Source organism: Glycomyces terrestris (assembly GCF_003933745.1).
In the GTDB taxonomy this organism is placed as follows: Bacteria; Actinomycetota; Actinomycetes; order Mycobacteriales; family Micromonosporaceae; genus Glycomyces; species Glycomyces terrestris.
The window spans coordinates 1-457,584 of sequence record NZ_RSEB01000002.1 but is presented as its reverse complement, the minus strand read 5'-3'; the positions used below and the strand labels follow the sequence as shown (position 1 = coordinate 457,584).

The following is a 457,584-nucleotide window of genomic DNA, read 5'->3' as shown; positions in this document are numbered from 1 at the left end:
GGACCCGGAACGTCGCGCCGCCACCGGGCGTGGCGGACAGGCGCACGCAGCCGCCGTGGCTGGTGACGATGGCGGCCACGATCGACAGGCCCAGGCCCGAACCGCCCTCGTCGGCGGCCGCGGTGCGGGCCCGGCCGGGATCGAGGCGGACGAGGCGCTCGAAGACCGCCTCGGCGTGCTCGGCCCCGATGCCCGGGCCGGTGTCGGCGACCTCGACCACCGCGCACGGCAGCGTCGGCACCGCCCCGACCTGCGCCAGGCACGGCGGCCCGGTGCTGGAGCCGCGGCCGAGGCGCACCGCGATCCGGGCGTCGGCAGGGGTGTGGCGCAGCGCGTTGGTCACCAGGTTGGTGACCACCTGGCGCAGGCGCGGCTCGTCGCCGACGATGGCGACCGCTTCGAGGAGGTCCTCTGAACCGCCGTGCAGCGGCTCCAAGGAGATGAACCGGTCGCGTTCGCGCAGGTGGGCGTCGCCGATGACGTCGGCGCAGATGCCCAGGAGGTCGACCGGGCCCCGCTTTGAGGGGCGCTGCTCGTCGATGGCGGCCAGGAGCATCAGGTCCTCCAGCAGCATCCGCATCCGCTGCGACTCGGCTTCGATCCGTCCGATGGCCTCGTCCAGGACCGGTCCCGGCGGGGCGCCGCCGCGCTGGTAGAGCTGGGCGAAGCCGGTGATCGAAGTCAGCGGCGTGCGCAGCTCGTGGGAGGCGTCGGCGAGGAACTGGCGCAGCCGCTCCTCTGAGGCGGCGCGGTCGTCGAGCGCGGCCTGGATGCGCGCGAGCATCGTGTTCAGCGCCAAGCCGAGCCGGCCGGTCTCGGTGTGGGGATCGGCGTCGGCGACCCGCTCCTCGAGCCGGCCGCCGGCGATCTGGGTGGCGGTGGCCTCCATGCGGTCGAGCGGGCGCAGGCCGATTCCGACCACCCACAGCGCGCACACCGCGAGCAGCGCGAGCACGCCCAGGCTGACGCCGCCGCCGATGAGCAGCAGGTTCTCGGTGGCCGCCTCGACGTGCTCGGCCGACAGGGCGAGAGCGACGAATCCGCCGTCGTCACTGCGCCGCACCAGGATGCGCCAGTTGTTGCCGTCGGTGTCCTCGACCGTGTAAGGCACCGCTTCGGCCGCGTGAACGCTCAGGTCGCCCAAGCCGGTCAGGGCGGCGAAGTCGGCCTCCTCCCCGTCGCCGGCGGCGTGCACGAACTCGCCGTCGGCGTCGTAGACGTAGACACGGGGCACGTCGGGCATGCCGGGGGCCGAACTGTACGGCCCGCGGTCGCGGCTCTCGTCGGGCGGGACATCGGCGATCCCGTGCCCGTCGGCGATCTCGGCGGCACCGTGGAGCTGGTCGTCGATCCGGTCGGTCAGGACGCCTTCGAGCAGCGCGGTCGCGGCGAGGACGGCGACCGTGAGCGCCATGGCGCACAAGGTGACGGTGGTGACGGCCATGCGGGTGCGGACCGTCCAGTGCCGCCAGCGCCGCACCGCGGGTCTCACAAGTCGCCTCGGGGGAGCCGGAGCGCGTACCCGAAGCCGCGGACGGTGTGGATCAGGGGCGGGTCGAACAGGTCGATCTTCTTGCGCAGGTAGTAGATGTAGGACTCGACGATGCGGCCGTTGCCGCCGAAGTCGTAGGACCACACGCGGTCGAGGATCTGGTCCTTGCTGACGACCTTGCCGGCGTTGACCATCAGATAGCGCAGGAGTTTGAACTCCGTCGGCGACAGGTCGACCGCCTTGCCCGCGCGGCGGACCTCGTGCACGGTCTCGTCCAGTTCGAGGTCGGCGAAGCGCAGCACCTCGGGCTCGGCCAGTGCCACGGCCGTGATCCGGCGCAGGATCGCCTGCACGCGCAGCACCACCTCTTCGAGGTCGAACGGCTTGGTCACGTAGTCGTCGCCGCCGACGGTCAGCCCGGTGATGCGGTCGCGCACCGAGTGGCGGGCCGTCAGGAACAGCACCGGCGTCTGGCGTCCCGCCGCCCGCAGCCGCTCCGCGACCGCGAAGCCGTCCATGTCCGGCAGCATCACGTCGAGGATCACCAGATCGGGTTCGAACTCGTCGGCGGCGTGCAGGCACGCGGCGCCGTCGCGCGCGACGTCGACCTCGAAGCCGGTCAGGCGCAGCGTGGCCGAAAGCAGCGCGCGGATGTTCTCCTCGTCGTCGACGACCAGGATCCGGTCCTTGCGCTCAGGTGAGACGCCCACCGAAGCCCTCCCTCACATCCGTTCGTGGGCGCCCGGCGCCGGCGAGGACGCTCACGATCTTCGAGCGCGCGGGCCGAGCTGAGGACGACCCCATGCCGCGCATCGTGCCCGCCGTCCCTGGGCGCGCGGTCAAACGAACCTCAAAGCGGGCTCGGAATCCGACTCCGAGTCGGCCTCGAGCGGGCTTCGAGCGGTCCGGGCGGCTTCGGCCGCGGGTTCGAGGCGCCCGAGGGCGTCAGTTGTCCGCGTTGGTCTACTGCCAAGGCCTCGCGCAGGGCGGTGCCGGCCAGCAGGGGCGCCGCCGGTAGACGTTCCGCCACAAGCACTTCCGCCCAGGTAGTTGTGATCTTGGTTGCGGCCGCGTAGCATCGACCCCAAGTGCCGTTGGATGACTCGGCTTGTCAGTCATCACCGAACTTCTTGGAGCTGACGATTCAATCTGCTAGGGCCTGATTCAGGTGACATGGTGCTCCCGCCAAGGGAGCAGTATGCCCTGGGGCATGTTCAGCAGAGGAGAATTCAATGGTCAGCGCAATCATCACCCTCGTCGCCACGATCGTCGGCGCGACCGCGGTCATCATCGGCCTCCAGTACGGACGCAAGATGAAGAAGCGCTAGGACGTTTCACACCGGGTGGCCTCCGGGCCACCTGGTAACAGTTCTCGGGTCGAGCGAGGTCGACCAGGAAGTTCCCTCGAGCGCTCCGCGCGTTCTGCGCGGGGCGAATCTGCATGTTGCACAGCGCTTCACGTGCCAAGGGCGCGGCTCCTTCCAACGAAGTCGAGCTCGCTCATGCGGCTGCTACATTGATGACGGTGACCTCCTCAAATGAAGGCGAAGCCGCCTCCGGCACCTCATCGGTGCGAGCACGCGCGAAGCGGCAGCGGGTGATCGTCATCGGCGGAGCGATCGCCGTCGCTGCGGTCCTGGCCGCGATCCTGGTGGCGGCTTGGGGGACGGCGACTCCGAACCAGCGCGTCGAGGACGCGGCCGCCGGGCTCGCGTACGAGCTCCCTCCGGACTGGGAGGAGCTCCCCGACTATGACCGCGCGGCACCGTACACGGCTGCCGCCGACAAGGGACTGCTCGGACCGTTCGTCGGCAGCTTCAGCCGCGAACTCGAGCCCGATCAGGAACTGAAGACGCTGGCCGAGTCGCTGGCTGTCGAGTTGCCCGGCCACATCCTCTCCCCCACAACGGAATTCACGATGCTGCGCTCGGAGAAGGCGGACCTGAACGGGCACGAGGCGTATGAAGTGGAGCTGGCAGCTGACGATCCAGCGCACGGTGAGGCCCACATCCGCCTGCTCGTCGTTGCGATCGAAGACGACCGCGCCGGCGTCCTGTACGGGTTCGAATACCTGGACGACCGTGACGATCGCAGTGACCTCGACGACATCTTCTCGAGCGTCGAGCGTCTCTGAGAACAGGCCTATTGGTCGGCGGACCATCAGTCCGCCGGCCGGATCGTGACCGGATTGGGAGACCGTCTGTGTCGCAACGCCAGAACGGCCTATATGTCGGCTTGCCTCACTAAGCAGCGATCGGGCCCGGTACCTCGGCGTGCCCGGCCCACCTCGTGGGAGCAGTCGACTGTGCGGCCTGGAACCGGGCCGGTGAGGCCGGGCACGATCGGCGCGGATCGCGAAACATTCGCGGCCGCGGGGGCGTTGCGCGGCATATGAGGACTCCGCACCCCCTCCGGCTCTCACTGCTCGACCGCGCCGTGATCGCCGAGGGCGAGACGCCCGCCGAGACCCTGCGCGACGTCGTCGCCAATGCCAAGCAGGCCGAGGAACTGGGCTTCCACCGCTACTGGGTGGCCGAGCACCATAGCGTGCCCGGCATCGCCGGTTCGGCGCCCACCGTCCTGGCGGCGGCCGTCGCCGCCGCGACCTCGCGGATCCGGGTCGGCACCGGCGGCGTCATGCTGCCCAACCACCGCCCGCTGGTGGTCGCCGAGCAGTTCGGCGTCCTCGAGTCGCTCTTCGAAGGCCGCATCGACATGGGCCTCGGACGCACCCTCGGCTTCGTCCCGGCTGTCCGAGCCGCGCTCGGCCACGACCTGGACGAGGCCGACCAGTTCGACGAGCTCCTCACCGAACTCCTCGGCTACTTCACCGGCGAGCAGAACGCTCACCCCGGCGTGCACGCCCGGCCCGGTGAAGGGCTGCGCCCCGACCCCTTCGTGCTCGCCGTGGGCTCTGGAGGCGAATACGCCGCCAGGCACGGAGTGGGCCTGGTCATCGCCCCGTCCAAGGGGCGCAAGGCGACTCGCGCCAAGATCGACGCCTACCGGCGCGACTTCCGGCCTTCCGCATGGCGGTCCGAGCCGTACGTCGTCGTGGCCCAGAGCATCGCCGTCGCCGAGACCCGCGAAGCGGCCGAGGACCTGCTCCTGCCCGAATTCTGGTCGACCGCGCTGTCCCGCACCAAGGGCGAGTTCCGGCCGCTGCGACCCGCTGCCGAGATCAGGGCGATCGAGAAGACCAGCCGCGAGTCCAAGCACCTCGAACAGGCGCTGGCGGGCGCGATGTACGGCACCGCCGACCAGGTGGCCCCGCGCCTGGCCGACCTGGTCGAGGCCACCGGCGCGGACGAACTCCTCATCGGCACTTCGTCCTACGACCGCAAGGCCCTCTTCGACTCCCACCGCCGCCTCGCCGAACTCGCCGGCCTCCCGCGCCCCTAGCGGTCGAGCGGGACGCGGCCGGCGGGGCGGTCGGGTTCGCGGTGGGGGCACGAGACGGGGACCTGAATCGCCCTGCCACTGCTGCACACTGAGGGCATGATCGAGAGGTTCAACAAGAAGCGGTCGCGTTGGTGGCGATGGGTGGCCGTCGGCGTTTTGCTGGTCATCGCCGCGGCCGTGGCCGGCACGTGGCGGCTGATCGATCCGTTGTCGCTCGACAACGACGCTGACCGGATCAGCGGAATCCAGGCGGTCTTCACCATCGGGTTCGGCCTCGGCGGCTTGGCCACACTCGCGCTGTTCGCCCGCAGGCAGTGGTTGCAGGAACTCGAGCATGAGCACGCGGTGCAGGTCGCCGCCGACGCCCGGCATGATGCCGAGCAGCGGCGGATCACCGAGCAGTACATCCAGGCGGTCGAGCAGCTCGGTCACGACAAGGCCCCGGTCCGGCTGGGCGGGCTGTACGGGCTCGACCGCTTGGGACGCGATCATCCCGGGCAGCGGGAGAAGATCGCCGAGGTCTGGTGCGCGTACCTCCGGCGCCGCTACTCCCCGCCCACCGACATCCTCACATGGTCCGATCCGCCGGCAGCAGACGAATCGGACCTGCCTGAGCCCCAGACACCGGCCGACATCGAGGCCGCCGAAGAACTCGAGGTGCGCTTGACGGCGCAGCGGTTGCTGACCGAACACCTCAAGGACCCGCGCCCGATCGACATGCGCAATGCTGCGCCCCCGGACGAGTCACCGGACTACTGGCATCTCAAAGAGGTCAACCTCGCCGGCGCCACACTCATCGACCTCGATTTCAGCCATTGCCGACTGCCCGCCCTGAAAATCTCGCGTGCTCGCATCTACCGCCATTGCTCGTTCAATGAGGCGCATTTCGACGGCACGGCTGAATTCATTCAGACACGCTTCCACGGCCGTACCCGTTTCGAACAGGTAGATTTCAACGGAAGCACCCTGTTCACTGACGCGCGATTCGACGACCGAGCCGAATTCAGCGAAGCCCACTTTAATGATTTCGCCTGGTTCTCCGGAGCGCGATTCAACTCCGAAACCTTTTTCGATCAGGCAAGTTTCAACCACAACGCCATGTTCAACGGAGCCGAGTTCGGCGACTTCGCAACCTTTTCCAACGCGCACTTCCATCTCGAAGCCATGTTTGGCCGAACAACGTTTGGAACCTCCACCAACTTTGCCGACACACTCTTCGAAGGAAGCGCCTGGTTCGAGCAGACTCGCTTTCCGGGTGACGCGCAGTGGACCGAGGCACGCTTCTACCACTTGGCCCGGTTCGTCCAAGCTCACTTCGACGAGCCCGCCACATTCAGCAAAGCAGCATTCCACGACCTTGCCGATTTCAGCGCCACCTGTTTTGGAATGGGCGCCGAGTTTGACGAAGTCCAGTTCCACGGGCCTGCTGACTTCAGCGATCTCCGATTCCACGACGACGCGACCTCACCGCAGATACAACTCGCGGGCGCAACAGTACTCCGCCAGATTTTCAGGGAAACCGCCCATATATGGCCCGAGGGCTGGGAAATCGTGCCCGATGGAGCCACATGGCGACTGACGTGGACCCGCTTACGTCGCGTCAGGGAACCCGCTCGCCATGATCGTCGCAAGCGCTTCGACGCCTTCCAACCCTTCTGTACTCGAGCTTCCAATCCCGCCATCACCTACATGGACGACACCTTCGTCGCTGATGTTTGGGTCTGCCCGGCCCACGGGTCGGCCGTCTACAAGCACGTACACGTACTCCGCCTCGGCCTGCCAGGACTCGGCGCCTTCGCTATTGAGGACGACATACACGACAGGCATGCCCTGCTGATAGCCGTAGTCGATGTATTCAACCCGCTCGGCAGTGACAAACGCGGCAGAAAGACTGGTGATGAAATAGAATCCGTCCTGCTCAACGCAAACGGTGGTCGCCTGATCTGGCCCCGCTTGCGTCGCAAGGCCGACACCACCATGGGTACCATCGCGACCGGTGCATTCGTCGTTCGAGCTGCCCTCCTCCTGGACGCCCACCCGAAACTCCAGTCGTACACCGTCTTCCACCCGCATCGCGGTGGTGCTGTCTTCGAATGACCCGTCCGAGCCACTGCACGCCGTGAGCAGGGTCGCGCACACAGCCCAGTCGCGGCCAAAGCTGAGCTCTTCATGTTGGTGTGTTCGCCTTCCGCGAGAGGGGAACACCTAGGATACGGCCGGGTTCCACGCACTCTCAGTCCACACAGGCAGAACAAACGACACACGGGCCTCGCCGTCGACGCCTACGCCTACGAGATCGACCCCTCGGAGGCGCACACCAAGGAGGCGATCGAGGTCGCCCCCGACGACGCAACTCATGACCAACGTTCCAGGGGGATCCTGGTCGATCTGGACCAACGAATGAGCAACGGAGACCAGTTGCGCCACCCAGCTTGATTGAGGGGCACCGCCATTGACCTGCGGTTTGTTAGCGGGGCGACAGGATTCGAACCTGCGACCCCTAACTTGCGAGAGCCCTATGTGAACAGGGAAAACTCACGGTCAGTTAGCCTCCGACCTGCGGAAATACGACTCGGAACCATACCGGCTCGTACCTGCGGGTACTTGAATCCCGGTCGCGCCTGACCAGCGCGAGACCAGCAAGGAGAGCCCGACCCGTGGGTTATTGCGAGAGGAGATTCACCAAGGATGGCCGTCGTCGGTGCCTCGCCATGTACCGCGATGCGGATGGAAATTGCCGGTCCGACGGCACCTACAGAACCCAGAAGGAAGCGGTCACCTAGTGGCGCGCCACCAAGGCGGGGATTCGCGAGGGCCGCGGGCACCCACCTCGTTCGAGGCCGCATCAGCTTCCGCGACTACGTCAAGCAACACTGGCTGCCGAACCTCACCGTCAAGTAAGCGGAGTCCTGAACCGGAACACCTCCACGTCCGTGGAGAGCAGGTCGTCTTGTTGTACTCGGCGTCCGGGTCGTCCGGAACACCTCCATGTCCGTGGAGAGCAGGGTATCTCCCTCAACCAGACCGGCACCGTCGACGGAACACCTCCACGTCCGTGGAGAGCAGATCAAGGCCCGAAGCGCATCCAGCTCGACGACCGGAACACCTCCACGTCCGTGGAGAGCAGCGGGTGCCGGTGCGCCCGCACTTCGCGCAGGTCGGAACACCTCCACGTCCGTGGAGGTGTTCCGGACACCGAGGAACTCCTCGCCGAGGCCGAGGCCTGATCTCCACGGACGTGGAGGTGTTCCGAGGGGCCGACCCGGCCCGGCCGCACCACCCCCCTGATCTCCACGGATGTGGAGGTGTTCCGTCGTGCTCCCGGTCCTCCCCGCATGGGCGGTGCTGATCTCCACGGACATGGAGGTGTTCCGTGGCACTTGCCGGGTATCTCGCGGTAGATGGGCTGATCTCCACGGACATGGAGGTGTTCCGGAGAAGGAGTTCGCGCCCGCCGATGGCGGCGTCTGATCTCCTCGGACGTGGAGGTGTTCCGTGTGGCTTAGGTCCGCGTCGATGGCGTCGTTCCGCTCTCCACACACAGGATTTCCGTCCGTGTTGGAGCCGCCATCATGTTGGCAGCCATGCCGAAGCGTCGCCGAGGCATCAACTCCATCTTGGACTATCGGAGCTAGCTCGCGGTCAAGAAATACTTCGATGAGACGGTGCACCTTGCACCTCCCCCTATGCGGCTTCGGGCGTAGTTTCCGCAGAATTAGGGCGAGCGCCTCGGTCGCCCGTTTCTGGGTGGCTTCGTAGAGGGCGATGGCGCTGGGGTCGGTGGCGCGGACCCAGGCGTTGGTGCCGTCGAGGTTCCACCAATGGCCGCGTACTTGACGGTCATGTCGAGGATCGGGGAGAGCGGGGTGACCTCGCGGTCGAGCCAGTGGCGGGACATCTCGGTGGCGGTCATGACCTTCGGGAGCGGGTGGGCCGGGAGCTCTGTCGGGGAAGGACGGCGGGTCATCGCGCGCCTCCCGCAGGTCCCTGGGTTGGCCCTTGGCCCCCGACTTGAAGGAGGTGCCCTGTCAAGAGGGCTGGCCGAGTTCGCCGCCGCGTTCATGGATCATCTGGGTCTCGCCGGGGTCTTCGAGCGCATGGACATCGCCGAGGACGAAAACGCCGCTGCCAGAATGCGCTACCCAGACGCGAGCGATCGGCTCTACCGTTCCTTCATGCTTCTCGTGCCCTCGCGCGAGCGGATGGAGTACGAGCCGGTCTACTGATCAACCGCGTCGCCGCCGGAGGCGACACCCGCCCTGGGACGTCCGCCGAAGTCTGCTGCGCCCTCCACGACGTCAGCCTCATCGCGCCCCTCCGGTCGGCCGCTTCAGGGCTGTACTTCCGGCTAGGTTGAGAAGAGTTCCTTGTGCGTTCGTGGGGCAGGGGGCAAGGGGAGCGCCAGGGTAAGGCAGCGGATAGGCCCGAGCGCGTGAGCGCTCGGGCCTATTCGGGTTGCTGTGGTCGGTCAGACGGTGACAGGCCTACTCCCAGTTGCTGAGGCAGCTGTAGACGGAGTAGCCCCAGCTGCCGTTCCAGTAGACGCGGAGCCAGTAGAAGGTGGTCTGGCCGCAGGCCGTGTAGTCGTCGCCGGTGTCGACGGTGCACGAGGCCGGCACCCAGGTGTTGGCCGGGATGACGCCGAGGCTCGTGGAACCCGAGCTCGCGCTGGCCCGGTGGCTGACGTTGTCCGCGAACCGGGCCCGGCAGCTCTGCTGGGCGTCGACATCGGCCGATGCGGCCGAGACGCCGGCCGGCGCGGGTGCCGCTTGCAGTGTCTCGGCCGAGGCAGCGGCGGTCGAGGAGAGGGAGAAGACGACGGCGGCCGCGATGGTCGCCATTGCGAAGAAGATCTTCTTCATGTCATTGTCACCTTTGTTTCGGGATTGGTCATAGCTTGAACCGTTTGGAGTATAGAACGGCTGTGCCCGGCAAGCCTGTGCTCAGCAACCCTGTGCGCGGTCACCCACTGCTCAATAGTTGTTCCGCTCGGATTCGACCCGGTCGAGGATCAGCGGGCGCATGAGGGTGGAGGGCTCCATGGCCATGTGGGCCCGGTCGGGCGGGAAGACCGGGGCTCCTTCCACGAGTTCGCGTGTGAGAACTGGAACGGGCCGACTGAGATGTCGGGGCCAAGGTCGGGGACCCCGGTAAGAAAACCAAGCGCGACAAGGCCCTCGCGCAACGCAGGCAACGCCTCACCAGCACGCAAGCTAAAGAATCAAGCCAGCCCCGCGAGACCGGCCGCTTCGACGCTCGGTGGTCATCCCTCGGGCAGCGAGCCGATCTGATTCCTCAGCTCCTCTTACAAGTCGAGCGTGCGACGCCGGTCCGACATGATCATCGAGGCGAGCTTCTCCGGATCGAGGTAGAGGCGCCCGGCCACCTCGGCGAGGGTGGCGCCTGCTGCCGCCTGCTCGGTCCACAGCGCGCGGGCGACATGGTCGCCCAAGGCGCTGGCGAGGGCGAGAGCGGACTCCAGTTCGGCCTTGAGGGTTTCGATCGTCGCGAGCAAGCCCTTCACGGAGTCGGTCTTCCACACCGGCGGCAACCCGGCCCTGACGATGACGGTCAGCTCGGTGAGCACGGCGCGAATGCGATCGGGCTCGGCTTCCTCCAGCAGCACGCTCAGTTGATCGACCAGGTCGTAATCGCGGATGAACTCGCCGGCCGGGGTGGTGACGATGTTGACCACGGGTGCTTCCTTGTCGTCGCTCCAGTCGTAGACGCGGGCGACGATCTCCTGGTCGCGGTCGAGCAGGACCAGGTGGCTCAGGGCGTCGGTCAGCACTTCCATGGTCTCGGCGCCGGGGTGGTGTTCGGCCACGTACTGGTCGGCCTCGGCGCGCGTGTCGAAGGAGTACTCCATGCGGGCACGCTAGGGCCGCAGAATGCCGGTGTCAACCGCCAGTTCGAGCCGTGCCCGGCCGAAGGGCTCGGCGTCGGTCAGGTCGACATCCAGTTCCCGAGCTCACCGGGGCGTCCGCGGAGCGGACTAGACGCTCCGGTTTCCTTTCAACCGGGCCCGCCCTCGCGGGCGGGCCCGGTCGCCTCCTAGGCGATCGCGTAGGAGCGGATCGTCTCGTGGGAGACGGTGTTCCCGTCCTCGTCGGCGGCGGTGAACCGGACCGACGCGAAGGCGGCGTCGTCAGGGAGCGCCAGCGAGGCGGTCGCGGTGTTGCCGTCGCGGTCGAGGGGGACGGGGGTCCAGGTCGCGCCGTCGTCGAAGGAGACCTCGAAGGTCATTGCGGCGCACTCCTGCTCGTCGGCGCCGGGCTGCTGGGCGAACTCGAGGACGACGTCCTGGACGGTGCCGCCCTCGGCGGCGCCGTTCACGATGCCCGAGGCCGCGAATTCGACCACCGACACCGGCAGGACCGGGTTGCCCGCCGGGTCGTAGTCGAACGTCCAGGCGGCCTCGGAGTGCGTGCCCAGCGGCGTCCACGGCGCGTTCCGGTCGGCCGACGCGGTGATGGTCAGCTCCCCCGCCTCGACCCGGCCCGGGTCGAGGCCGAGCCCGATCTCGGAGTTCTGCGCGATCACCTGGCCGTCTTGCACCAGGGAGATCTTCCCGGGCAGGTACTCGCTGTGGATGCCCTCGCCGCCTGCGGAGGAGGAGAACATCCACGGCCCGAAGTACAAGACGCCCAACTCGTCCCAGCGCACGAACGTCGCCGGGGGCCAGTCCTGGCCGATGTTGTCGATCCCCACCGACAGCGGCGCGTTGTTCCACGCCATGTCCTGCACCGAGCCGGCGTCGAGGACGCCTGAGCGGTGGTGCACCAGGTCCCAGGCCGAGCCCGGACCGCCGTCGTACGGGAAGTACGCGCGGTGCTCCCACTCCACCTCCGGGTCGGCCGTGAAGAACTCGGTGCGCGAGGACGGCAGCGCCACCTCGCCGGTGGTGATGTACATGCCCGCGGGATAGTCCGGGTGCTCGGACAGCTCCTGCCGGTTGAAGACGCCCTCGGCGCCGAGCGCCTGGTAGTCCATGTCGATCCGGGCCAGGTTGCGGTCGCGCACCGGCGGGGTCAGGTCGCCGCGGAAGCCGCCTGTCCCGTGCCGGAACAGGTTGTAGCTGTAGGGGTCCGTGGTGCCTTCGGGGCTCGACAGGCCCTCGCGCAGCACATAGCCGACGTCGTCGGCGCTGGAGAGGCGGCCGGTCGGGACGGCGTACATGTCGCCGCCGGGCTGGGCCCACAGGCCGAGCCAGGCGCCGCCGCCCTCCTCGTGGTCGGGCCCGTAGCTGAAGACGTCGATCATGACGCTCTCGGTCTGCGCCTCGCGGTCGAGGTCGAAGCCGAGCGGCTTCGCCTTTGAGCCGTCGACCAGGATCTCGACCGGGTTCTCGCCCACCCGGATCTCCTGGACCGCCGAGACCACATCGGACTCAGCGTCCTCGGCGTCCTGGTACATCATCGTGACCAGGTGGTACCGGCCCGGCTCCAGCGACAGCTCGGCCGTCCCGTCCGCCGTGTACTCGGGTCCGCCGCCCAGGTCGGTGCCGACCCGCCTCCACGACACCTCGAACGCGGCGGGCGTGGACCCGTCGAGCCACTCGCCGGTCACGGTCACGTTCGGCTCGGCGTCGGTCTCGGTCTCGGACTCGAAGCCGTCGCCGGGCGCGTCCACGTTGAAGTCGGCGGCCTCGAGTTCGCCGGAGGCCACCTCGTCGATCGCGTCGACGGGGACCACGATTCGTTCGCCCGAGGCGTTCCTCCCGACGCTGAACGCCTCGCCCGCAGGGAGGTCCAGGGTCCCGTCGGCCGCAATCCCGACGGATTCGCCGGTCGGCAGTGCTACTTCGGCCGCCGGTTCCACGATCGCCTCGGGTTCCTCGGCCCCGGCCGCGGTCGCGGCCGGGACGGACACCAGTGCCGCCCCGGCGAGGACCGCCGCGGCGCCTATCAGTCGTACTCGCATGAACACTCCAAATTCGCATCGATCTGCCTGTCCACGTTCATAGGTGCGTGAAGCGGAACCGGGTTGCCCCCGACGCGGAGCCGGCACGGCCGCCCCATCCCGGCGATCACCTCCGCCCGCCTCATCCGCTGGGGCGCACCGTGAACAGGGGCCGGCCCGGGGCCGCGGCCCCGGGCCGGCCGGCGTCAGTCCTGTGCGTATGCGGCCGGGTCGTAGACCGGCGCGGGCAGCGAGAGCACCGTCTCGACGAGGTCGTCGAAGGTCGCCCCTTCGACGTGCCCCGCGTAGGCGGAGGTCAGTTCCACCGCCCAGCCCGCCGGGTCGTACAGCAAGACCCCGTACGAGTGCGAGTCGCCCACGCCGAAGGTCCGGGTCACGACCGTGCGCCCGGCGACCTCCATCTCCTCGCAGGTGTCGTCCTTGTCGGAGTGCCCGCAGGCCACCAGGTACGGCGCCCCGCCGGACCCTTCCGGCGCCAGCCCCGGCAGCCACCCGCCCGGCAGGAAGTACGTGACCGCCGCCGTCACCGGGATGTCCTCCTCGTCCTCGTACGGCAGCCGGTAGGTCCCGCTGAACGCGTGCACGACCTGGCCGCCTTCGTCGCCGCGCTGCGAGGGCCCGGACGAGAGCAGCTCGATCCCCGGGTGGTGTTCGCCGAGCGCGTTCGTGGCCGCGTCAAACGTCGCCGCCGCATCGCCGGCCGCCTCCGCCTCCCAGCCCTCGTCCCACGGCCAGCCGTCCGGCACGTCGAGCACGTCGCCGACCGGGGCGAGCGCGCTCGTGTCGTACTCGATCTGCGGCATCGCGAGCATCGCCTCGGTCAGGTCCGCGACGCTCAGCTCCCGTGCGGCGCCGTCGGGGCAGCCGAGGTCCCATGAGGACCGCAGGGCCGAGCCGTTCGGGTAGACGACCGCCGCGTCCAGGGCGCAGCCGTGGTCGGCGACCATGAGCGTGCGGCCGTCGTCGAGCTCCTCGGTCGAGAACTCGGGCGCCTCGCCGGTCCAGGACGGCTCGTCGGAGATCAGGTGCCGCGGGAACGCCTCCGTGCCGGTCGGGCCGGGCTCGGCGGTCCAGCCGCCGGGGGCGAGCGCGTTGATCTCGAAGACCGCCGGCGCGCCGTCCCCGGCGCCGGCGACGTAGCCGAGGAGGTGGACTTGCGCCTCAGTGGCCTCGGAGCTCCACGGGCCGAACTGGAGCGGCAGGTCCCGGTAGCCGAGTTCGGCCAGGGCCGCGTAGTAGCCCATGCCCTCGTCCATGCGGTCCTGGACCTCCTCGTCGGCGGGCCGCTCGTAGTCGAGCGCGTCCGCGTCGAGGAAGCCCCCGTCGACCGCGAGGTCGCCGAAGGCGGACCTGAGCGCCTCGTCGAGGGCGGGCTGGCGCTCGTCCCACACGTCCGGCGCCGGCCCCGGGTAGCCGGCCTGCGCCGGGTCGAAGCCGAGCGGGTCGCCCGGCGGGAACTCCTGGCGCCGCTCGGGCGCGTCGCCCAGGCCGAACACGCCGACCGAGAACGCCAGGACGGCGGCGACGGCCGCCACGCCCGCGGTCGCGGCTCCGCCGATGAGGGCGCGGTGGCGGCGGCGGGCGCGGTAGCCGCCGCGCAGGATCGAGTCGAGGTCGAGCGGCGCCTCGCGCGGCGTCGCGTCCGGGCGGGCCTGCCGCAGCAGCGCCCCGGTGTCGTCTTGCGGTTCCATGTCCTTCTTCCTTCAGCTATGCCCGGACCGGTGCGGCGGCGTCGGCGAGGATCTCGCGCATCTTGCCCAATCCCTTGGCGCACTGGCTCTTCACGGTTCCGGCGGAGCAGCCCATGATCTCGGCGGTGTCCTCCACGGACAGGTCCTCCCAGTAGCGCAGGACCAGCGTGGCGCGCTGGCGCGGCGGCAGCCGGTCGAGCGCCGCCACGACCTCGAGCCGCAGATCGACGCCTTCCTGCGGGTGCTCGGACCGCGACGGCGACACGTCGTCGCTGGCGCGCTCGCGCCGGACCCACGCCAGGCGCCGGTGCGAGAGGTACATGTTCACGACGATCCGGCGCACGTACGCGGGCGCGCCGACCGGATCGATGCGCCGCCACACCGCGAACGCCTTCGTGAGCGCCTTCTGCACGATGTCGTCGGCCTCGAACCAGTCCCCGGACAGCAGGTACGCCTGCCGCCGCAGGGCGTCGCGCTGGGCCAGCGCGAACGACCGGAACTCGGCCTCTTGCTGCTCCTTGCTCTTCACAGGGCCTCTTTCACATGACGGGTCTGGGGGCCGCGCCCCGCCCGCGGTGGTGGATGCGGCGAGGGCACGGCACCGTACATAGGCGGGCGGGCCCGCGCCGGGTTGCCCGGACCCGGTCCTGTCTTGCGGGTCACCTGTGGGCCCGCGGCCTGGGCGGGCGGTTCATGGCGCTGATCGCCGAATCCATCCGACGGACGACCGGTGTCAGCGTGGACGACGACGGTGATGCCGGTCCGCCGTCCGCCTTCCCGGACAACGGATCGCACCAGGATCGATCAGCCGCTGCCTTGCGAGAACCGATGCAGCTCAGGCGATCATGGAAACGGCATGCGAAATGTGATCGAGGTTTCTCGCGGAGGGGCTTTCGACGGCCAGCGTGCCAGCGGATCCCGGTTCATCAGACCAGCGCGTGACCAGCATGCGTCGGTCAGTTGGGCTTCCTGCGTTTTGGAAAGCCCTCCTGACCACTGGTTCTGTGTCGGCCTAACTCTCGCTTATTCGAACCTGAACCCGCAGCTGGACGGCCTTCCGGAACGCCTGTCCGGCCCGTTGCCCACCCGCGGCCCCCAAACCGGCCCTTCGACCCCTGACTCCCCCGAGGACCAGCCCCCGGTCGCCTACCCACCAGCACCCCCACGCGCACTCGGTGCCCGCCTCTCCCCCGCCGATCAAGCCGACCTGATCGCCGCCTTCAACGCCGGCGCCACCCAGAAAACACTCGCCGCGAAATACCGCATCAGCGTCCGCAGTGTGAAACGCCTCGTCCACGGATCGTCAAACCGATCCCAAGCCACAGCCAACCGCCTTACGCCCGACCAACGCGACGCCATCGCCCACATATACGCCACCACAGGCGCCACCCAGGCCAAACTCGCCCGCACCTACGGCGTCGACACCAGCACCATCAAACGCCTCCTCCGGGAGGCCCGCAGCACCGAACCGGGTGCTCCGTTCGACTGAACCCAGGCCAGCACGGCCCCAGCCTCCTTCGCGCGAGAGGCCCGGAATGGAAGGCTCACTCGATGACCTCCAACGAACAACGCATCCTCGTCATCGGGGAACGGCGAGCGCAACTCAACACCCGCGCACTCGCCGACCTCCTCGTCACCGCAGCACAAACCGAACTACCCCCAGAAGACGACCACGGCCCACGACCACCCACCCGCATCAAGCGCCCAAACAAATAACACGCGACAGACCAGCACCCGCTTAGCAGGCGAGCCGCAGGTCAGCCGCAGTGAGCCACTGACCAGGGATTTCAGCACAATCCCAACGCGGGCAACTCAACAGGGGGGCAGAACTTAGGCAGGAAGCACCGAACAGGTTCGCGGAGATTTACAGCTGCGCCCAGGCCCGGGGAGACAAAGGCTATGACGTACTCGACCACGACCTGGTGATCACGGCATTTAAAGGGAAAGGCAAGCCCGAGTGACAGAAGGACTTCAACCGCGTTCACGCCCGACTCCGCGGACCCGGAGAGCGCATGTTCGCCCAGCTCGAAGCCTGGTCGATCCTCAACCAAGTCAGCAGCGACCCGAACCGGGCCACACAGATCGCAAAGCTCGTCCAAGTCCTCAACGACTGCGAACACCGGTCAAACTGAAACAGGCTCACTGCAATGCTCGATCTCTCGGAGTTCGTCTTCATCCAGGCGAACATCCTCACTTATCACGGACCGGTCCCGACCCGGTTTCAGCTCCACGACGGCGACCGCTGCCGCGATTCGAGCATAGAACCGGCCTTGAGCTGGAGCAACTGCTGGTGCTGGAGCGTGAGGTCGAGACTCGGATCGGGTCATGGCAGCCCGACACCGGACGCCGCAAGTCTCTGGAACTGTTAGCCGCCGTCGTGGCCTGCCTGATTTACCTGCGGCACAACTCCATCCAAACCGCGGTCGGTGCGCAGTCGCGGATCTCGCAGGCGACGGTCTCACGCTAAATCGAATCGCTCGAGCCGGTGGTCTCGACCTGCTTGGATTGCCTCGCCCTTGGCCTCCGTGAGCAGGCAATCCGCTCCGAACTGGTGGTTGACGGGTTCCTCATCCCCACCCGCGACCTCGGCTCACCGGCAGGCTTTGTTTCCGGCAAGCACCTGCACCCGGACTTGAACGTGCAGGTCGTCACCGATCTACGCGGGCGCGTGGACGACGGCGGGGATCGTGGTCGGATCGGTCCACGATGCGAAGGCCTTCAAAGAATCCGGGCTCGCGAAGGCCTACGAGATTCACCTTTACGGGGAAGGCCCGAGCCTGATCGGCGATCTCGGTGTGGTGCCGCTGACGCCGTACCGGAAGCCGGAGTGCCGCGAGCTCACCGTCGCCGAACGGCTGTTCAATCGGCAGGTGAACCGACGCTGCTGGGTGGTTGAGCAGGGCATTGCACATCCGCCCTCGTGGAAGGTACTCGCCATCGGATACTTCCCAAGGCCGACCGGACACTACAGACCGTAATCAAACTCCAGATGTACCGCCATCACTCAGAAGGAGCTCTTGCATGAGCTTCATGGCTACAACCAACCGAAAGCCCTATCGAAACCGCTCGACCCATTCAAGGCCACCAAGATTCATTTGATCTTGTCGGTAGCTTTCTTCAAAGTACTCACGCCAGCGGACCGGAGTCGTGAATTGAAGCCGATTAGACTCAGTTCCTATACATTCCTGATACGCTGGAATCCAGGGCCATTGGCGACTGAGACCTTCTGGGAATGGCAGTTCATGAAGAATGAATTTCACCAGAAACTTCATGAATCCCATGTCAAATTCTTGCCAGTATTCCTCATTATCAGTAACCACCACATTCCATTTATCTGGATTTGAATTAGATGTATCCCAAAAATACGAGCATGAACTATTTTCAGCCCACAACAACAATCCACCAGGATTAGGATAAAGCGGCAAAGGCTCTTTCGACCCGGTATTGATTCCTCCCGCGTCGTATACCTGATCTCGTTGGAACGTAAATCCATCTCTAGAACCTTCATACCTAGAAGTTATTTGGAGGAGATCCGCGGCAAGCCTACTCACCTCATCGAAATAATTGAATACGGTCAGCTCATGGCAAATCACGATAGTGTTGTAATTTGACGACCATTCCTTATAATCTCTGGGAAATTCAATCTCGAGTTGATCCTCGACCGCCATCCAATTCCGTACGGCATGCGACAGATCTGATCTACCGACCAGATTTTCGAATCGGTCCAGATAAGCTATCGACATTCCAAGGACTCCTCAATTCTAAACGCCGCACCAAGATCCAGGTACTCCCGCTTCCATATCTATGTCGTTGTCGAAGCAGATATCGCTGAAGTAACCCTGGTTTCCAATTGCAATTACCCTGATGCCGCCCAGACTTCCATCAGAATTATTGTAGTACGGCACCGAAATATATATAACATGTTCTCCTGCATTAACTCGGTTTTTTGCCGTCCGTTCAGCCTCGTTGTACATCGCGGGACTATTCATGCGCCATTGGTTGCAGGTGACTAGGTTAGCCACATCGTCACCTGTACCACTTTCAGTTATGAGGGAACCGCGCTGGGTGGGGTAACGCGGCGAACGTGAACATTAGACGAACCCGAGTCCACTGTCAACCGTGACAGAACCACCAACTGCCGCCTATCCGACAGATCTCCCGGATTCCCCTTGAAGCGCGGTGGCCGGAGCGCGACAGACGGTCCAACCCAGCGAGCCGCTCTCGCACGTTCTCTCTCTGGGGACTGCCCCGGGGGAGGGCCAGGGAATTTCAGATCATGATGGTGACGGGTGGGTGTGCGGGGTCGGTGGTGCAGTGGAAGATCTGGAGGTCGTAGCCGCAGCCGATGGTGAGATCGGGATCGGCGAGGGCCTGGACCGCCGCGCCAACGAGATGACGCTCCTCGACGGGCATCCAATGTGTCACCGTCTCGCGATCCCATTCGGTCATGGCGATGTCCAGCAGCGGCTGGGCGGGCGCGCCGCACCCGCACCGGACATCGAATGCTTCGAACAGGCCCCAGGGCGCGCTCCAGCCGCCGCTCTTCCGGCCGGGGACGACCGCGTTGTCGCGGTAGGCACCGGAGTTCTCGTCGCGTTCCCATTCCTTGTGCACGGAGGTCGGTGGGGAGCAGGTCGTAGTCGGGGTAGTCGGTGACCTGCTCGGGGGTGACGGTGCACGGCCGGGAACGTAGTCCTTGCATCCGGCCACTGTGGTTTCCGGCGGCTGGGTGGCGGTGCCGGTGAAGGCGCCGCTGTTGCGCCAGAACAACCTGACATCCAGCCAGGACTGACCGGGTTCATGGTCGAAGGGCACCACAGGACCTGGAGCAGGTCGGCTTCGTCGCCGAAAGGAACGGGTTGCGGCCCGGAGCGTGCAGTCCGTCCAAGAACGCGCGCTCCTCGGGCGTGAACCGGTCGTTCCTGGTCACGTTCGTCCTCGCCCAGGCCGTCTTCATAGTCTGCCGGTACCGGGCGGCCTCGTCGACGGTCGCAACGTCGTACCAGGAGTGCGCACGGTCGCAGACCGGCCAAGGCTCCTCGACCGGCCACCACAGCGGGCCGCCGATCGAAGACCGGTCGGCAGCCGGGTCACCGATGCGCGGATGCAGGCGCACCGCCGTGCGCGCCAGAGGTACGAGCTCGGGCCAGAGCGCGGCAACGTCCTACGGTCGCGCGGGAGTGGTGAGAGGCATGGATGGAACTTCCAACCGAGTCGAGCAGAGTGATGGGCTTGCGAACTGTAGTCCCAGCCTCCGACAGCGCTGACGGCCGCCGAAGGGCCTCGTCCGTTCGGGTGGGCGATCGCGCACGGCATGTGTCAGGACCGAGGACTCCAGCCACACCACCTCGGACTCGAGGGGCCGGCGCAGCCCACCACCCGTCGAGCGCACCCATGCCAGGTCTACGAGGCTCCGCGAACCAGGCCACGGTGCATGGCTACAAGGTAAGAACATCGGGTAGTCGGCTACTGCACGACGCCTGACGCCGAAGGCCGGTTACCGACCCGATTACCAGCCCCTGAACAGCAAGTTTGGGCAGCCGATTACCGACTGCCCAAACATGAAACATATTCACAGTTATCAATACGTTGTCGGGACGACAGGATTCGAACCTGCGACCCCTCACTCCCAAAGCGAGTGCGCTACCAAGCTGCGCCACGTCCCGAACCGGCCGCAACGCGGCCTCAGCAAGGGTACAGCACCACCGCCCCATACCGCTGCCCGGTATTCGGGGCGGCGGGGGTCGGGATGCGGGGGTTGACCTGGGGTGGGAGGCGGTCAGAGCTGGGGTGCGGCGCGGCCGTGGAGGAGGAGCTTCACCAGCTTCGTCACGATCATGGCGACGAGGAGGACGAGCGGGAGGGTGAGGAGGCCGAAGAGGATCACCAGGGGGAGGTACTGGGCCCAGTCGGCTGAGCCGGCGGCCCAGGCGCGCGGGATGTCGTAGCCGATGAAGATCGAGGGGCGGCCGGGCATGAGGTGGGCCTCGACCTCCTGGCCGACCTCGCAGCGGCCGGCGGCCTCGATGCGGGTCTCGACGGCGGGGCCGCCGTCGTCAGGGGTGAAGACGCCGGTGCAGACCTGCTCGCCGCGGCCGTCGTACTCGCTGAGGACCGTGGCGGTGCCGGGCGTCCCGGCCTGGCCGTGGGCGGCGCGGTAGCCGTCGACCATGGCCATGACGTTGGCGTACAAGGCGATCGGGAACGCCAGGAATATGAGCACGACGATGGCGAGAAGGACCGCGGCGAGGAGGGGATGCTGCTGCTTGGCCTTCTCGGCGCCCATGTCGACTCCGTTGCTCGGTGCGGATCGGTCGGGTGCATCATGCCCCGCCGCCGCAACCGGCGCTACTCCCGCCCGCCGCAGCGGCGGGCGCACAGGATCGGGTGCATCAGGTGCGCGAGGTCGTGCTGCCCGGTGACGGCGCGCGCGAACTCGAGGCGGACCCAGCGGCTGCGGCCGTGCGCGGCGGAGTGCTCGCCGAGGTCGACGACGAGGCCGTAGCGGTCGAGGCGCATCGCCTGCGGCGGCCCGTCGGCGAAGGCGGCGGCCTCGCCGAGGAGGCGGGAGAGGTAGTCGGCCAGCTGCGGCAGGTGGTGGTGGGCGAGGTCGGCGAGGAGGTCCTCCTCGCACTCCTGGAGCGGGTCGGGTTCGGCCGCGGCGTACGCGTCGAGGTCGATCGAGTCGATCACGCCGCCGCGGTTCAGGGTGACACGGGCGGGGACGAGGCGGTGCAGGGCGATCCCGTCGCCGACGTCGAACAGGTCGGGATCGGCCACCGACTCGGCGTATTCGAGGACGGCGTCGCTGATCTCGGCCTCGGGCACCGGGTGGAGGTCGCCGACGACCCGGACGCGGCCGAGGCTCGGCGCGCCGAAGCGAGGCGGCACGTCGTCGACCGCGAGGGCGACGCGCGGGGTCTCGCGGCCCCGGAGACGGGTCGCGAGCTCCTCGCCGGCCGGGACCAGGAGCAGCGGGCGTCCGAGGCGGTCCGCGGCGTGCTGGACGCCGGTGACGGCGAGCCCGTCCTCGAAGCGCAGCGCGCCAGGCAGCCGGCCCCGCACCAGCGTGCGGGCCACTTCGGCCGGGGTCGGACGCATGGCGGCTCCTTTGATCGAGGATGAAGTTAGCTGAGCCTACAGGAAATTAGGTATGCCTAACAAGAGCATCCTCGGCGTGGGGCGGCCCGGTCGCCCAGCTCCTGCGATCGGGGAGAACCGGCCGCTCAAGGTCACGCCCTTCACACCGCCGGGAAGCGCCCCGGCACCCGCATCGGCCGGCTTCGAGCTCGTCTCGGCCTGCAAGCGCTGCTCTACACAGGCGTGGAGGTGTTTCGGTCGCGTCGACGTCGCCGAGGATGTCGAACCACTGCTCTCCACGGACGTGGAGGTGTTACGCCTCCGCAAGACCGGGCACACGCTGCTCTCCACGGAGTGGAGGTATTCCGGATGTGCCGCCCGGGAACCGGCCACAAGGTGGCACCCGCGTCGACCGGCTCGCGCCGCCCGGGAAGCGCCCCGGCACTCGGCTCACGCCGCCCCGGAACCGGCCACATGGCTGAAGCGGCGACGGGGCCGCCGCGCCGAGGATTGCGGTATGGACGCTCCTCAGACCCGTCGCCGTCGTGAATGGACGATCGCGGCCGGGCTCTTCCTCCTCGCCCTCGTCCCGTCGATCGCCGGGGCCTTCCGCGTCGGCGAGATCGCCTCCGGCGCAGCCGAGACGGCCGCGAACGCGCGGTTCATGCGGATGCCGCTGCCGGTGGTCCTGCACATCGCCGGCGCGCTCGTGTACGCGACCGTCGGCGCCTTCCAGTTCCTGCCGGGCCTGCGCCGCAGGCACAACGCGTGGCACCGGTTCGCCGGGCGCTACCTCCTGGTGCCCGCCGGGTTCGCCGTGGGCGCCACCGGGATCTGGATGACCGCCGTGTACGACGTGCCCGCCACCGACGACGGCGCGGTCGCGGTCTCGCGCTTCATCGTCGGCGGCCTCATGATCGCGTTCCTGGCCCTCGGGGTCGCCGCGGTCGCGCGCCGCGACCACCTCGCCCACGGCGCGTGGATGATCCGGGCCTACGCACTCGCGATGGGCGCCGGGACGCAGGTGCTCACCTCGGGGCCCGCGCTCCTCCTCTTCGGCGAGCCGGACGCGATGTTCCGCCTCATCCAGATGGACGCCGGGTGGATCATCAACGCCCTGTTCGCCGAGTGGATCATCGCCCGGCGGCGCGCGGCGGCGCGGCGGCCTGCGACGATCACGGCGTGAACGTCATGAGGACCGCCGAGCGCCGGATCGCCGCCGCGTGGGCGCGACCGCCCGCGGCCGGGGCGGACGGTCCGCGGCCGCGGGACGCCGTCCCGGTGGGCCTCGCGGCCGCGGTGGGCGTGCTCGAGGCCGCGCTGCGGCCCGACCTCCCCTGGCCCGCGGCAACGGCCGCGGTGACCCTCGCGGTCCTGCCGGTCCTGCTGTGGCGGCGCACGCGCCCGCTCGTCGCGGTCGCGGGCATGGCCGCCGCGACGACCGGGCTCGCGCTCGCGCACCGGATCGCCGTCGTCGAACCGAACGCGCTCTTCGCGACGTTCGTGCTCCTGAGCATCCCGTACGCGCTGTTCCGCTGGGGCTCAGGGAGCGACCGCATCATCGGCGCCGCGGCGCTCGCGGTCGACCTGCTGTTCACGAGCTCCCTGAGTTCCGACCCGCTCGCCGAGACCGCGGCCGGGGTCGCGTTCCTCGGCGGCGCGTGCCTGCTGGGGGCGCTGCGGCGCGAGCGGGTCGAGTCGCGGGAGCGGCGCCTCGACCAGGTGCGGGCCCGCGAGCGCGAGGCCCTCGCGCGGGACCTGCACGACACCGTCGCGCACCACGTGTCGGCGATCGTGATCCGCGCGCAGGTCGCCGGGGCCGACCCGGGCGACAAGGCGCGGGTCGCGGAGTCGCTGCGCGTCATCGAGACCGAGGCGCAGGCGGTGCTGGCCGACATGCGGTCGCTGGTGCGGACGCTCCGCGCGCCCGCCGACTACCGGCCGACCGCGGGCCTGGAGGAGCTGGCCCGCCTGGCCGAGCCCGGGCCGCCGCCGGTGGCCGTGTCCGTCGCGGCGCCGGCGGACCTGCCGGGCATCGTCGCCTCGACGCTGTTCCGGATCGCGCAGGAGGGCGTCACGAACGCGCGCCGGCACGCGCGCGGCGCCACCAGGATCGACGTGGAGGTCACTGTGGACGAACGGGAGGCGCGGGTGCGCGTACGGGACGACGGGGCGCCGCCGCGCCCGGCATCGGGCGACGGCCACGGCCTCCAGGGCATGGCCGAGCGCGCGGCGCTCCTCGGCGGCGAGGTGGACGCCGGGCCGGACCCGGTCGGCGGCTGGACGCTGCGCGCGTCGATCCCGTTGGGGGGCAAGGCGTGATCCGGGTGATCGTGGCGGACGACCAGGAGCCGGTGCGCACAGGGCTGCGGCTACTGCTCGAGTCGCTCCCCGACGTCGAGGTCGTCGGCGAGGCCGCCGACGGGGTCGCGGCGGTGCGGCTGGCGCGGCGGGAGCGGCCGGACGTGGCGCTCCTCGACATCCGCATGCCGGGCCTGAACGGCATCGAGGCGACCTCGATGCTCGCGGGCCCCACCGTGGCCGACCCGGTCGCGGTCGTCGTCATCACCACGTTCGACCTGGACGAGTACGTGCACGGCGCGCTCCGCGCGGGCGCGAAGGGCTTCCTGCTGAAGGAGGCCGGCCCGCAGCTCATCGGCGAGGCCGTGCGGGCCGCCGCGAACGGCGACGCGCTCATCTCGCCGCAGGTCACGGCCCGGCTCCTCGGCGAGTTCTCGCGGCCGGTCAAGCGGGTGCGGGAGCCCGCGACGCCGCTGACCGGCCGCGAGGAGGACGTGCTCGCCCTCCTCGCGATCGGCCTGACGAACATCGAGATCGGCGAGCGGCTGTTCCTGTCGCTCGGCACCGTCAAGACCCACATCGCGGGCATCCTCGCGAAACTGGGGCTGCGCAACCGGGTCGAGGCCGCGATGTGGGCGTACGAGTCCGGCCGGGTGCGCAGCGAGGACTAGGGCCGGCCGGGCCGGTGCGGTCCGGCCGGCGGGGGCGGGCTAGAACGCGGCGTCGAACACGGGGGCGCTGAACGCCGTGAGCGCGAAGGCCGCGGCCAGCAGGCCGAGACCGAGGCCGCGGGTGCGGCGCGTGCCGAGCGGGAGTGCGGCGATGACGAGCAGCACGATCGCGATGAGGTAGAAGAGGGCTTGGAAGACAGCCATGTCGGCCTCCCAGCGGCGGGCGGAGGGCCGGGGCACCGCCCGTCGCCGCACTGGCGGCAAGATCCCGGCCTGCAAGTGCTGTACCCAAAGTGGAGGCCGAATCAACGCGATGCGAATGTGCGATTCGGAGGGTGGATTCGCCCGGTGCGTTGTGATTCGCCCGGAAACGACGAAGGGAAGGGGCCTCTCGCTCCCTCCCACTTCAGTTTATACCGCACCGGTCGCGAAACCGGCCGCATCGGGGTGCCGACGACCCCTCTGACCTGCGGCACAATGACGGGTCTGAGCATGAGATCCGCTGAGACGGGAGCTGGACATGCGAGTGTTGATGACGACCTTCGGATCGCGCGGAGACGTCGAGCCGATCGCGGGGCTCGCCGCGGAACTGCGCGCGCAGGGCGACGAGGCGGTGGTGTGCGCGCCGCCGGACGAGGAGTTCGCGCGCCGCCTCGGCGGCCTCGGCGTCGAACTCGTGCCGCTCGGGGAACCCGTGCGGCCCAAGATCAGCGGCGACCGGCCGCCGTCGCTCGCGGACGCGCCCCGGATCGCCTCCGGGCTCGTCGACGTCCAGTACGAGACGGTGCTCCGCGCGGGCGCGGGCTGCGACGCCGTCGTCGGGGCGGGCCTGCCGCCGGCCGGGGCCGCGCTCGCGGCCGAGCGGCTCGGCGTGCCGTACCGCTTCGCCGCGTACGTGCCGGGCGCGCTGCCCTCGCCGCTGCACCGCCCGCTCCCGCGGCCGGGGAAGCCGTTCCCGGAGGGCGAGAGCGACAACCGGGCCCTGTGGGAGGTCGACGCCGAGAACCTGCGGTTCCTGTACGGCCCGGCCCTGAACGCGCACCGCGCCGAGGTGGGGCTCGGCGAGGTCGAGGACGTGCGCGGCTACCTCCTCGGGGACGGGCCGCTGCTCGCCACCGACCCGCTGCTCGGGCCCTGGCCCGAGGACGCCGCGTCACCGGTCGTCCAGACCGGCGCGTGGTTCGTGCCGGACGAGCGGCCGCTCCCGGACGACCTGGAGGCGTTCCTCGACGCCGGCGAGCCGCCGGTGTACATCGGCTTCGGCTCCATGCCGTTCCAGTCCGGGAAGGACGCCGCCGCCGCGGCGGCCGCGGCCGTGCGCGCGCACGGGCGCCGGATCGTCGTCTCCCGCGGCTGGGCCGAGCTCGGCGTCAGCGGCCCCGACTGCTTCGCGGTGGGCGAGAGCAACCACCGGAAGCTGTTCCCGCGCATGGCGGCCGTCGTGCACCACGGCGGCGCGGGCACCACCCACAAGGCCGCGGCCGCGGGGGTGCCGCAGGTCGTGGTCCCCCAGATCGCCGACCAGCCGTACTGGGCCGGGCGGGTCGCCGCGCTCGGCATCGGCGCCGGGCACGACGGCCCGGTCCCGACGTTCGACGCGATGGCCGCGGCCCTGGAGACCGCGCTCGCACCCGCGACGCAGGCGTGCGCGGCCGAGGTCGGCGCGGGCATCGTCACCGACGGCGCGGCCCGGGCCGCGCGGCTCCTCAGCGAGGGGGACCGCCGGTGAGCGCACCCCGCGCGAGCGCGTTCGACCTGCCGGAACGCCTGTCCGCCAAGGCGGACCCGGCGCTCATCGCCGCCGACGAGCGGCACTTCGCTGACATCGCCGCGACCCTGGAGCGGTCGGTCGCCGACCTGTCCGCGCAACTGGCGGCCCTGCGGCGGGCTCCCGGCGGCACCGGCCGGTTCGAGGGCCAGGACGCCGCCGACCGGGACCGCGACATCCACCGGCTCACCGGCCGCATCGCGACCCTGCGCCGGTACGGGCTCGACCTGTGCCTGGGGAAGGCCGTCGGCCGGGACGGCACCACCGTCTACATCGGTCGGATCGGGCTCACCGACGGCGCGGGCCGGCGGCTGCTGGTCGACTGGCGGTCCCCGGCGGCCGAGCCGTTCTTCGGTGCGACGCACGGGGAGCCGATGGGCCTGGAGAGCCGCCGCCGCTACCGGTGGACGGGCGGGCGGATCACCGACTACTGGGACGAGGTGTTCGACGCGGACGGCTTCGCCGGCCACGCCGCGGCGCTGGACGACCAGTCGGCGTTCATCGCGAGCCTGGGCACCGAGCGGTCGGAGCGGATGCGGGACGTCCTCGGCACCATCCAGGCCGACCAGGACGCGGTCATCCGGGCGCCTGCGAGCGGCGCGCTCGTGGTCGACGGCGGGCCGGGCACCGGCAAGACCGTCGTCGCGCTCCACCGCGCCGCGTACCTGCTGTACTCCGATCCGCGCCTGGGCCACCACCGCGGCGACATCCTCGTGGTCGGCCCGAGCGAGCCGTACCTCGCGTACGTCTCCGACGTGCTGCCGAGCCTCGGCGAGGAGGGCGTGCAGACCTGCACGCTCCGCGACCTCGTCCCCGGCGGCGCCGACCTGCCCGCCGAGGCCGACCCGGAGGTCGCCCGGCTCAAGGCGTCCGCCGAGCTGGTGCGGGCGGTCGAGGCGGCCGCGCGCCGCTACGAGCTGCCGCCCCAGCGCGGCATGCGCCTCGACACCCCTTGGGGCGAGGCGTATCTGAGCGCCGCGGACTGGGCCGACGCGTTCGGCGCGGCCGGACCCGCCGTCGCGCACAACGAGGCCCGCGACCTGGTGTGGCGGGAACTGGTGGCGATCGTCCTCGCGAAGCTCCCCGAGGACGCCGCCGAGGAGCCGCTGCGCCGCGACCTCGCCCGCGACCGCGAGTTCCGGACCGCGTTCGACAAGGCGTGGCCGCTCATCGAGCCGGCCGACCTCGTCGCCGCGTTCTGGGCCTCCCCCGAGTTCCTCGCCTGGTGCGCCCCGCACCTCGGGAACGCCGAGGTCGCGCGGCTCCAGCGGCCGGACCCGTTCGCGTGGACCGCGTCCGACCTGCCGCTGCTCGACGCGGCCCGCCGGCGCCTCGGCGACGCGGAGGCGTCGCGGCGGGCCCGGCGCCGGGAGGCCGAGATCGCCGCCGAGCGGGAGGTCATCGACAAGGTCGTGGAGGACATCCTCGAAGCCGGCGACGGGAACGTCGAGGAGATGGTCATCCTCCACGGCGCCGACCTCCAGGACGCGCTCGTGCACTACGAGGACCTGGAGGAGGCCGACCCGGACCCCCTCGCGGGGCCGTTCGCGCACATCGTGGTCGACGAGGCCCAGGAGCTCACCGACGCCGAGTGGCAGATGCTGCTCCAGCGGTGCCCCTCGCGCAGCTTCACGATCGTCGGCGACCGGGCCCAGGCCCGGCGCGGCTTCACCGAGTCGTGGACCGAGCGGCTGGAGCGGGTCGGCATGGGGCGCGTCGACATCCGCTCGCTGACCATCAACTACCGGACGCCCGAGGAGGTCATGGCCGAGGCCGAGCGGGTCGTCAGGGCGGCGCTGCCGGACGCGAACGTGCCGACGTCGGTGCGCCGCGGCGGCGTCCCGGTGGGGCGCGGGTCCAGGGCCGATCTCGAAGGGCTGCTGGAGGACTGGCTGGCGTCGCACCCCGAGGGGACGGCGTGCGTCATCGGGGACCCGGGGTTCGCGGCCCGCCCGCGCGTCCGCTCGCTCACGCCCGAGCTGTCGAAGGGCCTCGAGTTCGACCTCGTGGTCCTCGTCGACCCCGAGGACTTCGGGGACGGGATCGAGGGGGCCGTGGACCGGTACGTGGCGATGACGCGCGCCACGCAGCGGCTGGTCGTGCTCACGAGCTGAGTCCGCTTGCGGGGCAGACGGAACGGGTCGCCGCGGCCGACCGGGGCCGAGCCGCGGCGACCCGCGCGGCCCGGACGGCTACTGCGAGAGGGTGTCGTAGAGGTCGTCCGGGTCGATCTGGGCCCGGTACTTGAACATGAGCGACACGTCGGCGCCGAAGGAGCCGAGCCGGTCGTTCGGGTCGGTGATGAACTTCGGCTCGGCCCACTGCTGCGCGATCACCGCGACCGGGCTGCCGTTCACCTCCAGCACCCAGGTCGCGCGCCCGCCCGCGATCTGCGCCAGGAACCGGCGCTGCCGCAGGTACGCGACCGCCTCGGCGATCGTGCTCGACTCCGGCAGGTCGACGGTCTCGGCGTGCGGGTACACGTCGTCGCCCATGGCGACGCTGGATCGGTCCACGTTGATGTTCATCGTTCGCCTCCTGCCCCCGATTCTGCCCCGCGGCCCGGGGCCCGCCGCCGCGGTTCGGCGATATCGGCGCGCCGATGAATCGGATGCCCCAGGCTCGTCCTATCCCCAGGAACCCGTTGGAGTGAGGAGACATCATGACCGAACCCGAGACGCACACGCTGGACGCGCCGGGCGCCGAACTGCACTACGACGTCCGCGAGGGCGACGGGCCGACACTGCTGCTGATCGGCTCGCCGATGGCCGCCGCCGGCTTCGTCACGCTCGCGTCGCACTTCCCCGACCGGCGCGTGGTCACCTACGACCCGCGCGGGTCCGAGCGCAGCCGCCGCACCGACGGCGCCGAGGAGTCGACGCCGGAGGAGCACGCCGACGACCTGCGCCGCGTCATCGAGGCGGCCGGCGGCGCGCCCGTGGACGTGTTCGCGAGCAGCGGCGGGGCCGTGAACGCGCTAGCGCTCGTCGCCGCTCACCCGGAGCTCGTCGGGACCCTCGTCGCGCACGAGCCGCCGGCCGCGAGCGCGCTGCCGGACAGCGAGTTCGCGCTGGCGGCGAGCCGCGACATCCGGGACACGTACCTGAAGTCCGGGTTCGGCGCGGGGATGGCGAGGTTCCTCGCGCTCGTCACGCACGAGGGGCCGTTCACCGCCGAGTACCTGGAGCGGCCCGCGCCCGACCCGGCCGCGTTCGGCCTGCCGGCCGAGGACGACGGCACGCGGGACGACCCGCTGCTGGGCCAGAACATGCGCACCTGCGGGGCGTACGAGCACGACTACCAGGCGCTGCGGGCCGCGTCGACGCGGATCGTGGTCGCGGTGGGCGCCGAGTCCGGCGACACGTTCGCCGCCCGGGGCGGGCGCGCGGTGGCCGAGCGGATCGGCGTCGAGCCGCTCGTGATGCCCGGGGACCACGGCGCGTTCCTCGGCGGCGAGTACGGGCAGACGGGCAAGCCGGACGAGTTCGCGGCGGCCCTGCGGGACGTCCTCGCGAAGTAGTGCGTTCGAGCGCGGTCCGGGTGCCCGGACCGCGCTCGCGCGTTTAGGAGTGGGCCTCGTTGTAGCGGGCGACCACGCCGTCGGGGAGCTTGCCGCGGGCCTTCACGGGGAGGTTGTTCTCCTCGGCCCAACGGCGGATGTCGCGGTTGCGGTCGCGGTCGTCGCGGGAGGTGGTGCCGCGGGCCTTCACGGGGAGGACCTTGCTCGCGTGGTAGCGGCCCAGTTCGGTGCCGAACTCGCGGTAGGCCGTGAGGCGGTCGCGCAGCTCCTCGGCGTGCGCGTCGGAGAGGTCGATGCTGTACAGGTAGCCGTCGATGCCGAACTCGACCGTCGAGGCCCCCTCGCTCCCGTCGATGTCGTCGAACAACGTGACCACGGTCTTCTTCGCCACTGCGTCGCCTTCCTAACAGGATCATGACCTTCGCGCACCGCGCGTGCGGCGGGCCGGTGAACGGCGACGCGGCAACGGGTGCGGGAGCAGTACCGTCCCTCTTTGGAGAGCGGCGGTTCCGCACATACTAGCGAAACCGTCTCCCGCCGGAACTGACGCGGGCCCCGATCCGGCCGGGATCAGACCGGTGCCCCGATCCGGTGCTCGGCGCGGGCCTGCGCGTGCACGGCGCGGGCGAGCCAGACGAGCGCCGCGCCGCCGGCGATGTGCACGGCGCTGACGAACAGGTCGTCGGGCAGGGGCGCGAGCAGCGCGATGAGCGGGAACGCGAAGGCGTACAAGGCGACCGGGACGCGCGGATAGACGCCGGCGCGGAGCATCGCGACGCCGAAGAGGACGGTCCCGGCGCTGAAGACGAGGGCGCTGCCGAGGAGCGCGGCCGTGGCCGCCGCCGGGAGGCCCGCGGTGACGGCGGGGTCGAGGTGGATGAGGACCAGGTTCAGGGCGAAGCCCGCGCCGCCGAACAGGCCGAGTCCGACCAGGTTGAGCGCGTAGGCGATCGAGCCGAGGCCGCGGGCGGCGCCGCGGTGGCCGAGGTGGAGGGCGACGACGAGGGGCAGGCCGAGCGCGGGGGCGATCCCGAGGGCGAGGCCCGTCGCCGGGACCTCCCCCGTGACGATCTCGACGGCGGAGGCGGCGGCGATGAGGACGCCGGAGGCGGCGCCGGTGGCGGCGCCGATGCGAAGCGGTGCGTTCATGCCTCCGACGCTAGGGACGGCGCGGCCGCGGCGGCAGTGCCGCGGGGCCGGAGTCGGCCGCCGCGCGGCGCCGGGACCCGTGCCGGCCGGCACATGACCTCCGGCAGGTTGACCGGACCCGTTGGGCTGCATATCCTGCGGTCATGCCCCTCCCCTCCCGGCCGCGGCGCCCCGACGGGCTCCCGGCGGCCCCGGTCCCGTGGGTCTCGCCGGCCCTGTACGCGGCGGTCGCCGTCGCGGGCGCCTACGCGGGCCTCCGGGGCCTGGGCGACACGCGCGCCCTGCCGTTCGCGGCGGGCCTCGCCGCGCTGGCCGCGCTCGACTGGGGCGAGCGCCGCCGCTGGCCGGCCGGGACGCCGCCGCTGCCGGGGACGCTGCTGCTGGCGGTGCGCCTGGGCCTGTTCCTGGTGGTGGCCGCCGCGGACGGGTCGGGGCTGTCGCGGGTGCTGTTCCTGCTGCTGCCGTTCGGCGCGTACTTCGTACTCGGGCCGGCTGCGAGCGTCGCGGCCGGGGCGTTGTGCTTGGGCGGCATCGTGATCGGGTTCCAGCTCGCCGACCCGGCCTGGCACGGGCGGACCGAGGCGGTGGCCGACGTGCTCATGTTCGCGATCGGCCTGGTCCTCGCGGTCGCGATGGCGTCGGTCGCGGTCGAGGAGCAGCGCCAGCGCGCCCGGGTGGAGTCCTCGCACGCGCGGCTGCGGGCCTACGCCGACCAGGTCGCGGACCTGTCGGCGGCCGCCGAGCGCGGGCGGCTGGCCCGCGACATCCACGACGGGCTCGGGCACCACCTGACGGCGATCAGCGTGCTGCTGGAGAAGGCGGCGGCGTACCGGGACCGCGATGCGGCCGTGGCGGACGCGGCGGTCGCGGACGCGCGGCACTCGGCGCAGCGGGCGCTGGAGGAGGTCCGGGCGTCGGTGCGGACGCTGCGCGCCGACGCCGAGCCGTTCCGGCTGGCGGCCTCGCTGGAGGAGCTGGCGCTGCGCTCGGGCCGGTCGCCGCTCGTGGTGGTCGAGGCCGGGGGCGACGAGGGGCCGTTCACGCGGGACGCGCTGGTGGCGCTGTTCCGGGCCGCGCAGGAGGGGGTCACGAACGCGCGCAGGCACGCCGGGGCCGAGCGGGTCGAGGTGCGGTTGCGGCTGGAGGCGGACCGGGGGCGGCTCGTGGTCGCCGACGACGGGCGCGGCTTCGCGGCGGGCCGGGAGGGCGCGGGCCTGGCGGGGATGCGGGAGCGGCTGGAGCTGGCGGGCGGGACGCTCGCGGTCGAGAGCGCCCCGGGGGCGGGGACGCGGCTGACGGCGGTCGTGCCGAGCGCGGCGGGATGAGGGCGGCGGTGGAAGACGAAGGGGCGCAGTCGATCCGGGTGGTCGTGGCGGACGACCAGCGGCTGGTGCGCGAGTCGATCGCGGCGCTGCTGGACCTCCAGGAGGGCATCGCGGTGGTGGGGACCGCGGCCGACGGCCGCGAGGCGGTCGAGGCGGCGGTGGAGACGGGCGCGGACCTGGTGCTCATGGACGTGCGGATGCCCGGCGGGGACGGGATCGCGGCGACGCGGGCGCTGCGGGAGCGGCGGCCGGAGTGCCTGGTCGTCATGCTCACCACGTTCGACGACCAGGACAGCATCGTGGAGGCGATGCGGGCGGGAGCCCGCGGGTACCTGCTCAAGGACCGGCCGTCGCAGGACCTCGCCGACGCGATCCGCACCGCGTGCACCGGCGTGGTCCAGTTCGACCCGGCCGCCGCGGCGAGCCTCACGGCGGCGCTCGCCCCCGCGCGGGCCGAGCCGCAGCTGCCGGACCGCCTGTCGGACAGGGAGGTCGACGTGCTTCGCCTCCTCGGCGCCGGGGCCACGAACCGCGAGATCGCCGCGCGCCTGTACCTCAGCGAGGGCACGGTGAAGAACCACGTCTCGCGCATCCTCGCCCGCCTGGGACTGCGCGACCGCACCCAGGCGGCGATCTACGCCCGCGATCGCGGCCTGCGCTGAACCGTCTGCGCCGCATCACGTCTCCTCGTTCGCGGCCGCCCGCCTGCCCTGCCGCCACGTCTCCATGAGCTGCCTGCCGAGCAGGTCGACGGCCGTGCCGACGCCGTGGATCAGCGCGGCCGCCGCCACCGCGACGACGACCAGCGCGATCCCGCCGCCCAGCAGGCCGACCAGCACGCCGCCGACCAGCGTCACGAAGGCGAACACGCTCATCCAGGACGCGGTGCTCCCGGCGCGCTTGACCGCGAGCCGGACCTCGTTCTCGTAGTCCTTCATGGATTCACGATAGGGCGCGCGGCCGCCCGCCGGGGTCCCCGCGCGCGCCGCCTCAGACGGGCAGGGTGAGGACCGTCCGCCAGCCGCCGTCCGGGGTGGGGTCCCAGGTGAGGGTGCCGCCGAGGAGGGCGGCGCGCTGGTGGAGGCCGAGGAGGCCGTGGCGGGAGCTGGGGAGGGGGACCGCGGCGCGGGTCGGGGCGGTGTTGGTGACGGCGACGGTGATGCCGTCGCCGGTGCGGGCCAGGACGACGTCGGCGCGGGCGCCCGGGGCGTGCTTGCGGACGTTCGTCAGCGACTCCTGGACGGTGCGGTAGATCGCCCGCTCCTTCGGCGGGTCGAGGTCCGGGAGGTCGGCGACGTGGAGCTCGGCCTCGATGCCGCTGGCGCCGACGAGGTCGCCGAGCTGCGCGAGGGTCGGCTGCGGCGCGAGGTCGGTGGGGCCTCCGCCGCCCGCGCGGAGCACGTTCACCATGTGGCGCAGCTCGTCCAGGGTGCGGACGGAAAGCCTGCGGATGGTGCCGGCGGCCTCCTTCGCCTCCGGGTCGGCGGTGCTCACCTGGAGCGCGCCGGCGCGGACCGCGATGAGGCTGACCTGGTGCGAGACGACGTCGTGCATCTCGCGCGCGAGCTGGGCGCGCTCCTCGGCGAGGACCTTCTGGGTCGCCATGAGCTGCTCGTGCTCGCGCGCCTCGGTGATCTCGGCGAGCCGCGCCGACAGCTCGCGGCGCACCTGCACGAACTGGCCGAGGAACGCCGCGGCCGCGCTCGGCGCGAGCGCGTACGCGATGCTCGCGAGCCACCACGAGTCCGCGAACAGCGCCTCGGGCCCCGAGCCGATCGGCCAGATCGTGCACGCGGCCAGGACCAGCGAGCACACCGCGAGGAGCCAGCGGCGGTGCGAGGCGACCGCGAGCGTGTACAGGGCGATGAGCGGGGCCGCGGACTCGCCGATGAAGTACGCGGTCGGCAGCGTCAGCGCGAACACCGCGAGCGGGAAGCGGCGGCGGGCCGCCAGCGCGAGCACGCCGAGCGCGGTCAGCGCGGTCTCCCACGTCAGCTCGGGATACCAGAACGTGAACCAGAGGTCGGCGGCCGCGACGACGACGAGCGCCGCGTCCGTCATCCACGGCCGCCAGCGGCCGGTCACCGCTCGCCCCGCAGGAGCCCGGCCCGCTCTGCGACGAGCGCGGCCTGGACCCGGCCGGTGACCCTGAGCTTGGTGAGGATGGCGCTCACGTGGTCCTTGACGGTGCCGACGCCGAGGTAGAGGCGGGCCGCGATGTCGCCGTTGGAGAGGCCGTCGGCGAGGAGCACCAGGATCTCCCGTTCGCGGGCGCTCAGCCGGTCGACGGCCTCGGTCGAGCGGGTGCGCCCGGCCAGGTAGCCGTCGACGACCGTGGAGGTGACCTTCGGGGAGAGCACGACGCCGTCGGCGGCGAGGGTGCGCACCTGGAGCGCGAGGTGCTCGGGGTCGGTGTCCTTGAGGAGGAACCCGGCCGCGCCCATGCGCAGGGCCGCGGCCACGTACTCGTCGGTGTCGAACGTGGTGAGCATGGCGACCACGGGCGGGCTCGGCAGGGCCCGGATGCGCTCCAGGATGGTGAGCCCGTCGACGTCGGGCATGCGGATGTCGAGGAGGACGACGTCGGGGTGGAGCCGCCCGACCTCGGCGAGGGCCTGGCGGCCCGAGACCGCGGCGACCACCTCGATGTCCCCGGCCGCGTTCAGGATGTGCTGGAACCCGGTGCGGATGAGGGCTTCGTCGTCGACGACCAGGACCCGGATCATGCGGCCTCCTCTCAATGGCGCTGGTCGATTCGTAGCACGCCGCCGCCACCCTCCGCCGCCCGGCACGCGCCCGGGTGTGGGCGTTCTCGCAGGTCGAACCGGTCCGGGGCGGTGAAGACCCGCCGATCGGCGGGGGCGGAAAGGCCGGGCGGCGGGACGGTTGCACCTCGGCGGCGGGAGGCGACCCGCGCATCGCCGGATGGGAACCGGCTCGGTCCCGCCGCACCTTGGATCCATGACTGACACCGTCGCCTTGCAGCCGAGGGACCCGGCGCTCGCCGAGCCGCCGCCCTCGAAGCCCGACTCGATCGGCCGCATCGTCGGCCTCGACGCCGCCCGCGCCGTCGCCGTGTTCGGCATGTACTACTCGCACGTCGGCCCGTGGGCCGACGAGACCGGCACCTGGAAGTCCTTCCTCATGGACCTCCCGCACGGCCGGTCCTCCGCGCTGTTCGCGACCCTCGCCGGGCTCTCGCTCGTGCTCATCGCAGGCGGCTCGCGGCCCAAGTCCGGCCGGCCGCTGCGGCAGGCCGTCGTCAAGATCGCGATCCGCGCGGTCCTGCTGCTGGCCCTGGGCACGTGGCTGACCGCGACGGGCACCTCGATCGTGGTGATCCTCGCGTACTACGGCCTGTACTTCCTGCTCGCGCTCCCGTTCGTGAAGCTGCGGGCCCGCACCCTCGCGATCCTCGCGGCCGTCGTCGGCCTCGGCGGGCCGGTCCTCGTCCAGTGGCTGTGGACGGTGGACACCGCCTGGATGGAGCGGTTCGACGCGGGCGACCCGCTGGTCGGGTGGGGCGGGGACGGCCTGCTCTCGCTGCTGTTCAACGGGACGTACCCGGCCGTGTCGTGGATGGCGTACCTCTTCGCGGGCATGGCCCTGGGGCGCCTCGACTTCGCGCGCAAGGCCGTCCGGGTCCGCCTCGCGGTCGTCGGCCCCTCGCTAGCCCTGCTCGGCTACGGCGGCGCCTGGCTCGCCGGGAAGTTCCTCCCCGCGCCCGCCGAGCCCGACTACACCGCGTTCGACCAGGCGTGGACGAAGGCCCTCGAAGGCACCGACTCCGCGAACTGGACGGCCGAGCAGTGGAAGGAGTGGGACGCCGAGCACGCCTGGATCTACGACAAGCTGCCCGACGACCCGTCCGCCACCGGGTTCGACTGGACGGCCCTGGTCGGCGCGTCCCCGCACTCGGGCACCCCGTTCGAGCTCGCCGGGAACATCGGCGTCGCGATCTCGGTCATCGTCGGCCTCGTGGCGCTCCTCGGGTACTGCGGCCGCGCGAGCGTGTGGTCGCGGCGCGTCCTCGCCCCGCTCGTCGCGGTCGGCTCGATGTCGCTCACGGTCTACGTCGCGCACATCGCGGGCGTCTGGTACCTCGTCGACCACCCGGCGAACGGCGTCGGCTACGAGACGGGCTGGCGCATGTGGGCGGTGTTCGTGGTCGTCGCGATGGTGTTCGCGCTCCTCTGGCGGCGGTTCCTCAAGCGGGGCCCGCTGGAGTGGATCATGACGCTCGCGACCAAGCCCGCGAAGTACGTGAAGTAGCCCGGACCCCGGCCCGCGAGCGGCGGGCCGGGGTTCAGTCGGCCAGCGCCGCCGCGGCGGCGATGAGGTCCGACAGCGGCCCGGACGGCGGCACCGCCTTGGGCCACACCAGGGCGACCGTGCTCGGGGCGACGCCCTCGACCTCGCGGTAGGCGATGTCGGGGCGGGCGTAGTAGCGGGCGGCGCTCGCGGGGGCGAGGGCGATGCCGTCGCCGTTGGCGATGGCGGTGAGCCAGTCGTCGGGGTGCTCGGCGACCGCGCCGACCTTCACGGGGCGGCCGCCGCGGGCGTCGGCCGCGACCCAGTGGTCGCGGAAGGCGCCCGCGGCGCCGGGCGCGGCGATGAACGGCTCGTCCAGAAGCTCCTCGAACCGCAGCGACTCCCGGCGCGCCAGGGGATGGCCCGCGGCCATCGCGACGCAGCGCGGCTCGGTGAGCAGGGCCAGGGACGCGAACTCGTCCTGGCGCGGGAACGGCAGCCGCATGAAGGCGGCGTCGACCTCGCCGGAGACGAGACCGGCGGCCGGGTCGCCCCAGCTCGCCTGGCGCAGTTCGATCCGCCAGTCGGGGCGGCACTCGCGGAACCGGGCGATGATCGGCTGGGTCTTCTCGTTGGCGGCGCTGGCGAGGAAGCCGACGCGGAGCACCCGGGAGGCCTCGGCCTCGGCGCCGCGGACGGCGCGGCGGGCCGCGTCCCAGGCGTCGAGGACGGACGGGAGGGCGGCGGCGAGGGCCTCGCCGGCGGCGGTGGGGGCCATGCCGTGCTTGGAGCGCTGGAAGAGGCGGGCGCCGAGCCGTTCCTCCAGCTGCCGGATCTGCTTGGTGAGCGCCGGCTGCGAGAGGTAGAGCCGCTGGGCGGCGCGGGTGAGGCTGCCTTCCTCGGCGACGGCCCGGAAGGAGCGGAGCAGCCGCGTGTCGACATCCATAACGTCAGGTTATCGATACTGGTATTGGACGCGCGCGGGGATCGGCAAGAGACTTGGGGAGGTCCGGCGGAGGGTCCGCCGGGCGAGGAGGTTCGCCGGATGTTCGTCGCCTTTGCCGTGGTCAACGTGCTCGCCATCGCCGCCAACGCGGTCGAGTCGGTCGCGAACTTCATGGGCGCCGCGTGGGTGAAGCGGAACTCGCGGGCGGTCGGGGTGCCCGACTCGTGGCTGCCGTTCCTGGGTTTCGTGAAGGGCGCGGCGGCCGTCGGGCTCGCGGTCGGGTTCTTCTGGCGGCCGCTGGGGATCGCGGCCGCGGCCGGGCTCGTGCTGTTCTTCGTGCTCGCCACGGCGTTGCACGTCAAGGAGCGCGTGTTCCACAACTTCGCCGGCCCGGTGATGTTCCTGGGGCTGAGCGTCGCGGCGCTGTGGCTGATGCTCGTCGTCTGAACGCGAGCGGTCGGCGGGGGACCGGGGTCCCCCGCCGACCTGGCGGACGGGTTCGGGTGCGGGGCTAGAGCCCGGCGGCGATGGCGTTCATGAGCTCGCCGTTCGCGGTGTCGCCCGAGAGCTCCCACGAGAAGGCGCCGCCGAGGCCCTGGCTGTCGAGCCAGGCCATCTTCGTCGCGATCGTCGCGGGGGTGTCGTAGCTCCACCATTCGCTGCCGCACTTGGCGTACGCGGTGCCGCCGACGGTGCCGGTGGCCGGGCACTCGGTCTTGAGGACCTTGTAGTCGTCGATGCCGGCCTCGTACGTGCCCGGCGCCGCGCCGGTGGCGGAGCCGCCCGGCGCCGACTGGGTCACGCCCGTCCAGCCCCTGCCGTAGAAGCCGAAGCCCAGGAGCAGCTTGGAGGACGGGATGCCGAGCGACTTGAGCTTGGCGATGGCGGTGGCGCCGTCGAAGCCGGCGATGGGCTGGCCGCTGAAGGAGTTGAGCGGCGAGTGCGGGGCGGTGGGCCCGTCGGCGTCCCAGGCGCCGAAGTAGTCGTAGGTCATGACCATGTAGAAGTCGACGTACTGGGCCGCGGCGGCGTAGCCGCCCTTCTCGATCTTGCCGCCGGAGGTGCCGTCGGCGGTGATCGCGGAGGTCACGAGGGCGTTGGCGCCGAAGCGGTCGCGGAGCGCCTTCATGAGGTTCGGGTAGGCCGAGGTGCCGCTGGTGTCGCAGGTGAGGCCGCAGGCGTTCGGGTACTCCCAGTCGATGTCGATGCCGTCGAACAGGCCGGCCCAGCGGGCGTCGTTGACGAGGTTGTAGCAGGAGTTCGCGAAGGCGACCGGGTTCTGGGCGGCCTGGGTGAAGCCGCCGGACCAGGTCCAGCCGCCGAAGGACCACACGATCTTCAGGTCCGGGTACATCTCCTTGAGCTTGAGCAGCTGGTTGAAGTTGCCGCGCAGGGCGCCGGTGTCCCAGGTGTCGGCGACGCCGTCCACCGAGGACGCGGCGTCGTAGAACTTGTCGATGGCCGCGTAGGAGTCGCCCATGGTGCACTGGCCGTTCTGGACGTTGCCGAACGCGTACACGATGTGGGTGAGGTCCTCGGCCGAGCCGGAGGTGACGAGGTTCTTCACGTGGTAGTTGCGGCCGTAGACGCCCCACTCGGTGAAGTACGCGGCGTTGATCGCGCCGCCGGTGCCGGGATTGCCGGTGGGTTCCTCGGTGGGCTCCTCGCTGGTGGGCGGGGTCGTCGGGTCGGTGCCGCCGCCGCAGGCCTCGAGCGTCTGCCAGACGCCCCACTGGCCGGTGGTGCCGGGCTCCTCGTTGGTGGTCCACCACTTGGCCTTGTAGTTGTAGCCCTCGTGGCTGACCAGGTCGCCGCCGACGTACACCTCGGAGGCGGCCCAGGGCTCGTTGCAGGTGACGGCCGCGTTCGCGGAGAAGGGGTTCGCGACGGTGTAGATCAAGCCGGTCGTGAACAGGGCCAGGGCCGCGGTCACGACGGCGATGAACCGCCGGGTCCTCAGTCGTCTCAATGTTCCTCCCAAAAGTAAAGAGACTTAACTGATAGGTATCTTTATTTTTATGGGAGGGCCACGCGAAAGTCAAGCATTCGGATTGAAAAATTTCAATGGCGGCTTTGCTACCGAAATGGGAGCGCGGCCGCCGCGGACACGGACCGTCACCATCGGCTCGACGCTTTCGCTTTGCGGCGGTTCGCTATGGTGTTCGACGAAGGCAGGCAGGGCCTGAGGGGCGGATCCGCCGCGCAAGCGCACCGGGACCGGTGCGGCGCACGGTGGAACCGCCCCTCTCCACGTTCAATTGCGATTCAAGGACATCGATCTGTAACAGCCAGCCGTTGCGTTTGAAACCCCGATGCAGTAGCAGGCACACCACCGCCATGAGAAGCAGCGCCAGCGGATACCCGACCGCCCAGTGCAGTTCCGGCATGTCGTCGAAGTTCATGCCGTAGATCCCCGCGATGATCGTCGGCGCGATCGCGATCGCCGCCCACGCCGAGATCTTCTTCGTGTCCTCGTTCTGCCACGTCCCGATCTGGCCCTGGTGCGCGGTGAGCACGGTCGTCAGCAGGCTCATGCACGTCTCGATCGACGCGTCCACCCGGATCAGGTGGCCCGCGACGTCCCCGAAGCCCTTATGCGAGAACAGGTCCGAGCCCGCGCGGCGCTGCCGCAGCGAGTGCGCGAACGGCGCCAGCGGCCGCACCGCGTTCTGGAACTCGAGCGTCTCCCGGATGAGGAAGTAGATCTCCTGGTTGCGGTCCACCCGCTGCCCCGAGAAGACCAGCCGCTCCAGGTCGCTCACGTCGTCGGTCAGGTCCTCCACCGCGCCGTCGTACTGCTCCACCACCGAGTCGAACAGCGCGTGCACGACCGCCGCGGCCCCGCCGGCCCGGAACGACTCGTCCCGGAGCCGTTCGCGCACCTGGGGAACCGGGTCCACCACGCCGCGGCGCACCGTCACCAGGGACCGCCCGTCGGAGCACATCGTCAGCTCCCCGGTCTCCACCTGCCGCGTCGCCTCGATGTACCAGACCGTCTTCACCAGCAGCAGCACCGCGCCCCCGGCCGCCTCCACTTTGGGCCGGTGGTGGACCGCGCCGACCGGGAACGCCCCGAAGCCGTCCAGGCCCAGCGCCTCCAGCGCCTCCTGGACCGGCCCGGCGTCCGGCGACCCGAACTCGACCCACACGAACGCGCCCTCGGCCGCGGCGTCCGCCCGCAGCTCCGCGGCGCTCCCCCGGCGCTCCTCGCTCCCCCGGGCCGTGACCACCGTGTAGTCGATCATCCGCTCCCCCGATCCGCGCTGGGACCGAGTCTAGGCGCTCCCGCTAGGCCCCGTAGACGATCCGTTGCGCGGCTTCGTGGGCGCGCCGGGTCAGGCGCAGGTAGTCGTTCAGGAACCGCTCGGTGTCGTCCCCGTACCCGAGGGTCTGCGCCAGCGCGGCCAGCTCCGGCCCCGAGCGCGGCAGGTCGTCGCGCGGGACGCCGCGCGCGAGCGTCATGTCGTTGCGCACCCGCGAGACGAACAGCCACGCCTCCCGCAGCGACAGGAGGTCGGCGGCGTTCAGGTGCCCGGCCGCCGCCGCGGCCTCCAGGGCCGGGACGGTGCGCGTGGTGCGGATGCCCGGGGCGTCGCCGTGCTCGAGCTGGAGCAGCTGCGCGGTCCACTCGATGTCGACCAGGCCGCCGCGCCCGAGCTTGGTGTGGCCGTTGGGGTCCGCGCCGCGCGGCAGCCGCTCGGAGTCCACCCTCGCCTTGACGCGCCGGAACTCCACGCGCTCGGCCTCGGTGAGCCCGCCGGGCCGGTACCGCACGCCGTCGGCGAACTCGGTCCAGGCCGCGGCGAGGCCCGGGTCCCCCGCGACGGGCCGGGCGCGCAGGAGCGCCTGGCGCTCCCACAGGCGGGCCCGGTCGGCGTAGTAGCGGCGGTACGCGGCGAAGCTCGGCGCGATCGCGCCGCCCTTGCCCTCGGGCCGCAGGTCGAGGTCGATCTGGAGCGGCGGGTCCGCGGTGGGCGCGGCCAGCAGCGTGCGCACCGACTCCACGGTCTTCGCGGCCGTCCGGCGCTCCGCGTCCGTCTCTCCGCTGTGGACGAACACGACGTCGGCGTCGGAGCCGTAGCCGGTCTCGCGCCCGCCCAGGCGGCCCATGCCGATGACGGCCATCGGCGGCGCGTCGGCGAGGCCGCGCGAGGCGATCTCCAGGGCCGCTTCGAGGACGGCGTCGGTCAGGTCCGAGAGCGCCAGGCCCACGGCCTGGTCGTCGAGGAGCCCGAGGAGGTCGGCGGCGGCGATGCGGATGAGCTCGCGGCGGCGGATCGCCCGCACCGCCCCGATCGCGGCGGTCGCGTCCTGGTGCCGGGCCGCGGCCTGGCGCATCCCGGTCGCCAGCTCCTCGCGCGGGCGCGGCGTCAGGTCCGCGTTGTCCGAGAGGTACCGCAGGGACTGCGGCACGTGCAGGAGCAGCGAGGTGAAGTAGCGGGAGGTGCCGAGCAGGCGCGCGAGGCGCACCGCCGCGGGGCCGCCGTCGCGCAGCAGCCGCAGGTACCAGGGGGTGGAGCCGAGCTTGTCGGAGACCTGCCGGTAGGCGAGCAGGCCGCGGTCGGGCTCGGGCGAGTCGGCGAGCTCGTGGAGGACGACCGGCAGCAGCGCGCGCTGCACGGTGGCGGTGCGGGAGACGCCGGCGGTGAGCTTCTTGATGTGGGTGAGCGCGCTCGCGGGGTCGTCGAAGCCGAGGACGGCGAGGCGGCCGGCGGCCTGCGACTCGCTCATGCGCAGCTCGTGGGTGGGGACGAGGGTGACGGCGTCGAGGAGCGGCTTGTAGAGCAGCTTCTCGTGGAGGCGGCGCGCGGTGGTGGCGTGCGCGCGCCAGGCGGCGAGGAAGCCCTCGTCGGTGGTGTAGCCGAGGGTGCGGGCAAGGTGGTGGAGGGGCTCGCCGCCGTCGGGGACGCGGTGGGTGCGCAGGAGCCGCTGGAGCTGGAGGCGGTGCTCGACGGTGCGCAGGAAGACGTACGTGTCGGCGAGGTCCTCGCCGTCGCGGCGCGCGAGGTAGCCGCCCGCGACGAGGACGTCGAGGGCCTCCAGCGTGGAGCGGACGCGCAGGGCCGGGTCGCCGCGGCCGTGCACGAGCTGGAGCAGCTGCACGGCGAACTCGATGTCGCGCAGGCCGCCGGGGCCGAGTTTGATCTCGTACTTCCGCTCGGCGGCGGGCACGGAGTCGGCGACCTTGCGGCGCATGTCGCGGATGTCGGCCACGACGCCGGGCCGGTCGGCCGCGCCCCAGATGAACGGCTGCACGGCGGCGAGCCATTCGAGGCCGAGTTCGAGGTCCCCGGCGGCGGGCCGGGCCTTGAGGAGCGCCTGGAACTCCCAGGTGCGGGCCCAGTCCTTGAGGTAGGCGGTGTACGACTCGACGGTGCGCACGAGCGCGCCCGAGCGGCCCTCGGGCCGCAGGCCGGCGTCGACGGGCCAGGTGGCGGGGCCGACGATCTGGATCATGCGGGCGGCCTGGCGGGTGGCGAGGGCGAGGTCCCCTTCGGCCACGAACACGACGTCCACGTCGGAGACGTAGTTGAGCTCCTCGGCGCCGGTCTTGCCCATGGCGATCACCGCGAGCCGGGCCGGGCCGGGGTGCTCCTCGCGGGCGAGGTCGAGCCCGCGCGCGAGGACGGCGTCGGCGAGGCGCGAGAGCGCGTCGGAGGTGGCCCGCAGGTCGGCGGCGCCGGTGAGGTCGGCGGCGGCGATGCGGAGCAGGTTCTCCTTCCAGGCGGTGTTCAGCTGGAAGGGGCCGGCCGCGCGCACGCGCGCGAACCCGGCGTCCTCGTCCTCGGTGAGCGCGGGCTCGGACTCGGGGTGGGCGCGCAGGAAGTCGGCGAGCGCGTTGCTGGCGGCGACCACCGCGAGGCGCGCCTCGTCCGCGTTCAGGGCGTGCCCGGGCATCAGTGCTCGTGCGCGTCGAGGAGCGGCAGGGACTTCTTCTCGCCGGAGGCGACCTTCGCGAACCGCTGGAGGATCGGCTTCCAGGTGTTGACGATGTGCTCGTCGACCTCGGCGGCCTTCGCCAGCGCGGGCTCGTCGAAGGCGCCGAACCCGGCGAGCTGCTCGGGGGTGAACTCGAAGTGGGACTGGACGCCCCAGGCGCTCTCGCGGATGCGGAAGATCTCCAGGGCCCCTTGGGGAGAGGCCGCGAGGAGGGTGGCGTCCTCGGGGAGCTCCACGAGTTCCTGGCGGCGCCAGCGGATGACGTCGATGGTCATGGGGGCGGGCCCGAAGACGAGGTCGCGGCCGGCGGCGTCGCGCTTGGCGAGCATGCGCGGCCCGAAGGGCTCGTCGCGGTCCTCGACGCGGCCGCCGAACGCGGCCGCGAGGATGCGGGCGGAGGAGCAGATCGCGAGGGTCGGCGTCTGGTCGGCGACGGCCGTGGTCAGGAGCCCGGCGAGGTCGTCGCTCCAGTCCTTGCCGCGGCCGCCCCCGAGGGCGATGAGGGCCTCGTGGCCGCCGGGCGAGTTCGGCACGGCCTCACCGAGGTGGGGCCGCACCGTGTCGAACTCCATACCGGCCTCGGCGAGCCAGTCGGCGGCCCGGCCGAGGCCCTGCTGCGGATCGTTCTCGATGACGAGTGCAGTACAGGCGAGTGTGGTCACTCCCCCATGCTAAACGGTCACAGGTTGATGTAGCGCTTCCGTTCGAAGGCCGTCACCTGGGTGCGGTAGTCCTCCCACTCCTGGCGCTTGTTCTTCAGGAAGTAGTCGAAGACGTGCTCGCCGAGGACTTCGGCGACGAGCTCGGAGGACTCCATCTTGTCGAGGGCCTCGGCGAGGTTGCCCGGGAGGGGCTGGTAGCCGGCGGCGGTGCGCTCGGCGCTGGTGAGCGCGGAGACGTCGTCCTCGGTGCCCGGGGGCAGTTCGTAGCCCTCCTCGATGCCCTTGAGGCCGGCGCCGAGGAGCACGGCGTAGGCGAGGTACGGGTTGGTGGCCGAGTCGAGGGAGCGGATCTCGACGCGGGCCGAGTTCGGCTTGCCGTAGACGGGCACGCGCACGAGCGCGGACCGGTTCGCCTTGCCCCAGGAGACGTACGAGGGCGCCTCGGAGATCTGGCCGGGCTGGGCGCTGGAGTAGAGGCGCTTGTAGGAGTTGACCCACTGGTTCGTGATCGCGGTGAACTCGGGCGCGTGGCGCAGGAGGCCGGCGATGAACGCCTTGGCGGTCTTGGAGAGGCGCTGCTCGTCGCCCGGGTCGTGGAAGGCGTTGTCCTCGCCTTCGAAGAGCGACAGGTGCGAGTGCATGCCCGAGCCGGGCTGGGTGTTGTACGGCTTCGGCATGAAGGACGCCGTGACGCCGGAGGTGATCGCGATCTCCTTGACGACGTGCCGGAACGTCATGATGTTGTCGGCGGTCGTCAGGGCGTCGGCGTAGCGGAGGTCGATCTCTTGCTGGCCGGGGGCGACCTCGTGGTGCGAGAACTCGACGGAGATGCCGACGCGCTCCAGGGCGAGGATGGCCTGGCGGCGGAAGTCGCGGGCGACCGAGTGGGTGGTGTGGTCGAAGTAGCCGCCGTCGTCGACCGGCTCGGGCTTGGCGCCCGTCTCCGGGAAGACGTCCTTGAACAGGAAGAACTCGATCTCGGGGTGCACGTAGAAGGTGAACCCGCGGTCGGCGGCCTTGGAGAGGGCCCGGCGCAGCACGTGGCGCGGGTCGGCCCAGGACGGGGCGCCCTCGGGGGTGAGGATGTCGCAGAACATGCGCGCGGACTCGCCGATGCCGCGGCCTTCGAAGGGGAAGACCTGGAACGTGGTCGGATCGGGCATGGCGACCATGTCGGACTCGTAGACGCGCGCGAAGCCCTCGATGGCGGAGCCGTCGAAGCCGATGCCCTCCTCGAAGGCGGACTCGAGTTCGGCGGGGGCGACGCTCACGGACTTGAGCGTGCCGAGGACGTCGGTGAACCACAGCCGCACGAAGCGGATGTCGCGTTCTTCGAGCGTGCGAAGCACGAACTCCTTCTGCCGTTCCATGGCTGGTCTCCTCTGTCCTGGGGCGGCAATTGTCTCACTCGATTATGTCGCCGAAGTTAACCCGGCCAGGCCGACTCCAAAACGTGAGAGGAGGTACATTCGGGAGCGTGTTCGCAGGTGAGATCAGGCAGTTGTGGCGTTATCCGGTCAAGGGGCTCCGGGGCGAGTCACTGCGCTCGGCGGTGGTCGAGTCGGACGGGCTCGCCGGCGACCGGCGCTTCGGGCTGTTCGAGCCCGGCACCGACAAGGCCGTCTGGGGCGGCAGCCACCCGAAGATGATGGCCTGGGAGGCCGCGCACCCCGCGCAGTGCTCCAACGCCGACTCCGCGGCCGGGGACCCGGTCTTCTACGAGCCCGGCGGCGCGGCCTGGGGCCTGGACGAGCCGGGCCTCCCGGCGCGCCTGGCCGAGACGATCGGCGCCGACAAGGGCGTCGAGATCCGCAAGACGGACGGCCGCGGCGGGCGGATGCTCGTGGTCTTCGAGGCGAGCCTGCGCCGGCTCGCCGAGCAGCTGGGCCGCGAGATCGAGACGGCCCGGTTCCGCCCGAACGTGGTCGTCGCGGCCGACCTCGAGCCGTTCGCCGAGTACCGCATCGCGCCCGGCACCACGATCCGCTTGGGCGACAACGACTTCACGCTCCACAAGCCGTGCGAGCGGTGCGTCCTGCCGAGCTGGTCCCCGGACGGCTCGAACGAGCGCGACATGGAGCTGCACCGCCACATCATCAAGGAGCTCGACAACCACTTCGGGATCTACGTGACGACCGCCGGGCGGGCCGTCGTCAAGGTCGGCGACCCCGTCTCGGGGTGAGCGCGGCGTCCCGCCGAGCGCGCGCCGCGCCCGGTCCCGCGGCGGTCCCCGGGCACGGGGACGCCCTGAGCCGGGGATCGGTCGGCTCAGGGCGCAATCCCAGCATAAACGCCGCGTGCGACATGCTGGGTTCACGAGCCCGTGACGCGCGCGACGCTCACATGCACGCGGCTTCAGCCCTCGTGCGCCCAGCGGTGGAGGAACGGGTACAGCTCCTCCAGCGTGCGGCCCGAGGCGGTCGCGCGCGGCCAGGGGCGGCCGTAGTGGTCGATGTACGCGGTCTGGCAGCCGCGGTCGGCGGCGGGGACGAGGTCGTTCACGGGGATGTCGCCGACGCTGAGGATGCGGTCGGGCTTGCGGTCCTCCAGCAGCTCGTCGAGCATCCGCTCCAGCCCGACGGGCTTGGCGGCGTCGCCGACGACGCGGTCGAAGAGGCCGTCGAGGCCGAGCCGGTCGAGCACGGGCTCCAGGGTGGCCTCGGGGGCGTTCGTCACGAGGTGGACCTCGACCGATCGCGGCAGGCCCCACAGGAACTCGGCGAAGCCGGGCGGCGCGCTGACCGCGAAGTCGCCCGCGGCCATGCGCTCGCGCGTGGCCTCGTAGTGGGCGGCGCGGACCGCGTCGGCCACGCCGTACTCGCCGGCGAGGCGGCGCACCGCGTTGTCGGCGTCGTAGGCGTCGAAGGTGGAGGCGGTGGTGGGCTTGCCGGCGACGAACGCGGCGTGGGCGGCGAGGAAGGCGCGTTCGTCCTCAGGGGAGAGTTCGGCGGCGACGAGGCGGGCGTAGTGCGTCGCGTGCTCGGAGCCGAGCCGCACGGTGCCGTCGTAGTCGAAGAGCAGGATGGCGTCGTTCACGTACTGAGACGCTACGCGAGCGGTCGCCCTCCGCACAGCGGAAGGCGACCAGACTCACGGGCGTTCGCAATGTTCACCGAGGACGCGAGTCCTACTCGAAACCGTGCTCCTTCGCGGGGAACTGGCCCGCGCGCACCTCGTCGGCGAACGCCTTGACGGCGCCCTGGAGGACCGAGGCGAGGTCCGCGTAGCGCTTGACGAAGCGCGGCGGCTTCCCGCCGCGGAGCCCGGCCATGTCCTGCCAGACGAGGACCTGCGCGTCGGTCTCCGGCCCGGCGCCGATGCCGACCGTGGGGATCGGCAGGCGCTTGGTGATCTCGGCGGCGACCGAGGAGGTCACCATCTCCAGGACGACGGCGAACGCCCCGGCGTCGGCGACGGCGTGCGCGTCGGCCTCGACCTCCGCGGCCTGGGCGTCGCGGCCCTGGACGCGGTAGCCGCCGATGGCGTGCTCGCTCTGCGGCGTGAACCCGATGTGGCCCATGACGGGGATGCCCGCGTCGGTGAGCGCCCGGATCTGGGCGGCCATGCGGCGCCCGCCCTCGAGCTTGACGGCGTGCGCGCCGGCCTTCATGAACTTCACGGCGGTCTCCAGGGCCTGCGCGGGCCCGGACTCGTACGAGCCGAACGGCAGGTCGGCGATGACCAGGGTCCGCTTGGTCGAGCGGACCACGGCCGCGACCAGCGGCAGCAGCTCCTCGACCGAGACCTGGAGGGTCGTCTCGTAGCCGTAGACGTTGTTCGCGGCGGAGTCGCCGACGAGCAGCGCCGGGATGCCGGCCTCGTCGAAGAGGGCGGCGGTGTACTGGTCGTAGGAGGTCAGCATGGCCCACTTCTCACCGCGCTCCTTGGCTTCGATGAGGTGTCGGGTGCGGACCCGCTTGACGGTCTTGCCCGGCCCGTACAGGCTCGGGATCTCGTCGGGGGAATGCGATGCGTCGTTCGCGGCGAGCGTCATCTCGTGCTCCAGGATCTCCTCGTGGCCGGCTCCGCCGGTCCCCGGGTGGTTACCGAACCAAAGTAACGCTCATCGATATCCCTGTCACGCGTCCGCGGCGCCGTTGTGACAAATCACCTCCGGGACCACCCCCGCGCGGCGGCCCTACCTGCCCCGGAAGCGGTTGGTGATCGGCAGGCGCCGGTCCTTGCCGAAGGACTTGACGGTGATCTTGGTGCCGGGAGCCGACTGGCGGCGCTTGTACTCGGCGAGGTCGACCAGGCGGGTGATCCGGGCGACCACGTCCGCGGGGTAGCCCTGCTCGACCAGGTCGTCGCGGCCGGCGTCGCCGTCGACGTACCCGGCGAGGATGCCGTCGAGGACCTCGTAGTCCGGCAGCGAGTCGGTGTCCTTCTGGTCGGGCCGCAGCTCCGCGCTCGGCGGCTTCAGGATCGTGTTCTCCGGGATCGGCTCGGTCTCGCCGAGGCTGCGGGCCTTCGCGTTGCGCCAGGTCGCGAGCTCATAGACGAGGGTCTTGTAGACGTCCTTGATGGGCGCGAACCCGCCGACGGCGTCGCCGTAGATCGTGGAGTAGCCCACGGCGTACTCGCTCTTGTTGCCCGGCGCGAGCACCAGGTGCCCGTGCTGGTTCGACAGGGCCATGAGCAGGGTCCCGCGCACGCGGGCCTGGAGGTTCTCCACCGCGAGGCCCGAGATCGCGACCTCGGAGACGAACGCGTCGACGATCGGCTGGATCGGCTCGACCGAGTACTGGAGGCCGCAGCGGCGCGCGAGCTCGGCCGCGTCGTCGAGCGAGTGCGCCGACGAGTACTGGCTCGGCAGCGACACGACGTGGACCTTGTCGGCGCCGATCGCGTCGCGCGCGAGGACGGCGGTCAGGGCCGAGTCGATGCCGCCCGAGAGCCCGAAGACCACCGACGAGAAGCCGTTCTTGCGGACGTAGTCGCCCAGGCCCAGGCGCAGGGCCTCCCAGACCTCCTCGAGCCGGTCGAGCTCGGGCGCGAACGGCGGCTCGATCCGGGTCGGGAGCGGCGCCGGCGCGGTCGAGAGGACGTGCAGCGAGGTGCTCATCGCGGTCGCCGAGTGGTTCGCGAGGTCGCCGTCGGCCGCGGCGGCCAGCTCCAGGTCGGTGACGAGCAGCTCCGAGCCGAAGCGGCGGCCGGTCGCGAGGAGCCGGCCGCTCGGCTCGACGACGAACGAGCCGCCGTCGAAGACGAGGTCGTCCTGGCCGCCGACGATGTTGAGGTAGGCGATGGGCGCGCCGGCCTCGGCGGCGCGCTCGCGGGCCACGGCGAGGCGGCGCTCGTGCTTGCCCTGCTCGTACGGCGAGGCGTTGATGTTGACGACCAGGCCGGCCGAGGCCTGCGCCGAGGCGGTGATCGGGACCCCGCCCCACAGGTCCTCGCAGATCGTGAAGGCCACGTCGACGCCGCCGATGCGCGCGAGGTGCAGTTCGTGCCCGGGGACGAAGTAGCGCTCCTCGTCGAAGACGCCGTAGTTCGGGAAGTGGCGCTTGTAGTAGCGGAAGAGGACCTTGCCGTCCTGGATCAGCGCCAGCGCGTTCCGGATGCCGCGTCCGCCGACCGCGCCGATGTTCGCGGGCACGGGCCCGTCGGCGTCCAGGTAGCCGACGGCGACGGGCAGCGCGCCGTTCCCGTCGGCGGCGAGCTCCTCCGCGAGCTGGAGGAGGCGCTCGCGGCTGGCCTCGACGAAGGAGTGGCGCAGGGCCAGGTCCTCGACCGGGTAGCCGGTGAGGGACTGCTCGCCGGTGGCAAGCAGGTGCGCACCCGCGGCGGTCGCCGCGGTCGCGGCGCCGCGGATGAGGTCGGCATTGCGGTCGAGGTCGCCTACGACCGGGTTGTCCTGGGCGAGTGCGATACGGAGCGTCGGCATGCGCCTATTCTTCCCCGCTTCGGCACGCGACGTCATGTGACTTGCGCGAAGTCCGGTCTCACTGGAGCGAGCGCACGAGCAGGACGCCCGAGAGGACGAGCCCGTAGAGGACGACGGCCCAGCGCAGTGGCCGTTCGGGGAGGCGCTGGAAGATCCGGGCGCCGATGTAGCCGCCGAGGAACGTGGCGGGCACGAGCACGCCGATGGCCCACCAGGCGACGTCGGCCCAGACGCCGTACACGACGCTGGTGACGACGCCGACGATCATGGTGCAGAAGTTCTTGAGCGCGCCGATCTTCGCCAGCTTCTCGGAGACGCCCATGGCGATGACGGCCATGAGGATGAGGCCGAGCGCGGCGTTGAAGTAGGAGCCGTACAGGCAGCCGGCGAACACGCCGGCGTGGAGCGCGGCGGGGTGGAGGTCGCGGCCGCCGTTCAGGGCGGTGACCCTGCGGTTGATCCAGGGCCCGACGGCCATGAGGAGCGTCGCGGCCAGGACCAGGAACGGGACGATGGCCTCGAACACCGAGTGCGGGGTGTTCAGCAGCAGGAGCGCGCCGCAGACGGAGGCGGCGAGCGCGGTCGGGATGAGCAGCAGGGCGCGGCGCTTCTGGGGCAGCAGGTTCTCCCGCGAGCCGACCGCGGCGGCCGCGTACGCGGGCGCGACGGCGATGCCGTTCGTGGCGTTGGCCTGGAGCGCGGGGACGCCGACGGCCATCAGGGTGGGGTAGGTGATGAGCGAGCCGCCGCCCGCGACGGCGTTGAGGCCGCCGCCGAGCAGGCCCGCGAGCACCAGCAGGGAGACCTCGAGCAGATTCATGGCTCCCGCAGCGTACGCTTGAGCGCTGGAACGAGACGGCCAGGCGGTCGCGGCAGTGACGGGAGACCACTACTGTCGAGGAACGTCCGGGCTCCAGAGGGCAGGGTGGTTGCTAACGGCAACCCGGGGCGACCCGCGGGACAGTGCCACAGAAAGCAGACCGCCAGCGTTCGCGCTGGTAAGGGTGAAACGGTGGTGTAAGAGACCACCAGCGCCGCCGGTGACGGCGGCGGCTCGGTAAACCCCACCCGGAGCAAGGTCAAGAGGAGCCACGAGGCTCTGCGCGAAGGCCACACAGGGCGGCCCGTCCGAGCCCGCAAGGGCGCCTTCGCGGGTAGACCGCTTGAGCGCGCCGGCGACGGCGCGCCTAGATGGATGACCGTCCTAGACAGAACCCGGCGTATCGGCCGTCTCGTTCCACTCCTCGAAAGGACAAGAGGGCAGTCGCCTGCGACGACACAGGCGACTTCACTCCGTGTCGGATCGATCTTCGCGTTCGGGGGTGCACTGGGGGCGCGGAGCCTCCCGTGCTTCGTGCAAGGGCGTCCGCCTGCGGGCGTCCTCGTGCGCGTTCGCTGTCAGGCCGCGGCCGGGGGTTCGGTCGCGGGGTCGCCGGCGGCGAGGGGGCCGAGGCCGTAGTGGGCGAGGAGCTTCGCGGTGGCGCGGGTCATCTCGGGGAGGTCGTCGACGGGGTGCCAGGCGGCGTCCCAGACCTCGTGGCCGTCGACGGTGATCTCGGTGGTGGCGGGGTCGCGGACGAGGCGGAAGACGTTGTCGACCCAGCGGCCGCTGGTGTGGACGACGGCGCAGGGGTCGGCGGGGACGAGTTCGGCGAGGTCGGCTTCGATGCCGGTCTCCTCGGCGAGTTCGCGGCGGCCGCCTTCGACGGGCTGCTCGCGGCGGTTGAGGAGGCCGGCGGGGAGGGACCAGCGCCGGCCGGGGGGCTGGCGGAGCATGAGGAGCCGCGTGCGGTCCTCGTCCATGACGAGGACGACGGAGCCGAGGGTGTAGGTCGGCGTGGCGATGCGGACGATGCGGCGGCGCATCGGGTGGGGGAGGCTGTAGAACACCGTGCCGGCGATCCGCCGCAGCAGAGGCGCTTTCCGGCGCCGCACAGAGGGAGTCACGCCCACACCCTACAGACGCGCGGAAGGCCCGGAGCGCGGCGCTCCGGGCCTTCCTGCGTGCTTCGCTACTGGGGTCCGAGCTTGCGGGTGCCCGTGTAGTACTCGAAGGTGAGGCCGCCGACGGCGAACAGCACCGCGACGACGCCCGCGGTCATGAGCCAGGGGAGCCAGAACACGACGCCGACGCCGGTGAGGACGGCGGTGAGCGCCAGGCCCAGGGGCCAGTACGAGCCGGGGCTGAAGAAGCCGACCTCGCCGGCGACGTCGGCGATCTCGCCGTCGGGGCGGTCCTCCGGGCGCGGGTCGATGCGGCGGGAGATCACCCAGAACACGAGCCAGACCATGCCGGTCAGGAGGCCGGAGAAGATGAGGGCGATGGTGCCGACCCACTCGACCTCGCCGGGGCGGCCGTAGGCCGGGTTGTCGTTGTACCAGGTCCAGTACCCGTAGATCCCCGCGAAGATGAACATCGACACGGCGACGATCGCGAACAGCTTGTTCTCGGTCTTCATGACTGGTCCCCTAGCTCGCTTCGCCCGAGGCCGGGTCGGTGTTGAACGGGTTGGTCGTGGTCGCGTACGGGTCCTGCCCGATGAGTTCGAGCGCCTCGGGGGTGCTCATGCCCTCGACGCGGGCGTTCACGAAGGTCTCGTAGTCCTCGGGGGAGACGACGCGCATCTCGAAGTTCATGAAGGCGTGGTAGGCGCCGCAGAGCTCGGCGCAGCGGCCCACGAAGGTGCCCTCGGAGTTGAAGTCGACCTCCCACTGGGTGTGGTTGTTGTCCGACCCGGGGAACACGTCGCGCTTGAACAGCAGGTCGGGGACCCAGAAGGAGTGGATGACGTCCTCGGCGTGGGCGGTGAACCGCACGTCGTCCTGGTTGGGGACCACGATGATCGGGATGTAGTCCGAGTCGCCGGTCTCGGTGACGGGCTGGCCGTCGGCGCCGGTCAGGGGCTCGCAGTTCTCGTCGGTGTAGGTGAACTGCCAGTTCCACTTGAAGGCGGTGACCTCGGTGCAGGCGCTCGGCTGGTCGCTCATCTCGGTCACGTTGTCCTGGACGATGACCGTGTAGTAGAAGAGGACGCCGATGAGCACGAACGGCAGGGCCGTGAAGGTCAGCTCGGCGGGGAGGTTGTACTTGGTCTGGCGGGGCAGCTCGGTGTCGCTGTCCTTCTTCTTGTAGGCGGCGATGCACCAGAAGGTCAGGCCCCAGACGATGACGCCGACCGCGAGGGCCGCGATCGTGGAGCCGATCCAGAGGTCGAACATCTGCTCGGACTGCGTGGTGGGGCGAGTCCGCGGCCAGCCCAGGTAGAAGGCGTCGTCAAGGCTGCACCCCGCGAGGACGATGGGGAGCAGCGCGGCGATCCCGGTGAGACCTATCGCGCGGCGGGCTCGGCCGCGACGTTCTCGGGACGGTGTTCCGACCACCTGTCTCATGCCTTTCTCAGCGCTCGGCTCCGCGTCCGCCGCCGGGCAGGCGACAGGGCACGGACTTGACGGCACGAGCCTACTGCTTGGCTCGTGAAGCGGGGCGCAAGGGGTTGGGTTCGGCGTCCGGTGTCTTCTAGATTGGAAGCGTGACCGAGACCTACTTCGACGGCGCGACCGCGCAACCGGTGCATCCCGCGGCCCGCGACGCCTATGCTGCGGCTTTGTCGGAGGGCTGGGCCGGGCCCGGACGTCTGTACACATTGGGCCGGCGCTCCCGGATGCTGCTGGAGGCCGCCCGCCAGTCGGCGGCCGCCTCGCTCGGCGTGAGTGCTGATGAGGTCACTTTCACATCGAGCGGGACACAGGCCGTGCACGCCGGGGTACTCGGCGTCATCGCGGCCCGCAGCGAGCCCGGCCCGCTCGTGCACAGCGCGGTCGAGCACTCCTCGGTGCTGCACGCGGCCCAGTGGCACGCGGCCCGGGGCGGCGCGGTCGAAGTGGTGCCGGTGGACCGGCTCGGCCGCGTGGACGCCGATCCGCTGGCGGCCGTGAGCGGCGGCGACGACGCGTCGGTGCTGGTGGTGCAGTCGGCGAACCACGAGGTCGGCACCAGGCAGCCGGTCGCGGCCGTGGCGGCGAACGCCGGGGGCGTGCCGCTGGTGGTGGACGCGGCGGCGAGCCTGCCGTGGGAGCCGGTGCCCGAGGGCTGGTCGGTGCTGGCGGCCAGCGCGCGGAAGTGGGGCGGCCTGGCGGGGGCGGGGATCCTGGTGGTGCGGAGCGGGGTGCGCTGGCGCAATCCGTTCCCCGGGGAGGACTCGTCGATCCGGGAGGCGATCGGGGAGGTCGACGTGCCGGCGGCGGTGGCCGCGGCGGCGTCGCTGCGCGCGGTGGTGGCCGAGCGGGAGGCGCTGTCGGCGCGGATGCGGGGGTTGACGGCGATGATCCGCGAGCACATCGCGGCGGTGATCCCGGAGGTGGAGCTGCCGGGCGACCCGGAGGACCGGCTGCCGCACATCGTGACGTTCTCGTGCCTGGGGGTGGACGGCGAGGTGCTGCTGACGGAGTTGAACCGGGCGGGCTTCGCGGTGTCGTCGGGGTCGGCGTGCGCGTCGACGCGGCTGCGGCCCTCGCACGTGCTCCAGGCGATGGGGGTGCTCAGCCACGGGAACGTGCGGGTGTCGCTGCACCGGGAGTCCACGGAGGCGGAGGTGGAGCGGTTCCTGGAGGTGCTGCCGGGGATCGTGGAGTCGATCCGGCGCCTGGCGCGGTGAGGCGGGGCCGGGCCGCGGGCGCGGTTCGGCGGGCTTGCGCCGCTTCGGGTTCGCGAGGGCGGCTCCGACTCTGGTCCTAAGACGACCGGGATCACGGGCGACCCGTGCCGCCTTCTATTGCAAAGGACTTGCAGTTGTGAAACTGTGGCGACAGTGTTCGAACTGCCGCGACAGAGAGAGGCGACGATGACCGTCTACACGCTTCCGGACCTGCCCTACGACTACGGCTCGCTGGAGCCGCACATCAACGGCCACATCCTCGAGCTGCACCACGACAAGCACCACGCGGCGTACGTCAAGGGCGCCAACGACACCCTGGAGCGGATCGCCGAGGCCCGCGACAAGGGCGACTTCACCTCGATCGTGGGACTCGAGAAGACCCTCGCGTTCAACGTCTCGGGGCACGTGCTCCATTCCCTCTACTGGGAGAACATGAGCCCGGACGGCGGCGACCGCCCCGAGGGCGAGCTCGCCGAGGCGATCGACGAGCACTTCGGGTCGTTCGAGGGCTTCCACGGGCAGCTCTCGGCCGCGACGACGCTCGTGCAGGGCTCGGGCTGGGGCGTGCTGTCGTACGAGCCGACCTCGAAGCGGCTCATCGTGGAGCAGGTCTACGACCACCACGGGAACGTGGCCCAGACGTCGGTGCCGCTGCTGGCGTTCGACGCGTGGGAGCACGCGTACTACCTCCAGTACAAGAACGTGCGGCCCGACTTCGTCAAGGCGATGTGGGAGGTCGTGAACTGGCAGGACGTCGCCGCGCGCTACGCGGCGGCGACGGCCGCGTAAGGAGCGCCGCCGGTCTCCGGGCCGCGGCCGCACGCCCCCGTCGTGCGGCCGCGGCCCGGTCGTCGTCCGGGCCGGAGGCGGCTCCGGGTGCGGCGGCCTGGTGCAGCGCCGGGCTCGAAGCCGTTGCGCGGCAGCCGGTTCAGCGGGGTCCGGTCACCATTTGAGGTCGGCGCCGTCGCGCTCGGCGCTGCGGGCCCTGGCGTGGCCGGCGGCGAGGAGGACGGCGATGAGCGGGAGGCCCGCGGCCGAGGCGATGAGCGGGAGGTGGTCGGCCGGGGCGTACCAGGCGGGGGCGGCCTCGTGGAGCAGGGCGGTGAGCTCGTAGGCGGCCCAGTCGCCGAGGGGCAGGCCGTCGGCGAGCTTGGTGACGCCGAACCAGGCGGTGATGGCCGTGCCGGCGGCGCTGAGGAGGCCGGTGGCCGCGACCGACCACTGGGGACCGAAGCGGATGGCGACGGCGAGCGCCGCGAACAGGACCGCGACGGCGAGGTAGGCGACCGCGGAGTCGGTGAAGCGGAAGCGCACGATCTCGTCGAGGTGGAGCAGGTAGAGCTCGAGGAAGTCGTCGCCGCGCTCGCGGAGGCGCTCGGCGGCGCCGGCGCGGGCCTCGGCGGCGGCGATCCACACCGCGGCCGCGCAGACCAGGGAGACCGCGCTGATCGCGGCGGTCATCAGGAACGCCGTCCGCGAACGGCGCGGGGCGGGGTCCGGGAGTCCGGTCAGCGGTCGGAACATGCGAGTCTCCGATCAATGGCGAACTTCCATCCTACGAGGCCGCGCCGCGCGGGGCCAGCGCCTCGGGGGCGGCGCCGCTCACGCCAGGCCGAAGGCGTCCAGCATGGTGTCGAGCATCGCCTCTTGCGTTGCGGTGCTGTATGACTCGGGGTCCATGCTGGCGAGCTGGGCGGCGCCCTCGGTGGCGCCGGTGAGGGCGAGGACGGCGGTGTCGACGCGGGCGGGGGCCCAGTCGGGCGCGGCGGCGCGCACGAGGCGGGCGACGCGCTCGCGCCAGGCGCGGTTGTGGCGGCGGTGGAGGTCGGCGAGGTCGGGGTCGCCGACGGCGGCCGCGAGGAAGCCGGCCCAGACCAGGGCCTCCTGGGAGGACTCCGCGGTCAGGGCCATGCCCTGGGCGAGGACGGCGCGGAGCGCGGCCCGCGGGGTCGGGGCCGCGGCCTCGATGCGTTCGACGCGGGCGCGGGTGCGGGCGTGGAGGAGGTCGCGGGCGTGCACGAGGAGGGCGCGGCGGCCGGGGAAGCGGTGCATGACCAGGCCGGTGGTGCAGCCCGCCGCGGCGGCGACGGCGCGGATCGTCAAGTGCTCGATCCCCTTGAGCGCCAGGATGCTCCAGACGGCTTCGGAGATCCGCTCCTGCTGGGACTCCGCGTCGGCTCGGCGTGCGATGGCCCTCACTCCCCTTCCCAAGGTTCGTAACATCTGTTACGGTAACACTTGTTCCGAACCTTGAGCCGACGGGATGCGCCATGACGACCACCACCTCCCGCACCAGCACCGCCTGGACGATCGAGCACTGCCCCTGGGACCACGCCGAAGGCAGGGAGCTGCGCGAGCGCCAGCGCGAGGAGATCTCGGCCCGGTTCGGCGACGACGACCTCGAACCGGGCCCGCAGCCGAGCGCCGAGGACGTCTCGGTGTTCCTGGTGCTGCGCGGGCCCGGCGGCGAGCCGGTGGGCTGCGGGGCGCTGCGGGAGATCGACGCGGCGTCGGTGGAGGTCAAGCGGATGTACGTGGTCCCCGAGTCGCGCGGCTCCGGCGCGGCCGCGGCGCTCCTGGCCGGACTGGAGGCCGCCGCCCGCGAGCGCGGCTGGGCCGTGATGCGGCTCGAGACCGGCGACGAGGCGCGGATGCCGGAGGCGAACCGCTTCTACGCGCGCGAAGGCTACCGGCGCATCCCGCCGTTCGGCCACTACGTCGGCTCCGAGGTCTCGATCTGCTACGAGAAGCGGCTCGCCTGACCCGAACCGGCGCGGCCGCGCGATCGCCGCAGGACCCGGGCGCGCCGCGCCTACGCTGAGGCGATGGCAAACGCGACACCGAGACCAGAGGACTGCCCGAACGCCGTCGACGCGCAGGGCCGCAAGACCGGGATGTGGGTCGACCGGGACCAGCACGGCGGCTACATGATCGGCGAGTACGAGGAGGACCTGCGCCAGGGCATGTGGCGCCACTACGCCGCGGACGGCCGGCTCCGCTCCGAGGGCCCGTTCCGCGACGGCCTCGTCGCGGGCCGGTGGACCTGGTGGCGCGCCAACGGCGAACTGCTCCAGCGGGGCGGCTTCGACGACCTCGAGGCGAAGCACGGCCTCTGGGAGCGCTGGACCGCCGCCGGCGCGCCGCTCGACCGCGGTGAGTACGCGCACGGCAGGAAGACCGGCGAGTGGACCGTGTTCAACCCGGACGGCTCGGTCAAGAAGACGACGCACCACCGCGGTTGACCCCTCCCGATACCCTCGCCCGATGAGGGTTCTCCAGCTGTCCGACACGCACCTGACGGGCGACGGCGCCCTGCACCGCACCGGCGTCGACGCCGCCGCGGCCCTGCGCGGCCTCCTCGCGCACCTCGCGCCGCTGCGCCGCGTCGACCTCGTCGTCGTCACCGGCGACATCGCCGACGACGGCTCCCCCGCGGCCTACCGGCTCGCCCGCGACCTCATCGGGGCCTACGCGGCCGAGCGCGGCGCGCCGCTCGTCCTCACCACCGGCAACGCCGACGACCGCACCGCCTTCACCGACGTCCTCGGCAGCGGGCACCTCGGCCCGGACCTGCGCGAAGCCGCGCTCGACGCCGTTCACTCCCCCGAGCGCGCCGCCGCCACCGTCCTCGACGGCGTCCGCGTCGTCACCCTGGACACGCTCGTCCCCGGCAAGGTGCACGGCCGCATCGGCGCCGCGCAGCTCACGTGGCTCCGCGGCCTCCTCGCCGTCCCGGCCCCGCGCGGCACGGTCCTCGCCTTCCACCACCCGCCGATCCGCTTCCCGAACGCCGTCCAGGAACCGCCGACGCTCGCGAACCCGCGCGACCTCGCGGACGCGATCGACGGCACCGACGTGCGGGTGGTCCTCACCGGCCACTACCACCTCCAGCTCGCCGGCCGCCTCGGACCGGCCGCGGTCTGGACCGGCCCGGCCGTCGTCAACCGCCGCGACCTCTCCTGCGGCGACGAGGCCGTCCGCTACGTCAGCGGCTCCGCCGCCACCCTCATCGACCTCGCCGACCTCGACGCCCCCGTCTTCCACACCCTCCAAGCCGGCGACACGATCGCCGAGACCGGCGGCGAGCGGCTCCGAGAGGCATTGCGGCACACCAGCCCCGAGGACTAGCGGGGAGGCCGGGCGCGCCGGCCTCCCCTGTGCGGGCTACTTCACCGCGTGCGTGACGTCGCGCTCCTCGGCGTAGAAGCAGGCCGTCGGATGCGTGCCCCCGTCCCCCGCGGCGAGCGTGGGGACCTCCTCGGCGCAGTGCTCGGTGGCCTTCCAGCAGCGGGTGCGGAAGCGGCAGCCCGAGGGCGGGTTGATCGGGGACGGCACGTCGCCCTGGAGCACGATCTCGTCGCGCTGGCCCCGCAGGTCCGGGTCCGGGACGGGGACCGCCGACAGCAGCGCCTGCGTGTACGGGTGGCGCGGGTGGTCGTAGATCTCCGGCCCCGTGCCGCGCTCGACGACCTTGCCGAGGTACATGACCGCGACCTCGTCGGCGATGTGGCGCACCACCGACAGGTCGTGCGCGATGAACACGTACGCCAGGCCCAGCTCGTTCTGGAGCCGCTCCAGGAGGTTGATGACCTGGCCCTGGATCGACACGTCGAGGGCCGACACCGGCTCGTCGCACACCAGCACCTGCGGGCGCAGCGCGAGCGCGCGGGCGATGCCGATGCGCTGGCGCTGGCCGCCCGAGAACTGGTGCGGGTAGCGGTTCACGTGGTCGGGGTCGAGCCCGACCATGTCGAGCAGCTCCTTGACCTCGTTCGCGCGCTTGGCCTTCGGCACGACGTCCGGGTGGATCGCGAACGGCTCGCCGACGATGTCGCCGACCGTCAGCCGCGGGTTGAGAGAGGTGTACGGGTCCTGGAACACCAGCTGGATGTCGCGCCGGAACGGCCGGATGCGGCGGGCCGAGAGGTTCCCGATCTCCTTGCCCATCAGCTTGATCGAACCCGACGTCGGCGACTCCAGGCCCACCAGGAGCTTCGCGAGCGTCGACTTGCCGCAGCCGGACTCGCCGACGACGCCGAGGGTCCGCCCCGGGTACAGCTTCAGGTCCACGCCGTCGACGGCCTGCACGTGCCCGACGGTGCGCTTGACGACGACGCCGCGCTGGATCGGGAAGTGCTTGACGAGGTCGGTGGCCTCCAGGACCGGCTCGGTCCCGTTGTCGGCCTGGCCCAGTTCAGCGTTCATCGGTGTAGACCTCCTCGGCGAAGTGGCAGCGGGAGCCGTGGGACGCGGCGGGCTCGACCCACGGCGGCACCTCCGTGCGGCACTTGTCCTCCGCCGCGAAGCAGCGCGGATGGAACGGGCACCCGCCCGGCAGGCGCGCCGGGTTCGGCGGCAGGCCACCGATGACCTCGAGCTCCCGGCCGACGGTGTCGACGCGCGGGATCGCCCGCAGCAGCGCCTTCGTGTACGGGTGCGCCGGGCGCTTGAACGCGTCCCGGATGCCCGCGCGCTCGACGACCTCGCCGGCGTACATGACGGCGACCTCGTCGGCGACGTCGGCGACCACGCCGAGGTCGTGCGTGATGAGGAGCAGGCCCATGCGCCGCTCGGCCTGGATCCGCTTGAGCAGCCGCATGATCTGGGCCTGCACCGTGACGTCGAGCGCGGTCGTCGGCTCGTCGGCGATGAGGACCTCCGGGTCGAGCGCGAGCGCCATCGCGATCATGACGCGCTGGCGCATGCCGCCGGAGAACTGGTGCGGGTAGTGGCCGACGCGGTTCTTCGCGTCGGGGATGCCGACCTGGTCGAGCAGCTCGATCGCCTTGAGCTTCGCGTCCTTGCGGCTGGTGCCGCGGTGGACGCGGAACAGCTCGCCGATCTGGAAGCCGACCGACCACAGGGGGTTGAGCGCCGACAGCGCGTCCTGGAAGACGATCGCGATGTGGTTGCCGCGCACCTCCCTGCGGACCTCCTCGGACTGCGCCAGCAGGTCGACGCCGTGCAGGCGCACGGCCCCGCCGGTGATCGTCGCGGGCGGCGTGTCGAGGATGCCCATGATCGCCTGGGAGGTCACCGACTTGCCGGAGCCGGACTCGCCGACGACGGCGAGGGTGCGGCCCTGCTCGAGGGTGAAGCTGGCGCCGCGGACGGCCGGGATGCGGCGGCCGCGCACCCGGAACTCCACGTGCAGGTCGTCCACTTCGAGCAGCGGGGAGTTGAAGTCGGCGCCCGGGAGGGTGTCGCCGATGACGCGGACGGTCTCTGCCACCGCTTTCACCTCAGTTTCGGGTCGAGGGCGTCGCGCAGGGCGTCCCCGAAGGTCGCGAACGCGAACACGGTCAGCACGAGCAGGCCCAGCGGCCAGGCGAAGAGGTAGACGTAGCCGCCGCCCGCCCACTCGGTGCCCTTGGACAGCAGCACGCCCCAGCTGGTGGCGGGCGGCTGGACGCCGATGCCGAGGACCGCCAGGGCCGCCTCGGTGACGATGATGCCGCCGATGGTGGTGGGCACGACGGCGGTGACCGGGACGATCGCGTTCGGCAGGATGTGCTTGAACATGATGCGGCGGTCGGAGGCGCCGAGGCACTTGGCGGCCACCACGTAGTCGAGGTGCTTCGTCTCCAGGGTGGCCGCGCGCGTGTACCGGCAGAACTCCATCCAGCCGAACAGCGCCAGGGAGATCGCGGCGGGCGCGATGGTCTCGAACAGGTTGTCGGCGGCGACGCGGCCGCGGAACAGGCTCAGGATCAGGACCGCGCCCATGAGCATCGGGATGACGATGAACACGTCGAGGCCGCGGGAGATGAGCGTGTCGAGCCAGCCGCCGTAGTAGCCGGCGAGGATGCCCAGGACCAGGCCGACCAGGACCGAGGCGACGATGACGGTGAGCGCCAGGGTAATCGTGGGCCGGGTGCCGTGGACGAGGGTGGCGGCGAAGTCGCAGCCGAAGGCGTCCGTGCCGAGCGGGTGGTCCCCGGTGAACCAGGTGTCGGGCCGCAGCTTGGCCTCGCGGCCGATGCACACGGTCGGGTCCTTGTCGGTGAACAGGCCCGGCAGCGCGGCCATCGCGAACACGAGCAGCAGCACCAGGCTCGCGATGATGACGTCGGGGCGCTTGCGCATGGTGCGGAACGCGTCCGACCAGAGGGACGCCTGCCGCTCGGCGGTCGGCGTCGGGGCGGTCAGCTCACTCATAGCGGATCCTCGGGTCGAGTGCGGCGTAGAGGAGGTCGACGATCAGGCTCACGAACACCACGACCACCGCTGAGACCGTGAGGCCGACGATGACGAGGTTGCCCTCCTGGCGCTGCACCGCCTGGAAGATCATGCGGCCCATCCCGGGGATGCCCATGACGCCCTCGGTGAGGACGGCGCCGGAGAGCATGAACGCGAACAGGAAGCCGATGCCGGTGATGATCGGGATCATCGAGTTGCGGATGACGTGCACGATCGTGATGCGCATCGGCTTGAGGCCCTTCGCCTTCGCGGTGCGCACGAAGTCCGAGCCGAGGTTCTCCAGCTGGCTGGCGCGGATGAGCCGGGTCATGGTGGCGAGGCCGACGGTGCCGACGATGATCCCGGGGACGATGATCGTGACCCAGGGCCAGTCGGGGTTGTAGTTCGGCCGGAACACCTGGCCCATGAACGACTCGGTGCCCCAGATGTCCCTGGCCCAGCGGGTGAGCGGGACCGCCACGATGTACACGTAGGACAGCAGGATGAGGAACACCGGGATCGAGTCGGCGAGGATCGTGGTGCCGCGGACGGTGTGGTCGATGAACTTGCCGCGGTGCCGGGCGGCCCAGGTGCCGAGCACCATCGCCACGGTGACGAGCGTGAGCGTGGCGAAGATGAACAGCCGCAGCGTGTTCGGGATGTAGATCGCCAGGAGCTGGCCGACGTCGCGGTTGCCGTTGAGCGTGGTGCCGAAGTCTCCCTGGACGAAGTTCTGGAGGCGGTCCACGAACGGCGCCAGGCAGGGGTCGCCGACGCGCTCGTAGCACTTGTTGTCGAGCCCGTAGAGCCGCTCGACCTGGGCGAGCATGCCCGGGTCGGGGGTGCGGTCGCCGCCGAAGAACAGCAGCGCCGGGTTCCCGCGGATCTGCACGGACAGCGCGGTGAGGTAGTGGAGCAGGAAGAGCACGATCCCGAGGGTCAAGAGCGCCTGGAGGAGGCGGCGGATCACGTAGCGTCCCATGGTTGTTCCGTTTCCAGAGCCCCCGGGCGGGGCCGCCGCGGCATGCTCGCGCAGCCGCGGCGGTCCCGCCCGGGCGGTCTTCAGTTGTAGGCGCTACTCGACGACCGTGACTTCGCGCAGCTCGCAGTCGCCGCCCGGACCGGAGTAGATCGGGTGGATGTACACGTTCTCGAGCCGCTCGGTGTAGAAGTAGTTGAACCGCTCGCCGAACACCGGGACGCTCGGCATGTCCTCGGCGAGGATCTTCTCGGCCTCGGCGTACAGGGCGACGGCCTCGTCGAGGGTCGCGGCCGCGCCGGCCTCGGCGATCTTGGCGCTGTACTCGGCGTTCTCGTAGCCCTGGTCGTTCACGGAGGCGCCGCCGCCGTAGATGGGCTCGAGGTAGTTCTCGTTCAGGTTGTAGTCGGGGCCCCAGCCGGAGCGGAACGGGCCGTCGACGCCGTGCTCCTCGCGGGTGGCGAGGAACTCGGGGAAGTCGAGGGTGACCAGTTCGTACTCGATGCCCAGGGACTGGGAGATCGAGTCGCCGATGGCGCGGAAGATGTCGACGTTGTCGGCCGCGTCGTTGACCCAGATCTGCATCTTCTCGCCCTCGGGCCAGCCGCCGGCCTCGGCCAGGAGCGCTTGGGCCGCTTCGGGGTCGTAGGTGCAGTACTCGCCGCAGGCGCCCTGGCCGCCGCCGAGGATCGAGGAGGGGACCCACGAGTCGAGCGGGTAGAAGCGCTCGGGGCCGACGACGTTCGCGACGCCTTCGCGGTCGATCGCCATCGAGATGGCGCGGCGCAGGTTGACGTCCTGGTACATCGGGTCGTAGAGCGGGAAGGCGAGCATCAGGATGCTCGGGTCGTCCTGCTGGATGTGCCGCGACTCGAGGTCGGGGTCGTTCATCGCGTTCTCGTAGTCGGCCGCGGTCGGGCGGCAGACGTCGATGTCGCCGGTGAGGAAGTCGGCCCAGCAGTCGTCGCCCTCGAGGTAGACCTTCCAGCTGACGGCGTCGATCTGCGCCGGCATGTCGCCCGCGTAGTCCTCCCAGCGGACCGCGGTGCCGCCGCTCTCGATGTCGTAGGGCTCCTCGAACATGAAGGGCCCGTTGCCGATCGGCTTGGCCTCACAGGCTTCGAGGTCGGCCAGGCACTCCTCGGCGACCGGGTAGAACGCCTCGTAGCCGAGCATGGTCGGGAAGCCGATGAACGGCGCCGAGAGCTTGACCTCGAGCGTCAGGTCGTCGATCGCGGTGACGCCGGAGAGGTGGGTGGTGGCGATCGGGGCCCACTCGGGGACCTCGGGGTCGGCCCACTGGTCCTCCGGCAGCGGGTCGGGGTTCATCTCGGCGTAGCCCTCGAAGGTGCCGAAGAAGTAGTTCAGCGGGAGCGAGTTGGACGCGAGCGCGGTCCGGTCCCAGGAGCGGATGAACGCGTCGGCGTTCACCGGCTCGCCGTTGTGGAAGGTCAGGCCGTCCTTGATCTTGATGGTCCAGACCTGGTTGTCGGGGGAGGTGATCTCCTCGGCGACGAGGTTCTGCGGCTCGCCGGTCTCCCGGTCGTAGTAGACCAGGCCGTCGTAGACGTTCTTGATGATCCGGTAGCCCTCGGACTCGCCGGAGCCGCCGGGGACGAGGCTGCGGATCTCGCCGATCTGCATGTTGACCGTGCCGCCGCCGCCTCCGCCCTCACCGTCGACGTCGCCTTCATCGCCGGCACAGGCCGCGGTGGATACCGCGAGCCCGGCGACCGCCATGGCGGCCACCGTCATTCGCATTCGTCGCACTGGGAACGCTCCAGGGTGTGAGTGGGTCGTGGGATAACTCACACCATGTCGCACAACACAAACAAAGAAAAGAGTACGTTGTGAAATCGTTACCTGGCGGACGGTAAGCAGAGACCTTGCACGTGCAGTGTTGCGGCGGTATTGCCGCCTAAATCCCGCTTTGTGAGACGAGTGTTTCCGTTGCGGGTCAATACGACGCGCGAGTTCACTCGGGCAACAGGTATGCGGACGCCTCGGCCGCGGCGGCCGGTCCGTAGGACTGCTCGAGGCGGTTGACGAACTCGACCGGGTTGACCGAGTAGCCCTGCTGGCCCACGGATTCGAGCGCGAGCGCGGTGAGCTGGCTGCCGACCTCGGAGGCGCGGCGCAGGCTCATGCCCCAGCCGAGTCCGGCGAGGAGCCCGGCGGTGAACGCCTCGACGCCGCCGGCGGGGTCGATGATCTCGCGGGCGCGGGCGAAGGGGACCCGGACGCGGTCCATGTCGTGGCCGGCGATCTCGACGCCGTCCTGGTCCAGTGTGGTCACGCGGACGCGCACGCGCTCCAGGATCTCGTCGTCGCCGAGGCCGGTGGTGGCCTGGAGCAGGTGGTAGCGGTCCTCGCTGGTGACGAGGAACTTCGCGCCGGTGAGGAAGTCGACGGCCTCCTCGCCTTCGAGCTCGCCGGGGTCGGCGCTGAACTCGAGGCCGAGGTCGCGGGCCTGGTCGGCGTAGGCGTGCATGGCCTTGGCCTCGGCGGGGCCGATGTGGATGAGCCCGAGCGAGCCGCCGCGCTCCATGACCTCGATGAGGTCGAGCTCCTCGCGGTCGAGGACGACCGGGGCCTGCCCGAGGCGGGCCATGCCGTGGCCCACGGCCTCGGCGGTCGTTCCGGTGACGGCGGTCTTCATGCCTTGCACGACAGGTGCCACTGAGAAGGTCCTCGTTCAGTCGGGGACTGGATGATCGGATTCGGAAGGCGCGGGGCGAAACGGATCGTCCGGCGCGGGGCCGCTCAGCCTAGCGCACGCCGAAGCCCGGTCGGCGAAAGCGTCCGACCGGGCTTCGCGAGTCTGGCCGGGGCCTAGTGGAACGAGTCGCCGCAGGCGCAGGATCCCTGGGCGTTCGGGTTGTCGATGGTGAAGCCCTGGGCGTCGATGCGGTCGGCGAAGTCGATGCTGGCGCCGATGAGGTACGGGATGCTCATCTTGTCGACGATGACGCCGAAGCCCTCGTAGTCCTGGACGGTGTCGCCGTCGCGCACGTCGGTGTCGAAGTACAGGCCGTAGCGCAGGCCGGAGCAGCCGCCGGGGCTGACCTCGACGCGCAGGCGGAGGCCCTCTTCGCCTTCCTGCTCGATCAGGGCCTTGACCTTCGCGGCCGCGGCTTCGGTGAGCACGACGCCGACCTTGGTCTCGTCCTTGGCGTCGTTCGACTGCGTGGTGTCAGCCTGCTGAGTGGCGCTCACTTGCTACTCCTCTGATGTGTGCGGAACCCGGGTCGACCGGGTCCAATCGACCCGTCAACAGTACCCAACCGGATTGCACGCGTCCTTATTCCCGACGTCACACGGGAGCGGTCGTGGCGCGGCGTCTCGGCTGATGTCCGACGGTACCTATTCCTGCCATTCCTTCGCCACCCGCTCGGCGAGCGCGGTCAGGCCCTCGACCGGCCTGGCCATGGCCTCCTCGGCGGAGCCGAGCAGTTCGGTGACGGAGTACACGCCCGCGAGGTCGGGGTGGGCGGCGACGTCGGAGCGGCCGGCGAGGACGAGGCAGGGCTTGCCGTGGGCGGCGGCGCCGCGGGCGACCTCGGCGGCGAGCTTGCCGCGCAGGCTCTGGGAGTCGAAGGAGCCCTCGCCGGTGATGACGAGGTCGGCGGCGGCGATCTGCGCGTCGAGGCCGACGGCGTCGCAGGTGAGGCGGGCGCCGGACTCGCGGGAGCCGCCGAGGAGGAACAGGGCGAAGCCCATGCCGCCGGCGGCCCCGGCGCCGGGGTTCTCGGCCGCGCCGTGCAGGCCGAGGGTGTCCTCCAGGGTGCGGGCGAAGTGGGCCACGGCGCGTTCGAGGTTCTCGACGGTGCGGGCGTCGGCGCCCTTCTGGGGGCCGAAGACGGCGGTGGCGCCGTTCGGGCCGAGCAGGGGCGAGTCGACGTCGGTGGCGGCGGTGAAGATGACGCCGCGGGTGCGGGGCTGGCCTTCGACGGTGTGGACCGAGGTCAGGCCCCCGCCGCCGTAGGGGACGGGCTCGCCGGCGAGGTCGCGGAAGACGCAGCCGAGGGCGGTGAGCATGCCGGCGCCGGCGTCGTTGGTGGAGGAGCCGCCGAGGCCGACGACGACGCGGCGGGCGCCGCTCTCGATCGCGTGGGCGATGAGGAGGCCGACGCCGTAGGTGGTGGTGCGGACGGGGTCGCGCTCCTCGGGGGCGAGGAGGTGGAGGCCGCAGGCGGCGGCGGACTCGACGTAGGCGGTGTCGCCGTCGAGGAGGTAGTCGGCCTTGATCGGGCGCCCGAGCGGGTCGTAGACGTCGACGGTGCGCAGCTGCGCCTGCGGCTTGGCGCGGGCGAGGACCTCGGTGAAGCCGGGGCCGCCGTCGGCGAGGGGCAGGGTCGCGGCGGTGTCGCCGGGGCGGGCGGCCAGCCACCCGGCGGCGACGGCGTCGGCGGCTTCGCCGGCGCTCATGGTTCCGGCGAACTTGTCGGGAGCTATGAGGATGCGCACACCTTGAGGGTAGTGGATGGCCCCGGCGGCCCCCGACCATGGTGTAACCGCTTGCCTCACGGCGGCCGGGCGTGCCCGGTCCCACACTGCGCGACGGGCGGTCCGCATCGCGGATTCGAGCGGGCCGAGGAGACCTCGCGAGCGACTAGGATTGCGGCCATGACGGGCTTCACTGAACCTGCGAACACCCAGACCGCGCTCCTGCTGCTCGGCCGCGGCTCCGACGCCGGCTCCGAGCGCGGCGTGGACTGCCCCGGCGAGCTGCCCGCCCCCTCCGACCCGGACCTGGTCGAGCGGGCGCGGGCCGCGAAGGAGGCGCTGGGCGGCAACGTGTTCGTCCTCGGCCACCACTACCAGCGCGACGAGGTGATCCAGTTCGCCGACGTCACCGGCGACTCGTTCAAGCTCGCGCAGCAGGCCGCGGCGCGCCCCGACGCGGAGTACATCGTGTTCTGCGGCGTGCACTTCATGGCCGAGAGCGCCGACATCCTCACCGGCGACCACCAGCGGGTCGTCCTGCCCGACATGGCCGCCGGCTGCTCCATGGCCGACATGGCCACGGCCTCGCAGGTCGAGCAGTGCTGGGAGGACCTCAAGCGGGTCGGGATCGCGGACGTGACCGTGCCGGTCACGTACATGAACTCGACCGCGGCGATCAAGGGCTTCGTGGGCCGCGAGGGCGGCCTGGTGTGCACCTCCTCGAACGCCGAGCGGGCGCTGCGGTGGGCGTACGAGCAGGGCGAGAAGGTCCTGTTCCTGCCCGACCAGCACCTGGGCCGCAACACGATGGTCCGCGACATGGGCTACTCGCTGGACGACTGCGTGCTCTACAACCCGCACCGGCCGAACGGCGGGCTCACCGACGACGAGCTGCGGAACGCGAAGATCATCCTGTGGAAGGGCCACTGCTCGGTCCACGGGCGCTTCACGCTCGAGTGCGTCGAGGAGATGCGCCGGGTCGACCCCGAGGTGAACATCCTGGTCCACCCCGAGTGCAAGCACGAGGTCGTCGAGGCCGCGGACTACGTCGGCTCGACCGAGTACATCATCAAGACGCTCGAAGCGGCCGCGCCCGGCTCGTCGTGGGCCATCGGCACCGAGCTGAACCTGGTGCGCCGCTTGGCGAACCGTTTCCCGGACAAGAAGATCTCGTTCCTGGACAAGACCGTCTGCTACTGCTCGACGATGAACCGGATCGACCTGCCGCACCTGGTGTGGGCCCTCGAGGAGCTCGTGGCCGGGCGGGTGCCGAACGTCATCACCGTCGACGAGCGGACCGCCGCGTACGCGCGCGAGGCCCTCGACCGGATGCTCGCCCTCCCGTAGGAGTCCGCCCGGAGTCGTGCGCCACAGGGTGAACGGTTCCGGGCCCCTCGCGCGTGTAGTAGATGTGCCGCGGGTGCGCATGATCACCGAGGGTTATCCCGCTACCTGGGGGTTTTCCCTGTGGCTATTCCGTTATCGTTGGTCCGCCGAGTTGATTCGAGGCGAACGGGCGATTGCCCGGAACCGGCCATCGCCCCCTCGGCGGCGCTTCCCGGTCGTACATTTCTTGCAGAGACGCATCCCGGCTTCCATACCAGCACTCCACTCCATCCGAGGAGACCTGTTGAGCAGCACCGACGCCACCCCCGAAGACATGCTGATCGTCCACGGCGGCACCCCGCTCGAAGGCGAGGTCACCGTCCGCGGGGCGAAGAACCTCGTCTCCAAGGCGATGGTGGCGGCCCTCCTGGGCACCTCGCCGTCGGTGCTGCGCTCGGTGCCCGCGATCCGCGACGTCGAGGTCGTCACCGGCCTCCTGCGCGTCCACGGCGTCGACGTCGAGCTCGACGGCGACACGCTGTACATGGACCCCACCTCGGTCGAGTCCGCCGGCGTCGAGGAGATCAACGTCCACGCCGGGACCAGCCGCATCCCGATCCTGCTGTGCGGGCCGCTCCTGCACCGCCTCGGCCGCGCGTTCATCCCCGACCTCGGCGGCTGCAACATCGGCGGCCGGCCCATCGACTTCCACCTCGACGCGCTCCGCCAGTTCGGCGCGGTCGTCGAGAAGGACGCCGCCGGCACGCACCTGTCGGCCCCCAACGGCCTCCACGGCATCCGCTACGAGCTCGAGTACCCGTCCGTCGGCGCCACCGAGCAGGTCCTGCTCACCGCCGTCATGGCCAAGGGCACCACCGAGCTGCGCAACGCCGCGATCGAGCCGGAGATCATCGACCTCATCTGCGTCCTCCAGAAGATGGGCGCGATCATCAAGGTCCACACCAACCGCGTGATCGAGATCGTGGGCGTCGAGGAGCTCAAGGGCTACCGACACCGCGCGCTCCCCGACCGCATCGAGGCCGCCTCGTGGGCCTCGGCGGCGCTCGCCACCGAGGGCAGCGTGTTCGTGCGCGGCGCCCAGCAGGCCGACATGATGACGTTCCTCAACGTGTTCCGCTCCATCGGCGGCGCGTACGAGGTCGACGACGACCCGGTCGACGGCGGCATCCGCTTCTGGCACCCCGGGACCCCGCTCAAGCCCGTCGCGCTCGAGACCGACGTCCACCCCGGGCTCATGACCGACTGGCAGCAGCCGATCGTGGTGGCGCTCACCCAGGCCGACGGCCTGTCGATCATGCACGAGACCGTGTACGAGAACCGCTTCGGCTACACCTCCGAGCTGCGCCGCATGGGCGCGAACATCGAGCTGTACTCCGACTGCCTCGGCGGGACCCCGTGCCGCTGGGGGCGCCGCAACTTCCTGCACTCGGCCGTCATCGCCGGGCCCTCGAAGCTGCACGCCGCCGACCTCCAGATCCCCGACCTGCGGGCCGGCTTCAGCCACCTCATCGCGGCCATGGCCGCCGAGGGCACCTCCCGCGTGTACGGCGTCGACCGCTACATCACCCGCGGCTACGAGAACTTCGAGGCGAAGCTCCTGGGCCTCGGCGCGAAGATCGAGCGACCTGTCACGAAATGAGCGTGATCCGGGCGTAGGTATGCTTGGATGACCAGCGCCCGCAGCGAACCGAGGAAGGCCGAGTCCGTGGCCAAGAAGTCCGTCCAGGAAGCCCCTGCAACCGAGGAACCGCAGCCGGTCTCGGCCACGGACAAGAAGGGGAAGGCCACGCCCAAGCGGCCCAACCAGTCGAAGGCCCGGCCGCCGGTCAACCCGCCGCTCACCAACAAGGAGAAGCGCGAGGCCGCCAAGAAGGCCGGGCCCCTCACCAAGGAGCAGAAGAAGCAGGCGCGCGAGGACCTCCGGGCCGAGCGCGCCCGCATCGCCGAGGGCCAGTGGAAGGGCGACCCGCTCTTCGACAAGTACCACCTCCCCCGCGACCGCGGGGCCGAGCGCCTGCTCGTGCGCGACATCGTCGACTCCCGCTGGTCCGTCGGCCAGTACTACATGTTCGGCGCGTTCGCGATCCTCATCTTCTCCACCGCCGGCTCGGTGCAGCTCCAGAGCTACCTGTTCATCGGGCTCCTGGCCCTCACCGGCGCGATCGCGATCGAGTCGGTGTTCCTCAGCCGCCGGGTCAAGCGGATCGTCACCAAGCGCTTCCCGAAGACCACGCAGCGGATGGGCGGCCTCTACTGGTACGCGATCCAGCGGAGCATCATGCCGCGCTCCATGCGCAACCCCCGCCCGCGCATGAGCTACAAGGCGACCGAGGACGACCTCGGCAAGATCGTCAAATGAGCAGGCGGGGCCGCCCGGCCCCGCCTTCGATGCGGCGATCGTGCCCGGGGTCGCTCGACTGCCCCTCCCCGGTCGCGATGGCTTACCCTCGAAACTGACGTAGCCCTCTCTGACCCCGGAAAGTAGTCAACGTGGTTGATGTCGCGGCGGACTTGCGGGCGGGGCTGTTCCGCGCCCTGGGCCCACTCGATCGCGCCACCATGCGCCACGCCATCGCCGACACCGTGGCCCTCCAGCAGATACGCGAGGAGGCCACGCTCCGGTTGTCCCGGTACGCGGGGGAAGCCGACCAGTCGCGGCTGCTGGGGGTGCGGGCCGTCATCCTCCGCGTCCTCGGGGACTTCGACGGCGCCGAGGTCGACGCCGCCGCCGCCGTCAAGTACGCCGAGGCCGTCGGCGCCGACCTGCTCCTGGCCCCCGCCCGCGCCCGCCTCGCGCAGGTCCTGCGCGTGCGCGGCCGCTACGAGGAGGCCGACCAGCTGTTCGCGCTCGCCGAGGCCGGCGAGCTGCCGCGCACCCTCACCGGCGCCGTCCGCGCCTACGCCGGGCTCTCGTGCATCGCCCAGGGCCGCATCACCGAGTCGCTCATCCACGTGCAGCGCGCCTCCGAGCAGAACCCGCACGCGTTCGTCATGCAGATCGTGGAGACCGCGCTCTCCCTCATCGAGGAGCACGCCGCGAAGTACGGCTTCGGCGCCTCCCCGCGCGGCTGGGCCGAGCGCGCCGGGCACCCCGCGCCCGAGCGGTTCCAGGACCCGCAGACCGGCCGCTTCGGCTACCTCGGCCCCGACGGGCGCCCGGTCGTGCAGGCCGCGTTCAGCCAGGCCGGGGACTTCCGCGGCGGCGTCGCCGCGGTCTGCCAGGCCGACTGGGGCGCCATCGACAAGACCGGCACGGTCGTGGTCCCGATGCTCTACGGCGCCATGGAGACCCCGACCGCCGACGGGCGCACCGTCACCGGGTTCGTCAACGGCGTCGCCGTGGCCGCCCAGCGCGGGCGCGTCCTCGCCGTCCACAAGACCGGCCGCGTGGTCGTGCCCCCGCGCTACCAGCGCATCGAGGTCCACCCGGCGGGGTTCCTCGTCACCGACGGCTACTCGTGGGGCGCGCTCGGCTTCGACGGCAACGAGCTCGTGCCCGCCCGCGTCGACCGGGCCGAGGCCCTGAACCGGCTCGACGGGGTCGTGTCCATCGACGACGGGCCGCTCTAGCGCGCTCGAACGCGCGTTGCGATCATGGCGGCGTTTGCCCCTAGCCGCGCGGCAGGTAAGCTGTGTACCCATGGAGTTTCGTCATCTCGGCCGCTCTGGCCTCGTCATTTCCGAACTGGTCTACGGCAACTGGATCACCCACGGCGGGCAGGTGGAGGAGGACGCCGCCGTCGCGTGCGTGAACGCCGCCCTCGACGCCGGGATCACCACCTTCGACACCGCCGACGTGTACGCGCAGGGCGCCGCCGAGGAGGTCCTGGGCCGCGCGCTCAAGGACCAGCGCCGCGACGGCCTGGAGATCTTCACCAAGGTGTACTGGCCGATGGGCCCGGGCAAGAACGACCGGGGCCTGTCCGCGAAGCACATCAAGGAGTCCATCGACAACTCGCTGCGCCGCCTCCAGACCGACCGCGTCGAGCTGTACCAGGCGCACCGCTGGGACGTGGAGACCCCGCTCGAGGAGACCATGCAGGCGTTCGCCGACGTGGTCCACGCCGGCAAGGCCCACTACATCGGCGTCTCCGAGTGGACCGCCGACCAGATCCGCGCCGGCGCCGAGCTCGCCAAGGACCTGAAGATCCAGCTCGTCTCCAGCCAGCCCCAGTACTCGGCCCTGTGGCGGGTCATCGAGGCCGAGGTCGTCCCGGCCTCCGAGGAGCTGGGCATCGGCCAGATCGTGTGGTCCCCGCTCGCCGGCGGCGTGCTCTCCGGCAAGTACAAGCCGGGTCAGGCCGCCCCCGCGGGCTCGCGCGGCGCCGACCCGAAGTTCGGGCGCTTCGTCGAGGGCTGGCTCAAGGACGACGTGCTCGAGCGCGTCCAGCAGCTCGGCCCGATCGCCGAGGAGGTCGGCCTGACCATCGCGCAGCTGAGCCTGGCCTGGGTCCTCCAGAACTCGAACGTCTCCGCCGCCATCATCGGCGCGACCCGCCCCGAGCAGGTCGAGGAGAACGTCAAGGCCGTCGGCGTCAAGCTGCCCGAGGAGGTCTACGCGAAGATCAACGACCTGCTCGCCCCGGTGGCCGTCACCGACCCGAAGGAGACGACGGCGCCGAACCCGCGCGCGTAAGCGCCTTCGCGAACAGGTCCGGATCGGCCGCATCGAACCATTCGATGCGGCCGTCGCGTTTGAACCAGGAGCGCTGGCGGCGCACGAAGCGCCGCGTGCCCTGCACGGTCAGCCGGAACGCCTCGGCCTCGTCGTACTCCCCCGCGAAGTGGGCCAGGACCTGCTGGTAGCCGAGGGCGCGGGAGGCGGTGCGGCCCTCGCGCAGGCCGCGGGCCTCCAGGGCGCGGACCTCGTCGAGGAGCCCGGCGTCCCACATGGCCTGGACGCGGCGCTCGATGCGCTCGTCGAGGAGCGCGGTGTCGAGGTCGACGCCGATGCGCACGGCCGCGTAGTGGGCCTGCGGCTCGGGCAGCGAGGCGGTGAAGGAGCCGGTGAGCTCGACGACCTCGAGGGCGCGCACGACGCGGCGCCCGTTCGAGGGCAGGATCGCCTTCGCGGCCTCGGGGTCGCGGGCCCGGAGGCGCTCCCAGAGGGCGGCCGGGCCCTCGCGTTCGAGGTCGGCCTCGAGGCGGGCGCGGATCTCGGGGTCGGTGCCGGGGAAGTCCATCTCGTCGAGGGCGGCCTGCACGTACAGGCCGGAGCCGCCCACCAGGATGGGGCGGTTGCCGCGGGCGCGGATCGCCTCGATCGCGCCGCGGGCGAGGCGCTGGTAGCTGGCGACGTCAGCGGGCTCGGTGACGTCGAGGACGTCGAAGACGTGGTGGGGGACGCCGCGGCGCTCCGCTTCGGTGATCTTCGCGGTGCCGATGTCCATGCCTCGGTACAGCTGCATCGAGTCGGCGTTGACCACCTCGCCGCCGAGGGCTTCGGCGAGGGCGACCGAGAGCGCGGTCTTGCCCGCCGCGGTGGGGCCTACGACGGCGAGCACCGGCGGTTGTAGGGTGGGTGTGCCGTCCACTTCCCCTCGGCGAGGCATGCGAGCCGAGAAATCGGCACTGTTCAATTGAATGACCCCCTCGGTACGTGTGCAGGCCCGACCCGGCTGGCGGCGACCCGCCGACCACCGTAAGGTACGGGAAATACGTCCCTAAGTTCGTGTGAAGGATTTGAGATTACCGCGATGAGTGACCTCGGAGACTGGACCAGCTACGGCCGCATCGACGCCGACGGCACGGTCTATGTGAAGACCTCCTCCGGCGAGCGCGCGGTCGGCTCCTGGCAGGCCGGCTCGACCGAGGAGGGGCTCGCGCACTTCGCGCGCAAGTACGCCGACCTCGTCGTGGAAGTCGATCTCATCGCCGCGCGCCTGAACTCGGAGTCGGCCGACGTGGAGCAGGCGGCCTCGCAGCTGCGCAAGCTCCGCGAGGGCCTGGACACCGCCGCGGTCGTGGGGGACGTCGAGGGCCTGGCGGCCCGCTTGGACGGGCTGTCGAAGCACGCCGAGGACAAGCTCGGCGAGTTCAAGGCCGCCAAGGAGTCCGAGCGCGCCGAGGCCGTCGCCGCCAAGGAGGCCCTGGTAGCCGAGGCGGAGGAGCTGGCGGCCCGCGACAGCCACTGGAAGGCGTCGGGGCAGCGCTTCAGCGAGATGATCGAGGAGTGGAAGGCGATCCACGGGGTCGACCGGAAGACCGATCAGAAGCTGTGGCGGCGCTTCTCGGCCGCGCGCGACACGTTCACGCGCCACCGCGGGGCCTACTTCTCGCAGCTCGACGCCGAGCGCAAGGTGATCGCGCAGAAGAAGGAAGAGCTCATCGCCAAGGCGGAGGAGCTGTCGACCTCGCAGGACTGGGGGCCGACGGCCGACGCGCTCAAGGGGCTCATGGCCGAGTGGAAGGACGCCGGGCGGCTCGCGCCCGACGCCGAGCAGAAGGCCTGGAAGCGGTTCCGGGCGGCGCAGGACGTCTTCTTCAACGCGCGCTCCGAGGTGTTCTCGGCCCGCGACGCGGAGCTGGAGGCGAACCAGGCCGCCAAGGAGGAGCTGCTCAAGCAGGCCGAGGCGCTCGACATCGAGGCCGACCCGAAGGCCGCGCAGCAGGCGTTCCGCGAGCTCCAGGCCGGGTGGCACGACATCGGCGCGGTCCCGCGCAAGAACCAGGCGAAGCTCCAGCGCCGCCTGCGCAACGTCGAGGACAAGCTCCGCGACGCGCTCGACACGGCGTGGCGCAAGGTCCCGGTCGAGGAGAACCCACTGCTGCTCCAGATGCGCCAGCAGGTCGCCGAGGCCGAGGAGAAGCTCGCGCGCGCCAAGGCGGACGGGAACGCCGGCCGGATCAAGAAGGCCGAGGCGGACCTGGCGAGCAAGAAGCAGTTCCTGGAGCTTGCGGAAGGAACCAAGTAGCGCAGCCTGGAGCTTGCGGAGGGAACCAAGTAGCGCAGCCTGGAGCTTGCGGAAGGAACCAAGTAGCGCAGCTTGCAGCTTGCGGAAGGAACCAAGTAGCGCAGCTTGCAGCTTGCGGAAGGAACCAAGTAGCGCAGCCTGGCTTTGGCCGGGGCCTCGAAGTAGGCGCAACCCGCCGTTCTCCCGGGGTTGGTTCGGACGCATGAGGACGTTCGCGGACCGATCGGGATAATGGAACAGGGCTACGACGGCGTGGACCGCTTCGGTCCGCGCCGTTCGCTTTGCCCGATCCGACCATGTCCCCCCGACAGGAAGGCACCCGCATGACCCTCGAGAGCACGACCCTCGACTCGCTCCCCCGCCAGTTCATCGACGCCGAGAAGGTCTTCAACCTGCGGGACGTCGGCGGCTGGGACGCCGCGGACGGCAAGCGGGTCAGGACCGGCCGGGTGTTCCGCTCCGACAACCTCGGCATGGTGACCGAGGCCGACCTCGACCTGCTCGTGAACCGGCTCGGGATCCGCCACGTGATCGACCTGCGCCGGGCCGAGGAGTGGGAGATCGCCGGCCGCTTCCCCGAGGTCGACGGCGTCGAGTTCCACCACTTCGAGCTCCTGCACGTCAAGTGGGAGAACATCGGCCGCCACTACCCGGCGGGCTCGGACGTGGTGCCGTTCCTGCGCCAGCGGTACTCGGGCATGTACGAGGCCGGGTACCAGGCGGTCCGCGACTCGCTCGACGTGATCGCGACCGGCGAGCCGGTGCTGTTCCACTGCATGGCCGGGAAGGACCGCACGGGCCTGGTGGCCGCGGCGCTCCTGTCGGTGCTCGGCGTCGACGAGGCCGACATCGCCCGCGAGTACGAGCTGTCGAACTTCGGGATCGCGCGCTGGCGCGCGTGGCGCGACGCGAACATCGGCAAGCCCGCCACCGAGAGCGGCCTGACCACGCCGGCGGAGGCGATGTTGGAGACGATCGCGGAGATGAAGTCCCGCTTCGGGTCGATGCGCGACTACGTGGCGGCGACCGGTTTCGACCAGGCCGACGCGCTCCGCGAGCAGCTGCTGGCCTAGCGGCCGCGGTGTGATCGCCCCGACACTTCCGGTGTCGGGGCGGCGTTTCCGTCGGACCCCCGCGGCAGGATCGCACCTACCTTTCCCCTGGGCGGGCGGGGGTTCGGGATGGCAGTGCGTCGAGCCCGCCCACCCGCCCCGCGGGCGGCGCGCCGCGGCCGCTTACCGGTCGGCAAGTGGAAATCCGATTGCGGATGTCACACCCCGCTCGTAGCTTGGAACGGTGGGCTCAGAGCGGTTGAAAACTCCAGAAGATTCCGAAACTGACACTCCCCCGGTACGTCGGACGGCGCTGACGAACCTGTGGCGGATGAAGAAGTACCTGTACCCGTACCGGTACCGCCTCGCGGTGCTGTGGTCGATGGTGCTGCTGAACATCGTCTCCGGCCTCGCGATCCCCCCGCTCGTCGGGCGCGCGATCGACGGGCCGATCCACGACGGCGACATGGCCGGGCTCGTCGCGATCGTCGGCGTCATCGCCGTCCTCGGCGCGGCCGACGCGCTGCTCCAGCTGGCGCGGCGCTACTTCCAGACCACCACCGCGATGGCCATCGAGAAGGACATCCGCGGCGCCCTGTACGAGCACCTCCAGGTGCTCCACACCGGGTTCCACGACCGGTGGCAGACCGGGCAGCTCCTCGCCCGCGTCACCTCCGACCTCGGCATGATCCGGCGGTTCTTCGCCGGCGGTCTCGTCTTCGCGATCACCTCGATCGGGATGATCCTCATCATCATGGGCCAGCTGCTGTTCATCGAATGGCGCCTGGCGCTCATCGTCGCCGCCTCCGCGGTGCCCCTGTTCCTCATCGGCCGCAAGTTCTTCCGCGAGTACCTGCCCGCGGCCCGGTCCGAGCAGGACCAGTCCGGCGAGGTCTCCAGCGCGGCCGAGGAGGCCGCGCTCGGCATCCGCGCGATCAAGGCGCTCGGCCGCGGCCCGCTCATGGCGGCCCGCTTCGAGAAGGAGGCCGCCGAGCTGCGCTCGCGCAGCATCTTCAAGAGCCTCATCGCGTCCCGGTCGTGGTCGGGCTACGACGCGATCGCCACCTCGGCCGTGGGCGCCGTCCTCGTGTTCGGCTCGACCATGGTCGCCGGGGGCACGCTGTCGGTCGGCGACCTCACGGCGTTCATCATGCTCCAGCTCGCGCTCCTGTGGCCGATCGAGGCCACCGGCTGGGTCATGGCGCACGGCAACGAGGCCATGACCGCCGCCGACCGCGTCTACGAGGTCTTCGACACCGAGCCGGCCATCAAGGACCGGCCGAACGCGAGGGCGGTCGAGCGCAGCGAGGTGCGCGGCGAACTCGTCTTCGAGGGCGTGCGCTTCGCGTTCGAGGACGACTCCCGCGAGATCCTCCGCGGCGTCGACCTGCGCGTCGAACCGGGCGAGACCGTCGCGATCGCGGGCAAGACCGGGTCGGGCAAGACCACGCTCGTCTCGCTGCCATCGCGGCTGCACGACCCGACCGGCGGCCGGATCCTCTTGGACGGCACCGACATCCGCGACCTCCGGCTCGAGAACCTGCGCTCGGTCGTCACCACCGCGTTCGAGGAGGCCACGCTGTTCTCGATGAGCGTGCGCGAGAACCTCGCCCTCGGCCGGCCCGACGCCGACGAGCGCGACCTCGAGGAGGCCGTGCGCGTCGCCCAGGCCGAGTTCGTGTACGACCTGCCGTACGGGCTCGACACCCGCATCGGCGAGCAGGGCCTGTCGCTGTCCGGCGGCCAGCGCCAGCGGCTCGCGCTCGCCCGCGCCGTCGTGGTGCGCCCGGCCGTGCTCGTCCTCGACGACCCGCTGTCGGCGCTCGACGTGCACACCGAGGAGCTGGTGGAGCGGGCGCTGGCGCAGGTCCTGCGGGGGACGACGGCGCTCGTCGTGGTCCACCGGCCGTCCACGGTCGCCTTGGCGGACAAGGTGGCGCTGCTGCACGAGGGCCGGATCGCGGCCTTCGGGGCGCACTCCGAGCTGATGGCGTCCAGTCCCGAGTACGTCGACGTGCTCTCCGCAGAGCCTGAGGAGGTGGCGGCGTGACCGCGGCCGTGAACGAGACCGAGACCAAGACCGAGAAGCACGACAAGCACGCGTCGTGGCGGGGGCGCGCCGAGTCCGCGGAGGCGGACCGGACCAGCGCCGAGGTCGACGACGCGGCGTCGATCAAGGAGCTGCGGCTCCAGAGCCGGCGGCTGCTGGGCTGGATGATGCGCCCGCACAAGAAGGGGATCGCGTTCCTGTGCGCGATCCTGGTGGTGCAGAACTTCACGAGCATGGCGACGCCGCTGCTGGTCATGTTCGGGATCGACAATGCGATCCCGGCGATCGCCGACCGCGGCGACTACTCGCTGCTCGTCGGGATCGCGGCGGTGTTCGCGCTGGTGTCGGTCCTGAAGTACGTGTGCGTGCGGCTGTACATCGCGCAGTCGGCGAAGGTCGGCAACGCGATGCTGTTCGCGCTGCGCAACCGGGTGTTCCGCAAGTTCCAGGACCTGTCGGTGTCGTTCCACGAGCGGTTCACGTCGGGGCGCGTCACGGCCCGGCAGAGCTCCGACATGGAGTCGATCCGGGAGATGACGGAGAACGGCGTGGACGACCTGGTCCTGGCCGGGCTCAACGTCGTCACGATCACGATCGTGATGCTGGTGATCGACCCGCTCCTGGCGGCGGTGTCGCTGCTGACGTTCCCGCTCATGCTGCTGCTGGGCCGCTGGTTCAGCCGGGTGTCGGCGGTCGCGTACCGGAAGGCGCGCGAGACGGTGGCGCTCCTGATCGTCTACTTCGTGGAGTCGATGGGCGGGGTGCGCGCGGTGCAGGCGTACCGGCGCGAGCCGCGGGACCGGGAGCTGTTCGCGGACTTGAACACCGACAACCAGTACGCGCAGGCGAAGGGCCACCAGCAGAACGCGTTCATGTCGGGCGGGATGCGCGGCATCGGGCACCTGGCGACGGTGGTGGTGCTGCTGTTCGGCGGCTGGCAGGTCATGCGGGGCAACACCGAGCTGGGCGTGCTGGCGGCGTTCCTGCTGTACATGAAGCGGTTCTTCGATCCGCTGAACGAGCTGGTGCAGTTCTACAACGTGCTCCAGTCGGCGACGTCGGCGCTGGAGAAGCTCTCGGGCGTGCTCGACGAGCGGATCGAGGTGGCCGAGCCGGAGGAGCCGAAGTCGATCGCGTCGCCGCGCGGGGAGCTGCGCTTCGACGACGTGCACTTCCGGTACCGGGAGGACCAGGTGGTGCTGCCGGGGCTGGACCTGCGGGTCCCGGGCGGGCAGACGCTGGCGCTCGTGGGGGCGACGGGCGCGGGGAAGACGACGATCGCGAAGCTCGTGAGCCGCTTCTACGACCCGGTGTCGGGGGTGGTGTCGCTCGACGGCGTGGACCTGCGGGACCTGTCGGAGGCGGAGCTGCGGCGCCACATCGTCATGATCACGCAGGAGAACTTCCTGTTCAACGGCACGATCGCGGAGAACATCGAGCTGGGGCTGCCGGGGGCGCCGCGGGAGCGGATCGTGGAGGCGGCGAAGGTCGTCGGCGCGCACGAGTTCATCGAGGCGCTGCCGGACGGGTACGACACGCACGTGCGCAAGCGGGGCGGGCGGCTGTCGGCGGGCCAGCGGCAGCTGGTGGTGTTCGCGCGGGCGTTCCTGGCGGACCCGCGGGTGCTGATCCTGGACGAGGCCACGAGTTCGCTCGACATCCCCTCGGAGCGGCTGGTGCAGCGGGCGCTGCGCACGATCCTGGCCGACCGGACCGCGATCATCATCGCGCACCGGCTGTCCACGGTGGAGATCGCGGACCGGGTGCTGGTGCTGGAGCACGGGCGGATCGTCGAGGACGGCCGCCCGGACGAGCTCATCGACCGGGGCGGCGAGTACGCGGCGCTGCACCGGCAGTGGGAGGACTCGCTCGTGTGAGCGGCGGGCCGGGCGCATCGCCCGGCCCCGTTCCGCGTCCGGGGTCAGCGGCGGGCTGAGACGAGGTGGTAGTCGATCCAGCCGTTCTCGTAGCAGCGCAGCCAGTTGCGGCCCCAGGAGTCGCGGTACTCGGTCTGGGCGATCCAGCGGTCGAACTGGCGCCAGACGTGCTCCCCGATGGCCTCGACGGTCACCCGGGTGAAGCCGGCGGCCTCGAGGTCGGCGGCGAAGTCGGCGACGGGGCGGATCACGTCGACACCGGAGGCGACGGTCTCGATGAGGTCGTCGAGCGGGTGCGCCGCGGCGCCGGGGGCGAAGAACGTGGCGGCCGCGAAGGCGCCGCCGGGCCGGAGGACCCGGTGGGCCTCGCGGGCGACCGCGGCGAGGTCGTCGACGTGCTGGAGCGCTTCGACGGAGTAGACGCCGTCGAAGGAGGCGTCCGGGAAGGGGATCGCGGTGACCGACCCCTCGCGGAAGGCGAGGCGGCCCGAGAGCGCCTCCAGGTCGTCGGCGTTGACCGCGGCGGCGCGGTCGAGCTGGGCCTTCGAGCGGTCGAGGCCGGTGACGTAGGCGGCGAACTCGCGGGCGACGAGGGCCGCGCCGACGCCGATCCCGGAGCCGAGTTCGAGCAGTTCGACGCCCGGGGGCGTGGGCAGGCGCGAGACGGTCTGGCGGTACAGCTCGGCCTGGCTGGCGGTGCGCTCGGCGAGGGTGATCTCGCGGTCGGGGGCGAGCTCGCCCCAGTAGCCGTAGTTGATGAACGAGCCGGAGAAGATCGTCAGGGAGCCGAGGTCGAGCTCGCCGTACATGAGGTCGCGCTTGGCCTGGACGTCGTTTTCCTGTTCCATCGCCCGATTCTGGCACGCGCCGGCGGTGGTCCGGCACCCCGCGCCGAGCGGGCCGCTCGGCCGCGAGCGGCCGCGCTCACGTCGTCGGACTCGCACGGGGGTTCGTCAGCAGGCGCAGGCGGGCCCCTCGGCCTTGGGCTGCGGCTTCCGGCCGATGGAGGGCATGCCGAGTGAGACGCCGGGGAGCTTGGTGGCCTTGCCGGAGGCCCACGCGTCGCCGGCCCTCGTCCGGCGGTGGGTGAGGACCGCGCCGTCGGCGACGAGGTGGTGCGGGGCGCCGTAGGTGATCTTCGTGGTGATCACGTCGCCGGGGCGGACGCCTTCGGCGTTGCCGGAGGGGTCGGTCGCGGCGGGGGTGACGTTGAAGTGGACGAGGCGGCCGTCGCGGGCGCGGCCGGAGAGGCGGCCGGTGGCCTCGTCCTTGCGGCCGTCGCCGACGGTGACGAGGACTTCGACCTCGGTGCCTTCGAGGGCGCGGTTCTCCTCCCAGGAGACGCGCTCCTGGAGGGCGATGAGGCGCTCGTACCGCTCCTGGACGACGGCCTTGGGGATCTGGTCGGCCATCGTCGCGGCCGGGGTGCCGGGGCGGATCGAGTACTGGAACGTGAACGCGCTGGAGAAGCGGGCCTGCGCGACGACGTCGAGGGTGGCCTGGAAGTCCTCCTCGGTCTCGCCGGGGAAGCCGACGATGATGTCGGTGGTGATGGCCGCGTCGGGCATGGCCGCGCGGACCTTGTCGAGGATCTCCAGGTACTTCGCGGACCGGTAGGAGCGGCGCATCTCCTTGAGCACCCGGTCGGAGCCGGACTGGAGCGGCATGTGGAGGGAGTGGCAGACGTTCGGGGTCTCGGCCATGGCGGCGATGACGTCGTCGGTGAAGTTCTTCGGGTGCGGGCTCGTGAACCGCACGCGCTCGAGGCCCTCGACGTCGCCGCAGGCGCGCAGGAGCTTCCCGAAGGCGAGCTTGTCGCCGAACTCGACGCCGTAGGTGTTCACGTTCTGGCCCAGGAGGGTCACCTCGGAGACGCCCTCGGCGACGAGCGCGCGGACCTCGGCCAGGATCTCGCCGGGGCGGCGGTCCTTCTCCTTGCCGCGCAGCGAGGGCACGATGCAGAACGTGCAGGTGTTGTTGCAGCCCACGGAGATCGAGACCCAGCCGGAGTAGGTGGACTCGCGCTTGGTGGGCAGCGTCGAGGGGAACGTCTCGAGGGACTCGAGGATCTCGACCTCGGCGGCCCGGTTGTGGCGGGCGCGTTCGAGGAGGGCCGGGAGCGAGCCGATGTTGTGAGTGCCGAAGACCGCGTCGACCCAGGGGGCGCGCTTGACGATCTCGCCGCGGTCCTTCTGCGCGAGGCAGCCGCCGACGGCGATCTGCATGTCGGGGTTCTCGCGCTTGGCCGGGGCCAGGTGGCTGAGGTTGCCGTACAGCTTGTTGTCGGCGTTCTCGCGCACCGCGCAGGTGTTGAACACGACGAGGTCGGGGGCGGCGTCGCTCGCGACCGGGACGTACCCGGCCGCTTCGAGCAGGCCCCCGATGCGCTCGGAGTCGTGCACGTTCATCTGACAGCCGTACGTCTTCACCTGGTACGTCTTCACACCGTTCGCAGCCACCTCCCCAGGATAGACGCGAGGCGGGTCACACGATCAGGGCCGCGAGCGCGCGACCGGGCGGACACGGAGCGTGAGCGTTCGACCGCCTACAGTGCACTGTCAAGCGTCCGGGCGTTCGCAGCAATTCAGTGAATGCGCGATGTTGCCCCTTATTAAGCACGGTAAAGCCCACTAGCCGACAAAACTTATTCTTGTCCGGTCTTGTGCGTCACCGACCGTCCTTATAAGGTGGCCTGCGTGCCGCCCTATCCCCCACGAGTGGGTGGCTTCCCCACCAAAGACCCCACGAGCCTCTCTCATCACCTTTTCCGATCAAGGAAGAACATGCGCCTCAAATCAACCACCGGCGCGGCGTTGGCCGTTGCCGCCCTGCTCGCGACCGGTGCCTGCGTTTCGCAAGACGCGAACGAAGCCTCCTCCGACAGCGCCCTCTCCGGTTCGGGCGCCGGCGCGGACTGCACCATCGACGAGACCGTCAAGATCGGCGCCGTCTTCAGCCTCACCGAGGCCGCCGCATTCGCCGGCGCATACCAGCAGGAAGGGCTCGCGCTCGGCTTCGAGGAGCTGAACGCGGCCGGCGGGATCACCTACGAGGTGATCCAGGAGGACGACAAGACCACCGTCGAGGACTCCGTCGCCGCCTTCGAGAAACTCATCAACCGCGACAAGGTCAGCGCCATCGTCGGCCCGACCCTGTCGAACATGGCGTTCACGACCTACACCGACGCGCAGAGCGCCGGCGTGCCCGCGCTCGGCGTCTCCACGACCGCCGAGGGCATCCCGGAGATCGGCGACTACATCTTCCGCGCCTCGCTGCCCGAGGAGGTCGCCCTCGCCGCCAGCATCCCGGCCGCGAAGGAGTCCCTGGGCCTGACCAAGGTCGCCGTCCTCTACGACAGCGCCGACGAGTTCACCACCTCGGCGTTCAACACGATCAAGGACGTGCTCAACGAAGAGGGCATCGAGATCGTCGCCGAGGAGACCTTCGAGACCGCCGACACCGACTTCGCCGCGCAGCTCACGAACGTCCTCGAGGCCGAGCCCGACGCCGTCATCCTTTCGGCCCTGCCCGGCGCGACCGTCCCGCTCGTCAAGCAGGCCCGCAGCCTCGGCATCGAGGCCCCGATCGTCGGCGGCAACGCCTTCAACTCCCCCGTCCTGGTCGGCGCCCTCGAGGACGCGGCCGAGGGCCTCATCGTCGGCGGCGCCTGGAGCGCGGCGGCCGACACCACCGGCAACGCCGAGTTCATCGCCGCCTACACCGAGAAGTACGGCCGCGCGCCCGACCAGTTCGCAGCCCAGGCGTACACCGCCGCGTACCTGATCGACCAGGCCATCCGCGCCGACTGCGACGCGAACCGCGAGGCGATCAAGGACAACCTCGGCCAGATCCTCGAGTACGACTCCATCCTCGGCCCGATCTCGATCGACGAGGAGGGCGAGGTCCACCAGGAGCCCGTCGTCCAGATCGTCCGCGACGGCGCCTTCACGCTGCTGTAACCCTCCGCCGGAACCCCGGCGGACGCCCGTCCCCCACCCCCCTACAGGAATCCAGACATGCTGCAACAGTTGGCGAACGGCGTGTTCGCAGGTTCGATCTACGCCCTCTTCGCAATCGGCTTCACGCTCGTGTTCGGCGTGCTCAGGCACCTGAACCTCGCCCACCCGGCGGTGTTCACGGCCGGCGCGTTCGTGGGCATCGAGGTCGCGGCGCGGACCGCGATCCCGGTGTGGATCCTGCTGCCGGTGGTGGCCCTGTTCGGGGCGCTCGCCGGGGTCCTGGTCGAGCGCATCGCGTTCCGTCCGCTCCGCGGGCGGGACGACGAGCACTTCGCGGGACTCATCTCCTCGGTCGCCCTCGGCGGCATCGTCATCGCGCTCCTCCAGGCGCGCTACGGCACCGAGCCGCAGAGCTTCGCGATGGACTACTTCCCCGACCGGCTCTTCGAGGTCGCCGGGGTCCGCGTGACCCTGACGCAGCTGGTCACCCTGGGCCTGGCCCTGGTGCTCATGGTCGGGCTCGCCTGGCTCGTCTCGGCGACCCCGCTGGGGCGGTCGATGCGGGCCGTGGCCGAGAACCCGACGGCCGCGAAGGTCCTCGGCGTCAACGTGGGCCGGGTGACCGCCGGGACGTACGCGCTCTCGTCGGCGCTCGGCACCGTCGCCGGCGCCCTGCTGGCGCTCAACCTCGGCCAGGCCGGGCGCGACCTCGGCGCCTCGATCGAGCTGGTCGGTTTCGCGGTGATCATCCTCGGCGGCCTCGGTTCACTGTGGGGCGCCATGGCCGCCGGGGTGGTCCTCGGCATCGCCGAGGCCCTGACGATCCACCTGTTCGACTCCACGTGGAAGAGCATGGTCGCGTTCGCGCTGCTGTTCGCGGTCCTGGTGCTGCGGCCCCGCGGCCTCTTCGGCCACGTCAAGGTCAGGGAGGTCTGATGCTCGAGGGCTACAACACGATCATCACGGTCATCGCGCTCGGCGCGATCCTCGCCTACTCGTTCCACGTCGTCCTCATGGCCGGGCAGCTCAGCCTCGGCCAGGCCGGCTTCGCGTCCCTCGCGGCGTACACCTCCACGCTCGTCGTCCCGGCCGAGCCGATCGCCGGGTCGATCTCGCCGGTGGTCGTCGGCCTCCCGGTCGGCGCCGCGGTCGGCGCGGCCGCCGCGTTCGTCGTGGGCCTGCCGGTGCTGCGCCTGCGCGGCGTGTTCCTCGCGATCGCGACCATCGCGTTCGGCGAGATGGTCCGCGTCGTGGTCAACAACGCCGAGTGGACGAACGGCGCCCTCGGCCTGCGCGTCGACAAGTGGGTGACGTTCGACTTCGCGTGGATCATCGTGGCGGTCCTCGCCTACTTGTTCTGGCGCCTCGGGCCCTCCCGCTCGGGCCGGGCCTTCGCGGCCGTCCGCGAGGACGAGCTCGCCGCCGGGTCCATGGGCGTCGACGTCGTGCGCACCCGCATGGCCTCGTTCATCGCCTCCGGCGCCATCGCCGGCGTCTACGGGGTCCTGTTCGCCTACTTCTTCGGGCGCCTCACGCCCGCCACGTTCGACTTCAGCCTCACCGTGAACGGCCTCGTCACCGCCGTCCTCGGCGGGTACCTCGTGTTCTTCGGGCCCGTCCTCGGGGCCGGGTTCCTCACGGCCGTACCGGAGGTCCAGAAGGCCCTCGGCCTCGAGGCCGGCTGGATCCACCCGCTCGTCACCGGCGCGCTCCTGCTCGCCGTCATCCTGTTCCTGCCCGGCGGCCTCTCGACCCTGTTCAGCCGGATGCGCCCGGCCCCCCGGCGGCCCGGCCCCGACTACGCGCCCCTCGACGCGCTCGACCCGCTCCCCGACCGCGGCACCCCGATCGCCGAGGTGCGCGGCCTCGCCAAGCGCTACGGCGCCGTCGACGCCGTCCGCGGCGTCGACCTCGAGATCCGCTCCGGCGAGGTCCTCGGGATCATCGGCCCCAACGGCGCCGGCAAGACCACCCTGGTCAACATGATCAGCGGCCTGGAGCCGCCCACCGCGGGCGAGGGCACCATCCTCGGCGTCCCGCTCGGCTCGCGCCCCCACCGCTTCGCGCAGGCCGGCGTGAGCCGGACCTTCCAGCACTCCAAGCTGTTCGAGCGGCTCACCGTCCTCGACAACGTCCTCGTCGGCACGCACGTCGTCAGCCGCCCCACCTACCTGCGCCGCCTCGCGTGGCTGCCCTCGGCCCGCCGCGACGAGCGCCGCGCGCTCGCCCTCGCCTGGGCGCAGCTCGAGCGCGTCGGCCTCGCCGACCGCGCCGGCCTGCGGCCCGGGGCGCTCTCCTACGGGGACCGGCGGCGGCTCGAGATCGCGCGCGCCCTCGCCGCCCACCCGACCCTGCTCATCCTCGACGAGCCCGCCGCCGGCATGAACCACGTCGAGGCGGCCGAGCTCGCCTCGCTCATCCGCGGCCTCGCCGACGACGGCGTCACCGTCCTGTTCATCGAGCACAACGTGAAGATGGTCCTCGAAGCCTGCACCCGCCTCGTCGTCCTCGACTTCGGCGCGGTCATCGCCGAGGGCGAGCCGCGCGAGGTCGCCGCCGACCCGCGGGTCGTCGAGGCGTACCTGGGCGCCGAGGCCGCCGACGACGAGGAGACCGAACATGTCTGAGCCGATCCTCGAAGTCGAGGACCTCCGGGTCGCCTACGGCCGCGTCCAAGCGGTGCGCGGCGTGTCCTTCACCGTCCCCGAAGGCGGCCTCGTGGCCCTGGTCGGCGCCAACGGCGCCGGCAAGAGCTCCGTGCTCGCCGCCGTCTCGGGCCTCATGCGGCCGGCCGGCGGCCGCGTGCGCTTCGACGGCGAGGACGTCACCCGCCGGCCCGCGCACCGGCGCATCGCCGCCGGCCTCGTCCTCGTCCCCGAGGGCCGCCAGATCCTCGGGACCCTCACCGTCGCCGAGAACCTGGCCCTCGGCGCGCACCGGCGCCGCCGCCAGGCGGCCCCCGAATCCGAGATGTACGACCTGTTCCCCGTCCTCGCCGAGCGGCGGGCCCTGCCCGCCGGGTCGCTGTCGGGCGGCGAGCAGCAGATGCTGGCGATCGCCCGCGCGATGATCGCCAGGCCCCGCGTCGTCCTGCTGGACGAGCCATCGATGGGCTTGGCCCCCAAGATGGTCGACGAAGTGTTCGCGGTCATCGAGAAGATCCGCGCCTCGGGCGTGACCGTCGTCCTGGTCGAGCAGAACGCCCGCCGGGCGCTGCGCGCGGCCGACACCGGGCACGTCCTGGAGACCGGGGAGATCGCGCACAGCGGCCCCGCCTCCGAACTCCTGCAAGACCCTAGAGTCGTGAAAGCCTATCTGGGCGTCGAATAGCGCCGGCGCCCGCCGAAGGAACCCCTGAGATGAACGATGAGCTAGCCGAGTCCCCGCCCTCGCAAGCGAAGCGGCACCCGCGAGGCGGCCCCTGGTCCCGCATGAGGATCCGGACCAAGCTGACGATCATGCTGCTCGTCCCGGCGCTCACGCTCGCCGGCATGGTCGCCCTCCGGCTCGTCGAGTCGGCCGACGAGGCCCGCGACATCGGCGCCACCGCCGACGCCGTCGAACTCGCCCGGGACGTCAACGCCGTCATCGCCGCGATCCAGGCCGAGCGCGAGGACGCCGCCCGGATCGTCTACCAGGAGCAGACCGGCTCCACCGACGCCGAGGCGATCGCCACGTCCTTCGAGAACCACGAGGCCGCCACCGGCGAGGCCCTCGAGACGCTCGCCGCGACCCGCGCGGACCTCGACCTCGACGAGGAGTCGCAGTCGCTGCTCGACCGCGTCGACGCGCCCCTCGCCCGCCTCGAGACCACCCGCGGCGCCGTCTTCGACGGCACCGTGGAAGCGGTCCACCTCTCGGTGTACAACTCGATGATCGCGCGCCTCTCGGCCGTCCTCGACCACACCGTCGACCTCGCCGGGACCGCCGAGCTCACCCGGATCGTGCGCACCGCGAGCCTCCTGTCGACCATCGACGAGTACTCCGAGCAGATCCGCCTCCTCGTGCTCTCCCTCGAGGACGGCAAGCCGCTCGCCGGCAAGCACCGGACCTTCATGCGGCTCACCGCGGCCCGCGAGGAGTCGCTGAACGAGTACCGCCGCATCGTGGCCCAGACCGACCCCGGCGCGGCCGTGTTCGAGGTGGGCGGCATCGGCTCCTCCGACGCCCGCCAGGCCAACGCGTTCGAGAGCACCATCGCCGGCTCCCGCTCCGACGAGGAGCAGGAGGTCGAGCACTACGCGCTCATGGCCGCGTACGACGCCCGGCACTCCGACACCGCCGACCTCATCGCCGCCTCCCTCGACGAGGCGTCCGACGAGGCCCGGGCCGTGAGCGCCGCCGCCGTCCAGCGCCTGCTCACCGAGTCGGCCATCGCCGTCGTGGCCCTCGCCATCGCGTTCCTCATCGCGTTCACCATCGGCCGCTCGGTCACCCGGGGTCTGCGCGACCTGTCGGGCTCGGCCCGGCAGATCGCCATGGTCGACCTCCCGCAGGCCGTCAAGCGCGTCGACCAGCAGCAGGGCCTGGGCGGCCTGAGCCCGTACGAGTACGCCGCCCGCACCACCCCGCCGATGGCCGTGCGCGGCGACGACGAGCTCAGCGAGGTCGGCGAGGCGTTCAACATCGTCCACCGCGAGGCCATCCGCGTCTCCGCGCAGCAGGCCCTCCTGCGGTACCACGTCGGCGCGATCTTCGTCCGGCTCGCCCGCCGCGGCCACTCGCTCACCGGCCGCCTCACCGCCGAACTCGACGCGGCCGAGCAGAACGAGCAGGACCCCGAGCGCCTCCAGCGGCTGTTCCGTCTCGACCACCTCGCCTCGCTCATCGGTCGCGCGAACGACTCGCTCCTGGTCCTCGGCGGCTCCTCGGCCGCGAAGGTCCGCACCACCGACGCGTCCCTGGACGACGTGCTCATCGCGGCGCAGAGCCGCATCGAGTACTACACGCGCATCGAGGCCGCCGCCGACGAGGGCGCGTGGGTCAAGGCCGACTACGTCGACGACGTGGTGCAGCTCCTCGCCGAGCTCATGGACAACGCGACCCGCTACTCCGAGTCCGCCGCCGAGATCACCGCCCGGGTCCTCACCGGCAAGGTGATCATCCAGGTGCGCGACCACGGCATCGGCATCGAGCCGGACCGCATGGAGCGGTTCAACGACCGCCTCCGCCGCGACACCCCGGTGGACCTGGAGGCCATGCAGGCCATGGGGCTCACCGTGGTCGGCTTCCTCGCCGGGCGGCACGGCATCGAGGTCGAGCTGCGGCCCTCGATCGGCGGCGGCGTCGTCGCCGAGATCGCCGTCCCCGGGTCGCTCCTGTCGTTCACGCCGCCGCCGCGCTCCCAGCGCCAGGCCACGCTGCCCGGCGGCACCGCCGGCGCCCGGACCGTCCCGCTCCAGCGCCCGCGCCAGAACGCGCCGCTGTTCGCGCGGGCCGACAAGCCCGAGCTGACCCAGCCCGCCGGCCCGGTCCCGCAGCAGCGGCAGCCCGCCAGACACGTTGCGCCCGAACCGAAGGCGCTCCCGGCGGGCCCGAGCCACCGAGTCTCCGCAGTAGACGACACCCGCCCGCTCCCGGTACTCTCCACCTCGACGACGGCCGTGCTCTCCGAGCTCCCGGAGATCAAGTTCGACGTGACGGTGGTCCACGCCGACCCGTCCCTGCGGGCCGGCGCCGAACTGCCGCAGCCGAAGAAGGCACCCACCTTCGGGCCGAACGGCCTGCCGCGGCGGGACCCGATGACCAACCTGGTCCCCGGCGCGGTCGCCCCCAGCCCGGGACAGGACGGCATGGTCATCGAACGCAATCCCCGGAGCATCGGCGCGACGTACTCCGCGTACGCCCGCGGCCTTTCGAGCAGCAGGACCGCTGGACCCCAGAATGAGAAATGACCCGGAGAACGATCATGAACACCACTAGCGCGCAACTGGACTTCCTACTCAACGACTTCGTCGGCCGGGTGCCGCACGTGACGCACGTGATCGCCGTGGCCGCGGACGGGCTGCTCATCGCCTCGAACAACACGCTGCCCAGGGACGAGGCGGAGCGCTTGTCCGCCATCGCCTCCGGTCTGACGAGCCTCCTCGCGGGGGCGGCCCGGTCGCTCCAGGCCGACCCCGTGATCTCGAACCTGACGGAGATGAACGGCGGCTTCATGTTCTCCATGTCGGTGTCGAGCGGCGCGAGCATCCTCGCCCTCGCCGGCCTCAACTGCGACATCGGCCAGGTCGGCCACGAGCTCGCCAACCTCATCAACCAGGTCGGCCCGGCCCTCACCCCGGCCGCCCGCCAGGTCTACGCCGCCCAGTATCAGCAGCACTGACCTGCGAATCAGGGGCCGGAAGCCGCTCCGCGGCTTCCGGCCCCTGATTCGCAGGTCTACGGTTTTGCCAAACCACAGGCCTATCAGCGGTCAGGCGGCCTTCGAAAGCTGCGAGACGCGCTGTTCCGAGATGCCGAGGACTGCCGCGATATCACGACCGGTCATCCCCCGCTCCTTGAGCAGCACCACGGTCTCGCGATTGATGCGGGATGCCTGCGCCTGGAGTTCGGCGGCCTTCGCAGCGTCTTCTCTGGCCTCGATGATTCGGGCGTCGATTTCAGGGGCGATGTGCCAGACGATGGCGATAGGCGCAGTGTCGGCCTCAGCGACTCCCAGGCAATCGAGGTAGTCGCGGACCATCTCCTCGGCCCCTCCGGCGGTGGTCGACTGAGTGACGCCAACACCGGGGACGTCGAGCTCCCACAGGCCGTGCACTCTCGTCGCAGTGACGGTGTATTCCTTCATCGCAGCCACCCCTCCTCCAGGCATTCCAAATGCCTGATGATGCTGGCACAGGTGCCGGGACTGATGTCTCGATGCCGTGGCAACGCGGTCGTGTGAGCCCCGCACGGGCAGTTCCAGATCTCGTTCGCGCGCGAGCTGCTCGGCTGCAGGGCTATCGAACCTCAGTGCCATTCCACAGTTCTACCGCAGATGCGGCAGATCCAGAATCGCCGCCACGAACGCGCTGCACCTCGAATGACCGGTGGGCCGGGAGCCGCATTGCGGCTCCCGGCCCACCCGCCTGAGTTGCTGAGAACCAAGGCGGTCTCGGTGCCGATCACATGGATCGGTCCGCGGCTACGCGGTCTCGGTGATCTTGCGCTGGACCCATGGCATGAGGTCGCGCATCTTCTTGCCGACCTCTTCGAGCTGGTTGTCGGTCTGGACCGCCTGGAGCTTCTTGAAGTTCTCGCGCTTCTCGGACTCGGCGACCCACTCCTTCGCGAAGGTGCCGTCCTGGATCTCGCCCAGGATGCGCTTCATCTCCTTGCGGGTCTCGTCGGTGATGATCCGCGAGCCGCGCGAGACGCCGCCGTACTCGGCGGTGTCGGAGACGGAGTACCACATGTTGGTGAGGCCGCCCTCGTAGATCATGTCCACGATGAGCTTGAGCTCGTGCAGGCACTCGAAGTACGCGGCCTCGGGGGCGTAGCCCGCCTCGACCAGGGTCTCGAAGCCGGCGCGGATGAGCTCGGCGGTGCCGCCGCAGAGGACGACCTGCTCGCCGAACAGGTCGGTCTCGGTCTCCTCCTTGAAGGTGGTCTTCAGGACGCCGGCGCGGGTGCCGCCGATGGCCTTCGCGTAGGAGAGCGCCACGGCCTGGGTGTCGCCCGACGGGTCCTGCTCGACCGCGACGAGCGCGGGGACGCCCTTGCCGTCGACGAACTGGCGGCGGACCATGTGGCCGGGGCCCTTCGGGGCGACCATGGCGACGTTGACGTCCGCGGGGGCCTGGATCAGGTCGTAGCGGATGTTGAAGCCGTGGCCGAAGAACAGCGAGTTCCCGGCGGACAGGTTCGGGGCGATCTCCTCGGCGTACAGCTTGGCCTGCACGGTGTCGGGGACCAGGATCATGATGACGTCGGCCCACTTCGCGGCCTCGGCCGGCGTGAGCACCTTCAGGCCCGCCTCCTCGGCCTTCGGGCGGGACTTGGAGCCCTCCTGGAGGCCGATGACGACCTCGACACCCGAGTCCCGGAGGCTCAGCGAGTGGGCGTGGCCCTGCGAGCCGTAGCCGAGGACGGCGACCTTCTTGCCCTGGATGACTGCCAGGTCGGCGTCGTCGTCGTAGAACACTTCAGCGGACATGCGTTTGCTTCTCTTCCCTTGTTACTGCTGGCTATTCGGTGAGACGTAGCGCGACAGCGAGGCCATGGACTTGGCCCCCCGCCCCAGTGCGACCGTCCCCGACTGGACGAGCTCCTTGATCCCGAACGGCTCCAGGACTTCCAGGAACGCCTCGATCTTGTCGCGGTTCCCGGTGACCTCGAAGGTGACCGTGTCGGGTGTGACGTCGACCGAGCGGGCCTTGAACAGCTCGGCGGCGGCGATCACCTGGCCGCGGGTGGCGGCGTCGGCGCGGACCTTCACCAGCAGCAGTTCGCGCTGCACGGAGGAGCCCGCTTCCAGTTCCACGATCTTGAGGACGTGGATGAGCTTGTTGAGCTGCTTGGTGACCTGCTCCAGCGAGCCCGCCTCGACGTCCACCACGATGGTGATGCGGCTGACGCCGGGGTGCTCGGTCTCGCCGACGGCGAGGGAGTCGATGTTGAAGCCGCGCCTGGAGAACAGGGCGGCCACCCGGGCGAGGACGCCGGGCTTGTTCTCGACGAGGACCGACAGCGTATGCGTGGTCATGGCTAGATCTCTCCCTCGTCGTCGAAGTTCGGGCGCACGTCGCGGGCGTACAGGATCTCGTCGTTGGAGACCCCGGCCGGGACCATCGGCCACACCATGGCGTCGGGGCCGACGGTGAAGTCGACGACGACCGGGCGGTCGTCGATCGCGTTGGCCTGCTGGATGACCGCGTCCACCTCATCGGGGGTCTCGGCGCGCAGGCCCACGCAGCCGAGCGCCTCGGCGAGCTTCACGAAGTCCGGCACGCGCGGGGACGCCTCGGAGTGGTGGGTCGACAGGTTCGTGTTCGAGTACCGCTGCCCGTAGAACAGGGTCTGCCACTGGCGCACCATGCCGAGGTTGCCGTTGTTGATGACCGCGACCTTGATCGGGATGCCCTCGATCGCGCAGGTCGCCAGCTCCTGGTTGGTCATCTGGAAGCACCCGTCGCCGTCGACGGCCCACACGGTGCGGTCCATCTGGCCGAGCTTGGCGCCCATGGCGGCCGGGACGGCGTAGCCCATGGTGCCCAGGCCGCCCGAGTTCAGGAAGGTGCCCGGGGCCTCGTACTTGATGAACTGCGAGGCCCACATCTGGTGCTGGCCCACGCCGGCGGTCCAGATGGTGCCCTCGGGGGCGAGCTCGCCGAGGCGCTGGATGACCCATTGCGGGGTCAGCAGGCCGTCGTCGATGTCGGTGTAGCCCAGGGGGTAGCGCCCGCGCAGGTCGTCGAGGGTCTCCCACCAGGTCTTCAGGCGCTCCTTGCCGGGGTCGGCGTACGCCTCGGTCATGGCGGCGATCGCGGCCTTGCAGTCGCCCACGATCGGGACGTCGACCTCGCGGTTCTTGCCGATCTCGGCCGGGTCGATGTCGACGTGGACGATCTTGGCCTCGGGCGCGAACGTGTCGAGCTTGCCGGTGACGCGGTCGTCGAAGCGGGCGCCCAGGGCCACGATGAGGTCGGACTTCTGGAGCGCGTGCACCGCGGGCACCGTGCCGTGCATGCCGGGCATGCCCAGGTGCTGCGGGTGCGAGTCGGGGAAGGCGCCGCGGGCCATGAGCGTGGTGATGACGGGCGCGCCGGTCAGCTCGGCGAGCTCGCGCAGCTCGGCGTGCGCGCCGGACTTGACGACGCCGCCGCCGACGTAGAGCACGGGGCGCCTGGCCTCGGCGATGAGCGCGGCGGCCTCGCGGATCTGCTTGCCGTGCGGCTGCGTCGTGGGCCGGTAGCCGGGCAGGTCCATCTTGGGCGGCCACACGAACGGGGCCGTGCCGCTGAGGATGTCCTTGGGGATGTCGACCAGCACCGGGCCGGGCCGGCCGGAGGCGGCCACGTAGAACGCCTCGGCGAGCACGCGCGGGATCTCCTCGCCGGAGGTCACGAGGTAGGAGTGCTTGGTGATCGGCATGGTGATGCCGACGATGTCGGCCTCCTGGAACGCGTCGGTGCCGATCGCGGTCGAGGCGACCTGGCCGGTGATGGCCACGATCGGGACCGAGTCCATGTGGGCGTCGGCGAGCGGGGTCACCAGGTTGGTGGCGCCGGGGCCGGAGGTCGCCATGCACACGCCGACGCGGCCGGTGGCGAGGGCGTAGCCCTGGGCCGCGTGGCCCGCGCCCTGCTCGTGGCGGACGAGGACGTGGCGCACCTTCTCGGAGTCCAGGAGCGGGTCGTAGGCCGGGAGGATCGCGCCGCCCGGGATGCCGAAGACCGCCTCGACCTCGAGCTCCTCGAGGGCGCGGACGACGGCCTGCGCGCCGGTGAGGACGGGCGCGGCGGCGGGAGCGCCGAGCGGGGGTGCGGGCCTGGGTGCCTTCGGCCTCGCGGGCTGAGCTTTGGCAGCCTGCGGCCCTGCCTTCGCGGCCTGCGGGCCTGGCTTGGGTGCCTTCACTGGTGTGCTCATGTCCTTCGTCCAATAGGGAGATGTGGCTGGTTCGACATGCTGCGTCGTTCCCCGGGCAGAAAAAATCGCCCGCGTGCTAAGACGCACGGGGCGAGCGCACCGTCGGAGAACGACGGTGCGCTAGATAAGTACTACGACGAGCGGCCGGGCGGCGAAGGCCTCGGTCGCGTTCTGGTCGTAGTTCTGCTGCGGCACGCCCCCCATGATTCACGATTCCGGCCCGTGAGTCAACTTTTCTCAGATCCCGGGACGTCGTTCGGCGTGTCGCGGGGCCGGGGGACGGGGTGCGCCTCGGACGCGAGGGCCTTGGGCTCCTCGGTGAGCCAGCGCGTCAGGTCGTCGGGGTCCATCGGCTTGGCGAGGAGGTAGCCCTGCACGAGCGGGGCCTGGGCCGCGATCATGGCGTTGAGCTGGAGGTCGGTCTCGACGCCCTCGGCGATGACCTCCATGCCGAGGATGCGGCCGAGGGCGACGGTGACGGCGGCGAGGGGGCCGACGCCGCCGTCGTCCTTGGCGATGAGGTCGCGGTCGATCTTGATGATGTCGACGGGGAGGCGCTCCAGCTGGCCGAGCGAGGAGTAGCCGGACCCGAAGTCGTCCAAGGCGATCCGGACGCCGGCGCCGCGGAGGGCGCCGAGCTGGGCGATGAGGGTGTTCATCTGGTGGGAGAAGTCGTGCTCGGTGACTTCGAGCACGAGGCGCTTGGCGGGGACGCCGGCGGCGATGAGCGCGGTGTTGACCTCGGTCGCGAACAGGTGGGTGTGGAGCTCCTTGACGGAGACGTTCACGGAGATCCAGGCCTTGATGCCGCCGTTCTGCCAGGCGGCGAGCTGCTCGGCGGCGCGGTTGACGGTCCAGACGGCGAGGTCCTGGGTGAGGCCGGACTCGGTGGCGGCGGGGATGAACTCGCCGGGGCTGACCTGGCCGAGGCGGGGGTGGTTCCAGCGCAGCAGGGCCTCGGCGCCGACGATGGTGCGGTCGGTGACGTCGAAGACGGGCTGGTAGACGAGGCGGAGCTCGTCGCGGCCGATGGCGCCGCGCAGCTCCTGGCTGAGTTCGTTCTTGCGGCGCACGCGGCGGTCGAACTCGGCGTCGTAGGTGGCGTAGCGGTTCTTGCCGGCCTGCTTGGCGGCGCGGAGGGCGAGGTCGGCGTTGCGGAGGAGGAGCTCGGGGTCGCCGAGTCCCTCGGCGGCGGTGGCGATGCCGACGGAGCCGGTGACGAAGACGGTGGACTCGTCGTGGAACTCGTAGGGCTCGCCGAGGCGGGCGACGAGGGCCTTGGCGGTGGCGACTGCCTCGGACCAGCTGGCGCGCAGGAGGATCGCGAACTCGTCGCCGCCGAGGCGGGCGCCGACGTCGGTGGGGCGCAGGAGTTCCTTGATGCGGCGGGAGACCTCGACGAGGAGTTCGTCGCCGAAGTCGTGGCCGCGGGTGTCGTTGACGTTCTTGAAGCCGTCGAGGTCGAGCAGGAGGAGCGCGGTCTGGTGCTCCTCGGCGGCGACGCCGTCCTCGAGGCTCTGGAGGAGGGCGCGGCGGTTGGCGAGGCCGGTGAGGGGGTCGCTGTAGGCCATGCGGGCGAGTTCGGTCTCGAGGCTGCGGCGGGCGCCGACGTCCTCCATGCGGGCGACGAGGCCGCGGACCTGGGGGCGGCCGCGGAGGTCGGTCACGACGGTCTCGGTGTGCCGCCAGCGGCGGGCGGAGTCGCGGACGCGGATGTTGAGGGAGACCTGGCCGGTGTGGCTGAGGCCGTCGAGGAGGGTGCGGAGGTCCTCTTCGGTGTTGCGGCGGTCGTCGACGTGGACGAGGTCGAGGAAGGAGGCGCCGACGCAGGTGCCGGACTCGGTGGCGGGCCGCCAGGCGGAGTCCTCGGGGTGCCAGGTGACGGTGAGGTCGGGGTCGAGGACGAGGACGGTGTCGGAGGCGACGCCGACGATGGCGGAGAGGCGGCGCTGCCGGGCGGCGGCCTCGCCGGTGACGCGTCTGACGTCGAAGTAGGTGAGGGTGAGGCGGGCGCCGAGGGCGGCGACGGCGGCGAGGCCGAGGAGGGTGGCGTCGAGGGGCAGGGGGCCGCGGGTGGCGCCGTTGATGAGGACGGCGGCGGCCGCGAGGGCGGCGGCGCCGGCCATGACGGTGTAGTGGACGCCGGGGTAGTTGGGCTTGTCGACGGGGGCGGGCTTCTGGCTGCGGGCGAGGTAGGTGACGCCGAGGAGGGCCGCGCAGGTGGCGACCCAGAGGACGGACCACCACAGGACGCGCCCCTCGGGGCGGTCCCACTGCCAGGAGACGAAGGTGGAGAGGCCGGTGAAGTGGACGGCGAAGACGGCGAGGTAGGCGAAGGCGTGGCGGCGGCGCCAGCGCTGGATGCGGAAGGTGGTGGTGAAGCCGACGCCGAGGAGGACGACGCCCATCATGCCGGGGATGACGATGGCGAGGTCGCCTTCGCCGAGGGGGCCGCGCACCTCGGCGAAGAGGGGGCGGGCGAAGAGGGTCCAGGCGAAGAAGAGGGCGCAGAGGCCGACGAAGGCGCCGTCGACGAGGCGGCGCTGGACGGCCTGGGGCTCCCAGCCGCTGTCGGGCAGGCGCAGGAGGGCGAGGGCCCAGAGGACGACGGAGGCGGCGAAGCCGGTGCCGGCGACGGCGTCGGCGGCGGGGTCGGGGAGCCAGCAGGCGGCGGCGAAGGCGGCGGCCGTGGTCTGGATGCCGGCGGCCATGAGCTGGTAGGTGGTGCGGCGGCCCGCGGTGATGCGGCCGGCGGCGCGCCACATGAGGGAGCCGGCGCAGGCGGCGCCGAAGGAGCCGAGCGCGGCGGCGGTGCCGGGCGCGATCGGCTGGAAGGAGCTCTGGAGTCCGACCACGATGGCCGCGGCCAGCACGGAGCACCAGACTGCGGCGGTCGCCGTCCAGGACAGGAGCTGCCGGACGCGACGGGGGGTTGCGGTCATCCACTGGCCCAATCGTAGGAAGCCTCGTGCATTACAGGATGCCGCATGGTTCGTTGAATCCGTAGCGGGCCTCCCGTGAATCCCTGCCGCGGTGACGGATCGGCTACTCGGCGGGGCCGGGGAGGGCGGCGGACTCGCGCCGCCGGGGGCACGCGAGCGGCGGGGCCCTCCGAACGGAGGGCCCCGCCGCGGCGGATGTCGCTAGCCGACCTTGCGGACGGCGCCGTCGCTGGCCGGGGTGGCCATGGCGGCGTACGCCTGGAGCGCGCGGGAGACGACCCGGTCGCGGTCCACGGGCGTGTAGGGCCGCTCGCGCTTCTCCTGCGCGAGGCGGCGCTCGTCGAGGACGGCCTGGTCGACCTTGAGCTCGAGCCGGCGGTTCGGGATGTCGATCTCGATGAGGTCGCCGGACTCGACCAGGGCGATGAGGCCGCCGCCGGCCGCTTCGGGGCTGACGTGCCCGATCGACAGGCCCGAGGTGCCGCCGGAGAAGCGCCCGTCGGTGATGAGCGCGCACTTGCGGCCGAGGCCGCGGCCCTTGAGGAACGAGGTCGGGTACAGCATCTCCTGCATGCCGGGGCCGCCCTTGGGGCCCTCGTAGCGGATGACCACGACCTCGCCTTCGACGACGGACTTGTCGAGGATGCCCTGGACGGCGTCGTCCTGGGACTCGAAGACGTGCGCGGGGCCGGTGAAGGTCCAGTTCTCCTCGGGGACGCCGGCGACCTTGACGACGCAGCCGTCCTCGGCGAGGTTGCCGAACAGGACCGCGAGGCCGCCGTCCTTGGTGTAGGCGTGCTCGACGGAGCGGATGCAGCCGTCGGCGGCGTCGGTGTCGAGGGTCTTCCAGCGGTTCGCGGTCGAGAACGCCTGCGTGGTGCGGACGTTGCCGGGCGCGGCGTGGAACAGCTCGATCGCCTCGGGGGCGGCGTCGCCGCCGCGGATGTCCCACTTGCCGAGCCACTCGGCGAGCGAGCCGGCGTGGATGGAGTGGACGTCGTCGTTCAGGAGGCCGCCACGGTGCAGCTCGCCGAGGATCGCGGGGATGCCGCCGGCGCGGTGGACGTCCTCCATGTGGTACTTGGCGGAGTTCGGGGCGACCTTCGCGAGGCAGGGGACGCGGCGCGAGATCGCGTCGATGTCGGCCACGGAGAAGTCGAGCTCGGCCTCGCGGGCGGCGGCGAGCAGGTGCAGGATCGTGTTCGTGGAGCCGCCCATCGCCACGTCGAGGGCCATCGCGTTCTCGAACGCGCCGCGGGAGGCGATGCTGCGCGGCAGGACCGACTCGTCGTCCTGCTCGTAGTAGCGCTTGGCGAGGTCCATGACGACGCGCCCGGCCTCGGAGAACAGGTCGCGGCGGGCCGCGTGGGTGGCGAGCGTGGAGCCGTTGCCCGGCAGCGAGAGGCCCATGGCCTCGGTCAGGCAGTTCATGGAGTTCGCGGTGAACATGCCCGAGCAGGAGCCGCACGTGGGGCAGGCGGCCTCCTCCATCTTGCGCAGCTGCGCGTCGGAGACGTCGTCGTTGGCGGCGGCGATCATCGGGTCGATGAGGTCGAGCTTCTGGGTGACGATCCCGTCGCTGTCGACCGTCTTGCCGGCCTCCATGGGGCCGCCGGAGACGAACACGACCGGGATGTTCAGCCGCAGCGCGGCCATGAGCATGCCCGGGGTGATCTTGTCGCAGTTGGAGATGCACACGAGGGCGTCGGCGCAGTGCGCGTTCACCATGTACTCGACGGAGTCGGCGATGATCTCGCGGCTGGGGAGCGAGTAGAGCATCCCGGAGTGGCCCATGGCGATGCCGTCGTCGACGGCGATCGTGTGGAACTCCTTGGAGACGCCGCCGGCCTCCCGGATCGAGTCGGCGACGATCTCGCCGAGGTCCTTGAGGTGGACGTGGCCGGGCACGAACTGCGTGTAGGAGTTGGCGATGGCCACGATCGGCTTGCCGAAGTCGGAGTCGGTCATGCCGGTGGCGCGCCACAGCGCGCGAGCGCCCGCCATCTGGCGGCCGTGGGTGGATGTGCGAGAACGAAGCGCTGGCATGGCTCAAGTCTGCCACGTCCCGGATACCGGGACGCGCCGCCCGGTACTTAGGATCGCCTCATCCGTCAGAAACCGCGCACCATCGTGCCGAAGATCATCTTCTCGGGGCAGGGCCCGTGGCGGCGCGAGTCCGAGCCGGCCGGGTTGTCGCTGAGCAGGAAGTAGTGGCCGGGCGGGACGGGGTCGCCGGAGCCGGGCATGGGCTCGCCGGGGCCGGCGGCGACGCGCTTGACCCACCAGGGGGCCTTCGCGCGCCGGGCCTCGGCCCAGCCGAGCCGCGGGTCCGGCGCCGCGGCGACGACGACGTCGCCGGCCGCGATGCGCCGGGTGCGCTTGGCGAGGACCTCGTCGCCGTCCTTGAGCGCGGGCTCCATCGAGTCGCCCTCGACCGTGACGAGGAGCCAGCGGCGCCGCAGCTGCCGCACGCTCTCGGCCATGAGGGCGGCGGCGGCCACGAGCAGCAGCGGGTAGAGCCAGCTAGAAGAGTCCATCGATGCCGTCGTCCTCGGGCTCCTCGCGCTTCTTGCGGAAGCGCTCGAACACGGAGAAGCTCGTGAGGCCGAGCGCGGCCATGACGGCGAGGATCGCGTAGGCGAACGCGAGGACCACGACCACCATGATCGCGAAGTTGGCGAAGACGAGGGGGCCGGCCCCGGCGGGGGTGTCCATGGCGCTCCCTACGGCAGGTCGTTGACGATGTCGGTGATCGAGCGGCGCCTGCCGGTGAAGAACGGGATCTCCTCGCGCACGTGGCGGCGGGCCCCGGAGGCGCGCAGCTCGCGCATGAGGTCGACGATCCGGTGGAGCTCGTCCGCCTCGAAGGCGAGGATCCACTCGTAGTCGCCGAGGGAGAACGCCGGGACGGTGTTGGCGCGCACGTCCGGGTAGTCGCGGGCCATCTGGCCGTGCTCGCGCAGCAGGTCGCGCCGCTCCTCCTCGGGCAGCAGGTACCACTCGTAGGAGCGCACGAACGGGTAGACGCTCACGTAGCCGCGCGGCTCCTCGGTGAGGAAGGCCGGCAGGTGGCTGCGGTTGAACTCGGCGGGCCGGTGCAGGGCCATGTTCGACCACACGGGCGCGAGGTGGCGGCCGAGCGGGGAGCGGCGGAAGTCCGCGTACGCCTTCTGGAGCCGGTCGGAGGACTCGGCGTGCCACCAGACCATGAGGTCGGCGTCGGCGCGCATCCCGGTGAGGTCGTAGGTGCCGCGCACGGTGACGCCCTGGTCGCCGCAGTGCTTCTTGAAGAACGCCTCCATGTCGCTGGCGAGGTCCTGCCGGATCGACGGCATCGGCTCCTCGACCCGGAACACCGACCACAGGGTGTAGCGGATCGTCTCGTTGAGCTCCTTGATCCGCGCGGCGTTGGGATTGTTGGACTGGCGTTCGGTCACGGTGCGGCCCTTCTACTTCTCGGTCACTGGCGGCAGCGAGGCCGCGATCTGGTCGGCGGCGGCCCGGCCGGAGGCGATGCACGCGGCGATGCCGACCCCGTCCACGGCGGCGCCGGCGACGGCGATGCCGCGGTGGCGGGCCAGCGCCTCGCGGGCGGCGGCCACGCGGGCATTGTGCCCCGGAGCGTACTGGGGCAGTGCGCCGCCCCAGCGGTCGATGCGCTGCTCGACCGGTTCGGGCAGGCGCTGCCCGAGGTGCTCGCCGAGTTCGCGCAGGGCGGTCTTGGCGAGGGTGGCGTCGTCGTGCTGGAGGAGGGCCTCCTCGCCGAGGCGGCCCATGGAGACGCGCACGATCTGGCGGCGGCGGCCCAGGTGCGGCCACTTCTTGGAGGCGAAGGTGGCGGCCTTGACGGTCTTGCCTTCGGAGGCGGGGGTGAGGAAGCCCGAGCGCTCCGGCAGCTCGATCCGGTCGAAGGCGAACGCGGCCAGGGCGACCGAGGCGTAGGCGACGCCGGAGAGCGCGGCGGCGGCCTCGGGGGCGACGGCGCGGAGGAGGTCGGCCGCGGGTTTGGCGGGGACGGCGAGGAGGACGGCGTCGGCGGTGACCTTGACGGGGTCGGGGACGGGCCCGGTGACGACTTCCCAGCCGGCGGCGGTCTGGCGGAGCTCGCGCACGGTCATGCCGAGGCGGATCTCGGCGCGGGCGGCGGCGGAGGTCGCGGTGACGAGCCGTTCGAGGCCGCCGTCCACGGTGGCGAAGACCGGCTTGCCGGTGGCGGGTCGCTTGATCTCCTGGACCGCTTCGGTCAGGCGCGCGTGGTGTTCGAGCGCGGCGGCGAGCTGCGGCATGACGGCGCGCACGGAGAGGCGGTCGACGTCGCCGGCGTAGACGCCCGCGAGCATGGGGGCCACGAGCCGGTCGAGGACGTCGTCGCCGAGGCGGGCGCGCACGAGTTCGCCGACCGACAGGTCCTGGCCGGGGCCGAGGATCGGCAGGCCGGTGTCGGGGCGCTCCTTGGCGTTCGCGATCGCGGCGACGTCGGCCGGGTCGCCGGGGATGCCCATCATGTGCCCGGCGGGGAAGTCGACGAGTTCGCCGCCGAGGCTGAGGGCGGGCTTGAGGCCCGAGGGGTGGACGAGCGCGTCGCCGAGGCCGACGGCGCGGGCGAGGTCGATCGCCTCGGGGCGGGCCGCGAGGAGCGACTCGGCGCCGGCCTCGACCGGGCGGCCGGCGAAGTCGACGGTGCGGATTTTGCCGCCCAGGCGCATCGACTGCTCGGCCACGATGATCTCGGCGTCGGGGCCGAGGAGTTCGCGCAGGCGGTGCGCGGCGGCGATGCCGGTGATGCCGCCGCCGGCGACGAGGACCCGGGTGCGCCCGGGGGTCCCGGTGACGCGGGCGGGCGTCATGGGGCTCATCGGGCGGTGGTTTCGTGCACGCGGTCCACGACGAGCTTGAGCTTGCCGGGGTCGGAGCCGGGGAGGACGCCGTGCCCGAGGTTGAAGATGTGGCCCTTGGCGGCGCGGCCGGCGGCGAGGACGGCGTCGGTCTCGGCCAGGAGCGGGGCCTCGTCGGCGAGGATGAGGGCCGGGTCGAGGTTGCCTTGGAGGACCTTGCCGGGCAGGCGCCGCGCGGCCTCGTCGAGGGGGATGCGGAAGTCGACGCCGGAGATCTCGGCGCCGGTCTCGCTCATGGCCTCGAGGAGGTGGCCGGTGCCGACGCCGAAGTGGATGCGCGGCACCGACTGGGCCACGCCCGCGAGAGCGGCGGTGGAGTGCGGGAGGGCGAAGGCGCGGTAGTCGGCCTCGGAGAGCGCCCCGGCCCAGGAGTCGAAGAGCTGCACGGCCTGGGCGCCGGCCTCGACCTGGACGCGCAGGAACTCGCCGCAGATGGCGGCGAGGCGGGAGGCGATGGCGTGCCACACCCGCGGCTGGGAGCGCATGAGCGCCTTGGTCTGGGCGTGGTCGCGGGAGGGCCCGCCCTCGATGAGGTAGGAGGCGAGGGTGAAGGGGGCGCCGGCGAAGCCGATGAGCGGGGTGCCGCCGAGCTCCTTGCCGAGCAGGCCGATCGCCTCGGTGATGTAGGGGACGTCGCACGGGTCGAGGTTGCGCAGGCGCTTGACGTCGGCCTCGGTGCGGAAGGGCTCGGCGACGACGGGGCCGACGCCGGGGACGATCTCGATGTCGACGCCGATGGCGGCGAGGGGGACCACGATGTCGGAGAAGAAGATGGCGGCGTCGACGCCGTAGCGGCGCACCGGCTGCATCGTGATCTCGCAGACGAGCTCGGGGGTGCGGCAGGCCTCGAGCATGGAGGTGCCGGCGCGGGCCTCCTTGTACTCGGGCAGGGACCGCCCGGCCTGTCGCATGAACCAGACGGGGGTGCGGCCGGGCTCCTCGCCGCGGCAGGCCGCGAGGAACGGGGACGCTGACGGGGACGGAACGGCGTTGACCACGGAGCCATCCTCGCACGGCCCGGGGCGGTCCGCCCGCAGCGGCGAGTGCGATGTGGCCCGCACCCGAAGGGGCGCTGTGAGGGAGGTCGAACGGGGGGCCGCGGAAGGTTGCGGCGCAAAGGGGTGATTAGGCCACTATCGGGTGGAAATCGGTCTCCGGCTCGGCGGGGCAGTAGCGCGCGCAGGTTACCTGCCCGTACGGTGAACGGGTGACCGATCCCCAGCCCGAACCAGAAGCCGCACTCCTCACCGAGCCGCGCGAAGGCATGCCCCCGCTGATCCAGACCTCCGCCGAGCTCGCCGAGGCCGCCGAGCGCCTCGAGGCCGGGTCGGGGCCGATCGCGGTGGACACCGAGCGCGCCTCAGGCTTCCGCTACTCGGGCCGGGCCTACCTGATCCAGCTGCGCCGGGCCGGCGCGGGCACGATCCTGGTCGACCCCATCCCGATCGAGGACCTCGGGCCGCTGCGCCGGGCCCTCGCCGGGCCGGAGTGGATCCTGCACGCGGCGAGCCAGGACCTGCCGTGCCTGGAGGAGCTCGACCTGCACCCCGCGCGGCTGTTCGACACCGAGCTGGCCGCGCGCCTGTGCGACTTCGAGAAGGTCGGCCTGGCGGCGATCACGGAGCAGCTCCTGGGGTACCGGCTCGAGAAGCAGCACTCGGCGGCCGACTGGTCCTCGCGCCCGCTCCCCCACGACTGGCTCGTGTACGCCGCCCTCGACGTCGAGCTCCTCATCGAGCTGCGCGGCAAGCTCGCCGCCGAGCTCGCCAAGCAGGGCAAGGCCGCCTGGGCCGAGGCCGAGTTCGAGCACGTGCGCACCGCGGGCCCGCCGAAGCCGCGCAAGGAGCCGTGGCGGCGCACCAGCGGCATCCACAAGGTCCGCGGGGCCAAGGCCCTGGGCCGCGTCCGCGCCGTGTGGGAGGCCCGGGACGCCTTGGCGCGCAAGCTCGACCGCGCCCCCGGGAAGGTCCTCCCGGACGCCGCGATCGTCGAGGCCGCCACCGCCGACCCGACCGACTTCGCCGAGCTGATGAGCCTGCCGGGCTTCCGGCGCCGCGGTGGGCGCTCGAACGCGCGGCTGTGGCTGGCGGCGCTGGCCGAGGCCCGCACCGTCCCGGCCGACCAGCTGCCGTCGACGACGCCGCCGCAGGACGGCCCGCCCGCGACGCACCGCTGGGCCGACCGCGACCCGGTCGCGGCCGAGCGCCTCGCCGCCGCGCGCGAGGTCGTCACGGAGGTGGCCGGGAAGCACCGCCTGCCGGCGGAGAACCTCATCTCCCCCGCGCTGGTGCGGGGCCTGGCATGGGAGCCGCCGAAGCGCGTCACCGAGCGGCACGTGCGCACCCTCCTGGCCGAGGGCGGCGCCCGCGAGTGGCAGGTCGAGCTCCTCGCCGCGGGGCTGACCGAGGCGCTCAAGGACTGAGCCGTTTTGCCGAAGGGCCCCGCCGAGGCGGGGCCTTCGCCGTATCGTGAGCTGCGCAAACGTTTCCCGGACGGCGGTCGCGCGACACGCCCCGGGGGCCCGTGACAACGAACTTACTTGCGGGTAACATTCTGGGTGACGATGCACACTTTCGACTGCATGCTGAAGGACGCTGCATACCCAAAGGAGGGGCTGGCGTGAACGACACCATCCGCGATGTCGTCTTCGTCGACGGGGTACGGACCCCGTTCGGCAAGGCGGGGAAACTCTTCGAGGAGACCCGCGCCGACGACTTGATCATCCGCTGCATCAGGACGCTGCTGCGCCGCAACCCGGGGCTGCCGCCTGAGCGGGTCGACGAGGTGGCGCTCGCGGCCACCACGCAGATCGGCGACCAGGGCCTGACGCTCGGCCGCACCGCCGCGCTCCTGGCGGGCCTGCCGCGCTCCGTCCCCGGCTACTCGATCGACCGCATGTGCGCCGGCGCGATGACCGCGGTGACGAGCGTGTCGTCCGCGATCGCCGCCCGCCAGTACGACATCGCGATCGCCGGCGGCGTCGAGTCGATGTCGAACCACCCGATGGGCGAGGGCGTCGACCCCAACCCGCGCATCATCGCCGAGCGCCTGGTCGACCCGGACGCGCTCCAGATGGGCTTCACCGCCGAGAACCTGCACGACCTCTACCCGTCGATCACGAAGGAGCGCGCCGACGCGTACGCGGTCGGCACGCAGCAGCGCTACGCCGCCGCGGTCGAGCGGCTCTCCGGCGACATCACCACGATGGCCGCCCGCTCGGCCGACGACGGCTGGACCGTCGCCACCGCCGACGAGCTGCCGCGCCCCGAGACGACCCTGGAGGGGCTCGCGAACCTGCGCACCCCGTTCCGGCCGCACGGCCGCGTCACCGCCGGCACCTCCGCGCCGCTCACCGACGGCGCCACCGCGTGCCTCCTGGCCGACGCCGAGACCGCCGCCGAGCTGGGTCTGCCGGTCGCCATGAAGATGGTCGGCTTCGCGTTCGCGGGCGTCGACCCCGAGACCATGGGCGTCGGGCCGATCCCCGCGACCGAGAAGGCGCTCGCGCGCGCCGGGCTCACCATCGACGACATCGGCCTGTTCGAGATCAACGAGGCCTTCGCCGTCCAGGTGCTGGCGTTCCTCGACCACTTCAAGATCGCCGACGACGACCCGCGGGTGAACCCGTGGGGCGGCGCGATCGCCATGGGCCACCCGCTGGCCTCCTCGGGCGTGCGCCTGATGACGCAGCTCGCCCGCGAGTTCGCCGTGCACCCCGAGGTGCGCTACGGCGTCACGACCATGTGCGTCGGCCTCGGCCAGGGCGGCACGGTCATCTGGGAGAACCCGAACTTCAAGGGGGCCAACTAATGTCCGCGACGCCGCTCGACCTCCCCGACTTCGAGGAAGAAGTCGTCACCGAGTCCCTCGTGCGCTTCCTCGAGCCCCGCGGGCTCGGCGGGAAGGCCGCGATCATCACGCTCGACAACGGCTACGACCACACCAAGCCGTCCTCGTTCGGCCCCGGGGGCCTCAAGAGCCTGTGGCGCGCGATCGACCGCGTCGAGGCCGAGGACGACGTCAAGCTCATCGCCGTCACCGGGAAGCCGTTCATCTTCCTGGCCGGCGCCGACATCAAGCTCATGCCGAGCCTGGAGACCCGCGAGCAGGGCCTGGCCCTGGCGCAGGCCGGGCACGCGCTGTACAAGCGGCTCAAGGACTCCGCGGTCCCGACGTTCGCGTTCGTCAACGGCACCGCCCTCGGCGGCGGCTTCGAGCTGGCCCTGCACTGCCACTACCGCACCGTCTCCAAGACCGCGGTCGGCCTGGGCCTGCCCGAGGTCTCCATCGGGCTGATCCCCGGCTGGGGCGGCTCGCAGATCCTGCCGAACCTCATCGGGGTCGAGAAGGCCGCGCAGGTCATCGTCGGCAACCCGCTGAACCAGAACAAGATGCTCAAGGGCGCCGACCTGGTGCCGCTGGGCATCGCCGACGCCGAGTTCGAGGGCGCCGACTTCCTGGAGGAGTCCCTCGACTGGGCCGTCAAGGTCGCCACCGGCGAGATCACCGTCGAGCGCCCCGAGATCGACCGGGACGCGTGGCCGGCCGTCATCGCCGGCGCCCGCAAGCTCGTCGACGAGAAGGTCCACAACGCCTCGGCCGCGGCCGTGCGCGCCCTCGACCTGATCGAACTCGCGCGGGACGCCTCGTTCGAGGAGGGCTCCCTGGCCGAGGACGAGGCCTTGGCCGACCTCGAGTCCGGGCCGCAGTTCCAGGCGAGCATCTACGCGTTCAACCTGGTCCGCTCGCTCGGCAAGCGCCCCGAGGGCGCCCCGAGCCCGGGCCTGGCCAAGGAGATCGGCAAGGTCGGCGTCGTCGGCGCCGGGCTCATGGCCGGCCAGATCGCGCTCATGTTCGCGCGCCGCCTCGAGGTGCCCGTGGTCATGACCGACCTCGACGAGGAGCGGGCCCAGAAGGGCCTCGCGTACGTCCGCGCCGAGATCGACAAGCTCGAGGCCAAGGGCCGCACGTCGAAGCTCAAGGCCGCCAAGCTCCGCGCGCTCGTCTCGGCCAGCTCCGACAAGTCGGTGTACGCCGACTGCGACCTGGTCATCGAGGCGGTCTTCGAGGAGCTGAGCGTCAAGCAGGCCGTGTTCGCCGAGGTCGAGGCGATCGTCTCCGACGAGGCGCTGCTGGTCACCAACACCTCGGGCCTCTCGATCACCGCGATGGCCTCGGGCCTGAAGCACCCCGAGCGGCTCGTGGGCATGCACTTCTTCAACCCGGTGGCCGTCATGCCGCTCGTCGAGGTCATCGCGACCGAGTCGACCGACAAGGAGACCCTGGCGACCGCGTACGCGGTGGCGAAGAAGCTGAAGAAGACCGCCGTGGGCTCGGCCGACCGGCCGGCGTTCATCGTCAACCGGCTCCTGGGCCGCATGCTCGCCGAGGTCACCGGCGCGGTGGACGCGGGCACGCCCGTCGAGACCGCCGACGTGGCGCTCGACGAGCTGGGCCTGCCGATGCGCCCGTTCGCGCTGCTCGAGCTCGTGGGCCTCCAGGTCGCCTGGCACCTGTGCCAGCACCTGAACGAGGACCTCGGCCCGCGCTTCCCCGCCTCGGAGAACCTGCGGCGGATGGCCGAGGCCGACTTCCCGGTGTTCGACCCCGAGCACAAGGGCAGGGGCCGGCTCACCGAGCAGGCGAAGGCGCAGATCGCGCTCGGCGACTCGCCGCAGACGGCCGAGGAGGTCAAGCAGCGCGTGCTGCGCGGCCTGACCGAGGAGATCGGCCTCATGCTCGACGAGGGCGTCGTGCCCTCGGCGAAGCAGATCGACCTCGCGATGATCCTCGGCGCGGGCTTCCCGTTCTGGCTCGGCGGCCTCACGCCGTACCTGGACCGCGAGGGGATTTCGACCGCCGTGACCGGAAAGCCGTTCGCGGGCTAGCACCTCGTGTGCGCGGTCACATTATCGTTGCGGCGAGCCCGGACTCAACCGAACGGTCGAGTCCGGGCTCGTCCCGTGTCCCGACCGGGCCGGACGACAGGAGGGACGCGGTCGGGCGAGGCGGGCGATAGGGCCGCTACCGGGCATTTGCCGTGGAGGCTACCGACCGGTAGGGAAACCCCTTGCCACCTTGGAATCCTGTGAAGACGCAGGCTTTGACCTGGGGATTTTCGCCCCTACGGTTGCCCGGTGCATTTTCGCAAGATCATCGAAGGCGTGACCGGTCCGGTCCGGAGCGCCGCCGCCGCGGTCTCCCAGCGGCTGTTCCACGACGAGACCGGCGAGCACCACCGCTTCCGCCGCGTCGCCACCGTCGGCCTCGCCGCCGCGATCTTCACCGGTTCGGGCGCCACCGCCGCGTGGGCCATCTCGAACACCGACGAGCCGGTCGAGGAGACCGCCGCGGTCGAGGAGGCCCCCGCCGCCGAGACCACCGAGGAGGCGACCACCGAGGCCGCCACCGAGGCCCCCGCGACCGAGGAGGCCACCACCGAGGCCGCCCCCGAGCCCGTGGTCGAGGAGACGACCGAGGAGCCCGCCGGGCCCGTCGACATCGACGTCTCCGACCTCGACGACGAGCAGGAGGCCAACGCCGTCACGATCATCGAGACCGGCCGGGAGATGGGCTTCGACGAGAACGGCTGGGCCGTCGCCCTCGCCACCGCCATGCAGGAGGCGAAGCTCTACAACGCCGCCTCCGAGGCCGTGCCGGAGAGCTTCGAGTACACCGACTCCGAGGTCACCTACTCCGACCACGACTCCGTGGGCCTGTTCCAGCAGCGCACCTCCATGGGCTGGGGCACCGTCGAGGAGCTCATGGACCCGGCCACCTCCGCGAGCAAGTTCTACGGGACGCTCGAGGACGTCGACGGCTGGGAGGGCATGTCGATCGCCGAGGCGGCCCAGGCCGTCCAGGTCTCGGCCTACCCCGACTACTACGCCCAGTGGGAGGGCCTTGCCTGGGACATCATCGACGCCTACGAGAGCGCGTCGTAACCGACTCATCCTCCTCCCGACGGAACGGGTCCCGCGGTCGTCACCGCCGCGGGGCCCGTTCCATTTCCCGGTCCGGTCCGTTTGGAGGAAACCTCCCGAATCCGCGCCCGAATCCGGGCGCGGCGCGGCCGGGGGTTGTGGGGCGTGCACAATCGGAGTCCGATTCGCCCGATCCCCGAGTTGACAGGACCAGCACACTGTGCACATGACGACGTACAACTGCCCGCGCTGCGGGCGCCCCTCGACCGCCGGCGGGTGCCCCGCCTGCGGGCGCGGGCCCGAGCCGCTCCTGGCGCGCCTCGGCGAGCTCGACGCGGTCCTGGCGTCGATGCCCGCGACCCTCAAGAGCCGCGCCGCCGTCGAGTCCGAGCGCGCCGAGGTCCTCGACGGCCTGCGCCAGGTGGCCGCCCGCCACCTCGCCGACGCCGAGCGGCACGCCCGCGCCGCTGAGACCCAGACGGCTCCGGCCGCCGCGGCCACCGCCCCGCAGGCCCCGGTGACGCCCGCCGCCGGGACCCCCGTGCCGCCCGCGCCGACGCCCGCGCCCCAGGCCCCCGGCGCCCCGCCGCAGGCCGCGCCCGACACGCCGCCGAGCGGCGCGCCGAGCGTCGCGCCCGCCTACCTCCCGCCCCAGCCGCCGCCCGTCGGGCCCCGCGGCGAGGTCGGGTCCAAGACCGTCCAGACCGTCCTGCTCAGCCTCGGCGGCCTGCTCGTGGCCGCCGCGCTCATCATCTTCACGGCCGTGGCCTGGCGCAACATGGGCAACGGCGGCCGCGCCGCGGTCCTCAGCGTCGCCACGCTCCTGCTGCTCGCGATCCCCTTCCCGTTCAAGCGGTTCAAGCTGTGGGCCACCGCCGAGACGTTCGCCGCGCTCGGCGCGCTCGCGCTGTGGTGCACGACCCTCGCGGGCTACTACCTGTACCGGCCGCCGGGGACCGAGTTCGGCCCCGACTCGGTCGGCGCCTGGACCGCCGGCGTCCTCGCCGTGCTCGCCGCCTACCGCGGCGCCTCCAGGCTCAGCGCCGCCTCCTGGGCGATGCTCCCGCTCGCCGCGATCGGCGCGTCCTACGCGGCCGCGAGCGAGCTCGCCCTCGCCGTGGTCCTCCTGCTCGCCATCGCGCTCGCGCTCGGCATCGCCGCCTGGCTCACCGCCGCCTACCCGGGCCGGTACACGCGCTCGGACCTGTGGGCCTCCCGGTTCCTCACCTGCGCGGCCGTCGTCGCCGCGTGCTCGGCCGGGCTGCGGGCCGCGTTCGGCCTCGACGACCCGGTCGTCCCGCCCGTCGCCGCCGCCGTCGCGCTCCTCGCGGCCGCGAACCTCGTCGGCGTCGGCTTCGCCAAGCGCCTGCGCGTCTCCACCACCTCGATGCTCGTCGCCGCCTCCGCGGCCGGCTCGCTCGTGCTGTGCGCGTGGACGCTCGCGGCCCGCTCCGGCTCCGGCGAGCTGGCCGTGCCGTCGCTCGCGCTCCTCGCCGCCGCCGTGGTCCCGTTCGCCACCATCGGGTCCCGCGACCACAAGTGGGGCTTCGCGCTCGCCCAGGGCGCCGGGCTCGCCGCGCTCGCGGCCTTCGCCACCGTCACGTTCGGCGCGCCGGACCTGAGCGCCTACTTCGTCGCGTTCCTCGCCGCGCGGCTCCTCGCGCCGCGCCTCGGCGACCCGCTCGGCGAGCCGCTGCGCATCGCCTCCTATCTCGTCGCCGGCGGCACCGCGCTCGCCGCCTCGCTCATCACGCTCGGCAGGCTCCCGCTCCGCTGGGCCGCGGGCGGGCTCGACGGGGTCTTCACGTGGGAGATCCCGGTCGTCCTGGTGGCGCTCGGGTTCGCCGCGGTCCTGCTGCCGGTCCGGTACCGCGTGCAGGGGGCGGCGCTCGCCGCCACGTTCGCGGTGATCTCGTCCTCGAGCCTGCTGTGGCACACCGACCATCACCGCTGGGACGCGGTGCCGTTCCTCGGATTCGCGGTGTGCGCGGTCATCGGCCTCGTCACCGCGCTCGCCTCCCGCACGCTCGCGGGCCGGTGCTGCGGCTGGGTCGCCCTCGCGGTGTGGACGCCGCTCGCGGCGCTCGCCGCCTCCGAGTCCGAGACGCTCGCCCCCGGCGAGGGATGGATCCCCTTCTGGCTCACGGTGGCCGCCGCCGCGATGCTCCTGGTCGCCGCGGGCGCGCCGCGCCGCAGCCGCCCCGACCGGGTCCTGGGCTCGGTCCTCGCGCACGTCATCGCCGGGATCGCCGTCGCCGGCGGCCTGATCTCGTGGATCGCGGCGGCCTGGGACGGCTCGGACCTGCGTCTGCTCCTGCCGGCCCAGTTCGGGGTGTACACGCTGGCGCTCGCCGGGACGGCGATGATGGTGCCGGTCCGCAAGTGGGGCTATGTCATCGCGGCCCTGTGCACCGGCACCGTCGGCTGGTGGCTGCTGCTGGCCGCGCAGGAGGTGGAGACGCTCGAGTTCTTCACCGCGCCGCCCGCCGCGGTCCTGTTCCTGCTCGGACTGTGGCGCCTGGAGAAGCGCCCGCAGACCGGTTCGTGGTCAACGCTGGCGCTGCCGATCCTCATCGGGCTGGGGCCGAGCCTGCTCGGCGCGCTCGGCGACGGCGAGCCGGCCCGGCGCGTCGGCGTCGGCGCGGCCGCGATCGTCGTCATCATCGCGGGCCTCGGCCGCCGCTGGCAGGCGCCGCTGGTGCTCGGGTCGATCGCGCTCGCCGTGCTCACGGTCAACGAGCTGTCGCTGGTGTGGGACTACATCCCGGTGTGGATCCCGCCGGCGATCGGCGGCGCGGTCCTCATCGGCGCGGGCGCCACGTTCGAGAAGCGCCGCAGGGACCTCGCCCGGATCAGGGACGGACTGAAGGCGATGCGGTGATGCAACCCCCGGGGCGCCCCGCGGCGTCCTTAAGGCAGCACCGGGCGCGGCGGACCCACGAGGTCCGCCGCGCCGCTTCGCGTCTAGTGGTGGTGCGCTTCGGCTTCGCCGCGGCGGTGGACCTCGGCGGTGAGCCGCTCGGCGATCGCCTCGGGGGTGAGGCCGAGGTCGGCGAGGAGCTGGGCGCGGGTGCCGTGCGGGTGCCAGCCGCGCTCGACGGCGAAGTCCACGAGCGGGACCTCGTCGCCGGAGTCGCGCAGGGCCTGGGCCAGCGCGTCGCCGAAGCCGCCGGTGCGGATGCCGTCCTCGACGGTGGCGACGAGCGGGTACTGGCCGGCGAGCTTGACGAGCGCGTCGGGGACCGGGGAGATCCAGCGCGGGTCGACGACGGTGGCCCGGATGCCTTGGGCGGCGAGGAGTTCGGCGGCCCGCACGGCGGTGCCGGCGAGCGAGCCGCAGGCGACGACGAGGAGTTCGTCGTCCTCGTGCTTGACGAGCACGTCGAGTCCTTCGTGGACGTCGACGGCGGGGATGTCGGCCTCGGGGACGGCGCCGGTGGGGAAGCGGAGCATCGTGGGGGCGTCGTCGACGGCGAGGGCCTCGGCGAACTCCTCGCGGAGGCTCGCGGCGTCGCGCGGGGCGGCGATGCGCAGGCCGGGGACGACGCGGAAGATCGAGGTGTCCCAGATGCCGTAGTGGCTGGGCCCGTCGGGGCCGGTGATGCCGGCGCGGTCGAGGACGAACGTGACGGGCAGCTTGTGCATGGCGACGTCGAGGACGGTCTGGTCGAACGCGCGGTTCATGAAGGTGGAGTAGACGGCGACGACCGGGTGCATGCCGTTCATGGCGAGGCCGGCGGCGGAGGTGACGGCGTGCTGCTCGGCGATGCCGACGTCGAAGACGCGCTCGGGGTGGCGCTTCATGAGCTTGTCGACGCCGGTCGGGCCGGGCATGGCGGCGGTGATCGCGACGACCTCGGGCCGCAGGTTGGCCTGGGCGACGAGTTCGTCGGCGAAGACGCCGGTCCAGCGGCGCTTGGAGGCGGCGACGGGCTCGCCGGTGATCGGGTCGAAGGCGGCGGAGGGGGCGTGCATCTGCTCGGCCTCGTCGGCGCGGGCGGGGGCCCAGCCGTGGCCCTTCTCGGTGAGGGCGTGGACGATGACGGGGCCGCCGAAGCCCTTGGCGCGCTCGAGGGCGAGGGTGAGCTCGGCGAGGTCGTGGCCGTCGACGGGGCCGACGTACTTGATGCCGAGGTCGGAGAACATGCCCTGGGGGGCGAGGGCGTCCTTGAGGCCGGTCTTGGCGGCGTGGAGCCCGGCGTAGGCGGCGCGGCCGAAGACGGGGATGCGCTCGACGAGCTCCTGGATCCGGCGCAGGGCCGGCTCGTAGCCGGGGTTGAGGCGCAGGGCCGAGAGGCGCTTGGCGAGGCCGCCGACGGTGGGCGCGTAGGAGCGGCCGTTGTCGTTGACGACGATCACGAGTTTGAGGTCGTCGCGGGCGGCGATGTTGTTCAGGGCCTCCCAGCACATGCCGCCGGTGAGGGCGCCGTCGCCGACGAGGGCCACGACGTGCCGGTCGGAGCCGGAGAGCGCGTGGGCCTTGGCGAGGCCGTCGGCGTAGGAGAGGGCCGTGGAGGCGTGCGAGTTCTCGACGAGGTCGTGGGGGGACTCGGCCTGGCTGGGGTAGCCGGTGAGGCCGCCGCGGCTGCGCAGGCCGGTGAACTGCCCGGCGCGGCCGGTGAGGGCCTTGTGGACGTACGACTGGTGGCCGGTGTCGAAGACGATCTGGTCGTGCGGGGAGTCGAAGACCCGGTGGATCGCCATGGTGAGCTCGACGACCCCGAGGTTGGGGCCGATGTGGCCGCCCGTCCTGGCGACGGCGTCGACGAGGAATCCGCGGAGCTCCTCGGCGAGCGCGGGCAGGTCGGCCTCGTCCAGCGACTTGAAATCGGCCAGTCTGCCGATGCCCGACAGGAGCGGGCCGATCTCGGGTTCGTCGTGCGGGTTCATAAGGCGGAAGTGTATCCGTGACCCCGGGTGGACGAAACCTCCGCGAGTGCGCCTGGGACGTGTCTCATGGGCTGCGGTCCAGCGTGATCAGGCAGTCGGACGGAATTTCATCCGATGGGGGGACCGCAGGCCGGGTCTGTCGGAAAGCAGTCAGTCCCCGAAAGGGACACGCCGTCCGAAAGTCCGGCTCCTCCGTGATCGAAATGTGATCATCCCAACATGGACCTCATCGACCTGCACCAGAACACGGAATGGCCCGCGCGCCTCGATCAGGTGTTGAGCTCCTCGCCGGTGGACTGGGGCGACCGGAGGGACAGCGTCAAGGCGGTGGCGCCGGGGCTGGCGCGGCTCCAGCGGATGTCGGCGGTGCCGCGGTTCGACCTGGACGCGGTGGACCCGGAGGTCTACGAGGGCATCCTGGTGGACGCGCTCGCGGCGGCCGCGCGCGGGGGCGCGGTCTACACGGAGCTGCGGCTGCCGCAGGAGTCGGTGGTGTACCCGCAGTTCATGGAGCGGTTCGAGGCGGCGCGGGCGCGGGTGGTCGAGGACTACCCGGAGTTCGACGCGGGCGCGGTCCTGAGCATGAACCTGTGGGACCCGATGCTGCGGGAGCTGTGCGACGCGTTCGCGGACGCGGCGGCGGCGGGCCTGGCGGGCGTGGAGATCATCTACGTGCCGTACGCGGCGGAGGCGGACTGGTCGCGGGGGCGGATCGTGGCCGAGGCGGCGGGCGCGGCGGGGCTGGGGGTGACGGTCCCGGCGGGGGCGTTCAACGCCTCGAACCTGGCGTCGCTGGCGGAGATCGAGCAGATCGGCCGGATCGGGCACGCCGTGGGGGCGGCGAGCGACCCGGGGATCATGCGGCTCCTGGCGGAGCGGGGCGTGACCGTGGAGGTGTGCCTGACGTCGGCGGTGGTGCTGGGGATGGTGCCGAGCCTGGAGGAGCACCCGCTGCCGCGGTTCCTGGAGGCGGGGATCGCGGTGGTGCTGGGGACGGACTCGCCGATGCGGATGGGCACGAACATCGCCGGGGAGTACGAGAAGGCGCGGGCGCTGGGGCTGACCGACACGGACCTGGCGGGGCTGTCGGAGCGGGCGAAGGCCGCGCGGCTGCCGTTAGCGCCGGGGGCGTCCGGTCACGATTCGGTCTCGAAATGGTCTCCCCACGGTCTCAATTGTGTCGAATGTATGTTTGTAGACAATCCAACCGATGACAATCGGCGAACCATTTTCACGGCCGCTGCCTGCGGAAACGTCGCACGACGACGTCGCGTGTCGATCTTCTCACGCACTGCTCGGGTTGAAAAACCACGGTTGTCAACTAGTGTTTCCTGCGTTCCCGACCCCCGCCCCCGGAAACACGCCCTGCCGCCCGCTCCGCGCCCTCCCCCGCCGCGAGCGCCCGCGCGGCACGGGCCCGAAAGGAAGCAATGCCAGCGATCGAAGTGGAGTCCCTGTACAAGGTCTTCGGCAAAGGCGCCAAGGGCGCCGTCGCCCAGCTCAAGGCCGGCGTCCCCCGCGACGAGCTCAACGCCCGCAACGTGACCGCCGCGGTCATCGACCACGACTGGGCCATCGAGGCCGGTGAGATCTTCGTGGTCATGGGCCTCTCGGGCTCGGGCAAGTCGACCCTGATCCGGATGCTCAACGGGCTCATCAGGCCCACCGCCGGGACGATCCGCATCGACGGCGTCGAGCTCGGGTCCCTCTCGAAGCGCGAGATCCGCCGCCTGCGGCGCGAGAAGATCAGCATGGTCTTCCAGCACTTCGCGCTCCTCCCCCACCGCAGCGTCGTCGAGAACGTCGCGTTCGGCCTGGAGATCAAGGGGCTGAACAAGACCGAGCGGCTGGAGCGCGCGAGGGAGGCCGTGCAGCTCGTGGGCCTGGCCGGCCACGAGGACAAGCTGCCGGCGCAGCTGTCGGGCGGCATGAGGCAGCGGGTGGGCCTGGCCCGGGCGCTCGCGGCCGACACCGAGATCCTGCTCATGGACGAGGCGTTCAGCGCCCTCGACCCGCTCATCCGCCAGGAGATGCAGGACCAGCTCCTCGAACTCCAGGCGACGCTCGGCAAGACGATCGTGTTCATCACGCACGACCTCAACGAGGCCATGCGGATCGGCGACCGGATCGCCATCTGCGACGGCCGCGTCAAGCAGCTCGGCACCGCCGAGGAGATCCTCATGCACCCGGCCGACGAGTACGTCGCCGAGTTCACCGCCGACGTCGACCGCACCCGGGTCCTCACCGCCGAGGCCGTCATGGAGCCGTGCGGGAGCCGCGACACCAGCGCGTTCCCCACCGTGGAGTGCGACGTGCCGGTCAACGAGCTGTACGAGCCGGTCCTCAGCTCCAAGGCGCCCCTGCTGGTCGTCGACGACAACGCCGACCCGCTCGGCGTGGTCACGCCCCGGTCCATCATCAAGTCGCTGGCGCCCGAGCGCGAGAGCGGCGACGCCGAACAGGAGCCGCAGCCCGCATGATCGAGTACCTCAGGAACTGGTTCTGGACCTACGTCTGGAAGCCCCTGCCGGACATGCCGTTCGGCGACTGGATGGAGACCTTCATCCGCTGGGCCCGCGAGGCGTGGTCCGCCGGGTTCGACGCCGTCGACGCGGGCCTGGAATTCCTCTACACGCACCTCGCCGACGGACTGCTGTGGCTCCCTTCGGGAGTCATGGTGCTGCTGTTCGCCGCCGCGGCGTGGGCCGCGAAGGGCTGGAAGCTCGGCGTCGGCATCGGCCTGGGCATGTTCGTCGTCGCGTGGACCCCGTACTGGGAGGAGACGATGCAGACCCTGGCGATGGTCCTCGTCGCGGCCGCGATCGCGATCGCCCTCGCGATCCCGCTCGGCATCGCCGCCGCCGAGAGCCGGGCGTTCTCGGCCGTGGCGCGGCCGGTCCTTGACTTCATGCAGACGCTGCCGGCGTTCGTGTACCTCATCCCGGTGGTGATGCTCTTCAGCGTCGGCGTGGTGCCGGGGATCATCGCCACGATCATCTTCGCGATGCCGCCGGGCGTGCGCCTCACCGAACTCGGCCTGCGCCAGGTCGACGGCGAGGTCGTCGAGGCCGGGCAGGCGTTCGGCGCCTCGCCCGCGCGAATCCTGGTGCGCATCAAGCTCCCGCTCGCGCTGCCGACGATCATGGCCGGGCTCAACCAGGTCATCATGCTCGCACTGTCCATGGTGGTCATCGCGGGCCTGGTGGGCGGCGGCGGGCTCGGCGCGGTCATCTCCGGGTCGCTCGGCCGACTCGACATCGCGGCCGGGTTCAACGCCGGCCTCGCCGTGGTGCTCCTCGCGATCCTCCTCGACCGCGTCACGCAGGGCCTGTCCGACCGCACCCCGGTCGCCCGGGCCGCCCGGCTCGCCCGCTGAAACCCGAACGCCCCCAGAGAGACAGGCGCGCGGCCCCGCGCGCCGGAAAGCAGGAGACATGCAGCGACGTTCGATCATGAAGGGCGCCGTCGCCGGCGGCGGCGCGATGGCCCTGGCCGCGTGCGCGGTCGAGCAGGAGCCCGGCGGCCCCGCGGCCGCGAGCGGCGACTTCGGCCTGCCCGAAGGCGAGGGCGAGATCGTCATCGGCTACATCAACTGGGACGAGGCGGTCGTCGCGACCGAGCTGTGGCGCCAGGCCCTCCAGGCCTCCGGGTACACCGTCACCGCGCAGGAGTTCGCCGAGGTCGGGCCGCTGTTCGAGGGCCTGTCCTCGGGCGACGTGGACGTCTTCCTCGACGGCTGGCTGCCGATCACCCACCAGACCTACATGGACACTTATGGTGATCAGCTGGAGCAGCTGGGCGCCTGGAACGAGAACGCCGCGCTCACCGTCGCCGTGCCGACCTATGTGGACGTCGATTCGCTGGCGGACCTGAACGCGCACGCCGACCTGTTCGGCGGCCGCATCGTCGGCATCGAGGCCAGCGCGGGCCTGACGGAGGCCGTGCAGCACAGCACGATCCCGACGTACGGCATCAGCGACCTGACACTGGAGACCTCCTCGACCACGGCGATGCTCACCGAGCTCGACAGCGCGATCGCGGCCGAGGAGCCGATCGTGGTGACGCTGTGGCAGCCGCACTGGGCGTACGCGAAGTACGACCTGAAGAACCTGGAGGACCCGGAGGCCACGCTCGGGGAGGCCGAGACGATCAACGTCCTGGCACGCCGCGGCTTCGGCGAGGACTTCGCGGACGTCGCCGCGGCGCTGGGGACCTTCGCGATGAGCGACGAGCAGCTGGCGAGCCTGGAGAACACCGTGTTCTCCGAGCACGAGGGCGACGTCGAGGCCGGCGTCGCGGCCTGGCTCCAGGACAACGAGTTCGCGGATCTCGTCGCCTAGACCCGCGCGCGGCGCCCGGCGCTCGGGGCATTGGGGGCCCCGCGGCAGGACGAGGACCAAGCCGCCTCCACGCCGCGGCGCCCGCGCGCGAAGGCCGTACGCGGCCTGGCCGCCTCCCCCACAGGGGGCGGTCCCGGTGCGGGACCGGCCGATCCCCGGTCCCGCACCGAACTTGGAACGAGCCTGTCGTGCTGCCGGCGCGGTCGGGCGCAGCGCGCCCGGTCGTGCTCGGGCGCACCTGAATCGTGTCCCCCGCGCGTTGCGGGCGGCCGGTAGCATCGCCGGGCAGGATCCCCCTCCAGCCGCCGGCTCGCCGGTCGCGCTGCCGACGTGCTAGGAGACCCGTTGTTCGGCATGCTCGCCCCCTGCCCGTCCCGCACCCCCGACGACCTCAAGCCCCGCTGGATGGGCCATTTCTGCGGCCTGTGCCTGGAACTGCGCGACGACGCGGGCCAGCTCGCCCGGCTCACCACCAACTACGACGCGCTCGCGCTCTCGGTCCTCGTGGAGGCCCAGCTCGGCGGCGAGTCCGACTCGCGCGACGCCGGGCCGTGCGCGCTGCGCGGGATGCGGCGCCAGACCGTCGCCACCGGCGGCGGGCCGCGGCTGGCCGCGACCGCCTCACTGCTCCTGGCGTCCGCGAAGCTGCGCGACCACGTCGAGGACGGCGACGGCATCGCCGCCCGCCCCGGCGCCCGCGGCCTCGCCGGGATGACGGCGAACCGGTTGCGCACCAAGGCGGTCGCGATCGGCGAGTCGATCGGCCTCGACGTCGACCCGCTCGTCGCCGCCGTCGCCGGCCAGCGCGAGGCCGAGGCGGCCTGCGGCGCGGGCACCCCGATCACCGCCGTCACGGCCCCGACCGAGGCGGCCACGGCCGAACTGTTCGCGCACGCCGCGGTCCTCGGCGGCCGGCCGGAGAACGCCGGCGCGTTCCGGACCGCGGGCGCGGCGTTCGGGCGCCTGGCGCACCTGCTCGACGCCGCCGAGGACTTCGACGAGGACGCCGCGCGCGGCGCCTGGAACCCGCTGGCCGCCACCGGAATCGGTGTGGAGGGCGCCCGGCCGCTGGTGCACGGGGCGCTCAGTGACCTGCGGGCCGCGCTCGAGTCGGCGGCGCTGATCGACCGCACGATGACCGGCCTGCTGCTGGACCGCTATGCGCGCCATGCGGTCTCGAAGCGGTTCGGCACCTCGTGCGCGTCGTACCGGCACCCGGACGAGCGCCGCGAGCGGCGACGGGAGCGCCGCCGCGACCACCGGCACGACGACCACTACCACGCGCGGCGGCGCGGCTTCTGGGCCGGGCTGTGCAGCTTCGCGGTGCTCGCGTGCACCTGCCAGCTGTGCTGCGCCGAGCACTACCAGGGTCCGTGGTCGGGCCGGTCGCGCGAGGGCTGCTGCCGCAGCTGCTGCGATTGCTGCGAGTGCTGCCAGTGCTGCGGCGACCGGGACGGCGACGGGTGCTGCAACGGCTGCGACTGCGGCTGCTCGTGCGACTGAGCCCGGCCGGCTCCGGGGAGCACTAGCGCGGCGGCTGCGGCCAGCCCGGATGGGCCGCCGGTCCGCTCGGGGGCGGGCTGGGCGGGGCCGGGGGCCGGTACCCGTGCGGGCCGCCGGGTTGCACGCCCGGAACCGGCTGGGCCCCGGGCTGGACGCCGGGCAGGAGGCCCGGAACCGCCGAGGCCCCGGGCTGCACGCCGGGCTGCACGCCCGGAACCGGCTGGGCCCCGGGCAGGAGGCCCGGCGCGGCCGGGTCGCGCCACTGCGGCGGGGGCGCCTGCGGCGCGAGCGGGGCGCCGGGGGCGGGCGGCTCCTGGGACCCCTTGGGCCGGTTGCCGGGGCGCTCGGCGAGCCAGGCGCGCACGGGCTTGGTGAGCATGAGCACGAAGACCAGGAGTGCGGCGGCGATCTGGACGATCGCGGGCACCACCGTGAAGACGTTGAAGACGCGCACGAGCGCGAGGAGCGCCAACACCCCGAGTCCGATGTGGACCGGGAGCTTCGGGTCGTCGGACCCGAAGCGGCCCAGCTGCTCCCGGGCCACGGCCCAGATGAGGACCAGGTTCACGGCCGCGGCGAGCACGCCGAGGACGAGAGTGAGCGCGAGGCTCCCGGTGAGCCCGAGGAGAGTCGCGGTGAGCACGGCGGCCAGGTGGATCCAGAGGGTCTGGAGGATCACCGTGACCTGCCGGGGGCGTTCGTCCTTGGGCAGGAGGCCCCAGCGCTGGCCCCAGGTGGGCGGCGGCGGGAGGACCGGGCCCGACGGCTGTCCATACGGGACGGCACCGGGGTCCTGCGGCCGGTACTGGAACGACTGCGGCGGCCGGTTCGGGTCCGGCGCGGACCCGGCGGCGTAGGGAGAGTTGGTCATCGATCGGCTCCGAGGAGTGCGGTCTGCTGAGGCGACAGGCTACCGCAGCGGTCCGACGGGGACGTCAGTCGACCGGTTCGAACAGGGCGACGGTCTCGAAGTGCTGGGTCATCGGGAAGGCGTCGAAGGCGCGGATGCGGGTGAGCCCGTAGCCTTCGATGGCGAGGTCGCTCGCGTCGCGCGCCAGAGCGCCTGCGTCGCAGGCGATGTAGCAGATCGCGCGGGGCCGGGCCTCGCCGAGGGCGACGACGACCTCGGGTCCGGCGCCGCTGCGGGGCGGGTCGAGGACGACGAGGTCGACCGAGCCGAGGTCGGGGGCGACGTCGGCGACGTCGCCTTCGATGGCGCCGGCGTTCTTGAACGCGGCGAGGTTCGCGGCGGTGCGGGAGGCGGGGGCGTTCTCGACGGCGACGACGCGGCCGGTCTCGCCGACGGCGCCGGCGAGGCCGGAGGCGAAGAGCCCGGCGCCGGCGTAGAGGTCCCAGGCCGACTCGCCTTCGCGCGGCGCGAGGAACTCGAGGGCGGTGGCGAGGAAGGTGGGGGCGGCGGCCGGGTGGACCTGCCAGAAGGCGTCGAAGCCGATCTCGAAGCGGGTGTCGGCCACGGTCTGGTGGACGAGCTTGGGGCCGCTCTTGTGGTGCGGGCGGGCGGTGCGGCGCAGCTGGGTGTAGACGGCGAGCTCCTCGTCGTCGGCGTCGACGACGCCGACCGCGCCCATGCCGTCCCAGCTGCGGCCGAGGACGTCGGCCTCGCGGATGCGCTCGGTGGCGATGCGGCACCAGTCGATGTGCACGAGGTCGTGCGACTTGTGCTCGCGCAGGCCGGGCCGGCCGGACTCGTCGACGGCGTACTGCATGCGGGTGCGCCAGCCGAGGTTGCCCTCGGGCCACGGCAGGGCCTCGACCTCGACGCCGTCGAGGAGCGCGGGGTCGATGCCGCCGATGCGGGTGAGCTGGTCGAACAGGACCTTCGACTTGAGGCGGCGCTGGGCCTCGGGGGTGGCGTGCTGGAAGTCGCAGCCGCCGCACTTGCCGGGGCCGGCCCACGGGCACGGCGGCTCGACGCGGTCGGGCGAGGCCTCGATCACCTCGACGGCGTCGGCGAACGCGAAGCGCTTCTTGCGGTCGGTGATCTCGATGCGGACGCGCTCGCCGGGCAGGGCGTGGCGCACGAAGTACACCTCGCCGTCGACTCGGGCCACGCAGTGGCCTCCGGCCGCGACGTCTCCGACAGTGACGATCATCGATTCCCTCTCCCCGGCTCTCCGGCGCGCTGGGCGCAGCGGGCCGCACGCCAGGATACGGGGCGGCGGGCGCGGCGGCGCAGGTTACCTGGTGGCTGTGACATCGGCGCGCGGGGCCCCTGGCCAGACCGTAGCGCGGGGGGCCGACAGTGAGCAGCCCTCGCGATCCTCGGGCCGCAGCGCGGCCGCCCGGGCCGCGTGTGCGGCCGATTCTCGGCCGCAGCGCGGCTTTGCGAGGCCGCGCAACCGCCGGAGGGCCGCCGCGACTCACGTGCTTCGCCGCCGAGGCGACCTCGCCCTCGTCTGCCCGCGGTCGCATTCTCGGTCGCAACCGCCGGACGACCGCCGCGACTCGCATGCTCCGCCGTCGAGGAGTCTCCACCCCGCAACCGTGTCCGGGTGTCCGGGTCACTTCGCGATGCGGCGCAGCGGGGGTGGTTCGGTGCTTTCGCCGAGGATCCACGGGACGGTGCAGACCATGACGCCCGGCTCGTACTTGAGCTGGCGGCGCAGGGCCTTCGTGGTCTGGTTGTGCAGCAGGCTCGTCGACCAGTTGTAGTAGCCGCGCGCGAGGCGGCCCTTCTGGGGGCCGAGGCCGACGACGTATTCGGGGAGGTAGACGGTGACGACGTCGCGCGGGGCGTCGCGGCGGCGGGCCTTGACGTACTCGGCGATCGGGCCGGTGATCTCGCGGTACGGCGAGTCGAGGACGGTGAGCGGCACGCCGATGCGGCGCCGGTCCCACTCGGCGACCAGGCGCCGCGACGCGGCCGCGTCGACGTTCACCGTCAGCGCCGTGATCGTGTCGGGCCGGGTGGCCTTCGCGTACGAGAGCATCCGCATGAGCGGCAGGTTCACGCTGGAGGCGAGCACGATCGCGTGGCTGCGCGACGGCAGCTGCGGCTTCCCGCGCGGCAGCTCGATCTCGTCGCGCACCGCCTCGTAGTGCTTCGCGATCGAGCGCATGAGCAGGTAGCAGCCGCCGATGATGAGCACGGCGATCCAGCCGCCGCGCCCGACCGCGGTGAACGCGACGATGACGAGCACGACCGCGCACGCCAGGACGGCCGCCGCCGCGGTGGCGCGGGCCCGGCGGGCCCGGGAGCGGCGGCCCGGGTCGCGCTCGACGTCGAGGACGCGCCGCCAGTGCCGGGCCATCGCCGCGTGCGACAGGACCATCGACAGGAACACGCCCACCACGTACAGGCCGATGAGCTCGTACGCGCCGCCGCCGGAGAGGACGACGAGGATCGCGGCCGCGACGGCGAGGATGAGGATGCCGTTGGAGTACACGAGCCGGTCGCCGCGCTTGTGGAGCTGGCGCGGCAGCAGCGAGTCCTCGGCGAACACCGACGCCAGCTGCGGGAACCCCACGAACGCGGTGTTCGCGGCGAGCAGCAGGACCCCGGCGGTGGCGAGCATGACCGGCCAGCGCGCGGCGGGCGAGCCGCCGAAGACGGTGTCGGCGAGCTGCGCGATGAGCGGGTACTGGAGGACGCCGGCGGCGGAAGTGCGGGCGCCGGTGAGGAACGCGAGGACGACGGTCCCGGTGAACAGGGCGACGGTGGCGGCGCCGACGGTGGTGATCGCGGCGGCGGCGTTGCGGCCGCGCGGGGGCCGGAAGAACCGCACCCGGGTCGTGAACGTCTCGACGCCGGTGACGGCGACCGATCCGGCCGCGAAGGCCCTGGCGCACAGCAGGAACAGGGCCGCTGAGGTCCACTCGCGCGCGTCGGCGGCGGGGGCGGGGGACGGGGCGGCGAGGTCGTCGCCGGCGGCGAGGCGGACCAGTCCGGTGAGGACGATCGCGGTGGTGCCGGCGACGAACGCGATGGTGACGCCGGCGGCGACGCGGCCGGAGACGCGCAGGCCGCGGAGGTTGAACGCGGCGAGGACGGCGATCGCGGCGGCCGCGATCCACTCGCGCCACGGGTGGAGGCCGGGCAGGAGCGCGCCGAGGGCCGCGACGGCGGCGGCGACCGAGACGGCGACGGTGAGGATGTAGTCGAGGACGAGCGCGGCGGCGGCGAGGCGGCCGGCGCCGGGCCCGAAGTTCGCGGTGACGACCCGGTAGTCCCCGCCGCCGCCCGGGTAGGCCTGGACGGTGTACCGGTAGGAGGCGATCACGGCGACCATGACGGCCGCGACGGCGAGCCCGGTCCACGGCGAGAACGCGAGTCCGGCGGCGCCGGCCGCGCCGAGGACGAGGAAGACCTGCTCGGGCGCGTATGCGATCGACGAGATCGGATTGACCGCGAGCAGCGGGATCGCGTACCGCTTCGAGAGCACGAGCGAGGACCCGCGCCCGGAGGCGAACGGCTCGCCCACCAGCAGCCGCTTGAGGACGGCCCACGACCTTGTCACGGCCGTAGCGTAGCGTCCTGCGGCGAGCGGCGGGGCCGCGAGTTTCCACCGCGGCCCCGCCGGGGCGCTACTCCTTGACGGCGGACTGGACGGTGAGGGTGCCCGCGGTCGTGTCGAGGACGGCCTCGGTGCCGAGCGGGACCACGCGCGGGTCCTTGTCGTGGCCGACCTTGAGGCCGCCGAGGACGGGGACGCCGAGGCTCCCGAGGCGGTCCATGAGGACCTCGTTCATCGTCCACTCGCCGGGCTTGTGGGTGTCGAGCGGGTGCGGGACGAACTGGCCGACGGCGATGCCGGCGAGGTCGCTGAAGTGCCCGGCGCGCAGGATGCGGGTGAGCATGTTGTCGACCCGGTAGCGGGCCTCCTCGACCTCTTCGATGAGGAGGATCGCGCCCTCGTAGTCGGGCCAGTTCCCGTCGTCGGGCTCGGCGGCGAGGAGCGAGAGGTTGCCGCCGAGGAGCTTCCCGGTGGCGGTGCCGGGGACCTCGACGGGCGCGGTGGAGGTGTTCGGGTCGCGGGTGAGCACGACCGGGTCGGTCGTCATCATCGCCTTGCGCAGCGACTCGGCGGTCTCGGCGGTGTTGTTCGAGGACCAGGCCATCATCGGCGAGTGCAGGGTCGGGATGCGGGTCTGCTCGGCGACGGCCGAGTGCAGGGCGGTGATGTCGGAGTAGCCGATGACGAGCTTCGGGTGGTCCTCGAGGGCCTCGACGTCCGCGTCGTCGATGATGCGGGTGGTGCCGTAGCCGCCGCGGACGGTCATGAGCGCCTTGGCCTCCGGGTGCGCGAGCGCGTAGTTGAGGTCGGCGAGCCGGTCGGCGTCGGGGGCCGAGAGGTACCCGAAGGCGTCGAGCGCGTGCTCGGTGAGCTCGACGCGCAGGCCCCAGCTCTCCAGGAGCGCGACGCCGCGGCCGACGGCGGTGGCGTTGCTGGGGCCGCCGGGGGCCGGGACGACGACGAGGTCGCCGGGCACGAGCTTCTTCGGGCGGCGGTCGCGGCCGGCGAACGCGGGCGAGGCGGTCGCGGCGGCGGCCACGGCTCCGGCGGCGACGCCGCCGATGAGGGCGCGGCGGGACAGTGACGGGCGAAGGGCCATGAATACTCCTTTGTGCGGTGCGGTTCTCTGTCTAGACGCTTTTGGGGCGCGGTTTTGCGCACCCCTTGGCCGGGTTTTTCCGTTGTTCACCGGAGTGGAAGCGTCCTGAGCGGAGCGGGGGCGCGGCGCGGTATGGTCACAGCACGTCCGATCGAGGGGTGGTGTGCCGGTGCACGTGGTGATCATGGGGTGCGGGCGCGTCGGCTCGTCCCTGGCGCGGAGCCTCGTGGAGCGCGGGCACACGGTCGGGATCATCGACCAGAACCCGAAGGCGTTCCGCCGCTTGGGCCCCGACTTCGACGAGACGACGGTGCGCGGCGTCGGGTTCGACCGGGAGGTGCTGGCGAAGGCCGGGATCGGGCGGGCGGACGCGTTCGTGTCGGTGTCCTCGGGCGACAACTCGAACATCATCGCGGCGCGGGTGGCGCGCGAGAACTACGGCGTGCCGAAGGTGATCGCGCGGATCTACGACCCGCAGCGGGCCACGGTGTACGAGCGGCTGGGCATCCCGACGGTGGCGACGGTGCGGTGGACGGCCGACCGGCTGCTGCGCCACCTGGTCCCGGAGGGCCAGGAGCCGCTGTGGCGGGACCCGACGGCGACCCTGTCGATGATCGAGGTCCTGTGCGCGGAGGCGTGGTACGGGACGGCGCTGTCGGCGCTGGAGGAGGCCACGGGCCACCGGGTGGCGTACATCAACCGGTTCGGGCGGGCGACGCTGCCGACGGCGTCGACCGTGCTCCAGGACGGCGACCAGGTGTTCATGCTGGTCGGCGACGGTGACGAGGCGGGAATCCAGCGGATCGCGGGCGCGGCCCCGCAGGGGGGTGCCTGATGCGGGTGGCCATCGCCGGGGCCGGGAACGTGGGCCGGTCGATCGCGTCGGAGCTGGTCGGGAACGGCCACCAGGTGCTCCTGATCGAGCGGGACCCGGACTCGATGCGGCCCGAGCGGGTGCCGGAGGCCGAGTGGCTGCTGGCGGACGCGTGCGAGCTGGAGAACCTGCGGCAGGCGCACCTGGAGACGTGCGACGTGGCCGTGGCGGCCACCGGGGACGACAAGGTGAACCTGGTGGTGAGCCTGCTCTCGAAGACGGAGTTCGCGGTGCCGCGCGTGGTCGCGCGCGTGAACCGGGCCGAGAACGAGTGGCTGTTCAACGAGGAGTGGGGCGTCGACGTCTCGGTGTCGAAGCCGCGGCTGCTGGCCGCGCTCGTGGAGGAGGCCGTCAGCGTCGGAGACCTGGTGCGGCTCTTGACGTTCCGGCAGTCGCAGGCGAACCTGGTCGAGATCACGCTGCCGCTGGAGGCCCCGCACGTGGGCCGGCGGGTCGCGGAGGTGCCGCTGCCGCACGACGTGGCGCTGGTGGCGATCATCCGGGGCCGGCGGGTCATCGCGCCGACGCCGGACGACACGGTGGAGGCGGGCGACGAGCTGGTGTTCGTGTGCCATGAGGACGCCGAGGACGCGACGCGCTCGGTGATGCTGGGCAAGACCCGCTGACAAAAGGTCGCTTTCGGACTTTACAGGCCGCCCCCGGGGAAGTTACATTGATAAACATCGATTCCTTTCCCCTTCCGATTGGGAGCGCTACCATGATTCGCGCCACTCGACATCGCGCCAGACAGCTCATCGTCCTCGTCGCCGCCCTCGCGGCCGCGGGCGCGTCGGCGTTCTTCTTCCTCCAGCCCGCCGCCGGCCACGGCACGGCGACCAGTCCCCCGTCCCGGCAGTACAGCTGCTGGGAGCGGTGGGGCGACGACCACCTCAACCCCGACATGGCCGACACCGACCCCATGTGCGCGCAGGCGTGGCAGGCCAACCCGAACACGATGTGGAACTGGAACGGCCTCCTGCGCGAGGGCATGGCCGGCCAGCACGAGACCCGCATCCCCGACAACCAGCTGTGCTCCGGCGGGCGCGCCGAGGGCGGCCGGTACAACTCGCTCGACGCGGCGGGCGCCTGGCACACCACGCCGCTGAACAACAACTTCACGCTCCACTACGAGGACACGGCCGTCCACGGCGGCGACTACTACTGGGTCTACGTGTCCAAGCAGGGCTACGACGCCACCACCGACTCGCTCGACTGGGCCGACCTCGAGCGGGTCGTCTCCACCGGGGTCTACGAGCCCGGCGAGGCCGTCGACATCCCCGTGAGCGCGCCGGGCCGCACCGGCCGGCACGTGGTCTACGTGGTGTGGCAGGCCAGCCACATCGACCAGGCCTTCTACTCCTGCTCGGACGTGTGGTTCGGCGGGGGCGGCCCCACCGACCCGCCGACCGACCCCACGGACCCGCCCACGGACCCGACCGATCCCCCCACCGACCCGACCGACCCGCCGGCCGACCTGAGCTGCTCGGCCACCGCGTCGGTCAACAGCTGGGGCTCGGGCGCCACGGTCACCGTGACGGTGGCGAACACCGGGACCAGGACCGTCAACTCCTGGATGCTCCACTGGGCCTGGGCGACCGGCTCGACGGCCACGGTGGGCAGCATCTGGAACGCCGAGCACTCCACGATGGGCGGCATGCAGATGGCCGCGCCCGTGGGCTGGAACAAGACCATAGCGGCGGGAGGCTCGGTCTCCTTCGGGTTCAACGTGAACGGATCGTTGAGCACGATGCCCGAGATCGACTGCCTGCCTTCATAGACCGAATATCCCCGACGACGGCGGCCCCGGACCTCGCGACCGGGGCCGCCGTCGCGCCTGCTGGGACTTTCGACGGGTCGGACGATGAAAACAGTCCCGCCGGGGTTTACATGCGCAGCTCAAGCCGGTTACATTGAAGTTTCTCAATGTTCCTATATCTTGGGAGCGCTATCATGCTCAATCTCCTCACCAGAGGGGCGCGGCCCGACCGGCTCAAAGCGAGCCGGCGGCGCCTGCGCACCGCGATCGTCGCCGTCGCCGCGCTCGTCGCGGCCGGCACCGCCGCCGTCCTGTTCATCCAGCCGGCGTCCGGCCACGGCACCGCCATCGGCCCCGCCTCGCGGCACTACGGCTGCTGGGAGCGCTGGGGCTCGGACTTCCAGAACCCGGACATGGCCAAGGAGGACCCGATGTGCTGGGCCGCCTGGCAGCACGACCCCAACGCGATGTGGAACTGGAACGGCCTCTACCGCGAGCAGGTCGGCGGCGACCACCAGGCGGCCCTGCCCGACAACTACCTCTGCTCGGGCGGCCTGACGGGCGGCACCCGGTACGCGCCCCTCGACGACCCCGGCGCGTGGAAGACCACCCAGGTGAACAGCAGCTTCACGTTCACCAACTGGGACCAGGCGAACCACGGCGCCGACTACTACCGCATCTACGTCACCAAGCAGGGCTACGACGCCCGGACGGACGCGCTCGACTGGGCCGACCTGGAGCTGGTCGCCGACACCGGCGACATCAATCCGGGCGTCGGCCGGCCGCCGGCCTCCGGCGGCGGCACCCTGGTCGACATCCCGGTCTCCGCGCCCGGCCGCTCCGGCCACCACGTGGTCTTCATGATCTGGCAGGCCAGCCACTTCGACCAGTCGTTCTACTCGTGCTCCGACGTGTGGTTCGGCTCCGGCCAGCCCACCGAGCCGCCGCCGACCACGAGCAGCCCCGCCCCAAGCGACCCGGCCACGACCCCGACCTCGGGGCCGACCACCGGGAACCCCGCGGGGTACGCGTGCGACGCGACCGCCACCGTGAACTCCTGGGGCTCGGGCGCCACGGTCAACGTGACGATCGCGAACACCGGATCGCAGGCCATCCACACCTGGATGCTCCACTGGACGTGGCCGACCAGCGGGGTGGCGATCAGCAGCATCTGGAGCGCCGAGCACTCCACGATGGGCGGCATGGAGATGGCGGGCCCCGCCGCCTGGAACGCCGCCGTGGCCGTGGACGGCACCGCCGAATTCGGGTTCAACGTCTCAGGACCGCTCAGCACCGCCCCGGAGTTCGAGTGCTTCCCGAGTTAGGGCCGCAAGCGGAACGGCCCGGGGCGGGCGCCCCGGGCCGTCTCCTTCGCGTCCTACGCCTCGCTCGGCGAGGCGGACTCGACCGACCTCATGTGGCGGCGCACCGCCCAGATCGTGAAGGCCGTCAGCGCGATCGTGACGGGCCAGCCGCCGAAGAGGGTCATCAGGCCCAGCGCGTTGTCCGCGTCGATCCAGTACAGCCAGATGCGGACCGCGTTCTTGGCGAGGAACACCGCGCCCCACAGGATCGTGATCCGGCTGAGGATGTCCACCAGCGGCTTGTTCTGCCGCCACTCCTTCTTGCCGCCCTGCGCGACCACGGCGTAGATCCAGCCGATCACCGGGTGGCGCACCAGCGCCGAGACGATGAGCAGGACCCCGTAGACCGAGCCCTGGATGATCCCCGGCAGGTAGAAGTCGCGCGCGTCCGTGGACCGCCACGCGAGGAACGCGCCGAGGGCGATCCCGAACAGGCCGTTGAGGGCGTGCCGGATCGACTCCTTGCGCATCGCGCGCCACGCCGCGATGCCCAGCGCGCTCGCCGCGGAGATCACGATCGCCCACTGGAGGCCGCTGAGCGGGCCCATCCGGTCGGGCAGGAGCGGGTTGAGGACCACGAACAGGGTGATCGGGACGGCGGCCTCGACGACCCCCTTGACACCGCCGAGCTGCTGCGACAGCTGCTCGGTGAACGGCGGGAGCTCGTCGTCCTCGCGGGCGTCCGGCTTGCGGCTCGGCGTCTCGGTGCTCAATGCGGGCCTTCCAGTTCGATGTGGCCGGTCCGCGCTCAGGGGCGCAGCTCGTAGGTCGGGTTGTAGATGGCGAGGCGTCCGTCGCCCAGCTGGGCGACCCGCCCGCGCGCGACGAGCCTGGTCCCGGCCTCCAAGCCCACGATACGCCGTCGGCCCATCCAGACCAATGCGACCTGACCGGTGCCGTCGTACAGTTCCGCCTCCACCGACGGGGAGCGCCCGTCGGTGCGGTGCACGACGGACCGGAGGCGGCCGGCGACGACCGCGAGCTGCCGGGCCTCGAGGCCGGCCAGCGGCACGGCCCCGGCGGCGGTCTCCCGGCGCACCTCGGCGGCGAACAGCTCCTGCGGCGGGGCGGCCAGGCGCTTGAACCACTCGCGCACCCCGGTGCGCCCCTGGGCGGCGGCCATCTACCGCTTCGGGCGCGGCGAGGGCTTGCGGCGCACCTGCGGCCGCGGGGTGTCGCCGGCGGCGATGATGGCGCGGTTGCCGTCGCCGCCTTCGGCCTTGCGCTGCGCGATGCGGGCGGCGGCCTCCTCGGCCATCTTCGGCGGGAGCTTGAGCGGCAGCGGCTCGCGGACCGGCATGGCGATGGAGCCGCGGTCGATGACGAGGTTCTGGAGGGCCTCGTCGAGTTCGGGGGCGGCGGCCTCGTCGAGGGCGCGCTGGCCCTGGAAGGTGGCCTGCACGAACCAGCGGGGGCCGTCGACGCCGCAGAAGCGCACCGAGTTGTCGCCCTTCTTGGTGGTGACCTTGGCGATGAGCTCGGTGCCCCAGCGGCCCTCGACCTCCTCGACCTGGCCGCCTTGGCCGGTGACGGTGGCGGCGAGCTCCTCGCGGATCTCGGGCCAGATGCCCTCGGAGCGGGGGGCGGCGCGCACGAGCAGCTGGAGCGCGGAGGTCCCGGTGGTGAGCAGGACCTGGCTGATGTTGCCCTTGGCGTCGGTCTGGGCCTGGAAGCCCACGCCCTTGGGGACCGGGAGTCGGATCGCTCCCAGGTCGATGCGCCGCACGTCGTCGTCGGGGGCGTCGGCGACGTCGTAGGGGCCCTCGGTGGCCTCGCGCTCGATGGTCTCGCCGCTCTCGGCCAGCGAGTCGAGGACCGCGCCCTCAGCGGGGCGCTGCTTCTTCGCTCCCCGTCGCCGTTTAAACACGTTCGCTCTCCTCTGCAAGTCGGCGGTGCCCGCCGGTGGACCCGTGGCCGTCCGCGCCGCGCTGTGTGGGCGCGAAGTCGTCGACCTCGGTGAAACGGGCTCGCACAACCGGTTGGACTACCAATTGTGCGATACGGTCGCCGCGTTCGATGACGGCGGTCCGCTCAGGATCGAGGTTGACGAGGTTGATCTTGATCTCACCGCGGTAGCCGGAGTCGATGGTGCCGGGGGCGTTGACGATGGTCACGCCGAGGCGGTGGGCGAGGCCCGACCTGGGGTTGGTGTACCCCACGTGCCCGTCCGGAATCGCGACGGCCACGCCGGTGCCGACGAGCGCGCGCCGGCCCGGGGCGAGCTCGACGCCTTCGGCGGCGTACAGGTCGGCGCCCGCGTCGCCCTCGTGGGCGTAGGCGGGGACGGGCAGGTCGGGGTCGAGCCGCCTGATGGCGACCGGGACTTCCGCGGTCATCGGGTTCCTCTCACTCGCGGCGGCACGCGCGTCGGCGCGGCGTGATGCGGGGATATGGTCTCAGATATGAGGAGTGGGGAACGGTACGCCGAGCGCATGAGCCTGCCCGCGGCGGGCTGGCTGGCCGTGGCGGCCCTGGCGGTCATCGCCGCGGCCCTGTCGAACCTGGGCGACATGCGCTGGTGGCGCGTCGCGGCGAGCGCGGTGGTGCTGGTGGCGCCGCTGGTCGGCGCCTGGTGGCTGGGCCGGCTCCCGGTCCGCGTGGTCGAGGAGCCCGACGGGGTGTGGCTGCACGTCGACGACGCGCGGCTGCCGCTGTCGGCCGTCGCCTCGGTCGAGGTGCTCGAGCCGGTCGCGTACTCCGACGCGCTCGGGGTGGCGCAGCACCCGCTCGCGTTCGTCGTCCAGCGGCCCTGGATCAACCGGGGCGTGCGGATCGTCCTGGACGACCCGGAGGACCCGACCCCGTATTGGATCGTGTCCTCGCGCCGCCCGGAGCGGCTGCGCGAGGCGCTCGCGGCGGCGGTGCCGAGCGAGCGCTAGGACGCGCGAATTCCCTTCGGGGACAAGCGAGACGCGGCCGTCAGGTCTTGCACGGAGCCGTCAAAGCGCCTCGCCGACTCCTCCGGAGAAGCGAGACGGCTCGCGGGAGCATTCCCACGAGCCGTGCGCTTTTCGAGGGGTCAGGACCGGCCTACGCACAGTCCTTGCAGATCGGCTGCCCGTTCTTCTCCTTGGCGAACTGGCTCCGGTGGTGGACCAGGAAGCAGGAGGAGCAGCGGAACTCGTCGGCCTGCATCGGCAGGACCTTGACGGACAGCTCCTCGTCACCGAGGTCGGCGCCGGGCAGCTCGAAGTTCTCGGCGACCTCGGCCTCGTCGACGTCCACCGACCCCGATTGGTCGGTGCGACCCTTGGCCAGCGCCTCGATGCCGTCGGGGCCAGGGGTCTCTTCCTTGTCCCGGCGGGGGGCGTCGTAGTCGGTTGCCATCGTTTTTCCACTCCCATTGGTTTGCATTCACGGTGCCGGCACCGAGCTCGGGGTACCGCCGGCGTGCTCGGGTGACACGGCGGCTCGGCTCGGACGGCGGGTTCGGTTCCTCCGTGCAGGCGGCGTACCTTACCGCGTGCAGTCCATTCCTATACACGATGCCCCCCGCTTTTTCATCCCCATTGTGGCGAGAAACACTTTCGTGACGAGGGCTGCGAGTGTACCGCCTCTCGCCCACGAAGACGACCCGCGCACGATAGCCTTCCCATGGCAACGTTTGCGGGACGTCGGGTCGTCTAAGGGCCAGAAGATGAACTGCTGGGGTTCGAACATTCGGGGAGGCAAGCCGTGCGTATCGCTCGTATCCGCGCGTTGGTGGTGCTGTGCGCCTTGGCGCTGGTCGCAGGCTTGGTGACCCTGTGGGCGATCAAGAACGACTCGCAGCTGTCGGCGAACAGCGACTGCGATCCGGGGGCCGTCGAGATCAAGACCGCCCCGATTCCGGACCCCTCCGAGATCGAGGTGATCGTCCTGAACGGCACCGACCAGTCCGGCCTCGCCGACCAGGCGGCCGCGCAGCTGGAGGACCGCGGGTTCATCGTCGTCGAGACCGGTGACGCGGCGGAGCCGTACGACGGGACGGCGCTGGTGCAGTACGGTCCCGAGCAGTACGCGGCCGGACTGCACACGTACGCGTACTTCTACCAGGGCCGCGACGGGTTCGACCTGGAGTGGGCGCAGCCGATCACGATCACCCTCGGGAGCGACTTCCGCGAGGTCAGGTCGGCGTCGGACGCACGGCAGTCCTTCGCGCAGAGCGGCGGCATCGAGGCGCCCGAGGGCACCTGCGCGGTAGAATAGACCGCCGTCACCCCCGACTCTCACTGAAAATGCGGAAACACAGCTCGAAACGGCATCACGGACGGGCCGCAGGCGAATTTCGGCGCTACAATTCACGCCTGCCCGGTCGTTGTGCCGACCTGGGCTGCCGACCCAATATCCAACGCTCACCCGCTATGGAGCCCGGCTGCGCCGTGCCCGCCATTGCCTCGGAAGGTTGCTCGTGACTGACGCACGTCCCACCGGCACAGACGTCAATTCCCTGACCGACTCGCTGCTCGCTCTGGCCCGAGAGAGCAACGGGCAGCTGACGTCCGCGACGGTCGCCCAGGTTCTGGAGTCGGCGTCGGCCTCCCCCGCCGAAGGCAAGAAGGTCCTCCGCGCGCTCGCCGAGGCCGATGTCACCGTGGTCGTGGACGGCTCCTCCTCCACGCGCAAGCGAGTGCCGGCCGCCCGCACCGCCACCTCCTCCCGGACCACGACCGCCAAGGCCGCCAAGAAGACCGCGGTGAAGAAGGCGGTCGCGAAGAAGGCCGCCGTCGCCGAGGGCGACGAGGCCGAGGCCCCGGTCAAGAAGGCCGCCAAGAAGACCGCGAAGAAGGCCGCCGTCAAGAAGACGGCCAAGAAGGCCGTCGCGAAGAAGGCCGTGCCCGCCGGCGAGGAGGAGCCCGACGAGGCCGACCTCGCGGCCGCGGCCGCCGAGGACGACGACGCGCTGGCCGAGGCCGCCGCGGCGGCGCCGAAGAAGGCCACCCGCAAGAAGGCCGCCAAGAAGACCGCGTCCCGCGGCAAGTCCAAGAAGGACGACGACGAGGACGACGAAGAGGGCGGCTTCGAGTGGGACGAGGAGGACTCCGAAGCCCTGAAGCAGGCCCGCAAGGACGCCGAGATGACGGCCTCGGCCGACTCGGTCCGCGCGTACCTCAAGCAGATCGGCAAGGTCCCGCTCCTCAACGCGGCCCAGGAGGTCGAGCTCGCCAAGCGCATCGAGGCCGGCCTGTACGCCGTCGAGCGCATCAAGCTCCTCAAGGAGTCCGGCGAGGAGATCCCGACGCAGATGCGCCGCGACCTCGAGTGGATCGTCCGCGACGGCGACCGCGCCAAGGACCACCTCCTGGAGGCGAACCTCCGCCTCGTCGTCTCGCTCGCGAAGCGCTACACCGGCCGCGGCATGGCGTTCCTGGACCTGATCCAGGAGGGCAACCTCGGCCTCATCCGCGCCGTCGAGAAGTTCGACTACACCAAGGGCTACAAGTTCTCCACGTACGCCACCTGGTGGATCCGGCAGGCGATCACCCGGGCCATGGCCGACCAGGCGCGGACCATCCGCATACCGGTCCACATGGTCGAGGTCATCAACAAGCTCGGGCGCATCCAGCGCGAGCTGCTCCAGGACCTGGGCCGCGAGCCCAGCCCGGACGAGCTCGCGAAGGAGATGGACATCTCCCCGGAGAAGGTCCTCGAGATCCAGCAGTACGCGCGCGAGCCGATCAGCCTCGACCAGACCATCGGCGACGAGGGCGACAGCCAGCTCGGCGACTTCATCGAGGACTCCGAGGCGATCGTGGCCGTCGACGCGGTCTCCTTCTCGCTCCTCCAGGGCCAGCTCCAGCAGGTGCTCCAGACCCTCTCCGAGCGCGAGGCCGGCGTCGTGCGGCTCCGCTTCGGGCTCACCGACGGGCAGCCGCGGACCCTGGACGAGATCGGTCAGGTCTACGGCGTCACGCGCGAGCGCATCCGCCAGATCGAGTCGAAGACGATGTCCAAATTGCGTCATCCGTCCCGGTCGCAGGTGCTCCGCGACTACCTCGACTAGCGGGCCCGGAGGCGCCGCGGCGCGGCCGAAAATTCGCTGTGGGCTTACACGGCATTCGAACTCGCGCCGCCCGCGCGGCCCGGACCTGGTGTGTATCACCCGAACGGGTGGGTACACGTAAGACCCGCCGGGTTGTCGATCGCCGTTCCTTGGGCTACGGTGTGGAACAACTACCCGACAGTCAAGGGCGAGTGAGCCGAGTCTCAGTCGGTCGATGTCGGGAAGGGGTAGTACAGTGCAGGCGTTGAACGGAACGAGCCGGTCAACAGGCCGACAGAACATCCACGTTGTGTTGAAAGCACAGCGACCGAACGCAGCGGAGGACCTGGTATGACATCCACCCTGACGCCCCCGCCCCAGACGGAGGAACGTCCGATCGCGGGCGAGCGCTGCGATCGGTGTAGCGCCGCGGCAAAGCTTCGCGTGACCCTGGCCGAAGGCGGCGACCTCGTCTTCTGCGGCCACCACGCGAACCAGTTCGCCGAGAAGCTCGTGCCGATCGCCATCGATTTCACCGCCGACCCCGAGTTCGAGTGGCGCGGCACCGACCTCATGGCCTCGGAGAACTAGCCCGCATATCAAGACTTCAAGGGCCCGAGCGGAGATCCGCTCGGGCCCTGCGTCGTCTCCGGGGCACGTCGCGCCCCGGAACCGTCGTGCGGCGGCACTGTCGCCGCAGTGGTGCGGCACGGTCGAATCGAGGCATGGTCTTATCGGGGCCCCTGTTGTCCAGAGGCGCTGTCGTATCAGGGCCCTGTCGTGCCGAGGCGCTGTCGTTTCGAGGCACGGTCGTAGCAAGGCACTGTCGAAATTGGAAGCACTAGCACTGAGGAAAGTGCTGTCGCCGGAGCAAGCGCTGACGTCCTGATCGGCCCGGCCCCGCGGGCCCCGGCCGCGGGCTCACCAGGAGCGGATCTCGGCGATCCGCTCCTCCAGCTGCTCGATGGTCGCCTGCGCGCTCGGCGGGCCGCCGCACTTGGAGCGCAGGGTCGCGTGGATCTTGCCGTGCGGCTCGTTCGTGGCGAATGAGCGGGCCCCCACGAGCGCGTTCAACTGCTTGCGGAGCTTGAGCCGGCGCTGCGCGTTCGTCATCGGCGGCTCGGCGGCCTGGCGCTCGGCGACCTCGGTGCGGGCGCCGCTCTTCTGCTTCGACATCTGCTCGCGCTGGCGCTTGCGCAGCAGCAGGTGGATCTGCTCGGGCGTGAGGAGCCCCGGCAGGCCCAGGTACTCCTGCTCCTCGTGGCTCCCGGCCTGCACCGGCAGGCCGAAGGAGCCGCCGTCGAAGATCACCGCGTCGAGTTCCGCGCTCGACTCCAGGGTCTCGCGCTCGCCGCCGAGTTCGGTGCCCTCGTTCAGGACCCGCTGCGCCTGCTCCAGGAGCAGCTCGGGGTCCTGGTCCTCGGACTTGGGCTTGATGACGTGGTCGCGGTCCTGCTCCAGGTTCTCGGCCAGGCTGAGCAGCGGCACGACGCTCGGCAGGAATACCGAGGCGGTCTCCCCCGGTCGCCGCGACCGCACGAAGCGGCCGATGGCCTGCGCGAAGTACAGCGGGGTGTGCGCGTTCGTGGCGTACACGCCGACGGCGAGGCGCGGGATGTCGACGCCTTCGGAGACCATGCGGACGGCCACCAGCCACTCGTCGTCCGAGGCCGCGAACTTCGCGATCTTCTCGGAGGAGCCGGCGTCGTCGGAGAGGACGATCGTGGCGCTCTTGCCGGTGACGCGCTTGAGGATGCCCGCGTACGCGCGGGCCGTGTTCTGGTCCGACGCGATGATGAGCCCGCCCGCGTCCGGGATGCCGGCGGCGCGCAGCGACGACAGGCGCCGGTCCGCGGCCCGGATGACCTGGCTGATCCACTCCCCCGCGGGGTCGAGCGCGGTCCGCCACGCCTGGCTCGTGAGGTCCTTGGTGAGCGGCTCGCCCAGGCGCACGGCGAGCTCGTCGCCGGCGCTGGAGCGCCACTTCGCCTGGCCCGAGTAGGCCATGAACATGACCGGGCGCACGACGCCGTCGGCGAGCGCGTCACGGTAGCCGTAGACCGCGTCGGCCTTCGAGCGCTTGACGCCGTCGTCGTACTCCTCGTACTCGACGAACGGGATCGGGTTGTCGTCGCTGCGGAACGGGGTCCCGGTGAGCGCGAGTCGCCGCTCGGCCTCCTCGAAGGCGGTCTTGACGCCGTCGCCCCAGGAGCGGGCGTCGCCGGCGTGGTGGATCTCGTCGAGGATGACGAGGGTGCGGCGGGCGAGCGTGCGGCGGCGGTGCACCTGCGGGTCGGCGCCGATCTGCGCGTAGGTGAGGACCACGCCGTGGTAGTCGGCGGCACTGTGGACGTCGGCGTTGCGGAAGGCCGGGTCGAGCTGGATGCCGAAGCGGGCGGCGGCTCCGGACCACTGGACCTTCAGGTGCTCGGTCGGGCACACCACGGTGACCGTGTCGACGGTGCCGTCGGCGAGCAGGTCGTAGGCGATGCGCAGCGCGAACGTGGTCTTGCCGGCGCCCGGGGTGGCGACGGCGAGGAAGTCCCGCGATTGACCCCGGTGGTACGCCACCATCGCTTTGCGCTGCCAGACCCGAAGCGACGGAAGCGATTCGGGCGGGGCGGCCGGGATCATGCGGGCTCCTTCCGGTGGACGACGGACCCGGATGATTCTAGGCGGCGCGAACCGTCCCGGCGCCCGCTTGCCGGTCCTGAATCGGCCACGTCACGGAGGCCGCCCCCGCGGCGCGCCGCCGCGGGCGTCACCGCTCGAGCAGGATGGTGTTGGGGCCCACGTTGACGCTGGAGACGCGCATCATGGCCCCGAACTCGCCGGTCTCGACGTGCGCGCCGAGGGACCGCAGGTGGGCGGCGACGGCCTCGACCAGCGGCTCGGCCACCGGGCCGGGGGCCGCGGCGTTCCAGGAGGGCCGCCGGCCCTTGCGCGTGTCCGCGTAGAGCGTGAACTGGCTGACCAGCAGGATCGGGGCGTCCAGATCGGACGCCGAGCGCTCCCCCTCCATGATGCGGAGGCTCCAGATCTTCTCGGCGATCCAGCGCGCCTCCGCGGCTCCATCCGTGTGGGTGACGCCGACGAGGACGAGGAGGCCCGCGCCGATCGCGCCGACGCTGGTCCCGTCGACGGTGACGTCGGCCTCGGCGACGGTCTGCACGACTGCTCTCATGCCCCCGATCCTCCCCCACCGCGCAGGCGTACGCTCGAAGGGTGGGTCGGCGTGAGAAGACAGCGGTCATCACCGATGCGGCGATCTCCTTGGAAGAGGAGCGCCGCTACCGGACCGTCCGCTACGTCCTGATGATGTCCGTGCGCGGCGTCCTGGTCATCGTGTGCGGCATCCTCGTGATGGCCGACGCGCCGATGCTGTGGCTGTGGCTGATCTTCGGCGTCGCGGGCATGGCGGTCCTGCCGTGGCTGGCCGTGCTCCTGGCGAACGACCGGGTGGTCAAGCGCCCCGGCACGTTCTTCCACCGCCAGCGCCGCGCCGAGACGCTGCCGGCGCCCGACCGGCCCATGATCGATTCGGAGTTAGCGCCCCGTGCGTGGCAAGATTGACTGATCTTGCCCGCGCGACGAGGAGTGGATCAACGTGAGCGGACTTCCCGAGACCGGGACCGGCGGTCTGGACGGCGGCGGCTCCACCCTGCTGGAAGAGCAGACGCAGACCCAGCCGAACTACACGTACGAGGACGGCGACGAGGAGCGCTTCTCGCACTACGTGCCGAAGGACAAGCTCATGGCCGCCATGGTCGACGGCATCCCGGTGAAGGCCCTGTGCGGGAAGATGTGGGTCCCCTCGCGCGACCCCGACCGCTTCCCGATCTGCCCGCAGTGCAAGGAGATCTACGAGAAGATGCAGGGCTAGCGCGCCGCGCGGCTCTCACCTTCGTCCAGAGCGGCGGTGTGACCGGGATCTGCCTGCTATAACGCACAGGTGGAGACTGACATCGACCCGGGCTCCCTGAGTCTGGTGGCCGAGCTGCTCGGCATCGCCGTGTTCGCCGCCTCGGGCGCGAGCGCGGCGGTCGGCAAGCGGCTGGACCTGTTCGGCGTCGTCGTGATCGGGGCGCTGTGCGCCCTCGGCGGCGGCGCCCTGCGCGACATCCTCATCGACGCGAAGCCCTTGGCGCTCACCGACTGGCGGTACCCGCTGGTGGCGGTGCTCGCCTCGCTGGTGGTGTTCCGGTTCCACCCCGCGCTCTCGCGCATGCGCCCGACGATGCTCGTGCTCGACGCGGCCGGGCTGGCGCTGTTCACCGTGGTCGGGACGGTGAAGGGGCTCGACCACGGGTTCGCGGTCTACGCGGCTTGCATCGTCGGAGTACTCTCCGGTATCGGCGGGGGCATCCTGCGGGACGTCCTGGTCCAGGAGATCCCGGCGGTGCTCCGCGAGGACTTCTACGCGATGGCGGCGGCCGTCGGGGCGGTGATCGTCTCGGTGGGCGCGCGGTGGGAGTCGCAGATCGGGCACTGGACGCTGATGCTGATCGCCATCGCGGTGATCTTCGTTGTACGACTGGTGGCCATCAGGTATCGCTGGGAGGCCCCGAAGCCGAAATTCTGATCCTGTCTCCCGGGTTCGTGCCACCCTTCGCGCCGGGGGATCTGGAAACGCGAAAACCGCTGCAAGCTGGTACTCCCAAGCCCGGTGCCCGCCGGGCCTGGTGCGGGTTCCCCACCCGCACGGGAGGGAATGCAGCGAAAGGCGAATCCGATGGCACCTGTCGACAGCATCCGTCAGCGTCCGGCCCAGCGACCGGCGCAGCGCGCGACCGAGTACTCCGGCGACCCCGTGCGCGCCTATCTGAACGGCATCGGCAAGCACCGGCTGCTCACCGCCTCCGAGGAGGTCGAGTGCGCGAAGGCCATCGAGGCCGGCCTGATGGCCGAGTGCCGGATCTCCGAGACCACCGACCCCGACCTGCGCAGCGACCTCGCCCGGGTCGCCGCGGACGGCCGCGCGGCCAAGCAGCGGATGCTCGAGTCGAACCTGCGCCTGGTCGTCTCGGTCGCGAAGCGCTACTCCGGCGCGGGGATGAGCCTGCTCGACCTGATCCAGGAGGGCAACCTGGGCCTGATCCGCGCGGTCGAGAAGTTCGACTACCAGAAGGGCTACAAGTTCTCCACGTACGCCACGTGGTGGATCCGCCAGGCCATCAACCGGGCCGTCACCGACCAGTCCCGCACGATCCGCGTCCCGGCCCACACCGTGGACCAGATCAAGCGGATGAACCGGGTGCGCCAGGACCTCATGGCCGAGCTGGGCCGCGAGCCCCGCTACGAGGAGATCGCCCGCGAGCTCGACACGACCCCGGGCAAGGTCCTGGAGCTCATGTCCTACGACCGCGAGCCGGTGAGCCTGGACCAGACGGTCGGCGAGGACGACTCGACGGCGCTGGGCGACCTGGTCGCGCACCTGCCGCGCGAGCGCGCGAACGACGACGCGGTCTCGTACGCGCTGCTGCGCCGCCACATCGCGAACGTGCTGGCCTCGCTGCCGGAGCGGGAACAAACCGTCCTGCGCCTGCGTTTCGGTATCGACGACGGGCGCCAGCGCACGCTCGAGGAGGTCTCGGCCGATTTCGGGCTCTCGCGCGAGCGCGTCCGCCAGATCGAGAAGAACGCGCTGCACCGCCTCCGCCAGCCCGACTACGCGGGTCGGCTCGCCGACTATGTGGCCTGATCGCCGTATACCATTGGTGCAGACAGGGGGTCTGGCGGCTACTTGACCCACCCCGCTCGGTGCCCTGCGGGCGGACAAAGTGAAGGAACGAAGCTGTGACCACGGACCTCGTCGACACCACCGAGATGTACCTGCGCACGATCCTCGAGCTCGAGGAGGAGGGCGTCCCGGCGCTGCGCGCCCGGATCGCCGAGCGGCTCGAGCAGAGCGGCCCGACGGTCTCCCAGACCGTGGGCCGGATGCAGCGCCACGGGCTGCTGAACGTCAAGAGCGACCGCCACCTGGAGCTGACAGAGGAGGGCCGCCGCCAGGCGGTCGCGGTGATGCGCAAGCACCGCCTCGCCGAGCGGCTCCTGGTCGACGTCATCGGGATGTCGTACACGGAGGCGCACGACGAGGCGTGCAAGTGGGAGCACGTGATGAGCGACACCGTCGAGAAGCGCGTGTACGAGCTGCTCCAGCACCCCACCCGGTCCCCGTACGGCAACACGATCCCCGGCCTGACCGAGCTCGACGCGGCGGCCGTCCCGGCCGTGCACGAGAGCGACGAGCGCCCCATGAGCGTGGTCTCCCCCGGCGCGAAGGTGCGCGTCACGCGCCTGTGCGAGTCGGCGCAGACCCATCCCGACCTGCTGACCTCGCTGCACGAGGCGGGGGTCGACCCGGGCGCCGAGGTCGTCATCGACCGCCAGGACGGCGAGATCGCGGTGACGTCCGCGTCGCGCTCGCTGCGGCTGTCGGTCGACGCCGCCGCGAAGATCTTCGCCGTTCCGGTCGTTTAGTCCGAATCGCTTGGGGCGCAAGCCCTTTCGTCGCGACATCCGTCCACTGGCGTCACCCTCCGGAGTCTTGACCACCGGACTACCGGGGAGTAGGCTGACCAAAGCGTTGGAAACGGTTTCAACCGCGCGGCGGCCCGCAAGGGCGTCGGCCCGGCCGAAACCCCCCGAACTGCACTCCGCACCTGAGCGCCCTCCCCGCACCCCCGGCGGGGAGGGCGCTCGCGTGCGGAACGGAAGCGGCGGCCGCCGGAGGACCGGCGGCCGCCGCGCGTCTCAGCCGGCGGCTTCGGCGTGGGCGGCCTGGATGCCGGCGGCGATCTGGGTGAACCCGGCGACGAGGCCCTCGACCGCGGCCGGGTCGGTCCCGCCGGGGGTCGTGTACCGCATCTCGAAGATGGTGCCGCCGTCGTACCAGCCCATCTCCAGGGCCGGGCCGGCGCCGGTGTCCTCGGTGTGGACGATCCAGTAGGCGGCCTCGCCGAGGTCGTCGAGGGACTCGGCGCCGTCGGCGAGCTCCTCCTCGTACACCTCGACCGTGGCCTCGGTGCCGATGATGAACAGCGTCAGGTCCGGGTAGGCGGCCTCGCCGGTCTGGACGGCGCACGTCAGCTGCGCGGGCGCGTCCTCGCCCTCGGCCGCGCCGGGCCCGCCCGAGGCGAAGCGGAAGTCCTCGCCGGTGGTCGAGTTCAGGAGCGCGGAGTCGATGTACGGGCAGGCGCCCGCGGCGTCGGCGAGGTCGAGCTCGACCGGCGCGGAGCCCTCCTGGGTGGCGGCCTCCTCGTTGGCGGCGGTGTCGGCGGGCTCGCCGCCGGCCGGGGCGTTCTCGTCGCTGCACGCGCCGAGCGCCAGGAGCAGGGCCGCCGGGACGGCGACGAGCAGGCGCTTCACGACTCCTCCCCGCGGGCGACCTCGCGGCCGAGGGAGCCCCAATCGCTCCATGACCCGATGTAGACCGGCGGCGTGGGCCGGCCGGCGGCGGTGAGCGCGAGGGCGCTGCGGGCCGCGCCGACGCCCGAGCCGCAGTAGAACGCGGGCGCCTCCAGCGGCTCGTAGCGGGCGCGCACGCGGTCGAGGTCGGTCAGGTCGTCCTCGGCGAGGAAGCGGTTGACGGCGCCGGGGATGTGCCCGGCGACGGGGTCGACCGGCTCGAACTCGCCGCGGTAGCGCTCGGGCGAGCGCACGTCGACCAGGTCGTGCTCGGCGGCCCAGGCGGCGGCGCCGTCGGCGTCGAGGACCGGCAGGCTCCCGGGCCGCACGGTCAGGTCCCCCTCCGGCCGCTGCGGCGCCTGGGTCTCCAGCGGGAGCCCGGCGCCCGTCCACGCCGTGATCCCGCCGGTGAGGACGCGCACGTCCTCGACGCCGGCCCAGCGGAGCGTCCACCAGGTGCGGGCGGCGGACATGAGGTCGCCGTCGTCGTAGACGAGGACCGCGTCGCCGTCGTTCAGTCCGGCGGCGCGCAGGACCGCTTGGAGCGCTTCGGGATCGGGCAGCGGGTGGCGGCCGCCCACGGCGCCGACCGGGCCGCAGACGTCCCGGTCGAAGTCGAGCCAGACGGCCCCGGGGAGATGCCCGGCGGCGTACTCGGCTTCCTTCGAGGGCCCGCCGAGCGTCCACCGGACGTCGATGCGGACCGCCTCCGACCAGGCCGCGGCCTGGTCGGCATCGATCAATGGCCTCATGGGGTCAGGTTATAGGAGGTGCGCGTTGGGCGCTTCGGCCGCCGCCGCGAATTCGGGCATCTCGGTCACGAGCACGCCGGTCTCGCGCAGGTACGCGTCGCCGCCGGGCGCGTCGACGAAGTTCGCGGGCTCGCGCAGGGCGTACGCGACGCGCGCGACCCCGGCCTCCGACAGCAGGCGCGCGCACGGCCTGGGCCGGGAGGCGCGGCGCGCGCACGGCTCCATCGACGAGTAGGCGACCGCGCCCCTCGCGGCCGCGCCGGCCTGGCGGAGGGCGACCTCCTCGGCGTGGTCGTGGGGGCCCTCGGCGCGGGACCAGCCCTCGCCCACGACCTCGCCGTGCGCGACGATCACGGCCCCGACGCTGAACGCGGTCTCGGAGGGCGGGCAGCGGCGGGCGAGGTCGCACGCGCGCGCCATCCACCGCTCGTCGTCCTCATCGGAGGGTCGATGGGTCCCGGGGGGCGTCGTCTCCGCATGCTGCACGGTCCCCACCGTACCGGTCGGTACTCGGCCAGGGCGGCAGCCCGCGTCCGTTGCCGCGGGCCGATACCATGTGGGAGTCCCCCGACACTCCAGCCACGGTGACGTGCGCGCGGGCGGAGATCCGCGAGTAATTCGAGTTGAGGTGCAGCAGTTTTGGCCGTCCAGTCCCCTCCAGCGCCGACCCAGGCGCCGCCCGCGGGCGGCCGCGCCGTGCAGCCCGCCCCCGGCGCGGCTCCCGGGCGGCGGATCGACCGGGTCGCGGCCGCGCTGCGCCAGACGCCCGGCCAGCTGCGGGGCGTGCTCGCGATCCTGGCCGCGCTCATCCTCGGCGCCGGGATCACCGGCATGACCTCGATCCTGGCGAAGTCCGCGGTGATCGAGGAGACCACCAGCCAGTCCGGTCGCCTTTCGGTGGCCGCGCTCCAGCTGTACCAGGCGCTCTCGCAGGCCGACGCGACCGCGGCCTCCTCGTACCTGACGACCGGCACGCCGTCCGAGGCGATGAACGACGCCTACCGGACCGCGCTGCGCGACGCCACCGTGGCGCTCGCGACCGCCGCCGGCGAGGTCAAGACCGGCGCCGACGTCGAGCTCGTGGCCGAGCTGAACGCGCGCCTGCCGGTGTACACGGGCCTGGTCGAGACCGCCCGCACGTTCAACCGGCTCGGCGAGCCGGTCGGCGCGACGTACCAGGAGCAGGCGTCCACGCTCATGCGCGAGCAGATGCTGCCGTCGGCGCACACGCTCCAGGAGAACGCGCTCGCGCAGCTGACCGAGTCCCGCGACGGCGCCGCGGCCTTCCCGTACGCGGCCGCCGTGCTCGTCCTGGCCGCGCTCGGCACCCTCGTGTGGGCCCAGCTGTGGCTCTCGCGCAAGACGAACCGCACGTTCAACCTGGGGCTCGTCGGCGCCACCGTCCTGCTCGTGGTCTTCGCGGGCTGGCTCGCGATGGCCTCGCTCGCCTCCGCGAGCCACACCGGCCGCTCCCACGACGACGGCTCGCGGCCCCTCGAACTGCTCGCCGAGGCCGAGATCGCGGCCCAGCAGGCGCGCGCCGAGGAGTCGCTCCTGCTCATCGCCCGCGGCGAGGACCAGCAGGCCGCCGACCGCTACGCCGAGCACATGGCCGAGCTCGCCGCCGAGGGCGGCCTGCTCGACCAGCTCGACCGGCAGTTCAGCGGCGACGCCGAGCTCGCCGGCTCCATCGACGCCGCCCGCGAGGCGGCCACCGCGTGGGGCAACGGGCACGGCGAGGTCGTCAAGCTCGCCCAGGAGGGCAGCTACACCGACGCCGTGGCCCTCGCGGTCGGCGAGGACGAGGGCAGCCTCCAGACGTCCTTCAACGCGCTCAACGAGGCCCTGACGGCCGCCACCGAGACCAGCGCCGACCGGTTCGTCGAGGCCACCGTCGACGCCCAGCGGTCCCTCTCGGGCGCCGCCGCCGGCCTCGCGGCGCTCTCCCTGGCGGCGCTCATCAGCGCCGCCGTCGGCATCCAGATGCGAGTTGCGGAGTACTACGCATGATTCGATTCGCGAAGACGGCGGTCGCCGCGGCCGCCGCGTGCCTGATCCTGGCCGCGTGCACCAGCCCCGCGAACATGGAGCCGCCGGAGGTCGACGTGCCGACGCCGCTGCCGGAGGGCATCGACTTCGACCCCGACGCCAGCCCCGCCGCGCCCGACACCAGCTGCGACCCGCTCGCCTCGTACAACCCCGGGTCCGTCACGGCCGAGCAGGCGCGGGCCACGCTCGACAACCCCGAGCAGATCAGCATCGGGATCAGCCAGTCCACGAACCTCATGGGCTACCGCGACCCCGAGACGAACACCCTCGCCGGCTTCGACATCGACATCGCCACCGAGATGGTCAAGGCCGTCATGGGCGACGCCACGAAGGTCCGCTGGGTGCCGATGACCTCCGGCGAGCGCGAGACGGCCCTCGCCGAGGACCGCGTCGACATGGTCGTGCGCACCATGTCGATCACGTGCGAGCGCTGGGAGAAGGTCGAGTTCTCCACCGAGTACTACCACGCGGGCCAGCGGCTCCTGGTCACCAAGGAGTCCGGGATCGCCGGCCTCGCCGAGATGACCGGCGACCAGCAGGTGTGCACCGGCGCGAGCTCGACCTCGGTCGGGAACATCGCGGCCGTGAACGCCGAGGTCCAGCCGGTCACCGTGCCCGACTTCAACGACTGCCTGGTGCTGCTCCAGCAGGGCACCGTCGACGCGGTCGCGATCGACGACACGATCCTCGCGGGCATGGCCGTGCAGGACCCGACGCTCCAGGTCGTGGGCGAGGCGTTCTCGGTCGAGTCGTACGGGATCGCGTTCCAGAAGGGCAACACCGACCTCGCGCGGTTCGTGAACGGCGCCCTGGCGGCCATGATCGCCGACGGCCGCTGGCAGGCGTCGTACGACGAGTGGCTCGCGGGCCCGCTCGCGGCCGAGGCCGCCGCGCTGACCACGAAGTACCGGGATTGAGGGAACGCATGAGCGACCAGCAGCCGCCGCCCGAGCACACCCAGCGGTACCAGCCCGGCCAGTACCAGCAGCCGCAGACCGAGGAGAGCGACACGCTCGCGGTCCGCCGGCGCATGTCCACCCCGCCGCCCGTGCCGCCGCAGCCGGGCTTCGCGCCGCAGCCGCCGGGCCCGTCCGCGCCCTCGGCGCCCCCGCCGGGGACGGCGGCCCTGTCGCCGCCGAGCATGACGACGCCCGTCGGACCGCCCGTGCCGCACGCGAACCAGGCGCAGGTCGCTCCCGCCAACCAGGGGCAGGTGGCACCCGCCAATCAGGCGCAAGTGGCGCAGTCGCAGCAGGTCGTGCCCGCCAACGCGGTCGCGTCGCCGCCGCCCGCGCCCTACCGAGCCCCGGCCGCGCCGCTGCCGCAGCCGATCACCGGGCCGGTGACCCGCTCGACGACGTCCAGCACCCGCCAGCGCGGGGGCCTCTCGGACATCCCGCCGGTGCCGCCGCGCGACCCCGCCGAGGCGGTCCTGGCGAACCCGCAGGTGCCCGAGCACAAGCGGTTCTGCTCCTCGTGCGGCAAGCCGGTGGGGCGCCCGCAGGCGGGCCGCGCCGGGCGCGTGGAGGGCTTCTGCCCGTACTGCCGCGCCAGGTACTGGTTCACGCCGGCGCTCAACCCCGGGGACCTGCTGTCGGACCGGTACGAGGTGCTCGGCGCGATCGCGCACGGCGGCCTCGGCTGGATCTACCTCGCGAACGACAAGAACTTCGACGACGACCTGACGCAGCGCTGGGTGGTCATCAAGGGCCTCATCAACACCTCGGACGAGGACGCGATCGAGGCCGCGATCAACGAGCGGCGGTTCCTGGTCGGGATCGACCACCCGAACGTGGTCGACATCCACGACTTCGTCACCTCCGCCGACCCGCGCTCGGGGCAGCTCCAGTCGTACATCGTCATGGAGTACATCGCCGGGAAGTCGCTGCGGGACATCAGGGACGCGGTCGACGAGAACGGCGAGCGCAAGCCGCTGCCGCTGGAGCAGGTGCTCACCTACACCGCGGAGCTGCTGCCGGCGTTCAGCTACCTGCACGACCGCAACCTGCTGTTCTGCGACTTCAAGCCGGACAACATCATCCACGTCGAGACCTGGCTCAAGCTCATCGACCTCGGGGCCGTGCGGCACGCCGAGGACATGGAGTCGGCGATCTACGGGACGCCCGGGTACTCGGTGCCGAACGACGAGATCCTCTCCGTGGGGCCCTCGGTGACCTCGGACCTGTACACGATCGGCCGCTCGATGGCGGTGCTGGCCTTGGACTTCAAGGGCTTCACCAGCACCTACCGCGACAAGCTGCCGCCGGCGTCGGAGGCGCCGCAGTTCGCCGAGTACGGGTCGTTCCACCGGCTCCTGCTGCGCGCCTGCCACATCGACCCGCGCTCGCGGTTCCAGGACGCCGACGACATGCGCACGCAGGTGCGCGGGGTCCTGCACGAGGTCCAGTCGGTGCAGCGCGGCGAGCCGCGGTTCGAGCCGTCCACGCTGTTCTCTGGCGAGCAGGCGGTGTTCGGCGAGCCGGACGTGGAGTACGACGTGCACGCGATCGGCGACCCGTTCGTCGTGGCGCACGCGCTGCCGACCCCGATGGTGGACCTGGCCGACCCGATGGCCGCGTTCCTCGCGACGCAGCAGGCCACGGACGTCAACGGCATCCTCGCGGAGCTGAACTCGGCGCCGCAGCAGAGCCCGGAGGTGCAGCTGCGGCGGGTGCGGACCCTGGTGAACGCCGGGGAGCTGCACCAGGCCGCGGCGGTGCTCGACCAGTTCGCGCAGCGCGAGGGCAACACGTGGCAGGTGACGTGGCTGCGCGGGATCATCTCGCTGCTGGCCGCCGACTTCGCCACGGCCGCGGCGCACTTCGACGCGGTGTACTCGCACCTGCCCGGAGAGCTGTCGCCGCGCCTGGCGCTGGCCGCGTGCGCGGAGCTGGCCGGGCGCAACGACCTGGCGCTGCCGCACTACACGCGGATCTGGACCTGCGACCACCGGTTCGTGTCGGCCGCGTACGGGCGGGCGCGCCTGCTCGACCTCGAAGGCAACTCGACCGACGCGATCACGACGCTGCACCAGGTCCCGAAGACCTCGGCGCAGTACGGGATCGCGCAGACCGCGGCGATCCAGACGGCGCTGCACTCGCGCACCTCGCCGCCGTCGCTGCTGGACCTGCACCACATGGCGGGGCGCCTCGACGAGCTCAAGCTCGAACCGCGGCGCCGGCACCTGGTGTCGACCCGGATCCTGCACCAGGCGCTCGACACCGTGGTGCGCACCGGACCGGCCGGCGAGCCGCCGATCTTCGGGGCCCGCCCCGAGGAGCGCGAGCTGCGCCTGGCGCTGGAGCGGGCCTACCGGGACCTCGCCCACGCCTGCACCCGCAGGGAGGACCAGGTGTACTACTTCGACCTGGCCAACCGCCACCGCCCCCGCACGATGCTGTAGCGAAGGAGCCCTATGCAGCCCTCACCCACCATGGGCGCCGCGAAGCGTTGCACCGCTTGCGGTCTGCCGGCAGACCTCGGCCGCTACTGCGAGGACTGCGGCGGGGAGTTGGAGGAGTTCGAGGTCCCCGCCGAGGCCGTCGCGTGGCGATCCTCGGCGGCGGTCGAGGAGAATCCCGACCACCCCGGCGGGTCCGACGACCACCTGTCGTTCGAGATGCCCGGCATCGGCGCGGCGACGGACGTCGGGAAGCGCCACCACTACAACCAGGACTCGATCGCGATCGCGCTGGCCGAGGACGGCCGCAAGATCGCGGTGGTGTGCGACGGCGTCTCGGGCGCCTCGGACTCCGAGCGCGCGTCACTCGCAGGGGTGGAAGCGGCTGTGACGGAGATCCGACTCGCGCTGGCCGAGGGCCTGTCGGCGGAGGACGCGTCGCGGCGCGGGGTGGGCGCGGCCCACTCGGCGGTGGCCGCGGTCGGCAAGCAGTACCCGAACTCGCCGCCGTCGTCGACGTACGTGTCGGCGGTCGTCGAGGGGAACCAGGCGGTCCTGTGCTGGGTCGGCGATTCGCGAGCGTACTGGGCCGGCGAGAAGGAGGCGCGGTGCCTGACGGTGGACGACACCATCCAGGCCCGGCTGGAGTACCAGGGGGTGGACCCCGCGGACGAGCGGTACCGCAACCCGTATGCGAAAGCCCTGCTGGCATGGCTCGGGGCGGACGCGCCGACGCTGAACCCGAACCTCCTCCGCGTGGATCTGGGCGGGGGGCATGTCGTAGTGTGCAGCGATGGTCTGTCGCGTTATTTCAATGACGATCACGACCTTCTGCCACTGCCGGACGGCAGCGTTGGCGAGAAGGCGGTAGCGTTGACACGACAAGCGCTCGCCAACGGCGGGCATGACAACATCAGTGTCGCGGTGGTGGAACTCGAATCCCCCGGTTCGGTCCAGGTCGACGAACGCGCGCGCGAGCGCGCGGACCAGGGCGCTCCGGACGGGGAGAACGGGCCCGCCCCGCTGAACGGTGTCGTCAGCGAGGCCGAGTACACCCAAATGCTTGGAGGGGGACGACCTTGACCTACCAGCCGACCTACGGCGGTGCCCCACAGCCGGGCGGGTACCAGTGCGCGTGCGGGGCGTTCCCGCAGGCGCAGTTCTGCGAGCAGTGCGGAACCCCCAACCCGGCGTGGCAGCAAGGCCAGCCTCCGCAGTCCCCCGCCGCGTTCGGGCAGGGCTACCCGTCGAACGACCCCTACGGGCAGCCCGACCCGTACGGCCAGCAGCAGCAGGGCGGGTACGGGCAGGACCCGTACGGCCAGCCGCAGCAGCAGGACCCCTACGGGCAGCAGCAGGGCTACGGCCAGGACCCGTACGGGCAGCAGTCGCAGCCGCAGGGCGGCTACGGCCAGCAGGACCCGTACGGCCAGCAGCAGGGCGGGTACGGCCAGGACCCGTACGGCCAGCCCCAGCAGCAGGGTTACGGGCAGGACCCCTACGGGCAGCCGCAGCAGCAGGACCCGTACGGGCAGCAGCCGGGCGGGTACGGGCAGGACCCCTACGGGCAGCCCTCGCAGCCGCAGGACCCGTACGGCCAGCCGCAGCAGGACCCGTACGGGCAGCAGCCCGGCGGGTACGGCCAGGACCCGTACGCGCAGCAGTCGTACGCGCCGACGTCGGCGCCTCCCGGTCCGCCTCCGGGCGTGCCGGCCGCGCCGTTCGGCGCCCCGACCTCGGCGCCGCCCTCGACGGGCACCGGCGGGTTCTCGATGCCGGACGCGCAGCCGAGCGACCTCGCGTCGAACTACGCGCCTCCCGGGCAGACCGCGACCCGCTGGGGCGTGGCCGTCACCGCGGACCAGGGCTACTTCAACAAGGTCGCGGCCTCGGACGGGGCCTCGCAGCTCCAGTACCCGTCGTTCGCGAAGCCCCGCCGCTTCCCGCTCGACAAGGGCGAGCTGACGATCGGCCGCTACTCGGCGAAGCGCGGGATCACGCCGGACATCGACCTGTCGGGCGATGTCGCGGACCCGGGCGTGAGCGCGCAGCACGCGCGCCTGTTCGCCAAGCCGGACGGCTCGTGGACGATCATGGACGTCGGCTCCTCGAACGGCACGTTCCTCAACGGCTCCGACGAGCCGCTGGCGCCGAACGTGGAGTTCCCGGTCGGGGACGGCACCTACATCAACATCGGCGCGTGGACGCGGCTGACGATCCACTACGAGGGCTGAGACGCAGACTGAAGGGCCGGGTCGTTCGACCCGGCCCTTTCGCGTCCCCTACGCGCCCTTGACGAACCGGATCACGCGGCTGTTGACGGCCGGGCTCACCAGGATCTTGCGGTGGCCCAGGCCCTCGGTCGCCATGAGCTCGGCGCCGGGCCAGGCGGCGGCGAGGGACTCGCCGTGCCGGAACGGGTTGGGGCGGTCGCGGCGGTCGTGGACGATGAGCGCCGGGGAGGGCACGTCGAGGCCGCGCAGCGAGAAGTCGTCGAGCTTGACGCCGGCCTTGGCCTCGCCGAGGGGCGCCAGGCGGTCCATGATGCGCGGGCCGACCGGGACGATCGCGCCGATGGTGTCGCGGAAGCCCTCCTTGCCGCCGATGAACGGGGCGAGCATCGCCAGGCGCACGCCCGTGAGGTCCACGCCGTTCATGAGCAGGCCGTGGACGGCGCTCAGGCAGCCCATGGAGTGGCCGACGACGGCGTGCGGGTCGCCGAACTTGGCGAGGACGACGCCCATGGCCTCGACGAGGTGGACGCCGTTGGCGTGCCGGTCGCCCCACGGGCCGGGACCGGAGTTGCCGTGGCTGGGGGCGTCGAAGGCGACGACGCGGAAGCCGGAGGCGACGAGGCCGGCGGCGATGAACCTGAAGTCGCCGGTGGAGCCGCCCCAGCCGTGGACGAGGTAGACGAGGGGGCCCTCGCCCCAGTCGTAGCCCCACACGGTGGTGCCGAGGCAGTCGAGTTCGAAGACCGACGCGCCCGCGGGGGCCGCGCCCCGCAGGCGCTTCTCGGGGCCGGCGGGGAGCCGGAACCACATCTCGCACAGGAACTTCGCGGCCGGTCCGGGCGCGAGGTGCTCGGCGGCGGAGAACGCCGACCTGATGTACCAGGGAGCACGAACGGTCGTGCTTTTTTGAGTCGAGGCGGGGGCGGTGGTCGCCATGAGCGTGGCCTTCCTGGTCTGGGTCAGGGACGGTGGCTGTCGATCAGCCGGTTGAACGCCGCCCAAGCGCGGTCGGCGGCGTCGGGATAGGACAGGATGCGGCTCATCCAGTTGTAGGACAGCAGGACGCCGAAGACCTCCTGCGCGACCTGGAAGACGTCGGTGTCTTCGGCGAGCTCGCCCTCGGCGACCGCCGTGGAGGCGATGCGCGCGAGGGAGTCGAGGAGCAGGCGCTGCTCGGACTCCATGCGGTCGTGCAGGGGTCCGGGCAGGTCGTCGAACTCGGCCGCGGCCGCCAGGAACAGGCAGCCACCGGGCCGGGAGTACCAGGCCATCCAGTTCTCGACCAGGGCCTGGAGCCGGGTGGTGCCGCGCGGCTTGGCCAGCGCGGGCCGGAAGACCTCCTCGGTGAACTGCTCGGTGTTGCGTTCCATGCACGCGAGCTGGAGGGCTTCCTTGGACTTGAAGTGGGCGTACACCCCGGACTTGGACATGTCGGCGGCGGCCGCGAGCGACCCGATGGTCAGCCCGGACAGGCCCGAGTACCGGGCCATGCGCACGGCCACGTCGAGGATGGCCTGCCTGGTGAGTTCGCCCTTCCGCACCCCGTCAAAATAGCACGGTCGTGCTCGAAAAATCTAGGCGCTGGCGTACAGCGTGGTCGTGAACTCGATGATGAGCCAGTTCGAGGCCGTCTCGGTCGTGACGGACGTGACCTCCGCGAGGGCGAGCTGGAGGCTCCCGGTGTACAGGCACAGCGTCATGCCCTGCGTCAGCGGGGCCGCGCCCGGGTCCCACGGGTCGATCGTCCAGTCCAGGGCCGGGTCGGAGCCGTCGATCTCGGCCCAGCACTCCTCGGGCGTGACGCCCGCGTCGTAGAAGGTGCCGTACGCGCCGCTCGGCGTGTACAGGACGTTCGACAGGCCCGTGTTGGTGTCGTAGTCGATGTCGCACGGGTTCAGGATCAGGTCCGTGTACGAGGCCGGCGAGTCGCTGGTGAGGTACTCGACGTAGATCCCGCTCTGCGTCTCGATGTCGTCGAAGTCGACCATCGCGTACTGGCAGGTCGTGGCCGAGTCGAAGGTGGTCGTGAGCGTGACGGTCTCGCCGGAGTACACCTCGGTCCAGCCCGTCTCCTCGGGCGCGGTGGTCTCCTCGGCCGGCTCGGTGGTCTCCGGGTCGTCGGACTGGCTGACCGGGTCCTCGCCACTCTGGGAGACGGCCTCGGTCGGGTCGTCGTCGGGGTCGCCGCCGCTGTTGAGGAACCACACCAGGCCGCCGATGATGGCGATCGCGAGGATCGAGGCGATCACGGTGATGCCGATGGCCGTGGCGTTCGAGCCCTGCTGCGGCGGGATCGGCGGCGGCCCGTACACCGGCTGGCCCGGATACTGCGGGGCCTGCTGCGGCTGCGTGTACTGCATGGACGGGTACTGGCCGGGCGCCGGCCCCGGGGAGGGCGGGCCGGGCGAGACCTGGCCGGGCGCGTAGCCGCCCGGGGACGGCGGCGGCGCGGTCGGCTGCTGGTAGGGCGTCTGCGGCTGGTACGGCGGCGAGGTCACCGGGTGCAGCGGCGGGGCCGAGGCGGGCACGGCCGAGGTCGGGAACGCGGAGGCGGGCGCGGCGGGCGCCGGCTGGTCGAACACGGACGAGGGCGCGTTCGGCGTCGCCGGGGGCGCGGCGGCGGCGTCGTCGACGAGGGTCGAGGACACCCCGGCGTCCCCCAGGAGGCTCGACAGCTGCCAGCGCTGGCGCTCGGCGAGGGCGTTCACGGCGTCGGGCCAGGGGCGCGTGGAGGGCGCCACGGGGCCGATGAGCGACATGAGCTCGGCCGGGGTGGGCCGGGCCCCGGGCAGGCGGACGAGGCAGCGCTCGACGATCGAGCGCAGGCGCGGCGTGAGCCCCGACAGGTCCGGCTGGGAGCGGACCACGTTGTTCAGCGTCTCGAGGGTGGAGGCGGCCGCGAAGGGGCTGCGGCCGGTGGCGGCGAGCACGAGGACCGAGCCGAGCGAGAACACGTCGCTGGCGGCCGAGACGGTGCCGGACTCGGCCTGCTCGGGCGACATGAACCCGGGCGTGCCGATGACGCCGCCGGTCTTGGTCAGGTTCGTGTCGGTGATGCCGTCGGCGGCGCGGGCGATGCCGAAGTCGATCACGCGGGGGCCGTCGGCGGCGAGGATCACGTTGGCGGGCTTGAGGTCCCGGTGGACCATGCCCGCGCCGTGGATCGCGGCGAGCGCCGAGGCGAGGCCGGCCGCGAGGCGCAGCACCGTGGCCTCGGGGAGCGGCCCGGAGGACTCCACGACGTCCTTCAGGTTGGGGCCCACCAGGAACTCGGAGGCGAGCCACGGGACGGCGTCGTCGGGCCCGGCGTCGATGACGGCGGCCGTGTAGGCGCCGGCGACCTGCTTGGACGCGGCGACCTCGCGGCGGAAGCGGGCCCGGAACTCCTCGTCCTGGCTGAGCGCGGCCGCGATGAGCTTGACGGCCACGGGCCGCCCGTCCGGGGCGCTGGCGAGGAAGACTCGGCCCATGGCGCCGCGGCCGAGTTCGGCGATGGTCCGGTAGGGACCGATCCGTTCGGGATCGCCGGGAGCCAGGGACTGCATTGATGCCTCCGGGGAGCGAGGGGCGGGCGGTGACCCCATTCTATTGCCGTTGTGCCAGTTCGCACTGGACGCGTCTGTCGTCTCCTTTGGGACACAAGCGGATCAGAGCACGCGAAAGGGGCCGTTCCGGCGGTGCGGAACGGCCCCTCGGACTGCTGTCGTTACTTAGCTGCAACCGCTGGTGGCGCCGCAGCCCTCGCAGGCGTAGCAGGAGCCGGCCGGGCGCATCTTGGTGCCGCAGTTCATGCACAGGGGCGCGTCGGCGCTGCGGGCCTGGGCCGAGGTGAGGACGTCCAGGCGGGACCGCTTCGACTCGATCGCGACGCGGTCGGCCACGGCCTCCTCGATGGGCGCGGAGGCGCGGAGCGCGTCGAGGTCGACCTCGGGCTGCGAGACCTTGGCGGGGTCTTCGCCGTTGAGCTCGGCCGTGCGCTCGGCGGTGGTGAGGATGCCGATCGCGGCGCGCTCCTCGTACGGCAGGTAGTCCAGGGCCAGGCGGCGGAAGATGTAGTCGACCACCGAGGAGGCCATGCGGATGTCCGGGTCGTCGGTCATGCCGGCCGGCTCGAAGCGCATGTTCGTGAACTTCTCGACGTACTTCTCCAGCGGCACCCCGTACTGGAGCGCGATCGAGATCGACACCGACAGGGCGTCCATGACGCCCGCGAGGGTCGAGCCCTGCTTGGACATCTTGAGGAAGACCTCGCCGAGGCCGTCGTCCGGGTACGACGAGGAGGTCATGTAGCCCTCCGCGCCGCCGACCGAGAACGAGATCGTCTGGCTCGGGCGCTTCTTGGGGAGCTTGCGGCGGACGGGGCCGTGCGCGGCCACCGTCTCGATCGCCTTCTCCACGGCCTCCTCGACCGCCTGCTCCACTTCCTTCTTCTTCGCGGAGAGCGGCTGGCCGACCTTGCAGTTGTCGCGGTAGATCGCGAGGGCCTTGAGGCCGAGCTTCCAGCCCTGGAAGTAGACCTCCTCGATGTCCTCGACGGTCGCGGACTCGGGCAGGTTCACGGTCTTGGAGATCGCGCCGGACAGGAAGGGCTGCACCGCGGCCATCATGAGCACGTGGCCCATCGGGGCGATCGCCCGCTCGCCCATGGCGCAGTCGAACACCGGGTAGTGCTCCTCGCGCAGGGCCGGGGCGCCGACGACGTGGCCGTGGTCGGCGATGTAGTCGATGATGGCCTTGCGGTCGTCCTCGTCGTAGCCCAGGCGGGTCAGGGCCCGCGGCACGGACTGGTTGACGATCTCCATGGAGCCGCCGCCGACGAGCTTCTTGTGCTTGACGAGCGCCAGGTCCGGCTCGATGCCGGTGGTGTCGGCGTCCATCATGAACGAGATGGTGCCGGTCGGGGCGAGCACCGACGCCTGGGCGTTGCGCCAGCCGTTGACGGCGCCGATCTCGTTGCCCTTGGCCCACTCGGCCTTCGCCGCCTCCAGGACAGTGGCGTCGACGTCGCCGAAGGTCGCGACCGCGTCGGCGGCCGCGGCGTGCTTGGCCATGACGCGCTGGTGCGGCTCGGCGTTCCGCTCGTAGCCGGCGTAGGGGCCGACGGCCCCGGCGAGCTCGGCGGAGCGGCGGTAGGAGACGCCGGTCATGAGCGCGGTGATGGCGGCGGCCAGGGCCCGGCCCTCGTCGGAGTCGTACGCGTAGCCCGAGGTCATGAGCAGCGCGCCGAGGTTCGAGTAGCCGATGCCGAGCTGGCGGTAGGCGCGGGTGGTCTCGCCGATCTTCTCGGTCGGGAAGTCCGCGAAGGAGATCGAGATCTCCATGGCGGTGATGACGAACTCGACGGTCTTGGTGAACCGCTCGACGTCGAACGAACCGTCCTCGCCGAGGAACTTCATCAGGTTGAGGCTGGCGAGGTTGCACGAGGAGTCGTCGAGGCTCATGTACTCCGAGCACGGGTTGGACGCGTAGATGCGGTCCGTGTTCGGGTTGGTGTGCCAGTCGTTGATGATGTCGTCGTACTGGATGCCCGGGTCGGCGCACTCCCACGCGGCCTGGGCCATGCGGCGGAAGACCTCGCGGGCGTCGCGGCGGGCGATCTCCTCGCCGGTCTGGCGGGCGGTGAGGGCGTAGTCGCCGCCCTCCTCGACGGCCTTCATGAACACGTCGGAGACGCGGACCGAGTTGTTGGCGTTCTGGTACTGGACCGAGAACATGTCCTCGCCGCCGAGGTCGACGTCGAAGCCGGCGTCGCGCAGGGCCCGGATCTTGTCCTCCTCGCGGGCCTTGGTGTCGATGAACGCCTCGATGTCGGGGTGGTCGACGTCGAGGACGACCATCTTCGCGGCCCGGCGGGTCGCGCCGCCGGACTTGATGGTGCCGGCCGAGGCGTCGGCGCCGCGCATGAAGCTGATCGGGCCGGAGGCGTTGCCGCCGGAGGAGAGCAGCTCGGCGGAGGCGCGGATCTTGGAGAGGTTGACCCCGGCGCCGGAGCCGCCCTTGAAGATCATGCCCTCTTCCTTGTACCAGTCGAGGATCGACTCCATGGTGTCGTCCACGCTGAGGATGAAGCACGCGGAGACCTGCTGGGGCGCGGCGGTGCCGACGTTGAACCAGACCGGGGAGTTGAAGCTGAAGTACTGGTGCAGCAGGAGCCAGGTGAGCTCGTCGGCGAAGATCTGCGCGTCCTCGGCGGTCGCGAAGTAGCCGTACTTCTCGCCGGCGTTGTGGTACGCCTGCACGACGCGGTCGATGACCTGCTTGAGGCCGGTCTCGCGCTGCGGGGTGCCCAGGGCGCCGCGGAAGTACTTGGAGGTGACGATCTGGGTCGCGTTCTGGCTCCAGAAGGCCGGGAACTCGACGCCGCGCTGCTCGAAGTTGATCGAGCCGTCGCGCCAGTTGGTCATGACGACGTCGCGGGACTCCCACTCGACCTCGTCGTACGGGTGGACCCCGGGGGTCGTGAAGACCCGCTCGACCGTGAGCCCCTTCGCGGGCGCGCTCGCGGTCTTCTTGGCGGTCCTGGTCGTCGTCGCGGCGCCTTCGGCGGCCTTGGTGGTCTTCGGCATGTCTCCTCGCCCCTGTCTGCTCATGCCTCGGTGTTCGGGAATCGGTTGTTGCGGGGGTGGTGGTCTCAGCCGCCGTTGCGGGCGGCGTGCTCCTCGCGGAGCTGGACGATCGCGGCCTCGAAGTCCTCCAGGGACTCGAAGCTCTGGTAGACGCTGGCGAAGCGCAGGTAGGCGACTTCGTCGAGCTGCCGCAGCGGCTTCAGGATGGCCAGTCCGACCTCGTTGCTGGGGACTTCGGCGGCCCCGCGGGAGCGGATCTCGTCCTCGACGGCCTGGGCCAGCAGCGCGACGTCGTCGGCGTCCACGGGACGGCCCTGGCAGGCCTTGAGGACGCCGCTGGCGACCTTGGAGCGGCTGAACGGCTCCGTGACGCCGCTGCGCTTGACGACGGCGAGGATGGACTCCTCGACGGTCGTGAAGCGCTTCTCGCACTCCTGGCACACCCGGCGGCGGCGGATGATCTTGCCGTCCTCGGCCTCGCGGGAGTCCACGACCCGGCTGTCGGGATGACGACAGTAAGGGCATCGCATGTCGCTAGTCTCCTTCTACGACCATCGTCTCGCGGACCTCCGACGTCCTCGGCGCCCCGCTGCGTCCTCGCGCCGGGGCCAGTCTGCCTCGTGCCGATCCGGCATCGCAGCCAACCCCAACACCTAGTGAGAGACGATACAGCAAACCACAAGATCTAGTGTCAAGAATAGCGCGGAACCGCCGGTCATGATCACGGGGGCGATGCGAGGGCGGAGCCTCGGTCAACCAGGCCGCGTCGCATTATCGTTCACCCGTTCGGGTGATTACCGATCGAAACACATTCCTACCAGCGCGGCGACACGCCGATGTCGCACGAATGTTTGACTAGAACCAGCACGTGAGTTACATTGTCGGAATCAGACATACCGTCCCATTTGTCTTACAGGAGCCTCCTGTGGCTAGCGAGACCACGACATCCCGGCCGAAAACGCGCAAACTGACGCGTCGGCAGCAGCAAGTCCTCGAGTACATCGAGGAGTTCATCAACAACAAGGGCTACCCTCCGAGCGTCCGCGAGATCGGGGCCGAGGTCGGCCTCGCCTCCGCCTCCTCCGTCGCGTACCAGATGAAGCAGCTCGAGCGGAAGGGCTACCTCAACCGCCTGGCCGGGCGGCCGCGCGCGGTCGGGGTCCGCCAGTCCACGCCGGGCGGCGTCCAGACCTGCTCCCAGCACCCGCGCCCCCGCTACGTCCCGATGGTCGGCGAGATCGCCGCGGGGCAGCCGATCCTGGCCGAGGAGCGCGACTACGACGTCATGCCCCTGCCGGCCGAGTTCGTGGGCGAGGGCGTGCACTTCCTCCTGCGCGTCAAGGGCGACTCGATGACCGAGGCCGCCATCACCGACGGCGACTGGGTCGTGGTGCGCCAGCAGCCCGACGCGCTCAACGGCGAGATCGTGGCCGCGATGATCGACGGCGAGGCCACCGTGAAGACCTGGAAGCGCAAGAACGGCAAGCCGTGGCTGCTCCCGGCGAACGCCCTGTACGACCCGATCGACGCGAGCGAGGCGGAGATCCTCGGCCGCGTGGTCGCGGTGCTCCGCAAGATCTAGACCCCCGAGCCGCGCCGACGGGCGCGGTCCGAACGCGAATCGAATTGCGCGCCTAGCGGTTCCGGCCGTACGTCGTGCCGCCTTCAGGCGGGCCCCAGTAGCCGTCATCGGCGTCAGGGGTCCGTTCGGCGTTTCCGGCCCCGTACACCGAGCCCTGCTGCTGCGGGCGCGGGGCTCCTCCCCCGGCGCCGTAGACGTTCCCGGAGGGCTCCGGGCGGGCCGGGCTTGCGCCGTAGACGTTGCCGGAGGGCTCGGGCCGGCCGGCGCCGAAGGACTGGCCGGGGCCGGCGTTGTCGTAGACGCTGCCGTGGCCGCCGCCTTCGAACGCCCCGTACTGGGGCTCCTCGCGGCCGCCGTAGACGCCGCCGGCCGGTGGCTGCTCGCGGCGCGGGCCGCCGCCGTAGACGTTCCCGGACGGCTCGGGCCGGGCCGGGGAGGCGCCGTAGACGTTCCCCGTGGGCTCAGGGCGGGCCGGGCTCGCGCCGTACACGTTGCCGCCCGGCTCCTGCCGGGCCGGGCCGCCGTAGACGTTCCCCGAGGGCTCGGGGCGGGCCGGGCCGCCGGCGCCGCAGACGTTGCCGCGCGCGACCTGGCCCAGGTCGGGGTCGGGGTGGCCGGCGTCGAGGCCGAGGTCGACCGGGTCGTCGTCGGCGAGGAAGTCGCGGCGGCCGAAGTCGGACTCCTCGCGGGCGTGACCGGCCTCGCGGCGGCCGCGCCGCGGCCTGTCGCCGCCGTCCTCGTCGTCGTGCTCCGCGTTCTCCTTGCGGTACTTGCGGATGATGATGATGCCGAACACCATGACGGCCATGCCGAGGATCGCGATGGCCGCGAGGATCTTCACGATCGTGCCGAAGCCGAGGCCGAGCACCCAGTCCACGAACGAGGCGTCGTCCTCCGGCTCGGGCGCCGCCTCCTCCTCACCGCCGCCGGCGTCCTCCTCGGCCGCGGGAGCGGCGGGGGCGTACCGGGTGACGGTGCCGAACGAGCCGTCGTTGTCGTCCGAGGCGAGGGTGATGAAGTTGCCGTCGGCGTCGTAGGCGAGGCCCTCGGCGGTGCCCGCGTCGGCGACCGGCGTCGTGACCGGCGCGCCGCCCAGGGCCGCGACGACGTCGCCGCCCTCGACGGTCCACTCGTAGACCGCGTTCTCGGTGCGCAGCGCGACCTTGGAGCCGTCCGCGTTGAGCGCGGCGCCGGAGACCGAGCCGCCCTCGGGGAGGGCGACCGTGCCGACCTGCTCGAGCGGGGTGTCCTCCTCCTGGTTGTCGCCGGGCGGGGAGAACAGCACCGCCTCGCCCTCGTCGGCGGAGACGAACAGCGGCTTCTTGCCGGGCAGGAGGAGGAAGGCCTCGACCTCGTGCGCCTCGGCCGGGAAGACGTAGCGCCAGACCGCGTTGTTCGAGAAGTCGTCCAGGTCGATCTGGTTGAGCGTCAGCCAGTCGCGGTTCGTCGCGTCACCGGTGTCGCCGACCCACAGGTAGCTGCCGCCCTCGTGGTCGAGGGCCAGCGCCTGGGGGTCGCGCGGCTGGTGGTCGATGAACACCTCGTCGTCGCCGCGGGGATTGCAGTCCTCGCCGACCCGCTCGATCGACAGCGTCTGGTCCTGGCCGTCGGCCGCGGAGACGATGTACCAGCCGTCGCCGCCGTCAGCGGCGACGATGCCCGCCGGGTACTGGTTGCGGGGGTCGTGCAGGTTGCACAGCACCTCCCCGCCGCCGGACTCCTCGTCCTGCGCGTACACGGGGGACGCGGCCGTGGCCAGGACGAGCACTCCGGCCGTCCCGGCGACGAGCCGCGCAGGCAGGGGCCGACGGCCCACACGGCGCTCTCGCATCACGCAAGTGTTCCAGAACACGCCATGTCAGCGCGGGGACCCCCATGAGACATGTTCAGGACCACTGCGATTCAGTCCTTTTCGAGGACGAACGCTCGCAATTCTCCGGCCAGGGCGTCGTCCACCCGGGCGGTGATGACCGTGCCGTCGCCGCGGTGCTCGGTCGTGAGGACCTCGCCGCGCGAGCGCAGGCGCGAGACCAGGTCGCCGCGGACGTACGGGATGCAGACCGTCAGCGTGGTGTCCGGCTGCGGGAGGGCGCCCTCGATCGCGTCGCGGAGCTTGTCGATGCCCTCGCCGGTGTGCGCGGAGACGAACACGGCGTCGGGCCAGTCGGAGCGGAGCTGGAGCAGCGTGTCCGGGTCGACCAGGTCGAGCTTGTTCACCACGACCAGCTCGGGGATCTCCTCCGCGCCGACCTCGGCGAGCACCTCGCGGACCGCCTCGGCCTGGCCGAGCGGGTCGGGGTGCGAGCCGTCGATGACGTGGACGATGAGGTCGGACTCGGCGACCTCCTCGAGCGTGGACCGGAACGCCTCGACCAGCTGGTGCGGCAGGTGCCGCACGAAGCCGACCGTGTCGGTCACGGTGTACTCGCGGCCCTCCGAGGTGCGCGAGCGCCGCGTGGAGGTGTCGAGGGTGGCGAACAGGGCGTCCTGGACGAGGATGCCCGCGCCGGTGAGGGCGTTGAGCAGGCTCGACTTGCCGGCGTTGGTGTAGCCGGCGATCGCGACGCCGGGGACGCGGTTGCGGGTGCGCGAGTCGCGCTTGGTCTCGCGGGTGACCGTGAGCTTCGCGAGCTCGCGGCGCAGCTTCGCGACCTTCGCGCGGATGCGCCGCCGGTCGGTCTCGAGCTTGGTCTCACCGGGGCCGCGCAGGCCCACGCCGCCGTTCGAGCCGGCCCGGCCGCCGGCCTGGCGGCTCATGGCCTCACCCCAGCCGCGCAGGCGCGGCAGCAGGTACTGGAGCTGCGCGAGCTCGACCTGCGCCTTGCCCTCGGCGCTCTTCGCGTGCTGCGCGAAGATGTCGAGGATCAGGGCGGTGCGGTCGATGACCTTGACGTTGACGGCCTTCTCGAGGGCGATCAGCTGGCCGGGCGTGAGCTCGCCGTCGGCGATCACGGTGTCGGCGCCGAGCGCCTCGATGGCGTCCTTGAGCTCCTTGACCTTGCCGGAGCCGATGAAGGTGCCGGCGTCGGGCTTGGAGCGGCGCTGGATCAGGCCGTCGACGACCTCGGAGCCGGCCGTCTCGGCCAGCTGCGCGAGCTCGTCGAGGGAGTTCTCGGCGTCCTCGATCGTGCCCTCGGTCCAGACGCCGACCAGGACGACGCGCTCGAGGCGCAGCCGCCGGTACTCGGCGTCGGTGACGTCCTCGAGCTCGGTCAAGGCGAGACCGGAGACGCGCCGCAGCGCCTGGCGGGCCTCCAGGTCCAGTTCGCCCGTCGAGGGGGCGTCGGAAGTGAGGTCTTCGCGGGTGTTCTCGTACTGTTCGTGCATCACCACAAGCTTGACACGCCCTGGACACAAGATCGAGTGAATATGGCGTGGCGTTCCTCCGACCGGCGGGCGGCCGCCCGAGATCTGTTCTTGTCGACCGCCCCCCGGTCGCCGGCGATCCGGACCAGCGGGGACGTCCGCGCTGGTCGGAGGCGTCACGCCGCGCACAGGCGCGGGCGGGCCCGGTGCGCGCGGTGGCATGATGCAGAGGTACGCCCTTGAGTCCACGACGTGGTGACCGATTAGGAGTGGCATGACTGCTGCGCGTCTTCCCAGTGCCGGTTTCTCGATCACGGTCCGGCTGGCCCTCTCGGCCGACCCCGGCGCGGCGGGTCGACTCGCCACCGTCGTCGGGCAGGCGGGGGCCATCGTCACCGCCCTGGACGTCGTCGGCTCCGACAACAGGCGCATGACCGTCGACCTCACGTGCGACACCTCCGACGCCGCCCACGCCGAGCAGGTCACCCACATCCTGGAGGCGATGCCGGACTTCGACGTGAAGAAGGTCTCCGACCGGACCTTCCTCATGCACCTCGGCGGCAAGATCGAGGTCTCCCCGAAGGTGCCGCTGCGCAACCGCGACGACCTGTCGATGGCGTACACCCCCGGCGTGGCCCGCGTGTGCATGGCGATCGCCGAGAACCCCGACGACGCCCGCCGCCTCACCATCAAGCGCAACACCGTCGCCGTCGTCACCGACGGCTCGGCCGTCCTCGGCCTGGGCAACATCGGGCCCGCGGCGGCGATGCCCGTGATGGAGGGCAAGGCGGCCCTGTTCAAGAAGTTCGGCGACGTCGACGCGTGGCCGGTGTGCCTGGACACGCAGGACACCGACGAGATCGTGAACATCGTGGCCGCGCTCGCCCCGACGTACGGCGGCATCAACCTGGAGGACATCGCCGCGCCCCGCTGCTTCGAGATCGAGGCGCGGCTGCGCGAGCGGCTCGACATCCCGGTCTTCCACGACGACCAGCACGGCACCGCGATCGTGGTGCTCGCCGCGCTCACCAACGCGCTGCGCGTCGTCGGCAAGGACTTCAAGGACGTGCGGGCCACGGTCGTCGGCTGCGGCGCGGCCGGGACCGCGATCATGCGGCTGCTGGAGAAGGCCGGCATCGGCGACATCGTCCCGGTCGACCGCGACGGCGCGCTGCACTCGGGCATGGAGACCGACAACGAGACCTGGAAGTGGCTCGGCGAGCACTTCAACAAGGACGACTACTCCGGGGACCTCTCGGGCGCGGTCGAGGGCTCGGACGTGTTCATCGGCGTGAGCGCCCCGAACATCCTCAAGGGCTCCGACGTGGCGAAGATGGCGAAGGACCCGATCGTGTTCGCGCTCGCGAACCCGGACCCGGAGATCTCCCCCACCGAGGCCGCGCGGTACGCGGCGATCGTGGCGACCGGGCGCTCGGACCAGCCGAACCAGATCAACAACGTGCTCGCGTTCCCGGGCGTGTTCCGGGGCCTCTTGGACGCGCAGGCGCGCGGCTGGAACGACGACGCGGCCCTGGCGGCGGCGACCGCGATCGCGGACTGCGTCGGCGAGGACAAGGTGAACGCGACCTACATCGTGCCGAGCGTGTTCGACCCGAACGTGGCCCCGGCGGTCGCGGCGGCGGTCAAGCGCGTCATGCGGTAGGTCCCGGCGGCCTCGGCCGGGGGCCTGGTTGCCCCCTTCGGGTGACACGGCGAGTTCTCGGGCCGATTCCTGTCGCACCCGTGCGGCAGAGTCGGCCCTATCCTCTTCCCCTGGGAGGGTGGGGGTTGGGGACGGCTATACGGGGAGCCCACCCACCCGCCCTGCGGGCGGCGCGCGTCAGAGGCGGAACGAGCCCTCGGCGACGATCACGGCCGGGCCGGTCATGTAGAGCGTCTCGTCGGTGACCTCGATCGTGAGGGTCCCGCCGGGGACGTCCACTCTGCACACCCCCGTGTCGAGGCCGGCGTGGCGCAGGGCGACCGCGCCGACGGCGCACGCGCCGGTGCCGCAGGAGGCGGTCTCGCCCACGCCGCGCTCGTGGACGCGCATGCGCACGTGCGGGGCCGCGCCGACCACGAACTCCACGTTGACGCCGTCGGGGAACAGCGCGGCGTCGTAGCGGGGCTGGTGGAACAGCTCCAGGGCCTCCAGCTCGGCATCGTCGCCGAGGTGGCACACCAGGTGCGGGTTGCCCATCGAGACGACCTGGCCGGGCCAGGTGAAGCCCTCCACGGACGCCTGCGAGACCGTGCCGAAGACCGCCGCGCCCATGTCGACGCGCAGCTCATCGCCGTCCACGGTCACCGTCTTGATCCCGGCGCGGGTCGCGACCGGGACCTCCGGGCCTTCGGCGAGGCCGTGCTCGAGCAGGTAGCGGGCGAAGACGCGCACGCCGTTGCCGCACATCTCGGCGATCGAGCCGTCGGCGTTGCGGTAGTCCATGAACCACTCGGCGCCGGGGTCCTCCGCGGGGGCCACGCGCAGCAGGCCGTCGCCGCCGATGCCGAAGCGGCGGTCGCACAGCAGGGCGACCTGGGCGTCCTTCAGCGGGAGGGCGTCGTCGAGGTCGGGGACGATGACGAAGTCGTTTCCCGTGCCGTGCCCTTTGGCGAACTCGATGGTGGTCACTAGGCAATTGTGCCCCACGGCCCCCGCGCTAGCCTTGTGCCGTGACACAGACGACCGACGCCGGGCCGCTCGCCGAGCTGAAAGCGAAGTTCCCCAACGGGGTGTGGACCACGCGCGCGAACGCGCGGCTCCAGGACGCGCTCATCGAGGGGTCGGGCCTCGGCCGCCTCCAGGCGGCGATCGGCTGGGCCGCCCGCATGCAGGCCACCGACGCCCCCGAGCCGTTCACCGCCCCGCGGATGCTCCTGTTCGCCGGCGAGTACCCCGAGGGCTGGGACGCCGGCGACTACGCGCCCGTCGCCGAGCAGGCCGAGGCGCTGGAGCGCGGCGAGGGCCCGCTCGCCGCGCACGCCGCGCGCTCGGGCCTGCCGATCACCGTGGTCCGCACCGGCGCCAGCGAAGGCGTCGAGGGCCCGCTCCTCGACGAGACCGAGCTGAACGCGGCCCTCGAACTCGGCCGCGACACCGCGAACCGCGCGATCGACGAAGGCGCCGACCTGCTCCTCGTCTCCGGTCTCGGCGCCGGGGCCGTGACCGCCGCGGTCGCCGTCTGCGCGTTCATCGCGAAGGACGAGATCACCAACTTCCAGCCGCAGCTGCACGCCCCCGGCGGCTCGGTCTTCGACGCCGCGTGGATGGGCCGCGTCTCGGCCCTGCGCGACCACCTCGCGTTCAACCGCGGCTTCAAGCGCAGCCCGCAGGAGCTCATCTCGCGCCTCGGCGGCGCCGCGCTCGGCACCATGGCCGCCGCGATCTTCACCGCGGCGACCCGCTCCACCGCGGTCCTGGTCGACGGCCCGGCCGCCGTCGCGGCCGTCATGCTCGCCCGCGACTTCGGCCTCGCCGCGCCCAAGTGGTGCTACGCGCCCAACCGCTCCGGCCACCCGGTCGTCGTCAAGCTCGCCAAGCAGGCCGGCCTCGCCGACGACCTGGCCCTGGAGCTCGACCTGCCCGACGGCGCGGCGCTCCCGCTCGGCTGGGACCTCCTCCAGACCGGCCTGCGGATCGCGCAGTCGCTGCCCATGCCCGCCAAGGAGGAGCCCGAGCCCGAGCCGAACGAGCCCGTCGTCGCCGGCATCGGCGCGCCCACCCCGGAGGCGAGCGAGGCGGCGCTGGAGGCCGAGGCCGAGCCCGAGACGGAGACCGGCGAGAAGGCCTGACGAGCGACGGCCCGGAGCGGACGCTCCGGGCCGTCCCCGCACCGGGGCGTCAGTCGTTGATCGCGCGCAGCACCGGCTTGGCGGTGAGCGCGGCCGTGAGCTCGGGCGAGGCCGCGATCGCCTCGCTCGTCACGGTGAACGTGGCCGTCTCGCCGGGGATGAGCGTGACGAGGGCCTTGTCCACCACGGCGTCCGGGTCGAGGCGGTCGGCGAAGAGGCACACGTCGCGGAGCACGGACTCGGCGGTGACCGTGACCGCGACGCCGCCGTCCACGAGCGCGGTCTCGGCCGTGAACGCCGCCGGGGCCCAGCCCATGTCCTTGTCCTCCTTGGTGAACCAGGTGGCGCGCGGGAACTCCTCGCGGCCGGTCACCAGGAACTCGCCGGGGCCGGGCGCGGCCTCGCCGTCGATGACGAGCTCGGCCCTGTCGCGCGCCCTGACCCCGATCGTCAGGAGCGCCCGGCCGACGATGCGGCCCTCGGCGGTGCACTTCCAGAAGCCGATGACGCCGCCCCACGGTTCGGCGGAGTCGTTGAGCACCAGCAGCTTCACGCCGTCCTCGCCGTGCGGCTGGAACGTGACGATCCGGTCGGCGTAGGCGTCCCGCAGGGCGTACCAGAGCGGCTTGAGGCGCTCCTCGCCGTCGATCGCGGCCCACGAGGTGACCGGCCAGCAGTCGTTGAGCTGCCATACGACCGCGCCCGCGCAGTACGGGTCGAGCGAGCGGAAGTGCTCGATGCCGAGGCGGATCGCGCGGGCCTGGTTCACCTGCGTGAAGTACAGCCAGTCGTCGAAGTCGCGCACCGGCGGCAGGTGGGCGTCGAGGCCGCGCTGGAGCTTGCCCTGGCCGTTCGCGGCCTTCTGGTGCCACAGCATGTTCGGCGTCTCCGCCGCGAGCGGCTCGTCGGTCGTCATGCGCCGCACCGTGGCCCACGTCGGCGGGGCCTGGTAGCCGAACTCGGCGGCGAAGCGCGGCCGCCAGTCGCGGTAGTGCAGGTAGTCCCGCTCGTTCCACACGTCCCAGATGTGGACCGAGCCGTGCGCCTGCTCGTTCGGGTGCAGGTCGCGCACCCCGGAGTAGGGGCTGCCGGGCCAGTACGGGCGGGTCCCGTCGACCTCGGCGACGAGCTTCGGCAGCAGCTCGTGGTAGAAGCCGGCGCCCCACGTGCGGTCGCCGAGCGGCCCCTGCCAGTCCCAGTCGTGCCAGCCCCAGAGGTTCTCGTTGTTGCCCGTCCACGTCACCAGGCTCGGGTGCGGGGCGAGGCGGGCGAGGTTGTCGCGGGCCTCGGCCTCGACCTCGGAGCGGAACGGCTCCTCCTCCGGGTAGGCGGCGCAGGCGAACAGGAAGTCCTGGCCGACCATGAGGCCGATCTCGTCGCAGAGCCGGTAGAAGTCCTCGGACTCGTAGACCCCGCCGCCCCAGACGCGCACGTAGTCGATCCCGGCCGCGGCGGCCTGGCGCAGCCGCCGCTCCAGGCGGGCGGCGTCGATGCGGCTGAACAGGGCCTCGTCGGGGATCCAGTTGACGCCCCTGACCCACACCGCCTCGCCGTTGACCTTGAGCGTGTACGGGCGGCCGTCGGCGTCGGGCTCGGTGTCGAGCTCGACGGTGCGGAACCCGATCCTGCTCGACCAGGCGTCGAGCTCCTCGCCGCCGCTCCGCAGGACGACCGCGGCGTCGTAGAGCGGCTGGGCGCCGCGGCTGCGCGGCCACCACAGCTCGGGGTCGTCGACGACGACGCGCGCCCGCGCGCTGCGGGCGCCGGCGGGGACCTCCACGACCGCGGTGTGCCCGCCCGCGGTGCAGACGAGTTCGAGGTCCGCGTCGCCGGCGCGCTGGAGGTCGACCGCGAAGTCGACGACGCCGCGGCCCGGCTCGACCGAGACGCGCGGCACGACCTCGGCGATGCGCGCGGTGCGCCAGGTCTCCAGGCGCACCGGGCGCCAGATCCCGGCGCTCGCGAGGTTCGGTCCCCAGTCCCAGCCGAAGTTGCAGGCGGCCTTGCGGATGAAGTTCCCGGGCTCGGGATAGGCGTTCGGGCGGTCGCCGAGCCGGTCGCGCTGGGCCTCGGCGTAGGCGTACGGCGAGGTGAAGGCGACCTCGAGTTCGTTCTCTCCCTCGCGGATCGCCGAGCGCACGTCGAAGCGGTAGCGGCGGTGCATGTTCGCGGTCTCGCCCACGACCGCGCCATTGAGGGAGACGCGGGCGACGGTGTCCAGGCCGTCGAAGGCGAGGTCCACGCCGTCCCAGTCGCCGCCCTCGAACGCGAACGCGGTGCGGTAGGTCCAGTCGCGGCGGCCGACCCAGGCGACGGCGCGCTCGGCGTCGTCGGTGTACGGGTCGTCGATGAGGCCGGCGTCGAGGAGGGCGGACACGACCTCGCCGGGGACGGCGGCGGGGACGGGCTCGGCGGCGACCGGCGCGCCGGGGCCCCCGGCGACGGTCCAGCCCTCGTGGAGGGTTCGCTTGGCGGTCAAGAGGACTCCTATGCCTTGGGGGCGATGCCTGCGGTGCGGCGCTTCCTGTCCGTCGCCCGATGGTTCTGGAAGAGGAGGAAGACGACGACGGTAGGCAGCGTAGCCACCGTCGGCGCGGCCGCCGCGACGCCCGCCGGGCCGGGGCCGGACCGGCGGGTCGAACGGCAGGCCGGACGGCTCCGCGGCGGGACGGGGTGCTGAACCGGATAAGCGCATCGAACCTACCGGCCGCGGCGCGGCCGGTCAACGCATTGACGGCGCCTTCATCAAATTGAAATGATGAATGTCGATACCTGAATGCACTTGGCTGAACCGGTTCGCGGCGGGCGTGGGATACAGTCTGGGAGCCGGTGCCGCACGCGCGGCCGTCCGGCGCGCTCGCTTCGCCCCGGCGACGCACTCGCAGTGAGAGGACCACCGATGACCAGGCGCGTGACCATCGCCGACATCGCGGCCGCGGCGGGCGTGTCGAAGGGCGCCGTCTCGTACGCCCTCAACGGCCGGCCCGGCGTCTCCGAGGCGACCCGCGCCAAGATCCTCGCCATCGCCGCCGAGATGGGCTTCGTGCCCAACCGCGCCGCCCGGTCCCTGTCGGTGTCCTCCGCGCAGGCCGTGGGGCTCGCGCTGCGCCGCTCCGCGCGCACCCTCGGCATCGAGCCGTACTTCATGGAGCTCATCTCCGGCATCGAGGCCACGCTTTCGGCCGGCTCCTACGGCCTCACGCTCCAGATCGTCGACACCGTCGAGGAGGAGATGGAGGTCTACCGGCGCTGGTGGGCCGAGCGCCGCGTCGACGGGGTCCTCCTGTGCGACGTGGGCGTCGAGGACCGGCGCCTCGACTACGTCGCCGACCTGGGGCTGCCCGCCGTCGCCGTCGGCGGCCCGCTCGACGGCGCCCGCATCCCGGCGGTCTGGCACGACGACGCCGATCCGTGCCGCGAGATCCTCGAGTACCTGCACGCCCTGGGCCACCGCCGCATCGCCCGCGTCGCGGGCTTCGCGCACCTGCTGCACACCTCGACGCGCGACCGGGCCTACGCCGAGACGGCGGCCGAGCTCGGCCTCGACGCCATGACCACGGTCCACAGCGACTACACCGGCGAGCAGGGCGCCCGCATCACGCGGCGGCTCCTGACCTCGGCCAAGCGGCCCACGGCGATCGTCTACGACAACGACGTCACGGCCGTGGCCGGACTCGGCGTCGCCCACGAACTCGGCATCGGCGTCCCCGAGCGGCTCTCGATCGTCGCGTGGGACGACTCGCCGCTGTGCCGCCTGACCCATCCCGCGCTCACGTCGCTCACCCGGGACATCACCGCGTACGGCGCCCAGTGCGCCGAGGCGCTCCTGGCGCACATCGGACCGGTGCCGCCATCCGGCGAGGCCCCCGCTTTCTCGGTTCAGTTCCAGCCCGCGCAGCTGTCGCCGCGCGGGTCCACGGGCCCCGCGCGCGACTGAGCCGCGGAGCGGACATCGCCCCTGGCACAGCGAACCCCGAGGCATGTCTTGAACCCCATCGATATTTATGGTTCTCTATGTGGACGTCGTGGTGAACCGATTCACCTCGACCCGAACCTACAGATGGGATCACCATGGAACACGGCACCACCGACGCCGCCCCGGCACGGCGTCGAAGGAGGCGATCGTGGCTGGCGGCGGCCGCGGCCGTCCTGGCCATCGCCGTCACCGGCATGTGGCAGCTGGTACCGGCCAGCGCCCAGCAGGGCGGCTTCTCGATCGACGGCACGCAGCTGATCGACGCGAACGGCAACCCGTTCATCATGCGCGGCTCCACCCACCCGGACGTCTGGTACCAGGGTGAGTTCGACAGCCTCGGCGAGATCAGCGACCTCGGGGCCAACACGGTCCGCGTCGTCCTGGGCTCGGGCCACCGCAACTGGGGCGTCTCGTCCGCCGCGCGGGTGCAGCAGATCGTCGACGAGTGCAAGGCGCAGCGGCTCATCTGCGTCCTCGAGGTCCACGACACGACCGGCTACGGCGAGGAGGCGGGCGCGGCCTCCCTGGATCAGGCCGTGACGTTCTGGCAGGGCCTGTACAGCGTGCTCGAAGGCGAGGAGGCGTACGTCCTCATCAACATCGGCAACGAGCCGATCGGCAACACCGACCCGGGGCAGTGGACGCAGGCGACCGTGAACGCGGTCGACCGCATGCGCGACATCGGGTTCGAGCACACGCTCGTCGTGGACGCCCCGAACTGGGGCCAGGACTGGACCAACACCATGCGCGCCAACGCGCCCACGGTGGCCGCGGCCGACCCGCTCGGGAACACGCTGTTCTCGGTGCACATGTACCAGGTGTACTCGAGCCCGCAGGCGGTGATCGACTACTTCGACGCCTTCGCGGCGATGGACCTGCCGCTCATCGTCGGCGAGTACGCGGACACCCACCAGGGCTCGACCGTGGCCTGGGAGACCATCCAGTCGGAGGCGCAGGCGCGCGGGATCGGCTGGATCGCCTGGTCGTACTCGGGCAACTCCGACCCGATCCTGGACCAGGTGCTGGGTTTCGACCCGAGCCGGATGACGACGTACGGCGAGCGGGTGTTCGAGTCGCAGTACGGCATCCAGAACACCGCCGAGCGCGCCACCGTCTACGGCGAGGACCCGGACCCGACGACGACCTCGCCCACCGAGGACCCGTCCACGGGCGGCCCGACCGAAGGCGACTGCACCGCCGTCATCGGCGTCGTGAACGACTGGGGCTCGGGCTGGCAGGGCAAGGTCACCGTCACGGCCGCCGACGCGGCCCTGGACGGCTGGCGGCTCACCTGGACGTGGGCGGGTTCGACCCGGATCACGTCGTCGTGGAACGCGACGGTCACCTCCTCGGGGGCGGGCGTGACGGCCACCGACGTGGGCTGGAACGGCACGGTCGCCGCGGGCCAGTCCCGCGAGGTCTTCGGCTTCATCGGCTCGGCGCCGGCGGCGGCGCCGACGGTCACGTGCGAGGCGATCTAACAATGTGACGGCACGGCGGAGGCCGCCGGACCGTGCGGTCCGGCGGCCTCCGTCGATGTCTGCGCCGTGTCTGCGGCGGTCAGCCGTTCTTGGTCGGGAGCTGGAACTTGCCGACCCCGCCCTTGGGCATCTGCGAGCGGACCTTGCCCTTCTTGTCGCCGATGGCCTTGTGGCCGGCGTGGCCGGTCTTCTTGCCGCGGGCCAGCGCCCGGCGCTCCTCGCGGTTGAGCGGCGCCTCGGCGGCGTCCTGCTGCGGTTCGGGAGTTTCAGCGGTCATGCGGATCCCCTTCTCGGGTCGAGCTTGAAGAGACGTGAGCGCGAAACGGAGCGTTGCTCGACGTCTCAATGGCATGCACTCATGCGTGTCGGCCGGTCGGCACTGGCGCCCACAGCGGCCGGTATCTCTTCTAAAGGATCATGCGGCCCACTCTAGCGTCATCGAACCGTCAACACAACGGTCTTTTCGCCCGCGCCCGCGGTGACTACCCTCATACGCATGACACAGGCCCCGACGACGGCGAAGCTCGCGCGCGTGCGGACCGTCGCCCAGGACGCGATGCGCGGCGCGCGGTGGTGGACGCTGCTCGACCTCGAGAAGACCCTGCGCGCGGACACGGAGTTCTGGCGCGACCTGTGGGCGCCGTCGCTGGCGATCGCGGCGCACAAGGTCGGGCTCAAGGGCGCGCGGGCGACGCTGGACGAGGCGATCGAGGCGGGCTTCCACCAGACGGACCTGTTCGAGCCGGAGCTGTCGGCGGCGTTCGGGCGGGACCCGGACTGGGCCGCGGTGCTGGAGCGGGCCAAGGCGAACGTGCCGGCGCCGCCGCTGCGGATCACCGCGTGGCCGCAGCCGGGGGCGGCCGCGCCGCTGCGGCTGGACCGGATCGAGGCGCACCGGGAGCCGCAGCTGCTGACGCGGCTGCCGCGGCCGGGGCGGGGCGCGTGGCAGACCGCGCGGGACCTGCTGGCGTGGACGTCGGCGCTGTGGCGGCACGCGAACGCGCGCATCAACGCCGGCGACGCGGTCGACGTGCTGGAGCAGGTGGCGAACGGGGCGCGGTACTCGTGCGTCGAGTACTCGATCGTGCTGGCGCAGGGGCTGAACGCGCTGAGGATCCCGGCGCGGCGGGTGTGGCTGCGGCGCGGGGACTACCACGACGGGGTCGGGCAGGGCCACGCCGTGGCGGAGGCGTGGATCGACGACCTGGACCGGTGGGTGCTCCTCGACGGGCAGCACGGCGCGTACTGGGCGGACGAGGACGGCCGGCCGCTGAGCCTGCCCGAGCTCCAGGCCCGGGAGCGGCCGGCGAGACCGGTCCACGTGGGGCCGCGGCAGGCGATCCAGGACCCGGGCCTGTGGTGGGCGTACTTCGCGCACGCGTCGGTCTCGGGCGCGGCGTGGGCGCCGGAGGGGTACGTGCCGGTGTTCCAGGACGGCCAGGTGCTGCCGACCGACCGGCTGCTGCGCGATCCGGCGGCGGCGTACCCGCGGCTGTCGGACCTCGCGGTCGGCGTAGTGGCGCAGGAGGGCTCGCCGGCGGTGCGCATCCGGGCCGAGCACCCGTACGCCGTGGGCGGGGCGTGGAACGGCGAGCCGATCGCGGCCCCGCCGAAGGCCCCGGCCGACCGCCGCTTCACCAGGGTCCTCGACCGTGGGCCGGGCGAGCACAAGGCGGAACTGGCGGCACTGACTCCTTACGGCCCCTTGGCAAGTCGCGAACTCCGCTGGACCGCGGCCTGAGTCGGGAGGACAGCCGGGAGGACCGGTCCCCGTTGCCGGCGGGTTTCGGGGGCGGAACGACATGTGATCAACCCTAGTATTCCTATAGGAATACTGCTATCTTCGAGTCATGAAGCCCGCCAACGCACTCGCACAGCGGCGCGAAGTCGACCAGATGCGCGTCGCCAGCGCCCTCTGTCGCTGACCCGACCTCCGCCGGTCCGACAGGCCGTTCCTCCCCTGCGACGCCTGACCGGCGGTCCCCATCTCCCCTGCGCCGCACGGCGCGTCCTCCGGGGCCTCCACGCCCCTCGACACTCCATAGTGGACTTGTTCCGCGTCCTCCGCTCCCCGCCTCGATTCCACCGCACCGCAAGGAGACCCATGTCCCCCGCCAACCGCACCTCCCTCTCCCGCCGCGCCGTGCTCGCCGCCGCACCGGTCGCCGCCGCGGGCGCCGCCGTCGGGACCGCGTCCTCGGCCTCCGCTGAGACCGCCTCGGGCGCAAGTGAAGCCGTGCTGGACTGGTTCGACACGACCGACGCGGCCGTCACCGCCGCGCCCGCCTCGACGCAGGTCACCAACAGCCGCACCTGGGCCGTCGCCTGGCTCGCCGCCGCGCGGGCCGTGCGCCGGGTCCCCCACGGGCTCAACACGAAGCACTACCGCCAGGCCGCGCTCGCCGCCGCCGTCCACCGCGCCCTGTCCGCGCTCGCGCCGACGCAGCAGGCCGCCCTCGACGCGGCCCTGGAGTCCGCGCTCGGCGCGATCCCCGACGGCCGCGCCAAGCGCAAGGGCGTCACCGCCGGCGTCGAGCGCGCGGACGGCCTGCTCGCCGAGCGCGCCGGCGACGGCCTCGACCCGGCCTCGGTGAGCCCGGCGTGGACCCCGCCGGCCGCCGCGCCCGGCGTGTGGCAGCCGACCCCGCCCGCGTTCGCCCCCGCCGCGCAGGCCGGCACCCGGTTCGCCGTGCCGTTCGCGCTCGACAGCGCCGACCAGTTCCGGCTCGACCCGCCCCCGGCCATCGGCACCCCGCAGTACCGCGCCGACCTCGACGAGGTGTACGTGTACGGCGGCCTGAACAGCACCGCGCGCACCCAGGCGCAGACCGACACCGCGCAGTTCTGGCTCGGCAGCTCGTTCACGCTCTACAACCCCGTGCTCCGGGCCGCCCTGGAGCACCACACCGGATCGCTGCGCGACCAGGTCGAGCTCGTGGCGCTGTTCCACGTCGCCGCGGTCGACACCCAGATCGCCACGTCCGACTCGAAGTACGCCTACCTGTGGTGGCGCCCGGTGACCGCCATCGCGGGGGCCGTCGAGGACGGGGACCCCGCCACCGTGCGGGACCCGTCCTGGACGCCCCTCCACAACACCCCGGCGCACCCGGACTACCCCAGCGGCCACAACACCTACTCCGGCTCGGCCGAGGAGGTGCTGACCCAGCTCGTGGGCGACGGTCCTGGCGCGGCCTTCACGATCCCGAGCCCGAGCGCGCCCGGCGTGACCCGCACGTACACGACCTGGCACCCGCTCACGACGGAGAACGTCGACGCCCGGGTCTGGTCCGGCATCCACTCCCGCTCCGCCGACCTCGCGGGCGTGGAGCTGAGCCGGAACGTCGCGGCGTACGTCCTCAGCCGCGCCGGCGAACTCCTCGCGTAAACAGCTTCGCTCCCGAGGAGGCGGGCGCTCCGGCCGCGGTGCAGGCGGCCGGGGTGCCCGTCTTTCGTTGCGCCCCAGGGGCAACGCAGCACGGTCCGAGGCCGGGCGTAACCTCCCGGGCACTTAATATTGACAGTTGACGATGTATTGACAGGCAAACGCTCGCAGGGTAGATTTGCTCCAATTCCCGCAAATCCATCGCGCTCAGACCCGGCACTCCCCCGCGGCAGCGCGGCCCACCCGGATATTTCCGACGGGCCCGCCGTCCCGATCTTGGGAGCGCTCCATCGGGCGAAGACCCCCGGCTCCCGGCTCGTCGGCGGGTCTTCGCCCGAACAGCAGCCGAGCAGCGGCCACGACCGGAGTCGCGGCCTAGCGGAGCGCCTCGTCGAGGATGTACCGCTCCGCGTCCAGCAGCCGCAGGTCCCGCGCCGGGCGGCGCAGGTGGCCCTTCTGCACGATCCGCTCGAACGCGGGGTCGCCGGCCTGGGCCATGCGGCGGATGCCCTCGATGTGGTCCACGATCCGCTTGCGGATCACCTTGATGAAGCGCTGGCGGTCCCGGTCGGACAGCCCGTACGCGTCGGCGAACATCCGCAGCCGCCGCGGCCGGTCGGGCTTCTTCCAGCCCAGCGTGATCGAGTCCCGGTCGGTGAAGATCGGCACCCAGGTCCAGGCCGCGTACGCCACGTCGTAGATCCGCGCCCCCGGGCTCGCCAGGTCGAAGTCGATGAGCGACAGCGTGCCGTCCGGACGCCACACCACGTTGTGCGGGGCGGCGTCGTGGTGGCAGATGACCTCGGTGTCGGGCGGCGGCGGCCCGAAGGACCGCCAGGTCGCGCCCGGCGGCGGCCGGAAGCCGTACTGCGCGTCGTGGTACATGCGGAGCATCTTCGCGACCGCACTCATGGTCTCGTCGGTGGTCCAGTGCGGCGCGAGCGGGTACTTGCCCGGCTCGCCCTCCACAAAGGACAGCACCTCGCGCGCGTGCTCGTCGATGCCGAGCACCCGCGGCGCGCCCGTGAACCCGGCGCCGTCCAGGTGCCGGAGCAGCGCGTGGACCGCGGGGGTCCAGGGTCCGGTGTTCCGGCGGACCGTGTCCCCCAGCCGGATGACCGTGCTCGTGTTGCCGCCGATCAGCGGAATCTCGTCTTGGCTCACCGGTCCCCGCCGTGCGTGCTTCTCGGAGTGTCAGCTCTCGGTGCCGTCGACGAGGGCGTCGACGAACGCTCCGACCTCGAACGGGGCCAGGTCGTCCGGGCCCTCGCCGAGTCCGACCAGCTTAACCGGTACCCCCAACTGCCGCTGAACCGCGATCACGATCCCGCCCTTCGCGGAGCCGTCGAGCTTCGTGAGCACGATGCCGGTCACCTGCACCACCTCGCCGAAGACCTTCGCCTGCTGGAGCCCGTTCTGGCCCGTCGTCGCATCGAGCACGAGCAGCGTCTCGGCCACCGGGCCCTGCTTCTCGATGACCCGCTTGACCTTCCCGAGCTCGTCCATGAGCCCGGACTTGTTCTGGAGCCGGCCCGCGGTGTCGACCAGCACCACGTCCGCGCCGTCCTCCGCGCCGGCCTTGACCGCGTCGAACGCGACCGACGCCGGGTCGGCGCCCTCCCCGCGGCGCACGACCTTCGCGCCCACGCGGGCGCCCCACGTCTCCAGCTGCTCGGCCGCGGCGGCGCGGAACGTGTCGGCCGCGCCCATGACGACGTTCTTGCCCTCGGCGACGAGCACCCGGGCCACGCGGCCGCACGTGGTGGTCTTGCCCGAGCCGTTCACGCCGACCATGAGGATCACGGCCGGGCCCTCCCCGGACGGAGAGGCGGTCGCGATCGAGCGGTCCAGGTCCGGTTCGAGGACGGCGGTGAGCTCGGACTTGAGCAGGCCCCGCAGCTCCTCCGGGTCCCGGGTGCCGAGGACCTTCACCCGCTCGCGCAGGCGCTCCACGACCGCGGTCGTGTCGGCCATGCCGACGTCGGCGGTCAGCAGCGTCTCCTCGACCTCGTCCCACACGTCGTCGTCGAGCCGGTCGCTCGCCAGCAGCGCCAGCAGGCCCTTGCCGAGCGCGTTGTTCGAGCGGGCCAGGCGCGACCGCAGCCGCACCAGCCTGCCCGCGACCGGCTCGGGCGTCTCGACCGCCGGGGCCGCGGGCGCGGCCTTCGCGGCCGCGGTCTCCGGGGCCTCCGGCTGCGGCTCGTCCTCGACCTGCGGCTCCTCAGGGGGCGCCTCCACGGGCGGCGTCGATCGGCCGCGCACGGCGAACACGACGCCGACGATGACGGCGACCGCGACGACGACAGCGGCGACCACCCAGATCCACAGGTTGTCCACAGGTAAGTCCTCCAGCGATGGGTCGACCGCGCCAGCGCGACCGGGCACCCGGTTGCGTGCGCGCACGCAACCACCTTACTGGTCGGCCCTTACGCCTCCTCGCAGGAGAACTTCCGGCCGATGACCTGGGCGACACCCGCGCACGAACTCGCGTGCGCGCAAGCGGTCGCGCACGCGCGGCGACCTCACCGGCCGGTCCTCACTCCTCTTCGCGGGAGAACTTCTGGCTGATGACCTGCGTGACACCCGCGCGCATCGTGACGCCGTACAGGGCGTCGCCGATCTCCATCGTGCGCTTCTGGTGCGTGATGATCAGCAGCTGCGAGTTCTCCTGGAGCTGGCGCAGCAGGTCGAGCAGGCGGCCCAGGTTCACGTCGTCGAGCGCCGCCTCGACCTCGTCCATCAGGTAGAACGGGCTGGGGCGGGCGCGGAAGATCGCCACCAGCAGCGCCAGCGCGGTCAGCGACCGCTCGCCGCCCGACAGCAGCGAGAGGCGCTTGACCTTCTTGCCGGGCGGGCGGGCCTCGACCTCGACGCCGGTGCGCAGCAGGTCGTCCGGGTCGGTGAGCAGGATGCGGCCCTCGCCGCCGGGGAAGACGGTCTGGAACACGTGCTCGAACTCGCGGGCGGTGTCGGCGAACGCCTCGGCGAAGACCTGCTGGATGCGGTCGTCGACCTCCTTGACGACGGTGGTGAGGTCGGCGCGGGTCTTCTTGACGTCCTCCAGCTGCTCGCTGAGGAACTTGTAGCGCTCCTCCAGGGCCGCGAACTCCTCCAGCGCGAGGGGGTTGACCTTGCCGAGGAGCTTGAGCTCGCGTTCGCCGCGGGCGGCGCGCTTCTCCATGGTGGCGCGGTCGAACGCCTCGGGCTGCGGCTCGGGCCTCCCCTTCTCGGCCGCGGCGGCGATCTCGTCGGCGCTGGGCGGGACGGGCTGGTCGGGGCCGTACTCGGCGAGGAGCGTCTCGATGTCGACGCCGAACTCGGCGCCGGCCTTCTCCTCGAGCGCTTCGATGCGGAGGCGCTGCTCGGCGCGGGCGACCTCGTCGCGGTGGGCGGCGGAGGTGATGCGTTCGAGCTCGGCGGCGGTGGCGCCGGCGCGGGTGCGGAGCTCGGCGAGGGCGGCTTCGCGGCGTGCCTGCTCGGCGGCGATGGCGTCGCGTTCGATGGCGGCGGCCTCAAGGGAGTCGGTGAGGCGCACGCCGGCCTCGGCGGCGGCCTCGGCGACGAGGGCGGCGACGGCGGCGCCGCGGGCGCGGGCGGCGCGGCGGGCCTCGGCGCGGGCGCGGGCGGCGCGCTCGGCCTGGGCCTGGCGGGCGAGGGCGTCGGCGCGGCCGGCGAGCGCGGAGGCGCGCTCCTCAGCGGTGCGCACGGACAGGCGCGTCTCCATCTCGTTCTGGCGGGCGGCGTCGAGCTCGCGGGAGAGGAGGTCGCGCTCGTCGGTGGAGGGCTCCTCGATCTCGGGGAGGGATTCCAGCTCCTCCAGCTGGGCTTCGAGGCCCTCGATGCCGGCGGTGTCGGTCTCGCGGGCGGCCTGGGCGCGGTGGTGGGCCTGGGCGAGGCGGGCGACCTCGGCTTCGGCGCTGCGGGCGGCGGCGCCGAGTTCGGCGAGGCGGCGGGCGACGACCCCGTGCGCGGCCTCGGCCTGGCGCTGGGCGGTGCGGACGGCCTCGGCGGCGGCCTCGGCCTCGGCGTGGGCGTCGCGGGCGGCCTCCAGCTGCTCGCCGAGCTGCGCGGCGAGGGACTCGGCGGCGATCTTCCTGTCGCGGGCCTCGTCGACGGCGGCCTGGATCTCGATGTAGGACTGGGCTTTCGCGGAGCCGCCGTGGGCGGTGGCGGCGCCGAGGACGTCGCCGGCGCGGGTGACGGCGGTGAGGCCGGGGTGGGCTTCGACGATGGCGCGGGCGGCGTCGAGGTCGTCGGCGACGACCATGCCGGCGAGGACGGCGCGGACGGTGGCGGCGAGTTCGGCGGGGGCCGAGACGGTGTCGGCGACGGACTGGAGTCCGGCGGGGACCTCGACGCGGCCGTCCGCGGGACCGTGCGCGATCAGGAAGCCCGCCTGGCCGCCGTCCTCGTCGCGCAGGAGCCCGATGGCCTGGGCGGCGGTGGCGGGGTCGGCGACGGCGATGGCGTCGGCGAGGCGGCCGAGCGCGGCGGCGAGGACGGCCTCGTAGCCGGGGCGCACGGTCAGGAGCGCGGCCACGGAGCCGAGGACACCGGGGACGGCGTCGGCGCGGGCGAGGAGGGCGGCGGCGCCGTCCTTGCGGCGCAGGCCGACGGCGAGGGCCTCTTCGCGGGCGGCCCACTGGGAGGCTTCGCGGTCGGCGTCGCGCTCGGCGGCCTGGAGGCGGTCGAGTTCGGCCTTGGCCGCCGCGGTGCGGGCCTTGGCCTCGGCGAGGGCGTCGTCGAACTCGGAGTCGGCCTCGACGGCCTCGCTCTCGGCCTCGGCCTCGGCGTGGGCCTCGGCGGCGGCCTCGGCGCGCTCCTTGGCCTCGGCGAGGGCGATGGAGGCGCGTTCGAGCTCCTCGGCCGCGGCGGCGGTGCGGGACTTGAGGGAGTCGACGCGGCCGCGGAGGGTGGCGAGGGCTTCGCGGCGCTCGGCGGCGGCCTTGACGGCGCCGACGATGCGCTGCTCGGCCGCGGCGAGCGCGGCCTCGGTCTCCTCGCGGGCCTCGACGGCGGCGGCGAGGCGCTCGGAGTCCTCGGCGATGCCTTCGCGGAGCTCGATCTCCTGCTCGCGGATGCGCTGGGCCTCGGTCTCGAGGACGTCGGGGTCGCGTCCGGCGCGGTCGTCCTGCCCCTCGGAGAGGTAGCGGCGGCGCTCGGCGGCGAGCTGGGCGGTGGAGCGGAGGCGCTCGGCGACGGCCTGGAGCCGGTACCAGGTCTCCTGGAGGCGGGCCAGGCGCGGCTTGTCGGCGGCGTGCGCGGTCTCGAACTCGGCGATCTGGGCGGCGAGGCGCTCGTGCTCGTCGGCGAGGACTTCGCGGCGCTCCTTCAGGGCCTCCTCGTCGGCGAGGTCCTTGGCGATGTTGGTGCGCAGGCCGGTGAGGTCGTCGGCGAGGAGGCGCAGGCGGGCCTCGCGCAGGTCCATCTGGATGGTCTGGGCGCGGCGGGCGAGCTCGGCCTGGCGGCCCAGGGGCTTGAGCTGGCGGCGCAGCTCGGCGGTGAGGTCGGAGAGGCGGTCGAGGTTGCCCTGCATGCCCTCGAGTTTGCGGAGGGCCTTCTCCTTGCGCTTGCGGTGCTTGAGGACGCCCGCGGCCTCCTCGATGAACGCGCGGCGGTCCTCGGGGCGGGCGTGGAGGTAGGAGTCGAGCTTGCCCTGGCCGACGAGGACGTGCATCTCGCGGCCGATGCCGGCGTCGGAGAGGAGGTCCTGGACGTCGAGAAGGCGGCAGCGGTCGCCGTTGATCTCGTACTCGCCCTCACCGGAGCGGAACATGCGCCGGGTGATCGAGACCTCGGAGTAGTCGATGGGGATGGCGCCGTCGGAGTTGTCGATCGTGAGGGTGACCTCGGCGCGGCCGAGGGCGGGGCGGCCGGTCGTGCCGGCGAAGATGACGTCCTCCATCTTGCCGCCGCGCAGGGACTTCGCGCCCTGCTCGCCGAGGACCCAGGCGATGGCGTCGACGACATTGGACTTGCCGGAGCCGTTCGGGCCGACGACGCAGGTGATCCCCGGTTCGAAGCGCAGGGTCGTGGCCGAGGCGAAGGACTTGAATCCCTTCAGCGTGAGGCTCTTCAGGTACAACGGTCGCTCCGGCTGTCGGCGTCGTCGGGGTACGGGACCGTCCCAGCGTACAAGGCCGCTGTGACCGGATCGGGGAGATCAAAGGTCGCGAAGGGGACGAACCCGGGCGCGCGCGGGGGCGGAAGCCCTCCAGACACGACAATGCGCGCCCGCTGCTGGCAGCTGGCGCGCCTATCTTCTCTTGTGCGAGTGACGGTTTAAGTCAACGCGGGCTCTTGCAGCCGCATCAGCTCCTCGACATGATCGTGTTCGATCTCGTCTTCGCGGGACCGCAGCTCGGCAAGCTCGGTCTCGAGGTTGCGTACTCGCGCGCGTAGCTGGACCACTTCCTCGAGCAGGCGCTTGTTGGGAGCCTGGCCGATGTGGCCGTAGAGGGCTTTCGCCATAGTTTCTCCTTGCGATCACGTCGTCTGGTGGCGTTGGCGTACGCACCATGAAAAACGTCGCATTTGCTGAGTGAATTTTTTTAGCCGCCGGGGCCGATTGCCCCTTGCCGGACCAGTGGAGCACGGCTCGTGAACACTGGCCGTCACCCACTATCTTCCGCCTTTCCGGCGGTCTTCGTCAAGCTTTGCACATGCTTTGCCCTGGAGATTCGACGGGGGTCACACCGGTGTGGCGCGCATCGTAGGCGCACGCTCACGCGCCGCTCAGTGCGCGGCGCGCGGGAACCTGGTAGGGTCCCCGGGAAACGCGAACTACCCCCGTGTATTTCACCCCCGCGACGGAGCCGTACCCCCATGCGAAGACTCCAGGGCGGGCGCCACCGCGACCCCGCCGAGAGCACGCGCCGGATGTTCATCGCCATCCTGGCCTCGTTCGGCCTCGCGGCGGGCGCGACCTCACTGTGGGCGGTCGGATCGCCACTGGACGGGACCGAGGTCGCCGTCGCGGACCCGACCACCAGCGCCGAGGCATCGGAGACGGCCGAGGAGTCGCCGACGGCAGCGCCGCTCGCCGACCTCGACGAGGCCGAGATCCTCCCGCAGGAGGCCGAGGAGGAGCCGACCACCGAGGCGGCCGAGGAGACCACCAGCGCGGCGGAGGACGAGGGCGACGGCGGCGGCTCGGGCGGCGGCGAGGACGAGGGCGGGAGCGACGCGCCGCACGCGGACGCGGAAGCCGAGGTCCTCGCCATCGTCAACGACCGGCGGGCCGAGAACGGCTGCGGCGACCTGTCCCGCGACTCGCGCCTCGACACCGCGGCGCGCCTCCACGCCGAGGACATGGCCGTCAACGACTACTTCGACCACACCTCGCAGGACGGCCGCTCCCCCACCGACCGGGCGAACGAGCAGGGGTACGAGGGCGGCGTCGGCGAGAACATCGCGTACGGCTACCCCGACGCCGCGGCGGTCATGGAGGGCTGGATGAACTCCGAGGGCCACCGCGCGAACATCCTCAACTGCGACTACGACGTGATCGGCATCGGCGCGCACGACCGGGACGGCACCATCTACTGGGTGCAGATGTTCGGCTGACGACCGCAGGCCCCGCATTATCGCAGGTGAACCGCGCTTTCACCGCGTACTGTCGTCCATCCGACTCAACGCTGGACTGGACGATTACCAACAGTCATGCTGGGGTGGCCGCCTGAAGGGCGCGCATCTGGGGAGGCGACCGAAGAACACCCGAAGGATGAGGTGCCACCGTGCGTGTCATGCTGTACGACCCGAATCAGGTCTTCTCCGCCAGCATCCGACCCCTGCTCCTCCGACGCGGCGACCTTCCCATCGAGGCCCGCAGCGCCAAGGCGCTCGCCGCCGCCGACGCGCAGATCGACTGCTGCCTGGTCGCTCTGGAGGCGGTCTCCCGGAACCGGGTCCTGACCGACTGCAAGCGGCCGGTCTTCCTCATCACCGACCGCGAGGACGGCTCGGTGCTCCGCAAGGCCGTCTCCGTGTCGGCCGCGGGCATCGCGAACACGCACATCCTCCCGGCCGACCTGCTCCGCGCCATCGACGCCGGCCTGGCGAGCCCGCCCTACTACGACCCGCAGCTGCTGCGCGCCGCGCTCCAGCCCGCGCCCCTCCTGGGCGACCAGGACGCGCTCGAACTCGCGCACCACCTGACGCCGCGCGAGGACGACGTGCTGCGCCGCATCGTGCGCGGCGAGCCGACCAGCCACATGGCGAGCCAGATGGGCGTCTCGGTGTCCACGGTCCGCTCGCACGTGCAGAACGTGCTCGGCAAGCTCGGCGTGAACTCGCGCCTCGCCGCGATCGCCTTCGCGATCAACTACGGCGTCGACACCGTCAGGGAGCAGCACCCGCAGCTCAGTTAGGGCCGCTCCCGGGCATACTTGAAACGTGCCAGAACTCCCCGAAGTCGAGACGGTCCGCCGCGGGGTCGACGCGGCCTTCCGCGGCGGACGCATCAGCGCCGTCGAGGTCTACAACCCGCGGACCGTGCGCCGCCACGCGCCCGGGGTCGCCGACTTCCAGGCGAGCCTCAAGGGCCTGGAGGTCACCGGGACCGGCCGCCGCGGCAAGTTCATGTGGCTGGCCCTCGACGACGGCAGGGCGCTCATCTGCCACCTCGGCATGAGCGGCCAGCTCCACGTCGTCACCGACGGCCGCGAGGCCCACAAGCACCTGCGCGGGCGCATGACGTTCGCCGACGCGCGCGAGCTGTGGTTCATCGACCAGCGGACCTTCGGGTACTGGGAGCTGTCCGACATGGACGGCGCGGTGCCGAAGACCGTGGGCCACATCGCCCCGGACGTCTTCGAGGCCGCGTTCGACGCCGCCGCGAGCGCCGAGCGGCTCCTCAAGCGCCGCATCGAGGTCAAGAAGGCCCTGCTCGACCAGGGCTGGATCAGCGGCGTCGGGAACATCTACGCCGACGAGGCCCTGTGGCGCGCCCGCCTCCGCGGCCGCCGCACCGGCGACTCGCTCTCGAAGCGCAAGGCCCTCGAACTCCTCGGCCACGTCGCGGACGTCCTCACCGAGTCCCTCGCGGTCGGCGGCACCTCCTTCGACGAGCTCTACGTCGACGCGCGCGGCGAGGCCGGGTACTTCGCCCGCGAACTCGCCGTCTACGGCCGCGCCGGCCAGCCGTGCCGGCGCTGCGGCACCGCGATCGTCCGCGAAGTCATCGGCGACCGGTCCGCGCACTACTGCCCGAAGTGTCAGCGGTAGCGCAGCGAGGGGCGGCACCGGAAAGCCGGTGCCGCCCCTCGCTGCGAGTCTTACCGCTGCTTCACGCCGAGGCGCTCGGAGAGCACCTGCCAGGCGAGCTTCGCGGCGATCTGCTCGGCGTCCTTCTTGGAACCGCCGGTGCCCTCGCCGAACTCCTCGCCAGCGACCACGGCCCAGGCCGTGAACTCCTTCGCGTGGTCCGGGCCGGACTCGGTGATCCGGTACTCGGGCACGCCGAGACCGGAGTCGGCCGTCAGCTCCTGGAGGCTGGTCTTCCAGTCCAGGGCCGCGCCCTGCCCGGCCGCGGCCTCCATGAGCGGGTCGAAGAAGTGGTGCACCACCCGCTTGGCGACCTCGACCCCGTACTGGAGGTAGACCGCACCGAGCAGCGCCTCCACCGCGTCCGCCAGGATCGAGTTCTTGCCGCGACCGCCGGAGGTCTCCTCGCCTTTGCCGAGCAGGAGGTGCGGGCCGATGCCGCCCTCGCCCATGCGGCGCGCCACGCCGGCCAGCGCCTTCATGTTGACCACCGACGCGCGCAGGCGCGCGAGCTGCCCCTCGGGCAGCTCGGGGTGGTTCCGGTAGAGCGCGGTGGTCACCACGAGGCTGAGCACGGAGTCCCCGAGGAACTCCAGGCGCTCGTTCGTGGGCAGCCCGCCGTGCTCGTAGGCGTACGACCGGTGCGTCAGGGCGAGACGCAGCAGTTCGGGGTCGATATCGCTGACCCCGAACACCGCTTCGAAATGTTGTACTGCCTTGTCGCCCATAAGCGGGAGGTCTTAGACCTCGAGGACCTGGCGGCCCTTGTACGTGCCGCACACCTCGCAGACCTGGTGGCCGCGCTTCTTGGCGTGGCACTGCGGGCACTCGACCAGCTGGATCGGCGTCGCCTTCCACTGCGACCGACGGTGCCGGGTGTTGCTGCGCGACATACGACGCTTCGGAACAGCCACTTCAGAACTCCATACTTATTCGCTGTGCTATTTCGATTCGCCGTCGGTGTCGGCGAGCCGAAGCTTCTCCAAACCCGCCCAACGGGGGTCCACGGTCTCGTGAACGTGGTCGTCGGGCAGTTCGTCCCAGGGGACGCCGCAATCGGCGCACAGCCCCGGGCAGTCAGGTCGGCACAGCGGGGTGACCGGCATCGCCAGCACCAGCGCGTCCCGAACCGCGGGCTCCAGATCGAGCAGGTCCCCACTGAGCCGCAGAATCTCGTCCGCCTCGGTGGTCGCATCGGTGACGGAGCCTTCATAAGCGTACAGCTCCTGCACCCGGACCCTGAGGGCGTCCTGCACGGGTGCGAGGCACCTCGCACACTCGCCCTCGGCGACCGCCGCGACCTCGCCGTCGGCGAGGACGCCCTCGCTGACCGCGGTCAGGTGGACGTCGAGCTCGAGCGGGGACGACTCGGGGACGGCGTACCCCGCGAGACCGAGCCCGGCGGGTGCCGGGACCTCGCGCGCGACGTGCATCGTCGTGCCCGAGCTGCGCCCGAGCTCCGCGGTGTCGAACACCAGCGGCGCGGCGGGATCAGGAGCGGTCGTCGTCATGGGTGTACTGCGGTCCTTCGGTCAGGGAGATGCGCCTCGATCGAGGCCGACCGGTAATGCTACCCGAGACCCGGCGCGGGTCCCAACCCAGGCCGGAGCCGAGTGAGGACGTGATCTCAGCGATACCCGGGCCCGATCGGGCCCCGGACTGTCGCACCCCCGCGCCAGGCTGGCGACCTACCCTCCCACCCGGGAGGAGCCTGCCCCGCCGCCGCGGCCCCGCGCGGGCCGCGCCGCGCGCCGGGCCCGCCACCGGAGCCGGTCGCGCTCGTGACCGCCTCCGGAGCCGGTCGGACACGCGGCGCCTCCGAGACCGGCGGCGCGCCCGCGGCCGGGCACTTCGGCCCGGGGCCGGCCGCGCCGCCGCTAGATCTGCGGCAGCGGCTTCTCGTCCTCGAACTGCTCCTGCTGGGTGGGCGCGAAGCTGCCGATCTCGCGGAGGGTGTGCATCTTGTCGCGGCCGCGCTCGACGCCCGAGAGGGCGCGGTGCAGGAACTGCTCGAAGTTCGCGAGCGTGGTGTCGACGTACTCGTCGACCTCGTCGCGCAGGCGCTGGGCCTCGCCGCGGGCCTCCGCGATGATGCGGTTGCCCTCGTGCTCGGCCGAGACCGTGATCTCGTGGCGGGAGACCAGGCGCGCGTGCTCGGACTCGCCCTCGGCGATGATCCGCTCGGCCTCGCGCTCGCCGGCGTTGATGATGCTGTCGCGCTCCTGGAGCATCGCCTCGGCGCGCCGGAGGTCGCCGGGGAGTTCGTTCTGCAGCTCCTCGAGCATGGCGATCATCTCGGCCCGGTCGACTTTGCAGGCCCGGGACATGGGCACGGCCTTGGCCTGCTCCACGTAGGCGATGATCTCTTCGATCCGGTCGAGCGCACCCACCGATTTGCTCCCGTCGATGTCTGTCATGGGGACATTGTCCCGTATGAGGGTGGAAACTGCGGCTATTCCTGCCGCAAGCGCTCGATCAGTCGCGATTGGACGATCTCGGGCACGTGCGAGGAGACGTCGCCGCCCCATTTCGTGACGTCCTTGACCATCGAGGACGACAGAAACGAGTACAGGGGGTTGGTCGGGATGAACACCGTCTCGATGCCCGCCAGCCCGTAGTTCATCTGGGCCATCTGAAGTTCGTAGTCGAAGTCGGAGGCCGCGCGGACGCCTCGGACGAGCACCGCGGCGCCGTGCTTCTGGCAGAAGTCGACCACCAGTCCCTGGAAGGACGCGACTCGAACGTTCGGCAGGTCCGCCGTGGTCTCTTTGAGGAGTTCCACCCGTTCCTCGACGCTGAAGAGCGCGTTCTTGGAAGCGTTGTGGAAGACCGCGACCCAGACTTCATCGTACAGCTGGGCGGCGCGCGCGAAGATGTCGAGATGACCGTACGTCACCGGATCGAATGACCCGGAGCAGGCGGCGATTCGGGCTTCAGGTTTCACAGGGCGTGACCGTAGCAAAGAGCCGTCGTGCCGTAACGACGGACGCGGTCTTCTGCGATCTTCGGCGGCCACGGCACGGACGCGTCCTTGCCGCCGCGCTCGACGACGACGTCGGCGTCCGGGGCGAGCCAACCCTGTTCGACCAGGGCTTCGAGGACCCCCGCGACCGCGGCGTCGGTGACGGCGTACGGCGGGTCGGCGAAGACGATGTCGTACGGCTCGGCCGGGGACTGCTGGAGGGCCTTCTCGACCGGGGCGCAGATCACGTCGCCGCCGGCGACGCCGAGGTCAGCGAGGTTGCGGCGCAGGAGCTTCGCGGTGAGCGCGTGCGACTCGACGAACAGGGCCGCGGACGCGCCGCGCGAGAGCGCCTCGATCCCGACCGCGCCGGAGCCGGCGTACAGGTCGGCGAAGCGGAGCCCGTCGAGGTCGCCGCCGGGCGCGAGCGAGTTGAACAGCGCTTCGCGGACCCGGTCCGAGGTCGGCCGGGTGCGGTCCCCCGGGGGCGTGGCGAGGCGGCGGCCCTTGAGGCTGCCGGCGATGATCCTAGTCATTTGGGCCCAAGTCTAGTCCGCGCCGGCCGCCTCAGCCCTTCTCGAGGAACTCGCCCCGGTCGGCGGCGAGGTCGTCGACGAGCGCCGCGAACGCCGGGAACCGCTCCAACCGCGGATCGGCCTCGACGAGGGCCGTCGCCTCGGCCCGCGCGGCCGCGATGATGTCGGCGTCCTTCAGCAGCGACAGCAGCTTGACGTGCGATTTCATCCCCGACTGGGCCGCGCCGAGGACGTCGCCCTCGCGGCGCTGCTCCAGGTCGAGCTCGGCCAGCGCGAACCCGTCGGTGGTCGAGGCGACCGCGTCGAGGCGCTCGCGCGAGGGCGAGCCCTCGAACGCCTCCGAGACGAGCAGGCACAGGCCCGGGTGGGTGCCGCGGCCGACGCGGCCGCGGAGCTGGTGGAGCTGGGAGATGCCGAAGCGCTCGGCGTCGAGGACGACCATGGCCGTGGCGTTGGGGACGTTGACGCCGACCTCGATCACGGTGGTGGCGACCAGGACGTCGAGGTCCCCGGCGGCGTAGGCGCGCATGACGCGGTCCTTCTCGTCGGGGTCGAGGCGGCCGTGGAGGAGGCCCAGGCGCAGGCCGTGGAGCTGGTTGGCGCGCAGTTCCTCGATGACGTCGGTGACGGCGAGCGGGGGCCGCTTGTCGCTCGCGCCGGCGTCGTCCGCGTCCTGGTCGGCGCCGCCGACGCGCGGGCAGACCACGTAGGCCTGGCGTCCGGCGGCGACCTCTTCGCGGATGCGGGTCCAAGTGCGCTGCATCCAGCGCTGGTCGGTGTAGGGGACGACGTGGGTGGCGATGGGGCTGCGGCCGGCCGGGAGCTCGGTGAGGCGGCTGGTCTCCAGGTCGCCGTAGACGGTCATGGCGACGGTGCGCGGGATCGGGGTGGCGGTCATGACGAGCGTGTGCGGGGGTTTCTTCGCCTTGGCGCGCAAGGCGTCCCGCTGTTCGACGCCGAAGCGGTGCTGCTCGTCGACGACGACGAGGCCGAGGTTGGCGAAGTCGACGCCGTCGTACAGGAGCGCGTGGGTGCCGATGACGATCCCGGCCGCGCCGGTCGTGACGGCGTCGAGGACGGGGCGGCGCTGGGCGGCGGTGGCCGAGCCGGTGAGGAGCACGACCTGGGTGGCCTCGGGCGGGGCGCCGAGCTGGCCGCCTGCGGCGAGGTCGCCGAGCATCTCGGCGATCGAGCGGTGGTGCTGGGCGGCGAGGACCTCGGTGGGGGCGAGGAGCGCGGCCTGGCCGCCGTGGGCCACGACCTGGAGCATCGCGCGCAGGGCCACGAGGGTCTTGCCGGAGCCGACGTCGCCTTGGAGGAGGCGGTGCATGGGGTGCTCGCGGGCGAGTTCGGCGGCGATCTCGGCGCCGACCTGGCGCTGGCCGGCGGTGAGGTCGAAGGGGAGGCGGGCGTCGAAGGCGTCGAGGATCGCGCCGCCGGGCGGGTACGGGTCGGCGGCCTCGCCGGCGGACTCGGCCTTGCGGCGCACGAGGACGGTCTGCATGACCAGGGCCTCTTGCCATTTGAGGCGCTTCTTGGCGGCGCCGAGGTACTCGTGGGAGTCGGGGCGGTGGATCTGGCGGAGCGCGGTGCCGTAGTCGAGGAGGCCGAGCCGCTCGCGCAGGGGCGCGGGGAGCGGGTCGGGCGGGCTGGGGACGAGGCCGAGGACGGTGTGGACGGCCTTGGCGACGTTCCAGGTCGGGAGTTCGGCGGTGGCCGGGTAGACGGGGATGAGGGTCCCGGCGAACTCCTCGATCGCGCTCGCGGGGTCCGCGGCGTCCTCGGCGAGGAGCTGGTACTGGGGCGAGTTGAGCTGGAGTCGGCCGCGGAACTGGGCGACCTTGCCGGCGAAGAGGCCCCAGCGGCCGGCGACGAGCTCCTTGGCGCGCCAGCCCTGGTTGAAGAACGTGAGGGTGAGGGTGCGCCCGGCCTCGTCGGCGACGATGACCTCGAGGAGCTCACCGCGGCCGCCGCGGCCGCGGGCGCCCTTGCCGCCGCGGGGCGTGAAGGTCTTCTTGACGGCGGCGCGCACCTGGGCGGCGACGGTGACGTCGTCGCCGATCCCGAGCGAGGCGAGGTCGGTGCGCTCGCCGCGCTGCGCGTAGCGGAACGGGTAGTGGCCGAGGAGGTCACCGACGGTTTCGAGGCCCAGTCCGTCGGCGAGGGCCTCGGCGGTCTTCTTGCCCAGGACCTCGCGCAGCCGGGTCTCCAGCCTTACGCTCATTCGGCTCCGATCAGCAGCAGCGGTTCGTCGTCTCCGGCGGGCAACTGCTGGATCTCCACGGTCGGCCACGCCTCGCGCACATGATGACTCAGGGCTGTGACAGTCCCGGTGTTCGAACCGCCGCCGGGGAGGACGGTGAGGAGTTCGGCGCCGGCGGCGCAGAGGCGGTCGGCGAGGTCGCGGGCGGCGGCGGCCGCGTCGGGGGCGGCGGCGACGGCCTCGCCGCCGACGAGGACGGCGAAGCCGCCGTCGCGTTCGCGGACCTCGCCGGTGCGGCAGGCGGCGGCCGCCTCAGCCATGGCGGTGACGTCGTCGTCGAAGTGCCGCTCGGGGTCGTGGACGGCGACCGCGGCGAGGCTCTGCACGACGGCGGCGGTGGGGATGACGGAGACGCGGAAGCCGTCGCGGCGGGTGTTCTGCGCGGCCCTGCGGGCGGTGCGGGCCGCGTCGTGGGTGTCGGCGAGGACGACGGCGCTGCGGGCGCCGGCGTCGCGGGCGGCGGCGAGCTCGTCGGCGACGGTGGCGGCGGTCGCGGTGCGGCAGCCTTCGCCGGCGAGGAGGTCGCGGACGGTGGCGGCGGCGGTGACCACGACGACGGCGCGCTCGCGCGGCTCGGCGGGCGGCCCGGGCGGGGCGGGGTGGGCGTGGGCGGCGCCGTCGGCGAAGCGGGTGACGGAGATCCGGTGGACGCGGCCGCGTTCGATGCCGGCCTCGATGGCCGCGCCGATGTCGTTGACGTGCACGTGGACGTTGAAGGTGGTGACGTCGCGGGCGGCGCGGGAGCCGATGATGACGACGGAGTCGCCGAGGTCGGTGAGCCGGTGGCGCAGCTCGGAGGCGGCGGCGGCGTTCGCTTCGAGGAGGTACTGGACTTCGTAGCCGTAGACCTCGGAGCCGGTCTCGCGCGGGACCTGCTCGGTCTCCTCGACCGCGCGCACGCGGTGGCGTTCGAGGAGGTCGAGGGCGCCGGTGGGAACGGAGCCGGTGAGGGTCTCGACGAGCGCTTCGAGGAGCAGCGCGAGGGCGAGCCCGCCGGCGTCGACGACGCCGGCGCGGGCGAGCGCCGGGAGCTGCCCGGGGGTCGCGGCGACCGCTTCGGCGGCGCCTTCGGCGGCGGCGCGGGCCGCGGAGACGAGGCCGAACGGGGCGGCCTTCCCGGCGGCGCTCGCGGCGGCCTCGGCGACGGTGAGGATGGTGCCGGCCATCGGGACGGCGACCGCGCCGGTGGCGGCGTCGGTGGCGGCGCGCAGGCCCGCGGCGAAGCCCTTCGCGTCGACCGCGTCGGCGTTCCAGACGTCGGCGAGGCCGCGGAGCATCTGGGCGAGGATCACCCCGGAGTTTCCGCGGGCGGAGAGCAGGGCCCGCCCGGCGGCCTCGTCGAGGAGCGCCTCGAGGCCGAGGCCGGGGGTGCCGCCCTGGAACGCGGCCTGGAGGGTCGCGACCATGTTCGTCGCGGTGTCGGAGTCGGCGACGGGGAACACGTTGAGCTCGTCGACGCCGCGCCGGTGGCGGGTCAACGTGTCGATGCCGCGCGCGGCCCACTCGCGCATGATGTCGGCGTCGAGGGCCTGGCGTCCGGTCTCAGGGATTTCCACCACGGGCCATGAGGATACGCCTCCGGGGGAGGACGCGGTACCCGTCGGTGCCGCCTCCTCCCCCGGAGGTCGCCGGATCAGGGGCCGAAGCTGATGCTGGCGCGGGCCGCTTCCAGGGCCTCGACCTGCTCGGGCGTGGCCAGGCCGACGAAGCCGACGTAGGCGCCGCCGTTCTGGACGACCGCGGTCATGACCGTGTTGCCGCCGACGGTGAACGTGTTGAAGTACGCCGAGCGGGCGTCGACGCGGTACTGGCCGCCGCTGGGGCTCTCGGCCGCGCCGCCGGCCCATTCGGCGGCGAGGTTCTGGAGGTTCGCGCCGAGGGCCTCGACGTTGACGTCCTCGCCGGCGCCGATCGCGGCGCTGTCGAGGGTGCCGAAGTAGACGGTCGGGCCGCCGGCCAGGGTGCTGCCGGTGACGTCGGTGAACACCGCGGGCGGGCTCGTGGCCTCGGCGGAGCCCTCGGGGACGAGGATGCTCAGGCCCGAGCCCTCGTTCGCGAGGACCGTGGTCGCGGCCGGCGTCTCGGCGGGGGCCTCGGAGGTGGCCTCCGCGCTCGGGGACGCCGACGCCTCACCGGTGGCCGACGGGTCGGCGGACGCCTCGGCGCTCGTCTCGGCCTCCTGCGAGTTGCTCTCGATGGTGCCGGTCTGCTCGTCACTCGGGTCGCCGCCGGGGCTGAACAGGAAGAACCCGCCCACGCCGAGGGCGATCGCGATGACGACGACGCCGACGATCAAGAGCCACATCGGGCCCTTGCCGCCCTTCTTCTTGCGCTTGATGGTGTCGGGCGCGCCCCACGGCTGCGCCCCGCCGCCGCCTCCGGAGACGGGCACGAGCTGGCCGCCCTGGGGGCCGAACTGGCCCCCGCCGAACGGCGGCTGGCCGTACGGCGGCTGCTGGCCGTACTGCCCCGCGGGACCCGAGACCGGCATGCCCGAGGCCGGGATCGACGAGACCGGCGGCATCCCCGAGACCGGCATCCCGGAGACCGGCACCCCGCCGCCGCCTCCGAACGGGTCGGCCGCGGGCATCTGCTGCGGCATCTGGGGGGACATCTGCTGCGGGGGCTGGGAGGGCTGGTCGAACGGGGAGATCGGCACGCCCGGCGGCGGGCCGAACGGCGGCGGCGACGGCTGGCCGGGGCCGCCGACGTACTTCACGGTCCCGTCGGCCTCGACCGGGCCGGGCCCCGGCTGCTGCTGGCTCATCCCCGACATCCGCTGGCTCTCCGGCGACCACGGCGGGGGTTCCTCCGGGGGCTGCTCGTTGGGCCGGTACACCGGGGGCTGTTGCGGGGACTGCCAACCGTCGGCGGGCTGCTGCGGGGTGTTGCTCATGTTCGACTCACCAAAGAAGCTATGGGCATCGGCACATCATCTGTATGCGGCCAGCCTACGGGATCAACGCCCATCCTAGAGTCACCGACGGTAGCCGACCGCGGCAGCCGCCACAGTACAGAGCGGTGGCCGGGCGTCCTCGAAGGACGCGCCGCAGCGGCTGTGGCGCAGGTCCCCCGACCTGCATGGGCAGGGGTCATCCGGGTCCGTTAGAATTACCGGGTTGCCCGCCGTCAGGCGGGTCGAATGAACGTCAAGCAGGAGTTTTGGATTATGTCGAGCGTGTGTGAAGTCTGTGCCAAGCGCCCGGGCTTCGGCAACAACGTCCCGTGGTCCCACAAGAAGACCCGTCGTCGTTGGAACCCGAACCTGCAGACCATCCGCATCGCGACTGGCTCCGGCGACAACAAGCGCCGCGCCAAGGTCTGCACCTCGTGCATCAAGGCCGGCAAGGTCACCCGCTAAGGGCTGACGCCGAGAAGACTTTCGCCGCCGGGGCTCGGCCCCGGCGGCGCTTCGTCGTGTCCGAGAACCGGCGCTCACGCGGTCGCGAAGTGGTCCCAGCCGGTCGGGCCGGTCCAGCGGCGGCCGTCGACGGTGACGCCCGCGCCCTCGGCGACCGATCCGATGCGCCGCCATCCCTCGGGCAGGAGCACGTCGGCCGGGAACGCCGCGGCCAGCGCGTGGTCCTCGCCGCCGGTGAGGAGCCAGCGGCGGGCGTCGGAGCCCAGGGCTTCGGCGGCGTTGCGCATCGCCTCGGGGACCGGGAGCGCCGCGGTGTCGACGTCGATCGCGACGCCGGAGGCGGTCGCGATGTGGCCGAGGTCGGCGAGGAGGCCGTCGGAGACGTCGATCATGGCGTTGACGCCCATGAGGGCGGCGTCGCGGGCGGCCGCGTACGGCGGCTGCGGCCGGCGGTAGGCGCCGACGAGGGCGCCCGGGGAGCGGAAGCCGCGGGAGAGGACGTTCAGGCCGCCGGCGGCCCAGCCGACCTTGCCGGCGAGCGCGATGACGTCGCCGGGGCGCGCGCCGCCGCGGGTGACGGGGGCGCGGCCTTCGAGGTCGCCGAGGGCGGTGACGGTGATCGTCAGCTGGTCGCCGCGGGTGGTGTCGCCGCCGACGACGGCGGCGCCGACCGCGGCGGCCTCGTCGGCGAGGCCGGCGGCGAGCCCTTCGAGCCATTCGGCGGGCGTGTCCTGGGGCGCGCACACGGCGGCGAGGAGCGCGGTGGGCCGGGCGCCCATGGCGGCGACGTCGGCGAGGTTGACGGCGGCGGCCTTGTGGCCGACGTCGGCCGCGGAGCACCAGTCGCGGCGGAAGTGGTTGCCTTCGACGAGCATGTCGGTGCAGGCGACGACCCGGCCGTCGGGGGCGGCGACCACGGCGGCGTCGTCGCCGGGGCCGAGCAGCACCGCGTCGGTGGTGCCGAAGTGCCGGGTGAAGCGCTCGATCAGGCGGAATTCGCCGACCTCGGCGACGGTCTCGCTCACGGTCGGATCATTCCTCGGTCGCTTGAAGGTCGGTGGATCACTCGGTAATCTTCGCTCAGAGGCGAACGGGAAGCGGTCAGGCCCGCCCGTGTCGGGTGCGGCCCCACACCGTCCGCTCCTCGCCGCGCGGGGGAGGTGGCCTGTGATGGCGCAGGTGCAGGCGTACATGCTGATCCAGACCGAGGTCGGGATGGCCGGCCCGGTGAGCGAGGCCGTGTCCGAGATCGAGGGCGTGGTCAGGGTCGACGCCGTGACCGGCCCGTACGACGTGGTCGTGCTCACCGAGGCGTCCACCGGCGACCCGCTCGGGCACGCGGTGGTGAGTAGAGTCCAGCGGGTGGCGGGCATAACCCGCACGCTGACCTGTTCGATCCTCGAGATCTGAGGAGGGCCCGTGGGCGAGTCGAGGCTTCCGGCGGTCATCGCGACCGCCGTGGCGGTGCCGGTGGCGGCCGTCGCGGGCGTGCTCATCTACAACGCGATGGCGCCCGCGGCCGAGGAGCACTCGGACCTGGTGCAGGCGGACCTGTCGCCGGTGACGGTGACCGTGCCGGAGCTGAACGACGAGGACGCGGTGGTGTGCCTGGCGCTGACGGCGACCGCGCCGGACACGGCCGGGGGCCTGGAGGCGCGCCCGGTCGAGGGCGGCGAGGGCGCGGCGGAGTCGGTGCTCGCGTACGGCGACCCGGCGACGGTGGCGACGTGCGGGGCCGAGGCGGTCGCGGTCGCCGACACCGCGGCGGTGTACAAGCTCAACGGGGTCTGCTGGCACTCGGACGAAGAGGGTCTGGAGTGGACGACGCTGGACCGGCAGGTGCCGGTCGCGGTGCGCGTCCCCGAGGAGAACGAGCAGCCGGTGGACGTGCTCAACGACCTGTCGAAGGCGATCGCCGAGAAGGTCCCGGCGGCCGCGGACGCGCCGACCGGGTGCGCGTGAGCGGTCCGCTCGACCGGTCGTTCTTCGCCCGGGACCCGGTCGTGGTGGCCCCGGAGCTGCTGGGCTGCATCGTGACCGCGAACGGCGTGTCGGTGCGGCTGACGGAGGTCGAGGCGTACCGCGAGGACGACCCGGCCTCGCACTCCTTCCGCGGGCCGACGAAGCGCACGGCGGTGATGTTCGGTCCGGCCGGGTTCCTGTACGTGTACTTCACCTACGGGATGCACTACTGCGCGAACCTGGTGTGCGGCGAGGACGGCGCGGGCGCGGCGGTGCTGCTGCGCGCCGGCGAGGTCGTCGAGGGCGAGGCGCTGGCGCGCGCCCGGCGAGGCGAGCGCGTGCCGGACCGGGACCTGGCGCGGGGCCCGGCGCGGCTGGCGCAGGCGATGGGCTGGGACCGGTCGGACGACGGCCGCGACATGGTCGGCGCGGTCCGCGCGGGCGCGCCGACGGCGTCGGTGGCGGGCCCGCGCACCGGCATCATGAAGGCCGCGGACACCGCGTGGCGGTTCGCGATCCCCGGGGACCGGTTCGTGTCGCCGTACAAGCGGCACCCGAAGGCCCCCGGAGCCGGGTGACGGCGGGCTACTCGAGGCGGACGTCGAAGAACGGCGAGCGCATCAGGGCCCGGAACGCCTCCAGGGCGCCTTCGTCGCGGTGGATCTCGGAGTTCCTGCCGCCGTTGGAGTCCGCGGGCGTCTCGAAGTAGACGATGGCCTTCAGGCGCGGGTAGTGGGCCATCTGGTAGCGGGCGGCCTGGAAGACCGCGGTCTGGTGGTCGGGGTACTCCTCCTCGTGGAAGACGCCCCATTCGGCGAGCATCATCGGCTTGTCCGGGTGCTCCTTGGCGACCCAGTGGTAGAAGCCGGGCCAGGCGGTGTCGCCCTTGGTCTGGTCGACGATCTCGCCGAAGTCGGAGCGGCCGTCGTCGTGGAGGGACTGGCCGTAGCCGGAGAGCCCGATCCAGTCGACGACGTCGTCGCCCGGGTACAGCTGGTCGTGCCAGGGCTTCTCGACCCACTTGAGGTAGCCCATGTAGTTCATGACGGACACGAGGTTGTCGACGCCGTTGGCGCGCAGGCGCTCGACGACGTACCGGAACATGTCCGCGTAGTCGCCGGGCTCCATGCCGGAGCCGGCGCGCTGGATCACGTCGTTCTCGGGCTCGTGGTGGACGGTGAAGAAGAACGGCTTGTCGAAGTTCGCGGTGATGTGGGCGGCGAGCCGGTCGAGGTAGGCGTCGACCTCGGGGTCGCCGGCGGCGATCTCGGCCCAGGAGGCCATGCGCGGCTTCCAGTTGATGAAGAGCGTGCGCGGGCGCTCGGGGTCCCGGGTGAGCGCGATCTGCGCGTCGGTCGGGAACAGGCGGTCGTCGCCGCGCTCGTAGGCGTGGTAGATCTGCTGCGTGTGCTGGACGCGCTCCTCGAAGGCGAGGAGCTCGTCCTCTTTGACCTTGCTGGTGTGCGCGGCCGGGGCGACGCCGACGAGGGCGCCGCACGTCGGGACGAGCTTGTCGCCGGTGGTGCAGACGCTCAGCTGGTCCTCGGACTGGCCGGACTCGGGCAGCGGCTCGGTCGGCTCGGCGGCCGGGAGGCCGGGGACCGCGGACGGGTCGGTCGACGGGCTGGGCGAGGCGGCCGGGTCGAACGGGTCGGCGGGCGGGCCGGTCGGCGCGGTCGTTGGCGGCGCGGTCGTCGGCGGCTCGGCCGTCGGCGGCTCGGTGGCGGGTGACGTGGTGGCGGGCGGCGCGGCCGGGCTCGCCGGGTCGCCGGACGCGGGCGCCGGGTCGGTAGCCGGATCGGTGGTGGCCGGCGGATCGGACGGGGCGGCGGAGGGCGCGTCGGTGCTCGGCGGGTCCGTCGGCGGCGCGGTCGTCGGGTCGCCCGGCGCGGTCGGCGGGAGCGGCCCGGTCGGGGCGTCCGGTTCGGACACCGTGCGCAGGGCCGGGCCCGCGTCGTACTCGGCGCCTTCGAGTTCGAGGTAGGCCTTGCGGTCGGGGCTGGTGACGGCGAAGCCGTACCGGCCGGGGGCGTTGATCGCGCCGGTGACGTCGAAGACGATCTCGGTCGTCGCGGCGTCGACCTCGACGGCGTCCCAGACGGTGCCGTAGGGCGGTGCGGTGGCGGCGGTGAGCGAGCACAGGCAGCTGACCGGGTGGACGGAGGCGACCTCGACGGTCATGCCCTCGGAGTCCGGCGGGACGGCGACCGGCAGGCGCAGCTCGGCGGTGTGCGCGGGCCGGACCGTGGACTCGTCGACCGCGAACTGGAGGTGGGTCACCGCGATGCCGAGGTCGTCGGAGTAGCCGACGGGCAGCACGGCGGGCGCGTCGGGCGCGCGGCCCGCGACCCCGGTCGCGGTGAAGGAGGCCGCGAGGGGCCGGTGGTCGACCGCGCCGTCGCCGCCCTCCCACGCCTCGCGGACGGCGTCGCCGAAGCGGCCGTCGCCCGAGCCGACCCCGTAGCCGATGACGAATCCCGCCAGGACCAGCGGGAGGACCGCGAGCACGGTCACGATCCCGCGGCCGGTCGCGAGCGGAAGGCGCTGCCGCGCGTCGGTGCCGCTCATCGTCCACCTTCTTCCGTCCAATGTGATCCGGACTCAATATTGCGAATCACCATATTAGCGAACAAATTGGTTTCTACTCGTCTCCTCTCCCGAATACAACCCCCGTCGCGCGCGGCGCGGCGCGGCCGTCACCTGAGGGACACATCGCTCGTTACTCATTCGAGATCCCTAGAACGAGAAAGGGCTTCGCGTTGAGGACCCCTGCCGCCCGCACGCTCGCCGATTACGGCGTCATCGTCCGCCGCTCCTGGTGGCTCGTCGCCGGCACCGTCGCCGCGGCGCTCGCCGCCGGCGTGGCCTACACCGAGCTGAGCCAGGAGGTCTACGAGTCGACCGCCTCGGTCCTCGTGCTCCCGACCGCGGGCGACACGGAGGTCCAGGGGGCCCGCACCGCCGGACAGGTCAACCTGGACACCGAGGCGCAGCTGGTCAAGTCCACCGAGGTCGCCGAGGCCGCCGCCGCGGCGCTCGGGGCCGACCCGGCCGCCGACCTCGTCTCGCAGGTGTCGGTCACCGTGCCGCCGAACACCGCGGTGCTCGAGATCAGCTTCAAGGCGGGCACGCCGCAGGCCGCGCAGGAGGGCACCGTCGCGTTCAGCGAGGCGTACCTCGCGCACCGGCTCGCCGGGGCCACCGCGTCCATCGAGCGGGAGATCGCCGCCGCGGCCGTCGAGCTCGAGACGGTGACCACCGAGATCGAGGCGGCCGAGGACCGGCTCGACGGCCTCGACGCGGGCGAGGGCGGCCGCGCCGGGCTCGAGTCCGACCTCCAGGACCTCCAGAGCCGCGCGGCCGAGATCGAGGCGGCGGTCGCGGGCCTCCAGGCCCAGGCCGAGGCCGTCTCACCGGGCCGGGTCATCAACCAGGCGTCGCTGCCGCAGGCCCCGGTCAGCCCGAACGCGATGTTCAACCTCGCCGCCGCGATCGGCGCCGGGCTCCCGCTCGGGCTCATGCTCGCGTGGGCGCGGCACCGCCTGGCGCGCAAGGTGTCCTACCCGGCCGACCTCGTCGACCGGTGCGAGCTCGACGTGCTCGCCTCCGTGCCGCCGGCCGTGAAGTTCCAGCGCCGCGAGGTCTTCGGCGCCTACAGCCCCGGCGGGCGCGTGTTCTCGCAGCTGCGGAACATCGTCGCCTCCCAGCTGACCCGCGAGCAGCGCGTCATCGTCGTCGCCGGGGTCGCGCCCGGACCGGCCGCGAGCGTCGTCGCCGCGAACCTCGCCACCGCGATGGCCCGCGCGGGCGACCGCGTCACGGCCGTCGCCGCCAACCCGAGCACCACCGTGGGCCTGCCCGAGCTGTTCGGCACCGACCCGGTGCCCGGGCTCGCGGACGCCTGGTCGGGCCGGATCGACCTCGCCGAGGCCGTGCAGGCCGCGCCGCGGCAGCCGAGCCTGTCGGTGATCGGCCCCGGCGCCGCCGCGCGCGCGGCCGGGCCCACCAGCGAGGCCGCCGCCGAGACGTTCGCGAAGCTCGCCGAGGCCGGCCGGTTCGTCGTCGTCGACGCGCCGCCGCTGTCGTGCTCCGCCGACGCCCAGCTGCTCGCCGGGCACGCCGACGCCGTGATCCTCGCCGTCCAGTCGCAGCGCGACGCGATCGGCGAGACCGCGGCCGCCGCGGTCGCCATGCGCCAGATCGACACGCCGCTGCTCGGCGCGGTCCTGCTCCCGGGCGCGCTCGGGCCGATGAACACCGTGCCCCTGCCGACCGCGCGCCGCGAGCTCACCGCCAGGCCGGCGCCGTCCGCGGACGAGACGCCGACCGACTCGCTCGAACCCGTCGAGGACGCGACCGAGGTCATTCCGGCTGTCGACGCCGTGCCGTCGGCGGCCCCGGCCGCCGAGCCGCGATGACGCTGCTCGCGGCCGCCCGCTCGGCCGGCAGACCGCGCGTTGCGACGGACCGGGGCGAAGGCGGCTCGCTGACGTGGCTGCTGGCGGCCTACCCGCTGTGGTGGGCGCTCGGCCTCGGCGTCCTCGCGATCCCGTTCGTGGCCGCCGTCGCGGCCGTGAAGCTCGTGCGGCGCAAGTCGATCGCGGTCCCGCCCGCGTTCGGCTGGTGGCTGCTGTTCCTCCTCGCGGTGGTGCTCAGCCTCGCGAACCTCGGCGTCGACCCGCCCGGCGTGGTCCCGGAGACGTTCGTCTCCAGCCTCCCGGGGGCCACGTACCGGTTCGGGTTCTACTGCTGCGTCACGCTCATCGCGCTGTGGGCGTACAACCTCGTCCTCGAAGGGCGGATGCGCCGCGAGCACCTGGTCCGGCTGCTCGCGTGGCTGTTCGCCGTCACCGTGGCGGGCGGGCTGCTCGGCACCTTCTTCGGCGGCTTCGAGTACACCTCCCCCGTGGAGGCGCTGCTCCCGAAGGCCGTGGCGAAGGACGGCTTCGTGCAGTCGCTCGTGCACCCGGCGGCGGCGCAGACGATGGACTTCCTCGGCTACGAGACGCCGCGCCCGGCCGCGCCGTGGGGCTACACGAACACGTGGGGCAACAACTTCGCGATCACCGCCGTCTGGTTCACCGTCGCCGCGTTCTGCTTCCCGCTGCGCACGCGGTGGCGGGTCGCGGCCGTGGCGCTGCTGGCCGTCTCGCTCGTCCCCGCGGTGTACTCGATGAACCGGGGCCTGTGGCTGGGCCTGGCCGCCATCGCGGTCTTCACCGCGCTGCGGCTCCTCGTCTCGGGCCGGCCCGGCGGGATGCTCGCCCTCGGCGGGGCCGGAGCCGCCGCGGTCCTCCTCGTCGTCCTCACGCCTCTGGGGACGGTCGTCCAGGCCCGCATGGACAACGGCCACTCCGACGAGGGCCGGGCGTTCTCCTCCGAGCGCGCCACCGAGCTCGTCGTCGAACACTCGCCGGTGATCGGGTTCGGCTCCACCAGGAAGACCCTCGGCTCCGGCGAGTCGATCGCCGTCGGCCCCACCCCCGAGTGCCCCCGCTGCGGCGGGCGCACCCTCGGCGGGAACGGCCAGCTGTGGCAGGTCCTGTTCGCCCACGGCATCGCCGGCGCCGTCACGTACCTCGGGTTCGCGCTCGCGGTGCTGTGGCGGTTCCGCCGGGACCACTCCGCGATCGGGATCGCCGGCAGCGCGGTCGTCGGCTTCTCGCTGCTGACGATGTTCTACTACAACGCGCTCGTCACCCCCCTCCTGCTCACCCTGCTCAGCTACGTCCTCCTCGCCGCCAACAGCACACCAGCGCCCGACGCCCAGGGCACAGAGACGGAGAACCGATGAGTCGAGCCTTGAAGACCGCCGACGACCTGCGCAGGCGGGCCACGTACCTGACGGAGGTGGTGGACCAGCTCTACCCCGGCGGCAGCGCCGGGGACGCGCCCGCGCGGCCGTACATCGTGGTGCCCGGGCGCCGCAAGCCGCGCGTGCTCATCCCGGCCGCCGACCGGAAGGTCGCCGCGGCGGCCCTGGCCCGGTACTCGCGCCCGGCCGCGCGCGGGGCCCGCATCAAGCGCGACGCCGCCGTCCTGGCGCTGCGCCTCGGCCTCGACCGGATGCTGCTGCCGCACCGCGTCAAGGCCGGCGGCGGCGAGGGCATCGACGACCACCTGGCCGCGGTCCTCGGCCACGAGGTGCACCTGAGCATCCACATCGGACCGGCGCGGGCGAACCGCAAGCCGGTGCTCCAGATCCTCGACGGGGACGCGAACACCGTCGCATTCGCGAAGCTCGGCGTCAACGCGCTCACCCGCGAGCTCGTGGACGCCGAGACGGCCGCCACCAAGCGCCTGAGCGAGTTCTGCGACCTCAAGCTGCTGCGCGTGCCCACGCTCCTGCACGCGGGGAACTGGAACGGGCACAACCTCATGGTGTGCTCGGCGCTCCCCGCGTGGGAGGCGCCCGCCGACCTCGGGCCGGCCCGCCGCACCGCCGCGATGCGCGAGCTCGCCGACGCGTGCGGCACCTCGCGGTTCCCGCTCGGCGAGTCCGACTACGCGGCGCGGCTGCGCACGCGCCTGAAGGCCCTCACCGACCGCGGCGAGACCGACGCCGACACGCTCCAGACCGCCGGGGAGGCGCTCCTGGACCGGTACGGGTCCGCCACGATGACGTTCGGCGCCTGGCACGGCGACTGGGCCCCGTGGAACACCCGCGAGACCCAGGACCTCGTCTACCTGTGGGACCTCGAGCGGTTCGAGACCGGCGTGCCCTACGGCTTCGACGCCGTCCACTACCGGCTCCAGGACGACATCGTGACCAAGGGGACCGACCCGACGACGGCCGTCCTCGGCCTCGTCGCCGACGCGCCCCAGATCCTGGCCCCCATGGGGGTCGCGCCCGGGGAGGCCGAGCCGACCGCGCTGCTGTACCTCGTGGACCTCGCCGCCCGCTACATGGGCGACCAGGCCGAGCGCGCCGGGGCGGCGCTGGGGGCCCTCGGCCGCTGGCTCCTGCCGACCCTGCTGCGCCACATCGCCCGCCAGCGGACCGCGCAGGCCGGCTCCACCGACGGCTCCTGTTGAGCGGCAAGGAACATCGAATGACCCAGCGGACACTGCGCGAACGCATCCCGACCCAGCTGAAGGCCGTCGTCGGCCACTCCTCGCGCACCTTCGGGCGCCTGACGGCCTCCTCGCGGATGCTGCCGGGCCTGCTCGTCTGCGGCGGCCAGCGCTGCGGCACCACGTCCCTGTACCGGGCCCTGGCCCAGCACCCGGCGATCCTCAAGCCGGTGCTCCACAAGGGCGTCCACTACTTCGACACGAACTACCAGCGCGGCCCGGCCTGGTACCGCGGGCACTTCCCGACCCAGGGCACGGCCTCCCGGATCGCCGACCGCACCGGGCTCGCGCCGGTCGCGTTCGAGTCGAGCCCGTACTACCTGTACCACCCGCTGGCGGCCGCGCGGTTCGCGCGGGACCTGCCCGGCGTCAAGGTGATCGTGCTGGTCCGCGACCCGGTCGAGCGGGCGTGGTCGCACCACGCGCACGAGGTGGCGCGCGGGTTCGAGCCGATCGCCGACTTCGCCGAGGCGGTCGAGGCCGAGGCGGGCCGTCTCGAGGGCGTCGAGGAGCGGCTGCGCCGCGACCCGGCGCTGTACAGCTTCGACCACCAGCACCACGCGTACACCGCGCGCGGGCGGTACACGGACTTCCTGGAGCCGCTCGCCGCGCACGTCGGCCGCGACCGGGTCCTGGTGCTCGACTCGGGCGAGTTCTTCACCCGGCCCGAGGACGCGTTCGAGCGGGTCCTGCGGTTCCTGGGGCTGCCGTGGATCGGCGAGTTCGCGTTCGCGCGCCACAACGCGCGCGGGCGCCCCTCGCCGATGTCGCCGCGGCTGCGGGAGTCCTTGACCGAGCACTACGGGCCCTACGACGAGCGGCTCGCGGAATGGCTTGGGGGCGTGCCGAGTTGGCGGCGCTGACCGCCGCCGCGGAGACCGGGGCGCGCGAGGAGCTGCGCGGGACCGCCCGCGGCGGCCTGGCGAACCTGGTCGGGGCCGCGGTCTCCGGGCTCGGGGGCCTGGCGGTCACCTGGCTCGCGGCCGTCGCGCTGAGCCCCGCGGAGGCGGGCGCGTTCTTCGCGGCGACCTCGGTGTTCATGCTCGCGGGCGCGCTCGCGCGGCTGGGGACGCCGACGGGGCTCGTGTACTGGGTGGCGCGGCTGCGCAAGAGCGGCCGGGACGGGGCGATCGGGTCGGTGCTGCGGCTGGGCCTGTGGCCGGCCGCGCTCGCGTCGTTCGCGGCGGCGCTCGCGCTGCTGCTGGCGGCGCCGATGTTCGCGCGCCCGGACCTGGTGCGGCTGCTGGCGGTGTTCATCCCCGCGTCGGTCGCGATGGAGGCGCTGCTGGCGGCGACGCGCGGCTACCGGCTCATGGGGCCGTCGGTCGTGATCGACAAGCTGGGGCGCACGCTCGCGCAGCTCGCCGGCCTGGGCGCGATCGCGCTGGCGGGCACGGCGACGGCGCAGTGGATCACGTTCGCGTGGGTGCTGCCGTACCTGCCGGCGGCGCTCGCGGCGGGCTGGTACCTGCTGCGGCGCCACCGCCGGTCCGCGGCGGACCGGGGATTCCCCGACCGGGTCTCGGCGCGGGCGTTCTGGGGGTTCACGGCCCCGCGCGCGGCCGCGAGCGTGGCGCAGATCGGGCTCCAGCGGCTCGACATCATCATGGTCGCGGCGCTCGCGGGCCTGGGGCCGGCCGCGGTGTACACGGTGGCGACGCGGTTCGTGATCGTCGGGCAGATGGCCTCGGGCGCGGTGGGCCAGTCGGTGCAGCCGCGCGCGGCGGCGGCGATGGCCGCCGGGGAGCCGGCGTCGGCGCGGTCGCTGTACCAGGAGTCGACGGCGTGGATCGTGTCGCTGACGTGGCCGGTGTACCTGGCGGTGGGGCTGCTCGCGGACTGGTACCTGCGGCTGTTCGGCGGCGACTACGCGACGGACGAGGCCCGCGCGGTGGTGTGGGTCCTGGTGCCGGCGATGATGGTCGGCTCGGCGTGCGGCGTGGTCGACTCGATGCTGTCGATGGCGGGGAAGACCTCGTGGCAGCTCATGGACGTCTCGATCTCCCTCGTCGTGAACGTCGGGCTGAACCTGGCGCTGATCCCCACGATGGGCGTCGTCGGCGCGGCGATCGCGTGGTCGGCGGCGGTTCTGGTCAATAATTTGGTTCCACTGGCGCAGCTGTGGCGCACGTTCGGGCTGCACCCGTTCGGTGCGCTGACGCGGCGTGTCCTGCTCGCGGCGGGCCTCGGGTTCGGGGTGCTGCCGCTGGCGGCGTCCCCGTTCGGGCCGCTGTGGACGCTCGCCGCGCTGGCGGCGGCCGGCGCCGCGTGGGCGGTGGCGCTCCTGCGCTACCGGACCAGGATCTGAGGGGGAACACCGTGGCAGCCAACTACACCGAGGTCTTCCAGGACCCGACCGCGGTCGAGAAGTACGCCGAGCGCACGTACGCGCCGGGGACGTTCTCGTCGATCGTGTCGAGCCGTCAGGCGGGCTGGCTGCGCGGGTTCGTGCCGCACGCGTTCGGGATGCCGCCGGTGCACCACGACTTCGCCTGCGGCACCGGGCGGGTCGCGCGGATGCTGGCGGGCCTGGTGTCGGTGTCGCACGGCTACGACACCTCGGAGGCGATGCTGCGGAAGGGCCGCGAGCTGGGCACGCCGGGGCACGCGCACCTGGTGGCGCCGGGCCTGGCGGTGCCGGAGCCGGACGAGACGCGGCCGCGCCTGGTGACCGCGTTCCGGTTCGTGCTCAATGTGGACGTGCACCTGCGGGACCAGCTGATGGACTTCGCGTCGATGGCGCTGCCGGACGCGGAGTCGGGGCTGCTGCTGGTGGAGAACCACGGGAACGCGTCGTCGCTGCGGCACCTGCGCAAGACGTTCGGGCGCCTGGACGCGAGCACGTGGTTCCAGGAGCTGTCGCACGAGGAGATGACGGACCTGTTCGACCGGCACGGCTTCGAGCTGGTCGGCATGCAGGGCTTCACGATGTTCACGCAGGGCTGCTACCGGCGGCCGTGGATCTGGGGCGCGAAGGCCGCGGACTCGGCGCTGTGCTCGCCGATGGCGAAGTGGGCCACGGACGTCGTCTACATCGCCCGCAGGCGCTAGACGCGCACCCGGGACCGCCGGCGGGGCGCCGTGCGGCGCACTGGGGCCCGCTCAGCGTTCGCCGCGGCGCTTCCCGGCGGCCTCGGCGAGGAGCCGGACCGCCTCGGGGAGGTCGTCGCGGAGGTAGCGGCGCGCGAGGCGCCGCGGTTCGGAGCACATCCGGAACAGCCATTCGGTGCCGGTGCGCTGCATCCACTTCGGGGCGCGGCGGCGGTAGCCGGCGATGAAGTCGATGCTCGCGCCGCAGCCGAGGAACCAGGCCCGCGGGGCGGCCTCGCGCAGCCGCTCGGCGACGCGCTCCTGCTTGGGGAAGCCGAGGCCGACGTAGACGAGGTCGGGGGCGGCGGCCCGGACGCGGTCGGCGAGCGCGTCCCACTGGGACGCGTCGCGGTCGAAGCCCATCGGCGGGCACCACGCGCCGACGACCTTCAGGCCCGGGTGGCGGGTTTCGAGGACCTCGGCGGCGCGCTCGGTCGGGCGCGCGGCGAGGTCGGGGGTGCCGCCGAGGAGCGCGAGGCGCAGTCCCCGTTCGGAGGCGGCGGCCGCGAGGCTCCACACCAGGTCGGACCCGGCGACGCGTTCGGGCAGCGGCGTGCCGGCGAGCCGGGAGGCCCACACGAGCGGCGCGCCGTCGGCGGTCGCGAGCTCGGCGCCGTCGACGAGCGCGCGCAGGTCGGCGCTGCGGCGCGCGGCCGCGAGGATGTCGACGTTCGGGGTGGTGATCCGGCCGCCGCGTCCCGCTTCGATCGCGGCGAGGACGCGCGCGACCGCCTCGGCCCCGGTGACGGGGTCGATGCCGATGCCGCCCAGGCGGATTCGCGGGGAAGTGGGGGCGGGCACGCCGTCGGCGCGCGCAGGGCCCAAGCGCTCCATGACATCAGACGCTAGAGGCCGCGGGGCGGTTTTCCGGGATTTTTCGCCGCAGGGCGTGTCCCCGACCCCACCCCGGATCGTTATAGGGGCGACAGGGCAATACGAGGGTGAGCGAGGGTTCAGTGAGCTGGAGAACGGCCGAGCAGTCCGAGCAGTCCGAGAACCGCGTCAAGGTGGTCTTCATCGGGGGCCTGGGCCGGTCCGGCACCACGCTCCTGGAGCGCCTGCTGGGGCAGCTGCCCGGGGTCGTCCCGCTCGGCGAGATCACCCACCTGTGGGAACGGGACCTGGTCGGCAACGAGATGTGCGCGTGCGGGGCCACGTTCTCGCACTGCGAGTTCTGGCAGCGGATCGGCGAGCGCGCGTTCGGGTCCTGGGACAACGTGGACGTCGAGCGGCTGAACGCCCTGAAGGCCACCGTGGACCGCACCCGGCACATCCCGGCGCTCGCCGCGAGGAAGCTCGCGCCCGCGCAGCACGAGCTCGTCACCGAGTACGTCGAGTACTTCGAGAACATCTACCTGGCGGCCGCGAAGGACACGCGCGCGCAGGTCGTCGTCGACTCCTCGAAGCACGCGTCGCTCGCGTACTGCCTGCGCTGGTCCCCCCGGATCGACCTGCGGGTCATGCACGTCGTGCGCGACTCGCGCGGCGTCGCGTACTCGTGGACGAAGCAGGTGCGCCGCCCCGAGTCGCCCACGGGCGACCAGATGACGCGCTACTCCCCCGCGAAGGCCGCGATGCTGTGGAACGCGCAGAACGCCGCGTTCAGCCTCCTGGCTCGCCGCGGGGTCCCGGTGCGGCGGGTCCGGTACGAGCGGATCATCCAGCGCCCGCGGCGCGTCATCGCGTCCCTGGCCCGGTTCTGCGGGCTCGACCTGGTCGAGTCGGACCTGAACTACATCGGCGAGGGCTGGGCCGACCTCGGCCCGAGCCACTCGGCGGCCGGGAACCCGATGCGGTTCACCGTGGGGCGCATCCCGATCTTCCCGGACGAGGCGTGGACCGAGGACCTCCCCGACGGCACCCGCCGGATGGTCTCGACGCTCACGCGCCCGCTCCTGGGACGCTACGGTTACCTCGCCGAGGACGAGGCACCCTTGGAAGAGCCAGCGCGTGAAGAGGTGAGCGCCCGTGACTGACTGGCCCTCCGTCGGGGTCGTGATCCCGACGCACGACCGCCCCCAGCAGATGCGCGCCGCCCTCCGGTCGGTGCTGACGCAGTTCTACCCCGGCGAGCTCGAGGTCATCGTGGTCTTCGACCGGGCCAAGCCGGCCCCGGGCCTCGAGGAGGAGCTCAACGGCGGCTCCGGCGAGGCGTCGAAGCGGCCGGTGCGCGTCGTCAGGAACGAGCGCACGCCCGGCCTGGCCGGGGCCCGCAACACCGGGATCACGGCGCTGGAGACCGATCTGGTCGCGTTCCTGGACGACGACGACGAGTGGCTCCCGGGGAAGCTCACCGCGCAGGTCGCGGCCCTGGGCACCGAGGCCGAGCTGTGCACCACCGCGATCGAGGTCGACTACCGCGGGCGGCGGAACGCGCGGCTGGCGCAGAGGTCGACGGTCCGCCACGTCGACCTGCTCAGGTCGCGGATGATGATGCTCCACTCCTCGACGTTCCTGTTCCGGCGCTCGGCGCTCCTGGGCGGGCTCGGGCTCGTCGCGGAGGACGCGCCCGGCAGCCAGAACGAGGACTGGGACATGCTCCTGCGGGCCTCCCGGCGCCGGCCGATCGCGCACGTCGACGTCCCGTACGCGCTGGTGAACTGGGCCGGGTCGCATTTCGAGACCCGCTGGGACACTAAGATCTCCTCGCTGCGGTGGATCCTCGACCGCCACCCGGAGATCCACGGCAGCCCCGAGGGCGCCGCGCGCGTCTACGGGCAGATCGCGTGCTGGCACGCGGCGATCGGCGACCGCAAGGAGGCCCTGCGGTGGGCGCTGCGGGCCACGAAGGCGAACCCGGGCGAGCCGCGCGCGGCCGTCGCGGCCGCCGCCGCGGCCGGCATCGTCGGCGTGCCCGCGGTGATGGCGGCCCTCCACCGCCGCGGCCGGGGCATCTGACGACAGCGTCGACATCACTTCCGTGACCGGTCTCCGAGCCGAAGTTGTTTGGCAAACGCCGGAAAGCCACTGCCGCTGCATGGAAGTCGCATGCCTGTTCCCACAAGCATATCGACCATGGCACACGCTTCAGCCTCAGTCATCTTGCCGCTGTACTGAAGCTCGCTGAGAAGCCAGAGAGTCCCGTGGACACGCGGATAGTGTTCAGCCGCGACCTGCTTGGCCGCCCTGTCGTCGATGATCGCGGTAGCGCCGAGTTCCTCTGCGATGACCATGACACTCGCTTCACCGTGGTTTCGATCAGGATTGCCGCCCATGCGCTTCGCCCACCTGACGAATTCGATAACTCGCTCGAAACCGTCGATCGCTTCGGCGATAAGCCACTCCTGCTCACCGACCGCCAGCAGCTCAGGGCGATCAGGCACGCCGCGCTGAAGCTCATTCAATACGACGGTGGTGGTCAAACAGCGGCGTCCCACGAGCAGATTCCCCAGAACGTCAATGCGATCTGCGAGGGCGAATGCTGAAAGACAGGTGGTATCGAAGACCAACGCCTCCTCATTCGGCGCTACCACATCATCTCCCGAGGCACCTCGACCTGTGGCAGGTCCTCGGGCCCGTCGATCTGTCCCCTCATGATTTCGACCGCACGGTCCGCGGTAATGAGCCGAGCTTCGTACGCAGCCATCACCGCATGCGCCAACAGTGGCGTAATCCGCATACGTTCAAGGTCCGGTTGCGGCGCCCATCCAAGAGAGTCGAGGAACTCGGCACGCGTTGGCCGCTTTGCGCCCCATTCGCGCGCCACCGATTCTTCAACGCATCCGGCCAACTCGGCCTGCCTGATGGCCAAGCTCCACGACACCTGATAACGCGCGGCGATGCTAATGAGCGTCGACCGCGTCAATCTGCCGTGGTGCGGCCGGAGGACCGCAGAAGGCAGCAGAAATTCCGAAGCGAAAGCATCAATGACCGCTTCACGCTGGTCTCGGGAAGCATGCACCGCGATCTCGCTCGAGTACTCGTCACCCAGAAAGACATGCCCGAGCTCGTGCGCGGCCGTCGATCGGCGGCGACCGAAATCCTGTTTCAAGTTCACGACCGCAACGGCGTAGTCACCGTTGACGACGCTGGCACCGTCGCCTTCAAGCTCCACGACAGCGAGAAGGACGCCGATACGCTCCGACACGGTCATCAGGCTGCCAGTCGGATTCTCACCGATCCTAAGGATATGGCGCAAGTGACGCGCGGCGGCTCTGGCTTCCGAGGGCGTGCCTTTCGGTCCCTTATACGGGATCAGCTCGGGGATATCGAGAAGGCCGGTGTCGACCAGCTGCTCCACATCCCTCAGCCAAGCAACCAATGCGGTCTGCACTCTGAACATGGAACGTTCAGCTTCCGTGGTCTCTTCGGCGACCAGACCACTGCGACGCGATATGACAGGAGGAGGGTCGAATATGAACTGGTCGAGAGGAACCCGCAGCACCTGAGCCAACTGCACCAGCTCGATGCCGTCGATTCGGCGATCGCCAAGCTCGATCTTCGAGATCACGGTTCGGTCGTCCACACCTATACGTTGGGCGAGTTCGAGCTGCGACAAGCCTTCGGCGACGCGGGCGCGCCTGACCCGCTCACCGACGGCCTTCCACTCCTTCTCAAGCTTCATGTTGCGATAATCGCACAACGTGCGGCAGTGAGACCAGCGACACGCCGACTTCGTTATAAAACATTGACGGCATCCGCAAGGTTCTCTCGTGTGCCGAAGACGGAAGGGCGGCCCCGGAACCTCGCGGTTCCGGGGCCGCCCTCGTCAAGCGCTGCAAGCTAGGGCTAGCCCTTCTTGCGGAGCTCCTCTTCGTTCCGGTGCAGGTCCTCGAGGCCACCGCACATGAAGAACGCCTGCTCGGGGAAGTGGTCGTACTCGCCCTCGGAGATCTTCTTGAACGCCTCGACGGTCTCCTTGACGGGGACGAACGAGCCCTCGACGCCGGTGAACTGCTTCGCCGCGAACGTGTTCTGCGACAGGAAGCGCTCGATGCGGCGGGCGCGGCCCACGACGAGCTTGTCCTCTTCGGACAGCTCGTCCATGCCGAGGATCGCGATGATGTCCTGAAGTTCGTTGTACTTCTGGAGGATCTGCTTCACCGTCGACGCGACCGCGTAGTGCTCGGCGCCGACGACCTCGGGCTCCAGGATGCGGGAGTTCGAGGCCAGCGGGTCGATCGCGGGGTAGATGCCCTTGTCGGAGATCTTCCGCTCGAGGTTCGTCGTCGCGTCCAGGTGGGTGAACGCGGTGAACGGCGCCGGGTCGGTGTAGTCGTCCGCGGGGACGTACACGGCCTGCATCGAGGTGATGGCCTTGCCGCGCAGCGAGGTGATGCGCTCCTGGAGCTCACCCATCTCGTCGGCGAGGGTCGGCTGGTAGCCCACGGCCGAGGGCATGCGGCCCAGCAGCGCGGAGGTCTCCGAACCGGCCTGCGTGAACCGGAAGATGTTGTCGATGAAGAGCAGCACCTCCTGGTTCTTGACGTCGCGGAAGTACTCGGCCATGGTCAGGGCCGACAGGGCGACGCGGAGGCGCACGCCCGGCGGCTCGTCCATCTGGCCGTAGACCAGCGAGGTCTTCTCGAGGACGCCGGCCTCGGCCATCTCGGCGATGAGGTCGTTGCCCTCACGGGTGCGCTCGCCGACACCGGCGAACACCGACGAACCGCCGAAGTTCTGGGCGACGCGGATGATCATCTCCTGGATGAGCACCGTCTTGCCCACGCCGGCGCCGCCGAACAGGCCGATCTTGCCGCCCTTGACGTACGGCGCGAGGAGGTCGATGGCCTTGATGCCGGTCTCCAGCATCTCGGTCTTCGGCTCCAGCTGCGCGAACGCCGGGGCGTGGCGGTGGATCTCCCAGTGGTCGTCGGCCTGGACCTCTTCGCCCTCGGCGAGGTTGAGGCACTCGCCGAGCACGTTGAAGACCTTGCCCTTGATGCCGTCGCCGACCGGGACCTTGATCTGGGAGCCCGTGTCGCGCACCTCGGCGCCGCGGACGAGGCCGTCGGTCGGCGCCATGCAGATGCCGCGGACCTGGTTGTCGCCCAGGTGCTGCGCGACCTCCAGGGTCAGCGTCTTGGTGTCGCCGCCGTAGGTCACGTCAACGTGCAGCGCGTTGAAGATCGCCGGGATGGCGTTGCGCGGGAACTCGACGTCGACGACCGGCCCGATGACCCGTACGACGCGCCCCACTCCTTGAGTGTCAGTCATCGTTACTCTCTTCCTGCGGCGGAAAGGGCACTGGCCCCACCCACGATTTCGCTGATCTCCTGCGTGATCGCCGCCTGCCGCGCCGCGTTCGCGCTCCGCCGCAGGGTCTTGATCAATTCATCGGCATTGTCCGAGGCCGCCTTCATGGCCCGACGCTTCGACGCCAGCTCGCTGGCCGCGGCGTCGATCAGCGCCGCGTAGATGCGAGTCGTCAAGTACTTCGGCAGCAGCGCGTCGAGCAGCGCCTCCGGGTTCGGCTCGAACTCGTAGTCGGGAAGGAGCACGTGCTCTTCGAGCTCGGACTCCTCGACCTCCTCGACCTCGAGGGGAGCCAATTGCCGCGGTTCAGGGGTCTGCGTCAGCAGCGAGACGAACTTGGTGTGGACGATGTGCAGCTCGTCGACCCCAAGGATACCGTCCGCTCCGGCGTCGTCACCGTCGTCGTCGGCGCCGGACATGAACGCCGCGAGCAGCGTCCGGGTGATCTCCTGCGCGTCCGAGACCTTCGGCAGCTGGGAGAACCCGGTCCACGACTGCTGGATCTGCCGGGAGCGGAACCGGTAGTAGTCGACGCCCTTGCGGCCGGCGACGTACAGGACCGGGACCTTGCCCTCCTCGGCGAGCCGGGAGACCAGCTGCTCGGCCGTGCGGATGACGTTCGCGTTGTACGCGCCGCACATCCCCTTGTCGGCCGTGACCACCAGGACGCCCGCCCGGCGCACCGCCGCACGCGGCTGGAGCAGCGGGTGGTTGATCGACGCGTTCGACGCCAGGGACGTCATCACGCCGGTCATGGCCCGGGCGTACGGCAGCGAAGCCGCCACCCGGTCCTGCGCCTTGGCGATGCGGCTGGTCGCGACCAGCTCCTGCGCCTTGGTGATCTTCTTGATGGACTGGGTCGACTTCAGCCGCTTGCGCAAAGTACGAAGCTGCGCTGACATGGCTAACCCTTCTTGACGCGCTTGACGGTCTCGACGTCGACGTCGCCCTCCAGGGCGTCCTCGGCGGCGTCGGTCACGTGAAGGTCGTCGGCGGTGGCCTTGAACATCTGCTTGAACTTGGCGACGGCGCGCTTGAGGGTGTCCTCGACGTCGCCGGCGACCTTGTCCTTGCCCACCGTCAGCTGCGCGACGACGTCCTTGTGGTTGGCGCGCATGTAGGTGAGGAACTCGTGCTCGAAGCGGCGGACCTCGCCGACGGGGATGTCGTCGAGCTCGCCGGAGGTGCCCATCCAGATCGAGATGGTCTCCTCGCCCATCGGGAACGGCTCGGCCACGCCCTGCTTGAGGAGCTCGACCAGGCGCAGACCGCGGTCCAGCTGGGCCTTCGACGCGGCGTCCAGGTCCGACGCGAAGGCCGCGAAGGCCTCCAGGTCGCGGTACTGGGCCAGGTCCAGACGCAGCGAGCCGGCGACGGAGCGCATGCCCTTGGTCTGGGCCGCGCCGCCGACTCGGGAGACCGAGGTGCCGACGTTGATGGCCGGGCGCACACCGGAGTTGAACAGGCCCTCTTCGAGGAAGACCTGGCCGTCGGTGATCGAGATGACGTTGGTCGGGATGAACTGCGAGATGTCGCCGGCCTTGGTCTCGATGATCGGCAGGCCGGTCAGCGAACCGCCGCCCAGCTCGTCCGACAGCTTCGCGCAGCGCTCCAGCAGGCGGGAGTGCAGGTAGAAGACGTCACCGGGGAAGGCCTCGCGGCCCGGGGGACGGCGCAGCAGCAGCGACACGGTGCGGTAGGCCTCGGCCTGCTTCGACAGGTCGTCGAAGACGATGAGGACGTGCTTGCCGCCGTACATCCAGTGCTGGCCGATGGCCGAACCGGTGTAGGGGGCCAGGTACTTCAGGCCCGCCGGCTCGTCGGCGTTCGCCGCGACGATGGTGGTGTACTCCATCGCGCCGTGCTCTTCGAGCATGCCCTTGATGCCCGCGACGGTGGAGCCCTTCTGGCCGACCGCGACGTAGATGCAGCGCAGCTGCTTGTTCGGGTCGCCGGACTCCCAGTTGGCGCGCTGGTTGATGATCGTGTCGATCGCGACCTGCGTCTTGCCGGTCTTGCGGTCGCCGATGATCAGCTGGCGCTGGCCGCGGCCGATGGGGGTCATCGAGTCGATGGCCTTGATGCCGGTCTCGACCGGCTCGAACACCGACTGGCGGTTGATGACGTTCGGGGCCTGGGCCTCGAGCTCCCGCTCGGTCTCGGCCTCGATCTCGCCGAGGTCGTCGATCGGGTTGCCCAGCGCGTCGACGACGCGGCCGAGGAACTTGTCGCCGACCGGCACCGAGAGGACCTTGCCGGTCCGCTTGACGGGCTGGCCCTCGCCGACCTTGGTCGGGTCGCCGAGGAGGACGACGCCGATCTCGCGCACGTCGAGGTTCAGGGCCAGGCCCATCACGCCGCCCTCGAACTCCAGGAGCTCGTTGGCCATGACGGAGGGCAGGCCCTCGACGATCGCGATGCCGTCGCCGGCGCTCATGACGGTACCGACCTCTTCGCGGGTGATCTCCGGCCGGTACGACGAGACGTAGGCGTCGAGCGCGCTGCGGATCTCGTCAGAGGAGATGGTCAATTCAGCCATCTGAACGTTTCCCTTTCTGTTTCTACCGGCTGGATCAGCGTCCGGCCAAGGCTTGGCGGGCTTCGTCGAGGCGACGCGAGACGGTGCCGTCCCACAGGTCCGAGCCGACTTGCACCCGGATGCCCCCGACGATCGCGGGGTCGACGGTGACCTTGAGCGCCACCGGGCGGCCGTACACGAGCGAGAGCTTGGCGCCGAGCTGGCGCTCGCCGTTCTCGTCGAGCGGCTGGGCCACGGTCACGTAGGCCACGGACTCGTCGCGGGCCGCCGCGGCGACCTCGACCAGGTGGGCCAGTGAGGCGTGGAAGCTGCGCCCGCCGATGCCGAAGCATGCGGCGGTCGCGAGCTTCACCGTCACGGGTTCGGCCTTGCCGGCGAGCAACTGCTCGGTCAGCGAGGCGCGGCCCTTGGGGTCGGTGCCGGAGGCGCCGAGGACCGAGGCCAGCTCGGCGTCGCCGTCGACGAGCCGCCCGAAGCGGAACAGCTCGTCTTCGACGTTCGCCAGGCTGCCGTCCTTGGCGGCGGCGAGCAGCAGCGCCTCGACGGCGAGCTGCTCGGTGCCGTCCATGAGTTCGGACGGGGTGCCCCAGCGGCCGCGCACCAGCGCGGCCACCACGTCAGCGGCGGTGTCGCCGACTTGACCGGCGAGGAGCTGACGGATCAGGCCCTCCCGGTCGTCCGCCTTGCGGGCGGGGTCGGACAGGGCGCGACGCAGCCGAGGCTGGTCGACGAGGAACCTCGTTACCTGCAGCAGCTGATCGCCGCACTCGGTGAACTGCTCGGCGGAGGCGTCCAGTGCCTCCAGCACGGCCCGGCCGGCCTCGATGCTTTCGCGTCCAGTCGTCGACATCAGCGTGCTCCGCTCGTCTCAGCCGTCTCGTCCACGATCTCGGCCAGGAACCGGTCGACGGTCGCGGTCGTGTCGGCGTCGCCGGCGAGGCGCTGGCCGATGATCTTCCCGGCCAGGTCGACCGCCAGGTGGCCGACCTCGCTGCGCAGCTCGCGGATGAGCTGCTGGCGCGAGGCCTCGGCCTGGGCGTGACCGGCCGCGATGATGCGGTTGGCCTCTTCGCGGGCGGAGACGAGGATCTCCTCCTTGCTGGCCTCGGCGGTCGCGCGGGCCTCGTCGCGGATCGCCGCGGCCTCCTCCTGCGCGGTGGCGAGCTTCCGGCGGTACTCCTCGAGCGTCTGGTTGGCCTCTTCCTGAGCGCGCTCGGCGCGCTCGATGCCGCCCTCGATCGCGTCGACCCGTGCTTCGAACGTCTTCTCCATGCGGGGGAAGACGAACTTGATGAGCACGAAGCAGAGCAGACCGAAGGCGATGGCCCCGATCAGCATCTCCTGCCAGATCGGGAAGAGGATGCCGGTGCCTCCTTCTTCGGCGGCGAGAATCATGTTCGCTCCGTGTGTGGTGGCTAGTTGATGAACGCGAGGACCAGGCCGAACAGGGCCAGAACCTCGACGAGGGCGAAGCCCATGAACAGCATCGGACGGGTGATGCCGGCCGACTCGGGCTGACGCGCGGTCGCGGTGATCCACGCGGCGAAGATGAGAGCCACACCGATACCGGGGCCGATCGCGGCGAGACCGTAACCGATGACGCTGACAGAGCCTTCCATGGCGTTTTCTCCTAGGTTTCAGCGTGGCGTGTCCGTCACGCGCACGATGTTGTTCAATTGCGAAATCTGTGGGTGGGGGTGGAAGCCGGCGAGGACTAGTGCTCCTCGGCGAGGGACCCCTGGATGTACATGCCGGTCAGCAGGGTGAACACGTACGCCTGGAGCAGGATGACGATGAGCTCGAAGAGCGTCATCGCGATGCCCATGGCGAACGAGAAGACCGACAGGCCCTGGATGAAGAAGTTGCTCGAGTTGAGCATCTCGAACCCGCCGAGGATGAAGACCAGCAGGATGAGGTGGCCGGCGAACATGTTCGCGAACAGCCGCAGGGCGAGGGTGACCGGCCGCAGGATGATGTTCTGGAGGATCTCGATCGGGATCAGCAGCGGCAGGACGAAGGCCGGGGCGCCCGGCGGCACCACGGTGATCTTGAGCCACTTCACCAGGCCGTGCTGCTTGATGCCGACCCAGACGTACATGATCCAGGACAGGACCGCCAGCATCGCCGGGAACGCGATGTGCGCGTTCGGCGAGATCTGGACGCCGGGCACGATGGCCCAGAAGTTCATGAGGACGATGAACAGGAACAGCGTCGCGAGGTACGGGGCGAAGCGCACGCCGTCCTTCTTGCCCATGAGGTCGATGGCGACGGTGTTCCGGATGAAGCCGTAGGCCGATTCGGCGAGCCACTGCTTCTTGGTGGGGACGATCTGGGGCTTGCGGTAGGCCCACAGGAAGAAGACGATGAGGATCGCGACGGTCGCCCAGACCGCCATGGTGATGGTGGTGAACATGTGGGCGAGCGCGGTGCCGGTGAGCCCGGAGAACCAGTCGGCAAAGTCAAAGCTGTGGATACCGGGCGGGAAGTGGGACTCCCCTTCGGCCAGCACGATGGCTGAGTCGGTCACGCGAGCCACGCCTCTCAGTCAGTGTCGGTCAAATCTACGGCGACATCTGCTTGATGAGCAGGTACATCCCCGCTCCAGCACCGACCAGCATCCCTACCAGGAGCCCGACTTTGGGCAGTTCGAGCCACAGGTCGACGAGATATCCGAGACCACCCCAGACGATGATCCCGGACAGCAGATATCCCAGAGCGCGCCAGCCCATGTCAGAGCCGTTGGGCTGGGGTTTGCGATCGGGGGGTTCCATGTCGGCCATGTCGGATTGAACTCTAACAGCTACTACACAGGAACTGCCCAGCGGGTTCGCTGAGATGAGCGCCATCGGTGCGGAATTGTCAACCTCTTGGAAACACCGCGTGTCGCGGGGCGGAAGGCGTCAAGGAGGCGTCAAGACCGCTGGTCGAGCTCGATGTAAGGAATCTTCGCCTTATAAGCCCAGACAGCCTGGGTCGCGAGCCACACGACGGCCCCGCCGACGATCCCCCAGGCGAACGGGAGCAAGGCATCGGGAACCGTCGATCGCACAGTCCACAGTGCAATGAGCGCGACGACGAGCTTGAGCGCGTATGTGATCAAGGCCATAAGGAGAGTGAGACGAAGGTCAATCCTCTCGACGGCCGCGACCGCCTGCACCGAGCCCGCGAACCCCAAGGCGGCCAAGGCCACTCCGGCCGGAGCGGCCCAGGCGCCGACGCCCCCGGCCGCGAGCCACCCGGCGACCGCGGCGACGGCCGCCGCGATCCCCGCGACGGCGAAGCAGGGCTTCAGGAAGCCGCGCGCGGTCCTCACGCGTCCCCTTCGAGCGCGGCCGCGACCGGCTTGAGCGCGGCCTCGAGCTGGTCGGCGATCCGCGCGTACTCGGCGCGGCTCATCCCCCACGGGTCGGCCAGGTCGGCCGCCTCGTACTCGCCGCGCCGCTGCTCGGCCAGCGCCACGAGCGCCTTGCCGCGGGTGTGCACGTCGCCGTCGGGGAGCTCGGCCGCGGCGTCGGCGGCGATGCGGCCGAAGGTGCGGACCAGGAACGTCTTGCCGGCGGCCTCGGGGTAGGACTCCGCGATGAACTCGAGGTGCCCGGTGGTGGCGACGAGGACCAGGTCGGAGGCCGCGAGCTGGGCGCGGCTCAGGTGCCGCGCGCCGTGGCCGGCGGCGTCGTAGCCGCGGTCCTCGAGCTCGCTCGCGGAGAACGGCTGCATGTTCTCGCCCTCGTGCCACGACGAGGTGCCGGCGCCGTGGTTGTACACGTCGTCGCCGGTGAGCCCGTCGAGGATGCGCTCGGACATCGGCGACCGGCAGATGTTGCCGGTGCACACGTGGAGGACCGAGAAGGGCGGGGTCACGCCTGCGTCTCCTCGGACTGCTCCGCGGGCGCCTCGGCGGCGGTCTCCGCGCCGTCCTCGGCCTCGTCCTCCTGGTCCTCGGGGCGCTGGCCGGGGCCGTAGCCGTCGCGGTCGAGCGTGTCGGGGACGATCTTGCGGATCTGCTCGAGCGTGAGCGCGCCTTCGCGGAGGATCTGCGGCGGGTGCGCGACGCAGTCGACGATCGTCGACGGCAGGTTGTCCTCACTGGGGCCGGCCTCCAGGTAGACGGAGACGTCCGAGCCGAGCTGGGCCTTCGCGTCGGTGGCGGTCTCCGCCGGGGGCTGGCCGTGCTTGTTCGCGGAGGACACGGCCATGGGGCCGGTCTCCTTGAGCAGTTCGAGCGCGAGGGGGTGCAGCGGCATGCGCACCGCGACGGTGCCGTCGGTGTCGCCGAGGTCCCAGGTCAGGGTCGGGGTGTAGGGCACGACCACGGTGAGCGGGCCGGGCCAGAACGCCTCGATGAGCTCCTTGGCGGAGTCGGGGACGTCGGAGGCGATGCCGTCGAGGGCCCGCTTGGAGCCGATGAGGACCGGCGGCGCCATGTCGCGGCCGCGGCCCTTGGCGGCGAGGAGCGCCTTCACGGCGGCGTGGTTGAACGCGTCACAGCCGATCCCGTACACGGTGTCGGTGGGGATGACGACCAGGCGGCCGCCGGTGACGGCGCGCGCGGCGGACTTGATCCCGGTGGCGCGGTCCTTGATCTTCCTGCAATTGAACAGCCTCACGGCAGCAAGCCTAGCCTTCCCGTCGCGAACCTCGGCCGGCCGGCGAGGTCGTCGTGGTCCTCCGCATCGGTGAAGCCGCTGACCCGCAGGATCTCGGGGGCCACGGTGCCGTGCGTGTCGTCGTGCTCGAACCCGAACCAGCCGCCGGGCCTGAGCCAGCGCGCGGCGCGCACTGCGAGCGGCTGGATCACCGCGAGCCCGGCCTCGGCGGCGTAGACGGCCCCGGACGGGTCGAATTCGACCTCGGGGGCGACTTCGATCTCGAACGGCACGTACGGCGGGTTCGCGGTGACGAGGTCGACCTGCCCGTCGAGTTCGGCGAGCGTGCCGGGGGCGACGGCGTCGGCGAGCACGGGGACGGCGCCGGTGCCTTCGAGGTTCGACTCGAGCCATTCGAAGGCGTCGGGGTCGATCTCGACGGCCCACACGCGGGCGTCGGGCCGCTCGGTCGCGATCGAGTAGGCCACCGCGCCGGAGCCGGAGCAGGCGTCGATCACGGTGCCGCCCTTGGGCAGGTGCTCCAGGGCCCAGTCCACGAGGAGTTCGGTCTCGGGCCGGGGCACGAACACGCCGGGCCCGACCGCGAGTTCGCCGTAGCGGAACGCGGCGGAGCCGGTGAGGTGCTGGAGCGGTTCGCGGGTGGCGCGGCGCGCGACGAGCGCCTCGAACTGTGCCAGGCGGCCCGCGTCGGGGCCGTCGGCGATGAGGAGCTGCGCGCGCTTGAGCCCGGAGACGTGGGCGGCGAGCAGTTCGGCGTCGACCCGCGGGGAGGCGACGCCGGCCGCCGCGAGCCGCTCGGCGGCCGCGGCGACGGCTTCGGCCCAGGTCATTCGGCGCCGCGCGCCATGCGGTCGGCGCGGTCGGCGGCGGCGAGGGCGTCGAGGACCTCGTCGAGGGAGCCGTCCATGACCTGGTCGAGGTTGTACGCGGTGAAGCCGATGCGGTGGTCGGTGAGCCGGTTCTGCGGGAAGTTGTAGGTGCGGATGCGCTCGGACCGGTCGGCGGTGCGGACCTGGAGGAGCCGCGCGGCGCCGGCCGCGGCGGCGGCCTCCTCCTGCTGCTTGGCGAGCAGGCGGGCGCGCAGGACCTTGATGGCCGCCTCCTTGTTCTGGAGCTGGCTCTTCTCGTTCTGCGAGGTCACGACCACGCCGGTGGGCACGTGGGTGAGGCGCACCGCGGAGTCGGTGGTGTTGACCGACTGGCCGCCGGGGCCGGAGGAGCGGTACACGTCGACGCGGACGTCGTTCATGTTCAGCTCGAAGTCGACCTCTTCGGCCTCGGGCATGACCACGACCGCGGCCGCGGAGGTGTGCACGCGGCCCTGGGACTCGGTGACGGGCACGCGCTGCACCCGGTGGACGCCGCCCTCGAACTTCATGCGGGACCACACGCCGTTGCCGCCCTCGGGATTGCCCTTGGTGCGCACGGCGATCGAGGAGTCCTTGACGCCGCCGAGGTCGGTCGGGACCATCTCCAGGGTCTCGACCGCCCAGCCCTGGCGCTCGAAGTAGCGCAGGTACATGCGCATGAGGTCCCCGGCGAACAGGCCGGACTCCTCGCCGCCCGCGCCGGCCTTGATCTCGATGATGACGTCCTTGGAGTCGTCGGGGTCGCGCGGCACGAGCAGCTCGGCGAGCTTCTCCTCCAGCTCGGGGATGCGCTTGCGCAGGCCCTCGGCCTCCTCGGCGAAGTCCGGGTCCTCCTTCGCGAGCTCCTCGGCGGTCTCCAGGTCGTCCTTCGCGGTCGCGATGTCCTCGGCGGTCTTGGCGATCGGGGACAGCTCGGCGTAGCGGCGGCCGACCCGCCGGGCCTGGGCCGGGTCGGCGTGCAGGGCGGGGTCGCCCATCTGGACCTCGAGGTCCTTGTACTCGGCGAGGAGCGAGGCCAGGCGGTTGTCGGCGGCGGTAGTCATCTCTGTTCCTTAGAAAGTGAGCCTTGCGTACCAGGTTGACGGACGAAAAAACGCGGCGCCCGTGTCGAGGACACGAGCGCCGCGCAGCAAAGCTACTTGCCGGCCTGAGCCTTCTCGGCAGCCTTGGCGTAGCGGGCCTTGAACTTGGCCACGCGACCGCCGGTGTCGAGGATGCGCTGCTTGCCGGTGTAGAACGGGTGGCACTTGTTGCAGGTCGCAGCCTGGATCTTGCCGCTGGTCACCGTCGACCGGGTGGTGAAGCTGTTCCCGCAGGAGCAGGTCACCTCGGTGACGACGTACTCAGGGTGGATGCCCTCTTTCATGACTTCCCTTTCATGTCGGTCGCCGGGTCGGCCGGAGGGCCGTGAACCGGTACCGCGTCTCGCCCCCGGAGGGGCACTGGTCAGGGTGCGCGACCTGCGCACCAGCGTTCAATGGTAAGGCGTGAGGCCGCTCTCAACCAGGTCGGCCTCAGGAACTCACACGACTAGTCGTTCGGCGTGCTCTTGACGATGGACATCAGGAACTCGGCGTTCGTCTGCGTCTTCTTCAGCCGGTCGATGAGCAGCTCGATGGCCTGCTGCGGCTCCAGCGAGGACAGGACCCGGCGGAGCTTGAGCATGACCGCCTGCTCCTCGGGGCTCATCATGAGCTCGTCCTTGCGGGTGCTCGACTGGTGCACGTCGATCGCCGGCCAGGTGCGCTTCTCGGCGATCTTGCGGTCGAGCTTGAGCTCGGCGTTGCCGGTGCCCTTGAACTCCTCGAAGATGACCGTGTCGCCCATGGAGCCGGTCTCGACCAGCGCCGTGCCGATGATCGTCAGCGAACCGCCGTGCTCGATGTTCCGCGCCGCGCCCAGGAAGCGCTTCGGCGGGTAGAGCGCGGTCGAGTCGATGCCGCCGGACAGGATGCGGCCCGACGCGGGCGACGAGTTGTTGTACGCGCGGCCCAGGCGGGTGATCGAGTCGAGCAGCACGACCACGTCGTGGCCGAGCTCGACGAGGCGCTTGGCGCGCTCGATCGCCAGCTCCGCGACCGTGGTGTGGTCCGACGGCGGCCGGTCGAAGGTCGAGGCGATGACCTCGCCCTTCACCGAGCGCTGCATGTCGGTGACCTCTTCGGGCCGCTCGTCCGCGAGGACCACCATGAGGTGGCACTCGGGGTTGTTCGTGGTGATCGCGTTCGCGATCGCCTGGAGCACCATCGTCTTGCCGGCCTTGGGCGGGGAGACGATGAGGGCGCGCTGGCCCTTGCCGATCGGGGCCACGAGGTCGATGACGCGCGTGGTCAGCTGGTTCGGCTCGGTCTCCAGGCGCAGGCGCTCCTGCGGGTACAGCGGCGTGAGCTTGTAGAACTCGTCGCGCTTCTTCGCGTCCTCGGGGTTCATCCCGTTGACGGTGTCGAGGCGCACGAGCGGGTTGTACTTCTCGCGGCGCTGCTTGGCGTTGTTCTGGTTCCCGCCGGGCTCCTCGGTGCGGGTGGGCTTCACCGCGCCGGTGATGGCGTCGCCGCGGCGCAGCCGGTACTTGCGGACCTGCGACATCGAGACGTAGACGTCGTCCGGCCCGGCCAGGTAGCCGGTGGTGCGGATGAACGCGTAGTTGTCGAGGATGTCGAGGATGCCGGCGACCGGGACGAGCAGCTCGTCGTTCTGCTGCGGCTGGCCGCCGCGCTGCTCGGACTCGTCGCGCCCTCCGCGCTGGCGGCGGTCGGAGCGGTCGCGGCGCTTGCGGCGGCGGCCCTCGCCGTCCCCGTCGCGGGGACCGCGGTCGTCGTCGTAGTCGTCGCGCTCGCTGCGGCGCTCGCGGGACTCGGTGCGGGCTTCCTGCTCGTCGCGGCGGCCGTTGTCGCGGGACTCGCGGCCGCCGTCGCGGCTGATCTCTCGGCCGCCTTCGCGGACGCGGCGACGGCGCGACGGACGGTCCTCATCGGACTCGATGACGGCGACGGACGCGGGGACCTCGGCGGTTCCGGTCTCGGCGACCTCCTGGGACGTCGACTGGGACTCCTGCCGGCGGCGCGGCTGCGGCGGCCCGGCCGGGCGCGTGGCCCGGCGGACGGCGCTGCCGCCCTTGGCATCGGAGCCGTTGTCGCTCGGCGCGGAGTCGACAGTGGCCTGCGGACCCTCGGCGATCGGTGTGTGTTCGGAGTCAGGCACTGGCGGGGCCTCCTGTTCTGCGCTGGCACCGCCGGGCTGCGAGCCCGCATCCTGCCGTTCCTGGATGGCGGCGATCAGCTCGCTCTTGCGCATCCGGCCGACGCCCGTGATACCGAGCGATTGGGCCATCTGCTGGAGCTCGGGCATCAGCAGAGAGGCCAGACCGGTTCCTGCCCGGCGGCGCTTCTTGGTCTCCGGAGTTTCTTCCGAAGCAGACGCCGCATCGCTCATCCGGTCCGACGTCGTGCCGGTGGTGTCGCTCAATGGATTCCTTCCCTGGCGGAACTTCGAATGGGATTCGAGGAGTTTCCGCGTCTTTCAAATAGCCGCAATGCCGATGTTCTGGTCTGCGTCCCGCCATCGCTTCGACCGCCTCGGCCCTGCCGGGCGCGGCGGATGGAAGACGACGGTTGACACCGGGTGCAACACCCCTGGGCTGTCCGCTGGGCAGACGGTCCTGATCGAGGGTTTGTGACCGGCGAGCTCGCGCTGAATGATCGTGCACGGTGAGACACGTGGCGCCGATCCCCGCTGATTGCGATCCAAGCGGACAGCGACTGTTCCTTCGTCGAAACCGTGCCATGCCACGCTGGAGCTATGCAAAGTCACAAATCCATGGTTGAGGGTGATGACCCAAACAAGAGATCAGGCGTGCGCTGGATGCGCCGCAGCTGTTGTGACCACAAGCATAAGCAAGGCTTCGAGCAGTCACGACACCGGGTGGTCGTCTAACTGGAATAGTAGCGCACTCTTGCCATTCCCAACAACGGACCCGAGGATCACTCGTTCGCAGCGGTTGCGACCTGCGCCGCGCCTTCGGACGCGACGAGTGCCGCTCCCGAAGCGCAGTCGAGGCGCCGCCGTTCGAAGCCCGCGGGGGCTTCGGGGACGTCGGCGTCGTCGACCGCCAGTGCGAGCACGGTCGGCCCCGCTCCCGAGATCGCCGCGGCGGTCCCGGAGGTGCGCAATGCCTGCAACAACCGCGTGCTCTCGGGCATTCCCGAGGCGCGGAAGCGCTGGTGGAGGCGGTCGTCGGTGGCCTCGAACAGCCGCGAGGGCTGGTGCGAGACGGCCGCGACGAGCAGCGCCGCGCGCGACAGGTTGAAGACCGCGTCGGCGTACGCGACCTTCTCCGGGAGCGCGGCGCGCGCGACCGAGGTCAGGCCCTTCGTCTGCGGGATGTAGACCCACGGGCGGATGCGCGGCGACGGGTCGAGCGCGACCGCCTTCGCGCCGTCCTCAGTGGAGTACGCGATGGTGAAGCCGCCCAAGAGGCACGGCGCGACGTTGTCGGGGTGGCCTTCGATCTCGTCGGCGAGCTTGAGCTTCTGGCCGGGAGTGAGGCCCGCGCCGGCGAGCGCGTCGGCGAGCATGATGCCGGCCACGATCGCCGCGGACGAGGAGCCGAGGCCGCGCGCGTGCGGAATCCTGTTGCGGCACTTGAGCTTCAGGCCGGGAGTGGCGAGGTCGAGCGAGGCGAACGTGCGGAGCATCGCGGAGGCGACGAGGTGGCGCTCGTCGCCGGGCACGGTGCCGGCGCCCTCGCCTTCGACCTCGACGGTGATCGCGGTGCCGCTGGTGGCCTCGGCGGTGACCTCGTCCCACAGGTCGAGCGCGAGCCCGAGCGAGTCGAAGCCGGGCCCGAGGTTCGCGGAGGTGGCCGGGACGCGGACGGTCGCCCGCGGCCCGGTCGAGACGGCGCCCACTACCGGTCCGCCCGTCGTCCGCCGCGACCCGGGCCGGTGGCCGCTTCGCCGCCCATCACAGCCCCAGCGCGGTCGCGGTCTTGAGCACGTCGACCGGGACGGTCTGCGGCTGCGGCGCGGTCGAGACGGCCCAGTCGGGGTCCTTGAGCCCGTTGCCGGTGACGGTGCAGACGACGGTCTGCCCCTTCTCGACGAGGCCGGCTTCGGCCTGCTTGAGGAGGCCGGCCACGGAGGCGGCGGAGGCGAGTTCGACGAAGACGCCTTCGGAGCGGGCCAGGAGCATGTACGCGGCGTGGATCTCGCGGTCGGTGGCCGCGATGATGTCGCCGCCGGACTCCTTCTTCACGTCGAGGGCCTTGGTCCAGGACGCGGGGTTGCCGATGCGGATCGCGGTGGCGATGGTCTGCGGGTGCTCCACGACGCGGCCCTCGACGATCGGGGCCGAGCCGGCGGCCTGGACGCCGAGCATCGTCGGCAGCTTCGTGGCCGCGCCGGCGGCGTGGTCCTCGTTGTAGCCCAGCCAGTACGCGGTGATGTTGCCGGCGTTGCCGACCGGGAGGCAGTGGAGGTCCGGGGCGTCGCCGAGGACCTGCACGACCTCGTACGCGGCGGTCTTCTGCCCGAGGATGCGGTTGTAGTTCAGGTGGTTGACGAGCGTGACCGGGTACTCGATCGCGAGCTTGTCGGCGATGGAGAGGCAGTCGTCGAAGTTGCCGTCGACCTGGAGGACCTTGGCGCCGTGGACGAGCGCCTGGGCGAGCTTGCCGAGGGCGATCTTCCCGGCCGGGATGAGCACCGCGCAGGTGATCCCGGCGCGCGCGGCGTAGGCGGCGGCCGACGCGGACGTGTTGCCGGTCGAGGCGCAGATGACGGCCTTCGAGCCGTCCTCGACGGCCTTCGAGACCGCGAGCGTCATGCCGCGGTCCTTGAAGGAGCCGGTCGGGTTCAGGCCCTCGATCTTGAGGTAGACGTCGCAGCCGGTCCGGGCCGACAGGACGGGGGCCGGGAGGAGCGGGGTGCCGCCCTCCTGGAGGGTCACCACGGGGGTGGCGGCGGAGACGGGGAGGCGGTCCCGGAACTCCTCGATCAGGCCGCGCCACCCCGGGCGCATAGCAGCAGCGGACATCGCGTCCTTATTCTCCTTCGACGCGCATGACGCTGGTGACCTGGTGCACCGACGTCAGCTGCGACAGTTCGTCAACGGTGTCCGACAACTGCTTGTCGGCGGCCGTGTGGGTGACCACCACCAGCTGGGCGTCGTCGCCGCGGCCGGACTGGTGGACGGTGGCGATGCTGACGCCGTGGTGGGCGAAGGTGGCCGCCACACGGGCGAGCACGCCGGGCTCGTCCACGACGTCGAGGCTGACGTGGTAGCGGGTGCGGGCCTCGCCGATGGGTTTCACCGGCAGGTCCTGGTAGGCGGCCTCGGGCGGGAACGCGGTGATCCCGCCGCGCTTGTTGCGCGCCACGGCCACGATATCGCCGAGCACCGCGGACGCGGTCTCGGTGCCGCCCGCTCCCGCTCCGTAGAACATGAGGCGGCCGGCGGACTCGGCCTCGACGAACACGGCGTTGTAGGCGCCGTTGACGTTCGCGAGCGGGTGGGTCGCCGGGATCATCGCCGGGTGGACGCGCACGGACACGCCGTCGGCCTCCCGGGTGGCGATGCACAGCGGCTTGACGACGCGGCCCTCGGCCGCGGCGGAGGCGATGTCGGCGGCGGAGACGCCGCGGATGCCCTCGCGGTAGACCTCGCCGAGGTCGATGTGCGTGTGGAACGCGAGCGAGGCGATGAGCGCGGCCTTCGCGGCGGCGTCGTAGTTGTCGACGTCGGCGGTCGGGTCGGCCTCGGCGTACCCGAGCTCGGTGGCCTCGCCGAGGGCCTCCTCGAACGAGGCGCCCGTCTGCGACATCTGGCTGAGGATGTAGTTCGTGGTGCCGTTGACGATGCCGAGGACGCGGTTGATCGTGTCGCCGTGGAGCGACTCGCGCAGCGGGCGCATGAGCGGGATCGCGGCCGCGGCGGCGGCCTCGTAGTACAGGTCCGCGCCGCCGGCCTTCGCGGCGGCGGACAGGGCCGGGCCGTCCTCGGCGAGCAGGGCCTTGTTCGCGGTCACGACCGACTTGCCCTCGCCGAGGGCGGTGGTGATCCAGGTGCGGGCCGGCTCGATGCCGCCGGCGACCTCCACGACGATGTCCACGTCCTCGCGCTTGACGAGGCTGAGCGCGTCGTTGGTGAACAGGCTCGGGTCCACCGGCAGGTGCGAGCGGTCCCGGTCGAGGCGGCGCACGGCGATGCCGACGATCTCGACCGGCTCGCCCACGCGGGCGGCCAGCTCCTCCCCGCGCGTTCGCATGAGGCGCACGACTTCACTGCCGACGGTGCCGCATCCGAGTAGCGCGAGTCTCATCGCTGGTGTCCTCTTTCCGTGGTGTGGCGCGCGCATCGCGCCCGGGCTAGCCGACGTCGAGTCGCAGCAGGTCGTCGACGGTCTCGCGGGCCAGGATCACTCGGGCCTGGCCGTCGCGGACGGCCACGACCGGCGGGCGCGGCACGTGGTTGTAGTTCGAGCCCATGGAGCGGCAGTAGGCGCCGGTCCCCGGGACCGCGAGCAGGTCCCCCGGCGTGACGTCCGCCGGGAGGAATTCATCTTTAACAACAATGTCGCCGGATTCGCAATGCTTTCCCACAACGCGGGCGAGCGCGGGCGTGGCGGCCGACGAGCGCGAGGCGAGCGTCGCCGAGTAGGTGGCGTCGTACAGCGCGGTCCGGATGTTGTCGCTGATGCCGCCGTCGACGGAGACGTACAGGCGCGAGGCGCCCGCCGAGAGGGTGACGGGCTTGACCGTGCCGACCTCGTACAGCGTGAACATCGACGGGCCGATGAGGGTCCGGCCGGGCTCGATCGACAGGCGCGGGACCGCGATCCCGGCGGCCGCGCACTCGTCGTCGACGATCTTTCGCAGGCTCGCGGCGATGTCGGCGGGCGCCAGCGGGTCGTCCTGGGTCGTGTAGGCCATGCCGAAGCCGCCGCCGAGGTCGAGCTCGTCGAGGGTGACGCCGAAGTCGGCCTGGAGCTTCGCCTGGAGGCGGGCCACGCGCGCGGCCGAGACCTCGAACGCGGCGGTGTCGAAGATCTGCGAGCCGATGTGCGAGTGCAGGCCGAGGAGGTGCAGGTGCTCGGCGGCGATGACGCGGCGCGCGGCCTCGTAGGCGACGCCGTCGGCCAGCGCGAAGCCGAACTTCTGGTCCTCGTGCGCGGTCGCGATGAACTCGTGCGTGTGCGCCTCGACGCCCACGTTCACGCGGATCATGACGTTCGGGCGCTTCCCGAGCTCCTTCGCGATCGCCTCGAGGCGCTCGATCTCCTGGAACGAGTCGGCGACGATGCGGCCGACGCCGATCGCCACCGCCTGGTGCAGCTCGGCCGCGGACTTGTTGTTGCCGTGCAGGCCGAGGCGGGCCGGGTCGAGGCCGGCCGCGAGGGCGACGGCGAGTTCGCCGGCGGTGCACACGTCGACGAACAGGCCCTCCTCGGCGGCGGCGCGGAGCACGGCCTTGGAGCAGAACGCCTTGGAGGCGTAGAAGACGTCGGCGCCGTCGAAGGCCTCGGTCCAGGCGCGGCAGCGGGCGCGGAAGTCGTCCTCGTCGAAGACGTACGCGGGCGTGCCGAACTCGGCGGCGAGCTTCTCGACGGAGACGCCGCCGATGTGGAGGACGCCGTCGTCGGCGCGCTCGACGTTCCGGGACCACAGCTGCGGGAGGAGCGTGTTCACGTCCTCGGGCACGCTGAGCCAGGCGGGGCGCAGGGAGGCGAAGTCGCCGTGCAGCGCGCCGGCTTCGTGGGTCCGCATTACATCCGCTCCGGGGCCGAGACGCCGAGCAGGGCGAGCGCGTTGGCGAGGACGGTGCGGGTGGCGTCGACGACCCACAGCCGGGCCCGGTTCAGGTCCGTGGCCTCCTCGTCGGGGAAGGGCAGGACCCGGCAGTCGTGCTGGAACCGGTGGTAAGCGCCGGCGAGCTCCTCGGCGTAGCGGGCGACCCGGTGCGGTTCGCGCAGCTCGGCGGCCGAGGCGACCACGGCCGGGAACTCGGCGAGGGCCTTGAGCAGGTCGGACTCGCGCTCGTGGGTGAGCAGGGCGGCGTCGTAGGACTCGCCCTTGTCGACGCCGCGCTCGGCGGCGTTGCGGAGGACGGCGGAGGTCCGGGCGTGCGCGTACTGCACGTAGTAGACCGGGTTCTCGTTGCCGTGCTTGGTCCACAGCTCGATGTCGAGGTCGATGGTCGAGTCGGCGCTGTAGCGGGTGAGCGCGTACCGGGCGGCGTCGACGCCGACGGCCTCGACGACGTCGTTGAGCGTGATGATGGTGCCGGCGCGCTTGGAGAGCCGGACCGGCTCGCCGTTGTTCAGCAGGTTCACGAACTGGCCGATGAGGATCTCCATCGTGCCGGGCTCGTCGCCGAAGGCCCGGCTGATGGCCTGCATGCGGCCGACGTAGCCGTGGTGGTCGGCGCCGAGCATGAAGATGAGCTTCGCGAAGCCGCGCTCGCGCTTGTCGAGGTAGTAGGCGCAGTCGGAGGCGAAGTAGGTCCAGGCGCCCTTGGAGTTCTTGAGCACCCGGTCCTTGTCGTCGCCGAACTCGGTGGTGCGCAGCCAGACGGCGCCGTCGGCCTCGTAGACGTGGCCGAGGTCGGAGAGCCGCTGGACCGCGTTCTCGACCTCGCCGCGGTCGTGCATGCCCTTCTCGCTGAAGAACACGTCGAAGTGGGTGCCGAAGTCGGCGAGGGTGGCCTGGATGTCCTTGAGCATGAGGTCGAGGCCCGCGGTCTTGAAGACCTCGTACGGGTCCTCGGACTGGAGCGCGTCGGGCCGCTCCTTGAGGACGTCGGCGGCGATCTCGTCGATGTAGGCGCCGACGTAGCCGTTCTCGGGGGTCGGCTCGCCCTTGGCGCGGGCGAGGAGCGACGCGGCGAAGTGGTCGATCTGGGCGCCGGCGTCGTTGACGTAGTACTCGGTGGTGAGCTTGGCGCCGGAGGCGCGCATGATCCGGGCCAGGGCGTCGCCGAGGGCGGCCCAGCGGGTGCCGCCCGCGTGGATGGGGCCGGTCGGGTTGGCGGACACGAACTCGAGGTTGGCGTAGACGCCTTCCATGGAGTTGTTGGTGCCGTAGGCGGCTCCGGCGGCGACGATCTTCCCGGCGATGCCCGCGGCGGCGGCCGCGTCGAGGGTGATGTTCAGGAAGCCGGGTCCGGCGATGTCGACCTTGGCGACGCCGTCGGCGGCGGCGAGGAGCTCGCTGACCTTCTCGGCGAGGGCCCGCGGGTTCGTGCCGGCCTTCTTCGCGGTCTGGAGCGCGATGTTGGAGGCGTAGTCGCCGTGCTTGGGGTCCCTGGGTCGCTCCACCGCCGTCTGGGCGGGCAGGACGGTGGCGTCGAGGCCGAGGGCCTCGAAGGCTTCGCGCGTAGCGGACAGCACTTTCTCTGCGAGCGTCTCAGGAGTCACCCGGTAATCGTAGACTCCCGGCTCGCGCACTCGCGAGTGATAAAGGCCCGTGTGGCCTGCACGGGTAGGTTGAGGGTCGGCAACTCCGACGGAAGGCTTCCGAACATGCGCCCGCTTCACACCGGCTGGTCCGCGACCGCGTCCCTCCTGGCCCTGGCGGCCCTCGCGGCCTGCACCCCCTCCCCCGACCCGTCGGCCGACGGCGGCGCCGCGGCCGAGCCCGCGACGCAGCAGGCCGAGGCGCCCGCCGAGATCGAGGGCGTGGAGAGCTTCTACGGCGAGTACGGCGACTACGCGACCGTCATGGCCGCGATCCAGGCCGGCGACGTCACCGCCGAGGAGCTGGAGCACCCGTTCGTGGCCCAGCAGGACCACGTGGACGCCCAGACCGGCTGGGACGGGCAGCCGCCGGTGTACGAGCTGCGGCCGCCGGTCGGCGGCGACCACCTCGGCCAGTGGCAGACGTGCACCGGCTCGGTGTACGACGCGCCGCTCGTCGACGGGCACGCGGTCCACTCGATGGAGCACGGCGCGGTGTGGCTGACGTACGACCCGGAGCTGGTCGAACCGGAGGCGGTCGAGGCGCTGGCGCTGCTGATCCAGGGCCGCGACTACACGCTGATGAGCCCGTACCCGGAGCAGGGCGCGGCGGTGTCGCTCCAGTCGTGGGGCAACCGGTACCAGACCGACGACCCCGCCGACCAGGCGATCGAGGCGTATCTGGACGCGTACGTCCTGAACGACCGGTTCAACCCGGAGCCGATGGCGACGTGCGCGGGCGGCGTCAGCACGACCATCGGGGCGTAGAGGGCGGCAAACGGGGCGCGTCTCGAAGGAACCGTCCAGGCCGGACCGGGTAAGGTGGCCTACGCGAGTGGTGTTCATGCCGGGCCCTCCCCCGGTGCCGCTCCGGCTCAACCTGTCGTCGACGAAGAGGCACGCCCCGCGATATGGCTACCAAGAAGCAGACCGCCACCAAGAGCGCCGGCAAGGGCAGCACTGGCAAAGGCACCGACAAGGGCTCGGGCAAGACCCCGGCCAAGGGGGCCGGCAAGGCCCCCGCGAAGAGCGCCTTCGACAAGGACGCGAAGACGGCGCCCGCGTCCCGCAAGGCTCGCGCCGTCCAGGTGAAGCAGCCGAAGCCGTGGGGCCTGATCCTCACCTTCGCGGGCGTCGGCGTCGTCGCGCTCGGCCTCATCGGGGCCGCCGTGTTCGTCGTGTGGGACCGGAGCCAGCCGCCGGAAGGCGTCACCGACTTCTACGGCGACTACGCGAACTACTCCGAGGTGTCCGCGGCCCTCCAGGACGGCGACATCACCGAGGAGGACCTCGACAACCCGTGGGTCGTCCAGCAGAACCACGTGGACGCCGACGAGGACACCGCGAACGACACCCCGACCTACGAGGTCAGCCCGCCCGCGGGCGGCAACCACCTCGGCCAGTGGCAGACGTGCACCGGCTCGGTGTACCCCGCCGCGATCCTCGACGGCAACGCCGTCCACTCCCTCGAGCACGGCGCCGTGTGGCTGACGTACGACCCGGCGCTGGTCGACGGCGACGGCATCGCGCAGCTGTCGGCGAAGATCACCGGACGCGACTACTCCCTCATGAGCCCCTACCCCGAGCAGGGCGTCGCGGTCTCGCTCCAGGCGTGGGGCGTGCAGTACCAGACCGACGACCTGGACGACCCGAAGATCGACGAGTTCCTGGACTTCTACATCCAGAACGCCGACAACACGGCCGAGGCGAACGCGGTCTGCTCCGGCGGGGTCTCGACCACGGTCGAGGACGCCGGCCAGATGCCCACGGGCTGACCGGGGCGAACCTTTCGGGCCGACGCTCGTTAGGCATCAGGGAGGCGCGGGCGCTCTACCGGGGCGCCCGCCGAAGGAGGACGAATGACCGGCTTGTGGCGCAGGCCCGCGGTGCTCATCGTGATCACCGCCGTGCTCATGCTCGCCGCCGGCGGCGCGGTCGGCTGGGTGGCGGCCACGTCCGCGCCGGGGAACGACTCGGTCGAGGCCGGGTTCGCCCGCGACATGATCAGGCACCACCAGCAGGCCGTCGACATGGCCATGTACGAGTGGCAGAACGGCTCCGACGAGACGATGAAGGCCGTCGCGTACGACATCGCCACCGCGCAGAGCGCCGAGATGGGCATGTACCGCACCTGGCTGCGGCAGTGGGGCGTCCAGCTCTCCAGCGGCGACCCGATGGCCTGGGCGGGCGAGGAGCACGCCCACGACTCGGAGGCGGCCGGCGGCCTCATGCCGGGCATGGCCTCTGAGGAGGAGATGGCCGAGTTCAAGGCCACCACCGGGACCGACGCCGACGTCATGTTCGCGAACCTCATGATCGACCACCACATCGGCGGCGTCGACATGGCCAAGGCCGCCCTCGACCGCAGCGACGACCCGCTCGTCGTGGACGCGGCGCAGCGCACGATCACGGTGCAGCAGTCCGAGATCGAGAACCTCGAAGGCCACCGCGACCGGATCCTCGCGAGCGTCGAGGGCTAAGGAGTCCGCCGTGAGCGAGAACTGGGGACCGCGGTACGGCGACCCGACGCACCCGACCACCGGGGAGCTGCCCCGGGTCGGCGACGGCCGCGGCACCGACAAGCTCAAGACCGTCCAGGTCGACACCGTCAGCGGGCCGATCCCGCACACGCGCGAGCCGTCCCGGCCGCGCTTCTCGTGGGAGAACCCCGACCACGGCCCCCAGGCGCCGTCCGCGCCGCGGCCGGAGCCGAGCGGCTGGTCCGTGCCGCGCGTCGGCCGCGACGGGTCGCCCGCCACCGAGTCGACGGCGGACTCGAACCGGTTCCGGTACTCGTGGGAGACCTCGCAGCCGCGCCCCGAGCCCGCGCGGCCCCGCCCGGACGACACCGCCCAGTTCGCGCGCGTCGGCGACGGCCTGCGCGGCTCCGTCGGGCCCGTCACCGTCCAGGTCGAACACGTGCGCGTCGACGGCGGCGTCCGCTCCGACGACACGCAGCTGCTCCCCACGTCGGCGTTCATGCGGCCCCAGCCGGAGGAGATCCCCGACGCGGTCGAGTCGCCCCGGCCCGAGGGCACCGGGCCGATGCCGGCGATGCGCCACCAGATCGGCCCCGACTGGACGCAGACCCCGCTGCGGCTCCTCGCCGCGGCCGTCGTCGCCACCGCGGTCCTCGGCGCCTCCGCCGCCAGCCTCATCTCGATCGGCAACTGGATCAACCCGTAGCGGACCCCTCCTGTCGTACCCCTGGGGGACCATGGAGGCATGGCTACCTGGGACGACGTGGTCGAGATCGCGATGCGCTACCCCGAGGTCGAGGAGACCACCAGCTGGCAGACGCCCTCGCTGAAGGTGAAGGGCCGCTTCTTCGCACGCCTGCGCACCGAGGCCGAGGGCGGCCTCGCGATCGTGTGCGACCCGAGCGAGAAGGCCGCCCTCCTCGCCTCCGGCGACCCCGCGTTCTACACCACGAGGCACTACGACGGCTCCGCGATGATCCTCGTCCACCTCGACCGCATCGACGACGCCCGCCTCGCCGACCTCATCGAGGACGCCTGGCGCCTCAAGGCCCCGTTCAGGGTCCGCAAGGCGTACGAGCAACGCGGCGACTGAACGGCCGAGGTCCGGGCCATTGTCGCGGCCCGTGTCGGCGGTCGCGTTCAGGGACGACAGGATCGGGGCCGGGCGCACAGCGCCCGGCCCCGATCCTGTTGTGTCGCTTAGACGATGATGCCGGCGCCCACGGTGCGGTTGTCGGATTCGTCGATGATGATGAAGCCGCCGGTGGCGCGGTTGCGGCGGTAGTCGTCGCACAGGAGCGGCTTCGTGGTGCGGAGGGTGACGCGGCCGATCTCGTTGAGCTTCAGCTCGCTGGCGGACTCGTCGCGGTGGAGGGTGTTGACGTCGAGCTGGTACTGGACGTCCTTGACGACCGCGCGGGCGTCGGAGGTGGTGTGCTTGATGGCGTACTTGCCGCGCAGGCGCAGCGGCCGGGCCTCGTCCATCCAGCAGACCATGGCCTCGATGTCCTGGGAGACGCGCGGCTGGTTGCCGGGGCGGCAGAGCATGTCGCCGCGGGAGACGTCGAGCTCGTCCTCGAGGCGGACCGTGACCGACAGGGGCGGGAACGCCTCGTCGAGGGGCCCGTCGGCGGTCTCGATCGACGCGATGCGGGAGGTGAAGCCGCTGGGCAGCACCATGACCTCGTCGCCGGGCTTCATGACGCCGGAGGCGATCTGGCCCGCGTAGCCGCGGTAGTCGTGGTTGTCGCTCGAATGCGGCCGGATCACGTGCTGGACCGGGAAGCGCACGTCCACGAGGTTGCGGTCCGAGGCGATGTGGACCTTCTCCAGGTGGTGGAGGAGGCTCGGGCCCTGGAACCACGGCATGTTCTCGGATCGGTTGACGACGTTGTCGCCTTTGAGGGCCGAGATCGGGATGACCGTCAGGTCGGGGACCTCGAGCTTCGTCGCGAACGCCTTGAACTCGTTCTCGATCTGCTTGAACACGGCCTCGTCGTAGTCGACCAGGTCCATCTTGTTGACGCACAGGACCATGTGCGGGACGCGCAGCAGCGAGCACAGGAACGCGTGCCGCCGCGACTGCTCGACCAGGCCCTTGCGGGCGTCCACGAGGATCAGGGCCAGGTCGGCGGTCGAGGCGCCGGTGACCATGTTCCGCGTGTACTGGATGTGCCCGGGGGTGTCCGCGATGATGAACTTCCGCTCGGGCGTGGAGAAGTAGCGGTACGCGACGTCGATCGTGATGCCCTGCTCGCGCTCGGAGCGCAGGCCGTCGGTGAGGAGGGCGAGGTCGGTGTACTCGTCGCCGCGGCCGGCGGAGACGGCCTCGACGGCGTCCCACTGGTCGTCGAACAGCGACTTGGAGTCGAACAGGAGGCGCCCGATGAGCGTGGACTTGCCGTCGTCGACCGATCCGGCCGTGGCGAAGCGCAGCAGCTCGTGCGTGTCCTCGCGGGAGCTCAGGACGTCGGTCATCAGAAGTAGCCTTCCCTCTTGCGGTCTTCCATCGCGGCCTCGGAGGTCTTGTCGTCGCCTCGGGTCGCGCCGCGCTCGGTGATGCGGGTCGACTCGACCTCGGCGATGATCTCCTCGATCGTGCGGGCCTCGGAGCGCACGCCGGCGGTCAGGTTCGCGTCGCCGACGGTGCGGTAGCGCACGGTCTCCTTGAAGACGGTCTCGCCCTCGCGCGGCTGGATGAACTCGTTGACGGCGTAGAGCATGCCGCCGCGGTCGACGACCTCGCGCTCGGAGGCGAAGTACACCTCGGGCAGCGGGATCGACTCGGAGCCGATGTAGCGCCACACGTCGAGCTCGGTCCAGTTCGACAGCGGGAACACGCGGATCTGCTCGCCCGGGTGCACCCGGCCGTTGTACAGGTTCCACAGCTCGGGCCGCTGGTTCTTGGGGTCCCACTGGCCGAAGTCGTCGCGGAAGGAGAACACGCGCTCCTTGGCGCGGGCCTTCTCCTCGTCGCGGCGGGCCCCGCCGAACAGGGCGTCGAACTGGTACTTCTCGGCGGCCTCCAGGAGCACGGGCGTCTGGATGCGGTTGCGGGTGCCGTCCGGCGGCTCGGTGACCATGCCGCGGTCGATCGCGTCCTGGACGGAGGCGACGATGAGCTGGACGCCCGTCTCGGCGACCCGGCGGTCGCGGTAGTCGATGACCTCCGCGAAGTTCTGGCCGGTGTCGACGTGCATCACCGGGAACGGGACCGGCGCGGGCGCGAACGCCTTCTGCGCCAGGTGCAGCATGACGATCGAGTCCTTGCCGCCCGAGAAGAGCAGCACGGGGCGCTGACAGGTGGCCGCGACCTCACGGAAGATGAAGATCGCTTCGGCCTCCAGCGCGGCGATATGGCTGATTCGATAGTCGCTCACCGGCGCAGTGCTCCTCTCGGCTCGGCCCCTCGCGGGGTGTCGGTCGGTCGTGTCGGCCCCGGTCGGGGCCGGGCGGTCAGTGCCCGTTGACGGCGCCGAGCAGCGGCTCGGCCAGGTCGGGGCGGCAGACCAGCAGGTCGGGAAGGTAGGGATCGGCCTGGTTGTACCGCAGCGGAGCGCCGTCGATCCGCGTGGCGTGCCAGCCGGAGGCCAGGGCCACCGCGACGGGGGCGGCGGAGTCCCACTCGAACTGGCCGCCGGCGTGGACATAGGCGTCAACTGTACCGGCGACGACGGCCATGACCTTGGCTCCGGCCGAGCCCATCGGGACGAGTTCGGCGCCGAGCGCGGCCTCCGCGGCCAGCGCCTGCGCGGGCGGGCGGGTGCGGGAGACGGCGATCCGCGGTTTCGCGGGCGCCGCCGCGGGGACCGGGTACGCGCGGTCGGTGCGCAAGGTCACTCCCTGCGCGGGGAGGGCGACGGCGGCGGCGGTGAGGCCGAGGCCGCGCTGCCAGAGGGCGACGTGCACGGCCCAGTCGTCGCGGCCCTCCTCGGCGTACTCGCGGGTGCCGTCGAGCGGGTCCATGATCCAGACGCGGTCGGCGTCGAGGCGCTCGGTGCCGACGCGGCCGGCCTCGTCCTTGCCCTCTTCGGAGAGGACGGCGTCGCCGGGGCGCTCGGCGGCGACGCGGCCGAGCAGGAAGTCGTTGGCGCGCAGGTCGCCCGCGGTCTTGAGGGCGCGGGAGTCGGCGAAGCCGAGTTCGGTCCTGATCGCGAGCAGCAGTTCGCCCGCGCCGGCCGCGAGCGAGGCGGCGAGCGCCGCGTCAGCGGGCGCCGCGGCCTCGGGCGTGGCGGTGGGGGCTCCGGTCGCGGGGGCGGAGCCTGGGGCGTCGTGCATGCCGGTCAGTCTACGCTGCGGCCCTGCCGCGTCCAAATGTTGGGCCAGGTCATCCCGCGAAATGGGAGCAACTCCCGGGTTCATGCGAACTCCAACCGTCGATGTGGAACCGGCGCACCCCGGGGTCGTGATCGGGGCCGGGAGGGCCGCCGCGGCGGCGCTCCCGGCTCGGGGTGCGGATGACTTTCGGAACGCGCCGCGCGGGCGTCGCGGCCGGGCCCTGCGCCCGGCCCCGCGGGCTAGTACGCGCCCTGCGGGCGCAGGATCGCGGTCACGGTGCGGAGCAGGATCACGAAGTCGAGCGAGAGCGTCCAGTGCTCGACGTAGCGCAGGTCGAGGCGCACGGCCTCCTCCCACGGCAGGTCGGAGCGGCCGGAGACCTGCCAGAGGCCGGTCATGCCGGGCTTGACGGCGAGGCGGCGGCGCATGTCGGACTCGTAGGCGGCGACCTCGACGGCGAGCGGCGGGCGCGGCCCGACCAGGCTCATGTCGCCGCGCAGCACGTTGACCAGCTGCGGGAACTCGTCGATGGAGAAGCGGCGCAGGTACTTCCCGACGGTGGTGATGCGGGGGTCGTCCTTCATCTTGAACAGGACGCCGTCGCTCTCGTTCAGGTGCGCGATCTCGGCGAGGCGCCGTTCCGCGTCGGTGTACATCGTGCGGAACTTCCAGATCGTGAACGGCTGGCCGTCCTTGCCGATGCGCTCCTGCTTGAACAGGGCCGGGCCGGGCGAGGTGCAGCGGATGAGGAACGCGGCGGCGAGCAGCAGCGGCGCGAGCATCAGGAGCAGGAACGCGGCGCCGAGGCGGTCGACGGCGTCCTTGGCGACGCGGCGCACGCCGGTGAGCCGGGCGTGGTCGAGGTGGAGCATCGGGAGGCCGTCGACGGGGCGCACGGTGGTGCGGTCGCCGGCGACGTCGACGAGCGCGGAGGCGACGATGAGGTCGACCTCGCTGCGTTCGAGCTTCCACGCGAGGCGGCGCAGGGCCTGGCCGTCGATCTCGGGGCAGGACAGGACGATCACGGTGTCGGCGCGTTCGGCGGCGACGGCCTCGGCGATGCGGTCGAAGCTGCCGCGCACCCGGGTGTTGAACTCCAGGAGGGCCCCGCGGGGCCGCTCGGTGGGCAGGCAGGCGGCGACGACGTTGAGGCCGTGATAGTGCTCGCGGCGCAGCTGCACGATGAGCGCGGCGACGGAGGACTCGTGGCCGACCAGGACGACGCGCTTCATGCACCTGCCGGAGCGGCGCATCCGGTGCAGCCACTTGCGCCAGGCGAAGCGCGCGGTGATGGAGAACGCGGCGGCCGTGGGGATCGCGATGAGCACGAACACGCGCGAGGTCGGCAGTTCGAGTCCATAGGAGACGATCGCGACGACGGCGGTGAGGCCGACCGCGGCGTGCACGACCCGCTGGTACTCCTCGGTGCCGACGAACAGGTACCGCTTCTCGAAGGCCCGCGAGAGCCCGAGCGCGGCGATCCACACCGCCGGCAGCGCCACGAGCGCGAGCGCGTAGACGCGGCTGTGGTGGTCGAAGTGGCCGAAGCGGGCGAAGAACGCCAGGGCCGCACCGAGGACGCCCGCGGCGACGTCGGAGCAGACGATCCCGGCGAAGTACTTGCGCTGCCATCCGGGCTGGCCGCGGTACGGGCGGCTCGCCGCCTGGGGGCCGATGGAGTAGACGCGCCCGCGCGCCTCTGTGTCCTGAATGCTCTCGCGTGCCTCGGTAACCGTCACAACGGATCTAACGACCGAGGAGACGAAGAGTGACGGACTTGTGACGCTCAGGAGTACATGAGATCGGTGCACGGTCACGGGACCGGCGGGCGGCCTTGCGGCACAAGGGTTACGAAGGCGCTACTGCACCTTCGGTTCACTGCGCTTCGCGGCGTTCACGGCGTTCTGGGCCATGACGAAGCCCTTCTCGATGATCGCCTCGACCGCGTCGGCGGCGAGCTCGATGCCGAGTTCCACTTCGGGCCGTTCGGCCTTGGCGAAGTCCTTGAGGACGAAGTCGGCGGCGTCCTGGCGGCCGGGCGGGCGGCCGACGCCGAACCGGACCCGGGCGTAGTCCTTGGTGCCGAGCGACTTCGAGAGCGAGCGCAGGCCGTTGTGGCCGCCCTCGCCGCCGCCGCGCTTGATGCGGATCTCGCCGAAGGGGATGTCGAGCTCGTCGTGGACGGCGATGACCGACTCGGGGGCGATCCCGTAGTACTGCGCGAGCGGGGCGACCGAGTCGCCCGAGAGGTTCATGTACGTCAGGGGCTTGACGAGGATGACGCGAGGCCCGCCTACCCCCAGGCGGGCCTCGCAGACTTCGGCGCGGGCCTTGCGGGCGACCGCGAACGTGCCGCCGACGCGCCGGGCGAGCGCGTCGGCGACCATGAAACCGACATTGTGGCGGTTCGCGGCGTACTTCGGCCCGGGGTTGCCCAGGCCGGCCACGAGCGTCGGGGTGTCGGTCATGAGTCGAATCTACTCCGCGGGGGCCTCGGCCTCGGCGGTCTCCTCGGCGGCAGCCTCGGCCTCGTCGTCGGCGGCGGCCTCGGCGCGCGGCTCGGCGACGGTGGCGACGGTCTGCTCGCCGTCGTTGAGGATGACGACGCCCTCGGGCGCGGTGACCTCGGCGACGGTGCGCTGCGAGCCGATGGCCAGGCCCTCGAGGTCGACCTCGATCGACTCGGGGATGTGGGTGGCCTCGGCCTCGACGGACAGGCTGGTCAGCTCGTGCACGACCAGGCCGCCCTTCTCGACCTCACCGGTGAAGGAGATCGGGACGTCGGTCGTGATCTTCTCGCCGCGGCGGACGATGAGCAGGTCGGCGTGGACGATGTCGTCCTTGAGCGGGTCGCGCTGGATGTCCTTGGGGATCACCAGCTCGCGGGTGCCGTCGGTGACCTCGACCTGGATCAGCTGGTTCAGGCCGCCCTTGCGGAGGGCGGCGGCGAACTCGAGTCCGGGAAGGGAAATGTGGCGCGGCTTCTCGCCGTGGCCGTAGACCACTGCGGGAACCTTTCCAGCCCTGCGCGTACGGCGGGCACCGCCCTTCCCGAAGTCAGTGCGAGGCTCTGCGCTGATACGAACTTCGGACACGGAAATACTCCCCTGTTTCTCAACAACGATTCATGCGGCGCTCGACGCTCACGTCGGCATTCAGAAGGGCACAGCAGCCCTGAAAAGACCTACGCCTTTGCGTCGATTACGGCGCCCTCTGGAGGACACCCTCGCCGTCGGCAACCCCACCAGAGTACACCGCACGTCCGGTGGGGCTTGACACGGGCATCGATGTGTGACTTAGGAGAGGCCGCCGAACAGGGTGGTGACGGAGCCGTCGTTGAAGACCTCCCAGATGGCCTTCGCGACGAGCGGGGCGATGGAGAGGGTGGTGATCTTCTCGAGGTCCTGCGCCTCCTTGGGGAGCGGCAGGGTGTTGGTCACGATGACCTCGGAGACGGGGGCCTTGGCGAGGCGCTCGACGGCGGGGCCGGACATGATCGCGTGCGTGGAGGCGATGACGATGTCCTCGACGCCCGACTTCGCGAGCATCTCGGCGGCGGAGCAGATGGTGCCGGCGGTGTCGATCATGTCGTCGATGAGCAGGCAGGTGCGGCCCTCGACGTCGCCGACGACCTTGTGCGCGACGACCTGGTTCGGCTTGAGCGGGTCGCGGGTCTTGTGCACGAACGCGATCGGGCAGCCGCCGAGGCGGTCGGACCAGCGCTCGGCAAGCCGCACGCGCCCGGTGTCGGGCGAGACGACGGCCATCTGGCGGTCGGCGTACTTCTCCTCGACGTACCGCGCGAGGGTGCCCATGGCGAAGAGGTGGTCGACGGGGCCGTCGAAGAAGCCCTGGATCTGGGCGGTGTGCAGGTCCACGGTGAGGATGCGGTCGGCGCCGGCGGTCTTGAGGAGGTCGGCCATGAGGCGCGCGGAGATGGGCTCGCGGCCGCGGTGCTTCTTGTCCTGGCGCGCGTACGGGTAGAACGGCAGGACGACGGTGATGCGCTTGGCGGAGCCGCGCTTGAGCGCGTCGATCATGATGAGCGTCTCCATGACCCACTCGTTGATCGGCGCGGGCATGGACTGGACGACGAAGGCGTCGCAGCCGCGGACGGACTCCTGGTAGCGGACGAACAGCTCGCCGTTGGCGAACGAGTACGCGCTCATCGGGGTCGGCGCGACCCCGAGGTGCTTGCCGATCTCCTCCGCCAGCTCCGGGTACGCGCGCCCGGAGAACAGCATCAGCATCTTGGAGTTGACAGCGGACATGCTCGCCATTGGGCTCCCCCATAGGTCGTCTCACCTGAACCTGTGACGGTTCCAGTGTCCCCGACCTGCCCGGTCGGCGGTAGCCGACCGGGGCGTTTAGTGTCGCGTCACGCTTCGGCCACTCCCGCCTCACCTTTCGCACGCCGTGCTGCTTGGTCCGAGACGGTGCCGGGGCGCTTCTTGGCGACCCAGTCGGTGAGCGCGGCCTGGCGGGCGCGGGCGACGGCGAGGTCGCCGGGCTCGACGTCCTTCACGATCGTGGAGCCGGCGGCGACGTAGGCGCCGTCGCCGACCGAGACGGGGGCGACCAGGACGCTGTCGCAGCCGATGAACGCGCCCTCGCCGATCTCGGTGCGGTGCTTGTGCACCCCGTCGTAGTTGGCGGTGATGACGCCGCAGCCGATGTTCGCGTCGGCGCCCACCGTGGCGTCGCCGAGATAGGCGAGGTGGTTGGCCTTCGCGCCGCGGCCGATCTCGGCGTTCTTGGTCTCCACGAACGCGCCGACCTTCGCGGACTCGGCGAGCTTGGAGGCCGGGCGCAGGTGCGCGTACGGGCCGACGTGCGCGTCCTGGCCGATGTGGGCCTGGTCGGCGTGCGAGCGGACGACGACCGCGCCGGCGCCCACGATGGTGTCGGTGAGCGTCGTGTCGGGGCCGATCTCGGCGCCGGAGTCGACGGCGGTGGCGCCCTTGAGCTGCACGCCCGGGCGCAGCGTCACGTCGGGCGCGACCTTCACGGTGGCGTCGATCCAGGTGGTGGCCGGGTCGTCCATGGTGACGCCGGACTTCATCAGCTCGGTGTTGATGCGGCCCTGGAGGATCCGCCGCAGCTCGGCGAGCTGGGAGCGGTCGTTGCAGCCGAGGGTCTCGGTGGGGTCGTCCACGACGACCGCGCCGACGGTGTGCCCGGCCTCGCGCGCGAGTTCGAGGATGTCGGTGAGGTAGTACTCGCCCTGGTCGTTGGCGGTGCTCAGGCGCGCGAGCTGCTCGCGCAGGACGTCGGCGTCGCACGCGAAGGTCCCGGAGTTGATCTCGCGGATGGCGAGCTCCTCGGCGTCGGCGTCGCGGTGCTCGACGTTGCGCAGGACGTTGCCCTCGTTGTCGCGCACGATGCGGCCCAGGCCGGTGGGGTCGTCGACGAACGCGGTGAGGACCGTGACGGCGTTGCCCTTCTTCTCGTGCACCTCGACCAGCTCGGCGATGGAGCTGGAGCGCAGCAGGGGCGCGTCGCCGAAGGCGACCACGACGGTGCCCTTGAGGTCGGGGTGGGCGTCCATGGCGATGCTGACGGCGTGCCCGGTGCCGAGCTGCTTGTCCTGGTAGACCGTCTCGGCCTCGGGGGCGACCTCGGCGAGGTGCTCGCGGACCTGGTCGGCGGCGGCGCCCACGACCACGATCTGGCGCGCGGCCCCGATGGCCTTCACGCTGCGGAGGACGTGCCCCACGAGGGTGCGGCCGAGCACCTCGTGCAGGACCTTGGGTTTGGAGGACTTCATGCGGGTGCCCAGGCCGGCGGCCAGGATGATCGCAGAACGCTCACTGCTCATGATGGGCCATGGTAGTCGGTGGCGCCGACGTGAACGGCCGGGGCCGCCGCGGCGGCGCGCCCCCGCCCCATTACCGAATCGTTACGAATGGAACACGCTCTCCACCCCGCCGCATCTTGTGCGAACTGTGTCCTCCATCATAAGTTGCAGTCAACAACAAACCTTGGAGGTACCTCTCATGCACTCCATCAGCAGCCCGACCCGGCCGGGCACCGCACGCACGCTCCGCCGAGGGGCGGCCGCGCTGGGCGCGGCGGCGCTGGCCCTGACCGCCGCGGCCTGCGGCGCCGGCGACGACGGCGCGGGCGGTGACGGCGAGACCCCCCTCATCGGCGTCATCCTCCCCGACTCCGCCTCCTCCGACCGGTGGGAGACCGCCGACCGCAAGTACCTCGAGGAGGCCTTCGAGGCCGCCGGCGTCGACTACGACATCCAGAACGCCCAGGGCAGCCGCGAGGACTTCCAGACCATCGCCGACCAGATGCTGACCAACGGCGTCGACGTCCTGGTCACGGTCAACCTCGACTCCGGCACCGGCAAGACCGTCATCGAGAAGGCCAAGTCGCAGGGCGTGGCCACGATCGACTACGACCGCCTCACCGAGGACGGCGGCGCCGACTACTACGTGAGCTTCGACAACGAGCAGGTCGGCGTCCTCCAGGGCGAGGGCCTCGTGGCGTGCCTCGAAGGCGCCGCGGCGACCCCGCTCGTGGCCGAGCTCAACGGCTCCCCCACGGACAACAACGCGACCCTGTTCAAGAACGGCTACGACTCGGTCCTCGACCCGCTCTACGCCGACGGCACCTTCGAGAAGGGCCCCGACGAGTGGGTCCCCGACTGGGACAACGCCCAGGGCGGCACCCTGTTCGAGCAGATGCTCACCGACACCGGCGCCGAGATCGACGGGGTCCTGGCCGCCAACGACGGCCTCGCCCACGCCGTGATCACCGTCCTCCAGCGCAACAACCTCAACGGCACCGTCCCGGTCACCGGCCAGGACGCGACCATCCAGGGCCTCCAGAACATCCTCACCGGCGACCAGTGCATGACCGTCTACAAGGCGATCAAGCAGGAGGCCGACGCCGCCGCCGAGCTCGCGGTGGCCCTCGCCAACGGCGAGACGCCCGAGACCGAGGCCAGCGTGACCGACCCGATCTCGAACGCCGAGATCCCGGCCGTGCTCCTCGAACCGGTCGCCATCACCGCCGAGAACATCCAGGTCGTCGTCGACGACGGCTACGCCGACCCGGCCGAGCTGTGCGCCGGCGACTACGCGGCCCTGTGCGAAGCGCACGGGATCGGTTAGGAGACAAGAACACGGTGCTGCTCGAACTCACCGGCATCTCGAAGCGCTTCGGACCGGTGGAGGTCCTCTCCGACGTCGATCTCGCGATCGACGCCGGAGAGGTCTGCGCCCTGGTCGGCGACAACGGCGCAGGGAAGTCCACTCTGGTCAAATGCGTGGCCGGCATCCACGGCGTCGACGGCGGCGAGATCCGCGTCGACGGCGCGCCCCAGGTCATCTCCAGCCCCCGGGACGCCGCCGGCCTCGGCATCGAGGTCGTCTACCAGGACCTCGCGCTCTGCGACAACCTCGACGTCGTCGAGAACCTGTTCCTGGGGCGCGAGAAGCGCCGCGGCCTCGTCCTCGACGACGACGCCATGGAGCAGCTCGCCGCCGAGACCCTCTCCTCGCTCGCGGTGCGCACCATCCGGAACCTCCGCCAGCCCGTCGCCAGCCTCTCGGGCGGGCAGCGCCAGACCGTCGCCATCGCCAAGGCGGTCCTGTGGAACTCCCGGCTCGTCATCCTCGACGAGCCCACCGCCGCGCTCGGCGTGGCCCAGACCCGCCAGGTCCTCGAACTCATCCGGCGCCTCGCCGACCAGGGCCTGGCCGTCCTCTACATCTCCCACAACCTCAACGACGTCTTCGCCGTGGCCGACCGGATCGCCGCGCTCTACCTGGGCCGCATGGCCGCCGTGCTCGACGCGGCCGACACCACCCAGTCGCAGGTCGTCGAGTTGATCACCAGCGGCCGCTCCGGCCAGCTGGGCCTCACCGACCAGCACACCGACCTGAACGGAGCCCGGCCGTGACCACCCCCGTGATACCGAACGACGCCGAGGCCCCCGAGGCCGCTCCGGCCGAGCCCGGCGCCGTCCAGGCCGTCGTCGCCCACGCCAGGGCGTACTGGGCCGACGTCCGCTCCGGCGAGGTCGGGGCCCTCCCGGCCGTCGCCGGGATCATCGCCCTGTGCGTGTTCTTCGGCCTGAGCAAGCCCGTGTTCCTGTCCGTCGGGAACCTCGCCAACCTGTTCGGGCAGGGCGCCGCCGTCGCGTGCATCGCGATGGGCCTGGTGTTCGTCCTCATCCTCGGCGAGATCGACCTCTCCGCCGGGTTCGCCTCCGGCGTGTGCGCGTCGGTGATGGCCGTGATCCTCACCGACTGGGGCCTGCACTGGACGCTCGCGATCGGCGCGGCCCTCGCGACCGGCGTCGTCATCGGCCTCGTGCTCGGGACGCTCGTCGTCAAGCTCGGCATCCCGTCCTTCGTGGTCACCCTCGCCGCGTTCCTCGCGTTCCAGGGGATCGTCCTCATGCTCCTCGACGAGGGCACGAACATCTCGATCAACGACGAGACCGTCAAGGCCGTGGCGGGCGGGAACCTCGAACGCTGGCAGGGCTGGGCGCTCCTCACCCTCACCGTCGCGGCGTTCGCGGCCCTCCAGATCCAGCGGTGGCGCCGCCGCGTCGCGCGCTCGCTCGTCCACGAGCCGCTCGCGGTCGTCCTCGCGCGCATCGGCGCGCTCGCGGCCCTGCTCGCCGCGGGCGTGTTCCTGCTCAACCTGGAGCGCTCGGCGAACCCGCAGATCATCTCGCTCACCGGCGTGCCGATCGTCATCGTGATCCTCGGCGCCCTGTTCGCGATCTGGACGTTCGTCCTGCACCGCACCAGGTTCGGGCGCCACCTGTACGCCGTGGGCGGCAACCCGGAGGCGGCCGTGCGCGCCGGCGTGAACGTCGACCGGGTCCGGATCGCCGCGTTCGTCATCTGCTCGGGCATGGCCGCGGTCGGCGGCGTCGTCGCCGCCTCCCGCGCCGCCTCGGTCGACCCGAACACCGGCGGGTCCAATGTGCTGCTGCTTTCCGTCGGGGCGGCCGTGATCGGCGGTGCTAGCCTCTTCGGAGGCAAGGGCACGGTGCGGGCTGCCCTCCTGGGAGGAGCGGTGGTGGCGATCATCAACAACGGCATGGGGCTCATGGGCCTCAGCGCCGGGGTGCGGTTCGGCGTCACCGGTGCGGTCCTGCTCCTCGCCGCCGGCGTCGACGCGATGTCCCGCGGCCGGGGCAAGCTCTTCGGCAGGCACTGACCGGTGGCCCGGACCGGGACCGAGGAGCTGCGGCGACGCAACCGCGCGGCGCTCGTCGAGCAGCTCCACCGGCACGGTCCTCAGACCCGCGCCGAGCTCACCGAGGCCCTGGGGCTCAACCGGTCGACGATCGGCGCGCTCGCGGCGGACCTGGCCGACTCGGGGTACGTCCGGGAGACGAGCGGCCGCTCCACCGGCTCGGCCGGCCGGCCCTCGACCCTCGCCGAGTGCGTCTCCAAGGCCGCCACCGTGACCGCCGTCGAGATCCGCGCCGACCGGATGCGGTTCGCGCTCGTGGGCCTCGGCGGCGAGGTCCTCGAGCGCGGCGAGGCCGAGCTCGACGGCGCCGACCCGGTCGACGCGATCGAGGCCGTCGCCGGCGGCACGGCCCGCGAGGCCATCGAGGCGGTCGCGGCGGTCCCCGGCCTGGTCGACGCCGGCGCCGTCGCGCACTCGACCGAGCTGGGCTGGACCGGACGCGACCTCGCCGCGGACCTCGCCGCCGCGACCGGCCGCGAGTGGCAGGTCGTCGACACCGCGACCGCCGCCGCCGTCGGCGAATGGTCCCGCGGCGACGCGCACGAGTCGACGAAGCTGCTCTACCTGCACGGCGGCCGCGGCCTCACCGCCGGCCTCGTCGTCGACGGCCGCGCCCAGCGCGGCGGGTCGATCCAGCTGGGGCACATCGTGGTCCAGCCGGGCGGACGCGAATGCGGGTGCGGGCTGCGCGGCTGCCTCGAAGCGGAGATGGAGGTCTTCGGCTACGCCGAGGACATCGAGCACGCCACGCTCGCCGCCGGCATGGGCGACGCCGCCGCCCGCGACGGCCTGCGCCGCTCCGGCGAGGACCTCGGCCGCGCCCTCGGCGCGGTCGTCACCGCGACCGGTCCCGACGAGATCCTGTTCGGCGGCTGGCTCCGCGAGCTCTACCTCGCGACGGCGGCCCCGGTCCGCTCGGCCCTCGCCGAGACGACCCTCCCGCACCTGCGCTCCCGGCTGCGCCTGCGCACCCCCGTCCTCGGCGACGAGGGCGCCCTCGTCGGCGCGGCCGAGACGGGATTCGCGGGCGTGATCGACCGGATGCGCTGACGCGATTCGGTGGTACGATTTCTCGTACCGATCAGGTACCATCTGAAGTGCCACCGATGCGAGAGGAGGCGGCGATGACCATCACCGCCAGCGAGGCCCGGAGGGATCTGTTCCCCCTCATCAAGAAGGTCAACGACGACCACGCTCCGGTGCGCATCTCCTCGAAGAGCGGCAACGCCGTGCTCATGTCCGAGGAGGACTACGAGGCATGGCAGGAGACGATGTTCCTGCTCAGGTCGCGTCGCAACGCCGAGCGCCTGATGCGGTCGATCGCCGAGATGGACGCGGGCGGCGGCACCGTCCGCGACCTCATCGAGGTCGAGGACGACTGAGTGAAGACGGTCTTTTCGGAAGCCGGCTGGGAGGACTACACCTTCTGGGCCGAGACCGATCGCAAGATCACCAAGCGGATCAACCGCTTGATCAAGGAGATCAAACGCGAGCCCTTCACCGGCATCGGCAAGCCCGAGGCCCTCAAGGGGCCGCTGTCGGGCTGGTGGTCGCGGCGGATCGACGAAGAGCACCGCCTGGTCTACCGGGTGAGGGAGGACGCCCTCGAAGTCGTCCAGGCCCGGGGGCACTACGGCTGAGGATGGCTGGCCCGCCAGGACTCGAACCTGAAACGACTGAACCAAAATCAGTAGTGTTGCCGATTACACCACGGGCCAATGGCCGCGCGAGGCGGCCGCACCAAGGATATCGCTACTCGCCCGACCAGACGTGCTCGGGTATCCGGGCGCGGAGGTCGATCAGGAAGTCCGCGGTCGGCAGGATCGCCTCCAGGTCCAAGGGGCCCTCGCGCCACGTCAGGAGCCACCGGCCCTCGATCCGCCACCGCGACCGGTGCGCCCGCGGGTCGGTGAGCAGCCACTCGATCATGCGCGGGTCGATCACGTCGGAGGCGAACCGAGGGCTGGGCGACTCGACCCGGAAGCGGTCGTTGAACGCCTGCGCCTCGAACTTCAGGTCCCCCGCGCGCCCCGGGCGCACCTCTAGGAAGGGCCGCGCCGCCGGCAGGTCCACCGCCGTCACCTGGGCCCGCCACTCGCGCGTGTCGTCCCCGGACTGGTACCGGTACTGCCACGTGAACGCCACCATGTGCCTGCCGCGGTGGACGCCGCGGAACACGTCGAGGCAGTCCGGGCGCCGCGACTCCAGGAACGGCGAGCGCCGCGACAGCGCCCGCAGCGACCGGTCGGACCGCTGGTAGTGCAGCCCGCGCTCGATCGCCCACACCGAGAGCCGGTGCATCCGGCGCTTCTGGCCGTCGACCGACGCCTTGACGAGGAACACGAAGCCGACGACCACGCCGCCGAGGCACAGCCCGCCCACGGCGACGGTGAGCAAGAGGGTGAACGGATCGGCGGACACGGGCACCTCCCGGGACGCGCGAGGGCCGCGCCCGGCGGCGCGGCCCTCGGAAGCCTTCGCTAGTTGTTCGACCAGACGTGCTTGGGCACCTGGCCGTAGATGTCGAGCAGGAAGTCCGCGTAGAAGAAGACCTCCTCCAGCTTGAGCGCCCCCGAGCGGAACGTCATCAGCCACGGGCCCTCGAACCGCCACTGGTAGGAGCGGGCCCGCTGGTCGGCGAGCATCCACTCCATGGTGCGGGCGTGGATCACGTCGTACGCGAACCGGCGGTTGGGCGACTTGATCCGGAACGTGTCGTTGAACGCCTGGTTCTCGAAGTCGATGTCCTTCGCGAACCGCTTGGTCAGGAAGTTCTCCTGGCTGATGTCCAGCAGCGGCCGGGCCGTGGGCAGGCCGATCGCGACCACCTGGTTCGTGTGCGTCTGCGACTCCTTGCCCGAACCGGTCGTGTACTGGTACTGGAAGAAGACGATGTGCGAGCCCTTGTACATGCCGCGGAAGACGTCGATGCCCTTGCGCGAGTGGCCCTGGTTGAACGGCTCCTCGCTGGACAGGCCCACCACCGAGTTGTCGCTCGGCTCGTAGTGGAAGCCGTACTGGGCCGCCCAGGCCCGGTACATCGCGATCTTCTTCTGTCGGGCGCGCCAGCCGATGTAGGCGAGGATGAGGACGATCGCGCCGCAGCCGGCGTAGACCAGCCAGTTGGAGCTCTCCACGGGGTGCTTTCCTTCTCACGGGTGGCGGACGCGCTCGAACCGCGAGCGCCGCCGGGGCAGGGGGATCGGGGGCCGGCTACCGGCCGTAGGGCTGCTGGCCGTAGCCGGGCTGCTGCGGCTGCTGGGGCTGCTGCGGGTAACCGGGCTGCGGCTGGCCGTAGCCCGGCTGCGGGGCACCGTAGCCGGGAGCATGGCCCGGCTGCGGCGACTGACCGTAGCCTGGCTGCTGGCCGTACCCGGGCTGCGGAGTGGGCTGCTGCTGGTAGCCGGGCTGCGGGGCACCGTAGCCGGGCTGGGGGGACTGGCCGTATCCGGGCAGCTGGCCGGGCGCGGGCGCCGGCGGCATCTGCTGCTGCTGGGGCTGCTGCATGAAGCCGGGCTGCTGCATGTCGCGGAGCTTCGGGGCGGTGCGGGCCTCGGGGGTGTCGAGCTCGAAGTACTCCTCGGGCTTGAACCCGCCCATCTTCGCCGAGATCGAACCGGGGAACACCTGGAGCGCGGTGTTGTACTCGCGCACGTTCGCGTTGTAGAACCGACGCGGGGCCGCGATCCGGTTCTCGGTCTCCGCGATCTCCGTCTGGAGCTGGAGGAAGTTCTGGTTGGTCTGGAGCTGCGGGTACGCCTCCTGCATGTGGATGACGCCGCGGATGGCGTTCCCCAGCTGGCCCTCGACCTGGCCCTGCGCGGCGTGGCCGGCGTTCGGGTCCTGGCGGGCCTGCATCGCCAGCGCGCGGGCCTCGGCCACCTGGCGGAGCGTCGCGTTCTCGGCCCCGGCCGCCTGCTGCACGACGTACATCAGGTTGTCGAGCAGGTCGTAGCGGCGCTGGAGTTCGACGTCGATCTGCGCCCACGACTCCTGGGCGATGTTGCGGAGCCGGACCAGCTTGTTGCGCCCGCCGATGACGGCGAAGAGCACGATCAGGCCGATCAGCAGAACGAGGATCAGGATCCAGACGATTGGGTTGTCCATAATCCGTGAGCCTAGTCCATCTGTGCCAGCGGGAGGGCACCCCCAAGGGGCCCTCCCGCGTGCGGAGACGGTGGTCAGTGGTCAGGAGTGGGCGTGCTCCACGACCGCGGCGAGCTCGGCCGCGACCGACTGCGCGACGGGCTCCTCGGCGGCCTCGACCATGACGCGCACGAGTGGCTCGGTCCCGGAGGGCCGCAGGAGGACGCGGCCGTCCGCGCCGAGCTTGGCCTGCCAGAGCGCGACGGCGTTCTTGACGTCCTCGTGGTCGATGACGGACTTGTCGGCGACGCGCACGTTCAGCAGGACCTGGGGCGCGGGCGTGAACACCGACGCGAGGTCCTTCAGGGTCCGGCCGGTGGCGGCCATGCGCGCGAGCAGCATGATCGCGGTCAGGGAGCCGTCGCCGGTGGTGGCGTGGTCGGACATGATGATGTGCCCGGACTGCTCGCCGCCGAGGGAGTACCCGCCTTCGGCGAGGCGCTCGAGGACGTACCGGTCGCCGACCTTGGTGGTCTCGAGCTCGATGCCGGCCGCGCTCATGGCCTGGTGGAGGCCGAGGTTGCTCATGACGGTGGTGACGAGGACGCCGCCGTTGAGCCGGCCGGCGTCGCGCATCGCGAGGGCGAGGATCGCCATGATGGCGTCGCCGTCGACGGTGTTGCCCTCGGCGTCCACGGCGAGGCAGCGGTCGGCGTCGCCGTCGAGGGCGATGCCGGCGTCGGCGCCGTGCTCGACGACGGCGCGGCGCAGGCCGTCCATGTGCGTGGAGCCGCAGTTCTCGTTGATGTTGAGGCCGTCGGGGTCGTCGTTGATGGTGACGACCTCGGCGCCGGCGCGGCGCAGGGCCTCGGGGGCCGCGCCGGTGGCGGCGCCGTTGGCGGGGTCGACGACGACCTTGAGCCCGTCGAGCGGGTTCGGGCAGACGGCCACGAGGTGCTGGATGTAGGACTCGACGGGGTCGACGGAGCGGACGATGCGGCCGACGCCCTCGCCCTGCGGGAGCGGCGCGGTGTCGTCGAGGGCCGCTTCGATGGCGTCCTCGACGTGGTCGGGGAGCTTGCGGCCGCCGGCGGCGAAGAACTTGATGCCGTTGTCGGGCATCGGGTTGTGCGAGGCGGAGACCATGACGCCGAAGTCGGCGCCGGTCAGCGCGGTGAGGTGGGCGACCGCGGGCGTGGGAAGGATGCCGAGGTCGATGACCTTGGCGCCGGCGGCGGCGAGGCCCGCGGCGCTGGCGGCGGCGAGCATCTCGCCGGAGGCGCGGGGGTCGCGTCCGATGACGGCGACGGTGCGCCGGTCGGTGGCGCCGAGGACGCGGGCGGCGGCGATGTTGAGGCGGAGCGCCAGGTCCGGCGTGAGGTCGGCGTTCGCCCGCCCCCGTACGCCGTCGGTGCCGAACAGTCGTGACACGGTGTGGCTTCCCATCTTGGCGGTGCCGGTGCTGTGCTCGCGGGCCTCTGCTGCGGGCTGCGGGCCGGGACCGGACCTGTCGGTCGGCGGCAGTGCCGGTCGGCCTGCCGGGTGGCATGGAAAAAGGGGCCGCCGAGGATGTCCTCCTCGGCAGCCCCGTCGCTTGTGCAGACTAGCGCGTCCCTCTCGGAAGAGGGAAGGCGTGCTAGCGCTTCGAGTACTGCGGCGCCTTGCGGGCCTTCTTGAGGCCGTACTTCTTCGATTCCTTCTCGCGGGCGTCGCGGGTCAGGAAGCCGGCGGCCTTGAGGGCCGGGCGGGTGTTCGGGTCGATCTCCACGAGGGCGCGGGCGATGCCGAGGCGCAGGGCGCCGGCCTGGCCGGTGGCGCCGCCGCCGTGGATGTTGACCAGGACGTCGAAGTTGTCGCCGGCCTCGACGGTCACGAAGGGCTCCGCGACGGTCTGCTGGTGGACCTTGGACGGGAAGTAGTCCTCGAGGCTCTTGCCGTTGACGACGTACTTGCCGGTGCCCGGGACCAGGCGGACGCGGGCGATGGCGCGCTTGCGGCGGCCCACGGTCTGGATGGGGCGGTCGACGGGGACCACGGGGATGGTGGGCACGGACGGCGCGGCGGCGACGTCGGCGGGGACCTCGACCGGGACCTCGACGGGCTCGGCGGCGGCCTCGGGGGCCTCGGTTTCGACGGCCTCGGTGGCCTGGATCTCGTCACTCATGTCTGCTCCTCGCCCGCGCCTACTGCGCGACCTTCGTGATCTCGTACGGCTTCGGCTGCTGGGCGGCGTGCGGGTGGCCGGGGCCCGCGTAGACCTTCAGCTTCTTGAATACGCTGCGACCGAGCTTGGTCTTGGGCAGCATGCCGATGACGGCCTTCTCGACCACCTTGTGCGGGGCCTTCTCCATCAGCTCGGCGTAGGACTTCTCCTTGAGACCGCCCGGGAAGCCGGAGTGGCGGTAGGCCTTCTTGGTCTGGAGCTTGTTGCGGGTGAGCACGACCTTGTCGGCGTTGACCACGATGACGTAGTCGCCGGTGTCGGCGTTCGGCGTGAACGTGGGCTTGTGCTTGCCGCGGAGCAGATCGGCTGCGTGCGTCGCGAGACGACCCAACACCACGTCGGTCGCGTCGATCACGAGCCACTGCGGTTCGATGTCACCCGCTTTGGGGCTGTACGTCGGCACAGTGTTACCTAGCTTTCGTTGTCGGTGTGGAACGAATCCCGCAGATGAGGGCGGGACCGCCTGAATCCCCGCGGCCGCTGGCGGCGCGCGCCGGCCGCATCGCGGCCGTCCGGGATTCGTTGGACAGCGCCGCCGCGGCGGCCGCGCGGGCGGCCTGGTGCGGTGGCACTCGAACAACAGCTGCCAAGTCTACGCGGTGGTGGCGGCCCGCTTGAAGGCGGCCGCCGTGACCTCGGATACAGGCCCCGCGGCCCCGCCCGGGGCCGCGGGACCGGCCCGCTAGGGCTGCGGTGCGGCGTCGACGACGGGCAGGTACACCTTGCCGCCGGCGGCGGTGAACTCCTCGCTCTTGCCGGCCATGCCCTGGGCGGCGTACTCCTTCAGTTCCTGACTGATCTTCATGGAGCAGAACTTGGGGCCGCACATGGAGCAGAAGTGCGCGGTCTTCGCGGGCTCGGCGGGGAGGGTCTCGTCGTGGTACTCGCGGGCCCGGTCGGGGTCGAGGGCGAGGTTGAACTGGTCCTGCCAGCGGAACTCGAAGCGGGCCTTGGAGAGGGCGTCGTCCCAGGCCTGGGCCTGCGGGTGGCCTTTGGCGAGGTCGGCGGCGTGGGCGGCGATCTTGTAGGCGATGACGCCCTCCTTGACGTCGTCGCGGTTCGGGAGGCCGAGGTGCTCCTTGGGGGTGACGTAGCAGAGCATGGCGGTCCCGAACCAGCCGATCATGGCGGCGCCGATCGCGGAGGTGATGTGGTCGTAGGCGGGGGCGACGTCGGTGGTGAGCGGGCCGAGCGTGTAGAAGGGCGCTTCGCCGCAGATCTCCTGCTGGAGGTCGACGTTCTCCTTGATCTTGTGCATCGGGACGTGCCCGGGGCCCTCGACCATGACCTGGACGTCGTACTCCCACGCGATGTGGGTGAGCTCGCCGAGGGTGCGCAGCTCGGCGAACTGGGCCTCGTCGTTGGCGTCGGCGATGGAGCCGGGGCGCAGGCCGTCGCCGAGGGAGAACGCGATGTCGTACTCGGCGAAGATCTCGCAGAGTTCGCGGAAGTGCGTGTAGAGGAAGTTCTCCTCGTGGTGGGCGAGGCACCAGGCGGCCATGATCGACCCGCCGCGGGAGACGATCCCGGTGACGCGGTCGGCGGCGAGCGGCACGTACCGCAGGAGGACCCCGGCGTGGACGGTCATGTAGTCGACGCCCTGCTCGGCCTGCTCGATGACGGTGTCGCGGTAGACCTCCCAGGTGAGCTTGACGGGGTCGCCGTTGACCTTCTCGAGGGCCTGGTAGAGCGGGACGGTGCCGATGGGGACCGGGGAGTTCCGCATGATGTGCTCGCGGGTCTCGTGGATGTGCTTGCCGGTGGAGAGGTCCATGACGGTGTCGGCGCCCCATTTGACGGCCCAGGTGAGCTTCTCGACCTCGGCGGCGATGGAGTCGGAGACGGCGGAGGTGCCGATGTTCGCGTTGATCTTGGTGAGGAAGTTCTTGCCGATGACCATGGGCTCGGTCTCGGGGTGGTTGACGTTGGCGGGGAGGATGGCGCGGCCGGCGGCGATCTCGGTGCGCACGAACTCGGGTTCGAGCCCTTCGCGGATGGCGACGAACTCCATCTCGGGGGTGACGATGCCCTGCTTGGCGTAGTGGAGCTGGGTGCGGCACGGGAGGGTCCGGCCGCCGTGCCGGATGGCGCCGGGTTTCGCGCCGGTGCCCCCTGCGGCCGCTTCGGCGCTGTCGGCGGCGGTTTCGACGCCGCCCGCACTCGCTCTGGTGGCGCCCGCCGCGGCTTCGCGCTCGGCGATCCAGTGCGCCCGCAGCCGGGGCAGCCCGACCTCGGGCTCCGACCCGGGTCCGGAGGTGTCGTACAGCCGCACCGCCGGCTCGCCGCCGCTCAAGGCGACCTCGGTGAACGGAACCCGGACGTCGGCCCGCGACCCTTCGACGTAGACCTTGCTTCTGCCGTTCATGCTTCTCTCCTCAGTGATCTCGATCATCCGATCGCGCAGGGGCGGCGCGAACTGTCATACCTATGCCGCAGGTTTGGACCCGGGGGCCCGGAATCCGCGATTCGGGCGGTGCTTGGGCTGCTTGAAAACCTCTCGCGGACCAGCCGATCCGCCGCCTCCGCGATGTCGGACCCTTGGGGCAGGGTTGATGCCGGGGGCCCGGAATCCGCGAATCGGGCGGTGCTTGTGCTGCCCTCGATTCACAGGGCCGCGCTCTTGCGTCCGTGATGGTGGTGAAGGGGGCCGCGGCCGGTGCCGAGGCGCCAGGCGGCGGCCGCCTTCATCGCCTCGGTGACGTAGACCTTCGCGCCGGCGACGGCCTGCGGCAGCGGGTGCCCGAGGGCGAGGCGGGCCGCGATCGCGGAGGCGAGGGTGCAGCCGGTGCCGTGGTCGTTGCGGGTGGCGACGCGCGGGGCCGAGAGGTCGAGCATCTGGCCGTCGCACCACAGCACGTCGACCGCCGCCGCGCCGTCCCGGTCGAGGTGCCCGCCCTTGACGAGGACCGCGCGCGGCCCGTACGTGGCCAGCGCCCGGGCGGCCTCGCGCATCTCCTCGACCGACTCGATCTCGCGCCCGAGGAGCTGCCGGGCCTCGATCAGGTTGGGCGTCATCACGGTCGCGAGCGGCCCGAGCCCGCCGAGGTACGCGGCCGGGTCGCCCGCGTAGAGCGGGTCGCCGGTCGTGGTGACCATGACCGGGTCGACCACGAGGTTCGGCAGCCGGTCGGCCTGCCCGTACTCGGCCACGAGTTCGAGCAGCTCGGCGCCGCCGAGCATCCCGGTCTTCACCGCGGCGACGGGGAAGTCGCCGAGCACGGCGTCGAGCTGCGCCCGCACCAGCCCGGCCGCGACGGGTTCGGCCGCGGTCACCCCGCGGGTGTTCTGGGCGGTGATCGCGGTGAGGACGCTCGTGCCGTGGACCCCGTGCGCCGCGAACGTGTGCAGGTCCGCCTGGATCCCCGCGCCGCCGCCCGAGTCGGAGCCGGCGATGGTCAGCGCGATGGGCGGCTGCGGGTGGACGCGGTTCACAGGTCGGCCATCCCTTCGAACGTCGAGGAAGCCTTCGCCAAGTGCCGCTTGGGAATCCGCCCGGCGAGGCGCGCGGCGCGGCCGGCGTTGACGGCGTCGCGCATCGCGGCGGCCATGAGCGCCGGGTCGGCGGCGCGCGTCACCGCGGTCGCGAGGAGGACCGCGGAGCAGCCGAGTTCCATCGCCAGCGCGGCGTCGGAGGCGGTGCCGATGCCGGCGTCGCAGATGACGGGGACGTTCGCGTGCTCGCAGATGAGGGCGAGGTTGTGCGGGTTGCGCACGCCGAGCCCGGTGCCGATCGGGGCGGCGAGGGGCATGACGGCGGCGCAGCCGGCGTCTTCGAGACGGCGGGCGAGGACGGGGTCGTCGCTGGTGTACGGCAGGACGGTGAAGCCGTCGCGCACGAGGGTCTCGGCGGCGTCGAGGAGTTCGACGGGGTCGGGCAGGAGGGTGTCCTCGTCGCCGATGACCTCCAGTTTGATCCAGTCGGTGTCGAAGGCCTCGCGGGCGAGGCGGGCGGTGCGCACGGCCTGTTCGGCGGTGAAGCAACCGGCGGTGTTGGGGAGGAGGTCGACGCCGCACTTCTCGATGACGTCGAGGACGGACCCGGAGGCGTTCGGGTCGACGCGTCGGAGGGCGACGGTGACGAGTTCGGTGCCGGACGCGGTGATCGCCTCGGCGAGCTGGGCGTGGCTGGCGGCGCCGCCGGTGCCGAGGATGAGGCGGGAGCCGAAGGTCTTGCCGGCGATGGTGAGCGCGGTGTCGCCGCGGCCGGGCGGGTGCGGTTCCATGGTCAGCCTCCTTGGGTGGCGGTGAGGACTTCGACGGCGTCGCCGTCGGCGAGCGGCCGGTCCCATTCGGAGCGGGGCACGACTTCGCCGTTGACGGCGGCGGCGATGCCGCGGCGGGCTTCGGTGACGGCGGCGATCGCGTCGATCACGGTCGTGATCCCTTCGCGCGCTTCACCATTGACTTCGATCTTCACGTTTCCTCCTGTTCGGTGAACCGCTGCGGGGCAAAGGCCGCGACGGGGCCGGGGTCGCCGCCGGCGAGGAGTGCGGCGACGGCGGTCGCGGTGGCGGGGACGAGGGCGATGCCGTTGCGGTAGTGGCCGGTGGCGGCGAGGGTGCGCGGGTCGAGGCGGCCGATGAGCGGCAGGTTGTCGGGGGTGCCGGGCCGGAAGCCGACGCTGACTTCGGCGAGGTGGTACTCGGCGGTCTCGGGCACGAGTTCGATCGCCCGCCGCAGGAGGTCGTGGACGGCGCCGGCGGTGCCGGTGGTGCTGTCGAAGCCGCGTTCGTCGCTGGTCGCGCCGATGACGACTTCGCCGTGCTCGCGGGTGACGATGTAGACGCTGCCGCCTTTGACGTAGCCGCGCACGGTGGTGCGCGGGACGGGCTGTTCCGGTGCGGCCCTGAGCCGGAGCACGACGCCGCGCACGGGCCGCACCGGGAGTCCGAAGCGCGCGGAGCCGCAGCCGGCGGCGATCACGACGCGGTCGGCGTCGACCGCATCGAGATCGTCGACGGCGGTGGGTTCGAGGCGCACGCCGGCGCGGTCGGCCGCGGCGAGGAGGGCGTCGTGGACGGCGCGCGGGTCGACCGCGCGGTCCTCGGCGGCGAGGACGCCGGCCCGGACGCGGTGGCTCAGCAGGGGTTCGGTGCGGCGGACGGCGCGGCCGGTCAGGGTCTCGACCTCACGGGCGGTGAGGCGGTAGAGCTCGGTCTGGCGCTCGACTTCGGCGCGGTCGCCGTCCTCGACGCCGACGACGACGGTCGGGATGTCGCGGAAGCCGACCGGGAGGCCGGAGGCGGCCTCGAGTTCGCGGGCGAAGGCGGGCCAGGCGTCGGCGGAGGCGGCCATGAACGGGGTCAGGGCCGCTTCGCCGTAGTGGGATTCGGTGACGGGGGCGATCATGCCGGCGGCCACGCGGGAGGCGCCGGAACCGGGCTCGGGGTCGTGCACGACGACCTCGGCCCCGGCCTGAGCGGCCCGCCACGCGACGGCGAGCCCGATCGACCCGGCGCCGACGACGGCGACGCGCATCAGCGTTCGCCCGTCCCTCGCAGGACCCCGGTTGGGTCCGGGGGCGGCTGGTCGCGGTCGATCCGCGGGTCCCCGGCGGGGAGGGCGGCGCGGCCACTGCGGAGGTCCGGGCGGGAGGACTCGGTGCGACCGGTCCGCACCGTCGGGGCGGGCGCGTCGCGATCGAGGGTCGAGTCTTCGCGATCGGATTCGGTGGCCGAGCGAGCGCCCTGGTCAGCCCGCGTTCGCGACGGAACCTCCGTCACGGTCGTCTCTCCTACGGCCGCAAGCAGTTCCGCAGTGGTGGCGGGATCGGGGGCCGAGTCTTCGCGAGCCAACTCGGCTGTCGAGCGGGCGCCCTGATCGGCCCGCGCCCACGTTCGCGGCGGAGCCGTCGGCACGGCCGTCTCTCCAACGGCCGCAAGCAGTTCCGCAGTGGCTGCGGCCGGATCGGCGGCGGCGGAGATGGCGCCGACGACCGCGACGCCGTGCGCGCCGGCGTCGCGGCACTGCGCGGCGCGTTCGGCGGTGATGCCGCCGATGGCGATCACGGGGAGGTCGACGGCGGCGCAGACGGCGGCGAGGCCGTCGAGGCCGATCGGCCGCGGCAGCCCGGCCTTGGTGGTGGTGCCCCAGACGGGCCCGACGCCGAGGTAGGTGGCGCCGGCGCGGCGGGCCGCGCGGGCCGACTCGGGGTCGCGGCAGGTGCCGCCGATGATCGCGCGGGCGGGGAGGAGGCGGCGGCCGGCGTCGAGCGGGAGGTCGTCGGCGCCGAGGTGGACGCCGTGCGCGCCCACGGCCTGGGCGATGTGCACGCGGTCGTTGACCAGGCACACCGCGCCGTACTCGGCGCAGCGCTCGGCGACGGCGGCGGCGAAGTCGTACGCCGCGCGGTCGGTGTAGTGGTCCTCGGGCCGGACCTGGACGAGCCGCGCGCCGGCCGCGAGCGCGGCCTCGACGACGGTCAGCGGGTCGGGCCGTCCCGGGGCGGGGACTCGGGTGTCGGTGACGACGTGCAGCCGGGGTAGGCGGATAGCGCGCATAGGCTCCTTCTCCCTGCGCCAGCATGATCTGGATCAGGTTCGACGGTCGGGACTACCCAGTCCCCTCTCAGCCCGATGCATCGGACTCCCGCGGGTTTCGTTGTTCGGCCGTCACGCTACGCCATCGCGAGCGGTCTTCGCAACCGGTGTGTCAGCAAGCGGACACGGCGGTTCGCGGACCCGCGCTGCTGTCGCCATTGCCCCGCGCGGCCCGTTTGAGGCCACTTTTACACCTGTGACCTGGGGCTTGACCTCCGGCCCCGGGGAGTCTTACGATGACCCGCACCCATACTACAACGTTGTAAAGAACGGGAGCTCCTCATGCGACAATCCCTACTCCTCGACCTGCGGCGAGGAGGCGCCCTCCTCCTCGCGGCGGTCCTCGTGCTCGCCGCCACGGCCGCGTCCATCGGGTGGTCCCCCGCTCCCGCGGCGGCCGTCACCACCGGGAACGGCGCCCTCGTGTTCTCGCCCGCGGCGGGCAGCTCGTTCAACCCCGAAGGCGGCACGCCCGCCGGCACCACCTACGCCAAGATCATCGTGCTCAAGCACGCCGGCTCCTCGAACGGCACGCAGCTGGTCACCTTCGACAAGCTCGTCCTCCAGAACAACGAGCAGGTCTACCCGATCTACCGCAGCACCAACGACGGCGTGAGCTGGACGCACGTCGCCGACGTGAACCCGAGCGACCAGTTCCCGGCCTTGACGCGCACCGCGCAGCCGTTCCTGTTCGAGGTCTCCGAGACCACCGGGAACCTCACCGCCGGCACGATCCTCCTGGCGGGCATGATCATGCCCGAGGACCGCTCCTCCAGCCGCCTGGTCGTCTACAAGAGCACCGACCGGGGCACCAGCTGGAGCTACCTGAGCACCATCGACTCCGGCGGCCCGGCCGTGTACGACCCGAGCCCGAGCTCGACCACCACCACCGTGTGGGAGCCCTCGCTGGCGATCGACGCCAACGGCGGCCTCGTCGCGTACTACTCCGACGAGCGCCAGAAGGCGAACGGCGTCCTCCAAGCCGTCTCCTACCGCCGCTCCACCGACGGCGGCCAGACCTGGGGCTCCCTGGTGAACGTCTCGGCCCCGAACAACCGGTCCGACCGGCCCGGCATGATCACGGTGACCGAGCTGCCCGACGGCCGCTACATGGCGACCTTCGAGGTCGTCAACCGCCCCAGCCAGTCCCAGAACACCGCGCCGGTCTACTACAAGATCTCCAACGACGGCCTCAACTGGGGCACGACCACCAGCATCGGCACCCCGATCAAGCTCGCGGACGGGCGGGGCATCGGCTCCTCGCCGTACGTCAAGTGGGTGCCCACCGGAGGTCCGAAGGGGATGGTCGTGGTGGCCTCGAAGTGGTCGCTCGACGCGAGCGGCAACATCGACGGCGGCCAGAACTTCTACGTCAACTACAACCTCGGCGAGGGCCCGTGGGAGCGCCTGCCGATGGCGGTCACCTACGACGCCAGCGACACCCAGGGCGGCAACTTCAGCGGCTTCGCCCAGGGCATCGACGTGGGCGCCGACGGCCGCACCCTCTACCAGGCCGTGAACGTCGAGAACACGACCACCGACCTGAACGACATCCGCGTCGGCTCGATCCCGCTCGACGCCCAGCAGTACGAGGCCGAGAACGCCGCGCTGAACAGCGTCTCCACCGTGACGCACGTGCAGGCCTCGAACGGGTCGAAGATCGGCAACATCAACGACACCGGCGACTATGTCGAGTTCACCGTGAACGTCCCGGCCGCCGGGACCTACACGATGAACGTCCGCTACGACAACGGCTTCGGCTCGACCGCGACCCACTCCGTCAGCGTCAACGGCGGCGCCGCCTCCTCGATCAGCTATCCGGCCACCGTGGACTGGGGCCGCTTCGCGTGGGCCCAGAAGTCCGTGACGCTCAACGCCGGCAGCAACACGATCCGGTTCTCGAAGGCGACGAACTTCGCCGAACTCGACGTGATCCACCTCTACCGCAGCACCGCGCTCGACCCGGTCTTCCAGGTGCAGAACCGCAACAGCGGCAAGTACCTCGAAGTCCTCAGCGCGTTGACCGCCGACGGCGCGGCCGCGGGCCAGTGGGGCGACACGAACCATGCCACCCAGCGCTGGACCGTCACCGGCGGCTCCACCGTGCAGCTCGTCAACCGCAACAGCGGCAAGCTCCTGGAGATCCCCTCCGCGCAGACCGCCGACGGGGTCGACGCCGTCCAGTGGGGCCCGACCGGCAGCGCCACCCAGTCGTGGACGGCCGCGACCAGCGGCGGCTACTGGACGTTCGCGAACGCCAACAGCGGCAAGCTCCTCGAGATCGCCGGCTGCTCCACAGCGGACGGCGCCGTGGCGCAGCAGTGGACCTCGAACGGTGCGGCCTGCCAGCAGTGGCGGCTCGTCAAGGAGGGCATCCAGTAGCGGCGAGCGGCGGCACGCGATGCCGCCGCGCCACCAGGCCATCGGGGCTCCGCGCCCCGGCGGATGAAGCAGAGGGGGCGCGTCGCGCCCCGGCGAGTACCGGGACCGGCGGGGCGCGATGCGCCCCGCCGGTTTCGGCGCTAGGCCGCGACGCGGTCGACGCGCAGGACCCGGTAGCCCTTCGCGCTCGCGTGCTTGTCGACGGCCCAGCCGCGCTCGGCGAGCCAGCGCGCGAGCGAGTCGGCGCCGAGGTGCTTGGAGACGACGAGCCAGGCGACGCCGCCGTCCTTCAGGCGCGGCAGCCAGGTGTCGAGGAGTTCGTGCAGGGCCTCCTTGCCGACCTTGATCGGCGGGTTGGACCAGATCTCGTCGAACCGGAGGTCGGCGGGGACGTCCTCGGGGGCCGCGGTGCGGACCGTGCCAGGGACGTCCGCGGTGTTGCGGCGGGTCAGGTCCAGGGCGCGGCGGTTGACGTCGACGGCCCAGACCTCGGCGTCCTCGCGCTGGGCGAGGACCTTGGTGATCGGGCCGTAGCCGCACCCGAGGTCGAGGAAGACGCCGGGCTCCTCGGGCAGGACCACCTTGTGCAGGAGCACGCTCGTGCCCGGGTCGAGGCGGTTGCCGGAGAAGACGCCGGTCGAGGTCGTCAGCTCGTACTCGACGCCGTCGAGTTCGAACCCGATGGTGCGCTCGCGGTCGTCGACCGCGGGCTGCTCGCTGAAGTAGTGCTCTGGCTGCTCGCCTGGACCGTTGGACATGCGGACCATTGTCACCCGCCCCGCCGGGCCGAAGCGGCGGGACCGGGAGGGAGAGAGGCGTGCGTCCCGGTCCGCACGGCTGACGGGGCCGGCCCGGGAGGTGGAATGTCACACGGCACTCAGACCATGCGCCGGGCCGGGCAGTGGAATGTCACCACTCAGACCGTGCGCCGGCCCGGGAGGGATGCGAACCCACACGGTGCGGGTGCGAGACCCGTGCTGCGGAGGGGATGGCACGCGGGCCGGGACCGGCCGATGCCGCCCGGTGGAACATCACATGTCACATGGCGCCCACTGCATTCGCCCCGGCGTGTCACCTGGGGACGACAGGGATTCGAACCCACACGGCACGGGTGCGAAACCCATGCTGCGCAGGGGAAGGGACGCGGGCCGGGACCGGCCGATGCCGCCCGGTGGAACATCACATGTCACATGGCGCCCACCGGATTCGACCCGGCGTGTCACCCGGGGAGATGAACGGCGCTCATCCCGTCCATCTCCAGGGGGAACGATTCACCGATTCGCCCGCTTCCGGGTCTAAGCTGCCACCATGGCACACGGCCCGTCCCCCTTCGGGGTCCCGCAGCAGGCGGGGCACCGGAACCAGCACCGACCGGGAACCGACTGGGCGGAGTACGACGAGCGCGCGCGGATGGACGCGTCGACCGTCCGGCTCAGCCCGGAGGAGCGCGCGCCGCTCCAGCGGTCTCCCGAGGAGGAGATGGAGGCGCACCTGGAGCACATCCAGGCGTCCCGTCCCCTGCGCCGCGCCGCGCAGCGCGCCCGGCGCCGTACCAAGTGGTGGCTCGTCGCGCTCGCGGTCGTCAGCGGGCTCGCGGTCGCGGCCGCGTGCGCCGCGGGCGCGTTCATCGTGCTGCGCGAGGGCGAGCCGGACCCGGCCGCGCCGAGCGCCGGCCCCGAGCAGTCGTCCACAGGGGACGCATCGGCGGGCGCGCCCGAGGTCGTCGACCCGATCGCGAGCCGCGAGACCGACGCCGCGCCGCTCACCGTCGCCGAGCTCTTCGGCGCCGACTCGATCACGCCCGCCGGCGCCGCCGGCGCGTACGAGGTCCTCGAGACCGAGGAGCTCGCCGACTGCGCCGAGGCCGGGCTCGACGAGCTCGCCGACCTCCTCGCCGACGCCGACTGCACCCAGACGGTGCGGGCCACCGTCGTGAGCCCCGACGGCGAGTACGCCGCCACCGCGGGGGTCCTCAACCTCGCCACGGCCGCCGAGGCCGAGGAGCTGCGGGCCGCGATCGCGGCCGGTCTCGACGGCGGATTCGCGGTGCTGCGCACCGGGGGCGGCGCCGAGGAGCTCGGCCGCGCCGACACCCAGCTCGGCTACAACACGTACGGGCACTACCTGATGTACGTCGTCATCGGCTCCACCGACGGCGAGCCGCTCCAGGACGCGAACGACGGCGTCCGCACGATCGTCGGCGACGTGCTCGACATCTGGTTCGTGGACCAGCTCAACCCGCGGCGCGAGGTGCAGTAGCGAGCGCGGGGAAAGGGGACGGCAGTCCGCGCCCGTTCCGCCGTCCGGCCGAAGGCCGGGCGGCGGCGCCGTGTCCGGCTCGTGAACATTCGTCCGACGCTCTTGCCTTAGCCGATGATCCCATGTTTACATCGAATGAGGCCGATGCCCCCGTCCCCCGTCAGCCGCTCCCCCGCAACCGGATCCGCCGGTTCCCCATCACCGCTCAGGAGCTGCACATGCCTGCCTGGTCCCTCCTCCCCCGCCGCGCCCTGGCCGCCCTCGCCGCCGTCGCGCTCGCGCTGCTGGCCGTCCTCGCCGTCGACGCCACCCCCGCCGAAGCGGTCCGCCCGCCCGGCATCCCCTCGACCGCGACCGCCCAGTCCGAACTGAACGCCCTCCGGGTCGCCGCCGAGTCGAACGGATCGAGCTACGACCGCTCCCTGTTCCCGCACTGGAGCGCGGTCAGCGGCACCGGCGGGTGCACCGCCCGCCAGCACATCCTCAAGCGCGACGGCCAGAACGTGGTCACCTCAGACGGCTGCCAGCCCACCTCCGGCCGCTGGCAGTCCGACTTCGACAACGTCTGGACCACCTCGGTCTCCAACGCCACCATCGACCACGTCGTGGCGCTGTCGGAGGCGTGGGCCTCGGGCGCCTACGCCTGGACCACCGCCCAGCGCCAGGCCTTCGCGAACGACATCAACTCGCCGCAGCTGTGGATCGCCACCACCTCAGCGAACTCGTCCAAGAGCGACTACGACCCCGCCGAGTGGATGCCGTCCAACACGTCCGTGCGCTGCGACTACGTCAAGGCGTGGACGCACGTGAAGTACCTCTACAACCTCACGGTCGACTCCGCCGAGAAGTCCGCGATCCAGTCGCACCTGACGAACTATTGCGGCTCCTCCGGCGGCACCGGCTGCACCGGTTCGAAGACCACGGCGGCCGCGATCCCCGAAGGCGCGCCGCTGAACTCGACGATCAGCCTGTCCTGCACCGGGACCGCGTCCGCGAGCGGCCAGATCACCGTGAGCGTCACCCACCCCTACAGCGGCGACATCGCCATCGCGCTCGTCGTCCCCGACGGCTCGACGTACACGCTCAAATCGGCGAGCGGCTCGACCACGCCGAACATCAACACGACCTACAGCGCCAACCTCTCCAGCGAGTCCCGCTCAGGCACCTGGACGCTGCGGGTCACCGACACCTACTCGGGCGGGTCGAGCGGCACGCTCAACAGCTGGTCGCTGAGCATCTAGCGGCCACCGGCGGCCAGCCCGGCGGGCCGGCCGCCGAAGCGGTCACCCAGCAGTCCCCCAGGGCTCGCGCGGAGGGCCGGGCGCGCATCGCGCCCGGCCCTCCACTGTATCCACCGCGGGGTCAAGTATGTCCTTTATGGTCGATCATTGAGGCGGGCGCTCCAGTGGACGCGCTCGCGGCCCTCGCCCTCCTGGCCATTCCACTGCGGCGTCTGCGTCAGGTAGAACAGGTAGCCGAGCGCCGGCCCGACCACGACCGCCGCGATGCCCACGGCCACGAGCAGGCCCTGCATCGTCGCCGGCGCGCCGGCGGCCTCCGCGATCGTCACCTGGTCGACGAGGACCCACGGGTACTGGCCGATCCCCCAGCCGGCCATGACGGCCGCGACCGCGATGACCGCGGTGCCGCGGGCCGGGCTGAACCGCCTGCGCCACAACAGGACCAGCGTGGCGATCCCGCCGAGTGCCGACAGTGCGATCACCGGCGCCGCGCGGCCGACCAGGCCCTCCCAGAGGGTCGGGGCGTCGTGCTCGATCGGGATGAGCCCCGCGAAGACGACGACGCCCGTGACCGCGCCGACCACCAGCGACCGCCGCCGCATCCGCTCCGCGAGCGCGGCCTGGCCGCGCCGGGCCGCGTCGGCGGTCAGGAACGTGCCGGCCAGGAACGCGCAGGTGCCGACCGAGATCGCGCCCGTGAACAGCGGCGTCGGCGCGATCCACGACGACCACGGGTCGCCGCCGCCTCCCGCGGGGACGCGCCCGGAGGCGAGCGCCCCGGCGATGGTGCCGAGGAAGAACGGCGCGAGCACCGAGGAGGTCGCGAACACGATCCCGAACAGCCGCGCCTGCCACAGGGTCTCGCTGTACTTGCGGAACGCGAAGCTCGCGCCCCGCAGCACGATCCCGACGAGGGCGAGCACGAACGGCACGTACAGGGTCGTCATCGCGGCCGCGAACGACTCGGGGAAGCCGGTCCACCACGTCACGAGGACGTAGATGAGCCACACGTGGTTCGCCTCCCAGACCGGCCCGATGCTGTGGTCGATGAGGGTGCGCACCTCGGCGCCGCGGCGGCTGCCGCCGGCGGTGAGGTCGTGGAACCCGGAGCCGAAGTCGGCCCCGCCGAGCACCGCGTAGAACAGGACGCCCGCGAACAGCGCCGCGGCGACCGCGAACTCGACCGTCATCATCGCCCGGCCTCCCCGCCGGCCGGCGCCTCCCGTTCGTCGGGGCAGTCCCGCACGTCGGCTCCCGCCGGGCCTTCGGCCGCGAGCGTCTTGGGGCCGTACGGGCTCGGCAGGTCGCCGCCCTTGCGCCAGCGGCGGGCCATGGAGCGGAGCACCACGATCGCGCCGAGGGTCATGCCGCCGTAGAGGACGACCGATCCGCCGTAGACGAGCCACAGCGCCGAGGAGTGGTCGCCGGCGGCCTCGGTGGTGCGCATGACGCCGTAGACGATCCACGGCTGGCGCCCCACTTCGGTGGCGATCCACCCGGCCTCCATGGCGACGACGGCGAGGATGCCGGAGACGGCCATGAACCGCAGGAACCACTTGTTGTCGAGCAGTTCGCGTCGTCGCCAGCGCAGGAACCAGTACAGGGCGACCGCGGCCATGAGCAGGAGGCCGATGCCGATCATGGCCTGGAACGCGTAGTGGGTGAGGTTCACGGGCGGCTCGTCCTCCTCGGGGAACTGGTCGAGGCCGGGCACGGGTTCGGTGAGCGAGCCCATCGACGCGATCGAGCTGAGGTAGGGGACCTCGATGGCCCACTTGACCTCGCCGTCGACGTAGACGCCGCCGATGCGCAGCGGGGTGGCGCCGTCCTCGGTGGTGTCGGCGAACTCGAAGGAGGCGAGTTTGGCGGGCTGGCGTTCGGCGAGGCCCTCGCCGAGGAAGTGCCCGACGAAGGGCTGGGCGAGGGCGGCGATGGTGGCGAACGCGAAGGGCACCATGAATCCGAGGCGGTGGTGGCGGTCGCGGCGGCCTTTGAGCATGCCGGCGGCGTAGACGGCGGCGATGGAGAAGCCGGCGACCATGTAGGCGGCGACCCACATGTGCGCGAACTGCATGAACGCGTGGGGGTTGAAGAGGACGGCCCAGGGCTGGACGTTGGTGACCTCGCCGTCGACGAGGTCGAAGCCGACGGGGACGTTCATCCAGGCGTTCACGGCGAGCACGCAGTAGGTGCCGATGACGCCGGTGATCGCCATGGGCAGCACCATGAGGAGGTGGAGCTTCTGCGGCATGCGGCCCCAGCCGTAGAGGTAGATGCCGAGGAAGATCGCTTCGAGGAAGAACGCGAGCCCTTCGAAGGCGAAGGGGAGGCCGAGGACGTCGCCGTAGGTGCCCATGAGGCCGGGCCACAGGAGGCCCATCTCGAAGCTGAGGACGGTGCCGGATACGGCGCCGATGGCGAAGAGCACGGCGGAGACCTTGCCCCAGCGCTTGGCGAGGTTGAGTGCGACGGGGTCGTCCTTGCGGATGCCGCGCAGGTGCATCACGAAGATGATCGCGGGGAAGGCGACGCCGAAGCAGGCGAGGATGATGTGCCACCCGAGCGAGAGCGCCATCTGCTGGCGGGCCGGGAGGAGCCCCGCGGGGTCGGCTGCGGCGACCGCGTCGGAGGCTTGGGCGAGGAGCTGGGTTGCGTCCATGCTTTGACGCTAAGCCCTCCGATGACCGATTCCATGCGCTTGTGAATGCTTTCACAAGGCCGTCTCGGGCGCTTCCGAACGTGTTCAAAAACCTCTGTGCCTGCGAAAACGCTGGTCGAGGCGGGATCGGGCCCGGCTCGGGGCGGGTGCGTCCCGGCAGCGCTCAATTTCCGGTCGAGCGGCCTTGGAGGGGTGCTCGTCGGCGCGGCGCCGTCGGAGGTCCGGCCGGCGCTCCTCGCGGGCCGACCCGGCGTCCGCGGAAGATCCGTCTCCGGACGCCGCCGCGGAGGACCGAGCGGCCGGGCCCGGGCGGGCCCGGCCGGGAACGGGCCGTGTCGGCAAGGCCCGGCCCCGGCTCGGGACCGGTCGGCCCCGCTCGCGGGTGGCTCGGTCTCGGTCGAGCGGGCCGCGTGCCGCTACGCGCCGAGTTCCGCGGCGGCGGCGACGAGTTCGGCGAGCTCGTCGACGTCCGGGTCGTCGGTCGTCTCGGCGAGCGCCTGCGCCTCGGGCAGGATCGCGGCGCAGTCGAACTCGGCGGACCCGCGGAGCGCTTCGGCGAAGGCCGCGGCGACCGTGGCGACGTCGAGGCCGCTGTCCGGGAAGTCGAAGACCGCGCCGGCGTCGGCGGTCTGCTCGGCGGTGCCGGTCTCGCCGGTCTCGGGGTCGGTCCAGCGCACGGCGGCCGTCAGGTACTCGCCCGTCTCGCCGGTCGGCACCACCTCGTAGAGCGCGGTGACGCTGTGGCCGGGTCCGACCTCGCCGGCGTCGACCGAGTCGTCCTCGAAGTCCTCGTCCTGGAGGGCCCGGTTCTCGAAGCCGATGAGGCGGTAGGAGGCGACCGTCTCGGGATTGAAGGTCACCTGGACCTTCGCGTCCTCCGCGGTGACGCCGAGCGTCGAGGTGAGCCGTTCGGAGAACACCTCCTCGGCGCGGCCCTGGGAGGCGAAGAAGACCGCCCAGCCGTCGCCGTTGTCGGCCAGCTGCTCGAGCAGCTCCTGATTGTAGGAGTCGCCGACGCCGACGGTCAGGAGCGTGATGCCGTCGGCGATCTCGCCGCCGATCGCATCCAGCATCGCGTCGTGCTCGGTGAGCCCGACGTTCGCCTCACCGTCCGAGAGGAGCACGACCCGGTTGTCGCGGTCGCCGTCGAAGGCCTCGGCGGCGAGCTCGTAGCCGTCCTCGAGGCCCGCGTGCATGTTGGTGGAGCCGTCGGCCTCCAGGTCGTCGATCGCGTCATGGAGCGCCTCGCCGTCGCCGACCTCGGTCATGCCGAGGAGCACGTCGGACTCGCTCTCATAGGTGACGATCGCGACCGCGTCGGTCGGCCGGAGCTCGTCGACGAGCAGGTGGAGGGCGTCGCGCACGATCGCGATGCGGTCGCCCTCCATCGAACCGGAGACGTCGATGACGAACGTCAGGTTGACGTCGTCGCGCCCGGCGTCGGACTCGGTCCGGGTCTGGAGGGCGACCCGCACCACCTGCGCCCCGTCCTCGGCGCCGTACCACTCGGGCAGGTCCTGGTATCCGACGGTGAGCGCGAAGCCGTTCCCGGCCGGCTCCTCGTAGCCGTAGTCGAAGGAGTTCACGAACTCCTCGGGCCGCACCTGGTCCGGCGGCGGAAGTTCACCGTCCAGAAGGGACTGGCGGGCGTAGTCGTAGGAGGCGGTGTCGACGTCGACGGCGAACGTCGACTCCGGGTCGTCGGCCGGGTCGGCGGACTCGTTGACCTCGTACTCGGCCTCGCTCTCGGCCGGGTCCACGGCGCCGGGGCCGGCCAGGTCGACGGCGGTCTCACCGCCGGCCTCGCCGGTGCAGGCGGCGAGAAGGGCGAGCAGGAGTGCGGCGGGTATCGCGAGGAGGCGTCTCATGGAGGGGTCCCTTCGGTGCGGTGGGCGTTCCTCCATGAGACGCCGGGCGGGCGATCCGGTTCCGGCCGTTGCCGAACCGTGACCCGTCAGCAGGCGCGGTAGCGCTTCGGCAGCCGGAAGCCGTAGTCCCGCATGACCTCGCGCAGCACGTCCGGGTAGTCGGTGATGATGCCGTCCACGCCGTCGTCCACGAGCTTGCGCATCGTCGCCTCGTCGTCCACGGTCCACGGGATCACCTCGATGCCGTGGTCGTGCGCGTGGTCCACCATCGCCTCCGTGACGTACGGGACGTAGTCCGAGTCCCCGACCTTGCCGTGCTGCGGGGAGCCGTGCACGGGCGAGAACGCGTCGGCGCCGAACGAGGCGATCGCCGCGATCGGGTCGCCGCCGAAGTCGTCGATGTCGATGCCGCCCAGCCAGGGCGAGGCGCCGGGCTGGCCGGTCTGGAGGAACGAGATGTTCGTGAGCGCGATCAGCGGCAGGTCCGGCGCGGTCTCGCCCATGAGCATGAGCGCGCCCCAGTCGAAGCTCTGGATCGTCACCTGGCGGCCGATGCGGGCCTCGCGGATGTCCGCGACGACGGCCTCCACGAACGCGGCGCGCGGCGCGGTCTCCTGCGGCGCACCGGCTTCGACCTTCGTCTCGACGTTGAGCTTCACGCCGTTGGCGCGGTACTCGCGCACGAGGCCGAACACCTCCGACAGCAGCGGCATCCGCTCGCCGGGGTGGGCCTCCTGGCCGGGGAAGTTCACCTGGGTGAGGGTGCCGCAGTCGAGCGTGCGGACCTGGTCGAGGGTGAGGTTGGTGATGTACTTGCCGACGTACGGGTACTCGGGGTCGCCCGCGAACGCGGGGGCGGTGTCGAGGCACTTCGTGGCGGCCACGCGGCGGTCGTGGGTCACGACCGCGTGGCCGTCTTCGGTGATCTGGACGTCGAGTTCAAGGGTGGTGACGCCGAGTTCGAGGGCGTTCGCGAAGGCGGGCAGCGTGTTCTCGACGACGAGCCCGAGGCCGCCGCGGTGGGCCTGGAGGTCGAAGTCGCGCTTGGGGTGCGCTTCGGCGGGCGAGGGCAGGGCGATGAAGAGCGCTGAGGCGGCGATGACCGCCACCGCGCCGGCGGTGAGGAAGCGTCTCATGGCCTCAGCTTCGGGGCCCGGCCTGACTCGCGGGTGAATGCCCGCACTCTTCCGGGTGACATTTCGGCCGGGCCGGCCGGTCAGGACTCCAGCGTGCGCACCCGGCGCGTCAGGTCGATGCGCTCGCGCCAGTCGGCGGGGTCGTCCGAGTAATCCACCTCGACCAGGGTCAGGCCGTGCGGGCCCACCACGTGGACGTCGTTGGCGCGCTCGCCGATCCGCAGGATCGAGGCGAGCCAGTCCTCGTCGCGGCGGCCGTCGCCCACCGCCAGGGCTGCGCCCACGAGGCTGCGGACCATCGAGTGGCAGAAGGCGTCCGCGCGCACCGTGGCGACCGCGGTGCCGTCCTCGTCGCGCGCCCAGTCGTACTGGAGCAGTTCGCGGATGGTCGTGGCGCCCTCGCGCTGCTTGCAGAAGCCCACGAAGTCGTGCTCCCCGAGCAGGCGCTGGCAGGCCGCGTGCATCCGCTCCACGTCCAGCGTCCGCGGCCAGGCGAGCGTGTCGAGGCGGCGCAGCGGGTTCACGCCGTAGACCGCGTCGGCCACGCGGTACCGGTAGCGGCGCCAGCGGGCCGCGAAGCGGGCGTTGAACGAGCGGTCCACGGCCTCGGCGGAGACGACCCGCACGTCGGGCGGGAGGATGCCGCGAAGGCGCCACAGGAGCCGCTCGCGCAGCTCCTCCCACTTCTCGGTCGGCACGTCGACGTGCGCGACCTGCCCGGTCGCGTGCACGCCCGCGTCCGTGCGCCCGGCCACGGTGAAGTCGGCGATGTCGCGGAAGAGCAGCTCCAGGCCGCGGATGACCTCCGAGGCCACGGTCCGCAGCCCCGGTTGCAGGGCCCAGCCCGAGAACTCGGCGCCGTCGTAGGCGATGCCGAGGCGCAGGCGCGTCGTGTCCTCCACGTGGAACTCCTTCCGGGGAAAAGAAACCGCGCGCAGAGCATAGGCCCTGCGCGCGGTCTGCCTGCCGTCCTAGTCGACCAGCTCGATGATCGCCATCGGCGCGTTGTCGCCCTTGCGGTTCCCGGCCTTGATGATCCGGGTGTAGCCGCCCTCGCGGTTCGCGAAGCGGGGGGCGACCTGCTCGAACAGGTCGTGGGTGGCGTCCTTGTTGCGGAGCTTGGCCAGCGCCAGGCGGCGGTGGTGCAGCGTGCCCTTCTTGCCGTACGTGATGAGACGCTCGGCGTACGGGCGCAGGCGGCGGGCCTTGGTCAGCGTCGTGGTGATGCTGCCGTGCTCGAACAGGGAGGCCGCGAGGCCCGAGAGCATGAGCTTCTCGTGCGCCGGCGAACCGCCCAGGCGGGGGCCCTTGGTGGGCTTAGGCATTGCTTACTCCTCTTGGATTGACGCGGCCGGCCGTCTCACGGAACCGACCGCCGTATTCACGCAGCTTCTAGAGCTGCTCGGTCTCGCGGAGATCTTCGCCGTCGTCCTCGTACTCGTCGGCGTCGGCGACCGGCGACCCGCCGTAGGCCACGGCGGCCTCGCTCGGGTCGAAGGTGCCGGGCGAGTCCTTCAGGCTCAGGCCCATGCCGGCGAGCTTCATCTTGACCTCGTCGATCGACTTCTGCCCGAAGTTGCGGATGTCGAGCAGGTCGGCCTCGGTGCGGTTGATGAGTTCGCCGACGGTGTTGACGCCCTCGCGCTTGAGGCAGTTGTAGGACCGGACGGTCATGTCGAGGTCCTCGATCGGCAGGGCCAGGTCGGCGGCCAGCTGCTGGTCGGCCGGGCTGGGCCCGACGTCGATGCCCTCGGCCTCGGTGTCGAGCTCGCGGTACAGGCCGAACAGCTCCACCAGGGTGGAGCCCGCCGACGCCAGCGCGGTGCGCGGCGTGGTGGACGGCTTGGTCTCGACGTCGACGGTGAGCTTGTCGAAGTCGGTGCGCTGCTCGACGCGGGTGGCGTCGACGGAGTAGGCGACCTTCAGCACGGGCGAGTAGATCGAGTCGACCGGGATGCGGCCGATCTCGTTCGTGTCGGCCTTGTTCGCCGGGGCCGAGACGTAGCCTCGGCCGCGCTCCACCACGAACTCCATGTCGAGGCGGCCCTTCGAGTTCAGGGTCGCCAGCTTGAGCTCGGGGTTGTGGACCTGCACGCCCGCGGGGGGCTGGATGTCGCCGGCGAGGACGTCGCCGGGGCCTTCCTTGCGCAGGTACATGGTGGCCGGCTCGTCGTTCTCCGAGGAGACGCAGATCTGCTTGACGTTCAGCACCAGTTCCACGACGTCTTCCTTCACGCCGGGGATGGTGGAGAACTCGTGCAGGACGCCGTCGATCTTGATCGACGTGACCGCCGCGCCCGGGATGGACGACAGCAGGGTGCGCCGCAGCGAGTTGCCGAGCGTGTAGCCGAAGCCGGGCTCCAGGGGTTCGATGGTGAACTTGGAGCGGGTCGGGCTGATCTGCTGCTCGGTGAGCGTGGGCCGCTGAGTGATAAGCACTGTGCGATGGTTCCTTTGTTCGGGGCGCCCGCTATTTGACGCCTAGACACTTGGATCGTTGATCTCCGTTGAAGCGGTCGCGCGATCAGACGCGGCGGCGCTTCGGCGGGCGGCAGCCGTTGTGCGGCTGGGGCGTGACGTCGTTGATCGAGCCGACCTCGAGGCCGACGGCCTGGAGGGAGCGGATCGCGGTCTCGCGGCCCGAGCCCGGGCCCTTGACGTAGACGTCGACCTTGCGCATGCCGTTGTCCATCGCACGGCGGGCGGCGGCCTCGGCGGCCATCTGCGCGGCGTACGGGGTCGACTTGCGCGAGCCCTTGAAGCCCACCTGGCCGGAGGAGGCCCAGGAGATCACGGCACCGGTCGGGTCGGTGATCGACACGATGGTGTTGTTGAAGGTGCTCTTGATGTGCGCGTGCCCGTGGGGCACGTTCTTCTTCTTGGCGCGCGGGTTCTTGGAACCGCCGCGAGTCTTCGGTGGCATCAGATGGTCTCCTAACGTGCCTTCTTCTTGCCCGCGACGGTCTTCTTCGGACCCTTGCGAGTACGGGCGTTGGTCTTGGTCCGCTGACCGTGGACCGGAAGGCCGTAGCGGTGACGGAGACCCTGGTAGCAGTTGATCTCGATCTTGCGTCGGATGTCGGCCTGCACCTCGCGGCGGAGGTCACCCTCGACCTGGTAGTTCTCCTCGATGAAATCGCGGAGCTTCACCAGCTCTTCGTCGGTGAGGTCCTTGACGCGCTTGTCGCGGTCGAGCTCGGTCGCGGCGATCGTCTCGAGCGAGCGCGTGCGGCCGATGCCGTAAATGTAGGTGAGTGCGATCTCCAGGCGCTTGTCGCGCGGGAGGTCCACTCCAACCAGGCGTGCCATGGCGGCGTACTCCTAGTGTTGTCGGAGGTCTGACCACTGCCTTCTCGCCGGGTCTAGGTATTCCCTGCCCTGACGGGCGATGCGAGCCCCGGCCTCCGAGCCGAGGGTTGTGCTTGCGCACTGGCGGCGGTTTCCCCTGCTGGGGCCTTTCCTTGCTGGCGTGTGTGCTGCTTAGCCCTGACGCTGCTTGTGACGCGGGTCGGACGAGCAGATAACCATCACTCGTCCGTGCCTGCGGATCACGCGGCAGTTCTTGCAGATCACTTTGACGCTCGGCTTGACTTTCACGAGTCCTACTTCATGTAGTCGTCAGGTCAGCGGTAACGGTAGACAATCCGCCCGCGCGACAGGTCGTACGGCGAGAGCTCCACCACGACCCGGTCCTCGGGGAGGATCCGGATGTAGTTCTGGCGCATCTTGCCGCTGATGTGAGCGAGTACTTTGTGGCCGTTGGTGAGTTCCACCCGGAACATGGCGTTCGGGAGGGACTCGACGACCTTGCCTTCAATCTCGATGGCACCGTCTTTTTTCGGCATGTCCTCCGCTACCGTGACAACTCGGTCCGAAAACCCCGCGCCAAACACTGGCGCGGAGCTACTGGCACGCCTGCTCGAGGCTCAGGGCTTCGGGCGGGCGAAAGAACGATGCGGCCGTCCCTCGAAAGGGAGAGCGCCAGGTGCGTTCGCGGTTGATGCACCGCGAACGCGCGGCGACCCGACAAGGGACGCACTGCACCACTGAGCGAGTCTACTCGCGTCCCGAGACCGCCTACCAGCGGGTTGACCGTGACAGACGGCACTCGGGCGGCGTCCGCGCGCCGCTCCGACCAGGTGGTCCCGGCAGGAGCGGCGCACGGCGCGCTCAGGCTTACTTCGAGTAATACTCGACGACGAGCTGCTCGTCGCAGATCACGGGGATCTGCTTGCGCTCGGGCACCGACAGGAAGCGGGCGATCAGGCCTTCGAGGTGGGCCTCGATGTAGGCCGGGGTCGTCTCGCCCGCCCACGCGCCGGCGGCGGCCAGCTGGAACGGGGTGGTCTCGCGGGACTTCTTGCGGACCTGGACGAAGTCGCCCGCCTTCAGGCGGTAGGAGGCGATGTCGACCTTGCGGCCGTTCACGGTGAAGTGGCCGTGGTTGACGAACTGGCGCGCCTGGTAGATGGTCCGGGCGAAGCCGGCGCGGAGCACGAAGGCGTCCAGGCGGGATTCGAGCAGGCCGACCAGGACCTCGCCGGTCTTGCCGGGCTTGCGCACGGCCTCGGCGTAGGCGTTCCGCAGCTGGCGCTCAGAGATGTTGTACTGAGCGCGGAGACGCTGCTTCTCCACGAGCTGGTTCTTGTAGTCCGATTCCTTCTTGCGGCCGCGGCCGTGCTGCCCCGGAGGGTACGGACGGCGCTCCATGTACTTGGCGGCCTTCGGCGTCAGCGCGATGCCGAGGGATCGGGAAAGCTTGACTTTCGCCTTAGCTTGCAATGATCTCTCCAGTAATTCATGCGTGCCCCAAGCGGGGCTTGAGTGGTTTCCGCCGGTCTCTGACCAGCAGAAACGCGCGAGTGTAGCGCGCTCAGGATGCACCGGGGAAGTTCCCGGGCCTGGCGCGCACACGGTGATGCGGTCGCTCCGGCGCCGCCGAGGCGGCGCAGAGCTCGGGTCCAGGTTACGCGGCGTCCTTCTGGTCGCCCACCCGGGCCGCCGCGAGAGTGACCAGGCGCTCCACGAGGTCGCCGTAGGAGACGCCCGCGGCGGCGAACGCCTGCGGGACGCCGCTCATCGGCGTGAGCCCCGGCATGGTGTTCACCTCGTTGAGGTAGACCGTGCCGTCGGCCGCGAGGAAGCAGTCGACGCGGGCGAGGTCGCGGCAGTCGAGGAGGCGGAACACCTTCCGGGCCAGCTCCTGGGCGCGCTCGGCGACGCCCTCGGGGTAGTCCGGGTGCAGGTTGAACGGCTCGGGGTTGTCGAGGTACTTCGCGTCGAAGTCGAACCAGCCGTCCTCGCCCATGGCGAGCACTTCGAGCGGGTAGGTGATCTCGAGGTCCCCGTCGAGGGTCTCCAGGACGCCCATCTCGATCTCGCGCACGTCCTCGAACGACGCCTCGAAGACGACCTTGTCGTCGACCTCGCGGGCCTTCTCGACCGCTTCGGCGAGTTCGGCCGCGGACTTGGCCTTGCTGATGCCGAGGCTCGATCCGGCGCGGGCCGGCTTGACGAAGATCGGCAGGCCGAGCCGGTCGATGACGGCGTGGGCGTCGAGCGCCTCGCCGGGCTTGAGGACCGCGAACGCGCCCTGCGGGACGCCCTCGGCGGCGAGGAGGCGCTTCGAGAACTCCTTGTCCATCGACAGGGAGCTGGAGAGGACCCCGGAGCCGACGTACGGCAGGTCGGCCATCTCGAACAGGCCCTGGATGGTGCCGTCCTCGCCGTACGGGCCGTGGAGGACGGGGAAGGCGATGTCGGCGATCGGCTGCGAGCCGGGTCCGAGGTCGACGGCGACGGACTTGCCGGCGTCGGCGGTGACCTCCGGCAGCGCCTCGCCCGCGTCGATCGCGAACGCGGCGTCCGAGGGCAGTTCGACCCATTCGCCGCTGCGCGTGATGCCGATCGCGGTCACGTCGAAGCCGCGCTCGCGCAGCGCCTTGGCGACGCCGGAGCCGGAGGCGCAGGACACGGGTTGCTCCACGCTGCGCCCGCCGAAGAAGACGGCGACGGTCGGTTTCGTCATTTGTCAGACCTCAAACTGTCGATTTCCGGTTTCGTCTCGCGCCCCATGAGCTCGGCGACCGCGGCCCTGGGGTCGAGGCCCTCGTGGCAGACCCGCTCGACGGCGTCGCAGATCGGCATCTCCACGCCGACCTTGCGGGCGAGGTCGGTGATCGAGCGGCAGCTCTTCACGCCCTCGGCCGTCTGCTTGGTGACGCGCGCGGCCTCCTCCAGGGTTGCCCCGAGGCCGAGCTGCTCGCCGAAGGTGTGGTTGCGCGAGAGCGGGGACGAGCAGGTGGCGACCAGGTCGCCGAGGCCGGCGAGGCCCGCGAACGTGGCCGGGTCGGCGCCCAGGCGCACGCCCAGACGGGTGGTCTCGGTGAGGCCGCGCGTGATGATCGTGGCCTTCGTGTTGTCCCCCATGCCCATCCCGGCGGCCATGCCGTAGGCGAGGGCGATGACGTTCTTGACGGCGCCGCCGAGCTCGCAGCCGACGACGTCGGTGTTCGTGTACGGCCGGAAGTACCCGGTCGTCACTGCCTTCTGGATGTCCACGGCCCGGCCGTGGTCGATGCACGCCACCACGGACGCGGTCGGCTGCTCCTCGGCGATCTCGCGCGCCAGGTTCGGGCCCGACAGGACCGCGATGCGCGACTCGGCCGCGCCGGTGACCTCCGCGACGACCTCGGTCATGCGCTCGGTGGTGCCGAGCTCGATGCCCTTCATCAGGCTCAGGAGCGTCGAGTGCGGCTCCAGGTGGTCCTTCCAGGCGGCGAGGTTCCCGCGCAGCGTCTGGCTCGGCACCGACAGCACGACGAGGTCGGCGCCCGCGAGGGCCTCGGCCGGGTCGGCGGTCGCCGAGACCAGGGGCGGGAGCTCGATGTCGGGGAAGTAGTCCGGGTTGCGGTGCTCGGCATCGATCGCCGCGGCCACGGACTCGCGGCGCGCCCAGACGGTGACCGGGGTGCCGGCGTCGGCGAGGATCTTGGCGAACACGGTCCCCCACGAACCGGCTCCCATCACGGCTGCTTTCACTCGGAAGACTCGCTTTCCTCGGGTCGCTGCTGCCGGGGGTCGAACAAGGGGGGCGCCTCCTCGCCGCGGATCTCGGCGAGACCGGCGCGGAGGGCTTCCATGATGGCGTCGGTGACCTCGGCGAGGTCCTCGCGGCTCGGCTCCCCGCCGAGCCAGCGCGACAGGTCGACCGGCGGCAGGGCCCGGACCGTGACGGGCTTGCGGCCGAGCTTGAACTTCGGGTCGCGCTTGCGGTCGTGGATGCCGAGGGCGCCCCACTGGACGATCGGGATCACGGGCGCGCCCGATTCGAGGGCGAGGCGGGCGACGCCGGTCTTGCCGCGCATCGGCCAGCGGTTCGGCTCCTTCGTGACGGTGCCTTCGGGGGCCATGATGACGACGTGCCCGGCGGCGAGCTCGCGCCCGAGGGTCCGGAGCGAGTCGGCGGCCTCGGCGCTGCCGCGCTTGACGGGGATCTGCCCGGCGCGCTTGAGGATCGGGCCGACGACGGGGACGCGGACGATCGACTCCTTGAGGAGGAACCGCGGGTGGCGCCCGGCGTTGTACACGTAGTGGACGATGAGGATCGGGTCGATGTCGGAGTAGTGGTTCCAGACCAGGATCGCGGGGCCCTGGAGCGGGATGTGCTCCATGCCGGACCAGGAGCGGCGGCTCAGGCCGAGGATGGCGCCTTTGACGATGTTGGCGTAGAGCTTCACGTCGACGGGAATGCGGTCGCCGCCGCGGCGGCGGAAGGTGTACTGCGCCTCAGGGCTAGGCTCGGTCACCTGCTGGCTCGCTTTCTCGGGGGGCGCGGGCCGCATGGGCTCGGCCTGTGCCGTTGTGTACGGGATCGTCAGTGCATTGCACTCTAACGCCCGCACCGGCGCGAGCGGGCGACGGGAAGCGGAGCGTGGGGTTTGACTCGTTGCGCGAGGGGCGCGGTTCACGCGGCGTGAAGCCGCAGGTACGCGGCGCGGTGGGCCGCGGGTCCGCGGGGACGCACGCCTTGCGCAGAATCCGTTATGATGTCATCATAGAGTCAAAGTGACATCTAGCCGGCCGACCGAACCCAGTCGGCCCGGAATACGACTCGACTCGGAGTGAGTGACATGAACTGGCGTCTCTTCGGCTGGCTCGCGGCCCTGTTCGGCGGTGCCATCATCGCGATCTGGCTCGTGGCGAGCGTCATCGGTGCGGCCTTCGCGTTCCTCGGCGGGCTCATCAAGTTCGCGCTCGTCGTCGGCGTCATCGGCGTCATCGGCTGGTTCGCCTACAAGGGCTACAAGGCCATCGGCGGCTCGGAGCGCCGGCAGATCAGGAAGTAGGCGCCCCGCCCCTGGCCCCCGGGCGCCCCGGTGGTCCATGCTGAAGCCATGCAGGGCACCGTCTCGATCTTCAACGAGGACACCTCCGGCGAGGTCGTCCTCGACAGCGGCCGCCGCGTCGGTTTCGACGCGGCGGCCTTCGCCGTCTCCGGGCTGCGGTTCCTGCGCCCGGGCCAGCGCGTCTCGCTCGAGACCGGACCCGACGGCGCGGTGGTCGCGGTCCGCATCCCGACCATGCGGCCCTGAGGTACTCCGGGCGTGTGGCGGCCTACCCGCAGGTGGGCGGATCCCAGTACCGTATGAGGCGTGAGCGGTACGCAGAGGCGGGTGGCCGCCGCCGGCGGCCTGTTGTGGCGCAACGGCGAGCGCGGTCTGGTCGAGGTGGTCGCGGTGTGGCGGCCGCAGGTGGGGAACTGGTCGCTGCCGAAGGGCAAGCTCGACCCGGGCGAGCACCCGCTCGCGGCCGCGTGCCGCGAGGTGGAGGAGGAGACCGGGATTCCGGTCATCCCGCAGCTGTGGCTGTGCCGCGCCTCGTACGTGCTTCCCAATCCCGAAGGGGACGTGCTCAAGTGGGTCGACTACTGGTCGATGCGCACCGAGAAGCCGGACGCGGTGTTCACCGCCGACGACGAGATCGGCGAGCGCCGCTGGCTGACGCTCGCGGAGGCGCGGGAGGCGCTGACGCGGCCGCGGGACCAGCAGGTGCTCAAGGCGTTCGCCGCGCTGCCGGCGGTGACGTCGACGGTGCTGCTGGTGGCGCCGGCCGAGGTCGAGGAGGACTGGGACGGGCCTGACGTGACGCGGCCGCTGAGCGGGCGCGGGCAGGACCAGGCGGTGCGGCTGGCGGCGCTGGCGTCGCTGTACCAGCCGGACCGGGCGTTCACGGCGACCGGGCGCGCGAGCGTGCAGACGGTGGAGCCGATCGCGCAGGCGGTGCGGTGCGCGCTGTCGGGGGACTCGGTGTTCGACACCGAAGCGCACGAACGCAATCCCGAGCGCTCGAGCGCGCGCGTGCGGGAGCTCGCGGGCGGGGGCGGGGCCGTGATCGTGTGCGCCGAGCCGGAGGTCGTGTGCGACACGGTGGCGATCCTGGCCGACGAGGACGGCGTGCAGGCGCCGGACGTGTCGACGCGGCCGGGCGAGGCGTGGGTGCTGTCGCTGTCGGGGCAGAAGCTCGTGGGGATCGAGCGGCTGTAGGGCCGCGTCCCGGTCCTCGGGCCGATCGGGGGCGGCCGCGGCGGGCCGCGCGGTACCGTTGCCCGCGCAACCGCACCTGTGCGCCCCCGTGCGCTGTCTAGGAGGATCGTCGCCGTGGCTGATCGCGCCCCCACTCCCCTGCACAACTGGGCCGGGAACATCGGCTTCTCCCCCGCCCGGTTCGAAGCGCCCGCGACGCTCGACGAGGCGCGCGCGGCCGTGGCCGGCGCGCGCCGGCTGCGGGTGCTCGGCTCGGGCCACTCGTTCAACGCGATCGCGGCCTCCGGGGACGTGATGCTGTCGCTGGCGGGCATGGAGCCGTTCGCGGAACTGGACGTCCTCAAGGGGACGGTGCGCGCGGCGGGCTGGCTGACGTACGCGGCGCTGAGCGCGGCGGTGCACCGGGCCGGGTTCGCGCTGCACAACATGGCGTCGCTGCCGCACATCTCGGTGGCGGGGTCGATCGCCACGGGCACGCACGGGTCGGGCGACCGGAACGGGAACCTGGCGACGGCGGTGGCCGCGGTCGAGTTCATCGGCCCGGACGGGGAGCTGCGGACCGTCAGGCGCGGCGAGGAGGACTTCGCGGGCTCGGTGGTCCACCTGGGGGCCTTGGGGGTCGTGCACTCGGTGACGCTGGACCTGATGCCGGCGTTCGAGATGCGGCAGTACGTGTACGACGGGCTGGGCCTGGACGCGGTGCTGGCGAACTTCGACGAGCTGACGGGGGCGGCGTACTCGACGAGCCTGTTCACGCCGTGGGGCGCCGAGCCGTCGTTCCAGTTCTGGGTCAAGCAGCGCACGTCGGACCAGACGCACCCGTTCCCGCCGCCGAGCCGGTTCGGGGCGCCGCTGGCGGACGGGCCGCGGCACCCGGTGCCGGGCGTGGACCCGGCGGCGTGCACGGTGCAGCAGGGCCAGACGGGCCCGTGGCACGAGCGCCTGCCGCACTTCCGGCCCGAGTTCACGCCGAGCGCGGGCGACGAGCTCCAGTCGGAGTACCTGGTGGACCGGGCGGACGCGACGGCGGCGCTGCGGGCCCTGGCGGGCATCGGGGAGCGGCTCGGGCCGGTCGTGCAGATCAGCGAGGTGCGGACCATGGCCGGGGACGACCTGTGGCTGTCGCCGTCGTACGGGCGGGACACCGTGGGGCTGCACTTCACGTGGATCAGCGACCACGAGGCGGTCGCGCCGGTGATGGCGGCGGTGGAGGCGGCATTGGAACCGTTCTCCGCGCGGCCGCATTGGGGCAAATTGTTTTCGATACCAATGAATGAGGTCCGCTCGCGTTATCCGCGAATGGGCGACTTCGCGAAACTCCGCGCGCGCGTCGATCCAGAGGGGAAGTTCGCGAATGACTTCTCCGCGGCGCTCTTCGACTGAGGACTCGGGGCCGTTCGGCCGCGGCCGGGATCAGTCGCGCCCGGCCCGGTGGCGGGCCGGTCCGGGAACGCAGCGAGGGCATTCAGGCGGCTCCTGAATGCCCTCTTCCCCGTGCGAGTCGGACGGGTGCCCCACCGTGCCCCGAACCGGTTCGGGGCACGGCATAAGCTGCGCCCGCGCTTCGTGGTCTTCTTCGCCGCGGTCTTCTTGGCCGCGGCCTTCGTCGCGGTCTTGCGCACGGCCTTCTTGGCGGTGGCGGCCTTCTTCGCCGGCGCCGCCTTCTTCGCGGTGGTGGTCTTCTTGGCCGCCACGCGGCTCGTGGCGGTCGAACGCGACGCCGTGGACGCGGCGCGCGTGGTCTTCTTGGCGGCCTTCTTGGCCGTCGTCTTCTTGGCGGTGGTGGTGGTCGCGGCCTTCTTCGCCGGCGCGGCCTTCTTCGCGGCAGGAGCGGACTTGGCCGCCTTGCGCTTGCCGGTCACGAGTTCCTTGAACCCGGTACCGGGCCGGAAGGCCGGGACGACGGTCTTCTTGACCTTGACGGCCTCACCGGTGCGCGGGTTGCGGGCCATGCGAGCGGCGCGTTGGCGCTTCTCGAAGACGCCGAAACCGGCGAAGGAGACTTTCTCCCCTTTCACCACCGCGCGCTGTATCTCGTCGATCGCCACATCCACGACTTCTTTCGCGGCGGCCCGGTCGCCAGTGCGAGCGGCGATCCGATCGACGAACTCTGCCTTGTTCACGAGTCCTACCCTCCCGATAAGGTTCTGGAGCCATACCAGCTTGTTAAGCGCACGTTATGACGTTTCGAAAGCGAACGCAACTGTTTCCGCGAAAATCGACCCGTTGTGTCGCAAGGAATTTTTATTCGGGTGCCCGAAATCGACGCTCGCAACCCCGTTGGGAGGGCCCGGAACACGCCTGGAGCCGGTGGCAGCGCCACCGGCTCCGTACGTGAAGGCTAAGAGGATCGGGTTGTGCGGACTAGACGGCCGCCGGGAGAGTCCTAGGCCGCCAAGCATCCCGGTTCGATTCGAACGCGGCGATCTTGTCCTCGTCGCGGAGCGTCAGCGCCACGTCGTCGAGGCCCTCCATCATGCGCCAGCGCAGGAACTCGTCGAACTCGAAGGTCCAGGTGCGGTCCCCCGCACGGACTTCGCGCGCGGCCAGGTCGACGGTGATCTCCGACTCCGGGTGGAGCTCGGCGCGCAGCCACAGCTCCTCCACGGCCGCCTCGGGCAGCTCCACAGTCAACAGACCGTTCTTGAGCGAGTTCCCGCGGAAGATGTCGCCGAAGCGGGGCGCGACGACCGCCTTGAACCCGTAGTCCTTCAGGGCCCAGACGGCGTGCTCGCGCGAGGAGCCGGTGCCGAACTCGGTCCCGGTGACGAGGATCGTGGCGTCCTTGTACTCGTCCTGGTTCAGCAGGAACTTCTCGTCCTCGCGCCACTCGGCGAACAGGCCGTCCTCGAAGCCGGTCTTGGTGACCCGCTTGAGGTAGACGGCCGGGATGATCTGGTCGGTGTCGACGTTCGAGCGGCGCAGCGGGGCCACGCGCCCGGTGTGGGTCGTGAACTTGTCCATGTCCCTTGCCCTTCCTTACAGGTCCGCCGGGCTGGCGAGGCGCCCGGTGACGGCGGTGGCGGCGGCGACGGCCGGGGACACCAGGTGGGTGCGCCCGCCCTTGCCTTGGCGGCCCTCGAAGTTGCGGTTCGAGGTGGAGGCGGCCCGCTGGCCCGGCGTCAGCTGGTCCGGGTTCATGCCCAGGCACATCGAGCAGCCCGCGAAGCGCCAGTCGGCGCCGGCCTCGATGAAGACCTTGTCGAGGCCCTCCTCGATGGCCTGCTCGCGGACCTTCGCGGAGCCGGGGACGACCATCATGTTGACGCCGTCGGCGACCTTGCGGCCCTTGATGACCTCGGCGGCCGTGCGCAGGTCCTCGATGCGGCCGTTCGTGCAGGAGCCGAGGAAGACGACGTCGACGCCGATCTCGCGCATCGGCGTGCCGGCCTCCAGGCCCATGTACTCCAGGGCGCTCGCGGCGGTGGTGCGCTCGATCGCGTCCTCGAACGCGGCCGGGTCCGGCACGCTGCCGGAGAGCTCGACGCCCTGGCCGGGGTTGGTGCCCCAGGTGACGAACGGGCTCAGGGAGGCCGCGTCGATCACGATCTCCTTGTCGAAGACGGCGCCCTCGTCGGTCTTCAGGGTGCGCCAGTACTCGACGGCCGCGTCCCAGTCCTCGCCCTGCGGGGCGTGCGGGCGGCCCTGCACGTAGTCGAACGTGGTCTGGTCGGGGGCGATCATGCCCGCCTTCGCGCCCCACTCGATCGACATGTTGCAGATCGTCATCCGGCCCTCCATGGAGAGCTCCTCGATGGCCTGCCCGCGGTACTCGACGATGTGGCCCTTGCCGCCGCCCGTGCCGGTGATCGAGATGATCTTGAGGATGAGGTCCTTCGCGGACACGCCCTCGGGCAGGGAGCCGTTGACCGTGACGGCCATGTACTTCGGCTTCGCCTGCGGCAGGGTCTGCGTGGCGAGGACGTGCTCGACCTCGCTGGTGCCGATGCCGAACGCGATCGAGCCGAACGCGCCGTGCGTGGAGGTGTGCGAGTCGCCGCAGACCACCGTCATGCCCGGCTGCGTGAGTCCCAGCTGGGGTCCCACGACGTGGACGACGCCCTGGTTCGCGTCGCCGAGCGAGTGGATGCGGACGCCGAACTCCTCGCAGTTGGCGCGGAGCGTCTCGATCTGCTTGCGGCTGGTGGGGTCCGCGATGGTGAAGAGGTTGTCGGTGGGCGTGTTGTGGTCCTCGGTCGCGATCGTGAGATCGGTCCGGCGGACCTTGCGCCCCGCCTGCCGCAGGCCGTCGAAGGCCTGGGGGCTGGTCACCTCGTGGAGGAGGTGCAGGTCGATGTAGAGGAGGTCCGGCTGGTCGCCGCCGGTGCGGACAACGTGGGCGTTCCAGACCTTCTCGGCGAGGGTGCGCGGCCGCGCGCCCTCAGCTTCTTGTGGTGTACGTGACATCTCTGTTCCCAGTCGTTGGACTTCTCGAAATATGGGAGGTAATGTTCAGCTCGTGAGAACGAATACTATCAGCGGAGTGGGCGTCCTCGACAAGGCGGTGCTCATCCTCACGGCATGCACCAACGGCGCCAGCCTGGCTGAGCTCGTGCACGAGACCGGTCTGCCCAGGGCCACGGCCCACCGGCTCGCGCAGGCCCTCGAGGCCCACGAGATGCTGCAACGCGACCACGAGGGGCGCTGGCGTCCCGGCCCGAAGCTCGGCGAGCTCGCCGGGTCCACGGCCGACGTCCTGCTCAGCGCCGCCGAACCGGTCCTCAACCTGCTGCGGGACCAGACCGGCGAGTCGACCCAGCTCTACCGCAGGAGGGCCGACGAGCGCGTGTGCGTCGCCGCGGCCGAGCGCGCCTCCGGGCTGCGCGACACCGTCCCCGTCGGCGCCGCCCTGCCGATGACCGCCGGCTCCGGCGCCCAGGTGCTCCTCGCCTGGGAGCCCCCGGAAGGCATCCTCCCGCTGCTGCCGAAGTGCCGCTTCTCCTCCAAGACCCTCGCCGAGGTCCGCCGCCGCGGCTTCGCGCAGTCGGTCGCCGAGCGCGAACCCGGCGTCGTCAGCGTCTCCGCCCCCGTCCGCGACAAGACCGGCCGGGTCGTCGCCGCGATCTCGGTGTCCGGTCCCATAGAGCGCCTGGGACGCCGCCCCGGCGACCGGCTCGGCATGGCCGTCATCCGCGCCGGCCAGAAGCTCTCGGGCCTGTAGCCCGCCCCCCTCGAACTCCCCTGCGAACGCCGAAGCGGCCCGACGGAACCCCCCGTCGGGCCGCTTTGCATGTGCGCCGTCAGACCGCGCCGTCAGACCGCGCCGTCAGACCGCGCCGTCAGACCGCGCCGTCAGACCGCGCCGTCAGACCGCGCTGAGCAGCTCCTCGACGCGCGCCACGTGCTTGGCGTGGCGGCGGCGCTCGTCCTCCAGCAGCGGCGAGTCGGGCGCGTGCGCCTCGAGGTACCGGATCGCCACGATGTCGTCCTGGCAGCGCCCGAACCGGTTCTGGAGCCGCTTGGCCTCCGCGGCGACCGCCGCGGCCTCCTCGCCGAGCGCGCCCGCGGCGGCGTCGGCCGTGTAGCGGGTCCGCTTGGCGGCGTTGCGGGCCCGGTGCCGCGCCTCGTCGGCGTCGGCCGCGCCCGCGACGGCCGCCACCGCCCGCAGCATGTCCGCGCGCGCGGCCTCGACGACCGGGCCGAGCACCTCGCCGGCGGGGCGCGCCGCGGCGGGCGCGAAGTCCGGGTACGCGGCCAGCGTCCCGACGGCGGCGAGGAGCTTCACGGTCCGCTCCCGCGCGCACGCCTCCGCGAGCGGCCCGTACGCCGCCTGCTCGGCGGCCTCCAGCGCGGTGAACCAGTCGGGTCGCTCGTCCCCCAGCCGCTTCGCGAACCGCGTCCGCAGCACTTCCAGGTCGCGGACCTTCCCGAGCTCGTCGGCGAGCCAGCGCAGCCGCCGGCGCTTGAACGGGACCGCCGCGTACAGCGACCCGTACGTCGACAGCACCGACCGCAGCCGCCGCGTCGCCACCCGCATGCGGTGCACCGCGTCGGGCTCGCGCGCCATCACGGGCTCGCGCAGCGCGATCAGCGCGTCCGCCTGCACCGCGAGGTACTCGTGCACGCCGCCGCCGGCGCTGGGGATCTCGGTCATGGGGGCCTCCAAGCTCAACGGCCCCAATTACAGCATCGGGAGCCGGATCCGCCAAACGGCTACGAAAGCAGTTCCCGCACCAGGAACTCGGTCTTCGGGCTGAGGAGGTGCGGCGGGTAGAACTCCTCGACACTGCTGAGCGCCTCGTCAACGGAGGCGAACCCCGCGAGCGCGTAGAGCTGCCTCAGGTCGTCGGAGTCGCGGCCGACCCTGGCTGCGACGGCCTTCATCGCGAACAGGTACCGGGGCGAAGCGACGCGCACCGCGATGCCGGGCTTCTCGAAGAGGAGCGTGGCGTTCGGGTCCTCGCCGGGGAGGAAGCCCTTCACCGCGTCGTTCAGCCAGTCCTCGGCGATGCCGTGCCGCTCGGCGACTCTGCGCGCCGCCGAGTAGACGACCTGCTTCGGCTCGAAGACCGCGTCGAGGTCGCGGGTCGCGCGCCTGGTGTTGTACGCCAGGGCCATCGCCGCGCCGCCGACGAGGAAGAGGTCGGCGCGCTCCCCCGCGGCGTCGAGCTCGGCGCCGAGCTCGGTGAGCATGTCGACGATCGCCTCGCGGCTCAGCAGGGTCACACGCTCTCCAAAGAGGACCGATCGAGGAAGACGCCGCGGTTCGCCAGCTCGGGCGGCGAGTCGGCGAAGGACATGGCGGCGAGGCCCGGGGCCGGACGGCCGAGCAGGTCCTCGATGACGAACCAAAACCGCTTGAGGAACCGTCCGGGCGCGGTCGCCCAGCCCGGCACCGGGACGCGAGCCCGGCGGCTCGCGTACTCGGCGACCCCGGCGAGCAGCGCGTCCCAGCGCCGATCCCCCGTGGTGTCGGGCTCGGTCCGCATCGAGCGGCGCACCGCGGCGGGGTCGGCGGCGCGGACGTCATCGAGGAACTGGATCACATGGCGCAGTGCGTCGTTCGGGTCGCCGCCTGACAGCGACCGCCGCACCGCGGCGGCAGTCGAGTCGAGCGAGGGACCGGTGGCGGTCTCGACCGCCAAGGCGGCCCCGACCGCGCCCGCGTACCGCTCCAGGGTGCTCAGGCGCGGATCGGCGTCGCCGGACTCCAGCCGCGCGACCGCAGACTGCGTGGTCCCGATGCGCGAGGCCAGGTCGGCCTGCGAGAGGCGGCTGCGCAACCGCTCTGCCCGCAGGCGCTCGACCGTCGAGGGCAGTGATCGTTCCATACCCTTGATTATAGCGAATACGCTATAAAACGGCGATGGGTCACGCGAGGGGGCCGACGGCGGCCTCGATCTCGGCGCGGAGCGCGGTGCCCTGGAGCTGGTGCTTGACCTGTTCGATGACGGGCGCGAGGAACTGGTCCGGGCCGGGCTTGCCGGCGATCGGGCCGATCGCCGCGATCGCGGCGCGCGCGGCCGGGCTCGGGATGAGCGGCTGGCGCAACTGGAGGCCCTGGACGCCGGCGAGGAGCTCGACGGCCAGGAGCGTGCCGAGGTTGTCGATGATGGTGCGCAGCTTGCACCCCGCGGCCCAGCCCATCGAGACGTGGTCCTCCTGCATGCCGGAGGTCGGCACCGAGTCGACCGACGCGGGCGCGGCGAGGCGGCGGTTCTCGGCGACGATCCCCGCGGCCGTGTACTGCGCGATCATGAGGCCGGAGTTGACGCCCGGGTCGGGGCTGAGGAACGCGGGCAGGCCGCGCGAGCGCGTCACGTCCAGGAGCCGGTCGACGCGGCGCTCGGAGATCGAGCCGACGTCGGCGGCGGCGATCCCGAGGAAGTCCGCCGCGTACCCGAGCGGGGCGCCGTGGAAGTTCCCGGTGGACTCGACGCGGCCGTCGGGGAGGACGACCGGGTTGTCGACCACCGCGAGGAGTTCGCGGGCGGCCACGGTCTCGGCGTAGTCGAGGACGTCGCGGGCCGCGCCGGCGACCTGCGGGGCGCAGCGCATCGAGTACGCGTCCTGGACGGCGTGCGCGAGGTCGTTGCGGTGGGAGTCCATGACCTCGGAGTCCTGGAGCAGCAGGTGGATGTTCGCGGCGCTGCGCGCCTGGCCCGGCTGCGGCCGGATCTCGTGCAGCTCGGGCTGGAACGGCCGGTCGGAGCCGAGCATCGCCTCGTTCGACAGGGCCGCACACACGTCGGCCATCGTCAGCAGGTGGCGCAGGTCGGCGACGGCGAGCAGGAGCATCCCGAGCATCCCGTCGGTGCCGTTGATGAGCGCCAGGCCCTCCTTGGAGGAGAGCGCGATCGGGGTCAGGCCCGCGGCCTCCAGGACCGGGCCGGCGTCGGCGCGGGCGCCGTCCTCGGCGAGGACCCAGCCCTCGCCGAGGAGGACCATCGCGCAGTGGGCGAGCGGGGCGAGGTCGCCGGAGGCGCCGAGGGACCCGTGGCGGGGCACCCACGGCGTGACGTCGGCGTTCAGGAGCGCGGCGAGCGCGTCGGCGACCTCGGGCCGGACCCCGGAGCGGCCCATGGCGAGCGAGCGCAGGCGCAGCAGCATCATCGCGCGCACCACCTCGACCGGCATCGGGTCGCCGACGCCGGCGGCGTGGGAGCGGATGAGCGCGTGCTGGAGCTCGGCGCGGCGCTCGGGGGCGACGAACGTGTTGGCGAGCGCGCCGAACCCGGTGGAGACGCCGTAGACGGGGCGGCCGTCGCGCTCGATCGCGTCGACGATCGCGCGGCTGCGGGCCATGGCCTCGCGGGCCCCGTCGTCGATGACGACCCGGGCCCGGCCGCGGGCGACGGCCAGGACCTCCTCGGGCGAGACGGGGACGGGCCTGATGTGGACGGTGGGCATCGGTGCTCCTCTAGTTCTCGGCGCGCTGGTGGACGACGCCGCCGCCGCGGATGACGGTCGCGATCAAGGGCGTCCCCGGCCGGTAGGCCAGGTGGACGAACGAGGGGGCGTCGAGGACGGCCAGGTCGGCGCGGGCGCCGACGACGAGGCGTCCGATGTCGGTGCGCCGCAAGGCGTCCGCGCCGCCCGCGGTGGCCGCTTCGAGCGCTTCGTACGGGGTCATGCGCATCTCGCGGACGGCGAGCGCGATGCAGAACGCCATGCTGCTGGTGTAGGAGGAGCCGGGGTTGCAGTCGGTCGCGAGCGCGACCGTGGCGCCGGCGTCGATGAGGCGCCGCGCGTCCGGATAGGGCGAGCGGGTCGAGAACTCGGCGCCCGGCAGCAGGGTGGCGACGGTCGAGGAGTTCGCGAGGGCGTCGACGTCGGCGTCGGTGAGGTGGGTGCAGTGGTCGGCGGAGGCGGCGCCGAGTTCGACGGCGAGGCGCGCGCCGGGTCCGGCGGTGAGCTGGTTGGCGTGGACGCGGAGGCCGAGGCCGGCCTTCGCGGCGGCGGTGAGGACGGTGCGGGCCTGGTCGGCGTCGAAGGCGCCGCGTTCGCAGAACACGTCGGCCCATCGCGCGTGGGGCGCGCAGGCGTCGAGCATGGGGCCGGCGGCGAGCGCGGTGTACGCGTCGGGGTCGGCGCCGGCGGGGACGGTGTGGGCGCCGAGGTAGGTGGTCTCGGCGGTGAACTCGCGGGCGATGCGCAGGGACCGGGCCTCGTCCTCGACGGTGAGGCCGTACCCGGACTTGATCTCGACGGTGGTGGTGCCCTGGCGGAGCATCTCGGCGGTGAGGCGGGCGCAGTTCTCGCGCAGGCGCTCGTCGGCGGCGCGGCGGGTGGCCTCGACGGTGGTGCGGATGCCGCCGCCGTCGTACGGCTCGCCGCTCATGCGGGCGTCGAACTCGCCCGCGCGGTCGCCCGCGAAGACGAGGTGGGCGTGGGAGTCGACGAAGCCGGGGACGACGGCGCGGTCGCCGAGGTCGAGGCGGTCGTCGGCGGCGGGCCGGTTGAGGCGGTGGCCGATCCAGGCGATGCGGCCGTCCTCGACGACCATCGCGGCGTCGTAGTGGACGGTGCCCTCCGCGTCGGCGGTGACGAGTTCGCCGATGCCGTCGATGAGCAGGCTGCGTGTCGCGCTCATTGCCAGAGCTCCCCGATCGCTTCGCGGAGTTCGGCGCCGGCGTCGATGTACCGGTGGCGTCCCTCGTGGACGATGTGGCGGCCGTCGGCGACGACGTCGGTGACGTCGGCCGCGGCGGCGGCGTAGAGGATGCCGTCGGGGCGGGCCCCGGCGGTGCGCGGGGTGGCGGGGTCGACGGCGACGAGGTCGGCGCGCGCGCCCGGCTCGATGCGCCCGGCGTCGGGGAAGCCGAGGGCGGCGTGGCCGGTGGCGGCGGCGTGGAGGGCGTCGGCGGTGAAGCGGCCGCGCTCCTCGCTGACGAGGCGCTCGTGCATCTCGAGGGCGCGGGCCTCCTCGAACATGTCGACGACGGCGTTCGAGTCGGTGCCGAGCGAGAGGCGGACCCCGGCGTCGGCGAGCGCGCGGGCGGGTCCGATGCCGTCGGCGAGGTCGCGTTCGGTGGTGGGGCAGAAGGCGACGCCGGTGCCGGAGCGGGCGAGGAGGTCGACGTCGTGCTCGGTGAGGTGGGTGGCGTGGACGGCGGTGAGGTCGGGGCCGAGGAGCCCGCAGCGTTCGAGGAGCTCGGTGGGGGTGCAGCCGTGCTCGGCGCGGCAGGCGTCGTTCTCGGCGCGCTGCTCGGAGAGGTGCACGTGGACGGGGCGGCCTTCGGTGGAGCACGCGAACGCGGCGATGGCCTCGTCGGGGACGGCGCGCACGGAGTGGACGGCGCCGCCGACACGGGCGTGCGCGGGGGGCTTGAGGCGTTCGACGCGGTCGAGCCAGCCTTCGAGGCCGGTGTCGCCGAAGCGCTGCTGCGCGGGTTCGAGGGGCTTGCCGAAGCCGCCGGAGAGGTAGAGCGCGTCGAGCAGGGCGATGCGGATGCCGGCGTCGGCGGCGGCCTGGACCAGGGCCTCGCCCATGGCGTTCGGGTCGGCGTAGGGGCGGCCGCCGGCCTGGTGGTGGAGGTAGTGGAACTCGCCGACGCAGGTGATCCCGGCGAGGGCCATCTCGGCGTAGACGGCGCGCGCGAGCCGGTGGTAGGAGTCGGGGTCGAGGCGGGCGGCGAGCGCGTACATGCCGCGCCGCCAGGTCCAGAAGGTGCCCTCGGCGTCGTGGGCGCGGCCGCGCAGGGCCCGGTGGAACGCGTGCGAGTGTGTGTTCGCGAAGCCGGGGAGGACGACGCCGCCGAGGATCTCGCCGCGCGGGGCGGCGCCGGGGGTGACGGCGGTGATGCGGCCGTCGGCGACGTCGATCGCGACGGCGTCCGCGATGCCGCCCGGCAGCCGGGCGTGCCGGGCCCAGTAGGTCAGCACGCGAGCTCCCGCAGGACGGCGGCGAGGGCGTCGACGCCAGCGGCGCAGTCCTCGTCGCTCGCGGCCTCGCCGGGCGCGTGGGAGACGCCGGTGGGGTTGCGCACGAACAGCATCGCGGTCGGCACGTGCGCGGCGAGGACGCCCGCGTCGTGGCCCGCGCCGGTGGGGAGCACGGGCGCGCCGCCGAGGAGGTCGGCGAGGCGGTCGCGCAGCGCGGCGTCGAACTCGACGATCGGGGTCGCCGATTCGGGCGCGATCGCGAAGCCGGTGCCGTCGCGGGCGGCGCGTTCGCACACTTTGGACTCGAAGCCGGCGAGGATCGCGGCGAGCACGGCCTCGTCGGGGGCGCGGGCGTCGAGCCAGGCGGTGACCCGCGAGGCGATCGCGTTGGTGGCGTTCGGGACGGCTTCGACGCGGCCGACGGTGGCGAGGCCCCCGGCGAGGCGGGCCTCCTTGCGGGCGGCGAGGACGGCGAACGCGAAGGTGAGCATCGGGTCGCGGCGGTCGGGCAGGCGGGTGGTGCCGGCGTGGTCGCCCGCGCCGGTGAAGTCCATGCGCCAGCGCCCGTGCGGCCAGATGGCGCTGGCGACGCCGACGGGCGCGTCGAGCGCGCGGCCCTGCTCGACGTGGAGTTCGACGAACGCGGCGGTGGCGGCGAGGCGGTCGGGGTCGGGGCCGAGCGCGTCGGGGTCGGCGCCGGCGGCGCGCATGGCCTCGGCGAAGGTGGTGCCGTCCGCGTCGGTGAGGGCGCGGGCGCGGTCGGGGTCGATCGCGCCGGCCATGAGGCGGGAGCCGAGGCAGGGGACGCCGAACCGTCCGCCCTCCTCTTCGGTGAACGCGCCGATGACGACGGGCCGCGCGGGTGTGAAGCCGGCGGCGCGCAGCTCGTCGACGGCGAGGAGCGCGGAGACGATCCCGAGGGGGCCGTCGTAGGCGCCGCCGTGGGGCACGGAGTCGAAGTGGCTGCCGGTGAGGACGGCGCGGCCGTCCGCGGCCGCGCCGGGTTCGGGGTCCCAGTGCGCGTACCGGTTCCCGTTGCGGTCGGTCTCGGTGCGCAGGCCGCGCTCGGCGGCCTGCGCGTCGAACCAGGCGCGGAGCGCGAGGTCGGCCTCGCTCCAGGAGAAGCGCAGGTAGCCGCCGCTGTCGGCGCGTCCGATGGGCGCGATCTGGTCCCAGAGCCGCCGGAAGCCCGCCGCGTCCATTCAGGACTCCCGGGTGGGGATGCGGACGCCGTGGCCGGCGGCGACGCGGTCGGCCTCCTCGTATCCGGCGTCCACGTGCCGGATGACGCCCATCGCGGGGTCGTTGGCGAGGACCCGTTCGAGCTTCTGCGCGGCCAGCGCGGTGCCGTCGGCGACGGTGACCTGGCCGGCGTGGATCGAGCGGCCGATGCCGACGCCGCCGCCGTGGTGGATCGAGACCCAGGACGCGCCCGACGCGGTGTTCACGAGGGCGTTGAGCAGGGGCCAGTCGGCGATCGCGTCGGAGCCGTCCTTCATCGCCTCGGTCTCGCGGTAGGGGCTGGCGACCGAGCCGCAGTCGAGGTGGTCGCGGCCGATGACGATCGGGGCCTTGAGGGTGCCGTCGGCGACGAGCTCGTTGAAGCGCACGCCCGCGAGGTCGCGCTCGCCGTGGCCGAGCCAGCAGATGCGGGCCGGGAGGCCCTGGAACGCGACGCGCTCGCGCGCGAGCGAGATCCACCGGTGCAGGGTCCGGTTCTCGGGGAACAGGTCGAGCACGGCCCGGTCGGTGGCGGCGATGTCGGCGGGGTCGCCCGAGAGCGCGGCCCACCTGAAGGGGCCCTTGCCTTCGCAGAACAGGGGCCGGATGTAGGCGGGCACGAACCCGGGGAAGTCGAAGGCGCGCGCGAAGCCGCCCGCGAGGGCCTCGCCGCGGATCGAGTTGCCGTAGTCGAAGACCTCGGCGCCCGCGTCGAGGAAGCCGACCATGGCCTCCACGTGCCGGGCCATGGATTCGCGGGCGCGGTCGGTGAACGCGTTCGGGTCGCGCTCGGCGAGGCCGGCGGCGTCGGCGACGTCCACCCCGGCGGGCACATAGGACAGCGGGTCGTGCGCGGAGGTCTGGTCGGTGACGATGTCGGCCTCGACGCCGCGGGCGAGGAGCTCGGGCAGGACCTCGGCGGCGTTGCCGACCAGGCCGATCGACCTGGCCTCGCCGGCGCGCTTGGCGGCGAGCGCCTGGGCGACGGCGTCGTCGAGGTCGGCGGCGACGGTGTCGAGGTAGCGGGTCTCGACGCGGCGGTGGAGGCGGTGCGGGTCGACCTCGACGATGAGGCAGACGCCGTCGTTCATGGTGACCGCGAGCGGCTGCGCGCCGCCCATGCCGCCGCAGCCGGCGGTCACGGTGAGCGTGCCCTTGAGGGTGCCGCCGAAGCGCTTCGCGGCGACGGCCGCGAACGTCTCGTACGTGCCCTGGAGGATGCCCTGCGTGCCGATGTAGATCCACGAGCCCGCGGTCATCTGCCCGTACATGGTGAGGCCCAGGGACTCCAGGCGCCGGAACTCGGGCCAGGTGGCCCAGTCGGGCACCAGGTTCGAGTTCGCGATGAGGACGCGCGGGGCCCACTCGTGGGTGCGCATGACGCCGACCGCGCGGCCCGACTGGACCAGGAGCGTCTCGTCGGGCGCGAGCGTCAGCAGGGTCCGCAGGATCGCGGCGAGGTCGTCGCGGCTGCGCGCGGCCTTCCCGGTGCCGCCGTAGACGACCAGGTCCTCCGGGCGCTCGGCGACCGCCGGGTCGAGGTTGTTCTGGAGCATCCGGTAGGCCGCCTCGGTCTGCCAGGTGCGGCAGTGCAGGTCGGCGCCGTGTGGTGCGTGCATGTAGTCCCCGTCTGCTGGTGGCTCAGTGGATGCTTTGGGATGCCGTCGCGGTCACAGGTTGCCGCGCTTGGCCTGCTCCTTCTCGAGGGCCTCGAAGAGGGCCTTGAAGTTGCCCTTGCCGAAGCTGAGCGAGCCGTGCCGCTCGATGATCTCGTAGAACATCGTGGGCCGGTCCTGCTGCGGCTTGGTGAAGATCTGGAGCATATAGCCGTCCTCGTCGCGGTCGACCAGCACTCGCCGCCGCTGGAGCTCCTCGATCGGGACGCGCACGGTGCCGATGCGCTCGCGCAGCTCCGGGTCCTCGTAGTAGGCGTCCGGGGCCTCCAGGAACTCGACGCCGCGCTCGCGCATGGCGTCGACGGCCGCGAGGATGTCGCCCGTGGCGAGCGCGATGTGCTGGACGCCGGGGCCGCCGTAGAACTCGAGGTACTCGTCGATCTGGGACTTCTTCCGGCCCGCGGCCGGCTCGTTGATCGGGAACTTGATCTTGCGGGTGCCGTTCGCGACGACCTTGCTCATGAGCGCCGAATATTCGGTCGCGATCGCGTCGTCGACGAACTCGACGATGTTCGTGAAGCCCATGACCCGCTCGTAGTACTCGACCCATTCGCGCATCCGGCCGAGCTCGACGTTGCCGACGACGTGGTCGATGGCCTGGAAGTAGCGCTTCTCGGGCGGGGCGGTCATCGGCTCGGCCGCGACGAACCCGGGCAGGAACGGGCCGTCGTAGCCGGAGCGGTCCACGAGGACGTTCCGGGTCTCGCCGTAGGTGCCGATGACGGCGCGGCGGACGGTGCCGTGCTCGTCGGTCAGGTCGTGGGGCTCCTCGACCGCGATGGCGCCCTGCGCGATCGCGTGCGCGTAGTTGCGGTCGACGTCGGGCACCTCGAGGGCGACCTCGACGACGCCGTCGCCGTGCCGCGCGACGTGCTTGGTGGCCTCGGCGTCGGCGGTGACGCCGCCGGCGAGGACGAACACGACGCCGCCGGACTTGAGCGCGTACTCGGCGTGCTCGCGGAAGCCCTGCTCCGGGCCGCGGTAGGCGACGAGCGTCATGCCGAACGCGGTCGAGTAGTAGTGGGCGGCCTGGCGCGCGTTGCCGACGAAGAAGCGCACGTGGTCCCAGCCCTTGATCGGGAAGGCGTCCTCGCGGATGTCGTGCTCGACCGCGCCGACCAGGCCCGGCGCGTCGTCGGGGCCCTCCAGGACGGCGTCGGCGGAGCGGCTGGCGGTGTCGACCATGGCGGCCTCCTTGACTCGCGCGGTCCGGCGGGGCTTGTGGCCCTGATCATGATCCATTCTCGCGCACTGGGCAAGCAGTACCGGAAAGGTTGCGCAACTTGCGCAGATGTGCCAGTTGGACACCGCATACACTGGGCGGTATGACCAGTGGAACGGGCGTCGACGGCCTCGACGCCAGGCTCATCGAGCTCTTGGAGGCGGAGCCGCGCATCGGGGTCCTCGAATGCGCCCGGCGGCTCGGCGTCGCGCGCGGGACCGTGCAGGCGCGGCTCGACAAGCTCATCGCGCGCGGCGTCGTGCGCGACTTCGGGCCCCGCGTCGACCCGGCGGCCCTCGGGTACCCCGTGACCGCGTTCGTGACCCTGGAGCTGCGGCAGGCCGTCGGGCACCAGCCGATGGCGCAGCGGCTCGCGCGCATCCCCGAGGTGCTGGAGGCGCACACGGTCACCGGCGCCGGCGACATGCTGTGCCGCATCGTGGCGCGCACGAACGCCGAGCTCCAGGGCGTCATCGACCGGGTCCTCGCGAGCGAGGGCGTCCTGCGGGCCACCACGGTGATCGCGCTCGCCGAGCAGATCCCGCACCGCACCCTGCCGCTGGTCAAGGAGGCCGCGGGAGGCTGAAGCCCGGGCTAGGCGCCGGTCCTGCGGGCGATCACGGTGATCTCGTGCCGGTTGTGGCGGAGCTGGCGGGCGTGCAGGACCTCGTACGGTCCCGCCAGCGAGGCCAGGCACGCCTGGATCGTCGTGAGCACGTCCCGGCTGCCGGTCTTGAGCGTGACGATCGCGAGCGCACCGGGCGCGAGGTGCTCGGCGGCGCGGACCATGAGGTCGCAGCTCAGCTTCGGATCCATGCGCATGTCGTTGACCGCGACGTCGAAGACGGTGCGGTTGCTGCGCAGGAACCGCCCGGCGGTGAGCTTCAGGTGCTTGACCTGCGGGTCGCGAGCGACCCGCTCGTCCAGGTCGCCCGGGTCGACGGCCCACACGTGCATGCGGCGCTGGCGCAGGATCCGGGTCCAGCCGCCGGGCGCGGCGCCGAAGTCGACCGCCTTGCCGCCGGCGGGAAGGTCGAGGCCGAACTCGCGCAGGGCCTCCTCGAGTTTGAACTCGGCGCGCGAGATCTGGTCGCGGGACTTCGACAGGCGCACGCCGCCGCCGGGCCAGTCGCTGAGGCTGTCGCGGGTCTCATTGAGGCCCAGCAGGATCCCGTTCGGCGTCAGGCAGCAGGAGAGCACGTGGTCGCGCCCGGACTTGGCGACCGAGAACCCGGCCTCCTCGAGTTCGCCGGCGATCGCCCCGAACAGCGCCGCGGGCCCGAACCCGTAGTCCGAGCGCCCGCTCGCCCACACCTGGACGGCGAGGCCGCCCTCGATGCCGGCTTCGCGGACCTCCGCGAGCGCGGCCTCGGCGACCTGGTCGATCCCGGTGCCCGCGCCGAGCATCGCCGCCTGGACGGTGATGTGGCGCGGGAAGACCAGCGGCGCGGCGATGCACCGGTCGGCGACCTCCTGGGCGGTGAGCCCGGGCGCGGTGATCACGGCCGTCTCGGGAGCGATCTGCTCGACCTTCGCCTCAGGGCCGAAGTCGAGCTCGAGTTCCCGGATCGCCAGCGGAAGTGACTCTTCAGCCGCCGAAACGACAACTCGCTGCTCATCGAACACGCCGCACATCCTTCCACACGGCCGCCGCCGGCGGTCACGCGAACGGCGGGCGGGTGACCGGTCAGTGCGGGGCGGGCAGGATCGTGCCGGTCACCTCGCCCAGGCCGATGACCGAGCCGTCCGGGCCCGGCGCGGTCGCCTCCAGCACGACGGTGTCGCCGTCCTCGAGGAACGCGCGGGACTCGCCGTCGCCGACCGTGACGGGCTCCTTCCCGCCCCAGGTGAGCTCCAGGAACGAGCCGCGCTCGTCGGCGGCCGCGCCGGAGACGGTGCCGGAGGCGAACAGGTCGCCGGTGCGCAGCGAGGCGCCGTTGACGGTCAGGTGCGCGAGCATCTGCGCCGGCGTCCAGTACATGCCCTTGAACGGCGGCCGCGAGACCTGGGTGCCGTTCCAGCGCACCGACATCGACAGGTCGTAGCCGAAGCGCTCGGTCTCCTGGAGGTAGCCGAGCGGCGCCGGGTCCTGGACGGGGGCCTCGGCCTTCGCGGCGGCGAGCGCGTCGAGGGGCGTCACCCAGTGGCCGATCGAGGTCGCGAAGGACTTGCCGAGGAACGGGCCGAGCGGCACGTACTCCCACGCCTGGATGTCGCGCGCGGACCAGTCGTTGACGAGGACCGCGCCGAAGACGTGCTCGGCGAAGTCGTCGGGGTTCACGGGCGTGCCGAGGTCGGTGCCGACGCCGACGACGAAGCCGACCTCGGCCTCGATGTCGAGGCGGGCGCTGGGCCCGAACTCGACGGGCCCGTCGGGGGTCTTGCGCTGGCCGCGGGGGCGCACGACCGGGGTCCCGGAGGGGACGACGGTGCCGGCGCGGCCGTGGTAGCCGACAGGGAGGTGCTTCCAGTTGGGCAGCAGCGGTTCGGCGTCGGGCCGGAAGAGGCGGCCGAGGTTCGCGGCGTGGTGCTCGGAGGCGTAGAAGTCGACGTAGTCGGCGACGTGGAACGGCAGGTGCAGGTGCGCCCGGTCGACGGGGGTGAGGAGCGTCGCGGACTGGTCCTGGTGGCGGCGGTCCGACAGGAGCTCGGTGAGCTGGTGGCGGACCAGGCGCCACGCGGGCGGGCCCATCGCCATGAAGGCGTTCAGGGCGTGCTCGTGGAACGCGGGCCGGATCCACGGCAGGAAGAACGTGCCGGTCGCGAGCGCGCGCAGGTCGAGGATCTGGTCGCCGATGCGGACCCCGATGCGCGGGGCCGGGTCCTTGCGGGTCGAGAAGACCCCGTACGGGAGGTGGGCGAGGCCGAACGGGCCGGGGTCGGCGCCCTCGACCCAGCTGGTGGCGGTCATGCGTCGTCCCCTCTGGTCAGGAGCCGCAGGTCCAGGAGGTCCTGGAGCGGTTCGTCGATGCTGCACGAGCCGAAGCCGGTCCACAGGGCGCGCGGGCGGCCCAGGAGCCGCTTCGCGCGGGCGGCGAGGTCGGCGGCGTCCTCGGAGGCGAGGATCGCGGCGGTCTCGTCGACGCCGGCCCCGTTCGCGGCGGCGTCGGCGGCGACCAGGACGTTCACGAAGCCGTGGTGGGCGAAGCCGGTCGCCGGGTCGGTGCGTCGGACCGCGCGGTGCAGGCCCGCGGTGAGCTTGAACTGGAGGCCGCGGCGCCGGCATCCGCAGATCGCGGCGGCGAGCGTCTCGGGCGGCGGGAAGAACTCGGCGGCGGGGCCTCCGGTGCGGAACTTGGGCGTGAACCCGGTGGGGCGGACGGCGTCGAGGGCGTCCTCGCCGAAGGGGATCTCCGCGAACACGGGCTTGCCGGCGAGGTGTTCGGCGAGGTGGTCGAGGGCGTGCCGCGACTCGTAGTGGACGACCGCGACCTGCGGCGCGAGGGCGGCGACGGCGTCGGCGAGCGCTTCGAGCTCGCCGTCCACGACGACGCCGATGCGGAGCGGGCCGCGCCCGGCGAGCGCGGAGCCGGGGCCGAGGTCGCCGAGGCGGCTCTGCGGGACCAGGAGCGGGCCGATGAGGGGCTCGAACCAGGACTGGCGGTAGCCGCGGTGGGCGGGCACGGCGGCTTCGAGGGGCGCGTTCCCCGGCGGGAACGGCGCGGCGTCGTCGATCAGGCCCCGCAGCATCGCGGGGAGCGGTCCGGCCATGCCCCGAGCCTAGGGGTTCGGCGCGCGCCGGTCCAGCGGTCCGCGCACGCGGTGCGCGTTCGCGCCGGGAGGTGCGCGGAGCGGTCGAAATCGGACGGCGCGAGGGTTATCCTCAGGGTGCGGGGGCGCCGCCGCGGCCTCCGCGGGAACCGACGAAGGAGTCGCCGTGCCGTTCTACCGTTCGGTCGGGCAGATCCCCGACAAGCGACACACGCAGTTCCGGCAGGCCGACGGGAGCCTGTACTCCGAGGAGCTCATGGGCCAGGAGGGCTTCTCCTCGGACTCCTCGCTCCTGTACCACCGCTTCCGGCCCACCGCGATCAGCGCCAGCACCGAGCACCGGCCCGAGCGGGCCGAACCGGTCCCGAACCACCCGCTCAAGCCGCGGCACTTCCGCACCCACAAGCTCGACGCCGCCGGCGACGCGGTCCTCGGGCGCGAGCACCTGCTGTCCAATGCGGACGTGCGGATCTCGTACTCGGTGGCCGACCGGCCCTCGCCCTTGTACCGCAACGCGATCGGCGACGAGTGCGTCTACGTCGAGTCCGGTGCGGCGCACGTGGAGACCTCGTTCGGGGCCCTCGACATCGGGCAGGGCGACTACCTGATCATGCCGATGTCCACGATCTACCGCATCGTCCCGGTCGGCGAGGAGCCGCTGCGCACGCTCGTGGTCGAGTCGACCGGGCACATCACGCCGCCCAAGCGCTACCTGTCGGTGCGCGGCCAGTTCCTGGAGCACTCGCCGTACTGCGAGCGCGACCTGCGCAGCCCGGCCGAGCCGCTGCTCGTCGACGGCGAGGACGTCGACGTGTACGTGCAGCACCGCGGCCGCGGCTCGCAGACGCTGTGGACGCGGTTCACGTACGCGCACCACCCGTTCGACGTGGTCGGCTGGGACGGGTGCCTGTACCCGTGGGTGTTCTCGATCCACGACTTCGAGCCCATCACCGGTCGCATCCACCAGCCGCCGCCGGCGCACCAGGTGTTCCAGGGCCCGAACTTCGTGATCTGCAACTTCGTGCCCCGCAAGGTCGACTACCACCCGGACGCGATCCCGGTGCCCTACAACCACCACAACGTCGACTCCGACGAGGTGATGTTCTACTGCGGCGGCAACTACGAGGCCCGCCGCGGCTCCGGCATCGAGCAGGGCTCGATCTCCCTGCACCCGTCCGGCTTCACACACGGGCCGCAGCCGGGCGCACCGGAACGCTCGATCGGCGCCGACTTCTTCGACGAGCTCGCGGTCATGGTCGACACCTTCCGCCCCCTGGAACTGTGCGCGCCGGCCCTCGACGTCGAGGACACCAACTACGCCTGGACCTGGAACCGCGACCCGGGCCTGTAGTCGCGCCGCCCCCGGTGACGGGGCCGCCTCACGCGGCGGTCCCGTTTCCCGTTCGCGCGCACGGGCGGCGACGCTCAGGCTCGTCCGCTACCGGCCCTCATTCACCGCCGGCAGTCCCGAAGCCCATGTGGGCGAAGCGATCCTGGACGCCGCGGGCCGTCCCGCGTTCCTTCAGTCCTTCCGCCTCTCCGAGACCCAGACCCGCCGCGCCCGCCTCCTCGAAGCCCTCGCCGCCAACGACTGGCACCTCGACCGGACCGCCGAGGCCCTCCACTTGACGCGCCCGGCCCTGGTGGCCCTCCTCCACAACTCCGCCCTCACGTGGATGCTCCGCCAGGACGTCGCCGACCGGAACCTGGCCGCCCACCGCCGCGGTCAGTAGGACTTCAGGCGCTGCACGAGATCGGCGTTGTCGAGGTCGATGACGGGCCGCCATTCGGCGGCGTGGACCTCCTCGGCGCGGGGGTTGAGTTCGCCGCTCGCGCAGCGGAAGAGGTAGCGCACGTCGTAGTGGTCGTGGGCGCCTTCGCCTCTGCGGGGGTTGGCGGGGATCGGGTGGACGTCGATGTGGATCGGGGCCGGGTCCAGCAGCTCCAGGTCAGCGGGGCGCAGGCCGGTCTCCTCGACCGCTTCGCGCAGGGCCGCGCCCGGCAGCGTCTCGTCGTCCGGTTCGAGGTGGCCGCCGGGCTGGAACCAGCGGTCGAGGGCGCGGTGGTGGATGAGGAGCACCGCGCCGGCGGCGTCGAGGACGATCGCGGAGGCGGTCACGTGGCCGGGCATCGTCGCCCGCTCGAACCCGGCGGCGGAGTCGAGCGCCAGGAGCGGGCCGACGTCCCCTTCGGACTCCGGGTAGCGGTCGAGGTAGGCGGCGAGCTGCTCGTGCAGGTGGGCGATGGCAATGGGCACCGGCACATTCTGCCAGCGCGGCCGCGGGGTGGGGTGGGCCCCCGGTCGGAGAGGGGCGCCAGCATGATTCCGGGCAACCGCTTCCGCTTCCTACGTTGAGGGTTCAGGAAACCCCCTCTCCGGAAGGCGTACGACATGACACCGCTCAGCACCATGGCGGCCGGGCTCCTGGCCGCCGCCGCGCTCGCGCTGGCGCCGCCCGCGCCGGCCGCGGCGCAGTCGCCGGCCCTGGTCGAGACGGAGGTGACGTTCCGCAGCGGCGACCGCGAGATCGGCGCGACCCTGATCGCTCCCGAAGGGGCCCAAGGGCTCCCGGGCGTGGTCCTGGTGGCCGGCGCCGGGCCGGGGCCCGACCGGGACCGGCACCGGGCGAACGCGGAGGCGTTCGCCGAAGCGGGGATCGTCGCGATGATCTACGACAAGCGCGGCCCCGCGGACGGCTACTCGCAGTTCGACGGCTCGATCGAGGACCTGGCCGACGACGCGAACGCCGCCGTCGAGGCTTTGCGCGAGCGGCCCGAAGCGGACCCCGCCCTCGTCGGGTTGCACGGGCACAGCGAAGGCGCGTGGACGGTGATCGAGGCGTCGGCGCGCTCCGACGCGGCGGCGTTCGTGATCGCCTCCGGCGGCAGCGCGCTCACCCCCGAGGACACCCAGGGGTGGATGAACCGCAGCGAACTGGCGCGCCAGGGCGTGAGCGACCGGCTCGCCGCACGGCTCGGCGAGCGCTTCATCGCGGCGCTCGTCGCCGACGGCCTGTTCCGCCTCGCCGGCTACGACCCGCTCCCGCCGCTCGCCGAACTCGACCGGCCGTTCCTCGGCGTCTTCGCCGAGTTCGACCTGAACACCCCGGCCGGCCCGACAATGGAGCGCTACCGGGACGCCCTCGACGCGGGCGGCAACCCGAACTACGCGCTGCGGCTGATCCCGGGCGTCGACCACCGCATGGTGCCGACCGTCGACGGCACCAAGCCCGAAGGCTACGACCGCAACGCGATCGACCGCAGCCCCGGCGGCTACGTCGACACCGTCACGACCTGGATCCACGGCCTCGCCGCGGGCGCGTCCGCGATCACGGTCGACCCGATCCCGGCCACGGCCGTCGAACCGACCCCGGTGCCGTCCCCGCCCTGGTTCGGCACGGCGAACGCCCTGCTCGTCTCCCTGGGCCTGTTCACGATCCTGTTCCTCGCCTACCCCGCCGCAGCCCTCATCCGCCGCCTCCGGGGCCGCGAACCGCTCGCCGCCACCTGGTCCTCCCGCACCGTCGCCACGATCGGCCTGCTCCTCCCCCTCCTGACGACCGCCTACATCAGCTGGACCCTCATGACCGGAGCCCAAGCCCTCCTCGGCCCGGTCATCGCCGGCCGCCCCCTGCCCTGGCTGCTCCTCCAAGCCGCCGCAGCAACGCTGGCCCTCGCCGCGATCGCCCTCACCATCCACCTCTACCGCCGCCGCACCCGAATCACCCCCAGCGCAAAACTCCGCTTCACCACCCTCCTCGCCGGAGCCGCCCTCCTACTCCCCTGGAGCGCCTACTGGGGCCTGGCAGCCTGACCCGCTCCTCAGGACCGGGCGGGGCTCGCTCGCTGCGCGGCTTCGGGCGAGCCCCTCGTCTAGAGAACACCTTCGGCGTTGCAACCGGCCTGGTTGCAACGCCGAACCGCACCCTGTCACCGGTCGGATGAGACCTCCGCTGCGAGTGCGTTCAGGCCGTCCTTGGCTCGCTGCAGTACCAGCGGGTGCCCGCTCTGGCGGGCGAGCCCCAGCGCCAGTTGGTGGTGCTGGAGTGCCTCCTCCAATCGGCCGTCAGCCCTGAGGGTCAGGGCGAGGTCGTTCAGGATGATGAGTTCGCTGTCGAGAACGGCGAACTCGCGGGCCATGGACAAGGCCTCGAAATGCCGTTCCGTTGCGAGTTCGAATTCCTCCTGATCTCGATGGGCGTTTGCGATGTCGTTGATTACTCCCGGAACCTGGCTGCGATTGTTCATCGCGGTGAACACCTGCCTGCTGAACTCGAACGACTTCAAGGCTGCGCCAGGGTCACCGGACCTGAGACGCAGGAGCCCGAACCTGTAGTTGACGACCGCTTCGAAGTACGGTGACTCACCGGCCCTGTACATGTCGAGGGCGATAGTGAGCTGCTCTTCTGCTTCCTCGTACCGCCCGAGCTCGAGAAGGGCCTTGCCCGTCAGATTGCGGATCCGCGCAATCTCAGAGGCGAGGCCGGTCTTGAGGATCAACCTCAGTGCGCGCTCCAAGCACTCGAGGCCGTCTTCGAAGCGGCCTGTCCAGCTGTAGTAGGCGCCGAGGTTGGCGAGACACGCCGCCTCGAGCGCGATGTCACCGGCTTCGCGGGCGAGCTGGATGGCCTGCCGGGATCCTTCGATGGCCTGCTCGTACCGGGCCGTGCGCACCTGCACCACGCTGAGGTACTCAAAGGCCCTGCCCCGCTGCACCGGATGAGGCACGCGGATGGCGGCGGACTGCAGTCGCTCGTTGTGATACAGGTTGCCGCACATGTCGAGATACCTGAAGATCGTGAACGCCATTCGACTGGTGTGGTGGAACTGGTCGTGGTCGGCTGCCCACAGTGCGGCGGCGAGCAAGTTCACCCGCTCAGCATTCAGCCAGGAGAGCGCCGCTTCCTGGCTTCCGAACTCCGGCACCGGGCCCGCGAACTGCGGGGGATCGGGACGCAGCGCCTGCTCCATCGGGTGGAACACGTCCATCGCGCGTGAGGCGGCGGCGGCATGGAAGTCCAGGAGGCGTTCCACCGCACTGCCGCGCTCAGTCGAAGCGAGTTCCTCCTCGGCGAGCTCGTGCGCGTAGGACCGGAGCAGGTCGTGCATCGCATAGCGGCTTCCTTGGGCCCGCGACAGCAGATGGGCGCGAATCAGGACTTCCGACAACTCCCGGGCCTCGTCCATGGTGGTGCCCCAGAGCGCCGCCAGCCCGAAGAGGTCCAGCACGTTGATCGGGAAGAGGCCGATGAGCACGAACGCGCGCCGCACCTCGGCGCTCAGGTTGCGGAGCGACCAGGAGAACACCGCCCGGAGATCGGTATGCGGATCGTCGCCGATCGCGAGCGAGTCGAGTTCGCTCCGCCCGCGCCGCAGATCCTCCACGAGTGCGGAGATCGAGGCGTCAGGACGGGTGATCGCGATCGTGGCGGCGATGCGCAGCGCGAGTGCGTGGTGTCCGCAGGATTCGGCCATCTCCTCGGATGCCGCGCGGTCGTCCCCCACACGGCCGCCGATGAGTCCACCGAGAAGATTCACCGAATCCTCTCGCCGCAGCACGTCCAGCGAGAGGCTGACCCCGCCGTATCGGGCCGTGAAGCTGTCGAGCCGGTCGCGACTGGTGATGACGACGGCGCAGGTCGCCGAGCCTGGGAGGAGTTCCCGGATCTGTTCATTCGAGGAGGCGTTGTCCAGCACGAGGAGCATCCGCCGCCCGTAGATCAGACTGCGATAGCGGGCCGCACGCTCCGAGAGCCGCTGGGGCAGTTCGTTGTCAGAGAGCCCGAAGCTATCGAGAAGCTGCGCCAGCGCGTCCATGGGGTCGAGGGGCCGCTCGGGACTGTAACCGTGCAGGTCGATATAGAGCTCGCCGTCGGTGAACCGGTCCCGAACCCGGTGGGCCCAGTGCACTGCGAGACCGGTCTTGCCCACGCCACCCGGCCCGCTGATCACCGCGTTGGCGAAGCTCGGGCCGTTCAAGCTCGTGTCGAGGATGCGATCGAGCACCTGCAGTTCGCGTTCGCGGCCGGTGAACGCAGTGACATCCATGGGAAGTTGCCGCGGCACCGGTATCGGCGATCGGAGGGGCGAAGCCTGCACTGTCATGGAGCCCTCACCGACCACGTACTGACTCGCGCTTCCGTCGGCTCTCAAGCGGGAGAGGAGAACGGAATCTCCAGGATCACGGCTCCCTGACTCGAAGTCGTTCATCTGGCACCCGTCCCGGTGGTGGTCGACGACGCGGAGACGGCTCGTTCTGCGATGCCGCCAATGGTGAGTCCGCCGTTCCCGACGATGATCTGCACGGCGTTCCCGGATGCCTGAACGTCCCTGATGAGAACACCGGCATTGGAATCCGAGCGCGCACTGCCGTGCCGTTCGAGAAATGACGCCAGCTCGCGCGCGGCCTCGGGATCGTCCTCCAGTGCGCCTATGACCCGCGCCTGCCACAGTCCTGCGAAATAAGCCGGACTCTTCGGGGCCGACCGGCCGTCAGACAAGTTCGCGACCGCCTCGCGAAGTTCGTCGAGTTCGCGCTCAAGCCGGGTCCTGCGCAGCGGGTTCGACCGGCTGAGCAGCCTTGGAACTCGGTCTCGGAGTACCGACCAGAGATCGGTCGTGGCATTCGATATCAGCAGCGACGCTGCGTCTTCAGCAAGTTTCTCAATTTCCAACGGAGTCCTCGCAGTATCGGTGAAGCGGGGTTCGATCAGCAAAGCCAGTTCAAAAGACGCAATGCAGAGATGGGGGATCGAATTTTCCCTTTTGAGAATCGAACGAGTTCAGGCAGATGCGTGCCTTGCCTCCCACGGCGATCGAGATATTATCCCGCTCCTGCAACCCTCGCTCCATCAATTGTCGGATCCCCGACAAGGCAGCGTCACCGATGTTTCGGAACCAGCCTACTGAGATGGACGCGGCAAGCCTGAAGAACTGCCATGATCACGGATTTGCTCCTTCAACGCGGCGGACGAGCCCCGAGTACCGGCCCCCGCGCTCCCGATCGGGCTATCGCCACGTTCGAGTGACATTCACGTCTGCCGCGTCATGCGCGTTCCGAAAGCCGGTCTCTCCAGTAATCGAACCGAGTCTCGTTCCCGAAAGGGAAATCAAATGGCGACTGCCGTCCAGCACGAGCAACCAAGTCCTGATCCCACTCTGCCCTCCCCGCACATCCCAATAGCAGTCAACCAGGTAAAACGTCCACGAGATGATCGGTAGCCCCCATCCGAAGGACCATGCGGCCGCGGTAGAGGTCGTCCTCGTGCAGCGTGGTGATGCTCCCGGACGGCACCTTGAAGACGACATGGCCGAGCGAGTCGATCGGCATCTTGATCCAGGCGGCCACCAAGTACGTGAACGCGAAGCCGTGGGTCACCACGATCTGGTGCTCGCACGGACTTTGGAGGATCTCGTCCAATGCAGCGTAGATCCGCTGGGCGAGCGCGAATTTGGATTCAGCGCCTGGAATCTCGATATGGCCCATCCGATCGCCCGCAAGCGGCGGCGGGGAGAACAGCCGGTTCCACGCCTCACGCGGCTTCCCTTCGACTTCCCCGAACGACTTCTCCCGCAATCTGGGGTCGAAAACCGGTCTAATGCCGAAGCGCCCTGCGATCACCTCTGCGGTCTGAGCGGTGCGCTGTAGATCCGAGGAGATCAGCTCAACCTCGGCTCCTTCAGGCACCACCTCCCTAAGAGCCTCGCCGATGGCCTGTGCCGCTGCGGCACCAGCCTGCGTCAGCCGCGAGTCGTACCACCCGCCCACCAATCCCTCGACATGATGGGCCGCTTCCGGATGGGTGATGACGTAGACCATTCGCACGGCCTGAGCGTATCCGTCCAGACTGTCGAGTGTCTTCCCTGATTTGCCTGGTTCTCGGATTTTCAGATGCACTTCTAGGGCTGGCGAGGCGGTGGCATCGATTCCTCCGGGCCGAAGCGCAGCATCGGGCCGTGCATCTCGGGTTCTTCGGGCGGCTCTACGTGACCGTGGAGGAGGGGGACCGGGTGCCGAAGGTGGTCGGTAACCAAGTGACGGAGATACTGGAACCGCTGATATCCGCGACGCGGCGAACGGGTGGGGGGTAAAACAAAAGGCCCGCTCAGCGGGCCTGCTTGTTTGATGAAGCAAATTTGGCTGGCCTGTTGGAGACGTACAGGCACGCCCTACCCCAGGTACAAGCCCTGCATAAACGCCTCACCGCACCCGCCACCCGTAACGAGAGGCGGTAGCTCCAAATGTGCGCGAAGCGAATCCCAGGCACGAACACAGGCGACTTCAACGAGATAACCAACCGCCTGACCAGCCGAGACTTCGACATCCTCGAATCCCTGGAGAAGTACAAGATCATGACCGCCGGCATGATCGAAGCCCAGTTCTTCCCCTCACGCCACCAAGCAGGAGCCCGACTCCTCACCCTCCACGAACTCGGGCTCCTGGAGCGCTGGCGAAGCCCCGAAAGCAAGGCGTACCGCTATGTCCTCGCTTGGAGAGGCCAATGCATCCTCGCCCTGATCCGCGGCGACAAACCGCCGACGAAACTAGCGGGCACGCACGCTGCCCAACACCAGTTCCTCTCCCGCAACCGCCCGCACACAGAAGGCATCAACGCCTTCTTCAGCCGCCTGCATCTCTCCGCCCGAAACCACACCGACGTCCGCGTTCGCAGGCTCAACGAAGAACTCTGGATCACCGGAATCGTCCCCGACGCCCAAGGTGACATCACCTGGGCCGACGGAACCACCCTCCGCTTCTGGCTCGAACACGACCGCGGCACCGAAACCCTCGCCTACCTCGCCCACAAAATCAACGGCTACAAGGAGCGAGACAGCCGCAGACCAGCCGAAAAAGCCTCCGTCCTCCTGATAGAGCTCCCAAGCGAGCGCCGCCTCCGAAACTTCCTGCCCATCGCCACCAAGACCTGGAAGGACGAATCAATCGCCTGGAGAAGCCCAAGACTCACCGTCGCAGTGTGTGCCTCCAGCGCCAACGAACGCACCTGCACCAACCCAGAAACCTTCCGAGACGCCATCACCAACCCCCACTGGCACATCCTCGGCCGAACAACCACCCACAGCCTGGCCGAACTCCCAGCCATAGTCCAGGAGATCAGAAACCAAAGAACCGAAATCTGACCCACGGGGGCCACCCCCACAAGGTCGGCCCCCGCCCAACCCCTCGCACGACCCCCACCAATGACCCACCCGGCAAAAATCCACATTCGCGCAGCTCAACCCCAGTAACCAAGCAGGCTTCAGAAACCCGAATACATAGTCCCAGCGAAACACTTTTCTCAGTACCGGCTCGCGCCCACCACCGGGCTCGCGACGCCCTGCACATTGACCCTGAATCAACAAGATCGAATCCGACAAAAGGCTCCATGTCACGGCAATCTTGGTGAATACACGTGACCAGAACTGCGGCTCACATCCCCCACTCCTTAAGACATCGCGGGAAAGAGCCACACTTGAACTCATGAATGAACCGACAGCCCAGGGACGGAAATTGCGTGCTGAGTCGGCCAGCTTGATCAAGATTGGGTTTACAACATCCCAAGATACCAGTATCGTACCCGTATGGAAGATGCGACACGAGTTGGCTTCAATCTGGCCCATTTTTCAACCACTTCGGATGGCTCGCACCAATTGTCGGGGGTCAAGGAAGTTACCGAAACCCAATACATCCACCTAAAGGATAGATTTTCACTGTTTACTCGGATTGACTTGCGCCACATGTATAAGAGCACTGTCAATAACTACGGAAAATTGCACGCCCTTGACAGCTTCCTTGGAAATCTCTATCAGAATCCGATTGCACGAAGGAATTTGAATAGTCAAGAGTCGGCATTCCAGTACATGAATTCGCTCATGAATTGGCTCAACAGCGTCCGAATATTCGTAGATCACGAGTTGACTTATTATTCACGTCGTTTTGGTAAAGAGTCGAGCCAACTCCTCGCATTCAAGAAAGCCACTGCGACCCAATTTGACAATAACATTGCATACAGATTTATGTATAAGTTTCGAAACTACACTACTCATTGCGGACTGCCGCTTGGAAATGTCACTCTTGGCAGGAAGTACACCTCAAATAACGTTGAGGGGGCTCGAGAATCCATTTCTTTCAACTTGAAAAAGGCAACCCTGCTTGAGGAATTTCAAGAATGGGGGGCCGTAGTCAAGAAAGACCTAATATCAATGGAAGATGAGATCGAAATATTCCCTCTAGTTCGGGAATGCATGGTGTCCGTTCACTCCTTGATGCGAAAAGTTATCGAAATCGATTTTCTCTCCGCAAAGTCTGCTGCCATGGAACTAAAGCAAACACTGGAGAATCTTGACCCGGACCACCGAGCAAACTCGCTAGTTAGGTATCAGTCATTTCCCGACGGGAGAGTCACAATCAGCCCAACCCCTATCCCCACTAACATCATCGATACCGTTATAGAATTGCCCGATGCGGAGGGTATAGTCGAGGAGCCAAATATGTTCGAAGAACAATCACCATCATTCGATGGATTGCCTATGCTTTCACTCGAAACAACAAAGTACCAAAGAAGGGGCATCGAGGTTCTAAGCGCTTGGATTCATGAGGGTGGTGACACACCACGCTTCAACGAGGTAGTTCATGAAATGGTTCGAGAGGATGACAACAATGCCCGTCCTTTGTTGCTGGGGACCATACTTGTCGGGCACGAACTGCTTCAGATGACCTCCATCGTCACTGGGATGTCTCACTCCGAATTGCTGTCAAACTTCAAGGACACAAATAATGAAATGCTCCGGCGTCACGACACTGACTTCCCGTAGATTTTCAATTGTTCCTTGCAAACTCGCTAATACAAGTGGCTAATCAAGCTGGTCCCGCAGAAACGCTTCACGAAACCCGTCTACATCCGGAAAAAGGACTCTCCTTCTACGGTTATAGGTTCGCTTGAGAGGATCTCTGATCTTCTCTTTTACGGAATTGGGGATTATGATCGCGCAGAACGGAAGATTGGCCGGTCTCCCAGGACCTTCTTGGGTATTAAGCATTCTCCTAAGCTTTTCCGATCCAGGTTTCAATCCAGTAGGGTTGAAACCACGAACTCCAGCCGCACGGTGCTTCGCAGGTATAGCACTTCCGATAAAGAATCCCTCCTGCGCCCTCATTCGATCATCAGGGAGCGCAGAGAAAACTCTGAACAGTTGCTCCTTCTCTTTGGATTGCTCGAGAATCGCTTCATATGCACCTCCCAATGGATTCAAGACAGTCTTCCATGTAGGATCATTGAAGTAGAAAGTCTCACACCAGGGCGTATCGGTAACATCTATTGCGAATAGCACGCCTGAAGTTTTGGGAGATTCGCCGTGCTCGTCTTGCTTATGTTCCTCCGCTGCAAACCAAAGCGCGGTCATTGGGTTTGCCGTCACATCAATCAGGCGTGTTGGAACACCATGGTGCTGCAAAATCGCAAGCAAATGCAGATCAGTTGCTGAGCTTCCCAGATCTCTCCCGAGACCCCATCTTCGGGCCTCTTCTATGATTTCGAGTTCACGTGAACGCAGATGATCTTCCTCTACATCGGGTGAGGCGCTCTTGACAAGGCGATAAAGAGACGAGCTGAGATCCCAAGAAGCGTCATTTTGCCCCCGCCATGCGTAGGTTCGCCCTCGTTTCAACAATGCGATACGGCTGATAATTCGAAACAGTTGGTGAGGATTATCAACTTCAATGCCCCATCCATGAGAGAGCCAGCCTTTAAAATCAGGAGTTGTCATCTTGGCATTGTAGTGGCAATCTGACCACGGTGGTAGACCTCAAGAGCTACTAGATAGAGCCATCCAGGCAACATCGAAGCTGTCAGTCTTGCTTAGGTGCAAAGTAGTCAGTGAGCATCTCGCCTACCCAGGCGGGCTGGTGGAGGTCGCCTCGGGGGCCCATTTCTTGGAACCAGGGTTTGATGTCGAGGACTGGGGTTCCGTCCACGGCGTCGAGGTCTTCGACGTGTAGGTCGAGGCCGTCGACCTTGAGGAGCTTGCAGCGGCTCACGCCGAGCCAGTTGGTTCGCCTCATGTTGCGGTGGCCGAAGACACCGACCTTGGGCCATTCGGGGTTGTCGCGGGCGGCGCGGGCGCCGAAGTGCAGGTCGGACTTGTCGGTGAGGTGGAAGTGGAAGACGACTTCGAGATGGGAGAACTCATCGAGGCCTTGCACCGACTCTGCGGTGAAGTTCGGGTCATCGATCCGGATGATCGCCTGAGTGCCGCCCCAGTAGTCGTCCGTGGGTTCCTTTCGTCCTCCGATGACGTGGGCGATCGGACGAACGGTGATGTCCTCTGACATGGATCTCCCTGGTTTCCTTATCTGGAGGCGAGGAGGAGGTCCTCGGCCCTGGCCCGGAGCTCGACTGCGGCATCGACATCGGCGCCTTGATGGGAGTCGAGTGTTGTGATCAGCGTCCTAACGACACTTCGGGCGCGGCCGGACCGGATGCCGTTCATGGCGTCCAGTGCTCGCGACCATGCATCGCAGGCTGATTCGAGTTCGCCCTGCTGAGCGAACACTTCGGCGAGATACCCGAGTGTGACAGCGTGTGTCCTGGCGAAGGTCTCCGCACGACGTGCATTTACGCTTCGCTCGAACTCCCGAGCGGCTCCGTCGAGGTCCCCCATGTCGCGCAAGGCGCAGGCGGTTTCGTGGGCGAGGGAAGCTTCGCCGAAGAAGAACACGCGATCTGGTTCTTCGATTCCCGGATCGGCTGAGACGAGATCATCCTCAGCTTGGAGTAGCACTTTGGCAGCAGCGCGGTGTTCGCCAGCCGAAACCAGGGTTCGAGCTCGCACCACTCTGAGAAGCGCTCGCTCTCGCGGTGTGGCTAGCTCGATGGATGGGCCGGTAATAGAGGCTGCGGAGAAGTTGACGGCGTTGGCGGTCTGTCCGAGGTCGTTCGCCTGATGCGCCATCGCACGCAGGACGTGCCCGCTGAGCGGTGCGTCTCCGGCTTCCGAAGCGAGTTCGACTGCCAGCGCGAAGGCTTGGTGTGCTTCTTGATGGCGACCATCATCGAAGGCCATCCAACCGACGAGGTACGAAGCCTCGCCTGCCGCAGAGAAGAGCTGCTGACGCACCGCTTCGCTGCGGAAGGTCCCGGCCAGGGCTTCGGACACGTCAGTCTTGAGGTATTCGGCGAGTGCGTTCCGCGCATGCCCGCCACCTCGCCGTTGATCGGCTCGGGAGAAGAGCGCGATCATGTCCTTGACTGCTGAAACGTCTCCTGCGCCTATTCGCTGTGGCGCAGCGGTAGGCCCGCTGTCGACTGCAAGCAAGCCGGGGATCGAGCTGACACCGAGGGAAAGCAGGGCTCTACGGCGAATGACGTCCTCCTCTGCGAGCCGATGCCGCTCATGGGCGACCACTTCACGGTATGCAGCGATCACCTCGTTCGGTACCGGGCGGTGGTCGGTCTCGTAAAAGCCTAGGGCCGCTTTGCTCCAGGGCAAGCGGCGGGCCATGTCGCCGAGGCTGAGGTCGACGGCGGTTCGTGCTGCTCTGAGTTGCTGGCCTGGGGTCATCTGTAGACACCTTGTAGACGGTTTGAGTCTTCCTGTCGGCTTCGCTGTAGACGATGCTACAAGCATGGCTCCCGAGAGTCATCCACCGCTTACACATGGGCCCTGGCTGCTCAGGCGGTGCGCAAGCCAGTGTTGTGCGGCCCGCCTTCGGCTTCCACACTTCAGGCGGGCCGCCTCACCAGATCCACCAAAGGGAGAAATGGTGACGGCTCAGAGACTACGAGTCAAAGATGAGAAGGGCAACCGGTCGGCCCCTGAGATCCTCGGATCGTGGCTGACCGGCAGAGGCAACAAGCTGACGGTCATGGCGCGGCGGGGCACAGGCTATGCGTCCGTGTGGCTCGATTACCAAGGGACGCCCGTGAAGATCGGTTACGCGGTTCACGCAGGCGGCGTTGTTCGCGAGGTGCGGTGGGAGGAGCCGTGGCGGGAGCAGACCGATGCGTGGAAGTCGCAGCAGCGGAACCAGATCGCGGCGCTGGTTGCGGCTTGGCACGCCGAGCGTCCGGAACCGCAGGAGCCTGAGCCGCTTCCGGCGAGTGTGGTCGGGACGTTCGAGGTAGATGGGTTCCGGTTCGCCGTCGAGCCGGCCACGGCCGCCGAGCACGTGGTGCTCTGCCTCGTCAGCGCGATGAACGAGCTGACCCCCATCGCCGACCTCCTCCACGAGGGCGGCCGGATCTGCGGGATGGTCACCCGGCCTGGGTGGAAGGCCGCTCCTGAAGCTCGGCGGCGGCGCTGGCGTGCCGAGGTCGAATCCATCCTTCTTCGTGCCGTCGAACGCGGCGCGATCTGACCCTTCTCCCCCGCGGAGCCACCGGGTGGGCGGTGGCTCCGCACCCCCATTTCTCTTCATGATCTTGGAGCCTGTTGTGCTGCCTGCTGCAATCGATCTCGACGAACTGCTCATGGACCTGGACGTTCGCGGGTATGGCCTCATCCGTGCCGAGCCCGACCAGGAAGCGATGACCACGGCCGCCGCTCGGTTCGGAGCGCATGTTGGCGCCGGCTGGATGGGAGTCCGACTGTTGGAATCCTCCGGCTCGGTTGATTGGCTGCCCCGCCACACAGAGCAGTTGGACGATCCTGAACCGCTGCGCTACTTCGCGCTCGGGTGCTTGGAAGCGGCGAACAGCGGTGGAGCAACCTGTCTCTTCGACGGCCGTATAGCTGCCCGTGCATTGTTGGAGTCTCGGCCCGAGTTGGCGGAGGTTCGCATCACCTACAAGACAGAATGGCGGCCGACGGCCGCCACGCATCCGCTGGTCGTCCGCGATCCGCAACACGGGGCTGTCTTGCGATTCCGGTCTGCGCTGGGGACCAATGCCGTCCAAGGGCCGTTGCCTCTTTCGGTCTCGGAGTCGGGCCTCTACGCCGAAGTCGAGGCGGCGCTCTCCGAAGCGGTCGCCGTGGTGCATCGCTGGCGGCCTGGTGATCTGCTCATCGTCGATAACAGGGCCATGATCCACTCACGCGAGCCGTTCACCGGCACGCGCCGGATGGTGCGCTACCGATACGACGACCCGCACTTCAAGACCGTCATAATCGCCCGATGAGACACATCCGCCTGCCCGCGCCGATCCTCCGAGTGATCGCGCCGAGCATGCGGTTGTGGTGGCGAGTCCGCAAGCCGGAGACGTTCGGGGTGAAGGCGCTTCTGCTGCACCCTGATGGATCGGGGCGATTTCTGGTGGTCCGCCACTCGTACAGCGATCCGACCCGCTGGGGACTTCCAGGCGGCGGATACAACCCGTCCGCTGAGACGCCAGCTCAAGCCGCAGCGCGGGAAGTCTCCGAGGAACTCGCATTGACGGTTCCGGCTGAGGCATTCACCGTCCTAGACACCCTCGTGACGACACTGGAGGGGAAACGGGACACCCTGACGATCCTGCGCGCCCTCGTGCCGAGGGCGGACGTGTCCCCGTCACCGGAACTGGCCGAAGCCCGATGGATCGACGACGTTCGCCAACTGGAACCGGCTCCGGTCTCCCGCTGGCTCGTAGCTGCGGTCTCGCGCTCGAATTGAGTGGCGGCCTGTAAGACCGCTGGCGATGATTGCAGCGTGGAAACCCTGACACACGCGATCGAGGACTACCTCTACCGGCTCGATAGCGGGCTGGACCTGACCATGGCCGCCGCCGAAGCGCTGGCCCGTGGAATCGACTCCCCCGCTCTGGCAGAGTTGGCCGGTCTGTCGAAGGGCGCTGCCTACGAGATCCGCGAGATCGTACCGAAGGTCGTCGACGAACTCGCAATCAAGGTGTCCACCCTTCCTGAGGCGGTCTTCAGGAAGGCAGGTCACCCCGCACGAGCGTTCCTGGCCGGTGACCTCGAACTTCTTACGGCTGCGCGACAGGTCACCGATCTGCTGTTCAGGACGGACTACTGGGACTTCGATGAGCGCCCCGACGTCGGGCTTGATGCCTTTAACGACATCGCGCTTCTCAACGAGTGGGTCTATGCCGAAGACAACGGATTCGAGGGCGATGGCTGGTACTTCTTCAAGTCGTACGCAGATGCCGAAACCTGCTTTCGCGCCGTAGCGGCGGCGCTGGCGCAGGGTGCGTGATCGAAGCCATCCTGCCACGTCTAGCCACTGTTTTAGCTGGTAGTCCCATTTTTGAGCCTGTATTTGGGACTTGGAGAATGGTAGAATCGATGGGTCCAGGCCGTTCGATCGCGGCGAGACATCGCCATTGGTCGTTTTCTTTGTGCGTATAGCCAGCGCGCGTTCTTGTGGTGTTCCCGAAGGTCTTCCCGTGCGCGGGACGGTTCGGGGTGCTTCGGAGTCGGATAATTCGGGTCGCTCGACGGTGCGGCGAAGCGGGTCTACGGTGGCGTTGACCTGCTGTTTTGCTGTGACGGGGTGGTGAGCCTCGTGGGTGGCAGAGAGGTGCGTGTAAGGGTCACCGGGGCGCTTCGGGATGACGTTGATGTGCGGTTGATCGTGGAGAGTCTGATCGATGCCGTACTGGAGTCAGAGCGGAGTGTCGAGGGTGAGCCCGGGGATGCGGACGCAGGTCGGACCGAATCATCCAGTCGGAAGGCCGATCGATCATGAGTCAAGACGTCAGGGCGAAGCGTGCCGTGCTCTATCTGCGGGTGTCCTCGCGGGGGCAGGTGGAGACGGACTACGACCCGGAGGGGAACTCGATTCCAGCGCAGCGGAAGGCGTGCCAGCGGCGGGCCGAGGAGCTGGGGATGGAGGTCGTGGACGAGTACGTCGAGCCGGGGAAGTCGGGGATGACGGTCGATGGGCGGCCGAAGTTCCTGGAGATGATGGCGCGCATTAGGAACGAGAAGGATGTCGGGGCGATCATCGTGTACGCGAGGTCGCGGATGCACCGGGATACGGCGGATGCGGCGATCACACGGCGGGAGTTGAAGAAGCTCGGGGTGCAGCTCGTCTCGATCATGGACTACACCGAGGACAGTTACGTCGGTGACTTGGTGGCCGCGATCCTGGACGGGGTCAACGAGTATCAGTCGCGGGCGTCGGGTGCGGACGTGGCCTACAAGATGAGCGCCAAGGCAGCCAATGGCGGCACCGCTCATCAGGCGCCGATCGGGTACCTCAACACCGGAGTGATGGTCGATGGCCGCGAGGTCCGGACTGTCGTCCTGGACGAGGAACGGGCTCCGCTCATTCGGATGATGTTCGAGCTGTACGCGAGCGGGACGTACTCGTTCCGGGAGGTGCAGCGGGTGGTCACCGAAGCGGGGCTTCGGACCCGGCCGAGCAAGCGGTGCCCGGCCGGGCGGGAGGTGCCGATGTACACCGTCGGGTCGATCCTGCGGAACCGGTACTACCTGGGGCGGGTCACGTTCAAGGGTGTCGAGTACCAGGGGAGGCATGAGCCGCTGGTGAGCCAGGAGCTGTTCGACCGGGTCCAGGACGTGATGCGGCAGAACAACGGCGGCATCCGGAAGCGGGTGTACGACCACCCGCTGAAGGGGGTGTTGTGGTGCGGGCGTTGCAGGACCAGGTTCTACCTCGACATCGTGACCAATGGACGGGGCGTGAAGTACGCCTACTTCGTTTGCAGCGGCCGGGCGAACAAGACATGCCGGAGCGAGCGGGTTCCCGTCGCCATCATGGAGGCCGAGGTGCGGGCTCACTATGCGCGCCTTCGGATTCCACCAGCACTGGCGAGCGAGATACGAGCGAAGCTTGAGCGAGCCCTCTCGGAGCGCCAGCGGCTTGATGTCGAAGTCCGAGAGCAACTGAGTTCGGAGCGGGCTCGGCTCGAACGGCAGCAGGATCAGCTCTTGGAGCTGGTCGGTGATCCTGACTGGCCGCAGGCTCGGCTCAACGAGAAGGTTCGGGAACTACGGGATCAACTCTCGCGAGTAACCGAGCGCTTGGAGCGGGTCGGCAGCGCCGGGATGGAGGCCGCGGGACGGGCGGTCAACATGCTGCTTGAGCTGCTCGATGATCCGGTTCGGTTTCTTGAGGCCCTGCCTGAAGCCCAGCACCGGGCCGTTCATCTCGGGTTCTTCGGACGGCTCTACGTCACGGTCGAGGACGGGGAACGCGAGCCGAAGGTGGTCGGTAACCAAGTCGCGGAGCTGCTGGAACCGCTCGTATCTGCTGCGCAGAGAAGCAGGCACCATGTCGAGGGCAAACAAAAAGGCCCGCACAGCGGCGGGCCTGTTTGTTTGGATGAAACCAAATTGGCTGGGGTACCTGGACTCGAACCAAGAACGACTGAACCAGAATCAGCTGTGTTGCCAATTACACCATACCCCAATGGTGTCGCAGCGCCTCGAAGCTCGTTGCGCCGACGGGATGTAACTGTACCGGACGCGTTCGCGCCCCTCCAAACGGGTTCCTGTGACGGGGGCGACTCGGTTGGAGGGGCGCGGGTGCGGTGGGGTCAGGGGGTGGCGGGGACGGGGGTGGGGTGGTCGGTGCGCAGGTGGAGGTAGGCGAGGGCGGCGAAGGCGGTGAGGATGAGGAGGTCGGCGGCGTGGGCGAGGAGGTCGGTGCGGGTGATGCGGCTGAGGGGGAAGAGGGCGGCCGCGGCGATGAGGAGGAGGGCGAGGGGGCGGGGAGCGAGGCGGGTCCAGGTGAGGGCCGCGCCGAGGGCGGCGAGGGCGAGGGGGAAGGCCGGGCCGGGGATCCAGAGGACGAGGGCGGCGGCGACGGGGTGGTCGGCGGCGGCCGCGAGGGACGCGGGGCCGGAGACGTCGAAGAGGCCCTCGAAGAAGCCCTGGAGGCTGAAGGCCATGCCGCCGGCGAAGCCGGCGAGGGCCAGGAGCGCGCCGAGGGCGCCGAGCCAGGGGCGGCGCTCGCCGATGCGGGTCCAGACGGCGAGGAGGCCGTAGATCCAGGCGACGGTCGAGTACATGAGGATCGCGCCGGCGGTGACGCCGTAGCGGTCGCCGTCCCAGAAGAAGGTGGCGACGGCGGCGAGCAGGGGTCCGGCGAGGAGGGAGGCGGCGGCGAGGTGTCTGTTCATGTAGAGAGACTACATGTAGAGCGTCTGTATAACAAGACCGTCTACCTATCGAGGCGTAGCCTGGGGGCATGGACGCGGACGGCATTCACGGGCAGCTCGACACCCTCATCCTCGCCACGCTCAAACGCGGTGAGGCCCACGGCTACGCGATCATCGCGGCCCTGCGCGAGCACAGCGGCGAGCGGCTCGACCTGCCGAGCGGCACGGTGTACCCGGCGCTGCGGCGGCTCGAACGGGCCGGGAGCATCAGCGGCACCTGGTCGCAGGCGTCCGGGAGGCGCCGGCGCGTGTACTCGCTCACCGAGGACGGCCTGAAGGCCCTCGAGAAGGGCGTGCGGGACTGGAGGTCGCTCCGCGAGGTCATGTCGGCGGTCCTCGGCGCATGAACGACTACATCGCGGCCGTCGCCGCGCCGCTGCGCGGGCCGCGGCGGGTGCGCGCGGACATGCTCGCCGAGATCGAGGACGGCTTCGAGGAGGCGGTCGCCGAGCACGTCGCGGCCGGGCTGGACCGGGAACGGGCGCAGGCCGCGGCCGCCGCCGAGTTCGGCGCGCCCGGGATCGTCGCCGCCGAGGTGCAGCGGGAGCTCGCGGCCGCACAGGCCCGGCGCACCGCGTGGACGCTGCTCGTCACCCTGCCGGCCATGACGATCATGTGGGACCTCTTCAGCGGCGACGGCGACCCCGGGGTCGCCGTGACGCTCCTGGCGCGGATCGTGGACGCGGCCACCGCGGTGGCCTTCGGGGCCGCCGCGCTCGTGCTCACCGGGCACCTCCAGCGGCGCGCCGCCTCCGTCTGCGGACTGCTCGGGCTCGTGCAGATCGCCGTCGCGCTGGGGTGCTCGGCGCTCATCGCCGTTGTGGCGCAAGGCGAAGGCGACGCAGGCACCTGGGCGGTCCTGGCGGCCGCGTCCGGGGTCGGATCGGCGCTCGTGTGCGCCTCCTCGGTGCGGGCGCTCGCGGTCGCGCGCGCCGCGGCGGCCTAGTTGAGCGTCTTCGTCGTTCCGCGCGCTGCGGCGCCCAAGTTGAGCACGTTCGCCACTCAGCGCCGCGGCGTCCTGGAAAGAGCGCCTTCGCCGCTCCGCGCCGCGGCGCCCTAGTTGAGCACGTTCACCGTTCCGCACGCCACCGCGGCCTAGATGAGTACGTTCGCCGCTCCGCACGCCGCGGCGCCCTAGAAAGAGCGCCTTCGCCGCAGTACCAGCGCTCCCGCGCGCCGAGGCCCGCTGCGCCCGAGAAACCCGCCCGCACCGGACAACCGGGAGGGGCTCGGCCGCGTATTGAGCGTGCCGGGCCGAAGCCCACATCCACCCGTATGGGCGAGGCCGGGCCCCTACCCGTCATCTGAAAGAGGCCCAGTGAAGACCGAGGAGCAGCTAGAGGCCGAGTTCCGTTCCTTCGCGACAGCCCAGCGAGACAGCCTGCGGCGCTACGCGTACCTGCTGTGCGGGGACTGGTACGAGGCCGACGACATCGTGCAGAAGGCGTTGACGAAGATGTTCGCCGCGTGGAAGCGCGTGGAGCCGGGCGGCGCCCCGGCGTACGTGCGGCGCATCGTCACCAACGTGTACTTCTCGCACCGCCGCCTGTCGTGGGTGCGCCGCGAGCGCGCCAGCGACGAGCTGCCGGTGCGCCGCGTCGACCGCCCCCAGGAGGCGGTCGAGACGCGGCTCGAACTCGTCGCCGCGCTGGACCGGCTGCCGCCCAGGCAGCGGGCCACCCTCGTGCTCCGGTTCTGGGAGCAACTGTCCGTTGACGAGACCGCCGCCGCCATGGGGTGCTCGACGGGGACCGTGAAGAGCCAGTGCGCCAAGGGCATCGCCAAGATGCGCGAACTCCTCACCGACGCCGTCGTCCCTGCCCGGGCGTAGCGGAAGGAAGCGAAGAAGTCACCATGAATCTGCAAGACGACCCCGGAGCGGTGTTCCGGGCCAACCTGCCCGACCTGACACCGCCGCCCGCGGAGTTCGACCTCGACCGGATCGTGCGCGACGGCCACAAGATCCGCCGCCGCCAGCGCGCGGTCCTCGGCGGCGCCTCCGCGACCAGCGTCGCGGCCATCGCCGCCGTCCTCGCCCTGTCGGCCGGCGTCATCCCGGACGGGATCCTGAAGGAGGACGACGAGCTCCCCCCGACCCCGTCCCAGGAACTGGAGGCGGAGCCGTTCGCACTGGCCGGGTACCCGTGGCCCGGGGACGACGGCTTCGGCGACCCCGCGGAGGCGGAGGCCTTGACGGCGGCCGGGCGGGAGGCGTTCGGCGACCTGCTCATCGCGACGGGCCTGTTCGAGGCGTCCGACTTCGAGTCGGTCGTGAACGAGCCGTCCGAGGCGGAGATCCAGCAGTACGCCGAGGAGGTGGGGATCACCCTGGAGCAGGCCGAGCTGGAGCTGTCGTACGTCGAGGACGACGGGAAGTTCGTCTTCACCGGCCAGAGCACGGCCGGAAACTACGGCCAGGTGCAGCTCTACGGCTACCGGGCCTGGGCGCTGGCCGCGGAGAACGAGGACCCCGCGGGCGGGCGGGTGCTCGACGTCGAGACGCTGCTGCCCGGCGGCTGGACCGCCGAGCCCGGCCCGACCTCGAAGCAGTTCTTCCCGCAGCACCTCATCGACGACGACGTGGACGAGTTCGCGACGACCGAGCTCGACGACGGCCGGATCCTGTACACCGCCGTCGACGGGTGCGTGGTCAGGCACGCGGTGGTGTACCCGAACGGCTCGACGCTCCGGGCGGCCTGGGACGGCGGCTGCCAGGACGGCGATCCGGCGCACCCGGTCGACCGCGAGGCGTTCGAGGCCGCCGTGCTGGCGATGCCCGAGCTGGACTACAGCGCCGAGGGCCTGCACGAGATCGACCCCGTCGAGGTGCCCACCGGCTGGCTCGCCACCGACGACGCCTGGTGGGAGTGGGCCGAGGACGGCGCGCAGTCGACCGCCGCGGACGTCAGGGAGGCGCTCGCCGAGATCGCGCCGGGCGCCGAGGTCTTCGAGCCGTGGGCGAGCCCGGCGCCCGACTCGTTCTTCGACGGCGACGAGGTGGTGCTCCACAGCTACCACATGATCGGCTCGCTCCCGTACGAGACGACGATCGACACCACCACCGGCGACGCGTCGGTCGACCTGACGTACCGGCTCCCCGGCGGCTGGCTGCCGGGCTTCAACGACGCGGACGCGAGCGGCCCCTACATCGCCGACTGCGACCAGGGCTTCACGTGCACCGAACTGGAGGTCGAGGGGCGGACGGCGTACGTCGCCGAGCGGCGCGAGACGCACGAGCCCGACGCGGCGTCGGGCGCGGTGGAGCCCTGGTTCGAGGGCGAGTACGAGGTCACCGTCGTCGACCCCGAGGGCTGGGCGGTCTCGGCCTGGGTCCAGTTCGGGAACGAGGACTTCGCGCTCTCGGCCGAGGAGCTCGCGGGCATCCTCGCGCGGCTGCCCGCGCCCACGTACGACCCCGAGCTGGAGCCGGTCGTGCCGCGGTGACGCGCGGACGTCTTCGCTCCCGGACACGGCGCGGGCCCGACTCGAAAGAGCCGGGCCCGCGCCCGTCCCGCCCCCGGGACCGAGGCTGCGCGCCTCGAGTCGGGTGCGCCCCTGCGGAAGTCGGGCCTAGTTCAGGACGTGCCAGTCGCGCGAGCCGAGGTACTCCGGGCGCGGCTTCTCGGCCGCGAACGGGTCGGTGAGCGCGTTCTCGACCGAGTTGAACACGATGAACAGGTTCGAGCGCGGGAACGGCGTGATGTTGCCGTTCGAGCCGTGCATGCAGTTCGAGTCGAACCACACCGCGGAGCCGGCGTTCCCGGTGAACTGGCGGATGCCGTGCTTGTCGGCGAGGAGGCGCAGCGACGCGTGGTCGGGCGTGCCGGCCTCCTGGCGCACCAGCGACGACCGGTGGTTGTCCGCCGGGGTCTCGCCGACGCACGAGACGAAGGTGCGGTGCGAGCCCGGCATGATCATCAGCGAGCCGTTGAAGTGGTAGTTCTCGGTCATGGCGAGCGAGAGGCTGACCGCGCGCATGCGCGGCATGCCGTCCTCGGCGTGCCAGGTCTCGAAGTCCGAGTGCCACTCGAACGGGGCGCCGCCGAAGCCGGGCTTGTAGTTGATCCGGCTCTGGTGGACGTACACGTCCGAGCCGAGGATCTGGCGGGCGACGCCGGCGATGCGGTCGTCGCGGATCATCGCCGCGAAGAACGGCGAGATCCGGTGCACGTCGAAGACCGAGCGGACCTCGTCGGTGGTCCGCTCGCGCACGACGCGCTCGTCGCCGGCGAGGGCCGGGTCGTGCAGGAGCTGCGCGACCTCGTTCTGGGCCGCCGCGAGTTCGGCGGGGCTGAGCAGCTGGTCGACGGTGGTGAAGCCGTCGGCCTGGTGGCCGTCGAGGTGCGCCTGGGAGAGCGGCCCGTCGGCGGGCCGGCCCCACACGGCGGGGTCCTCGGTGCGGTAGATCAGGCGCGGTTCCTCGAACCGCCTGGTCGGATAGAGGTCGGTGGGCGACATGGTCGTTCGTTCCTCTCTGCGCCGCGGCGGCGTCAGTGCCGCCGCGAGCGGTGGGCGGGCGGCGGCGCGGTCAGCCGTCTTCGGTGAGCAGGGGGTAGACGCCGTCGGCGTCGTGGACCTCGCGGCCGGTGACCGGCGGGTTGAACACGCACACGCAGCGCAGGTCCTCCTCGACGTCGAGGACGTGGCGCTCGTGGCCGTCGAGGAGGTACATCGTCCCGGGCGCGAGCGCGTGGACCTCGCCGCTCTCGAGGTCGCGGAGCTTCGCGGACCCCTCGATGACGTAGACGGCCTCGACGTGGTTGGCGTAGTGCATGGTCGTGGAGGTCCCGGCGTACAGGACGGTGTCGTGGAGGGAGAACCCGGCGCCGTCGCGGGCGAGCAGGAGCCGCCGCGAGCGCCACGTGCCGGCGGCCCGGTCGCGGTCGCCTCCTTCGACGTCGGCGTCGGTGCCGACGAGGTCGTCGAGCCTGCGGACGATCATGCGGCCCCCCTCGCTTCGGCCTCCTTGGCGACGGCGGCGACGGCTTCGCGCGCGATGCCGATGCCCTCCTCGAACTCGTCCCTGGTGGTGGTGAGCGGCGGGAGGAACTTGACGACCTCGTCCTCCGCGCCGGAGGTCTCCATGAGCAGGCCGTTCGCGAACGCCTCCTGGCACACCTGGGCGGCGTGCGCGGGGTCGGCGAAGACGAGGCCGCGGGCGAGGCCGCGGCCGCGGGTGGCGATGCCGAGCTCGGGATGGGACTCGGCGATGCCGCGGAGCTCGCCGTCGAGCCAGTCGGCGCGGTCGTCGACGGCGGCGGTGAGGTCGTCGTCGCGCCAGAACGTCTCGAGCGCGGCCTGGGCGGTGACGAACGCGGGCGCGAACCCGCGGAACGTGCCGTTGTGCTCGCCGGGCTCCCACACGTCCAGGTGCGGCTTCATGAGCGTGAGCGCGAACGGGAGCCCCATGCCGCTCAACGACTTCGAGAGCGTGACGATGTCCGGCGAGATGCCGGCGCGCTCGAAGGAGAAGAACGGGCCGGTGCGCCCGCAGCCCATCTGGATGTCGTCGACGATGAACAGCAGGCCGTGCTCGCGGCAGAGCTGCTCGAGGCCGCGGAGCCAGGCGTCGGAGGCGACGTTGACGCCGCCTTCGCCCTGGACGGTCTCCACGATGACGGCGGCGGGCCGGTCGAGCCCGGAGCCGGGGTCTTCGAGGAGGCTGCGCAGCCACAGGAAGTCGGGCGTGCGCCCGTCCATGTAGTTGTCGTAGGGCATGGTCGCGGCGTTGTTCAGCGGGACGCCGGCGCCGCCGCGCTTCATGGAGTTCCCGGTGACGGCGAGGGCCCCGAGGGTCATGCCGTGGAAGCCGTTCGTGAAGGACACGACGGTCTCGCGGCCGGTGTACTTGCGGGCGAGCTTGAGCGCGGCCTCGACGGCGTTGTTGCCCGCGGGCCCGGGGAACTGGACCTTGTAGTCGAGGTTCCGGGGCGCGAGCACGAGGTCGCGGAAGGACTCCAGGAAGCTCCGCTTCGCCGCGGAGTAGGTGTCGAGGGTGTGGACGACGTTGTCCTCGGACAGGTAGGCCAGGAGGGCCTCCTTGAGCGCGGGGTGGTTGTGGCCGTAGTTGAGCGAGCCGGCCCCGGCGAAGAAGTCCACATAGGATCTTCCTTGCTCGTCGGTGATGCGGCTGCCCTTGGCGGTGGTGAACACCGCGGGCCAGTTGCGGCAGTAGGAGCGGACTTGTGATTCGACCTGATCGAAAACCTGCATGAGTCTCTCTGGGTCGGCCTGATCGGCTGCCCTCCGCTTCCCGTCCGGGACGGGCGCTTACCCGGGTCGGCGCTGATAGGAGGCCCGGGTAGGGCGGGCTCAGCCCCGGACGCCGGGCCCGCGGCGCGCGGCGATCGGGCGAGCAAGCGGCCCGATCCGGTGCAGCACTTCGGGTTCGTGTCCGGAGCCGAGCTCGCGCTCGGAGAACAGCACGTCGCGCGTGATACGCGCGTCGTTCGCCGCGGCGAACGACGCGAACAGGTGCTGCGACGCTTTGTTGCCCGGGGTCACGGTCGCTTCGACGAAGCGGACCCCTCGTTCGCATGCGGCGGCGGTCAGGTGGCCGAGCATGCGCGATGCCAGTCCGCGGCGGCGGAAGTCCGGGCCCACGGCCACCTGCCACACGAAGAGCGTGTCAGGCGCGGCCGGGCGCCGGTATCCGGTGATGAAGCCCGCCAGGCGGCCTCCCGCGCGAGCGACGACGCTGGTGTCCGCGAAGTCGCGGCACCACAGCAGGTACGCGTACCCGCTGTTGACGTCGAGGCCCCCCGATTCGCGGGCGAGCCGTTCCATCGGCGCCCCGTCCGCGGGGCTCGGGGAGCCCAGTTCGAACGGGGAGTTCGGATCGAGCGGCTCCTCGCCGGAGCCGCTCGTTCCTCTGACCTGGGTGTCGACGGCCCCTGCCGGGCCTTCGGCACTTGCGTCACCGGTTGGCATGGGGACGACCGTAACAAAGTTCGCCCCGATTGTTAAGGCCGCCCGAACATTATTGTGAAGTTTTCCGCATCGATTCAGTGGTCCTCGGACCCGTCGACGCCGTGCCCCTGCGGGTCGAGGCGCTCCAGCCCGGCGCGCTCGCTGATCGCATGGCGCAGTGCGAGTTCGGGATCGACCCCGGCGTTGCGGGCGGCGTTGACGGCGGCGAGCAGGAAGTCCCCGACGTCCTCGGGCGCGAGCTTGAGCCCGTCCGGGAGCTCGGGCAGGTCCAGCGGCTCGCCCTGGTCGCTGAAGCGCTCGATGACCTTGGCGGCCAAGGCGAGCGACGGCAGCTGCCGGGAGACGCCGTCGGCCGGGTGGTCGCGGTGCGGCTTCTCGGCGGCCTTCGCCTCGTTCCAGTGCTCGTACAGGTCCTCGGGATCGGCGTCACCCCACACGTGCGGGTGGCGGCGGACGATCTTCTCCACCAGGTCCCCCGCGACGTCGTCGATGTCGAAGTCCTCGGCGAGCGAGGCGTGCAGGAGCGGCTGGAACAGCAGGTCGCCGAGTTCTTCGCGGAGCTCGTCGGGGTCGCCCCCGGCGATCGCGTCGAGGACCTCGTAGGACTCCTCGAGCAGGTACGGCGCGAGCGTGCCATGGGTCTGGTCGCGGTGCCACGGACAGCCGTCCTCGGCGTGGAGCCGGGCGACGGCCTCGACCAGGTCGAGCAGGCGCGCGCCGGCGGGATCCCAAGAGCCGTAGACGACTTCGAGTTCGATCTCGCCGCCGGCGACGTACTCGGCAAGCGCTTCGCGCAGCTCCTCGTCGCCCTCGTCGCCGACGACCCAGACGCCGCCCTCCTCGAGGAACTCGGCGGCGTCCTCGACGATGTCGACGTCGATCCCGGCGTCGCGGATCGCCTCGACCGTGGGCGTCTCGTCGAACGCGGCCACCGCCTCGGCCTCTTGCAGTGCGTCCCACGCCTCGACCGAGAGGAGGCCGGCGGGGATCCGAGGGGAGGTCAGGAGCCAGGTGACGGTGCTCAACGCTGCGGGACCTCGACGGGGAAGACCGAGGGGAGCGGGCTGAGGTCGAACTCGCCGTAGCGGGGGTTCACGGAGACGTCGTACTCCTCGACGTAGCCGGCGAGGTCGTCGGTGAACCCGGCGAGGAGCTCCAGGTCGGTCTGCGTGTAGCCGGCGACGTTCGCGTCCGTCGCGGCGGCCGCGGCGACGGCCTCGATCTCGTCCGCGGTGAGGGCCCGCGGCTCGGCCCGCCCGACGAGCTGCTGGAAGTAGTTCTCGGCCTCCAGCGCGATCGTCTCCAGCTCGTCGGCGCCGGTGTCGCTCACCGGCTCGAGCCCGACGGCCTCGCCGAGCTCGGTGTAGAGCACGTACACGACGACCTGCTCCCGGTCGCCCGCGTAGTCGTGGATGGCCAGGTCCTCGCCCTGCTCGGCGCGGAAGTCGGCGATGGTGGCGACGTACCCGTCGATGGTCGTCTCGGGCACCCGCTCGTCCCCGACGAACAGCGCCGCCCCCTGCTGGCTCCCGCAGGCCCCCAGCACCAGGAGCCCGGCCGAGGCCGCACCCGCCAGTCTCAGTGTGCGCACAACGTTTCTCTTCACAGCAGGCCTTTCGAAGCAGGGCCGATCGAATGCACCTGTGACCTTAGCCTCACGCCCCGAGCCTCCACAATCCCCCGCCGCAACTCGAAACGGTCCGGTCCTTCACCCGTCCGGTGTCGCATTCCCGATTGAGCGCGCGGGGCCGGGCAGGTAAGAACGGGCGATGCCCCATACCCCACGGCACCTGCACACTCGCGGCTTCCGCGAACTTCTCACCATGGAGCAGTGGCAGGCCCTGGTGGCCGCCGGCCACCGGACCACCATCCCCGCCGGCACCCGCTTCCTCGACCAGGGCGGCCGGAAACCCGCGGTGTACGTCCTCGAACAGGGCCGCGTCAGGGTCGTCTACACCGAGCCGGACGGCAACGAGGTGCTCATCGCGATCCGCGGCCCCGGCGACCTGATCGGCGAGTACGCCCAGCGCGACCAAGGCGACCACATGGCATCGGTGTGGACGCTAGAAGGCTGCGTCGCGGTGGTGCTCACCGGCGACGCGTTCGAGCACTTCCTGCACCGCACCCGCCTCGAGGCCGCACTCCAGCGCTACATGCTCGCGAAGGCCCGGCAGGGCGCCGAGCGGATCTGGAGGGCGGCGAACCTCCACACCGAGCAGCGCCTCGCCCAGTTGTTCCTCGAGATCATCAACGCCGGGTCCAACCACCCGCAACCGGTCGTGCCCATGAGCCAGGTCTTGATCGCCTCGTCCCTCGGCGTGACGCGGCGCTCGGTGAACCAGCTGCTCTCGCAGTGGAGGGAGCACGGGCTCGTTCGCACCCGGCCCTCGCCGATCACGGTGCTCGATCTTCCCGCCTTGACCCGGCGAGCGAACCTCCGCTGAGTGTGCCGCGAGTCACCGGCGCGGTTGAGAAGTGCTTCTCATCGCGGCACCCGCGGGTCGCAGACGATGGCGTGAACGACACCCCTCCGACCCGTAAGGAGCCCTGTGAGTCTCGAAGCCATTCCTTCGCAGCGGAAGTACGAAGACCGCCACGTGGCGGTGCTCGCGTTCGACATCCGCCGGTTCAGCGCGTTCACCGACACCGAGCGGACCCGGATCGCCACGGAGTTCCGCGACGACATCGAGGAGGCGTTCCGCGGTACCGACCTCCAGCGCGCCTGGAGCGATCGCGAGTTCTGCCAGAACGGCGGCGACGGCATCGTCGTCGGCTTCCCCGCCGGGCATCTGCGCGACATCGTCGACCGCCTGCCGCAGGCGCTGCAGCACCGGCTGCGCGAACGCCACCAGCAGGGGGGATCGCGCCTGCGCATGCGCCTCGGCATCGCCGTCGGCCCGGTCCAGGGCATCGCCGACGACCGCGTCGACGTCGCACCGAACCAGCCGATCATCGACGCCTGCCGCATCGGCGACTCGAAGCCGACGAGGATGCTCCTGGAGAACTCCGACGAGGACGCCACCTATCTCGCCGTCGCGGTGGCGCCGAACGTCATCACCGGAACCATCGGGCCCGACCCGGTGTGGCTGCGCGCCAGCGAGTTCGTGAAGGTCTCCATCGATATGCCCGACAAGCGGTTCCACACCGAGGCGTATCTGCACGTGCCCTCGCCCTCCGGTGACCTCCTGCGCTTCGGGCTGTCCAACCTCCCCCGCGCGGACATCGCCGGCGACGACTCGGTCGAGCCGCTCGAATCGGTCATCCGGAGGGCGCTCGCCGAGCTGCCGCCCACGACCGTCGCCGCGGGCGGCGACCTGCACGACGAGTCCACCGCGATCGGCCGCATCGGCCGCGACGCCATCGGCGTCGGCTCGGGGAACCGGGTGCGCGACGACCACTCCGCCCGCGACGACCACAGCCGACACGGCACCGTCCGCCAAGGCAACGTCTTCAGCGGCGACGTGACCACCGGTGAGGGCGGCACCGTCAACGCCTTCGGCGGCGACCAGCACAACAACGGGCAGCGGCCCGCGCCGCGCGATGGACGGGAGCGGCGATGAGCGACCTCGAAGCACCGGAGTCCATGACCGGCAACGTGTTCCACGGTGAGGTGAGCACCGGTGAGGGCGGCACCGTCAACGCCTTCGGCGGCGACCAGCACAACAACTACTACCTGAGCGTCAGCGCCTTGAGGCGAAGGATCAGGTACGCCTCCGACCCCGCGAGACTGGACCGGGAGCTGCGACTGGTCGTGCCGCCCCCGGGCCTCGAGCGCGACCTCGCCGCTCTCCGCAGCACTCGGCTGCTGGTGCTCTGCGGCGGCTCGCGCACCGGGCTCTCGACCGCGGCCCGGCAGCGGTGGCGCGCCTTCGCCGCCGAGAACCCCGCGCGGCGCGCCGAAGAGCTGTTCGCCTCCGACGAGCACGAGCTCGTCGAGGAACTCGGCGAGCTGAAGCGCGCGAGCGTCCTGCTCCTGGACGTCTCGCACGACAAGGACTTCGCGATGGTGCTCACCGAGCGGTACGCGCTGATCCGGGCGGCTCTGGACGAACAGGACTCGTTCCTGGTGCTCGCGGTCGGAGAAGCGGCCTTCTCCGCCAGCACTCGGGCGCTTCCGGGGGCGGTGCACCGGATCGGCCGACCCGATCCGATCGCCGTGATGGAGAAGCGGATGCAGGACGCCCCGCTCCTCGACCGGCTCACGCATCATGACGCCTTCACCCGAGCCGTCGGAGAACTGTGGCCCCCGCAGGCGGTGCAGGCGGCCGCAATCCTGGACGAAGCATCGCCGGGGGCGACCGTCGACGCCTTGGTCAAGGATCTCGAGTCGGGACTGAAGTCCTGGTTCGAGGAGCTCCGGGTGCTCTTCGAGGACCGGCTCACGACCGCGCCCTCCCGCGCGCTCGCCGTCGCGACGAGTGCGCTCGAAGGCGCCGAGCGCGACTCCGTCTACTTCGCGGCCCGCGTCCTCTCCGAGGCCGCGGGCGAGACCGCCGACCCCTCGGTGCTCGCCGACCCGAGCCTGCACCAGAGCTTCCAGGACCTCGACGCCGAGCTCGTGTCCGAGAGCTCCAGCTTCCAGAAGAGCGGATACGGCGAAGCGGTGCTCGCTTTCGCATGGAGGGAGTTCCCGACCTGGCGGGCGCCGATCCGGGCCTGGCTCGACCGGCTGCTCCGTCCGCACCAGCTCGAGGACGGCACGCTCGCGGTCCTGCTCCCGAGGCTGCTGAGCTTCGCGGCCGCGACCGGAGCGGCTGACCTGGTAACCGGAAGAGCGGCGACGATCGCGGGTGACGGGGCCGGCGCCAGACTCCGCCGCGAACTCGCCGCGGGCCTCCTCGTCTCCGGCGCGCTCGATCCGGTCGTGGGCCAGCAGGTCCGCGCCCAGCTCTGGCGCTGGTCCTACCACCGGTCGGGCGTCCCGATCGCGCTGCAGCGCACGGTCGCGCTGGTCTGCGGCGACCCGGGGTACGCGGTCCGCTTCCCCCGCAACGCCCTCACGCGGCTCAAGCACCTGCTGCGATCGGAAAGCCAGATGGTCACCGCGGACGCGACCGCGGCCCTGGTCTCCGCCGCTGGGATCCTGCCTTCGCACACGGTGATCGAGCAGTTGGCCGAGTGGGCCGGCGGCGGGAGCGACCCGGAGACGCGAGGTGTGATCCCCGCGCTCCTGGTCGCGCTGGTCGAGGACCGGCAGGTCCGCGAGCAGTGGTCCGGCGACCGGCTCGCTCGCGACCACTCGGGGGCCGTCACCGCACTGTGGCACGGCGTCCTCACCGCGGGCGCTCCCGCCGCGGTTCGCGAGGCCGTGGCCGCGTGGCTCGACTTCGCCGCCGCAGCCCCTCCCGAGTATCGGGCGCCGCTCGCGGACCGCCTGATCGCCGGTACCGACGACGACTTCTGGGCGCTCGGCCAGCTGTCGCACGCACTCAGCGACCGGGCGTGGGCCGGACGCCCGTCCGAATCGGACGCTGCGGTCCTCCGGGATCACCTCGCCGCCACCCTCGCTCAAGCAAAGGACTCAGTCTGATGGTCATCGTGTTCCTCATCATCCTGGCACTCATCGTCTTCGTCGCCTGGAAGGTGTACCAGGGGTGGAACTCCACCGTCCCGCAGCCGCTGCCGCCGCCGGTGGTCGCGCAACCGCTGCCGGTGCACGAGTACACGGTCGAACTGTTCCTCCCCAGTTCGCTTCCCTCGCTCAAGTTCGGGGCCCGCTTCACCGTGAAGTACCTCCTGAAGGGAGAGCTCCGGATCGGGGAGGACGTCAGGCGGGTCCTCGAATGGGAACTCCACCAGGCCGCGCAGAGCGTCACCTCGCAGTTCCCCCTCACCGTGAGCCGGTACCTGCACCTCGCGCTGAACGACCGGCTCAACGCCTGGCGGTGGGTCCGCGAGGGCGTGGTCGGCTTCCAGGCCGAGTGCACCGGCGTGCAGGCCGATCCCAAGGACCTCGCCTTGGCGGCGGAACTGGAGCGGGCGAGGTTCACGCTCGAGATGGAGGCGCAGCTGCACGACGCACGGCTGCGCGGCGCCGAGCGGCTCGGCGGGCTCCTGGGTGAACCGCGCACCGCCGCGCTCTGGTGGTTCGCGCAGCATCCTGACCGCGTGGAGGACCTGCCGCGGATCACGGAGCTGATGTACACGCTCGACGCCCAGCTCAACCACAGGGGAGCCGTCCTGGGGCCGGGTGTCCTCGCCGTCGGCGACGAGTTCTCCCCCACCAGCGGCACCGATCTGGACGTCTTCCTGACCGGGGCGAAGTCGGAGGAGCGGACGCTGCTGCTCAACACCTTGACGACGGCCTACGAGCGCTTGGGCCGGCCGGACCTGGCGGAGCGGGCGCGGACGCTGGCCGACGTCGAGGAGGACGAGGCCGACGTGCGCTGAATCGCGACCGGGGCCGGCCGTAAGCGGCCGGTCCCGGTCACCACTCGGCGATCGGGGGTTCGTCGTGGGGGGTGGTGTTCCATTGGGCGGCGAGGCGGGTGAGGCGGGCGGGGGCGGCTATCGAGACGGCGTGGGCGATCCTGCCGTCGCGGACGGTGAGGATGATGGCGCCGACGGCGCGGCCGTCGACGGTGGCGACCATGGCGGGGCCGTGGTTGACGACGGCGGCGTGGAGGGCGGGGGCGCCGCCGGCGAGGCGGCGCTTGGCGTCGGTGGGCTTGAAGCCGCCGCGCAGGACGCGGGCGAGGTGGTCGGCGCCGGTGTAGCGCATGAGCGACTTCATGAGGCCGGCGCCGTCGGAGACGCCGGTGGCGTCGGCGGTGAGGAGCTCGACGAGGCGGTCGGTCTCACCGGAGGAAGCGGCGGTGACGAAGGCCTCGACGATGCGGCGGGCCGCGGCGCGGTCGACCTCGGTGCGGCGCTCGGCGGCGACGTGGAGGCGGGCGCGGCGGGCGTACTGCTGGCTCGCGGACTCGGAGATGCCGAGGATCTGGGCGATCTCGCCGTGGGAGTGGGAGAACGCCTCGCGCAGGACGTAGACGGCGCGCTCGACGGGGGTGAGCCGTTCGAGGAGAAGCAGGACGGCGACGGTGACCGACTCGCGCTGCACGGCGGTGTCCTGCGGGCCGAGCATCGGGTCGCCGTCGAGGAGGGGCTCGGGGAGCCAGTCGCCGACGGCGCGCTCGCGGCGGGCCTTCGCGGAGCGGAGCCGGTCGAGCGCCAGGTTGGTGACCACTGTGGTCAGCCACGCTTCGGGGACCTCGATGATGCCGCGGTCGGCGGCCTCCCAGCGCAGGAACGCGTCCTGCACGACGTCCTCGGCGTCCGCGGCCGAGCCGAGCAGGCGGTACGCCAGCGAGGCCAGCCGGTTGCGGCTGGCCTCGAAGCGCTCCAGAGCGGCGGCGTCCATGCGGCGACTCTAGGCGACGGCCGCCTCGCGGCGGGCGGTCGGGACGGCCGCGAGGGCGCGGCGGCGCACGGGCTTCCCGAACGTCGGGTGGGCCATGCCGTAGGCGGCGGTGCGCAGCACGGACTCCTTGAGGAACGCGGCGGTGCGGCCGCGGAAGTGCCAGCCGGTGGCCTGGGCTCTGCCGTTGACGGGCTGGAAGATCGCGTCCCGACGGCCGAGGCTCAGGTGGTTGCCGTAGTAGGCGAGCGCGGTGCGCCCGACGGGGCCGCCGGTGAGGTCGCCGATGATCGCGGCCGTGGCCTGCATCGCGGTGAACCCGGCCGAGGCGCACGACATCGGGAGCGGCTCGCCGCTCTCGGCGATCGTGAAGACCGCGTCGCCGGCCGCGTACACGCCCGAGTGGGAGACCGAGCGCATCTGGCGGTCGACGAGGATGCGGCCGTGCTCCTGGACGTCGAGGCCGCTGGCGGCCGCGATCGGGTGGACGGCGAACCCGGCGGCCCACACGACGGCGTCGGCCGCGAAGGCCCGCCCGTCGGCGGCGACCGCGCCGTCCGCGGTGACCTCGGTGATCTCGGTGCGCTCGTGGACGGCGATGCCGAAGCGGTCGAAGGCGCGCAGGAGGTGGCGGCGCGGCCGCTCGGCGAACCAGCCCCCGAGCTCGCCGGTGGTGGCGAGCGAGACCTGAAGGCCGGGACGGGATTCGGCGATCTCGGTGGCGGCCTCGATGGCGGTGAGGTTGCCGCCGACGACGAGGACGCGGCCGCTGCCGCCGAGGTCGTCGAGGCGGCGGCGCAGGCGCAGGGCGGCGGGCCGGGCGGCCACGTGGTGGGCGTGCTCGGCGACGCCGGGGACGCCGTGGTCGGCGGCGGTGCTGCCGAGCGCGTACAGCAGGGTGTCGTATTCGAGCGCGTCGCCGTCGTCGAGCGCGACGGTGCGGCGGTCGGCGTCGACGCCGGTGACCCGGGCCAGGCGCACGCGCACGCCCGTACCGGCGAACATGTCGGCGAGCGGGCGCGGCTTGAGGTCCTGGCCGGCGGCGACCTGGTGGAGGCGGAGGCGCTCGACGAAGTCGGGCTCGGCGTTCACGAGCGTGATCGAGACGTCCTCGGGACGCAGGTGGCGGGCGAGGAATCCGGCGGCCCAGGCTCCGGCGTATCCGGCCCCGAGAACGGCGATGCGGTGCTGCATGGTCTCACTCCCGTCTTGCTGGTGTCGGCCCTTGAACGGGGCGGCGCGCGAATCCATGACAGGAGGCGGATGTGCAGTGCGTCTCAGTCGCCGCTGTCCTCCTCGGCGGCGGCGAGGGGGCGGCGGCGGGGGCGCGGGCGCCGGAGGGCGCGGCGGCGGTCGAGCTGGTCCAGCTCGTACCGCAGGTACCAGGGCGTCCAGCCGCCCTGGCGGAACCACAGGCGCCCGGTGCGGGAGGCGAGGCCGCCGATGACGCACAGCGCCATGGCGATCCAGATGGGCGAGATGACGAGGGCGGTGACGTCGCCGTAGGTGCGCGAGACGCCGGCGATGCCGATCGCGGTGTTCGCGGTCGCGAAGAGGACCGCGAAGACGCGGGTCCAGCGGCGCCCGTTGCCGAGCTGGTAGACGATGACGGCGTACGGGACGGTGAGGACCGCGATGAGCGGCAGGACGACCGCGATCGGGAAGGTGGTGCCGACGGGGAGGGCCGCTTCGAGCTCGTCGACGCCGGGGATGTCGTGCGACTGGTCCTCGACCCAGCCGAGGAGGCGCGGGCCGAGGCCGAGGCTGACGCTGACCAGCATGAAGTACTGGAAGACCATCATGACCTGGGCGAGGTCGACGGAGTGCGGCTTGTCGTAGAGCGGTGCGGGGCCGGGAGAGACGGGGCTGTTCACGGGCGCTCCAAAAACGCTGGGTCCCTCCAGGGTACGTCCGCGAAGCCGCTGGTGGGTCCCCTTATTCGCCGGCCTCGGCGGGCCGCACGCGGGCCCAGCGCCACACCGGGGGCGACACGAGCAGTCCGAGGCAGGTGAGGTCGAGGACGCCGGCGAGCTTCTCGAGCGGCGGGGCCGCGAGCCAGGCGTCGAACTCGGCGAGGAGGACCATCGCCGGGACGCCGGTGGTGACGACCGCGAGGAACCAGGCCCAGGCGCGGCGGTGCCAGATCGCGAAGGCGTACAGCAGGAGCAGGGAGGCGCCGACGACGAGGACGGTGAGGAACACGGGGCTGGTGTAGCCCATGCGCCGGCAGCCGAGGTCGTGCGGGCCGCACGCGAAGTACTCGGGGATGAGGACCGCCATGAAGTCGATCCAGCTGAGGACGAGCAGGCCCATGAGCAGCCGCACGGTCAGCGGCCGCCGCTCGGTCGGTGTGCCCATGCCCCTATTGTCCGCCCGCGGGGGCGGGTCGGCGCAAGGGCCGGAAGAAGTCGCGCAGGTCCTGGACGAGGAGGTCGGGGGCCTCCATGGCCGCGAAGTGCCCGCCGCGGTCGAACTCGGACCAGTGGACGATCCGGTGGCGGCGTTCGAGGAGGCCGCGGATCGCCGGGTCGGTCGGGAAGACCGCGACGCCGGTGGGAACGTCGGAGGGGCCGGGGTCCGGCTCGTCGCGCACGGCCCGGTACTGGTGCGCCGAGCTCGCGCCGGTCCCGGTGAGCCAGTAGAGGGTGACGTTGGTGAGGAGCTGGTCGACGTCGACGGCGTCCTCGGGCAGGGGCGCGGCCGGGTCGGTCCAGTCGTGGAACTTGTCGGCGATCCACGCCAGCTGGCCGACGGGAGAGTCGTTGAGCGCGTAGGCGATCGTCTGCGGCTTGGTGGACTGGAGGTCGGCGTAGCCGGTGCCGTGGCGGACGAGCTCGCGCACGGATTCGAGGCGGGCGAGCTCGTCGGGCGCGAGGGAGGCGAGCGCGGGGTCGTCGGCGGGCGGGAGTTCGAGGCCGCCGTTAATGTGGACGCCGGCGACGCGGTCGGGGGCGAGGCGGCCGAGGGCCGGTGAGACCTTCGAGCCGGTGTCGCCGCCGTGGGCGCCGAAGCGCTCGTAGCCGAGCCGGTCCATGAGGACGAGCCAGGCGGCGGCGATGCGCGCGTGGTCCCAGTCGGGCGCGGCGAGCGGCGTCGAGAACGCGAACCCGGGGAGGGAGGGGGCGACGACGTGGAACGCGTCGGCGGCGTCGCCGCCGTGGGCGCGCGGGTCGGTGAGCGGCCCGATGATCTTGAGGAACTCGACGACCGAGCCGGGCCAGCCGTGGGTGATCACCAGCGGCAGGGCGTCGGGCTCGGGCGAGCGGGCGTGCAGGAAGTGGATCCGCTGGCCGTCGATCTCGGTGAGGCCCTGCGGGATCGCGTTCAGGGCCGCTTCGTGGGCGCGCCAGTCGTAGCGGTGGAGCCAGTGGTCGGCGAGGCGCCGCAGGTAGAGGACGGGGACGCCGCGCGCCCAGCCGGGTTCGGGACTCGCGGCCGGCCAGCGGGTGAGGCGCAGGCGGTCGTGCAGGTCGTCGAGCGCGGCCTGCGGGACGTCGATGCGGAAGTCGGCGGTCTCTCCCATCGGGCCCATGCAATCAGAACGCGGCGGCTTCGTCCACCCGTTTGGCCGACCGGATCGGAGGCAGGGACCTACGACCGGTCCGGGGACTTGACGCGTTCGCGGAGGCGAGGACACTGAGAGGCGAGAGGCCGAGGGAGGGCGCCGTGGATTTCACGGGATACCGGGTGGTGGTCACCGGGGCCGGGCGCGGGTTCGGGAGGGCGCTGGCGGTCTCGCTCGGGCGCGGCGGCGCGGAGGTGTTCGTGTCGGCGCGGCGGTTCGACGCCGCGGAGGAGACGGCACAGGCGGTCCGGCGCGTCGGGGGGAGGGCGCACGCGTTCGAGTGCGACCTCGCCGAACCGGAATCGGTGCGCGAGTTCGCCGAAGCGCTCGCCGAGACCGCGGACGCGGTGGACGTGCTCGTCAACAACGGCGCGCCGTACCTGGACGGCGGGTTCACCGAAGCGGACGACGCCCTGGTGGCCGAGACGATCGCGGCGGGGGCGGCCGGCACGGTGCTCGTGACGAAGGCGCTGCTGCCGATGCTGCTGCGCAGCGAGCGGCCGGACATCGTGACGATGGTGTCGGGCTGCGGCGAGTACGGGAACCACCGCTCGGAGGCGCACGAGGCGTTCTACGCGGCGAAGTCGGCCCAGGCGGGGTTCACGGAGGTCCTGTCGAAGCGCCTGCGGCCCAAGGGGGTCCGGGTGATCTCGCTGTACCCGCCGGACTTCGACAACCCCGACCCGCTCGGGCCCGAATGGGACGCCGAACGGCGCGGCGGCGACGCGCTGAGCGCCCGCTCGCTCGTGGACTGCGTCCGCTTCGCGATCGGGCAGCCGCGCGACTGCTTCATCAAATCGTTCTACTTCGAGCAGGTCTGAGCGAGTCCCGGGCACCCGGCGCTACGCCTTCGCCGGCGCGGACTCCGGGACGATGTCGGTGATGAGGTCCGCGCACCACTGGAGCAGCGCCAGGCCCTCGAGGGGCTTGCCGCCGACGCGGGAGGTCGTGGGGCGCGGGACGCTGATGAGGCCCGCGGGGGCCTTGTAGTGCGCGTCCGGGTAGTGGCGGCCCAGGCGCAGCTGCTTCGAGTCCGGCAGCTCCACAGTGGAGAACCGGAGGTTCTTGCCCTGCAAGGCGATGTCGGTGAGGCCGTGCGCGCGGGCGAGGAGCCGGAAGCGCGCCAGGTGGAACAGGGTGAGGACCTGCTCGGGCGCGGGGCCGTAGCGGTCCTCCATCTCCTCGCGGACCTCGTCGAGCTCGGACTCGTCGTGGACCTCGGAGATCTTGCGGTACATCTCCAGGCGCAGGCGCTCGACCTCGATGTAGTCGAACGGGATGTTCGCGTCCAGCGGCAGCTCGACCTTCACCGGCGCCGGGGGCTCCTCGCCGCCGCCCTTGAACGCCGTCACGGCCTCGCCGACCATCCGCAGGTACAGGTCGAAGCCGACGTCCGCGATGTGCCCGGACTGCTCGGCGCCCAGCAGGTTCCCGGCGCCGCGGATCTCCAGGTCCTTCATGGCGACGTACATGCCCGCGCCGAGCTCGGAGTGCTGCGCGATCGTCGCGAGCCGCTCGTGCGCGGTCTCCGACAGCGGCTGCTCCGGCGGGTACAGGAAGTACGCGTACGCGCGCTCGCGCGAGCGCCCGACGCGGCCGCGGATCTGGTGCAGCTGCGACAGGCCCAGCAGGTCGGCGCGCTCGACGATGAGCGTGTTCGCGTTCGGGATGTCGATGCCGGACTCGATGATCGTGGTCGAGACGAGCACGTCGTACTCGCCCTCCCAGAAGCCCTGCATGATCTGCTCGAGCTGCGTCTCGGTCATCTTCCCGTGGGCGACCGCGATGCGGGCCTCGGGGATGAGCTCGCGCAGCCGCGTCGCGGCCCGGTCGATCGACTCGACCCGGTTGTGGAGGTAGAACGCCTGGCCGTCGCGCAGCAGCTCGCGGCGGATCGCCGCGGCGACCTGCTTGGCCTCCCACGCGCCCACGTACGTGAGCACCGGGTGCCGCTCCTCGGGCGGGGTCTGGATCTGCGACATCTCGCGGATGCCGGTCACCGCCATCTCGAGGGTCCGCGGGATCGGCGTCGCCGACATCGTGAGCACGTCGACCGCGGTGCGCAGCGCCTTGAGCTTCTCCTTGTGCTCCACGCCGAACCGCTGCTCCTCGTCGACGATGATGAGCCCGAGGTCCTTGAAGCGGGTCTCGGCCTGGAGGAGCCGGTGCGTGCCGACGAGGATGTCGATCTCCCCCGCGGCGATGCCGCGCTGGATCTCGGCGGCCTCGCGCGCGGTCTGGAACCGCGACAGCTGCCTGATCTTGACCGGGAACTGGCCCATGCGCTCCACGAACGTGCCGTAGTGCTGGCTCGCCAGGAGCGTGGTCGGGACCAGGACCGCGACCTGCTTGCCGTCCTGCACGGCCTTGAACGCGGCCCGCACGGCGACCTCGGTCTTGCCGTAGCCGACGTCGCCCATGACGAGGCGGTCCATGGGGACCCGGGCCTCCATGTCCGCCTTCGTGTCGATGATCGCCGACATCTGGTCGGGGGTCTCCACGTACGGGAACGCGTCCTCCAGCTCGCGCTGCCACGGCGTGTCCGGGCTGAACGCGTGCCCCTCGGCCGCCTGGCGGGCCGCGTACAGCTGGATCAGCTCGGCCGCGATCTCGCGCACGGCCTTGCGGGCGCGCCGCTTCGTCTTCTGCCAGTCGGTGCCGCCGAGCTTGTGGACGGTCGGCTGCTCGCCGCCGACGTACCGCGTCAGCTGGTCGAGCGAGTCGGTCGGCACGAACAGGCGGTCGCCGGGCTGGCCGCGCTTGGACGCGGCGTACTCGATGACGAGGTACTCGCGGTCGGCGCCGCCGATCGCGCGGCGCACCAGCTCCACGTACTTGCCGACGCCGTGCGCGTCGTGCACAACGTAGTCCCCCGGGGAGAGCTCCAGCGGGTTGACCGCGCCGCGCCGCTTGGTGGCCTTGCCCTTGCGGGGGCGCTGGCTCGCGAGGGCCTTGCCGCCGGCGATGTCGGCGGCGGTGACCGCGACGACCCGCTCGTCGATGAACCCGAGCGCGAGCGAGCCGACGCACGCCACGACCTCGCCGGGCCGGAACGCGGCGGGAGCGGGCTCGAGGTGCGCGCCGATCCCCTCGGCGCGCAGCTGCTCGGCGGCGCGCTCGGCGCCGCCGAGGGCCGGGTAGACGACCGCGACGGCCCGGCCCTCGCGCGTCCAGGCCCGCAGGTCCTCGACGAGCTGGGCCGTGTTCCCGTGGTAGCGGGGCGATTCGGTGAGGCCGAGGTCGACGGTGAGCGCGTCGTCGTGCACGCCGCCGCCGTACGAGACGGGCTCGCCGGTGATCGCGGCGAGTTCGGCCGCGAGCTCGTCGGTCTCCTCGGGCGCGGCGGCGAACGGCGAGATCGTCCACCAGCGCTGGCCCTTGGCGAGCGCGGTCGTGCGGGCGTCGGCGAGGTCGTGGAAGGTGCCGGAGCCGAGGTCGACGGGCGCGGCGGCGCCGGCCGCGGCGGCGGCCCAGGACGCTTCGAGGAACTCGTTCGAGGTCGCGACGAGGTCGAGGGCGCGGGTGCGGATGCGCTCGGGCTCGATCGCGACGATGAGCGCGTCGCGCGGCAGGACCTCCTGGAACAGCTCCAGGCGATCGGGGCCGGCGAGCGCGGGCAGGAGCGACTCCATGCCCTCGACCGGGATGCCCTGGGCGAGTTTGGCGCACATCTCGGCGAGGCCGGGGAAGTCCTCGCCGAGGGCGGCGGCCTGCTCGCGCACGTCGTCGGTGAGGAGCAGTTCGCGGCAGGCGACGGCGCGCAGCTCGTCGGCGGCGTCGAGGGAGCGCTGGTCGGCGACGGAGAACTCGCGGATGGAGTCGACCTCGTCGCCGAAGAACTCCAGGCGCAGCGGGTGCTGGGCGGTGGGCGGGAAGACGTCGAGGATGCCGCCGCGGACGGCGAACTCGCCGCGCTTCTCGACGAGGTCGACGCGCTCGTACGCGAGGTCGACGAGGCGGGCGGCGAGGTCGGTCAAGTCGGTCTCGTCGCCGCGGCGCAGGTGCACCGGTTCGAGGGCGCCGAGGCCCTTGAGCTGGGGTTGGAGGGCGCCGCGGACGGGGGTGACGATGACGCGCGGCACGTCGCCGGCGTGGATGCGGTGGAGGAGGTCGAGGCGGGCGCCGACGGTGTCGGAGCGGGGCGAGAGCCGCTCGTGCGGGAGGGTCTCCCAGGCGGGGTAGTACGCGATGTCGTCCTCGGGGACGAAGGACGCGAGGGACTCGGCGAGCTCCTCGGCCTCGCGGGAGGTCGCGGTGATCGCGAGCACGGGCCCGGCGGCGTGGAGCGCGGCCTGGGCGAGGGCCAGGGGGCGGGCGCCGGGGACGGCGACGACGTCGACCGGGCGGTCGGACCGGGCGGCCAGTTCGGCGACGCGCGCCAGCTTCGGTGCGGCCGCGGCGGCTTTGAGCAGGCTCTCGAGTTTCGGCTGCGGCTTGCCTTCGGACATTCGCGGGCTCCCTGCGCGGCTGTTCTCGGATTGCCCTTGAGGGCACGACTGATGGCCGGAGACAGCCCTGACGGGGGGCTGTTCCGGCGACCGGTCGAGTCTACCTCGCGCCGGCCCGGGGGCCGAGCGCGATCGCGCGCGGGGGCGCGGGCGTCAGTTCGAGGCGCCCTGGCCGCCCTCGGGGCCGAACAGGAGCGCCTGGACCTCGGGGAGGTTGTAGAACATGCCGAGGACCACGATGACGGTGAGCGCGGGCAGGAGGATCTTGTTCTCGGCCTTGCCGCCGGCGCGGAGCGCGATCGAGTCGGGCAGGCCGATCTCGCGCCAGCGCTTCTTCTGGATCGGCAGGGGGAAGAACATCGGGCAGCCCATCTTGGTGATGACGTCGCCGAGGATGTGGATGAAGCAGCCGATGCCCATGGCGAGGCCGAGGATCCAGTAGGAGCGGTTCTCGTCGAGCAGGTGGTACATGCCGTAGGCGACGGCGAGGGAGATGCCGGTGGTGACGATCCAGCCGTACTTCTCGGCGATCGAGTTCATGAGGCCGCGCACGGCGAGGCCGGTGAGCAGGAACAGGATCGCGATGACGGCGAACTTCCCGCCCCAGGCGGCGAGGAAGCCGGTGCCGGTGCCCACGATCGCGGCGTGGACGATCGTATGGGTGAACAGGCGGTGGCCGTTGTTCCGCTTCTTGTCCTTCTTGGACTTGGTGATCAGGTAGAACCAGTAGCAGAGGCGTTCGACGATCTCGGCGAAGAGCAGGGACACGACGCCGAACGACCTGGCCACGGTGGACCCGCCCTTGTTCTCGGTGACGCGGCCGGCGCAGTCGATGTCGGGGTAGAGGGCGGCGCCCGCGGCGGCGATGGTGCCGACGGCGAGCTCGCTCGCCGTCTGGTCGATGCCGAAGGCGGCGGAGGCTACGGCCGAACCGGCGAGCCACAGGGCGGCGCCGGACATGGCGTGGGTCGGACCCATGACCATAGCGGGGACTCCTTAAGGGCAATGCGTAGAGCAGTCGGGAGGATGGCGACACTATCCCACACCGGGGCCACCAATGCGGCCCCAGGAGTGACAGAACTCCAGCCCTGCAACATCTTTCGCGTATCGGTCTCATCACGACCGGGGACCTGGGGTTTCACTCGCGGTATGGTCGAGGGGTGTTCGACTCCGCCATGCTGGCCGCCTACCTCGACCGCGTCGGGATCACCGCTCCGCGGCGCCCGACGCTGCACGCGCTGCGGCGGATCCACCGCGCGCACGTCGCGGCGATGCCCTACGAGAACCTCGACATCCAGCTGGGCCGGCCGATCCGGCTCGACGCGGACTCGCTGTTCGCGAAGCTCGTCGAGGGCGGGAGGGGCGGGTACTGCTACGAGCACAACGGCGTGCTGGCGTTCGCGCTGGAGGCCATGGGCTTCGACGTGCGCCGCGTCCTCGGGGGCGTGCGCCGCGAAGTGGACGGCGACGGCGCCTGGTGGAACCACATGCCGCTCGTGGTGCGGTTCCCCGAGCAGCACGGCAAGGACGGGTCGGAGTACCTGGCGGACGGCGGGATCGGGACGGGCTTCCGCGACCCGCTGCCGATCCGCAACGGCAGCTACCGGATCGGCGCGTTCAACTTCGGCGTGTGGAGCCTCGGCGGCGAGGAGTGGCGCTGCTCGATCGACCCGCGCGTGGCGAACCTGACGTTCGACTTCACGCTCGAGGAACGGCGTCCCGAGGAGTTCGCCGACCGCTGCCGCGAACTGTCCACTTCGCCGGAGTCGCCGTTCGTGCGGACCCTCGCGGTGCAGAACCCGCGCGAGCACGACATGTGGGTGCTGCGGGCCCGCACGCTCACCGTCTACGGGCCGGCGTACCCGGACTTCAAGTCGGTGACGGTCGTCGAGGACGCGGACGCGTTCGCGTCGCTCCTGCGGGACCGGTTCAACCTCACGCTCACCGACGCGGACGTCGCGGCCCTGTGGGCCAAGGCCGTCGAGCAGCACGAGCAGAAGCTCGCCGAGGAGAGCAAGGCCGGGGCGGTCTAGCGGCTCCGGCCTGGACGGTCGCGCGGCGGGCGCCGGTCCTAGAGGGACCGCTGGCGGGCGGCCTCGTAGAGCGCGACAGTGCCGGCGTTCGCGGCGTTCAGGGACGAAGCGGCCTTGGGCGACATGGGAATGCGGGCGACGGCGTCGGCGAGTTCGGTCCACGCCTTCGACATGCCCTCGGTCTCGTTGCCGACGACCAGGAGGAGCGCGCCGCGCAGGTCGTGGTCGGCCAGGGCGCGCTCGCCGCGCTCGTCGGTGCCCACGATGGAGGGCCGGTGGGCCTGCTTCGCGGCCCACTCGGCGACCTCGTGCGCGGAGGCGGCGTTGATGACCGGGAGCGCGAAGAGGCTGCCGGTCGAGGCGCGGACGGCCTTGGGGTCGTAGGGGTCCGCGGCATTGCGGCCGGTGAGGACGACCGCGTCCGCGCCGAACGCGTCGGCGGAGCGGATGAGCGACCCGAGGTTCCCGGGGCTCGTGGGCCGGTCGACGACGAGGCCGAGCCAGCCGGGGCGCGACTCCAGCTGCGAGAGGCGCCGGGTCGGGATGGCGACCTGGGCGAGGAGTTCGGGCGCGTCGCCGTCCTTGTCCCCCAGTTCGGCCATGAGGTCGGAGGCGACCGCGGCCCGCTCGGTGTGCGGGGCGTCGAGGAGCCCGCGGGCCCAGTCGGACAGGCGCGGTCGGTCGGCGTCGTACAGCAGCTCCTGCACGGTCCAGCCGTGCTCGACGGCCATCGTGATCGGCCGGACGCCCTGCACCAGGAACGAGCCCGTCCGGTGCCGCTTGGTCCGGTTGCGCAGCAAGGTCTCCCACTGCTGGAACTTCGCGTTCCGGACGCTGACTCGCAAGCTTCTCGCCATGATCTCCGCGCTTCGATCGGGTGGAAGCGCGAACCTAGCACGGGACCGGGGCGCCGCCCCGGCCCCGCGGTCGCTTTGGGACGTTCCTCCCGCCTCGGCAGGCCCGCGGCGGGCCGGCCGGGGGCCGCGGGTCAGCCGGTGTTGCGCAGGCCCGCGGCGATGCCGTTGACGGTGATGAGCAGGGCCCGCTTGAGCTGCGGGTCCACGTCGCCGTCGGCCCCGCCCTCGGAGCGGTAGCGCTTGAGGAGCGAGACCTGGAGGTGGTGGAGCGGCGCCAGGTAGCGGTCGCGGACCTCGAGGGTCCGGGTCAGCTGCGGGTTCGCGTCGAGGAGCTTCTCGCCGCCGGTGAGCGCCAGGATCTCGGCCACCGTGGCGGCGTGCTCGGTCTTGATCGCCTCGAAGATCGGCTGGAGGTGCGCGGGCACGAGCGTCGAGACGTACTGGCCCGCGATCGACAGGTCGGTCTTCGCGAGCGTCATCTCCACGTTCGAGACGAAGTTGCGGAAGAAGTGCCACTTCTCGTACATCTCGGCGATCTCGTCGCCGAGGCCCGCCTCGCGGGCGGCCGCGAGGCCGGAGCCGACGCCGTACCAGCCGGGGACGATCTGGCGCGACTGCGTCCAGCCGAACACCCACGGGATCGCGCGCAGGCCCGACAGGCCCGCGTCGGTGTTCGGGCGCTTCGACGGGCGCGAACCGATGTTCAAGGCGCCCAGCAGCTCCGTGGGGCTCACGGCCCAGAAGTACTCGGCGAGGCCGGGGCGGCCGGTGAGGTCGCGGTAGGCGGCCTTCGACGCCTCGGAGGTCTGGTCCATGACGTCGAACCAGCGGGCCAGGACCTCGGGCTGGTGGCGCGGCTCGGTGTGCAGCAGCGTGGCCTTCAGCGACGCGGCGACCGTGAGCTCCAGGTTCTCGCGGGCCAGCGCCGGCAGCGTGTACTTGTCGGAGAGGACCTCGCCCTGCTCGGTGATCTTGATGGCGCCGTCGAGGGTGCCCGAGGGCTGGGCGAGGATCGCCTCGTGGGTGGGGCCGCCGCCGCGGCCGATGGTGCCGCCGCGGCCGTGGAAGAGGCGCAGGCGCACGCCGTGCTTGTGCGCGACGTCGCGCAGCTGCCGCTGGGCCGCCTGGATGTTCCACTGGCTGGCGGTGATGCCGGCGTCCTTGTTGGAGTCGGAGTAGCCGAGCATGACCTCCTGGACGTTGCCGCGGGCGGCGACGATCGCGCGGTAGGCGGGCAGGCTGAGCAGCTCGTCAAGGAGGGTGTCGGCGCCGGCGAGCTCCTCGACCTCTTCGAGGAGGGGCACGAAGCCGACGTCGGCGCGGCCGCGGGCGACGTCGATGAGGCCGGCGTCGCGGGCGAGGATCGCGGGGGCGAGGACGTCGCCGGCGTCGTGGGTCATCGAGATGATGTACGACTCGACGATGGCCTTCCCGAACTGCTCCTGGGCGTCGCGGATGGCGTGGAAGACGTCGAAGGTCTTGCGGTTGAGCTCGGTGAGCTCGACGTTCGCGGGCGCGAGGGGCCGCTGGCCGGAGAGCTCGGCGGCGAGGACGGCGCTGCGCTCGGCGGCGGTGAGCTCGGCGTAGGGCTTGTCGAGTTCGCCGGTGGCGTCGTACAGCTCGGCGAGGACGGCGTGGTGGGCCTCGGAGTGCTCGCGGACGTCCATGGTGGCGAGCTGGAGGCCGAACGCGGCGACGGTGCGGATGACGCGGTCGAGGACGCCCTTGGCGGGCAGCTGGCCGCGCTGGCGGGCGAGGGAGTCGCGCATGACCTGGAGGTCGGCGAGGAGTTCGCGGCCGTCGGCGTAGTCGAAGCCGGCGCGGTGCGGGAGGCCCTCGGCGTGGCGGGTGCGGGTGTTCGCGAGCTTCGCCTCGATGGCGCGGGCCTTGAGGCGGTAGGGCTCCTCGGCGTGGATGCGCTTGTAGCGGGCGGGGATCGCGGCGCCGAGGCGGTCGAGGTCGGCGTTCACGGAGTCGAGGAGCTCCTGGGACGCGGGCCGCACGGCCTGGGAGACGGAGAGCTCGTTGATGAGCCCGGCGACGGCGCCTTCGGCGGCGGCGATGCCGTGCTCGTGCTGCATGAGCAGGACCTGCTTGGTGACCTCGGGGGTGACGAACGGGTTGCCGTCGCGGTCGCCGCCGATCCAGGTGCCGAACCGCAGGGGGGCGGTGCCGGGCCGGGGGGAGCCGCCGAGGTCGGTGAGGGTGGCGTTGAGGTCGGTGAGGACGCGGGCGGCGGCGTCGCGGTAGAGGTCGGTGAGGTAGTAGATCGCGTTGCGGGCCTCGTCGGTCGGCTCGGGCTTCTCGACGCGGAGTTCGTCGGTCTGCCACAGGAGGTCGATGATCTCGGCGAGGCGGGAGTTGACGGCGTCGACGTCGGCGGAGCCGAGGACGGCGCGCTCGGCGGCCTCGGCGTCGAGGAGGTCGGCGATGTTGCGGAGCTTGATGAGGATGGACCGGCGGGCGGCCTCGGTGGGGTGGGCGGTGAAGACGGGGCGGACCTCGAGCCGCTCGGCGGCGGCCGCGATCTGGTCGGCGGGGACGTCTTCGAGGGTGATCTCGGCGCGGGCCTGGGAGAGCCAGCCGCCGTTCTCGGCGCGGGAGCGGCGCATGTCGCGGGCGCGGTGGACCTGCTCGGTGATGTTCGCCAGGTGGAAGTAGGTGGCGAAGGCGCGGGCGAGGTCGACCTCTTCGGTGACGTCGAGCTTGGCGAGCCGGGAGGCGACGGCCTCGGGCTGGTGGCGGACCAGGCCGCGCACCTCCTCGACGAGTTCGAGCAGCTGGGGGCCCTCCTGGCGGACGAGCGCCTGGCCGAGGAGGTTGCCGAGGCGCCTGATGTCGCGGCGCAGCTGCTTGTCGTCGGTTCCGCTGGAGGAGTCGTAGTAGTCCATGGGAGGTCTCCACTGCTGGTCTGGGCAAACCCTGAGGGGGCCGCTCGCGCCGACGTCCTTGTCCGCGGTGAACTGCTGTGCTCTGCGTCCGTGAGAGCGATGTCAGCGTAACTTACCGGTAATGGCCGCGCCACTTTCTCAGTCCGCCATGCGGGACGATCCGGGTCCGGGGTCGCGGAGGTCTCGGCGCGGGCGGGACGCCGATCGGACGCGGCCGCGGCGCGCGCTCGGGCGGCCGTGGGCGTGCGGCCGCGGGGCGCGCTTGGGCGGCCGTGGGCGTGCGGCCACGGCGCCCGCTTGCGTAGCCGTACGTGTGCAGAGTCGGCCCCGTGGCATACCCTGGTGCGACCGAGACCGATGCCGCCCCGAACGATCCGCTGCGAAGGGACCCCGACCGCCGATGTCTGACTGGGTACTGCCCGACGAGATCCTCGCCGAGGCGCCGAGCCACACCCCGCTGCCGCACGAACTGGCCGACCTGGAGCTGCTGCTGTACGGCGCGTACGCGCCGCTGCGCGGGTTCATGGGCGAGGCCGAGGCGCGGTCGGTGACGACGACGGGCATGCTCCCAGACGGCACGGCGTGGCCGGTGCCGGTGACCCTGGACGTGCCGATGGCGATCGCGCGGCTCCTGGACAACCCCGACCCGAAGCGGCGTGTGCTTCGCATCACCGACCCGGAGGGGGCGCCGGTCGCGGCGGTCGAATGCCACAGCCTCGACGCGCTCGGGCCGGACATGGTGCGGGTCGGCGGCCCGGTGCGGCGCATCGCGGACGCCGCGCACGGCGTGTTCACGGGCCTGCGGGCGACCCCGGAGCAGGCGCGCACCACGTACACGAAGCCGCGGGTGCTCGCGCTCGTCGCGGACCGGCCGCTGCACCGGCCCCAGCTCGCGCAGCTGGCGCGCGCCGCGCACAACCTCGCCGCGCACGTGCTGGTCATGATCCCGACCGGCGACGAGACGAACGGCGGCCGGGAGCTGCGGCTGCCGACGGCGGCCCTGGTGCGGTCGGTGCTCGCGGCGAAGGACCGGCTGCCGACGGCCACGGTGCTCACGGTCCCGCTGTCCAAGCGCGGCGACCGGCTGCGCGACGGGCTGCTGACCGCGAAGGTCGCGGCCGCGTACGGCGCGACGCACCTCATGACCGGGCCCGACGGGCTCGGCGGCGGCGACGGCGTGCGGGCCATGGTGCCGCGCGAGCTCGCCTACGACACCCGCGACGGGCAGTGGCGGCCGATCGAGGACATCGAGCCGCCGTTCCGGCGGACCGCGCTCAGCGAGGCCGAGATCGCGGACATGCTCGACCGCGGCTTCGGGCTCCCCGAGTGGCACACGCCGCCGAGCGTGGCCGCGGAGCTGCGCAAGGCGCGGCCGCCGCGGCGCCAGCGCGGGCTCGTGCTGTTCTTCACGGGGCTGTCGGGCTCGGGCAAGTCGACGATCTCCCGCGGCGTCTACGAGGCGCTCCTGGAGGAGGGGACCCGCACGGTGTCGCTGTTCGACGGCGACGTGGTGCGCCGGCTCCTGTCGAGCGGGCTCGGGTTCTCGCGCGCGGACCGGTCGGTGAACATCCGCCGGATCGGGTTCGTCGCGGCCGAGGTGGCCCGGCACGGCGGCATCGGCATGGCCGCCCCGATCGCCCCGTACGAGGTCGACCGGGCCGAGGCGCGGCGGATGGCCGAGGCCGCGGGCGCCGACTTCGTGCTCGTGCACGTCTCGACGCCGCTGGAGGTGTGCGAGGCGCGGGACCGCAAGGGCCTGTACGCGAAGGCGCGCGCCGGGCAGATCCCGGAGTTCACCGGGATCTCCGACCCGTACGAGGAGCCGCCGAACGCGGAGCTGGAGATCGACACCAGCGAGATCACCATCGGCGAGGCCGTCGAGCAGGTCCTCGAGTACCTGTCCGAGGGCGGCTGGCTGGAGCCGATCGGGCTGCGGATCGCCTAGCGGCGGACGACGTCGGGCCGAGGCCCCAGGCGGCAGCCCGGGGCCCCGGCCGTTCGCTATAGGAGCGTGGACCAGTAGTCCCAGAAGCCGGTGGCGACGATGCCGATGACGGCGAGGTAGAGCAGCGTCAGGCCGATCCAGTGGAAGCGGAGGACGTCGTCGACGGCGTCGCGCCAGTCCTCGGCCACGGGGATCGCACCGGTGCTGAGGTTGCGGATCGTGGTGAACCAGAAGATCGGGAGGACGGCGGCCCACACGGCCATGCACCAGGGGCAGAGCACGCCGATCTGGTACACGGACTGGAAGATCAGCCAGGACACGAACGCGAGCCCGCCGAGGGCGCCGAGGTTGAACCCGAGCGCGATCCACCGCGGCAGCTCCACTTTGGAGAGCCACAGGAGGCCCATGAAGACGACGAGCGGGAACGCCGCGAGCCCGATCATCGGGTTCGGGAACCCGAACACCGACGCCTGCCACGTGTTCATGACGGTGCCGCACGACAGCACCGGGTTGAAGTCGCAGGAGATGGCGTGGTCGGGGTCGATGAGCGAGGCGATCCGCTCGTAGGTGAGGTCGAACGCGGCCGCGAGGCCGACGAGCCCGCCGACGAGCAGGACCAGCCCGGTGACGGTGCGGCCCCTGGCCTCTCTTCCCGTCTCGCCGAACGCCTCGTCCATGCGCGCCCCCTGGGTCTCGTTCACGGTTGCCGTCGAAGTGATCACCACAGGGTAACGACCGCGGCGGGATCGGAGTTGCGCACAGGGCGGGCGAATATGGCGATCCGGACATCCGGGAACCGGCCCGGGGGCCGCGGCGTCGAAACGCCCGGCGCCCTGCGGGCACGGGAGGCGCCGCCTCGCCTGCGGGGCCGATTCTCCATGGGGCAGCCACTGCTGGGGTGCACCTGTGGACGGGCACCGCGGCAGCGGGAAGCAGCGTCTGGCGGCACTCCCGCGGCGCGGCGCGGTCGGCGCGCGGCCTGTCGCCCTTGCGGTCGGCGGGTGCGGTTCGGTCGGGTGTGCGGCGGGCTAGACGCGCAGCGAACGGCCGCCGTCGACCACGAGGGTCTGGCCGGTCACGTAGGAAGCCGAAGGCGCGCAGAAGAACACGGCCGCGGCGGCGACCTCCTCGGGCGTGCCGGGGCGGCCCATCGGGCCGTCGAGGCCCTGCTGGAGCTCGGGGACCGTGGAGGAGCCGGTGCGGACCAGGCCGGGCGCGATCGCGTTGACGGTGACGCCGTCGGCGACGACCTCGGTCGCCAGCGCCTTCGTCAAACCGGTCACGCCGGCCTTCGCGGCGGCGTAGGCGGCCTCGGCCGGGACGGCGTTGACGACGCCGGCGGTCGCCGCCACGTTCACGATCCGGCCCCAACCGCGCTCGGCCATCGGCTGCACGAACGCGCGCGACACCAGGAACGCCGTGTCGAGGTTCCGGGAGAGCTCGGCCCGCCAGTCCTCGTAGGACAGCTGCGCGACGGGCTTGACCACCGCCGGGTCCGACTTCGAGGTCAGGCCGGCGTTGTTGATGAGGATGTCGACCTCGCCCACCGCGTCGACCACGGCGTCGGCGAGTCCCCCGACCTCGGCCTCGTCGGTCAGGTCGGCCACGAACCCGACCGCGTCGATCTCCCCGGCCCGCTCGTGGATCCGCTTCGTCGTCGACACGATCGCCACCGTCGCGCCGGCCAGCCGCAGCCGCGTCGCGATCGCGAACCCGATCCCGTCGGTCGCGCCCGCACCGGTCACCAGCGCCACCTTGCCGGCGAGCGAGTCGAGCTGCTGAAGCCTGCCGAGCTCGGTCAGCGGGCCTTGACCGGCGGAGGGAAGGTCGATCACCTCGGCGAGGCCGTCTTCGAACGATTCGAGGCTCGGACGCGGTTCATTCATGCGGGCAGTCTCTCACGCTCCCCCGACCAAACGCACCACCGCCGGGCCGAACGGCCCGAAACCGCACCATCGGGGCGATCGGCCGCATCAGAGGGCTTCTCCCGCAACCGTTCGGCACGTCGGCGGGCGGGCCCGGCGCGCCGCCGACGCGGGCGTGGGACCATCGGAGGATGGAGCCGAACCTGGGCCCGGTCCTGACGGCGCTGGCGCGCAGCGCGGTCGCGACCTCGTTCGGCCCGCGGCCGCCCGGCGCGGCCGAACTGCTCGCCGACACTCCGCCCGCACTGGCCGAGAAGGCCGCCACCTTCGTGACCCTCGAGCGGGAGCACGCCCTCCGCGGCTGCATCGGCACCCTCGTCGCCCTGCGGCCCTTGGGCGTCGACGTGGTCCGCAACGCGCGGCTGGCGGCGCGGGACCCGCGGCTGCCGCCCGTCGAAGCCGACGAGGTGCCGGGCCTGACCGTCAAGGTCGCGGTCCTCACCCCGGCGGAACCGCTTGCGGCACAGGACTTCCCGGCCCTCCTCGACGCCCTCCGACCCGGAGCGGACGGGCTCACGCTCAAGGACGGCGACGGCCGCCGCGCCACGTTCCTGCCGTCCGTGTGGGCGGCCCAGCCGGACCCGGAGCGGTTCGTCGCGGCCCTGCTCCGCAAGGGCGGCTGGCCGCGGCGCTCCTGGGCCGGCGACCTCCGCTCGGCCCCCTGGCCCAAGGGCCTGCGGGCCGAGCGGTACGGCACCGTCGAGTACGTCAGCGCTCCTTGAGCGCCGCGCTCACCCGGAAGGAGCGGCCGCCGCGTCGGCTACGGCAGCGCCACCAGCGCGCCCTCGGCGGTCTTGACCGCCGAGCCGGAGACCGACACCGAGACCGGGACCCCGGCCTCGACGACGACCTCGCCGGACAGCGACGAGGGGCGCCCGATCTCGGCGCCCTGCGCGATCTCGTACGAGTGCACGCCGTCCCCGGCGATCAGGCCCGCGTCCACGAGGTGCACGCCGAGCGCGACCGCGGCCGAGCCGGTCGCCGGGTCCTCCCCGACGCCGACGTGGAACAGCCGCGCGTGGACCGCCGCGGTCTCGGGGTCGAAGCTGTACACGTACACCTTGTCGAGGTGGCCGGGCACGTCGACGGCCGCGGCCACGTCCTCGTCGGCGACGCGCACGAAGTTGTGGTCGAGCCCGGCGCTGGCGTTCTTCGGGGTGCCGAGGAGCCGGTCCGCGCCGAGGCCGATCGCCGCGGCGGCGGTCTCGCGGTCGAGTTCGGGGCCGACCGCGATCGCGGTCGACGTGAGTTTCGCCGCACCGGCGGCGCCGTCCACGGCCACGGTCATCAGGCCCGCGCCGCACTCCTGGACCACCCGGCCGTCGGTCGGGGCGACCCGTCCGGCGGCGACGGCGGCGATCGCGGCGCCGATCGTGGGGTGCCCGGCGAACGGGAGTTCCTCCGCAGGGGTGAAGATGCGCGCGCGGTAGTCGGCCTTCGGATCGGCTGCGGGGAGCACGAACACGGTCTCGGAGAAGCCGAACTCCTTCGCGATCGCCTGCATCTGCGCGGTGGAGAGGTCCTGGCCGTCGTAGACGACGGCGAGCTGGTTGCCCGCGTAGGGGCGGTCGGAGAAGACGTCGTAGATCTCGAACGGAAGCGTCATGCCGCACTTATAGCTCGCGGACTTGAGCGAGCGGTGGGTAAGGCTACGCTCACATTGGCGTCGGCGCGCGCCTGGCTACGATTGAGTCATGTCTGACAACGCCGCCGTCGTCGAGGCCGTACACGAAGCGCTCTCGCACGTCAACGACCCCGAGATCCGCCGTCCGATCACCGAGCTGGGCATGGTCGACTCCGTCGCGGTCGAAGGCGGGCGCCTGTCCTTGACGATCCTCCTCACCGTCGCGGGCTGCCCGATGCGCGACACGCTCCAGCGGGACGTCGCCGCCGCCGTCGACGCGGTCGAGGGCGTCGAGGAGCTCGAGCTCGAGTTCGGCGTCATGAGCGAGCAGCAGCGCGCCGACCTCCAGGTGAAGCTCCGCGGCAAGGCCGGCGCCGAGCCGGTCATCCCGTTCAACCTGCCCGAGTCCCGCACCCGCGTGTTCGCGATCGCCTCCGGCAAGGGCGGCGTCGGCAAGTCGTCGATGACGGTGAACCTCGCCGCCGCGCTCGCGCAGAAGGGCCTGTCGGTCGGCGTCGCCGACGCCGACATCTACGGCCACTCGATCCCCCGCATGCTCGGCGTCGAGGGCGCGCCCACGCAGGTCGAGGACATGATCATGCCGCCGCAGGCGCACGGCATGAAGGTCATCTCGATCGGCATGTTCACGCCCGGGAACACCGCGGTCGTGTGGCGCGGGCCGATGCTGCACCGCGCGCTCCAGCAGTTCCTCGCCGACGTGTACTGGGGCGACCTCGACGTGCTCCTGCTCGACCTGCCGCCCGGGACCGGCGACATCGCGATCTCGGTCGCGCAGCTCCTGCCGACCGCCGAACTCGTGGTCGTGACGACCCCGCAGCAGGCGGCCGCGGAGGTCGCCGAGCGCGCCGGCGCGATCGTCACCCAGACGCACCAGAAGCTCGCGGGCGTGGTCGAGAACATGTCGTGGATGGAGCTGCCCGACGGCTCGCACATCGAGCCGTTCGGCTCCGGCGGCGGCAAGACCGTCGCCGAGGCGCTCACCCGCGACATCGGCGCCGAGGTGCCGCTGCTCGGCCAGATCCCGCTCGACCCGCGGCTGCGCGAAGGCGGCGACGCCGGCGTGCCGCTGGTGCTCTCCGACCCCGACTGCGAGGCGTCCCGGTCGATCCGCGCGATCGCCGACCAGCTCGCGGTCCGCAAGGTCTCCCTGGCGGGCAAGCCGCTCGGGCTCAGCCCGGTCTAGGGCGCGAGACGGAACGACGGCGGCACCGGTCCTCACGGATCGGTGCCGCCGCTTCTATCTCCCGGTTCCCGAGAAAGTCCAGCCGAGGAATCCTCGTGCCCTCCACGCTATGCGGGCGCGGGGGCCGGCGCATCGGCCCGAGGGACGAAACCGCCCCTCCTGCCTGAGCAGGAGGGGCGGTACCCGGGTACTACGCCGGGCGGCTACTGGGCGCTGTGGAGCGCGGCGTTGAGCTCGCCCCACGTGCCCGTGCGCGGGCGGACTTCGAGGACGCCGGTCTGCGTGTTCGTCCAGAACTGGAGGTTGTCCTTGCCGGAGAGGGTCGCGGCCTTGACCACGGTCCCGTCCGGGAGGGTCACCTTCGAGCCGGCGGTGACGTAGCAGCCGGCCGCGACGACGCAGTTGTCGCCCAAGGAGATCCCGATGCCGGCGTTCGCGCCGAGGAGGCAGCGCTCGCCGATCGAGATGACCTCCTTGCCGCCGCCCGAAAGCGTCCCCATGATGGAGGAGCCGCCGCCGATGTCGGAGCCGTCGCCGACGACGACCCCGGCCGAGATGCGGCCCTCGACCATCGAGTTGCCGAGCGTGCCGGCGTTGAAGTTCACGAAGCCCTCGTGCATGACCGTGGTGCCCTCGGCGAGGTGCGCGCCCAGGCGCACCCGGGAGGCGTCGGCGATGCGGACGCCCGGCGGGGTCACGTAGTCGGCCATCGGCGGGAACTTGTCGAGGGACTTGACCTCGAGGGTGCCGCCCGCGGCGCGGAGCTTCAGGCGCGCGGCGTTCACGTGGTCGGCGGGGACCGGGCCGTGGTTCGTCCAGGCGTTGTTCGGGAGGAGCCCGAAGATCCCGGAGAGGTTGACCGTGTGCGGGATGACGAAGCGGTGCGAGAGCAGATGCAGGCGCAGGTAGACGTCCGCGGTGTCGACCGGCTCGTCGGCGAGGGACTTGACGAGGACCGACACGCCCTTGGAGGTGGTCCCGGTCGGGTGCTCCCGCTCGAGCTCCGGGGCCGCCACCCCGGTCGGGGCCTCGCCGAGGCCGAGGCGGGTGAACCACACGTCGAGGACGGCGCCGTCGGGCGCGACCGTGGCCACGCCGACTCCCCAGGCTGCGTCAGTCAGGAATTCACTCATGCCGAGAGCCTATCGACGCGGCGGGTATCGTCTGCGGATGTGATGGTTTTGAGTGAGGCAGTCCTCGCCGACCCGGTCGAGCTGACCAGGGCACTGTGCGACATCCCGTCGGTCTCCCGGGACGAGGCCGCGATCTGCGACGCGGTCGAGGCGGCCCTCAAGCGCCTGGGCCACTTGACCGTCGAACGCGTCGGCAACACCCTCGTGGCCCGCACCGACCTCGGGCGCGACCGGCGAGTCATGCTCGCCGGGCACCTCGACACCGTCCCCGTGAACGGGAACTTCCCCACCCGCACCGAAGGCGACGTCATGTGGGGCCTCGGGACCTCCGACATGAAGTCCGGGACCGCGCTCGCACTGTGGATCGCGGCCACCGTCGAGCGCCCGCGCTTCGACCTGAGCTTCGCGTTCTACGACTGCGAGGAGATCGAGGCGGTCCACAACGGGCTCAACAAGCTCTCGCAGTCGCGGCCCGAACTGCTCGCCGCCGACTTCGCGATCCTCCTGGAGCCGACGTATGGCCTGGTCGAGGCCGGGTGCCAGGGCACCATGCGGGTGCGCGTGACGACCCGCGGGAAGCGGGCCCACTCGGCGCGGTCCTGGAAGGGCGAGAACGCGATCCACCGGCTCGGGCCGGTCCTGGAGCGGCTGAACTCGTACGAGGCGCGGGAGGTCGAGGTCGACGGCTGCGTCTACCGCGAGGGCCTGAACGCGGTGTTCATCGGCGGCGGCGTCGCCGGGAACGTCATCCCCGACGAGGGCTGGGTCGACGTGAACTACCGCTTCGCGCCCGACCGGGACGAGGCGGCCGCCGAAGCGCACGTGCGCGAGGTGTTCGCGGGCTTCGAGGTGGAGGTCAGCGACACGGCCCCGTCGTGCCGGCCGGGCCTGGACCGCCCCGAGGCCGCCGAGTTCGTGGCCGCCGCCGGCGGCGAGTTCCGCGCCAAGCTCGGCTGGACCGATGTGGCGCGGTTCGCGACCCTGGGTATCCCGGCGGTGAACTTCGGGCCGGGCGACCCGAACCTCGCCCACAAGCAGGACGAACGCGTCGAGATCCCGCGCATCCGCGATTGCGCGGCGGCGCTGCGAGCCTATGTGGAGGCATCATGACCGATCGACGGATCACCGCGGACAACCCCGGCCGCGTCACCGCCGACCAGCACCTGCTGGACGCGGCGCACAAGGAGGAGTGGAAGCAGCGGGCCGCCTGGCGCGTCATGAAGTTCCAGGCCGAGTTCGTCGAGGGCTTCGACGCGATGGAGGCCGCCGAGCTCGGCGACGCCATCGGCGTCTACGGCTCCGCGCGCACCCCGGTCGACTCCGAGGAGTACAAGCTCGGCGTGGACCTGGGCCGCAAGCTCGGCGAGGCCGGGTTCTCGGTCATCACCGGCGGCGGCCCCGGCGCGATGGAGGCCGCCAACCGCGGCGCCGCCGAGGCGGGCGTCAAATCGGTCGGCCTCGGCATCGAGCTGCCGTTCGAGCAGGGCATCAACGAGTTCGTGCACGTCGAACTCGACTTCAAGTACTTCTTCGTCCGCAAGGTCATGTTCCTGAAGTACTCGTGCGGCTTCTGCGCGCTGCCGGGCGGCTTCGGGACCATGGACGAGCTGTTCGAGGCCCTCACGCTCGTGCAGACCGGGAAGGTCGGCAAGTTCCCGATCGCGCTCATCGGCTCCGCGTACTGGGGCGGCCTGTTCGACTGGATCCGCGGCTCCATGCTCGGCGACGGCAAGATCGGCCCCGCCGACGCCGACCTGCTCATGATGACCGACGACCTCGACGAGGCCGTCGAGCACATGCAGCGCTCGCGGTAGGGGCGCCGGGCGGCCCCTCAGAGGCTCCGGAGCGGGGCCTTCGGGGGCTTGTCGCCCTTGATCGCCGCGACCATGTCGAGGACCTCGCGGGTCGCGGCGACGTCGTGGGCGCGGAAGACCCGGGCGCCGTTCCAGGCCGAGATCGCCGTGGCCGCGAGCGTGCCGTTCAGGCGGCGGTCGACCGGCAGGTCCAGCGTCTCGCCCACGAAGTCCTTGCGGGACAAGGCGACCAGGACCGGCCAGCCGGTGTCGGCGAGCTCGTCGAGGCGGCGGGTGAGGTCGAGCGAGTGGTAGGTGGTCTTCCCGAAGTCGTGCGTGGGGTCGATGAGGACGCCGTCGGCGCGCACCCCGGCGGCCACCGCGGCCTCGGCGCGCTCCACGAGCTCGGCACGGACCTCCTTGACGACGTCGCCGTACACGGCCTTCTCCGCGATCGTGCGCGGCGCGAGCCCGCCCGTGTGCGAGACGACGAACCCCGCGCCGGTGTCGGCGGCGACCTCGATCACCGTCGGGTCCCAGCCGGCCCACGTGTCGTTGATGAGCTCGGCCCCGGCGGCGACCGCCTCGCGGGCGACCTCGCCGCGCCACGTGTCGACCGAGATCACGAGCTCCGGGTGGCGGTCGTGGACGGCGGCGACGAGCGGCACCACCCGGTCGATCTCCTCGGCGGCCGTCACCTCCGGGCCGTCGTCGCCGGCCTTGACGCCGCCGATGTCGACGATGTCCGCGCCGTTCGCGACCGCGGAGTCGACCGCGGCCACCGCCGCGTCGAACGCGAAGGTCCGCCCGGCGTCGTAGAACGAGTCGGGCGTGCGGTTGACGATCGCCATCACCGCGTAATCGCCGCCATCGAACACCCGTCTGCCAAGTCTCAGAGCACGCATGGCTCTATGCTGACAGCCGCACCAGCCACCCGCCACCACATCGGCCCCCGCGGCGATGTGCACGAGCCCAGAGGAGCACACGATGCCCCGCTTCGACCGGTCGCACACCGACGACCTCGCCGCGTTCATCCAGGCCGCGCCCACCCCGTACCACGCGTGCGCCGAGGCGGGGCGGCGCCTGGAGGCGGCCGGGTTCGAGCGACTCGACGAGACCGCGGAATGGACGCTCGGCTCGAACGGCGACGCGGCGGGGCACTACGTGGTCCGCGACGGCTCGATCGTCGCCTGGCGGACCCCCGGCGAGACCGCGGCGCGGTTCCGCATCTTCGGCGCCCACACCGACACCCCGACCTTCAAGGTGAAGCCGCGCCCCGACACCGGGAGCGCGGGCTGGAAGCAGGTCGCGGTCGAGGTCTACGGCGGCGTCCCGCACCAGACCTGGCTCGACCGCGACCTCGGACTCGCCGGCCGGCTCGTCCTGCGCGACGGCGCGGAGGTCCTGGTGCACCTCGACCGGCCCCTGCTGCGCATCCCGCGCCTCGCGATCCACCTCGACCGGGGCGTGAACGAGGGCCGGGCGCTCGACGCGCAGGGCCACCTCACCCCGATCTGGGGCCTGGGCGAGCCGCGCGACGGCGAGTTCCTGGAGTTCGTCGCGGGCGAGGCCGGCGTGTACCCCGACGACGTGCTCGGGCACGACCTGTTCACCGTCGCCCTCGACAAGCCCGCGTACCTGGGGAAGGACGACGAGCTGTTCGCCGCGTGGCGGCTCGACAACCTCACCAGCACCCACGCGGGCGTCGCCGCGCTCATCGCCGCCGAGGACACCGGCGCGAACGTCCCCGTGCTCGCCGCGTTCAACTACGAGGAGATCGGGTCGATGACCTACTCCGGCGCGCAGAGCCCGTTCCTGGAGACCGTCCTGCGCCGCCTGTTCGGCGAGGACCAGCGGACGTTCACGCGCGTCATGGCCGCCTCCGCGATGATGTCCGCCGACACCGGGAACTCGGTCCACCCGAACTACCCCGAGAAGCACGAGCCGGGCCACCGGCCGATCGCCGGGCGCGGCCCGATGATCAAGGTGAGCGCGAACCAGCGGTACGCGAGCGGCGCCGAGGAGGAGGCCCTGTTCCGGCGCTCCGCCGAGCACGCCGGCATCCCGTGGCAGTACTACGTCAACCGCAACTCGATCCCCGGCGGCACCACGATCGGCCCGATCTCGGGCACGCAGCTGGGCATCCTCACCGTGGACGTCGGCCTGCCGATCCTCTCGATGCACTCCGCGCGCGAACTGTGCGGCGCCGAGGACCCGGCGCACCTGGCGGACCTCGCGCTCGGGCTGTTCGCGCACTAGCGCCCGAGTTCAAGAGCCGCGCGGGCCCGGTGGGACGGCGTCCCGCCGGGCGCGCACGCTGTCGGACTCGCCGGCCGATCGGCCGCGGTCCGATCCGGATTCACATGCGGGGCTGTCGCGTTCGCGCTCCGCTCCGGTCTCCTCACGCGGCGCGGCGCCCCGGTAAGGTGGTGTCGTTCACGGCACCCCTTGGAGGCGGCATTGACTTGGCGGACCGAACTCGAGCGGGCCGCGGCGCGGCTGCGCGACGCCGCCGGGGCCGCCGACCGGGCCGAGGAGCTGCTGGTCCGCGCCGCCACGCGCCTCGCGGCCGACGACACCGACAGGCGCAGAAGCGAACTCGCACAGCGGCTGCGGGCCGCGGCGGCCGGGGCCGCGAGCGGCTGGCTCGGCGACGACCTCGCGGCCACCGACCCGAACACGCCCTTGTGGACCGAGACGCCGCGGACGGGGGCCGAGGCGGTGCGGGTCGGGACCGCGCTCCTCGACGACGAGCCCGTCTTCCCCGCCCTCGCGGGCCTCCTCGGCAAGGGCCACCTCGTGTGCGACGGCGACGCCGCCGACCCGCGCGTGGCCGGGATGCTCCAGTCGCTGCTCGTGCGGATCACCGCCGCGCACCCGAACCTCGAACTGTCCCTCGTGGACGGCGTCACCCTCGGGCAGGTGTTCGCGCCCGCGACCGCCCTCGTGGACGCCGGGATCGCCACCACCGTCGCCACCGACCACCTCGCGCTCGCGCGGGTCCTCACCGCCGCCGAGAAGCGGCTCACCGAGCTGCGCGACGTCGCCGCCCGCGGCCAGTCGATCGCCGACCGGCCCTACCACCTCATCGTCGTCGCCGGGCTCCCGCCAGAGGTCGGCAAGTCCACCCGGGAGCGCCTCGCCGCCCTCGCGCACGCCGGCCCCTCCGCCCGCTGCCACCTCGTGCTGTGCGGCTGGCGGGACCTCCCGCACCGCGAGCGGCTCCCCGCGATCGAGCACGCGACCCGCCTCGAATGCGGCGACGAGGTGCGCCTCGGCGGCCTGCCGCTGCCGGTCGTCCTCGACGCGCCGCCGCCGCCCGCCCTGGTGCGCGCCGTGTTCGCCTCCCGCGCCGAGCAGCGCCGCGAAGCGGGCGAGCTGTCCGTGGCCGACCTCGTTCCCGAGGTGCTGTGGACCGAGTCGAGCCGCGACGGCCTCACCACCGTCATCGGTCGCGACCAGGCCGGGCACACCGCCGGCGGCGACGTCGAGGTGTCCTTCGACGACGCGACCCCGCACTGGCTCATCGGCGGGCGCACCGGCGGCGGCAAGACCGTGTTCCTCCTCGACGTCCTCTACGGACTCGCGACCCGCTACTCCCCCGACGAGCTCGAGCTGTACCTCCTCGACTTCAAGGAGGGCGTCTCGTTCACCGAGTTCACGCCCTCCGCGCTCGACCCCTCGTGGATCCCGCACGTCAAGGCCGTCGGCGTCGAGTCCGACCGCGAGTACGGCGTCGCGGTCCTCGCGGCCCTGCGCGCGGAGCTCACGCGGCGGGCCGGGCTCATGAAGCGGGCCGGCGCGACGAGGCTCGCGCGGCTGCGGGAGCTGCGGCCCGAGGTGCGGCTGCCGCGGATCGTGGCCGTCGTCGACGAGTTCCACGTCCTGTTCGCCGGGAACGACCGGCTCGCGGGCGAAGCGGTCGCGCACCTCGAGGAGCTGGCGCGCAAGGGCCGCTCCTACGGCGTGCACCTCGTGCTCGCCTCCCAGACGATCTCCGGCATCGAGGCCCTGTACTCCAAGAAGGACTCGATCTTCGGGCAGTTCCCGCTGCGCGTGGCCCTGCCGGGCGCGAAGCACCTCCTCGACGAGGGCAACGACGCCGCCGTCGAATCGGTCGGGCAGGCGGTCATCAACGACGCCGGGGGCCTCAAGGGCCGCAACCGGACCTGCCGGTTCCCCGACGCCTCCAGCGCCGACGAGCTCCTCGCGCGGCTGCGGCGGGACCTGTGGGCGCGGCGCGACTCCGACGAGGAGCCGGTCGTGTTCCGCGGCTTCGACGAGCAGCACCTCGACGCCGACCCGCGGTTCGCGGCGCTCGCGCCCACGCACGCGCCGCGGGCCCTCCTCGGCCGCGCGGTCGACGTCCGCATGTCCACCGTCGGGTACCAGTTCGACCGCAGCCCCGGCCGCCACCTCGCGGTCCTCGGGACCTCGATCGTCGCCGCCGACGTGCTCACCTCGGCCGCGGTCTCCCTGGCGCGCCAGCACGAACCGGGCGCCGTCGAATTCCACGTCGCGGCGACCGCCGCGGGCGCCGAGGAGCTCGCGCGGGACCTGGTCGAGGAGCTGAAGGCCGCCGGGCACGAGTGCCGCGAACTCGAACCGGGGGCGGTCCTGACCGCGCCGCGCGCCCGGCCCGTGTACCTGGTGTGGTTCGGGGCCGACGGCGCCGACGGCCAACCGGGGACCCTGCGGGACCTGCTGCTGCACGGACCGGCGACCGGGGCGCACGTCATCGGCTGGTGGCGGGGCGCGCGTCGGTTCCTCGACGACATCGGCGGATCGGCCGGCCGCGAGCACGTCGCCGGCGTCGTGGCCCTGAACATCGCCGCGAACGACCTCGCGGCGATCACCGGCGGCTACGAGCGGACCTGGGACGCCCGCGCGAACCGGTGCCTGGTCATCGACCGGCACGCCGGGACCGAGACCCTCGCGGTCCCGTACGTGCGGCCCGGCCGCCTGGACGAGGTGGTGGAGACCCGATGAGCCTGAGCGCGTACGACGACCTGGTCCACGAACTCGCGCGCCTCGACGCCGACTCGGCCGCGAGCACCGCGCAGGCCGCGCGGCGGCTCGAGCGGCGGCGGGCGGCGCTCGCGGAGGTGCGGTCCGAGCTGGACGCGCAGACCTCGCGGGTCGCGGAGCTGTGCTCGACCCTGCGGCAGTCCACACCGGACCTCATGCCGTCCCCGGCGGTCGAGGAGGCCGAAGCGGCCGTGGACGATCCGGACGCGGCGCTCGCGCGGGCGCAGACCGCGCTGCGGGAGGCCGAGCTGTCGGTCAAGGCGACGGTGCGGGCGGCGCAGCGGCCGACGCTGCTGCCGAACGCGCACCACGTGCTGCGCGAACTCCTCGTCTACGGCTCGTGCATGGTCGCCTGCCTCATCGGGCAGCTGGTCTACCTGGCCGCGAGCGGCGGCGGCGAGGCCACGTGGTGGGTCATGTTCCTGCCGCCGGTGATGGCCGCGCTCGTGGGATATCTGCTGGTGGGGGCCGCGAACCGGCCCCGGCTGCCGCTGACGGACCGCAACGGGCGGCCGGTGAGGCCGGTCGTCCCCCACAACCCGCGTCTGGGAGTGACCCTCGCGGTCTGCACAATGGCGCTGTTCGCCTATTTCGCGTTCTTCGCTTAGAGCTGCTTGGAGGAACCCGTGGGTTTCGTGCTCCCGGTCATCGTCGCCGTCATCGGCGTGTGGATCGCGTTCTCGATCGTCGTGTGGGCCACCGGCCGCGACACGCTGCTGGACCTCGCGCCCGCGGGCGCGCCGGCCGGGCTCGGCGATGAGGAGCCGGTCAGCGAGGCGTCGATCGGCGCCCTCAAGTTCGACACCGGGGCGCGCGGCTACCGGACCGACCAGGTCGACGCGGCCCTGACCCGCCTGGCGTGGGAGATCGGCCGCCGCGACGAGCAGCTCGCGGCGCTGCGGGCCGAGCTCGGGACCGACGCGGTCGAGGAGGCCGAGGCCGAAGCGGAGGCCGAGGTGCTCGCGGCGGACGACGAGGGCGTGGAGCCCGCGGGCGGTCCGGTCCCGAACGCGGTCGAGGCCGGGTCCTCCGAGGGCGACGCCTTCGACGAGCCGCTCGAAGAGGGCACGTTCCGGCTCGCGAAGGAGGCCGGCGCGGAGGGCGGCGGCGCCGGACGTGAGGCAGGGCGCGAGGACGAAGGGGAGCAGACGCCGCGCGGCGGAGCGTGATGGGATATGCCCATGCGTTATTGGCTGCTGGTGTTGAACGAGGACGAGTACGCGGAGCAACAGGCGTACGAGGTCGAGGCAGTGGAGCCGAGGGCGGCCCTCCCCGACGGGGCCGCGGACGGCGACGAGGTCGCCCTGGCCGGACCCGAGGGCGTCTTCGCGCTCGGCGAGCTCGACGGCGCCGCGATCGCCTACCGCCGCCGCCTCGAGGAGCCCGAGCAGACCGCCGAGAGCGCCGCCGCGGCCGAGCGCCTGAGCGACGCCAAGGGCGTCGTCGTCGGCGGCTGGACGCAGCTCATGCCGGACGCGTGGGAGGACCTGGTCCGGACGCTGCCGACGCCCGAGCGGCGCCGCGACTGGATGGTGACGCTGTCGATGCCGATCGAGGCGGTCGACAAGGCCGAGGCCGTGCGGCAGTTCTGGTCCTACATCCGCTCGCTCGGGCCCAAGGAGCTGCCGACGTTCGTGTCGCCGTACGGGCGCGAGATCGAGGGCACCGCGTTCCTGCTGGGGGCCGAGCACGAGCAGGACCCGGAGGAGTAGCCGCCGCGGCGCGGACGGACCATCACGATCCGGCAGTATCGCAGGGCGGTGGGCACGTGAATCGGAAATCCGCAAATTGGCTGTCCGATTTAAACGCTTTTAAGCACTTTCTCCGCAACTTTGTCACATACTCGGAGGGGCGAGTTGGCTCTCGGCCTGCGGATCGGGGAAACTTGATCTAGCAACGTCGAGTCGCAACCTGCGGCCTTGGATCGAGGGGAGACGAATATGGCGGCCATGAAGCCGCGGACCGGCGATGGTCCGTTGGAGGTTACCCAGGAGGGCCGCGGCATCATCATGCGGGTGCCGCTGGAAGGCGGTGGCCGACTTGTGGTCGAGATGTCGCCGGAAGAGGCCGAGACCTTGAACAAGGAACTCCAGGGCGCCCTCGAGTAACGGCACCAAGCCCACCCCACCTCGGCGGTCACCCCGCCGCCGGTCCGGACTGAAGGACCCGCTGCACGAGCCGTGAAGCGGGTCCTTTCTCGCGCCCTCGGACCGGCCGGAGTGGACGTACCGTCACGAGGCGAGCGGGAATCGCAGCGCGGGTGAAGGGGCGGCAAATGCGGCATAGACTCGTCGCATGACTTCCGGCACCCAGCCGCCCCAGGCAGATCCGGGCGATCAGCGGCGACCCCGAGAGCCGTGGCAGCACTCCGCGCAGGATCCGCAGTCGGCGGAGCGATCAGCACAGGCGTCCGAACCCCACGCGGCGCCCCGGCCCGGCCCCGATGCCGCGCCGGGACCCGACCTCCAGGCCCCGCCGGTGTCGGCCGGGCCGCCGCAGACGGGAGCGCAGTCGCCGCACGACGGCGCGCCGCCGCACCTGTCGGGAGCGGCGGGGCCGCAGGCGTCCGCGGGCATGCAGCCGCCGCAGGCGTACACGGGCGCGCAGGCTCCCCAGGCGGGCGCGCAGGCCGGGCCCGCCGGCCCGCGGGTCGGACAGTCGGCGTGGTGGAACCCGGCCGCGCCGAGCGACCCGTGGCGCGACCCGGGCAGCCGCGCGGTCATCGAGACGCGCCCGGCCCCGGGCGGGACGCCGGTCGAGCCGCTGCCCGAGCGCCGCGGGGGCGCCGCGCGCGCCGGGCTCGGGCTCGTCATCGCGGTCGCGGCGATCACCGCGCTCATCGCCGGGACGCTCGGCGCGGCCGTCGGCATCTGGGCCACGCGCGGCGACGGCGGCGGGGGCATCACCGGGGCCGACCCGCAGACCGAGCGCGACCTGTCCTCGGTCGCGGGGGTCGTCGAGCAGATCATGCCGTCGGTCGTCACGGTGCTCACCGCCGACGGCGGCAACGGCTCGGGCTTCATCGTCTCCGACGACGGGTACCTGCTCACCAACCACCACGTGGTCGTCGGCGGCGGCTCCGAGCCCGCCGAGAGCCTCCAGGTCCTGTTCAGCGACGGCTCGGTGACGACCGCGGCGGTCATCGGCTCCGACCCCGACTCCGACGTGGCCGTGCTCCAGATCGAGGGTGGCGACCACCCGGCGATGGTCTTGGCCGACTCCGACAAGGTCGCCGTGGGCGACCCGGTGCTCGCGGTCGGCGCGCCGCTCGGGCTGTCCTCGACGGTCACCGAGGGCATCGTCTCCGCGATCGACCGGCCGGTGCTCACCGAGAACAACAACGGCGAGGTCGAGTCGGTCATGGCCGCGATCCAGACCGACGCGGCGATCAACCCCGGCAACTCGGGCGGGCCGCTCACCGACATCGCCGGGCAGGTCATCGGCATCAACACCGCGATCGCCTCCACGGCCGCCGAGGGCGAGGCCGGGAACATCGGCATCGGCTTCGCGATCCCGATCAACCAGGCGAAGCGCATCGCCGACGAGATCATCGCGACCGGCACCGCCAGCCACACCGTGCTCGGCGCCGAGCTCGGCGAGTCCGAACTGGGGGTCGGGGTCACGCTGAGCACGATCGTGGCCGGCTCCCCCGCCGACGACGCCGGCATGGAGGACGGCGACGTCGTGACCAGCTTCGACGGCACCACCGTCACCGAGAACACGCAGCTGATCGCGCTCATCCGCAAGCTCGCGCCCGGGACCGTGGTCACGGTCGTGTACGAGCGCGATGGCGAGGAGCACAGCGCGCAGGTCACTCTAGAAGCGGCCGGGGACTGACGTGGGGGTACGCTAGGCGGAGGTTTTTCAGGTATCAGCAGTCACAGTCGGTCATCGGAGGGTCAGCGTGTTCGGAGGCTTGGGCGGAACCGAGTTCCTCGTCATCATCCTCATCGCGATCTTCCTTTGGGGCCCCGACAAGCTGCCCAAGGCCCTGGCGAACCTCCGCCGGTTCATCTCGAAGGCCCGGACCATGGCGTCGAACGCCGCGGCCGACCTGAGCCGCGAGATCGGCACCGACATCAAGCCCGAGGACCTCAACCCGAAGACGTTCGTCCGCAAGCACATCCTGACCGAAGAGGACCAGGAGATGCTGACGAACCCGCTGAAGTCCACGATGCGCGACCTCCAGGAGGGCACCAGGCCGCTCAAGGAGGGCCTCACCGACGCCACCCGCGACGTGGAGAGCACCCGCCGCAGCGTCAACCGGGGCGCGATCACGCGCGGCTCGAACGGCTCCGCCAACGGCTCGGCCAACGGGAGCGCGGCCGACGCCGGCGAGTCGGCGCCCGCCGAGCGCACGCGCGGCCGCGCGGCCAGCTTCGACGACGTCACCTGAGCGGACGGCCACCGCGAAGTCACCCGGTCGGGTGAGGGCGCGCCGCGGTGAGCGGGCCGGTCCGACCGCGCGGAACCGGTCCGGGCTCCCGCGGGATCGGCGACGGCGTCCCCTGAACCGCGTTTGACGGTCGCACCCGGCTGGAACACTGGCCTGATGATCGGAACATGGCACGGACTCATCATCGACTGCCCCGACCCGTCGTCGCTCGCGTCGTTCTACGAGGAGCTGCTCGGCATGGTCAGGGTTCAGGACGAGGACGACTGGGTCGTCATCGGCGACGCGCCCGACCGGCCCGGCGTGGCCTTCCAGCAGGTCGAGGGCTACCGGGCCCCCACCTGGCCCACCCAGGACGCCCCGCAGCAGATGCACTTCGACGTCAAGGTCGGCGACCTGGACGCGGGCGAGGAGGCGGTGCTGAGGATCGGCGTGCGGCGCCTCGAAGGCGGCGGGGAGACGTTCCGGGTCTTCGCCGACCCGGTCGGGCACCCGTTCTGCCTCGTCACCATGTGAGGGCGTGAGGGAACGCGAAAGCGGCGCGGGCCGGGCCCGCGCCGCCTCGAGTCGTGCGGTCTAGTACGTGGTCGTCGTCGCGGCGCTGCCGAACATGGCGAGCAGGCTGCCGACGGCGATGAGCGCGATCAGGGCGAGCGCGCAGACGATGATGCCGAGGACGAGGCCGGTGATGGCCTGGCCCTTGCCGCCCGCGAGGCCCTGGTTGATCTTCTTCATCGCGATGCCGCCGAGGATCGCGGCGGTCACGCCGCAGCCGAGGCTGATGATGCCGCTGACGTACGGGATCGGCAGGCAGAGGATGCCGACGCCGATGATGCCGAGGACCATCGACGCGATGGCCTGGCCCTTGGGCAGCTGCGGGCCGTAGGGGCCGGGGACGCCGTACTGGGGCGGGTAGCCGGGCGCCGCGGGCGGCAGCTGCGGGGCGGGGCCGTAGCCCGGCTGCTGGGGCTGGTAGCCCGGCTGCTGCGGCTGCGGGCTGTAGCCGGGCTGCTCGGGCTGGGAACCGGGCTGGCTGCCGTACGGGTCGTACTGGAAGCCGCCCTGGCCGGACTGGTCCGGAGTCGGAGGATAGGTCATCGCTGCACTCTCTGCTCGGGCGGAAACGGCGCGGGGACGTTCACGATATCCGACCCCCGCAATGACTGTGGGACGAGGCCACTTCGCGAATCGGGGCGAAACGGCCAGCTCAGGGGCGCAGCAGGCGACCCCGGAGGATGATGAGCGCCGGTTCGCGGACCGCGGCGAGGTCGAGCCGGGGATCGCGGTCGTAGACGACGACGTCGCCGAGGTCCGGGGCGATGCCGAGCCATTCGCGGGCCTCCCAGGAGGCGGCGGCGACCACCTCGGCGGCGGGGATGCCGGCGCTCTCGTGGAGCAGGCGCATCTCCTCGGCGGCGAGGCCGTGGTCGATGCCGCCGCCGGCGTCGGTGCCGAGGCGGACCTTGACGCCGGCTTCGTAGGCGGCGCGCACGACCTCGGGGAAGCCGCGCTTGAGGCGGCGCATGTGGTCGGCGTAGCGGGGGAACTTGGCGTCGGCGCCGGCCGCGATGTCGTCGAAGGTCTCGATGTTGATCATGGTGGGCACCAAGGAGATCCCTTTGGCGGCCATGCGGTCGAGGAGGTCCTTGGAGAGGCCCGTGCCGTGCTCGACGGAGTCGGCGCCGGCCTCGACGACGCAGGCGACGGCCTCTTCGGAGAAGGTGTGGACGGCGACGCGGGCGCCCTCGGCCTGGGCGGCGTGGATGGCGGCGGTGAGGATCTCGGGTTCGAACGAGGGGGCGAGGTCGCCCTTGCCGCGGTCGATCCAGTCCCCCACCAGCTTGACCCAGCCGTCGCCGAGCTTCGCCTGGCGGGCGAGCGCGGCGACGGCCTCGTCGGGTTCGCATTCGAGGCCGATGCCGCGCAGGTAGCGCTTGGAGGCGGCGACGTGGTGGCCGGCGCGGATGAGCCGCGGGAGGCCGTCCTCGCCGACGAGCTCGGGGTACGGGTAGGGCGATCCGGCGTCGCGGATGGCGAGGACGCCGGCGTCGCGGTCGGCGCGGGCGAGCTCGCGGGCCTCGTCGAGGCTCTCGACGGGTGCGGCGCCGCGGCGGATGCCGATGTGGCAGTGGGCGTCCACGAGGCCGGGCAGCGCGAAGCCGGAGGTCGCGATCGTCTCGGCGCCCGGAACGGGGTCGAACGTGATGCGGTCCCCGTCCACGTAGAGGTCGACGACCGTGTCGTACGGCAGCCAGACGACCCGGAGATGGAGCGGCGCGAGCGGTTCGAGTGCAGTCATCGCCCCGAAGTATCACCCGGACGGGTCGCGATGTCCAGCGCGGCGCCCGAATCGGCGCCGGGTCCGGCCCGGTCGGTTCCCGTCGGCGCGGCTACTTGTCGTTCTTGCCCTGGTCCTTGAAGAACTGCTCGAAGTCGATGTCGGGGAGGTCGGCCGGGTTGAAGCCGGAGAGGTCCGGCATCTGGCCCGGGAGGCCGCCCTGCGGGAGCTGGGGGGCGCGCTGCTGGGAGGCGGGGCCGCCGCGGCGGACCGTCTTCTTCTTGGCGCCCTTCTTGCCCTTGCGCTTGGTGTAGGGCGACTTGGTGGCCTTCCCGCTGGGGATGCCCATGGCGCCGCTCATCTGGCGCATCATCTTCTGCGCCTCCTTGAACCGGGCGAGGAGCTGGTTCACCTCGGAGACGGTGACGCCGGAGCCGTTCGCGATGCGCAGGCGGCGCGAGCCGTTGATGAGCGAGGAGTCGCGGCGCTCGGCGGGGGTCATGGAGCGGATGATCGCGGTGGTCCGGTCGATCTGCTTGTCGTCGATCGAGTCGATCTGCTGCTTCATCTGGCCCATGCCGGGCATCATCTTGAGCAGGTTGCCGATGGGGCCCATCTTGCGGATGGCCTGCATCTGGTCGAGGAAGTCCTCGAGGGTGAAGTCCTCGCCCTTGAGGAGCTTGTCGGTGTACTCCTCCTTCTGCTTCTCCTCGAAGACGGCCTCGGCCTGCTCGATGAGGGTGAGCATGTCGCCCATGCCGAGGATGCGCGAGGACATCCGGTCGGGGTGGAAGACGTCGAAGTCCTCGAGCTTCTCGCCGGTGGACGCGAAGAGGATGGGGCGGCCGGTGACGTGGCGGACCGAGAGGGCCGCGCCGCCGCGGGCGTCGCCGTCGAGCTTGGAGAGGACGACGCCGGTGATGCCGACGCCGTCGCGGAAGGCCTCGGCGGTGTTGACGGCGTCCTGGCCGATCATGGCGTCGATGACGAAGAGGACCTCGTCGGGGTTGACGGCGGCCCGGATGTCGCGGGCCTGCTGCATCATCTCCTCGTCGACGCCGAGGCGGCCGGCGGTGTCGACGATCACGACGTCGTGGCCGCGCTGCCGGGCCTCGGCGATGGAGTCGGTGGCGACCTTGACGGGGTCGCCGACGCCGGAGCCGGGCTCGGGGGCGTAGACGGCGACGCCGGCGCGCTCGGCGAGGACCTGGAGCTGGCCGACGGCGTTGGGGCGCTGGAGGTCCGCGGCGACCAGGAGCGGGGAGTGGCCGTCGCCCTTGAGCCACTTGGCGAGCTTCCCGGCGAGGGTCGTCTTGCCGGCGCCCTGGAGGCCGGCGAGCATGATGACCGTGGGGGGCTGCTTGGCGTAGTTGACGCGGCGGGTCTCGCCGCCGAGGATCGCGATGAGCTCCTCGTTGACGACCTTGATGATCTGCTGGGCGGGGTTGAGGGCCTTGGAGACCTCGGCGCCCTTGCAGCGCTCCTTGATCTGGGCGATGAAGGTCTTGACCACCGGGAGGGCCACGTCGGCCTCGAGGAGGGCGAGGCGGATCTCGCGGGCGGTGGCGTCGATGTCGGCATCGGTCAGGCGGCCCTTGCCGCGGATCGACTCGAAGATTCCCGACAGTCGATCTGACAATGCGTCGAACACGATTGGACCTCTCGGTGGATGGGCTGGACTCATACGAGCTTAACGGGGCGCGCGGCGGGGCGCGAAAACAGGACGGCCGCCCCGTGGCGGGGCGGCCGTCCCTCAGCGGTGACGTGAAGTCGGTGCCTTACGCGGTGACCTTCTCGGTCTCCGGCGCGTCGAGGCTGGTGTTGCCGTTGACGGGCAGGTCGTAGCCGGCCTCGCCGTGCTGGGCGGAGTCGATGCCGGCCAGCTCCTCCTCCTCGCTGATCCGGACGCCGATCGTGAACTTGAGGATCAGGCCGATGATGAGCGAGGCGATGAAGGAGTAGGCGACCACGGCGAGGACCGCGGCGACCTGCTTGCCGAGGAAGGCGGCGTCGCCGCCGTAGAGGAGGCCGTCGGTGCCGGCGACCTCGGCGACCGCGAACAGGCCGACGGAGATCGAGCCCCAGATGCCGGCGACCATGTGCAGGCCGACCACGTCGAGGGCGTCGTCGTAGCCGAGCTTGTGCTTCAGGCCGATGGCGAGCGGGCAGATGACGCCGGCCACGGCGCCGAGGGCGATGGCGCCGATCGGGCTGACGTACCCGGCCGCCGGGGTGATGGCGACGAGGCCCGCGATGACGCCGGAGCAGGCGCCGAGGACCGAGGGCTTGACGCCGCGGATGCGGTCGATGAGGAGCCAGGCGAGGATCGCGGCGGCGGTGGCGACCTGGGTGTTGAGCAGGGCCAGGCCGGCGGTGCCGTTCGAGGCGAAGGCGGAGCCGGCGTTGAAGCCGAACCAGCCGAACCACAGCAGGCCGGTGCCGATCACCACGAGCGGCAGGTTGTGGGGGGCGAAGTTGCCGTCCTTCCAGCCGATGCGGCGGCCGACGACCAGGGCCAGGGCGAGGCCCGCGGCGCCGGCGTTGGCGTGGACCGCGGTGCCGCCCGCGAAGTCGAGCACGCCCCAGTCCTCGATCCAGCCCGAGCCCCACACCCAGTAGGCGACGGGCGCGTAGACGACGATGACCCAGACGGTGGCGAAGATGACCCAGGCGGAGAACTTCATGCGGTCGGCGACCGCGCCGGCGATGAGGGCGACGGTGATGATCGCGAACATCATGCCGAAGGCGGCGACCGCGGCGTTCGAGACGCCGCCGGTGTAGCCCTCGAGGTCGGTGGTGTAGCCGAGGAGGAAGGAGCTGGAGACGTCGCCCCACAGCGGGTGCTCGCCGGTGAGGTCGCCGACGGCGATGGACTCGCCGACGACGGTCCACGCGATCGAGACGACGCCGATGGCGACGAGGCACTTCATCATCATGTTGATGACGCTCTTGGCGCGGGTCAGACCGCCGTAGAACAGGGCCAGGCCGGGGGTCATGAGCAGAACAAGGGCGGCTGAGGTAAGAATCCAGGCATTGCTGCCGCTGTCGAACTCGGGCATGGCCGCCTCCTCTCTCCAGAGATAGGTAGATATGGGCTTGAGTAGGTGTCCGGCGTCGAGGGGAGCGGCGGTGCTCTGGAGAATGGTCACGCGCCGGCCTTGCGACCGGCGCGTGAATCTCCTACCTACCGGAGTGAAGCCAGCTTCACCGTGACGTGTTACGCGACCCGGGCCTGCGTGTTAAGAAGCTGTCGCCAAAGATTTCGAGTGTGTGAACTCACGCTCACAGGGGTGGTTTTCCGCGAGGCCGGAGGCGCGCGTGGGGCCGATGCGGCTTTTGAGCGCATTGATGAGCTCGAATGAACCGTTACCTCGGCATGACCGCTCCGTTACGGAACTGTGCTCTAATGTCCTTGGACTCGCAGATTGGTGAACGTTCACAACGGGCGGCGTATCGTCGTATTGGACCGGGGCGCTCCGCGCGCCCCGCAACGGCGTGCGTGCGAACGAAACATGGAAAGCGACGGCAGCGATGGCGCAACCGAAGAAGGCAGCCAGTATCTGGGACGTGGCGCGGCTGGCAGGCGTCTCGCACCAGACCGTCTCCCGGGTCGTCAACGGCTCCCCGCGCGTGGCCGCCGCCACCCGCGACAAGGTCCTGGAGGCCATCGCCGAACTCGGGTACCGGCCCAACCGGCTCGCGCGCAGCCTCGCGGGCGGCGCCGCCGAGTCGGTCACCGTCCTCACCGCCGACACCTCCCTCTACGGCCCCGAGGCCGCGCTCCGCGGCATCGAGAAGGCCGCGCGGGCCCTCGACTGGAGCGTCCAGATCTCGGTCCTCGACCCCGCCGACACGCACTCGGACGCCGACATCATCGCGCGCCTCCCCCGCGCCGGCGAGCCCACGATCATCATGGCCCACGACGAGCCCGGCATGCGGGCCAAGCAGGTCCTGCTCGACCAGCAGCCGCACGCGATGGTCGCGATCGGCCCCTACACCGCCGAGGAGCTCGCCGCCTCGCCGTGGCTGGTGGGCATGGACGACGGCAAGGCCGCCGCCGAGGCCACCAGGTACCTCCTCGACCTCGGGCACACCACCGTCCACCACCTGGCGATCCCCACCTCGACGGGGACGTTCGGCGGCGGCAAGGCCCACCGCGCCGAGGGCTGGGCCCGGGTGCTGCGCGACGCCGGCCGGCCCGTCCCCGAGCCGGTGCCGTCCGGCTGGACGATCGCCGAGGCGTTCAAGGCCGTGCAGCCCCTCGTGGCCGACCCGGAGGTCACCGCGATCCTGTGCGGCAACGACCACCTCGCGCTCGCCACGCTCCGCGCCGCACACCTGGCGGGCCGCTCGGTCCCCGGCGACCTGTCGATCGTCGGCTTCGACAACACCCCGTTCTCGGCGTACACGACCCCCGCGCTGACCACCGTGAACCAGGACTTCGAGAGCGTCGGGCGCGGCGCGTTCGAGCTACTGCGCCACCGCGTGGACGGCTCGATCCCGCGCCCCGTCCCGGGCTGGCCCGAGCCCGAGCTGATCGTCCGCGAGACCTCGGGGCCGCCTTCCTCCTGACCCCGGGAGGCGACCTGCGCGTGAACCCCGAAAGGCCCAAGCCATGAACCCCGTCCCCTCCGAACCGCCGGCGGGGCCCTCCGGCCCTGTACCCCAGGCGAACCCGCGGCTGGTCGCGGACTTCGCGACCCCCACCGGCCCGGTCATGCACGGCGCGACCGGGTCGCTGTACGGCGTGGCCGAGGACGGCGTGCCCGGCGACGAGCTGCTGGACGCCCTCGACCTGACCACGCTCGCGGTCAAGCCCGACGGCGGCGCGCAGCACCCCGGCGGGGACGCCTCCGCCGCGGTCGCGGTCCTGCGCCGCAACGGCAGGCCGCGCGGGCGCACGGGCCTGGCGTTCGTGTACCTCCAGGACCTGTTCGCCTCCTGGCCGTACGAGGACGTCGGCATCGACGTCTACCACGAGCGGCTGTGCGAGGTCGTCCCGCCGATGCTCACCGAGGCGAACGAGGGCCGCCTGGTGCTCGTGCCGTTCAACGAGCCCGACTGGATCTGGTACGCGCTCAAGGAGGACGCCCCGGCGCGGTTCGACCGGTTCGTCGCCGACTGGACCACCACGGTGCGGCTGCTGCGCCGCCTCGCGCCCGGCGTGCCGATCGCGGGGCCGAACGAGTCCTACTTCCACGGCCGGTTCCTGCGGCACTTCCTGCGCCGCGCCCGCGACACCGGGACGCTCCCGGAGTGGACGGCCTGGCACGAGCTGTCCCCGAAGTCCTTGGCGGACTTCCGGTCCCACCACGCCGAGTACCGGGAGCTCGAGCGCGAGCTCGGCATCGAGCCGCGGCCGGTGAACATCGACGAGTACGCGAACAACCGGGACCTGTCGGTGCCCGGCCAGCTGGTGCAGTGGGCGGCGCTGTTCGAGGACGCGAAGGTCCACGCGGACATGGCGTTCTGGACCGCGTCCGGGGGCTACTCGGGCGCGGCCCCGCAGACGAACGTGCCCAGCGGCGCGTGGTGGCTGCTCAAGGCGTACTCCGGGATGACCGGCACCACGGTGCAGGTGACGCCGCCGCAGCCGGACACGCCCGACACGCTCCAGGGGATCGCGAGCCTCGACCGGGAGCGGCGCACCGCGCAGGTCCTCGCGGGCGGGTGCGCCGGGGACTTCACGGTCGTGGTCGAGGGCCTGGACCCGGAGCTGTGGGGCCCGGCCGTGACCGCGACGGTGCACCGGATCGACTGGACCGGGTACGAGGGCGCCGCCGGGCCGCCGGTCGCGCTGAGCCGGGTCACCGGACCGCCGGGCCGACTCGAAGTGCAAGTGCCGCAAGCGGACCGCATGGCCGCGTACTGGATCGCGATCGTCCCGGGCGCGGGCGCGCCGCTGGAGGCCCCGCCGTGGCGCGGCTCTTGGGAGGCCGAGCACGCGCAGGTCACCTCCGGCGAGGTGGCCCGGCAGGGGCACCCCGGCGAGGGCGACGGGTTCGCCGCCTCCGGCGAGCACGACGTGAGCGGCCTGAACATGAACGACTCGGCCGTGAGGTTCACCGTCGAGGTCCCCGCCGACGGCGGCTACGACCTCGCGGTCTTCTACTCCCACGAGTACGGGCGCGGCGCCGAGGCCACGGAGCCGCAGCCGGCCCAGCAGGTGCTGGCCGTGAACGGCGCCGAGCGGTTCCTCGAGTACCCCTCCACGATGAACTGGCAGCACCGCTCGGTCGTGCACGTCCCGGTGCGCCTGCGCGCGGGCGCGAACACCGTCGAGCTGTCGAAGTCCGGCGCGATCGGCACCGCCCGCGGCGAGGTCGCCCTCGACAAGATCGTGCTCACCGAGGACCGGCCCGAGCGGGGCGTGTACGACGGGGCGTTCGCCCGGCACGACGACGCCGCGGGCCCGGTGTTCGACGTGTACGCCGCCGCGGACCGGTACCACCGCATCGCGGGCGCCGCGCGCGGCGTGCTCCTGGGTCCCCAGAACCAGTGCGTCCCAGTGGACCTGACGCGGCCGGTGTTCCTCCACGCGGGGATCAACCGGCTGCGGGCCGACGCGGTGGAGCTCGTCGTGGAGCCGGTCGAGGGGCCCGCGCCGCTGGAGGTGGACGCGGCCGAGGCGGTCCGCTCGGGCGGGTCGTGCCTGATCGTGAACGACTTCGCCGGCGGCGGCCACGTCATCGGCTGGAACGGCCGCGGCGCCGACGCGACCATCGCGTTCGAGGCCGCCGCGGGGCCGCACGCGCTCATCGTCAGCTACGCCAACGGGGAGCGCGCCGAAGGCCACGAGTCCGACGTGGACATCGTGACCCGGCACTGCGACCTCGTCGTGAACGGGAAGCCAGCCGGGCGGTACCCGATGCGCGGCACCTGGACCTGGAACGACTTCTGGACGTACCCCGTGATCGTGGACCTCGCGGAGGGCCGCAACACGATCGCGTTCGGGAACGAGGACGGCCCGACCGCCGAGTTCGAGCGGTTCGTGATCGCCCCGCTGAACCCGTGAGCGCGGCGGGGCCCGCGCCGCTCGGCGCGGGCCCCGTCGCGGCGCCTCGGGGTCCTAAGCGGACGCGAGTGCGTCGAGGACCGCGTACTGCTCGTCGGTGAGGACGACCTCGCGGGCGGCGACGTTCTCCTCCAGGTGCGCGATCGAGCTGGTGCCCGGGATCGGCACGATGTTGTCCGAGCGGCGCAGGAGCCAGGCGAGCGCGGTCTGGGCCGGGGTCGCGCCGACCTCGGCGGCGACCTTGCCGACCGGCCCGTCCGGGCCCGCGTGCTCGCCGGCGGCGATCGGGAACCACGGGATGAACGCGATGCCCTGCTCGGCGGTGTACTCGAGGACGGCCTCGCTCTGGCGGTTGATGAGGTTGTAGAGGTTCTGGACGCTCGCGATCGGGGCGACCTGCTGGGCCTCCTTGAGCTGGTCCACGGTGACCTCGGAGAGGCCGATGTGGCGGATCTTGCCCTGGCGCTGGAGGTCGGCGACGGTCTCGATCTGGTCGGCGACCGGGAGGTCGGGGTCGAGGCGGTGGAGCTGGTAGAGGTCGATGGTCTCGACGTTCAGGCGGCGCAGGCTGAGTTCGGCCTGCTGGCGGATGTACGCCGGCTTGCCGAAGGGCACCCACTCCTCGGGGGAGGGCCGGGTGTTGCCGCCCTTGGTGGCGATGACGACGCCGTCGGCGTACGGGTGCAGGGCCTCGGCGATGAGCCGCTCGTTGTCGCCGAGGGCGTACGCGTCGGCGGTGTCGATGAAGTTCACGCCGAGCTCGACGGCGCGGCGGAGCACCGCGACCGCGGCGGCGCGGTCCTTGGGCGGGGTGAAGATGCCGGGGTCGCCGGTGAGGCGCATGGCGCCGTAGCCGAGCCGGTCCACGGTCAGGTCGCCGCCGATGACGATGTCGCTCATGGTTCTGCCTTCTCTCGCTGCTGCGGGTACCGGGTGCGGTGCCTGGTGCAACCGCGGCGGCCGGGCCGGTTGTTCCCGATCGGGTGGTATCGCCTCGGTCACAGCCGACACCGCGGAGCACGGCGCGGGCTCGGGCGCCCCCGGATGCGAGACTCTGGGGCATGATCAAAGGTTTCAAAGACTTCCTGATGCGCGGCAACGTGGTCGAACTGGCCGTGGCCGTGGTCATGGGCGCGGCGATGACCGCGCTCGTGACGTCGTTCGGCGACGCGTTCCTCAACCCGCTCATCACGCTCGTCACGGGCGGGGCCGAGGTGGGCGGCAGCTTCACCGTGAACGGCGTGGAGTTCCCGTACGGGGTGTTCCTCAACGGGCTGCTGGTGTTCTTCCTGACCGCGCTGGCGGTGTACTTCGTGATCGTGCTGCCGATGAACAAGCTGCGGGAGCGGTTCAGGGACCACCAGGAGGTCGAGGAGGAGCTCCAGGCGAGCGAAGTCGTGCTGCTGCAAGAGATCCGCGACCTGCTGCGGGAGCAGCGCCAGAGCTAGGCGCGGTTTCGGGGGCGGCGGCGCCGGGCATTCCCGGGGCCGCCGCCCCTTGCCAGTGCGGGCACCGGTTTGGGACGCTGGACGACACCGACCCGACGGGAGGACCGCCATGCCGACCTCGATCCCTCTGGGCGCGCCGATCTGGGCCGACGCCGTGACGCCGGACCTGTCCGGGGACGTGGACTTCTACATGCGCCTGTTCAACTGGGCGGCGTTCGACTCGGGCGAGCAGTTCGGGCACTACACGGAGCTGTGCCTGGGGACGACGGTCTCGGAGGCGCGGGCGGTGGCGGGGATCGCCGAGGGCGCGTCGGGGGGAGCGGGCTCGTCGTGGGGGGTCGCGTTCCACGTGGGCGACTGCGTGCAGGCGGTGGCGGAGGCGGAGAAGCTGGGGGCGGCGATCACGAGCCACCCGATCCGGGTCGGGGACGACCTGGTGTACGCGGCGCTGCGGGACCCGGACGGCGGGGCGTTCGGGCTGTTCGAGCCGTTGAGCGAGAAGGTGGGGTTCACGGCGCGGAACGAGCCGGGCGCGATCGTGTGGTTCGAGTACGTGTACGACGGGGCGCCGGCGGAGGCGATGCAGTTCTACTCGGAGCTGCTGAACTGGTCGCTCAAGGACGCCGAGGGCGGCGAGCCAGGCGAGGACGCGGCGTACGTGGGCCTGTGGACCCATGGGGGGCACGGGATCGCGGGCCGGCAGGTGGAGTTCGGGGGCGCGCGGATGGCGCTGGGGCCGGAGCTGCGGATGAAGCCGCACTGGACGGTGTGCTTCGGAACGGACTCGGTGGATCTGACGGCGTCGAAGGCGGTCGACCTGGGCGGGACGGTCGCGGTGGCGCCGGTGGACGACCCGGGCGGGCGGATGGCGGTGCTGACGTCGCCGACGGGCGCGTACTTCACGGTGATGTCGACGCGGGAGTAGCCCGGAGTGGGCGAAACCGGCTCGAGTGTCGGTGGGGCGTGCCACGGTGAGGGGGTCAGCGCACACCGACCCTCTGAAGGAGCAGCGCGCCATGACCGAGATCGCACTGGGAGCCCCGATCTGGGCCGACTCCCTCACCTCTGACCTGGCGGCGGACACCGCCTTCTACGAAGGCCTGTTCGGCTGGGAGTCCGAGAACGCGGGGCCGGACTTCGGGGACTACACGACGTTCGGGATCGGGGGGCGGGCCGTCGTCGGCATCATGCCGTGCCCGCCGGGGATGCGGCCGTCGAAGTCGTGGGGGCTCCAGTTCAAGGTCGCGAGCTGCGACACCGCGACCGAGCAGGCGGTGCGCCTGGGCGCGACGGTGACGGCCCCGCCCGAGAGCGTGGGCGGGATGCTGCGGTTCGCGATGCTGGAGGACCCGAACGGGGCGTCGTTCGGGCTGGTGGAGGCGCTCGACGAGACGACGGGGTTCGGCGTGTGGGGCGAGCCGAACTCGGTCTCGTGGGCGGAGTACCACGTCGACGGCGTGCCGGCCGAGGCGATGCGGTTCTATCAGGACCTCTTGGGCTGGAACGTGGTCGTGCCGCCGTGGGAGGACCCGGCGAACCCGCGGCCGTACGCGGCGCTGAGCCCGGGCGGGGGCGGCGCGGAGTTCGGGGGCTGCCATGCGGCCGAGGGGTTCGAGCAGGGCCTGCCGCCGCAGTGGAGCGTCATGGTCGCGGTGGACGACGCGGACGCGGTGTGCGCGCGGGCGAAGGACCTGGGCGGGTCGGTGGCGGCCGAGCCGATGGACGTGCCGGGCCTGCGGGTCGCGGGCGTGGCGGCCCCGAGCGGCACGGTGGTCTCGATCCACTCCCCGCGCCCCTGGGAGTAGCGGCGGCCGAGCGGTCGCCTGCCGAATCGAGTGCGGCGGGACGGGGGCGGTCGTCCCCGTCCCGCCGCGCGTCGTTCACCGCGCGGGACGCCGGCGTCCCGGCAGGGCGACGGCGGCCATGACGGCGAGGGTCATGGCGGTCATCGCGGCGGCGGGGGCGAGGGCGGCGAGCGGGGCGCGTTCGAGGTAGGGCAGGGAGCGGGCGAGGCTCGCGCCCCATTCGGGCGAGTCGGGGCCGGCGCCGAGGCCGAGGAAGCCGAGCGAGGCGATGCCGAGCGCCATGCCGGGCAGGCGGAGTGCGGCGTGGGAGGCGAGCGGTCCGGCGACGAGCGGGAGCGTGTGGCGGCGCAGGAGGTGCCAGGGTCCGGCGCCGAGGGCGAGGCGGGCTTCGAGGTGGCCGGCGGTGCGGGCGCGGGCGGTGAGTTCGGCGGCGTGCGCGGCGAGCGGGGGCCAGGAGACGGCGACGACGGCGAGCACGGCGCCGGTCTGGCCGCGGCCGAGGAGGACGACGACGAGCATCCCGGCGATGGCGACGGGGAACGAGTTGCAGGCTTCGGCGAGCGGGTGGGCCAGGCGCGGGACGAAGCCGAGGGCGAGCGCGATCGCGTAGGAGACGGCGCAGGCGGCGACCGCCGCGCCGACCGTCCACAGTGATCCTTGACCGAGGCGGGCGAGGACGTCGCGGCCGAGTTCGTCGGTGCCGAGCCAGTGGGCGGCGCTGGGGGCTTCGAGGCGGGAGCCGGTGGCGACGGCGCCGGAGCGGACCAGGCCGTAGCCGACGGCGGCCAGCAGCGGGGCCGCGGTGCAGGCGATCCAGAGGAGGGCGCCGCGGCGGGAGCCGTGGACGGGCGGGGCGGCCGCGGTGGGGGTGCCGGCGGGTCCGGCGAGCCGGTCGGCGGCGGTGCGGGCGAGGAGGCCGGCGGTGAAGCCGAGGCCGACGAGCAGGGCCATGCAGGCCTGGAGGACGGGGAGGTCCTGGGCGTCGGCGGCGGCGAGGGCGGCGCGGCCGAGGCCGGGGACGGCGAAGACGGTCTCGACGGCGACGGCGGCGCCGGTGATCGAGACGGCGATGATCGCGAGCTGCGGGAGCAGCGGCGGCAGGGCGCGGCGCAGGAGGCCGCGCATGATCCGGCGGCGGGTGCAGCCGGCGGCGCGCCACTGGCGGACCCAGTCCTCGGCGGCGACGTGGCCGACGGCGTCGCGGGCGAGGCGGGCGAGGACGCCGCCGCCGGACAGGCCCATGGCGAGCGCGGGGAGGACGAGGTGCTCGGGTCCGGTGAAGCCGTAGGCGGGGAGGAGGCCGAGCCAGGCGGCGAAGACGGCCACGCCGAGGGCGGCGACGAGGAACTCGGGGAGGGCGGCGAGTCCGGCGACGGCGACGCCGCCGGTGCCGACGCGGCGGCCGTCGGCGGCGCGCCTGAGGGCGGGCAGGGCGGCGGCGCCGGCGATGGCGAGGACGACGGCGAAGGCGGCGCCCATGACGGTGAGGGAGACGGCGAGGGCGGGCAGGACGGTGCCGGCGACGGGTTCGCCCGAGACCCAGGAGGTGCCGAGGTCGCCGCGGGCGAGGCCGGCGAGCCGGTCCCGGAGGAGCGCGAGCGGGCCGGCGTCGAGGCCGAGTTCGGCGCGGACGGCGTCGAGGGCGGCCGGGGTGGTCTCGCGGCCGGGGTAGCGGGCGCGCAGGACGGTGAGGGCGGGGTCGCGGCGGGCGAGCCAGGGCATGAGGCCGATGGCGGCGAGGACGGCCGCGAGGACCGCCAGGCGCACCAGGAGGCCGCGGAGGAGCGCCATCGGTTATTCGATCGCGGTGGCGGCGGTGATGATGCGGCGTTCACGCGGGTCGCTGGCCACGTCCCTGACGCCTTGGGCGACACCGGTGACGAGGCGCTCGTGGGCGACGGGGACGACGGCGACGGTGGCGAGGACGGCGGCCTCGGCGTCGAGGACGGCGCTGTGGCGGTCGGCGGCGGTCGCGACGGCGGCGACGGCCGCGTCGACTGCGGGGTCGGCGAGCTGGGAGACGTTGAAGGCGCCGCCGCTGGTGAAGTCGGAGTGGAGGTAGGTGTAGGCGTCGCCGGAGTCCTGGACGACGGAGCGTGACATGAGGAAGAGGTCGAAGGCGCCGGCGAGCATGTCGGGTTCGATGTCGTTGTACTCGCGCACTTCGGTGGTGACGGCGAAGCCGGCGTCCTGGAGCTGGGCGGCGAGGACGGTGAGTGCCTCGGGGAGTTCGGCGCGGTTGGAGTAGGTGGCGAAGCTGAGGGCCTCGCCGGCGGGGGCGGCGGGGTCGGGAAGGGTGTGGGGGCGGTGGTCGGCGGCCCAGGCGAGGGCGGGGCCGAAGAGTCCTTCGGGGGCGTCGGCGCGGCCTTCGTAGATGTCGTCCACGATCGGGGCGGGGTCGACGGCGGCGGCGACGGCGGCGCGGAGCGCGGGGTCGGCAAGGGGCCCTTGGGTGTTGAGGTAGAGGCTGACGGTGCGGCCGGTCGGGGCGTCCTGGAGGCGGGAGTCGTCCAGGTTCGCGATCTGGGCGTAGGGGACGGCCTCGATGACGTGGGCTTCGCCGGAGCGGAGGGCGGCGACGCGGGTGGCGGCGTCGGGGACGTAGTCGGCGCGGTAGCCGGTCATGGCGGCGGGCTCGCCCCAGTAGTCGTCGTGGCGTTCGAGGACGACGCCGGTGGTGCTGGACTCGGTGATGGCGAAGGGCCCGGTGGCGCGGCCGACGGGGTCGACGGCGCCGCCGCTGTATGCGCCGGCGGCGAGGATCGCGAGGTAGGGGCTCGAGAGCCGTTGCAGGAGCACGGGGTCGGGGGTCTCGGTGCGCACGCGGAGGGTGCGGTCGTCCAGGGCTTCGGCGGTGAGCCCGACGCCGTCGATGACGCGGGGGACGGCGGCGGCCCGAGCGGCGGCGGTGAGGGCGGCCGCGGCGGCGGCCGCGTCGAGGACGGTGCCGTCGTGGCAGCGGACGCCGTCGCGGAGGACGAGGTCCCAGGCGGTGTCGTCGGCGCGGGTCCACTCGAGGGCGAGCCGGGGCACGGGCTGCCCGTCGTCGTCGAGGTCGACGAGGGTCTCGGCGACGCCCCAGCGGGCGAGGAGGAACGCGTCCTCGGAGTGCGGGGAGAGTCCGGCGGCGGGGGTGAGGGCGTTGGCGAGGACGAGGCGGCCGGCGCCGGCCTCGTCGGGCGCGAAGCAGCCGGAGGCGGCGAGGGTCCCGCCGAGGCCGAGGGGCGCGGCGGCGGCGAGCAGGGTGCGCCGGGAGAGCGGCATGGCGTGGGCCTCGTCTCTTGTCGCGAAGTTCTTCTTATTGCAAATCGAGTGCAATAATGGCACACATGTCGAGTGCCGCAACCGCGAGTGAAACCAGAGACGTGACGGATTACGTTGTGCGCCAAGCAGAGGCGTCCGACCTGGCGCAGGCGCGCTCCGTGATGCTCGACACCGTCTACCGGGACTTCGGGCACGGGTACCTGCCGCAGTGGCACGCGGACATCATCGACCTGGAGGCGTGCTACCTGGCGCCGGAGGACAACGCCCTGTTCGTCGCCGAGCGGGGCGGCCGCGTCGTGGCGACCGCGGGCGTGCGCGGGCAGACGCCGGCCTCGCCGCCGCACCCGCCGGAGGTCGCGGCCCGCTTCGAGGAGGGCCGCACCGCGAGCCTCTACCGCGTGTACGTGCGCCCCGAGCACCGCCGCCGCGGCCTCGCCGGCGCCCTCGTGGACGCGTGCCTGGCCTTCGCGGCCTCCCGCGAGCGCTACACGGGCGTGTACCTCCACACCGACGCCCGCACCCCGGGCGCGGTCGAATTCTGGTCCCGCCGCGGCCGCGTCCTCTTCGACGAGCGCATCGCGGTCAACGAGGCGGCGGAGGACGCGGGCGAGCCCTTCCAGACCGTCCACTTCGAACTCGACCTTCCCCGCTGACCCCCTCCCCCGCAGAGCCTCGCGGCCGGCGCGGCCGCCCGCCCTTCCCCATCCCGCAGGCGCGATGTCACACCCGCCGGGCACTCTTGCAGCCGGGGGCGGTCGCGATCGGACACACCCGACCCCGGGGGTCGGCGGGCGCGGAGATCGTCGTACCCCTCGGGCACCTTTGTAACCGGGGGCGCTTGCGCTGCGACACACCCGACCCCGGGGGGCGAACCTGGTCTCCGGACACGAGGAGGGGCCGCCCCGGCGGCAGGGCGGCCCCTCTTCTCGGTTGCGAATCCTGGGTTCGCGACCCGGTCTCAGCAGTCGCGGGCTGCGATCGCCTTGTCCGGGTAGTCGCTGAAGACGGCGTCGACGCCGAGCGAGTAGAACAGCTCGTACTCGGCTTCGAAGTCGCCCCACGTCGCGCCGCCGCTGCCTTGGCGGAAGTCGGCGGGCAGGAACTGGTTCTCGTTGCGGAACGTCCACACGTGCACGTCCAGGCCGCGCTCGTGCGCGCGCTCGACCACGTCGGTCGGCTCCAGCAGGTAGCCGTTCGCGTCGCGCGGCACGATGCGGTTCTTGTTCAGGCTCACCGTGTCCAGGGTCTCGGCGTACTCGTCGAGCTCCGCGTCCGGGATCTCGCCCTGGCCGTCGATGTTCAGGCCGATGCGGTTGTCGACGCGCTCGGCGATGTTGAGCAGGCTCTGGTACTCGAACGACTGGATCCACACCGGCGAGCGCTTCTTGTCGAGGCGGCGCTCCTCCAGGAGGTCGGCCAGCGCGTCCTCGATGCTCATGCCCTTGTCCTCGTAATAGGACGGGTGCTTCATCTCAGGGTAGGTGATGACACGGCGGTCGAGGCCGTCCACGAAGTCGAGGACCTCGTCGTAGGTGACCAGCTCGAACTCGCCGTCGTGGGCGGCGCTCTGCGGACGCACGGACGGCAGGCGCTCCTCGGCGCGGAGGGTCTTGAGCTCGGCGAGGGTGAAGTCGTCGGCGAAGAAGCCGGTGACGGGGACGCCGTCGATGAGCTTGGTGGTCTTGCGGTCCGCGAACTCGGGGTGCTGGGCGATGTCGGTGGTCTCGTCCAGGACCGGCTCGTGGCGGGCGAGTAGCTCTCCGTCCTTGGTGAGCACCAGGTCCGGCTCGATGACGTCGGCGCCGAGGTCGACTGCGAGGGCGTACGCCTCGAGCGTGTGCTCGGGCAGGTAGCCGCTGGCACCGCGGTGGGCGATGACGATCGGGTCGGAGTCGTGGCCGTGGCCGGGGTGGTGCGGCTTGGCGGCGGCCGGGGAGGCCATGAGGCCGATGATCGCGCCGGCGGCGGCGATCGCGGCCGCGCCGCGAAGGAGGGCGCCCTTGCGGGACATGTGCGTCCACCTTTCTCGGGGAAGGGCCCGTCGGGGGCCTGGGTCACCCTCAGCCAACCGTGCGCGGCCGTACTCGCGCGGGACCGTAGTTGAACGGGACTTGAAGCCTGGTTGAAGATACCCGCCCGAAATCGGGCCTTTCGCCCGGCGGCGCCGCTATAACCACTGAGCCGCAACCGCGCCGGGCGCTGCGCCGAGCTGGGCGTCAGCGAGGGCACGGCCGGGCTCATGGTCACCGTCCTCGGGGCCGCGATCGCCGCGCCCCTGAGCGTCGTCCTTACGCGCCACCTCGACCACCACCTGGAGCGGATCCGGCTCACTCGACGCTCCGAAGGGGACGATCCAAGGGCTGCGCCCCGAGCATCGAAGCCCGCAGATATCAAACCGGACCGACAGGTTAGGCCGGGCCGCATCGCAGCCCGGCCCTCCCGCGGTCGATCGTCAAGCGGCCGTGAGCAGTTGCGAGGCCGCCAGGTCGCGGTAGAGGTCGTCCTTCTCGACCAGTTCGGCGTGGGTGCCGACCGCGCGGACGATGCCCGCGTCGAAGACCACGATCTGGTCGGCGCTGGTCACCGTCGACAGGCGGTGGGCCACGACGAGGACGTTCGTGCGCTCGGCCGCGTCGAGCATGACCTGCTTGAGCGAGGCCTCGTTCGCGGCGTCGAGCTGCGAGGTGGCCTCGTCGAGCAGCAGGAGCCGCGGCTTGCGCAGCAGCGCCCGCGCGATCGCGACGCGCTGGCGCTCGCCGCCCGAGAGGGTGGTGCCGCGGTAGCCGATCCGCGATTCGAGCCCCTCGGGGAGCTTCTCCACGAGTTCGGTGAGCCGCGCGGTCGTGACGACGTCCTCGATCTCGGCCTCCGTGGCGTCCTGGGCGGCCATCACGAGGTTCTCGCGGAGCGTGCCGTCGAGGACCGGGGCGTCCTGCTCGACGTAGCCGATGAGGCCGCGCAGGTCCTCCAGGGGCCAGTCGCGGACGTCGACGCCGTCGACCGTGACCCGTCCGGTGGTGACCGGGTAGAACCGCTCGATGAGCGAGAACACGGTGGTCTTGCCGGCGCCGGAGGGCCCGACGAGCGCGGTCAGGCCGCGCCCGGTCGACGCGAAGGTCACTCCGTGGTGCACGAACGGCAGGTCGTCGGCGTATCGGAAGGTCACGTCCTCGAACGCGACCTGGGCCGGGCCCTCCGAGGCCGTGGTGCGCGGCTCGCCTTGGGCCGCTTCGGAGGCGAGGTTCGCGACCTCCTCGACGCGGTGGATCGCGGCGAGGCCGGTCTGGAGCTGCGAGAGCGACGCGACCAGGCCGCTGATCGGCCCCATCAGGTAGAACAGCAGCAGCAGGAACCCGATGAGGGTGCCGACCTCCATGGCCCCGGAGGCGACGCGCGCGCCGCCGACGCCGAGGACCAGCAGGAACGCGATGTTCACCGGCATGAACGCGGCGACGCCCGCGAGCGCCTCCCACAGCGAGGCCTTGACGCCCTTGTCGCGGGCGGTGGTGGCCGCCGCCTCGAGGCGGGCGATCTCGTGGTCCTCCGCGCCGGAGGCCTTGACGGTGCGGAACGCGCTGAAGATCCGCTCCAGCAGCGATCCCATGTCGCCCAGGGCCTTCTGTGAGTCGACCGTGGCGTTCTGGATGCGCGGCATGATGAACAGCATCATGACCGTGACCATCGCGACCATGGCCATGGTGGTGCCGAACAGGACCGGGTCGAGCCAGGCCATGAGGCCGATGCCGCCGAGGATCATGAACGTGTCGGTGACGCCGCCGATGACGGTGGTGCTGGCGACGGTGCGCAGGAGGTTCGTGTCGGAGCTGAGCCGGGAGACCAGGTCGCCGGGCTTGAGCCGGTCGACCTCGGCCACCTGGAGGCGCACGAGCCGCCCGATGAGGTCCTTGCGCACGGTCAGGACGACGTCCTGGCCGGCGATCTGCATGAGGTAGGGGCCGAGGGCGGTCAGCGCGCCGCCGACCACGACCACGGCCGCGAGGTAGAGGAGCGGGCGGGTGAGCGAGTCGTTCGCGGCGAGGGTGTCGATCACGTCCATCGCGATGAGCGGCTGGACGAGGCCGACGATGCCGCCGGCGAACGAGAGCGCGCCGCCGATGAGGAGCAGGCGCAGGTGCTGCTTCGCGTAGACCCACAATCGGGTGATCGGTGCCCGGGCCGGGGCCTCGGGTGCGGCGGCCTCGGCCGCCGGGGTGGTGTCGGTCATCCTGGTTCCTTCGGCTTTCGCAGCGGCGACGCTGCGGGTCCGCCGGGTGTCGCGGACCCCCTCGACGCTACCCGGGGCGGCCGACACCGCCCTCCGCTCGGGGGAGTAATTCGGACTCCTCCGAAGGTCGTAAGACCTCGGCGCCGGGCCTCAGTCCTCCGCGAGCACGATGATCTTGTCCCCGGGCTGGAGCATCATCTGCACCGACTTGTCCGGGTTCAGGTGCACGCCGTAGCTCGGCGCCCGCTGGGCCTCGGCGACCACCCGGTACCCGATCGCGGTCTCGCCGCGGCGGCGCGCCGACTCGGCGACGGTGTAGAAGTTGACCGGCACGCCCGGGCGCACGTAGTGGTCGGCGGGCTTGAGGTAGATCTCCGAGCCCTCGGCGCTGAAGAGGTTCCCGAACACGTGCGACAGGTGCGGGTTCTCGGCGGTCTGGGTGAGCAGCAGGCTGATGAGCTTGTCGCTGACGATGAAGTCGTCGGCCTGCGTGACCTGCGCGAGCGTGCGGTTGCGGTCGTCGGCCATCTCGGAGACGACCTTGAATCGCGTGTTGGAGCGCTGGGACATGTCGCGCAGGTGGAGCAGCGTCACGAGCGTCTTCGAGTCCGCGAGCTGCGGCGGGACGTCGTCGGAGCACAGCGCGATGATGTGGTCGTACGAACCGGGCTTGAGCGATTCGAGCAGGAGCCGGTCGGTGGTGTCGTCCTGCTTGAAGTTCAGGCCCTGGACGCGCATGGTCGGGCCGATCTTGCGGATCGCCTCGGCCGCGTCGGGATGGTCGGTGACGACGTCGGTGACCGAGCCGGGCGCCACGTACTGGTCGAGCTGCTCGAGGACCATGCGGGTCTTGGCGTTCCAGCCGAGGATGAGCGTGCGCTCGGGCTGGAGCCCGACATCGGCGCGGGCGACGATCGCGGACTCGTCGATGACCGGGCGGGAGCCGTCGAGCTTGATCGCGGAGTCGTCGGAGGCGATGAGGATGAGCTTGTCGCCGGGCTGGAGCGAGGCGCTCGACGGCGGGTTGATGATGCAGCGGCCCTGCTTGGTGAGGACGCCGATGAAGGACGAGGTCCGGTACGCGTGCAGGGCCTGGCTCAGGGGCCGGCCGAACAGGTTCGGCTCCTCGACCATGTAGATCTCGTCGCCGCCGAAGTCGAGCAGGTCGGTGTAGACGACCGAGAGGCCGGACTGGCGGCAGGTCTGCACCATCAGGCGGGCCATGAGGTCGTTGGCGTCCACGACGTGCGCGCCGCGGCCGCCGGCGAGGCGGGCCGCGGGGAGGTTCCGGCTCTCGGCGACGGCGCCCACGACGTGGCACTTCAGGTCGCCCTGGCCGCCGTGGGTGACGGCGAGGAGGCTGCGCACCAGCTGCGCGTCGGGGTCGTCCTCGGCGGAGGTGAGCAGGATGATGCTCTTGGCCTGGCCGGGGTTGACGATCGCGATGTCGTCGGGGTCGGCGGGGTCGCCGGTGCGGCACACGACGTGGGTGGTCTTCAGGTCGGGGAGCTTCGCGCGGATCTCGTCCTCCATCTCGACCTTGTCGCGGTCGGCGAGGATCGCGATGACGGCGCGCTTCTCGCTCTCGTTGGCCTCCACCAGCTCCGAGATGATGATGAAGACCTGGTCGGACCAGCCGAGGACGACGGTGTGGTCCTTCTCGACGACGAGCGAGCGGCCCTTCCGGAGCTCCTCGAGCTTCGCGTCGAGGCCGGTGGTCAGGACACCGACGAGCGAGGAGAGGATGACCAGGCCGCCGATCGTGGTGATGAACATGATCACCATGAATGCGGGGCCCTCGCCGTCGCCGGTGATCGTCCCGGCGTCGAGGATGTGGATGAACGAAGTCCACAGAGTACCGCCGACCCCATTGCCCTGGTTGGTGACCAGGAGGAACAGCGCGCCGATCGCAGTGAGCGCGAGCGTGATGACGGTGAGCCATCCGATCAGCGCGATCGTGCCCTTCGACATGGTGTTGTCGAACCAATAGCGAGCCCGCTGCTTGAATGTCGGATCGGACATCGGGGGCGTCCTTTCTCATATTTCGCGTGTCGTCCGACCGACTCGGGGCGGAGGCGAGTGGGGCCGGGAGAATGTCGGGGCGACGACCATTGATAGCGCATTGCGTCCACTGCGACCGGTCGAAGCGAATTCACTACTCGGGGTCACCCGGGCCGGAGGGGTCGCGGAGGGACGGCGCGGAGGCGGCGGGCGATCACCACCCCCACCCTAGAACGGGCGTCCGGAACGTGACCGGCAGGCCGCTACGGGAGGGCGTCGGACACGGGCGCGACGCGGATCGCCAAGCGGGTGTGGCGCTTCGGGACGGTGAACCGCGCCTCCGCGGCGTCCTCCGGCCGCTCGGCCCCGCGGTAGGCGGTGATCTGGAGGCTCACGCCGTCGCGGCACTCGCGGTCCCACAGGCCGGCCTGGTCGGCGACGCGGGCGGCCAGCGCGGCGCCGTTCGGGCCGTGGCCGCGCACGCCGATCTCGTTGCCGCCGGGGACCTTCCGGCACACGACGTAGGCGAAGTCGGCGCCTTCGACGACGGCCGGGTTGGCCCAGCGCATGAGGAGGCGCTGGAGGCCGTGGTCGCCGAAGGGGGCGCTCATGCGGCCGTAGCCGGGGAACGCGCAGGCGAGCCACAGGGAGAGCTGGGTGGCGTCCTCGTTCACCTTGAGGCGCACGGAGGTCCAGACGGTGGTGCCGCGGCCGTCGAGGGCGCCCTCGGCGCCGGCGGCCTCGACCTCGCTGTCGACGTGGAAGGTGAGGATGCGGCCGCTCGCGAGCTCCACGGTGCTGCCTTCGTGGCTGCCGAGGCCGCGCATGGGCATGAAGCCGCAGCTGACGATGGAGCGGCTGCGCATGACGCCGCCGGTGTAGTCGAAGGCGACCGAGTGCTCGCAGCCGCGGATGCTCAGGGGCGCGACGAGGCGGCCGCCGTCGGCGAGCTGGTCCCACCAGGCCGGGGGCAGGTCCCAGGTGCCGACGGTGGCGATGATGCGGTCGTAGGGGGCGCCGTCGGGGGAGCCGAGTTCGCCGTCGCCCTGGACGGTGCGGACGCGTTCGCAGCCGACCTGGTCGAGGGCGCGGCGGGCGCGCCTGACGGTGTCGGCGTCGATGTCGACGGTGGTGACGGCGCCGGCGGGCCCGACGAGGGCGTCGAGGAGGGCGGCGTTGTAGCCGGTGCCGGCGCCGATCTCGAGGACGCGGTGGCCGGGGCGGACGTCGAGCTGTTCGAGCATCTCGGCGACGATGGAGGGCTGGGAGGCGGAGCTGACGGCGTCGCCGTCGCTGTTGCGCTTGGTGATGTAGACGTCGTCGGCGTAGGCGGTGCGCAGGGGCGCTTCGGGGATGAAGCGGTGGCGGGGGACGGCGAGCATCGCGGTCTCGACCGATTCGCTCCGGAGCACTCCACTGGTGCGCAGGCCGCCGACGAGGCGGGTTCGCAGTTTATGCGCTTCGTTACCGGAGGTATCGGTGTGATCACCCACGCGTCAAGCGTACGTCCGATGTGCCGGGTCCGCCTCCTCCACTTGCGCCTCCGAGACGCGGGACACGCCCGGGCGGGGGTTCGGGAGCGTTGCGGCGGTTCTCGGCGAATCGGGCGCCGGGTCTCGCTGCGCCCGTCAGCCGCCGCGGCCGCAGCGGGTGTCGAGCATGGCCCAGAGGGCGTCGCGGTGGGGGTCGGGGACGGGGATCGGGGTGGCGATGGGGTCGGCGCCGTCGATGGTGACCCAGACGGTGAAGCCGAAGGGCTGCTTGGCGTCCCCGACGGCGTGGCCTTCGCAGCGGAACGCGTCGATGAGGAGGGGGACGGTGACGGCCTCCCCGGGGGCGCCCGCGATCGGTCGGGCCGCGAGCGGCGCGGACTCGACGGTGAACAGGACGCTGCCGCGCACGTCGGTTACGCCGACCGCGGCCCCTGCGAGCGGCCGCAGGGTCAGCGCCGCTTCGAGCGCGCCGTCGGCGGCCTTGGTGGGCTCGGCGAGTTCGATCGCGGTGGAGGCGGCGATCGCCTGGGCGGCGCAGGCCTCCCGGAGCAGCCGGTCGAGGGTGCCGTTCGGGTGCGGGAGTTCGGCGACGACCTCGTGGACCGCGCCGTCCTCGGTCGCGACGTCGAGGACGACCGAGGCGGGCCGGGCGGTCGAGTCGACGCCGGCGGGGCAGCGGGCCTCGCCGTACTCGGTGAGGAGGTCGCGGGGGTTGACGCTGGGCGGGACGTGCGCGTCGAACGCCTGGACGCCGAGGGGCGCGAAGGACTCCGTGAGGAGTTCGACGCCGCGGATCTGGACGGGGGCGTCGCCGTGGTTGGTCACGGCGATCGCGACGATGCCGGGGGCCATGAAGGACCGCCGGATCTCGGCGGTGGCGGTGAGGTCGGGCGGGTCGGAGGGCGCGGCGGGGTCTGCGCCCGGGCCGGCGTCGCGGCCGGCGAGGCCGCCGGCGAGCCCGGCGGTGGCGGCGGCCAGCAGGAACGCGCCGACGACGGCGATCCGGACCCCTCGCATGGCGACTCCCTGTGCGCTCGACCGCCCGGCGCTCGCGTCGCGCCTTCGGCGGGCCCGTCCAGTCTGGCACCGCCGCACCGGGTTGGGAAGTCCTCGGACGGGGCGAGGCCGCGCGTCAGCGGTTGGGCGCCAAGCGCTCCGCGGGGTCGAGGCACCAGGCGAGGGCGGCGGGCCAGGGGCCGTAGCCGTCGTCGAGGGCGAGGTGGCCGGCGCCGGGGAGGACGTCGACGTCGCAGCCGAGCGGGGCGCCGTAGGTCTCGGCGGCGCCCTCGGCGCAGTACGGGTCGTCGTCGGAGCAGGCGAGGCGCGGGGTCTGCGCGGCGAGCTCGAGGCCGCCGAGGTCGAGTCCGGCGGGGTCGAATCCGGCGATGACGTCCCAGTCGAAGGCGGCGGGTCCGGGCGGGCTCACCAGCAGCAGGCGGTCCGCGGCGGCGGGGGCGGCGGCCGCGACGTGGAGCCAGGCGGTGGAGGCGAGGCTGTGGCAGACGACGACCTTCTCGCCGCGCATGAGCGCCAGCTCGGCGAGGATCGCCTCGACCCAGGCTTCGAGCGAGGGCCGGTCGGTGTCCGGCAGCTGCGGGTAGAACACCTGCTCGCCGCGGCCGCGCAGGGCGAGGGCGAGTTCGTGCTGCCAGTGCCCTGCGGGCCTGCGGTTCTCCACGCCGTGGAGGATGAGAAAGCTGCGGTTCCACATGGCGACCGAGGGTAGCCGCGGTTCGATGTCGGGCGCGTGAACCGTCCCAGCTGGTGGCGGGGCGGCGGGGCGCCCCGCCGGCCGGCTAGGGGACGGTCGCGACGGTGAGCAGGTGGTTCGAGGCGCCGAGCAGGGACGGTTCGCGCTCGATGACACGGAGGCCGTCCATGAGGTGCGCGCGGGCCTCGTCGTCGTCGATGAGGTTCTCGAGGTCGGGCAGGAAGCCCGGGAAGCCTTGGACCGCATACTGGTCGGGCGCGGCGAGGCCGGCGTCGGCGAACTCCGCGGCGGTCTCGGAGGGATGCGCGAGGTACGCGGTGGTGAACATGTCCTGCTCGTAGTGGCGCAGGTCCCCGTCGCGGAGGATGCGGAGGCTGTCCTCGGCGCTGATGGAGCGGTCGATGCCGTGGGCCGTGAACAGGAGCCAGTCGGCCCAGCCCGCGGAGCGGTTGATCGTCACGGCCGCGACGGTGCCGCCGGGGCGCGCGCAGCGGCGGGCCTCGGCGATCGCGCGGACGCGGTCCTCGCGGTCGGTGAGGTGGTAGAGCGGGCCCATGAGGAGGACGGCGTCGAAGGCGGCGTCCTCGCAGGGGAGGTCGCGCGCGTCGCCGACGAGCGCGGTGACGCCGGGGAGCTCGGCGGCGACCGCGACCTGGCTGGGGACGGGGTCGACGAGGGTGACCTCGTGGCCGTCGGCGGCGAGCCAGGAGGAGTGGGCGCCGGTCGCGCCGCCGACGTCGAGGACGTCCAGGCCGTCGCCGGGGAGCAGGCGCCGCAGCAGGTCCTGCATGCGGGCGAACTCCAGGCGGCCGCGGGCGTTGCGGCTCAACCGCTCCCGCTCCCCGCCCCGGGCGTAGTAGGCCGCGATCTCGGCCTCGAGCTCGTATTCGTTCATGGGCCGATTGTGCAGGCGCGTAAGCGTTTTCGCCACTCGGTTCCGGCGCACGCGAACGGCGGCCGGACTGCCGGTTCCGCGCACTCCCGCAAGCGCGCGGGCCCCGGTCGGCTGGCCGCCGCTGTGCTATCTCACCTCATCGCCTCGGGACGCCCGCGCGCGGCTCCCCCGCGAGTCGGTCCCGCCATGGCGCGCAACGGGAGCGGGCCTCAGTTCGCGGCCACGCGGAGTCCGAGCGCGACCATGACCGCGCCGGTGACGCCGTTGATCCAGGCGCGCACCCGGGGGCGCTCCAGCAGCGTGCGCAGCAGTCCGATGAGGCCGGCGAGCGCGAGGTAGAAGCCGGCGGCGACCGCCATCCCGACGGCGGCGAGCTCGGCGATCACGACCCAGTCGCCGCCGGTGCCGAGGAACTGCGGCATGAGCGCGGTGAACAGGACGACGGCCTTCGGGTTGAGCAGGTTGCAGAGGAGGCCGGAGCGGAACGCGGCCAGGCGGCTCATCCTCCGGTCGAGCTCGATCGCCGCGGCGGGCTTGCGCCGCTCCTTGACCGCGGCGACGATCGAGCGGACGCCGAGGTAGACCAGGTAGACCGCGCCGGCGAGCTTGACGGCCGTGAACGCGATCGCGGAGGCCGCGAGCAGCGCGGCGAGCCCGATCGAGGTCGCCACGACCCAGACGGCGATGCCGAGGCCGATGCCGGCCGCCGTCCACATCCCGCTCCCCCGGCCGGAGGTGACGGTGTTGCGCACGACCATCGCGAAGTCGGGGCCCGGCACGATCGCGGCGAGGAAGATCGCCAGCGCGAAGATCAGCAGCACGGTCACGGGGCGCTCCTTCCGGTGGACTCCGATGGTCCCACCGGGCGGGGCCGGCCGCATCGGGCGATCGACGGGGTCGGCCGACCGGGTTTCCGCGCCGGCCGCGTCAGGCGGGGTCGGCGAGGCGCCAGTACTGCTTCTTGTCGCGGTCGCGCACGACGACGCCGAGGGCGGCGAGTTCCCCGCGCAGTTCGCGCACGTCGCCCTCGTTCGACTTCTCGAGGGCGTGGGCGCGGGCCTTGAGCAGGGCGTCGGCGCCGCGCGGGAGCCCGTCGGCGCCGGGGACCCAGCGCCGCAGCTGCGCGCCGAACGGGTCGGCGGTGCCGAGCAGGCCGTAGCCGTGGCGGCGCAGCGCCTCGCCGAGGCGGTCGCGGTTGAGGTCGAAGTGCACCTGGGCGAGCTCCTGGCGGCGGTGGCCGAGGACGACGAGGAGCTTGTCCTCGACGAACACGGAGGCGACCTCGGCGCGCGGGACCTCCTCGTCGAAGTCGCCGCGCTTGAGGCGGAGGCCGTCGCGGCCGACGGTCACGGTGAGCATCTCGTGGTGGACCCAGAGGGCGAGGAAGACGCCGACGGCGAGGCCGAGCGCGATCCCGGCGAGGAGTTCGACGGCGTCCGGGAGGCGCAGGAACAGCTCGAACAGGCCCTGGAACGGGAACCAGGACAGGCCGGTGATCCACTCGGCGACGAGCGTGAGCCCCCAGCCGAGCGCGGCCCCGAGGAGCGGGAGGGCCGTGTACACGGCCGGGACGGTCCAGGGCGCGTCGGCGACCACGGTGCGGTCGCCGCTGGTGTTCTCGGTGGGCATGGGGCCGCCGCCTTTCCGTTGAATGCGAACGACTCCAGCGTATAACATGCCTTCCCACCTGCGGAAACACAATCCTGAAGGACTAGTTCGCAAGGAGGAGAAGGGGAACGCGGTCCGATACCAAAGTCGCGGCCGGCCCCCTACCTCGGTCGCGGCGGCCGCATTCCGATTCGGCTGAAACGAATATGAACCGGACATTCGGGGGCTACGATCCGAGGCGTTCGATCCTGGCGCGCGGCCCGCGCGCCGCGCACGAGAAAGGGCCGATCCCCTTGCGACACCGCTTCCCGCTCATCGTCGCGGCCGCCGCCGCGCTCCTCCTGTCCGGTGCGGTCCCGGCCGCGGCGGCGGAGGCACGACCGGTTCCGGCCGGGTCCGGCTCGGCCGCGGAGGCCGGGCACGCCGTCGACATCACGCTCGCCGAGCGGAAGGGCGCCTGCGAGGCCGCGGGGGTCCCGGTCGGGGCCGCGCCACCCTTGGAGGTGCGCATCGAGTCCGATGAGGTCGCGTTCGACTGCTCCGGCAGCATCCGGTTCCGGCTGGGCCGCGACACGCGGTTCGCCTTCGACGACGCCGCGGGGACCGCGACGGCCGACGTGATCCGCGTCGTCGCCACCAAGTTCGGCGTCACCTGCGGTTACGAGGCGACGGACGTCGTCTTCCGCCGCGAGGGACTCTCGCGCGAGTACGCGGGCGGTCCCTACACGGGCAGAAAGGTCCAGGGCTCGTTCCTGTGCCCGAAGTCGGTCCAGCTCGACCGGGCGGCGTTCGCGTTCCACTGAGCGGCTCCCGGCTCCCGGCCGCCGGACGCCGCAGGCCGGCGGCCCCGACCGAGCGGCCGCCGCACGAACTGGACAAGGGCAGCCGATCACCAGTCGCGGGTCACTGCCGCCGGCCCGGTGACCAGCCACCAGCCACCAGCCACCAGCCACCAGCCACCGAGCATGATTCGCGTTCGGCGGATCGGAGCCGTCGGACCCTCCTGGCAGCATTGAAATGGGGGGTTCCCGGGGGTCCGATTTGTACGGACCCTCCGGGACACGCTCAATTCGCCGGCCGCGCCGCGGCCACCGCTTCGCGCCACGGCTCCGCTGCCGCGGCCGGCAGGCGCTCCGGGATTCGCTCCTCCAAGAGCGCCAACTGGAGCCGCTGCAACCGCGCCTGGGCCTCGCGCCCGGTCCCGGCCCGGAACGAGCGGAGCCGGCGGCGGCGCGACCCGCGCCGCGACAGGCTCGCGGCCTCGTCCCGGGTGAGGCTCCCGGCCGCGACCTCCTCGGCCGACACCGCCGCCCACCGGGCCCGGAACCCGCGCCGCACCACGACGTAGACGGCCATGACGGCCGCGAAGTTGACGAGCGGCTTCACCAGCGTCCCCGCGATCCCGCCCCCCAGCGGGCTGTCGAACAGGAAGTGGAGCGCCATCGCCAGCGCCATGCAGCCCACCGCGACCCAGACGCGCCGCGCCGCCGACCGGCCCGCGGCGCTCACCAGGTAGCCGATGCCCGCGCCCGCGATCGCGCTCATCGCCCAGTGCGAGCCGATGCCGGTGAGCACGATCCGGATCCACAGGGTCTGGAACGTGGCCGCGAACGGCTCCACGCCGCCGGCCATGAGGATGCCGTTGAGGCCGTAAGTGAAGTTCTCGACGATCTGGAAGCCGAAGCCGACGAGGGCGCCGTAGACGAGCCCGTCGGCGGCGCTGCGCACCAGGCGGGTCGAGACGGCCGCCAGCAGGACCACGCCGGCGGCCTTCGCGGTCTCCTCGTTCAGCGGCGCGGTCAGGGCGGCCGACCACCTCGAGGACGCCTCCAGGCCGAGGGCCTGCGACCACACCGCCAGGAGGCGGCTGTTCATGAGGAGCGCCATCCCGCACGCGGCGAGGCCGCCCCACATGAGCGCGAGCCACGTCCCGGACCAGGGCGGGGCCTGGACGGGCCGCATGACGCGCCGCGCCAGCCACACCCCGACCGCGAGGGTCGAGAGCAGCACGGCGACGTTCAGGGCCGCGCTCGGCGGGAACGCGAGCATCGCCGGGACGGCGTTGCGCTGGAGCGTCCACAGCCCGAAGGCGGACATGGCGATCATGGCCCAGAACGCGACCGAGCGGACGTCGACCGCCCGGCGGGGCAGGGCGCGGACTGCGGCGGTCATGCGCGCTCACCGCCGTCCTCGAAGGCCACGGAGTCGATGATCGACGTGGCGGCGTCCCAGTCGGCCTGGTCGGCGTCGAACGGGCCGAGGACCTTCGCCTCGACCGCCTCGTCGCCGTCGGGGCCGGGGAGCACGAACGCGGTGCCGATCGCGGTGCCGATCTGGAGGCTTCCGTAGAGGCCGCCGGAGACCGACCTCGTGTCGAAGCCGGTCGGCTCGCCGAGCCACACGTCGGTGCCGGCGTACTCCTCGACCTCGAGGGCACGCCGCATGCCGTCCCACATCTCCCGCACGCCGTCGGGCCTCCCGGCGGAGAACACGACGCTGCTGAGCCGCACGGTCACCTGGCCGCGCGTGAGGGTGAGGCCGCTGCCCAGGTCGCTCGCCGTCTCGTCGAGGGTCCAGCCCTCGCCGACCTGCGCGCTCACCTGCTCCTCGGACCCGAACTCGATCACGGTCCCCGCGGCGAGCGCCTCGCCGTCGGGGAGGGCCCGGCCGAGGAGGCCCTCGACGGCCGTCAGCGCGAACAGGACCCCGACCACCGCGAGCGGCACCCACACGCGCCGCGCGCCGTGGACGGCGTTGCCCGCCGTCTTGAAATCGTCCACCCCTCAAACCTAAACGGTCTTCGGGGGGCGAACTGGGAAAACGCGGAGGGGGACGGGCCGCCGATGGCGCGAGAACACGAACACGGGTCGCGATCCGTATTAGTCTCTGGACATGGCGATTCGATGGACCACCGCGTTCTGGGACTTCCCCGCCGAGGGCGCCGAGGACGGCATCGCCTTCTGGCTCAAGGCGACCGGCTCGACCCTCTCGCCGCGGCGCGGCCCGGAGGGCGAGTTCGCGACCCTGGTGCCGCCGGGAGGCGACCCGTACCTGCGGGTGCAGCGCGTGCGGGGCGGCAAGGGCGGCAACCACCTCGACCTCCACGTGGACGACGTCGAGGCGGAGGCCGAACGCGCGCAGGTCCTCGGCGCGACCCCCGTGCACGTCGAACCGGGCCTGGCGGTGCTCCGCTCCCCCGGCGGCTTCGCGTTCTGCCTGGTCCGCCACCACGGCGAGGCGAAGGTCCCCGCGCCGGAGGCGTGGCCGGCGGGCCAGCGCAGCCGCGCCGACCAGGTCTGCGTCGACGTCCCGCCGCAGGCGTTCGACCACGAGCTGGTGTTCTGGCAGAGCCTCACGGGCTGGCCGCAGGCGGGCACCCGGTCGCTGGAGTTCCGGCGCCTCATCTCCCCGCCGGACCTGCCGCTGCGGTTCCTGTTGCAGCGCTTGGACGTCGCCGAACGCGGCCAGTCGTCCGCCGCGCACCTCGACCTGGCCTGCTCGGACGTGGACGCCGAGACCGAGCGCCACACCGCCTTGGGCGCCACCGCGGTCCGCCGCCACCACTGGTGGCAGGTCATGCGCGACCCGGCCGGCATCGAATACTGCATCACCGCCCGCGACCCCGACACGGGCGCGGTCCCGGTCCAGGGGTGAGGCGCGGGCCGCGGGCAGCGCGCCGGGTCGATAAGGTGGACTGCGAGTTCTCCCCCGGTGAAGGACGCCCTCCTTGGCAGATGCGCAGTTCGGTGACGGGCCGGAGCCCGAGACGCAGCGTCCGGTTCCCCCCGGCCACGCAGGCGTTCCGCTGCACTCGCGGATCGAGATCGGCGCGATCCTCGAACACCTCGCGCCGGTCCGCGTGCACGACTTCGAGACGGGTCAGCTGCTCATCGGGAATCTCCCGGGTCTGCCGGACGGCCTCCAGCACCGTGAAAGCGATCGGGAGCTGGCGAAGGCGCTCGATGCAGGCGACGGAGCCGTCCTGTGCCAGATCCTCACCGGTATGGGCGGCGTGGGCAAGACGCACACCGCGGCCGCCTACGCGCGCCGCATCTGGGACGCGAAGGCGATCGACCTGCTCCTGTGGGTCCGGGCGGCCGACCGCGGTTCCATCGTCTCGACGTACGCGGCCGCCGCATCCCAGGTCTGCGGTTCCGATCCCGCCGATGGACTCGCCGCGGCGAAGGAACTGCTGTCCTGGCTGGACCGCCCGAGCGCTCCCGCCTGGCTCATCGTGCTGGACGACTTGACGGACTCCGACCATCTGGCCGGCCTGTGGCCGCCCGCGACGCCGCGCGGGCGAACCGTCGTCACGACCCGCCGGCGGGACGCGTCCCTGGACGGCTACAAACGTCGCAGGCTGGACCTCGACCTGTTCTCGCACACGGAGGCACGGGCGTTCCTGCGCAGGCGGCTCGGTGCGCACACCCCCGCTCAGGAAGGGGCCGACGAGCTCATCCGCGCCACCGGGCGCCTGCCGCTGGCCCTCTCCCAAGCGGCGGCGTACATCATCGACCGGCAGGACATCACCTGCTCGGCGTACGCGGGCATGCTCGACGACCGCACGATCAAGCTCGCACGGCTGAGCCCCGAACGGCTCCCCGACGAATACCCCTCGAAGGTCGCCGCCTGCTGGACCATGTCGGTCGAGGCCGCCGACCGCGAGCCCCCGGTCGGCGTCGCGGGCCGGCTGATGGCCGCGGTGAGCGTGCTGGCTCCGGAGGGCATCCCCGTCGACCTGCTCACCTCGGAAGGGGTGCGAAGCCAGCTCGCCGGTTCGCGAGAGGGCACGGTGCCCGATGAGGAGCAGACCCGCGAGGTCCTCAGACGGCTCCGCAAGCTGAGCCTCCTCGAGTACGACGGCCGCACGGTGCGCGTCCACGCCATGGTGCAGCGCGCGGTGCGCGACAGGCTCACCGAGCCGGAGGTGGCGGCCCTCGTCCTGGCGGTGGCCGACGCCATCGTGGCGCTGTGGCCGGAGACCGCGGAGGACCAGGACCTGATCGCGCTCCTCCGCGCCTGCACCGCCAGTCTGCGCCGGTACGCCGCCGCGACCCTCCTCGAACCCGAGGCGCATCCCGTGTTCTTCGCCGCCGGGGTGAGCATCGGCGAATCCGGTCAGGCGGCGGAGGCCGCGAGGTACTTCGAAGACCTGAGCACCGATCTCGAAGGCCGCCTCGGCCCCGGCCATCCCGACTCGATCCGGGCCCGCAGCCTCCGGAACACCTGGCGCCTCGAAGCGTTCGCCGGGAGGCCTGGGGAGGACGCCGACTTCGAGGCGCTGCTGCGCGAGCAGGAACGGCTCCTCGGCCCCGACCATCCCGACACGCTCACCACCCGTCAGCGCCTCGCCAACCGGCTCGGCGAAGCAGGGGACGCGGCCCGAGCCGCGGCCGACCTCGCCGGCCTGGTCGAAGACCGGGTCCGCGTCCTGGGTCCGGACCATCCGAGCACCCTGGTGACCAGGCACAACCTCGCGTACTGGACGGGCCGGTCCGGCGACGCGGCCAAGGCGGCCGCGATCCTCGAAGCGCTGCTTCCCGACGTCGTCCGGGTCCTCGGCCCCGACAACCCCCGCACCCTCTCCGCCCGGCACAACTTCGCGTACTGGAGCGGCCTGGCCGGTGACGCGAGGCGGTCCGCACGCGAACTGCGAGGCCTGCTGCGGACCAGGAGCGACCTCATGGGCCGGTACCACGCCGAGACGCTCAACACCGCTGAGCACGTCGCGTACTGGAGCGCGGCGACCGGCGATCCGGGTGAAGCCGCCGCCGCGATCGAGGCCCTTCTCGGCGACCGTCATCTGAGGTTCGGGCTCGACGCCGACGGCACGGGTGCTTCGCGGAGCTTGGCGCTGGCCGATGAAGCGAAGGTCGTCAGCGCACTGGTGTCGCTGTGGGGTGGGCGGCGGCGGCACATCGGCGCCTACCGGCCCGATGCGGCCTTCACGCGGGTCATCGCCGACCTGTGGCGCCTCGCCTCCGATGCGCGCGAGGACCCCGGCAGTCGGCCTGAGCCTGGCCGGGAGGACTGAACAGGGTCCGTATCGGAGCCGATGCCGGCCGGAGGGTGGGATGCTGGGGAGGTGTCGCATCGTCCTGAGCCCGTGACCGTCGATCCGCCGCGGCCGGTCCGGCGGGCGCTCATGACGCAGTCGTGGCTGGAGGTGGCCTTCCTGCACTGGGAGGTCGATCCGGCGGCGGTGGCGCGGCTGCTGCCGCGGGGGACGGTGCCGGACCTGTTCGAGGGCGCCGCGTACGTGGGGCTGGTGCCGTTCCGGATGCACCGGGTGGGGTGGTTCGGGCTGCCGGGAGTGCCGTACCTAGGGTCGTTCCCGGAGACGAACGTGCGGCTGTACTCGGTGGACGGCGAGGGGCGGCGGGGCGTGGTGTTCCTGTCGCTGGACGCGTCGCGGCTGCTGCCGGTGCTGGCGGCGCGGATCGGGTTCCGGCTGCCGTACGCGTGGTCGCGGATGGGCGTCAGGCGCGGTAGCGGCGCGGTGGGGTTCGCGAGCCGGCGGCGGTGGCCGGGGCCGCGGGAGGCGTACAGCCGCATCGTGGTCCGCCCGGGCGAGCCGGTGGCGCGGCCGAGCGCGCTGGAGCACTTCCTGACGGCGCGGTGGGGGCTGCACAACGCGGTCGCGGGCCGGCTGGTGTACATGCCGAACGCGCATCCGCGGTGGCCGCTGCACCGGGCCGAGCTGGTGCGGTGCGAGGAGAACCTGGTGTCGGCCGCGGGGCTCGAGACGCGCGGGGCGCCGGTGAGCGTGCTGTACTCGCCCGGGGTGCCGGTGCGGTTCGGGGCGCCGGCGCGCGTCTAGGACGCGGAACTTCGGATTTTCCGGCTCTTGTGCCGCTTCGCTGAAAAAGTTACATTTATCTATAAGGAAGGCTTCCTAATGATAATGAGGTGATCCAATGCTCCGTCGACCCCGCCGGAAGCTCCTCGCACTCCTCGGCTCGCTCGTGTTCGCACTGGCCCTGGGCGTCGGGATCTCGGCGTCCGCCGCGAACGCCCAGACCGCCTGCGCCGCCGCGTGGAACGCGAGCTCGGTCTACACGCAGGGCAACGTCGTGTCCCACGGCGGCCAGAACTGGACGGCCCAGTGGTGGACCCAGGGCGAGACGCCCGGCACCACCGGCCAGTGGGGCGTGTGGCGCAACCCCGTCGCCTGCGGCGGCGGCACCGGCCCCGGGCCGGGCACCCCCAGCGGCCTCGACGTCACCGAGGCCCAGTTCAACCAGATGTTCCCGCACCGGAACCCCTTCTACACCTACCAGGGCTTCGTCAACGCGACCGCGTCCTACCCGGCGTTCGGCAACACCGGCAGCGCGACCGTCCAGAAGCAGGAGGTCGCGGCGTTCCTCGCGAACGTCGCCCACGAGACCGGCGGCCTCGTCCACATCGTCGAGCAGAACACCGCGAACTACCCGCACTACTGCGACTGGGGCCAGTCCTACGGCTGCCCGGCCGGCCAGGCCGCGTACTACGGCCGCGGACCGATCCAGCTGAGCTGGAACTTCAACTACAACGCCGCCGGGAGCGCGCTCGGCCTGCCGCTGCTGGCCAACCCGTGGCTGGTCGAGCAGAACGCGACCGTCGCCTGGCAGACCGCCCTGTGGTACTGGAACACCCAGAGCGGCCCCGGCACCATGTCCGGCCACACCGCGATGACGACCGGCGCGGGCTTCGGCGAGTCCATCCGGTCCATCAACGGCTCCATCGAGTGCAACGGCGGCAACCCCGCCCAGGTGCAGAGCCGCGTGAACAACTACCAGTCTTTCACGTCGATCCTGGGCGTCGCCCCGGGCGCGAACCTCTACTGCTGAGGATGAGGGCGCGGGCCGGCCGGCGACCCCGGCCGGCCCGCGCGTCACGCCTCGAGGTCAGGGCGGCGGCGGCCGAACACCGGGACGAGCACGGCCGCGACGACCACGTGCATGAGGATCAGGACGATCCGCGTGCCCGTGGTGGCCTCGGTGTAGAACGGCGGCACCATCTCGACCGCGAACACGGCCGCGGCGCCGATGAGCCACACCAGGACGGCCTTGCGGGGCGCGAAGCGGTCGAGGACGGCGCGGGCGATCCAGCCGAGGCCGCCCGCGAGCAGGGTCATGACCGCCCCGGCCGCGAAGCCGACCTCGATCGGCTCCTGGCCGGGGTTCGCGGCCCGCATCTCGACGCCGGCCGCGGCGGCGATCACGGCGGTCAGGCCGGCCGCGACCGCGGCGGCGACGAGGGCGATGAGCCGGGGGCGCCAGACGGGGGCGGCCTTCGGACGCGCTTCACTGTCGGTCTTGGACATGGACGGGTCTCCTTGGTCTCCGAGGGAACACCGCCGACGGTAGTCGCGGCGGCCGCGCGGGCCAATCCGCGAGCGTCCTCGCTTCATGTCCGATCGTCCCGGCCCAGCTAGGCTTCAGCGATGGACGTGCTCGGCGATGTCATGACGGTGCTGCGGACCGGCCGGCCCTTCGCGGCCCGCTTCGCCAGGGACGCACCGTGGTCCGACCACCGCGCGGCCCGACCGAACGGCTTCGGCGTGCAGATCATGGTGCGCGGCGGCGCGGTCGCGCTCGGCGAGTCCGGCGAGTCGTTCGCGCTCGGGCCCGGCGACGTGCTGCTCGTCCCCCACGGCAGCCCGCACCGCATCGCCGACGCGCCCACCACGCCGCCGGGGCCGCCGTGCGACGGCCGCGGCGAGCCCGCGGGCGCCGTGATCCGCGCCGACGACCCGGACGCCTCGCACGCGATGATCTGCCTCGCCTACGAACTCGCCCCCGGCCGCACCCACCCGATCATCGGCACGCTCCCGGACTTCGTCCACCTCCCCGCCGACCCGGCCGCGCAGCCGCAGCTCGCCGCCGCGATCGCGATGCTCGACGGCGAACTCGCGTCCGAGCGGCGCGGCGGCGACGTCCTCGTGCCCGCGCTCCTCGACGCGGTCCTCATGTACCTGCTGCGCGAACTCCTCGGCCCGCGCACCGCCGAATGCCGCTTCGGCGGCTGGTCGGCGGCCCTCGCCGACACCGCGATCGCCGCCGCGCTCGAAGCGATCCACGCCGATCCCGCCCGGCAGTGGACCGTGGCGTCCCTCGGCGAGACCGCGGGCCTGTCGCGCTCGGCGTTCTCACGGCGCTTCGCCGAACTGGTCGGCCAGCCGCCGCTGGCGTACCTCACGTCGTGGCGGCTCACCCTCGCCGCGCGGCTCCTCGCCGACACCGACCGGCCGCTGGCCTCCGTGGCGCGGGAGGTCGGGTACGCCTCGGAGTTCGCGTTCGCGGCCGCGTTCAAGCGCGGCTTCGGCACCCCGCCCGGCCAGTTCCGCAAGCAGACCCCGGCCTGCGACCCCGCCGCCGAACCGTTCCGGCGCGAGGCCGTCCCCGTCTGAAACCCGGCGCCGGCATTCGCCGGTCCGGTACGCTCCCGGCACGAAAACGAGGGGGCGGCATGGGCGCGAGGCTGCGGGCGAGCAGGATCTGGCACGGGACGCTCGTCGCGATCGTCCTGGCCGCCATGGTCACCCAGGTGGTGCTCGTCGTGCGGGGCGGCACCGACGTCAACGCGGCCGGCGGCGAGCCGCACGAGCACACGGCCGTGCGCCTGGTCCGCCTGTTCAGTTACTTCACGATCCAGAGCAACCTGCTGGTCATCGCCGCCGCGGGCCTGCTCGCGCTGCGGCCCGACCGGGACGGCCGGGCCTGGCGGGTGCTGCGCCTGGACGCGCTGCTGGGGATCGTCGTCACCGGGATCGTCTTCGCGCTCGTCCTCGCCCCGCTCGTGCACCCGGTCGGGGTCGCGTGGGCCGTGAACGCCGCGTTCCACTACGTCAGCCCGGTCGCGTTCCTCCTCGGCTGGATCCTGTTCGGGCCGCGCGGGCGCATCGACGCGGGCGCGGTCGCCGGGGCGTTCGCGTGGCCGGCCGCCTGGATCGCCTACACGTTCGCGCACGGCGCGGCCACCGGCTGGTACCCGTACCCGTTCCTCGACGCCGGGGCGCTCGGCTACTCGCGGGCGCTGCTGAACACGGCCGCGGTCCTCGCCACCGCCCTCGCGCTCGCGGCGCTCGCGGCCTGGGCCGACCGGCGGTTCGCGCCGCTCCCGGCGCGGTTACGCGCGGCGGGCGGCCCTGGCGGCGATCACGACGACCGGCACGAGCAGGACCGCGCCGATCCATAGGACCGAGGACGGGCCGGCCTGGTCGACCGCGAAGCCGCCCGCGAACGAGCCCGCGGCGATCGACAGGTTGAACATGACCGTGTTCAGGGAGGTCGCCACCTCGACCTCGCCGGGCTCGACCGCGTTCATGTACCAGGTCTGCACGGCCGGGGACACCAGGCCGTAGCCCGCGCCCCACAGCAGCAGGACGGCCGCGGCCGAGAACAGGTCGCCGACCGCGAACGCCATGAGCGCCATGCCGAGCGCCATCGCGACGCCGAGCGCGGCGAGCGTGCCGCGCAGGCGCCTGCCGATGAGCGATCCCGAGGCCACGGTCGCGACGAGCGCCGCCGCGCCGAAGGCCAGGAGGAGGCCGCTCACCTGGGAGGCCGCCAGGCCGTTCGCCTGGAGGATCGGGCTGATGAACGTGTACGCGATGAAGTGCCCGGTGACGATGAAGAAGGTCAGGGCCAGGCCGGTGCGCACGGCCCGGTTGCGGCGCACCAGCTTCGGGAGCGACGCGAACGAGACCGTCGTGTTCGACGGGAGCCTCGGCACCAGCAGCGCGATCGCGGCCATCGACACCAGGGCCAGGACCATGAGCGCCACGAGGGCCGCGCGCCAGCCGAAGTGGTCGCCGACGAGCGTCCCGGCCGGGACGCCGAGGACGGTGGCGGCGCCGATCCCGCCGTAGACCGCGGCCGTCGCGCGCGGCACGTCGCGGGCCGGGACCAGGCGCAGCGCGATGCCGCCGGCCACGGCCCAGAACGCGCCGATCGAGACGCCGACGAGGACGCGGGCGGCCAGCAGCGGCCCGAAGCCGTCGGCGGCGGCCGAGCCGATGTTCGCGCCCGCGACGAGGACCGCGAGCCCGATGAGCACCAGGCGGCGGTCGAGGCGGCGGGTGAGGACCACGCTCAGCGGCGCGGCGATCGCGGCCACGAGCCCGGGGACGGTGACCATGAGCCCGGCCGTGCCCTTGCTGACGCCCAGCTCGGCGCTGATCGGCGTGAGGAGGCCCACAGGGAGGACTTCGGAGGTCATGACGACGAAGACGCCGAGGGCGACGGCCGCCACGGCGAGCCACTGCCGCGGCGTGGCGCGCTCGGCGGCCGCGGGAGCAGCGGAGACGGTGCCGTCGACGGGGTCGACGGTGCGGTCGAGGGTGGTCACGGCGGCGCTCCAAGCGGTTCAGAGGTTCTCGGCAGGACCCTTGCGGGTCGTATTGCCGGAACCGGTCCACCACTCGGTCCGCGCATCGGCGGCACGGACGCGGCCCGTACAGGGGCCGAAGGCCCCGGGGGGCGGTCGGCCGGGGAGCTGAGGTCCCCTTGGCGGTGTACGGGCGTCTGCCCTGGCCGGAAGCGCAGTGCACTCCCGGGGCGTCGCCTGCCCCAAGGGTAAGGCCTCCGGGGCCCCACCGTCCACCCGTGCGCCTGTAGCGTTCACGACTGGACGCGACGCCGACCGATCGCCCGCCGGGCGGTTGCGAGGCCATGACAGACTCGTGCTGCGCCGCACGCAGCGTGCGCACGCTTGATCGGAAGGAAGAACGGGCGCATGTCCACAGAAGGCGGCACCAAGGCGATCGTGGCGGCCCTCCTGGCCAACACCGGCATCGCGATCAGCAAGTTCGTGGCGGCGGGGATCACCAACTCCGCGTCGATGCTCGCCGAGGGCGTGCACTCGGTCGCGGACGCCTCCAACCAGGTCCTGCTCCTCATCGGCGGGAAGGCCGCGCGCAAGGCCGCGAGCCCGGCGCACCCGTTCGGGTACGGGCGCGAGCGCTACATCTACGCGTTCATCGTCTCGATCGTCCTGTTCTCCATCGGCGGCGTGTACGCGCTGTACGAGGGCTGGCACAAGCTCCAGGACACCGAGCACGGCCTGGACTCGCCGCTCGTCGCGGTCATCGTCCTCGTCATCGCGATCATCCTCGAGTCCTTCTCGCTGCGCACGGCCGTCAAGGAGTCGAACGCGGTGCGCGGCAAGCAGACCTGGGTGCAGTTCATCAAGGGCTCCCGCTCCCCCGAGCTGCCCGTGATCCTCCTGGAGGACATCGGCGCGCTCGTCGGCCTCATCCTCGCCCTCCTCGGCGTCAGCCTCTCCTGGATCACCCACAACGCGATCTTCGACGCCCTGGGCACCATGAGCATCGGCGTGCTCCTCGTCCTCATCGCGATCGTCCTCGCGATCGAGATCCGCTCCATGCTCATCGGCGAGTCCGCGACCCACGAGGACATCGCGGCCATCGAGGGCGCGATCAGGCAGGACGGCACCAGCACCCTGATCCACCTGAAGACCCTCCACGTCGGCCCCGACGAGCTCCTCGTCGCCGCCAAGGTCGGCATCGACCGCACCGAGACCGGCGAGCAGGTCGCCGCCGAGATCGACGCCGCCGAGGCGCGCATCCGCGCGGCCGTCCCGAAGGCGAAGCTCATCTACATCGAACCCGACATCCACCGCACCGAGACCGCCGGCGCCCCCGCCGCGGAGGCGTAGGGTCCGGTCATGGCGAAACTGGTGCTGGACCTCCACGACATCTTCAACAAGGGCGACCTGATCGAGAAGGCCCTGCGGGACGTCATCGACGAAGCGGTCGCGAAGAAGATCGACCTCGTCGAGATCATCCCCGGCAAGGGCTCGGGCCAGCTCAAGAAGAAGGTCCTGAGGTTCCTGGACCAGAAGGAGATCAAGGCCCGGTACCACCGGGTCGACAAGGACTCCAAGAACTTCGGCCGACTTTTCGTGCATTTTCAGCACAAAGACAAGTCTCGCAAGCGATGATGGATGCAGACGGCGGCGCAACCTTCCTCCCCGTGGGTTGCGCCGCCGCGTCGTACTCACCTCAGTGCGCCGACTGAATCCCCCTGCGGCTCAGTCGATCCGGTCGCCGTCGGCGCCGAGCACCTCCAGCAGCCGCAGCACCGGCACCCGGTAGCTGTGGCCGATCCGCAGGACCTGGACGGGGAAGTCGCCGTCCTTCGCCAGCCGGTACGCGACCGTCCGGCCGATCCCCAGGATCTGCGCGGCCGTCTCCACGTTCGTCATCACGCCGAGCGACTTGACGCGCTCGACCGTCCAGACGTCCTCGACGGTGGCGACACTCGAAGGCCCCACCTTCGCATCCGGTGTCATGTTCGTCCTTTCCGGCGTCCCGCGCCGACACGGGGTGCATCGGCGCGACGCTGCCAAGGACCAGTCGACCCCACGCGGCACGTCCGAGTAAAGAGCGACCCGCCGGTATTCACCCGTACGCGTGGTGTGCGTGTCCTCACCGGATGAGAGCGCATCTGGGCGCGAACGGGACTCATTGCCGCGAACCAGTCCGGAATGGGCGCTCGCCGAGTGTTCCCACTCTGTGACCTGGCGAGATGCAATCGAGATCGTCATAGGTTAGCCTTACCTACATGCCAGATGACGCAGGCCTGAGCGGCCGCGCCCTCCGACTCGCCTACTTCGGCGACACCGTCGTCCACGACGCCGACATCGACCTCCGCGGCGGCCAGGTGACGGCCCTCCTGGGCCCCAACGGGTCCGGCAAGTCCACCCTCCTGCGCTCCCTCGCGCGGCTGCACAAGCCCGAGGACGGCGCCGTCGGCTTCCCCGACGGCACCCAGGCGGCCGCCCTGAGCCCCAAGGAGTTCGCGCGCCGCGTCTCGCTGCTGTCGCAGTCCCGGCCCGTCCCCGGCGGCATCCGCGTCGTCGACGTCGTCGGCTACGGCCGCCACCCCCACCGCGGACGCTGGCGCCACGGCGACCCCGACGGCCCCCGCTTCGTCCAGCGCGCCATGGAGATCTGCGGCGTCGAGCACATGGCCGAACGCGGCATGGAGGCCCTCTCCGGCGGCGAGCGCCAGCGCGTCTGGCTCGCCTCCTGCCTCGCCCAGGACACCGGCGTGCTCCTCCTCGACGAGCCCACCAACCACCTCGACCTGCGCTACCAGGTCGAGATCCTCGACCTGGTCCGCGACCTCGCCGACGAGCACGGCACCGCCGTCGGCGTCGTCCTCCACGACCTCGACCAGGCCGCCGCGGTCGCCGACCGCGCCGTGCTCCTCCACGGCGGCCGCGTCACGGCCGCCGGGACCCCCGCCGAGGTGCTCACCGCCGAGAACCTCACGGCCGCATACGGCATCGACATCCGCGTCGACACCGACCCGGCGACCGGCCTCCTCACGGCCCGCCCCATCGGCCGCCACACCCGCAGACTCGCGGGCACCACCACCGAATAGAAGGAACCCGATGCGCATTCCCGCCCTCAAGAGCTTCGCCGTGCCCGCGGCACTGGCCGCCGTCCTCGCCGCCGCCGCGTGCGGCACCACCGAGGACGGCCAGGACGCCGGCGGCGACGCCGCGGCCGAAGGCCCCGTCTCGGTCACCGACTTCCTCGGGCGCACCGTGGAACTCGACGCGCCGGCCGAGGACGTCGTGGCCCTCGAATGGGCCGAGGTCGAGCTCGTCGCGAGCCTCGGGGTCATGCCCGTGGGCGTCGCCGACCTCGCCGGGTACAACACGTGGGTCGGCGGCGTCGTCCCGCTCGACGACACCGTCACCGACGTCGGCACCCGCTCCGAGCCGTCCATCGACGCGATCGCGGGCCTCGGCGCCGACCTGGTCGTCATGGAGACCGACGACGAGGAGCTCATCGCCTCGATCGAGGAGTTCGTGCCCGTCCTGGTCACCGAGGGCTCCAACGAGACCGACAACGTGGCCCGCATGAAGCGCGACCTCGACATGATCGCGACCCTCATGGGCCGCACCGACGAGGCCGACGCGCTGTGGAGCGAGTTCGAGGCCAAGGTCGCCGACACGAAGGCCGCCATCGAGGCCGCCGGCACCGGCGACGTCCCGTACCTGTTCGCGGACGGCTGGATCGAGGGCGACGCCGTCGCCATCCGCCCCTTCGGCGCGGGCTCGCTCGTCGGCTCCCTCGGCACCGCCGTGGGCCTCGAGAACGCCTGGACCGGTGAGACCGACGGGATGTGGGGCCTGGGCGGCACCGACGTCGAGGGCATGGCCCAGTACACCGACACCGAGCTGAAGTTCATCAACAACAACGCCGACGGCTCGAACATCTTCACCGAGGGCGTCGCCGGCAACGCGATCTGGGAGAACCTGGCGTTCGTCCAGAGCGGCGACGTGTACGAGCTCCCGGCCGGCACCTGGACCTTCGGCGGCCCCCGCTCGTCCGAGGCCCTCCTCGACTACTTCGCCGAGGTCTACGCGAGTTGAGCGCCCTGAGCTCGCCGGCGCGACCGGAGGCTCCGGCCCGGAGGCCGCCGCGCCTCCTTCCCGCCGCGGCGGCCTTCCTCCTCACGGCCGGGGCCCTGGTCGCGCTGGCGGCCCTCCACCTCACGCAGGGCACGTCCGAGGTGGACGCCGGCGACCTGCTCGCGCTGGTCTCCGGCAGCGCCGACGAGGGCGTGTGGCACGTCCTCCAAGGCTCCCGGCTGCCGCGCCTGGCGGGCGCGGTCCTGGTCGGCGTCGCCCTCGGCGCGTCCGGCGTGCTGCTTCAGTCGGTGGCGCGCAACGCGCTCGCGAGCCCCGACACGCTCGCGGTGAACGCCGGGGCGTACCTGGCGGTGACCGCGGTGGCGGCCTTCGGGATCACGCTGCCGCTGCTGTCGGGCATCGGCGTCGCGTTCGCGGGCGCGCTCGCGACCGCGGGCCTGGTGCTCGCGCTGTCGGCGGGCGGCGGCGAGTCGGCGACGACGCGGCTCATCCTCGCCGGGTCGGCGACGGCGATGGCCGCGAACTCGCTCGTGTCGCTCCTGATCCTGCTGTTCCAGGAGGAGACGACCGGCCTGTTCGCTTGGGGCTCAGGGAGTCTCAATCTGGCCGGGTTCGACTCGGTGTCGCAGGCCGCGCCGCTGGTGCTCCTCGCGATCGCCGCCGCGATGCTGTGGGCGCCGCGCCTGGACCTGCTGCGGCTCGGCGACGACACGGCGTCGAGCCTCGGCGTGCACGTGCGGCGCACCCGGACCGTGGCGGTCTTCTGCTCGCTCCTGCTGGCCTCGTGCGCGGTCGCGGTCGCGGGCCCGATCGGGTTCGTGGGCCTCGCGGCCCCGGTGATCGCGCGCCAGATCGCGCGGCGCCTCCCGGTGCTGCTCGCGCACCGGGCCCTGATCCCGTTCAGCGCCCTGTGCGGGGCGCTCGTCGTCGTCGGCGCCGACCTCGGCGTGCGCGCGATCCTGGGCGCGGACAAGAGCATCGAGATCCCGGTCGGCGTCACGACCACCGTGCTCGGCGCGGCCGTCATGGTGTGGCTGGCACGGTCGGTGACGAGCGCGGGCTCGGAGGACCGGCCGGCGATCCTGCACGGCGCGGCGAACCGGAGCCGGCTCGCGTTCCTGCTCATCCTCGGCGGCCTCGCCGCCGCGTCGGCGGGCGCGCTGTTCGCGGGGATGCTCTCGGGCGACACGATGCTCCTCGGCGGCGACCTCGTCAACTGGGTCGCGGGCCGGACCGGGGCGAGCTACACGTGGATCATCGAGCAGCGCTACCCGCGCGTGCTCGCCGCGATCCTCGCCGGCGCGGCGCTCGCCTGCGCCGGGACGGTGACGCAGGGGATCCTGCGCAACCCGCTCGCCGAGCCGGGCCTCCTCGGCGTCACGGCCGGCGCCGGGATCGGCGCGGTCGCCCTGATCACCTGGGCGCCCGAGTCGGGCGCGTGGGCCGTGACGGGCATGGCGGCCGTCGGCGGCCTGGGGGCGTTCGCGCTGGTGTACGCGCTCGCGTGGCGCGGCGGGCTCGACACGTCCCGCCTGGTGCTCATCGGGATCGGCGTCTGGTCGATCGGCATGGCCGCGATCACGCTCATCATCCTGGCGTCGGACCCGTGGAACACGCCGAAGGCGATGACCTGGCTGTCGGGCACGACGTACGGGCGCACCGCCGACCGGCTCATCCCCCTCGCGGCGGCGCTCGTGGTCGTGCTGCCGCTGATAGCGGCCCACCGCAAGGAGGTCGACCTCCTCGCGCTCGACGACGACACGCCGCGAACGCTCGGCGTGCGGCTGGAGCGGACGCGGCTGCTGCTGCTCGGCGCGGCCGCGGTCCTCACCGCGGCGGCGGTCGCGGTGGTCGGCGTGATCGGCTTCGTGGGCCTGGTGGCCCCGCACCTGGCGCGCGGCCTGGTCGGGAGCCGGCACGCGCGCGTGCTCCCCGTCTCGATCCTCCTCGGCGTGCTCCTGGTGAGCGTCGCGGACACCTTGGGCCGCACGGTGATCGCCCCGGCGCAGCTCCCGGCGGGGCTGGTGTGCTCGCTCATCGGCACGCCGTACTTCGTGTGGCTGCTGTGGCGGACCCGCACCAGGACCGCCTGAGGTTGGGGCGCACGACGAACGGGATTCACGAGGGGTTCACCGGCGGGGTCGAGGATCGATCCGACCGCTGAACCCCTCGGTCGCTTCCCCGTCGTCCCTGGAGGACCCGTGCCGCCACGCCTGCTCACCGTCACCGCGCTCGCCTCGATCACCGCCCTCCTCGCCGCCCCTGCGGCGCAGGCGGACCCGGTCGAGCGGGTCACCGCGATCCTCGAGACCCCCGCCCTGTGGGACGAGGACGACGCCGACGCCGACGACCCCGCGATCTGGATCGACCGCGAGGACCCCGAGGACAGCCTCGTCATCACCACGGCCAAGGAGGCCGGACTCTACGTCTACGACCTCGACGGCGACGAGGTCCAGCACATCGAGCCCCGCCCGGCCCCCGGCGAGGACGACGCCCCCGGCCGCTACAACAACGTCGACCTGGTCACCGACTTCCGCCTCGACGGCGAGCGCGTCGACCTCGCGGTGGCCTCCGACCGCGGCATGGACGACCTGGGGATCTTCGCGATCGAGGACGGCGAGCTGGTCGACGTCACGGCCCCCGACGCCGGCTGGATCTTCAGCTCCAGCCAGGAGGAGGTCAACGGCGAGCACACCGCGTACGGCCTCGCGACCTTCCAGACCCGCTCCGGCGCTTACGTCCTCGTCAGCCGCAACGCCGAATCCGAAGTGGCCCTGCTGAAGCTGCGGGCCGACGGCGAGCACGTCACGTGGGAGAAGGTCCGCACCCTGCGCCTGCCGGCCGACTTCACCCTTCCCGACGGCTCCTCGTGGAAGCCCTGCGACGACACCGGCCAGGACCCCCAGGTCGAGGGCATGGTCGTCGACGAGGCCACCGGCACCGCCTACCTCGGCCAGGAGCTCGTCGGCATCTGGAAGATCGCCGCCGACCTCACCGGCGAGCCCGAGCTCGTCGACACCGCCGTCGAATACGGCCTCCCCGGCACGTACGACCCCGAGACCGACGAGTGCGCGTACGGCCCGGACCCCGGCTACGGCGGCGACGTCCTCCGCACCGACATCGAGGGCCTCACGATCTACCCCACCGGCCGCGGCAAGGGCTACCTCCTCGCCTCCAGCCAGGGCGACGACAGCTTCGCGGTGTACGACCTGCGCGGCGCCAACGCCTACCTCGGGAGCTTCAGCATCGAGTCGGGCGCGGTCGACTCGACCCAGCACAGCGACGGCGCCGACGTCGTCAGCGCCTCCCTCCCCGGCTACCCCGGCGGCCTCCTCGTCGTCCAGGACGGCGACAACACCCCCGAAGGCGCCGACGAGTCCAGCACCAACTTCAAGTACCTCGCCTGGCAGGACGTGGCCGAGCACAGCGGCCTGGACCTCCACGTGAACTGCACCCGCCGCTAGCGGCACAGGAGGCCGCCGGACCCGTTCGGGTCCGGCGGCCTCGTGCTGCGCCCGGGCTAGCGGCGGTGCCTCGGCTCGGTGCGGTCGATGAGGTCGCAGTGGACGAGGCGCCAGCCGTGGTCGGTGGCGGTGAAGGTGAAGGTCATGGCGTGGTGGGCCGCGCCGTTCTCGACCATGGCGAGGACTTCGACGGTGCCGGGCGTCGGGGTGGTGGCGCGGCGGACCCGGACCTGGCGGAGGTGGTGGGGCACGCGGCGGCGGACTCGGACGAAGGCGGCCCAGCCCTCCTGGGTGGCGAACAGGCGGGCCTCGGCGGCGGACTTGCGTCCAGTGAGGACGTTCAGGAAGTAGCAGGAGTAGCTGACGGCCTGTCGCGGGTGCGGGAGAGTGGCGATGTCCTTGCGGCAGTTCACGGTCGCTCCTAACGGGTCGGTGGGTTCCGTTGGGAGAGAATCTAGAGGCGACATTGAGTGAAGTCAACAACACTGAACGTGACCATCGCCGTCCGGTGCCGCGATTTTTGTCGGGCCCGCACGACCGGTGTCGATGATGGACCGGCGCGTAAGCGACAGAAGCCAGGCGGTAACACCGCGCCGAATGCCGAACCCTACAAAAATCGGAGATTTCGCTTCAGCGTGTCGCCCAGGGGCTAGCGCGGCAGGCGAGCGACGATCAGGTCCCGATTGATCGCGTGGTCCACGCGGTGCTCGAAGTCGAGGTACGGCCCGGCGTCCATGACCTCGAGGCCGGCGTCCTCCAGCATCGCGGCCAGCTCGGACCGGTCGGTCGTGTAGGTGTTCCACGACAGCCCCATCGCCCCGCCCGGCCGCAGCAGCTCGGCCCACACCGGGACGGCGGCCTCGAGCAGCTCGGTCGGCCGGCGCGAGAGCGCCCTGGTGTCGCGCACCGCGGCGTGCTGCACGCCGTAGGGCACGTCGGTCACGATCAGGTCGAAGCTGCGCCGCCGGTAGATCTCGCCGCTGCGCAGCGTGTCGGCGTTGACGATCTCCAGCACCTGCGTCTCCCCGGCCCGGTGCAGCTCCTTGGTCGCCGCGAACTCGACCCGGGTCTGCTGCCCCACCCCGCGCCCGTCCCGCTTCACCCGGCTCGTCAGCGCCTTGTGCTTGAGCCGCTTGTCCTTCAGCCAGCGCTGGATGAACGCGCCGTACGCCTCGAAGTCCCGCTTGTCGACCTCGACCCCGAACCCGTCGTAGCCGTACATCGCGGCCTGGTTCAGCGTGGTCCCCCGCCCGCACATCGGGTCGAACACCTTCAGGCCCCCGCCGAGGATCCGCTCGGCGTCGAACGCGCTCGCCGCGGTCACGTTCAGCAGCAGCTTCGTGAACTGCTCGTTCGTCTTCCCCACGTACTTGAGGATCGACACCAGATCGTCGTCGTACCGGTCCATCCGCTGCACCGGGATCGGCTCCAGCATCGTCCCGTGCACCTCGAACAGCGCGAACAGCGACGACACGTTCGACAGCAGCCGCAGATCCCGCCCCGACAGCGCCTTGGCCCGGAACACCAGGTACGGCACGCCCCCGATGACGGCCTCCTCGAGCTCCTCCACGGCCCCCGCGAGCGCCCCGAGCCCGAACACCCCGATCTCCGCCGCCACCATCCGACCCGCATGCTGCGAATACACCCGGTTCGCAGAAGGAGCGATCAACATGGCGTACTGCTGCATCGTGGTCGCCCTTCGTTACGACTATTCGCTGAGAGCCTGCGACGGAAGCGCCCTCGCAGGTTCGACCGCGGATCCTACCACCAGGTGATCACCTAGAAATAGCCTCGGTTTTCGGGGTCGACAGTAAGCGCCCGGAAGCCCGTCGCAGAACCGTGAGCGACGACCCGTAGCGCGACTCCGTAGTAATCCCTCAAGCTGTCGGAATTAGACATGATCGATTCCCGGAAGCGGTCGAATGAGCCGTCTTTGAGTACCAGTAGCACTCGCAGGGCGAAGCGATGTCCGTCATACGGCTCGCCCTCGTCGTTGCACCACGCTCCGGCGGATTCACTCGCATGGCACATCACCCTTACGAAGGTGGGCAGCCAGCTCTTGGTCGCAAGTAGTTCCGCATGGCGGATGATCAGGACTACTCTATCCGCCTCGAGCGCCTCACCGACGGTTACCAGTGCCTCAGCGAGTGCATCCCAATTTCGACCGAGATATGGATGGAGATGGACCTTCCTCCCCAGCATGGTGAATATATCGACGGGCCCTGCAATCTTGCTTCCGTCGATTTCAATGAAGAATTCACGCTCGCGATCGCCGCTCTCACGCAGAAGATTCGACTCTTCGATGGCGAGAAGGACGGGTATGCTTCCGCGATAAGCTCCGGGAAGCTGAAGTTTCTCCCCCATCAGACAGGCTTCGACCCTCCGTGCAGATAATAGAAAGTATGGTAATGATCCGGCGAGTAGTAGGCATCATTGTTCGTGGTGTCCCGAGTCGTGATCACTCGCTCATCTCCTCGAACGGTCCCCCCGCATTGCGGACAGTTCACCGAACCGGTGGGATACACGTCCCATTCGCGATACCGCTGATCAGTGGGCAGAAGTCCGCCTCCGTTGCCCCAGTTCACGTTGCCATTGTAACCTGGCACTTTGCCCAATCCGTCGGGACGAGCATTGATCAAGTCGAGCATTGCATATGCCTGGGCCGGAGCAGGCCCCTCGACCAGGCCGACGTCTGGAAGATTGGCACTATCCGCAACGGCCGTACAAGCATCCAGATGTCCGTTCTGATTGTGCGCGAGGATTGAGGCATCGCCAGCAGCCACCAGGTAGGTATGAAGCCCCTTGACCGTCAGATTGTAGGTTTCGGTCACGGTCTGTCGTTCCAGAACGGCTGTCACCTGGACCCAGGTCCCGGCACCGGTCGAGATCCAGCTTCCCGCTTCGAGTGAACGCGCGGGCCGCCAGTCCGCGGGGATCTCGTTCCATGTCGCGTCGACGGCGGATTCCGATTCCACGTTGTCGTCTGCGACCCAGAACGGATGCCCGACCGTGGAGACGACCACCGTGTCGCCCGTGCCATCGAGGTCTGTGTCGATTGCTATCTCGATAAGACCACGCTCTTGGCTTGGAGTCCGGTGTGCGACTAGGACTTCTCCTGTCGCGACCTGGCCGGTGACCGCATCCACTGCCTGGACGCGGTCTCCCTGCCGGATGTTCTCGATCAGAACCCGGGTGCCGTCAGCAAGGAGGACTTCAGTTCCGGGTACGAACGACTTGCACGAACTCGCTCCCGAGTCATCGGTGGCATCGGAACTGGGGCTCGTGCCGCCGTCGGTTGCGTCGGGACCCCTTCTTCCTCCCGGGATGAACTCGGTGATGCAGTCGGTCGCCGTTCCTGTGGTGCAGGTGTAGGCGGTGGCGGCGACGTCGGCTGCGGTGCCGAGGGGGCCGGGGAGCATGCCCGCCACGCCCATGGCGCAGTCCACGGTCTCGCCCGCGGCGCAGGCCTGGCTGGTTTCGATCGCTCCTGCGCCGATGGCCACGGCGCTGGCGGCGAGGGCGACGACCTGGCCTCCGGGGACGAAGGCGGCGACGGTGGCGACGACGCCTGCGACCGTGGAGATCGTGCCGGCGTTGTCGACGACCCAGTCGGCGGCGCTGCCGGCGACGTCGGAGACGGTGTTGGCGACCGAGTCGACCGCGTCCTTGGCCTTGTCCACCAGGCCGCCGAGGAAGAGGCCGGTGGGGTCGGCGAAGGTCACCGGGTTGTGGTTGGCGTACGCGTAGCCGTTGATCTGCTGCTCGTCGGTGACGTCGATGACGGGGTCGATCGACATGAACCGCCCGAACAGGGCGTCGTAAGATCTGGCGCCGAGTTCGAGGAGCCCGCTCTCGGGGTCCTCGACGCCGCCGACCCATCCCTGCTGGCCGAACCACTGGCCGGTGCGGTCGCCGCGGTTGATGCCGTACGGGTCGAAGTAGCGGACGGTCACGAACGACTCGGAGACCGCGTTGACCGAGTGGGTCGCGGTGCCTTGCGGGCTGACGCCGGTGAAGCGCCAGTTGCCGAGGGAGTCGCCGTTGGCGACCGCCACGGTGTGCCCGGCGTGCTGGAAGTAGCGGGTGGTGTCGAGCGTCTCGGCGTCGCGGTTCCAGACGACCTCGGTGTCCGCGATGAAGAGGGTGACGGTGTCGCCGTCGTCCCTGATGAGGCGCTCGCCGTCCGGGTCGTAGACCATGCGGGTCTGGGCGTCCCCGGTGTTGACGACGGTGTTGTTGCCTTCGGCGTCCCATTCGAAGGTCTGCACGTCGCCGCCGACGTCGCGGCTGGTGGTGTTGCCGGCCGCGTCGTAACCGAAGATCGCGCGGTCGCCGTTGGCGTAGTCGACCTCGACCGGCGCATGCGGGCGCGCCTCGCCGGGCTCGGCGTACGTGAAGGTGCGCGCGGTGTCCGCCTGGCCGGTGACGCTCAGATGGTCGCCGGTGCGGTTCCCGGCGTCGTCGTAGGAGTACGTGTTCCGGTACGGGGCCGGGCCGCCGACCGTGGCGGAGGCGCTCGTCGCTGAGCAGGCGGTGTCGCCGCCCTGGGACCAGGCCTCGGTCAGCCGCTGCTGCGCGTCGTAGTTGAAGCACTGGGTCTCCCAGCGGGACCCGTTGCCGACGGGCTTGTCGACGACCGACTGCACGTTCCCGGCGTCGTCGTAGGCGTAGTTCACGTCGGCCACATGGGGATTCGTGGTCTCGTGACTGAACGTGAACCGGGTCAGGCGCCGGGTGGTCTCGTCGTACTGGAAGTTCTGGTACGCGTACTTCGCGTCCTCGGAGTTGAGGCGGCGCGAGGAGATCTCGCCGAAGGGCGTGTAGGTGGCGGCGTCGACGATGACGTGGTTGTAGTCGCCGATGGACGTGAGGATGTGGGTGGGGTTGCCGAGCGAGTCGTAGCCGAAGGTGAGGATCTGCTCGCCCATCGAGCCGGTCTCGGAGTACCCGCGCGTCGCCATCTGGCCATTGTCGAAGAACGTCTGGCTGACCGTGTACCAGCCGGCCAGCGCGCCCTCCGATTCCGGGATCGTCGTGGTGACGATCTGGGCGCGGCCGGCCGCGTCGTACATCTCGATCTCTTCGACGTACGCATTGCCGCCGACCCAGCGGGTGGTGCTCGCCGGCAGGCCCTTGCCTCCGGGGACGGTGTCATAGGTCCAGGAGGCGAGCAGCGTGCCGGCGCCGTCGCGGCGCTCGATGACGCGCCCGATCAAGTCGTACTTGAACTGGAGGGTCTTCCCGCGCGCGTCGGTCGTGGACATGGTCTGGCCGGCGCCGTCGTAGACGGTGGTGGTGGTTCCCGCGTCGGGGTCGGTCGAGGAGACCTGGCGCCCTTGGAGGTCGTACTTCCACTCCCACAGGTTCCCGGCCGCGTCGGTCATGGTCGCGACCTCGCCGAGCGGGGTGTAGGTGTAGGTGAGCGGGTCCCAGTCGCCGGTGGGCTGGTTCGAGTCGTAGGTGCGGATCTCGGTGACCTGGTCGAGGGCGTTCTCGATCGTGGCCTCGGCGGCGGCGCCGTCGGGCGGGACGGTCAGGGTCTGGAAGCCGTCGGTGGAGCCGCCGTAGGAGGTCGTGGTGCGCCACAGCTCTTCATCGCGGTCGAACTGGATCGTGTCGGTGATGCGGCCGGCGGCGTCGAAGCGGTACTCGACGCGGTTCGGGGAGTCGGTGCGGGCGACGGTCGCGATGGTCGTGGAGGGCGGCGCGCTGTTGTAGTTCGGCCCCCGCTCCTCGTAGACGCGGCCCTGCGAGTCGTAGTACTGCTCGGTGATGGTGCGGCCGCCGTTGATCGAGGCGGCCTGCGTCTCGCGGAGTCGCAGCATCGCGTCGTAGAGCTCGATCGAGGTGATGTAGCCGCCGGCGGCGTTGAGCTCCTTGGTGGTGATCGTGGAGGGGCCGTCGCTGCGCACGTTGTAGGCGAAGGTCATCGAGGCCGACTCGGTGCCGCGGGTCCGGCCGGGCAGCCACACCGCGACGGTGCGCCCGAAGGCGTCGTAGGCGATCTCGGTGGCGCGGTTGTTGGCGTCGACGATCTTGGTGGCGTGTCCCCAGGCGGGGTCGAGCGTGACCGTCTCGGCGAAGCCCGCCGGGTCGGTGGTGACGGTCTTGGTGACCGGTCCGGCGCCCGTGGGGGTGAACGCGGTGGTCGTGATCCGGTTGAGGCCGTCCTTCACGGAGGTGACGCGGCCGAGCGCGTCGTAGCCGGTGGTCTCGACGGTCTTGTAGGTCGCGGAGCCGCCGGCGGGCCACGAGGCGAGCTCGTCGACGCGGGTGAGCAGGCCGTCGACGGGCTCGTCGCCGATCCCAGTGTGGCCGTCGAAGTAGAAGCGGGTCTCGCTGAGCACGTCCGCGGGCCTGGACGGGGTCGTCCCGCATCCGACGTCGACGACCTCGTTTCGGCTGACGAGGGAGTAGAGGTTCGCGGTCGCCGAGTCGACGTACCAGGTGCGGGTGCACTTCTCGTCGCCGGTGGCGGCGAGGTCGCCGTGGTCGGTCACGGCTTCCGGGCGGCCGAGCGCGTCGTACTCGGTGGACAGCCGGCTGCGCTGCCAGGTGTCCCCGGCGAGCCACCGCCGCGAGTCCTCTCTGGAGGGCGCGGTGAGCCATGCCTCGTACGCGCCGCCGTCGTGGGACTGCGAGGCCCGCTTGGAGGTCCAGTAGCGGGTCGTCGCCCCTTCGACGATCTGGTCGCCGTTGTAGGTCAGGGTCTCGAAGACGTTGCCCGCCAAGGCCTCGTGGTCGGTGACGGCGTTGCCTTCCGCATCGGTGACCGTCGCCGAGCGTTCGCCGCCGCCGGAGAGCGGCTGGCCGTCCATGCCGCGGTAGTAGCGCGTGCGGGTGACCTGCTGCGGTCCTTCGGACGGATCTCCGACTCGGGTGGTGACCTGCGCGTATCCGCGCCACTGGCTGTAGGTGCGCTCGGACTTGCGGGTGTGGGCGGAGTCGTCCCAGGCCCAGAGGACGTCGGTGTCGCTGCCGTCCGTCGAGTAGTCGTAGTAGGTCGTCACCGAGGGCGAGAACGCGGTCGGGTCGCTCTGGCCGACCTCCAGCACGACGTACTTGTGGAACCAGTCCTCGACGGTGACGCTCTGCCCGCGCGGCTTCGAGAGGGTCGGGTAGCACCGCTCGGTGTTGGACGCCTTCGAAGGGAGCGTCTCGCACTCCGGCGCGGAGTAGCCGATGCTGATGACCGAGCCGGTCTCGGTCTTGATGGAGGACATGCGCCAGCGCCAGAGCTGGATGCGGTCGGCGGCCTCGACGCGGTTCGGCAGGGCGTAGCCGCCGAACTCGATCTTGGGCAGGGAGAGGTCGTCGCCGGTCTTGGCCGTCTGCTGGATCGACTTGAGCCACAGGACGACCTGGTTCTCGGATCCGTAGGTCTTGAAGTCGTAGTCGAGGTTCCACTGGTCGACGTCACGCCAGGAGGAGCCTTCGCGGACCTGGGTGGTGATGGTGTCGAGGTACCGGGTCTCGAAGAAGACCGGGGAGAACTGGGTGGAGCACGGGGCCTCGGCGCAGTGGAGGTCCCAGGGGACCTCGGGCCAGGCGGTCTCGATCGGTTTGCCGTCGGCGTCGTAGCAGTCGCCTTCGCAGCGGTCGGCGAGGGCGAAGTTGATCCGGGCGGTGGCGGCGGTGCCGGGTTCGTCGACCCGCAGGCCGTATTCGATGCTCTCGAGGTAGGCCTCGCGGGTGTAGGAGGTCCGTTCGTCCTCGTCGCCGCCGGCGCCGTAGTGCCCGGTCTTGGTGGTGTAGTTGTACCGGGTCTTGTTGCCGAGGGTGTCGACGGCGGTGTCGAGCATCCAGCGGTAGGCCTGCTTGCAGGAGGAGTCCTTGAACTCGGTGGCGCGGCAGGGTTCGCCGGAGTGGTTGCCGAAGACGGGCACGGTCAGGCGCGAGCCGGCGACGGCGCCGAACTCGTGGACGGTGCCGTCCTCGGTGGTGATGCGCCAGCGCTCGGTGGTGGCGGTGCCGGCGCTCGCGGCGGTGCCGAGGTGCTCGATCTTCCAGGCGGCGCCGTTCTCGGCGTACCACTTGCCGGAGTCGTCGTCTTTCAGCAGCGTGGCGGTGGTGCCGCTGAGCGAGACGGTGATGTGGTCGGACTCGCCTTCCCAGCACTGGTCGGCGGTGAAGTCGTCTTCGCCGTTGTTGGAGTCGTCGTCGCGGTCGTCCGAGCATGCGGTGTAGGTGCGCTCGATGAACCCGGGTTCGTAGGACCAGCCGTCGCCGACCCAGGACGCCTGGTTGTTCTTGCCGGAGGTGCGGCCGTCGTGGACCGCTGAGGAGTAGGACAGGGCGAGTTCGGGGACCGGTCCCTCGGCCGGGGGCACGGTGATCGGGATGCTGTAGGTGAAGGCGCCGGTGTTGGAGCCGGCCTCCCAGGTGCCGAGCGGGTTGAGCTTCGTCGCCGAGTAGTCGCCCGAGTCGCTGTCCGCGGTGGCGGCGACCGCGAGGAGGACGGGCTCGGTCCCGGCGGCGTCCGCGGCGGCCTGCATGCCGTCCGACTCGAGGTCGACGAGGAGCACGTCGGCGGCGGCGTCGTGCTCGGACTGGAGGTCGATCGCGCCCCCGCAGTCCGCGGAGGAGTCCTCGAGCGCGCAGGTCGGGAGGACGAAGGCGTCGAGGCGCTGCGTCCACTCCGCGCCGAAGGCGTCGGTCACGGCGCCGTAGTCCACGGCGATCGAGCCGTGCGATCCGTCGGCGGCGAGGTCGACCTCGATGACGACGCCGTTGACGCCGAGCGCGGCGGCGGTGGCGTCGTCGAGGACGGCGGCCTCGGTGGACTGCGCGGGTCCTTCGTCGACGACGGCGACCTCGACGTGCTCGGCCACCGATTCGACGGCCGCCGGCGGGGTCCAGACCTGGTCGGCCGAGGGGTCGGTCCATTCGGCGCCGCCGAGCGGGACGTCGGTGGCGGGCACCGGCTCGTCGAGGGCGATCTCCGGCGGCTCCTGCGCCGACGCCGGCAGCGGGGCCGCGGTGATCAGCGCGGCCCCCAGGAGTCCCGCGACGCCGAGATCCGCCGCGCGCCGCAGTGCCGTCCGCAGGCTCACGCGCCGGTGGGCGCGGAGCAGTCCATCGGGAACAGTGCTCATGTAGCTGGTCACATCCGTTGTCGCGAAGGGGTGGTGGACGGATCAGAGAGGCCGGTAGACCTTGCTGAACTGGTAGGGGTCGACGGTGGACTGCCAGACCTGGATCTGGTCGACCGCGCCGTCCAGGTGCTGCACGAGCCCGAGCTCGCGTCCGTGGACGCCGACGTACAGCGGCCCTTCGGCGTTCCAGGGGTTCGCGGGCGGGGCGACCGTGCCCGTCGGGTTCTGGAGGCTGGCGACCTCGGAGCCGTTGACGAACATGCGGATCGTGCCGCCGGGGATGTCGACGACGACCGCCACGTAGTACCACTCGCCGAGCGCGTACGTCTGCTTGGTGGTGAACGCACTCCACGTGACGTCCGCGGCGGTGTCGGCCGAGGGCATCGCGAAGAGGAAGTGGCCGCCGGCGGCGTCGACGGTGTAGTTCAGGTTGAAGCCGACCCGGTTGACACCGCCTTGGGAGAGGATCGTGGAGTGGGTGCCGTTCGTCGGATTGGCGTCGACCTTGACCCACGCCGCGATGGAGAACGACTGGTCGGTGCGCACGACGGCGTCGGGGGTCGTGGCCCACCCGGCGCGGTTGAACTCCAGTGCGGAGTTCGCCAGATTCGCCCGGTTGAAGCCCCACTTCGTGTCGCCGTGGATCGTCAGGTGGTTCGCGCCCTCGCTGTCGGTGAGCCTCCGCGAGTTCAGCGTCCAGTGCCCGAGCAGGTCGGCGGCGGGGTTGCCGCCGTACTCGGCGGCGGCCTCGGCGGTCGTCAGCGCGCCGCGCCACAGCCGGACCGTGGAGATGGTGCCCTTGAACAGGCCGCCTCCCGGGGCCCCGGACTGGAGTGCGCGGCAGCCGATGTTGACCTTCCCGTACCCCGGGTCCGGGGTGCCGCTGGAGAGCGACTTGGTGCCGGCGAGGACGCCGTCGACGTACAGCCGCACCTGGCCGGCCTCCTCGTCGTAGACGCCGGAGAGGTGCACCCACCGTCCCGCCACCGCGGGGCTCGTGCTGCTGACGCCGTTCCAGGTGGCCCCGCCCTGCGAGTTGGGCAGCGTGACCGAGAAGGACCAGGTGCCGCTGGAGTCGAGCATCAGCTTGAACTTGCTGGCGAGCTCGTCGCCTTCGGACAGGATCGTCTGCTCGGCTCCGGTCACCGCGTCGACCTTGGCCCAGGCCGACACCGAGAACGAGGCGTCGGAGCGGTTCTGCGACAGGACGCCGGCGGTGAGGCAGGACGTGCCGTCGAGCCGGACGGCGGATTCGCCGCGCCCCCACTGGTCGTCGACCCACGCGGCGCCGCCGGCCGGGAGGACCATGTCGTTCGCCTGCCCTGAGGTGTCGTCGGCGTCGCCGCGGAGCATCCACTCGCCGGCGAGGCCCGCGGGCAGTCCGCCCGCCATGACGGCCTGGATCTGGCCCGTGGTGAGCAGGCCGTTCCAGATGCCGACGTGCTGGATCGCGCCGATGAAGTAGGAGTGCTGCGCTCGGGTGTCGTTGCGGGCGCTGCAACCGATGTTCACGGGACCAACGGAGTTCCAGGCCTCGTGGCTGAAGTTCCTCGTCGTCTCCAGGACGCCGTTGACCCACAGGTGGATCGCCTTGGACCCCGGGTCGACCGACACCGCCAGGTGCGTCCAGTCCCCCACGGCCGGAACGGTGGTGGAGGAGGCCCGAACGACGGCGCTGGTGTCGGTGTCGTCGGTCGGGTTGAGCATGAAGTCCCACTGGTCCGAGGCGCCGCGGTAGCGGAGCGCGAACCCGGTCTGCCGCTCGCCCGACTGGGACAGGACCGTGCGGATGTTCTCGTCGTTCGTGTCGGTGCGGACCCAGGCGGCGACCGTGTAGCTGGTGCTGGTGTTCACCGCGGGACCGAGCGTCGAGACGCAGTCGGAGCCGCCGAACTTCATCGCCTCGCCCGGAGGGGTCTCAGCGCCGGACTCGGTCCACCCGGAGGTGCGGCCGAGGTTGAGGTCGAGGCTGGTCTGGACCTCGCCGACCTTGACGACGTCGCCGACGTCGTCGAAGCCGTCGCCGTCGAGTCGCCACGCCGCGGCGGGCGTCGTCACGACGTTCCGGGGAGCGTAGAAGTCGGTCGTGGTCAGTCGGCTGCCGCCGGCCTTGTCGTAGGCCCAGACCTCGAGTTTGACCGGCCCGCCGGCGGTCGGTGCGACGAAGGAGAAGGTCGCCTTGCCGTCGGCGGCCGCGACGGGATCGCTCATGCGCCCGTCGTTCACCGAGTACCGGAACGAGGCGACGCCGGAGTGCGCGTCGGTCGAGGACACCTGGAACTGGACGGTGTCCCCGGCCTTGGGGTCGGCCGGACTCAGGATCTCCACCTTCGGCGCGGTCGGCGGGGTCGCGTCGACGCGGAAATGGCACCAGGTGGTGGCCCAGGCGTCGGTGCCGCTCGCGTAGTCGTCGAGGGAGCCCATCCTCCAGCGGTAGTCGCCGCTGGTGAGCGCCTTGTCGACGGGCACCGTCCAGTTCTGGATCGAGTTGCTCGCCTTGTTCCGAGTGGTCGACCAGGTCAGGATGTTCTTGGTCGAGCCGCTCCGCTGGACCTCGATCTTGGCGCCGGTCTTCCCGTCGGGGTCCTGGGGGTACCCCGAGAACCGCGTCTGGACCTCGGCGGTCCACGGGGCGGTGGCGTAGCTCGACGCGCAGGTGCCGCCGTCGACATGCGGGTTCGTCCGCATGTTGGTGGGGGGCTTCGCAGGCCGGTTGTAGGTCACCTGGAGTTCGACCGATTTGATGTCGATGCGGCGCCAGGAGTACGGATCGTCCTCATCAGAGGCGCGCACCACGAACGACATCCAGTCCCGGCCGGCGGCGACGTTCTCCCTCAGCTCGGTCTTGATGTCACCGCCGTCGAAGTTCACGTCGCGGTCGGGATGCTTCGTGGAGCATCCCGACGAGTTGGACGACGCCACGGACTTCGTCTGGAGGTGCTCGTCCGGGGAGCCGGTGACGGAGTTCCAGGTGGCGCCGTTGGAGATCTTCCGGTCGAGTTCCCACAGCTCCATGCTCGTCGAGCCGCAGCTGCCGGTGTGCGTCTGCGTCATCGCGACCTTCGCGGTCAGGATGTCCTTGCCGTCGAGGGCGCCGATGTCGAAGCGCACTGCGGAGCGCCACAGGCCGCAGGCGTCGGGCGCGCAGTTCTGCCAGGTGTTCAGGCCGACCCGCATGCCGCCCTTGCGGGGCCAGTCGTCGTCGTTGGTCCAGGAGGCGGAGCGGTTGCTCTCGAGGAGGTTCGCCCATGCCTGGCGCTTGCCGACGAACGGCGGGTCGATCGTGAGCGGGTACTGGACGTCCTCGTTCGCGAGCAGTTCCGCGTCCGGGGTGACGGTCAGGGTCCCGCCGTCGATCGCCACGTCGACCGGGGCGTACTGGCCCGGCATGACATCGTCCTCGCCGAGCAGGTCGGTCGGCAGCTCTTCGTCCTCGGCGGCGGCGAAGGCCTGCGCCTCGGCGGCCGCCGCGGCGGGATCGGGCACGACCGAGGCGTCCCACATGTAGGCGGCGGGCGCGGCGAAGACGACCTCGCCGGCGGCGTCGGTGGCGGCGATCCCGCCCTCCTCACCGGGGCCGACGGTCAGGCCGGAGGCGCTGATGCCGAGATCGATCGCGGCGAGCTCCGGGTTCGCGGCCGCTTCGGGGGTGTGCACGATGAAGGCGTACGTGAACCCGTCCGCACTGGAGCTGACCTGGAGGTCGACGTCGGTGAGGACGCCTTCGTAGGTCACGGTGTCGCCCTCGACGACCGGCGCGGGCAGCGGGTTCGGCCACGTGAGCGAGAGGGATTCGCCCTCGGGAGAGGTCGCGGTCACGAACGGGCCGTCGCCGCCCGGGGAGACGGTGATGTCGGAGACGGCGGCGGAGGTGGTGATCGTCCCCGAGGCGTCCTGGACGAAACCGGTGTCGATCTCGGTCCACGTGCCGGCGGCGTCCGGCGCCCACGCGGGGACGGTCTCGACCTGCGCGGTCAGCGTGCCCCCCGGGTTCGCCACGATCTGCGTGTCGTAGTCCTGGAGGCCGGTCACGACGACGCCGAGGCCGCATGCTTCGGCGAGCAGGAGCGCGCCGCCCTCGCTCGGGGCCGTGAGCGTGTCCGCCGCGGGATCAAGGCCGGTGGTGTCGTACGGGCAGGTCAACGTGTCCGTGGAGACCTCTTCGACGAGGTCGAGCGTCGAGTCGACTTCGAACGTGCACCAAGTCGTGTAGCGGGCGGTCACGCCGTCGCCGGAACTGGTCCGGGCCCGGAACTGGTACTCGCCGTTGGCGAGCGGCGTCGTCGCCTGCCAGGAGTAGGCCTCGCCGGAGGGGACGGCGCCGGGGCTGTCGTGCTGGGCCACCGCGTTGCCGGCGGCGTCCTGGATCCAGAAGCTCAAGCGTCCGGCGTCGTCGCTGGAGTTCGGGATCGCCGACAGCGTGGGAAGCGTGCCGGAGACGCGCGCGGCCTCGGGAGCGAGGCAGCCGGTGCCGTCGACCTTGAGGTCGGAGGGGACCGCGACGGCCGGCTGGTACGACACGGTCAGGTGTGCGGTCGCGACGTTCGCGCGGAACCACTGCTCGCGGTTCGTCTCGTCGGTCGCCCTGAGCCCGAAGGTGATCGACTGGTACGGCTCGTTCGCATGCCGGTTCACGTGGTGCGTCAGCGCGTCTGAGGCGAAGGTGACGATGCGGGCCGGGTTCACGACGGGGCAGCCGCCGGAGGCGTTGGCGCTGGCGACGGTCCGAGTGTCCAGCGGGGCGCCGTGGAGCCAGTTGCCGGAGGTCGAGTTCCAGGAGGTCGGGGTGACGCCCTTGGTCACGGCGTTGGTCTGCCACAGTTCGAGCGGGTAGGAATTGCAGCCGCCGGTGTGGAACAGCTCGAGCGACATGGATGCGGAGCTGACGGTGGCGTTCTGAAGCTGTCCGATGTTGAAGCGGATCATCGACCGCCAGACCCCGTAGCCCTCTTCGCCGGGAGCCGCCCAGCCGTTGAAGCCCATCCGCAGGCCGCCGGAACGCGGCCAGGCGGCGTCGTCCCACCACGTCGTGTCCGCGTACTGGCCGCTGCCGACGGTGGCCCATGCCCAGATCGGGGACTCGAACGACGGGTCGATCACGACCGGGTACACGGTCTCGGGGTCGGTGAGCAGGTCCGCGTCCGGCGTGATCGCCAGTGTGCCGCCGTCGAGCTCCACCGCCATGTGCTCGACCCGGCCGGGGTCGCCGGGGTCGCTGTCGGAGCCGATCTCGGCCTCGGCGAGCGCCTCGGCGAAGAACTGGGTCGGACCCGCCGCGGGGATGTCGGCGGACTGCGGGGCGGACGAGTCCCACATGAGGGCGTTCGACGCGGTCAGGACCGCTTCGCCGGTCGACGGATCGGTCGCGGTGAGCGCGCCGCTCTCGGCGTCCTGGGAGACCTCCAGCGTGCCGTCGAGTTCGACCTCGATCTGAGCGAGTTCGGGATTCGCGGCCGCCTCCGCGTCCTCGACTTCGAGGCGGTACGCGAAGCCGGCCGCGGCAGCCTCCACGATCAGGTCGACGCCGGCGAAGACCTCCTCGTACCGTGCGGTCGCCCCGTCGAGCACCGGTTCGGGAAGGGCCTCGGGCCACCGGAGTTCGAACGTCTGCCCGGCTTCGGTGGTCATGGTCGCCAGGGGCTGTGCGCTTCCCCCGGAGGAGACCGAGAAGGTCCCCGGCACCTGGGCGGCCTGGATCAGGCCGTTCACGTCGGGCGCGAGCGTGGGGTCGATCGCGACCCAGCTCCCCTCCGAGTCGGTGGTCCACTGCGGAGTCGCGTACATCTCGGCCGTGATCGTGCCGTCGACCTGCGCGGTGAATCTGGTCGTCTCGTTTCGCAGTGCGTCGACCTCCGTCGGCCGTCCGCAGTCCTCGGCGAGTTCGAGGGCGACCGCTTCGGAGTCGACGACGAACTCCGGATCGTCGAGGATCGTGCAATCCGTTCCGTCGGCGGTGGTCTCCGCGGGGGCGGACTCGGCGATGAGCAGGGAAGCGGCGAGCGCGGCGGTCGCGGCGAGCACGATCGAGCGGGACAGGCTCGTCGAGGTCTTCCGAGGGGAGAACCTGAGATCGGGGAGTCGCAGGGTATTCGGCATGTGGGGGGTCCGCATTCAGTTGGGGTACCGGGGTGTCGAGGCGACCACGGAAGCGGGCTCGACCGGGCGTCACCGTATCGGCACCCACACTGGACTGTCAAGAGTGAACTATTCGACCGAAGAGGCCAAATGAGACATGAAGGCCGAACTCACTCCGAGTCCCCAGATCGTCACGAGTCGGCGCTGATCATGATCACCGGGCGTAATCACAGGTGGACGGGCAGACGCGTGGCAAGCGATGTCCCGACCGATTCACGATAGTGACTTGTGACACATTCGTTGCGTGCTGACGCCAGGCCCCTGAGTCAGAAATACGAAAAAGGCCCCAGCCTGATGGCTGGGGCCGTTGGTAGCGGGAGGCGGATTTGAACCACCGACCTCCAGGTTATGAGCCTGGCGAGCTACCGAGCTGCTCTATCCCGCGTCGGTATGTAAAGAGTACATCATCCCGGAAACCACCTGCCACAGCGGGTTCGGTGAGTGGGGTCACCCTACGTTTACCTGCGGTCGGAACGGCCGCGCGGCTAGAAGCCGAGGCGTTCGAGCATCTTGGGGTCCTTCTGCCAGTCCTTGGCGACGCGGACGTGGAGGTCGAGGTAGACGCGACCGCCGATGAGCTGGGCGATGCCCTTGCGGGCCTTCGTGCCGACCCGCTTGAGGCGCTCGCCGCCCTTGCCGATGACGATGCCCTTCTGGGAGGAGCGCTCGACGTAGATCTCGGCCCAGATCTTCTTGCGGGGGCCGCCTTCGGACTCCTCGTCCTCGACGTCCTCGATGACGACGGCGAGGGAGTGGGGCAGCTCGTCGCGGACGCCTTCGAGGGCGGCCTCGCGGATGAGCTCGGCCATCATGACCCGCTCGGGCTCCTCGGAGATCATGCCGTCCGGGTAGAGCTGCGGGGACTCGGGCAGGTGGCCCGAGAGGACGCCGACGAGCTCCTCGAGGTTCTCGCCGGTCTTGGCCGAGACGGGCACGATGTCGGCGAACTCGCCGAGGGCCGCGACGTTCGTGAGGTGGCGGACCAGGGCGTCCTTGGAGACGAGGTCGATCTTGGTGACGACCGCGACGACCTTGGCGCCGAGCTTGGCGATCTCGCCGGAGATGAACTTGTCGCCGGGGCCGGGCTTCTCGTTCGCCGGCAGGCACAGGCCGATGACGTCGACCTCGGACCAGGTCTGGCGCACCAGGTCGTTCAGGCGCTCGCCGAGGAGCGTGCGCGGCCGGTGGAGGCCGGGCGTGTCGACGAGGATGAGCTGGGAGTCCGGGCGGTGCAGGATCGCGCGCACGACGTGGCGCGTGGTCTGCGGCCGGTTCGAGGTGATCGCGATCTTCTGGCCCATGATCGCGTTCGTGAGCGTGGACTTCCCGGCGTTCGGGCGGCCCACGAAGCAGGCGAAGCCGGCGCGGAACTCGTTGCTAGGCAAGACGGTTCACCTCTTTCCGGATGACCGAGTACGCGGCCACGTCGCTGCTGATGTCGCGGGCGGCCCGGAGGCCCTCGTCGTCCGACTCCGCACCGAAGACCACGGCCGCTTCCAGCACCTCCGCGCCCGCCGCGAATGCCTGCGCGACCGCCGCCTGGAGCGCGGTCAGCCGCAGGGACGGCAGGTCGACCGCCGCCGAGGCGTAGGTGCGGCCGATGCCGTCGCGCACGGCCGCGCCGGTGGTCTGGGAGACGCGCCCCGCGGCCCCGCGGGCCAGCGTGAGGAGTTTCGCGTCCTCGGCGTCGAGGTCGTTGAGGTCCAGGTCAGACATTGAGTTCGTGCCTTTCGTCAGTGGCGGTCGCGGCTTCGGGCGTCTCGTCGTCGGCTTCGGGCAGCCGCGCGACGCGGACCGTCTCGATGCGGTTGCGCCGGCCCACGGTGCCCTCGGCGGTGAGTTCGAGGCCCGCGAGGCGGGCCCGGTCCCCGGCGAGCGGGACCTTCCCGAGCTCGGCGGCCAGGAGGCCCGCGACGGTGTCCACGTCGACCTCGGGCAGGTCGACGGCGAAGAGCTCGGCGAGGTCCTCGACGCCGAGCCGGGCGGTGACGCGCGCGGTGCGGTCGTCGAGCCAGGCGACGGGCGGGAGCTCCTGGTCGTACTCGTCGGTGATCTCGCCGACGATCTCCTCCAGGATGTCCTCGATGGTGACGAGCCCGGCGGTGCCGCCGTACTCGTCGACGACCCCGGCGATGTGGATGCGCGCGGTCTGCATCTCGCGCAGCAGGTCGTCCACGGGCTTGGAGTCGGGAACGATCGAGACGGCGCGCATGACCTCGCCCACGGTCGGGTTCGCGCCGTCCTCGAGGCGCACCAGGTCCTTGAGGTAGACGACGCCGCGGAGGTCGTCGAGGTCCTCGCCGACCACCGGGATGCGCGAGAACCCGGAGCGGAGCGCGACGTGCTTGGCCTCGTCGGCGGGCGTGTCGGCTCCGACCCACACCATCGCGGTGCGCGGGACCATGACCTCGCGGACCACGGTGTCGCCCAAGGCGAACACGGAGGCGATCATGTCGCGCTCGTCGTGGTCGACAGTGCCCTGGGCCTCGGCGGCGTCGACCATCTCGCGGATCTCGATCTCCGAGGTCGCGAACGGGCCCTCGCGGAAGCCCTTGCCGGGCGTGAGGGCGTTGCCGATGAGGATGAGGACCTTCGCGAGCGGCCCGAGCGCGGTGCCGAGCATCGCGACCGGGCCGGCGACGGCGAGCGCGACCGGGTAGGCGTGCTGGCGGCCGAGCGTGCGCGGGTTGACGCCGATGACGACGAACGAGACGACGGTCATGACCGCGGCGGAGAGCACGACCGCGGTCCACGAGTCGTCCCAGGTGTGGAACGCCAGGACCGCGACGATCGAGATCGCGGCGGCCTCGCAGGCGAGGCGCAGCAGGATGAGCAGGTTGAGGTGCGCGGGCAGGTCGTCGACGACCTTCACGAGCGACTCGGCCCCGCGGCGGCGCTGCTCGGCGAGCTCGGCCGCGCGGGCCGGCGAGACCGCGGTGAGGGCAGAGTCGACCATGGCGGCGGCCCCGGCGACGACGATGAGCGCGACGGCGGCTGCCAGCAGGTTGTACGGCATCGGGGCCTAGCTCTCCGCCGCGGCGGCGGCGCGTTTCGAGCGCCAGGAGTCGAGCAGGCGGTTCTGCAGGCCGAACATCTCCTTGGCCTGCTCCGGTTCGGCGTGGTCGTAGCCGAGGATGTGGAGCACCCCGTGGACCGAGAGCATGTGCAGCTCGTCGGCGGTCGAGTGGCCGGCGTCCTTGGCCTGGGCCTCGGCCACCTCCGGGGAGAGGACGAGGTCGCCGAGGATCGGCGTGCCCGGCTCGGAGGAGTCGGGGCGGCCGGGCATCGCGTCGTCCATCGGGAACGAGAGGACGTCGGTGGGCCCGGTGCCCCCCATCCAGCGCTTGTTGAGCTCGGTCATGTGCTCGATGTCGACGATGAGGACCGAGAGCTCGGCGAGCGGGTTCACGCCCATCTCGAGCAGTGCGAACTCGGCGACGGCGCGGATGCCCGCCTCGTCGACCTCGCGTCCGGACTCATTGATGATCTCGATGCCCACGGTTCCCTCGTTGCCCTTTCCCGGCGGGCCCGCGATGGTGCTCCTTCGCGGCGTCCCACTTCTCGTAGGCGTTCACGATATCGCTGACGAGCTGGTGACGGACGACGTCTTCCGCCCGGAGCGTGGCGAAGTGCACGTCCTCGACGCCTTCGAGGATGTCGCGGACCACGCGCAGCCCGGAGGTGGTGCCGCCGGGCAGGTCGACCTGGGTGATGTCGCCGGTGACGACGATCTTGGAGCCGAAGCCGAGGCGGGTGAGGAACATCTTCATCTGCTCGGGCGTGGTGTTCTGCGCCTCGTCGAGGATGATGAACGCGTCGTTGAGGGTGCGGCCGCGCATGAACGCGAGCGGCGCGACCTCGATCGTGCCCGACTCCATGAGCTTCGGGATCGAGCCCGGGTCGATCATGTCGTGGAGCGCGTCGTAGAGCGGGCGCAGGTACGGGTCGATCTTCTCGAACAGCGTGCCGGGCAGGAACCCGAGCCGCTCCCCGGCCTCGACCGCGGGGCGCGTCAGGATGATCCGGTTGATCTCCTTGGACTGGAGCGCCTGCACGGCCTTGGCCATGGCGAGGTAGGTCTTGCCGGTGCCGGCGGGGCCGATGCCGAACACGATCGTGTTCTGGTCGATGGCCTCCACGTAGCGCTTCTGCCCGATCGTCTTCGGGCGGATCGCCTTGCCGCGCTTGGAGACGATGTTCTGGGTGAGCACGTCGACGGGGCGCTCGCCGGGCGCGGACTTGAGCATGTTCTCAGTGCGCCGGATGATGTCGGGATCGACGTTCTCGCCGTTCTCGATCAAGGCGAGCAGCTCCTTCACGAGTCGTTCGGCGGCGTGGAGCGCGCCGTTGAGGCCGGTGAGCGTGATGGTGTCCCCGCGCACATGGAGGTCGACGCCGGGGTTGCGGCGCTCGATGTAGCGCAGGTTCTCGTCGGCGCGGCCCAGCAAGGCCATGAGCGAGCTCTGGTCGCCGACGGTGATCGTGGACGTGATCGTCGATGCATTCTGGCCGTTGTCAGAGCGGTCGGTCATAGGCTTCGCCGCGAGGGCTGTTCGCCACCTGCTTCCTCAAAGAGATTTCAAGCGGCCTCGCGGCCGCTGGTTCCATGCCTCAATGGTAGTTCCTGCCTGCGACAAGGGACAACGAGTAAACGAGGCGGGGGTGTGATTTCAGGCCGAAACCATCGGTCCGAGCGGTTTCCCGCCGAGGACGTGGAAGTGGACGTGGAAGACGTCCTGGCCGCTGTGCGGGCCGGAGTTGGCGATGAGCCGCCACCCGCTGTCCGCGACGCCCTCGGCGGCGGCGACCTCGCCGGCCGCGGCCACGATCTCGCCGGTCAGGCCCGGGTCGGCCGCGGCGACCTCGGCGGCGTTCGCGTAGTGGTCCTTGGGGATGACCAGGACGTGCGTGGGGGCCTTCGGGTAGAGGTCGCGGAACGCGAGGACGCGCTCGGTCTCCAGGACCCGGGTCGAGGGGATGTCCCCGGCGACGATCTTGCAGAAGATGCAGTCGGTGTCGGTCATTCGAGGATCCTATTACCAGCGGCCGAGGCGGGCCTGGAGCACCGCGAGGGCGGCGGGCCCGGCCGTGGAGGTGCGCAGGACGGTGTCGCCGAGGCGCACCGGCGCGCCGAACTCGGCGAGGGCGGCGAGCTCGTCGGGGCTGATGGAGCCTTCGGGGCCGATGACGAGGGCGATCTCGCCGGCAGCGGCGAGGTCGACCTGCGAGATCGGGTTCGCGGCCTCCTCGTGGAGGACGAGGACCTGCGCGGCGTCGCGGAGGCGCTGCACGAGCTGCTTGGTGGTGTGCAGCTCGGCGACGCGCGCGAGGCGGGCCCGGCGGGCCTGCTTGGAGGCCTCGCGGGCGGTGGACTCCCATTTCGCGCGGGCCTTGTCGCCGCGCGGGCCCTTCCACTGGACGATGGATCGCGAAGCGGCCCAGGGGATCACCTCGTCGACGCCGATCTCGGTGAGCATCTGCACGGCGCGCTCGCCGCGGTCGCCCTTGGGGAGGGCCTGGACGACGGTGAGCTTCGGCTCGGGGGCCGGGAGCGTGCGCCGGTCGAGGATCTCCAGGCGCAGGAGGCCGCGCTCGGCGTGCGCGACGCGCGCGGAGGCGACGGTGCCGTCGCCGTCGGCGAGCAGCAGCGTCTCGCCGGGCTGGAGGCGCTGCACGTCGGCGGCGTGGTGCCCTTCGGGGCCGTCGAGGGTGAATTCGCCGGCGCCGGGGACGGCGTCGACGAGGAAGACCGGATCGCTCACCCGGACAGCCTAGGTCCTGCCGGGGGGCGCCGGAGGAGGTGTCCGGGCGCCGACGCGCGCGGCGGCGCCGCCGGCGGTCAGCGGGTGAAGTCGACCGCGCGCTCCCAGCGGAGGCGGCCGGTGATCTTCCGGTACAGGCCTGGGTCGCCGATGCGGCCGAAGGCGTGGTCGAAGCGGCCCCTCGGGAGGTGGACCGGGACGAGGTCGACCCAGCCGTCCTTGTCCGCGGGCGGGTCCCAGCGGTTCGCGGGGGCGGCGACCCGCCATTCGGCCTCGCGGGGCTCCTGCGTGGTGCACTTGAGGACCCAGTAGCCGCGGCCGGAGTAGCCGATGACGAGGACGGGGCGCTCCTTCGAGCGGCGCGGCTCGTCCTCGAAGGGGACGTCGGCCAGCCAGCGCTCGCCGTTCTGCGGCCCGCCGACGGGCGGGGCCGCGTCGAGGCGGGGCGCGCCGGGGGCCCGGGTCGGGGCCGCGCGGCGGCGCAGGACGACGACGAGGACGACGAGGCCCGCGGCGAGCACGAGGAGCGGGAACAGCAGGGTTCCGGGGTCGAGGCTGATCACGGCCCCGGAGTGTAGCGGAGCCCCGCTCCCCGGCCGGGGCGGCGCTCAAGGCTCGGCGCTCGGCGCTCAACGCTCAACGCTCAACGCTCAACGCTCAACGCTCAACGCTCAACGCTCAACGCTCAACGCTCAACGCTCAACGCTCAACGCTCAACGCTCAACGCTCAACGCTCAACGCTCAACGCTCAACGCTCAACGCTCAACGCTCAACGCTCAACGCTCAACGCTCAACGCTCAACGCTCAACGCTCAACGCTCAACGCTCAACGCTCAACGCTCAACGCTCAACGCTCAACGCTCAACGCTCAACGCTCAACGCTCAACGCTCAACGCTCAACGCTCAACGCTCAACGCTCAACGCTCAACGCTCAACGCTCAACGCTCAACGCTCAACGCTCAACGCTCAACGCTCAACGCTCAACGCTCAACGCTCAACGCTCAACGCTCAACGCTCAACGCTCAACGCTCAACGCTCAACGCTCAACGCTCAACGCTCAACGCTCAACGCTCAACGCTCAACGCTCAACGCTCAACGCTCAACGCTCAACGCTCAACGCTCAACGCTCAACGCTCAACGCTCAACGCTCAACGCTCAACGCTCAACGAGGAGCATCTCGCGTCAGGCGTGGCCGTTGAAGGCGTCCCTCATCCTCGAGAAGAAACCGCTGCCGCCCTTGACTTCCTTGATCTCCTCGTCGCGCAGGGTGGCGAGCTTGCGGAGCAGCTCCTCCTGCTCGGCGTCGAGCTTGGTGGGGGTGCGCACGTCGAGCTCGACGAAGAGGTCGCCGCGGGCGCCGCCGCCGCGGAGCTTGGGGACGCCGTGGCCGCGGACCTTCTTGATCGTGCCGGGCTGCGTGCCGGGGGTGACGTCGACCTCGACCTGGTCGTCGAGGGTGTGGATGTTCAGCTTGGTGCCGAGCGCGGCCTGGGTCATCGGCACGCGGACGCGGCAGCGCAGGTCCGAGCCCTCGCGGGTGAAGACCTCGTGGGGCTTCTCGTGGACCTCGACGTACAGGTCGCCGGCGGGGCCGCCGCCGGGGCCGACCTCGCCTTCGCCGGAGAGGCGGATGCGCATGCCGTCCTCGACGCCCGCGGGCACCTTGACGGTGATGCGCCGGCGCGAGCGCACGCGGCCCTCGCCGCCGCACTTGCGGCACGGGTCGGTGATGATCGTGCCGTAGCCGGAGCAGGCCGAGCAGGGGCGCGCGGTGCGGACCTGGCCGAGGATCGTGCGCTGCACGACCTGGACCTCGCCGGAGCCGCCGCAGGTGCTGCACGTCTGCGGCTCGGAGCCGCCCTCGGTGCAAGAGCCGTCGCAGGCGTCGCACAGGATCGCGGTGTCGACGGTCAGGGTCGACTCGGTGCCGAACGCGACCTCCTCGAGGTCGAGGTCGAGGCGCAGCAGCGCGTCGTTGCCGGGCCGGGTGCGCGAGCGCGGGCCGCGGCGGCCGAAGCCGCCCATCGAGCCGCCGAAGAAGGCGTCCATGATGTCCTCGAAGCCCATGAACGGGGCACCCGCGCCGCCGGCGCCGCCGCGCGCGTACGGGTCGCCGCCCGCGTCGACGATCGCGCGCTTCTGCGGGTCCATGAGGACCTCGAAGGCCGCGTTGATCTCCTGGAGGCGCTCCTGTGCGTCGGGTTCGTCGCTGACGTCGGGGTGGTACTTGCGCGCAAGCTTCCGGTACGCCTTCTTCAGCTCGTCCTCGGTCGCGTTGCGCTCGACACCGAGGATGCCGTAGTAGTCCTTTGCCACGTGGGTGCTCATCGTCCTGTCAGCGGTTCTGTTCCAAAATCTCTGATACGTAGCGGGCGACGGCGCGGACGGCCGCGATCGTGCCCGGGTAGTCCATGCGGGTCGGCCCGAGCACGCCCATGTGCCCGACGACGGAGCCGGGCCCGTACCCGGCGGTGACGACGGTCGCCTCGCGGAAGTCGGCGACCTCGTTCTCGTCGCCGATGCGCACCGTCAGGAGGGCGTTGGAGTCGGCGCGGCCGAGGAGCTGCATGAGCACGACCTCCTCCTCGAGGGCTTCGAGGATGGGCCGCAGCGAGCCGGCGAAGAAGTTGCCGTTGCGGGTGAGGTTCGCGGCGCCAGCGACGGCGACGCGCTCCTCGGTGCGGGCGACGACGGACTCCAGGAGCACGCGCGCCAGCGCGGAGGCGGTGGCCCGCAGTTCGGGGCGGGCCAGGCCGGCGAGGCCGTCGATGATGCGGGGGGCGTCGGCGAGGGCCTTGCCCTGGAGCTGCTCGTTGACGAGGCGGCGCAGGTCGAGGACGTCGTCCTCGGTGAGCTCGGCGGGGACCTCGACGTAGCGCTGCTCGACGCGTCCGGTGTCGGTGATCATGACGAGCATGAGCCGGGTGGGGGTGAGCGAGACGAGTTCCAGGTGGCGCACGGAGGAGCGGTTGAGGCTCGGGTACTGGACGACGGCGACCTGGTGGGTGAGCTGGGCGAGCAGGCGCACGGTGCGGGTGACGACGTCGTCGAGGTCGATGGCCTCGGAGAGGAAGCGGTGCACGGCGCGGCGCTCGGCGGCCGAGAGCGGCTTGATCTTGCCGAGGCGGTCGACGAAGAGGCGGTAGCCCTTGGCGGTCGGGATGCGGCCGGCGGAGGTGTGGGGCTGCTGGATGTACCCGGCCTCTTCGAGGTAGGCCATGTCGTTGCGGACGGTGGCGGCCGAGACGCCGAGGGAGTGGCGCTGGGCGACGGCCTTGGAGCCGACGGGCTCCTGGGTCGCGACGTAGTCCTCGACGATGGCGCGCAGGACTTCGAGCTTGCGGTCGTCCATCGTCGCCACGTCCCCTCAGTCTCGATGCCGGCGTCCGGCGGGCCGGGCCGAAGCTCAGTCCGCCGGACTCAAGTCTGGCACTCCGTGTCCAGGAGTGCCAGTGTACGTGGGGGGTCAGACGCCCGGGATGATGAGCGCGCCGTCGTCGGCGACGGTGACCCCGTTCTCGCCGAAGTCCTCGGCGAGCTCGTTGAGGTCGTCGAAGGCGCCGTTGTCCTCGTCGAGGGTCGGGTAGCCGTCGCCGTCCATGATGCTGGCCTGGGCCTTGGCGGCGACGATGGTGCCGTCCTCGCGGATGGTGACCGAGAGGATGGCGGAGCGGCCGAGGGGGCCGTCCATGCTGAAGAGGTTCTGGCCGCCGCCGAAGTTCCCGAGGGAGTAGGCGATGAGCTTGCCGTTGTAGACCTCCATGCCGCGCAGGACGTGCGGGCCGTGGCCGAAGACGAGGTCGGCGCCGTTGTCGATGCAGGTGTGGGCGAAGGCGCGGGTGTCGCCGCGGTCCTCGCCGAGGTAGGTCTCGACCCCTTCGGGGACGTGGCGGTGGTCGGTGCCCTCCGCGCCGAGGTGGGCGGTGGCGACGACGATGTCGGCCTGCTCCTTCGCGGAGGCGACGAGGGCGGCGACGGCGTCGAGGTCGCGGTTGTCGGTGTAGAAGGTGTAGGGCGCGAAGCCGACGAGGCCGACGGTGAGGCCGCTCTCGGTCTCGACGAGGCAGACCTCGTCCTTGATGCCGCAGATCTCCATGCCGGCGGCGCGCACGGCCTCCTGGGTCTCGGCGGCGCCGTCGGGCCCGGCGTCCCAGCCGTGGTTGTTGGCCTGGTTGAGGACGTGGAAGCCGGCGTCGGCGAAGACCTGGGCGTACTCGGCGGGGAGGCGGAAGTAGGTGCACTCGCCGCCGCCGCACTTGTCGAACTCCAGGGTCGACAGGGCGCCTTCGAGGTTGGCGATGACGACGTCGCCGGTGAGGTTGTCGCGAACGCCGTCGAAGAAGCTCGCGCCCTCGTCGGAGGCCATCTGGTTCGGGTAGGAGCCGGGCATGGTGTCGCCGACGTGCGTGATGGTGATCTCGCGGGGGGGCTCGGGCGAGGGGGACGGCGAGGGCGAGGCCTCCTCGGAAGCGCCGGCGCCGCCGTCGTCCTCGGCCTGCGGCTCCTCTCGGGAGCAGGCGGCCAGGGCGAGGCCGGCGAAGGAGGCGGCGAGGACGCCGCGGCGGGAGGCGGCGGGGGATGGTGTGCGCATGGGTGGTCTGGGCTCCGGTGTCGAGGATTCAGGGGTGACGGGGCCTGGGGCGCCGGGGGTCGGCGGGGCCCGCGCCGGCGGGGCCGACTGGGGACCGGCTCGCCGCGACGGGTCAAATCTACGGGGCGTCCGCTTGCGCGTCGTCAGGCGGTGAGGTCTCTCACCACGGCGTCGGCGAGGAGTCGACCGCGGAGCGTGAGCACGAGCCGGCCGTCGCGGAGTTCGGCGAGTCCTTCGGCGGCAACGCGTTCCGCGGCGGCGCGGCCCTCGGGGCGCAGGTCGGCGAGTGGAAGGCCGCTCGCGAGCCGGGTGAGCAGGAGCACCCGCTCGAGATAGCGGTCCTCGGGGGTGAGGAGCTCGTGGCCGGCGACGGGCAGGCCGCCGTGTTCAGCGGCGTCGGCGAGCGCGGCGCCGTAGGTGGCGGGGTGCTTGTGGTTCCACCAGCGGACGCCGGGCAGGTGGGAGTGGGCGCCGGGCCCGGCGCCCCACCAGTGGCCGCCGTCCCAGTACAGGAGGTTGTGGCGGCAGCGGGCGGCGTCGTCCTTGGCCCAGTTGGAGACCTCGTACCAGGTGAAGCCGGCGGCGTCGAGGGCCGCCTCGGCGGCGAGGTAGCGGTCGGCGGCGACGTCGTCGGAGGGCTGGGGCACCTGGCCGGCGCGGATGCGGCGGGCGAGGGCGGTGCCGTCCTCGACGATGAGGGCGTACGCGGAGACGTGGTCGACGCCGGTGTCGACGGCGGCGGCGAGGCTGTCGGCGAAGTCGGCGGCCTTCTCGCCGGGGGTGCCGTAGATGAGGTCGAGGCTGACGTGCTCGAACCCGGCCCGGTGGGCGTGCGCGACGGTGTCGAGGGCCTTCTGCGGGGAGTGCTCGCGGTCGAGGACCTTGAGGACGTGGGAGGCGGTGGACTGCATGCCGATCGACAGGCGCGTGAAGCCGCCGTCGCGGAGTTCGGCGAGGTAGTCGGCGTCGACGGACTCGGGGTTGGCCTCGGTGGTGGCCTCGTAGCCGTCGGCGAGGCCGAACTCGCGGTCGATCTCGGCGAGGATCGCGGCGAGGTCGGCGGCGGGCAGGAGCGTGGGGGTGCCGCCGCCGAAGAAGACGGTGTCGACCTTCGGCCTGGTGCCGAACTGCGCCGCGGCGGCGCGGATCTCGCCGCGGACGACCGCGGCGTAGGAGTCGCGGGAGACGCCGCCACCGAGTTCGGCGGCCGTGTAGGTGTTGAAGTCGCAGTAGCCGCAGCGCGAGACGCAGAAGGGCACGTGGACGTAGAACCCGAACCCGGCCTCCCCGGCGGCGGGGTCGGCGGCGGCCGCGGCGATGTCGGCGGCGGGCGGGCGTGCGGCTGCTACTGGCGAGAAGGCGGACACACCCACTACGGTACTGGCGTGGACAGCAACGACGCTCTCATCAAGTACCGCGCGGACCTGAACGTGGCCTCGATTACCCTCGACGCCCCGCAGCGGCGCAACGCCCTCTCGACCCGCATGATCGCCGAGCTGCGCGAGGCCGTGGCGAAGGCGGTGGCCGACCCGGTCGTGCGGGTCATCGTGATCGACCACACCGGGCCGGTGTTCTGCGCGGGCGCGGACCTGAAGGAGTCGGCGGCCGCGACCCGCCTGGAGGACCTGCCGGCGGCGCACCTGGCCGAACTCCTCGCCGACCTCTGCGAGGCCCCGAAGCCGGTGGTCGTGGCCGCGGGCGGCGGTGCGAAGGGCGGCGGCATGGGGCTCATCGCCGCGGCCGACCTGGTGGTCGCCGCGGCGGCCGCGCCGATGTCCTTCAGCGAGGTGCGGCTGGGCGTCGTCCCGGCGGTGATCGCGCCCGTGGTGGCGCGCAAGCTCGACCAGGGCCTCATGCGGCGCCTGTTCCTGACCGGGGAGTCCTTCGACGCGGTGCGGGCCGAGGCGTGGGGCCTGGTGACGCACGCGGTCGCCCCGGAGGCGCTCACGGACCGGCGCGGCGCGCTGGCCGCGAGCCTGCTCGCGGGCGGCCCGTCGGCGCAGGCGGGGATCAAGGTGCTCACCGCCACACCGGATCTGCGGGAGCGGCTGCGGGAGGCGGCCGCCCTGACGGCGGAGTTCTTCTTCTCCGAAGAGGGACGCGAAGGGGTCCGTTCGTTCATTGAGAAGCGGGCCGCCTCTTGGGTAGGCTTACCAGCCGCCGACCGACCAGATCGGAGTCTTCATTGCGCGCAATCCTGGCCCTGACCTCGCTGCTCGCGGCACTCGTCCTTACGGGCTGCACCGAGGAGGCGCGGGAGTCCCTGCGCCCCAGCCGGACCGGCTGCTACTTCACGACCGGCGCGGGTGAGACGCACCTGACGGCCGAGCAGGCGTCGAACGCGGCGACGATCGCGGCGGTGGGGCTGCGCGACGGGATGGACGAGCGGGCCGTGGCGGTGGCGATCACCACGGCCATGCAGGAGTCCGAGCTGGTGAACGTGAACTACGGGCACGACGACTCGCTGGGCCTGTTCCAGCAGCGCCCGAGCATGGGCTGGGGCACCGAGGAGGAGCTCATGGACCCGGTGTACGCCTCGTTCAAGTTCTACGAGAAGCTGCGCCGCACCGACGGCTGGGAGGACATGACGCTCGCCGAGGCCGCGCAGGAGGTCCAGGTGAGCGCCTACCCGGAGCTGTACCGGCAGTGGGAGGACGAGGCGACGGTGATCGCCGCGGTCTTCGCCGGGGGCCTGGACGGGGGCATCGGCTGCGTCAAGGGCAGCGCCGACGTGGTCGCGTTCGACCCGGCGGCCCTCGCGGAGGCGTACGCGTACCAGTGGGGCGGCGAGGTGTCCGAGGCCGAGGGTTCCACTGTGGTCATCGACCCGAGCGACGCCGCCGCGGGCTGGAACCGGGCGGCGTGGGCCGTGGCGCGCTCGTACGACTTCGGGATCGCGAGCGTCGCGTACGGCGGGATGGTCTGGGCCGCAGGCGAGGACGGCTGGTCCGAACCGGACGCGGAGGCCGACGGCGAGGCCGCGGTGGAGATCGCCAACGACAGCCACGCCGCCGTGATCATCACCTTCGCCGCAGCCTGAGGCCGCGGGCCGGGGCAGAATTCGGCCCCGGTTCACCGCCCCTTCGACCGGACGTTCCGGACGATCCACGCTCGCTTGTTGGGCTGTGGTGGGTCGCAAACCCGCTACAATCCCCCCGAAGCGAGGTCCACAATGCACATATCCCGCCGCGTCCTGCTGGCGTCCTCCGGCGTCGCCGCCGCCACCGCCGTGCCGGCCGCCGCCTGGGCCGAGATGAGGGTCCACCCCGTGCTCGAGTCCGACCCGTTCACCCTCGGCGTCGCCTCGGGCGACCCCGAGCCCGACGGCGTGGTCCTGTGGACCCGCCTGGCGGTGAACCCGCTCGCCGAGGACGGCTTCGGCGGCATGCCGAACGGCGTCTTCGACGTCAAGTGGGAGGTCGCCAAGGACGAGCGCTTCCGCCGCCGCGTCGCCTCCGGCCGGGCCGAGACCGCCGCCGAGGTCGGCTACAGCGTCCACATCGAAGTCGAGGGCCTGGAGCCGGGCCGCGAGTACTACTACCGGTTCAAGACGGGCCGCTGGACCTCCCCGATCGGGCGGACCCTCACCGCGCCCTCGCGCCGGTCGATGCCGGACGAGCTGCGCATGTCGTTCGCGTCCTGCTCGCAGTACGAGCACGGCTACTTCACCGCCTACCGGCACATGGCCGAGTCCCGGCCCGACCTCATCCTCCACCTGGGCGACTACCAGTACGAGTACAAGGCCGGCGTGTACAACTCCCCCGACGGGAACGTGCGCGACCACGAAGGGCCCGAGACGGTCACGCTCGCGACCTACCGCCAGCGCCACGCCCAGTACAAGGCCGACCCGGACCTCCAGGCCGCGCACCTGATCGCGCCGTGGCTGGTGGTGTGGGACGACCACGAGACCGAGAACAACTGGGCCGACGAGTTCCCGGAGGCCGGTTCGGACACGCCGGACCCGGCGGCGTTCCTGGCGCGGCGGGCCGCGGCGTTCCAGGCGTACTGGGAGAACATGCCGCTGCGGCGCACCTCGGTGCCCGCGGGCATCGACATGCAGCTGTACCGGCGGGTCCGGTGGGGCCGGCTGGCGAACTTCCACATGCTCGACACCCGCCAGTACCGCGACGACCAGGCGTGCGGCGACGGCACGCAGTCGAACTGCGCCGACGCGTGGGACGAGTCCCGCACGATCACCGGTGCGGCGCAGGAGGAGTGGCTCATCGACGGTTTCCACGAGTCGAACGCGCGGTGGGACGTCATCGGCCAGCAGGTGTTCTTCACGCAGCGCGACAACAGCGCCGCCGCCGACGTGCTGCGCACCAGCATGGACGGCTGGGACGGGTACGCGGCCTCGCGGCAGCGGATCATCGACGGCTGGGTCGAGGCCGGGGTGCGCAACCCGGTGGTCCTCACCGGCGACGTCCACACGCACTGGGCCGGGGAGATCCTCCCGGACTTCCCGGACGCGCAGGGCGACTCGGTGGGCGTGGAGCTGGTGGCCACCTCGATCACCTCGGGCGGCAACGGCGTCGACTCGGTGCCCGAGGACAACTCGGTGCTGAAGATCAACCCGCACATCAAGTTCCGCAACGCCCAGCGCGGCTATGTGGAGACGGTGATCACGCCCGACCAGATGGACGTGAACTTCCAGGTGGTGCCGCAGGTGACCGTGCAGGACGCGCCGGTGTACACGCGCCGGTCCTACGCGATCGCCGACCGGGACCGCACGCTCCACCAGACCTACGACCGGCCGGTGGACGTCGCGACGATGTCGACGAACACCGGCCCGTTCGCGGACTCCGACGAGCTCGTCGACGACTCCCTGGACTAGTCCCCCGCCGGGGCGGGCGGCGCCGGCCGGCGCCGCCCGCCCCACCTTCCGTTCGCGTGCCGTTCGACCGGCCGCCACCGCCGCCGTGACGCCTCGTCCGGCAGGTGTTCGCGCAGCTTCTCCGGGTCCCCGGCGCTTGCGTGCGGCGGCTACAGTGAGCGGTGATGGCACACCCTTCTCTTTGCCCGGAGCAGCGACTATGACGTATCCCCCGCAATCTCCCCAACCCGGTCAGTACGGGGCCCCCGGCCCCGCGGGACCCGGTCCGCAGCCCGGCGGGACCGGCGACTTCGCCACCGAGTGGGGCATCAAGGAGCACCCGGGGCGGCCCAAGAAGGTCAACCACCTGACGATGATGCTGTGGGGCTACGTGGCCCTGTCGGTGCTCATGCTGCTGCTGTCGATCGTGGCCACGATCAGCGCGCCGTGGTGGGCGGCCACCGGGTTCGTGGTGGCCTCGGGCGTCGTGGGCCTGATCTTCCACGGCGGCGTGGCGATCGGCCTCGCCTGGTTCATCACCAAGAGCCGCCTCGGCGCGTTCGGCGCCCAGGACCCGCGCGTGCCGCTGTACATCGGGTACGGCCTGCTCGGCCTGTTCTCGCTCGGCGGCCTGTGGGTCGGCTGGGGCTGGATCGCGGCCGTGGGCGCGCTCGTGTCGATCGCGCGGCTCGGCGCCGTCGGCTTCAGCTTCTACCTGCTCACCCAGCCCGAGGTCGAGCACTACCTGAAGTCGCAGCCCGGCAACCAGCCCAAGGCGCCGGCCGTGCCGCCGCAGGGCGGGTACCAGCAGCCCCCGCAGGGCTACCCCCAGCAGCAGGGCTACCCGCAGCAGCCCCCGGCCCAGGGGTACCCGCAGCAGCAGCCGCCGGCCCCCGGCCAGCACCAGGCGCCCCCGCCCGGGTACCCGCAGCAGTAGGCGTACGTCGAAGGGGCGGAACCGGTTCGGTTCCGCCCCTTGTTCATGCCCCTAGTTCTCGTCGGTCCGCAGCGCGGCGATGAACGCCTCCTGGGGGACCTCCACGCGTCCGATGTTCTTCATGCGCTTCTTGCCCTCCTTCTGCTTCTCGAGGAGCTTGCGCTTGCGGGAGATGTCGCCGCCGTAGCACTTGGCGAGGACGTCCTTGCGCAGGGCGCGGATGGTCTCGCGGGCGATGATGCGCGAGCCGATCGCGGCCTGGATCGGCACCTCGAACTGCTGGCGCGGGATGAGCTTCTTGAGCCGTTCGCTCAGCCGCACCCCGTACGCGTAGGCCTGGTCCTTGTGGACGATCGCGGCGAACGCGTCGACCTTCTCGCCTTGGAGCAGGATGTCGACCTTCACCAGGTCGGACTCCTGGGAGCCCTCGATGTCGTAGTCGAGGGAGGCGTACCCCTTGGTGCGGGACTTGAGCTGGTCGAAGAAGTCGAAGACGATCTCGGCGAGCGGCAGCGTGTACCGGATCTCGACCCGGTCGGTCGAGAGGTAGTCCATGCCGATCTGGACGCCGCGCTTGGTCTGGCACAACTCCATGACCTGCCCGATGTACTCCTTCGGGGTGAGGATCGTGGCCTTGGCGACCGGCTCGGTGATCGAGTAGATCTTCCCTTCGGGGAACTCCGAGGGGTTGGTGACCTCGACCTCCTCGCCGTCCTCCTTCACGACCTGGTAGACCACGTTCGGCGCGGTCGAGATGAGGTCGAGGTTGAACTCGCGCTCGAGGCGCTCCTGGATGATCTCGAGGTGGAGCAGGCCGAGGAAGCCGACGCGGAAGCCGAAGCCGAGCGCGGCCGACGTCTCGGGCTCGTACTGGAGCGCGGCGTCGTTGAGCTGGAGCTTATCGAGGGCCTCGCGGAGGTTCCCGTAGTCGGAGCCGTCGATCGGGTAGAGCCCGGAGTAGACCATCGGCTTGGCCTCGGTGTAGCCGGGCAGCGCGGTCTGGGCCGGGTTCTTGTTCAGGGTGACGGTGTCGCCGACCTTCGACTGGCGCACGTCCTTCACGCCGGTGATCAGGTAGCCGACCTCGCCGACGCTCAGGGCCTTGGAGACGACCGGCTCGGGGCTGATGACGCCGATCTCGAGCAGCTCGTGGTCGGCCTTGGTCGACATCATGCGGATGCGGTCGCGGGCGTTGAGCTTGCCGTCGACGACCCGGATGTAGGTGACGACGCCGCGGTAGACGTCGTAGACCGAGTCGAAGATCATGGCGCGGGCGGGCGCGTCCGCGTCGCCGACGGGCGCAGGGACCTGCGCGACGACCGCGTCGAGAAGCTCGGCGACGCCGACGCCGGTCTTGCCGGAGACGCGGAAGACGTCCTCGGGCTCGCAGCCGATGAGGTTGGCGATCTCCTCGGCGTACCGGTCGGGGTCGGCCGAGGGGAGGTCGATCTTGTTGAGCACCGGGATGATCGTCAGGTCGTTGCTCATCGCGAGGTACAGGTTCGCGAGGGTCTGCGCCTCGATGCCCTGCGCGGCGTCGACCAGCAGGATCGCGCCTTCGCAGGCGGCGAGCGAGCGGGACACCTCGTAGGTGAAGTCGACGTGCCCGGGGGTGTCGATCATGTTGAGGACGAAGTCCCGCCCCTCGGCCTCGCCGGAGCGGGCCGTCCACGGCATGCGCACGGCCTGGGACTTCACCGTGATGCCGCGCTCGCGCTCGATGTCCATCCGGTCGAGGTACTGCGCGCGCATCTGGCGGGCGTCGACGACCTCGGTGATCTGCAGCATGCGGTCGGCCAGGGTGGACTTCCCGTGGTCGATGTGCGCGATGATGCAGAAGTTCCGGATCGACTCCGGCGCGGTCGAACCTGGCGCGTTGGTCACGTTGACCTTCCCTCTCGGCTGCACGGACGATTGGCTCGCAAGCTTCGCCAACACCCGCCCGGGGCCGCGCGGTCGCGGCGGCGCTGTTGTTCGGGGCGGATTTGACAATTCTGCCTTACGGGCCCGCGTGCCCCCGCACACCCAGCGCGAAAAAACGGTCCGCTCACGGATCGGAACGCGGCTGCGGCCCCGGACCGCACGCGGTCCGGGGCCGGAACGGGTCGAGACGCGGCTCGCTACGCCGCCGCGGCGGCGGGCTCGCGCTCCTCGGCGCCCACTGCCCTGGCCTTGGCCACGACCGCGCCGACGGTGAACAGGACGGCGCCGGCGGCGAGCCACGCGGCGAGGGTCAGGAGCACGGCGTTCGACCCGGCCCCGTCGAAGTACGCGACGGAGCGCACCAGCGTGCCGCCCGCACCCGGGGTCAGGAACTGGCCGAACGCGCCCCACGGGGCCGGCAGCAGCTCGGGGGCGGCCGTCATGCCCGAGAGCGGGTTGCCGACGAGCATCACGATGACGGCGCCGAGCGCGAGGCCGGCGCGGCCGAGGAGCTTGAGCAGGCCGAGGATCGTCCAGGACGAGGCGGCCATCGTCAGGGTCAGCGCCCCGGCGACGGGCCAGAAGTCGCCGTCGATCGATTCGAGGACGTACAGCAGGATTGCGGCGACGCCCGCGCCGACGGCCGGGGGCGCGAGGACCGCGGCCGCGACCTGGCGGCCCGTGCCGCGCACGCTCAGGCCGATGAGCGCGGCGATGATGATGCCGCCCATGGCCATGGGGAGTGCGGAGGCGGCGAGGCCGGCGCCGTTCGGGTCGTCGGCGGGGAGGGCCACGACGTCGTCGACGGTGACCTCGACGGGCTGGCCTGCGGCCTGGCCCATCTGGGCGGCGATCTGGTCGGCGATGCCGGTGACGAGCCGGGCGACCGTGGGTGAGGCGGCGGTGGCGGTGTAGGCGGTGACGCCGTCGGGCGCGATCTGGAGGGCGGCGTAGACCTCGCGGTCCTCGATGAGCGCCCGGGCCTCGTCGGCGTCGGCGGCGGCCGTGACGTCGAAGCCGCCCGGTTCGGCCTCGTCGAGCTGGTCCTGGACCTGCGCCGCGGCCTCGTCGGGGCCGACGACGGCGATCGGGACCTCGTGGGGCCCCATGTCGGAGGAGGGCCAGGCGAAGGCGAGGGTGATGAGTCCGACGATGAGGGCGAGCGCGGCGCTGAGCCCGATCACGCGTCCGATCGGGGTCTTCTCAGGGGTTGCCATGATGGTTTCCAATCATCCGTAAGATACGGTCCGTATCTTGCTTGCTTCAAGCTAACATAAGAAACGGTCGGTATCCAAGGGGGTCGGGTTTGGAAGGCAAGGGTGCGTCGAGGCGCCGCGGGGAAGCGCTTGAGCAGGCGATCCTCGACGCGGCGTTCGAGGAGTTCCGCGCGAGCGGCTACGCCGGATTCACCATGGAGGGCGTGGCGAAGCGGGCCGGCACGAGCAAGCCGGTCGTGTACCGCCGCTGGTCGAGCCGGGTGGAGATCCTGATCGCGTGCGTCGCGAACCGGTTGCCGCCGGTCGAGACCGTCCCCGACACCGGCGCGCTCCGCACCGACCTTGTCGAAGTGCTCACACTCGCCTACGGGCGCATGAAGATGATCGGCCAGACGGCCATGCTCGGCATGCTCACCGACGTCAGCGCCGACCCCGATGCCCGCGAGCGGCTGCTCATCTCGCTCGTGAAGGAGCTCACCAACCTCCTCGACCGGTCGGTGTACGACCGGGCGATCGCCCGCGGCGAACTCGCCGAGGAGCACCTCACGCCGCGCCTGCGGCGCCTCCCGATCGACTTGGCGCGCAACGAGTTCATCATCTTCGGCCCCATCGCGGTCGAGGCGATCGGGGGCATCGTCGAGGAGGTCGTCCTCCCCGCGCTCCGCGCCCGCGGCGCCCGGGTCTGATGACGGCGGCGGGCCCGCAGGCAGGCGGCGGCGCGAGCCGCTCCGGCCGCTGCGGGTAGCCCGGGTAACACCGGCGGGACCTGGGCGAGGGCGGTGCCCGCCACCTGGTGTAACCTGGCTCGCGGTCATGCTCCCAGGGCGTGCGTGTTGCTCGGGTCCTGGTAACGTTGACAGGCGCTCGGAGTGCCCTCTGCCTCTGACGCGATCAATTAAGGAACCAAGCAATCACGAAACTGAGGCTTCACGCGTGGCGAACATCAAGTCCAAGGAAAAGCGCATTCTCACCAACGAGAAGCGCCGTATCCGCAACAAGTCTGTGAAGTCGTCGCTCAAGACGTCCGTCCGGAAGTTCCGTGAGGCGTCTGCCGCTGGCGACGTCGCTGCTGCAGAGACCCACCTGCGCGCCGCCAGCCGCGAGCTGGACAAGGCCGCGACCAAGGGCGTCATTCACAAGAACCAGGCCGCGCAGCGCAAGTCGAAGCTCGCCGCCTCCTTCAACAAGCTGTCCGCCGCCGCGTAACCCGCGAGCACAGGCGAACAGCACCAAGCTTCAGAAGGCCCGGGCCCCGGCCCCGGGCCTTCGGCGTTCCCAGAAGCACCCCGCACCCCGCACCCCGCACCCCGCACCCCGCACCCCGCACCCCGCACCCCGCACCCCGCACCCCGCACCCCGCACCCCGCACCCACTGTCATACCCCCGAGGCACCATTCAGCGGGGGGCGGCTGAATCCGGCGCAACCAGCCTCTCGCCGTGCCCGAAAACCGGAGCCGTCCCGGAAGCCGGGCGTCGAACTCCGGCACTGTCATACCCCTGCGGCATCGTCGAATCGGGGGCGACTCAATCTCGTCCACCGCGCCTCTCGCCGTGCCCAAGAACGGGGTGAGCCCGCTGGCCGCCCCCAGCACTGTCACACCCCCGCGGCACCATCGAATCGGGGGCGACTCAATCTCGCCCGCCCCGCCTCTCGCCGTGCCCGGAGAAATTCAGTCAGCCGTGGCGGTTCAGGGCGCCCGCGACGAGGTCGTTCAGCTTCACCATGACCGCCACCGCGAGAGGCAGGACGACGACGACCCACCACGACACCAGCTCGGTCAACGCCATGAGCACCGCCAGCGCCACCGCCCCCTCGAAGAGCAGCACGCACATCACGTTCGACAGGTACAGGTGCTTGATGCCCAGCGCCCGCGCGTACCAGGGCCGGCGGGGGCGGCTCACCCTCCCGTGGCGGTACTCAGACACGGCCCCTCCCCGCTGCGCTCAAGCGGGTGATCTGGAGGATCGCGTGCTCCAGCGCCCACCCGCGGTCGTCGGCGCCGCCCTTGACCTCGCCGTTGAGCCGCGCGCACACCTGCATCGCCTCCGCGAGCGCGTCCGCGGTCCAGTTGCGGGCCTGCTTGCGGGCCTTCTCGATCTGCCACGGCGCCATGCCGAGCTGCCCGGCCAGCTGCGCCGCCCCGCCCCGCTCGGCCGCGACCCGCGACAGGTTCCGCACCGCCATCGCCAGCGCGTCGGCGATCGGCACCGGGTCGACGCCGACCTGCATCGCCCAGCGCAGCGCCCCGAGCGCCTCCGCGGCGTCGCCCGCGATCGTCGCGTCGGCCACGGTGAACCCGGAGACCTCGGCGCGGCCCGAGTAGTACTGCGCCACACTCTCCTGGGTGATCTTCCCGTCCGTGTCGGCCACCAGCTGCGCGCACGCCGAGGCGAGCTCCCGCAGGTCCGAGCCGACCGCCTGGATGATCGTGTCCGCGATCTCGGCCGACGCCGACCGCGGCGACGCCCCGGCGTCCCGCAGCTCACCGCGAACGAACGCGATCCGGTCGGGCTGCCGCTTGATCTTCGAGACCCGCACCGGCTCGATCCCGAGCTTCTTGAGCCCCTCCGACAGCGCCTTGCCCTTGTTGCCGCCGTTGTGGCACACCGCGAGGTAGATCTCCGGCGCGGGCTGCTTCGCGTACGCGAGGAGCGCCGCGATCATGTCCTTGTCGACGTCCTGGCCCGACTCGACCACGCCGACGACCGCGCCGCCGAACAGGGTCGGGCTCGTCAGCTCCGTCAGCGCCCCGCTGGTGAGGTCGGCGCCCGCGATCCGGTTGACGGCCGGCGCGGGGTCGTGCTCGGGCATCGCGGCGCGCACCGCCTTGACGTAGTCGGCGGCGGCCCGCTCGGCGAGGAACTCGTCGTCGCCGAGGATCAGTCTGATGGGTTCAGGTGCAGCCACGGCACCATCCTCGCATGCCGCGCGGGACGCTCCGGTCCGTGACCGGTCCGGCGCTTTCCTCGCCGAGCCCGGGTGCTGCCGGTGTGTACCGGTCCGCCCCGCCGCATCCGTCTCCCAATCACCCGAACGGCGTCGCCCGGTAGTCGACTGCTCACCTCACTCCTCGGTCCTCACCTCCATCCGCGCGCCGTTCCGCGACACGGTGATCCGCCCGTCCTCGTCGGTCCGGAACACCAGCGCGCCACCGTCCTCGAGGACGCCGAGCGGCCCGGGGTCGGGGTGCCCGTACTCGTTCCCCGCGCCGACGCCGACCAGCGCCACCGCCGGCTCGGCGGCCTCCAGGAACTCGCGCACCTGGAACGAGGACCCGTGGTGCGGGACCTTCAGCACGTCGACGTCGAGTGCGCTGCCGCCGTTCAGGAGTGCGCGCTGGCCTTCGAGCTCCACGTCCCCGGTCAGGAGCACGCTCGTCCCGGCGACCTCCGCCCGCAGCGTCACCGAGTTGTTGTTCGGATCCGACCGGGTGCCGCTCAGCAGGTCCTCGGGCGGGCCCAGGACCTCCAGCCGCGTCTCGCCGAACTCGAACACCTCCCCGGGCACGGCCTCCAGCAGGGGCACCGCGCCGGCGCGCTCCTCTACCATCGCGAAGCCGTACCGCGCCTCGCCCGGCGGCGGCGCGAGAATCGCCGCGACCTCCCGGCCCTCCAGGACGCCACCGATCCCGGCGGTGTGGTCGATGTGGAAGTGCGACAGCACGAGCAGCGCCACCCGCTCGACGCCGAGCGCGTCGAGGCACGCGTCGACGAGGGCCGGGTCGGGGCCGACGTCGACCACGACCGCGGCGTCCCCGGCGGGCAAGACGAGCGCGTCCCCTTGGCCCACATCGCACATCGTCACGACCCATCCGGAGGGCGCGCCGCCGGAGAACAGGCACGCCGGGACCGCGCCGAGCCCGGCCACCAGGAGGACCGCGAGGACGGCGCGCCGCAGCCGCCGCACCTGGAGCAGGCCGACGACGAGTGCGAGCACCGCGGCCGACCCGAGGCCCCACCACACGCCGCCGGGCACCGGCAGCAGTGCGCCCGGCACTTCGGCCCCGGTGCGCGCCAACCAGATCAGCCACCGCGCGGGCACGGCGGCGACCTGCGCCACCAGCTCCCCCGCGGGCAGCCACACGGCCGCCGCGGCCGCGGCTCCCACCGACAGCACCACCACCGGCGCGGCCACCAGCGCCGCCAGCAGGTTCACCGGCACCGACACGAGGCTCACCCCGCTGCCGAGGCCGACCAGCAGCGGCGTCACGGCCACCTGGGTCGCCAGCGGGATCGTCACGGCGAGCGCCACACCCTGCGGCCAGCCGCGGTGTTCGAGCGGCCGCGCCCACCGGAACGCCAGCAGCAGCAACCCCACGCACGCCGCGACCGACAGCGCGAACCCGGCCTGCGCGGCCATGTCCGGGTCGGCCAGCACCACGAGGAGCACCGCGGTCGCCAAGGCCGGCATCGCGGCCCGGGGTCTCCCCGCGGCCAGCGCCAGCAGCGTCATCCCGGCCATCACGGCGGCGCGCAACACGCTCGGCTGGGGCCCGGCGACGACCACGATCGCCCCGGCGGCCACGGCTCCCGCCGCCACGCGGGCCCGGGGCCCGGCCCGGCACGCGACCGCCACCGCGAGCACCGCCCCGACCATGAGGCTCAGGTGATAGCCGGAGACGACCACCAGGTGCACCAGCCCGGTCGTGCGGAAGTCCGCCGCGAGCTCCGGGTCCATCATCGACGTGTCGCCCACGGCGAGCGCGGGGATCAGTCCCGCCTCCGGCTGCGGCACCGCCTCGACGGCCGCCGCGAGCCGGTCGCGCACGTGGGCGGCGAACCGGTGCGGGAGCGCGGGCTCGCCTGCGGCCTCGGGAGGCCCGCGGGCGCTGACGACGGCCGCGGTGAGCCGCCCCGGCTCCGCCTCCCTGAGCACCGCGGACACGACGACCCGCTGCCCGGCGTCCAGCTCCAGCCACTCCCCGCCGGAGGCGACGAGCAGGACCTGCCAGTTGCCGTGGACGACGGCGTCATCGGTCGTGAACGAGCGCAATCGCGCGGTCGCGATGACCATGTCGGGGCGCCGCGCCGACTCCTTCGGGACCGCGCGCAGCACCAGTTCCGCTTCCCCGTGCGCCTCAGCGGAAGTGAGCGCGGTGAGGCCGGGATGGTCGCGGGCGGCGACGTGCGCGGTCGTCACCCCGGCGCCGAGCACCGCCCCGAACGCGACCGTGGCCGCCGCGGAAGCGAGGTCGCGGCCGCTCCTGCGTCCCAGCGCGACCACGGCGGCGCACACCGCCGTCGTGACCAGTCCGCTGACGACGCCGCCGTACAGGCCCGCGAGCGCGGCCGCCCACACTCCCGCGGCGACGAGCGGCAGCCGCCAGTCCCGCCGCACCACTTCGGACGGTGCGGGCCGCAGCGTGAACTCGGCGCTCACGGCGGGCCTCCCCGGCCGTTCACAACGTCACCTGTCCGCGCAGCTGCTCGAGGAGCGCCGATCCGATGCCGGAGACCTCGGACAGCTCGTCCACCGACTGGAAGCTGCCGTTGGTCTCGCGGTACGCGATGATCCGCTCGGCGAGGACCGGCCCGATCCCGTTGAGGGCGTCGAGTTCTTCGGCGCCGGCGACATTGATGTTGACGAGCCCGCCCCCGCCGGAGCCCTCCGCGCCGGGGGCCGGCGCCCCGGACTCGGAGGCGTCGGGCACGGCGACGAGGTCGCCGTCGGCCACGACGCGGGCGAGGTTGAGGTACCCGGGATCGGCGCCTTCGGCGAGGCCGCCCGCGGCCTCGATGGCGTCGGCGACGCGGGCGCCGGTCTCGAGCTCGACGATGCCCGGCTTGTTGACCGCGCCCGCGACCGACACGATGATCGTCCCCGGCGATGCCTCGGAGGCTTGGGGCGCGGCGACCGGCGCGGTGGCGGCCGGCTGCGAGTCGGGCCAGGACAGGATCGTCACCGAGAGGCCGACGACGGCGACCAGGACGCCGACGATCGCCAGCACCCACCGGTTCAGGTGCGAGAGGCCGAACCGGTGCTGCAAACGCTCGAGCCGGTCCTCGAACCGCCGCGCGGGCGGCGCCTTCGGCACCGGCTCGGGCGCGGCCTCACCGCTGTCGGCGTCGACGGTCTCCTTGCACACTTCGCCTTCGGCCGCATGCAGTCGCAAGCGGAGCCGCGCGGCGAGGGCCGCTGATTCGGGTGGCTGTTCGCGTTCCATACCCGGGTCAACGAGCGAGGGTCACGGCCGTGACTGAGAATTTTCCGGCCTGTGGATAACTCGATGTGGCCTGTGGACAACCTGGCTTCGGGTGGACGGCGGCGCGGTTTCCGAGCGATAATCCTCGGCGCTCGCGACCCTCGAATGTGAACGGAGGTTCCGGAGCAAATCGGACACCGGGGGACCCCCCTATTCAAATCTACTCGGCGCCACCGACATCCGTCGTAAGCCGGGAACGCCGACGCGTAATGACCCCGACCAGGCCCGGGCCGCAGTGCGCGCCGACGGCGGCGCCGACCTCGGTGACGTCCATGCGCCGCAGCCGGCCTTCGAAGCGCTCCTGGAGCCACCCCGCGAGGGCCTCGGCGCGGCGCTCGGCGCCCAGGTGGTGCACCGTCATCTCGACCTCGGACTCGCCCGCGTCGGCCACCGCGAGGGAGGCGAGGCGCTGGAGTCCGCGCGTCGGCGTGCGCACCTTCTCGATCACGTCGATGCGGCCGTCCTCAACGCCCAGAATGGGTTTCACCGACAGCGCGGTCCCCACGATCGCCCGGGCCGCGCTGATGCGGCCGCCGCGGCGCAGGTACTCGAGGGTGTCCAGGTAGAAGTACGTCGTGGTCCGCCCGATCGCCTGGTGCGCGGCCGCGGCCGCCGACAGCAGGTCGAGGCCCTGCTCAGCCGCCTCGACGGCGGCGAGCGCCGGGTAGCCGACGCCCATGCCGGCCCCGAGCGAGTCGACCACGGCGACCCGCCCGCCGAAACCGGCCGCGGCCGCCTCGGCCGCCGCCACCGTCCCGGAGAGCCGGCCCGACAGGTGCACCGACACGATCCCGGTCGCGCCCTCGTCCAGCAGCCGCGTGTACGTCGACCGCAGCTCCTCGGGCGGCAGGCCGGAGGTGGTCACCGTCTGGCCTTCGCGCATCGCGCGCAGGATCGCGTCGGCGCGCACGTCCTCGCCCTCGCGGTGCTCGGCGCCGCCGATCAGCACCGGGATGCCGAGCACCGTCAGGCCCTCGTGCGAAGCGCGAAGCGCCTCAGGGAGGGCCGAGGTGGAATCGGTAACGACGACGACGGTCACCCGGCCACACTACCTAACCCGCGGCCTCGGCCTCCGAGACCACGAACGGCGTCCCCTGCTGGCAGGTGGTCATCATGCCGCTGTCCACGACGCCGTGCAGCGTGACCTCGGCACCCGCGTACACGACCGACGCGTCGTAGCTGCCGTAGATCCCGTACACCGTGCCCTCGAACTCGAGGACGAGGCAGCCGGACTCGACGCCCGACTCGACCGTGCCGGTGATGGTCGTGACCGAGCCGGACTTGGACGAGTCGTCGAACGACGGCTCCATCGACGGGCTGGTTCCAGGCACGGAGCTCTCCTCACTCGTTGCATCGGTCGGCGACGCGCTCACGGTGGGGGTTGCGGAGGTCTCGTCGCCGGAGCCGCTCTCGCCGGCGCCGCACGCGGTCAGCGCGGCAAGCAGGAGTCCGCCGGTCAGCAGCCCCGCGGTGTTCGCGATTCGCCTGATTCGGGATGTATGCGTGTCCATGACGGTTTGACGCCTCCGGTCCCGGCGCGGTTGCACCACGACCGAAGCCTAAATCCCGGGAAGGGACCCGGTCCAGCACTCGGCGGCGAAACCGCTACCGGGCCAGCTGGCCCTTCGCGAGCGGGCTCGCCCCGACCGTATGCGGCGCCGGGACGCCCAGGTTGTAGCCGAACATCCGCCACTTCCCCGAACGCATGCGCCGCAGGTCGGCCCAGTGCGCGTTGTCCATGCCGGAGAGGCTGCTCGTCGGCGCCTGGTCCCAGCCGAGGATGCCGCCGACGATCTGCCGGGCCGAACCGCCGTGGCAGACCACGATCGCGGTCCCGTCGACGTCGGAGTCGATGATGTCCCGCACCGCCTCGGACGTGCGCCGGTGCAGTTCGTTCCAGGTCTCGATCTCGGGGTGCTGCAACGGCTCCCCCGCGCGCCACCGCCGGTGGTCCTCGGGGAACTGCTCGGCGATCTCGGAGCCCGTCAGGCCCTCCCAGGGCCCGTAGCCGCGCTCCTGGAGCCGCTTGTCCAGCTCGATCTCGACGCCGGTGAGCTCGGACACCGGCTTCGCCGTGTCGACGGCCCGCCGGAGGTCCGAGGAGATGATCCGCGCCGGCTCGTACCGCGCCAGCTCCGGCCCGGCCTCGAGCGCCTGCTGCTTCCCCGTCTCATCGAGGTCGATGTCCGAGGAACCCTGGATGCGCCCCGCGATGTTCCACTCGGTCTGGCCGTGGCGGACGACGAGGAGCCGGTTCACCGCTCGTCCCCGTCCTCGGCATCGCCGCCCTCGGCCCGGCGCTCCCGCTCGGCCTCAGCCTGGTCCACGAACTCGATCTCGGGGCAGTCCTTCCAGAGCCCGTCCAGGCCGTAGAAGACGCGCGCCTCCTGGTGGAAGACGTGCACCACGATCTCGTTGTAGTCCAGGAGCACCCACTGCTCGCCGCCCTTGCCCTCGCGGCGAAGGGGACGCGTGTCGTGCTCCTTGATGAGCCGCTCCTCGACCGCGTCGACGACCGCGTGAACCTGCCGCTCGTTCGAGGCCGAGACGATCACGAACACATCGGTGAGTGCGATCTTCGAGGTGACGTCTCGGAGGTTGATGGCGAAGGCCTTCTTGTCAGCCGCCGCCTGGGCTGCTGAGAAGGCCAGGGTCTTGGCGGTTTCGCTTGCGGTCACGAACGCTCCTGTCGACGAGGCTGCACCGGCACCGCGCCGGTTCAGCTCTAGTTTTACACGTGCGGTCCGACGCCGACCTCCCTGTTTCGCGCCGGTCGCTGTGCGACTCGTCCCAGCCCTCAGCCGCGGTACAGACCGCGCTCCTCGATGAACTCCGCGACCGCGTCCGGCACCAGATACCGGACCGGCTGGCCTTCCCGGACCCGCTGCCGGCACCCCGTGGACGACAGGTCCACGGCCGGCATGTCGATGAACTCGACGTCGATCCCGAACGAGGTGTCGACCTCGCGCCGCGAATGCCCCGGCCGGTTCAGCGCGATGAACTTCACGGCCTTCACCAGGTCCGCGACCCGGTGCCAGGTGTGGAGGTTCTCCAGCGAATCGGCGCCGATGATGAAGAACAACTCGACCTCGCCGTCGTACTCCGCTCGCACGTCGGCGACCGTGTCCACTGCGTACGTCGCGCCCCCGCGGTCCAGATCGCAGGTGCTGACCCGGAACAGCGGATCGGACCCGACCGCGAGCCGCGTCATCTCAAGGCGCGCAGCCGCATCCGAGACCTTGACGTGCGCCTTCTGCCAGGGGTCGCCGGCCGGCACGAAGACCACCTCGTCCAACCGGCACTCGAACGCCGCCTCACTGGCGGCCACCAGATGCCCCAGGTGCGGAGGATCGAACGTCCCCCCGAACACCCCGATACGTCGAGCACTCCGGTCAGCCACAGGCCGAATCCTATCCCGCGATTCCGAATCAGGGCACGCGAAAAGGCCCAGTGCGAAAAGCACCGGGCCCTTGTGCATATACGAAGGAAGGCACCCACCTGGTGGTGGGTTCTTGTTCTGGGTGTGCGAAAGGCCCGACACTGGGTGTCGGGCCTTTCGCTCCATGTTCATGTTTGGCGGTGTCCTGCTCTCCCACACCCCCTCGGGTGCAGTACCATCGGCGCTGGAAGCCGTAACGACCGGGTTCGGAATGGGACCGGGTGTGTCACTTCCGCTCTCACCACCAAACAAACCTGCGAGACCACGGGTCTCCAAAACCCAAACAAGGAGGTTTCCGGCTGTTTGGATTCGAGCACACACGTGTGTTGTCTCAGAATCGCATAGCGTGCGTGAATGTCGTTTCTACCTGACCCTTGCCCTTGCGGGCGGGCCGTCGTTGTTGTGTTAAGTTCTCGGCGGTTAGTACCCGTCCACTCCACACATTG

The 457,584-nt window shown here is 71.5% G+C and carries 408 protein-coding genes, 4 tRNA genes, 1 rRNA gene, 1 other RNA gene, 7 pseudogenes and 1 riboswitch (1 of these 422 only partly in view); of the genes and pseudogenes, 168 read left to right on the top strand and 253 right to left on the bottom strand.

Translation table 11 applies throughout. The features are described 5' to 3' along the window. Positions 1-1,492, bottom strand: the 5' portion of a protein-coding gene (locus EIW28_RS07640; protein WP_197717140.1) for a sensor histidine kinase. The gene continues 17 nt to the left of window position 1, outside the view; the window shows 1,492 of its 1,509 coding nt (coding positions 1-1,492); the start codon lies at positions 1,490-1,492; the stop codon falls past the left edge of the window. Next, the gene (locus tag EIW28_RS07635) at positions 1,489-2,202 is read right to left on the bottom strand and encodes a response regulator transcription factor (protein WP_125247109.1); all 714 of its coding nucleotides are present in this window, start codon (positions 2,200-2,202) and stop codon (positions 1,489-1,491) included. Before EIW28_RS07635 ends, EIW28_RS07640 begins: the two co-directional genes overlap by 4 nt. A gap of 731 nt (positions 2,203-2,933) precedes the next feature. On the opposite strand from EIW28_RS07635, the gene EIW28_RS07630 reads away from it, so the two are divergent. The 4 genes from EIW28_RS07630 (at position 2,934) to EIW28_RS07615 (ending at position 9,120) form a co-directional block, all read left to right on the top strand. Next, on the top strand, positions 2,934-3,626 hold the full coding sequence (locus EIW28_RS07630) for a hypothetical protein (RefSeq protein WP_125247108.1): 693 nt from the start codon (positions 2,934-2,936) through the stop codon (positions 3,624-3,626). A 257-nt stretch (positions 3,627-3,883) separates the two neighbouring features. Next, a complete protein-coding gene (locus EIW28_RS07625; RefSeq protein WP_125247107.1) occupies positions 3,884-4,894 on the top strand; it encodes an MsnO8 family LLM class oxidoreductase in 1,011 nt (336 codons plus the stop codon). A gap of 96 nt (positions 4,895-4,990) precedes the next feature. Continuing rightward, positions 4,991-6,991, top strand: a complete 2,001-nt coding sequence (locus EIW28_RS07620; protein ID WP_125247106.1) for a pentapeptide repeat-containing protein — start codon at positions 4,991-4,993, stop codon at positions 6,989-6,991. Between the two features lie 1,724 nt (positions 6,992-8,715). Next, the gene (locus tag EIW28_RS07615; RefSeq protein ID WP_125247105.1) at positions 8,716-9,120 is read left to right on the top strand and encodes a hypothetical protein; all 405 of its coding nucleotides are present in this window, start codon (positions 8,716-8,718) and stop codon (positions 9,118-9,120) included. Positions 9,121-9,378: 258 nt separating this feature from the next. Here the strand turns inward: EIW28_RS07615 and EIW28_RS07610 are convergent, their stop codons facing one another. From EIW28_RS07610 to EIW28_RS07590, 5 genes are all read right to left on the bottom strand, one after another. Next, entirely contained in the window at positions 9,379-9,756 is a 378-nt protein-coding gene (locus tag EIW28_RS07610) for a hypothetical protein (RefSeq protein WP_125247104.1), read from the bottom strand. 443 nt (positions 9,757-10,199) lie between these two features. Beyond that, positions 10,200-10,763, bottom strand: coding sequence for a hypothetical protein (locus EIW28_RS07605; RefSeq protein WP_125247103.1), 564 nt, complete (start codon positions 10,761-10,763; stop codon positions 10,200-10,202). 185 nt (positions 10,764-10,948) lie between these two features. Next, positions 10,949-12,817 carry a hypothetical protein gene (locus tag EIW28_RS07600; RefSeq protein WP_125247102.1) on the bottom strand — a complete coding sequence of 623 codons (1,869 nt, stop codon included), beginning with the start codon at positions 12,815-12,817 and terminating at the stop codon, positions 10,949-10,951. A 185-nt stretch (positions 12,818-13,002) separates the two neighbouring features. Next, a complete protein-coding gene (locus EIW28_RS07595; protein WP_125247101.1) occupies positions 13,003-14,508 on the bottom strand; it encodes a hypothetical protein in 1,506 nt (501 codons plus the stop codon). Positions 14,509-14,524: 16 nt separating this feature from the next. Further along, positions 14,525-15,037 (bottom strand): SigE family RNA polymerase sigma factor, encoded by a 513-nt coding sequence (locus EIW28_RS07590; protein WP_125247100.1) that lies wholly within the window; start codon positions 15,035-15,037, stop codon positions 14,525-14,527. A 327-nt stretch (positions 15,038-15,364) separates the two neighbouring features. On the opposite strand from EIW28_RS07590, the gene EIW28_RS07585 reads away from it, so the two are divergent. The 3 genes from EIW28_RS07585 to EIW28_RS07580 all read left to right on the top strand — a co-directional run bounded on the left by EIW28_RS07585 (position 15,365) and on the right by EIW28_RS07580 (position 17,486). Continuing rightward, the gene (locus tag EIW28_RS07585; RefSeq protein ID WP_158630316.1) at positions 15,365-15,997 is read left to right on the top strand and encodes a helix-turn-helix domain-containing protein; all 633 of its coding nucleotides are present in this window, start codon (positions 15,365-15,367) and stop codon (positions 15,995-15,997) included. 62 nt (positions 15,998-16,059) lie between these two features. Next, positions 16,060-16,224 (top strand): hypothetical protein, encoded by a 165-nt coding sequence (locus EIW28_RS24120; protein ID WP_158630315.1) that lies wholly within the window; start codon positions 16,060-16,062, stop codon positions 16,222-16,224. A gap of 971 nt (positions 16,225-17,195) precedes the next feature. After that, complete coding sequence (locus EIW28_RS07580; protein ID WP_158630314.1) at positions 17,196-17,486, top strand: transposase family protein; 291 nt, start codon at positions 17,196-17,198, stop codon at positions 17,484-17,486. A 75-nt stretch (positions 17,487-17,561) separates the two neighbouring features. On the opposite strand, the gene EIW28_RS07575 is transcribed toward EIW28_RS07580, so the two are convergent. The 6 genes from EIW28_RS07575 to EIW28_RS07550 all read right to left on the bottom strand — a co-directional run bounded on the left by EIW28_RS07575 (position 17,562) and on the right by EIW28_RS07550 (position 21,609). Next, positions 17,562-18,176: an SMI1/KNR4 family protein gene (locus EIW28_RS07575; protein ID WP_158630313.1), complete on the bottom strand. Its 615-nt coding sequence runs from the start codon at positions 18,174-18,176 to the stop codon at positions 17,562-17,564. A gap of 93 nt (positions 18,177-18,269) precedes the next feature. Further along, positions 18,270-18,482 carry a hypothetical protein gene (locus EIW28_RS07570; RefSeq protein WP_125247096.1) on the bottom strand — a complete coding sequence of 71 codons (213 nt, stop codon included), beginning with the start codon at positions 18,480-18,482 and terminating at the stop codon, positions 18,270-18,272. A gap of 295 nt (positions 18,483-18,777) precedes the next feature. Then, positions 18,778-19,323, bottom strand: coding sequence for a hypothetical protein (locus EIW28_RS07565; protein ID WP_158630312.1), 546 nt, complete (start codon positions 19,321-19,323; stop codon positions 18,778-18,780). Between the two features lie 777 nt (positions 19,324-20,100). Beyond that, positions 20,101-20,174, bottom strand: a tRNA-Pro gene (locus tag EIW28_RS07560). Positions 20,175-20,287: 113 nt separating this feature from the next. After that, positions 20,288-20,794: a hypothetical protein gene (locus EIW28_RS07555; RefSeq protein WP_125247094.1), complete on the bottom strand. Its 507-nt coding sequence runs from the start codon at positions 20,792-20,794 to the stop codon at positions 20,288-20,290. Between the two features lie 62 nt (positions 20,795-20,856). Further along, on the bottom strand, positions 20,857-21,609 hold the full coding sequence (locus tag EIW28_RS07550) for a DUF2470 domain-containing protein (RefSeq protein WP_125247093.1): 753 nt from the start codon (positions 21,607-21,609) through the stop codon (positions 20,857-20,859). Positions 21,610-22,105: 496 nt separating this feature from the next. Between EIW28_RS07550 and EIW28_RS07545 the strand changes: the two genes are divergently transcribed. Genes EIW28_RS07545 through EIW28_RS07535 form a run of 3 tightly spaced genes read left to right on the top strand, consistent with a single transcriptional unit; the run spans position 22,106 to position 24,560 of the window. Next, on the top strand, positions 22,106-22,774 hold the full coding sequence (locus EIW28_RS07545; protein WP_125247092.1) for a DUF2306 domain-containing protein: 669 nt from the start codon (positions 22,106-22,108) through the stop codon (positions 22,772-22,774). 5 nt (positions 22,775-22,779) lie between these two features. After that, positions 22,780-23,910: a sensor histidine kinase gene (locus tag EIW28_RS07540; RefSeq protein WP_232013898.1), complete on the top strand. Its 1,131-nt coding sequence runs from the start codon at positions 22,780-22,782 to the stop codon at positions 23,908-23,910. After that, positions 23,907-24,560, top strand: a complete 654-nt coding sequence (locus EIW28_RS07535; RefSeq protein WP_125247090.1) for a response regulator — start codon at positions 23,907-23,909, stop codon at positions 24,558-24,560. Before EIW28_RS07540 ends, EIW28_RS07535 begins: the two co-directional genes overlap by 4 nt. Before the next feature lie 39 nt (positions 24,561-24,599). Here the strand turns inward: EIW28_RS07535 and EIW28_RS24475 are convergent, their stop codons facing one another. Then, positions 24,600-24,764: a hypothetical protein gene (locus EIW28_RS24475; RefSeq protein WP_187350583.1), complete on the bottom strand. Its 165-nt coding sequence runs from the start codon at positions 24,762-24,764 to the stop codon at positions 24,600-24,602. A 316-nt stretch (positions 24,765-25,080) separates the two neighbouring features. Here EIW28_RS24475 and EIW28_RS24645 point away from each other — a divergent pair, with 316 nt between their 5' ends. Then, entirely contained in the window at positions 25,081-26,289 is a 1,209-nt protein-coding gene (locus EIW28_RS24645) for a glycosyltransferase (protein WP_197717139.1), read from the top strand. Next, on the top strand, positions 26,286-28,442 hold the full coding sequence (helR, locus tag EIW28_RS24640) for an RNA polymerase recycling motor ATPase HelR (RefSeq protein WP_197717138.1): 2,157 nt from the start codon (positions 26,286-26,288) through the stop codon (positions 28,440-28,442). The genes EIW28_RS24645 and helR overlap by 4 nt, the downstream gene beginning before the upstream one ends. Before the next feature lie 78 nt (positions 28,443-28,520). Here the strand turns inward: helR and EIW28_RS07525 are convergent, their stop codons facing one another. Further along, the gene (locus EIW28_RS07525) at positions 28,521-28,856 is read right to left on the bottom strand and encodes a hypothetical protein (RefSeq protein ID WP_125247089.1); all 336 of its coding nucleotides are present in this window, start codon (positions 28,854-28,856) and stop codon (positions 28,521-28,523) included. A gap of 134 nt (positions 28,857-28,990) precedes the next feature. Between EIW28_RS07525 and EIW28_RS07520 the strand changes: the two genes are divergently transcribed. Next, a complete protein-coding gene (locus tag EIW28_RS07520; protein ID WP_125247088.1) occupies positions 28,991-29,848 on the top strand; it encodes an alpha/beta fold hydrolase in 858 nt (285 codons plus the stop codon). A 43-nt stretch (positions 29,849-29,891) separates the two neighbouring features. On the opposite strand, the gene EIW28_RS07515 is transcribed toward EIW28_RS07520, so the two are convergent. Both EIW28_RS07515 and EIW28_RS24115 read right to left on the bottom strand, forming a co-directional pair. Then, on the bottom strand, positions 29,892-30,239 hold the full coding sequence (locus EIW28_RS07515; RefSeq protein ID WP_125247087.1) for a histone-like nucleoid-structuring protein Lsr2: 348 nt from the start codon (positions 30,237-30,239) through the stop codon (positions 29,892-29,894). Between the two features lie 179 nt (positions 30,240-30,418). Then, positions 30,419-30,997: a hypothetical protein gene (locus EIW28_RS24115; RefSeq protein ID WP_158630311.1), complete on the bottom strand. Its 579-nt coding sequence runs from the start codon at positions 30,995-30,997 to the stop codon at positions 30,419-30,421. A 143-nt stretch (positions 30,998-31,140) separates the two neighbouring features. Here EIW28_RS24115 and EIW28_RS07505 point away from each other — a divergent pair, with 143 nt between their 5' ends. Further along, positions 31,141-32,322 carry a sensor histidine kinase gene (locus tag EIW28_RS07505; protein WP_125247086.1) on the top strand — a complete coding sequence of 394 codons (1,182 nt, stop codon included), beginning with the start codon at positions 31,141-31,143 and terminating at the stop codon, positions 32,320-32,322. Positions 32,323-32,330: 8 nt separating this feature from the next. Continuing rightward, positions 32,331-32,984, top strand: a complete 654-nt coding sequence (locus EIW28_RS07500; RefSeq protein WP_232013844.1) for a response regulator — start codon at positions 32,331-32,333, stop codon at positions 32,982-32,984. A 15-nt stretch (positions 32,985-32,999) separates the two neighbouring features. Here EIW28_RS07500 and EIW28_RS07495 read toward each other — a convergent pair whose 3' ends face one another. From EIW28_RS07495 to EIW28_RS07485, 3 genes are read right to left on the bottom strand one after another with little or no spacing between them, the layout of a single operon-like run. Next, a complete protein-coding gene (locus tag EIW28_RS07495; RefSeq protein WP_125247084.1) occupies positions 33,000-33,260 on the bottom strand; it encodes a hypothetical protein in 261 nt (86 codons plus the stop codon). Between the two features lie 52 nt (positions 33,261-33,312). Next, the gene (locus tag EIW28_RS07490; protein WP_232013843.1) at positions 33,313-34,407 is read right to left on the bottom strand and encodes a sensor histidine kinase; all 1,095 of its coding nucleotides are present in this window, start codon (positions 34,405-34,407) and stop codon (positions 33,313-33,315) included. Beyond that, the gene (locus EIW28_RS07485) at positions 34,404-35,048 is read right to left on the bottom strand and encodes a response regulator (RefSeq protein WP_125247083.1); all 645 of its coding nucleotides are present in this window, start codon (positions 35,046-35,048) and stop codon (positions 34,404-34,406) included. Before EIW28_RS07485 ends, EIW28_RS07490 begins: the two co-directional genes overlap by 4 nt. A gap of 235 nt (positions 35,049-35,283) precedes the next feature. Here EIW28_RS07485 and EIW28_RS07480 point away from each other — a divergent pair, with 235 nt between their 5' ends. Further along, positions 35,284-36,594, top strand: coding sequence for a DUF418 domain-containing protein (locus EIW28_RS07480; RefSeq protein WP_125247082.1), 1,311 nt, complete (start codon positions 35,284-35,286; stop codon positions 36,592-36,594). Positions 36,595-36,628: 34 nt separating this feature from the next. On the opposite strand, the gene EIW28_RS07475 is transcribed toward EIW28_RS07480, so the two are convergent. Then, a complete protein-coding gene (locus tag EIW28_RS07475) occupies positions 36,629-37,519 on the bottom strand; it encodes a LysR family transcriptional regulator (RefSeq protein ID WP_125247081.1) in 891 nt (296 codons plus the stop codon). Positions 37,520-37,618: 99 nt separating this feature from the next. On the opposite strand from EIW28_RS07475, the gene EIW28_RS07470 reads away from it, so the two are divergent. Next, positions 37,619-37,966, top strand: coding sequence for a DoxX family protein (locus tag EIW28_RS07470; protein WP_125247080.1), 348 nt, complete (start codon positions 37,619-37,621; stop codon positions 37,964-37,966). A gap of 64 nt (positions 37,967-38,030) precedes the next feature. On the opposite strand, the gene EIW28_RS07465 is transcribed toward EIW28_RS07470, so the two are convergent. The 5 genes and pseudogenes from EIW28_RS07465 to glnA form a co-directional block, all read right to left on the bottom strand. Further along, the gene (locus EIW28_RS07465; RefSeq protein ID WP_232013842.1) at positions 38,031-39,488 is read right to left on the bottom strand and encodes a glycosyl hydrolase family 18 protein; all 1,458 of its coding nucleotides are present in this window, start codon (positions 39,486-39,488) and stop codon (positions 38,031-38,033) included. A gap of 184 nt (positions 39,489-39,672) precedes the next feature. After that, the gene (locus tag EIW28_RS07460; RefSeq protein ID WP_125247078.1) at positions 39,673-40,764 is read right to left on the bottom strand and encodes a CorA family divalent cation transporter; all 1,092 of its coding nucleotides are present in this window, start codon (positions 40,762-40,764) and stop codon (positions 39,673-39,675) included. Positions 40,765-40,807: 43 nt separating this feature from the next. Continuing rightward, positions 40,808-43,339 (bottom strand): annotated as a pseudogene (locus EIW28_RS07455) (bifunctional [glutamine synthetase] adenylyltransferase/[glutamine synthetase]-adenylyl-L-tyrosine phosphorylase); the annotation flags it as partial. Between the two features lie 77 nt (positions 43,340-43,416). Continuing rightward, positions 43,417-44,121, bottom strand: a complete 705-nt coding sequence (locus EIW28_RS07450) for a type 1 glutamine amidotransferase (RefSeq protein ID WP_125247076.1) — start codon at positions 44,119-44,121, stop codon at positions 43,417-43,419. A 17-nt stretch (positions 44,122-44,138) separates the two neighbouring features. Beyond that, positions 44,139-45,491 carry a type I glutamate--ammonia ligase gene (gene glnA, locus EIW28_RS07445; RefSeq protein ID WP_125247075.1) on the bottom strand — a complete coding sequence of 451 codons (1,353 nt, stop codon included), beginning with the start codon at positions 45,489-45,491 and terminating at the stop codon, positions 44,139-44,141. A 107-nt stretch (positions 45,492-45,598) separates the two neighbouring features. Here glnA and EIW28_RS07440 point away from each other — a divergent pair, with 107 nt between their 5' ends. Further along, positions 45,599-46,303: an MOSC domain-containing protein gene (locus tag EIW28_RS07440; protein ID WP_158630310.1), complete on the top strand. Its 705-nt coding sequence runs from the start codon at positions 45,599-45,601 to the stop codon at positions 46,301-46,303. A gap of 173 nt (positions 46,304-46,476) precedes the next feature. Here EIW28_RS07440 and EIW28_RS07435 read toward each other — a convergent pair whose 3' ends face one another. The 4 genes from EIW28_RS07435 to EIW28_RS07420 all read right to left on the bottom strand — a co-directional run bounded on the left by EIW28_RS07435 (position 46,477) and on the right by EIW28_RS07420 (position 50,828). Beyond that, on the bottom strand, positions 46,477-47,157 hold the full coding sequence (locus EIW28_RS07435; RefSeq protein ID WP_158630309.1) for an HAD family hydrolase: 681 nt from the start codon (positions 47,155-47,157) through the stop codon (positions 46,477-46,479). 91 nt (positions 47,158-47,248) lie between these two features. Beyond that, a complete protein-coding gene (gene panB / locus EIW28_RS07430) occupies positions 47,249-48,115 on the bottom strand; it encodes a 3-methyl-2-oxobutanoate hydroxymethyltransferase (protein WP_125247072.1) in 867 nt (288 codons plus the stop codon). A 144-nt stretch (positions 48,116-48,259) separates the two neighbouring features. Beyond that, positions 48,260-50,008, bottom strand: coding sequence for an NAD+ synthase (locus EIW28_RS07425; RefSeq protein ID WP_125247071.1), 1,749 nt, complete (start codon positions 50,006-50,008; stop codon positions 48,260-48,262). Positions 50,009-50,066: 58 nt separating this feature from the next. Next, a complete protein-coding gene (locus EIW28_RS07420) occupies positions 50,067-50,828 on the bottom strand; it encodes a sulfite exporter TauE/SafE family protein (RefSeq protein ID WP_125247070.1) in 762 nt (253 codons plus the stop codon). A gap of 31 nt (positions 50,829-50,859) precedes the next feature. On the opposite strand from EIW28_RS07420, the gene rnpB reads away from it, so the two are divergent. Then, positions 50,860-51,247, top strand: an RNA gene (gene rnpB, locus EIW28_RS07415) — RNase P RNA component class A. 159 nt (positions 51,248-51,406) lie between these two features. Here the strand turns inward: rnpB and EIW28_RS07410 are convergent. The 3 genes from EIW28_RS07410 to ctaC all read right to left on the bottom strand — a co-directional run bounded on the left by EIW28_RS07410 (position 51,407) and on the right by ctaC (position 53,398). After that, a complete protein-coding gene (locus tag EIW28_RS07410) occupies positions 51,407-51,874 on the bottom strand; it encodes an NUDIX hydrolase (protein WP_125247557.1) in 468 nt (155 codons plus the stop codon). Between the two features lie 146 nt (positions 51,875-52,020). Beyond that, on the bottom strand, positions 52,021-52,467 hold the full coding sequence (locus EIW28_RS07405) for a cytochrome c oxidase subunit 4 (protein WP_125247069.1): 447 nt from the start codon (positions 52,465-52,467) through the stop codon (positions 52,021-52,023). Between the two features lie 10 nt (positions 52,468-52,477). Continuing rightward, positions 52,478-53,398, bottom strand: coding sequence for an aa3-type cytochrome oxidase subunit II (ctaC, locus tag EIW28_RS07400; protein ID WP_125247068.1), 921 nt, complete (start codon positions 53,396-53,398; stop codon positions 52,478-52,480). Between the two features lie 131 nt (positions 53,399-53,529). On the opposite strand from ctaC, the gene EIW28_RS07395 reads away from it, so the two are divergent. After that, positions 53,530-54,663, top strand: a complete 1,134-nt coding sequence (locus EIW28_RS07395) for a cysteine desulfurase family protein (RefSeq protein ID WP_408612194.1) — start codon at positions 53,530-53,532, stop codon at positions 54,661-54,663. 186 nt (positions 54,664-54,849) lie between these two features. Further along, entirely contained in the window at positions 54,850-55,452 is a 603-nt protein-coding gene (locus EIW28_RS07390; protein WP_125247066.1) for a superoxide dismutase, read from the top strand. A gap of 153 nt (positions 55,453-55,605) precedes the next feature. On the opposite strand, the gene EIW28_RS07385 is transcribed toward EIW28_RS07390, so the two are convergent. Both EIW28_RS07385 and EIW28_RS07380 read right to left on the bottom strand, forming a co-directional pair. Next, positions 55,606-56,187 (bottom strand): hypothetical protein, encoded by a 582-nt coding sequence (locus tag EIW28_RS07385; protein ID WP_125247065.1) that lies wholly within the window; start codon positions 56,185-56,187, stop codon positions 55,606-55,608. 78 nt (positions 56,188-56,265) lie between these two features. Then, complete coding sequence (locus EIW28_RS07380) at positions 56,266-56,853, bottom strand: TetR/AcrR family transcriptional regulator (RefSeq protein ID WP_125247556.1); 588 nt, start codon at positions 56,851-56,853, stop codon at positions 56,266-56,268. Positions 56,854-56,933: 80 nt separating this feature from the next. Here EIW28_RS07380 and EIW28_RS07375 point away from each other — a divergent pair, with 80 nt between their 5' ends. The 3 genes from EIW28_RS07375 to EIW28_RS07365 all read left to right on the top strand — a co-directional run bounded on the left by EIW28_RS07375 (position 56,934) and on the right by EIW28_RS07365 (position 58,791). After that, positions 56,934-57,425 carry a GNAT family N-acetyltransferase gene (locus EIW28_RS07375; RefSeq protein WP_125247064.1) on the top strand — a complete coding sequence of 164 codons (492 nt, stop codon included), beginning with the start codon at positions 56,934-56,936 and terminating at the stop codon, positions 57,423-57,425. A 63-nt stretch (positions 57,426-57,488) separates the two neighbouring features. Then, entirely contained in the window at positions 57,489-57,905 is a 417-nt protein-coding gene (locus EIW28_RS07370) for a toxin-antitoxin system YwqK family antitoxin (RefSeq protein WP_125247063.1), read from the top strand. Between the two features lie 22 nt (positions 57,906-57,927). Next, on the top strand, positions 57,928-58,791 hold the full coding sequence (locus EIW28_RS07365; RefSeq protein WP_125247062.1) for a metallophosphoesterase: 864 nt from the start codon (positions 57,928-57,930) through the stop codon (positions 58,789-58,791). A 36-nt stretch (positions 58,792-58,827) separates the two neighbouring features. Here EIW28_RS07365 and EIW28_RS07360 read toward each other — a convergent pair whose 3' ends face one another. The 8 genes from EIW28_RS07360 to EIW28_RS07325 form a co-directional block, all read right to left on the bottom strand. Next, entirely contained in the window at positions 58,828-59,868 is a 1,041-nt protein-coding gene (locus EIW28_RS07360; RefSeq protein WP_125247061.1) for an ABC transporter ATP-binding protein, read from the bottom strand. Then, positions 59,858-60,895 carry an ABC transporter ATP-binding protein gene (locus tag EIW28_RS07355; protein WP_232013841.1) on the bottom strand — a complete coding sequence of 346 codons (1,038 nt, stop codon included), beginning with the start codon at positions 60,893-60,895 and terminating at the stop codon, positions 59,858-59,860. The genes EIW28_RS07360 and EIW28_RS07355 overlap by 11 nt, the downstream gene beginning before the upstream one ends. A 5-nt stretch (positions 60,896-60,900) precedes the next feature. Next, a complete protein-coding gene (locus EIW28_RS07350; protein WP_125247059.1) occupies positions 60,901-61,821 on the bottom strand; it encodes an ABC transporter permease in 921 nt (306 codons plus the stop codon). Beyond that, positions 61,814-62,824 carry an ABC transporter permease gene (locus EIW28_RS07345; protein WP_125247058.1) on the bottom strand — a complete coding sequence of 337 codons (1,011 nt, stop codon included), beginning with the start codon at positions 62,822-62,824 and terminating at the stop codon, positions 61,814-61,816. Before EIW28_RS07345 ends, EIW28_RS07350 begins: the two co-directional genes overlap by 8 nt. 93 nt (positions 62,825-62,917) lie before the next feature. Then, positions 62,918-64,582: a peptide ABC transporter substrate-binding protein gene (locus EIW28_RS07340; RefSeq protein WP_232013897.1), complete on the bottom strand. Its 1,665-nt coding sequence runs from the start codon at positions 64,580-64,582 to the stop codon at positions 62,918-62,920. A 214-nt stretch (positions 64,583-64,796) separates the two neighbouring features. Further along, positions 64,797-65,501, bottom strand: coding sequence for a carbohydrate kinase family protein (locus EIW28_RS07335; RefSeq protein ID WP_125247056.1), 705 nt, complete (start codon positions 65,499-65,501; stop codon positions 64,797-64,799). A gap of 152 nt (positions 65,502-65,653) precedes the next feature. Further along, the gene (gene erpA, locus EIW28_RS07330) at positions 65,654-66,037 is read right to left on the bottom strand and encodes an iron-sulfur cluster insertion protein ErpA (protein ID WP_125247055.1); all 384 of its coding nucleotides are present in this window, start codon (positions 66,035-66,037) and stop codon (positions 65,654-65,656) included. Between the two features lie 147 nt (positions 66,038-66,184). Beyond that, positions 66,185-67,288: a glycerate kinase family protein gene (locus EIW28_RS07325; protein ID WP_197717135.1), complete on the bottom strand. Its 1,104-nt coding sequence runs from the start codon at positions 67,286-67,288 to the stop codon at positions 66,185-66,187. 159 nt (positions 67,289-67,447) lie between these two features. On the opposite strand from EIW28_RS07325, the gene nadA reads away from it, so the two are divergent. The 5 genes from nadA to EIW28_RS07300 all read left to right on the top strand — a co-directional run bounded on the left by nadA (position 67,448) and on the right by EIW28_RS07300 (position 73,250). Next, positions 67,448-68,614, top strand: coding sequence for a quinolinate synthase NadA (gene nadA / locus EIW28_RS07320; RefSeq protein ID WP_125247053.1), 1,167 nt, complete (start codon positions 67,448-67,450; stop codon positions 68,612-68,614). A gap of 313 nt (positions 68,615-68,927) precedes the next feature. Continuing rightward, entirely contained in the window at positions 68,928-70,253 is a 1,326-nt protein-coding gene (gene murA / locus EIW28_RS07315; protein WP_125247555.1) for a UDP-N-acetylglucosamine 1-carboxyvinyltransferase, read from the top strand. Between the two features lie 27 nt (positions 70,254-70,280). Continuing rightward, a complete protein-coding gene (locus EIW28_RS07310) occupies positions 70,281-70,973 on the top strand; it encodes a DUF3043 domain-containing protein (protein ID WP_125247052.1) in 693 nt (230 codons plus the stop codon). 131 nt (positions 70,974-71,104) lie between these two features. Then, complete coding sequence (locus tag EIW28_RS07305; protein ID WP_148102609.1) at positions 71,105-72,184, top strand: WG repeat-containing protein; 1,080 nt, start codon at positions 71,105-71,107, stop codon at positions 72,182-72,184. Positions 72,185-72,254: 70 nt separating this feature from the next. Next, on the top strand, positions 72,255-73,250 hold the full coding sequence (locus EIW28_RS07300) for an aldo/keto reductase family protein (RefSeq protein WP_125247050.1): 996 nt from the start codon (positions 72,255-72,257) through the stop codon (positions 73,248-73,250). On the opposite strand, the gene miaA is transcribed toward EIW28_RS07300, so the two are convergent. Continuing rightward, on the bottom strand, positions 73,207-74,166 hold the full coding sequence (miaA, locus tag EIW28_RS07295; RefSeq protein ID WP_125247049.1) for a tRNA (adenosine(37)-N6)-dimethylallyltransferase MiaA: 960 nt from the start codon (positions 74,164-74,166) through the stop codon (positions 73,207-73,209). The genes EIW28_RS07300 and miaA overlap by 44 nt on opposite strands. 144 nt (positions 74,167-74,310) lie before the next feature. On the opposite strand from miaA, the gene EIW28_RS07290 reads away from it, so the two are divergent. From EIW28_RS07290 to EIW28_RS07275, 4 genes are all read left to right on the top strand, one after another. Then, positions 74,311-75,528 (top strand): DUF349 domain-containing protein, encoded by a 1,218-nt coding sequence (locus tag EIW28_RS07290; protein ID WP_125247048.1) that lies wholly within the window; start codon positions 74,311-74,313, stop codon positions 75,526-75,528. 323 nt (positions 75,529-75,851) lie between these two features. Next, positions 75,852-76,601, top strand: coding sequence for a tyrosine-protein phosphatase (locus EIW28_RS07285; RefSeq protein ID WP_158630308.1), 750 nt, complete (start codon positions 75,852-75,854; stop codon positions 76,599-76,601). 310 nt (positions 76,602-76,911) lie between these two features. Next, the gene (locus tag EIW28_RS07280; protein WP_125247046.1) at positions 76,912-78,630 is read left to right on the top strand and encodes an ABC transporter ATP-binding protein; all 1,719 of its coding nucleotides are present in this window, start codon (positions 76,912-76,914) and stop codon (positions 78,628-78,630) included. After that, complete coding sequence (locus EIW28_RS07275; protein WP_232013838.1) at positions 78,627-80,507, top strand: ABC transporter ATP-binding protein; 1,881 nt, start codon at positions 78,627-78,629, stop codon at positions 80,505-80,507. Before EIW28_RS07280 ends, EIW28_RS07275 begins: the two co-directional genes overlap by 4 nt. A 44-nt stretch (positions 80,508-80,551) precedes the next feature. Here EIW28_RS07275 and EIW28_RS07270 read toward each other — a convergent pair whose 3' ends face one another. Both EIW28_RS07270 and miaB read right to left on the bottom strand, forming a co-directional pair. Then, positions 80,552-81,355: a class I SAM-dependent methyltransferase gene (locus tag EIW28_RS07270; RefSeq protein WP_125247045.1), complete on the bottom strand. Its 804-nt coding sequence runs from the start codon at positions 81,353-81,355 to the stop codon at positions 80,552-80,554. A gap of 105 nt (positions 81,356-81,460) precedes the next feature. Further along, complete coding sequence (miaB, locus tag EIW28_RS07265) at positions 81,461-82,966, bottom strand: tRNA (N6-isopentenyl adenosine(37)-C2)-methylthiotransferase MiaB (protein WP_125247044.1); 1,506 nt, start codon at positions 82,964-82,966, stop codon at positions 81,461-81,463. A 324-nt stretch (positions 82,967-83,290) separates the two neighbouring features. Here miaB and EIW28_RS07260 point away from each other — a divergent pair, with 324 nt between their 5' ends. The 6 genes from EIW28_RS07260 (at position 83,291) to EIW28_RS07235 (ending at position 90,791) form a co-directional block, all read left to right on the top strand. After that, positions 83,291-84,466: an ABC transporter substrate-binding protein gene (locus EIW28_RS07260; RefSeq protein WP_125247043.1), complete on the top strand. Its 1,176-nt coding sequence runs from the start codon at positions 83,291-83,293 to the stop codon at positions 84,464-84,466. A gap of 57 nt (positions 84,467-84,523) precedes the next feature. Beyond that, the gene (locus tag EIW28_RS07255; RefSeq protein WP_197717134.1) at positions 84,524-85,402 is read left to right on the top strand and encodes a branched-chain amino acid ABC transporter permease; all 879 of its coding nucleotides are present in this window, start codon (positions 84,524-84,526) and stop codon (positions 85,400-85,402) included. Further along, complete coding sequence (locus tag EIW28_RS07250) at positions 85,402-87,093, top strand: branched-chain amino acid ABC transporter ATP-binding protein/permease (protein WP_125247042.1); 1,692 nt, start codon at positions 85,402-85,404, stop codon at positions 87,091-87,093. The genes EIW28_RS07255 and EIW28_RS07250 overlap by 1 nt, the downstream gene beginning before the upstream one ends. Then, positions 87,086-87,796, top strand: a complete 711-nt coding sequence (locus tag EIW28_RS07245) for an ABC transporter ATP-binding protein (protein WP_125247041.1) — start codon at positions 87,086-87,088, stop codon at positions 87,794-87,796. Before EIW28_RS07250 ends, EIW28_RS07245 begins: the two co-directional genes overlap by 8 nt. A gap of 101 nt (positions 87,797-87,897) precedes the next feature. After that, entirely contained in the window at positions 87,898-90,360 is a 2,463-nt protein-coding gene (locus EIW28_RS07240) for a sensor histidine kinase (RefSeq protein ID WP_125247040.1), read from the top strand. Positions 90,361-90,374: 14 nt separating this feature from the next. Continuing rightward, positions 90,375-90,791 (top strand): roadblock/LC7 domain-containing protein, encoded by a 417-nt coding sequence (locus EIW28_RS07235; protein ID WP_106365138.1) that lies wholly within the window; start codon positions 90,375-90,377, stop codon positions 90,789-90,791. 90 nt (positions 90,792-90,881) lie between these two features. Here EIW28_RS07235 and EIW28_RS07230 read toward each other — a convergent pair whose 3' ends face one another. The 11 genes from EIW28_RS07230 to hemE form a co-directional block, all read right to left on the bottom strand. Further along, a complete protein-coding gene (locus tag EIW28_RS07230) occupies positions 90,882-91,256 on the bottom strand; it encodes a sigma factor-like helix-turn-helix DNA-binding protein (protein WP_125247039.1) in 375 nt (124 codons plus the stop codon). Between the two features lie 336 nt (positions 91,257-91,592). Then, positions 91,593-92,603, bottom strand: a complete 1,011-nt coding sequence (gene ilvC / locus EIW28_RS07225) for a ketol-acid reductoisomerase (RefSeq protein ID WP_125247038.1) — start codon at positions 92,601-92,603, stop codon at positions 91,593-91,595. Between the two features lie 21 nt (positions 92,604-92,624). After that, positions 92,625-93,152, bottom strand: coding sequence for an acetolactate synthase small subunit (gene ilvN / locus EIW28_RS07220; RefSeq protein ID WP_125247037.1), 528 nt, complete (start codon positions 93,150-93,152; stop codon positions 92,625-92,627). A gap of 2 nt (positions 93,153-93,154) precedes the next feature. After that, positions 93,155-95,035 (bottom strand): acetolactate synthase large subunit, encoded by a 1,881-nt coding sequence (locus EIW28_RS07215; protein ID WP_125247036.1) that lies wholly within the window; start codon positions 95,033-95,035, stop codon positions 93,155-93,157. A 227-nt stretch (positions 95,036-95,262) separates the two neighbouring features. Beyond that, on the bottom strand, positions 95,263-97,977 hold the full coding sequence (locus tag EIW28_RS23990) for a putative bifunctional diguanylate cyclase/phosphodiesterase (protein ID WP_148102608.1): 2,715 nt from the start codon (positions 97,975-97,977) through the stop codon (positions 95,263-95,265). A gap of 201 nt (positions 97,978-98,178) precedes the next feature. Further along, positions 98,179-100,023: a dihydroxy-acid dehydratase gene (gene ilvD, locus EIW28_RS07200; RefSeq protein WP_125247035.1), complete on the bottom strand. Its 1,845-nt coding sequence runs from the start codon at positions 100,021-100,023 to the stop codon at positions 98,179-98,181. Positions 100,024-100,088: 65 nt separating this feature from the next. Continuing rightward, entirely contained in the window at positions 100,089-100,514 is a 426-nt protein-coding gene (locus EIW28_RS07195; protein ID WP_125247034.1) for a S24/S26 family peptidase, read from the bottom strand. Continuing rightward, positions 100,501-100,692, bottom strand: a complete 192-nt coding sequence (locus EIW28_RS07190) for a hypothetical protein (protein ID WP_125247033.1) — start codon at positions 100,690-100,692, stop codon at positions 100,501-100,503. The genes EIW28_RS07195 and EIW28_RS07190 overlap by 14 nt, the downstream gene beginning before the upstream one ends. 8 nt (positions 100,693-100,700) lie before the next feature. Then, positions 100,701-101,414 carry a hydrogen peroxide-dependent heme synthase gene (gene hemQ / locus EIW28_RS07185; protein WP_232013837.1) on the bottom strand — a complete coding sequence of 238 codons (714 nt, stop codon included), beginning with the start codon at positions 101,412-101,414 and terminating at the stop codon, positions 100,701-100,703. 12 nt (positions 101,415-101,426) lie between these two features. Next, positions 101,427-102,833, bottom strand: coding sequence for a protoporphyrinogen oxidase (gene hemG / locus EIW28_RS07180; RefSeq protein ID WP_232013836.1), 1,407 nt, complete (start codon positions 102,831-102,833; stop codon positions 101,427-101,429). Then, positions 102,830-103,870 (bottom strand): uroporphyrinogen decarboxylase, encoded by a 1,041-nt coding sequence (gene hemE, locus EIW28_RS07175; RefSeq protein WP_197717133.1) that lies wholly within the window; start codon positions 103,868-103,870, stop codon positions 102,830-102,832. Before hemE ends, hemG begins: the two co-directional genes overlap by 4 nt. Positions 103,871-104,136: 266 nt before the next feature. Here hemE and EIW28_RS07170 point away from each other — a divergent pair, with 266 nt between their 5' ends. The 5 genes from EIW28_RS07170 to EIW28_RS07150 all read left to right on the top strand — a co-directional run bounded on the left by EIW28_RS07170 (position 104,137) and on the right by EIW28_RS07150 (position 112,676). Beyond that, entirely contained in the window at positions 104,137-105,294 is a 1,158-nt protein-coding gene (locus tag EIW28_RS07170) for a ribonuclease D (protein WP_125247548.1), read from the top strand. A gap of 197 nt (positions 105,295-105,491) precedes the next feature. Beyond that, entirely contained in the window at positions 105,492-106,682 is a 1,191-nt protein-coding gene (locus EIW28_RS07165; RefSeq protein ID WP_125247032.1) for a thiolase family protein, read from the top strand. Beyond that, positions 106,682-108,760 (top strand): 3-hydroxyacyl-CoA dehydrogenase NAD-binding domain-containing protein, encoded by a 2,079-nt coding sequence (locus tag EIW28_RS07160; RefSeq protein ID WP_125247031.1) that lies wholly within the window; start codon positions 106,682-106,684, stop codon positions 108,758-108,760. Before EIW28_RS07165 ends, EIW28_RS07160 begins: the two co-directional genes overlap by 1 nt. A gap of 249 nt (positions 108,761-109,009) precedes the next feature. Continuing rightward, on the top strand, positions 109,010-109,816 hold the full coding sequence (locus EIW28_RS25360; RefSeq protein WP_125247030.1) for a peptidase M23: 807 nt from the start codon (positions 109,010-109,012) through the stop codon (positions 109,814-109,816). A 205-nt stretch (positions 109,817-110,021) separates the two neighbouring features. Continuing rightward, positions 110,022-112,676, top strand: a complete 2,655-nt coding sequence (locus EIW28_RS07150) for an SCO7613 C-terminal domain-containing membrane protein (RefSeq protein WP_125247029.1) — start codon at positions 110,022-110,024, stop codon at positions 112,674-112,676. A gap of 83 nt (positions 112,677-112,759) precedes the next feature. Here EIW28_RS07150 and dxs read toward each other — a convergent pair whose 3' ends face one another. After that, positions 112,760-114,685 (bottom strand): 1-deoxy-D-xylulose-5-phosphate synthase, encoded by a 1,926-nt coding sequence (gene dxs / locus EIW28_RS07145; RefSeq protein WP_125247028.1) that lies wholly within the window; start codon positions 114,683-114,685, stop codon positions 112,760-112,762. Between the two features lie 219 nt (positions 114,686-114,904). On the opposite strand from dxs, the gene EIW28_RS07140 reads away from it, so the two are divergent. The 5 genes from EIW28_RS07140 (at position 114,905) to EIW28_RS07120 (ending at position 120,528) form a co-directional block, all read left to right on the top strand. Beyond that, the gene (locus tag EIW28_RS07140) at positions 114,905-116,230 is read left to right on the top strand and encodes an amidohydrolase family protein (protein ID WP_125247027.1); all 1,326 of its coding nucleotides are present in this window, start codon (positions 114,905-114,907) and stop codon (positions 116,228-116,230) included. Beyond that, complete coding sequence (locus EIW28_RS07135; RefSeq protein ID WP_187350582.1) at positions 116,116-117,165, top strand: quaternary amine ABC transporter ATP-binding protein; 1,050 nt, start codon at positions 116,116-116,118, stop codon at positions 117,163-117,165. Before EIW28_RS07140 ends, EIW28_RS07135 begins: the two co-directional genes overlap by 115 nt. Then, complete coding sequence (locus tag EIW28_RS07130) at positions 117,162-118,061, top strand: ABC transporter permease (protein WP_125247026.1); 900 nt, start codon at positions 117,162-117,164, stop codon at positions 118,059-118,061. Before EIW28_RS07135 ends, EIW28_RS07130 begins: the two co-directional genes overlap by 4 nt. A 58-nt stretch (positions 118,062-118,119) precedes the next feature. Then, positions 118,120-119,025 carry a glycine betaine ABC transporter substrate-binding protein gene (locus EIW28_RS07125; RefSeq protein ID WP_125247025.1) on the top strand — a complete coding sequence of 302 codons (906 nt, stop codon included), beginning with the start codon at positions 118,120-118,122 and terminating at the stop codon, positions 119,023-119,025. 354 nt (positions 119,026-119,379) lie between these two features. Further along, positions 119,380-120,528 carry a DUF5685 family protein gene (locus tag EIW28_RS07120; protein WP_232013893.1) on the top strand — a complete coding sequence of 383 codons (1,149 nt, stop codon included), beginning with the start codon at positions 119,380-119,382 and terminating at the stop codon, positions 120,526-120,528. 22 nt (positions 120,529-120,550) lie between these two features. Here EIW28_RS07120 and EIW28_RS07115 read toward each other — a convergent pair whose 3' ends face one another. From EIW28_RS07115 to EIW28_RS07100, 4 genes are all read right to left on the bottom strand, one after another. Then, positions 120,551-121,399, bottom strand: coding sequence for a hypothetical protein (locus EIW28_RS07115; RefSeq protein ID WP_125247023.1), 849 nt, complete (start codon positions 121,397-121,399; stop codon positions 120,551-120,553). Between the two features lie 64 nt (positions 121,400-121,463). Then, the gene (locus EIW28_RS07110) at positions 121,464-122,642 is read right to left on the bottom strand and encodes a class I SAM-dependent RNA methyltransferase (RefSeq protein ID WP_125247022.1); all 1,179 of its coding nucleotides are present in this window, start codon (positions 122,640-122,642) and stop codon (positions 121,464-121,466) included. Positions 122,643-123,050: 408 nt separating this feature from the next. Continuing rightward, complete coding sequence (locus EIW28_RS07105) at positions 123,051-125,006, bottom strand: APC family permease (protein WP_125247021.1); 1,956 nt, start codon at positions 125,004-125,006, stop codon at positions 123,051-123,053. A gap of 67 nt (positions 125,007-125,073) precedes the next feature. Then, positions 125,074-126,102: a S66 peptidase family protein gene (locus EIW28_RS07100; protein WP_125247020.1), complete on the bottom strand. Its 1,029-nt coding sequence runs from the start codon at positions 126,100-126,102 to the stop codon at positions 125,074-125,076. A gap of 169 nt (positions 126,103-126,271) precedes the next feature. On the opposite strand from EIW28_RS07100, the gene EIW28_RS07095 reads away from it, so the two are divergent. From EIW28_RS07095 to EIW28_RS07080, 4 genes are all read left to right on the top strand, one after another. After that, on the top strand, positions 126,272-126,937 hold the full coding sequence (locus EIW28_RS07095) for a potassium channel family protein (protein WP_125247019.1): 666 nt from the start codon (positions 126,272-126,274) through the stop codon (positions 126,935-126,937). Beyond that, the gene (locus EIW28_RS07090) at positions 126,937-127,602 is read left to right on the top strand and encodes a potassium channel family protein (protein WP_125247018.1); all 666 of its coding nucleotides are present in this window, start codon (positions 126,937-126,939) and stop codon (positions 127,600-127,602) included. Before EIW28_RS07095 ends, EIW28_RS07090 begins: the two co-directional genes overlap by 1 nt. Positions 127,603-127,694: 92 nt before the next feature. Continuing rightward, positions 127,695-128,753 carry a lytic polysaccharide monooxygenase gene (locus EIW28_RS07085; RefSeq protein ID WP_125247017.1) on the top strand — a complete coding sequence of 353 codons (1,059 nt, stop codon included), beginning with the start codon at positions 127,695-127,697 and terminating at the stop codon, positions 128,751-128,753. 173 nt (positions 128,754-128,926) lie between these two features. Next, complete coding sequence (locus EIW28_RS07080) at positions 128,927-130,057, top strand: lytic polysaccharide monooxygenase (protein WP_125247016.1); 1,131 nt, start codon at positions 128,927-128,929, stop codon at positions 130,055-130,057. A 53-nt stretch (positions 130,058-130,110) separates the two neighbouring features. Here EIW28_RS07080 and EIW28_RS07075 read toward each other — a convergent pair whose 3' ends face one another. The 4 genes from EIW28_RS07075 to dut are packed head-to-tail and all read right to left on the bottom strand — an operon-like array spanning position 130,111 to position 132,432. Then, positions 130,111-130,809, bottom strand: a complete 699-nt coding sequence (locus tag EIW28_RS07075) for a DUF3159 domain-containing protein (RefSeq protein ID WP_125247015.1) — start codon at positions 130,807-130,809, stop codon at positions 130,111-130,113. 35 nt (positions 130,810-130,844) lie between these two features. After that, positions 130,845-131,219 carry an OB-fold nucleic acid binding domain-containing protein gene (locus EIW28_RS07070; RefSeq protein WP_125247014.1) on the bottom strand — a complete coding sequence of 125 codons (375 nt, stop codon included), beginning with the start codon at positions 131,217-131,219 and terminating at the stop codon, positions 130,845-130,847. Further along, a complete protein-coding gene (locus EIW28_RS07065; protein ID WP_125247013.1) occupies positions 131,220-131,963 on the bottom strand; it encodes a DUF3710 domain-containing protein in 744 nt (247 codons plus the stop codon). Further along, on the bottom strand, positions 131,956-132,432 hold the full coding sequence (dut, locus tag EIW28_RS07060) for a dUTP diphosphatase (RefSeq protein ID WP_125247012.1): 477 nt from the start codon (positions 132,430-132,432) through the stop codon (positions 131,956-131,958). The genes EIW28_RS07065 and dut overlap by 8 nt, the downstream gene beginning before the upstream one ends. 66 nt (positions 132,433-132,498) lie before the next feature. On the opposite strand from dut, the gene EIW28_RS07055 reads away from it, so the two are divergent. Beyond that, positions 132,499-132,975, top strand: coding sequence for a DUF3093 domain-containing protein (locus EIW28_RS07055; protein WP_125247011.1), 477 nt, complete (start codon positions 132,499-132,501; stop codon positions 132,973-132,975). A gap of 151 nt (positions 132,976-133,126) precedes the next feature. On the opposite strand, the gene EIW28_RS07050 is transcribed toward EIW28_RS07055, so the two are convergent. Continuing rightward, positions 133,127-133,423 (bottom strand): DUF4193 domain-containing protein, encoded by a 297-nt coding sequence (locus EIW28_RS07050; protein ID WP_125247010.1) that lies wholly within the window; start codon positions 133,421-133,423, stop codon positions 133,127-133,129. Positions 133,424-133,771: 348 nt separating this feature from the next. Here EIW28_RS07050 and EIW28_RS07045 point away from each other — a divergent pair, with 348 nt between their 5' ends. The 3 genes from EIW28_RS07045 to EIW28_RS25620 all read left to right on the top strand — a co-directional run bounded on the left by EIW28_RS07045 (position 133,772) and on the right by EIW28_RS25620 (position 136,649). Then, positions 133,772-134,284: a LytR C-terminal domain-containing protein gene (locus EIW28_RS07045; protein WP_158630307.1), complete on the top strand. Its 513-nt coding sequence runs from the start codon at positions 133,772-133,774 to the stop codon at positions 134,282-134,284. 202 nt (positions 134,285-134,486) lie between these two features. Next, entirely contained in the window at positions 134,487-136,079 is a 1,593-nt protein-coding gene (locus tag EIW28_RS07040) for an RNA polymerase sigma factor (RefSeq protein ID WP_125247008.1), read from the top strand. Between the two features lie 330 nt (positions 136,080-136,409). Then, on the top strand, positions 136,410-136,649 hold the full coding sequence (locus tag EIW28_RS25620) for a DUF7455 domain-containing protein (RefSeq protein ID WP_091053111.1): 240 nt from the start codon (positions 136,410-136,412) through the stop codon (positions 136,647-136,649). Between the two features lie 330 nt (positions 136,650-136,979). Here EIW28_RS25620 and EIW28_RS07030 read toward each other — a convergent pair whose 3' ends face one another. Both EIW28_RS07030 and dtd read right to left on the bottom strand, forming a co-directional pair. Next, on the bottom strand, positions 136,980-138,692 hold the full coding sequence (locus tag EIW28_RS07030) for a DEAD/DEAH box helicase (RefSeq protein WP_125247007.1): 1,713 nt from the start codon (positions 138,690-138,692) through the stop codon (positions 136,980-136,982). A 127-nt stretch (positions 138,693-138,819) separates the two neighbouring features. Beyond that, entirely contained in the window at positions 138,820-139,242 is a 423-nt protein-coding gene (dtd, locus tag EIW28_RS07025) for a D-aminoacyl-tRNA deacylase (protein ID WP_125247006.1), read from the bottom strand. A gap of 41 nt (positions 139,243-139,283) precedes the next feature. On the opposite strand from dtd, the gene EIW28_RS07020 reads away from it, so the two are divergent. From EIW28_RS07020 to EIW28_RS07000, 5 genes are all read left to right on the top strand, one after another. After that, positions 139,284-139,631, top strand: a complete 348-nt coding sequence (locus EIW28_RS07020; protein ID WP_125247005.1) for a DUF3099 domain-containing protein — start codon at positions 139,284-139,286, stop codon at positions 139,629-139,631. A 34-nt stretch (positions 139,632-139,665) separates the two neighbouring features. Beyond that, a complete protein-coding gene (locus EIW28_RS07015; RefSeq protein WP_232013834.1) occupies positions 139,666-139,941 on the top strand; it encodes a DUF3039 domain-containing protein in 276 nt (91 codons plus the stop codon). A gap of 69 nt (positions 139,942-140,010) precedes the next feature. Continuing rightward, a complete protein-coding gene (locus EIW28_RS07010) occupies positions 140,011-140,640 on the top strand; it encodes a trimeric intracellular cation channel family protein (RefSeq protein WP_232013833.1) in 630 nt (209 codons plus the stop codon). A 150-nt stretch (positions 140,641-140,790) separates the two neighbouring features. Next, on the top strand, positions 140,791-141,759 hold the full coding sequence (locus tag EIW28_RS07005) for a sigma-70 family RNA polymerase sigma factor (RefSeq protein WP_125247004.1): 969 nt from the start codon (positions 140,791-140,793) through the stop codon (positions 141,757-141,759). Positions 141,760-141,854: 95 nt separating this feature from the next. Continuing rightward, positions 141,855-142,541: a metal-dependent transcriptional regulator gene (locus tag EIW28_RS07000; protein ID WP_125247003.1), complete on the top strand. Its 687-nt coding sequence runs from the start codon at positions 141,855-141,857 to the stop codon at positions 142,539-142,541. A gap of 273 nt (positions 142,542-142,814) precedes the next feature. Here the strand turns inward: EIW28_RS07000 and EIW28_RS06995 are convergent, their stop codons facing one another. Genes EIW28_RS06995 through EIW28_RS06985 form a run of 3 tightly spaced genes read right to left on the bottom strand, consistent with a single transcriptional unit; the run spans position 142,815 to position 144,706 of the window. Next, complete coding sequence (locus tag EIW28_RS06995) at positions 142,815-143,429, bottom strand: hypothetical protein (protein WP_125247002.1); 615 nt, start codon at positions 143,427-143,429, stop codon at positions 142,815-142,817. Further along, the gene (locus tag EIW28_RS06990) at positions 143,426-144,220 is read right to left on the bottom strand and encodes a sulfurtransferase (RefSeq protein WP_125247001.1); all 795 of its coding nucleotides are present in this window, start codon (positions 144,218-144,220) and stop codon (positions 143,426-143,428) included. The genes EIW28_RS06995 and EIW28_RS06990 overlap by 4 nt, the downstream gene beginning before the upstream one ends. A gap of 9 nt (positions 144,221-144,229) precedes the next feature. Further along, positions 144,230-144,706 carry a deaminase gene (locus EIW28_RS06985; RefSeq protein ID WP_197717132.1) on the bottom strand — a complete coding sequence of 159 codons (477 nt, stop codon included), beginning with the start codon at positions 144,704-144,706 and terminating at the stop codon, positions 144,230-144,232. 153 nt (positions 144,707-144,859) lie between these two features. Between EIW28_RS06985 and EIW28_RS06980 the strand changes: the two genes are divergently transcribed. From EIW28_RS06980 to EIW28_RS06960, 5 genes are read left to right on the top strand one after another with little or no spacing between them, the layout of a single operon-like run. After that, positions 144,860-146,230 (top strand): hypothetical protein, encoded by a 1,371-nt coding sequence (locus EIW28_RS06980; protein ID WP_125247000.1) that lies wholly within the window; start codon positions 144,860-144,862, stop codon positions 146,228-146,230. After that, complete coding sequence (locus EIW28_RS06975) at positions 146,227-147,186, top strand: glutamate ABC transporter substrate-binding protein (protein WP_125246999.1); 960 nt, start codon at positions 146,227-146,229, stop codon at positions 147,184-147,186. Before EIW28_RS06980 ends, EIW28_RS06975 begins: the two co-directional genes overlap by 4 nt. An 8-nt stretch (positions 147,187-147,194) precedes the next feature. After that, complete coding sequence (locus EIW28_RS06970) at positions 147,195-149,672, top strand: serine/threonine-protein kinase (RefSeq protein WP_125246998.1); 2,478 nt, start codon at positions 147,195-147,197, stop codon at positions 149,670-149,672. Positions 149,673-149,684: 12 nt separating this feature from the next. Continuing rightward, positions 149,685-150,752, top strand: coding sequence for a PP2C family protein-serine/threonine phosphatase (locus EIW28_RS06965; protein WP_125246997.1), 1,068 nt, complete (start codon positions 149,685-149,687; stop codon positions 150,750-150,752). Next, entirely contained in the window at positions 150,749-151,903 is a 1,155-nt protein-coding gene (locus EIW28_RS06960; RefSeq protein WP_125246996.1) for an FHA domain-containing protein, read from the top strand. The genes EIW28_RS06965 and EIW28_RS06960 overlap by 4 nt, the downstream gene beginning before the upstream one ends. A gap of 48 nt (positions 151,904-151,951) precedes the next feature. On the opposite strand, the gene EIW28_RS06955 is transcribed toward EIW28_RS06960, so the two are convergent. The 5 genes from EIW28_RS06955 to nrdR form a co-directional block, all read right to left on the bottom strand. Then, complete coding sequence (locus tag EIW28_RS06955; protein ID WP_125246995.1) at positions 151,952-152,839, bottom strand: alpha/beta fold hydrolase; 888 nt, start codon at positions 152,837-152,839, stop codon at positions 151,952-151,954. Between the two features lie 23 nt (positions 152,840-152,862). After that, positions 152,863-153,444 carry a TetR/AcrR family transcriptional regulator gene (locus EIW28_RS06950; protein WP_125246994.1) on the bottom strand — a complete coding sequence of 194 codons (582 nt, stop codon included), beginning with the start codon at positions 153,442-153,444 and terminating at the stop codon, positions 152,863-152,865. 33 nt (positions 153,445-153,477) lie between these two features. Beyond that, positions 153,478-155,448: a serine/threonine-protein kinase gene (locus tag EIW28_RS24470; protein WP_187350580.1), complete on the bottom strand. Its 1,971-nt coding sequence runs from the start codon at positions 155,446-155,448 to the stop codon at positions 153,478-153,480. A 165-nt stretch (positions 155,449-155,613) separates the two neighbouring features. Beyond that, entirely contained in the window at positions 155,614-158,469 is a 2,856-nt protein-coding gene (locus tag EIW28_RS06940) for a vitamin B12-dependent ribonucleotide reductase (protein WP_125246993.1), read from the bottom strand. 65 nt (positions 158,470-158,534) lie between these two features. Then, positions 158,535-158,999 (bottom strand): transcriptional regulator NrdR, encoded by a 465-nt coding sequence (gene nrdR, locus EIW28_RS06935; protein ID WP_125246992.1) that lies wholly within the window; start codon positions 158,997-158,999, stop codon positions 158,535-158,537. A 395-nt stretch (positions 159,000-159,394) separates the two neighbouring features. Between nrdR and lexA the strand changes: the two genes are divergently transcribed. Next, positions 159,395-160,051: a transcriptional repressor LexA gene (gene lexA / locus EIW28_RS06930; protein ID WP_197717131.1), complete on the top strand. Its 657-nt coding sequence runs from the start codon at positions 159,395-159,397 to the stop codon at positions 160,049-160,051. Between the two features lie 52 nt (positions 160,052-160,103). On the opposite strand, the gene EIW28_RS06925 is transcribed toward lexA, so the two are convergent. Further along, complete coding sequence (locus EIW28_RS06925) at positions 160,104-161,882, bottom strand: hypothetical protein (protein WP_125246991.1); 1,779 nt, start codon at positions 161,880-161,882, stop codon at positions 160,104-160,106. Between the two features lie 71 nt (positions 161,883-161,953). Then, entirely contained in the window at positions 161,954-163,378 is a 1,425-nt protein-coding gene (hflX, locus tag EIW28_RS06920) for a GTPase HflX (RefSeq protein ID WP_125246990.1), read from the bottom strand. A gap of 253 nt (positions 163,379-163,631) precedes the next feature. Between hflX and EIW28_RS06915 the strand changes: the two genes are divergently transcribed. After that, positions 163,632-165,020, top strand: coding sequence for an NAD-dependent malic enzyme (locus EIW28_RS06915; RefSeq protein WP_125246989.1), 1,389 nt, complete (start codon positions 163,632-163,634; stop codon positions 165,018-165,020). A 177-nt stretch (positions 165,021-165,197) separates the two neighbouring features. On the opposite strand, the gene dapF is transcribed toward EIW28_RS06915, so the two are convergent. Next, positions 165,198-165,980 (bottom strand): diaminopimelate epimerase, encoded by a 783-nt coding sequence (gene dapF / locus EIW28_RS06910; protein WP_125247543.1) that lies wholly within the window; start codon positions 165,978-165,980, stop codon positions 165,198-165,200. Between the two features lie 50 nt (positions 165,981-166,030). Here dapF and EIW28_RS06905 point away from each other — a divergent pair, with 50 nt between their 5' ends. Beyond that, positions 166,031-167,149, top strand: coding sequence for a nicotinate-nucleotide--dimethylbenzimidazole phosphoribosyltransferase (locus EIW28_RS06905; RefSeq protein ID WP_125246988.1), 1,119 nt, complete (start codon positions 166,031-166,033; stop codon positions 167,147-167,149). Between the two features lie 49 nt (positions 167,150-167,198). Here the strand turns inward: EIW28_RS06905 and EIW28_RS06900 are convergent, their stop codons facing one another. Beyond that, positions 167,199-169,628 (bottom strand): glycoside hydrolase family 2 protein, encoded by a 2,430-nt coding sequence (locus tag EIW28_RS06900; protein ID WP_125246987.1) that lies wholly within the window; start codon positions 169,626-169,628, stop codon positions 167,199-167,201. Positions 169,629-170,048: 420 nt separating this feature from the next. On the opposite strand from EIW28_RS06900, the gene EIW28_RS06895 reads away from it, so the two are divergent. Both EIW28_RS06895 and EIW28_RS06890 read left to right on the top strand, forming a co-directional pair. Beyond that, positions 170,049-171,086, top strand: coding sequence for a LacI family DNA-binding transcriptional regulator (locus tag EIW28_RS06895; protein WP_125246986.1), 1,038 nt, complete (start codon positions 170,049-170,051; stop codon positions 171,084-171,086). A 134-nt stretch (positions 171,087-171,220) separates the two neighbouring features. After that, a complete protein-coding gene (locus EIW28_RS06890; RefSeq protein WP_125246985.1) occupies positions 171,221-172,606 on the top strand; it encodes a cellulase family glycosylhydrolase in 1,386 nt (461 codons plus the stop codon). A 79-nt stretch (positions 172,607-172,685) separates the two neighbouring features. Here the strand turns inward: EIW28_RS06890 and EIW28_RS06885 are convergent, their stop codons facing one another. Continuing rightward, positions 172,686-172,883: a hypothetical protein gene (locus EIW28_RS06885; protein ID WP_125246984.1), complete on the bottom strand. Its 198-nt coding sequence runs from the start codon at positions 172,881-172,883 to the stop codon at positions 172,686-172,688. A 219-nt stretch (positions 172,884-173,102) separates the two neighbouring features. Between EIW28_RS06885 and EIW28_RS06880 the strand changes: the two genes are divergently transcribed. Both EIW28_RS06880 and EIW28_RS06875 read left to right on the top strand, forming a co-directional pair. Then, positions 173,103-174,347: a transglutaminase domain-containing protein gene (locus tag EIW28_RS06880; RefSeq protein WP_125246983.1), complete on the top strand. Its 1,245-nt coding sequence runs from the start codon at positions 173,103-173,105 to the stop codon at positions 174,345-174,347. A 363-nt stretch (positions 174,348-174,710) separates the two neighbouring features. Next, positions 174,711-175,991, top strand: coding sequence for a vanadium-dependent haloperoxidase (locus tag EIW28_RS06875; RefSeq protein WP_125246982.1), 1,281 nt, complete (start codon positions 174,711-174,713; stop codon positions 175,989-175,991). Between the two features lie 372 nt (positions 175,992-176,363). Here the strand turns inward: EIW28_RS06875 and EIW28_RS06870 are convergent, their stop codons facing one another. From EIW28_RS06870 to EIW28_RS06855, 4 genes are all read right to left on the bottom strand, one after another. Beyond that, complete coding sequence (locus tag EIW28_RS06870) at positions 176,364-177,152, bottom strand: phosphotransferase enzyme family protein (protein ID WP_125246981.1); 789 nt, start codon at positions 177,150-177,152, stop codon at positions 176,364-176,366. 30 nt (positions 177,153-177,182) lie between these two features. After that, a complete protein-coding gene (gene ftsY, locus EIW28_RS06865; RefSeq protein ID WP_232013831.1) occupies positions 177,183-178,325 on the bottom strand; it encodes a signal recognition particle-docking protein FtsY in 1,143 nt (380 codons plus the stop codon). Positions 178,326-178,524: 199 nt separating this feature from the next. After that, on the bottom strand, positions 178,525-182,073 hold the full coding sequence (gene smc, locus EIW28_RS06860; RefSeq protein WP_125246980.1) for a chromosome segregation protein SMC: 3,549 nt from the start codon (positions 182,071-182,073) through the stop codon (positions 178,525-178,527). A gap of 197 nt (positions 182,074-182,270) precedes the next feature. Further along, positions 182,271-182,459 carry a hypothetical protein gene (locus EIW28_RS06855; protein WP_125246979.1) on the bottom strand — a complete coding sequence of 63 codons (189 nt, stop codon included), beginning with the start codon at positions 182,457-182,459 and terminating at the stop codon, positions 182,271-182,273. A 354-nt stretch (positions 182,460-182,813) separates the two neighbouring features. On the opposite strand from EIW28_RS06855, the gene EIW28_RS06850 reads away from it, so the two are divergent. From EIW28_RS06850 to mutM, 3 genes are all read left to right on the top strand, one after another. Further along, positions 182,814-183,554: a CAP domain-containing protein gene (locus EIW28_RS06850; protein ID WP_125246978.1), complete on the top strand. Its 741-nt coding sequence runs from the start codon at positions 182,814-182,816 to the stop codon at positions 183,552-183,554. 179 nt (positions 183,555-183,733) lie between these two features. After that, entirely contained in the window at positions 183,734-184,357 is a 624-nt protein-coding gene (locus tag EIW28_RS06845) for a helix-turn-helix transcriptional regulator (RefSeq protein WP_232013890.1), read from the top strand. 25 nt (positions 184,358-184,382) lie between these two features. Further along, complete coding sequence (mutM, locus tag EIW28_RS06840; protein WP_125246976.1) at positions 184,383-185,213, top strand: bifunctional DNA-formamidopyrimidine glycosylase/DNA-(apurinic or apyrimidinic site) lyase; 831 nt, start codon at positions 184,383-184,385, stop codon at positions 185,211-185,213. Between the two features lie 50 nt (positions 185,214-185,263). On the opposite strand, the gene rnc is transcribed toward mutM, so the two are convergent. The 9 genes from rnc to EIW28_RS06795 form a co-directional block, all read right to left on the bottom strand. Next, complete coding sequence (gene rnc, locus EIW28_RS06835; protein WP_125246975.1) at positions 185,264-185,980, bottom strand: ribonuclease III; 717 nt, start codon at positions 185,978-185,980, stop codon at positions 185,264-185,266. Positions 185,981-185,992: 12 nt separating this feature from the next. Further along, positions 185,993-186,166: a 50S ribosomal protein L32 gene (gene rpmF / locus EIW28_RS06830; RefSeq protein WP_125246974.1), complete on the bottom strand. Its 174-nt coding sequence runs from the start codon at positions 186,164-186,166 to the stop codon at positions 185,993-185,995. 27 nt (positions 186,167-186,193) lie between these two features. Beyond that, a complete protein-coding gene (locus EIW28_RS06825; RefSeq protein ID WP_125246973.1) occupies positions 186,194-186,763 on the bottom strand; it encodes a YceD family protein in 570 nt (189 codons plus the stop codon). Positions 186,764-187,129: 366 nt separating this feature from the next. After that, positions 187,130-187,642, bottom strand: coding sequence for a hypothetical protein (locus EIW28_RS06820; RefSeq protein ID WP_125247541.1), 513 nt, complete (start codon positions 187,640-187,642; stop codon positions 187,130-187,132). A 62-nt stretch (positions 187,643-187,704) separates the two neighbouring features. After that, a complete protein-coding gene (gene coaD, locus EIW28_RS06815; RefSeq protein ID WP_125246972.1) occupies positions 187,705-188,196 on the bottom strand; it encodes a pantetheine-phosphate adenylyltransferase in 492 nt (163 codons plus the stop codon). Then, complete coding sequence (rsmD, locus tag EIW28_RS06810) at positions 188,193-188,750, bottom strand: 16S rRNA (guanine(966)-N(2))-methyltransferase RsmD (RefSeq protein WP_125246971.1); 558 nt, start codon at positions 188,748-188,750, stop codon at positions 188,193-188,195. The genes coaD and rsmD overlap by 4 nt, the downstream gene beginning before the upstream one ends. 31 nt (positions 188,751-188,781) lie before the next feature. Further along, positions 188,782-190,974 (bottom strand): ATP-dependent DNA helicase RecG, encoded by a 2,193-nt coding sequence (recG, locus tag EIW28_RS06805; protein WP_125246970.1) that lies wholly within the window; start codon positions 190,972-190,974, stop codon positions 188,782-188,784. Then, on the bottom strand, positions 190,971-192,572 hold the full coding sequence (locus EIW28_RS06800; protein ID WP_197717128.1) for a DAK2 domain-containing protein: 1,602 nt from the start codon (positions 192,570-192,572) through the stop codon (positions 190,971-190,973). Before EIW28_RS06800 ends, recG begins: the two co-directional genes overlap by 4 nt. Before the next feature lie 74 nt (positions 192,573-192,646). Next, positions 192,647-193,909, bottom strand: a complete 1,263-nt coding sequence (locus EIW28_RS06795; protein ID WP_125246969.1) for a hypothetical protein — start codon at positions 193,907-193,909, stop codon at positions 192,647-192,649. Positions 193,910-194,182: 273 nt separating this feature from the next. Here EIW28_RS06795 and rpmB point away from each other — a divergent pair, with 273 nt between their 5' ends. Continuing rightward, positions 194,183-194,374 carry a 50S ribosomal protein L28 gene (rpmB, locus tag EIW28_RS06790; RefSeq protein WP_030157716.1) on the top strand — a complete coding sequence of 64 codons (192 nt, stop codon included), beginning with the start codon at positions 194,183-194,185 and terminating at the stop codon, positions 194,372-194,374. A gap of 74 nt (positions 194,375-194,448) precedes the next feature. Here the strand turns inward: rpmB and EIW28_RS06785 are convergent, their stop codons facing one another. Beyond that, positions 194,449-195,399, bottom strand: coding sequence for a thiamine-phosphate kinase (locus EIW28_RS06785; RefSeq protein WP_232013829.1), 951 nt, complete (start codon positions 195,397-195,399; stop codon positions 194,449-194,451). 145 nt (positions 195,400-195,544) lie between these two features. Between EIW28_RS06785 and EIW28_RS06780 the strand changes: the two genes are divergently transcribed. From EIW28_RS06780 to EIW28_RS06770, 3 genes are read left to right on the top strand one after another with little or no spacing between them, the layout of a single operon-like run. Further along, positions 195,545-195,784 (top strand): Lrp/AsnC ligand binding domain-containing protein, encoded by a 240-nt coding sequence (locus EIW28_RS06780; RefSeq protein WP_125246967.1) that lies wholly within the window; start codon positions 195,545-195,547, stop codon positions 195,782-195,784. A 9-nt stretch (positions 195,785-195,793) separates the two neighbouring features. Next, the gene (locus tag EIW28_RS06775) at positions 195,794-196,336 is read left to right on the top strand and encodes a DUF3515 family protein (RefSeq protein WP_125246966.1); all 543 of its coding nucleotides are present in this window, start codon (positions 195,794-195,796) and stop codon (positions 196,334-196,336) included. Next, positions 196,333-196,914, top strand: a complete 582-nt coding sequence (locus EIW28_RS06770; protein ID WP_125246965.1) for a DNA-3-methyladenine glycosylase — start codon at positions 196,333-196,335, stop codon at positions 196,912-196,914. The genes EIW28_RS06775 and EIW28_RS06770 overlap by 4 nt, the downstream gene beginning before the upstream one ends. Positions 196,915-196,921: 7 nt before the next feature. On the opposite strand, the gene EIW28_RS06765 is transcribed toward EIW28_RS06770, so the two are convergent. Beyond that, positions 196,922-198,904, bottom strand: a complete 1,983-nt coding sequence (locus EIW28_RS06765) for a glycosyl hydrolase (protein WP_125246964.1) — start codon at positions 198,902-198,904, stop codon at positions 196,922-196,924. A gap of 191 nt (positions 198,905-199,095) precedes the next feature. Here EIW28_RS06765 and EIW28_RS06760 point away from each other — a divergent pair, with 191 nt between their 5' ends. From EIW28_RS06760 to EIW28_RS06735, 6 genes are read left to right on the top strand one after another with little or no spacing between them, the layout of a single operon-like run. Beyond that, on the top strand, positions 199,096-200,754 hold the full coding sequence (locus EIW28_RS06760; RefSeq protein ID WP_125246963.1) for a Wzz/FepE/Etk N-terminal domain-containing protein: 1,659 nt from the start codon (positions 199,096-199,098) through the stop codon (positions 200,752-200,754). Beyond that, on the top strand, positions 200,751-202,130 hold the full coding sequence (locus tag EIW28_RS06755) for a hypothetical protein (protein WP_125246962.1): 1,380 nt from the start codon (positions 200,751-200,753) through the stop codon (positions 202,128-202,130). The genes EIW28_RS06760 and EIW28_RS06755 overlap by 4 nt, the downstream gene beginning before the upstream one ends. Next, a complete protein-coding gene (locus EIW28_RS06750; RefSeq protein ID WP_125246961.1) occupies positions 202,127-203,371 on the top strand; it encodes a hypothetical protein in 1,245 nt (414 codons plus the stop codon). The genes EIW28_RS06755 and EIW28_RS06750 overlap by 4 nt, the downstream gene beginning before the upstream one ends. Positions 203,372-203,388: 17 nt before the next feature. Beyond that, the gene (locus tag EIW28_RS06745; RefSeq protein ID WP_125246960.1) at positions 203,389-204,273 is read left to right on the top strand and encodes a sulfotransferase family protein; all 885 of its coding nucleotides are present in this window, start codon (positions 203,389-203,391) and stop codon (positions 204,271-204,273) included. Further along, the gene (locus EIW28_RS06740; RefSeq protein ID WP_125246959.1) at positions 204,240-205,718 is read left to right on the top strand and encodes an MATE family efflux transporter; all 1,479 of its coding nucleotides are present in this window, start codon (positions 204,240-204,242) and stop codon (positions 205,716-205,718) included. Before EIW28_RS06745 ends, EIW28_RS06740 begins: the two co-directional genes overlap by 34 nt. Before the next feature lie 11 nt (positions 205,719-205,729). After that, positions 205,730-206,461: a class I SAM-dependent methyltransferase gene (locus EIW28_RS06735; protein ID WP_125246958.1), complete on the top strand. Its 732-nt coding sequence runs from the start codon at positions 205,730-205,732 to the stop codon at positions 206,459-206,461. A 51-nt stretch (positions 206,462-206,512) separates the two neighbouring features. On the opposite strand, the gene EIW28_RS06730 is transcribed toward EIW28_RS06735, so the two are convergent. Beyond that, on the bottom strand, positions 206,513-207,334 hold the full coding sequence (locus tag EIW28_RS06730) for a WecB/TagA/CpsF family glycosyltransferase (RefSeq protein ID WP_125246957.1): 822 nt from the start codon (positions 207,332-207,334) through the stop codon (positions 206,513-206,515). Positions 207,335-207,456: 122 nt separating this feature from the next. Between EIW28_RS06730 and EIW28_RS06725 the strand changes: the two genes are divergently transcribed. Then, complete coding sequence (locus tag EIW28_RS06725; protein ID WP_125246956.1) at positions 207,457-208,476, top strand: sulfotransferase; 1,020 nt, start codon at positions 207,457-207,459, stop codon at positions 208,474-208,476. Continuing rightward, a complete protein-coding gene (locus tag EIW28_RS06720; RefSeq protein ID WP_125246955.1) occupies positions 208,469-209,398 on the top strand; it encodes a glycosyltransferase family 2 protein in 930 nt (309 codons plus the stop codon). The genes EIW28_RS06725 and EIW28_RS06720 overlap by 8 nt, the downstream gene beginning before the upstream one ends. Positions 209,399-209,412: 14 nt before the next feature. Here the strand turns inward: EIW28_RS06720 and EIW28_RS06715 are convergent, their stop codons facing one another. From EIW28_RS06715 to argS, 22 genes are all read right to left on the bottom strand, one after another. Then, complete coding sequence (locus tag EIW28_RS06715) at positions 209,413-209,949, bottom strand: hypothetical protein (protein ID WP_125246954.1); 537 nt, start codon at positions 209,947-209,949, stop codon at positions 209,413-209,415. A 17-nt stretch (positions 209,950-209,966) separates the two neighbouring features. Then, positions 209,967-211,064 carry a helix-turn-helix domain-containing protein gene (locus EIW28_RS06710; protein ID WP_197717126.1) on the bottom strand — a complete coding sequence of 366 codons (1,098 nt, stop codon included), beginning with the start codon at positions 211,062-211,064 and terminating at the stop codon, positions 209,967-209,969. Between the two features lie 164 nt (positions 211,065-211,228). After that, complete coding sequence (gene atpD, locus EIW28_RS06705; protein ID WP_125246952.1) at positions 211,229-212,656, bottom strand: F0F1 ATP synthase subunit beta; 1,428 nt, start codon at positions 212,654-212,656, stop codon at positions 211,229-211,231. A 2-nt stretch (positions 212,657-212,658) separates the two neighbouring features. Further along, on the bottom strand, positions 212,659-213,597 hold the full coding sequence (locus EIW28_RS06700; RefSeq protein ID WP_125246951.1) for a F0F1 ATP synthase subunit gamma: 939 nt from the start codon (positions 213,595-213,597) through the stop codon (positions 212,659-212,661). Between the two features lie 2 nt (positions 213,598-213,599). Continuing rightward, positions 213,600-215,234 (bottom strand): F0F1 ATP synthase subunit alpha, encoded by a 1,635-nt coding sequence (gene atpA, locus EIW28_RS06695; protein WP_125246950.1) that lies wholly within the window; start codon positions 215,232-215,234, stop codon positions 213,600-213,602. Between the two features lie 34 nt (positions 215,235-215,268). Next, positions 215,269-216,087: a F0F1 ATP synthase subunit delta gene (locus EIW28_RS06690; RefSeq protein WP_408612193.1), complete on the bottom strand. Its 819-nt coding sequence runs from the start codon at positions 216,085-216,087 to the stop codon at positions 215,269-215,271. Further along, on the bottom strand, positions 216,084-216,629 hold the full coding sequence (locus EIW28_RS06685; protein WP_125246948.1) for a F0F1 ATP synthase subunit B: 546 nt from the start codon (positions 216,627-216,629) through the stop codon (positions 216,084-216,086). Before EIW28_RS06685 ends, EIW28_RS06690 begins: the two co-directional genes overlap by 4 nt. Before the next feature lie 20 nt (positions 216,630-216,649). Next, positions 216,650-216,853: an ATP synthase subunit c family protein gene (locus EIW28_RS06680; RefSeq protein WP_125246947.1), complete on the bottom strand. Its 204-nt coding sequence runs from the start codon at positions 216,851-216,853 to the stop codon at positions 216,650-216,652. 95 nt (positions 216,854-216,948) lie between these two features. After that, entirely contained in the window at positions 216,949-217,761 is an 813-nt protein-coding gene (atpB, locus tag EIW28_RS06675; RefSeq protein ID WP_125246946.1) for a F0F1 ATP synthase subunit A, read from the bottom strand. Between the two features lie 34 nt (positions 217,762-217,795). Then, positions 217,796-218,014: an AtpZ/AtpI family protein gene (locus tag EIW28_RS06670; protein WP_125246945.1), complete on the bottom strand. Its 219-nt coding sequence runs from the start codon at positions 218,012-218,014 to the stop codon at positions 217,796-217,798. A 131-nt stretch (positions 218,015-218,145) separates the two neighbouring features. Continuing rightward, positions 218,146-218,547, bottom strand: a complete 402-nt coding sequence (locus tag EIW28_RS06665; protein ID WP_125246944.1) for a hypothetical protein — start codon at positions 218,545-218,547, stop codon at positions 218,146-218,148. Continuing rightward, complete coding sequence (locus tag EIW28_RS06660) at positions 218,544-219,095, bottom strand: arsenate reductase/protein-tyrosine-phosphatase family protein (protein WP_232013828.1); 552 nt, start codon at positions 219,093-219,095, stop codon at positions 218,544-218,546. Before EIW28_RS06660 ends, EIW28_RS06665 begins: the two co-directional genes overlap by 4 nt. After that, on the bottom strand, positions 219,092-219,841 hold the full coding sequence (locus EIW28_RS06655; RefSeq protein WP_125246943.1) for an L-threonylcarbamoyladenylate synthase: 750 nt from the start codon (positions 219,839-219,841) through the stop codon (positions 219,092-219,094). The genes EIW28_RS06660 and EIW28_RS06655 overlap by 4 nt, the downstream gene beginning before the upstream one ends. Then, positions 219,838-220,671, bottom strand: coding sequence for a peptide chain release factor N(5)-glutamine methyltransferase (gene prmC, locus EIW28_RS06650; protein WP_125246942.1), 834 nt, complete (start codon positions 220,669-220,671; stop codon positions 219,838-219,840). Before prmC ends, EIW28_RS06655 begins: the two co-directional genes overlap by 4 nt. Then, entirely contained in the window at positions 220,668-221,753 is a 1,086-nt protein-coding gene (gene prfA / locus EIW28_RS06645) for a peptide chain release factor 1 (protein WP_125246941.1), read from the bottom strand. The genes prmC and prfA overlap by 4 nt, the downstream gene beginning before the upstream one ends. 92 nt (positions 221,754-221,845) lie before the next feature. Beyond that, entirely contained in the window at positions 221,846-222,076 is a 231-nt protein-coding gene (gene rpmE / locus EIW28_RS06640) for a 50S ribosomal protein L31 (RefSeq protein ID WP_106364949.1), read from the bottom strand. Positions 222,077-222,240: 164 nt separating this feature from the next. Beyond that, a complete protein-coding gene (rho, locus tag EIW28_RS06635) occupies positions 222,241-224,142 on the bottom strand; it encodes a transcription termination factor Rho (RefSeq protein ID WP_197717174.1) in 1,902 nt (633 codons plus the stop codon). A 548-nt stretch (positions 224,143-224,690) separates the two neighbouring features. Beyond that, positions 224,691-225,617 carry a homoserine kinase gene (thrB, locus tag EIW28_RS06630; RefSeq protein ID WP_125246939.1) on the bottom strand — a complete coding sequence of 309 codons (927 nt, stop codon included), beginning with the start codon at positions 225,615-225,617 and terminating at the stop codon, positions 224,691-224,693. 55 nt (positions 225,618-225,672) lie between these two features. After that, positions 225,673-226,743: a threonine synthase gene (gene thrC / locus EIW28_RS06625; RefSeq protein WP_232013827.1), complete on the bottom strand. Its 1,071-nt coding sequence runs from the start codon at positions 226,741-226,743 to the stop codon at positions 225,673-225,675. A gap of 7 nt (positions 226,744-226,750) precedes the next feature. Beyond that, the gene (locus EIW28_RS06620; RefSeq protein WP_125246938.1) at positions 226,751-228,028 is read right to left on the bottom strand and encodes a homoserine dehydrogenase; all 1,278 of its coding nucleotides are present in this window, start codon (positions 228,026-228,028) and stop codon (positions 226,751-226,753) included. A gap of 46 nt (positions 228,029-228,074) precedes the next feature. Next, entirely contained in the window at positions 228,075-229,472 is a 1,398-nt protein-coding gene (gene lysA, locus EIW28_RS06615; RefSeq protein WP_125246937.1) for a diaminopimelate decarboxylase, read from the bottom strand. Then, positions 229,472-231,121 carry an arginine--tRNA ligase gene (argS, locus tag EIW28_RS06610; RefSeq protein ID WP_125246936.1) on the bottom strand — a complete coding sequence of 550 codons (1,650 nt, stop codon included), beginning with the start codon at positions 231,119-231,121 and terminating at the stop codon, positions 229,472-229,474. The genes lysA and argS overlap by 1 nt, the downstream gene beginning before the upstream one ends. Positions 231,122-231,226: 105 nt before the next feature. On the opposite strand from argS, the gene EIW28_RS06605 reads away from it, so the two are divergent. The 5 genes from EIW28_RS06605 (at position 231,227) to EIW28_RS06585 (ending at position 234,733) form a co-directional block, all read left to right on the top strand. Further along, positions 231,227-231,928, top strand: coding sequence for a DUF3105 domain-containing protein (locus tag EIW28_RS06605; protein ID WP_125246935.1), 702 nt, complete (start codon positions 231,227-231,229; stop codon positions 231,926-231,928). A 143-nt stretch (positions 231,929-232,071) separates the two neighbouring features. Next, entirely contained in the window at positions 232,072-232,935 is an 864-nt protein-coding gene (locus EIW28_RS06600) for a DUF3105 domain-containing protein (protein WP_125246934.1), read from the top strand. Between the two features lie 84 nt (positions 232,936-233,019). Further along, entirely contained in the window at positions 233,020-233,640 is a 621-nt protein-coding gene (locus EIW28_RS06595) for a DUF305 domain-containing protein (RefSeq protein WP_125246933.1), read from the top strand. Positions 233,641-233,650: 10 nt separating this feature from the next. Next, positions 233,651-234,346 carry a hypothetical protein gene (locus EIW28_RS06590; protein WP_125246932.1) on the top strand — a complete coding sequence of 232 codons (696 nt, stop codon included), beginning with the start codon at positions 233,651-233,653 and terminating at the stop codon, positions 234,344-234,346. A 39-nt stretch (positions 234,347-234,385) separates the two neighbouring features. Further along, entirely contained in the window at positions 234,386-234,733 is a 348-nt protein-coding gene (locus EIW28_RS06585; protein ID WP_125246931.1) for an MmcQ/YjbR family DNA-binding protein, read from the top strand. 107 nt (positions 234,734-234,840) lie between these two features. Here EIW28_RS06585 and EIW28_RS06580 read toward each other — a convergent pair whose 3' ends face one another. From EIW28_RS06580 to glmU, 8 genes are all read right to left on the bottom strand, one after another. Then, positions 234,841-236,118, bottom strand: coding sequence for a sulfate adenylyltransferase subunit 1 (locus tag EIW28_RS06580; RefSeq protein WP_125246930.1), 1,278 nt, complete (start codon positions 236,116-236,118; stop codon positions 234,841-234,843). Further along, a complete protein-coding gene (gene cysD / locus EIW28_RS06575) occupies positions 236,118-237,020 on the bottom strand; it encodes a sulfate adenylyltransferase subunit CysD (RefSeq protein ID WP_125246929.1) in 903 nt (300 codons plus the stop codon). The genes EIW28_RS06580 and cysD overlap by 1 nt, the downstream gene beginning before the upstream one ends. Before the next feature lie 76 nt (positions 237,021-237,096). Further along, positions 237,097-237,918, bottom strand: coding sequence for a 3'(2'),5'-bisphosphate nucleotidase CysQ (locus tag EIW28_RS06570; protein WP_125246928.1), 822 nt, complete (start codon positions 237,916-237,918; stop codon positions 237,097-237,099). Between the two features lie 239 nt (positions 237,919-238,157). Continuing rightward, positions 238,158-239,657, bottom strand: a complete 1,500-nt coding sequence (locus tag EIW28_RS06565; RefSeq protein ID WP_232013826.1) for a sugar transferase — start codon at positions 239,655-239,657, stop codon at positions 238,158-238,160. 120 nt (positions 239,658-239,777) lie between these two features. Continuing rightward, positions 239,778-240,386 carry an aminoacyl-tRNA hydrolase gene (gene pth / locus EIW28_RS06560; RefSeq protein WP_125246927.1) on the bottom strand — a complete coding sequence of 203 codons (609 nt, stop codon included), beginning with the start codon at positions 240,384-240,386 and terminating at the stop codon, positions 239,778-239,780. Positions 240,387-240,395: 9 nt separating this feature from the next. After that, positions 240,396-241,013 (bottom strand): 50S ribosomal protein L25/general stress protein Ctc, encoded by a 618-nt coding sequence (locus tag EIW28_RS06555; RefSeq protein ID WP_125246926.1) that lies wholly within the window; start codon positions 241,011-241,013, stop codon positions 240,396-240,398. Positions 241,014-241,214: 201 nt separating this feature from the next. Then, positions 241,215-242,198, bottom strand: a complete 984-nt coding sequence (locus EIW28_RS06550; protein WP_125246925.1) for a ribose-phosphate diphosphokinase — start codon at positions 242,196-242,198, stop codon at positions 241,215-241,217. 98 nt (positions 242,199-242,296) lie between these two features. Continuing rightward, complete coding sequence (glmU, locus tag EIW28_RS06545) at positions 242,297-243,736, bottom strand: bifunctional UDP-N-acetylglucosamine diphosphorylase/glucosamine-1-phosphate N-acetyltransferase GlmU (RefSeq protein ID WP_125246924.1); 1,440 nt, start codon at positions 243,734-243,736, stop codon at positions 242,297-242,299. A 178-nt stretch (positions 243,737-243,914) separates the two neighbouring features. Here glmU and EIW28_RS06540 point away from each other — a divergent pair, with 178 nt between their 5' ends. The 6 genes from EIW28_RS06540 to EIW28_RS06515 all read left to right on the top strand — a co-directional run bounded on the left by EIW28_RS06540 (position 243,915) and on the right by EIW28_RS06515 (position 248,786). Further along, positions 243,915-245,042, top strand: a complete 1,128-nt coding sequence (locus EIW28_RS06540; protein WP_125246923.1) for a sugar ABC transporter substrate-binding protein — start codon at positions 243,915-243,917, stop codon at positions 245,040-245,042. A gap of 14 nt (positions 245,043-245,056) precedes the next feature. Next, on the top strand, positions 245,057-245,833 hold the full coding sequence (locus EIW28_RS06535) for an ATP-binding cassette domain-containing protein (RefSeq protein WP_232013825.1): 777 nt from the start codon (positions 245,057-245,059) through the stop codon (positions 245,831-245,833). An 11-nt stretch (positions 245,834-245,844) separates the two neighbouring features. After that, entirely contained in the window at positions 245,845-247,107 is a 1,263-nt protein-coding gene (locus tag EIW28_RS06530) for a sugar ABC transporter permease (protein ID WP_125247536.1), read from the top strand. 3 nt (positions 247,108-247,110) lie between these two features. Continuing rightward, a complete protein-coding gene (locus tag EIW28_RS06525; RefSeq protein WP_125246921.1) occupies positions 247,111-248,196 on the top strand; it encodes an ROK family transcriptional regulator in 1,086 nt (361 codons plus the stop codon). Between the two features lie 74 nt (positions 248,197-248,270). After that, positions 248,271-248,528 (top strand): type II toxin-antitoxin system Phd/YefM family antitoxin, encoded by a 258-nt coding sequence (locus EIW28_RS06520; RefSeq protein ID WP_125246920.1) that lies wholly within the window; start codon positions 248,271-248,273, stop codon positions 248,526-248,528. Continuing rightward, positions 248,529-248,786: a Txe/YoeB family addiction module toxin gene (locus EIW28_RS06515; protein ID WP_125246919.1), complete on the top strand. Its 258-nt coding sequence runs from the start codon at positions 248,529-248,531 to the stop codon at positions 248,784-248,786. Between the two features lie 3 nt (positions 248,787-248,789). Here EIW28_RS06515 and EIW28_RS06510 read toward each other — a convergent pair. From EIW28_RS06510 to thiE, 13 genes and pseudogenes are all read right to left on the bottom strand, one after another. Next, a tRNA-Gln gene (locus EIW28_RS06510) sits at positions 248,790-248,864 on the bottom strand. 34 nt (positions 248,865-248,898) lie between these two features. After that, positions 248,899-249,567, bottom strand: coding sequence for a hypothetical protein (locus tag EIW28_RS06505; RefSeq protein ID WP_125246918.1), 669 nt, complete (start codon positions 249,565-249,567; stop codon positions 248,899-248,901). 59 nt (positions 249,568-249,626) lie between these two features. Further along, on the bottom strand, positions 249,627-250,283 hold the full coding sequence (locus tag EIW28_RS06500) for a hypothetical protein (protein WP_125246917.1): 657 nt from the start codon (positions 250,281-250,283) through the stop codon (positions 249,627-249,629). Between the two features lie 76 nt (positions 250,284-250,359). After that, positions 250,360-251,253: a LemA family protein gene (locus EIW28_RS25355; protein WP_125246916.1), complete on the bottom strand. Its 894-nt coding sequence runs from the start codon at positions 251,251-251,253 to the stop codon at positions 250,360-250,362. 81 nt (positions 251,254-251,334) lie between these two features. Then, entirely contained in the window at positions 251,335-252,663 is a 1,329-nt protein-coding gene (glmM, locus tag EIW28_RS06490) for a phosphoglucosamine mutase (protein ID WP_125246915.1), read from the bottom strand. A 205-nt stretch (positions 252,664-252,868) separates the two neighbouring features. Next, positions 252,869-253,396 carry a 30S ribosomal protein S9 gene (gene rpsI, locus EIW28_RS06485; RefSeq protein ID WP_125246914.1) on the bottom strand — a complete coding sequence of 176 codons (528 nt, stop codon included), beginning with the start codon at positions 253,394-253,396 and terminating at the stop codon, positions 252,869-252,871. 19 nt (positions 253,397-253,415) lie between these two features. Further along, the gene (gene rplM / locus EIW28_RS06480) at positions 253,416-253,859 is read right to left on the bottom strand and encodes a 50S ribosomal protein L13 (RefSeq protein ID WP_125246913.1); all 444 of its coding nucleotides are present in this window, start codon (positions 253,857-253,859) and stop codon (positions 253,416-253,418) included. A 279-nt stretch (positions 253,860-254,138) separates the two neighbouring features. After that, positions 254,139-255,821 (bottom strand): phosphomethylpyrimidine synthase ThiC, encoded by a 1,683-nt coding sequence (gene thiC / locus EIW28_RS06475; RefSeq protein ID WP_125246912.1) that lies wholly within the window; start codon positions 255,819-255,821, stop codon positions 254,139-254,141. A gap of 239 nt (positions 255,822-256,060) precedes the next feature. Further along, positions 256,061-256,888: a bifunctional hydroxymethylpyrimidine kinase/phosphomethylpyrimidine kinase gene (gene thiD / locus EIW28_RS06470; protein ID WP_197717124.1), complete on the bottom strand. Its 828-nt coding sequence runs from the start codon at positions 256,886-256,888 to the stop codon at positions 256,061-256,063. Beyond that, positions 256,885-257,679, bottom strand: coding sequence for a thiazole synthase (locus EIW28_RS24635; RefSeq protein WP_158630306.1), 795 nt, complete (start codon positions 257,677-257,679; stop codon positions 256,885-256,887). The genes thiD and EIW28_RS24635 overlap by 4 nt, the downstream gene beginning before the upstream one ends. 2 nt (positions 257,680-257,681) lie before the next feature. After that, positions 257,682-257,873: a sulfur carrier protein ThiS gene (gene thiS / locus EIW28_RS06460; protein ID WP_125246910.1), complete on the bottom strand. Its 192-nt coding sequence runs from the start codon at positions 257,871-257,873 to the stop codon at positions 257,682-257,684. After that, positions 257,870-258,934: a glycine oxidase ThiO gene (gene thiO, locus EIW28_RS06455; RefSeq protein WP_125246909.1), complete on the bottom strand. Its 1,065-nt coding sequence runs from the start codon at positions 258,932-258,934 to the stop codon at positions 257,870-257,872. Before thiO ends, thiS begins: the two co-directional genes overlap by 4 nt. Positions 258,935-259,326: 392 nt before the next feature. Beyond that, a pseudogene (thiE, locus tag EIW28_RS25615) lies at positions 259,327-259,956 on the bottom strand (thiamine phosphate synthase); the annotation flags it as partial. Next, a riboswitch (TPP riboswitch) is annotated at positions 259,950-260,056 on the bottom strand. It overlaps the preceding pseudogene by 7 nt. Before the next feature lie 221 nt (positions 260,057-260,277). On the opposite strand from thiE, the gene EIW28_RS06445 reads away from it, so the two are divergent. Beyond that, complete coding sequence (locus EIW28_RS06445) at positions 260,278-262,377, top strand: RICIN domain-containing protein (protein WP_125246907.1); 2,100 nt, start codon at positions 260,278-260,280, stop codon at positions 262,375-262,377. A 140-nt stretch (positions 262,378-262,517) separates the two neighbouring features. On the opposite strand, the gene EIW28_RS06440 is transcribed toward EIW28_RS06445, so the two are convergent. Beyond that, a complete protein-coding gene (locus EIW28_RS06440; protein ID WP_125246906.1) occupies positions 262,518-263,135 on the bottom strand; it encodes a class I SAM-dependent methyltransferase in 618 nt (205 codons plus the stop codon). Between the two features lie 550 nt (positions 263,136-263,685). Between EIW28_RS06440 and EIW28_RS06435 the strand changes: the two genes are divergently transcribed. After that, complete coding sequence (locus EIW28_RS06435) at positions 263,686-264,636, top strand: hypothetical protein (protein WP_125246905.1); 951 nt, start codon at positions 263,686-263,688, stop codon at positions 264,634-264,636. A gap of 218 nt (positions 264,637-264,854) precedes the next feature. Then, positions 264,855-265,877, top strand: coding sequence for a proprotein convertase P-domain-containing protein (locus EIW28_RS06430; RefSeq protein ID WP_125246904.1), 1,023 nt, complete (start codon positions 264,855-264,857; stop codon positions 265,875-265,877). 134 nt (positions 265,878-266,011) lie between these two features. Here EIW28_RS06430 and EIW28_RS06425 read toward each other — a convergent pair whose 3' ends face one another. From EIW28_RS06425 to EIW28_RS06355, 15 genes and pseudogenes are all read right to left on the bottom strand, one after another. Then, complete coding sequence (locus EIW28_RS06425) at positions 266,012-267,067, bottom strand: cytochrome d ubiquinol oxidase subunit II (protein ID WP_125247534.1); 1,056 nt, start codon at positions 267,065-267,067, stop codon at positions 266,012-266,014. Further along, positions 267,067-268,536: a cytochrome ubiquinol oxidase subunit I gene (locus tag EIW28_RS06420; RefSeq protein WP_125246903.1), complete on the bottom strand. Its 1,470-nt coding sequence runs from the start codon at positions 268,534-268,536 to the stop codon at positions 267,067-267,069. The genes EIW28_RS06425 and EIW28_RS06420 overlap by 1 nt, the downstream gene beginning before the upstream one ends. Before the next feature lie 416 nt (positions 268,537-268,952). Continuing rightward, the gene (locus EIW28_RS06415) at positions 268,953-270,404 is read right to left on the bottom strand and encodes a vWA domain-containing protein (RefSeq protein WP_158630305.1); all 1,452 of its coding nucleotides are present in this window, start codon (positions 270,402-270,404) and stop codon (positions 268,953-268,955) included. An 86-nt stretch (positions 270,405-270,490) separates the two neighbouring features. After that, positions 270,491-271,540, bottom strand: a complete 1,050-nt coding sequence (locus tag EIW28_RS06410) for a glycerophosphodiester phosphodiesterase family protein (RefSeq protein ID WP_125246901.1) — start codon at positions 271,538-271,540, stop codon at positions 270,491-270,493. 80 nt (positions 271,541-271,620) lie between these two features. Further along, positions 271,621-272,442: a tRNA pseudouridine(38-40) synthase TruA gene (gene truA, locus EIW28_RS06405; RefSeq protein WP_125246900.1), complete on the bottom strand. Its 822-nt coding sequence runs from the start codon at positions 272,440-272,442 to the stop codon at positions 271,621-271,623. 75 nt (positions 272,443-272,517) lie between these two features. Further along, positions 272,518-272,865, bottom strand: a pseudogene (gene rplQ, locus EIW28_RS06400) (50S ribosomal protein L17); the annotation flags it as partial. Between the two features lie 67 nt (positions 272,866-272,932). Then, positions 272,933-273,979 (bottom strand): DNA-directed RNA polymerase subunit alpha, encoded by a 1,047-nt coding sequence (locus EIW28_RS06395; RefSeq protein WP_125246898.1) that lies wholly within the window; start codon positions 273,977-273,979, stop codon positions 272,933-272,935. An 85-nt stretch (positions 273,980-274,064) separates the two neighbouring features. After that, positions 274,065-274,463: a 30S ribosomal protein S11 gene (gene rpsK / locus EIW28_RS06390; protein ID WP_091053358.1), complete on the bottom strand. Its 399-nt coding sequence runs from the start codon at positions 274,461-274,463 to the stop codon at positions 274,065-274,067. Positions 274,464-274,474: 11 nt separating this feature from the next. Beyond that, positions 274,475-274,849: a 30S ribosomal protein S13 gene (rpsM, locus tag EIW28_RS06385; RefSeq protein WP_125246897.1), complete on the bottom strand. Its 375-nt coding sequence runs from the start codon at positions 274,847-274,849 to the stop codon at positions 274,475-274,477. A 171-nt stretch (positions 274,850-275,020) separates the two neighbouring features. After that, positions 275,021-275,137 (bottom strand): 50S ribosomal protein L36, encoded by a 117-nt coding sequence (gene rpmJ / locus EIW28_RS06380; RefSeq protein WP_081913453.1) that lies wholly within the window; start codon positions 275,135-275,137, stop codon positions 275,021-275,023. A gap of 26 nt (positions 275,138-275,163) precedes the next feature. Beyond that, on the bottom strand, positions 275,164-275,385 hold the full coding sequence (gene infA, locus EIW28_RS06375; RefSeq protein ID WP_026929479.1) for a translation initiation factor IF-1: 222 nt from the start codon (positions 275,383-275,385) through the stop codon (positions 275,164-275,166). A gap of 331 nt (positions 275,386-275,716) precedes the next feature. Then, positions 275,717-276,322, bottom strand: coding sequence for a 30S ribosomal protein S4 (gene rpsD / locus EIW28_RS06370; RefSeq protein WP_125246896.1), 606 nt, complete (start codon positions 276,320-276,322; stop codon positions 275,717-275,719). A gap of 184 nt (positions 276,323-276,506) precedes the next feature. Further along, positions 276,507-277,568 carry a D-alanine--D-alanine ligase family protein gene (locus tag EIW28_RS06365; RefSeq protein WP_125246895.1) on the bottom strand — a complete coding sequence of 354 codons (1,062 nt, stop codon included), beginning with the start codon at positions 277,566-277,568 and terminating at the stop codon, positions 276,507-276,509. Then, positions 277,565-278,566, bottom strand: coding sequence for an NAD(P)H-dependent glycerol-3-phosphate dehydrogenase (locus EIW28_RS06360; RefSeq protein ID WP_125246894.1), 1,002 nt, complete (start codon positions 278,564-278,566; stop codon positions 277,565-277,567). Before EIW28_RS06360 ends, EIW28_RS06365 begins: the two co-directional genes overlap by 4 nt. An 11-nt stretch (positions 278,567-278,577) precedes the next feature. Then, complete coding sequence (locus EIW28_RS06355; protein WP_232013823.1) at positions 278,578-279,348, bottom strand: lysophospholipid acyltransferase family protein; 771 nt, start codon at positions 279,346-279,348, stop codon at positions 278,578-278,580. A gap of 324 nt (positions 279,349-279,672) precedes the next feature. On the opposite strand from EIW28_RS06355, the gene EIW28_RS06350 reads away from it, so the two are divergent. The 4 genes from EIW28_RS06350 (at position 279,673) to EIW28_RS25350 (ending at position 282,468) form a co-directional block, all read left to right on the top strand. Further along, the gene (locus tag EIW28_RS06350; RefSeq protein ID WP_125246892.1) at positions 279,673-279,888 is read left to right on the top strand and encodes a hypothetical protein; all 216 of its coding nucleotides are present in this window, start codon (positions 279,673-279,675) and stop codon (positions 279,886-279,888) included. 48 nt (positions 279,889-279,936) lie between these two features. Continuing rightward, positions 279,937-280,134: a cold-shock protein gene (locus EIW28_RS06345; RefSeq protein ID WP_125246891.1), complete on the top strand. Its 198-nt coding sequence runs from the start codon at positions 279,937-279,939 to the stop codon at positions 280,132-280,134. A gap of 60 nt (positions 280,135-280,194) precedes the next feature. Next, positions 280,195-281,085 (top strand): NUDIX hydrolase, encoded by an 891-nt coding sequence (locus EIW28_RS06340; protein WP_125246890.1) that lies wholly within the window; start codon positions 280,195-280,197, stop codon positions 281,083-281,085. A 114-nt stretch (positions 281,086-281,199) separates the two neighbouring features. After that, a complete protein-coding gene (locus EIW28_RS25350) occupies positions 281,200-282,468 on the top strand; it encodes a D-arabinono-1,4-lactone oxidase (protein WP_125246889.1) in 1,269 nt (422 codons plus the stop codon). A 98-nt stretch (positions 282,469-282,566) separates the two neighbouring features. Here EIW28_RS25350 and EIW28_RS25345 read toward each other — a convergent pair. The 3 genes and pseudogenes from EIW28_RS25345 to leuC all read right to left on the bottom strand — a co-directional run. After that, a pseudogene (locus tag EIW28_RS25345) lies at positions 282,567-283,208 on the bottom strand (HU family DNA-binding protein); the annotation flags it as partial. Between the two features lie 241 nt (positions 283,209-283,449). Continuing rightward, entirely contained in the window at positions 283,450-284,049 is a 600-nt protein-coding gene (gene leuD / locus EIW28_RS06325) for a 3-isopropylmalate dehydratase small subunit (RefSeq protein WP_125246887.1), read from the bottom strand. A gap of 15 nt (positions 284,050-284,064) precedes the next feature. Next, entirely contained in the window at positions 284,065-285,492 is a 1,428-nt protein-coding gene (gene leuC / locus EIW28_RS06320) for a 3-isopropylmalate dehydratase large subunit (protein ID WP_125246886.1), read from the bottom strand. A gap of 67 nt (positions 285,493-285,559) precedes the next feature. On the opposite strand from leuC, the gene EIW28_RS06315 reads away from it, so the two are divergent. Beyond that, on the top strand, positions 285,560-286,246 hold the full coding sequence (locus tag EIW28_RS06315) for an IclR family transcriptional regulator (protein ID WP_030157516.1): 687 nt from the start codon (positions 285,560-285,562) through the stop codon (positions 286,244-286,246). Between the two features lie 144 nt (positions 286,247-286,390). Here the strand turns inward: EIW28_RS06315 and EIW28_RS06310 are convergent, their stop codons facing one another. The 9 genes and pseudogenes from EIW28_RS06310 to hppD form a co-directional block, all read right to left on the bottom strand. Continuing rightward, positions 286,391-287,179 (bottom strand): CHAD domain-containing protein, encoded by a 789-nt coding sequence (locus tag EIW28_RS06310; protein ID WP_125246885.1) that lies wholly within the window; start codon positions 287,177-287,179, stop codon positions 286,391-286,393. A gap of 59 nt (positions 287,180-287,238) precedes the next feature. Then, the gene (locus tag EIW28_RS06305; RefSeq protein ID WP_197717122.1) at positions 287,239-287,751 is read right to left on the bottom strand and encodes a DUF6036 family nucleotidyltransferase; all 513 of its coding nucleotides are present in this window, start codon (positions 287,749-287,751) and stop codon (positions 287,239-287,241) included. 425 nt (positions 287,752-288,176) lie between these two features. After that, positions 288,177-288,332: pseudogene (locus tag EIW28_RS25610) on the bottom strand (helix-turn-helix transcriptional regulator); the annotation flags it as partial. A gap of 64 nt (positions 288,333-288,396) precedes the next feature. After that, on the bottom strand, positions 288,397-289,935 hold the full coding sequence (gene hutH, locus EIW28_RS06295) for a histidine ammonia-lyase (RefSeq protein ID WP_125246883.1): 1,539 nt from the start codon (positions 289,933-289,935) through the stop codon (positions 288,397-288,399). Between the two features lie 10 nt (positions 289,936-289,945). Next, a complete protein-coding gene (gene hutI / locus EIW28_RS06290) occupies positions 289,946-291,118 on the bottom strand; it encodes an imidazolonepropionase (RefSeq protein WP_125246882.1) in 1,173 nt (390 codons plus the stop codon). Further along, positions 291,115-292,410 carry a formimidoylglutamate deiminase gene (locus EIW28_RS06285; RefSeq protein WP_125246881.1) on the bottom strand — a complete coding sequence of 432 codons (1,296 nt, stop codon included), beginning with the start codon at positions 292,408-292,410 and terminating at the stop codon, positions 291,115-291,117. Before EIW28_RS06285 ends, hutI begins: the two co-directional genes overlap by 4 nt. Further along, complete coding sequence (locus tag EIW28_RS06280) at positions 292,404-293,612, bottom strand: allantoate amidohydrolase (RefSeq protein WP_125246880.1); 1,209 nt, start codon at positions 293,610-293,612, stop codon at positions 292,404-292,406. The genes EIW28_RS06285 and EIW28_RS06280 overlap by 7 nt, the downstream gene beginning before the upstream one ends. After that, entirely contained in the window at positions 293,613-295,250 is a 1,638-nt protein-coding gene (gene hutU / locus EIW28_RS06275) for a urocanate hydratase (protein WP_125246879.1), read from the bottom strand. A gap of 51 nt (positions 295,251-295,301) precedes the next feature. After that, on the bottom strand, positions 295,302-296,492 hold the full coding sequence (gene hppD / locus EIW28_RS06270; RefSeq protein ID WP_125246878.1) for a 4-hydroxyphenylpyruvate dioxygenase: 1,191 nt from the start codon (positions 296,490-296,492) through the stop codon (positions 295,302-295,304). Positions 296,493-296,632: 140 nt separating this feature from the next. Between hppD and EIW28_RS06265 the strand changes: the two genes are divergently transcribed. Next, positions 296,633-297,115 carry an Lrp/AsnC family transcriptional regulator gene (locus tag EIW28_RS06265; protein WP_125246877.1) on the top strand — a complete coding sequence of 161 codons (483 nt, stop codon included), beginning with the start codon at positions 296,633-296,635 and terminating at the stop codon, positions 297,113-297,115. An 8-nt stretch (positions 297,116-297,123) separates the two neighbouring features. Here the strand turns inward: EIW28_RS06265 and EIW28_RS06260 are convergent, their stop codons facing one another. The 3 genes from EIW28_RS06260 to EIW28_RS06250 all read right to left on the bottom strand — a co-directional run bounded on the left by EIW28_RS06260 (position 297,124) and on the right by EIW28_RS06250 (position 300,240). After that, entirely contained in the window at positions 297,124-298,155 is a 1,032-nt protein-coding gene (locus EIW28_RS06260) for an SAM-dependent methyltransferase (RefSeq protein ID WP_197717121.1), read from the bottom strand. Between the two features lie 61 nt (positions 298,156-298,216). Continuing rightward, positions 298,217-299,440, bottom strand: a complete 1,224-nt coding sequence (fahA, locus tag EIW28_RS06255; protein WP_125246875.1) for a fumarylacetoacetase — start codon at positions 299,438-299,440, stop codon at positions 298,217-298,219. Beyond that, on the bottom strand, positions 299,437-300,240 hold the full coding sequence (locus EIW28_RS06250; RefSeq protein WP_125246874.1) for a hypothetical protein: 804 nt from the start codon (positions 300,238-300,240) through the stop codon (positions 299,437-299,439). The genes fahA and EIW28_RS06250 overlap by 4 nt, the downstream gene beginning before the upstream one ends. Before the next feature lie 166 nt (positions 300,241-300,406). On the opposite strand from EIW28_RS06250, the gene EIW28_RS06245 reads away from it, so the two are divergent. Continuing rightward, complete coding sequence (locus EIW28_RS06245) at positions 300,407-301,591, top strand: homogentisate 1,2-dioxygenase (RefSeq protein WP_125246873.1); 1,185 nt, start codon at positions 300,407-300,409, stop codon at positions 301,589-301,591. 127 nt (positions 301,592-301,718) lie between these two features. Then, on the top strand, positions 301,719-301,973 hold the full coding sequence (locus tag EIW28_RS06240) for a hypothetical protein (protein ID WP_125246872.1): 255 nt from the start codon (positions 301,719-301,721) through the stop codon (positions 301,971-301,973). Here the strand turns inward: EIW28_RS06240 and EIW28_RS06235 are convergent. Continuing rightward, entirely contained in the window at positions 301,967-302,497 is a 531-nt protein-coding gene (locus EIW28_RS06235) for an NUDIX hydrolase (RefSeq protein ID WP_197717120.1), read from the bottom strand. The genes EIW28_RS06240 and EIW28_RS06235 overlap by 7 nt on opposite strands. A gap of 135 nt (positions 302,498-302,632) precedes the next feature. Between EIW28_RS06235 and EIW28_RS06230 the strand changes: the two genes are divergently transcribed. Then, complete coding sequence (locus tag EIW28_RS06230) at positions 302,633-304,054, top strand: alpha/beta hydrolase family protein (RefSeq protein ID WP_125246871.1); 1,422 nt, start codon at positions 302,633-302,635, stop codon at positions 304,052-304,054. A 116-nt stretch (positions 304,055-304,170) separates the two neighbouring features. Here EIW28_RS06230 and EIW28_RS06225 read toward each other — a convergent pair whose 3' ends face one another. The 3 genes from EIW28_RS06225 to EIW28_RS06215 form a co-directional block, all read right to left on the bottom strand. Then, positions 304,171-306,288, bottom strand: coding sequence for an ATP-binding protein (locus EIW28_RS06225; protein ID WP_158630304.1), 2,118 nt, complete (start codon positions 306,286-306,288; stop codon positions 304,171-304,173). A gap of 158 nt (positions 306,289-306,446) precedes the next feature. Beyond that, entirely contained in the window at positions 306,447-306,956 is a 510-nt protein-coding gene (locus EIW28_RS06220; protein ID WP_125246869.1) for a hypothetical protein, read from the bottom strand. Positions 306,957-307,426: 470 nt separating this feature from the next. Next, on the bottom strand, positions 307,427-308,065 hold the full coding sequence (locus EIW28_RS06215; RefSeq protein WP_125246868.1) for a histidine phosphatase family protein: 639 nt from the start codon (positions 308,063-308,065) through the stop codon (positions 307,427-307,429). Between the two features lie 416 nt (positions 308,066-308,481). On the opposite strand from EIW28_RS06215, the gene EIW28_RS06210 reads away from it, so the two are divergent. Both EIW28_RS06210 and EIW28_RS06205 read left to right on the top strand, forming a co-directional pair. Continuing rightward, positions 308,482-309,378 carry a replication-relaxation family protein gene (locus EIW28_RS06210; RefSeq protein ID WP_125246867.1) on the top strand — a complete coding sequence of 299 codons (897 nt, stop codon included), beginning with the start codon at positions 308,482-308,484 and terminating at the stop codon, positions 309,376-309,378. Between the two features lie 441 nt (positions 309,379-309,819). Beyond that, positions 309,820-311,052, top strand: a complete 1,233-nt coding sequence (locus tag EIW28_RS06205) for a hypothetical protein (protein ID WP_125246866.1) — start codon at positions 309,820-309,822, stop codon at positions 311,050-311,052. A gap of 39 nt (positions 311,053-311,091) precedes the next feature. Here the strand turns inward: EIW28_RS06205 and EIW28_RS06200 are convergent, their stop codons facing one another. From EIW28_RS06200 to EIW28_RS06190, 3 genes are all read right to left on the bottom strand, one after another. After that, complete coding sequence (locus tag EIW28_RS06200) at positions 311,092-312,003, bottom strand: FRG domain-containing protein (protein WP_125246865.1); 912 nt, start codon at positions 312,001-312,003, stop codon at positions 311,092-311,094. A gap of 82 nt (positions 312,004-312,085) precedes the next feature. Continuing rightward, the gene (locus EIW28_RS06195) at positions 312,086-312,568 is read right to left on the bottom strand and encodes an SAM-dependent methyltransferase (protein ID WP_125246864.1); all 483 of its coding nucleotides are present in this window, start codon (positions 312,566-312,568) and stop codon (positions 312,086-312,088) included. 17 nt (positions 312,569-312,585) lie between these two features. Further along, entirely contained in the window at positions 312,586-313,797 is a 1,212-nt protein-coding gene (locus EIW28_RS06190) for a helix-turn-helix domain-containing protein (protein ID WP_158630303.1), read from the bottom strand. A 199-nt stretch (positions 313,798-313,996) separates the two neighbouring features. Between EIW28_RS06190 and EIW28_RS06185 the strand changes: the two genes are divergently transcribed. From EIW28_RS06185 to EIW28_RS25605, 5 genes and pseudogenes are all read left to right on the top strand, one after another. Beyond that, positions 313,997-314,593 carry a hypothetical protein gene (locus EIW28_RS06185; protein WP_125246862.1) on the top strand — a complete coding sequence of 199 codons (597 nt, stop codon included), beginning with the start codon at positions 313,997-313,999 and terminating at the stop codon, positions 314,591-314,593. A gap of 58 nt (positions 314,594-314,651) precedes the next feature. Then, the gene (locus EIW28_RS06180; RefSeq protein WP_125246861.1) at positions 314,652-315,353 is read left to right on the top strand and encodes a TauD/TfdA family dioxygenase; all 702 of its coding nucleotides are present in this window, start codon (positions 314,652-314,654) and stop codon (positions 315,351-315,353) included. Beyond that, entirely contained in the window at positions 315,350-315,823 is a 474-nt protein-coding gene (locus EIW28_RS06175; RefSeq protein ID WP_197717118.1) for an NUDIX domain-containing protein, read from the top strand. The genes EIW28_RS06180 and EIW28_RS06175 overlap by 4 nt, the downstream gene beginning before the upstream one ends. A gap of 36 nt (positions 315,824-315,859) precedes the next feature. After that, a complete protein-coding gene (locus EIW28_RS06170; RefSeq protein ID WP_125246860.1) occupies positions 315,860-316,366 on the top strand; it encodes a hypothetical protein in 507 nt (168 codons plus the stop codon). Positions 316,367-316,854: 488 nt separating this feature from the next. Beyond that, a pseudogene (locus EIW28_RS25605) lies at positions 316,855-317,901 on the top strand (recombinase family protein); the annotation flags it as partial. Positions 317,902-318,126: 225 nt separating this feature from the next. On the opposite strand, the gene EIW28_RS06155 reads toward EIW28_RS25605, so the two are convergent. The 3 genes from EIW28_RS06155 to EIW28_RS06145 all read right to left on the bottom strand — a co-directional run bounded on the left by EIW28_RS06155 (position 318,127) and on the right by EIW28_RS06145 (position 319,259). Then, on the bottom strand, positions 318,127-318,438 hold the full coding sequence (locus tag EIW28_RS06155) for a hypothetical protein (protein ID WP_125246859.1): 312 nt from the start codon (positions 318,436-318,438) through the stop codon (positions 318,127-318,129). A 34-nt stretch (positions 318,439-318,472) separates the two neighbouring features. Then, positions 318,473-318,547: transfer RNA gene (locus EIW28_RS06150), tRNA-Gln, on the bottom strand. A 127-nt stretch (positions 318,548-318,674) separates the two neighbouring features. Beyond that, positions 318,675-319,259 carry a hypothetical protein gene (locus EIW28_RS06145; RefSeq protein ID WP_125246858.1) on the bottom strand — a complete coding sequence of 195 codons (585 nt, stop codon included), beginning with the start codon at positions 319,257-319,259 and terminating at the stop codon, positions 318,675-318,677. A 68-nt stretch (positions 319,260-319,327) separates the two neighbouring features. Between EIW28_RS06145 and EIW28_RS06140 the strand changes: the two genes are divergently transcribed. The 4 genes from EIW28_RS06140 (at position 319,328) to EIW28_RS06125 (ending at position 322,742) form a co-directional block, all read left to right on the top strand. Then, positions 319,328-319,645 carry a PadR family transcriptional regulator gene (locus EIW28_RS06140; protein ID WP_125246857.1) on the top strand — a complete coding sequence of 106 codons (318 nt, stop codon included), beginning with the start codon at positions 319,328-319,330 and terminating at the stop codon, positions 319,643-319,645. Then, complete coding sequence (locus EIW28_RS06135; RefSeq protein ID WP_125246856.1) at positions 319,642-320,244, top strand: permease prefix domain 1-containing protein; 603 nt, start codon at positions 319,642-319,644, stop codon at positions 320,242-320,244. Before EIW28_RS06140 ends, EIW28_RS06135 begins: the two co-directional genes overlap by 4 nt. A 372-nt stretch (positions 320,245-320,616) precedes the next feature. Continuing rightward, a complete protein-coding gene (locus EIW28_RS06130) occupies positions 320,617-321,129 on the top strand; it encodes a SigE family RNA polymerase sigma factor (RefSeq protein WP_125246855.1) in 513 nt (170 codons plus the stop codon). Between the two features lie 23 nt (positions 321,130-321,152). Continuing rightward, entirely contained in the window at positions 321,153-322,742 is a 1,590-nt protein-coding gene (locus EIW28_RS06125; protein ID WP_125246854.1) for a hypothetical protein, read from the top strand. A 126-nt stretch (positions 322,743-322,868) separates the two neighbouring features. On the opposite strand, the gene thpD is transcribed toward EIW28_RS06125, so the two are convergent. The 6 genes from thpD to EIW28_RS06095 form a co-directional block, all read right to left on the bottom strand. Beyond that, positions 322,869-323,756 (bottom strand): ectoine hydroxylase, encoded by an 888-nt coding sequence (gene thpD, locus EIW28_RS06120; protein ID WP_125246853.1) that lies wholly within the window; start codon positions 323,754-323,756, stop codon positions 322,869-322,871. 70 nt (positions 323,757-323,826) lie between these two features. After that, complete coding sequence (locus tag EIW28_RS06115; protein ID WP_125246852.1) at positions 323,827-324,240, bottom strand: ectoine synthase; 414 nt, start codon at positions 324,238-324,240, stop codon at positions 323,827-323,829. After that, positions 324,237-325,511 carry a diaminobutyrate--2-oxoglutarate transaminase gene (ectB, locus tag EIW28_RS06110; RefSeq protein WP_125246851.1) on the bottom strand — a complete coding sequence of 425 codons (1,275 nt, stop codon included), beginning with the start codon at positions 325,509-325,511 and terminating at the stop codon, positions 324,237-324,239. The genes EIW28_RS06115 and ectB overlap by 4 nt, the downstream gene beginning before the upstream one ends. 99 nt (positions 325,512-325,610) lie before the next feature. Next, a complete protein-coding gene (gene ectA / locus EIW28_RS06105; RefSeq protein ID WP_331852302.1) occupies positions 325,611-326,117 on the bottom strand; it encodes a diaminobutyrate acetyltransferase in 507 nt (168 codons plus the stop codon). Positions 326,118-326,302: 185 nt separating this feature from the next. Then, positions 326,303-327,253 (bottom strand): MazG family protein, encoded by a 951-nt coding sequence (locus EIW28_RS06100; RefSeq protein ID WP_125246849.1) that lies wholly within the window; start codon positions 327,251-327,253, stop codon positions 326,303-326,305. After that, positions 327,250-327,819, bottom strand: coding sequence for a hypothetical protein (locus tag EIW28_RS06095; RefSeq protein ID WP_125246848.1), 570 nt, complete (start codon positions 327,817-327,819; stop codon positions 327,250-327,252). Before EIW28_RS06095 ends, EIW28_RS06100 begins: the two co-directional genes overlap by 4 nt. Before the next feature lie 178 nt (positions 327,820-327,997). Between EIW28_RS06095 and EIW28_RS06090 the strand changes: the two genes are divergently transcribed. The 4 genes from EIW28_RS06090 (at position 327,998) to EIW28_RS06075 (ending at position 332,618) form a co-directional block, all read left to right on the top strand. Further along, complete coding sequence (locus tag EIW28_RS06090; RefSeq protein WP_125246847.1) at positions 327,998-328,672, top strand: Crp/Fnr family transcriptional regulator; 675 nt, start codon at positions 327,998-328,000, stop codon at positions 328,670-328,672. Between the two features lie 105 nt (positions 328,673-328,777). Continuing rightward, the gene (locus EIW28_RS06085; protein WP_125246846.1) at positions 328,778-329,788 is read left to right on the top strand and encodes a hypothetical protein; all 1,011 of its coding nucleotides are present in this window, start codon (positions 328,778-328,780) and stop codon (positions 329,786-329,788) included. Continuing rightward, a complete protein-coding gene (locus tag EIW28_RS06080) occupies positions 329,785-331,758 on the top strand; it encodes a hypothetical protein (protein WP_125246845.1) in 1,974 nt (657 codons plus the stop codon). The genes EIW28_RS06085 and EIW28_RS06080 overlap by 4 nt, the downstream gene beginning before the upstream one ends. Next, positions 331,758-332,618, top strand: a complete 861-nt coding sequence (locus EIW28_RS06075; RefSeq protein ID WP_125246844.1) for a hypothetical protein — start codon at positions 331,758-331,760, stop codon at positions 332,616-332,618. Before EIW28_RS06080 ends, EIW28_RS06075 begins: the two co-directional genes overlap by 1 nt. Before the next feature lie 37 nt (positions 332,619-332,655). On the opposite strand, the gene EIW28_RS06070 is transcribed toward EIW28_RS06075, so the two are convergent. From EIW28_RS06070 to EIW28_RS06050, 5 genes are all read right to left on the bottom strand, one after another. After that, positions 332,656-333,588: a sigma-70 family RNA polymerase sigma factor gene (locus EIW28_RS06070; RefSeq protein WP_125246843.1), complete on the bottom strand. Its 933-nt coding sequence runs from the start codon at positions 333,586-333,588 to the stop codon at positions 332,656-332,658. A 9-nt stretch (positions 333,589-333,597) separates the two neighbouring features. Continuing rightward, the gene (locus EIW28_RS06065) at positions 333,598-334,779 is read right to left on the bottom strand and encodes an NAD(P)/FAD-dependent oxidoreductase (protein WP_125246842.1); all 1,182 of its coding nucleotides are present in this window, start codon (positions 334,777-334,779) and stop codon (positions 333,598-333,600) included. A gap of 83 nt (positions 334,780-334,862) precedes the next feature. Beyond that, a complete protein-coding gene (locus EIW28_RS06060) occupies positions 334,863-335,459 on the bottom strand; it encodes a hypothetical protein (protein WP_125246841.1) in 597 nt (198 codons plus the stop codon). A 61-nt stretch (positions 335,460-335,520) separates the two neighbouring features. After that, positions 335,521-335,943, bottom strand: a complete 423-nt coding sequence (locus EIW28_RS06055) for a hypothetical protein (RefSeq protein ID WP_125246840.1) — start codon at positions 335,941-335,943, stop codon at positions 335,521-335,523. A 4-nt stretch (positions 335,944-335,947) separates the two neighbouring features. After that, positions 335,948-337,108 (bottom strand): epoxide hydrolase family protein, encoded by a 1,161-nt coding sequence (locus tag EIW28_RS06050; RefSeq protein WP_125246839.1) that lies wholly within the window; start codon positions 337,106-337,108, stop codon positions 335,948-335,950. Positions 337,109-337,251: 143 nt separating this feature from the next. Here EIW28_RS06050 and EIW28_RS06045 point away from each other — a divergent pair, with 143 nt between their 5' ends. Then, positions 337,252-337,971 (top strand): SDR family oxidoreductase, encoded by a 720-nt coding sequence (locus EIW28_RS06045; protein WP_125246838.1) that lies wholly within the window; start codon positions 337,252-337,254, stop codon positions 337,969-337,971. Positions 337,972-337,992: 21 nt separating this feature from the next. Here the strand turns inward: EIW28_RS06045 and mfd are convergent, their stop codons facing one another. Together mfd and EIW28_RS06035 are read right to left on the bottom strand one after the other, a co-directional pair. Continuing rightward, on the bottom strand, positions 337,993-341,598 hold the full coding sequence (gene mfd / locus EIW28_RS06040; RefSeq protein WP_125246837.1) for a transcription-repair coupling factor: 3,606 nt from the start codon (positions 341,596-341,598) through the stop codon (positions 337,993-337,995). A 153-nt stretch (positions 341,599-341,751) separates the two neighbouring features. Beyond that, positions 341,752-342,582, bottom strand: a complete 831-nt coding sequence (locus tag EIW28_RS06035; RefSeq protein WP_408612189.1) for a metal-dependent hydrolase — start codon at positions 342,580-342,582, stop codon at positions 341,752-341,754. A gap of 176 nt (positions 342,583-342,758) precedes the next feature. On the opposite strand from EIW28_RS06035, the gene EIW28_RS06030 reads away from it, so the two are divergent. Beyond that, complete coding sequence (locus tag EIW28_RS06030) at positions 342,759-343,631, top strand: arylamine N-acetyltransferase family protein (protein ID WP_125246835.1); 873 nt, start codon at positions 342,759-342,761, stop codon at positions 343,629-343,631. A gap of 38 nt (positions 343,632-343,669) precedes the next feature. Here EIW28_RS06030 and EIW28_RS06025 read toward each other — a convergent pair whose 3' ends face one another. Together EIW28_RS06025 and ppc are read right to left on the bottom strand one after the other, a co-directional pair. After that, entirely contained in the window at positions 343,670-344,488 is an 819-nt protein-coding gene (locus EIW28_RS06025; RefSeq protein WP_125246834.1) for a TrmH family RNA methyltransferase, read from the bottom strand. Between the two features lie 131 nt (positions 344,489-344,619). Then, a complete protein-coding gene (ppc, locus tag EIW28_RS06020; protein ID WP_125246833.1) occupies positions 344,620-347,379 on the bottom strand; it encodes a phosphoenolpyruvate carboxylase in 2,760 nt (919 codons plus the stop codon). A 400-nt stretch (positions 347,380-347,779) separates the two neighbouring features. Here ppc and cysC point away from each other — a divergent pair, with 400 nt between their 5' ends. Next, complete coding sequence (cysC, locus tag EIW28_RS06015; RefSeq protein ID WP_125246832.1) at positions 347,780-349,324, top strand: adenylyl-sulfate kinase; 1,545 nt, start codon at positions 347,780-347,782, stop codon at positions 349,322-349,324. A gap of 56 nt (positions 349,325-349,380) precedes the next feature. Here the strand turns inward: cysC and EIW28_RS06010 are convergent, their stop codons facing one another. Both EIW28_RS06010 and EIW28_RS06005 read right to left on the bottom strand, forming a co-directional pair. Continuing rightward, positions 349,381-350,025 carry a vitamin K epoxide reductase family protein gene (locus tag EIW28_RS06010; RefSeq protein ID WP_232013821.1) on the bottom strand — a complete coding sequence of 215 codons (645 nt, stop codon included), beginning with the start codon at positions 350,023-350,025 and terminating at the stop codon, positions 349,381-349,383. A 327-nt stretch (positions 350,026-350,352) separates the two neighbouring features. Beyond that, positions 350,353-351,210, bottom strand: a complete 858-nt coding sequence (locus EIW28_RS06005) for an SDR family NAD(P)-dependent oxidoreductase (RefSeq protein ID WP_125246831.1) — start codon at positions 351,208-351,210, stop codon at positions 350,353-350,355. A gap of 170 nt (positions 351,211-351,380) precedes the next feature. Between EIW28_RS06005 and amrA the strand changes: the two genes are divergently transcribed. After that, positions 351,381-351,971 (top strand): AmmeMemoRadiSam system protein A, encoded by a 591-nt coding sequence (gene amrA, locus EIW28_RS06000; protein ID WP_125246830.1) that lies wholly within the window; start codon positions 351,381-351,383, stop codon positions 351,969-351,971. 38 nt (positions 351,972-352,009) lie between these two features. Here the strand turns inward: amrA and EIW28_RS05995 are convergent, their stop codons facing one another. Next, on the bottom strand, positions 352,010-352,855 hold the full coding sequence (locus tag EIW28_RS05995; protein ID WP_125246829.1) for a PhzF family phenazine biosynthesis protein: 846 nt from the start codon (positions 352,853-352,855) through the stop codon (positions 352,010-352,012). Positions 352,856-352,943: 88 nt separating this feature from the next. Between EIW28_RS05995 and EIW28_RS05990 the strand changes: the two genes are divergently transcribed. Next, positions 352,944-354,077 carry an Mrp/NBP35 family ATP-binding protein gene (locus tag EIW28_RS05990; protein ID WP_125246828.1) on the top strand — a complete coding sequence of 378 codons (1,134 nt, stop codon included), beginning with the start codon at positions 352,944-352,946 and terminating at the stop codon, positions 354,075-354,077. A 203-nt stretch (positions 354,078-354,280) separates the two neighbouring features. On the opposite strand, the gene EIW28_RS05985 is transcribed toward EIW28_RS05990, so the two are convergent. Further along, positions 354,281-355,210: a DapH/DapD/GlmU-related protein gene (locus EIW28_RS05985; RefSeq protein ID WP_125246827.1), complete on the bottom strand. Its 930-nt coding sequence runs from the start codon at positions 355,208-355,210 to the stop codon at positions 354,281-354,283. A gap of 42 nt (positions 355,211-355,252) precedes the next feature. Here EIW28_RS05985 and dapE point away from each other — a divergent pair, with 42 nt between their 5' ends. Then, the gene (gene dapE, locus EIW28_RS05980; RefSeq protein ID WP_125247529.1) at positions 355,253-356,320 is read left to right on the top strand and encodes a succinyl-diaminopimelate desuccinylase; all 1,068 of its coding nucleotides are present in this window, start codon (positions 355,253-355,255) and stop codon (positions 356,318-356,320) included. Then, positions 356,317-357,024 (top strand): LOG family protein, encoded by a 708-nt coding sequence (locus EIW28_RS05975; protein WP_125246826.1) that lies wholly within the window; start codon positions 356,317-356,319, stop codon positions 357,022-357,024. Before dapE ends, EIW28_RS05975 begins: the two co-directional genes overlap by 4 nt. Before the next feature lie 17 nt (positions 357,025-357,041). Here the strand turns inward: EIW28_RS05975 and folP are convergent, their stop codons facing one another. After that, positions 357,042-357,908 carry a dihydropteroate synthase gene (gene folP / locus EIW28_RS05970; protein ID WP_125246825.1) on the bottom strand — a complete coding sequence of 289 codons (867 nt, stop codon included), beginning with the start codon at positions 357,906-357,908 and terminating at the stop codon, positions 357,042-357,044. Positions 357,909-357,990: 82 nt separating this feature from the next. Between folP and EIW28_RS05965 the strand changes: the two genes are divergently transcribed. From EIW28_RS05965 to EIW28_RS05925, 9 genes are all read left to right on the top strand, one after another. After that, complete coding sequence (locus EIW28_RS05965; RefSeq protein ID WP_125246824.1) at positions 357,991-359,262, top strand: M18 family aminopeptidase; 1,272 nt, start codon at positions 357,991-357,993, stop codon at positions 359,260-359,262. A 201-nt stretch (positions 359,263-359,463) separates the two neighbouring features. Further along, positions 359,464-361,992 (top strand): FtsK/SpoIIIE domain-containing protein, encoded by a 2,529-nt coding sequence (locus EIW28_RS05960; protein ID WP_125246823.1) that lies wholly within the window; start codon positions 359,464-359,466, stop codon positions 361,990-361,992. Continuing rightward, positions 361,989-362,639, top strand: a complete 651-nt coding sequence (locus tag EIW28_RS05955) for a hypothetical protein (RefSeq protein ID WP_125246822.1) — start codon at positions 361,989-361,991, stop codon at positions 362,637-362,639. Before EIW28_RS05960 ends, EIW28_RS05955 begins: the two co-directional genes overlap by 4 nt. Positions 362,640-362,657: 18 nt before the next feature. Further along, positions 362,658-363,200, top strand: coding sequence for a DivIVA domain-containing protein (locus EIW28_RS05950; protein ID WP_158630302.1), 543 nt, complete (start codon positions 362,658-362,660; stop codon positions 363,198-363,200). Positions 363,201-363,212: 12 nt separating this feature from the next. Beyond that, a complete protein-coding gene (locus EIW28_RS24820; RefSeq protein WP_125246820.1) occupies positions 363,213-363,743 on the top strand; it encodes a hypothetical protein in 531 nt (176 codons plus the stop codon). 228 nt (positions 363,744-363,971) lie between these two features. After that, positions 363,972-364,139 carry a DUF3117 domain-containing protein gene (locus EIW28_RS05940; RefSeq protein ID WP_091053443.1) on the top strand — a complete coding sequence of 56 codons (168 nt, stop codon included), beginning with the start codon at positions 363,972-363,974 and terminating at the stop codon, positions 364,137-364,139. A gap of 187 nt (positions 364,140-364,326) precedes the next feature. Further along, positions 364,327-365,868: a S1C family serine protease gene (locus EIW28_RS05935; RefSeq protein WP_197717115.1), complete on the top strand. Its 1,542-nt coding sequence runs from the start codon at positions 364,327-364,329 to the stop codon at positions 365,866-365,868. A gap of 79 nt (positions 365,869-365,947) precedes the next feature. Then, positions 365,948-366,427 (top strand): Sec-independent protein translocase family protein, encoded by a 480-nt coding sequence (locus tag EIW28_RS05930; RefSeq protein ID WP_158630301.1) that lies wholly within the window; start codon positions 365,948-365,950, stop codon positions 366,425-366,427. Between the two features lie 156 nt (positions 366,428-366,583). Further along, positions 366,584-366,940 (top strand): VOC family protein, encoded by a 357-nt coding sequence (locus EIW28_RS05925; RefSeq protein WP_125246818.1) that lies wholly within the window; start codon positions 366,584-366,586, stop codon positions 366,938-366,940. Between the two features lie 60 nt (positions 366,941-367,000). On the opposite strand, the gene EIW28_RS05920 is transcribed toward EIW28_RS05925, so the two are convergent. The 4 genes from EIW28_RS05920 to EIW28_RS05905 form a co-directional block, all read right to left on the bottom strand. Then, positions 367,001-367,522, bottom strand: a complete 522-nt coding sequence (locus tag EIW28_RS05920; protein ID WP_187350579.1) for a DUF4190 domain-containing protein — start codon at positions 367,520-367,522, stop codon at positions 367,001-367,003. 109 nt (positions 367,523-367,631) lie between these two features. Continuing rightward, positions 367,632-368,723, bottom strand: coding sequence for an amidohydrolase family protein (locus tag EIW28_RS05915; RefSeq protein WP_125246817.1), 1,092 nt, complete (start codon positions 368,721-368,723; stop codon positions 367,632-367,634). Between the two features lie 91 nt (positions 368,724-368,814). Beyond that, complete coding sequence (ffh, locus tag EIW28_RS05910; protein WP_125246816.1) at positions 368,815-370,353, bottom strand: signal recognition particle protein; 1,539 nt, start codon at positions 370,351-370,353, stop codon at positions 368,815-368,817. Between the two features lie 127 nt (positions 370,354-370,480). Next, positions 370,481-371,761: an ammonium transporter gene (locus tag EIW28_RS05905; protein ID WP_125246815.1), complete on the bottom strand. Its 1,281-nt coding sequence runs from the start codon at positions 371,759-371,761 to the stop codon at positions 370,481-370,483. A gap of 508 nt (positions 371,762-372,269) precedes the next feature. On the opposite strand from EIW28_RS05905, the gene EIW28_RS05900 reads away from it, so the two are divergent. Continuing rightward, positions 372,270-373,274 carry a LacI family DNA-binding transcriptional regulator gene (locus EIW28_RS05900; protein ID WP_197717114.1) on the top strand — a complete coding sequence of 335 codons (1,005 nt, stop codon included), beginning with the start codon at positions 372,270-372,272 and terminating at the stop codon, positions 373,272-373,274. Between the two features lie 43 nt (positions 373,275-373,317). Next, positions 373,318-375,717, top strand: a complete 2,400-nt coding sequence (locus EIW28_RS05895; RefSeq protein ID WP_125246813.1) for a carbohydrate-binding protein — start codon at positions 373,318-373,320, stop codon at positions 375,715-375,717. Between the two features lie 54 nt (positions 375,718-375,771). On the opposite strand, the gene EIW28_RS05890 is transcribed toward EIW28_RS05895, so the two are convergent. Then, positions 375,772-376,617, bottom strand: coding sequence for an aldo/keto reductase (locus EIW28_RS05890; RefSeq protein ID WP_125246812.1), 846 nt, complete (start codon positions 376,615-376,617; stop codon positions 375,772-375,774). Between the two features lie 161 nt (positions 376,618-376,778). Between EIW28_RS05890 and mscL the strand changes: the two genes are divergently transcribed. The 3 genes from mscL (at position 376,779) to EIW28_RS05875 (ending at position 378,970) form a co-directional block, all read left to right on the top strand. Further along, positions 376,779-377,165: a large conductance mechanosensitive channel protein MscL gene (mscL, locus tag EIW28_RS05885; RefSeq protein ID WP_125246811.1), complete on the top strand. Its 387-nt coding sequence runs from the start codon at positions 376,779-376,781 to the stop codon at positions 377,163-377,165. A 109-nt stretch (positions 377,166-377,274) separates the two neighbouring features. Then, positions 377,275-378,090, top strand: a complete 816-nt coding sequence (locus EIW28_RS05880; protein WP_125246810.1) for a VOC family protein — start codon at positions 377,275-377,277, stop codon at positions 378,088-378,090. Positions 378,091-378,181: 91 nt separating this feature from the next. Next, positions 378,182-378,970, top strand: coding sequence for a VOC family protein (locus EIW28_RS05875; RefSeq protein WP_125246809.1), 789 nt, complete (start codon positions 378,182-378,184; stop codon positions 378,968-378,970). Between the two features lie 75 nt (positions 378,971-379,045). Here EIW28_RS05875 and EIW28_RS05870 read toward each other — a convergent pair whose 3' ends face one another. Together EIW28_RS05870 and EIW28_RS05865 are read right to left on the bottom strand one after the other, a co-directional pair. Further along, complete coding sequence (locus tag EIW28_RS05870) at positions 379,046-380,761, bottom strand: ABC transporter permease subunit (protein ID WP_125246808.1); 1,716 nt, start codon at positions 380,759-380,761, stop codon at positions 379,046-379,048. 3 nt (positions 380,762-380,764) lie between these two features. Further along, positions 380,765-382,234: an ABC transporter substrate-binding protein gene (locus EIW28_RS05865; RefSeq protein WP_125246807.1), complete on the bottom strand. Its 1,470-nt coding sequence runs from the start codon at positions 382,232-382,234 to the stop codon at positions 380,765-380,767. A gap of 116 nt (positions 382,235-382,350) precedes the next feature. Between EIW28_RS05865 and EIW28_RS05860 the strand changes: the two genes are divergently transcribed. Beyond that, positions 382,351-382,887: a GNAT family N-acetyltransferase gene (locus EIW28_RS05860; protein ID WP_232013819.1), complete on the top strand. Its 537-nt coding sequence runs from the start codon at positions 382,351-382,353 to the stop codon at positions 382,885-382,887. 305 nt (positions 382,888-383,192) lie between these two features. Here EIW28_RS05860 and EIW28_RS05855 read toward each other — a convergent pair whose 3' ends face one another. The 9 genes from EIW28_RS05855 to EIW28_RS05815 all read right to left on the bottom strand — a co-directional run bounded on the left by EIW28_RS05855 (position 383,193) and on the right by EIW28_RS05815 (position 394,188). Next, positions 383,193-384,245 carry a glycerophosphodiester phosphodiesterase family protein gene (locus EIW28_RS05855; protein ID WP_125246805.1) on the bottom strand — a complete coding sequence of 351 codons (1,053 nt, stop codon included), beginning with the start codon at positions 384,243-384,245 and terminating at the stop codon, positions 383,193-383,195. Between the two features lie 441 nt (positions 384,246-384,686). Then, on the bottom strand, positions 384,687-386,459 hold the full coding sequence (locus EIW28_RS05850) for an ABC transporter ATP-binding protein (protein WP_125246804.1): 1,773 nt from the start codon (positions 386,457-386,459) through the stop codon (positions 384,687-384,689). Positions 386,460-386,609: 150 nt separating this feature from the next. Continuing rightward, entirely contained in the window at positions 386,610-388,481 is a 1,872-nt protein-coding gene (locus EIW28_RS05845; protein ID WP_125246803.1) for a CASTOR/POLLUX-related putative ion channel, read from the bottom strand. A 242-nt stretch (positions 388,482-388,723) separates the two neighbouring features. Then, complete coding sequence (gene fxlM / locus EIW28_RS05840) at positions 388,724-389,953, bottom strand: methyltransferase, FxLD system (RefSeq protein ID WP_125246802.1); 1,230 nt, start codon at positions 389,951-389,953, stop codon at positions 388,724-388,726. A gap of 135 nt (positions 389,954-390,088) precedes the next feature. Further along, entirely contained in the window at positions 390,089-390,970 is an 882-nt protein-coding gene (locus tag EIW28_RS05835) for a hypothetical protein (protein WP_125246801.1), read from the bottom strand. 115 nt (positions 390,971-391,085) lie between these two features. Then, entirely contained in the window at positions 391,086-391,664 is a 579-nt protein-coding gene (locus tag EIW28_RS05830) for an RBBP9/YdeN family alpha/beta hydrolase (protein ID WP_125246800.1), read from the bottom strand. An 85-nt stretch (positions 391,665-391,749) separates the two neighbouring features. Then, positions 391,750-392,559 carry a class I SAM-dependent methyltransferase gene (locus EIW28_RS05825; protein WP_125246799.1) on the bottom strand — a complete coding sequence of 270 codons (810 nt, stop codon included), beginning with the start codon at positions 392,557-392,559 and terminating at the stop codon, positions 391,750-391,752. Between the two features lie 209 nt (positions 392,560-392,768). After that, positions 392,769-393,386 carry a LysE family translocator gene (locus tag EIW28_RS05820; RefSeq protein WP_197717112.1) on the bottom strand — a complete coding sequence of 206 codons (618 nt, stop codon included), beginning with the start codon at positions 393,384-393,386 and terminating at the stop codon, positions 392,769-392,771. 100 nt (positions 393,387-393,486) lie between these two features. Further along, the gene (locus EIW28_RS05815) at positions 393,487-394,188 is read right to left on the bottom strand and encodes a YqeB family protein (protein ID WP_125246797.1); all 702 of its coding nucleotides are present in this window, start codon (positions 394,186-394,188) and stop codon (positions 393,487-393,489) included. A 272-nt stretch (positions 394,189-394,460) separates the two neighbouring features. Between EIW28_RS05815 and EIW28_RS05810 the strand changes: the two genes are divergently transcribed. Further along, positions 394,461-394,970, top strand: a complete 510-nt coding sequence (locus EIW28_RS05810; RefSeq protein ID WP_125246796.1) for a hypothetical protein — start codon at positions 394,461-394,463, stop codon at positions 394,968-394,970. A 262-nt stretch (positions 394,971-395,232) separates the two neighbouring features. On the opposite strand, the gene EIW28_RS05805 is transcribed toward EIW28_RS05810, so the two are convergent. Then, positions 395,233-396,339, bottom strand: coding sequence for a PrsW family intramembrane metalloprotease (locus EIW28_RS05805; RefSeq protein WP_125246795.1), 1,107 nt, complete (start codon positions 396,337-396,339; stop codon positions 395,233-395,235). Continuing rightward, positions 396,336-396,947, bottom strand: a complete 612-nt coding sequence (locus EIW28_RS05800; RefSeq protein WP_125246794.1) for a hypothetical protein — start codon at positions 396,945-396,947, stop codon at positions 396,336-396,338. The genes EIW28_RS05805 and EIW28_RS05800 overlap by 4 nt, the downstream gene beginning before the upstream one ends. A 112-nt stretch (positions 396,948-397,059) precedes the next feature. Between EIW28_RS05800 and EIW28_RS05795 the strand changes: the two genes are divergently transcribed. The 4 genes from EIW28_RS05795 (at position 397,060) to EIW28_RS24815 (ending at position 401,996) form a co-directional block, all read left to right on the top strand. Further along, positions 397,060-397,821, top strand: a complete 762-nt coding sequence (locus EIW28_RS05795) for a VOC family protein (protein WP_125246793.1) — start codon at positions 397,060-397,062, stop codon at positions 397,819-397,821. Between the two features lie 73 nt (positions 397,822-397,894). Continuing rightward, positions 397,895-400,201, top strand: coding sequence for a tetratricopeptide repeat protein (locus EIW28_RS05790; RefSeq protein WP_125246792.1), 2,307 nt, complete (start codon positions 397,895-397,897; stop codon positions 400,199-400,201). A gap of 21 nt (positions 400,202-400,222) precedes the next feature. Next, positions 400,223-400,987: a YqjF family protein gene (locus EIW28_RS05785; RefSeq protein WP_125246791.1), complete on the top strand. Its 765-nt coding sequence runs from the start codon at positions 400,223-400,225 to the stop codon at positions 400,985-400,987. 97 nt (positions 400,988-401,084) lie between these two features. Next, positions 401,085-401,996, top strand: coding sequence for a glycoside hydrolase family 19 protein (locus tag EIW28_RS24815; RefSeq protein ID WP_125246790.1), 912 nt, complete (start codon positions 401,085-401,087; stop codon positions 401,994-401,996). Positions 401,997-402,040: 44 nt separating this feature from the next. On the opposite strand, the gene EIW28_RS05775 is transcribed toward EIW28_RS24815, so the two are convergent. Then, positions 402,041-402,472, bottom strand: coding sequence for a DUF6069 family protein (locus EIW28_RS05775; protein ID WP_125246789.1), 432 nt, complete (start codon positions 402,470-402,472; stop codon positions 402,041-402,043). A gap of 120 nt (positions 402,473-402,592) precedes the next feature. Between EIW28_RS05775 and EIW28_RS05770 the strand changes: the two genes are divergently transcribed. Together EIW28_RS05770 and EIW28_RS05765 are read left to right on the top strand one after the other, a co-directional pair. Further along, the gene (locus EIW28_RS05770) at positions 402,593-403,558 is read left to right on the top strand and encodes an AraC family transcriptional regulator (RefSeq protein WP_125246788.1); all 966 of its coding nucleotides are present in this window, start codon (positions 402,593-402,595) and stop codon (positions 403,556-403,558) included. Between the two features lie 59 nt (positions 403,559-403,617). After that, positions 403,618-404,346 carry a Pr6Pr family membrane protein gene (locus tag EIW28_RS05765; protein ID WP_187350578.1) on the top strand — a complete coding sequence of 243 codons (729 nt, stop codon included), beginning with the start codon at positions 403,618-403,620 and terminating at the stop codon, positions 404,344-404,346. Here the strand turns inward: EIW28_RS05765 and EIW28_RS05760 are convergent. After that, the gene (locus EIW28_RS05760) at positions 404,278-405,498 is read right to left on the bottom strand and encodes an MFS transporter (RefSeq protein ID WP_197717110.1); all 1,221 of its coding nucleotides are present in this window, start codon (positions 405,496-405,498) and stop codon (positions 404,278-404,280) included. The genes EIW28_RS05765 and EIW28_RS05760 overlap by 69 nt on opposite strands. A 387-nt stretch (positions 405,499-405,885) precedes the next feature. Between EIW28_RS05760 and EIW28_RS05755 the strand changes: the two genes are divergently transcribed. Further along, entirely contained in the window at positions 405,886-406,827 is a 942-nt protein-coding gene (locus EIW28_RS05755) for a cation diffusion facilitator family transporter (RefSeq protein ID WP_125246787.1), read from the top strand. Positions 406,828-406,836: 9 nt separating this feature from the next. Further along, entirely contained in the window at positions 406,837-407,112 is a 276-nt protein-coding gene (locus EIW28_RS05750) for a Smr/MutS family protein (protein WP_125246786.1), read from the top strand. 90 nt (positions 407,113-407,202) lie between these two features. Here the strand turns inward: EIW28_RS05750 and EIW28_RS05745 are convergent, their stop codons facing one another. Then, a complete protein-coding gene (locus EIW28_RS05745) occupies positions 407,203-407,463 on the bottom strand; it encodes a helix-turn-helix domain-containing protein (RefSeq protein WP_125246785.1) in 261 nt (86 codons plus the stop codon). Between the two features lie 272 nt (positions 407,464-407,735). On the opposite strand from EIW28_RS05745, the gene EIW28_RS05740 reads away from it, so the two are divergent. The 4 genes from EIW28_RS05740 (at position 407,736) to EIW28_RS05725 (ending at position 413,024) form a co-directional block, all read left to right on the top strand. Further along, positions 407,736-408,560, top strand: coding sequence for an ABC transporter ATP-binding protein (locus tag EIW28_RS05740; RefSeq protein ID WP_125246784.1), 825 nt, complete (start codon positions 407,736-407,738; stop codon positions 408,558-408,560). Positions 408,561-408,570: 10 nt separating this feature from the next. Continuing rightward, on the top strand, positions 408,571-409,560 hold the full coding sequence (locus EIW28_RS05735; protein WP_125246783.1) for an ABC transporter substrate-binding protein: 990 nt from the start codon (positions 408,571-408,573) through the stop codon (positions 409,558-409,560). A 5-nt stretch (positions 409,561-409,565) separates the two neighbouring features. Further along, positions 409,566-411,653, top strand: coding sequence for an iron ABC transporter permease (locus EIW28_RS05730; RefSeq protein ID WP_125247526.1), 2,088 nt, complete (start codon positions 409,566-409,568; stop codon positions 411,651-411,653). A 108-nt stretch (positions 411,654-411,761) separates the two neighbouring features. After that, complete coding sequence (locus EIW28_RS05725; protein ID WP_125246782.1) at positions 411,762-413,024, top strand: phytase; 1,263 nt, start codon at positions 411,762-411,764, stop codon at positions 413,022-413,024. Between the two features lie 56 nt (positions 413,025-413,080). On the opposite strand, the gene EIW28_RS05720 is transcribed toward EIW28_RS05725, so the two are convergent. From EIW28_RS05720 to hemW, 18 genes are all read right to left on the bottom strand, one after another. Then, positions 413,081-413,437 carry an Rv3235 family protein gene (locus tag EIW28_RS05720; protein WP_125246781.1) on the bottom strand — a complete coding sequence of 119 codons (357 nt, stop codon included), beginning with the start codon at positions 413,435-413,437 and terminating at the stop codon, positions 413,081-413,083. A gap of 236 nt (positions 413,438-413,673) precedes the next feature. Beyond that, complete coding sequence (locus EIW28_RS05715) at positions 413,674-414,645, bottom strand: TRM11 family SAM-dependent methyltransferase (protein WP_197717108.1); 972 nt, start codon at positions 414,643-414,645, stop codon at positions 413,674-413,676. A 158-nt stretch (positions 414,646-414,803) separates the two neighbouring features. Continuing rightward, positions 414,804-415,388 (bottom strand): barstar family protein, encoded by a 585-nt coding sequence (locus EIW28_RS05710; protein WP_125246779.1) that lies wholly within the window; start codon positions 415,386-415,388, stop codon positions 414,804-414,806. After that, positions 415,388-422,119: an RHS repeat-associated core domain-containing protein gene (locus EIW28_RS05705; protein ID WP_125246778.1), complete on the bottom strand. Its 6,732-nt coding sequence runs from the start codon at positions 422,117-422,119 to the stop codon at positions 415,388-415,390. Before EIW28_RS05705 ends, EIW28_RS05710 begins: the two co-directional genes overlap by 1 nt. A gap of 42 nt (positions 422,120-422,161) precedes the next feature. Next, the gene (locus tag EIW28_RS24110) at positions 422,162-428,215 is read right to left on the bottom strand and encodes a LamG domain-containing protein (protein ID WP_158630300.1); all 6,054 of its coding nucleotides are present in this window, start codon (positions 428,213-428,215) and stop codon (positions 422,162-422,164) included. A gap of 347 nt (positions 428,216-428,562) precedes the next feature. Continuing rightward, a tRNA-Met gene (locus EIW28_RS05685) sits at positions 428,563-428,639 on the bottom strand. 100 nt (positions 428,640-428,739) lie between these two features. Further along, on the bottom strand, positions 428,740-429,639 hold the full coding sequence (gene era / locus EIW28_RS05680) for a GTPase Era (protein ID WP_125246777.1): 900 nt from the start codon (positions 429,637-429,639) through the stop codon (positions 428,740-428,742). Continuing rightward, positions 429,632-429,970 carry a cytidine deaminase gene (locus EIW28_RS05675; protein WP_125246776.1) on the bottom strand — a complete coding sequence of 113 codons (339 nt, stop codon included), beginning with the start codon at positions 429,968-429,970 and terminating at the stop codon, positions 429,632-429,634. The genes era and EIW28_RS05675 overlap by 8 nt, the downstream gene beginning before the upstream one ends. Next, entirely contained in the window at positions 429,963-431,270 is a 1,308-nt protein-coding gene (locus EIW28_RS05670) for a hemolysin family protein (RefSeq protein WP_125246775.1), read from the bottom strand. Before EIW28_RS05670 ends, EIW28_RS05675 begins: the two co-directional genes overlap by 8 nt. Before the next feature lie 6 nt (positions 431,271-431,276). Beyond that, positions 431,277-431,753, bottom strand: a complete 477-nt coding sequence (gene ybeY / locus EIW28_RS05665) for an rRNA maturation RNase YbeY (protein WP_125246774.1) — start codon at positions 431,751-431,753, stop codon at positions 431,277-431,279. Continuing rightward, positions 431,731-432,786 carry a PhoH family protein gene (locus tag EIW28_RS05660; RefSeq protein WP_125246773.1) on the bottom strand — a complete coding sequence of 352 codons (1,056 nt, stop codon included), beginning with the start codon at positions 432,784-432,786 and terminating at the stop codon, positions 431,731-431,733. The genes ybeY and EIW28_RS05660 overlap by 23 nt, the downstream gene beginning before the upstream one ends. A gap of 138 nt (positions 432,787-432,924) precedes the next feature. Continuing rightward, the gene (locus EIW28_RS05655) at positions 432,925-433,278 is read right to left on the bottom strand and encodes an HIT domain-containing protein (protein WP_125246772.1); all 354 of its coding nucleotides are present in this window, start codon (positions 433,276-433,278) and stop codon (positions 432,925-432,927) included. Positions 433,279-433,290: 12 nt separating this feature from the next. Beyond that, the gene (locus tag EIW28_RS05650) at positions 433,291-434,016 is read right to left on the bottom strand and encodes a 16S rRNA (uracil(1498)-N(3))-methyltransferase (RefSeq protein WP_125246771.1); all 726 of its coding nucleotides are present in this window, start codon (positions 434,014-434,016) and stop codon (positions 433,291-433,293) included. Between the two features lie 77 nt (positions 434,017-434,093). After that, positions 434,094-434,579 carry a hypothetical protein gene (locus EIW28_RS05645; protein WP_125246770.1) on the bottom strand — a complete coding sequence of 162 codons (486 nt, stop codon included), beginning with the start codon at positions 434,577-434,579 and terminating at the stop codon, positions 434,094-434,096. 618 nt (positions 434,580-435,197) lie between these two features. Beyond that, on the bottom strand, positions 435,198-436,331 hold the full coding sequence (dnaJ, locus tag EIW28_RS05640; RefSeq protein WP_125247524.1) for a molecular chaperone DnaJ: 1,134 nt from the start codon (positions 436,329-436,331) through the stop codon (positions 435,198-435,200). A 19-nt stretch (positions 436,332-436,350) separates the two neighbouring features. Continuing rightward, positions 436,351-437,367: a heat-inducible transcriptional repressor HrcA gene (gene hrcA, locus EIW28_RS05635; protein WP_125247523.1), complete on the bottom strand. Its 1,017-nt coding sequence runs from the start codon at positions 437,365-437,367 to the stop codon at positions 436,351-436,353. Between the two features lie 114 nt (positions 437,368-437,481). Beyond that, positions 437,482-438,606: a CapA family protein gene (locus EIW28_RS05630; RefSeq protein WP_125246769.1), complete on the bottom strand. Its 1,125-nt coding sequence runs from the start codon at positions 438,604-438,606 to the stop codon at positions 437,482-437,484. Between the two features lie 143 nt (positions 438,607-438,749). After that, positions 438,750-439,925, bottom strand: a complete 1,176-nt coding sequence (hemW, locus tag EIW28_RS05625) for a radical SAM family heme chaperone HemW (protein ID WP_125247522.1) — start codon at positions 439,923-439,925, stop codon at positions 438,750-438,752. A 66-nt stretch (positions 439,926-439,991) separates the two neighbouring features. Here hemW and EIW28_RS05620 point away from each other — a divergent pair, with 66 nt between their 5' ends. From EIW28_RS05620 to EIW28_RS05605, 4 genes are all read left to right on the top strand, one after another. Beyond that, the gene (locus tag EIW28_RS05620) at positions 439,992-440,813 is read left to right on the top strand and encodes an enoyl-CoA hydratase-related protein (protein WP_197717107.1); all 822 of its coding nucleotides are present in this window, start codon (positions 439,992-439,994) and stop codon (positions 440,811-440,813) included. Then, positions 440,792-441,646, top strand: coding sequence for a hypothetical protein (locus EIW28_RS05615; RefSeq protein WP_125246768.1), 855 nt, complete (start codon positions 440,792-440,794; stop codon positions 441,644-441,646). The genes EIW28_RS05620 and EIW28_RS05615 overlap by 22 nt, the downstream gene beginning before the upstream one ends. Before the next feature lie 132 nt (positions 441,647-441,778). Then, the gene (locus EIW28_RS05610) at positions 441,779-443,440 is read left to right on the top strand and encodes an alkaline phosphatase D family protein (RefSeq protein ID WP_125246767.1); all 1,662 of its coding nucleotides are present in this window, start codon (positions 441,779-441,781) and stop codon (positions 443,438-443,440) included. A gap of 199 nt (positions 443,441-443,639) precedes the next feature. After that, positions 443,640-444,356 (top strand): hypothetical protein, encoded by a 717-nt coding sequence (locus EIW28_RS05605; protein WP_125246766.1) that lies wholly within the window; start codon positions 443,640-443,642, stop codon positions 444,354-444,356. A 51-nt stretch (positions 444,357-444,407) separates the two neighbouring features. On the opposite strand, the gene lepA is transcribed toward EIW28_RS05605, so the two are convergent. Next, on the bottom strand, positions 444,408-446,240 hold the full coding sequence (lepA, locus tag EIW28_RS05600) for a translation elongation factor 4 (protein WP_125246765.1): 1,833 nt from the start codon (positions 446,238-446,240) through the stop codon (positions 444,408-444,410). Between the two features lie 236 nt (positions 446,241-446,476). Further along, a complete protein-coding gene (locus EIW28_RS05595; RefSeq protein WP_125246764.1) occupies positions 446,477-447,496 on the bottom strand; it encodes an ABC transporter permease in 1,020 nt (339 codons plus the stop codon). 89 nt (positions 447,497-447,585) lie between these two features. On the opposite strand from EIW28_RS05595, the gene EIW28_RS05590 reads away from it, so the two are divergent. Continuing rightward, positions 447,586-448,182, top strand: a complete 597-nt coding sequence (locus tag EIW28_RS05590; RefSeq protein ID WP_125246763.1) for a TetR/AcrR family transcriptional regulator — start codon at positions 447,586-447,588, stop codon at positions 448,180-448,182. Positions 448,183-448,429: 247 nt separating this feature from the next. After that, a complete protein-coding gene (gene rpsT / locus EIW28_RS05585; RefSeq protein WP_125246762.1) occupies positions 448,430-448,702 on the top strand; it encodes a 30S ribosomal protein S20 in 273 nt (90 codons plus the stop codon). Positions 448,703-449,179: 477 nt separating this feature from the next. On the opposite strand, the pseudogene EIW28_RS05575 reads toward rpsT, so the two are convergent. From EIW28_RS05575 to rrf, 10 genes and pseudogenes are all read right to left on the bottom strand, one after another. Further along, positions 449,180-449,422 (bottom strand): annotated as a pseudogene (locus EIW28_RS05575) (hypothetical protein); the annotation flags it as partial. Next, the gene (holA, locus tag EIW28_RS05570; protein ID WP_125246759.1) at positions 449,415-450,404 is read right to left on the bottom strand and encodes a DNA polymerase III subunit delta; all 990 of its coding nucleotides are present in this window, start codon (positions 450,402-450,404) and stop codon (positions 449,415-449,417) included. The gene holA and the pseudogene EIW28_RS05575, both read right to left, overlap by 8 nt. 156 nt (positions 450,405-450,560) lie before the next feature. Then, a complete protein-coding gene (locus EIW28_RS05565; protein WP_125246758.1) occupies positions 450,561-452,876 on the bottom strand; it encodes a ComEC/Rec2 family competence protein in 2,316 nt (771 codons plus the stop codon). A 19-nt stretch (positions 452,877-452,895) separates the two neighbouring features. Continuing rightward, positions 452,896-453,582, bottom strand: coding sequence for a helix-hairpin-helix domain-containing protein (locus tag EIW28_RS05560; protein ID WP_197717106.1), 687 nt, complete (start codon positions 453,580-453,582; stop codon positions 452,896-452,898). 277 nt (positions 453,583-453,859) lie between these two features. Next, positions 453,860-454,738, bottom strand: a complete 879-nt coding sequence (locus EIW28_RS05555; protein WP_125246756.1) for a DegV family protein — start codon at positions 454,736-454,738, stop codon at positions 453,860-453,862. A 13-nt stretch (positions 454,739-454,751) separates the two neighbouring features. Continuing rightward, positions 454,752-455,030, bottom strand: coding sequence for a hypothetical protein (locus tag EIW28_RS05550; protein ID WP_125246755.1), 279 nt, complete (start codon positions 455,028-455,030; stop codon positions 454,752-454,754). Positions 455,031-455,304: 274 nt separating this feature from the next. Further along, positions 455,305-455,958, bottom strand: a complete 654-nt coding sequence (locus EIW28_RS05545; RefSeq protein WP_125246754.1) for a histidine phosphatase family protein — start codon at positions 455,956-455,958, stop codon at positions 455,305-455,307. Continuing rightward, the gene (gene rsfS / locus EIW28_RS05540; RefSeq protein ID WP_125246753.1) at positions 455,955-456,377 is read right to left on the bottom strand and encodes a ribosome silencing factor; all 423 of its coding nucleotides are present in this window, start codon (positions 456,375-456,377) and stop codon (positions 455,955-455,957) included. The genes EIW28_RS05545 and rsfS overlap by 4 nt, the downstream gene beginning before the upstream one ends. 119 nt (positions 456,378-456,496) lie before the next feature. Beyond that, the gene (gene nadD / locus EIW28_RS05535) at positions 456,497-457,099 is read right to left on the bottom strand and encodes a nicotinate-nucleotide adenylyltransferase (protein ID WP_232013816.1); all 603 of its coding nucleotides are present in this window, start codon (positions 457,097-457,099) and stop codon (positions 456,497-456,499) included. Positions 457,100-457,270: 171 nt separating this feature from the next. Further along, a 5S ribosomal RNA gene (gene rrf / locus EIW28_RS05530) occupies positions 457,271-457,387 on the bottom strand. Positions 457,388-457,584: the final 197 nt, after the last annotated feature.

What these genes read in the sequence shown, in the direction of transcription:
- EIW28_RS06280 (WP_125246880.1), bottom strand. Translation starts at nt 293,612, where the DNA reads ATGGACGCGGCGGGCTTCCGGCGGCTCTGGGACCAGATCGCGCCCATC.
- EIW28_RS06570 (WP_125246928.1), bottom strand. Translation starts at nt 237,918, where the DNA reads ATGCACGACGCCCCAGGCTCCGCCCCCGCGACCGGAGCCCCCACCGCC.
- hrcA (WP_125247523.1), bottom strand. Translation starts at nt 437,367, where the DNA reads ATGGACGACCGCAAGCTCGAAGTCCTGCGCGCCATCGTCGAGGACTAC.
- EIW28_RS24475 (WP_187350583.1), bottom strand. Translation starts at nt 24,764, where the DNA reads ATGGCTGTCTTCCAAGCCCTCTTCTACCTCATCGCGATCGTGCTGCTC.
- thrC (WP_232013827.1), bottom strand. Translation starts at nt 226,743, where the DNA reads ATGTCCGCTGCTGCTATGCGCCCGGGGTGGCGCGGCCTGATCGAGGAG.
- EIW28_RS06795 (WP_125246969.1), bottom strand. Translation starts at nt 193,909, where the DNA reads ATGAGCAACACCCCGCAGCAGCCCGCCGACGGTTGGCAGTCCCCGCAA.
- EIW28_RS06750 (WP_125246961.1), top strand. Translation starts at nt 202,127, where the DNA reads ATGAGTCGAGCCTTGAAGACCGCCGACGACCTGCGCAGGCGGGCCACG.
- EIW28_RS07135 (WP_187350582.1), top strand. Translation starts at nt 116,116, where the DNA reads ATGCCAGCGATCGAAGTGGAGTCCCTGTACAAGGTCTTCGGCAAAGGC.
- EIW28_RS07555 (WP_125247094.1), bottom strand. Translation starts at nt 20,794, where the DNA reads ATGGGCGCCGAGAAGGCCAAGCAGCAGCATCCCCTCCTCGCCGCGGTC.
- EIW28_RS06365 (WP_125246895.1), bottom strand. Translation starts at nt 277,568, where the DNA reads ATGACGAAACCGACCGTCGCCGTCTTCTTCGGCGGGCGCAGCGTGGAG.
- EIW28_RS06685 (WP_125246948.1), bottom strand. Translation starts at nt 216,629, where the DNA reads ATGATTCTCGCCGCCGAAGAAGGAGGCACCGGCATCCTCTTCCCGATC.
- EIW28_RS07230 (WP_125247039.1), bottom strand. Translation starts at nt 91,256, where the DNA reads ATGAAGGAATACACCGTCACTGCGACGAGAGTGCACGGCCTGTGGGAG.
- dtd (WP_125247006.1), bottom strand. Translation starts at nt 139,242, where the DNA reads ATGAGAGCAGTCGTGCAGACCGTCGCCGAGGCCGACGTCACCGTCGAC.
- EIW28_RS05670 (WP_125246775.1), bottom strand. Translation starts at nt 431,270, where the DNA reads ATGCCGTACAACCTGCTGGCAGCCGCCGTCGCGCTCATCGTCGTCGCC.
- thpD (WP_125246853.1), bottom strand. Translation starts at nt 323,756, where the DNA reads ATGTCGCCCACCGACCTCTATCCGACCAGGCGGTTCGAGGAACCGCGC.
- EIW28_RS05605 (WP_125246766.1), top strand. Translation starts at nt 443,640, where the DNA reads ATGACGTATCCCCCGCAATCTCCCCAACCCGGTCAGTACGGGGCCCCC.
- EIW28_RS06125 (WP_125246854.1), top strand. Translation starts at nt 321,153, where the DNA reads ATGAATCTGCAAGACGACCCCGGAGCGGTGTTCCGGGCCAACCTGCCC.
- fahA (WP_125246875.1), bottom strand. Translation starts at nt 299,440, where the DNA reads ATGACCGCCACCAGCTGGGTCGAGGGCGCCGACCCCGGCCCGTTCGGC.
- EIW28_RS06190 (WP_158630303.1), bottom strand. Translation starts at nt 313,797, where the DNA reads ATGACCCCAGGCCAGCAACTCAGAGCAGCACGAACCGCCGTCGACCTC.
- murA (WP_125247555.1), top strand. Translation starts at nt 68,928, where the DNA reads ATGCTGATCGTCCACGGCGGCACCCCGCTCGAAGGCGAGGTCACCGTC.
- EIW28_RS07285 (WP_158630308.1), top strand. Translation starts at nt 75,852, where the DNA reads ATGACCCTCGAGAGCACGACCCTCGACTCGCTCCCCCGCCAGTTCATC.
- EIW28_RS05735 (WP_125246783.1), top strand. Translation starts at nt 408,571, where the DNA reads ATGCGCATTCCCGCCCTCAAGAGCTTCGCCGTGCCCGCGGCACTGGCC.
- EIW28_RS06420 (WP_125246903.1), bottom strand. Translation starts at nt 268,536, where the DNA reads ATGGACGCAACCCAGCTCCTCGCCCAAGCCTCCGACGCGGTCGCCGCA.
- EIW28_RS24110 (WP_158630300.1), bottom strand. Translation starts at nt 428,215, where the DNA reads ATGCCGAATACCCTGCGACTCCCCGATCTCAGGTTCTCCCCTCGGAAG.
- EIW28_RS05805 (WP_125246795.1), bottom strand. Translation starts at nt 396,339, where the DNA reads ATGACCGCCGCAGTCCGCGCCCTGCCCCGCCGGGCGGTCGACGTCCGC.
- EIW28_RS06885 (WP_125246984.1), bottom strand. Translation starts at nt 172,883, where the DNA reads ATGACCGCTGAAACTCCCGAACCGCAGCAGGACGCCGCCGAGGCGCCG.
- EIW28_RS07485 (WP_125247083.1), bottom strand. Translation starts at nt 35,048, where the DNA reads ATGATCCGGGTCCTGGTCGTCGACGACGAAGCCCTCATCCGCACCGGG.
- EIW28_RS06940 (WP_125246993.1), bottom strand. Translation starts at nt 158,469, where the DNA reads ATGCCGAAGACCACCAAGGCCGCCGAAGGCGCCGCGACGACGACCAGG.
- nrdR (WP_125246992.1), bottom strand. Translation starts at nt 158,999, where the DNA reads ATGCGATGCCCTTACTGTCGTCATCCCGACAGCCGGGTCGTGGACTCC.
- prmC (WP_125246942.1), bottom strand. Translation starts at nt 220,671, where the DNA reads ATGACCTGGGCCGAAGCCGTCGCCGCGGCCGCCGAGCGGCTCGCGGCG.
- EIW28_RS05965 (WP_125246824.1), top strand. Translation starts at nt 357,991, where the DNA reads ATGCCCCGCTTCGACCGGTCGCACACCGACGACCTCGCCGCGTTCATC.
- EIW28_RS05925 (WP_125246818.1), top strand. Translation starts at nt 366,584, where the DNA reads ATGATCGGAACATGGCACGGACTCATCATCGACTGCCCCGACCCGTCG.
- EIW28_RS06970 (WP_125246998.1), top strand. Translation starts at nt 147,195, where the DNA reads ATGAGCGACCAGCAGCCGCCGCCCGAGCACACCCAGCGGTACCAGCCC.
- EIW28_RS24645 (WP_197717139.1), top strand. Translation starts at nt 25,081, where the DNA reads ATGCGAGTGTTGATGACGACCTTCGGATCGCGCGGAGACGTCGAGCCG.
- EIW28_RS07410 (WP_125247557.1), bottom strand. Translation starts at nt 51,874, where the DNA reads ATGCGCCGCCGCATCGTCCGCATCGCCACGCCGACCTACACCCTCGGC.
- miaA (WP_125247049.1), bottom strand. Translation starts at nt 74,166, where the DNA reads ATGCCTCGCCGAGGGGAAGTGGACGGCACACCCACCCTACAACCGCCG.
- rnc (WP_125246975.1), bottom strand. Translation starts at nt 185,980, where the DNA reads ATGGGCGACAAGGCAGTACAACATTTCGAAGCGGTGTTCGGGGTCAGC.
- EIW28_RS07140 (WP_125247027.1), top strand. Translation starts at nt 114,905, where the DNA reads ATGGACCTCATCGACCTGCACCAGAACACGGAATGGCCCGCGCGCCTC.
- dut (WP_125247012.1), bottom strand. Translation starts at nt 132,432, where the DNA reads ATGACCGCGGAAGTCCCGGTCGCCATCAGGCGGCTCGACCCCGACCTG.
- EIW28_RS06345 (WP_125246891.1), top strand. Translation starts at nt 279,937, where the DNA reads ATGCAGGGCACCGTCTCGATCTTCAACGAGGACACCTCCGGCGAGGTC.
- infA (WP_026929479.1), bottom strand. Translation starts at nt 275,385, where the DNA reads ATGCCGAAAAAAGACGGTGCCATCGAGATTGAAGGCAAGGTCGTCGAG.
- EIW28_RS07070 (WP_125247014.1), bottom strand. Translation starts at nt 131,219, where the DNA reads ATGGCCGCCGCCCAGGGGCGCACCGGGGTGCGCGAGTGGTTCAAGCGC.
- EIW28_RS05865 (WP_125246807.1), bottom strand. Translation starts at nt 382,234, where the DNA reads ATGCCGCTCTCCCGGCGCACCCTGCTCGCCGCCGCCGCGCCCCTCGGC.
- EIW28_RS07125 (WP_125247025.1), top strand. Translation starts at nt 118,120, where the DNA reads ATGCAGCGACGTTCGATCATGAAGGGCGCCGTCGCCGGCGGCGGCGCG.
- EIW28_RS05775 (WP_125246789.1), bottom strand. Translation starts at nt 402,472, where the DNA reads ATGTCCAAGACCGACAGTGAAGCGCGTCCGAAGGCCGCCCCCGTCTGG.
- EIW28_RS05870 (WP_125246808.1), bottom strand. Translation starts at nt 380,761, where the DNA reads ATGGCGCTCCTCCGCGGCCTCCTGGTGCGCCTGGCGGTCCTCGCGGCC.
- hflX (WP_125246990.1), bottom strand. Translation starts at nt 163,378, where the DNA reads ATGCACGAACAGTACGAGAACACCCGCGAAGACCTCACTTCCGACGCC.
- EIW28_RS07390 (WP_125247066.1), top strand. Translation starts at nt 54,850, where the DNA reads ATGACCGTCTACACGCTTCCGGACCTGCCCTACGACTACGGCTCGCTG.
- EIW28_RS06740 (WP_125246959.1), top strand. Translation starts at nt 204,240, where the DNA reads ATGGCTTGGGGGCGTGCCGAGTTGGCGGCGCTGACCGCCGCCGCGGAG.
- EIW28_RS06875 (WP_125246982.1), top strand. Translation starts at nt 174,711, where the DNA reads ATGTCCCCCGCCAACCGCACCTCCCTCTCCCGCCGCGCCGTGCTCGCC.
- rpmE (WP_106364949.1), bottom strand. Translation starts at nt 222,076, where the DNA reads ATGAAAGAGGGCATCCACCCTGAGTACGTCGTCACCGAGGTGACCTGC.
- EIW28_RS07595 (WP_125247101.1), bottom strand. Translation starts at nt 14,508, where the DNA reads ATGGAACCGCAAGACGACACCGGGGCGCTGCTGCGGCAGGCCCGCCCG.
- nadA (WP_125247053.1), top strand. Translation starts at nt 67,448, where the DNA reads ATGACGGGCTTCACTGAACCTGCGAACACCCAGACCGCGCTCCTGCTG.
- EIW28_RS07215 (WP_125247036.1), bottom strand. Translation starts at nt 95,035, where the DNA reads ATGAGCACACCAGTGAAGGCACCCAAGCCAGGCCCGCAGGCCGCGAAG.
- EIW28_RS07570 (WP_125247096.1), bottom strand. Translation starts at nt 18,482, where the DNA reads ATGTACAACGAGGCTGAACGGACGGCAAAAAACCGAGTTAATGCAGGA.
- EIW28_RS06075 (WP_125246844.1), top strand. Translation starts at nt 331,758, where the DNA reads ATGGTCATCGTGTTCCTCATCATCCTGGCACTCATCGTCTTCGTCGCC.
- EIW28_RS07345 (WP_125247058.1), bottom strand. Translation starts at nt 62,824, where the DNA reads ATGGGACGCTACGTGATCCGCCGCCTCCTCCAGGCGCTCTTGACCCTC.
- EIW28_RS07250 (WP_125247042.1), top strand. Translation starts at nt 85,402, where the DNA reads ATGCTCGAGGGCTACAACACGATCATCACGGTCATCGCGCTCGGCGCG.
- EIW28_RS05990 (WP_125246828.1), top strand. Translation starts at nt 352,944, where the DNA reads ATGTCTGACAACGCCGCCGTCGTCGAGGCCGTACACGAAGCGCTCTCG.
- EIW28_RS07195 (WP_125247034.1), bottom strand. Translation starts at nt 100,514, where the DNA reads ATGGACTCTTCTAGCTGGCTCTACCCGCTGCTGCTCGTGGCCGCCGCC.
- EIW28_RS06765 (WP_125246964.1), bottom strand. Translation starts at nt 198,904, where the DNA reads ATGAGCGGCACCGACGCGCGGCAGCGCCTTCCGCTCGCGACCGGCCGC.
- EIW28_RS05855 (WP_125246805.1), bottom strand. Translation starts at nt 384,245, where the DNA reads ATGTCCCGCAAGGGCGCCCTCCTTCGCGGCGCGGCCGCGATCGCCGCC.
- EIW28_RS06540 (WP_125246923.1), top strand. Translation starts at nt 243,915, where the DNA reads ATGCACTCCATCAGCAGCCCGACCCGGCCGGGCACCGCACGCACGCTC.
- EIW28_RS07605 (WP_125247103.1), bottom strand. Translation starts at nt 10,763, where the DNA reads ATGGAGTACTCCTTCGACACGCGCGCCGAGGCCGACCAGTACGTGGCC.
- EIW28_RS06585 (WP_125246931.1), top strand. Translation starts at nt 234,386, where the DNA reads ATGGCTACCTGGGACGACGTGGTCGAGATCGCGATGCGCTACCCCGAG.
- EIW28_RS07495 (WP_125247084.1), bottom strand. Translation starts at nt 33,260, where the DNA reads ATGAAGGACTACGAGAACGAGGTCCGGCTCGCGGTCAAGCGCGCCGGG.
- EIW28_RS07090 (WP_125247018.1), top strand. Translation starts at nt 126,937, where the DNA reads ATGCGGGTGGCCATCGCCGGGGCCGGGAACGTGGGCCGGTCGATCGCG.
- EIW28_RS07280 (WP_125247046.1), top strand. Translation starts at nt 76,912, where the DNA reads ATGAAGAAGTACCTGTACCCGTACCGGTACCGCCTCGCGGTGCTGTGG.
- ilvN (WP_125247037.1), bottom strand. Translation starts at nt 93,152, where the DNA reads ATGACCACGCATACGCTGTCGGTCCTCGTCGAGAACAAGCCCGGCGTC.
- leuD (WP_125246887.1), bottom strand. Translation starts at nt 284,049, where the DNA reads ATGGACAAGTTCACGACCCACACCGGGCGCGTGGCCCCGCTGCGCCGC.
- EIW28_RS07240 (WP_125247040.1), top strand. Translation starts at nt 87,898, where the DNA reads ATGAGGATCCGGACCAAGCTGACGATCATGCTGCTCGTCCCGGCGCTC.
- EIW28_RS06700 (WP_125246951.1), bottom strand. Translation starts at nt 213,597, where the DNA reads ATGTCAGCGCAGCTTCGTACTTTGCGCAAGCGGCTGAAGTCGACCCAG.
- EIW28_RS24115 (WP_158630311.1), bottom strand. Translation starts at nt 30,997, where the DNA reads ATGAACGCACCGCTTCGCATCGGCGCCGCCACCGGCGCCGCCTCCGGC.
- EIW28_RS07505 (WP_125247086.1), top strand. Translation starts at nt 31,141, where the DNA reads ATGCCCCTCCCCTCCCGGCCGCGGCGCCCCGACGGGCTCCCGGCGGCC.
- EIW28_RS06090 (WP_125246847.1), top strand. Translation starts at nt 327,998, where the DNA reads ATGCCCCATACCCCACGGCACCTGCACACTCGCGGCTTCCGCGAACTT.
- EIW28_RS07120 (WP_232013893.1), top strand. Translation starts at nt 119,380, where the DNA reads ATGCTCGCCCCCTGCCCGTCCCGCACCCCCGACGACCTCAAGCCCCGC.
- ilvD (WP_125247035.1), bottom strand. Translation starts at nt 100,023, where the DNA reads ATGCCAGCGCTTCGTTCTCGCACATCCACCCACGGCCGCCAGATGGCG.
- ilvC (WP_125247038.1), bottom strand. Translation starts at nt 92,603, where the DNA reads ATGTCCGCTGAAGTGTTCTACGACGACGACGCCGACCTGGCAGTCATC.
- EIW28_RS07575 (WP_158630313.1), bottom strand. Translation starts at nt 18,176, where the DNA reads ATGGCGGTCGAGGATCAACTCGAGATTGAATTTCCCAGAGATTATAAG.
- mscL (WP_125246811.1), top strand. Translation starts at nt 376,779, where the DNA reads ATGATCAAAGGTTTCAAAGACTTCCTGATGCGCGGCAACGTGGTCGAA.
- ectB (WP_125246851.1), bottom strand. Translation starts at nt 325,511, where the DNA reads ATGCAGGTTTTCGATCAGGTCGAATCACAAGTCCGCTCCTACTGCCGC.
- EIW28_RS07110 (WP_125247022.1), bottom strand. Translation starts at nt 122,642, where the DNA reads ATGATCGTCACTGTCGGAGACGTCGCGGCCGGAGGCCACTGCGTGGCC.
- EIW28_RS06435 (WP_125246905.1), top strand. Translation starts at nt 263,686, where the DNA reads ATGGCACACGGCCCGTCCCCCTTCGGGGTCCCGCAGCAGGCGGGGCAC.
- EIW28_RS06710 (WP_197717126.1), bottom strand. Translation starts at nt 211,064, where the DNA reads ATGAAGCTTGAGAAGGAGTGGAAGGCCGTCGGTGAGCGGGTCAGGCGC.
- EIW28_RS07050 (WP_125247010.1), bottom strand. Translation starts at nt 133,423, where the DNA reads ATGGCAACCGACTACGACGCCCCCCGCCGGGACAAGGAAGAGACCCCT.
- EIW28_RS07190 (WP_125247033.1), bottom strand. Translation starts at nt 100,692, where the DNA reads ATGGACACCCCCGCCGGGGCCGGCCCCCTCGTCTTCGCCAACTTCGCG.
- EIW28_RS06310 (WP_125246885.1), bottom strand. Translation starts at nt 287,179, where the DNA reads ATGACCGAGATCCCCAGCGCCGGCGGCGGCGTGCACGAGTACCTCGCG.
- EIW28_RS05875 (WP_125246809.1), top strand. Translation starts at nt 378,182, where the DNA reads ATGACCGAGATCGCACTGGGAGCCCCGATCTGGGCCGACTCCCTCACC.
- EIW28_RS06265 (WP_125246877.1), top strand. Translation starts at nt 296,633, where the DNA reads ATGACCAGTGGAACGGGCGTCGACGGCCTCGACGCCAGGCTCATCGAG.
- EIW28_RS05850 (WP_125246804.1), bottom strand. Translation starts at nt 386,459, where the DNA reads ATGACCGACACCACCCCGGCGGCCGAGGCCGCCGCACCCGAGGCCCCG.
- EIW28_RS07585 (WP_158630316.1), top strand. Translation starts at nt 15,365, where the DNA reads ATGCGAAATGTGATCGAGGTTTCTCGCGGAGGGGCTTTCGACGGCCAG.
- EIW28_RS06595 (WP_125246933.1), top strand. Translation starts at nt 233,020, where the DNA reads ATGACCGGCTTGTGGCGCAGGCCCGCGGTGCTCATCGTGATCACCGCC.
- EIW28_RS05765 (WP_187350578.1), top strand. Translation starts at nt 403,618, where the DNA reads ATGGGCGCGAGGCTGCGGGCGAGCAGGATCTGGCACGGGACGCTCGTC.
- EIW28_RS05995 (WP_125246829.1), bottom strand. Translation starts at nt 352,855, where the DNA reads ATGACGCTTCCGTTCGAGATCTACGACGTCTTCTCCGACCGCCCCTAC.
- EIW28_RS07600 (WP_125247102.1), bottom strand. Translation starts at nt 12,817, where the DNA reads ATGCGAGTACGACTGATAGGCGCCGCGGCGGTCCTCGCCGGGGCGGCA.
- dxs (WP_125247028.1), bottom strand. Translation starts at nt 114,685, where the DNA reads ATGAACCCGCACGACGAACCCGAGATCGGCCCGCTCCTGTCGGGCATC.
- EIW28_RS06915 (WP_125246989.1), top strand. Translation starts at nt 163,632, where the DNA reads ATGACTGCTGCGCGTCTTCCCAGTGCCGGTTTCTCGATCACGGTCCGG.
- EIW28_RS07525 (WP_125247089.1), bottom strand. Translation starts at nt 28,856, where the DNA reads ATGAACATCAACGTGGACCGATCCAGCGTCGCCATGGGCGACGACGTG.
- EIW28_RS05975 (WP_125246826.1), top strand. Translation starts at nt 356,317, where the DNA reads ATGACCGATCGACGGATCACCGCGGACAACCCCGGCCGCGTCACCGCC.
- EIW28_RS06780 (WP_125246967.1), top strand. Translation starts at nt 195,545, where the DNA reads ATGGCGCAGGTGCAGGCGTACATGCTGATCCAGACCGAGGTCGGGATG.
- rpsM (WP_125246897.1), bottom strand. Translation starts at nt 274,849, where the DNA reads ATGGCACGCCTGGTTGGAGTGGACCTCCCGCGCGACAAGCGCCTGGAG.
- EIW28_RS07170 (WP_125247548.1), top strand. Translation starts at nt 104,137, where the DNA reads ATGCCCCCGCTGATCCAGACCTCCGCCGAGCTCGCCGAGGCCGCCGAG.
- EIW28_RS05705 (WP_125246778.1), bottom strand. Translation starts at nt 422,119, where the DNA reads ATGAGCACTGTTCCCGATGGACTGCTCCGCGCCCACCGGCGCGTGAGC.
- atpD (WP_125246952.1), bottom strand. Translation starts at nt 212,656, where the DNA reads ATGACTGACACTCAAGGAGTGGGGCGCGTCGTACGGGTCATCGGGCCG.
- EIW28_RS07245 (WP_125247041.1), top strand. Translation starts at nt 87,086, where the DNA reads ATGTCTGAGCCGATCCTCGAAGTCGAGGACCTCCGGGTCGCCTACGGC.
- EIW28_RS06080 (WP_125246845.1), top strand. Translation starts at nt 329,785, where the DNA reads ATGAGCGACCTCGAAGCACCGGAGTCCATGACCGGCAACGTGTTCCAC.
- EIW28_RS07130 (WP_125247026.1), top strand. Translation starts at nt 117,162, where the DNA reads ATGATCGAGTACCTCAGGAACTGGTTCTGGACCTACGTCTGGAAGCCC.
- EIW28_RS07005 (WP_125247004.1), top strand. Translation starts at nt 140,791, where the DNA reads ATGGCACCTGTCGACAGCATCCGTCAGCGTCCGGCCCAGCGACCGGCG.
- EIW28_RS06925 (WP_125246991.1), bottom strand. Translation starts at nt 161,882, where the DNA reads ATGCGAGAGCGCCGTGTGGGCCGTCGGCCCCTGCCTGCGCGGCTCGTC.
- EIW28_RS06200 (WP_125246865.1), bottom strand. Translation starts at nt 312,003, where the DNA reads ATGACAACTCCTGATTTTAAAGGCTGGCTCTCTCATGGATGGGGCATT.
- EIW28_RS07540 (WP_232013898.1), top strand. Translation starts at nt 22,780, where the DNA reads ATGAGGACCGCCGAGCGCCGGATCGCCGCCGCGTGGGCGCGACCGCCC.
- EIW28_RS06425 (WP_125247534.1), bottom strand. Translation starts at nt 267,067, where the DNA reads ATGACGGTCGAGTTCGCGGTCGCCGCGGCGCTGTTCGCGGGCGTCCTG.
- cysC (WP_125246832.1), top strand. Translation starts at nt 347,780, where the DNA reads ATGTCTGACTGGGTACTGCCCGACGAGATCCTCGCCGAGGCGCCGAGC.
- EIW28_RS07340 (WP_232013897.1), bottom strand. Translation starts at nt 64,582, where the DNA reads ATGCGAATGACGGTGGCCGCCATGGCGGTCGCCGGGCTCGCGGTATCC.
- EIW28_RS05920 (WP_187350579.1), bottom strand. Translation starts at nt 367,522, where the DNA reads ATGACCTATCCTCCGACTCCGGACCAGTCCGGCCAGGGCGGCTTCCAG.
- EIW28_RS06430 (WP_125246904.1), top strand. Translation starts at nt 264,855, where the DNA reads ATGCCTGCCTGGTCCCTCCTCCCCCGCCGCGCCCTGGCCGCCCTCGCC.
- EIW28_RS06415 (WP_158630305.1), bottom strand. Translation starts at nt 270,404, where the DNA reads ATGAGACGCCTCCTCGCGATACCCGCCGCACTCCTGCTCGCCCTTCTC.
- EIW28_RS06135 (WP_125246856.1), top strand. Translation starts at nt 319,642, where the DNA reads ATGAACGACTACATCGCGGCCGTCGCCGCGCCGCTGCGCGGGCCGCGG.
- hemG (WP_232013836.1), bottom strand. Translation starts at nt 102,833, where the DNA reads ATGAGCCCCATGACGCCCGCCCGCGTCACCGGGACCCCCGGGCGCACC.
- EIW28_RS06755 (WP_125246962.1), top strand. Translation starts at nt 200,751, where the DNA reads ATGACGCTGCTCGCGGCCGCCCGCTCGGCCGGCAGACCGCGCGTTGCG.
- EIW28_RS05750 (WP_125246786.1), top strand. Translation starts at nt 406,837, where the DNA reads ATGGCGAAACTGGTGCTGGACCTCCACGACATCTTCAACAAGGGCGAC.
- EIW28_RS23990 (WP_148102608.1), bottom strand. Translation starts at nt 97,977, where the DNA reads ATGACCGCAACCCCCCGTCGCGTCCGGCAGCTCCTGTCCTGGACGGCG.
- EIW28_RS06680 (WP_125246947.1), bottom strand. Translation starts at nt 216,853, where the DNA reads ATGGAAGGCTCTGTCAGCGTCATCGGTTACGGTCTCGCCGCGATCGGC.
- EIW28_RS06035 (WP_408612189.1), bottom strand. Translation starts at nt 342,582, where the DNA reads ATGGTCATGGGTCCGACCCACGCCATGTCCGGCGCCGCCCTGTGGCTC.
- mfd (WP_125246837.1), bottom strand. Translation starts at nt 341,598, where the DNA reads ATGTCCGAAGGCAAGCCGCAGCCGAAACTCGAGAGCCTGCTCAAAGCC.
- EIW28_RS24815 (WP_125246790.1), top strand. Translation starts at nt 401,085, where the DNA reads ATGCTCCGTCGACCCCGCCGGAAGCTCCTCGCACTCCTCGGCTCGCTC.
- EIW28_RS06745 (WP_125246960.1), top strand. Translation starts at nt 203,389, where the DNA reads ATGACCCAGCGGACACTGCGCGAACGCATCCCGACCCAGCTGAAGGCC.
- EIW28_RS05905 (WP_125246815.1), bottom strand. Translation starts at nt 371,761, where the DNA reads ATGCCCGAGTTCGACAGCGGCAGCAATGCCTGGATTCTTACCTCAGCC.
- pth (WP_125246927.1), bottom strand. Translation starts at nt 240,386, where the DNA reads ATGACCGACACCCCGACGCTCGTGGCCGGCCTGGGCAACCCCGGGCCG.
- EIW28_RS05660 (WP_125246773.1), bottom strand. Translation starts at nt 432,786, where the DNA reads ATGACCGACCGCTCTGACAACGGCCAGAATGCATCGACGATCACGTCC.
- EIW28_RS05985 (WP_125246827.1), bottom strand. Translation starts at nt 355,210, where the DNA reads ATGAGTGAATTCCTGACTGACGCAGCCTGGGGAGTCGGCGTGGCCACG.
- EIW28_RS07100 (WP_125247020.1), bottom strand. Translation starts at nt 126,102, where the DNA reads ATGGCCCTTCGCCCGTCACTGTCCCGCCGCGCCCTCATCGGCGGCGTC.
- EIW28_RS07610 (WP_125247104.1), bottom strand. Translation starts at nt 9,756, where the DNA reads ATGAAGAAGATCTTCTTCGCAATGGCGACCATCGCGGCCGCCGTCGTC.
- atpA (WP_125246950.1), bottom strand. Translation starts at nt 215,234, where the DNA reads ATGGCTGAATTGACCATCTCCTCTGACGAGATCCGCAGCGCGCTCGAC.
- rsmD (WP_125246971.1), bottom strand. Translation starts at nt 188,750, where the DNA reads ATGACTAGGATCATCGCCGGCAGCCTCAAGGGCCGCCGCCTCGCCACG.
- EIW28_RS07290 (WP_125247048.1), top strand. Translation starts at nt 74,311, where the DNA reads ATGAGTGACCTCGGAGACTGGACCAGCTACGGCCGCATCGACGCCGAC.
- EIW28_RS07420 (WP_125247070.1), bottom strand. Translation starts at nt 50,828, where the DNA reads ATGAATCTGCTCGAGGTCTCCCTGCTGGTGCTCGCGGGCCTGCTCGGC.
- EIW28_RS06055 (WP_125246840.1), bottom strand. Translation starts at nt 335,943, where the DNA reads ATGGGCACACCGACCGAGCGGCGGCCGCTGACCGTGCGGCTGCTCATG.
- EIW28_RS07085 (WP_125247017.1), top strand. Translation starts at nt 127,695, where the DNA reads ATGATTCGCGCCACTCGACATCGCGCCAGACAGCTCATCGTCCTCGTC.
- EIW28_RS07150 (WP_125247029.1), top strand. Translation starts at nt 110,022, where the DNA reads ATGACGACGTACAACTGCCCGCGCTGCGGGCGCCCCTCGACCGCCGGC.
- EIW28_RS06580 (WP_125246930.1), bottom strand. Translation starts at nt 236,118, where the DNA reads ATGACCGACGTCCTGAGCTCCCGCGAGGACACGCACGAGCTGCTGCGC.
- rho (WP_197717174.1), bottom strand. Translation starts at nt 224,142, where the DNA reads ATGAGCGATGCGGCGTCTGCTTCGGAAGAAACTCCGGAGACCAAGAAG.
- ctaC (WP_125247068.1), bottom strand. Translation starts at nt 53,398, where the DNA reads ATGAGACAGGTGGTCGGAACACCGTCCCGAGAACGTCGCGGCCGAGCC.
- thiO (WP_125246909.1), bottom strand. Translation starts at nt 258,934, where the DNA reads ATGCGCGTCGCCGTCGTCGGCGCCGGGTCGATCGGGCTCGCCGTCGCG.
- EIW28_RS07115 (WP_125247023.1), bottom strand. Translation starts at nt 121,399, where the DNA reads ATGACCAACTCTCCCTACGCCGCCGGGTCCGCGCCGGACCCGAACCGG.
- EIW28_RS06850 (WP_125246978.1), top strand. Translation starts at nt 182,814, where the DNA reads ATGCGAAGACTCCAGGGCGGGCGCCACCGCGACCCCGCCGAGAGCACG.
- hppD (WP_125246878.1), bottom strand. Translation starts at nt 296,492, where the DNA reads ATGGTCGACACCGCCAGCCGCTCCGCCGACGCCGTCCTGGAGGGCCCC.
- glmU (WP_125246924.1), bottom strand. Translation starts at nt 243,736, where the DNA reads ATGAGCAGTGAGCGTTCTGCGATCATCCTGGCCGCCGGCCTGGGCACC.
- EIW28_RS05740 (WP_125246784.1), top strand. Translation starts at nt 407,736, where the DNA reads ATGCCAGATGACGCAGGCCTGAGCGGCCGCGCCCTCCGACTCGCCTAC.
- EIW28_RS06620 (WP_125246938.1), bottom strand. Translation starts at nt 228,028, where the DNA reads ATGAGACTCGCGCTACTCGGATGCGGCACCGTCGGCAGTGAAGTCGTG.
- EIW28_RS05845 (WP_125246803.1), bottom strand. Translation starts at nt 388,481, where the DNA reads ATGTCCGATCCGACATTCAAGCAGCGGGCTCGCTATTGGTTCGACAAC.
- EIW28_RS05610 (WP_125246767.1), top strand. Translation starts at nt 441,779, where the DNA reads ATGCACATATCCCGCCGCGTCCTGCTGGCGTCCTCCGGCGTCGCCGCC.
- EIW28_RS07300 (WP_125247050.1), top strand. Translation starts at nt 72,255, where the DNA reads ATGGAGTTTCGTCATCTCGGCCGCTCTGGCCTCGTCATTTCCGAACTG.
- EIW28_RS05890 (WP_125246812.1), bottom strand. Translation starts at nt 376,617, where the DNA reads ATGAGCGACATCGTCATCGGCGGCGACCTGACCGTGGACCGGCTCGGC.
- folP (WP_125246825.1), bottom strand. Translation starts at nt 357,908, where the DNA reads ATGCGTGCTCTGAGACTTGGCAGACGGGTGTTCGATGGCGGCGATTAC.
- EIW28_RS06880 (WP_125246983.1), top strand. Translation starts at nt 173,103, where the DNA reads ATGACACAGGCCCCGACGACGGCGAAGCTCGCGCGCGTGCGGACCGTC.
- EIW28_RS07030 (WP_125247007.1), bottom strand. Translation starts at nt 138,692, where the DNA reads ATGATCCCGGCCGCCCCGCCCGAATCGCTTCCGTCGCTTCGGGTCTGG.
- rpsI (WP_125246914.1), bottom strand. Translation starts at nt 253,396, where the DNA reads ATGAGTGACGAGATCCAGGCCACCGAGGCCGTCGAAACCGAGGCCCCC.
- EIW28_RS07475 (WP_125247081.1), bottom strand. Translation starts at nt 37,519, where the DNA reads ATGGATGTCGACACGCGGCTGCTCCGCTCCTTCCGGGCCGTCGCCGAG.
- EIW28_RS05795 (WP_125246793.1), top strand. Translation starts at nt 397,060, where the DNA reads ATGGCGATTCGATGGACCACCGCGTTCTGGGACTTCCCCGCCGAGGGC.
- EIW28_RS06440 (WP_125246906.1), bottom strand. Translation starts at nt 263,135, where the DNA reads ATGTCCAACGGTCCAGGCGAGCAGCCAGAGCACTACTTCAGCGAGCAG.
- hutU (WP_125246879.1), bottom strand. Translation starts at nt 295,250, where the DNA reads ATGCACGCACCACACGGCGCCGACCTGCACTGCCGCACCTGGCAGACC.
- EIW28_RS07385 (WP_125247065.1), bottom strand. Translation starts at nt 56,187, where the DNA reads ATGTTCCGACCGCTGACCGGACTCCCGGACCCCGCCCCGCGCCGTTCG.
- EIW28_RS06025 (WP_125246834.1), bottom strand. Translation starts at nt 344,488, where the DNA reads ATGGCGAGAAGCTTGCGAGTCAGCGTCCGGAACGCGAAGTTCCAGCAG.
- EIW28_RS07260 (WP_125247043.1), top strand. Translation starts at nt 83,291, where the DNA reads ATGCGCCTCAAATCAACCACCGGCGCGGCGTTGGCCGTTGCCGCCCTG.
- EIW28_RS06115 (WP_125246852.1), bottom strand. Translation starts at nt 324,240, where the DNA reads ATGATCGTCCGCAGGCTCGACGACCTCGTCGGCACCGACGCCGACGTC.
- EIW28_RS06975 (WP_125246999.1), top strand. Translation starts at nt 146,227, where the DNA reads ATGATTCGATTCGCGAAGACGGCGGTCGCCGCGGCCGCCGCGTGCCTG.
- EIW28_RS05655 (WP_125246772.1), bottom strand. Translation starts at nt 433,278, where the DNA reads ATGACCGACACCGACTGCATCTTCTGCAAGATCGTCGCCGGGGACATC.
- EIW28_RS07630 (WP_125247108.1), top strand. Translation starts at nt 2,934, where the DNA reads ATGTTGCACAGCGCTTCACGTGCCAAGGGCGCGGCTCCTTCCAACGAA.
- EIW28_RS07520 (WP_125247088.1), top strand. Translation starts at nt 28,991, where the DNA reads ATGACCGAACCCGAGACGCACACGCTGGACGCGCCGGGCGCCGAACTG.
- EIW28_RS06070 (WP_125246843.1), bottom strand. Translation starts at nt 333,588, where the DNA reads ATGGACGCCGCCGCTCTGGAGCGCTTCGAGGCCAGCCGCAACCGGCTG.
- EIW28_RS06065 (WP_125246842.1), bottom strand. Translation starts at nt 334,779, where the DNA reads ATGCAGCACCGCATCGCCGTTCTCGGGGCCGGATACGCCGGAGCCTGG.
- glnA (WP_125247075.1), bottom strand. Translation starts at nt 45,491, where the DNA reads ATGGAACGGCAGAAGGAGTTCGTGCTTCGCACGCTCGAAGAACGCGAC.
- EIW28_RS06210 (WP_125246867.1), top strand. Translation starts at nt 308,482, where the DNA reads ATGTGCGCGAAGCGAATCCCAGGCACGAACACAGGCGACTTCAACGAG.
- EIW28_RS05895 (WP_125246813.1), top strand. Translation starts at nt 373,318, where the DNA reads ATGAACCCCGTCCCCTCCGAACCGCCGGCGGGGCCCTCCGGCCCTGTA.
- EIW28_RS05880 (WP_125246810.1), top strand. Translation starts at nt 377,275, where the DNA reads ATGCCGACCTCGATCCCTCTGGGCGCGCCGATCTGGGCCGACGCCGTG.
- prfA (WP_125246941.1), bottom strand. Translation starts at nt 221,753, where the DNA reads ATGACTACCGCCGCCGACAACCGCCTGGCCTCGCTCCTCGCCGAGTAC.
- amrA (WP_125246830.1), top strand. Translation starts at nt 351,381, where the DNA reads ATGGAGCCGAACCTGGGCCCGGTCCTGACGGCGCTGGCGCGCAGCGCG.
- EIW28_RS07255 (WP_197717134.1), top strand. Translation starts at nt 84,524, where the DNA reads ATGCTGCAACAGTTGGCGAACGGCGTGTTCGCAGGTTCGATCTACGCC.
- EIW28_RS05785 (WP_125246791.1), top strand. Translation starts at nt 400,223, where the DNA reads ATGCCGGCCGGAGGGTGGGATGCTGGGGAGGTGTCGCATCGTCCTGAG.
- EIW28_RS05710 (WP_125246779.1), bottom strand. Translation starts at nt 415,388, where the DNA reads ATGGGGGAGAAACTTCAGCTTCCCGGAGCTTATCGCGGAAGCATACCC.
- EIW28_RS05835 (WP_125246801.1), bottom strand. Translation starts at nt 390,970, where the DNA reads ATGCGAGGGGTCCGGATCGCCGTCGTCGGCGCGTTCCTGCTGGCCGCC.
- EIW28_RS06520 (WP_125246920.1), top strand. Translation starts at nt 248,271, where the DNA reads ATGACCATCACCGCCAGCGAGGCCCGGAGGGATCTGTTCCCCCTCATC.
- EIW28_RS06180 (WP_125246861.1), top strand. Translation starts at nt 314,652, where the DNA reads ATGATCTTGGAGCCTGTTGTGCTGCCTGCTGCAATCGATCTCGACGAA.
- EIW28_RS05770 (WP_125246788.1), top strand. Translation starts at nt 402,593, where the DNA reads ATGGACGTGCTCGGCGATGTCATGACGGTGCTGCGGACCGGCCGGCCC.
- EIW28_RS07370 (WP_125247063.1), top strand. Translation starts at nt 57,489, where the DNA reads ATGGCAAACGCGACACCGAGACCAGAGGACTGCCCGAACGCCGTCGAC.
- EIW28_RS25620 (WP_091053111.1), top strand. Translation starts at nt 136,410, where the DNA reads ATGACATCCACCCTGACGCCCCCGCCCCAGACGGAGGAACGTCCGATC.
- EIW28_RS07615 (WP_125247105.1), top strand. Translation starts at nt 8,716, where the DNA reads ATGGCCGCGTACTTGACGGTCATGTCGAGGATCGGGGAGAGCGGGGTG.
- EIW28_RS06140 (WP_125246857.1), top strand. Translation starts at nt 319,328, where the DNA reads ATGGACGCGGACGGCATTCACGGGCAGCTCGACACCCTCATCCTCGCC.
- EIW28_RS07375 (WP_125247064.1), top strand. Translation starts at nt 56,934, where the DNA reads ATGACGACCACCACCTCCCGCACCAGCACCGCCTGGACGATCGAGCAC.
- EIW28_RS07620 (WP_125247106.1), top strand. Translation starts at nt 4,991, where the DNA reads ATGATCGAGAGGTTCAACAAGAAGCGGTCGCGTTGGTGGCGATGGGTG.
- recG (WP_125246970.1), bottom strand. Translation starts at nt 190,974, where the DNA reads ATGAGCGTAAGGCTGGAGACCCGGCTGCGCGAGGTCCTGGGCAAGAAG.
- EIW28_RS07350 (WP_125247059.1), bottom strand. Translation starts at nt 61,821, where the DNA reads ATGAGTGAGCTGACCGCCCCGACGCCGACCGCCGAGCGGCAGGCGTCC.
- EIW28_RS06185 (WP_125246862.1), top strand. Translation starts at nt 313,997, where the DNA reads ATGGTGACGGCTCAGAGACTACGAGTCAAAGATGAGAAGGGCAACCGG.
- panB (WP_125247072.1), bottom strand. Translation starts at nt 48,115, where the DNA reads ATGACGCTCGCCGCGAACGACGCATCGCATTCCCCCGACGAGATCCCG.
- EIW28_RS06445 (WP_125246907.1), top strand. Translation starts at nt 260,278, where the DNA reads ATGCGACAATCCCTACTCCTCGACCTGCGGCGAGGAGGCGCCCTCCTC.
- hutH (WP_125246883.1), bottom strand. Translation starts at nt 289,935, where the DNA reads ATGCCCACCGTCCACATCAGGCCCGTCCCCGTCTCGCCCGAGGAGGTC.
- EIW28_RS06005 (WP_125246831.1), bottom strand. Translation starts at nt 351,210, where the DNA reads ATGAATGAACCGCGTCCGAGCCTCGAATCGTTCGAAGACGGCCTCGCC.
- EIW28_RS06955 (WP_125246995.1), bottom strand. Translation starts at nt 152,839, where the DNA reads ATGGCGACCACCGCCCCCGCCTCGACTCAAAAAAGCACGACCGTTCGT.
- EIW28_RS07080 (WP_125247016.1), top strand. Translation starts at nt 128,927, where the DNA reads ATGCTCAATCTCCTCACCAGAGGGGCGCGGCCCGACCGGCTCAAAGCG.
- rpsK (WP_091053358.1), bottom strand. Translation starts at nt 274,463, where the DNA reads ATGCCACCGAAGACTCGCGGCGGTTCCAAGAACCCGCGCGCCAAGAAG.
- EIW28_RS07310 (WP_125247052.1), top strand. Translation starts at nt 70,281, where the DNA reads ATGACCAGCGCCCGCAGCGAACCGAGGAAGGCCGAGTCCGTGGCCAAG.
- EIW28_RS06230 (WP_125246871.1), top strand. Translation starts at nt 302,633, where the DNA reads ATGACACCGCTCAGCACCATGGCGGCCGGGCTCCTGGCCGCCGCCGCG.
- hutI (WP_125246882.1), bottom strand. Translation starts at nt 291,118, where the DNA reads ATGAGCGCGACACGCAGCCTGCTCATCGACGGCATCGGCGAACTCGTC.
- EIW28_RS24470 (WP_187350580.1), bottom strand. Translation starts at nt 155,448, where the DNA reads ATGCAGTCCCTGGCTCCCGGCGATCCCGAACGGATCGGTCCCTACCGG.
- thiC (WP_125246912.1), bottom strand. Translation starts at nt 255,821, where the DNA reads ATGAACGGCAGAAGCAAGGTCTACGTCGAAGGGTCGCGGGCCGACGTC.
- EIW28_RS07160 (WP_125247031.1), top strand. Translation starts at nt 106,682, where the DNA reads ATGTCCGCGACGCCGCTCGACCTCCCCGACTTCGAGGAAGAAGTCGTC.
- EIW28_RS06965 (WP_125246997.1), top strand. Translation starts at nt 149,685, where the DNA reads ATGCAGCCCTCACCCACCATGGGCGCCGCGAAGCGTTGCACCGCTTGC.
- EIW28_RS07405 (WP_125247069.1), bottom strand. Translation starts at nt 52,467, where the DNA reads ATGAAGACCGAGAACAAGCTGTTCGCGATCGTCGCCGTGTCGATGTTC.
- EIW28_RS07480 (WP_125247082.1), top strand. Translation starts at nt 35,284, where the DNA reads ATGACTGACACCGTCGCCTTGCAGCCGAGGGACCCGGCGCTCGCCGAG.
- EIW28_RS07550 (WP_125247093.1), bottom strand. Translation starts at nt 21,609, where the DNA reads ATGCGTCCGACCCCGGCCGAAGTGGCCCGCACGCTGGTGCGGGGCCGG.
- EIW28_RS06845 (WP_232013890.1), top strand. Translation starts at nt 183,734, where the DNA reads ATGCTGTACGACCCGAATCAGGTCTTCTCCGCCAGCATCCGACCCCTG.
- EIW28_RS07625 (WP_125247107.1), top strand. Translation starts at nt 3,884, where the DNA reads ATGAGGACTCCGCACCCCCTCCGGCTCTCACTGCTCGACCGCGCCGTG.
- EIW28_RS06855 (WP_125246979.1), bottom strand. Translation starts at nt 182,459, where the DNA reads ATGGCGAAAGCCCTCTACGGCCACATCGGCCAGGCTCCCAACAAGCGC.
- EIW28_RS07425 (WP_125247071.1), bottom strand. Translation starts at nt 50,008, where the DNA reads ATGCCGACGCTCCGTATCGCACTCGCCCAGGACAACCCGGTCGTAGGC.
- EIW28_RS07235 (WP_106365138.1), top strand. Translation starts at nt 90,375, where the DNA reads ATGAACACCACTAGCGCGCAACTGGACTTCCTACTCAACGACTTCGTC.
- EIW28_RS06990 (WP_125247001.1), bottom strand. Translation starts at nt 144,220, where the DNA reads ATGAGGCCATTGATCGATGCCGACCAGGCCGCGGCCTGGTCGGAGGCG.
- EIW28_RS06350 (WP_125246892.1), top strand. Translation starts at nt 279,673, where the DNA reads ATGAACTGGCGTCTCTTCGGCTGGCTCGCGGCCCTGTTCGGCGGTGCC.
- EIW28_RS05815 (WP_125246797.1), bottom strand. Translation starts at nt 394,188, where the DNA reads ATGCCCACCGAGAACACCAGCGGCGACCGCACCGTGGTCGCCGACGCG.
- EIW28_RS24120 (WP_158630315.1), top strand. Translation starts at nt 16,060, where the DNA reads ATGACCTCCAACGAACAACGCATCCTCGTCATCGGGGAACGGCGAGCG.
- EIW28_RS06670 (WP_125246945.1), bottom strand. Translation starts at nt 218,014, where the DNA reads ATGGCCGACATGGAACCCCCCGATCGCAAACCCCAGCCCAACGGCTCT.
- EIW28_RS05940 (WP_091053443.1), top strand. Translation starts at nt 363,972, where the DNA reads ATGGCGGCCATGAAGCCGCGGACCGGCGATGGTCCGTTGGAGGTTACC.
- EIW28_RS07545 (WP_125247092.1), top strand. Translation starts at nt 22,106, where the DNA reads ATGGACGCTCCTCAGACCCGTCGCCGTCGTGAATGGACGATCGCGGCC.
- EIW28_RS06600 (WP_125246934.1), top strand. Translation starts at nt 232,072, where the DNA reads ATGGCTACCAAGAAGCAGACCGCCACCAAGAGCGCCGGCAAGGGCAGC.
- leuC (WP_125246886.1), bottom strand. Translation starts at nt 285,492, where the DNA reads ATGTCACGTACACCACAAGAAGCTGAGGGCGCGCGGCCGCGCACCCTC.
- EIW28_RS07055 (WP_125247011.1), top strand. Translation starts at nt 132,499, where the DNA reads ATGAGGAGTGGGGAACGGTACGCCGAGCGCATGAGCCTGCCCGCGGCG.
- EIW28_RS06195 (WP_125246864.1), bottom strand. Translation starts at nt 312,568, where the DNA reads ATGTCAGAGGACATCACCGTTCGTCCGATCGCCCACGTCATCGGAGGA.
- EIW28_RS07360 (WP_125247061.1), bottom strand. Translation starts at nt 59,868, where the DNA reads ATGAACGCTGAACTGGGCCAGGCCGACAACGGGACCGAGCCGGTCCTG.
- EIW28_RS25355 (WP_125246916.1), bottom strand. Translation starts at nt 251,253, where the DNA reads ATGGACAACCCAATCGTCTGGATCCTGATCCTCGTTCTGCTGATCGGC.
- EIW28_RS06360 (WP_125246894.1), bottom strand. Translation starts at nt 278,566, where the DNA reads ATGGGAGCCGGTTCGTGGGGGACCGTGTTCGCCAAGATCCTCGCCGAC.
- EIW28_RS05935 (WP_197717115.1), top strand. Translation starts at nt 364,327, where the DNA reads ATGACTTCCGGCACCCAGCCGCCCCAGGCAGATCCGGGCGATCAGCGG.
- EIW28_RS06550 (WP_125246925.1), bottom strand. Translation starts at nt 242,198, where the DNA reads ATGGCGAGCATGTCCGCTGTCAACTCCAAGATGCTGATGCTGTTCTCC.
- EIW28_RS07470 (WP_125247080.1), top strand. Translation starts at nt 37,619, where the DNA reads ATGTTCGTCGCCTTTGCCGTGGTCAACGTGCTCGCCATCGCCGCCAAC.
- EIW28_RS05715 (WP_197717108.1), bottom strand. Translation starts at nt 414,645, where the DNA reads ATGGTGGCGGCGGAGATCGGGGTGTTCGGGCTCGGGGCGCTCGCGGGG.
- EIW28_RS06895 (WP_125246986.1), top strand. Translation starts at nt 170,049, where the DNA reads ATGACCAGGCGCGTGACCATCGCCGACATCGCGGCCGCGGCGGGCGTG.
- EIW28_RS07460 (WP_125247078.1), bottom strand. Translation starts at nt 40,764, where the DNA reads ATGATCGACTACACGGTGGTCACGGCCCGGGGGAGCGAGGAGCGCCGG.
- EIW28_RS06250 (WP_125246874.1), bottom strand. Translation starts at nt 300,240, where the DNA reads ATGGCCGGACCGCTCCCCGCGATGCTGCGGGGCCTGATCGACGACGCC.
- EIW28_RS24635 (WP_158630306.1), bottom strand. Translation starts at nt 257,679, where the DNA reads ATGGAACCGCACCCGCCCGGCCGCGGCGACACCGCGCTCACCATCGCC.
- EIW28_RS06605 (WP_125246935.1), top strand. Translation starts at nt 231,227, where the DNA reads ATGCGCCCGCTTCACACCGGCTGGTCCGCGACCGCGTCCCTCCTGGCC.
- EIW28_RS05825 (WP_125246799.1), bottom strand. Translation starts at nt 392,559, where the DNA reads ATGAACGAATACGAGCTCGAGGCCGAGATCGCGGCCTACTACGCCCGG.
- EIW28_RS06730 (WP_125246957.1), bottom strand. Translation starts at nt 207,334, where the DNA reads ATGGAGCGCTTGGGCCCTGCGCGCGCCGACGGCGTGCCCGCCCCCACT.
- ppc (WP_125246833.1), bottom strand. Translation starts at nt 347,379, where the DNA reads ATGGACTACTACGACTCCTCCAGCGGAACCGACGACAAGCAGCTGCGC.
- dapE (WP_125247529.1), top strand. Translation starts at nt 355,253, where the DNA reads ATGGTTTTGAGTGAGGCAGTCCTCGCCGACCCGGTCGAGCTGACCAGG.
- EIW28_RS06205 (WP_125246866.1), top strand. Translation starts at nt 309,820, where the DNA reads ATGGAAGATGCGACACGAGTTGGCTTCAATCTGGCCCATTTTTCAACC.
- EIW28_RS05675 (WP_125246776.1), bottom strand. Translation starts at nt 429,970, where the DNA reads ATGTCTGACCTGGACCTCAACGACCTCGACGCCGAGGACGCGAAACTC.
- EIW28_RS05595 (WP_125246764.1), bottom strand. Translation starts at nt 447,496, where the DNA reads ATGGCAACCCCTGAGAAGACCCCGATCGGACGCGTGATCGGGCTCAGC.
- EIW28_RS06825 (WP_125246973.1), bottom strand. Translation starts at nt 186,763, where the DNA reads ATGACGACGACCGCTCCTGATCCCGCCGCGCCGCTGGTGTTCGACACC.
- EIW28_RS07270 (WP_125247045.1), bottom strand. Translation starts at nt 81,355, where the DNA reads ATGGAACAGGAAAACGACGTCCAGGCCAAGCGCGACCTCATGTACGGC.
- EIW28_RS06890 (WP_125246985.1), top strand. Translation starts at nt 171,221, where the DNA reads ATGGAACACGGCACCACCGACGCCGCCCCGGCACGGCGTCGAAGGAGG.
- EIW28_RS05830 (WP_125246800.1), bottom strand. Translation starts at nt 391,664, where the DNA reads ATGTGGAACCGCAGCTTTCTCATCCTCCACGGCGTGGAGAACCGCAGG.
- EIW28_RS05955 (WP_125246822.1), top strand. Translation starts at nt 361,989, where the DNA reads ATGAGCCTGAGCGCGTACGACGACCTGGTCCACGAACTCGCGCGCCTC.
- EIW28_RS05915 (WP_125246817.1), bottom strand. Translation starts at nt 368,723, where the DNA reads ATGACTGCACTCGAACCGCTCGCGCCGCTCCATCTCCGGGTCGTCTGG.
- EIW28_RS06410 (WP_125246901.1), bottom strand. Translation starts at nt 271,540, where the DNA reads ATGAGACGCTTCCTCACCGCCGGCGCGGTGGCGGTCATCGCCGCCTCA.
- EIW28_RS05755 (WP_125246787.1), top strand. Translation starts at nt 405,886, where the DNA reads ATGTCCACAGAAGGCGGCACCAAGGCGATCGTGGCGGCCCTCCTGGCC.
- EIW28_RS06050 (WP_125246839.1), bottom strand. Translation starts at nt 337,108, where the DNA reads ATGGGAGAGACCGCCGACTTCCGCATCGACGTCCCGCAGGCCGCGCTC.
- EIW28_RS05630 (WP_125246769.1), bottom strand. Translation starts at nt 438,606, where the DNA reads ATGCGCACACCATCCCCCGCCGCCTCCCGCCGCGGCGTCCTCGCCGCC.
- rpmB (WP_030157716.1), top strand. Translation starts at nt 194,183, where the DNA reads ATGTCGAGCGTGTGTGAAGTCTGTGCCAAGCGCCCGGGCTTCGGCAAC.
- EIW28_RS06145 (WP_125246858.1), bottom strand. Translation starts at nt 319,259, where the DNA reads ATGAACAGACACCTCGCCGCCGCCTCCCTCCTCGCCGGACCCCTGCTC.
- EIW28_RS07365 (WP_125247062.1), top strand. Translation starts at nt 57,928, where the DNA reads ATGAGGGTTCTCCAGCTGTCCGACACGCACCTGACGGGCGACGGCGCC.
- EIW28_RS05745 (WP_125246785.1), bottom strand. Translation starts at nt 407,463, where the DNA reads ATGACACCGGATGCGAAGGTGGGGCCTTCGAGTGTCGCCACCGTCGAG.
- EIW28_RS06175 (WP_197717118.1), top strand. Translation starts at nt 315,350, where the DNA reads ATGAGACACATCCGCCTGCCCGCGCCGATCCTCCGAGTGATCGCGCCG.
- lysA (WP_125246937.1), bottom strand. Translation starts at nt 229,472, where the DNA reads ATGCGGACCCACGAAGCCGGCGCGCTGCACGGCGACTTCGCCTCCCTG.
- EIW28_RS24820 (WP_125246820.1), top strand. Translation starts at nt 363,213, where the DNA reads ATGCGTTATTGGCTGCTGGTGTTGAACGAGGACGAGTACGCGGAGCAA.
- EIW28_RS06225 (WP_158630304.1), bottom strand. Translation starts at nt 306,288, where the DNA reads ATGGATGTCACTGCGTTCACCGGCCGCGAACGCGAACTGCAGGTGCTC.